At 67.6% G+C, this 372,476-nt stretch carries 348 protein-coding genes, 5 tRNA genes, 1 rRNA gene, 1 other RNA gene, 1 pseudogene and 1 riboswitch (1 of these 357 only partly in view); of the genes and pseudogenes, 204 read left to right on the top strand and 152 right to left on the bottom strand.

Annotated features, from left to right (window positions below; genetic code table 11):
* From rrf to J3367_RS14360, 4 genes are all read left to right on the top strand, one after another.
* Window positions 1-108 (top strand): 5S ribosomal RNA (gene rrf, locus J3367_RS14375); the annotation flags it as partial.
* A gap of 250 nt (window positions 109-358) precedes the next feature.
* Complete coding sequence (locus tag J3367_RS14370; RefSeq protein WP_024351957.1) at window positions 359-568, top strand: hypothetical protein; 210 nt, start codon at window positions 359-361, stop codon at window positions 566-568.
* Window positions 569-781: 213 nt separating this feature from the next.
* A complete protein-coding gene (locus J3367_RS14365) occupies window positions 782-2,449 on the top strand; it encodes a long-chain-fatty-acid--CoA ligase (protein WP_024351956.1) in 1,668 nt (555 codons plus the stop codon).
* Window positions 2,450-2,700: 251 nt separating this feature from the next.
* Window positions 2,701-2,777: transfer RNA gene (locus J3367_RS14360), tRNA-Met, on the top strand.
* Window positions 2,778-2,960: 183 nt separating this feature from the next.
* On the opposite strand, the gene J3367_RS14355 is transcribed toward J3367_RS14360, so the two are convergent.
* Window positions 2,961-3,791 (bottom strand): helix-turn-helix transcriptional regulator, encoded by an 831-nt coding sequence (locus tag J3367_RS14355; protein ID WP_024351955.1) that lies wholly within the window; start codon window positions 3,789-3,791, stop codon window positions 2,961-2,963.
* A gap of 132 nt (window positions 3,792-3,923) precedes the next feature.
* Here J3367_RS14355 and J3367_RS14350 point away from each other — a divergent pair, with 132 nt between their 5' ends.
* Window positions 3,924-4,325: a hypothetical protein gene (locus tag J3367_RS14350; RefSeq protein WP_024351954.1), complete on the top strand. Its 402-nt coding sequence runs from the start codon at window positions 3,924-3,926 to the stop codon at window positions 4,323-4,325.
* 20 nt (window positions 4,326-4,345) lie between these two features.
* Window positions 4,346-4,687 carry a DUF1330 domain-containing protein gene (locus J3367_RS14345; protein ID WP_024351953.1) on the top strand — a complete coding sequence of 114 codons (342 nt, stop codon included), beginning with the start codon at window positions 4,346-4,348 and terminating at the stop codon, window positions 4,685-4,687.
* Between the two features lie 178 nt (window positions 4,688-4,865).
* Here J3367_RS14345 and J3367_RS14340 read toward each other — a convergent pair whose 3' ends face one another.
* The 3 genes from J3367_RS14340 to J3367_RS14330 all read right to left on the bottom strand — a co-directional run bounded on the left by J3367_RS14340 (window position 4,866) and on the right by J3367_RS14330 (window position 5,528).
* Window positions 4,866-5,240, bottom strand: a complete 375-nt coding sequence (locus tag J3367_RS14340; protein WP_024351952.1) for a hypothetical protein — start codon at window positions 5,238-5,240, stop codon at window positions 4,866-4,868.
* Window positions 5,241-5,286: 46 nt separating this feature from the next.
* A complete protein-coding gene (locus J3367_RS14335) occupies window positions 5,287-5,481 on the bottom strand; it encodes a hypothetical protein (RefSeq protein ID WP_024351951.1) in 195 nt (64 codons plus the stop codon).
* Window positions 5,454-5,528 (bottom strand) — tRNA-Gly (locus J3367_RS14330). Before J3367_RS14330 ends, J3367_RS14335 begins: the two co-directional genes overlap by 28 nt.
* Before the next feature lie 488 nt (window positions 5,529-6,016).
* On the opposite strand from J3367_RS14330, the gene J3367_RS14325 reads away from it, so the two are divergent.
* From J3367_RS14325 to J3367_RS14310, 4 genes are all read left to right on the top strand, one after another.
* Window positions 6,017-6,535, top strand: a complete 519-nt coding sequence (locus J3367_RS14325; RefSeq protein ID WP_029703681.1) for a prolyl-tRNA synthetase associated domain-containing protein — start codon at window positions 6,017-6,019, stop codon at window positions 6,533-6,535.
* The gene (trxA, locus tag J3367_RS14320) at window positions 6,532-7,596 is read left to right on the top strand and encodes a thioredoxin (RefSeq protein ID WP_024351949.1); all 1,065 of its coding nucleotides are present in this window, start codon (window positions 6,532-6,534) and stop codon (window positions 7,594-7,596) included. Before J3367_RS14325 ends, trxA begins: the two co-directional genes overlap by 4 nt.
* A gap of 147 nt (window positions 7,597-7,743) precedes the next feature.
* On the top strand, window positions 7,744-8,430 hold the full coding sequence (locus J3367_RS14315; protein ID WP_024351948.1) for an LON peptidase substrate-binding domain-containing protein: 687 nt from the start codon (window positions 7,744-7,746) through the stop codon (window positions 8,428-8,430).
* A 94-nt stretch (window positions 8,431-8,524) separates the two neighbouring features.
* A complete protein-coding gene (locus J3367_RS14310) occupies window positions 8,525-8,725 on the top strand; it encodes a Trm112 family protein (RefSeq protein ID WP_024351947.1) in 201 nt (66 codons plus the stop codon).
* 80 nt (window positions 8,726-8,805) lie between these two features.
* On the opposite strand, the gene J3367_RS14305 is transcribed toward J3367_RS14310, so the two are convergent.
* The 9 genes from J3367_RS14305 to J3367_RS14265 form a co-directional block, all read right to left on the bottom strand.
* Window positions 8,806-9,117: a hypothetical protein gene (locus J3367_RS14305; protein ID WP_024351946.1), complete on the bottom strand. Its 312-nt coding sequence runs from the start codon at window positions 9,115-9,117 to the stop codon at window positions 8,806-8,808.
* A 187-nt stretch (window positions 9,118-9,304) separates the two neighbouring features.
* Entirely contained in the window at window positions 9,305-9,469 is a 165-nt protein-coding gene (locus J3367_RS14300; RefSeq protein ID WP_155898553.1) for a hypothetical protein, read from the bottom strand.
* Window positions 9,469-11,205 carry a sulfate adenylyltransferase subunit CysN gene (cysN, locus tag J3367_RS14295; RefSeq protein ID WP_024351945.1) on the bottom strand — a complete coding sequence of 579 codons (1,737 nt, stop codon included), beginning with the start codon at window positions 11,203-11,205 and terminating at the stop codon, window positions 9,469-9,471. Before cysN ends, J3367_RS14300 begins: the two co-directional genes overlap by 1 nt.
* Before the next feature lies 1 nt (window position 11,206).
* Window positions 11,207-12,109 carry a sulfate adenylyltransferase subunit CysD gene (gene cysD / locus J3367_RS14290; protein ID WP_024351944.1) on the bottom strand — a complete coding sequence of 301 codons (903 nt, stop codon included), beginning with the start codon at window positions 12,107-12,109 and terminating at the stop codon, window positions 11,207-11,209.
* Window positions 12,106-12,894: a phosphoadenylyl-sulfate reductase gene (locus J3367_RS14285; RefSeq protein ID WP_024351943.1), complete on the bottom strand. Its 789-nt coding sequence runs from the start codon at window positions 12,892-12,894 to the stop codon at window positions 12,106-12,108. The genes cysD and J3367_RS14285 overlap by 4 nt, the downstream gene beginning before the upstream one ends.
* A gap of 4 nt (window positions 12,895-12,898) precedes the next feature.
* Window positions 12,899-13,402, bottom strand: coding sequence for a DUF934 domain-containing protein (locus J3367_RS14280; RefSeq protein WP_024351942.1), 504 nt, complete (start codon window positions 13,400-13,402; stop codon window positions 12,899-12,901).
* A complete protein-coding gene (locus tag J3367_RS14275; RefSeq protein ID WP_024351941.1) occupies window positions 13,399-15,087 on the bottom strand; it encodes a nitrite/sulfite reductase in 1,689 nt (562 codons plus the stop codon). The genes J3367_RS14280 and J3367_RS14275 overlap by 4 nt, the downstream gene beginning before the upstream one ends.
* A gap of 73 nt (window positions 15,088-15,160) precedes the next feature.
* On the bottom strand, window positions 15,161-15,511 hold the full coding sequence (locus J3367_RS14270; RefSeq protein ID WP_024351940.1) for a DUF2849 domain-containing protein: 351 nt from the start codon (window positions 15,509-15,511) through the stop codon (window positions 15,161-15,163).
* A 194-nt stretch (window positions 15,512-15,705) separates the two neighbouring features.
* The gene (locus J3367_RS14265; RefSeq protein WP_024351939.1) at window positions 15,706-16,956 is read right to left on the bottom strand and encodes a ubiquinone biosynthesis hydroxylase; all 1,251 of its coding nucleotides are present in this window, start codon (window positions 16,954-16,956) and stop codon (window positions 15,706-15,708) included.
* Between the two features lie 140 nt (window positions 16,957-17,096).
* Between J3367_RS14265 and tesB the strand changes: the two genes are divergently transcribed.
* The 4 genes from tesB (at window position 17,097) to J3367_RS14245 (ending at window position 21,578) form a co-directional block, all read left to right on the top strand.
* Window positions 17,097-17,963, top strand: a complete 867-nt coding sequence (gene tesB, locus J3367_RS14260) for an acyl-CoA thioesterase II (protein ID WP_024351938.1) — start codon at window positions 17,097-17,099, stop codon at window positions 17,961-17,963.
* A gap of 239 nt (window positions 17,964-18,202) precedes the next feature.
* Window positions 18,203-18,541, top strand: coding sequence for a P-II family nitrogen regulator (locus tag J3367_RS14255; protein ID WP_029703667.1), 339 nt, complete (start codon window positions 18,203-18,205; stop codon window positions 18,539-18,541).
* Window positions 18,542-18,558: 17 nt separating this feature from the next.
* Complete coding sequence (locus J3367_RS14250) at window positions 18,559-19,929, top strand: ammonium transporter (RefSeq protein WP_024351937.1); 1,371 nt, start codon at window positions 18,559-18,561, stop codon at window positions 19,927-19,929.
* 284 nt (window positions 19,930-20,213) lie between these two features.
* Window positions 20,214-21,578, top strand: coding sequence for an ammonium transporter (locus tag J3367_RS14245; RefSeq protein WP_024351936.1), 1,365 nt, complete (start codon window positions 20,214-20,216; stop codon window positions 21,576-21,578).
* An 85-nt stretch (window positions 21,579-21,663) separates the two neighbouring features.
* Here the strand turns inward: J3367_RS14245 and J3367_RS14240 are convergent, their stop codons facing one another.
* On the bottom strand, window positions 21,664-21,933 hold the full coding sequence (locus J3367_RS14240) for a GNAT family N-acetyltransferase (RefSeq protein ID WP_024351935.1): 270 nt from the start codon (window positions 21,931-21,933) through the stop codon (window positions 21,664-21,666).
* A gap of 207 nt (window positions 21,934-22,140) precedes the next feature.
* Here J3367_RS14240 and J3367_RS14235 point away from each other — a divergent pair, with 207 nt between their 5' ends.
* From J3367_RS14235 to J3367_RS14220, 4 genes are all read left to right on the top strand, one after another.
* Window positions 22,141-24,987 (top strand): DNA translocase FtsK, encoded by a 2,847-nt coding sequence (locus tag J3367_RS14235; protein WP_024351934.1) that lies wholly within the window; start codon window positions 22,141-22,143, stop codon window positions 24,985-24,987.
* A gap of 166 nt (window positions 24,988-25,153) precedes the next feature.
* Window positions 25,154-25,798, top strand: a complete 645-nt coding sequence (locus tag J3367_RS14230; RefSeq protein WP_024351933.1) for an outer-membrane lipoprotein carrier protein LolA — start codon at window positions 25,154-25,156, stop codon at window positions 25,796-25,798.
* Window positions 25,799-26,066: 268 nt separating this feature from the next.
* Window positions 26,067-26,753 (top strand): hypothetical protein, encoded by a 687-nt coding sequence (locus tag J3367_RS14225; protein ID WP_024351932.1) that lies wholly within the window; start codon window positions 26,067-26,069, stop codon window positions 26,751-26,753.
* A 185-nt stretch (window positions 26,754-26,938) separates the two neighbouring features.
* Window positions 26,939-27,745, top strand: coding sequence for an exodeoxyribonuclease III (locus J3367_RS14220; protein WP_024351931.1), 807 nt, complete (start codon window positions 26,939-26,941; stop codon window positions 27,743-27,745).
* 39 nt (window positions 27,746-27,784) lie between these two features.
* Here the strand turns inward: J3367_RS14220 and J3367_RS14215 are convergent, their stop codons facing one another.
* Window positions 27,785-28,240 (bottom strand): cyclic nucleotide-binding domain-containing protein, encoded by a 456-nt coding sequence (locus J3367_RS14215; protein ID WP_024351930.1) that lies wholly within the window; start codon window positions 28,238-28,240, stop codon window positions 27,785-27,787.
* 226 nt (window positions 28,241-28,466) lie between these two features.
* The gene (locus tag J3367_RS14210) at window positions 28,467-29,150 is read right to left on the bottom strand and encodes a response regulator transcription factor (RefSeq protein WP_009211447.1); all 684 of its coding nucleotides are present in this window, start codon (window positions 29,148-29,150) and stop codon (window positions 28,467-28,469) included.
* A gap of 112 nt (window positions 29,151-29,262) precedes the next feature.
* On the opposite strand from J3367_RS14210, the gene J3367_RS14205 reads away from it, so the two are divergent.
* A complete protein-coding gene (locus J3367_RS14205) occupies window positions 29,263-29,796 on the top strand; it encodes a L,D-transpeptidase family protein (RefSeq protein ID WP_024351929.1) in 534 nt (177 codons plus the stop codon).
* Between the two features lie 133 nt (window positions 29,797-29,929).
* Window positions 29,930-32,254, top strand: a complete 2,325-nt coding sequence (locus tag J3367_RS14200) for an FdhF/YdeP family oxidoreductase (RefSeq protein ID WP_024351928.1) — start codon at window positions 29,930-29,932, stop codon at window positions 32,252-32,254.
* Between the two features lie 63 nt (window positions 32,255-32,317).
* Here J3367_RS14200 and J3367_RS14195 read toward each other — a convergent pair whose 3' ends face one another.
* From J3367_RS14195 to tsaD, 6 genes are all read right to left on the bottom strand, one after another.
* On the bottom strand, window positions 32,318-32,983 hold the full coding sequence (locus J3367_RS14195) for a class I SAM-dependent methyltransferase (RefSeq protein WP_029703661.1): 666 nt from the start codon (window positions 32,981-32,983) through the stop codon (window positions 32,318-32,320).
* 76 nt (window positions 32,984-33,059) lie between these two features.
* Window positions 33,060-33,284: a DUF3072 domain-containing protein gene (locus tag J3367_RS14190; RefSeq protein ID WP_024351926.1), complete on the bottom strand. Its 225-nt coding sequence runs from the start codon at window positions 33,282-33,284 to the stop codon at window positions 33,060-33,062.
* Window positions 33,285-33,370: 86 nt separating this feature from the next.
* Complete coding sequence (locus J3367_RS14185) at window positions 33,371-33,808, bottom strand: EVE domain-containing protein (protein WP_024351925.1); 438 nt, start codon at window positions 33,806-33,808, stop codon at window positions 33,371-33,373.
* 8 nt (window positions 33,809-33,816) lie between these two features.
* On the bottom strand, window positions 33,817-34,110 hold the full coding sequence (locus J3367_RS14180; RefSeq protein WP_024351924.1) for a YciI-like protein: 294 nt from the start codon (window positions 34,108-34,110) through the stop codon (window positions 33,817-33,819).
* Between the two features lie 63 nt (window positions 34,111-34,173).
* Complete coding sequence (locus tag J3367_RS14175) at window positions 34,174-35,154, bottom strand: NAD(P)H-dependent glycerol-3-phosphate dehydrogenase (protein WP_024351923.1); 981 nt, start codon at window positions 35,152-35,154, stop codon at window positions 34,174-34,176.
* Window positions 35,151-36,227, bottom strand: coding sequence for a tRNA (adenosine(37)-N6)-threonylcarbamoyltransferase complex transferase subunit TsaD (gene tsaD / locus J3367_RS14170; protein WP_024351922.1), 1,077 nt, complete (start codon window positions 36,225-36,227; stop codon window positions 35,151-35,153). Before tsaD ends, J3367_RS14175 begins: the two co-directional genes overlap by 4 nt.
* A 209-nt stretch (window positions 36,228-36,436) precedes the next feature.
* Here tsaD and hemC point away from each other — a divergent pair, with 209 nt between their 5' ends.
* Both hemC and J3367_RS14160 read left to right on the top strand, forming a co-directional pair.
* Window positions 36,437-37,372 carry a hydroxymethylbilane synthase gene (gene hemC / locus J3367_RS14165; protein WP_024351921.1) on the top strand — a complete coding sequence of 312 codons (936 nt, stop codon included), beginning with the start codon at window positions 36,437-36,439 and terminating at the stop codon, window positions 37,370-37,372.
* Between the two features lie 16 nt (window positions 37,373-37,388).
* Window positions 37,389-38,087, top strand: coding sequence for a uroporphyrinogen-III synthase (locus J3367_RS14160; protein ID WP_024351920.1), 699 nt, complete (start codon window positions 37,389-37,391; stop codon window positions 38,085-38,087).
* Window positions 38,088-38,100: 13 nt separating this feature from the next.
* Here J3367_RS14160 and J3367_RS14155 read toward each other — a convergent pair whose 3' ends face one another.
* Window positions 38,101-39,240: a hypothetical protein gene (locus J3367_RS14155; RefSeq protein WP_024351919.1), complete on the bottom strand. Its 1,140-nt coding sequence runs from the start codon at window positions 39,238-39,240 to the stop codon at window positions 38,101-38,103.
* Between the two features lie 109 nt (window positions 39,241-39,349).
* On the opposite strand from J3367_RS14155, the gene J3367_RS14150 reads away from it, so the two are divergent.
* The 6 genes from J3367_RS14150 (at window position 39,350) to J3367_RS14125 (ending at window position 45,307) form a co-directional block, all read left to right on the top strand.
* Entirely contained in the window at window positions 39,350-40,405 is a 1,056-nt protein-coding gene (locus tag J3367_RS14150) for a COG4223 family protein (RefSeq protein WP_024351918.1), read from the top strand.
* 9 nt (window positions 40,406-40,414) lie between these two features.
* Window positions 40,415-42,040 carry a heme biosynthesis protein HemY gene (locus J3367_RS14145; protein ID WP_421461420.1) on the top strand — a complete coding sequence of 542 codons (1,626 nt, stop codon included), beginning with the start codon at window positions 40,415-40,417 and terminating at the stop codon, window positions 42,038-42,040.
* 38 nt (window positions 42,041-42,078) lie between these two features.
* A complete protein-coding gene (locus J3367_RS14140; RefSeq protein WP_024351916.1) occupies window positions 42,079-42,546 on the top strand; it encodes a TerB family tellurite resistance protein in 468 nt (155 codons plus the stop codon).
* 4 nt (window positions 42,547-42,550) lie between these two features.
* Complete coding sequence (locus tag J3367_RS14135; RefSeq protein WP_155898552.1) at window positions 42,551-43,339, top strand: glutamine amidotransferase; 789 nt, start codon at window positions 42,551-42,553, stop codon at window positions 43,337-43,339.
* A gap of 184 nt (window positions 43,340-43,523) precedes the next feature.
* Window positions 43,524-44,723: a lipase family protein gene (locus J3367_RS14130; protein ID WP_024351914.1), complete on the top strand. Its 1,200-nt coding sequence runs from the start codon at window positions 43,524-43,526 to the stop codon at window positions 44,721-44,723.
* Complete coding sequence (locus J3367_RS14125; protein WP_024351913.1) at window positions 44,720-45,307, top strand: protein-S-isoprenylcysteine O-methyltransferase; 588 nt, start codon at window positions 44,720-44,722, stop codon at window positions 45,305-45,307. Before J3367_RS14130 ends, J3367_RS14125 begins: the two co-directional genes overlap by 4 nt.
* A gap of 42 nt (window positions 45,308-45,349) precedes the next feature.
* On the opposite strand, the gene J3367_RS14120 is transcribed toward J3367_RS14125, so the two are convergent.
* Together J3367_RS14120 and J3367_RS14115 are read right to left on the bottom strand one after the other, a co-directional pair.
* Window positions 45,350-46,582: a multidrug effflux MFS transporter gene (locus J3367_RS14120; RefSeq protein ID WP_024351912.1), complete on the bottom strand. Its 1,233-nt coding sequence runs from the start codon at window positions 46,580-46,582 to the stop codon at window positions 45,350-45,352.
* Window positions 46,583-46,735: 153 nt separating this feature from the next.
* Complete coding sequence (locus tag J3367_RS14115; RefSeq protein WP_230788167.1) at window positions 46,736-47,155, bottom strand: MarR family winged helix-turn-helix transcriptional regulator; 420 nt, start codon at window positions 47,153-47,155, stop codon at window positions 46,736-46,738.
* Between the two features lie 291 nt (window positions 47,156-47,446).
* Here J3367_RS14115 and J3367_RS14110 point away from each other — a divergent pair, with 291 nt between their 5' ends.
* Together J3367_RS14110 and J3367_RS14105 are read left to right on the top strand one after the other, a co-directional pair.
* Complete coding sequence (locus tag J3367_RS14110) at window positions 47,447-49,504, top strand: M3 family metallopeptidase (protein ID WP_421461416.1); 2,058 nt, start codon at window positions 47,447-47,449, stop codon at window positions 49,502-49,504.
* Between the two features lie 145 nt (window positions 49,505-49,649).
* Window positions 49,650-51,233: an alkaline phosphatase D family protein gene (locus J3367_RS14105; RefSeq protein ID WP_024351909.1), complete on the top strand. Its 1,584-nt coding sequence runs from the start codon at window positions 49,650-49,652 to the stop codon at window positions 51,231-51,233.
* 92 nt (window positions 51,234-51,325) lie between these two features.
* On the opposite strand, the gene J3367_RS14100 is transcribed toward J3367_RS14105, so the two are convergent.
* On the bottom strand, window positions 51,326-51,535 hold the full coding sequence (locus tag J3367_RS14100; RefSeq protein WP_024351908.1) for a hypothetical protein: 210 nt from the start codon (window positions 51,533-51,535) through the stop codon (window positions 51,326-51,328).
* Window positions 51,536-51,846: 311 nt separating this feature from the next.
* Here J3367_RS14100 and typA point away from each other — a divergent pair, with 311 nt between their 5' ends.
* Window positions 51,847-53,673 (top strand): translational GTPase TypA, encoded by a 1,827-nt coding sequence (typA, locus tag J3367_RS14095; protein WP_024351907.1) that lies wholly within the window; start codon window positions 51,847-51,849, stop codon window positions 53,671-53,673.
* 95 nt (window positions 53,674-53,768) lie between these two features.
* Here typA and J3367_RS14090 read toward each other — a convergent pair whose 3' ends face one another.
* Window positions 53,769-54,980, bottom strand: a complete 1,212-nt coding sequence (locus tag J3367_RS14090) for an aminotransferase class V-fold PLP-dependent enzyme (RefSeq protein WP_024351906.1) — start codon at window positions 54,978-54,980, stop codon at window positions 53,769-53,771.
* Here J3367_RS14090 and J3367_RS14085 point away from each other — a divergent pair.
* The 5 genes from J3367_RS14085 to J3367_RS14065 all read left to right on the top strand — a co-directional run bounded on the left by J3367_RS14085 (window position 54,960) and on the right by J3367_RS14065 (window position 57,369).
* Window positions 54,960-55,181 (top strand): hypothetical protein, encoded by a 222-nt coding sequence (locus tag J3367_RS14085; protein WP_155898550.1) that lies wholly within the window; start codon window positions 54,960-54,962, stop codon window positions 55,179-55,181. The genes J3367_RS14090 and J3367_RS14085 overlap by 21 nt on opposite strands.
* A 4-nt stretch (window positions 55,182-55,185) precedes the next feature.
* Complete coding sequence (locus J3367_RS14080) at window positions 55,186-55,566, top strand: PH domain-containing protein (protein ID WP_024351905.1); 381 nt, start codon at window positions 55,186-55,188, stop codon at window positions 55,564-55,566.
* 154 nt (window positions 55,567-55,720) lie between these two features.
* On the top strand, window positions 55,721-56,227 hold the full coding sequence (locus J3367_RS14075; RefSeq protein WP_024351904.1) for a GNAT family N-acetyltransferase: 507 nt from the start codon (window positions 55,721-55,723) through the stop codon (window positions 56,225-56,227).
* Window positions 56,228-56,439: 212 nt separating this feature from the next.
* Complete coding sequence (gene ppa, locus J3367_RS14070; protein WP_024351903.1) at window positions 56,440-56,976, top strand: inorganic diphosphatase; 537 nt, start codon at window positions 56,440-56,442, stop codon at window positions 56,974-56,976.
* Between the two features lie 243 nt (window positions 56,977-57,219).
* Entirely contained in the window at window positions 57,220-57,369 is a 150-nt protein-coding gene (locus tag J3367_RS14065; protein ID WP_155898549.1) for a DUF1127 domain-containing protein, read from the top strand.
* 114 nt (window positions 57,370-57,483) lie between these two features.
* Here J3367_RS14065 and J3367_RS14060 read toward each other — a convergent pair whose 3' ends face one another.
* Together J3367_RS14060 and J3367_RS14055 are read right to left on the bottom strand one after the other, a co-directional pair.
* Window positions 57,484-57,801 (bottom strand): DUF167 family protein, encoded by a 318-nt coding sequence (locus J3367_RS14060; protein WP_024351902.1) that lies wholly within the window; start codon window positions 57,799-57,801, stop codon window positions 57,484-57,486.
* 21 nt (window positions 57,802-57,822) lie between these two features.
* A complete protein-coding gene (locus J3367_RS14055; RefSeq protein ID WP_009207892.1) occupies window positions 57,823-58,125 on the bottom strand; it encodes a YggT family protein in 303 nt (100 codons plus the stop codon).
* Window positions 58,126-58,301: 176 nt separating this feature from the next.
* Between J3367_RS14055 and J3367_RS14050 the strand changes: the two genes are divergently transcribed.
* Together J3367_RS14050 and J3367_RS14045 are read left to right on the top strand one after the other, a co-directional pair.
* Window positions 58,302-58,377: transfer RNA gene (locus J3367_RS14050), tRNA-Ala, on the top strand.
* 139 nt (window positions 58,378-58,516) lie between these two features.
* Complete coding sequence (locus J3367_RS14045; protein WP_029703653.1) at window positions 58,517-59,740, top strand: MFS transporter; 1,224 nt, start codon at window positions 58,517-58,519, stop codon at window positions 59,738-59,740.
* 18 nt (window positions 59,741-59,758) lie between these two features.
* Here J3367_RS14045 and J3367_RS14040 read toward each other — a convergent pair whose 3' ends face one another.
* Complete coding sequence (locus tag J3367_RS14040; RefSeq protein WP_029703651.1) at window positions 59,759-60,457, bottom strand: HAD family hydrolase; 699 nt, start codon at window positions 60,455-60,457, stop codon at window positions 59,759-59,761.
* A 100-nt stretch (window positions 60,458-60,557) separates the two neighbouring features.
* Window positions 60,558-61,568: an LLM class flavin-dependent oxidoreductase gene (locus tag J3367_RS14035; protein WP_024351899.1), complete on the bottom strand. Its 1,011-nt coding sequence runs from the start codon at window positions 61,566-61,568 to the stop codon at window positions 60,558-60,560.
* Between the two features lie 167 nt (window positions 61,569-61,735).
* Between J3367_RS14035 and J3367_RS14030 the strand changes: the two genes are divergently transcribed.
* The gene (locus J3367_RS14030) at window positions 61,736-63,529 is read left to right on the top strand and encodes an L-lactate permease (protein ID WP_024351898.1); all 1,794 of its coding nucleotides are present in this window, start codon (window positions 61,736-61,738) and stop codon (window positions 63,527-63,529) included.
* 95 nt (window positions 63,530-63,624) lie between these two features.
* On the opposite strand, the gene J3367_RS14025 is transcribed toward J3367_RS14030, so the two are convergent.
* Entirely contained in the window at window positions 63,625-64,845 is a 1,221-nt protein-coding gene (locus tag J3367_RS14025) for an argininosuccinate synthase (RefSeq protein WP_024351897.1), read from the bottom strand.
* A 188-nt stretch (window positions 64,846-65,033) separates the two neighbouring features.
* On the opposite strand from J3367_RS14025, the gene J3367_RS14020 reads away from it, so the two are divergent.
* Window positions 65,034-65,678 carry a LysE family translocator gene (locus J3367_RS14020; RefSeq protein ID WP_024351896.1) on the top strand — a complete coding sequence of 215 codons (645 nt, stop codon included), beginning with the start codon at window positions 65,034-65,036 and terminating at the stop codon, window positions 65,676-65,678.
* Window positions 65,679-65,691: 13 nt separating this feature from the next.
* Here J3367_RS14020 and J3367_RS14015 read toward each other — a convergent pair whose 3' ends face one another.
* The 7 genes from J3367_RS14015 to thpR form a co-directional block, all read right to left on the bottom strand.
* Window positions 65,692-66,351, bottom strand: coding sequence for a glutathione S-transferase family protein (locus J3367_RS14015; RefSeq protein WP_024351895.1), 660 nt, complete (start codon window positions 66,349-66,351; stop codon window positions 65,692-65,694).
* An 81-nt stretch (window positions 66,352-66,432) separates the two neighbouring features.
* Window positions 66,433-66,654 carry a BrnA antitoxin family protein gene (locus tag J3367_RS14010; protein WP_024351894.1) on the bottom strand — a complete coding sequence of 74 codons (222 nt, stop codon included), beginning with the start codon at window positions 66,652-66,654 and terminating at the stop codon, window positions 66,433-66,435.
* A 5-nt stretch (window positions 66,655-66,659) separates the two neighbouring features.
* Entirely contained in the window at window positions 66,660-67,115 is a 456-nt protein-coding gene (locus J3367_RS14005; RefSeq protein WP_024351893.1) for a hypothetical protein, read from the bottom strand.
* Window positions 67,116-67,210: 95 nt separating this feature from the next.
* On the bottom strand, window positions 67,211-68,452 hold the full coding sequence (gene rlmN, locus J3367_RS14000) for a 23S rRNA (adenine(2503)-C(2))-methyltransferase RlmN (protein ID WP_024351892.1): 1,242 nt from the start codon (window positions 68,450-68,452) through the stop codon (window positions 67,211-67,213).
* A 187-nt stretch (window positions 68,453-68,639) separates the two neighbouring features.
* Window positions 68,640-69,146, bottom strand: a complete 507-nt coding sequence (locus J3367_RS13995) for an invasion associated locus B family protein (RefSeq protein ID WP_024351891.1) — start codon at window positions 69,144-69,146, stop codon at window positions 68,640-68,642.
* A 360-nt stretch (window positions 69,147-69,506) separates the two neighbouring features.
* Window positions 69,507-69,887: a YkvA family protein gene (locus J3367_RS13990; RefSeq protein WP_029703649.1), complete on the bottom strand. Its 381-nt coding sequence runs from the start codon at window positions 69,885-69,887 to the stop codon at window positions 69,507-69,509.
* A gap of 83 nt (window positions 69,888-69,970) precedes the next feature.
* Window positions 69,971-70,564 (bottom strand): RNA 2',3'-cyclic phosphodiesterase, encoded by a 594-nt coding sequence (thpR, locus tag J3367_RS13985; RefSeq protein ID WP_024351889.1) that lies wholly within the window; start codon window positions 70,562-70,564, stop codon window positions 69,971-69,973.
* 178 nt (window positions 70,565-70,742) lie between these two features.
* Here thpR and J3367_RS13980 point away from each other — a divergent pair, with 178 nt between their 5' ends.
* On the top strand, window positions 70,743-71,432 hold the full coding sequence (locus tag J3367_RS13980; RefSeq protein ID WP_024351888.1) for a GNAT family N-acetyltransferase: 690 nt from the start codon (window positions 70,743-70,745) through the stop codon (window positions 71,430-71,432).
* Here J3367_RS13980 and J3367_RS13975 read toward each other — a convergent pair.
* Window positions 71,407-72,087 (bottom strand): arylesterase, encoded by a 681-nt coding sequence (locus J3367_RS13975; RefSeq protein ID WP_244495479.1) that lies wholly within the window; start codon window positions 72,085-72,087, stop codon window positions 71,407-71,409. The two genes, J3367_RS13980 and J3367_RS13975, sit on opposite strands and share 26 nt — an antisense overlap.
* A gap of 64 nt (window positions 72,088-72,151) precedes the next feature.
* Between J3367_RS13975 and J3367_RS13970 the strand changes: the two genes are divergently transcribed.
* The 4 genes from J3367_RS13970 to J3367_RS13955 all read left to right on the top strand — a co-directional run bounded on the left by J3367_RS13970 (window position 72,152) and on the right by J3367_RS13955 (window position 77,225).
* Complete coding sequence (locus J3367_RS13970; RefSeq protein ID WP_024351886.1) at window positions 72,152-72,877, top strand: ABC transporter ATP-binding protein; 726 nt, start codon at window positions 72,152-72,154, stop codon at window positions 72,875-72,877.
* Window positions 72,874-75,471, top strand: a complete 2,598-nt coding sequence (locus J3367_RS13965; RefSeq protein WP_024351885.1) for an ABC transporter permease — start codon at window positions 72,874-72,876, stop codon at window positions 75,469-75,471. Before J3367_RS13970 ends, J3367_RS13965 begins: the two co-directional genes overlap by 4 nt.
* A 247-nt stretch (window positions 75,472-75,718) precedes the next feature.
* On the top strand, window positions 75,719-76,477 hold the full coding sequence (locus J3367_RS13960) for a Bax inhibitor-1/YccA family protein (RefSeq protein WP_024351884.1): 759 nt from the start codon (window positions 75,719-75,721) through the stop codon (window positions 76,475-76,477).
* Between the two features lie 199 nt (window positions 76,478-76,676).
* A complete protein-coding gene (locus J3367_RS13955) occupies window positions 76,677-77,225 on the top strand; it encodes a GNAT family N-acetyltransferase (RefSeq protein WP_024351883.1) in 549 nt (182 codons plus the stop codon).
* 10 nt (window positions 77,226-77,235) lie between these two features.
* Here J3367_RS13955 and J3367_RS13950 read toward each other — a convergent pair whose 3' ends face one another.
* From J3367_RS13950 to acnA, 3 genes are all read right to left on the bottom strand, one after another.
* A complete protein-coding gene (locus tag J3367_RS13950; RefSeq protein WP_029703640.1) occupies window positions 77,236-77,700 on the bottom strand; it encodes a DUF2794 domain-containing protein in 465 nt (154 codons plus the stop codon).
* Window positions 77,701-77,757: 57 nt separating this feature from the next.
* The gene (locus J3367_RS13945; protein WP_051141653.1) at window positions 77,758-78,525 is read right to left on the bottom strand and encodes a DUF1223 domain-containing protein; all 768 of its coding nucleotides are present in this window, start codon (window positions 78,523-78,525) and stop codon (window positions 77,758-77,760) included.
* Window positions 78,526-78,764: 239 nt separating this feature from the next.
* Entirely contained in the window at window positions 78,765-81,524 is a 2,760-nt protein-coding gene (acnA, locus tag J3367_RS13940; RefSeq protein WP_024351880.1) for an aconitate hydratase AcnA, read from the bottom strand.
* Between the two features lie 346 nt (window positions 81,525-81,870).
* On the opposite strand from acnA, the gene ccmA reads away from it, so the two are divergent.
* The 6 genes from ccmA to J3367_RS13910 all read left to right on the top strand — a co-directional run bounded on the left by ccmA (window position 81,871) and on the right by J3367_RS13910 (window position 85,622).
* Entirely contained in the window at window positions 81,871-82,614 is a 744-nt protein-coding gene (ccmA, locus tag J3367_RS13935) for a heme ABC exporter ATP-binding protein CcmA (RefSeq protein ID WP_244495478.1), read from the top strand.
* Complete coding sequence (ccmB, locus tag J3367_RS13930) at window positions 82,611-83,270, top strand: heme exporter protein CcmB (RefSeq protein ID WP_024351878.1); 660 nt, start codon at window positions 82,611-82,613, stop codon at window positions 83,268-83,270. Before ccmA ends, ccmB begins: the two co-directional genes overlap by 4 nt.
* A gap of 88 nt (window positions 83,271-83,358) precedes the next feature.
* Window positions 83,359-84,117 (top strand): heme ABC transporter permease, encoded by a 759-nt coding sequence (locus tag J3367_RS13925; protein WP_024351877.1) that lies wholly within the window; start codon window positions 83,359-83,361, stop codon window positions 84,115-84,117.
* A 10-nt stretch (window positions 84,118-84,127) separates the two neighbouring features.
* The gene (gene ccmD / locus J3367_RS13920) at window positions 84,128-84,319 is read left to right on the top strand and encodes a heme exporter protein CcmD (protein ID WP_024351876.1); all 192 of its coding nucleotides are present in this window, start codon (window positions 84,128-84,130) and stop codon (window positions 84,317-84,319) included.
* Window positions 84,316-84,975, top strand: coding sequence for a DsbE family thiol:disulfide interchange protein (locus J3367_RS13915; protein ID WP_024351875.1), 660 nt, complete (start codon window positions 84,316-84,318; stop codon window positions 84,973-84,975). The genes ccmD and J3367_RS13915 overlap by 4 nt, the downstream gene beginning before the upstream one ends.
* 83 nt (window positions 84,976-85,058) lie before the next feature.
* Entirely contained in the window at window positions 85,059-85,622 is a 564-nt protein-coding gene (locus J3367_RS13910; protein ID WP_024351874.1) for an NUDIX hydrolase, read from the top strand.
* A 41-nt stretch (window positions 85,623-85,663) separates the two neighbouring features.
* Here J3367_RS13910 and J3367_RS13905 read toward each other — a convergent pair whose 3' ends face one another.
* The 8 genes from J3367_RS13905 to J3367_RS13870 all read right to left on the bottom strand — a co-directional run bounded on the left by J3367_RS13905 (window position 85,664) and on the right by J3367_RS13870 (window position 92,919).
* Window positions 85,664-86,467: a tellurite resistance TerB family protein gene (locus J3367_RS13905; RefSeq protein ID WP_024351873.1), complete on the bottom strand. Its 804-nt coding sequence runs from the start codon at window positions 86,465-86,467 to the stop codon at window positions 85,664-85,666.
* 43 nt (window positions 86,468-86,510) lie between these two features.
* On the bottom strand, window positions 86,511-87,173 hold the full coding sequence (locus tag J3367_RS13900) for a septation protein A (RefSeq protein ID WP_024351872.1): 663 nt from the start codon (window positions 87,171-87,173) through the stop codon (window positions 86,511-86,513).
* Window positions 87,174-87,257: 84 nt separating this feature from the next.
* On the bottom strand, window positions 87,258-88,574 hold the full coding sequence (gene ftsY, locus J3367_RS13895; RefSeq protein WP_421461443.1) for a signal recognition particle-docking protein FtsY: 1,317 nt from the start codon (window positions 88,572-88,574) through the stop codon (window positions 87,258-87,260).
* Between the two features lie 152 nt (window positions 88,575-88,726).
* Window positions 88,727-89,017, bottom strand: coding sequence for a hypothetical protein (locus J3367_RS13890; RefSeq protein ID WP_024351870.1), 291 nt, complete (start codon window positions 89,015-89,017; stop codon window positions 88,727-88,729).
* A gap of 3 nt (window positions 89,018-89,020) precedes the next feature.
* Entirely contained in the window at window positions 89,021-90,343 is a 1,323-nt protein-coding gene (mtaB, locus tag J3367_RS13885) for a tRNA (N(6)-L-threonylcarbamoyladenosine(37)-C(2))-methylthiotransferase MtaB (protein WP_024351869.1), read from the bottom strand.
* Window positions 90,343-91,257, bottom strand: coding sequence for a diaminopimelate epimerase (gene dapF / locus J3367_RS13880; protein WP_051141652.1), 915 nt, complete (start codon window positions 91,255-91,257; stop codon window positions 90,343-90,345). The genes mtaB and dapF overlap by 1 nt, the downstream gene beginning before the upstream one ends.
* 46 nt (window positions 91,258-91,303) lie before the next feature.
* Complete coding sequence (locus J3367_RS13875) at window positions 91,304-92,458, bottom strand: NADH:flavin oxidoreductase/NADH oxidase (RefSeq protein ID WP_024351867.1); 1,155 nt, start codon at window positions 92,456-92,458, stop codon at window positions 91,304-91,306.
* Window positions 92,459-92,643: 185 nt separating this feature from the next.
* Entirely contained in the window at window positions 92,644-92,919 is a 276-nt protein-coding gene (locus J3367_RS13870) for a hypothetical protein (protein ID WP_228240725.1), read from the bottom strand.
* Between the two features lie 528 nt (window positions 92,920-93,447).
* Between J3367_RS13870 and ffh the strand changes: the two genes are divergently transcribed.
* The 6 genes from ffh to trmD all read left to right on the top strand — a co-directional run bounded on the left by ffh (window position 93,448) and on the right by trmD (window position 98,995).
* On the top strand, window positions 93,448-95,001 hold the full coding sequence (gene ffh, locus J3367_RS13865; protein WP_009207925.1) for a signal recognition particle protein: 1,554 nt from the start codon (window positions 93,448-93,450) through the stop codon (window positions 94,999-95,001).
* 86 nt (window positions 95,002-95,087) lie between these two features.
* Complete coding sequence (gene rpsP, locus J3367_RS13860; RefSeq protein WP_009207926.1) at window positions 95,088-95,510, top strand: 30S ribosomal protein S16; 423 nt, start codon at window positions 95,088-95,090, stop codon at window positions 95,508-95,510.
* Between the two features lie 121 nt (window positions 95,511-95,631).
* Window positions 95,632-97,143, top strand: coding sequence for a sensor domain-containing diguanylate cyclase (locus J3367_RS13855; RefSeq protein WP_024351865.1), 1,512 nt, complete (start codon window positions 95,632-95,634; stop codon window positions 97,141-97,143).
* 156 nt (window positions 97,144-97,299) lie between these two features.
* Window positions 97,300-97,884 carry a ribosome maturation factor RimM gene (gene rimM, locus J3367_RS13850; RefSeq protein ID WP_024351864.1) on the top strand — a complete coding sequence of 195 codons (585 nt, stop codon included), beginning with the start codon at window positions 97,300-97,302 and terminating at the stop codon, window positions 97,882-97,884.
* 108 nt (window positions 97,885-97,992) lie between these two features.
* Window positions 97,993-98,295 (top strand): putative quinol monooxygenase, encoded by a 303-nt coding sequence (locus tag J3367_RS13845; protein WP_024351863.1) that lies wholly within the window; start codon window positions 97,993-97,995, stop codon window positions 98,293-98,295.
* Between the two features lie 7 nt (window positions 98,296-98,302).
* A complete protein-coding gene (trmD, locus tag J3367_RS13840; protein WP_024351862.1) occupies window positions 98,303-98,995 on the top strand; it encodes a tRNA (guanosine(37)-N1)-methyltransferase TrmD in 693 nt (230 codons plus the stop codon).
* 40 nt (window positions 98,996-99,035) lie between these two features.
* On the opposite strand, the gene sdhA is transcribed toward trmD, so the two are convergent.
* The 5 genes from sdhA to leuC form a co-directional block, all read right to left on the bottom strand.
* Complete coding sequence (gene sdhA, locus J3367_RS13835) at window positions 99,036-100,889, bottom strand: succinate dehydrogenase flavoprotein subunit (RefSeq protein ID WP_024351861.1); 1,854 nt, start codon at window positions 100,887-100,889, stop codon at window positions 99,036-99,038.
* 2 nt (window positions 100,890-100,891) lie between these two features.
* Window positions 100,892-101,272 carry a succinate dehydrogenase, hydrophobic membrane anchor protein gene (gene sdhD / locus J3367_RS13830; RefSeq protein ID WP_024351860.1) on the bottom strand — a complete coding sequence of 127 codons (381 nt, stop codon included), beginning with the start codon at window positions 101,270-101,272 and terminating at the stop codon, window positions 100,892-100,894.
* 11 nt (window positions 101,273-101,283) lie between these two features.
* On the bottom strand, window positions 101,284-101,676 hold the full coding sequence (gene sdhC / locus J3367_RS13825; RefSeq protein ID WP_024351859.1) for a succinate dehydrogenase, cytochrome b556 subunit: 393 nt from the start codon (window positions 101,674-101,676) through the stop codon (window positions 101,284-101,286).
* A 216-nt stretch (window positions 101,677-101,892) separates the two neighbouring features.
* Window positions 101,893-102,372, bottom strand: coding sequence for a GNAT family N-acetyltransferase (locus tag J3367_RS13820; protein WP_024351858.1), 480 nt, complete (start codon window positions 102,370-102,372; stop codon window positions 101,893-101,895).
* A gap of 151 nt (window positions 102,373-102,523) precedes the next feature.
* On the bottom strand, window positions 102,524-103,939 hold the full coding sequence (gene leuC, locus J3367_RS13815) for a 3-isopropylmalate dehydratase large subunit (RefSeq protein WP_024351857.1): 1,416 nt from the start codon (window positions 103,937-103,939) through the stop codon (window positions 102,524-102,526).
* A gap of 403 nt (window positions 103,940-104,342) precedes the next feature.
* Between leuC and J3367_RS13810 the strand changes: the two genes are divergently transcribed.
* Complete coding sequence (locus tag J3367_RS13810) at window positions 104,343-104,879, top strand: DUF421 domain-containing protein (RefSeq protein WP_024351856.1); 537 nt, start codon at window positions 104,343-104,345, stop codon at window positions 104,877-104,879.
* A gap of 6 nt (window positions 104,880-104,885) precedes the next feature.
* Here the strand turns inward: J3367_RS13810 and J3367_RS13805 are convergent, their stop codons facing one another.
* Window positions 104,886-105,734: a transcriptional regulator gene (locus J3367_RS13805; RefSeq protein ID WP_277024850.1), complete on the bottom strand. Its 849-nt coding sequence runs from the start codon at window positions 105,732-105,734 to the stop codon at window positions 104,886-104,888.
* A 210-nt stretch (window positions 105,735-105,944) separates the two neighbouring features.
* On the opposite strand from J3367_RS13805, the gene J3367_RS13800 reads away from it, so the two are divergent.
* Window positions 105,945-106,190: a DUF2061 domain-containing protein gene (locus J3367_RS13800; protein ID WP_024351855.1), complete on the top strand. Its 246-nt coding sequence runs from the start codon at window positions 105,945-105,947 to the stop codon at window positions 106,188-106,190.
* Window positions 106,191-106,284: 94 nt separating this feature from the next.
* On the opposite strand, the gene rplS is transcribed toward J3367_RS13800, so the two are convergent.
* Window positions 106,285-106,746, bottom strand: a complete 462-nt coding sequence (gene rplS, locus J3367_RS13795) for a 50S ribosomal protein L19 (protein WP_024351854.1) — start codon at window positions 106,744-106,746, stop codon at window positions 106,285-106,287.
* A gap of 316 nt (window positions 106,747-107,062) precedes the next feature.
* Here rplS and J3367_RS13790 point away from each other — a divergent pair, with 316 nt between their 5' ends.
* Together J3367_RS13790 and J3367_RS13785 are read left to right on the top strand one after the other, a co-directional pair.
* On the top strand, window positions 107,063-107,818 hold the full coding sequence (locus tag J3367_RS13790) for a sulfite exporter TauE/SafE family protein (RefSeq protein WP_024351853.1): 756 nt from the start codon (window positions 107,063-107,065) through the stop codon (window positions 107,816-107,818).
* 128 nt (window positions 107,819-107,946) lie between these two features.
* Entirely contained in the window at window positions 107,947-108,621 is a 675-nt protein-coding gene (locus J3367_RS13785) for a hypothetical protein (protein WP_024351852.1), read from the top strand.
* A 78-nt stretch (window positions 108,622-108,699) separates the two neighbouring features.
* Here J3367_RS13785 and kduD read toward each other — a convergent pair whose 3' ends face one another.
* The 8 genes from kduD to uxaC form a co-directional block, all read right to left on the bottom strand.
* Entirely contained in the window at window positions 108,700-109,458 is a 759-nt protein-coding gene (kduD, locus tag J3367_RS13780) for a 2-dehydro-3-deoxy-D-gluconate 5-dehydrogenase KduD (protein ID WP_024351851.1), read from the bottom strand.
* Window positions 109,455-110,279, bottom strand: a complete 825-nt coding sequence (kduI, locus tag J3367_RS13775) for a 5-dehydro-4-deoxy-D-glucuronate isomerase (RefSeq protein WP_024351850.1) — start codon at window positions 110,277-110,279, stop codon at window positions 109,455-109,457. Before kduI ends, kduD begins: the two co-directional genes overlap by 4 nt.
* An 85-nt stretch (window positions 110,280-110,364) precedes the next feature.
* Window positions 110,365-110,688, bottom strand: coding sequence for a cupin domain-containing protein (locus J3367_RS13770; RefSeq protein WP_024351849.1), 324 nt, complete (start codon window positions 110,686-110,688; stop codon window positions 110,365-110,367).
* A gap of 35 nt (window positions 110,689-110,723) precedes the next feature.
* Complete coding sequence (locus J3367_RS13765) at window positions 110,724-112,205, bottom strand: mannitol dehydrogenase family protein (RefSeq protein ID WP_169513642.1); 1,482 nt, start codon at window positions 112,203-112,205, stop codon at window positions 110,724-110,726.
* Window positions 112,206-112,207: 2 nt separating this feature from the next.
* A complete protein-coding gene (locus tag J3367_RS13760; protein ID WP_024351847.1) occupies window positions 112,208-113,488 on the bottom strand; it encodes a TRAP transporter large permease in 1,281 nt (426 codons plus the stop codon).
* Window positions 113,489-113,496: 8 nt separating this feature from the next.
* Window positions 113,497-114,012 (bottom strand): TRAP transporter small permease, encoded by a 516-nt coding sequence (locus J3367_RS13755; RefSeq protein WP_024351846.1) that lies wholly within the window; start codon window positions 114,010-114,012, stop codon window positions 113,497-113,499.
* A gap of 135 nt (window positions 114,013-114,147) precedes the next feature.
* The gene (locus tag J3367_RS13750; protein ID WP_024351845.1) at window positions 114,148-115,137 is read right to left on the bottom strand and encodes a TRAP transporter substrate-binding protein; all 990 of its coding nucleotides are present in this window, start codon (window positions 115,135-115,137) and stop codon (window positions 114,148-114,150) included.
* Between the two features lie 38 nt (window positions 115,138-115,175).
* Window positions 115,176-116,582, bottom strand: coding sequence for a glucuronate isomerase (gene uxaC, locus J3367_RS13745; RefSeq protein ID WP_024351844.1), 1,407 nt, complete (start codon window positions 116,580-116,582; stop codon window positions 115,176-115,178).
* 79 nt (window positions 116,583-116,661) lie between these two features.
* On the opposite strand from uxaC, the gene J3367_RS13740 reads away from it, so the two are divergent.
* From J3367_RS13740 to J3367_RS13725, 4 genes are all read left to right on the top strand, one after another.
* The gene (locus J3367_RS13740) at window positions 116,662-117,366 is read left to right on the top strand and encodes a GntR family transcriptional regulator (protein WP_029703623.1); all 705 of its coding nucleotides are present in this window, start codon (window positions 116,662-116,664) and stop codon (window positions 117,364-117,366) included.
* A 70-nt stretch (window positions 117,367-117,436) separates the two neighbouring features.
* Window positions 117,437-118,651, top strand: coding sequence for a mannonate dehydratase (uxuA, locus tag J3367_RS13735; RefSeq protein WP_024351842.1), 1,215 nt, complete (start codon window positions 117,437-117,439; stop codon window positions 118,649-118,651).
* On the top strand, window positions 118,648-119,553 hold the full coding sequence (locus J3367_RS13730; protein ID WP_009207950.1) for a sugar kinase: 906 nt from the start codon (window positions 118,648-118,650) through the stop codon (window positions 119,551-119,553). Before uxuA ends, J3367_RS13730 begins: the two co-directional genes overlap by 4 nt.
* Before the next feature lie 246 nt (window positions 119,554-119,799).
* Window positions 119,800-121,290 carry a serine hydrolase gene (locus tag J3367_RS13725; RefSeq protein ID WP_421461378.1) on the top strand — a complete coding sequence of 497 codons (1,491 nt, stop codon included), beginning with the start codon at window positions 119,800-119,802 and terminating at the stop codon, window positions 121,288-121,290.
* A gap of 93 nt (window positions 121,291-121,383) precedes the next feature.
* Here J3367_RS13725 and J3367_RS13720 read toward each other — a convergent pair whose 3' ends face one another.
* Entirely contained in the window at window positions 121,384-122,898 is a 1,515-nt protein-coding gene (locus J3367_RS13720) for a UxaA family hydrolase (RefSeq protein WP_024351840.1), read from the bottom strand.
* 184 nt (window positions 122,899-123,082) lie between these two features.
* Here J3367_RS13720 and J3367_RS13715 point away from each other — a divergent pair, with 184 nt between their 5' ends.
* The 11 genes from J3367_RS13715 to J3367_RS13665 all read left to right on the top strand — a co-directional run bounded on the left by J3367_RS13715 (window position 123,083) and on the right by J3367_RS13665 (window position 134,588).
* Window positions 123,083-124,060, top strand: a complete 978-nt coding sequence (locus J3367_RS13715) for a sialic acid TRAP transporter substrate-binding protein SiaP (protein ID WP_024351839.1) — start codon at window positions 123,083-123,085, stop codon at window positions 124,058-124,060.
* A gap of 72 nt (window positions 124,061-124,132) precedes the next feature.
* Window positions 124,133-124,714, top strand: a complete 582-nt coding sequence (locus tag J3367_RS13710; RefSeq protein WP_024351838.1) for a TRAP transporter small permease — start codon at window positions 124,133-124,135, stop codon at window positions 124,712-124,714.
* Between the two features lie 94 nt (window positions 124,715-124,808).
* Window positions 124,809-126,089 (top strand): TRAP transporter large permease, encoded by a 1,281-nt coding sequence (locus J3367_RS13705; RefSeq protein ID WP_024351837.1) that lies wholly within the window; start codon window positions 124,809-124,811, stop codon window positions 126,087-126,089.
* Window positions 126,090-126,251: 162 nt separating this feature from the next.
* Window positions 126,252-127,031, top strand: coding sequence for a succinate dehydrogenase iron-sulfur subunit (locus J3367_RS13700; protein WP_009207956.1), 780 nt, complete (start codon window positions 126,252-126,254; stop codon window positions 127,029-127,031).
* A 112-nt stretch (window positions 127,032-127,143) separates the two neighbouring features.
* Window positions 127,144-127,989: a cell wall hydrolase gene (locus tag J3367_RS13695; RefSeq protein WP_024351836.1), complete on the top strand. Its 846-nt coding sequence runs from the start codon at window positions 127,144-127,146 to the stop codon at window positions 127,987-127,989.
* A gap of 177 nt (window positions 127,990-128,166) precedes the next feature.
* On the top strand, window positions 128,167-129,624 hold the full coding sequence (locus J3367_RS13690; protein WP_024351835.1) for an alkaline phosphatase D family protein: 1,458 nt from the start codon (window positions 128,167-128,169) through the stop codon (window positions 129,622-129,624).
* Window positions 129,625-129,845: 221 nt separating this feature from the next.
* Window positions 129,846-130,235 (top strand): septal ring lytic transglycosylase RlpA family protein, encoded by a 390-nt coding sequence (locus J3367_RS13685; RefSeq protein WP_024351834.1) that lies wholly within the window; start codon window positions 129,846-129,848, stop codon window positions 130,233-130,235.
* 311 nt (window positions 130,236-130,546) lie between these two features.
* Window positions 130,547-130,674: riboswitch (TPP riboswitch) on the top strand.
* A gap of 121 nt (window positions 130,675-130,795) precedes the next feature.
* Window positions 130,796-132,604, top strand: a complete 1,809-nt coding sequence (gene thiC / locus J3367_RS13680) for a phosphomethylpyrimidine synthase ThiC (RefSeq protein WP_024351833.1) — start codon at window positions 130,796-130,798, stop codon at window positions 132,602-132,604.
* Window positions 132,605-132,711: 107 nt separating this feature from the next.
* Window positions 132,712-132,888: a hypothetical protein gene (locus J3367_RS13675; protein WP_155898546.1), complete on the top strand. Its 177-nt coding sequence runs from the start codon at window positions 132,712-132,714 to the stop codon at window positions 132,886-132,888.
* Between the two features lie 75 nt (window positions 132,889-132,963).
* Window positions 132,964-133,746 (top strand): polysaccharide deacetylase family protein, encoded by a 783-nt coding sequence (locus J3367_RS13670; protein WP_421461373.1) that lies wholly within the window; start codon window positions 132,964-132,966, stop codon window positions 133,744-133,746.
* Window positions 133,743-134,588 carry a hypothetical protein gene (locus tag J3367_RS13665; RefSeq protein WP_024351831.1) on the top strand — a complete coding sequence of 282 codons (846 nt, stop codon included), beginning with the start codon at window positions 133,743-133,745 and terminating at the stop codon, window positions 134,586-134,588. Before J3367_RS13670 ends, J3367_RS13665 begins: the two co-directional genes overlap by 4 nt.
* A 4-nt stretch (window positions 134,589-134,592) precedes the next feature.
* Here J3367_RS13665 and J3367_RS13660 read toward each other — a convergent pair whose 3' ends face one another.
* The gene (locus tag J3367_RS13660; protein ID WP_024351830.1) at window positions 134,593-135,948 is read right to left on the bottom strand and encodes an adenylate/guanylate cyclase domain-containing protein; all 1,356 of its coding nucleotides are present in this window, start codon (window positions 135,946-135,948) and stop codon (window positions 134,593-134,595) included.
* Window positions 135,949-136,127: 179 nt separating this feature from the next.
* On the opposite strand from J3367_RS13660, the gene J3367_RS13655 reads away from it, so the two are divergent.
* The 8 genes from J3367_RS13655 (at window position 136,128) to J3367_RS13620 (ending at window position 147,104) form a co-directional block, all read left to right on the top strand.
* Window positions 136,128-137,393: a glycosyltransferase family protein gene (locus J3367_RS13655; RefSeq protein ID WP_024351829.1), complete on the top strand. Its 1,266-nt coding sequence runs from the start codon at window positions 136,128-136,130 to the stop codon at window positions 137,391-137,393.
* On the top strand, window positions 137,390-138,550 hold the full coding sequence (locus J3367_RS13650; RefSeq protein ID WP_024351828.1) for a glycosyltransferase family 4 protein: 1,161 nt from the start codon (window positions 137,390-137,392) through the stop codon (window positions 138,548-138,550). The genes J3367_RS13655 and J3367_RS13650 overlap by 4 nt, the downstream gene beginning before the upstream one ends.
* Window positions 138,550-139,692: a glycosyltransferase family protein gene (locus J3367_RS13645; RefSeq protein ID WP_029703615.1), complete on the top strand. Its 1,143-nt coding sequence runs from the start codon at window positions 138,550-138,552 to the stop codon at window positions 139,690-139,692. Before J3367_RS13650 ends, J3367_RS13645 begins: the two co-directional genes overlap by 1 nt.
* Window positions 139,693-139,929: 237 nt before the next feature.
* Window positions 139,930-141,780 carry a dipeptide ABC transporter ATP-binding protein gene (locus J3367_RS13640; protein WP_051141655.1) on the top strand — a complete coding sequence of 617 codons (1,851 nt, stop codon included), beginning with the start codon at window positions 139,930-139,932 and terminating at the stop codon, window positions 141,778-141,780.
* Window position 141,781: 1 nt separating this feature from the next.
* Window positions 141,782-144,523, top strand: coding sequence for an ABC transporter transmembrane domain-containing protein (locus J3367_RS13635; protein ID WP_421461370.1), 2,742 nt, complete (start codon window positions 141,782-141,784; stop codon window positions 144,521-144,523).
* Between the two features lie 34 nt (window positions 144,524-144,557).
* Window positions 144,558-145,013 carry a cyclic nucleotide-binding domain-containing protein gene (locus J3367_RS13630; protein WP_029703611.1) on the top strand — a complete coding sequence of 152 codons (456 nt, stop codon included), beginning with the start codon at window positions 144,558-144,560 and terminating at the stop codon, window positions 145,011-145,013.
* Window positions 145,010-145,888 (top strand): MBL fold metallo-hydrolase, encoded by an 879-nt coding sequence (locus J3367_RS13625; protein WP_024351823.1) that lies wholly within the window; start codon window positions 145,010-145,012, stop codon window positions 145,886-145,888. The genes J3367_RS13630 and J3367_RS13625 overlap by 4 nt, the downstream gene beginning before the upstream one ends.
* Window positions 145,866-147,104 carry an adenylate/guanylate cyclase domain-containing protein gene (locus J3367_RS13620; RefSeq protein WP_024351822.1) on the top strand — a complete coding sequence of 413 codons (1,239 nt, stop codon included), beginning with the start codon at window positions 145,866-145,868 and terminating at the stop codon, window positions 147,102-147,104. The genes J3367_RS13625 and J3367_RS13620 overlap by 23 nt, the downstream gene beginning before the upstream one ends.
* Window positions 147,105-147,137: 33 nt before the next feature.
* Here J3367_RS13620 and J3367_RS13615 read toward each other — a convergent pair whose 3' ends face one another.
* Genes J3367_RS13615 through J3367_RS13605 form a run of 3 tightly spaced genes read right to left on the bottom strand, consistent with a single transcriptional unit; the run spans window position 147,138 to window position 151,233 of the window.
* On the bottom strand, window positions 147,138-148,298 hold the full coding sequence (locus J3367_RS13615; protein ID WP_024351821.1) for an ABC transporter permease: 1,161 nt from the start codon (window positions 148,296-148,298) through the stop codon (window positions 147,138-147,140).
* The gene (locus J3367_RS13610; protein WP_024351820.1) at window positions 148,295-149,293 is read right to left on the bottom strand and encodes an ABC transporter permease; all 999 of its coding nucleotides are present in this window, start codon (window positions 149,291-149,293) and stop codon (window positions 148,295-148,297) included. The genes J3367_RS13615 and J3367_RS13610 overlap by 4 nt, the downstream gene beginning before the upstream one ends.
* Entirely contained in the window at window positions 149,290-151,233 is a 1,944-nt protein-coding gene (locus tag J3367_RS13605; protein ID WP_024351819.1) for an ABC transporter substrate-binding protein, read from the bottom strand. The genes J3367_RS13610 and J3367_RS13605 overlap by 4 nt, the downstream gene beginning before the upstream one ends.
* A 311-nt stretch (window positions 151,234-151,544) precedes the next feature.
* Between J3367_RS13605 and J3367_RS13600 the strand changes: the two genes are divergently transcribed.
* The 6 genes from J3367_RS13600 (at window position 151,545) to J3367_RS13575 (ending at window position 161,815) form a co-directional block, all read left to right on the top strand.
* Complete coding sequence (locus tag J3367_RS13600; RefSeq protein WP_024351818.1) at window positions 151,545-152,768, top strand: glycosyltransferase family 4 protein; 1,224 nt, start codon at window positions 151,545-151,547, stop codon at window positions 152,766-152,768.
* Entirely contained in the window at window positions 152,765-153,844 is a 1,080-nt protein-coding gene (locus J3367_RS13595; protein WP_024351817.1) for a hypothetical protein, read from the top strand. Before J3367_RS13600 ends, J3367_RS13595 begins: the two co-directional genes overlap by 4 nt.
* Before the next feature lie 426 nt (window positions 153,845-154,270).
* Window positions 154,271-154,360, top strand: a tRNA-Ser gene (locus tag J3367_RS13590).
* 381 nt (window positions 154,361-154,741) lie between these two features.
* The gene (locus J3367_RS13585; protein WP_373279301.1) at window positions 154,742-155,428 is read left to right on the top strand and encodes a transcriptional regulator domain-containing protein; all 687 of its coding nucleotides are present in this window, start codon (window positions 154,742-154,744) and stop codon (window positions 155,426-155,428) included.
* 776 nt (window positions 155,429-156,204) lie between these two features.
* Window positions 156,205-158,070 carry a peptidoglycan-binding domain-containing protein gene (locus tag J3367_RS13580; RefSeq protein ID WP_421461366.1) on the top strand — a complete coding sequence of 622 codons (1,866 nt, stop codon included), beginning with the start codon at window positions 156,205-156,207 and terminating at the stop codon, window positions 158,068-158,070.
* 103 nt (window positions 158,071-158,173) lie between these two features.
* On the top strand, window positions 158,174-161,815 hold the full coding sequence (locus J3367_RS13575) for a DUF7379 domain-containing protein (protein WP_024352089.1): 3,642 nt from the start codon (window positions 158,174-158,176) through the stop codon (window positions 161,813-161,815).
* Between the two features lie 375 nt (window positions 161,816-162,190).
* Here the strand turns inward: J3367_RS13575 and J3367_RS13570 are convergent, their stop codons facing one another.
* The gene (locus J3367_RS13570; RefSeq protein ID WP_024352090.1) at window positions 162,191-163,099 is read right to left on the bottom strand and encodes a LysR family transcriptional regulator; all 909 of its coding nucleotides are present in this window, start codon (window positions 163,097-163,099) and stop codon (window positions 162,191-162,193) included.
* 102 nt (window positions 163,100-163,201) lie between these two features.
* Between J3367_RS13570 and J3367_RS13565 the strand changes: the two genes are divergently transcribed.
* From J3367_RS13565 to J3367_RS13520, 10 genes are all read left to right on the top strand, one after another.
* Window positions 163,202-163,876 carry an RraA family protein gene (locus tag J3367_RS13565; RefSeq protein WP_024352091.1) on the top strand — a complete coding sequence of 225 codons (675 nt, stop codon included), beginning with the start codon at window positions 163,202-163,204 and terminating at the stop codon, window positions 163,874-163,876.
* A gap of 65 nt (window positions 163,877-163,941) precedes the next feature.
* Window positions 163,942-164,904: a Bug family tripartite tricarboxylate transporter substrate binding protein gene (locus tag J3367_RS13560; RefSeq protein ID WP_024352092.1), complete on the top strand. Its 963-nt coding sequence runs from the start codon at window positions 163,942-163,944 to the stop codon at window positions 164,902-164,904.
* Window positions 164,901-165,365 carry a tripartite tricarboxylate transporter TctB family protein gene (locus J3367_RS13555; protein WP_024352093.1) on the top strand — a complete coding sequence of 155 codons (465 nt, stop codon included), beginning with the start codon at window positions 164,901-164,903 and terminating at the stop codon, window positions 165,363-165,365. The genes J3367_RS13560 and J3367_RS13555 overlap by 4 nt, the downstream gene beginning before the upstream one ends.
* 18 nt (window positions 165,366-165,383) lie before the next feature.
* Window positions 165,384-166,901 (top strand): tripartite tricarboxylate transporter permease, encoded by a 1,518-nt coding sequence (locus tag J3367_RS13550; RefSeq protein ID WP_024352094.1) that lies wholly within the window; start codon window positions 165,384-165,386, stop codon window positions 166,899-166,901.
* Window positions 166,898-167,797 carry an NAD(P)-dependent oxidoreductase gene (locus tag J3367_RS13545; protein ID WP_421461358.1) on the top strand — a complete coding sequence of 300 codons (900 nt, stop codon included), beginning with the start codon at window positions 166,898-166,900 and terminating at the stop codon, window positions 167,795-167,797. The genes J3367_RS13550 and J3367_RS13545 overlap by 4 nt, the downstream gene beginning before the upstream one ends.
* Window positions 167,794-168,852 (top strand): Ldh family oxidoreductase, encoded by a 1,059-nt coding sequence (locus tag J3367_RS13540; protein WP_024352096.1) that lies wholly within the window; start codon window positions 167,794-167,796, stop codon window positions 168,850-168,852. The genes J3367_RS13545 and J3367_RS13540 overlap by 4 nt, the downstream gene beginning before the upstream one ends.
* A 534-nt stretch (window positions 168,853-169,386) precedes the next feature.
* Window positions 169,387-170,784 carry an FAD-dependent tricarballylate dehydrogenase TcuA gene (tcuA, locus tag J3367_RS13535; RefSeq protein WP_024352097.1) on the top strand — a complete coding sequence of 466 codons (1,398 nt, stop codon included), beginning with the start codon at window positions 169,387-169,389 and terminating at the stop codon, window positions 170,782-170,784.
* Complete coding sequence (gene tcuB / locus J3367_RS13530; RefSeq protein WP_024352098.1) at window positions 170,771-171,961, top strand: tricarballylate utilization 4Fe-4S protein TcuB; 1,191 nt, start codon at window positions 170,771-170,773, stop codon at window positions 171,959-171,961. Before tcuA ends, tcuB begins: the two co-directional genes overlap by 14 nt.
* Window positions 171,962-172,096: 135 nt before the next feature.
* Window positions 172,097-172,789 (top strand): GntR family transcriptional regulator, encoded by a 693-nt coding sequence (locus J3367_RS13525; RefSeq protein WP_051141661.1) that lies wholly within the window; start codon window positions 172,097-172,099, stop codon window positions 172,787-172,789.
* 109 nt (window positions 172,790-172,898) lie between these two features.
* Entirely contained in the window at window positions 172,899-173,855 is a 957-nt protein-coding gene (locus tag J3367_RS13520) for a hydroxymethylglutaryl-CoA lyase (RefSeq protein WP_421461355.1), read from the top strand.
* Between the two features lie 27 nt (window positions 173,856-173,882).
* Here the strand turns inward: J3367_RS13520 and J3367_RS13515 are convergent, their stop codons facing one another.
* Together J3367_RS13515 and J3367_RS13510 are read right to left on the bottom strand one after the other, a co-directional pair.
* Window positions 173,883-174,533, bottom strand: coding sequence for a flavin reductase family protein (locus J3367_RS13515; protein WP_024352100.1), 651 nt, complete (start codon window positions 174,531-174,533; stop codon window positions 173,883-173,885).
* 6 nt (window positions 174,534-174,539) lie between these two features.
* Entirely contained in the window at window positions 174,540-175,490 is a 951-nt protein-coding gene (locus J3367_RS13510; RefSeq protein WP_024352101.1) for an amidohydrolase family protein, read from the bottom strand.
* A gap of 115 nt (window positions 175,491-175,605) precedes the next feature.
* Between J3367_RS13510 and J3367_RS13505 the strand changes: the two genes are divergently transcribed.
* The 3 genes from J3367_RS13505 (at window position 175,606) to J3367_RS13495 (ending at window position 179,565) form a co-directional block, all read left to right on the top strand.
* Window positions 175,606-176,556: a TAXI family TRAP transporter solute-binding subunit gene (locus J3367_RS13505; RefSeq protein WP_277024733.1), complete on the top strand. Its 951-nt coding sequence runs from the start codon at window positions 175,606-175,608 to the stop codon at window positions 176,554-176,556.
* 77 nt (window positions 176,557-176,633) lie between these two features.
* On the top strand, window positions 176,634-178,571 hold the full coding sequence (locus tag J3367_RS13500) for a TRAP transporter permease (protein WP_024352103.1): 1,938 nt from the start codon (window positions 176,634-176,636) through the stop codon (window positions 178,569-178,571).
* Window positions 178,572-178,581: 10 nt separating this feature from the next.
* A complete protein-coding gene (locus tag J3367_RS13495; RefSeq protein ID WP_024352104.1) occupies window positions 178,582-179,565 on the top strand; it encodes an Ldh family oxidoreductase in 984 nt (327 codons plus the stop codon).
* Between the two features lie 32 nt (window positions 179,566-179,597).
* Here J3367_RS13495 and J3367_RS13490 read toward each other — a convergent pair whose 3' ends face one another.
* Genes J3367_RS13490 through J3367_RS13480 form a run of 3 tightly spaced genes read right to left on the bottom strand, consistent with a single transcriptional unit; the run spans window position 179,598 to window position 183,983 of the window.
* Entirely contained in the window at window positions 179,598-181,736 is a 2,139-nt protein-coding gene (locus J3367_RS13490) for an acetate--CoA ligase family protein (protein ID WP_024352105.1), read from the bottom strand.
* Entirely contained in the window at window positions 181,733-182,908 is a 1,176-nt protein-coding gene (locus J3367_RS13485) for an acyl-CoA dehydrogenase family protein (protein WP_024352106.1), read from the bottom strand. Before J3367_RS13485 ends, J3367_RS13490 begins: the two co-directional genes overlap by 4 nt.
* 22 nt (window positions 182,909-182,930) lie before the next feature.
* Entirely contained in the window at window positions 182,931-183,983 is a 1,053-nt protein-coding gene (locus tag J3367_RS13480) for an isocitrate/isopropylmalate dehydrogenase family protein (protein ID WP_230788344.1), read from the bottom strand.
* Window positions 183,984-184,137: 154 nt separating this feature from the next.
* Between J3367_RS13480 and J3367_RS13475 the strand changes: the two genes are divergently transcribed.
* A complete protein-coding gene (locus J3367_RS13475) occupies window positions 184,138-185,505 on the top strand; it encodes an MmgE/PrpD family protein (protein ID WP_024352108.1) in 1,368 nt (455 codons plus the stop codon).
* Between the two features lie 71 nt (window positions 185,506-185,576).
* Here J3367_RS13475 and J3367_RS13470 read toward each other — a convergent pair whose 3' ends face one another.
* Window positions 185,577-187,076: a tripartite tricarboxylate transporter permease gene (locus J3367_RS13470; protein WP_024352109.1), complete on the bottom strand. Its 1,500-nt coding sequence runs from the start codon at window positions 187,074-187,076 to the stop codon at window positions 185,577-185,579.
* Window positions 187,077-187,103: 27 nt separating this feature from the next.
* On the bottom strand, window positions 187,104-187,562 hold the full coding sequence (locus J3367_RS13465) for a tripartite tricarboxylate transporter TctB family protein (protein ID WP_024352110.1): 459 nt from the start codon (window positions 187,560-187,562) through the stop codon (window positions 187,104-187,106).
* Window positions 187,563-187,756: 194 nt separating this feature from the next.
* Here J3367_RS13465 and J3367_RS13460 point away from each other — a divergent pair, with 194 nt between their 5' ends.
* Complete coding sequence (locus J3367_RS13460; protein WP_024352111.1) at window positions 187,757-188,731, top strand: tripartite tricarboxylate transporter substrate binding protein; 975 nt, start codon at window positions 187,757-187,759, stop codon at window positions 188,729-188,731.
* A gap of 255 nt (window positions 188,732-188,986) precedes the next feature.
* Here J3367_RS13460 and J3367_RS13455 read toward each other — a convergent pair whose 3' ends face one another.
* Window positions 188,987-189,886 (bottom strand): alpha/beta fold hydrolase, encoded by a 900-nt coding sequence (locus J3367_RS13455; protein WP_081652002.1) that lies wholly within the window; start codon window positions 189,884-189,886, stop codon window positions 188,987-188,989.
* Window positions 189,887-190,149: 263 nt separating this feature from the next.
* Between J3367_RS13455 and J3367_RS13450 the strand changes: the two genes are divergently transcribed.
* The 3 genes from J3367_RS13450 (at window position 190,150) to J3367_RS13440 (ending at window position 193,178) form a co-directional block, all read left to right on the top strand.
* The gene (locus J3367_RS13450; protein WP_024352113.1) at window positions 190,150-191,115 is read left to right on the top strand and encodes a Bug family tripartite tricarboxylate transporter substrate binding protein; all 966 of its coding nucleotides are present in this window, start codon (window positions 190,150-190,152) and stop codon (window positions 191,113-191,115) included.
* 78 nt (window positions 191,116-191,193) lie between these two features.
* Entirely contained in the window at window positions 191,194-191,985 is a 792-nt protein-coding gene (locus J3367_RS13445) for an enoyl-CoA hydratase/isomerase family protein (RefSeq protein ID WP_024352114.1), read from the top strand.
* Window positions 191,982-193,178 carry a CaiB/BaiF CoA transferase family protein gene (locus J3367_RS13440; protein WP_024352115.1) on the top strand — a complete coding sequence of 399 codons (1,197 nt, stop codon included), beginning with the start codon at window positions 191,982-191,984 and terminating at the stop codon, window positions 193,176-193,178. The genes J3367_RS13445 and J3367_RS13440 overlap by 4 nt, the downstream gene beginning before the upstream one ends.
* A gap of 19 nt (window positions 193,179-193,197) precedes the next feature.
* On the opposite strand, the gene J3367_RS13435 is transcribed toward J3367_RS13440, so the two are convergent.
* A complete protein-coding gene (locus J3367_RS13435; protein ID WP_024352116.1) occupies window positions 193,198-194,157 on the bottom strand; it encodes a D-2-hydroxyacid dehydrogenase family protein in 960 nt (319 codons plus the stop codon).
* Window positions 194,158-194,159: 2 nt separating this feature from the next.
* Complete coding sequence (locus J3367_RS13430) at window positions 194,160-195,086, bottom strand: DMT family transporter (RefSeq protein ID WP_024352117.1); 927 nt, start codon at window positions 195,084-195,086, stop codon at window positions 194,160-194,162.
* Window positions 195,087-195,314: 228 nt separating this feature from the next.
* Here J3367_RS13430 and J3367_RS13425 point away from each other — a divergent pair, with 228 nt between their 5' ends.
* Window positions 195,315-196,286 carry a 2-hydroxyacid dehydrogenase gene (locus tag J3367_RS13425; RefSeq protein WP_051141662.1) on the top strand — a complete coding sequence of 324 codons (972 nt, stop codon included), beginning with the start codon at window positions 195,315-195,317 and terminating at the stop codon, window positions 196,284-196,286.
* 102 nt (window positions 196,287-196,388) lie between these two features.
* The gene (locus tag J3367_RS13420; protein ID WP_024352119.1) at window positions 196,389-197,180 is read left to right on the top strand and encodes a GntR family transcriptional regulator; all 792 of its coding nucleotides are present in this window, start codon (window positions 196,389-196,391) and stop codon (window positions 197,178-197,180) included.
* A 41-nt stretch (window positions 197,181-197,221) separates the two neighbouring features.
* Here J3367_RS13420 and J3367_RS13415 read toward each other — a convergent pair whose 3' ends face one another.
* Entirely contained in the window at window positions 197,222-198,094 is an 873-nt protein-coding gene (locus J3367_RS13415) for a LysR family transcriptional regulator (protein ID WP_024352120.1), read from the bottom strand.
* A gap of 198 nt (window positions 198,095-198,292) precedes the next feature.
* Here J3367_RS13415 and J3367_RS13410 point away from each other — a divergent pair, with 198 nt between their 5' ends.
* Entirely contained in the window at window positions 198,293-199,084 is a 792-nt protein-coding gene (locus J3367_RS13410) for a class II aldolase/adducin family protein (protein ID WP_024352121.1), read from the top strand.
* Window positions 199,085-199,087: 3 nt separating this feature from the next.
* Complete coding sequence (locus tag J3367_RS13405) at window positions 199,088-200,293, top strand: CaiB/BaiF CoA transferase family protein (RefSeq protein ID WP_024352122.1); 1,206 nt, start codon at window positions 199,088-199,090, stop codon at window positions 200,291-200,293.
* A 50-nt stretch (window positions 200,294-200,343) separates the two neighbouring features.
* On the opposite strand, the gene J3367_RS13400 is transcribed toward J3367_RS13405, so the two are convergent.
* The 5 genes from J3367_RS13400 to J3367_RS13380 form a co-directional block, all read right to left on the bottom strand.
* Window positions 200,344-201,393, bottom strand: coding sequence for an Ldh family oxidoreductase (locus tag J3367_RS13400; protein ID WP_035695255.1), 1,050 nt, complete (start codon window positions 201,391-201,393; stop codon window positions 200,344-200,346).
* Window positions 201,394-201,688: 295 nt separating this feature from the next.
* A complete protein-coding gene (locus J3367_RS13395; RefSeq protein ID WP_009208005.1) occupies window positions 201,689-202,633 on the bottom strand; it encodes an ABC transporter permease in 945 nt (314 codons plus the stop codon).
* Window positions 202,630-203,565 carry an ABC transporter permease gene (locus tag J3367_RS13390; RefSeq protein WP_024352124.1) on the bottom strand — a complete coding sequence of 312 codons (936 nt, stop codon included), beginning with the start codon at window positions 203,563-203,565 and terminating at the stop codon, window positions 202,630-202,632. Before J3367_RS13390 ends, J3367_RS13395 begins: the two co-directional genes overlap by 4 nt.
* Entirely contained in the window at window positions 203,562-205,031 is a 1,470-nt protein-coding gene (locus J3367_RS13385) for a sugar ABC transporter ATP-binding protein (protein ID WP_421461347.1), read from the bottom strand. Before J3367_RS13385 ends, J3367_RS13390 begins: the two co-directional genes overlap by 4 nt.
* A gap of 11 nt (window positions 205,032-205,042) precedes the next feature.
* Window positions 205,043-206,053, bottom strand: a complete 1,011-nt coding sequence (locus J3367_RS13380; RefSeq protein ID WP_009208008.1) for an ABC transporter substrate-binding protein — start codon at window positions 206,051-206,053, stop codon at window positions 205,043-205,045.
* A 322-nt stretch (window positions 206,054-206,375) separates the two neighbouring features.
* Between J3367_RS13380 and J3367_RS13375 the strand changes: the two genes are divergently transcribed.
* Both J3367_RS13375 and J3367_RS13370 read left to right on the top strand, forming a co-directional pair.
* Entirely contained in the window at window positions 206,376-207,179 is an 804-nt protein-coding gene (locus tag J3367_RS13375; protein WP_244495481.1) for an SDR family oxidoreductase, read from the top strand.
* A 77-nt stretch (window positions 207,180-207,256) separates the two neighbouring features.
* A complete protein-coding gene (locus tag J3367_RS13370; protein ID WP_024352127.1) occupies window positions 207,257-208,348 on the top strand; it encodes a TRAP transporter substrate-binding protein in 1,092 nt (363 codons plus the stop codon).
* Between the two features lie 78 nt (window positions 208,349-208,426).
* Here J3367_RS13370 and J3367_RS13365 read toward each other — a convergent pair whose 3' ends face one another.
* The 3 genes from J3367_RS13365 to J3367_RS13355 form a co-directional block, all read right to left on the bottom strand.
* Window positions 208,427-209,197, bottom strand: coding sequence for a MauE/DoxX family redox-associated membrane protein (locus J3367_RS13365; RefSeq protein ID WP_060577004.1), 771 nt, complete (start codon window positions 209,195-209,197; stop codon window positions 208,427-208,429).
* Window positions 209,198-209,378: 181 nt separating this feature from the next.
* Window positions 209,379-210,278: a response regulator transcription factor gene (locus J3367_RS13360; protein WP_024352129.1), complete on the bottom strand. Its 900-nt coding sequence runs from the start codon at window positions 210,276-210,278 to the stop codon at window positions 209,379-209,381.
* Window positions 210,275-213,658 (bottom strand): ATP-binding protein, encoded by a 3,384-nt coding sequence (locus J3367_RS13355; RefSeq protein WP_024352130.1) that lies wholly within the window; start codon window positions 213,656-213,658, stop codon window positions 210,275-210,277. Before J3367_RS13355 ends, J3367_RS13360 begins: the two co-directional genes overlap by 4 nt.
* Before the next feature lie 309 nt (window positions 213,659-213,967).
* Between J3367_RS13355 and urtA the strand changes: the two genes are divergently transcribed.
* The 7 genes from urtA (at window position 213,968) to J3367_RS13320 (ending at window position 220,553) form a co-directional block, all read left to right on the top strand.
* Complete coding sequence (gene urtA, locus J3367_RS13350; protein ID WP_024352131.1) at window positions 213,968-215,236, top strand: urea ABC transporter substrate-binding protein; 1,269 nt, start codon at window positions 213,968-213,970, stop codon at window positions 215,234-215,236.
* A gap of 154 nt (window positions 215,237-215,390) precedes the next feature.
* Complete coding sequence (urtB, locus tag J3367_RS13345; RefSeq protein ID WP_024352132.1) at window positions 215,391-216,317, top strand: urea ABC transporter permease subunit UrtB; 927 nt, start codon at window positions 215,391-215,393, stop codon at window positions 216,315-216,317.
* 10 nt (window positions 216,318-216,327) lie between these two features.
* A complete protein-coding gene (gene urtC, locus J3367_RS13340; RefSeq protein WP_024352133.1) occupies window positions 216,328-217,476 on the top strand; it encodes an urea ABC transporter permease subunit UrtC in 1,149 nt (382 codons plus the stop codon).
* 11 nt (window positions 217,477-217,487) lie between these two features.
* On the top strand, window positions 217,488-218,234 hold the full coding sequence (gene urtD / locus J3367_RS13335) for an urea ABC transporter ATP-binding protein UrtD (protein WP_024352134.1): 747 nt from the start codon (window positions 217,488-217,490) through the stop codon (window positions 218,232-218,234).
* 11 nt (window positions 218,235-218,245) lie between these two features.
* A complete protein-coding gene (urtE, locus tag J3367_RS13330) occupies window positions 218,246-218,935 on the top strand; it encodes an urea ABC transporter ATP-binding subunit UrtE (protein ID WP_024352135.1) in 690 nt (229 codons plus the stop codon).
* Between the two features lie 42 nt (window positions 218,936-218,977).
* A complete protein-coding gene (gene fmdA / locus J3367_RS13325; RefSeq protein ID WP_024352136.1) occupies window positions 218,978-220,207 on the top strand; it encodes a formamidase in 1,230 nt (409 codons plus the stop codon).
* A 4-nt stretch (window positions 220,208-220,211) separates the two neighbouring features.
* Entirely contained in the window at window positions 220,212-220,553 is a 342-nt protein-coding gene (locus J3367_RS13320; RefSeq protein WP_009208021.1) for an FmdB family zinc ribbon protein, read from the top strand.
* Window positions 220,554-220,640: 87 nt separating this feature from the next.
* Here J3367_RS13320 and J3367_RS13315 read toward each other — a convergent pair whose 3' ends face one another.
* Window positions 220,641-222,101 (bottom strand): aldehyde dehydrogenase family protein, encoded by a 1,461-nt coding sequence (locus tag J3367_RS13315; protein ID WP_024352137.1) that lies wholly within the window; start codon window positions 222,099-222,101, stop codon window positions 220,641-220,643.
* Window positions 222,102-222,180: 79 nt separating this feature from the next.
* On the bottom strand, window positions 222,181-222,870 hold the full coding sequence (locus J3367_RS13310) for a GntR family transcriptional regulator (protein WP_024352138.1): 690 nt from the start codon (window positions 222,868-222,870) through the stop codon (window positions 222,181-222,183).
* 182 nt (window positions 222,871-223,052) lie between these two features.
* Here J3367_RS13310 and J3367_RS13305 point away from each other — a divergent pair, with 182 nt between their 5' ends.
* The 5 genes from J3367_RS13305 to J3367_RS13285 all read left to right on the top strand — a co-directional run bounded on the left by J3367_RS13305 (window position 223,053) and on the right by J3367_RS13285 (window position 227,997).
* Window positions 223,053-224,030, top strand: a complete 978-nt coding sequence (locus J3367_RS13305; RefSeq protein WP_029703759.1) for a TRAP transporter substrate-binding protein — start codon at window positions 223,053-223,055, stop codon at window positions 224,028-224,030.
* A gap of 129 nt (window positions 224,031-224,159) precedes the next feature.
* Window positions 224,160-224,678, top strand: coding sequence for a TRAP transporter small permease (locus J3367_RS13300; RefSeq protein WP_024352140.1), 519 nt, complete (start codon window positions 224,160-224,162; stop codon window positions 224,676-224,678).
* The gene (locus J3367_RS13295) at window positions 224,675-225,946 is read left to right on the top strand and encodes a TRAP transporter large permease (protein WP_024352141.1); all 1,272 of its coding nucleotides are present in this window, start codon (window positions 224,675-224,677) and stop codon (window positions 225,944-225,946) included. Before J3367_RS13300 ends, J3367_RS13295 begins: the two co-directional genes overlap by 4 nt.
* Before the next feature lie 46 nt (window positions 225,947-225,992).
* A complete protein-coding gene (locus tag J3367_RS13290) occupies window positions 225,993-227,087 on the top strand; it encodes an isocitrate/isopropylmalate dehydrogenase family protein (RefSeq protein ID WP_029703762.1) in 1,095 nt (364 codons plus the stop codon).
* A gap of 25 nt (window positions 227,088-227,112) precedes the next feature.
* Window positions 227,113-227,997 (top strand): NAD(P)-dependent oxidoreductase, encoded by an 885-nt coding sequence (locus J3367_RS13285; RefSeq protein ID WP_024352143.1) that lies wholly within the window; start codon window positions 227,113-227,115, stop codon window positions 227,995-227,997.
* A 54-nt stretch (window positions 227,998-228,051) separates the two neighbouring features.
* Here the strand turns inward: J3367_RS13285 and J3367_RS13280 are convergent, their stop codons facing one another.
* The 5 genes from J3367_RS13280 to J3367_RS13260 form a co-directional block, all read right to left on the bottom strand.
* On the bottom strand, window positions 228,052-229,344 hold the full coding sequence (locus J3367_RS13280; RefSeq protein WP_024352144.1) for an amidase: 1,293 nt from the start codon (window positions 229,342-229,344) through the stop codon (window positions 228,052-228,054).
* A 68-nt stretch (window positions 229,345-229,412) separates the two neighbouring features.
* Window positions 229,413-230,372, bottom strand: coding sequence for an ABC transporter substrate-binding protein (locus J3367_RS13275; protein ID WP_024352145.1), 960 nt, complete (start codon window positions 230,370-230,372; stop codon window positions 229,413-229,415).
* 36 nt (window positions 230,373-230,408) lie between these two features.
* Entirely contained in the window at window positions 230,409-231,275 is an 867-nt protein-coding gene (locus J3367_RS13270; RefSeq protein WP_024352146.1) for an ABC transporter permease, read from the bottom strand.
* A gap of 9 nt (window positions 231,276-231,284) precedes the next feature.
* Window positions 231,285-232,058: an ABC transporter ATP-binding protein gene (locus J3367_RS13265; RefSeq protein ID WP_024352147.1), complete on the bottom strand. Its 774-nt coding sequence runs from the start codon at window positions 232,056-232,058 to the stop codon at window positions 231,285-231,287.
* A gap of 355 nt (window positions 232,059-232,413) precedes the next feature.
* Window positions 232,414-233,454 (bottom strand): SMP-30/gluconolactonase/LRE family protein, encoded by a 1,041-nt coding sequence (locus J3367_RS13260; protein ID WP_421461337.1) that lies wholly within the window; start codon window positions 233,452-233,454, stop codon window positions 232,414-232,416.
* A 261-nt stretch (window positions 233,455-233,715) separates the two neighbouring features.
* On the opposite strand from J3367_RS13260, the gene J3367_RS13255 reads away from it, so the two are divergent.
* The 9 genes from J3367_RS13255 to J3367_RS13215 all read left to right on the top strand — a co-directional run bounded on the left by J3367_RS13255 (window position 233,716) and on the right by J3367_RS13215 (window position 243,958).
* Complete coding sequence (locus J3367_RS13255) at window positions 233,716-234,780, top strand: ABC transporter ATP-binding protein (protein WP_024352149.1); 1,065 nt, start codon at window positions 233,716-233,718, stop codon at window positions 234,778-234,780.
* A 134-nt stretch (window positions 234,781-234,914) separates the two neighbouring features.
* Window positions 234,915-236,231 (top strand): ABC transporter substrate-binding protein, encoded by a 1,317-nt coding sequence (locus J3367_RS13250; RefSeq protein WP_024352150.1) that lies wholly within the window; start codon window positions 234,915-234,917, stop codon window positions 236,229-236,231.
* Between the two features lie 122 nt (window positions 236,232-236,353).
* The gene (locus J3367_RS13245) at window positions 236,354-237,286 is read left to right on the top strand and encodes a carbohydrate ABC transporter permease (RefSeq protein WP_024352151.1); all 933 of its coding nucleotides are present in this window, start codon (window positions 236,354-236,356) and stop codon (window positions 237,284-237,286) included.
* A 31-nt stretch (window positions 237,287-237,317) separates the two neighbouring features.
* The gene (locus J3367_RS13240; protein WP_024352152.1) at window positions 237,318-238,220 is read left to right on the top strand and encodes a carbohydrate ABC transporter permease; all 903 of its coding nucleotides are present in this window, start codon (window positions 237,318-237,320) and stop codon (window positions 238,218-238,220) included.
* Between the two features lie 150 nt (window positions 238,221-238,370).
* On the top strand, window positions 238,371-240,488 hold the full coding sequence (locus J3367_RS13235) for a catalase (RefSeq protein ID WP_024352153.1): 2,118 nt from the start codon (window positions 238,371-238,373) through the stop codon (window positions 240,486-240,488).
* 64 nt (window positions 240,489-240,552) lie between these two features.
* Window positions 240,553-241,608, top strand: coding sequence for a glycosyltransferase (locus J3367_RS13230; protein ID WP_162142674.1), 1,056 nt, complete (start codon window positions 240,553-240,555; stop codon window positions 241,606-241,608).
* Complete coding sequence (locus J3367_RS13225; RefSeq protein WP_024352155.1) at window positions 241,598-242,683, top strand: acyl-CoA dehydrogenase family protein; 1,086 nt, start codon at window positions 241,598-241,600, stop codon at window positions 242,681-242,683. Before J3367_RS13230 ends, J3367_RS13225 begins: the two co-directional genes overlap by 11 nt.
* Window positions 242,680-243,399, top strand: coding sequence for a PIG-L deacetylase family protein (locus tag J3367_RS13220; RefSeq protein ID WP_024352156.1), 720 nt, complete (start codon window positions 242,680-242,682; stop codon window positions 243,397-243,399). The genes J3367_RS13225 and J3367_RS13220 overlap by 4 nt, the downstream gene beginning before the upstream one ends.
* Entirely contained in the window at window positions 243,383-243,958 is a 576-nt protein-coding gene (locus J3367_RS13215) for a class I SAM-dependent methyltransferase (RefSeq protein ID WP_024352157.1), read from the top strand. Before J3367_RS13220 ends, J3367_RS13215 begins: the two co-directional genes overlap by 17 nt.
* Window positions 243,959-243,992: 34 nt before the next feature.
* Here J3367_RS13215 and J3367_RS13210 read toward each other — a convergent pair whose 3' ends face one another.
* From J3367_RS13210 to J3367_RS13180, 7 genes are all read right to left on the bottom strand, one after another.
* Window positions 243,993-244,751, bottom strand: coding sequence for an amino acid ABC transporter ATP-binding protein (locus tag J3367_RS13210; protein ID WP_024352158.1), 759 nt, complete (start codon window positions 244,749-244,751; stop codon window positions 243,993-243,995).
* Window positions 244,748-245,428, bottom strand: coding sequence for an ABC transporter permease subunit (locus J3367_RS13205; RefSeq protein ID WP_024352159.1), 681 nt, complete (start codon window positions 245,426-245,428; stop codon window positions 244,748-244,750). Before J3367_RS13205 ends, J3367_RS13210 begins: the two co-directional genes overlap by 4 nt.
* Window positions 245,429-245,557: 129 nt before the next feature.
* Window positions 245,558-246,319, bottom strand: a complete 762-nt coding sequence (locus J3367_RS13200) for an amino acid ABC transporter substrate-binding protein (RefSeq protein ID WP_024352160.1) — start codon at window positions 246,317-246,319, stop codon at window positions 245,558-245,560.
* Window positions 246,320-246,506: 187 nt separating this feature from the next.
* Window positions 246,507-247,886 carry a hypothetical protein gene (locus J3367_RS13195; protein WP_024352161.1) on the bottom strand — a complete coding sequence of 460 codons (1,380 nt, stop codon included), beginning with the start codon at window positions 247,884-247,886 and terminating at the stop codon, window positions 246,507-246,509.
* 146 nt (window positions 247,887-248,032) lie between these two features.
* Window positions 248,033-249,946, bottom strand: a complete 1,914-nt coding sequence (locus tag J3367_RS13190; RefSeq protein WP_024352162.1) for a TRAP transporter permease — start codon at window positions 249,944-249,946, stop codon at window positions 248,033-248,035.
* An 88-nt stretch (window positions 249,947-250,034) separates the two neighbouring features.
* On the bottom strand, window positions 250,035-250,994 hold the full coding sequence (locus J3367_RS13185) for a TAXI family TRAP transporter solute-binding subunit (RefSeq protein ID WP_024352163.1): 960 nt from the start codon (window positions 250,992-250,994) through the stop codon (window positions 250,035-250,037).
* A gap of 25 nt (window positions 250,995-251,019) precedes the next feature.
* The gene (locus J3367_RS13180) at window positions 251,020-251,901 is read right to left on the bottom strand and encodes a fumarylacetoacetate hydrolase family protein (RefSeq protein ID WP_024352164.1); all 882 of its coding nucleotides are present in this window, start codon (window positions 251,899-251,901) and stop codon (window positions 251,020-251,022) included.
* A gap of 160 nt (window positions 251,902-252,061) precedes the next feature.
* Here J3367_RS13180 and J3367_RS13175 point away from each other — a divergent pair, with 160 nt between their 5' ends.
* Window positions 252,062-252,751 carry a GntR family transcriptional regulator gene (locus J3367_RS13175; protein WP_230788450.1) on the top strand — a complete coding sequence of 230 codons (690 nt, stop codon included), beginning with the start codon at window positions 252,062-252,064 and terminating at the stop codon, window positions 252,749-252,751.
* Between the two features lie 68 nt (window positions 252,752-252,819).
* Here the strand turns inward: J3367_RS13175 and J3367_RS13170 are convergent, their stop codons facing one another.
* On the bottom strand, window positions 252,820-253,518 hold the full coding sequence (locus tag J3367_RS13170) for a haloacid dehalogenase type II (RefSeq protein ID WP_024352166.1): 699 nt from the start codon (window positions 253,516-253,518) through the stop codon (window positions 252,820-252,822).
* 124 nt (window positions 253,519-253,642) lie between these two features.
* On the opposite strand from J3367_RS13170, the gene J3367_RS13165 reads away from it, so the two are divergent.
* Complete coding sequence (locus J3367_RS13165; RefSeq protein ID WP_155898572.1) at window positions 253,643-253,780, top strand: hypothetical protein; 138 nt, start codon at window positions 253,643-253,645, stop codon at window positions 253,778-253,780.
* Between the two features lie 58 nt (window positions 253,781-253,838).
* Here the strand turns inward: J3367_RS13165 and J3367_RS13160 are convergent, their stop codons facing one another.
* The gene (locus tag J3367_RS13160) at window positions 253,839-255,353 is read right to left on the bottom strand and encodes a putative bifunctional diguanylate cyclase/phosphodiesterase (protein ID WP_024352167.1); all 1,515 of its coding nucleotides are present in this window, start codon (window positions 255,351-255,353) and stop codon (window positions 253,839-253,841) included.
* A gap of 214 nt (window positions 255,354-255,567) precedes the next feature.
* A complete protein-coding gene (locus J3367_RS13155) occupies window positions 255,568-256,545 on the bottom strand; it encodes a LacI family DNA-binding transcriptional regulator (protein ID WP_024351541.1) in 978 nt (325 codons plus the stop codon).
* A gap of 305 nt (window positions 256,546-256,850) precedes the next feature.
* Between J3367_RS13155 and araD the strand changes: the two genes are divergently transcribed.
* From araD to J3367_RS13140, 3 genes are read left to right on the top strand one after another with little or no spacing between them, the layout of a single operon-like run.
* The gene (gene araD / locus J3367_RS13150; protein ID WP_024351542.1) at window positions 256,851-258,593 is read left to right on the top strand and encodes an L-arabinonate dehydratase; all 1,743 of its coding nucleotides are present in this window, start codon (window positions 256,851-256,853) and stop codon (window positions 258,591-258,593) included.
* A gap of 9 nt (window positions 258,594-258,602) precedes the next feature.
* Entirely contained in the window at window positions 258,603-259,502 is a 900-nt protein-coding gene (locus J3367_RS13145; protein WP_024351543.1) for a dihydrodipicolinate synthase family protein, read from the top strand.
* 55 nt (window positions 259,503-259,557) lie between these two features.
* Complete coding sequence (locus J3367_RS13140; RefSeq protein WP_024351544.1) at window positions 259,558-260,268, top strand: ribonuclease activity regulator RraA; 711 nt, start codon at window positions 259,558-259,560, stop codon at window positions 260,266-260,268.
* Between the two features lie 30 nt (window positions 260,269-260,298).
* On the opposite strand, the gene J3367_RS13135 is transcribed toward J3367_RS13140, so the two are convergent.
* The 3 genes from J3367_RS13135 to J3367_RS13125 are packed head-to-tail and all read right to left on the bottom strand — an operon-like array spanning window position 260,299 to window position 263,836.
* A complete protein-coding gene (locus tag J3367_RS13135) occupies window positions 260,299-261,780 on the bottom strand; it encodes an FAD-binding oxidoreductase (protein ID WP_029703461.1) in 1,482 nt (493 codons plus the stop codon).
* A gap of 29 nt (window positions 261,781-261,809) precedes the next feature.
* Window positions 261,810-262,598 carry an enoyl-CoA hydratase/isomerase family protein gene (locus J3367_RS13130; protein ID WP_024351546.1) on the bottom strand — a complete coding sequence of 263 codons (789 nt, stop codon included), beginning with the start codon at window positions 262,596-262,598 and terminating at the stop codon, window positions 261,810-261,812.
* Window positions 262,595-263,836, bottom strand: a complete 1,242-nt coding sequence (locus tag J3367_RS13125; protein ID WP_029703463.1) for a CaiB/BaiF CoA transferase family protein — start codon at window positions 263,834-263,836, stop codon at window positions 262,595-262,597. Before J3367_RS13125 ends, J3367_RS13130 begins: the two co-directional genes overlap by 4 nt.
* A gap of 422 nt (window positions 263,837-264,258) precedes the next feature.
* On the opposite strand from J3367_RS13125, the gene J3367_RS13120 reads away from it, so the two are divergent.
* Entirely contained in the window at window positions 264,259-264,969 is a 711-nt protein-coding gene (locus tag J3367_RS13120) for a GntR family transcriptional regulator (RefSeq protein ID WP_009208061.1), read from the top strand.
* Window positions 264,970-265,062: 93 nt separating this feature from the next.
* Here J3367_RS13120 and J3367_RS13115 read toward each other — a convergent pair whose 3' ends face one another.
* The 3 genes from J3367_RS13115 to J3367_RS13105 form a co-directional block, all read right to left on the bottom strand.
* Complete coding sequence (locus J3367_RS13115) at window positions 265,063-266,232, bottom strand: fumarylacetoacetate hydrolase family protein (protein WP_024351548.1); 1,170 nt, start codon at window positions 266,230-266,232, stop codon at window positions 265,063-265,065.
* A 140-nt stretch (window positions 266,233-266,372) separates the two neighbouring features.
* Window positions 266,373-267,290, bottom strand: a complete 918-nt coding sequence (locus J3367_RS13110) for an amidohydrolase family protein (protein ID WP_024351549.1) — start codon at window positions 267,288-267,290, stop codon at window positions 266,373-266,375.
* Between the two features lie 90 nt (window positions 267,291-267,380).
* Window positions 267,381-268,259 (bottom strand): NAD(P)-dependent oxidoreductase, encoded by an 879-nt coding sequence (locus tag J3367_RS13105; protein WP_024351550.1) that lies wholly within the window; start codon window positions 268,257-268,259, stop codon window positions 267,381-267,383.
* A 175-nt stretch (window positions 268,260-268,434) separates the two neighbouring features.
* Between J3367_RS13105 and J3367_RS13100 the strand changes: the two genes are divergently transcribed.
* The 5 genes from J3367_RS13100 (at window position 268,435) to J3367_RS13080 (ending at window position 272,563) form a co-directional block, all read left to right on the top strand.
* Window positions 268,435-269,433: a TRAP transporter substrate-binding protein gene (locus J3367_RS13100; RefSeq protein ID WP_024351551.1), complete on the top strand. Its 999-nt coding sequence runs from the start codon at window positions 268,435-268,437 to the stop codon at window positions 269,431-269,433.
* 66 nt (window positions 269,434-269,499) lie between these two features.
* Complete coding sequence (locus tag J3367_RS13095; RefSeq protein WP_024351552.1) at window positions 269,500-270,081, top strand: TRAP transporter small permease; 582 nt, start codon at window positions 269,500-269,502, stop codon at window positions 270,079-270,081.
* 28 nt (window positions 270,082-270,109) lie between these two features.
* Window positions 270,110-271,390 carry a TRAP transporter large permease gene (locus J3367_RS13090; RefSeq protein WP_024351553.1) on the top strand — a complete coding sequence of 427 codons (1,281 nt, stop codon included), beginning with the start codon at window positions 270,110-270,112 and terminating at the stop codon, window positions 271,388-271,390.
* A 105-nt stretch (window positions 271,391-271,495) separates the two neighbouring features.
* Complete coding sequence (locus J3367_RS13085) at window positions 271,496-271,984, top strand: DUF3429 domain-containing protein (RefSeq protein WP_035695140.1); 489 nt, start codon at window positions 271,496-271,498, stop codon at window positions 271,982-271,984.
* A gap of 99 nt (window positions 271,985-272,083) precedes the next feature.
* On the top strand, window positions 272,084-272,563 hold the full coding sequence (locus tag J3367_RS13080) for a TspO/MBR family protein (RefSeq protein WP_024351556.1): 480 nt from the start codon (window positions 272,084-272,086) through the stop codon (window positions 272,561-272,563).
* Between the two features lie 25 nt (window positions 272,564-272,588).
* On the opposite strand, the gene J3367_RS13075 is transcribed toward J3367_RS13080, so the two are convergent.
* From J3367_RS13075 to J3367_RS13060, 4 genes are all read right to left on the bottom strand, one after another.
* Entirely contained in the window at window positions 272,589-273,935 is a 1,347-nt protein-coding gene (locus J3367_RS13075) for a TadE/TadG family type IV pilus assembly protein (protein WP_024351557.1), read from the bottom strand.
* A 150-nt stretch (window positions 273,936-274,085) separates the two neighbouring features.
* Window positions 274,086-276,845 carry an ATP-binding protein gene (locus tag J3367_RS13070; RefSeq protein WP_024351558.1) on the bottom strand — a complete coding sequence of 920 codons (2,760 nt, stop codon included), beginning with the start codon at window positions 276,843-276,845 and terminating at the stop codon, window positions 274,086-274,088.
* Window positions 276,846-276,949: 104 nt separating this feature from the next.
* The gene (locus J3367_RS13065; protein ID WP_024351559.1) at window positions 276,950-278,146 is read right to left on the bottom strand and encodes an EAL domain-containing response regulator; all 1,197 of its coding nucleotides are present in this window, start codon (window positions 278,144-278,146) and stop codon (window positions 276,950-276,952) included.
* A 171-nt stretch (window positions 278,147-278,317) separates the two neighbouring features.
* On the bottom strand, window positions 278,318-278,686 hold the full coding sequence (locus tag J3367_RS13060) for a hypothetical protein (protein WP_024351560.1): 369 nt from the start codon (window positions 278,684-278,686) through the stop codon (window positions 278,318-278,320).
* A gap of 491 nt (window positions 278,687-279,177) precedes the next feature.
* Here J3367_RS13060 and J3367_RS13055 point away from each other — a divergent pair.
* The 3 genes and pseudogenes from J3367_RS13055 to J3367_RS13045 form a co-directional block, all read left to right on the top strand.
* A pseudogene (locus J3367_RS13055) lies at window positions 279,178-279,903 on the top strand (alcohol dehydrogenase catalytic domain-containing protein); the annotation flags it as partial.
* Window positions 279,904-280,452: 549 nt separating this feature from the next.
* Window positions 280,453-280,848, top strand: coding sequence for a DUF427 domain-containing protein (locus J3367_RS13050; protein WP_024351562.1), 396 nt, complete (start codon window positions 280,453-280,455; stop codon window positions 280,846-280,848).
* 181 nt (window positions 280,849-281,029) lie between these two features.
* Entirely contained in the window at window positions 281,030-281,989 is a 960-nt protein-coding gene (locus J3367_RS13045) for a lysylphosphatidylglycerol synthase domain-containing protein (protein ID WP_024351563.1), read from the top strand.
* On the opposite strand, the gene J3367_RS13040 is transcribed toward J3367_RS13045, so the two are convergent.
* Window positions 281,976-283,475, bottom strand: a complete 1,500-nt coding sequence (locus J3367_RS13040) for a phospholipase D-like domain-containing protein (RefSeq protein ID WP_060576978.1) — start codon at window positions 283,473-283,475, stop codon at window positions 281,976-281,978. The two genes, J3367_RS13045 and J3367_RS13040, sit on opposite strands and share 14 nt — an antisense overlap.
* Window positions 283,476-283,765: 290 nt before the next feature.
* Here J3367_RS13040 and J3367_RS13035 point away from each other — a divergent pair, with 290 nt between their 5' ends.
* The 7 genes from J3367_RS13035 to J3367_RS13005 all read left to right on the top strand — a co-directional run bounded on the left by J3367_RS13035 (window position 283,766) and on the right by J3367_RS13005 (window position 288,953).
* Window positions 283,766-284,017 carry a hypothetical protein gene (locus J3367_RS13035; protein WP_024351565.1) on the top strand — a complete coding sequence of 84 codons (252 nt, stop codon included), beginning with the start codon at window positions 283,766-283,768 and terminating at the stop codon, window positions 284,015-284,017.
* 7 nt (window positions 284,018-284,024) lie between these two features.
* Window positions 284,025-284,243 (top strand): hypothetical protein, encoded by a 219-nt coding sequence (locus J3367_RS13030; RefSeq protein ID WP_024351566.1) that lies wholly within the window; start codon window positions 284,025-284,027, stop codon window positions 284,241-284,243.
* A 233-nt stretch (window positions 284,244-284,476) separates the two neighbouring features.
* Window positions 284,477-285,568 carry a cytochrome c oxidase subunit II gene (coxB, locus tag J3367_RS13025; RefSeq protein WP_024351567.1) on the top strand — a complete coding sequence of 364 codons (1,092 nt, stop codon included), beginning with the start codon at window positions 284,477-284,479 and terminating at the stop codon, window positions 285,566-285,568.
* A gap of 9 nt (window positions 285,569-285,577) precedes the next feature.
* A complete protein-coding gene (ctaD, locus tag J3367_RS13020; RefSeq protein ID WP_024351568.1) occupies window positions 285,578-287,521 on the top strand; it encodes a cytochrome c oxidase subunit I in 1,944 nt (647 codons plus the stop codon).
* Window positions 287,514-288,131 carry a cytochrome c oxidase subunit 3 gene (locus J3367_RS13015; RefSeq protein ID WP_024351569.1) on the top strand — a complete coding sequence of 206 codons (618 nt, stop codon included), beginning with the start codon at window positions 287,514-287,516 and terminating at the stop codon, window positions 288,129-288,131. The genes ctaD and J3367_RS13015 overlap by 8 nt, the downstream gene beginning before the upstream one ends.
* Before the next feature lie 4 nt (window positions 288,132-288,135).
* Complete coding sequence (locus J3367_RS13010) at window positions 288,136-288,585, top strand: hypothetical protein (RefSeq protein WP_024351570.1); 450 nt, start codon at window positions 288,136-288,138, stop codon at window positions 288,583-288,585.
* Window positions 288,573-288,953, top strand: a complete 381-nt coding sequence (locus tag J3367_RS13005) for a c-type cytochrome (RefSeq protein ID WP_029703476.1) — start codon at window positions 288,573-288,575, stop codon at window positions 288,951-288,953. Before J3367_RS13010 ends, J3367_RS13005 begins: the two co-directional genes overlap by 13 nt.
* Window positions 288,954-289,018: 65 nt before the next feature.
* On the opposite strand, the gene J3367_RS13000 is transcribed toward J3367_RS13005, so the two are convergent.
* A complete protein-coding gene (locus J3367_RS13000) occupies window positions 289,019-289,879 on the bottom strand; it encodes a DUF305 domain-containing protein (RefSeq protein WP_024351572.1) in 861 nt (286 codons plus the stop codon).
* Window positions 289,880-290,334: 455 nt separating this feature from the next.
* On the opposite strand from J3367_RS13000, the gene J3367_RS12995 reads away from it, so the two are divergent.
* From J3367_RS12995 to J3367_RS12970, 6 genes are all read left to right on the top strand, one after another.
* The gene (locus tag J3367_RS12995) at window positions 290,335-293,847 is read left to right on the top strand and encodes a chemotaxis protein CheB (RefSeq protein WP_029703478.1); all 3,513 of its coding nucleotides are present in this window, start codon (window positions 290,335-290,337) and stop codon (window positions 293,845-293,847) included.
* A complete protein-coding gene (locus J3367_RS12990) occupies window positions 293,844-294,239 on the top strand; it encodes a response regulator (protein ID WP_024351574.1) in 396 nt (131 codons plus the stop codon). The genes J3367_RS12995 and J3367_RS12990 overlap by 4 nt, the downstream gene beginning before the upstream one ends.
* 212 nt (window positions 294,240-294,451) lie before the next feature.
* Window positions 294,452-295,192, top strand: a complete 741-nt coding sequence (locus tag J3367_RS12985) for a Crp/Fnr family transcriptional regulator (protein ID WP_024351575.1) — start codon at window positions 294,452-294,454, stop codon at window positions 295,190-295,192.
* A gap of 315 nt (window positions 295,193-295,507) precedes the next feature.
* Window positions 295,508-296,518, top strand: coding sequence for a sensor histidine kinase (locus J3367_RS12980; protein WP_024351576.1), 1,011 nt, complete (start codon window positions 295,508-295,510; stop codon window positions 296,516-296,518).
* Window positions 296,519-296,665: 147 nt separating this feature from the next.
* Complete coding sequence (locus J3367_RS12975; RefSeq protein ID WP_024351577.1) at window positions 296,666-297,088, top strand: hypothetical protein; 423 nt, start codon at window positions 296,666-296,668, stop codon at window positions 297,086-297,088.
* Between the two features lie 158 nt (window positions 297,089-297,246).
* A complete protein-coding gene (locus tag J3367_RS12970; RefSeq protein WP_024351578.1) occupies window positions 297,247-297,519 on the top strand; it encodes a hypothetical protein in 273 nt (90 codons plus the stop codon).
* Between the two features lie 113 nt (window positions 297,520-297,632).
* Here the strand turns inward: J3367_RS12970 and J3367_RS12965 are convergent.
* Window positions 297,633-297,722 (bottom strand) — tRNA-Ser (locus J3367_RS12965).
* A gap of 348 nt (window positions 297,723-298,070) precedes the next feature.
* Here J3367_RS12965 and J3367_RS12960 point away from each other — a divergent pair.
* The 4 genes from J3367_RS12960 to J3367_RS12945 all read left to right on the top strand — a co-directional run bounded on the left by J3367_RS12960 (window position 298,071) and on the right by J3367_RS12945 (window position 301,491).
* Window positions 298,071-298,364: a hypothetical protein gene (locus tag J3367_RS12960; RefSeq protein WP_155898529.1), complete on the top strand. Its 294-nt coding sequence runs from the start codon at window positions 298,071-298,073 to the stop codon at window positions 298,362-298,364.
* Between the two features lie 34 nt (window positions 298,365-298,398).
* On the top strand, window positions 298,399-299,070 hold the full coding sequence (gene msrA / locus J3367_RS12955; protein WP_029703481.1) for a peptide-methionine (S)-S-oxide reductase MsrA: 672 nt from the start codon (window positions 298,399-298,401) through the stop codon (window positions 299,068-299,070).
* A 340-nt stretch (window positions 299,071-299,410) separates the two neighbouring features.
* Entirely contained in the window at window positions 299,411-300,406 is a 996-nt protein-coding gene (locus J3367_RS12950; protein WP_024351581.1) for a BMP family lipoprotein, read from the top strand.
* A gap of 143 nt (window positions 300,407-300,549) precedes the next feature.
* Complete coding sequence (locus J3367_RS12945; RefSeq protein ID WP_024351582.1) at window positions 300,550-301,491, top strand: nucleoside hydrolase; 942 nt, start codon at window positions 300,550-300,552, stop codon at window positions 301,489-301,491.
* Window positions 301,492-301,510: 19 nt separating this feature from the next.
* Here the strand turns inward: J3367_RS12945 and J3367_RS12940 are convergent, their stop codons facing one another.
* Together J3367_RS12940 and J3367_RS12935 are read right to left on the bottom strand one after the other, a co-directional pair.
* A complete protein-coding gene (locus J3367_RS12940) occupies window positions 301,511-301,732 on the bottom strand; it encodes a SlyX family protein (RefSeq protein WP_024351583.1) in 222 nt (73 codons plus the stop codon).
* The gene (locus tag J3367_RS12935; RefSeq protein ID WP_024351584.1) at window positions 301,729-302,181 is read right to left on the bottom strand and encodes an acyl-CoA thioesterase; all 453 of its coding nucleotides are present in this window, start codon (window positions 302,179-302,181) and stop codon (window positions 301,729-301,731) included. Before J3367_RS12935 ends, J3367_RS12940 begins: the two co-directional genes overlap by 4 nt.
* 156 nt (window positions 302,182-302,337) lie before the next feature.
* On the opposite strand from J3367_RS12935, the gene J3367_RS12930 reads away from it, so the two are divergent.
* Genes J3367_RS12930 through deoA form a run of 8 tightly spaced genes read left to right on the top strand, consistent with a single transcriptional unit; the run spans window position 302,338 to window position 309,696 of the window.
* Window positions 302,338-303,870, top strand: coding sequence for an ABC transporter ATP-binding protein (locus J3367_RS12930; RefSeq protein ID WP_024351585.1), 1,533 nt, complete (start codon window positions 302,338-302,340; stop codon window positions 303,868-303,870).
* Entirely contained in the window at window positions 303,867-304,304 is a 438-nt protein-coding gene (locus tag J3367_RS12925; protein WP_024351586.1) for a VOC family protein, read from the top strand. The genes J3367_RS12930 and J3367_RS12925 overlap by 4 nt, the downstream gene beginning before the upstream one ends.
* A gap of 7 nt (window positions 304,305-304,311) precedes the next feature.
* Window positions 304,312-305,454: an ABC transporter permease gene (locus J3367_RS12920; RefSeq protein WP_009208079.1), complete on the top strand. Its 1,143-nt coding sequence runs from the start codon at window positions 304,312-304,314 to the stop codon at window positions 305,452-305,454.
* Window positions 305,454-306,422, top strand: a complete 969-nt coding sequence (locus tag J3367_RS12915; RefSeq protein ID WP_024351587.1) for an ABC transporter permease — start codon at window positions 305,454-305,456, stop codon at window positions 306,420-306,422. Before J3367_RS12920 ends, J3367_RS12915 begins: the two co-directional genes overlap by 1 nt.
* Before the next feature lie 2 nt (window positions 306,423-306,424).
* Window positions 306,425-306,820: a cytidine deaminase gene (locus J3367_RS12910; RefSeq protein ID WP_024351588.1), complete on the top strand. Its 396-nt coding sequence runs from the start codon at window positions 306,425-306,427 to the stop codon at window positions 306,818-306,820.
* On the top strand, window positions 306,817-307,623 hold the full coding sequence (locus J3367_RS12905) for a purine-nucleoside phosphorylase (protein ID WP_024351589.1): 807 nt from the start codon (window positions 306,817-306,819) through the stop codon (window positions 307,621-307,623). Before J3367_RS12910 ends, J3367_RS12905 begins: the two co-directional genes overlap by 4 nt.
* A complete protein-coding gene (deoC, locus tag J3367_RS12900; protein ID WP_024351590.1) occupies window positions 307,616-308,377 on the top strand; it encodes a deoxyribose-phosphate aldolase in 762 nt (253 codons plus the stop codon). The genes J3367_RS12905 and deoC overlap by 8 nt, the downstream gene beginning before the upstream one ends.
* A complete protein-coding gene (deoA, locus tag J3367_RS12895) occupies window positions 308,377-309,696 on the top strand; it encodes a thymidine phosphorylase (RefSeq protein ID WP_024351591.1) in 1,320 nt (439 codons plus the stop codon). Before deoC ends, deoA begins: the two co-directional genes overlap by 1 nt.
* Before the next feature lie 16 nt (window positions 309,697-309,712).
* Here deoA and J3367_RS12890 read toward each other — a convergent pair whose 3' ends face one another.
* The 5 genes from J3367_RS12890 to J3367_RS12870 all read right to left on the bottom strand — a co-directional run bounded on the left by J3367_RS12890 (window position 309,713) and on the right by J3367_RS12870 (window position 313,905).
* Window positions 309,713-310,249, bottom strand: coding sequence for a retropepsin-like aspartic protease family protein (locus tag J3367_RS12890; RefSeq protein ID WP_024351592.1), 537 nt, complete (start codon window positions 310,247-310,249; stop codon window positions 309,713-309,715).
* Between the two features lie 137 nt (window positions 310,250-310,386).
* Complete coding sequence (gene upp, locus J3367_RS12885; RefSeq protein WP_009208086.1) at window positions 310,387-311,016, bottom strand: uracil phosphoribosyltransferase; 630 nt, start codon at window positions 311,014-311,016, stop codon at window positions 310,387-310,389.
* A 33-nt stretch (window positions 311,017-311,049) separates the two neighbouring features.
* Window positions 311,050-312,045: an adenosine deaminase gene (locus tag J3367_RS12880; RefSeq protein ID WP_029703483.1), complete on the bottom strand. Its 996-nt coding sequence runs from the start codon at window positions 312,043-312,045 to the stop codon at window positions 311,050-311,052.
* Between the two features lie 53 nt (window positions 312,046-312,098).
* Complete coding sequence (locus tag J3367_RS12875) at window positions 312,099-313,292, bottom strand: phosphopentomutase (protein WP_024351594.1); 1,194 nt, start codon at window positions 313,290-313,292, stop codon at window positions 312,099-312,101.
* 148 nt (window positions 313,293-313,440) lie between these two features.
* Entirely contained in the window at window positions 313,441-313,905 is a 465-nt protein-coding gene (locus J3367_RS12870; RefSeq protein ID WP_244495462.1) for a pilus assembly protein N-terminal domain-containing protein, read from the bottom strand.
* A gap of 240 nt (window positions 313,906-314,145) precedes the next feature.
* On the opposite strand from J3367_RS12870, the gene J3367_RS12865 reads away from it, so the two are divergent.
* The 9 genes from J3367_RS12865 to J3367_RS12825 all read left to right on the top strand — a co-directional run bounded on the left by J3367_RS12865 (window position 314,146) and on the right by J3367_RS12825 (window position 323,059).
* The gene (locus tag J3367_RS12865) at window positions 314,146-314,331 is read left to right on the top strand and encodes a Flp family type IVb pilin (protein ID WP_024351596.1); all 186 of its coding nucleotides are present in this window, start codon (window positions 314,146-314,148) and stop codon (window positions 314,329-314,331) included.
* A 97-nt stretch (window positions 314,332-314,428) separates the two neighbouring features.
* Window positions 314,429-314,941: an A24 family peptidase gene (locus J3367_RS12860; RefSeq protein WP_024351597.1), complete on the top strand. Its 513-nt coding sequence runs from the start codon at window positions 314,429-314,431 to the stop codon at window positions 314,939-314,941.
* 111 nt (window positions 314,942-315,052) lie between these two features.
* Window positions 315,053-315,871 (top strand): Flp pilus assembly protein CpaB, encoded by an 819-nt coding sequence (gene cpaB / locus J3367_RS12855; RefSeq protein ID WP_024351598.1) that lies wholly within the window; start codon window positions 315,053-315,055, stop codon window positions 315,869-315,871.
* A gap of 35 nt (window positions 315,872-315,906) precedes the next feature.
* Complete coding sequence (locus J3367_RS12850) at window positions 315,907-317,487, top strand: type II and III secretion system protein family protein (protein ID WP_244495461.1); 1,581 nt, start codon at window positions 315,907-315,909, stop codon at window positions 317,485-317,487.
* Between the two features lie 20 nt (window positions 317,488-317,507).
* Window positions 317,508-318,218, top strand: coding sequence for a CpaD family pilus assembly protein (locus J3367_RS12845; protein WP_228239951.1), 711 nt, complete (start codon window positions 317,508-317,510; stop codon window positions 318,216-318,218).
* 17 nt (window positions 318,219-318,235) lie between these two features.
* Window positions 318,236-319,510 carry an AAA family ATPase gene (locus tag J3367_RS12840; RefSeq protein ID WP_230788717.1) on the top strand — a complete coding sequence of 425 codons (1,275 nt, stop codon included), beginning with the start codon at window positions 318,236-318,238 and terminating at the stop codon, window positions 319,508-319,510.
* A 49-nt stretch (window positions 319,511-319,559) separates the two neighbouring features.
* Window positions 319,560-321,011, top strand: a complete 1,452-nt coding sequence (locus tag J3367_RS12835) for a CpaF family protein (protein ID WP_373279287.1) — start codon at window positions 319,560-319,562, stop codon at window positions 321,009-321,011.
* On the top strand, window positions 321,011-322,018 hold the full coding sequence (locus tag J3367_RS12830) for a type II secretion system F family protein (protein ID WP_024351603.1): 1,008 nt from the start codon (window positions 321,011-321,013) through the stop codon (window positions 322,016-322,018). The genes J3367_RS12835 and J3367_RS12830 overlap by 1 nt, the downstream gene beginning before the upstream one ends.
* A gap of 60 nt (window positions 322,019-322,078) precedes the next feature.
* Complete coding sequence (locus J3367_RS12825) at window positions 322,079-323,059, top strand: type II secretion system F family protein (protein WP_373279286.1); 981 nt, start codon at window positions 322,079-322,081, stop codon at window positions 323,057-323,059.
* A 302-nt stretch (window positions 323,060-323,361) separates the two neighbouring features.
* Here J3367_RS12825 and J3367_RS12820 read toward each other — a convergent pair whose 3' ends face one another.
* The gene (locus J3367_RS12820; RefSeq protein ID WP_024351605.1) at window positions 323,362-324,207 is read right to left on the bottom strand and encodes a tetratricopeptide repeat protein; all 846 of its coding nucleotides are present in this window, start codon (window positions 324,205-324,207) and stop codon (window positions 323,362-323,364) included.
* 105 nt (window positions 324,208-324,312) lie between these two features.
* Here J3367_RS12820 and J3367_RS12815 point away from each other — a divergent pair, with 105 nt between their 5' ends.
* The 3 genes from J3367_RS12815 to J3367_RS12805 all read left to right on the top strand — a co-directional run bounded on the left by J3367_RS12815 (window position 324,313) and on the right by J3367_RS12805 (window position 329,085).
* The gene (locus tag J3367_RS12815) at window positions 324,313-325,722 is read left to right on the top strand and encodes a leucyl aminopeptidase family protein (protein WP_024351606.1); all 1,410 of its coding nucleotides are present in this window, start codon (window positions 324,313-324,315) and stop codon (window positions 325,720-325,722) included.
* A 78-nt stretch (window positions 325,723-325,800) separates the two neighbouring features.
* On the top strand, window positions 325,801-326,682 hold the full coding sequence (locus J3367_RS12810) for a C40 family peptidase (RefSeq protein WP_024351607.1): 882 nt from the start codon (window positions 325,801-325,803) through the stop codon (window positions 326,680-326,682).
* A gap of 195 nt (window positions 326,683-326,877) precedes the next feature.
* A complete protein-coding gene (locus J3367_RS12805; RefSeq protein ID WP_421461291.1) occupies window positions 326,878-329,085 on the top strand; it encodes a methyl-accepting chemotaxis protein in 2,208 nt (735 codons plus the stop codon).
* A gap of 99 nt (window positions 329,086-329,184) precedes the next feature.
* Here the strand turns inward: J3367_RS12805 and J3367_RS12800 are convergent, their stop codons facing one another.
* The 9 genes from J3367_RS12800 to J3367_RS12760 all read right to left on the bottom strand — a co-directional run bounded on the left by J3367_RS12800 (window position 329,185) and on the right by J3367_RS12760 (window position 341,421).
* Window positions 329,185-330,126: a 2-hydroxyacid dehydrogenase gene (locus J3367_RS12800; protein ID WP_024351609.1), complete on the bottom strand. Its 942-nt coding sequence runs from the start codon at window positions 330,124-330,126 to the stop codon at window positions 329,185-329,187.
* A gap of 3 nt (window positions 330,127-330,129) precedes the next feature.
* Window positions 330,130-330,789: an NUDIX domain-containing protein gene (locus J3367_RS12795; protein WP_024351610.1), complete on the bottom strand. Its 660-nt coding sequence runs from the start codon at window positions 330,787-330,789 to the stop codon at window positions 330,130-330,132.
* Window positions 330,786-332,453 carry an ABC transporter ATP-binding protein gene (locus J3367_RS12790; protein WP_024351611.1) on the bottom strand — a complete coding sequence of 556 codons (1,668 nt, stop codon included), beginning with the start codon at window positions 332,451-332,453 and terminating at the stop codon, window positions 330,786-330,788. The genes J3367_RS12795 and J3367_RS12790 overlap by 4 nt, the downstream gene beginning before the upstream one ends.
* A 23-nt stretch (window positions 332,454-332,476) precedes the next feature.
* Window positions 332,477-333,478, bottom strand: coding sequence for a cation diffusion facilitator family transporter (locus tag J3367_RS12785; protein ID WP_024351612.1), 1,002 nt, complete (start codon window positions 333,476-333,478; stop codon window positions 332,477-332,479).
* Window positions 333,479-333,557: 79 nt separating this feature from the next.
* Window positions 333,558-334,682: an ABC transporter permease gene (locus J3367_RS12780; protein WP_029703493.1), complete on the bottom strand. Its 1,125-nt coding sequence runs from the start codon at window positions 334,680-334,682 to the stop codon at window positions 333,558-333,560.
* Between the two features lie 110 nt (window positions 334,683-334,792).
* Window positions 334,793-335,926, bottom strand: coding sequence for a microcin C ABC transporter permease YejB (locus tag J3367_RS12775; RefSeq protein ID WP_024351614.1), 1,134 nt, complete (start codon window positions 335,924-335,926; stop codon window positions 334,793-334,795).
* Window positions 335,927-336,074: 148 nt separating this feature from the next.
* Window positions 336,075-337,955, bottom strand: coding sequence for an extracellular solute-binding protein (locus J3367_RS12770; RefSeq protein ID WP_024351615.1), 1,881 nt, complete (start codon window positions 337,953-337,955; stop codon window positions 336,075-336,077).
* Entirely contained in the window at window positions 337,955-339,805 is a 1,851-nt protein-coding gene (locus tag J3367_RS12765; protein WP_024351616.1) for an extracellular solute-binding protein, read from the bottom strand. The genes J3367_RS12770 and J3367_RS12765 overlap by 1 nt, the downstream gene beginning before the upstream one ends.
* Before the next feature lie 332 nt (window positions 339,806-340,137).
* Complete coding sequence (locus J3367_RS12760) at window positions 340,138-341,421, bottom strand: c-type cytochrome (RefSeq protein WP_024351617.1); 1,284 nt, start codon at window positions 341,419-341,421, stop codon at window positions 340,138-340,140.
* A gap of 193 nt (window positions 341,422-341,614) precedes the next feature.
* Between J3367_RS12760 and J3367_RS12755 the strand changes: the two genes are divergently transcribed.
* Window positions 341,615-342,349 (top strand): 3-deoxy-manno-octulosonate cytidylyltransferase, encoded by a 735-nt coding sequence (locus J3367_RS12755; RefSeq protein WP_024351618.1) that lies wholly within the window; start codon window positions 341,615-341,617, stop codon window positions 342,347-342,349.
* A complete protein-coding gene (locus J3367_RS12750; RefSeq protein WP_009208110.1) occupies window positions 342,346-343,230 on the top strand; it encodes a prephenate dehydratase in 885 nt (294 codons plus the stop codon). Before J3367_RS12755 ends, J3367_RS12750 begins: the two co-directional genes overlap by 4 nt.
* 24 nt (window positions 343,231-343,254) lie before the next feature.
* Here the strand turns inward: J3367_RS12750 and nudC are convergent, their stop codons facing one another.
* Both nudC and J3367_RS12740 read right to left on the bottom strand, forming a co-directional pair.
* On the bottom strand, window positions 343,255-344,214 hold the full coding sequence (nudC, locus tag J3367_RS12745) for an NAD(+) diphosphatase (protein ID WP_024351619.1): 960 nt from the start codon (window positions 344,212-344,214) through the stop codon (window positions 343,255-343,257).
* Between the two features lie 27 nt (window positions 344,215-344,241).
* A complete protein-coding gene (locus J3367_RS12740; RefSeq protein ID WP_024351620.1) occupies window positions 344,242-344,655 on the bottom strand; it encodes an HIT domain-containing protein in 414 nt (137 codons plus the stop codon).
* 67 nt (window positions 344,656-344,722) lie between these two features.
* On the opposite strand from J3367_RS12740, the gene ffs reads away from it, so the two are divergent.
* Window positions 344,723-344,820, top strand: an RNA gene (gene ffs / locus J3367_RS12735) — signal recognition particle sRNA small type.
* Window positions 344,821-344,894: 74 nt separating this feature from the next.
* On the opposite strand, the gene J3367_RS12730 is transcribed toward ffs, so the two are convergent.
* Window positions 344,895-345,497, bottom strand: a complete 603-nt coding sequence (locus J3367_RS12730) for a methyltransferase family protein (RefSeq protein ID WP_024351621.1) — start codon at window positions 345,495-345,497, stop codon at window positions 344,895-344,897.
* 276 nt (window positions 345,498-345,773) lie between these two features.
* Between J3367_RS12730 and J3367_RS12725 the strand changes: the two genes are divergently transcribed.
* From J3367_RS12725 to recR, 3 genes are read left to right on the top strand one after another with little or no spacing between them, the layout of a single operon-like run.
* Window positions 345,774-347,666, top strand: coding sequence for a DNA polymerase III subunit gamma/tau (locus J3367_RS12725; protein ID WP_024351622.1), 1,893 nt, complete (start codon window positions 345,774-345,776; stop codon window positions 347,664-347,666).
* 9 nt (window positions 347,667-347,675) lie between these two features.
* Window positions 347,676-347,999, top strand: a complete 324-nt coding sequence (locus tag J3367_RS12720; protein ID WP_009208115.1) for a YbaB/EbfC family nucleoid-associated protein — start codon at window positions 347,676-347,678, stop codon at window positions 347,997-347,999.
* 26 nt (window positions 348,000-348,025) lie between these two features.
* On the top strand, window positions 348,026-348,631 hold the full coding sequence (gene recR / locus J3367_RS12715; RefSeq protein WP_009208116.1) for a recombination mediator RecR: 606 nt from the start codon (window positions 348,026-348,028) through the stop codon (window positions 348,629-348,631).
* Window positions 348,632-348,658: 27 nt separating this feature from the next.
* On the opposite strand, the gene J3367_RS12710 is transcribed toward recR, so the two are convergent.
* Entirely contained in the window at window positions 348,659-349,051 is a 393-nt protein-coding gene (locus J3367_RS12710; protein ID WP_029703500.1) for a GFA family protein, read from the bottom strand.
* Between the two features lie 122 nt (window positions 349,052-349,173).
* Here J3367_RS12710 and J3367_RS12705 point away from each other — a divergent pair, with 122 nt between their 5' ends.
* Window positions 349,174-350,406: a lytic murein transglycosylase gene (locus J3367_RS12705; protein ID WP_024351624.1), complete on the top strand. Its 1,233-nt coding sequence runs from the start codon at window positions 349,174-349,176 to the stop codon at window positions 350,404-350,406.
* A gap of 378 nt (window positions 350,407-350,784) precedes the next feature.
* A complete protein-coding gene (locus tag J3367_RS12700; protein ID WP_155898531.1) occupies window positions 350,785-352,101 on the top strand; it encodes a ChaN family lipoprotein in 1,317 nt (438 codons plus the stop codon).
* A 244-nt stretch (window positions 352,102-352,345) separates the two neighbouring features.
* Here the strand turns inward: J3367_RS12700 and J3367_RS12695 are convergent, their stop codons facing one another.
* Window positions 352,346-353,194: an LOG family protein gene (locus J3367_RS12695; protein WP_024351626.1), complete on the bottom strand. Its 849-nt coding sequence runs from the start codon at window positions 353,192-353,194 to the stop codon at window positions 352,346-352,348.
* A 124-nt stretch (window positions 353,195-353,318) separates the two neighbouring features.
* On the opposite strand from J3367_RS12695, the gene dapD reads away from it, so the two are divergent.
* Entirely contained in the window at window positions 353,319-354,173 is an 855-nt protein-coding gene (gene dapD / locus J3367_RS12690) for a 2,3,4,5-tetrahydropyridine-2,6-dicarboxylate N-succinyltransferase (protein WP_024351627.1), read from the top strand.
* A 50-nt stretch (window positions 354,174-354,223) separates the two neighbouring features.
* Window positions 354,224-354,994 (top strand): phosphodiester glycosidase family protein, encoded by a 771-nt coding sequence (locus tag J3367_RS12685; protein WP_244495460.1) that lies wholly within the window; start codon window positions 354,224-354,226, stop codon window positions 354,992-354,994.
* Window positions 354,995-355,027: 33 nt separating this feature from the next.
* On the opposite strand, the gene J3367_RS12680 is transcribed toward J3367_RS12685, so the two are convergent.
* A complete protein-coding gene (locus J3367_RS12680; RefSeq protein WP_081651967.1) occupies window positions 355,028-356,116 on the bottom strand; it encodes a transglycosylase SLT domain-containing protein in 1,089 nt (362 codons plus the stop codon).
* A 135-nt stretch (window positions 356,117-356,251) separates the two neighbouring features.
* Here J3367_RS12680 and dapE point away from each other — a divergent pair, with 135 nt between their 5' ends.
* Together dapE and J3367_RS12670 are read left to right on the top strand one after the other, a co-directional pair.
* Entirely contained in the window at window positions 356,252-357,484 is a 1,233-nt protein-coding gene (gene dapE, locus J3367_RS12675) for a succinyl-diaminopimelate desuccinylase (protein ID WP_421461276.1), read from the top strand.
* A gap of 4 nt (window positions 357,485-357,488) precedes the next feature.
* Window positions 357,489-358,082 carry a hypothetical protein gene (locus tag J3367_RS12670; RefSeq protein ID WP_024351631.1) on the top strand — a complete coding sequence of 198 codons (594 nt, stop codon included), beginning with the start codon at window positions 357,489-357,491 and terminating at the stop codon, window positions 358,080-358,082.
* Between the two features lie 7 nt (window positions 358,083-358,089).
* Here the strand turns inward: J3367_RS12670 and truA are convergent, their stop codons facing one another.
* Genes truA through def form a run of 3 tightly spaced genes read right to left on the bottom strand, consistent with a single transcriptional unit; the run spans window position 358,090 to window position 360,358 of the window.
* Complete coding sequence (gene truA, locus J3367_RS12665) at window positions 358,090-358,869, bottom strand: tRNA pseudouridine(38-40) synthase TruA (RefSeq protein WP_024351632.1); 780 nt, start codon at window positions 358,867-358,869, stop codon at window positions 358,090-358,092.
* A complete protein-coding gene (fmt, locus tag J3367_RS12660; protein ID WP_024351633.1) occupies window positions 358,869-359,828 on the bottom strand; it encodes a methionyl-tRNA formyltransferase in 960 nt (319 codons plus the stop codon). Before fmt ends, truA begins: the two co-directional genes overlap by 1 nt.
* 17 nt (window positions 359,829-359,845) lie before the next feature.
* Window positions 359,846-360,358 carry a peptide deformylase gene (def, locus tag J3367_RS12655; RefSeq protein WP_024351634.1) on the bottom strand — a complete coding sequence of 171 codons (513 nt, stop codon included), beginning with the start codon at window positions 360,356-360,358 and terminating at the stop codon, window positions 359,846-359,848.
* A gap of 165 nt (window positions 360,359-360,523) precedes the next feature.
* On the opposite strand from def, the gene J3367_RS12650 reads away from it, so the two are divergent.
* The 3 genes from J3367_RS12650 (at window position 360,524) to J3367_RS12640 (ending at window position 363,894) form a co-directional block, all read left to right on the top strand.
* On the top strand, window positions 360,524-361,705 hold the full coding sequence (locus tag J3367_RS12650) for a DNA recombination protein RmuC (protein WP_024351635.1): 1,182 nt from the start codon (window positions 360,524-360,526) through the stop codon (window positions 361,703-361,705).
* Between the two features lie 192 nt (window positions 361,706-361,897).
* Window positions 361,898-363,409, top strand: coding sequence for a serine protease (locus J3367_RS12645; protein ID WP_244495459.1), 1,512 nt, complete (start codon window positions 361,898-361,900; stop codon window positions 363,407-363,409).
* A 176-nt stretch (window positions 363,410-363,585) separates the two neighbouring features.
* Complete coding sequence (locus J3367_RS12640; protein ID WP_024351637.1) at window positions 363,586-363,894, top strand: hypothetical protein; 309 nt, start codon at window positions 363,586-363,588, stop codon at window positions 363,892-363,894.
* Window positions 363,895-363,960: 66 nt separating this feature from the next.
* Here the strand turns inward: J3367_RS12640 and J3367_RS12635 are convergent, their stop codons facing one another.
* Entirely contained in the window at window positions 363,961-364,680 is a 720-nt protein-coding gene (locus J3367_RS12635) for a pyrimidine 5'-nucleotidase (protein WP_029703511.1), read from the bottom strand.
* Window positions 364,681-364,768: 88 nt separating this feature from the next.
* Between J3367_RS12635 and J3367_RS12630 the strand changes: the two genes are divergently transcribed.
* Complete coding sequence (locus J3367_RS12630; protein ID WP_024351639.1) at window positions 364,769-365,674, top strand: DMT family transporter; 906 nt, start codon at window positions 364,769-364,771, stop codon at window positions 365,672-365,674.
* Window positions 365,675-365,794: 120 nt separating this feature from the next.
* On the top strand, window positions 365,795-367,009 hold the full coding sequence (locus J3367_RS12625; protein WP_421461270.1) for an MFS transporter: 1,215 nt from the start codon (window positions 365,795-365,797) through the stop codon (window positions 367,007-367,009).
* Here the strand turns inward: J3367_RS12625 and argB are convergent.
* Window positions 367,006-367,908 carry an acetylglutamate kinase gene (gene argB / locus J3367_RS12620; RefSeq protein WP_024351641.1) on the bottom strand — a complete coding sequence of 301 codons (903 nt, stop codon included), beginning with the start codon at window positions 367,906-367,908 and terminating at the stop codon, window positions 367,006-367,008. The two genes, J3367_RS12625 and argB, sit on opposite strands and share 4 nt — an antisense overlap.
* Window positions 367,909-368,130: 222 nt before the next feature.
* Between argB and J3367_RS12615 the strand changes: the two genes are divergently transcribed.
* Complete coding sequence (locus tag J3367_RS12615; protein ID WP_024351642.1) at window positions 368,131-368,700, top strand: histidine phosphatase family protein; 570 nt, start codon at window positions 368,131-368,133, stop codon at window positions 368,698-368,700.
* 10 nt (window positions 368,701-368,710) lie between these two features.
* Here the strand turns inward: J3367_RS12615 and J3367_RS12610 are convergent, their stop codons facing one another.
* The 3 genes from J3367_RS12610 to J3367_RS12600 all read right to left on the bottom strand — a co-directional run.
* Window positions 368,711-370,615, bottom strand: a complete 1,905-nt coding sequence (locus J3367_RS12610; protein WP_024351643.1) for a propionyl-CoA synthetase — start codon at window positions 370,613-370,615, stop codon at window positions 368,711-368,713.
* Window positions 370,616-370,803: 188 nt separating this feature from the next.
* Window positions 370,804-371,613, bottom strand: a complete 810-nt coding sequence (locus J3367_RS12605; RefSeq protein ID WP_024351644.1) for a DUF6064 family protein — start codon at window positions 371,611-371,613, stop codon at window positions 370,804-370,806.
* A gap of 9 nt (window positions 371,614-371,622) precedes the next feature.
* A protein-coding gene (locus tag J3367_RS12600; protein ID WP_421461265.1) for an aldo/keto reductase crosses the window boundary here: on the bottom strand, window positions 371,623-372,476 show its 3' portion. It continues 91 nt past the right edge of the window; only the last 854 of its 945 coding nucleotides appear in the window; its start codon lies beyond the right edge, outside the window; the stop codon is at window positions 371,623-371,625.

Genomic DNA, 372,476 nt, shown 5'->3' with positions numbered 1-372,476 from the left:
GTTCTAGCGGGGCGGCCGCACCCGATCCCATTCCGAACTCGGCCGTGAAACGCCCCAGCGCCCATGATACTTCGTCTCAAGACGCGGGAAAGTCGGTCGCCGCCAGGTCTGCAAATCGCAAGTTGTCCGATAAAATCTTCTTCACACCATACCACGCAAAGCCCCTCGCGCTCACCAGCCGAGGGGCTTTTTGCGTTCAGGGGCTCCGGGAGTAGCTGCTGTGCCCCTGACGGGACCGTGATCCGGCGGCAGCCGCAAAACCCAGTGCCGCGTTCTTGCCGCATCATTCCGTCGGCTTAGTTCTTGTGGGACACCGCATTCGCGACGAATGGCGGGCCTTCGCAGGGAGAATTGCGGCATGAACACCAAGCTCTACACCGTCACCGTCGTCATGGCCGTGATGCTTGCGGCCGCCGGCTGCAGCCGGACCCAGAAGACCATCGGCGGCGCGGCCGTCGGCGGTGTCGGCGGCGCCGTCATCGGCAATGCGGTCGGCGGTACCGGCGGTGCGGTCATCGGCGGCGTCGGCGGTGCGGTCGCCGGCGGCGCCATCGGCCGGAACCTCTAGGCGGGTCAGACCCGACCGTCCAAAGCGACCCGGCCCGCCCTGCCGGCCGGGTCGCTATCGGTGCGCGGCCGACTCCCGCCCGGCGACCGCGATCACTAGGCTCGTCCGCCTTCCGAGAAAAGCCGCAGAATTTCCGTTGACGTAAACGGTAGAGCGTTCCGTTTCTCCCCAGTCTGCGCTATCGGTATGGGCGGACAACGGGAGGTGTCGAGAATGCAGAAACCCTGGTTGCAGATCTATCCGGACGGCGTTCCGGCCGAGCTGCCGGATTTCCCCTATCATTCCCTCGGCGAGCTGCTGAGCGAAGCGTTCATCCAGCACAAGGACCAGCCGGCGTTCCACTTCATGGGCGCCACCATGCGGTTTAAGGAGCTGGACGAAGAGTCACGCCATTTCGCCGCCTTCCTGCAGTCGCTGGGACTGCAGAAGGGTGACCGCGTCGCGCTGATGATGCCGAACCTGTTCCAGTATCCGGTGGCGGTCGCGGGCGTGTTGCGGGCCGGGCTGATCGTGGTCAACACCAACCCGCTCTATACGCCGCGGGAGCTGTCGCACCAGCTGCGCGATTCCGGCGCCAAGGCGATCGTCATTCTCGAGAACATGGCCTCGACGCTCGAGGCCTGCCGGGCCGAGACGCCGGTCGAGCATGTCATCGTGACGTCGATGGGCGACATGCTGCCGACATTGAAGCGGCACCTGGTCAATTTCGTCGTCCGCAAGGTGCGCAAGATGGTGCCGGCCTACAAGCTGGACGGGGCCATCGCCTTCCGCGATGCCATGGCGCGCGGGCGGGCGGCGAGCTTCACCGCGGTCGCCTCGGAGCGCGACGAGCCGGCGGTGCTGCAATATACCGGCGGCACGACCGGCGTTTCCAAGGGCGCGACCCTGACCCATGGCAATATCATTGCCAATGTCCTGCAGTCGGAAGCCTGGCACGCGCCGGCGCTGAAGAACATGCCGGCGAACGAGCAGATCACGACGGTCTGCGCGCTGCCGCTCTACCATATCTTCGGTTTCACCGTGAACATGATGCTGTCGATGCGCACCGGCGGCTGCAACATCCTGATTCCCAATCCGCGCGACATTCCCGCGACGCTGAAGGAGCTGAAGAAGTATCGCTTCCACTCCTTCCCGGCGGTCAACACACTGTTCGGCGCCCTGGCGCGGCACCCCGACGCCAAGAGTGTCGACTGGTCGCATCTGCGCCTGTCGGTGGGCGGCGGCATGGCCGTCCAGGCGGCGACGGCGGAGCTGTGGCGCAAGCAGACCGGCTGTTCGATCTGCGAGGGCTACGGCCTGTCGGAAACCGCGCCGTCGGCCTGCTGCAATCCAACCGATTCCACCGAATACAGCGGGACGATCGGCGTGCCGATCCCCTCGACCGAGCTGAAGATCCTCGACGAGGAGGGCGGCGAGGTGCCGATGGGCGAACGCGGCGAGATCGCCATCCGCGGCCCGCAGGTCATGGTCGGCTACTGGAACCGTCCCGACGAAACGGCCCGGGTGATGACCGCCGACGGCTTCTTCCGCACCGGCGATATCGGCGTGATGGACGAGACCGGCCGGTTCAGGATCGTCGACCGCAAGAAGGACATGATCAACGTCTCCGGCTTCAACGTCTATCCCAACGAGATCGAGGAGATCGTCACGCGGATGCCCGGCGTCGTGGAAGCGGCCGCGATCGCCATCCCGGACGAGAATTCCGGCGAGGCGGTGAAGCTGTTCGTCGTGGCGAGCGATCCGGAGCTGACGGCCGACAAGGTCAAGGCGTTCTGCCGGGACAATCTGACCGGCTACAAGCGGCCGCGCGAGGTGGAGTTCCGCGACGAGCTGCCCAAGAGCGGCGTCGGCAAGGTGCTGCGGCGCGAATTGCGCAACTGAACCGTCGCAGCCGAAGCATCGGCGGCAGCGGCCGCCGTGGCTTCGGCCCGGAGGGCAGGTGGCGACGCTTCTCAACCGACGCCACCTCTGCTAGCCTTTCGGGCCTGACAGGAGGGATCGGCCCGCGAGCGTCGCGTGAGCCGGAGAGGATTTCGTTTTCTCGAAATTCCACGAGATTTCCTCTTCACATTCATCCGCCTGTCGCATATATGGAGGTCACCGGCGACGCGGAACGCGCCGCACGGCAATGGCGCGGGGTGGAGCAGCCCGGTAGCTCGTCAGGCTCATAACCTGAAGGTCACAGGTTCAAATCCTGTCCCCGCAACCAAGTTTCAAACACTCCCGCGAGCCCCGGCTCCGGGAGTGTTTGTCGTTTGGGGCCTCTGTTGTGTCGCTGTTGGGTCGGTTCTGGCGCTGCAATCTCTCAGCGTCCGTCTGGCGTGGCCGAAACCTCTGGCCTTGCCTGCATGGTCCGCTTTTCGGACCCCGCTACGACTCCCCCCAGACCGATCTATTCCCGCGGCCCGGACAGGGCGTCCTGGACGCTGCCGGCGAATGTCGCCATGGCGTCGGCCGTCTGCCGGTTCGCCGGAAAGAAGCTCTCGATGGCGATTCCGGCCAGGGTGACGTCGGTGGCCGTGCCGAACATCGTGGTGGTGCTGAGGAAGGTCAGCGGCCCGTGCGGGCTGGCGATGATCAGCGGCACGGCCACGGCCGGTTCGGGCGGTTCCGGGGTTGGTGACAAGTCGACCGCGATGGACGCCGGGTAGGATTCGAGCTCCTCAAGGAGAGCGGCCAGCACGGGGTCGGCCGACAGGGCGACGTCGCGGGCGAGGCGCCGCAGGAGATGCGCGCGCCATTCGGCGAAATTCACGATCCGCGGGGCCAGTCCCTCCGGATGCAGGCCGAGGCGCAGGACATTGACTGCGCCGGCGAGGAGGTGCCCCGCGACGCCGTCCGTCAGGGCCGCAATCGCGGCATTGGCGGAAAGCAGCGTCCAGTGACGGTCCACGGCCAGGGCAGGGTGGGGCGCGTGGCCGGCCAGGATCCGGTCGATAATTTCTCTGGCGGCGGTCAGTTCGGCGTCCGCCAGATCGTGCTGCGGGAAGATCGGCGCAAAGCCGGCCGCAAGGAGAAGGGCGTTGCGCGCCTCCAGCGGCATGTCGAGATGGTCCGTAAGGCGCAGGAGCATCGCACGGCTCGGCGCCGACCGGCCTGATTCCAGAAAGCTGAGATGGCGTTGGGAAATGCCGGCATCGAGGGCGAGACCGAGCTGGCTGAAGCGCCGCCGCTGCCGCCATTGGCGCAAGAGGTCTCCCGCGGATCGTCGTGCGCGTGTCATGGCCGTGTCTCCACAACCCCGCCTGGCCTGCGCAATGACCTCGGACGTAATCGACAGAGGTCCCATACGCGATCAGGATCGCCGGCAGCGGCCCGGCGGATCGAGCCGCATCGCTCAGGAAAGGCTGAACCGATGGAACGCCATGCGCGCATTCCCACCCTCCGCACCCTGCTGACCCTTGATGCCGTCACCTGCACCGTGATGGGCGGTCTCCTCCTGGCCGCCTCCGGCCCCATCGCCAGCGTGACGCAGATTCCCGCCGGCTTTCTTTCGGGCGCCGGCATGCTTCTCCTCCCGATCGCCGCCTTCATGGTCGCCGTCGCCCGGCTTCGACCGATACCGGGCTGGGCGGCTCACATGGTCGTTCTCGGCAATGCGCTGTGGGTCGTCGCCAGCGTGGCCTTGCCTGTGAGCGGCGTTCTCGCGCCCAATCTTCCTGGCTGGATCTGTCTCCTCGCCCAGGCCGGTGTCGTCGCTCTTCTGGCCGTTCTCGAGTTCGAGACGGCACAGCGGTCCGGTCGGGCACTGGCCTGAAAATGAACAGGGAGGCCGCCATGCCCGCTTACGCCATCGCCCATCTGCGCAATGTCACTCTGAACCAGGGCATTGTCGACTATCTCGAGCGGATCGACGCCACGCTGGCGCCGTTTGGCGGCCGCTTCCTCATCCATGGCGGCGCGAAGGAGCTTTGTGAGGGAGAGGTGACCGACGACATCGTCGTTCTCGCCTTCCCGGACATGGGCCTGGCGCGGGCATGGTACGGTTCGCCGGACTATCAGGCCATCAGGCCCCTGCGGATGCAGGGCACGGAGGGCGAGATCTTCCTGATCGAGGGTGTCGGCGACGATCACCGGGCGACCGACATCTTACCGAAAGAAAAGGCGGGCGGGGCCTGAACCCGTTCGTCCGGCTGGCGGTCGTTGCCATGGCTTGCCGAGCGGGGAGAGTTGCCGGGATCGCCCTTCCGGCCCGCCCGGCGCGATCGTAGTCGGAGTGTCGGCTTGGTCCAAAAGGCCGCCCGGCGGTGTGGGCGGAGCATCACCCCGCCACGCATCGCTGGGCGGCACTGCCGCTCTAGCAATTGGCGGCGATACCGTCGGCGTCCTCGGCGGCACGGGCCGTCCGGCAGGCGGCGCTGCGGGTGGCGTTGTTCAGCCCCTCCTTCGCGTCGTCGAGAGCCTTGCTGCCGGCCTCGCGCGCCTGGTCGATGGCCGGACCGGCGGCCTCGGACAGGTCTTCCAGCGCCGAACGGGCTGCTTCGCCGGTCTGGCGCCCGGCCTCGCCGATCGCCTCCATGGCTTCGCCGGTCTCGCGTTCGGTCGTCGACGGCGCGGAAGCCGGCTCGCTGGTGGTGGACACGGCCGGATCGGCGGCGTCGGTCTCGGTTTCGTCGCTGCATGCCGAGAGGGCCAGAAGCGCCGTCAGGGCGATGGGAATGAGCTTGTTCATGGTGGGAACTCCTTTGCCCTGCCATCTAGGCGGCGGGCGAAGGAGGTCACGGGGCGTTGTACAGAATGCGGCCGATGCTCGTGCAGTCCGAGAAATGCGCCTCGCGGCGGGTAGGTTCGCACGGCACGCCGAAACAGACGCGCGCCCGCACGAACGAAACCGGCAGGACCGTATCGCGATCAACGCAGTCAGAAATGTCGAGATGGGGAAAATTGGAGCGGGCGATGGGATTCGAACCCACGACCCCAACCTTGGCAAGGTTGTGCTCTACCCCTGAGCTACGCCCGCCCGCTCCGTGCGGCGCCTGAGCGCCGCGGACGAGCGGTGTATGCCCCAATCATCGGTGGATTGCAACAGCGAAATGACGGGAATCGAACGGGATTTTCGTGATGGCCTGTGGGGGCCGGAATGCGCGGGATTCCGGGGTGTCTGGCGAGGGATCCGACGGGGTCCCGGAGCCACGGAGTGCGGGGGGCGCAGCGGTCGGGAAGGGTCGTAAGGTGCCGATGGGCGGCGCAGGAGGGCGGAAAGGGCCGCGGGCTGAACGAGATCAAAGGCAGCACGGGAGACGACGATCCTCTCCCAGGATCTTTCAGACTGGACCCGAGCTAAGACGCTCATGCTCGACCAACCGGGCCAGATCGCGCTGGAGATCGTGTCGTGAATCCGGTGCCATTGTCATGCCGGGCGGCGCAGCGGTTCGGGGACGGGACTTCGCAAGCGGGCGCAGGTGCGGTAACCGGCGGCTGTTCGCCAATCGCAAGGGAAGACGCCTGATGAAGGACCGCGACGCTCTGATGGCCTATCTCGACGGGCTCGGCATCGCCACCACGACCGTGGCGCACCCGCCGCTGCACACGGTGGAGGAAAGCCAGGCGCTGCGCGGCACGATCGCCGGCGGGCACACCAAGAACCTGTTCCTGAAGGACAAGAAGGGGACGATCTTCCTGGTCGTCGCCGAAGAGAGCCGGACGGTCGATCTGAAGGGCCTGCACAAGCGCATCGGCGCATCGGGGCGGCTGTCCTTCGCCAGCGCCGACCAGATGCGCGCGTTGCTCGGCGTCGAGCCGGGATCGGTGACCGCCTTCGGCGTCGTCAACGATCGCGACGGCATGGTCCGGCTCGTGCTTGATGAAGGCCTTCTGATGCACGATATGGTGAACTGCCATCCCATGACCAACGAAGCGACGACGACGATCGCGACGGCGGACCTGATGGCGTTCTTCCAATCAACGGGGCACGAGCCGCTTGTCATCGGGCTCGAGGCGCCGGCCGGCGACGGACAGGCAGAATGAGCGACAATCCCTACGCCCCCTACGGCGGCACCTCCTATGGCGGCTACGGCCAGCAGTCGACCACGCCGGCGGCGCCGTCCGCCGCCGCGCCGCGCCAGCCCGCGGCCCCGGCAGCGCCCGCCGCTCCGACGACCACCCTGCAGGGTTTCGGCGACGCCTCCGCCCCGGCCGCAGCCGACCTCGTCAAGGACACGACGACGGCGCAGTTCCCGGCCGACGTCATCCAGGAATCGCGCAACCAGCCGGTGCTCGTCGATTTCTGGGCGCCCTGGTGCGGCCCCTGCAAGCAGCTGACGCCGATCCTGGAGCGCGCCGTCGCGGCCGCCGGCGGCAAGGTGAAGCTGGTCAAGATGAATATCGACGACCATCCGTCGATCGCCGGTCAGCTCGGCGTGCAGTCGATCCCGGCGGTGTTCGCCTTTGTCGGCGGGCAGCCGGTGGACGGCTTCATGGGCGCGCTGCCCGAGAGCGAGATCAAGGCCTTCATCGATCGCGTGACCAAGGGCCAGGGGGGCAGCGGCAACGATCCGGTGGCCCAGGCGATGGAGCAGGCGAACCAGCTTCTGGCCGATGGCGACGCCGGCGGTGCGGCACAGATCTTCGGCGCCGTCCTGCAGCACGAGCCGGGCCATGCCGGCGCGACGGGCGGCCTGGCCGAATGCTATCTGGCGACCGGCGACGCGGCCCGCGCCAAGGCGCTGATCGACCAGTATGACGTCGCCGGCGAGGGGAAGACCGAGGACCCGGCCGTGGAAGCGGTGCGCACCAAGCTGAAGCTCGCCGAGGAGATCGCCCAGCTCGGCGATCCGGTGCTGCTGCAGCAGCGCATCGAGAGCGATCCGGACGATCACCGGGCGCGCTACGACCTGGCGCTGATCGCCCAGGCCAAGGGCGACCGCCAGACGGCGGCGGGGCACCTCCTGGAGATCATCCGCCGTGACCGCAGCTTCGACGACGATGCGGCCCGCACCAAGCTCCTGGAGTTCTTCCAGGCCTGGGGACCGACCGATCCGGCGACCAAGGACGCGCGGCGGCGCCTGTCGGGCCTCCTGTTCTCCTGAATTCCGTTCCGGACCGCGCGACAATGCGCGGTCCGGTGCGGCCTGTTCGGGGGGACGACAGGGCGCGCCGTGCCTGCCGCCTTCTGCCGCATCCCTTGAGATCGCCGGCGACCGATCCAACTTCGGTGTCTGACACGGAGACATCGTTTGGTTCACGCTGGCAATATCAACTACCGGACCGCTTCGGACCTGCCGGACACGGTCCCGGTGTTCCCGCTCTCGGGAGCCCTGCTCCTGCCGGGCGGTCAACTGCCGCTCAACATCTTCGAGCCGCGCTATCTGGAGATGATCGACGACGCCATGGCGGGCGCGCGGATCATCGGCATGATCCAGCCCAGCCTCGACGGCGGCGCGCGTTCCGACGGCGAACCCGAACTCTGCCAGGTCGGCTGCTTCGGCCGGATCACCTCCCTGACCGAATCGGGCGACGGCCGCTACATCCTCAATCTGCATGGCGTGGTGCGCTTCCGGACCCTGGAAGAGCTGGCCACCCGCGCGCCCTATCGCTCCTTCCGGGTCAAGCCGTTCCTCGGCGATCTCGATTTCGGCAAGGGTGCGGACGAGGTGAACCGCGACGCGCTGCTGAAGGCGTTCCGGCAATATCTCGACGCCAACCAGCTCGAGGCCGACTGGGAAAGCGTCACCCGGGCGTCGAACGAGACGCTGGTCAACGCGCTTTGCATGATGTCGCCCTATGGCGCGGCCGAGAAGCAGGCGCTGCTGGAAGCGCCGGACCTGAAGACGCGGGCCGAGACGCTGATCGCGATCACCGAGATCTCGCTGGCCCGCGATGGCGATGGTGGCGACGGTTCGCCGCCACACACGCTGCAATAGGCGACCCATGCCGGCCGACGGCGATTGCGGCCGCTTGGCCGGCGGGCGATAAGACGCGCAACGGCCGCCGCAACGCCGCGCTGAAGGACATGCCATGACCGAGACGAGCCCCCGGCACCAGGCCGGCCAGCCGGACCCCAAGCTGCTGGAGCTGCTGGTGTGCCCGCTGACCAAGACGACGCTGAGCTACGACCGGGAGCGCAACGAGCTGGTGTCGGAGGCGGCGCGGCTCGCCTATCCGATCCGCGACGGCATCCCGATCATGCTGCCGTCCGAGGCGCGCACCCTCGACTGAGCCGCGCCGATTTGTGCCGACATGAAAAGGGCCGGTCGCTGATGCGCCGGCCCTTCGTGCATTGTCTGGATATGCGCAGCTTACTGCTGCCTGGTCTCGGGCGCCGGCGTGGCCTCTTGCGCCTGCGTCAGCACATCGTTCTGCGCCATGACGAGGGCGCGGATGCAGCCTTCCTCGTCCTGCGAGGTCTGGGCGGCGCGCGCCGTCTCGACGTGATCCTCGGCGGTCTCGGTCTTCAGACCGGCCTGGTCGGCCTGGCCGATCAGCGATTCGATCTGGGGCAGGGCCTCGGCGCAGGTCGGGGTCTTCTGCGGTGCGGTCTGGGCTTCCTGGGCGAAGGCGCCGCCGGCGCCGAAGGCGAGAACCGCGGCGGCGAGAAGGGTGGTCTTCATGAGGTCACTCCGTCGATGCGGATCGAAGGCTCCGATCCGTCCATGGCCAGAACCTCGGCGCGGTGGATGGCGGGGACGTGACTGCGAGGTGCTCATTCAGGGACGATTTTCGGGCAGGGGCCATGCTGCGGCCATCTCCCCGCCGTGCCGGTTAACGGCCTCGACGGGGAGGATCGCGATCACCCGGTCAGCCGAGCCAGTCCAGCACGAAGGCGGCGCAGACCGCGATCGAGGCGACCAGCAGCATCAGTTCGATCAGCGGCAGCCGCCGCCGCACCCGCCGCGAGCGGCGAATGTCGTCGCTCGGGTTGCCGCGATCCTCGGTGCAGGGCCCGATCGTGCCTGCCGCCATCAAATGCCGGCTCCGTCGCCCACCGTGGTCGGGTCGGCGCCGTTCTTTCCGGGCAGATCACCGCCGCCGGTCATGAGCGCCAGGAACGGCCGCAGCACGAAGTCGATCGCCGCCAGAAGAACGGCGAAACCGATCCCCAGCCCAAACAGCAGCGCGAGGATGCCGATCATCACCGCACCGGCCGCCCGGTAGCGGATCAGCTTGCCGTGGCCCTTGCGATGCTCGCCCTCGGCGGCGCCGAACCACAGGGCCTGCGCCCGGGCGAGAGGGGACAGCGGCGCTTCGGCCGGCACGGCCTGGGTGATCTCGTCGGAGGCGGAGACCGTGCGCACGATGCCGAGCGCCATGGTCTCGTTGGTCAGCGAATCGATCAGGATGAAGGAGCCGAGCTCGCGGTTTTCCTCGTAGGTCGTCGCCATCACCGGCCGGTCGAAGCCGAGGGTGATCTGGCCGATCTCGTTCATCAGAAGAACGTTGGCCGCACCGGATTCGAAGGTGTGGATGTCGATGGCGTTGTCGAGGCTGCGCACCGAGGCGGGCGTCGTCGAGGTGGCGAGGCGCGCGACGTAGCGACCGCCGGAAATCAGCGGCCGGTCGGCCATCCAAAGGATGTCGGCGGTCACGGTCTTCTGGGCGGCGATCGTGTCGGAGGGCCCGACGAGGACATCGCCGCGCGAGACATCGACCTCGTCGGCAAGGGTGAGGGTGACCGCCTCGCCGGCCTCGGCGCTGGCCACCTCGCCGTCGGGACCCCAGACCGCCTTGACGGTGGTGGTGCGGCGGCCGGGCATGACGGCGATCGCGTCGCCGGGGGCGACACGCCCGCCGACGATGGTGCCGGCAAAGCCGCGGAAGTCGAGATTGGGGCGGTTGACCCACTGCACCGGCAGGCGGAACGGCGCCGAGCCGGCGTCGAAGGTCTCCGGTGTCGCGGTCTCCAGGCGCTGCAGCAGCGTCTGGCCATCATACCAGGGCATGTTCGGCGACGGGGCGGCGATGTTGTCGCCATTCTTAGCCGACAGCGGCACATAGGAGACGTCGGTGAAGCCGAGCTGCGGCAGGATCGCCTCGTAGTCGCGCCGGATCGCCTCGTAGCGTTCCTGGCTGAAGTCGACGAGGTCCATCTTGTTGATGGCGATCACGACGCTCTTGATGCCGACGAGCGAGGTGATGAAGGAGTGCCGCCGCGTCTGCGGCAGGATGCCCTTGCGCGCATCGACGAGGATGACGGCGAGCTCGGCCTGCGAGGCGCCGGTCGCCATGTTGCGGGTGTACTGCTCGTGGCCCGGCGTGTCGGCGATGATGAAGGCGCGGTTGCCGGTCGAGAAATAGCGATAGGCGACATCGATGGTGATGCCCTGCTCGCGCTCTGCCGACAGGCCGTCGACCAGCAGCGCGAAGTCGAGATCCTCGCCGGTCGTGCCGAACTTGCGGGAATCGCGCTTCAGCGTGTCCATCTGGTCGTCGAAGACCGCATTGGTCTCGAAGAGCAGACGGCCGATCAGGGTCGACTTGCCGTCGTCCACCGAGCCGCAGGTGATGAAGCGCAGGAGGGATTCGGCCGGCGCCAGCGCAGGCTGCATGGCGGCCTGCGGATCGACCACGGCCACATCGCCATCGTCGGGCGCGGGGCCTGCGAAGCGTTCGTCCTCGGCGATCACGGCGGGATTGGCATGGCCGGTGAGGGCGGTGTCGACCGCATCCTCGCGGGGGCGTTTCTGCACGGCGATGGTCATGTCAGAAATAGCCTTCCTGCTTCTTCTCTTCCATCGAGGCGCCGGAATCCTGGTCGATGACCCGACCCTGGCGCTCGGAGGTGCGGGAGCCCCGCATTTCTAAGATGATGTCCTTGAGATCGGCCGCCTCGGATTCCACCGCGCCGGTCAGCGGGTAGCAGCCAAGGGTGCGGAAGCGGACCATCATGTTCTCGACGGTCTCGCCCGGGCGCAGTTCCATGCGCTCGTCGTCGCGCATGATCAGCGCGCCGTCGCGGCGCACGATCGGCCGGGTCTTGGCGAAATAGAGCGGCACCACCGGGATGTTCTCCAGGGCGATGTAGTCCCACACATCCTGCTCGGTCCAGTTGGACAGCGGGAAGACGCGGAAGCTCTCGCCCTTCTTCTTGCGGGTGTTGAACAGCCGCCAGGGCTCGGGCCGCTGGTTCTTGGCGTCCCAGCGATGTTCGGCCGAACGCAGCGAGAAGATGCGCTCCTTGGCGCGGGACTTCTCCTCGTCGCGGCGCGCGCCGCCGAAGGCCGCGTCGAACTGGTACTTGTCGAGGGCCTGCTTTAGCGCCTGGGTCTTCATCACCTCGGTGTGCACCCGGCTGCCCGAGGCGAACGGGCTGATGCCGTCGCGCACGCCGTCCTGATTGGTGTGGACGATGAGGTCGAGGCCCAGCTCGCGCGCCCGGCGGTCGCGGAACTCGATCATCTCGCGAAACTTCCAGGTCGTGTCGACATGAAGCAGCGGGAAGGGCGGCTTGCCGGGGGCGAAGGCCTTCATGGCGAGATGCAGCATGACGGCCGAATCCTTGCCGATCGAATACATCATCACCGGATTGTCGGCGGTCGCCGCAACCTCGCGGATGATGAAGATCGACTCGGCCTCAAGCCGCTGCAGATGGGTCATGTGCTTCATTGCGGGAGCCTTTCGAAGGCCGCGTCCCCTTCGGCGGGACGGTTGTTGTCGGCGCGCATGGGCCGGCCGTCGTCATCGACATGCAGGCCGCATTCGCGCTTGGTCTCTTCTTCCCACCACCAGCGGCCGGCCCGCTCGGGCTCGCCCGGCCGGATGGCGCGGGTGCAGGGCGCACAGCCGATCGACAGGAAGTTCTGCGCGTGCAGCGCGTTCACCGGCACGCCTTCGGCGGCGGTGAAGGAGGCGATGCGTTCGCGCGTCCAGTCGAAGATCGGGTTCGCCTTGATCAGCCCGCGGGCGCCGTCGAAGGCGACGTAATCCATGTCGGAACGGTTGGCCGACTGGTCGCGGCGCAGGCCGGTGATCCAGCCCGCTGCCCCGGCCAGCGCCCGGCCGAGCGGCTCCACCTTGCGCACGCCGCAGCAATTCTTGCGAAATTCCGGCGCGTAGTAGAAGCCGTCGATGCCCTGATCGTTGACCAGTTCCTCCAGCGCTTCGGCCTGCGGATACATCGCCCGGATGCGACGGCCGTATTTCTCCTCGGTCTCGCGCCACAGCGCGTAGGTCTCGGGAAACAGCCGGCCGGTGTCCAGCGTCTTCACCTGGATCGGCAGATCGTTCGAGAAGATCAGATGGGTGATCATCTGGTCCTCGATGCCGAGACTGGTGGTGAAGACGACGGGACCGTCGACGCGCGCGACCATCGCCTGCAGGCGTTCGAGCGGCGTCAGGCCCGCGAATTCACCGTTCAGTGTCGCGGCCAGATCGGGCAGGGTTGCGGTCATCGTTTCAAGCCTCGCGGGCGGCCAGCCGTTTTCTCAGAATGCTGCGGTCGTCGCCGTAGCCGTTCTGGTAGTGGCGGCTCATGGTGTCCTTGGCCTCCATCCACTGCTGGACGGGCTGGCGGTTGGCCATGGTCTCGGGCAGCTCCACCTCGTCGAAGCCGCAGGCCAGCGCATCGGCGAACTGGTCGGCGATGAGCGGGCCCGAAGCGCGCAGCGTGCCCTCGAAGCCGGCCCGGCGCAGGCGCTTGGCCAGCGAGAAGCCGCGGCCATCGGAGAAGGCCGGGAACTCGACCACGACCAGGTCCACGTCCGCCAGCAACGGCGCGATGTCCTCCACCGCGGCGTTGTTGGGTACCGACAGGCCGAAGCGGCGGCCGGCGAGATGGTCCTTGGCCGCCTCTGCCAGGGCCAGCGGCACGATCAGCGCGCCATCCGTGCCTAGGGCCTCGATGCTGTCGACGCGGCGATAATGGTCCGACGTCTCGCCGGTCTCGCGGATCAGGGTCATTCGGCTGCCTCCGTCGCGGCCTGGCGCGAAGCGATATAGGCGGTGAAGCCGGCCTTGAACGGCTCCAGCCCGGCGCGGCGCACGGTCTGGATGAACTCCTCGCCCTCCCGGCGCTCGCCGAGATAGACCTGCACGATGCTCTCGATCGCGCCCGGCACGTCCTCGGCGTCGATGCCGGGGCCGAGGCGCTCGCCAAGGGCGGCGTTCTCCGTGGCGTCGCCGCCGACGGTGATCTGGTAGTTCTCCTTGCCGGCCTTTTCGAGGCCGAGAATGCCGATGGCACCGACATGGTGGTGGCCGCAGGCATTGATGCAGCCGGAGATCTTGATCGGCAGCGGGCCGATGTCGCGCTGGCGGTCCTCGTCCTGGAACGTCCGGGCGATCTCCTGGGCGATCGGGATCGATTTCGCCGTCGCCAGCGCGCAATAGTCGAGGCCGGGGCAGGCGATGATGTCGGTGACGAGGCCGGCATTGGCCGTCGCCAGGCCCGCCGCCTTCAGCGCCGCATAGACCGCCGGCACCTCGTCCTTCTTCACATAGGGAAGGACGAGGTTCTGCGAATGGGTGACGCGCAGCTCCGACAGGGAATGGCGCTCGGCGATGTCGGCGAAGACGCGCATCTGCTCGGCCGACATGTCGCCCGGCACCTCGCCGATGGCCTTCAGCGAGATGGTCAGGGCGATGTAGCCAGGCTGCTTGTGGGCAAAGCCGTTCTGCGTGACGAAATGATCGAGGCCCGGATCGGCGCGGCGCGCGGCTTCCAGCGTCTCGGAGGTGTCGGGCAGGGTCTCGTAGGCCGGCGGCGCGAAATAGGCGGCGATGCGCGCGACCTCGTCCTCGGGCGCGTTGATCGTCGGCCCGTCGAGCTGGGCGTATTCGGCCTCGACCCGGCGGCGGAATTCCTCCTCGCCGGTCTCGTGGACAAGAATCTTCACCCGCGCCTTGAACTTGTTGTCGCGCCGGCCCTCGGAATTGTAGACCCGCATGATCGCCTCGAGATAGGCGAGCAGCTCGTCGCGCGGAATGAAGTCGCGAACGATCTTGCCGATCATCGGCGTGCGGCCGAGACCGCCGCCCACGACGACCTCGTAGCCGGGCTCGCCGTCCGGGCCGCGCTTCATCTTCAGCCCGACGTCGTGGACCATGATCGCGGCGCGGTCGTGCTCGGCGCCGGTGACGGCAATCTTGAACTTGCGCGGCAGCCAGGTGAATTCGGGATGCAGGCTCGACCACTGGCGGATCAGCTCGGCGGTCGGGCGCGGATCCTCCACCTCGTCGGCGGCGACGCCGGCGAACTGGTCGGCGGTGACGTTGCGGATGCAGTTGCCGGAGGTCTGGATGCAGTGCATCTCGACATCGGCGAGCATGTCGAGGATCGCCGGCACGTCCTTCAGCTTCGGCCAGTTGAACTGCAGGTTCTGACGCGTGGTGAAGTGGCCGTAGCCCTTGTCGTAGGTCTCGGCGATGTCGGCGAGCTGGCGCAGCTGCTTCGAGCTCAGCGTGCCGTAGGGCACGGCGATGCGCAGCATGTAGGCGTGGAGCTGGAGATAGAGGCCGTTCTTCAGCCGCAGCGGCTTGAACTCGTCTTCCGAGAGCGAGCCGTCCAGCCGCCGGGCCACCTGACCGCGGAACTGGGCCACGCGTTCGCGCACGAACTCCTCGTCGAACTCGTCATAGCGATACATGCTCGTGTCCTCTTCAAGCTCGTCTCGGCGCCGGTCCGGCCGGCTGCCATCCCCTGTCGCGCAGATGCGCGGCTCAGGCGGGCGTCTCGTATTCGGCCTGCTTGCCCATGTCCGGATGGATCGACGGACCCTTCTGGCGCATGGCGTCGCGAAAATGCCGGGCGACCGGCAGGCCGGACCCCTCGATGTCGACTGGAACGAGATAGGGGTCGACCACCATGTTGGCGGCGAGCGCCGCCTTGCCCTCGGCCTCCATGGCGTCGGCCGTCTCGGCGTCATAGGCGACGCGGGCCTTGGACGGGTCGAGCGTCCAGCCGCTGTCGGCGAGGAAGACGACGTCGCCTTCCAGAAGGTGATTGGCCATCACGATCGCCGGCAGCTTGTCGCCCCTGACCTTCGATCCGGCGCGGTGATCCTTCGCCATGTCGGTTGCTCCCTGCCATCGGCCCCATAAGGCCACGTCGCGTTGACCCTACATAGGCGTATTCGATCCTCGGATCGGCGGCGGGCATTGCCGAGCAGCGGCAAGGCGGGAAAGAATTTGCTGCCGGGGGCGTGCGGGGCGATAGAATCGTTCCAGACGCCCCGAAATGCTGCCGTTTCGCCGGGGCGGAGCCCTCAGATGGCCTCGCCCTGGAGGAGCCGCGGCGAGGCGCCGGAATGCAGGCCGGCGGCCTGGCCGATGAAGAAATCCTTCAGCCGCGGGGTGCGGTCGACCAGCGACAGGCCGAAGCTGCGCGCCGCGCGCAACAGGCCATTGTCGTTGGAAAACAGCCGGTTCAGGACGTCGGTGGTGATGCCCATCTGCACGGTGTCGAAGCGCCGCCAGCGCTGGTAGGTCTGCAAGGTGTCGAGGGCGCCGATGTCGAGCCCGAGGCGGGCGGCCTCGACGACGGTCTCGGCCAGCGCCGCGGCGTCCTTGAAGCCGAGATTGAGGCCCTGCCCGGCGATCGGGTGGATGCCGTGGGCCGCATCGCCGGCCAGCGCGATGCGCGGCCGCACGAAGTCGCGGGCGAGCGTCAGGCCGAGCGGAAAGGCGCGGCGGCCTCCTTCGACGGTCAGGGCGCCCAGCTTGTGGCCGAAGCGCTGCTCCAGCTCCAGTTCGAACATCATGTCGTCGGAGGCGACGAGGCGGTCGGCCTCGCGGGTCGGCTCGGTCCAGACCAGCGACGAACGGTTGCCCTTCAGCGGCAGGATGGCGAAGGGACCGGAGGGGAGGAAATGCTCCTCGGCGCGGCCGTGATGCGGACGCTCGTGGGCGACGGTCGCGACGATGCCGGACTGGCCGTAATCCCAGTGGACGGTGCCGATGCCGGCCATGTCGCGGATCGCCGAGCGCACGCCGTCGCAGGCGACGAGAAGTCGCGCCTCGATGGCGCCGCCGGAGGCGAGTTTGACGCGGATCGAGGCCGGCTTCTGGTCGATGCCGGACACCGCGGTGGCCGCGCGGATCTCGATGCCGAGCGCGTCGGCACGTTTGCGCAGGGCGCCGTTCAGGGCGACATTGGGCAGCATGTGAGCGAAGGGCTCGCCCGGTCGCGCCTCGCCGCCGAAGGTCAGGAAGACCGGCCGCACCGGATCGGAGGTGCGGGAATCGGTAACGATCATCTCGGTGATCGGCTGGGCCTCGTCGGCGACCTCCTGCCAGATGCCGAGCTGCTCCAGCATGCGGATGGCGGCGGCGGCCACGGCCGAGGCGCGGCCGTCGCGCTGCCAGACGCCCTCGGGTGCGGCGTCGACGAGGACGATCTTCAGAGACGGCGCGGCATCCGCGATCGCCACCGCCGTCGTCAGGCCGACATAGCCGGCGCCGGCGACCACGATGTCGGCGTGCTCGGGCTGGGAATCGGCAAGGGTGTCGTCGGACATGCAAGGCTCCTGATATCGCGCACGCGCGAGGGCGGCGGGGCAGATTCGGTCCGAAACCGGTTGACCATCTGCCGGTTTGTGGTGCAACGCCGGGTCAGGCGAACGGCGGCGATCTGTCCGCGTACCGGAGTGAATCTAGGATGACAGAGGCCGTTGAAAAGCTCCTCGAGACCCTCGACCTGGAGCGGATCGAGGAGAATCTCTTCCGTGGCACCAGTCCGGACCAGAGCTGGCAGCGGGTCTTTGGCGGCCAGGTGATCGCCCAGGCGCTGGTCGCCGCGCAGCGCACCGTGCCGGCCGACCGCTTCTGTCATTCGCTGCATTCCTACTTCATGCGTCCCGGCGACCCCGCCACCCCGATCATCTACGACGTCGACCGGATCCGTGACGGCGGCTCCTTCACCACCCGCCGGGTCGTCGCCATCCAGCACGGCCACGCGATCTTCTCGCTGTCGGCCTCTTTCCAGAAGGACGAGGAGGGGCTGGACCATCAGGCGACGATGCCGGACGTGCCGGGGCCGGACGAGGTGCCGCATGGCGAGGATCTGAACCAGACGATCCTGAAGCGGGCGCCCGAAGCGGTGCGGCGCTACTGGGAGCGGCCGCGGCCGATCGAGTTCCGGCCGATCTCCTTCGACCACTATCTGACGACCGACAAGCTGGAGCCGGTGCAGCGGGTCTGGGTGCGCTGCCCGGGCGAAATCGGCGACGACCGCGCACTGAATGCGGCGGTGCTGGCCTATCTATCGGACATGACGCTGCTCGACACCTCGCTCTTCGCCCACGGCCTGTCGGTGTTCGACAAGCGCATCCAGGCCGCCAGCCTCGACCACGCCATGTGGTTCCACCGGCCGGTGCGGGTCTCCGACTGGCTGCTCTACGCCCAGGACAGCCCGTCCTCCTCCGGCGCCCGCGGGCTGACCCGCGGCTCGCTCTATTCCGCCGACGGCGTCCTGACCGCCTCGGTCGCGCAGGAAGGGCTGATCCGGCCGCGCCGGGGCGCCTAGAAAACCATCACGACCGCCCGATCTGCACATAAAACATGCAGGTCGGTCTGATGCCGGGTGCCTGAAAAAGTGGCGCCCGAGGGCCCTGGCCAGAAAAATCGCTTGGTTGGCGGTTGTTCGGCCCGTTTGGCACGGACCTTGTTTTCCTCTGAGTCAGTCAACCGTCGGGCGCATGACGCTCCCGGCATTCGCTGGCTCAACTCGGCGGTGCTCCCAGCCGCCCAAGGTTCGAGGTGAACATGAAAATCGTGATGGCGATCATCAAGCCATTCAAGCTGGACGAGGTGCGCGAAGCACTGACCGGCATAGGCGTCCAGGGGCTGACGGTCACCGAGGTCAAGGGCTACGGGCGCCAGAAGGGCCACACCGAGATCTACCGCGGAACCGAATACGCGGTGAGCTTCCTGCCCAAGCTGAAAATCGAGGTCGCGGTCGCGGTCGATCTGGTCGACCGGACGGTGGAGGCGATCCAGACCGCCGCCAAGACCGGCCAGATCGGCGACGGCAAGATCTTCGTCTTCGGCATCGACCAGGCGGTCCGCATCCGGACCGGCGAAGTCGACGTCAACGCACTGTGAGAGGAAGCGACCGGACCATGAAGTTCACGAAACTCCTATTCGCCGCCGGCACGCTGACCGGCCTGGCGGCCACCGCCGCCTTCGCCCAGGACGCCGCGCCTGCTGCGGCCGAAGCTGCGGGCCAGGGCTCCGACGCTGCCGCGGCGGCCGTCGCCTATGCGACCGAGCCGAACGTCGCCTACATCTTCAACACCCTGCTGTTCCTCGTGGGCGGCTTCCTGGTGATGTGGATGGCGGCGGGCTTCGCCATGCTCGAGGCCGGCCTCGTGCGTTCCAAGAACGTGTCGATGCAGTGCCTGAAGAACATCGCGCTCTATTCCATCGCCGGCATCATGTACTGGATCGTCGGCTACAACCTCATGTACACCGGCGTCGACGGCGGCTATTTCGGCTCCTTCGGCACCTACAGCTTCGACGCTGTGGGCGGCAACAACCTCGCCACCGGCTATTCGACGGCCTCCGACTGGTTCTTCCAGATGGTCTTCGTGGCCACCGCCGCCTCGATCGTCTCGGGCACGCTGGCCGAGCGCATCAAGCTGTGGCCGTTCCTCGCCTTCACGGTCATCCTGACCGGCTTCATCTACCCGATCGCCGGTTCCTGGCAGTGGGGCGCCGGCTGGCTGTCGGTGATGGGCTTCTCCGACTTCGCCGGTTCCACCCTCGTCCATTCGGTCGGTGGCTGGGCTGCACTGGCGGGCGCGCTGCTTCTGGGCGCACGCAAGGGTCGCTTCACCGCTGACGGTCGCGGCGTCGCCATGCCGGGTTCGTCGATCCCGCTCGCCACGCTGGGCACGTTCATCCTGTGGCTCGGCTGGTTCGGCTTCAACGGTGCATCGCAGCTCGCCATGGGCACGATCAACGACGTGTCGGACGTGTCGCGCATCTTCGCCAACACCAACCTGGCCGCGGCCGGCGGCGTGGTCGCCACGCTGATCCTGCTGCAGGTCATCTACAAGCGGGTCGACGTGACCATGGTGCTGAACGGCGCCCTGGCGGGTCTCGTCTCGATCACGGCGGAGCCGCTGCAGCCGTCGCCCCTGTCGGCGATCCTGATCGGTGCCGTCGGTGGCGTGATCGTGGTCTTCGCGGTGCCGCTGCTGGACAAGCTGAAGATCGACGACGTGGTCGGTGCGATCCCGGTCCATCTGCTTGCCGGTATCTGGGGTACGATGGCTGTGCCGCTGACCAATGCGGAGACGAGCTTCAGCGTGCAGCTGATCGGCGTTCTCGCCTACGGTGTCTTCACCTTCGTCGTCAGCCTGGTGGTCTGGGCGATCCTGAAGGCGGTGATGGGCATCCGGGTCAGCGAGGAGGAAGAGGCGCTTGGCCTCGATCGAACCGAGGTGGGCGTGGAAGCCTATCCGGAGTTCTCGGTCGGCCGCGCCTGATCCGATCCTGCCGAACGATGCGAGAAGGGGGCCCTTGTGGCCCCCTTTTCACGTTCGGGGCGCCGATGCCAAACACGTGACCGGTATGCCTAACAAAGCGTCACTCTGGGCGCGAAACAGGCAGATTGCGCAGCCCTGGCGGCGGATATGGCGTCAGATCGGCCAGTTTTAAGGCGCTGCGCGCTGCTTCGGGGATATGGCACGGCTTTTGATTGTCTGCCCGCGGGAGCGCCGCGACGCTTCCTCTCCGGCCCCTTCAGGGGCGCACTGGAAAGAAGAGCGACATGGTCACCACTTCCCGTCTGAAACGCCATCTGCCGGCTCTCGCCGCAGGCCTCGGCCTTGCCGCGGCGCTTGCCTGTCCGGCGCTGGCCCAGGAGGCCGCGGTGGCTGATGCGGCTGCGGCGGCAGCGCCCGTCGTCGAGAAGGGCGACGTCGCCTGGATGATGACCGCGACGCTGCTCGTCCTGTTCATGACACTGCCGGGCCTGGCGCTGTTCTATGGCGGGCTGGTGCGGGCCAAGAACATGCTGTCGGTGCTCATGCAGTGCACCGTCATCGCCGGCGTCGTGATGATCATCTGGGTGGTCTACGGCTACTCCATGGCGTTCGGCGGCGGCACCAGCCCTTACTGGGGCGGCTTCGGCAAGCTGTTCCTTGCCGGCGTGACCGTCGATTCCACCGCGGCCACCTTCACCGACGGGGTCGCGCTGCCGGAATATCTGTTCATCGCCTTCCAGATGACCTTCGCGGTCATCACGCCCGCCCTGATCGTCGGCGCCTTCGCCGAGCGCATCAAGTTCTCGGCGGTGATGCTGTTCACCGTGCTCTGGGTGACGCTGGTCTATTTCCCGATCGCCCACATGGTGTGGGACGGCTCGGGCCTGATCTTCAACTGGGGCGCGCTCGATTTCGCCGGCGGTACCGTCGTCCACATCAATGCCGGCATCGCGGCGCTGGTGGGCTGCCTGTTCGTCGGCAAGCGCGCCGGCTTCGGCCGCGACATGATGGCCCCGCACTCGATGACGCTGACCATGGTCGGCGCTTCGATCCTGTGGGTCGGCTGGTTCGGCTTCAACGCCGGCTCGAATCTCGAGGCGACCGGCGGCGCGGTGCTGGCCATGCTGAACACCTTCACCGCCACGGCCGGCGCGCTGGTCGCCTGGTGCGTGATCGAGACGATGATGCGCGGCAAGGCCTCGATGCTGGGCGCAGCCTCCGGCATCGTCGCCGGCCTCGTCGCGGTGACCCCGGCCTGTGGCACGGTCGGGCCGGTCGGAGCGATCGTGCTCGGCGCGATCTCCAGCGGCATCTGCTACTTCTTCGTCGATGTCGTGAAGAACAAGTTCGGCTATGACGACAGCCTCGACGTCTTCGGCATCCACGGCGTCGGCGGCATCGTCGGGGCGATCGGCACCGGCATCTTCACCGCGCCCTGGCTGGGCGGCACGGGCGATGCGGACTTCTCCATCGCCGGGCAGACCATGATCCAGATCTGGGCCGTCCTCGTCACCATCGTGTGGTGCGGCGTCATCTCGGCGATCCTGTTCAAGCTCGTCGACATGGCCGTGGGGCTGCGGCCGACCGCCGAGGCCGAGCGCCAGGGCCTCGATCTCGCCTATCACGGCGAGGTCGCCTACCACTCCTAAGCCATCCTCCCAAGGCTGACTCGACGGGGACGGGCGCAAGCCCGTCCCCGTTGGCGTTTGCAAGGGGAGGCGGCCGGCGCCGCCCTCAAAGAAGCTCGCGGTATTCGGGATGGCGGCGGAACTGCGCCTGAACGTAGGAGCATTGCGGCACCACGGTCACGCCGGCGCCGCGGGCCCAGTCGACCGCCGCGGCCAGAAGTTTCGCGGCGATGCCCTGGCCGCGTTCGCTGGCCGGCACATAGGTGTGTTCGAAGATCGCCGTCGTCTCGCCGGCCATCGTGTAGGTCAGCTCCGACTTGCCGCCCGGCGTCGAAAAGCGGCCCTTGCCGCCGTGATTCTCGTGGCGAATGTCCATGCCTTTGCTCCATCTGTCACTGTCGGCCGCGACATGGGAGGCAAGGCTGGCCGTGGCAAGCCGGAGGCGGTTCCGGCGGGCTTTGCCGCAGCCGCCGCAACTTCCTCTTAAGCTTAAACGGGTCTTAACCAGCCGCGCCTACTCTCCGCGCAAGCAGTGGACCCGCCGCTTCGGGCCGGTCCGCGACGACGAGACAGGCAGGACACGATGGCATCGACGGCGAGTGGCGACAGCCAAACTTCCTTCATCCGGCGGCAGGGCGAACTCTGCGGTGCGGCAGGTCTGATCGGCCTGGCGGCCTATCTGGGCGTCGCCTGCGCCACCTGGACGGTCAGTGATCCGTCGCTGAGCCAGTCGAACCAGAACATGGTCGAGAACTGGGCCGGTCCGGCCGGTGCCGTGGTCGCCGATCTCGCCATGCAGATCTTCGGCCTGGGCGCGGCGCTACTCGTCGCGCTGCCGGCGATCTGGGGCCTTCTGTTCCTGTCCGGTCTGTCCGTCGATCATATCTGGCGCCGCGCCTGGTACGCGCTGGCCGGCATCGTTCTCGCCTCGGCGGCCCTCGGCTGCCTGCCGGCCCCGGCCGGTTGGCCGCTGCCGATCGGGCTTGGGGGCGTGGCCGGCGACATCGTGCTGAAATTCCCGGCGCTGGCCACCGGCGCCTATCCGAGCGGCTTTCTCGGCTTCGTCTTCGCGGTGATGATCGCCGCGCCGGCCGGCTGGCTGTTCCTCAACGGCGCCGGTCTGATCGATCGCAACCGCGCCAGGCCCGTGGCGGACACTCGCCGCCGTCCCGTCGAGGATGAGGACGAGGAGGCCGGCGAAAGCCGCGTGGCGCTGGCCATCGGCGCTTTGGCCCATACCGCCTATTCGGTCCGCTCTTCGGTGCAGCGTCACCTCGAAGCCCGGCGCGCCGCGCGCGAGCCGGCGGAATTCGGCGATCGCTTCGACGACTGGCAGGACGACGATTTCGCGACGCCGCAGGCCGCGCAGCAGCCGCAGATGCAGAGCGGGCGCGAGATCCGCGTCGCGGCGCAGGTCGAGACCGGCGCCGGATATCACGACCCGATGGCGGATTATCCCGAGGATGACGGCATGACCGATGCCGGCAACTGGCAGGATGACGTGCCCTATGGCGACGAGCCGGCGGCCTATGACGGCAGCTTCGACGAGGCGCAGCCGGCCCTCGGCGACGATGCCATGGTAGTCGGCCCCGCCGACCGCGTGTCGCCCAACGCCGCACCGATTCCCGAGGAGAACGGCGGCTGGCGCGGGCTTCTGGCCGGCAACATCGTCGCCTTCCCGGGCCGCAAGGCGCCGGCCGCCGAAGCGCCGCGCAGCGAGCCACGCGGCCGTGCCGAAGGGCAGGGCGCACCCGCCCGGCCGCCGCAGCGCGCCGCAGCCCCGCAGCCCGATGCCGGCGTGCGCGTCGTGCCGCAGGCCACCGTCACCGCCGAACAGCAGCGCCTGCGCACCGGCTCCGGCCGCGCCACGGCCCTGAAGCCGGTCACCACGGTCGCCGACCCGGTGCGCTTCGAGCTGCCGTCGATCGAATTCCTGACGCCGCCCAAGCCGCGCAGCCGCGACAGCTCGCTGTCGCCCGAGGCGCTGCAGGAGAATGCCCGCCTGCTCGAAGGCGTGCTGGAGGATTTCGGCGTCAAGGGCGAGATCATCGAGGTCCGTCCGGGCCCGGTCGTCACCCTCTACGAACTGGAGCCGGCACCCGGCATCAAGTCGTCGCGCGTCATCGGCCTGTCGGACGACATCGCCCGCTCGATGAGCGCCATCGCCGCCCGCGTCGCGGTCATTCCCGGCAAGAACGCCATCGGCATCGAGCTGCCGAACCAGCGTCGCGACACGGTCTATTTCCGCGAGATGATCGGCTCCGACGCGTTCATCCAGAACAAGGCCAAGCTGCCGCTGGCGCTGGGCAAGACCATCGGCGGCGAGCCGGTGATCGCCGACCTCGCCAAGATGCCGCATCTGCTGGTGGCCGGTACCACCGGCTCGGGCAAGTCGGTGTCGATCAACACCATGATCCTGTCGCTGCTCTACCGGATGACCCCGGCCGAGTGCCGCCTGATCATGATCGACCCGAAGATGCTGGAACTGTCGATCTATGACGGCATCCCGCATCTCTTGGCCCCGGTGGTCACCGACCCCAAGAAGGCGGTCGTCGCGCTGAAGTGGACCGTCCGCGAGATGGAGGACCGCTATCGCAAGATGTCCAAGGTCGGCGTGCGCAACATCGACGGCTTCAATGCCCGGGTGAAGGCCGCCATGGAGAAGGGCGAGACGATCTCGCGCACGGTCCAGACCGGCTTCGACCGCGAGACCGGCGAGCCGATCTTCGAGACCGAGGAATTCGACCTGTCGCCGCTGCCCTACATCGTCGTCATCATCGACGAGATGGCCGACCTGATGATGGTCGCGGGCAAGGACATCGAGGGCACGGTGCAGCGCCTGGCGCAGATGGCCCGCGCCGCCGGCATCCACGTCATCATGGCGACCCAGCGCCCGTCGGTCGACGTCATCACCGGTACGATCAAGGCCAACTTCCCGACCCGTATCTCCTTCCAGGTGACCTCGAAGATCGACTCGCGCACCATTCTGCAGGAGCAGGGCGCCGAGCAGCTCCTGGGCATGGGCGACATGCTGTTCATGGCCGGCGGCGGCCGCACCCAGCGCGTCCACGGCCCGTTCGTCGACGACGCCGAGGTGGAGGACATCGTCAATCACCTGAAGAGCCAGGGCGTGCCGGACTATCTCGACTCGATCCTCGAGGAGGACGAGGAAGATGGCGGCGACAGCGGCTCCGGCGGCGGTTCGGGCGGCGGCGAGCCGGACGAGGGCGCCGACCTCTACGACCAGGCGGTGGCGATCGTCCTGCGCGACGGCAAGGCCTCTACCTCCTACGTCCAGCGGCGGCTGTCGATCGGCTACAACCGCGCCGCCTCGATCATCGAGCGGATGGAGCGCGAGGGCGTCGTCGGCGCGGCCAACCACGCCGGCAAGCGCGAGATCCTGGTGCCGACCGAAGACGACCGCATGTGATCGCCGGAGGGCGCGCGAAACAAGGCCAGTGCGCCGCACGCGCGCCCCATTGCTCCCCCAGACTGACGTCCAAGGAAGGGCCCCCCGCGCCGAAACGGCTCCGGGGCCCTATATCCCCCGCATGAGACGAAGGGCGGACTTCGGAACAAGGGAAGTATCCATCACCATGGCCAAGACATTCGACATTATCTCCCGCTTCGCCACGACCCGCGCCCTGGCTGCGACGCTTGCCGTCGCCGCGGTCTGCGGTCCGATGGCGGCCGGTCCTGCCGCGGCGCAGGCCGGCGCCCAGCAGATCGCCGATCATTTCGCCGGCATCCCCTCGATGCACGGCGATTTCGTGCAGTTCGATCCGAACGGCCGGCAGACCGAGGGCAAGTTCTATATCGAGAAGCCCGGCAAGGTGCGCTTCGACTACACCCAGCAGCCGCTACGGGTGATCGCCGACGGCTCCACCGTGGCGATCAACAACAAGAAGCTGAACACCTGGGACACCTATCCGCTGTCGAAGACGCCGCTTAAGCTGCTGCTCGACCGGCGGATCGACCTCTCCCAGGCGAATATCCAGAGCGTCAAGGAAGAGCCGGACCTGACGACGATCGTCATGGGCGACAGCTCGATCTTCGGCAATTCGCGGATCACGCTGATGTTCGATCCGAAGAGCTACGAACTCAAGCAGTGGACGATCCGCGACCAGCAGGGCAAGGACACCACGGTGATGATCTACAACGTCAAGCATGGCGGGGACATCGCCGAATCGACGTTCAAGATCCCCTATACCGCGATCGCCCAGGGCCAGACCGGCAACTGACGCGGCCCGCGTCGCGGGGCTGGCAAGCCTAGCCCTGCGGCGCTTCGCCGGTTCACGCTTCGGCGGCCGCGGGCACGATCCCGCGGCGCCAAGACCGGCATCGCCCTGCGTATCGCAGCGCAATATCTTGCTCGAAACAGGTTTTTCATGGTTACCCGGTGTTAATCAAAAGATTAACGCAAGACGGGTGGCCTGAAACGATCCGTCCTCCGACTGGATTAACCGCTCGACGACTGCTGTTCGGCAGTCACGAGAAAAGGAGGCAGTCATGAGTGCAGCAAACCCTCGGATCATCCTTTCTACTCTTCTTGTCGGATCGGCGCTTGCGGTGGCGTCGCCCGCACTGGCGCAGATTGGCGCGGGCGTCGGCGCCTCCGTCGGCGGGGTCAGTGCCGGCGTGGGCGCGTCGGTCGGTGGCGGCGGCGGCATCAGTGCCGGGGCTGGCGCCTCGGCCGGAGGCCATGACGGCGGCGGTGTCGGCGCGGGCGCCGGCGCATCGGTTGGCGGAGGCAATGGCGTCAACGCTGGTGCGGGGGCCTCGGTCGGTGGCAGCAGCGGCGTCAACGCGGGGGCCGGTGCATCCATCGGTGGCGGCAATGGCGTGAACGCCGGTGTCGGGGCCTCGGTTGGCGGCGGCAGCGGCGCCGATGCGGGCGTGTCTGTCGCCCTTGGCGGCCAGAACGGCATCGACACGAACGGCCGCGTCTCCCTTGGCGGCACGGCGCAGCAGCCGGGCGGCACCGCCGTGCCCGCGCCGACCGGCCCGCAGATCCCCAATCCGGGCGCCGCGCAGGGCTTCGACGGAGACGAGGCGCGCTATCATGCGGCCTTCGAGGGCATGTCGCGGTCGGAGCAGACGGCGATGGTGCGCCGCTGCGCCGGCATCATGGCCGATCCGAACGCCTTCGACCGCGGTCTCGTGGCGCTCTGCAAGGTCGTGCAGCAGGTCCGCTGATCGGCCTTCGGCTGGAGTGGGGCCGCGGCACGGCGGCAGGACTGTGCCGGCCTTCGGCTTCTTCGCCATACCGTACCGGACCGGCGCCGCCTCGTGCGGCGCCGGTTGCATGAGCGGGCAAGACTTGAACGGTGCCGGCAGGCCGCCTAAGCGGGGGCCCCATCGTGTTTTCGCCGGAACTGCCCATGCCCTTCACCATCGCGACCTGGAACATCAATTCGGTGCGCCTGCGCATGCCCCTGGTGCAGCGGCTCCTGGAAGAGCGGCAGCCGGACATCCTGTGCCTGCAGGAGACCAAGTGCCCGAACGACCAGTTTCCGGAAAAGGCCTTCAAGGCGCTCGGCTACGAGCACATCGCGATCCATGGCCAGAAGGGCTATCACGGCGTCGCCACGGTCTCGAAGCAGCCCTTCGACGACATCGTGCGCCAGGATTTCTGCCAGATCGGCGATGCGCGCCATCTGTCGACGCGGCTGAGCATCGGCGGGCGGCGGCTGCGGGTGCACAATTTCTATGTGCCGGCGGGGGGTGACGAGCCGAATCCGGAGGTCAACGTCAAGTTCAAGCACAAGCTCGACTTCATCGAGGAGATGAGGCTGATCAGCGCCGAGGCCGAGCCGGGCGTCTCCTCGCTGCTCGTCGGCGATCTCAACATCGCCCCCTTCGAGACCGACGTCTGGTCGCACAAGCAGCTTCTGAAGGTGGTCTCGCATACGCCGATCGAATGCGAGGGGCTGCTGAGGGCGCAGGCCGACGGGCGCTGGACCGACCTGATGCGCCATCACGTGCCGATGGACGAGCAGCTCTTCACCTGGTGGAGCTACCGTTCCAAGGACTGGGCGGCGTCCAATCGCGGCCGACGCCTCGACCATATCTGGGGATCGCAGGACCTCGCGCCGGCCCTGACCACGATCGACGTGATGAGCGCCGCACGCAGCTGGGAGCGGCCCTCCGACCACGTGCCGGTGCTGGCGAGCTTCAACATCGATTAAGTTAGGGAACGGGCGCCCCTTGCGGGCGCGGCCCTGGGTTCAACTCGTGAAGCGGTGTTCCATGGCGAGGATGTCGCCGGTCATCTCGGCCAACCGGGCCTTCAGCTTGGCGTGAAGACCGGCGGCGTAGTCGGGATATTCTTCCAGCATGCGCCGGAACAGCGGCCGGGTGATGCGGATCAGCTCGCAGTCGGTCAGCGTGCGGGCGCTTGTCGGGCGACGGGTCTCGGTGATCAGGGCCATTTCGCCCAGAAGCGTGCCGGGGCCGTAGGTGCCGACGACGATCTGGCGCTCCGGCCGGCCGCGCAGCAGCGCGATCTCGCCCGACACGATGACCAGACCGGCATCGGAGCGGGCATCCTCGCGGAACACGAACTCGTCGCGGTGCAGCCGCCGGCGCTCGGCGCCAAAGGCCAGCAGCCGCAACTGGTCGGCATGCAGATCCTCGAACAGGGGCACGTTGCGCAGGACGGCGATGTCGCTTTCGAGACTCATCTGGTCGGCGCACCGATCTCCTGCCGGGTTCGCGGCGGCCCGTTGACCAGCACCGTCGCAGCTCTGGCTGCCCGTCGTTTCGTTGCCCGGCGCAGCCGGACCTGTTTCCCCGCCAAGGGAGCGTTAGCGAATGGTTATACGGGAGCGGCGAATTGATGGAAACTCACGACCTGCCGCTTCCGACCGGCAGGCAGCGCTCATCCGCAGCTTTCCGGGGCGGCCAGCATCAGGGGACGAGCTTGTAGCCGCCGGATTCGGTGATCAGGATCCGCGCACTGGACGGGTCCGCCTCGATCTTCTGGCGCAGCCGGTAGACATGGGTCTCCAGCGTGTGGGTGGTGACGCCGGAATTGTAGCCCCAGACCTCCTCCAGCAGCACGTCGCGGGTGATCACCCGGCGGTCGGCGCGGTAGAGATAGCGGATGATCGCCGTCTCCTTCTCGGTCAGGCGGATCTTGCCGCCCTTGTCGTCGAGAAGCACCTTCTGGCTGGGCTTGAAGATGTAGGGGCCGACCTGGAAGGTGGCGTCCTCGCTGTTCTCGTGCTGGCGCAGCTGGGCGCGGATGCGGGCCAGCAGCACGGCAAAGCGGAACGGCTTGGTGACGTAGTCGTTCGCCCCCGCCTCGAGGCCGAGAATGGTGTCGGCGTCGGTGTCCTGGCCGGTCAGGATGATGATCGGCGCCTTGAACCCGGTCTTGCGCAGGACCTTCACCGCCTCGCGGCCGTCCATGTCGGGCAGGCCGACATCCATCACCACGAGGTCGATCAGCCCGGCCCGCGCGGCATTGATGCCCTTGGTCGCGTCGGGCTCCTGCAGGACCGTGAACTCCTCGTGGAGGGAGAGCTGGTCGGCCAGGGTCTGCCGAAGATCGGTGTCGTCATCGACGATGAGAATGCTGCGTACGCTCATGCGATATCGTCGCCCGGTTTTCTCTGCCGTCGCGCCGACGGAGCGGCTCGCGGCTGTAACAATTCGTGATAGACATAGGCGGTTTTCCCGCCGTGTCATGGTCCAGTTGCGAATGATTCCAAAAAAACCGGTGCTGATGGTCCGGCGCGCGCCCGGCAATCCCCGTCGCGGCATCCTGTGTGCCGGGCCTTTGCGCCTGCCCTGCGCGCTCGGCCGGTCGGGCACGACGATCTTCAAGCGCGAAGGCGACGGCGCGACGCCGGTCGCCGCGATGGACGTGCTGTCGGCCTGGCACCGGCCGGGCCGGATGGCGCGCCCGGCCGCGCCGTTGCCGATCCGGCGGATCCGGGCCGATGTGGACGGATGGTGCGACGCGCCCAACCACGCGGCCTACAATCGCCATGTCCGGCTGCCGTTTCCGGCGAGTGCCGAGCGAATGGCGCGTGCCGACCGCCTCTACAATTTCGTCGTGGTGCTCGACTGGAACATCCGGCAGCGCGGCCGGGGCCGCGGCAGCGCGATCTTCCTGCATGTCGCCAAGCCCGGCTATCCACCGACGCAGGGCTGCGTCGCGGTGGCGCCGGCCGACATGCTGCGGCTGGCGCCGTATCTGAGGCGCGGCGCAAGGCTGGTGGTGCAGCGCTGACGCGCGGCGTTCTTCAGCGGCCCGACAATTCGTCACATGCAACCGCGTGCGAGCCTGCGGAGTTGACCCGTCAGGCTTACGGTTTGCCGGGAGTGGCTCCTGAGCTCTCCTGACAGGTTGCATGGAGACGGACATGGAACGCAGCGAAAACACCGACAATCCGACCATCGAACAATATGACCAGCCGACCGGCGGCTGGGGCTCGGTCAAGTCGCTCCTGTCCCACGCCAAGGACGAGGGCATGCTGGCGTCCACCCTGTGGGCGACCCTGCAGAAGCAGAACAAGGCCGACGGCTATCAATGCGTCTCGTGCTCCTGGGCCAAGCCCGCCGAGCCGCATACCTTCGAATATTGCGAGAACGGCGCCAAGGCGACGATCTGGGAAACGACGCCGAAGCGTTGCGACCGCGAGTTCTTCGCGAAGCATACGGTGAGCGAGCTTCTGGAGTGGACGGACCACGATCTGGAGAAGCAGGGCCGGCTGACGACCCCGATGCGCTACGACCGCACGCTCGACCAGTATGTGCCGGTGAAGTGGGAGGACGCCTTCCGTGAGATCGCCGCCGAGCTCAACGCCATCGATCCGAAATCGGCGGTGTTCTACGTCTCGGGCCGCGCCGCGCTCGAGACCTCGCATATGTGGCAGCTGATGGCGCGGATCTACGGGTCCAACAACCTGCCCGACTCCTCCAACATGTGCCACGAATCCACGTCGGTCGGCCTGCCGGAATCGATCGGCTCGCCGGTGGGCACGGTCACGCTGGACGATTTCGACCAGTGCGACATGATGTTCTTCTTCGGCCACAACACCGGCACCAATGCGCCGCGGCTGCTGCACTGGGTGCAGGAGGCGCGCAAGCGCGGGGCGCCGGTGATCACCTTCAATCCGGTGCTGGAGCGCGGCCTGATGCGCTTCAAGAACCCGCAATCGCCGACGGAGATGTTGTCCCCCGACGAGGGGACGAAGATGTCGAGCGACTATTACCAGGTGCGCGGCGGCGGCGACATCGCGGCCATGACCGGCATCGCCAAGGCGGTCTTCGCCCTCGACGATGCGGCCCGGGAGACCGGCCGGTCGCGAGTGCTCGACGTCGATTTCATCGAGACGCATTGCCACGGCTTCGACGAGTTCGAGCGCTTCGTGCGGCAGGCGGACTGGGACGAGATCGTGCGCTGCTCCGGCCTGCCGCGGGACGAGCTGGAGCATGTCGGCCGGGTCTATGCGAAGGCCGAGAAGGTCATCGGCAATTACGGCATGGGCCTCACCCAGCACCGGCACGGCATCGAGAACGTGCAGATGCTGGTCAACCTCCTCCTGATGCGCGGCATGATGGGCAAGCCGGGCGCCGGCATCTCGCCGATCCGCGGCCATTCCAACGTGCAGGGCCAGCGCACCGTCGGCATCACCGAGAAGCTGAAGCTGATCCCGGTGGAAAAGTTCGAGGAGTTCTACGGCTTCACGGTTCCCAAGGAAGACGGTCTCGACACGATCGGAACCTGCGAGGGCATTCTCGACGGATCGGTGAAGGCCTTCGTGGCGCTGGGCGGCAATTTCTCCCGCGCCATTCCCGACACGGCCCGCATGGAGGATGCCTGGCGGCGTATGCGCCTCAATGTCCAGATCTCCACAAAGCTGAACCGCAACCACCTGCTGACGGCGGAGATCAACTACATCCTGCCCTGCATCGGCCGCATCGAGCGCGACACGCAGGCGAGCGGGCCGCAGACGGTTTCCATGGAGGATTCGACCGCCTGCATCCATGCCTCCTTCGGCCACCGCGAGCCGGCGTCGCGCGAGCTCCTGTCGGAGCCCAAGATCGTCGCCGAACTCGCCAAGGCGCTGGTGCCGGGCAAATCGACCGTGCCGTGGGATGAATGGGTCGGCGACTACGCCAAGGTCCGCGACGCGATCGAGCGGGCCTATCCGACCGATTTCCGCGACTTCAACAAGCGCATGGGCACGCCCGGCGGGTTCCATCGCGACATCGGCGCCTCCTATCGCGAATGGCGCACGGAATCCGGCAAGGCGAATTTCCTCACCCCGGACACCTTCGACGTCGACCCGGACATCGACACGACCAGCGCCGATGTCCTGAAGCTGATCACCCTGCGCTCGAACGATCAGTTCAACACGACGATCTACGGCTATGACGACCGTCTGCGCGGGGTGTTCGGCACCCGCATGGTCATCCTGATGAACGAGGAGGACATGCAGCGGCTGGGTCTTCGGAACGACGACCGCGTCGATGTCCAGACCCATACCGACGACGGGATCGTCCGCAAGGTCGAGGATTACCGGGTCCATGCCTGGGCGATGCCGAAGGGCAATTGCGGCGGCTATTACCCGGAACTCAACGCCCTGCTGCCGCTCTGGCACCATTCCAGGCGGGCCCATGTGCCGGCCGCCAAGTCGATCCCGGTGCGGCTGACCAAGCGGGGCCGGCAGGCCGCGGCCTGAGCCGGGTCCCGGTCTTCCGCCGCTGACGGCCCGGAAATCATGCGCAGGACGGGTGCCTGGCGATCAGGCGCCCGTCCACTGCCAGACATTGGTGCGCTTGATTTCGGCGTCTTCCAGGGCCCGAGTGACCGGCACTTCGTAGGTCGCCAGCCGGCTGACGCGATCGGCCGGCAGATAGGCCCGACCCGGATCGCCGACGAGAATAGCGATGCCCTGGGCACCCAGCCGGTCGAACCACGGCGTGATCCGCCGGGCCATGTCCGCGTCGAAGAAGACGTCGCCGGCAAGCATGATGTCGGCCTGCGGGATCTCGCCGATGATGTCGCGCGCTTCGAAGCCGACCGGTGTCTCGTTGAGGGCGGCATTGAGGCGGATCGCGGCGGCACAGAACGGGTCGATGTCGTAGCCGGTGACGGCGGCCGTGCCGGCACGCGCGGCGGCGATGGCGACGAGCCCGGAGCCGGTCGCGAAATCGGCGACGCGCCGGCCCCGAACGATCTCGGGATGGTCGAGGACATGGCGGGCGAGCGCCTGTCCGCCGGCCCAGGCAAAGGCCCAGAAGGGCGGCGGCAGGCCGATCGCGTCCAGTTCCGCCTCGGTCTTCAGCCACAGGTCATGCGCCTCGTCGGCCAGATGCAGCCGGATTTCCGGGACATGGGGCGGAGCGAGGATCGCCGTGTTGGCACGGATGAAGCGCTCGGCGTCGGCGGGGACAATGCGATCCTTCATGCCGGAAGGCCGGGCTGTACGGGCGATGAAAAAGCGGGGCCGCCGAAGCGGCCCGCACCGTCTTTAAGGAAACCGATCAGGCTTCGTTCTTCACGCGATCGCTTTCGGCGCGCAGCTTGTCGATCAGGATCGACGCATCGGCCTTGCTCAGCGTCTCGTCGAAGGGGTGGCCCGTCTCCTCGCAGAGGGTCTTGAGATAGGACCCCTGTGCCCCGGTCATGGGCTCGCCGCCCGTCGTCCAGGTTTCGGGGTCCTTCTCGGTGTTCGAGCCGGTGTCGACCTTGGCGTTCGCAGTATCCATGACGTGTCTCCGAAGATTGTGTTGTTCCGGAAATGTTCATGGCGCGGCTCCGTTCCCGCGACAGCACCGTTGCGCCGTCGCTGCGGCTATTTGCCCATGGCCCTGGCGGGGTCGAGCCCGCCCATCTCGCAGACTTTGCGGAACTCGTCCGGTTCGACCGGCTGCACCGACAGGCGGGAATTGTTGACCAGCACCATGTCCTTGAGCGCCGGCTCGGCCTTCACCGCATCGAGGGTCACCGGATTGGGGACGTCCATCACCGCCTTGATGTCCACGCACTCCCACTTGCCGTCCTTGGCGGTGGAATCGGGATGGGCCTCGGCGATCACCTCGACGATGCCGACGACGGCCTTGCCCTCGTTGGAATGGTAGAAGAAGCCGCGGTCGCCGACCTTCATCTCGCGCATGAAATTGCGGGCCTGGTAGTTGCGGACCCCGTCCCACTCCTGCCCCTTGTCGCCGGCCTTCTTCTGATGGTCGAAGGACCATTTGAACGGCTCGGACTTGAACAGCCAGTAGCGCATGCCCTCGCTCATGCCGTCGCTGCCGGGTTCTTGATGGCCCAGTTCCACGGGCGGACATCGACCTTGGCGAAGAGCCCGGCCAGCGCATAGGGATCCTTCGCCGCGGTCGCCTTCGCTGCCTCCAGCGAGTCCGCCTCGATCACCACCAGACTGCCGCAGGGCTTGTCGTCGGGGCCGAGGAACGGGCCGGCGAATTTCAGCCCGTCGCCGAGACCGTGCAGGAACGCCAGATGGTCGGCGCGGGTGTCGAGGCGCAGCTGCAGGCTGTCCGGCTTGTCGTCGCAGAGAATGGCAAAGAGCATCGGGTGATCCTTGTCTGGTGGGTCAGAAAAACGGCACGCGAGCGACAGCCCGGTGCCGCGGGTTCAAACGGTTTCCCGCTTCAAAGGGCGGGCGAGCAGGGCCTCGATCGCCGCGTCGATGTCGAGCTGACCGGCGAGAATGGCGGCGACGGTGGCGATGATCGGCGCGTCGATGCGGTGCTCCTGCGCCAGGCGGGCGGCGATCTCGGCGGTGAACACGCCCTCGGCGAGCTTAAGCCCGGCGCGGTCGTCGCCGCGGCCGAGCGCCATGCCATAGGCGAAGTTGCGCGACTGGGCGCTGGAGCAGGTCAGCACCAGATCGCCAAGGCCGGAGAGGCCCATCAGCGTGTCGGGCCGGCCGCCGAGCGCCGCGCCCAGACGTCGCAGCTCGACGAAGCCGCGGGTGACGATGGCGGCCTGGGCGGAGGCACCGAGGCCGCGGCCGGCGACCGCGCCGGCGGCCAGCGCCAGGACGTTCTTCAACGCGCCGCCCGCCTCGACGCCGCGCATGTCGGCGGTGGCATAGCCGCGAAAGGTCTCGGTCGATAGACGCCGCGCCGCCGCGTCGGCGGCCTCTTCGGTCTCGGCCGCGATGGTCACCGCAGTGGGCAGGCCGCGCGCCACGTCGGCGGCAAAGCTCGGGCCGGAGAGGACGGCGAGGGGGCGGCCCGGCAGCACCTCGGCCAGAACATCGGTGGCAAAGCGGCCGGTCTCGCGCTCGATGCCCTTGGAGCAGAGGATCGCTAGGGCGTCGGAGGCAATGTGCGGGGCGAGATCGGCGGCGACGGTGCGCAGGCTCTGGGCCGGCACAACGAAGAGGATGGTGCGGGCGCCGGCGAGGGCTTCGGCCGGGTCCGTGGTGGCGGTGAGGCCCGCCGGCAGCGGCGTGTCGGGCAGATAGCGCGGGTTGCGCCGGCTCTCGTTGATGGCGGCAACGGTCCCGGCGTCGCGGGCCAGGATCCGCGGCGCGTGGCCGGCCCGGGCATAGAGGCAGCCCAGCGCCGTGCCCCAGGCGCCGCCGCCGATGATGGCGAAGTGGCTCATGCCTTGGCTCCCCGTCGGCCGAAGCCGATCATCGGCGCCGAATCCCCGTCCAGGGGCCAGCGCGAGCGCACCGGCGCGTCGAGACCATCGACCATGCCGGCCTCGAAACGCTCCAGCCCGGCATAGGCGATCATCGCGGCATTGTCGGTGCACAGCGCCAGCGGCGGCGCGACCAGCCGAACGCCGGTCCGTGCAGTCTCGACCTCGAGCGCGGTGCGGATCGCCCGGTTGGCGGCGACGCCGCCGGCCACTGCCAGCACCGGATCGGCCAGATCGGGAAAGCGGTCGCGGAACTGCGTCAGGGCGCGGCCGACCCGGTCGGCAAGGCTGTCGGCAGCGGCAGCCTGGAAACCGGCGCACAGATCGTCGACATCGGTCGGCGACAGCGGCGCGGCGGCCTGGGCCGCCATGCGCAGGGCCGTCTTCAGGCCGGAGAAGGAGAAGTCCAGCCGCGGATTGCCCTTCATCGGGCGCGGCAGGGCAAAGCGCTTCGGATCGCCCGCCGCCGCGCGCCGCTCGACATGCGGCCCGCCGGGATTGGGCAGGCCAAGCAGCTTGGCGGTCTTGTCGAAGGCCTCGCCCAGCGCGTCGTCGATGGTCGTGCCCCAGCGCTCATAGGCGCCGAGCCCGCGCACCAGCACGATCTGGCTGTGGCCGCCGGAGACCAGCAGCAGGAGATAGGGATAGGCGAGGCGGTCGGTCAGGCGCGGCGTCAGGGCGTGGCCTTCGAGATGATTGATCGCCAGGAAGGGCAGCCGGCGCGCTGCGGCGATCGCCTTGCCGGTCATGGCGCCGACGATCAGGCCGCCGACAAGGCCGGGGCCGGTGGTCGCCGCGACGGCGGAGAGCTCGTCGAAACCGATGCCGGCCTCGTCCATCGCCGCCTTCACGATGCCGTCCAGCGCCTCGACATGGGCCCGCGCGGCGATCTCCGGCACGACACCGCCGAAGGCGGCATGTTCCTCGACCTGGCTCAGCACCACATTGGACAGGATCACCGGCGCGCCCGCATCGTCGCGCCCGACGACCGACGCGGCGGTCTCGTCGCAGCTCGTCTCGATGCCGAGGATCAGGGGGCGGGGCGGATTGGCAGGCGTCACGTTCGGTCCGGGCGGTAATGGCGTGCTGCCGACATAGGCGATCGGCGCGCGTCCCGCCACCGTCGATCGCCGCTCGGAACCGGTCACCGGCGGTCGAAATTCCGGCCCGGACGGTTCCGGTGGGCGCTCGCCCGCCCTATGAACGAGCCGACGACATGCAAAGCGAACTGACGGGACAGACCATGGCCAGCGACATCATCCGGATCGGCACGCGCGGCAGCCAGCTTGCCAAGGCGCAGGCGAGCGAGGTGCGCGCCCGCCTGATGGCGGCGCACGATCTGCCGGAGGAGGCCTTCGAGATCGAGGTGATCTCGACCACCGGCGACCGCATCCTCGACCGGCCGCTGTCGGAAGTCGGCGGGAAGGGGCTGTTCACCAAGGAGATCGAGGCGGCGCTGATCGACGGGCGCATCGACATCGCGGCCCATTCGTCCAAGGACATGGCCACCGCCTCGCCGGAGGGGCTGGAGGTCTCCGCCTATCTGCCGCGCGAGGATGTCCGCGACGCCTTCATCGGCCGCACGGCGGCGACCATCGACGAACTGCCGCACGGGGCGACCATCGGCTCGGCCTCGCTGCGCCGCCAGTCGCTCCTGAAGCGGATGCGCCCGGATCTGAAGGTGATTACCTTCCGGGGTAACGTCCAGAGCCGGCTGCGCAAGCTGGAAGAGGGCCAGGTGGATGCCACGCTGCTGGCGCTGGCCGGCCTGAACCGCATGGCGATGCAGGACGTCGCGACGGAAATCCTCGAGGTCGAGCGCTTCCTGCCGGCGCCGGGGCAGGGGGCGATCTGCATCCAGAACCGGATCGGCGACGAACGGGTGCACGGCCTCGTCGCGGCGATCGCCGACCCGCGGACGACGGTGGCGCTGACCGCCGAGCGGGCCTTCCTCGCCGAACTCGACGGGTCCTGCCGCACGCCGATCGCCGCCCATGCGGTGCTGGCCGAGGACGGCACGGTCACCCTGCACGGCATGATCCTGACGCCGGACGGCAGCCGGATGCACGAGACCCGGCGCACGGGCATCGCCACCGATGCCGAAGCGCTGGGCCGGTTGGCCGGCCGCGACGTGCTGGACGCGGCGGGGCCGGGCTTCTTCGACGGCTGGGGCGCCTGACGCGGCGCGGCCGGCCATGGCCCGGGTGCTGATTCTGCGCGCGGCGGACGCGGCCGTGCAGACGGCCGAGGCGCTCGCCAAGCGCGGCCATCGGCCGCTCGTTCTGCCGGTGGAATCGATGCGGACGATCGGCGGCCCCGCTCCGACAGGCGACTTCGCCGCGCTTGCCGCGACCAGCATGCGCGCGGTGCCGGCCCTGGCGAAGGCGTTTCCGGGCGATGGGCGCCCGGTCTTCGCCGTCGGTGAGCGGACCGGCTCGGCGCTGCGGGCGGCCGGCTTCACCGATGTGCGGGGTGCCGCGGGGGAGGCCGGGGATATGGCCCGATTGGCCCGGGGCGCAGGGCTCGGCGAGACCGCGACGATCCTCTATGCCGCCGGACGGCCCCGCACCGGAACATTGGAAACCGCGCTGGCCGCTGCAGAAATCGACTGCCGCGTTTGGGAGGTCTACGAGACGGTGGCCCATCGCCCGAAGCGGAGCGCCGTCGCGGCTGTCCTGCATGACGGGCCGCCCGACGCAGTGCTGCTTTTGTCGGCCGGGCAGGCGACGGCCTATGGCGAACTGGTCGCGACCTGTCCCGATCTCTTCCAGCCAGCGCCGAAGATCCTGGCGCTCTCGGCGCGAATTGCCGCGGCTTTGCCCACGAATCTCGCCGAAACGGTTCGCCTATCTGACGACACCCGGCTTGCCTCGCTTTTCGAACGGCTCGACTAACCTAGTTGAAGGATCAGGTCTGATGCGGCGCTTGCGCGGCCCGTGCGAATGAAGGACGAATAGCGTGAATGCGTGCGGTGCGGAAATCGACCGATATCCCTGCCAAGCCCGGTGAGAATGGAGCAGTTTCGATGACCAACCGTCCCCGGCGCTCAAGGCCGAGCAAGACGCGCGGCCAGACGATCGATCTCAAAGCGGAAAAGAACGAACCGGTGACCGACAAGAAAAACGACGACACCGGCGCGACGGCATCTGCCAAGCCCGCCGGCCCGACCGACGCATCGAAGGATGGCAAGACGGCGCCGAAGAGCGGCGCTGCGTCCACGGCGTCCGCCGGCACGGCGAAGAGCGAGGTGAAGTACACCTCGAGCCGCGGTGCGAGCGAGCCCAAGACCGGCGATGCGTCGGCATCGGGTACGGCCGGGACCGGTGCGGCCAAGGCCGAGCCGTCGAAGCCGGCAACGGCAGCGACATCGTCGCCGGTCGCCAAGTCCGCCAGCGATCCGAAGGCCTCCGACAAGACCGGCTCCGCCAGCGCCGCGACCGCTGCGACGTCGGCTTCGGCCAACGCCGCGACCGGCGCCAAGGCGAGCGATGCGAAGGCGGCAACCGCACCGGCATCCTCCGCAACGACTGCAAAGCCATCGAGCACGACCGCGTCCCCGGCTGCGACCACCGCGACCGCGAAGCCGGCAACGCCTGCAACGGGTGGTGCGGCCGCAACACCGGCATCGGGCGGCGCGACGTCAACACCGACGACGGGATCGGCGACCGGCAGCCCGGTAGCCACCGCGGGCAAGGACGCATCGAAGCCTGCGGCTTCCAGCGGCGCGGCTTCGCCGACGTCCGCCTCCTCCGGTTCGGCACCATCCTCCGCAAGCGGTGGGTCCGCGACCACCGGCAGTTCGCCTGCCAAGCCGACATCCACCCCGGCATCGGCAACCGCATCGGCTGCAACCACCGGCAAGCCCGCCTCGACGGGTTCGGGCGGCACCGGTTCGACCACGGGTGCTGCGCGGCCGGCATCGGCAACGCCAGCCACGACCGGCAGCACGGCTCCCGGCAGCAAGCCAGCGTCCGCCGCAACGGGGTCCACGACGTCCTCGTCCGGCAGTTCCAGCACGAGCGCCGCGTCGCGCACGACCGGCACCACGGGTCCATCGACGGGCCGCACGACGACATCGGCGGCGACCGACCGGTCCTCCGGGCTCGGCTTCGGCGGTGCGGCGGCGGCAGGCCTCGTTGGCGCGATCGTCGCCCTGGTGGGCGGCGCCGCGCTGCAGTCGGCCGGCTATCTGCCGAATTTCGGTACGAGCGAGCAGACCACCGGCGAAAGCTACGCCAGCCAGAGCGCGCTGCAGGATCTGGACGGCGAAGTGGCGGCCCTGCGCGAGCAGTTCGCGGCGCTGCCGGCGACGCCGGCCGGTGATGGTGCGGACACGCAGGCCCTGACGGGCCGCGTCGATGCGCTGGAACAGGCCGCAGCCGCACCGGCGGACGACAGCGCTGCGCAGGCAGCCGAGGCGGCCCGCACGGCCGCCGAGGGTGCGACCCAGACCGCGACGGCTGCCCAGCAGGCTGCCGATCAGGCCGGCCAGACCGCCAGCGCCGCGCAGGAGGCGGCGAATGCGGCCCAGTCGAGCGCCGATGCCGCCGCCAAGGCGGCGAGCGACGCGCAGGCGACGGCGGCCAGCGCGCAGGAAGGGATCGCCGGCATCAACGAGACGATTTCCGGCTTCGACAGCCGGATCGCCACTGTTGAAGCGCGCAACTTGCAGGCTTCCAAGGCCTTCGCGGCAGCCAATCTGAAGGCCGCGATCGATGCGGGCGGGCCGTTCATGCAGCAGCTCGAGAATTACGCGCAGATCGCCGGTGGCGAGGGCGCGACGGAGGAGTTGCGGGCCCTTGCAGCGGACGGCGTGCCGACCGAGCGCGAGCTGGCGACGCGCTGGCCCGAGGTCGAGGACCGCATCGCCAGCCAGCTGACGCCGGTTGCACCGGATGCGCCGGTGGGCGACCAGCTCCTGTCGGGCCTGCGCTCGCTGGTGCAGGTGCGACCGGTCGAGCCGTCGGCTTCGGCTGAGCCCGGCGAAGGCGGACCGAACGAAAGCCTGGCACGGCTCGACGCGGCCATCGGCGCGGGCGATCTGTCCGCCTGGACCGCCGAATGGCAGACGCTTCCCGACGCGGCCAAGGAGGCCAGCCAGGATTTCGCCGATCAGGTCGAAGCCCGGCAGACCGCCGACCGGGTCATCGCCGACGCGCTTGCGTCGGCCACGGCGCCGGCTCAGCCGGCTGCCCAGGACAATCAGGGCTAAGGAACAGACATGCTGCGAATCCTCGCCTTCCTTCTCGTCGTTCTGGCCGCCGGCATCGGTTTTGCCTGGCTGGCCGACAATCCGGGAAGCGTCACCTTCGTCTGGCAGGGCCAGCAGGTGGCCACCAGCCTGATGGTCTTCCTCATCGGCCTCGGCGTCCTGATCTTCGCCGTGCTGCTCGTCGTCTGGCTGGTGCGGGCCTTCTTCAAGACGCCCGGCGCCATCGGCAACTGGTGGAGCACGAGCCGGCGCGACCGCGGCTACAAGGCCCTGTCGAGCGGCATCATCGCCGCCGGCGCCGGTGATGCCGTGCTTGCCCGCCGCATGACCAAGCGCAGCGACAAGCTGCTCGGCACGCGCCGCGAGCCGCTGATCCGCTTCCTCGACGCCCAGACGGCGATGATCGAGGGCGATCACGCCCGCGCCCGCTCGGCCTTCGAGCAGATGGAGCGCGACCCGGAGACCCGGCTTCTCGCCCTGCGCGGCCTGTTCCTCGAAGCCGAGCGCGTCGGCGACGAATCCGCCGCGCGCCATTATGCCGAGCGCGCCGTGCGGATTGCGCCGCATGTGCCCTGGGCCGGCGGCGCCGTCTTGGAATCGAAGTGCCTTGCCGGCGACTGGGACGGCGCGCTCGCCATCCTGGAAGCCCAGAAGAACACCCGGCTTGTCGATCGCGACGAATCCAAGCGGATGCGCGCCGTGCTTCTGACCGCCAAGGCGATGACGCTGTCGGAGCGCGATCCGGCGGGGGCCAAGACCGCCGGGCTGGAAGCGCAGAAGCTCGCGCCCGACCTGCCGCCTGCGGCCCTGGTCGCCGCCGAGGCGCTGTTCCGCCTGGGCGATCTGCGCCGCGGCTCGAAGGTGCTGGAGACCAGCTGGATCAGCCAGCCGCATCCCGACATCGCCGAGGCCTATGTGCATGCCCGACCGGGCGATTCGCCCGAGGACCGGCTGAAGCGGGCCCGCAAGCTGCACGGCCTGCACAGCGGCGCGGAAGCCGAGATGTGCCTGGCGCGGGCGGCGCTCGATGCCGGCGAATTCGATCTGGCCCGCAAATCCGCAATGGCTGCGGCCGATGCGGAGCCGCGCGAGAGCACCTATCTGCTGCTCGCCGATATCGAGGAAGCGCAGACCGGCGAAGTCGGCCGGGTGCGCGAGTGGCTTGGCCGCGCCATCCGCGCGCCGCGCGATCCGGCCTGGACGGCCGATGGCGTCGTGTCGCGCAACTGGGCGCCGATCTCGCCGGTCACCGGACGTCTCGACGCCTTCGAATGGAAGGTGCCGGTCGAGCGGATCGGCGATGGCGACGGTCCGATGATCGACGCGCATGATGGCGAGGCCGATCACGGTCCTTCAAAGACGATCGGTGCCGAGGCGAAAACGCCCGAGCCGGCGACACCGGCGGCCGTGCCTGCCGCAACGCCTGCGCCGGCCAAGCCGGCGGCGTCCGAACCGGCAAAGCCGGCCACGCCTCCCGCGGCGAATGGCGGCGGAACCGGCGGAGCGGCGACCCAGCCGGCCGCCACGGATGCGACGAAGCCGGCGGAACCGCGCAAGCCCGAGGCAGTTGACCCGCCGAAGGAAACCAAACCCGCGCCGACCAGCGAAGAGCGCAAGGAAGCGCGGTTCGGCTGACGGCTCTTGAGGCCGACGGCCGCTCACGGCGAGGAACGATGTTCGAAGCATTCCGCGATTTTCTGCGCAATATCGGGGCCGGGCCGGCGGAAAGCCGCAAGGACCCGGAAGACGATCTGCGCGTGGCGACGGCCGCACTCCTGTTCCACATCGTTCGGGCGGACGGCGTCGTGACCGATGACGAGCGCACCCGCCTGCACGATGTCCTGCGCGAGGAATTCGCGCTGGCGCCCGACGAGGTCGACAGGATCGTCGCGGCGGGGGACGAGGCCGACACGGAGGCGGTGGATCTCTATAATTTCACCTCGGTCCTGAAGAACCGGCTGGGCGAGGCCGAGCGCATCCGCTTCGTCGAGCTTTTGTGGGAAGTGACCTATGCCGACGGCTCGGTTCACGAGCTGGAAGACAATCTGATCTGGCGGGTCTCCGACCTGCTCGGCGTTTCGACGCGGGACCGGATGTTGATGAAGCGGGAGGCAGCGACGAGAAGCGGGGTCGCCGACTGATTTCATGGCCTACTACGACAACAGCATCAGTGACGGCGCCGATACGGTCGCGCAGGCCATCGCCCGGCATGCCTATACGCTGGAAACCGACGATCCCCGTCCGATCCTCGTCGTCCTGCACCAGGAAAGCTCGACGCCGGGGCGCGTCGGCCAGGTCTTCGACGCCCATGGCGTGCGCATGGACATCCGCCGGCCGGTGATGGGCGATGCCCTGCCGGAGACGCTGGACGATCATCGCGGGGCAGTGGTCTTCGGCGGCCCGCCCAGCGCCAACGATACCGACGCCCACCTCGTGCGCGAGATCGAATGGATGAAGGTGCCGCTGGCCGAAGAGCGTCCGTTTCTCGGCATCTGCCTCGGCGCGCAGATGCTCGCCAAGCATCTCGGCGCCGGCGTCGGCAGCCATCGCGACGGGCTGGCCGAGGTCGGCTTCTATCCGCTGAAGGCGACGCCGCAGGGTCGGGCGCTGCTGCCGCACTGGCCGGAGATGGTCTATCAGTGGCACCGTGAAGGCTTCGACCTGCCGTCGGGCGCGACGCTTCTGGCCGAGGGTGACTGGTATCCGAACCAGGCGTTCAGCTACGGTCCGAATGCCTATGGCGTGCAGTTCCATGCCGAGCTGACACTGGCGATGATGCATCGCTGGACGACCCGCGGCCATGCGCGGCTGACGCTGCCCGGCGCCCAGGGACGCCGCCAGCATTTCGACGGGCGAGCGATCTACGACGCGCCGGTCCGGCGCTGGCTGGAGGAATTCCTCGCCCGCATCTTCGGGGCGCATCCGAAGGGCTGATCCCGTCGCGGCGCACGGGGACCGGCGGTCGGTCGTTCGGCGCGGACGCACGGCTGTCCTGCTTGCATCTTTGCAAATGCTGCGACGTAGCGTAGCGATCGGCTGAAGGGCGCGGGCATCGCGTGGAAGGCTGCACGCCAGGCCGGACATTCGGTCCGCCATGCGTGCGGACGCTGGAGATGGCATGATCGAGAAGCGGCTGGTGTTCGTGTTTCCGGGCTTCGAACCGATGCCGATCACCGCGCATATGGACCGCTTCGCGCGCGCTGCGGCCCGGACGGCTGCGCTCTGGGACACCCGGCTCGCCATTGAGCCGACAGATCGCCGCGCCGAGACGGAAGCCGCGACCCATCGCGGCGTGCTGCGGGCCGAACTCACCGGCCACGGTTGGCGCACCCACACCGATCTCGTCTTCTGCGACTGGAGCGACCTCATCCTGGCCTATGCCGGGCGCTCGTCGCTTCGGCGGCTCTTCAGCGGGCTGGCCGGTCTCGGCGACTTTCTCGTCACCGGGACGGTGTTCCGCTATGCCCGGGTGAGCTGGCGCTATCTGTTCTTCTACCTGTTTCCGCTCGCCGTCCTGGCCGGAACGCTGTTCGGCGGCTGGATCATCGGTGGCCTCGTGGCGGCGCTTGCCCCGCTGCCGGGTCCTGCGGGCCTGCTCGTGGCCGTTCTGGCCGGTCTCGCGACGGCCTGGGCGCTCTTGCTCTACGCCAACCGCCGCCTGCACGTGCTGACCGCGATGGACGACTGGGCGATGGCCCGCGATTTCTGCCGCGACCGCAATCCGGCCATCACGCGCCGGATCGACGCCCATGCCGAGGCCATGCGCCACGCCGTGGCCGGGACGGAGGCGGACGAGATCGTGGTTGCCGCACACAGTCTGGGCGCCAGCCTGGCCGTCCTGGCGCTGGACCGGGCGCTTGCGGCGGGGCTCCGCCGCGACCGCCCGCTGCAGGTGCTGACCGTCGGCTCCAGCCTGATGAAGACCGCGCTGCACCCGGCGGCCGGTGCCCAGCGCCGGGCGGTGCGGGAGATCGTGGTGACCCATGCGGTGCCCTGGATCGACGTGCAGGGCCTGTCCGACCCGATTAATTTCTACAGATCCGACCCGGCCCGCTCGCTGGGCATCAGGGAGGGCGAGGCGCCCACGGTGGTGCGGATCCGCTTCAAGCGGCTGGTGACGACGGCCACCTACCGGCGCATCAAGCGCGATTTCTTTCGCCTGCACCGGCAATTCGTCCTCGCGGTCGAGCGGCGCAGCGCCTATTCCTTCCACATGCTTCTGCTCGGACCCCGCCCGCTGGTCGATTACGGCCGCCTCGAAACCGTCGACCTGCCGCCGTTGTCTCCACCGGCGACGGGCGAAGGAGCGCGGCCGTGACGCCGGCCCTCGTCGGATCGGTCGCCTGGGCGCTGATGGTCGCGGGCTGGTACGTGATCCGCTACCCGTTCGAGCGGCGGGCCAAGCGCGCCCGTGTCGAGCGCAGCCGCCGCGGTCCGGCGGAAACGCTGCGCATGGCGATCTCGCTGACGGGGCTCGGCATCCTGCCGGGCGTGTTCGTCGCCACCGGCTGGCCGGAATCCGCCACCTATGATCCGGCCTGGTGGCAGATCGCTCTGGGGCTCGGCGCCATGGCCGGCGCGCTCGTCCTCTTCCGCAAGACCCACAAAGCGCTCGGCAAGATGTGGTCGGTCTCGCTCGACATCCGCGAGAAGCACAGGCTGGTGACCTCGGGCATCTACCGGCGGGTGCGGCACCCCATGTATTCGGCCTTCTGGACCATGGCGCTGGCGCAGGCGCTGCTGGTTCCCAACTGGATCGCCGGGCCGGCGGGGCTGATCGGCTTCGGCATCCTCTTCGCGGCCCGGGTCGCGCCGGAGGAACGGATGATGGAAGAGGCCTTCGGCGACGAATATCGCGCCTACCGGGCGCGCACGGCACGGATCATTCCCGGCATCTTCTGACCCGGCCCTGATGCCCTGCGGAGCACGGGACGAACCGCAGGGTCAGCCGCGGCCGTCGTAGCTGAGTTCCGGCGCCGGCACTTCGGGCGCGGGCTCCGGCTCGGCCAGATGCGGACGCGTCCGATAGACCGCATAGGAGCCGATGGCGATCACCCCGAGGGCCGGGATGACGATCTGCGTGGCCAGCACCGGCTCGCCGATCGCCGCGCAGATCGCGCCGCCGACGAGGCCGGCTCCCATCTGGATGAAGCCCATCATCGCCGAGGCGGCGCCCGCCATGTGCGGGAATGGCGCCAGCGACGCCGTGGTCATGGCCGGCATGACGAAGGCGATGCCGAAGGCGTAGAGGCCGACCGGCACCATGATCGACAGATAGGACACCGGCAGAACCGCGATCGACAGGGCGATCGACAGAGCGCCGGCTCCGATGAAGCCGAGGCCGACCGGGACGAGGCGATAGGCGCTGGTGCGGGTCATCAGGTAGCGCATGGCCAGCGAGCCGGAGAAGAACATGCCGGACTGGCCGAGCATGCCGATGCCGTATTCGGTCGGCGTCAGCCCGGCGCGCTCGATCAGGACGAAGGGCAGGACCGTTGCGAGGGTGTAGAGCGCGCCGACCGAGCCGGCGACCGTGAGGCTCGTCGCCATGAAGTGGCGGTTGCTGATCAGCCGCCGGTAGGAATGCAGGATCGCCTTCGGCTGGATGCGGCTGGGATCGGGCACGACGGTCTCGCGCATGGCGCCGAGGGTGACGCCGATGACGATCAGGCCGAAGAACATCATCACCACGAAGATCGCGTACCAGCCGGCGAGCTCCAGCGTCAGGCCGCCGATGGTCGGGGAGACGGCGGGACCGAGCGCCAGGATGATGCCGATGGTGTTCATGATCCGCGAGGAGGTCTCGCCCTCGAACTGGTCGCGGACGATGGCGCGGGCGGTGGCGACGCCCACCGAGGCGCCGACACCCTGCAGGATGCGGGCGGCGATCAGCATCTCGACATTCGCCGCGGCCATGGCGAGGATTGCGCCGGCCAGGTACAGCACCATGAAGCCGAGCGTGGTGACGCGCCGTCCGAAGGCGTCGGACATCGGCCCGCAGACGAGCTGGGTCAGCGCGAAGCCGGCGAAATAGACCGCCAGCGACAGCTTGATCATCGATTCGGTGGTGTCGAACTCGGCGACCAGCGTCGGCATGGCCGGCGTGTAGAGCGCCATGGAGATCGGGCCGATCGCCACGAGGCAACCGCCGATGAGGCTCGTCCGGCGCTCCGACATGATGGGCGCGCGGGCAGTTTGTGCGGTCAAGGCGGCGGTCCGTGGTGAGTGGCTGTCCGGAAAGGGACGGCAACGCCGCGCGATGCACGCCGTTCCGTCCCGATCACCGCCATCTAGGGTCGACGCGTCGCCCTTGCCAGACGTAAGGGAGCCTTAGGCTGCGCCCTGTACCCGCATCTCCGCGACATCGGCGAGGGGCTCCGGCGCGTCGCGGTCGTCGCCGTCGCTCAGCGGCACGTTGGTCAGGTTCGCCCGCATCTTGCGCATGATGACGTCGACGGTCTTGCGCTCGTCCTCGGACAGGCCGCTGACGGTGCGCTCATAGACCGCGAGGGCGACGGGCCGGGCTTCCTCGAACACCCGCTCGGCGGAGCTGGTCGGCGCGATGACCTTGGCGCGGCGGTCGTTGGGGTCGACCGAGCGGCTGATCAGGCCGCGCGCCTCGAGCCGGTCGAGATAGGCCGACAGGGTCATCGGTTCGACGCCCATCCGCTCGGCCAGAACCGCCTGACGCGAGCCGCTGTAGCGGCCGACATAGGCGAGCGCCCTGATCTCGCCCGGGGTCAGTTCCATTCCCGCGTCGATGACCGCTTTCTCGAAAGCCTGCCGATACAGCCGCCCGAGGTCCACGATAACAAAGCCAAGGGCGTTGCCCGGTAGAAGTTGCGACATTGGTTGCGGCCCTTGTTTCACGTTTTCCGGTGAGCCGTCCCGGCTCTGAATGACATTACTCGCTCAATGCCGGGGTGAAGGATTTCACCCTGTCGGCGCGACCAGAATAGCACGATGGTCTTTCATCTGAACCCTGTCCGCATCATCTACACGTGGAACACGCGCATGGCAGAGGCGGATAAAGGCAGACAGATGAACGATTTGCACCACGCAGTCCCGCTCGACGATAACCATCCTGACGCATTAGCCAGCGAAGTACCTGACTTCGATCAATTCCGTCCCGAAGATTTTCCGGACGCGTTTCGCGCCGCCATGAGCGAGCATCTGTCTGAAATCACGGCGATCGCCGAGAACACGGCGCCTGCCGATTTCGACAATACGATCGCTGCCCTGGAGCGCGCCGGCCGGAAGCTGGAGGAGGTGGCGCGGATCTTCTTCACCCTTGCCGGTGCCCATACGAACCCGGCATTGCAGGGGGTCGAGCGCGACGTTTCGCCGCTTCTCTCGCGTCATTCGTCGCAAATCACTCTCAATGCTGCGCTTTTCGCCCGTATCGATGCGGTCCATGCCGATCGCGATGCAGCGGCGACTTTGACGCCGGAAGACCGGCGGCTTCTCGACCGGATCCATGCGGGCTTCGTGCGCAGCGGCGCGCGGCTCGAAGGGGCCGATCGCGAGCGGCTGGCCGAGATCGACGCCGAACTCTCCTCGCTCGGCACCCGCTTCTCCCAGAACATTCTGGCCGACGAACACAATTGGGTGATGAGCCTCGAAAAAGACGATCTGGCCGGTCTTCCGGACGATCTGATCTCGACCATGGCCGGGGTTGCCGCCGATCGCGGGCTCGAGAACTCCGCCGTCACCCTGTCGCGCTCGGTGGTCGTGCCGTTCCTCTCCTACTCGACACGGCGCGACCTGCGCGAAAAAGCCTTCCGCGCCTGGACGAGCCGCGGCGAGAATGAGGGCGCGTCGGACAACCGGCAGATCATGGCCGACATTCTCCGGCTGCGGGCCGAGAAGGCGCGGCTGCTCGGCTTCGACAGCTTCGCCGCCTACAAGCTGGACGACACGATGGCCAAGACGCCGGTGGCCGTGCGCACGCTGCTCGAAGAGGTCTGGGAGCATGCCAAGACACGCGCGGCCGACGATGCGGCGGCGCTGCGCCAGCTGGCCGGCGAGCGCGGCGACAATCATCCGCTGGAGCCCTGGGACTGGCGCTATTACGCCGAGCAGCGGCGGCAGCGGGAGTTCGCCATCGACGAGAGCGAGCTGAAGCCGTATTTCGAGCTCGACCGGATGATCACGGCCGCCTTCGACGTGGCCGGCCGGTTGTTCGGCCTCTCCTTCACGCCCTTGCCCGAGGCGAAGGCCTGGCACCCGGATGTGCGGGTCTGGGCGGTCGCCGACCGCGACGGCCGGCCGCGCGGGCTCTTCCTCGGTGATTATTTCGCCCGCCAGTCGAAGCGGTCCGGCGCCTGGATGAGCGCGTTGCGCAGCCAGCACAAGCTCGATGGCGGGCAGCTGCCGATCATCTACAATGTCTGCAATTTCGCCAAGCCGAGCGCCGGCCAGCCGGCGCTGCTGTCGCTCGACGACGCCCGCACGCTGTTTCACGAATTCGGCCATGCCCTGCACGGGCTCCTGTCCGACGTGACCTGGCCGTCGCTGTCCGGCACGTCGGTGGCCCGCGATTTCGTCGAGCTGCCCTCGCAGCTCTACGAGCACTGGCTCACCGTTCCTTCCGTGCTTGCGGAGCATGCGCGGCATGTGCGGACCGGCGAGCCGCTGCCGAAGCCGTTGCTCGACAAGATGCTGGCCGCGAAAAGCTTCGACGCGGGCTTCGACACCGTCGAATACACCGCCTCGGCGCTGATCGATCTCGGCCTCCACGAATTGCGCGAGGTGCCGGACCAGCCGCTGGCCGCCGAGCGGGCCATGCTGGAAGAGCTGGGCATGCCGCGCGAGATCGTCATGCGTCACCGCTCGCCGCACTTCGCCCATATCTTCTCGGGCGACGGCTATTCGGCCGGCTATTATTCCTACATGTGGTCGGAGGTGCTCGACGCCGACGCCTTCGAGGCGTTCGAGGAGGCCGGCGATCCGTTCGATCCCGAGACGGCCGGGCGGCTCCTGGAGCATGTCTATTCGGCCGGCAATTCGCAGGACGCAGCGGACCTCTACACCGCCTTCCGGGGCCGCATGCCGACCTCCGGGGCGCTGTTGCGCAAGCGCGGCTTCGTGACCGGCTGAGGCCAGGGCCGTTCCTTGCTGCGGCGGGCCGGAATTTCGCTGGCGCCGCCGCAGTTTGGAACGACTCGAAAGTTTCGCAGGGCTGCAATCGCCCTGCCACGCAAGCTGGCGATGGTGCGGGCCTCTTTCTGCTGGAGGTTCCCCGATGTCTGCGAAACGCTTTCCCCTGTCCCGCCGCCGCTTCCTCGCCTCGTCGGGGGCGGCGGCGCTCGTCGCCGGTTCCGGCCTTGCCATGCCGGCGATCAGCCGTGCGGCCAGCCGCCCGGCCTTCACCCACGGCGTCCAGACCGGCGACGTGGACGCCACCTCCGGCATGGTGTGGACGCGGGCCGACCGGCCGTCGCGCATCGATTTCGAATGGGCGACGACCGAGAGTTTTGCCGATGCGAAGAAGCTGCACAGCCTGACGACGCTGCCGGAATCCGACTTCACCGCCAAGCGGCTGATCGCCGGGCTGCCATCGGACCAGGAGATCTTCTGGTGTGCCGTCGCCACCGATCTCGGCGACGTCAACGGCGTCTCCGAGCCCATCGTCGGGCGCTTCCGCACGGCGCCGGCGTCGCGCCGCTCGATCCGCTTTGCCTGGTCCGGCGACACGGTCGGGCAGGGCTGGGGCATCGACGAGAGCCGCGGCGGCATGAAGGCCTACGCCACCATGGCAAAGCACGAGCCGGACTTCTTCCTGCATTCGGGCGACACGATCTACGCCGACGGCCCGCTGAAGGAGAGCGTGGAACTTGCCGACGGCAGCGTCTGGAAGAACCTTCTCATCCCGGAGAAGGAAAAGGTCGCCGAGACGCTGGACGAGTATCGCGGCCAGTGGAAGTACAATCTCATGGACAAGAACGTCCAGGCGATGAATGCGCGCGTCCCGACCTTCTTCCAGTGGGACGACCACGAGGTCATCAACAACTGGTCCTCGGCCAAGGACCTGACTGCCGACGACCGCTATGCGGTCAAGGACATCGCCCTCCTGGCCGCTCGCAGCGCGCGCGCCTTCCATGAGATGACGCCCATCGGCTACGTCGCCGAGGAGCCCGGCCGGGTCTATCGCAAGATCGCCTATGGCCCGCTGCTCGACGTGTTCTTCCTCGACCTGCGCTCCTATCGCGGCGGCAACACCGAGGGGCTGGAAACCGAGGCGTCCGAGGCGACGCAGATGATGGGCGCCGAGCAGATCGCCTGGCTGAAGCGGGAGCTGGCCAAGTCAGACGCCACCTGGAAGGTGATCGCCTCCGACATGCCGATCGGCCTCGTCGTCTGGGACAATGTCGGCGACAGGAAGCTCGTCGAGGCGGTGTCCAACAATGATGGCGGCGCGCCGAAGGGCCGCGAGATGGAATTCGCCGACCTCCTGCGCTTCATCAAGTCGGCCGGCATTGCCAACACGGTCTGGCTCACCGCCGATGTCCACTACACGGCGGCCCATCACTACAGCCCGGATCGCGCCGCCTTCCAGGATTTCGACCCCTTCTGGGAGTTCGTGTCGGGCCCGATCCATGCCGGTACCTTCGGCCCCAACGATCTCGACAAGACCTTCGGGCCGGAGGTGCGGTTCGTGAAGGCGCCGACCGAGGAGCAGGGCGCCAACCTGCCGCCGTCCATGGGCCTGCAGTTCTTCGGCCTCGTCGAGATCGACGGCGACAGCGAGCAGATGACGGTCCGGCTGATGGATGCCGACGACACGGAGCTCTGGACGACGACGCTCGACCCCGTCCGGCGCGGGTGACGCAGCGGCGGGACAGACAGGCCGGCCGGCTGAGCCACGTGCTTCAGCCGGTCGCCCGGTTCCTGGTCGGCGGGCGCGGATGCCGTGACGGATCAGCTGTCCTTGATGGTCCGGTCCGGCCAGCGGCCCGCCGCGGCCGGCCCGACGAAGCGGCCGGTGATCGCGCTGCGATGCGCGCCGTGGGTCGAGCCGCCGCCCCTGGTCTCGCTGATCGTCGTGTGGGGGTGCGTCTCGGCGTAGCGCTTGGTCACGTATTGACCGGACCCGGCATTCCGAAAGGTTTTTCCGCTGTCAGTCGTCATGGTGTCATCCTTCCGCAGGACTGCGAATCGAACTCCAGCGGGCAAATGGTTCGTCCTTTGTTCCGTTGTGTCAAGTCCGGTTGTGGCATGTATCGCGCCGGGTTGTTGTGTCCGGGGCGCAGAATGACTATGTGGGTTGCTCGTTCGGTCGCGTTCGCCCCGTCTTCCGTGAAGAGGACGGGCGGGTCGCGCCGCATAAACACGCCTCCACCTTTCGCACCCGCACAAATTGCTGTATGGGAGCGTGGAATTCGCGCCGGGTGGACCATTGATGGTCCCGCCGCGGCCTTAACTCGTTTCCGGTGACACTTATGAAGCTCCGCAACATCGCGATCATCGCGCATGTCGATCATGGCAAAACCACACTCGTCGACAAGCTCCTGGCGCAGTCGGGATCGTTCCGCGAGAACCAGCGCACCGAAGACCGCGCGATGGACTCCAACGACCTGGAGAAGGAGCGGGGCATCACCATCCTGGCCAAGGCGACTTCGGTCGAGTGGAAGGATACCCGCATCAACATCGTCGACACCCCGGGCCATGCCGATTTCGGCGGCGAGGTGGAGCGTATCCTGAACATGGTGGACGGCGCCGTGATCCTGGTCGACGCGTCGGAAGGCCCGATGCCGCAGACCAAGTTCGTGCTCGGCAAGGCGCTGAAGGTCGGCCTGAAGCCGATCGTGGCGATCAACAAGATCGACCGCGCCGACGAGCGCCATCAGGAAGTCCTCAACGAGATCTTCGACCTGTTCGTCTCGCTCGACGCGACCGAAGAGCAGCTCGACTTCCCGATCCTCTACGGTTCGGGCCGTGGCGGCTGGATGGCCGAGGAGCCGGAAGGCCCGCAGGACCAGGGCCTGACCCCGCTGTTCGACCTGATCCTGAAGCATGTTCCGGAGCCGGACACGGCCGGCAAGGACGAGCCGTTCAAGATGATCGGCACCATCCTCGAAGCCAACCCGTTCCTCGGACGCCTGATCACCGGCCGCATCCAGTCCGGCTCGATCAAGCCGAACCAGGCGGTCAAGGTGCTGCATGGCGACGGCAAGCTGCTGGAAAGCGGCCGCATCTCCAAGATCCTCGCCTTCCGCGGCCTCGAGCGCGTGCCGCTGGAATTCGCCGAAGCCGGTGACATCGTCGCCATTGCGGGCCTGTCCAAGGGCACCGTGGCCGACACCTTCTGCGACCCGCAGGTCAACGAGCCGCTGCACGCCCAGCCGATCGATCCGCCGACGGTGACGATGTCCTTCATCGTCAACGATTCGCCGCTCGCCGGTACCGAGGGCGACAAGGTGACCAGCCGCGTCATCCGCGACCGCCTGTTGAAGGAAGCCGAGGGCAACGTCGCGCTGAAGATCGAGGAAGCCGCCGACAAGGATTCCTTCTACGTCTCCGGCCGCGGCGAGCTGCAGCTGGCCGTGCTGATCGAGACCATGCGCCGCGAAGGCTTCGAGATCGGCATCTCGCGTCCTCGCGTCGTCATGAAGGAAGACGAGAACGGCCAGACGCTCGAGCCGATCGAAGAGGTCGTCATCGACGTCGACGAGGAGCATTCCGGCGTCGTCGTGCAGAAGATGTCCGAGCGCAAGGCCGAGATGATCGAGCTGCGTCCGTCGGGCGGCGATCGTCAGCGCCTCGTCTTCCATGCCCCGACCCGCGGCCTCATCGGCTACCAGTCGGAGCTCCTGACCGACACGCGCGGCACCGCGATCATGAACCGGCTGTTCCACAGCTACGCCCCGTTCAAGGGTGAGCTGCCGGGACGCAACACCGGCGTCCTGATCTCCAACGACACCGGCGAGAGCGTGGCCTTCGCCATGTTCAACCTGGAAGACCGCGGCCCGATGGTCATCGACGCCGGCGTCAAGGTCTATGCCGGCATGATCATCGGCATCCACACCCGCGAGAACGATCTGGAAGTGAACGTTCTGAAGGGCAAGAAGCTGACCAACATGCGCGCGTCGGGCAAGGACGAGGCGATCAAGCTGACGCCGCCGATCCGCATGACGCTCGACCGGGCGCTGTCGTGGATCCAGGACGACGAGCTCGTCGAGGTGACGCCGAAGACGATCCGTCTGCGCAAGATCTATCTCGACTCCAACGAGCGCAAGCGCTTCGACAAGAGCCGCAAGGCGGCCTGATCCGCCGCACGGCATTCGCCGGACACATCAAGGGCCGCGCATTCCATCCGGGATGCGCGGCCCTTTTCGTTTGCGGGGCGGGTGGCGGGCCGCGGCTATTCCGCGGCGTGTTGCATGAGGGCGCTCCCCTCGACCGCGGCATCCCGGTACCAGCCTTGCGCGGCCGCGACGCCCGAACCCGGCTCGATCTTCGCGCCGGCATCGGCCAGCGCCATTTCCGCAACGCTCAGCGCCGTCAGGCACATCGCCGGGTTGAGATCGCCGAGATGGCCGATGCGGAACACCTTGCCGGAGAGCTGGGCCAGCCCGCCGCCGAGCGAGGTGTCGTAACGCTCATAGGCGGTGCGGATCACCGCATTCGCATCGACGCCCTCGGGAACGCGGATCGCCGACACGGTGTCGGAATGCCATTGCGGCGCCACGGCCTGCAGCTTCAGGCCCCAGGCGGCGACGCCCCGCCGCACCCCCTCGGCCAGCCGGTGATGACGGGCGAAGACGTTTTCCAACCCCTCCTCGAAGAGCATGTCCAGCGCCACCCGCAGCCCGTGGAAGAATTGCGTCGGCGGGGTATAGGGAAAGAAGCCGTTGGCGTTCTGGGTGATCATGTCGGCGAAGGCGAAATAGGTGCGCTCCATCTTCGGCCGGTTGTCGCGAGCCGCCGCCAGCGCCTTTTCGGAGACGGCCAGGAAGGACAGGCCGGCCGGCAGCATGAAGCCCTTCTGCGACCCCGCGACGGCGAGATCGACGCCCCATTCGTCCTGCCGGAAGTCGATCGAGGCGATGGACGAGACGCCGTCCACGAAGATCAATGCCGGGTGCTGGTGGGCATCGAGCAACCGCCGGACGCCGGCGACATCCGAGGTCACGCCGGTCGCGGTCTCGTTGTGGGTGACGAAGACGGCGCGGATCGTATGGGCCCGGTCCGCCGCAATCGCGCGTTCATAGGCATCGAGCGGCACGCCGGTGCCCCATTCCACGTCGATGGCCTCGACATCGAGCCCGAGCCTTTGGGCCATGTCGACCCACAGATGCGAGAACTGGCCGAAGCGCGACATCAGCACCTTGTCGCCGCGCGCCAGGGTGTTCTGGATGGCCGCTTCCCAGGCCCCGGTGCCGGAGGAGGGATACATGAAGACGCGTCCCTCGCGCATCTTGAAGACACGCTTCAGATCTTGGAAGAGGGGCAGAGACAAGGCCGGAAAATCAGGCGCCCGCTGGTCTTCCATCGGCACGTTCATGGCCCGCCGGACGCGCTCCGGGACATTGGTGGGGCCGGGAATGTAGAGATGCCGGATACCGTGCTTCATGCGATCCTCCCAGACGCGCAGCCGCGCGAACGGGTGCCGCGAGGCCAGTTGGGGCAGACCTTAATCCGCCGAGCCGGTAAGGCGGAGTTTCAAATTCTGATCCGGGCCTTAGAAAAACTGACGGCCATCGTCGGTGGCCGTCGCGAGTGGACAGTGCCGGGCGGCGCCCGACATGGCGGCGAAGACGAAACGGGGATGTGATGCGATGGGACTGATTTCCGGCCTGATGGGCCTTTCCAGCGATGCGGACGCGACGGCGATTGAGGCCGATCTGGCGCCGATCCTGTTGCCCGGAGAGGGTGTCGAACTCGCCTTCCAGATCGTGCGGGATCTCCTGGTGTTCACCGATCTGCGCCTGATCATGGTCGACAAGCAGGGCATGACCGGCCGCAAGCGGCACATCCAGTCGGTGCCCTATCGGTCGATCACCATGTTCGCCATCGAGACCGCAGGCAGCTTCGATACGGATTCGGAAATGACGCTCTGGGTGTCCGGCCAGTCGCCGATCACACGGCCATTGTCGCGGCGTGCCGATATCGCCGGCATCCAGCGGGCGCTGGCGCAGGGCGTGCTGGCGCCCCGATAGACGCGCCTTCGATCCGACCTTCCAGCAAAAACCGGGGGATAGCCGCTTGCTGTGTCCCCGCTCGGACTCCCGGACGACTACAGTCGCCGCGAATCGCCGGACGGTGCCGGCGAACCAAGACGGATCGTTCGATGTGGGTTATGGTTAAGCTTCCATGAAGACGCTTGCCGCCGAAATCCGTCTGGCCGAACCGCACGATGCCGCCGCCCTGTCCGCGGTGCATGCCACGTCGTGGCGCGGCGCCTATGGCGGGCTGATCCCGCATGGCAGCCTCGAAAAGATGATCGGCCGGCGCAACGACGACTGGTGGGACACGGCGATCCGCAGCGGGGCGGCGATCCTGGTGGCCGAGTTCTCCGGCGCGCCGATCGGCTACGCCACGCTGGGCCGCAACCGTACCGAGGCGTTGCGCGCCGACGGCGAAATCTACGAGCTGTATCTGCGGCCCGAATATCAGGGGCTCGGCTTCGGCAAGCGCCTGTTCGAAGCCGCCGCCGCGCTGTTGCGCGAGCGCGGCCTGAAGGGGCTGGTGGTCTGGGCGCTGGCCGAGAACGACCGGGCGATCGAGTTCTACGGGCGCCTCGGCGGACGCGACATCGCCGAAGGCAGCGAATGCTTCGACACGCGCAAGGTCGCCAAGATCGCCTTCCTCTGGAACTGACGTCCGCAGCCGGCCGGCGCGTGCCTGGCCGAAGGGGCGGACAGCCTGCGCAGCCGCGTGTTGCGCGGGTTCGCCGGAGCGGCTAGAGCGTCTTCGGGGAAACCGGGCCACCAACGCGATCATCCCTGCCATGGATCGCTCTCGCGTCCTTCAAGGACATGCGAGGCGGGTCGCCCGTTCGGATCGACAGGCCACATCTGGAAGGACACATCATGCGCATCGACGCGATCGCCCGCGGCAAGAACCCGCCGGAAGACATCAACGTCATCATCGAGGTGCCGCTGGGCGGCCATCCGATCAAGTACGAGATGGACAAGGACGCCGGCTGCCTGGTCGTCGACCGCTTCCTCTACACGCCGATGACCTATCCGGGGAATTACGGCTTCGTGCCGCACACCCTGTCCGACGACGGCGATCCGATCGACGTCCTGATCTGCAACACCCGGCCGCTGTTTCCCGGCTGCGTGATCAATTGCCGCCCGATCGGCGTGCTGGTCATGGAAGACAACAGCGGCGAGGACGAGAAGATCATCGCCGTGCCGTCGCCGCACATCACGCGGCGTTTCGAGAACGTTCGCGAATATGGCGACCTGCCGGAAATCACGCTGCTGCAGATCGCCCACTTCTTCGAGCACTACAAGGATCTGGAGCCCGGCAAGTGGGTCAAGATCGGCGACTGGGGCGACAGCGTCAAGGCGCGGTCGCTGATCACCGCGGCGGTCGAGCGGGCCGAGAACGCCAAGGGCTGACCGGACCGGTCCACAGACAGCATTCAGATACGGGCGTGGCGGGCAACCGCCGCGCCCGTTCTGCATTCGGCCGTCCGGACGAGGAGGGGGCGGCGGCAGCGTAACACGGAAGATATTGACGGACTGATGACTGCGTCATGCGCAGAATGCACACGAGACGTGCAGCAAAACGCACTACTTTTGTGCAGTGCGATCTCTTACTTGATGGCTATCGAAAACCCCAAACCCTGGAATCAGGATCCCATGTTTCGCCGTCTAACAACCCGCCTCAACACCTACCGCAACCATCGTAACCAGATCCGCCAGCTGGAAATGATGGACGACCGCGAGCTCGCCGACATCGGCGTCGGCCGGTCGCAGATCACTCAGGCCGTCCGCTTCGGCCGTCTCTGAGCCTTGAGGCCGCGGCGCAGGACGCCGCGATCGGGCATCGATCCGCTCTGCCCCACATGAATGCATGCCACGCCGCCTTCGACTGAGTTCGGGCGGCGTTTTGGTGTCTGGAGGTCAGTTCAGGGCGTTGAGCGCCGTCGCGAGGCGCCCGGCGTCGCCGGTGAGGCGCAGGGTCTTCACCCGCGACGTGTGGCCGGCGACCAGCGTCACCGCCGATTTCGGAACGCCGATCGTCTTGGCAAGGAGCTTGAGAAGCGCGGCATTGGCCTTGCCGTCCTCGGGCACGGCCCGCACCCGCGCCTTCAGGAAGGCGCGTCCCGCCGCATCCGTCACGCTGCCCTCGATCCGGTCAGCGGCTGATTTCGGCGTCAGGCGGAGATCGACGAGAACGGCATCCTCGCCGTCAGGCCGCCAGAAGCGCGCGTCGGTCACCGGACCGGGCGGAGCAATCGCTCAGATGCCGGCGCTGTAGATCGCCGGATTGATGTAGACCGCGATCAGATACTGCAGGAACATGATGGCGAACAGGACGACCAGCGGCGACAGGTCGATGCCGCCGAGATCCGGCAGGACCCGGCGGATGCGCCGATAGACCGGCTCGGTCATCTGCCACAGGAAGCGGCCGACGGAGTCGACGAAGGGATTGCCGGGATTGACGATGTTGAAGGCATAGAGCCACGACAACACGGCCGACGCGATCACGATCCACCAGTACAGATTGAGTGCCTGATAGAGGACGTAGGTGACTGCAAGCATCAAATCGGGCCCTTTGCGATAACGGTTTCGGATGTAGCCATCGCCTTGCCGATACGCAAGCCGCGCCCGCTTCGCCGCATGTGCGACCGGCCCGGTTCGGTCACGCCGCGGCCGCCATGCAAGGGGCGTTGACAGGGCCGGCGCCGCGGCACTAAATGCCGGTCGAAATGGTGGACGGGGCTGTAGCTCAGTTGGGAGAGCGCGTCGTTCGCAATGACGAGGTCAGCGGTTCGATCCCGCTCAGCTCCACCAGCCATCATTTCCTTCCAGGACATCGCGCAGTCATGGTCCGCCTTGCCCGGTTGGTGCGGGCCGGATCGTTGCAGGTGCGTGGGTGACACAGGACAGTGAGACCGCTTCCGCCGCGCCGGGCGATCCGGACGCGAGCGCCATTCCGGTCGAGGATCGCTTCGCCGCCTTCCGCAATCCGCGGTTCCTGCGCTACTGGCTGTCGCGCTTCTTCTCCACCTTCGCCATCCAGATCGTCGTCGTCTCGGTCGGCTGGCAGATCTACGACCTGACCCGCAATCCGCTGGATCTGGGGATCGTCGGCCTCTGCCAGTTCCTGCCGGCGCTCGTCCTGGTGCTGGTCACCGGGGCTGCCGCCGACCGCTATTCGCGGCGGATGATCATGGCGGTGGCGATCCTCGTCGAGGCGCTCGGCGCCCTCGGGCTGCTGCTCCTAACCTGGCACGGCCTCGCCACGCCCTATCCGGTTTTCGCGATCCTTGTCGGCTTCGGCATCGCCCGCGCTTTCTTCGGCCCGGCCTCGCAATCGCTGGTGGTCAATCTGGTCACCAAGCGGGAGCTCGCCAACGCGATTGCCTGGAACTCTTCCTCCTGGCAGATCGCGGCGATTGTCGGCCCGGTTGCCGGCGGGCTGCTCTACGGCGTGTCGCCCGTCGCCGCCTACGGCACCGGCCTGACGCTGTTCGTCGCGGCTGCGGTGCTCGTCCTGTCGATCACGGCACCCAGCCAGAAGCGCTCCAGCGAGCCGGCGAGCTTCGAGACCATCGTCGCGGGCTTTCGCTTCATCTGGTCGGAGAAGGTGGTGCTCGGCGCGATCTCGCTCGACCTCTTCGCCGTGCTGCTCGGCGGCGCCGTGGCGCTGATGCCCGTCTATGCACGGGACGTCCTGCATGTCGGCCCCTGGGGGCTCGGGCTCCTGCGCGCAGCGCCCGGCATCGGCGCGGTGTCGATGGCGGTGTGGCTCGCGGCCCACCCGATCAAGACCCATGCCGGCGTCAAGATGTTCGTCTTCGTCGGCCTGTTCGGCGCCTTTACCGCATTGTTCGGCATGGCCGCCGTGCCGTGGCTCGCCATCGTCGCGCTGATCTTCATGGGCGCGTCGGACATGATCAGCGTCTATATCCGCGAGACGATCATGCAGCTCTGGACGCCGGACGAGGTTCGCGGCCGGGTCAACGCCGTCAACATGGTCTTCATCGGCGCCTCCAACGAGCTCGGCGAGTTCCGCGCCGGGGTGATGGCCTTCTGGATCGGCGCCGTGCCGGCGGTGGTGCTCGGGGGCCTGGCGACGGTCGGCGTCGCCGGGCTGTGGTCGTGGATGTTCCCGGATCTGCGCAAGGCCCAGCACCTGGCCGGCCGCGACTGAGGCGGGGCCGGCCTGCGCTCAGCCGATCTCGGCGAGGATGGTGCGCACGTCGCCGAGTCTGTCCACCTGCCGGAAGCGCGGCGCGTTCTTCGGCTGCTCGGCATGTTCCAGCGCCCAGGTCAGCTCATGCGGGATATGGACGCCGAAGCTGCCCGCCGCCAGCGCCGGCAGCACATCCGACTTCAGCGAATTGCCGACCATCATGGCGCGGGCCGGCCCGTCGCCATGGCGGGCGAACAGCCGCTCATAGGTCGCCGCCGTCTTGTCGCTGACGATCTCCACCGCGTCGAAATGGTCGCCCAGCCCGGAAGCCGCGAGTTTGCGCTCCTGGTCGAACAGGTCGCCCTTGGTGATCAGCACCAGCCGGTAGCTGCCGGCAAGCGCGGCAAGGGTCTCCTGCGCTTCGGGCAGGGCTTCGACCGGGTGCTCCAGCATTTCGCGGCCGGCATCGAGGATCTGCCGGACGATGGCCGGCGAGGCAGTGTCGCCCGTGACGTCCAGCGCGGTCTCGATCATCGACAGGACGAAGCCCTTGATGCCGAAACCGTAGTGGCCGAGATTGCGGCGCTCGGCCTCCAGGAGCCGGCTGGAGACCAGGTCCGCGTCGGCATGATCAGCCAGCATCTCGCGGAACCGGGCCTCGGTCAGCTGGAAGAACCGCTCATTGTGCCAGAGCGTGTCGTCGGCATCGAAGCCGATCGTGGTGAGGGCGGGCATCGGGCGCACTCCGCATCCGTGACGCGCAATCTCTAGCGGTTCGCCGCCGGCGCTGCAAAGCGCCCCGGCGGCGAACCGCCCGTCCGAAGCCCGTGACTGCCTATTCGGCGGCGTCGCGGCGCGCGCCGATCTCCTGCATCACACCGGCGGCGATCTCGAAGGACCGCTTGCGGGCCGCGTGATCGTGGATCTGGCCGGTCAGGATCACCTCGTCCGGGCGGTAGGTGTCGATCAGCGCCGACAGGCTGGCGGCGACACTGGCCGGCGAGCCCGTGGCCGAGACCGACAGCGCCTGGTCGACCATGGATTTCGCCATCGGGTCGACGCGGGCCTCGAAATCCTCGACCGGCCGCGGCAGCGGGCCGGGCATGCCGGTGCGCAGGTTCACGAAGGCCTGCTGCATCGATGATTTCAGCACCCGGCCTTCCTCGTCGCTGTCGGCGGCGAAGACGTTGATCGCCAGCATGAAATGCGGCTCGGGCCAGCGCTCCGACGGCCTGTAGCTGTCGCGATAGACCTCGACGGCCTGGGCGAGCGCACCCGGCGCGAAATGCGAGGCGAAGGCATAGGGCAGGCCGAGATGGGCGGCGAGCTGGGCGCCGTAGAGGCTGGAGCCGAGGATCCACACCGGCACGCGGGTGCCTTCGCCGGGCACCGCGCGAATGCGCTGGTTCGGCTCGGCCTCCTCGAAATAGACCATCAGCTCCATCACGTCCTGGGGGAAGTTGTCGGAGTTGTCGAGGCTGCGGCGCAGCGCCCGCGCGGTCATCTGGTCGGTGCCCGGCGCGCGGCCGAGGCCGAGATCGACGCGGCCCGGATAGAGCGTCGCCAGCGTGCCGAACTGTTCTGCGATCACCAGCGGGGCATGGTTGGGCAGCATGACGCCGCCGGCGCCGACACGGATGGTCTGCGTCTGGCCGGCCACATAGCCGAGCGCCACGGCCGTCGCGGCGCTGGCGATGCCGGTCATGTTGTGATGCTCGGCCATCCAGTAGCGCGTGTAGCCGAGCGCCTCGGCGTGGCGCGCCAGATCACCGGAATTGTGCAGGGCGTCGGCGGCGGTCCCACCCTCGGGGATCGGCGACAGGTCGAGGACGGAATAGGGGATCATCGCTTGGCACCTTTCGGGATCAGACTTTCGTCTATCTGGGGATCGGAAGAGGCCGGGAAAAGCCGGTCTGAACAGTCAATCGTCAGGACGACGAACAATCCCTCTTGCTTTCTGTCCAGCCGAGGGAAATTAGCAGCCAAGTCACTCACCCTTCGGAGGAAACGGGAATGGGGCAGGGAGTTCTCTTCGGCCTGGCATTGCTGCCGGTCGCGATCGTGTTCGTCTTGCTCGTCGTCATGCGGCGATCGGCCAAGCTTGCCATGCTGGTGGCCTATGCGGCCACGGCGATCATCGCGCTCACCGTCTGGGGGCAGGATCTCGGCACGGTCGCCGGCGCCACGGTCAACGGTCTCGTCACCGCGCTGACGCTGCTCTTCATCATCTTCGGCGCCATTCTCGTCCTGCAGACCGTGCATGAAAGCGGCGCCATCCGCGCCATCCGCCGCGGCTTCACCGATCTGTCACCCGACCGCCGCATCCAGGCGATCATCATTGCCTGGCTGTTCGGCTCGATGATCGAGGGCGCCTCCGGCTTCGGCACCCCGGCGGCGGTCGCAGCACCTCTGTTGGTGGCGATCGGCTTCCCGGCCATGGCCGCCGTGCTGGTGACGCTGATCATCCAGTCGACGCCGGTCTCATTCGGCGCGGTCGGCACGCCAATGCTCGTCGGCATCAACACCGGCCTGTCGGGCAATGACGGCGTCTTGCAGACCATCTCGCCGCTGCCGCTCATCGACTATGTCTATGCCATCGCCGCCAATGTCGCGATGGTCCACGCTCTGGTCGGCTTCGTCATCCCCCTGATCATGGTCGGTATGCTGACCCGCTTCTTCGGCGCCAACCGCTCCTTTATCGAGGGCTTCCGGGTCTGGAAGTTCGCACTCTTCGCCGGCATCGCCTTCACCGTCCCCTATTATCTGGTGGCGTGGCTGCTCGGGCCGGAGTTTCCGTCGCTGGTCGGCGGCCTGATCGGCCTCCTGATCGTCGTGCCGGCGGCGCGCCGCGGCTTCCTGTTGCCGAAGGACCGGTTCGAGTTCCCGGCGCGGCAGGGCTGGAACGACCACTGGTTCGGCACGCTGAAGGCCGCCGAGGCGGAAGAGGTGGCGGCGGGCCATGCCAGCGGCCGGCAGATCTCGCTCATGCGGGCCTGGTCGCCCTATCTGATCATCGCGGTGCTCCTGGTGCTGACCCGTGTCATCGCGCCGCTCAAGGCGGCCCTGACTTCGCCAAGCGCGACGCTCGCCTTCAACGATCTCTTCGGCTCGGGCATCAACGCCACGGCGCAGTTGCTCTATTCGCCGGGCGCGGTGCTGATCATCGCCTCGCTGCTGGCGGTGTTCATCTTCGGCATGAGCGGCAAGGCCTATGCAAGGGCCTGGGCCGGCTCGGCCCGCACCATGGTCGCCGCGGCGCCGGCGCTGCTCCTGGCGGTGCCGATGGTGCAGGTGTTCCTGAACACCGGTCGCGGCCCGCTGGAATCGATGCCGCTGGTGCTGGCCGAGGGCGTCTCCAGCGTGGTCGGCAGCGCCTGGCCGCTCTTCGCGCCGCTGATCGGGGCGCTCGGCGCCTTCATCGCCGGCTCGAACACCGTGTCGAACATGATGTTCTCGCTGTTCCAGTTCTCGGCCGCCGAACAGATCGGCCTCGGCGCGGCCGGGGCGATGATCGTGGTCACGCTGCAGGCCGTGGGCGGGGCCGCCGGCAACATGATCTGCGTCCACAATGTCGTCGCGGCATCGGCGGTGGTGGGCCTGACCGACCGCGAGGGCGAGGTGATCCGCATGACGCTGATCCCCATGGCCTATTACGTCGTGCAGGCCGGCCTGATCGGCATGGGGCTGATCTATGGCGGCATCTGGCTGATCCTGGCGGTCGTCTGGCTGGCGATCGTCCTGACCGCCATGGCCTTCAACCGCAGCCGGCGCCCGGTCGCCGCGCAGGAGCCGGCGCCCGCCCGATAGGCGCACGGTTCCGGCAAACGAAAGGCCCGGCGGAGCGATCCGCCGGGCCTTTGTCATTCGCGTCCGCTGCCGGCGCGGGGCGCCGGCCAAAGAGCCTAGCGGCCGTCGCGCTTGGCGAGCGTGCGCAGGCGCAGGGCGTTCAGCTTGATGAAGCCGGCGGCGTCCTTCTGGTCGTAGGCGCCGTGATCGTCCTCGAAGGTGACCAGCGCGTCGGAATAGAGCGACTTCTCGCTCTCGCGGCCCTCGACGATGACATTGCCCTTGTAGAGCTTCAGCCGCACCGTGCCCTCGACATGGCGCTGGCTGTGGTCGATCGCGGCCTGCAGCATCTCGCGCTCGGGCGAGAACCAGAAGCCGTTGTAGATCAGCTCGGCATAGCGCGGCATCAGCTCGTCCTTCAGGTGCATGGCACCGCGGTCGAGGGTGATGGATTCCATGGCGCGGTGGGCGGCGAGCAGGATGGTGCCGCCCGGCGTCTCGTAGATGCCGCGCGACTTCATGCCGACGAAGCGGTTCTCGACGAGGTCGAGGCGGCCGATGCCATTGTCGCGGCCCAGATCGTTCAGCGCCGCCAGAAGCTCGTGCGGCTTCATCGCCTTGCCGTCGATGGAGACCGGATCGCCGTTCTTGAAGCCGACGGTGATGATCGTCGCCTGGTCCGGCGCGTCCTCGGGGCTGACGGTGCGCATGAAGACGTAGGGCGGCGCCGATTCCGCCGGATCTTCCAGCACCTTGCCCTCGGAGGAGGAGTGCAGCAGGTTGGCGTCGACCGAGAAGGGCGCCTCGCCGCGCTTGTCCTTGGTGACGGTGATCTGGTTCTTCTCGGCGAAATCGAGGAGATCGGTGCGCGACTTGAACTCCCAGTCGCGCCACGGCGCGATGACCTTGATGTCGGGGGCCAGCGCATAGGCCGACAGCTCGAAGCGCACCTGGTCGTTGCCCTTGCCGGTGGCGCCATGGGCGATGGCGTCGGCGCCGGTCTCGCGGGCGATCTCCACCAGCCGCTTGGAGATCAGCGGCCGGGCGATCGACGTGCCCAGAAGGTAGGTGCCTTCGTAGACCGCGTTGGCGCGGAACATCGGGAAGACGAAGTCGCGGCAGAATTCCTCGCGCACGTCCTCGATGTAGATCTCCTTGATCCCCATCATCTCGGCCTTCTTGCGGGCCGGTTCCAGCTCCTCGCCCTGGCCGAGATCGGCGGTGAAGGTGACGACCTCCGCGCCGTATTCGGTCTGCAGCCATTTCAGGATGATCGAGGTGTCGAGGCCGCCCGAATAGGCGAGGACGACCTTCTTGATGTCGCGATGCTGTGCCATGGGTTCTTCCGTCTTGCCGTTTGCATGGGCTCTAGCGCAAAGCGGGCCGCGAGGGAAACCGGGCGTCGCACGGGCAGGACCGGTGCGGGCGGAAATCGGGTGGCGTTCGGCCCGTAGCGGGCCTAGGTTCGGCGCCGTCCGGTTGCTGCTGCAGATGGCGCCGGTCGATGCATGCTGATGAGGGCGCGATGAGCTTTCTTCCCGATCTTGCGACGCTGCTTGCCTTCGTCGCCGCGGCGTTCGTCCTGACGATCACGCCCGGGCCGGACATGACGCTGTTTCTCGGCCGCACCCTGTCGGAAGGGCGGGCGGCCGGCTTTGCCGCCATGCTCGGGGCGGCGACGGGCATCCTCGTCCACACCAGCCTTGCCGCCTTCGGCATCTCGGCGCTGATCGCCGCCTCGCCGGAGGCGTTCCTGGCGCTGAAGATCGTCGGTGCCGGCTATCTCGTCTTCCTCGCCATCCAGGCGGTGCGCGGCAGTTCCACCTTCCGCCTCGACGGCACCGCGGCGCGGCGCCCGCACAGCCTGTTCTCCAACTGGCTGACCGGGATCGGGATCAATCTCCTCAATCCGAAGATCATCCTGTTCTTCGTGACCTTCCTGCCGCAATTCGTCTCGGCGCAGGACAGCGACGTCGCCGGGAAGCTGTTCTTCCTCGGCGTGTTCTTCATCGTCCTGGCGGTGCCGATGAGCGCGGCGATGATCTTGGCCGCCGACAGGTTCGCGGCGGCGCTGAAGCGCCGGCCGAAGATCATGCGCGGCATCGACTGGCTGTTCGCCAGCGTGTTCTCGGCCTTCGCGGTGAAGATTCTTCTGACCCAGGGGCGCTGAGCCCGGTCGCGCCTCAGGCGTAGGCGTAGGGGCCGCCGCGCTTCAGGCCGCGGCGATAGGCCGGGCGCTCGTGGATGCGCAGCAGGAAGTCGCGCAGCTTCGGCCGGTCCTCGTAGCCGAAACGCTGGGCCGCCGCCTCGACGGGAAAGCTCATCATGATGTCGGCGACGGTCATTTCCGGTCCGGCGAACCAGCCGGTGTCGCCGAGCGAGGCTTCCCAATGGTCGAGATGCAGCGCCATTTGCGGGCGCACCAGCATGTCGTCGACCTTCTTCATCGAGGTCTTCAGGATCGGCTTGGCGAAGAAGGGCGCGCGGGCCGGGATCATCTGCAGCACCAGCATCAGGAACAGCGGCGGCATCGCCGAGCCTTCGGCATAGTGCAGGAAGTGCCGGGCGTTCCAGTAATCCGCGCTGCCCTCAGGCGGCATCAGCCGGCCGTTGCCATGGCCGGCGAGGATGTATTCGACGATGGCGCCGGTCTCGGCGACGGTCCGCTCGCCATCGGTCAGCACCGGCGACTTGCCGAGGGGATGGACGGCCTTCAGCTCGGCCGGCGCGCGCATGTCTTTGGCGCGCTCGTAGCGCTTCACCTCGTAGGTGACCTCGAGTTCCTCGAGGAGCCACAGGACACGCTGGGAGCGTGAATTGTTCAGGTGATGGATCGTGATCATGGCGCCAATCTGCCGCAGTGCAGCGTCAGGGCAAGGTCTGCCGGTCCGCCATGTCCCGCAACGACGTGCGGGACGGCCTCTTCAGAGGCCGGCAGCCTTGCGCAGGGCGGCATTGATCCGGTCCTGCCAGCCCGGGCCCTCCTCCTGGAAATGCTCCAGCACGTCGCGGTCGATCCGCAGCGAGACCATTTCCTTTGCCGTGGGAACGCCGGTGGAGGTTTCCTTCAGCCGTTCGGTGGACGGCGCGGCGGGCTTGAAGACGGCTTCTGCGGCGGCGCGGGGATCGGTCGGGCGGCGGGCCATTCTGTCTATCCTTCGCTGGCGCCGTCGGCGCTCGGTTCGGTCTTGCGGCGGCGCCACCGGCCGGCGGTTCGTCCGGCGACGATCCAGTAGGCCAGGGCAAAGCACAGGGAGGCGACGACGATCGCCGTCTGGACGCTCATATGCGGGGCACTGCCGCCATAGGCGGTGACGATGATCGCGACACCGCCAATGATGCCGGCGGCGATGTGGAGAACGATCGACGACAGGGCGAAGAGCTCGGTGGCGACCATGAACAGGGCCCAGGGCACCAGCACGACCGAGCCGATCTGCGCCGCCTGGGCAAAGAAGGCAATGCCGGTATGGAACAGGAAGACGGGATCGGCGCCGGTGATGCCCCGCGGCGCGTCGAGAAACGGCCAGAGCATGGCGAAGGCGGCGGTCATGACGGCGGCGACGAAGCCGATCGGGATCACGAAGAGAAAACGCAGGACGGTGCTCATGCGGCGGCTCTTATCCTTCCCGAACGGCCGAGGCGAGCGCCCCGCAGGCTGAATATGGGGCGGGTCGCAGGACGGGCCACGGCGCGGAGACGCGATCAGTCCGCGGCGAGTTCGCTGGCGCGCAGGGATTCGAGCCGGTCGCGGGCGCTCTTCTTCATGCGCTCGGATTCCGACTTGAGCTGGCCGCAGGCGGCGAAGATGTCGCGGCCGCGGGGGGTGCGGATCGGCGAGGCATAGCCGGCCTGGTTCACATAGTCGGCGAAGCGCTCGATCTGGTCCCAGTCGGAGCACTCATAGGCCGAGCCCGGCCACGGGTTGAACGGGATCAGATTGATCTTGGCCGGGATGCCGCGAAGGATGCGCACCAGTTCCTTGGCGTCGGCCATGGAATCGTTGACGTCCTTGAGCATCACATATTCGAAGGTGATGCGGCGGGCATTCGACAGGCCCGGATAGGCGCGGCAGGCGTCGAGCAGGTCCTTCAGCGGGTACTTCTTGTTGATCGGCACCAGCTCGTCGCGCAATTCGTCGCGCACGGCATGCAGCGAGATCGCCAGGCTGACGCCCATCTCCTCGCCCGCCTTGACGATCGACGGCACGACGCCGGAGGTGGACAGGGTGATGCGCCGCTTGGACAGGGACAGGCCCTCGCCGTCGGAGGCGACAGCCATCGCCTGGCGGACATTGTCGTAATTGTAGAGCGGCTCGCCCATGCCCATCAGCACGACATTGGTTACCAGCCGGCCACCGTTGGGTACGATCGCGCCGGCGGGGGTCGCCGCGTCCGGCAGGTCGCCGAGCCGCTCGCGCGCCGCCAGGATCTGGCCGACGATCTCGTCGGGCAGGAGGTTGCGCACCAGGCGCTGGGTGCCGGTGTGGCAGAAGGTGCAGGTCAGTGTGCAGCCGACCTGGCTGGAGATGCACAATGTGCCGCGGCCTTCCTCGGGAATGTAGACGGTCTCGATCTCGACCGGCCGCCCGGCGCCTCGCGGCGGAAAGCGGAACAGCCATTTGCGGGTACCATCGACCGAGATCTGCTCGTCGACGACTTCCGGCCGGGCGATCGTATAGGCCTCGTCCAGCGCCTGACGCAGCGTGCCGGCGACATTCGCCATCTGCGAGAAATCGGCGACGCCGCGCACATAGAGCCAGTGCCAGAGCTGCGCGACGCGCATGCGGATCTGCTTGTCCGGCACGCCGACGGCGGACAGCGCCTCGCCGAGGGCGGCGCGGTCGAGGCCGACCAGCGACGGCTTCTCGTCACCGGCCATCGGCATGACCGGCGGCGCGGGACGCGGGCGATTGGCGGCGTGGGCGAGATCGAGCGAGACGGCCATAGCGTGTCCTTTCGCAGGCGACGTGCCGGCGAGACTGACTGAAATTCGGAAATTCACCCCGTCACATGACGGTTTCCGGTCGGTTTCGCAAGGTCAGGCCGTCTTTCCGCTGCCTGAAACGCCAAACGCCGGGCTTCCGGGCCCGGCGTTTTCAGCGATGGCAGACCCCGGCCGAAGCCGGTGGGACCTACTTGCAGTCGTTGATCGAGTTCAGCGCCGCCGTCACGCCCGAGAGCGAATAGGTGTAGCTGGTCTCGGTGCCGCGCTGGGAGGTCGCCTCGACGGTCATCACCCGGCCGGCGCGCAGATTGGCGACGAGCTGCGGCTCCTCGGCGGCGTTCTCCATCCAGGCGGACTCGCCCTTGACGAACATGGAGTAATCCTTGCCGTCCACGTCGACGATGACCTTGGAGCCTTCCTTCAGCGCATAGCCCATGACGACCTGCGGCTCGTAGGAGACGCCCTGACCCGGCTTCTGCGAGACGAGGAAGAAGATGTCGCCATGATCGACATTGGCAGGCGTCATCTTGGTCGGCGTCGACAGGACGTAGCAGATCTTCCCGTCGGAGCCCGAATAGGAATAGGTGCCCCAGGCGTTGAACTGGTTCATGCGCGTCGGGGTCTGGGCCGCCCCGGCGGCGCTCGAGAAGATCAGAATGGCCGCAGCGGCCGTCAGGACGTTCTTGAGGTTCATGGTTCCCCGCTCATTTCGCTGTGCGTGCGTGGTATGGCTGTGGCGACCGGCGCGACGCCGGACGAAAGATTACTGTCGCAGTCTAGCGGCCGGGCCTTTATCCTTGGTTAACGAAACCCCAAGGTGCGGCCGAAGATCGTCGATGTCCGGCCTGTGGGCCAAGAAGGACCCCGGCGTCGTCACCACGCGGGACAGCCCCCGGCATATCCGCCGACTTCACGGAATGTGAATGACGGAAAGAATCGGGCGACAGTTTGGCGCGCATGCCGCAATTCGCGGAAAAAGCATCGAAAATCGTTGCGAGACATGGGGTTGGCGCGATTTCGGCCGGCAGGCCGGCCGGCCACGGCGCCCGCGATCTCAGTCGTCCAGTTCGCCCAGGGCCGTGCGCGCCTTCGCATAATGTTCGGGCCGGATATTGTCGCGGACCGTGCGGAACGCGGCCCAGAGAACCGCGATGTCGTCGGTGAAGCCGAGACCGAGGATGAAGTCCGGGACGATGTCGAAGGGCAGCACGAAATAGGCGAGTGCGGCGAGGAGGACGCCGCGGCTGGCAGCCGGCGTCTGCGGGTCGAGGGCGCAATAATAGGAGGCCACCACGTCCTCCATGAAGGGGATGTGGCGCAGGCCCCGGCGGACCGTGTCGAAGAAGGAGCGGCGCACGTCCGATTCCTGCCGCGCCTGCTCGGCCTCGCTGCCCGGGCGCAGGATTTCGCCGATCTTGCCGTTCTCGATTGCCATCGCATCCTCCGTCTCGCGGACGGTAGATGGATCGCATCGGGCGGCGTCTCAAGCCCCGGCGGTTCGCCGGGCGTCCCGTTGCCTCAGCCGACGCGGTACTGCTGCATCTGGTCGGCGGCGATATCGTGATGCGCCGCCCCATCCGGCGCCAGCGGAAACGCCTCTTCCAGAAGGTAGGGGCCGCCACCGACCGAGTCCTTCGCCGAGAACAGGCCGAAGCGGGAGGCCCGGAAGGGCAAGGTCGAGAAATTGCCGCGGCCGGCGAGATAGCGGGCGACCTCCTCGACCTTGGGCTGGCGGAGCCGGGCGATGGTCACGTGCGGCACGAATTTGCGCGGGTCGGCGGGCAGGCCCACCCGGCGGCAGATCCGGTCGATCTCGGCCTGCAGCTCGGCCAGCTCTGCCGGCGCCTCGACCCCCGCATAGAGCGAATGCGGCTTCTTCGATCCGAAGGCGGCGACGCCCTTCAGCGACAGGGTGAAGCCCGAACAGTCGATCCGGTCGAGCTGGGCGACGATCTCGTCGGCCAGGCGCGATTCCACGTCGCCGATGAAACGCAGGGTCAGATGGTAGTTTTCGGCATCGATCCACCGGGCCGACGGCAAGCCACCGCGGAGGAAGGACAGCGACAGGGCGATGTCGTGGGGAATCTCGAGGGCGGTGAACAGTCGCGGCATCGGAAAGACCTCCGTGCGGTGTTGCCATCGCGAAAAGCGTCTCACCTCGCGAGCCATGTGGCAAGCACAGGGCAGCCCTGCAGGGACCTTCGCCGCGTTGTTCGTTTCGCAATGCACAATTATATTCGGATTGCGGCTCGGGAGATCGCCGCGGGAGGACGAAACAAGGCTGAAGAGCATGTCCAACGTCCCGTTCCCTGCACGCCCGTCAGCGCCCAGCGTTGCCGTCCCGACCGCCGCCCAGTCCGGTGCCGCCTCCGGACCGGTGCATGTCCGGCGCCTGCATCCGGGCGAGGAGCCGCTTCTCCTGGCCCACCTCAAGCGCCTCGACCCCGAGATCCGGCGCCTGCGCTTCGGCAATGCGGTCAATGATTTCTTTCTGGAACGCTACGTGTCGCTGGCGCTCGGCGAGGAGGCCCTGGTCAAGGGCCTGTTCATCGACGGAGAACTGCGCGGCGCCGCGGAACTGCGCTTCCTGACCGGGTCGCATGACGAGGCCGAGGGCGCGTTCTCCATCGAGAAGCCCTATCAGGGCCACGGCCATGGCGACCGCCTGTTTGGCCGGCTCGTCGCCAGCGCGCGCAATCGCGGCGTGCGGCGACTGTTCCTGACCTGCCTGCGCGAAAACCGCCGCATGCAGGCGATCGCCGCCAAGCACGGCGCCGACCTCAGTTTCGACGCCGGCGACGTCACCGCGGAGATCCTCCGGCCCTATGCCGACGTGCAGAGCCTGGCGCGGGAATGGACCGACGAGACCGAAGCCTTCGCCTTCGCCATGATCGAGTGGCGGCGCAAACGCCTGCGCAGCTTCGCCGCGCCGCTGCGCCGGCTGGCGGCGAGCTTCAACCCGTTTCCCGCTCCGCACTGATCGCATCGAGCGCCTTGGTCACCGCCGGCAGGATGCGCTCGACGATGACGGCGACGCCCTCGGGATTGGGATGCATGCCGTCGTCCTGGTTGAGCGCCGGCTCGGCGGCGACGCCATCGAGGAAGAACGGATAGAGGGCGACGTCGTATCTGTCGGCGAGACGCTGGTAGATGCCGTCGAACTCGGCCGCGTAGTCAGGGCCCATGTTGGGCGGCGCCATCATGCCGGCGAGAAGCGCGGTCTGGTCGCGGGCCTGGAGCTTGGCGAGGATCTGGTCGAGATTGCGTTCGGTGATCTCCGGCGAGATGCCGCGCAGCGCGTCGTTGGCGCCGAGTTCGACGATGACGAGATCGGCCTCCTGCGGCACCGACCATTCGAGCCGCGCCAGGCCGCCGCTGGTGGTGTCGCCGGAGACGCCCGCATTGGCGACGCTGACGTCGTGGCCGGCATCGCGCAGGGCGGCCTGCAACTGCTCGGGGAAGGATTCGCCCGGGCCGACGCCGTAACCGGCGCTCAGACTGTCGCCGAATGCGACGATCTGCAGCGTTTCGCCTGCGTCGGGGGGCGTCGCCGCCTGTTGCGCCAGTGCTGCGGCCGGCAGCATCAGCCATGACAAGATCGTCATGACCATCAGGATCGGTTGGAAGCGTTGCATCGCACACCCATATAGCGCAGGCCCCAGCCGGGGCGGTCGCCCCCGCATATAGGAGCTGGCAGGCTTGGCAGAACCAGCGATCCGGTTACGAAACGTTCATCTGACGCTCGGGTCCGGCCGAAGCGCGGTCCACGTCCTCAAGGGCGTCGATCTGTCCGTTGATCGCGGCGAGTCCGTCGGCATCGTCGGGCCGTCCGGCTCGGGCAAGTCGACACTGCTGATGGTGCTGGCCGGTCTGGAACGGGCCGACAGCGGCAAGGTGGAGATCGCCGGACGCTCGCTGGAGGGTCTCAGCGAAGACCGTCTCGCTGCCTTCCGCGGCCAGAATGTCGGCATCGTCTTCCAGTCCTTCCACCTGATCCCCAACATGACAGCGCTCGAGAATGTCGCGGTGCCGCTGGAGCTGGCCGGGCATCCAAAGGCCTTCGAGCGCGCCACCCACGAGCTCGGACAGGTCGGCCTCGCCGACCGCGTGTCGCATTATCCGGGCGAATTGTCGGGCGGCGAGCAGCAGCGCGTCGCCATGGCGCGGGCGCTGGCGCCGGAGCCGGCGATCCTCATCGCCGACGAGCCGACGGGCAATCTCGACCAGGAGACCGGCCGGCAGATCGCCGACCTGCTCTTTGCCGAACAGCAGCGCCGCCAGATGACGCTGGTGCTGGTCACCCACGATCCGGCGCTCGCCCATCGCTGCGGCCGCGAGATCGCCGTGCGGTCCGGCGTCATCTACGACGATCGCGATGCTCTCGAAGCCCTGACCGAGGCACAGCTGGCGAGCGCCGCCGGATGAGCGTCGCCGACACCACCGAAGCCGTCGCCGCCCCGGCGCGGCCCGACATCGTCGGCGGGCGCAGCCATTTCCGGCTGGCGCTGCGCTTTGCCCTGCGCGAGATGCGCGGCGGCCTGTCGGGCTTCTACATCTTCCTCGCCTGCATCACGCTGGGCGTAGCGGCCATCGGCGCGGTCAATTCCGTCGCGACCATGATGACCAGCGGCATCGCCCAGGAAGGGCGGGCTATCCTCGGCGGCGATCTGCGCTTCGCCCTGGTCCAGCGCGAAGCCAACGCCGAGGAAATGGCCTATTTCAACGAGCTCGGCGACGTTGCCGAAGCCGCGTCGCTGCGCTCCATGGTGCGGCTTCCGGACGGCACCGACCAGTCGCTGGCCGAGGTGAAGGCCATCGACGGCGCCTATCCGCTCTTCGGCACGCTGGAGACCACGCCGGCGGCGCCGCTCGGCGACCTCCTGGCCGAACGCGACGGCCGTTTCGGCGCCCTGGCGGCCTCCGAACTCTACGACCGGCTCGGGCTGGAGCCCGGCCAGACCATCCGTCTCGGCGATTCCGACATCGAGCTGCGCGGCGTGATCGACCGCGAGCCGGACGTGCTGTCGGACGGCTTCAATTTCGCGCCGCGCCTGATGATCGCCCGTGCGGCGCTCGACGCGACCGGCCTGATCCAGCCAGGCAGCCTCGTCGAATACGACTACAAGGTCCGCCTGACCGGCAACAACCGCGATGCCGAGGCCCTGTCGAAGGCCGCCAACGAACGGTTTCCGCAGTCTGGCTTCCAGATCCGCACGGCCGCCGAGGCGGCGCCGTCGCTCCAGCGCAATATCGAGCGGTTCTCGCAGTTCCTCACCCTGGTCGGGCTGACCGCGCTGATCGTCGGCGGCGTCGGCGTCGCCAATGCGGTGAATGCCTATCTGGATTCCAAGCGGGCGGTGATCGCCACCTTCAAGAGCCTGGGCGCCGGCGGCAGCTTCGTCGTCATGGTCTATCTGATCCAGATCATGCTGCTTGCGACGGTCGGCATCGCGCTCGGTCTCGTCCTGGCGGCGATCGCGCCCTTCGTGACGGCGCGGTTCCTGGAAAGCGTGATCCCGGTCGCCGCCAGCGCGTCGATCTATCCGGTCGCGCTGCTGACCGCAGCGGTCTTCGGCGCTCTGACGGCGCTGGCCTTCGCGCTCTTGCCGCTCGGGCGCACCCGCGACATCGCGGCGACCGCCCTGTTCCGCGAGGCGGGCGCCACCGGCGGCTATCGCATGCGCTGGGCCTATCTCGGCTCGGCACTGGGCCTGGCGCTGGTGATCGCGCTCCTGGCGCTCGCCATGGCCGGCGACCGGCGCGTCGCGCTGATCTTCCTGGGCGGCACGGCGGCGGCCTTCGTCATCCTGCGGGCCGTCGCCATCGGTATCGAATGGCTGGCGTCCCGCGCGCCGCGGGTGCGCTCGACGCCGCTGCGGCTGGCGATCGGCAACATTCACCGCCCCGGCGCGCTGACCGGCTCGGTCGTCCTGTCCCTCGGCCTCGGCCTGACCCTGCTCGTGACCCTGGCGACCATCGACTACGATCTGCGCCGCGAGATCGGCACGGGGCTCGCCTCGCGCGCGCCGAACTTCTTCTTCGTCGACATCCAGAGCAGCGAGATCGACGGCTTCCGCCAGACCGTCGGCGAGCTCGCGCCGGGCGCTGAACTGAACGCCGTGCCGATGCTGAGGGGCCGGATCACCGCCCTCGACGGGCAGGACGTCGCCACCATGGAGCCGCCGGAAGAAGGCGGCTGGGTGCTGCGCGGCGACCGGGGCCTGACCTATTCGCCCACCGTGCCGGAAAACTCCTCGCTCACCGAGGGCGAATGGTGGCCCGAGGATTACGATGGCGAGCCGCTGGTCTCCTTCGCCGCGGAGGAGGGGCGCGAGCTCGGCCTGTCGATCGGCGACACGCTGACCGTGAACGTGCTCGGCCGCGACATCACCGCACGCATCGCCAGCTTCCGGGCGGTCGAGTGGGAGACGCTGGCCATCAACTTCATCATGGTCTACTCGCCCAACACCTTTGCCGGGGCGCCGCATGCCTGGCTTGCCACCCTGTCGGTGCCGCAGGACGCGGCCGTGACCGAAGAGGCGATCCTCAACCGCGTCACCAATGCCTATCCGGCCGTGACCAGCGTCCGGGTCAAGGATGCGCTCGACGCCATCAACGGCCTGATCGCCCAGCTCGCCCTGGCGATCCGCGTCGCCGCGGCGGTGGCGCTGGTCGCCTCGGTGCTGGTGCTGGCCGGAGCGCTGGCCGCCGGCAACCGCGGCCGGGTCCATGATGCGGTGGTGCTGAAGACGCTGGGTGCAACGCGCATGGTGTTGATTCGCGCCTTCACCACGGAATATCTGCTTCTGGGGCTGGCCACTGGCATCTTCGCCATCGGCGCGGGCGCGGCGGCGGCGTGGTTCGTGGTCGACCAGATCATGCAGCTGCCCTTCGTCTTCGACTGGACAGTGGCGCTGACGACGCTCGGCGTCTCGCTGGTGCTGACGGTGGGGATCGGTCTCGCCGGCACCTGGCGCGTTCTCGGGCAGAAGGCCGCGCCGGTCCTGCGCAATCTCTGACGGGCGCTCGCGGAGTTGAGCCGCCCGTCAGCCCCTGACGAAGCTGGTTCAGGCCGCGGATAACGCAGAATTAATCCTGAATCCGCGCGATTTCGTCACCGCGCGGCAGGGTACTCTTGTGTGCCGCGCGGCCCATCCGCATATTATCCTCAGGATCGCTGGGCGTCCCGCCAGCGGCGCCTCCATGTGCCGGCCATTTCGTGCCGGATATGGACACCGGACGGGACACGCAGAAAGGAATTCTTCCATGGCGGAATATCGGAACGCCGGCGCTCGCACTGTGCCAGCCGCCGGTACCAGAGCGGACATCGACCAGGGCCTCCGCTCCTACATGCTCAAGGTCTACAACCTGATGGCAGGCGGTGTGGCGCTGACCGGCGTCGCGGCCTACGCCCTGTACATGCTGTCCTTCGTGACGAACGACGCCGGTGATGTCGTCGGCCTCACGCAGCTCGGCAACACGCTCTTCAACACGCCGCTCAAATGGGTGGTGATGCTGGCCCCGCTCGGCATGGTCTTCTTCCTGTCGTTCCGGGTCCACAAGATGAGCGTCGCAGCCGCCCAGACGACCTTCTGGATCTATTCGGCGATGGTCGGCGTCTCGCTGGCCTCGATCTTCGCGGTCTATACCGGCGAATCCATCACCCAGGTGTTCTTCATCACCGCAGCCTCCTTCGGCGCGCTGTCGCTCTGGGGCTACACCACCAAGCGGGACATCTCGGGCTGGGGCTCATTCCTGTTCATGGGCGTGATCGGCATCGTGATCGCGATGGTCGTGAACATCTTCCTCGCCTCGCCGGCGCTGCAGTTCGCCATCTCGGTAATCGGCGTGCTCGTCTTCGCGGGTCTGACCGCCTACGACACGCAGCAGATCAAGGAAATGTACTATGAGGGTGACGGCTCGACCGTCATGGGCCGCAAGGCCGTGATGGGCGCCCTGCGCCTCTATCTCGACTTCCTGAACATGTTCCTGTTCCTGCTGCAGCTGTTCGGCAACCGCGAATAGTCTGCCCGACCAGGGATGTGAGTTGACGAGGGCGGCCTGCGGGCCGCCCTTTTTCGTGAGCGCGGCATTCCGGCGCGACCGTCGTGTTTGGTGCGCAAGCCGGTGAATTTCCGCGGCCGGCCCTGCCGGGCGGCATTGATCCGCTGCGCGCGGCGGTGCATCAGAAGCAGGAGAAAACAAGGGAAGAGCCGCCGCGTCCATGAGTGCCCACACGATCCGTCTCGCCGTCCTCGCGGACGTGCCCGCCCTGACCGCGATCTACGAGGATGCGGTCCTCCATGGCACGGCATCCTTCGAGCTGGTGCCGCCGGACCAAGCCGAGATGGAAGCGCGCTTCACCGCGATCACCGGGCAGGGCTTTCCCTATATCGTCGCCGAGGACGCGGACGGGACGGTGCTCGGCTACGCTTATGCCAACGCCTTCCGCACCCGCCCGGCCTATCGCTTCGCGGTGGAGGATTCGGTCTATCTGGCGCCCGAAGCGAAAGGCCGGCGGATCGGCACCGATCTCCTGACGCGGCTGGTGGAACTGTCGGCGGAGCGCGGCTTTCGCCAGATGATCGCCGTCATCGGCGGCTCCGACCACACGCCCTCGATCCGCCTGCACGAGCGGGCGGGCTTCCGGATGATCGGCGTGTTCGAGAATTCCGGCTTCAAGTTCGGCCGCTGGATCGACACGGTGCTGATGCAGCTGCCGCTCGGCGACGGCGGCGACAGCCTGCCCGACGAGACGCGCCACCCAAGCTGAGCTTGGCGGATCAGCCGATCTCGGTGCGCTTCAGATTCTTGTCAAAGACGCCCAGCACGGTCGCCAGATCGTGGCCGCGCTTGAGGATCAGACCACCGGCGGCGACCACCTGATAGGCGCCCTGCTTGCGGGCGAGCTTGGGGTTCTTCTCGACCCGGTACATCGGCATTTCGCTGGTCCGCCGGAAGACCGAGAAGACCGCCCGGTCCTTCAGCATGTCGATGGCGTAGTCGCGCCATTCGCCGGCGGCGACCATGCGGCCGTAAATGCGTAGGATCTGGGAGAGTTCGTGCCGGTCGAAGGACACGATCGGCATGTCCGACGGGCGGGAGCCGGGAAACGGCAGGAGATTGGACGCGCTGTCGCCGTTCGATCCGGAAAAATCCAAGTCAGCCCCTCGTGCGATCATGCGCCGCTCGGCGGGGCGCGCTCTGGCTCGTGACCATATGGTGACACGGAAATGGGGTCGCGCCAAAGCGATTCAACCGATCGCCGCGAGACCCTTTCGGCCGGTCGATGCGGGCATTGCCGCTCAGCGCTGGTGGAACTCGACCTGTGCCGCCGCCAGGATCGGGCCGGGCTTGCCCTCGTCGGTCACCGACTGCAGCAGCGCCGCCCAGCCCCGGCTCTCGCCTTCGGGGCGCGTCAGCATCTCCAGCGGCAAATCGACCTGCAAAGGTTCGCCGGACCACATGCCGAGGATGCGCCAGTCCTGTACCGCATGGCTGTTGACGATGGTGGTGCCGCGGTTCTCGCCGCGGTCGATCGCCGTCCGGGTCTCGTCGTCATAGGTCACGAGCATCAGCACCGGCTGACGGCCGCCGGCCTTGGCGCCGGCGACGTCGGCGGTGATATGCAGCCGGTCGTCGTCGACGCGCATGGTGACGCTCGCGCCCTTGCCGGCCGCCTTCAGCGGATGATCGTCCATCAAGGCGCGGACCTTGCCCTCATGCGAGCCGATGGCGTCGGCAACGCCGTTCACGACGACCTGCGGTGTGTAGATGGTGGTGGTGCCGAAGGCCGCGGCATAGGCGCGCTGGCGCTCGGTGTTCTCGCTGGAGCCATGGGTGTCGCGCCAGCCGATATAGTCCCAGTAATCGACGTGATAGGCGAGGGCGAGGATGCCGGGTTCGACGGCGAGCCGGCTGAGAATCCGGTCGGCGGGCGGGCAGGACGAGCAGCCCTGGCTGGTGAAGAGCTCGACGACCTGTTGGACGGGCCGGATCTCGATCTGCCCGGCGCCGGCGGCCTGTGCGACCGGCAGCGACGCGGCGAGGAGCGCGCACAGACCCGCGAACATCGGCCTCATGGCGAGACGCTGCGCACGAGCGGCAGGTCCATGCTCGGCGTGACGGCGCAGGGCCGCAGGGATCTGTCGTGGGCTGTGTTCATGATGCGAACCTAGAGGTCGGGACGAACACCCGCTAGTCACTTGCCGGTGACGGAGAGTGCCGGGTCGCCGACATGGCAAAGCCGCCGGTTGTGGAACCGGCGGCTTCGATTGTCAGGCGGGCCGCAGGGACCTGCCGGGATCGCCCATCAGGCGGCGAGGCGGCGCAGGACGTACTGCAGGATGCCGCCGTTGCGGTAATATTCCAGCTCGTCCAGCGTATCGATGCGGGCCTGGATCTTCACCGTCTGCACCGAACCGTCGGACGCCTCGATCCGGGCTTCCAGGATCTGGCGCGGCTTCAGTTCGGTCAGGCCGTCGATGGTCACCTTCTCGTCGCCCTTGATGCCGAGCGACTGCCAGGAGGTGCCTTCCTCCGCGAAGACGAAGGGCACAACGCCCATGCCGACGAGGTTGGAGCGGTGGATGCGCTCGAAGCTCTCGGCGATGACCGCACGCACGCCGAGGAGCACGGTGCCCTTGGCCGCCCAGTCACGCGACGAACCGGTGCCGTATTCCTTGCCGGCGAAGATGACGAGCGGCACGCCCTCGTCCTTGTACTTCATCGCCGCGTCGTAGATCGGCATCTGCGCGCCGGACGGCTGGTGGCAGGTCACCCCGCCTTCGACGCCCGGCACCATCTCGTTCTTGATGCGGATGTTGGCGAAGGTGCCGCGCATCATGACTTCGTGGTTGCCGCGGCGCGCGCCGTAGGAGTTGAAGTCCACCGGGCGGACCTGATGGCTGACGAGGTAGTCGCCGGCCGGGCCGTCCTTCTTGATCGAACCGGCAGGGGAGATGTGGTCGGTCGTGATGGAATCCTTGAACAGGCCGAGGATGCGCGCACCCTTGACGTCCTGCACGGCCTCCGGCTCCTGCTTCATGCCCTCGAAATAGGGCGGGTTCTGCACGTAGGTGGAGCGGTCGTCCCAGTCGTAGGTCAGGCCGCCGGACACCTCGATCTTCTGCCAGTGCTCGTCGCCCTTGAAGACGTCGGCATAGCGGTTCTCGAACATGTCGCGGGTGACCGTCTTGCGGACGATCTCGGCGATTTCCTGCGTCGTCGGCCAGATGTCCTTCAGATAGACGTCGTTGCCGTCCTGATCCTGGCCGAGCGGCTCCTTGGTGATGTCGACGAACATCGAGCCGGCCAGCGCATAGGCGACGACCAGCGGCGGCGAGGCGAGATAGTTCGCCCGCACGTCCGGATTGACCCGGCCCTCGAAGTTGCGGTTGCCCGACAGCACCGAGCAGGCGACGAGGTCGTTCTGGGTGATCGCCTCGGAGATCGGCTCCGGCAGCGGCCCGGAATTGCCGATGCAGGTCGTGCAGCCATAGCCGACGAGGTTGAAGCCCAGCGCGTCCAGATCCTTCTGCAGATCGGCCTTGTCGAGATATTCGGTGACCACCTGCGAGCCGGGGGCCAGCGAGGTCTTCACCCAGGGCTTCACCTTGAGGCCCTTCTCATGCGCCTTGCGGGCGACGAGACCGGCGGCAACCAGCACGTTCGGGTTGGAGGTGTTGGTGCAGGAGGTGATCGCGGCGATCACCACGTCGCCGTCGGCCAGGCCGTGCTCGGCGCCCTCGACCGGATGGCGCACGTCGCCGGGGGTCGTGTTCGGCGGCACCGCGCCTTCGTCCATGTAGCGCGAATCGGCGTTCGACTGCGGGGTCTCGCTCTTCTTGCGACCGCCCTTGATCTCGGCCAGGGCGTCGACGAACTTGGTCGCCGCCTCGGTCAGCGCGACGCGGTCCTGCGGACGCTTCGGGCCGGCCAGCGACGGGACGACCGTCGACAGGTCGAGTTCCAGCGTGTCGGTGAAGACCGGGTCCGGCGTGCCGTCCTCGCGGTACATGCCCTGCGCCTTGGCGTAGGCCTCGACCAGCGCGATGCGGTCCTTGTCGCGACCGGTCGCCTCCAGATAGGCGATCGTGTCCTTGTCGATCGGGAAGAAGCCGCAGGTGGCGCCGTATTCGGGGGCCATGTTGGCGATGGTCGCCTGGTCCTCGAGGGTCAGGTTCGACAGGCCGGGGCCGAAGAACTCGACGAACTTGCCGACGACACCGCGGCGACGCAGCATCTCGGTGACGGTCAGGACGAGGTCGGTGGCGGTGGTGCCTTCCGGCAGCTTGCCGTCCATGCGGAAGCCGATGACTTCCGGGATCAGCATGGAGATCGGCTGGCCGAGCATGGCCGCTTCCGCCTCGATGCCGCCGACGCCCCAGCCCAGAACCGACAGGCCGTTGACCATGGTGGTGTGGGAATCGGTGCCGACCAGCGTGTCGGGATAGGCGACGGTCTCGCCGTTCTCGTGACGGGTCCAGACGGTCTGGGCGAGATATTCGAGATTGACCTGGTGGCAGATGCCGGTGCCGGGAGGCACGACGCGGAAGTTCTCGAAGGCCTCGGAGCCCCAGCGCAGGAAGGTGTAGCGCTCGCCGTTGCGGCCGTATTCGGCGTCGACGTTCTTGGTGAAGGAATCCTTCTGGCCGAAAAAGTCGACCATCACCGAATGGTCGATGACCAGATCGACCGGAACCAGCGGGTTCACCTTCTTGGGGTCTGCGCCGAGATTCCGGGTCGCGTCGCGCATGGCGGCGAGGTCGACCACGGCGGGAACGCCGGTGAAGTCCTGCATCAGCACGCGGGCCGGGCGGTAGGCGATCTCGTGGCCGGCCGAACCCTTGTCCTCGATCCAGCGGGCGAGGGCGCGGATGTCGTCCGCCTTGACCGTGCGGTCGTCCTCGTTGCGCAGCAGGTTCTCGAGCAGGACCTTCAGCGAGAAGGGCAGGCGGGCTACGCCCTGAAGGCCGTTCTTCTCGGCTTCCTTCAGGTCGTAATAGACATAGTCCTTGCCGCCCACGGAGAGCGTCCTGCGGCTATTGAAACTGTCGGGTGCGTGGGACAATTGGCTTCGTTCCTTCTCGACCAGTATAAGTCCGAAGGGCGAACGGCCTTGAGCGCTGCGGAAAAGCGCTCGAAGATGCGGGTGCGACCATTTCCGCTTGTCCGCCCCGGTGCCCGCCGGTGCCGGACGGGGACCCTGAGATCGGCGCTGAATTGTTGCCACGCCGGTCGCTGGTGTGGTTGCGGTCGTTATAGGCAAGTTTGTAACGGCTATAAAGGGCCAGATGGCCTTGGGGCGGAAAATCCATTGCAGTGCAGAAAAAGGCGGACATGACAAGGACTTGGCCGTGCCGGACCGGCGCCCACCAGCCGCCGCGCGTCGCGCCCTGCCTTTGCAGGCCGGTGCAATGTCACGCAATTTCCGCCGCGGGCCGGGCGTGAGCGGGCCGATCGCGACCGCCGTGGGGCTGGTCGTCGGGCGTGGCGGAGCGGCCGCAGCCGGGCCGCTGGATTTCCGCATTGCGGCAGGCGAGGCGCTGGTCGTCACGGGGGCGAACGGCGCCGGCAAGTCGACGCTCCTGCGCACGCTGGCCGGCCTGCTGCCGCCGGTCGCCGGTCGTATCGACGTGACGGGCGCGACGGCACCGGACGGCGAGGCGGCCCGCACACTGGCGGAGATCGCCCACTATGTCGGCCACCGCAACGCGATGAAGCCGAATATCAGCGTCGGCGAGAACCTCGCCTTCTGGCGGCGCTATCTCGGCGGCGGCAGGGATTGCGGCCGGTCGATCGCCGACTGCCTCGACGCGCTGGGGCTGCCCGATTTGTCGCATCTGCCGCAGGGCTATCTGTCGGCCGGCCAGCAGCGGCGGGCGAGCCTCGCCCGGTTGCTGCTCGTGCCGCGGCCGGTCTGGATCCTCGACGAGCCGACCTCGGCGCTGGATGCCGGCTCGCAGCTGAAATTCGCCGAGATCGTCGAGGCGCATGTGGCGGCGGGCGGGCTGGTGATCGCCGCCACCCACCAGCCGCTCGGGCTGTCCCGCACGCTGACGCTGGACCTGGCGCCGTCCGCCCATGCCGCGCGCGACGTCGACCACGCGGCGCCTTCCATCGATGCGGCGGAGCTTGCCGCCGCGGAGGGCTGGCTGTGATCGCACTCTTCCGCCGCGACCTGCGGCTGGCCCTGTCGGGCGGCGGCGGCGCCATGACCGCGGTGATCTTCTTCCTCGCCGTCGTCGCGACGATCCCCTTCGGCGTCGGCCCCGACCTCAATCTCCTGTCGCGGATCGGACCGGCCATCCTGTGGATCGGCGCGCTCCTGTCGGCGCTGCTCACCCTCGACCGGCTGTTCCAGGCCGACCGCGAGGACGGCACGCTGGACCTGCTCCTGACCGGCCCGACGCCGATGGCGCTGGTGGTGCTGGCGAAATGCGCCGCCCTCTGGGTCGCCTCGGGCCTCCCGCTGGTGCTCGCCGCGCCGGTGCTCGGCCTGTTCCTGGCGCTGGAGCCGCCGGCGATCGGCGCTGTCATGCTGACGCTGCTGGTCGGTACGCCGGCGATCATCTGCATCGGCGCCGTCGGTGCCTCGGTCGCCGTGGCGCTGCCGCGCGGCGGGCTCCTGGTTTCGGTGCTGGTCCTGCCGCTGGCGATCCCGGTGCTGATCTTCGGCGTCTCGGCGACCTACGGGGCGGTCAACGAGCCGGACCCCTTCCTGCCGCCCTTCCTGATCCTGAGCGCGCTGACGCTGCTCTTCGGCGCCCTTGGCCCGATCGCCGCCGGCGCGGCGCTGCGGGCGGGGGCCGATTGAGACCGCGCCTTCGGCAGGCGGGTCGCCGGCGCAATCCTGACGAAATCGTATGTTTGCCGGCTGGCTGGAGACCTTCTAGACTGGACCCATGACCGACATGTCCGCCGCCAAGCCGTCGCGCTTCACGATCCTGGCCAATCCGACCCGCTTCCTGGAGCTGTCGGGCAGGCTGCAGCCATGGCTCTATGCCCTGGCGCTCATCGCGCTGGCGGTCGGCCTGACCCTCGGCTTTCGCGCTCCGCCGGACTACCAGCAGGGCGCGACGGTGCAGATCATGTTCATCCACGTGCCCTTCGCCTGGCTGTCGATGATGATCTGGACGGTGATGAGCGTGTCGGCGCTCGGCACGCTGGTCTGGCGGCATCCGCTGGCCGACGTCGCGGTCAAGGCCGCGGCGCCCATCGGCGCGGTGTTCACGGCGCTGGCGCTGATCACCGGCTCGATCTGGGGCCGCCCGATGTGGGGCACCTGGTGGGTCTGGGATGCCCGGCTGACCTCGGTGTTCATCCTGTTCCTGATGTATCTCGGGCTGATCGCGCTGACCCGGGCGCTGGACGAGCCGGGCCGCAGCGCGAAGGCTGCGGCGATCCTCGTGCTCGTCGGCTTCGTCAACATCCCGATCATCAAGTTCTCCGTCGACTGGTGGAACACGCTGCACCAGAGCGCCAGCGTCATCAGGGTCGACGGGCCGGCCATGCCGCCGGTCTTCCTGATCCCGCTGCTGGTCTCGGCGGCCGGCTTCACGCTTCTGTTCTTCGCCCTGCATCTGACGGCGATGCGCACGGAAGTGCTGCGCCGGCGCGTGGCGGCGCTGTCGCGGCTGGCGGCCCGCCGCGCAGAGGCCTGAGGATACCATCATGCAGAACGACTATATCGGCTTCATCGGCTCGGCCTACGCCATCTCCGTGCTGGCGCTGGTCGGGATCGCGGCCTGGGTGTTTCTCGATGCCCGCGCCCAGAAGCGGGCGCTGAAGGACCTCGAGGCGCGCGGCATTCGTCGCCGCTCGGCCGCGGCCGCGCCCGTCAGCGGCGCGGAGGCCACGCGATGACGGACGATCCGACGACGCTGCCGACGGCGCCGGCGGCCGAGACCGTGACGAAGGCCCCCAGACCCCGCCGCAACTGGCTGGTGGCGCTGCCGCTGGTGCTGTTCGGCGGTCTTGCGGCGATCTTTCTCTACCAGCTCGTCTCCGGCCACGATCCGCAGCAGATCCCCTCGGTGCTGATCGGCAAGACGGCGCCGCAGACCGTGCTGCCGGCGCTGGACGGCGTTTCCGGTCCCGACGGCGGGCCGATGCCGGCGCTCGACCTCACCGGCTTCGGCGATGGCCGGCCGGTGCTGGTCAATGTCTTCGCGTCCTGGTGCGGGCCGTGCCGGGACGAGCATCCGCTGCTGATGGATCTGGCCCAGGACGATCGCTTCAAGCTGGTCGCCATCAACTACAAGGACAAGCCGGAGAACGCCCGCAAGTTCTTGGAGTCGCTGGGCAATCCCTATGCCGCGATCGGCGTGGACCAGAAGGGCTCGGCGACGATCGACTGGGGCGTCTATGGCGTGCCGGAGAGCTTCCTCGTCGCGCCGGATGGCGAGATCGTCTTCAAGCAGACGGGACCGTTCACGCCCGAGGCGGTGAAGACCGGCCTCCTGCCGGCGGTGGAGCGCGTCCTCGCCGGACCTTCGAAGGGCACTGCGCCGACGAGCTGACCGGGTCGGCGCCGGACGTTCGGTCGCGGCGTGCCGATCCGCGTGCATATTCCCGGGCAGCCGCGCCGAACCATATGGGGCGCATGACCGAGACATCCTTTTCCCTGCGTACGCCCGAGGGCGACGACGTCGCCCGCAAGATCTGCGACACTTGCGGCTTCGTCGCCTATGAGAACCCGAAGATCGTGGTCGGCTCGGTGGTCCGCCATGACGGCCGGATCCTGCTGTGCCGTCGCGCGATCGCACCGCGACAGGGCTTCTGGACCATTCCGGCCGGCTATCTGGAGCTGAACGAGACACCCGAGGACGGGGCGCGGCGCGAGGCGCGCGAAGAGGCGACGGCTCAGCTGGCCATCGAGCGGCTACTGGCGGTCTATTCGGTGCCGCGGATCAGCCAGGTGCAGCTGATCTACCGGGCAAGCCTTGCCGAACCGACGATTGCGCCGGGCATCGAAAGCCAGGCGGTGGACCTCTTCGCCTGGGACGACATTCCCTGGGACGAGCTGGCGTTTCCCTCGGTCCACTGGGCGCTGAACCATGACCGCGCGGCGCAGGAGGGCGCGCTGCCGGTGCCCTTCACCAATCCCGACAAGGCGACCGGCAACACGATGCCCGATGGGCGGGCGCTGCCGGTCGGCGAGTTCTGATCGAGCCGGAGTTCAGCCGAGGACGGCCACCTTCGGGCCCCTCAGTCCTGCACTTCGCCGGCGGTGCGGCGGATTTCGGCGGTCAGTTCGGCCGGCAGGTTGAGCCGTGCGCCGAGAAGGTCGAGATAGGCCCGCTCGGCGGGATGGTCGGGATCGATCGCCAGCACCGAGGCGGTGTAGATCTCCATCGCCAGTTCCGGCGTGGTCGCGCTTGCGGCCAGCGCATCGATGCTCATCGGCTGGCGCATCTCGTCCATAACGAAGCCCTTTTCCTCGGCGTCGAGATCGATCTCGTCGATCCGCCCGAAGATCGCCTGCTGCTCCTCGGCGTCGATATAGCCGTCGGCCTTGGCCGCGGCGATCATCGCCGACAGCATCAGCCGCGCATGGGCCTCCTCGTCGCCGGCCGGCAGGAAGCCGGTGCCTTCGGGGGCGGGGATCTCGGCCGGCGCGCGGGCTTCGTCGGGCAGGCGCGGCGTCGGCTGGGCGTTGGGCAGCGCAGTGCCCTGGCTGGCCTGGTAGTTCTGATAGGCCTTGTAGGCGAGGCCCGCGACGACGGCCGCGCCGCCGAGTTTCAGCGCCGTGCCGCCGAGCTTGCGCACGCCCTTGCCGCGGAACAGGCTGGAGGCGAGGCCGCCGAGCAGCGCACCGCCGATGGCCGAGCCGGCGCCGCCCTGGAGCATGCCGCCGAGCCCCGAGCCGGACCCGCCGCGCCCCTGCAGCATGCCGCCGAGCTGGTCGACGATCGAGCCGCCCTGGCCCTGGCCGGATCGCTGGTCGCCGGGATGGCGGCCGCCCTGGTTTCCGGCGCCGAGGAATTCTCCGAGAAGCTTCTGCATGTCCATGTCGGTCGGCCTCTTGGTTGTGAAGATGTCGGTACGGGACGGCCTAGCGGCCGGTGTCTTCCGCGCCGGCCAGTCGTTCGGTCGAATGCTGCTTGATGAGCGGGATCTGGGTCAGCATGAAGACGATCGTGATCGGCATCGTCGCCCAGACCTTGAAGGCGACCCAGAAATCCGTCGAGAAATTGCGCCAGACGACTTCGTTGACGACCGCCAGGAAGATGAAGAACAGGCCCCAGCGCAGGGTCATCTTGCGCCAGCCCTCGGCGTCCAGCTTGAAGGCCTGGTCGAAGACGTAGCCGAGCAGCGACTTGCCGAAGAGCAGCCCGCCGAGCAGCACCGCGGCGAACAGGCCGTTGACGATGGTCGGCTTCATCTTGATGAAGGTCTCGTCCTGCAGCCACAGGGTCAGCGAGCCGAACACCAGCACCACCGCGCCGGTGACCAGCGGCATGATCGGCAGCGATCTGGTGATCGCCCAAGAGACCGCCAGCGAGATCGCCATGGCCGCCATGAACAGGCCGGTGGCGATGAACAGCGGCCCGCCGAACTCCTTCAGGATCGGAAATGTCGCCGCGAGCTGCTCGCCGCGCGAATTGGCGAAGAAGAAGACCATCAGCGGGCCCAGCTCCAGCGCGAATTTCAGGAGCGGGTTCATCTCCTTGCGCGCCGGGCTGTTCGGCTCTTCCTCGAGAATGTGGTGCGACATGCGGACTCCCTATTCCCGGTCCATATCGGAACTGATCGCGACGAATGCGAGGCGTGACCGCCCGTCGCGGCGAATTTTCGCCGGTCAGGCCGACGTGGTGGTGCCGGCGATCGCGGCGGCGAAGTCCTTCGCCTTGAAGGGTTCGAGATCGTCGATGCCTTCGCCGACGCCGACGAAATAGACCGGCAGGCGGAACTTGGCGGCGATGGCGACGAGGATGCCGCCGCGCGCCGAGCCATCGAGCTTGGTCATGACGAGGCCGTTGACCCCGGCCACGTTGCGGAAGATCTCGACCTGGTTCATGGCGTTCTGGCCGGTGGTGGCGTCGAGGGTGAGAAGCACCGTATGCGGCGCGTCCGGCTCGCGCTTCTGCAGCACGCGGACGATCTTCTCCAGCTCGGCCATCAGCTCGGTCTTGTTCTGCAGGCGACCGGCAGTGTCGATGATCAGGACGTCGGAATCGTTCTCGACGGCCCGGTCGTAGGCTTCATAGGCAAGGCCTGCCGCATCGGCGCCGATCGCCTTGGCGACGACCTCGGACTGGGTGCGCTCGCCCCAGATCTTCAGCTGTTCGACGGCGGCGGCGCGGAAGGTGTCGCCGGCGCAGAGAGTCACCTTGAGCCCGCCGCGGGTCAGCTTGGCGGCCAGCTTGCCGATGGTCGTGGTCTTGCCGGTGCCGTTGACCCCGACCACCAGGATGACATGCGGCTTCTTGGCCAGGTCGAGCTCCAGCGGCAGAGCCACGGGGTCCAGCGCCTTCTCGATTTCCTCGGCAAGGATGGTGCGCACCTCCTGGCCGCTGATCTCGCGGCCGAAGCGGCCTTCCGACAGGCGGTCGGTGATCTTCAGGGCGGTCTCGACGCCGAGATCGGCCTGGATCAGCACGTCCTCGAAATCCTGCAGCGTGTCCTCGTCCAGCCGCCGCTTGGTGAAGATCGCGCCGATCGATCCGGTGAGCTGGGTGGAGGAACGCGCCAGCCCCTCGCGCAGGCGCTGCAGCCAGGGCACGCGGGGCGCGGGCACCGGTTCGGGAGCGGCCGGGGCCTGTTCGCGCAGGCGGAAGCCCGCGGCGGCATCGGGTGCGGGGCGCGGCGTGGCTGCCGGGACGGGCAGGGGCGCCCGGTCGCCTTCGGGCGCGGAGGCCGGCGGCGGCGCGATGTCGGGCTCGGGCGTATCGGCTGTGTCGAAAGACGGATCGACCCGCTCGGCGACCGGCGCCTCGCCGTCTTCCTCGTCCTCCGGCGGCAGATCCGCGTCCAGCCAGGAGAAGTCGGCATCCTCGTCGCCGGACGACAGCGCGTCGTCATTGTGCCCGTCGAGATGATCGGCGTCGGAGGCCGGCGGGATGCCGGGCGCCACCGCATCGGCGATCTCGGAGGTCTCGCGGGTTTCGCCCGCCAGCGGCTCGACGGGCGCCGCAACCTCCGGCTCGGCATGTTCGCCCAGCCGCTCGGCGGGGTCGGCGCCCAGGAAGGCGAACTCGCTCTCGTCGGCGGGCTCGGCCGGCGTCGGTTCCTCGAGCCAGGAAAAGTCCGCCGTCTCGGTGTCCGGCTCTAGTTCTGGCCCGAGTTCAGCGTTTTTTTTTGAGCCTGGTCCGCGTTGGAATGCTCGGCCATTTCGGCCAGCGGGGTGATGCCGCCGCCGTCGTTGACGTCGGCACCGGCCTCCGAATCGGCGACCGAACTGGCCGCCGCCTTCGGGCGGACGTCGGGATCGGGCGAGTCGGGCGCGCCGAATTCGGTATCGGACGGCCGCGGCGTATCACCATGCTCGGGCGTGCGATCGGTTTCGCTGTCCGACCCGAAGGAGAAGATGCGGCGGAAGAAGCCTTTTTGCTCAGCCATGGCTTACGTCAGTTCTCTCAGATGGTCGGAGGATGTTCCGGGCGGGCCGGAACGAAGGATATCGGGGCGGGCGACCAGTCTGCCACCGCGTTCGCCCACAATGATAGCGTCGAGGATGGAGCCGGGGAGGCCCTCCTCGATCTCGCAAAGGGTAAAATCGGCACAGCGGCCGCGCTGGTTGCGTTCCACCAGCACCGATTGCCGCGTGCCGACGAGGTTCGCCAGATGCGCGCGATGGGCGGTTTCGCCGCGGGCGCGCAGGGCCATCGCCCGGTCCTTGACGATGTCACGCGGCAATTGCGGCATGCGGGCCGCCGGCGTGCCCTCGCGCGGTGAGAACGGAAACACGTGAAGATGGGTCAGGCCGCAATCCTCCACGAGCTTCATGGAGTTCTCGAACATGGCGTCGGTCTCTGTGGGAAAGCCGGCGATGATGTCGGCGCCATAGACGATGTCGGGCCGCGCGGCCCGGATGTCGGTGCAGAAGCGGATGGCGTCGTCGCGCGAATGGCGGCGCTTCATGCGCTTCAGGATCATGTCGTCGCCGGCCTGCAGCGAGAGGTGCAGATGCGGCATCAGCCGGGTCTCGGAGCCGATCGCCTCGATCAGCGCCGGGTCGGCCTCGACGGAATCGATCGAGGACAGCCGCAGGCGGGCAAGGTCCGTCACATGCCTGAGGATTGCCTGGACAAGCTGGCCGAGCTTCGGCGCGCCGGGCAGGTCCGCCCCCCAGGAGGTCATGTCGACGCCCGACAGCACCACTTCGTTGTAGCCGGCGGCGACAAGGCGCTTCACCTGGTCGACCGTGGCGCCCATCGGCACCGAGCGGGAATTGCCGCGCCCGAAGGGGATGATGCAGAAGGTGCAGCGATGGTCGCAGCCATTCTGCACCTGGACGATGGCGCGGGCACGGCCCTCGATCGCGTCGACCATGTGGCCGGCGGTCTCGGTGACGCTCATGATGTCGTTGACGCGGACCTTCTCCTCGGCGGCGACGCCGAAATCGGGGAGGGCGCGATAGGCGCTGGCGGTCAGCTTCGCGTCATTGCCGAGGACGGCGTCGACCTCGCCCATCTCGGCGAAGCGGTCGGGCTCGGTCTGGGCGGCGCAGCCGGTGACGACGATCCGCGCCTCCGGGTTCTCGCGCCTTGCCCGGCGGATCTGCTTGCGGGCCTGGCGCACGGCTTCCGACGTCACGGCGCAGGTGTTGAAGACGATGGCGCCGCGCGGATCGGCGTCGAGGCCCGCCGCCACGGCCTCGCGCTTCATGATCTCGGCCTCGTAGGTGTTGAGCCGGCAGCCGAAGGAGACGATCTCGACACCCATCAGGCCGGCTCGTGCGTCGCCATCTCGTCGCGCATATAGGCGCCGGTCGCGGGATCGAGACGGCCCGACCAGTTCCATTCGGCCGGCCCGGTCATGATGACATGGTCGTCGTCGCGCCAGTCGATCAGGAGGTCGCCGCCGGGCACGGTCACCGTGACGATGCGGCCGGTGCGCCGGGTGCGGGTCGCCGAGACGGCGGCGGCGCAGGCGGCCGAGCCGCAGGCGCGGGTCAGGCCGACGCCGCGTTCCCAGGTCCGCAGGGTAAGCGCGTCCGGCCCCGTGACCTGCGCGATCGAGATATTGGCGCGCTCGGGAAACAGCGGATGGTTCTCCAGCACCGGCCCGAAGCGGTCGAGCTCGTAGCTCCACACGTCCCGATCGACCCAGAAGATGGCGTGCGGATTGCCCATGGAGGCGACCGAGGGCGAATGCAGGATCGGCGCGTCGATGGGCCCGATCTGCAACTCGATCGCCCTTGTGTCGCTGAACTCTTCCGACAGGGGAATCTCGGACCAGCCGAAGCGCGGCCGGCCCATATCGACGGCGATCAGCCCGTCGTCGCGCTCAAAGGCGGTCAGGATGCCGGCGCGGGTCTCGAAGGTGAAGTCGTGGCGGCCGGTCTCGGCGGCGAGCGCCTGCACCACGCAGCGCGTGCCGTTGCCGCAGGCCTCGGCCTCCGAGCCGTCGCGATTGATGATCCGCACATAGGCGTCGGTGCCGTCGAGCCGCGGGTCGTGGATCGCCATGATCTGGTCGAAGCGGGTGGCCGGATCCTCGGCGAGGGCGCGTGCGGCCGCGGCCGAAATCCGCGCCGCCGATCCGCGAAGATCGGCGACGACGATCTCGTTGCCCAGCCCGTTCATCCGGGCGAAGGCCACGCTCAAATCCGTATCTCGTGCGGCGCTGTCGGTCATGCCGGTTATATGGCCGATGCGCGGCGCGATTGAAAGGATCGCGCGCTCAGCGCTGGCCGAAGGCGGCGTCCTTGAACAGCGCCTTGAACTCGCGCGGCTGGGAACGCCAGTACTGCTTGGGCGCGCGCACCGAGGCGCCGAGCTCGGCCGCCGCATGCCACGGCCAGTGTGGCTCGTAGAGAATGGCGCGGGCGATGGCGATGGCATCGGCCTTGTTCTCGGCGATGATGGCCTCGGCCTGGCGCGCCTCGGTGATCAGGCCGACGCCGATCACCGGGATCGACACCGCGGCCTTCACGGCCTCGGCGAAATGCACCTGGTAGCCGGGTCCGAGCGGGATTTTCTGGTCGGGCGAGACGCCGCCGGATGACACGTGGATCGCTGCGGCGCCGCGTGCCTCCAGCGCCTTCGAATAGGCGATCGAGCCCTCGATGTCCCAGCCGCCCTCGACCCAGTCGCTGGCCGACAGGCGGACCCAGACCGGAATGTCGGCGGGAACGGCCGCCCTGACCGCGTCGAAGACCTCCAGCGGGAAGCGCATGCGGTTCTCGACGCTGCCGCCATATTCGTCGTCGCGCCGGTTCGAGATCGGCGACAGGAACTGGTGCAGGAGATAGCCATGCGCCGAATGCAGCTCGATGCCGACGATGCCGAGACGCACGGCCCGAAGGGCGGTGGCGACGAAATCGTCCTTGATCTTCTGCAGGCCTTCAGCGTCGAGGGCGGTCGGCGCCACTTCGCCGGGTGAATGGGGAAGGGCGGAGGGCGCGACGCACTGCCAGCCGGTCGGATCGGTCGGGGCGATCTGCTGGCCGCCGGCCCAGGGTTCGGCGCTCGACGCCTTGCGGCCGGCATGGCCGAGCTGGATGGCGACGGGCATCTGGGAATGGACGGCGATCGCATCGAGGACGCGGGCGAGCGCCGCCTCGTTGTAATCGGAATAGAGCCCGAGATCCTTGTGGGTGATGCGGGCTTCGGGCGAGACGGCCGTGGCTTCGAGGATCAGCAGGCCGGCGCCGGACATGGCGAGCTGGCCGAGATGCATCATGTGCCAGTCGGTGGCCGATCCGTCATCGGCGGAATACTGGCACATGGGCGCGATGATGATGCGGTTTTCCAGCCGCAATGCGCCGAGTTCGAGCGGGGTGAACAGCGGGCTGAGCGTCTGCGAGATGTCCGAATCCGGGGTCTGCGTGTCCATTCAGGCGGCCTTCCGTGAAGCGTGAGGCTCTCCGAATGCGCCGGTACGCCGCGATGTTCAAGCCCTGCGGCGAGGACGCTGCGTCTTCGGGGCGCGGCGATCACGGGAACAGGGCGGTGGCGCGCCGGTCGACCGGCCCTGAACGAAAACCGGCGGCCGATCGCCCGGCCGCCGGTGGAACTGGATCAGTTGGCCGGTGCCGGTGCGTCGCCGCCGCCGCCGACATCCGGGGCCTCGACATTCACGTCCGGCGTGTCGATCGAGACATTGGTGTCGGCACCACCGCCGGCGCCGCCGCCGAGCAGGCCATCGCCGAAGATGAAGAAGGCGCCGATCACGACCACGACGATCAGGATGCCGGCGATTAGCCAGCTACCACCGCCGCCGCCGCCGCCGTTTCCACCGCGGTCGTTGTTGACGATGACGGTGCGCTCGCGTTCTGGTTCACGAAGGTCGCTCACAGGGGGACTCCACTTCCAACAAAAGGCAGCCAAGGGCTGCCGGGCTACGCGTCGGTCCCGGCCGAAGCCTCGCAGGAGGATCGGCAACGGCGAGGATCGCCATGCGTCGTTCCGCCACAGAATGCCGCAGGGGGGTATTCGTTCCGTGCCCGGCTATCGACAGGCGAACGGGTGACGGCGTCGTCGCCTCCGGCCGGCGATGACCCCATGACCGGCGCCGCCAGAGTGTCCGCCGCAGGGCCGGCTTCGATCGTCCCGACGTTCCGCAGGGGCCGCGAAACTTGACATTGGCGGCCGGTCGGTGTTTCTGCAGACGCAAATCCGCGACATCTGTCCGCGACCCGCCGACCGTGCCCCTCTCGCAAGAGCCGCACGGAGGTCAACATCCGCCAGCGAGTTTCGCCCGCGGATGCGATCCTGCTTTGAGCATTGCCCATCCGGCAGTGGCTTGAGCACAGGCGGGTTTGCAGTTCGGATCGAAGCGAACCACCTTCCGGCTCTGTTCGGAAGGCCGGGAAGGAAGCACGCATGTTCGATTCACTCCAGGACCGCCTCGGGTCCATCCTGAACGGCCTCACCGGCCGCGGCGCCCTGTCCGACAAGGATGTGGCGGCTGCGCTGCGCGAGGTCCGTCGGGCGCTGCTGGAGGCCGACGTCGCGCTGGAAGTGGTCCGGGACTTCACCGATCGCGTGCGCGCCAAGGCCGTCGGCGCGGAAATCCTGAAGTCGATCAGGCCCGGCCAGATGGTCGTCAAGATCGTCCATGACGAGCTGATCGCCACGCTCGGCAGCGAGCAGGTCGCCATCGACCTCAACGCGCCGGCGCCGGTCGTCCTGATGATGGTCGGCCTGCAGGGCTCGGGCAAGACGACGACCACCGGCAAGCTCGCCAAGCGTCTCACCGAGCGTCAGCGCAAGAAGGTGCTGATGGCCTCGCTCGATACGCGGCGCCCGGCGGCCCAGGAGCAGCTGCGCGTCCTCGGCGAGCAGACCGGCGTCGCCACCCTGCCGATCATCGCCGGCCAGGGCCCGGTGGAGATCGCCGCCCGCGCCAAGCAGGCGGCCAAGCTCGGCGGCTACGACCTCGTCATTCTCGATACCGCCGGCCGGACCCATATCGACGAGCCGCTGATGGTCGAGATGGCCGACATCAAGCGGACCACCGAGCCCCACGAGATCCTGCTGGTCGCTGATTCGCTGACCGGCCAGGACGCGGTGAACCTTGCCCGCTCCTTCGACGAGCGCGTCGGCATCACCGGCATCGTCCTGACCCGCGTCGACGGCGACGGCCGCGGCGGTGCGGCGCTGTCCATGCGCGCCGTCACCGGCAAGCCGATCAAGCTGATCGGTACCGGCGAGAAGATGGATGCGCTGGAGGATTTCCATCCCTCGCGCATCGCCGACCGCATTCTCGGCATGGGCGACATCGTCAGCCTCGTCGAGAAGGCCGCCGAGAACATCGACGCGGAAAAGGCCGCGGCGATGGCCAAGAAGATGCAGTCGGGGAAGTTCGACCTGAACGACCTCGCCGATCAGATCGGTCAGATGCAGAAGATGGGCGGCATGGGCGGCATGATGGGCCTGATGCCCGGCATGGGGAAGATGAAGGACCAGATGTCCGCCGCCGGCCTCGACGACAAGATGCTGAAGCGGCAGCTCGCCATCATCTCCTCGATGACCGCCAAGGAACGGGGCAATCCCGACATCCTCAAGCACAGCCGCAAGAAGCGCATTGCCGCCGGCTCGGGCACCTCGTCCGCCGAGATCAACAAGCTGCTCAAGATGCACCGCCAGATGGCCGACATGATGAAGTCCATGGGCAAGGGCAAGGGTGGCATGATGGGCAAGATGATGGGCGGCCTGGCCGGCAAGATGGGCCTCGGCGGCATGGGCGGAATGCCCGGCGGCATGCCCGACCTGTCGAAGATGGACCCCAAGGAACTGGAAGCCATGGCCAAGGCCGCGCAGAGCGGCGGCATGCCCGGCCTTCCCAAGGGACTTCCCCCCGGCATCGGCGGACCGGGCGGCATGCCCGGCGGCGGTTTCCCGGGGCTGCCGGGACTGCCGGCAAAGAAGAAGTGACGGCCATCCGGCCCGACCGAACGACCTGAACACGCACTATCGAACCGATCGGCGCGCCGCCGATCTCGAACCAAAGGACAAGACCCATGCCCCTGAAGATGCGCCTCGCCCGTGCCGGCTCCAAGAAGCGGCCCTACTACCACGTCGTCGTTGCCGACGCCCGCTCGCCGCGCGACGGTCGCTTCGTCGAGCAGCTCGGCTCGTGGAACCCGATGCTGCCGAAGGACGCCCAGCGCGTCACGCTGAACGAGGAGCGGATCAAGCATTGGCTCGCCGAGGGCGCACAGCCGACCGACCGCGTCCTGCGCTTCCTCGACCAGGCCGGCATCATGAGCCGTCCGTCCCGCGCCAACCCGACCAAGGGCCTGCCGGGCAAGAAGGCCCAGGAGCGCGAGGCCGAGCGCAAGCAGCGTGAGGAAGACGCCGCGGCCGCCGCAGCCGAGGCCGAAGCCGCCAAGAACGCGCCGGCCGAAGAGGCTCCGGCTGAGGAAGCCGCTTCCGCCGAGTAAAGCGTCAAGTAAGCTTGGCGTAGCATCATCCTTGTGCAAACGGCGCCTCTGGGCGCCGTTTGAGCAGGGCGGCATCGGAATGTTCCGGGAGCGGTCGTCCTCAGGAGGGATACTGCTTCACATGCCCGATGCAAGACTGGACCCGGCCGACGGCCTCGGAAACGGCCCCGATGGCTGGGCCGAGACTGCGATCTTCGATCTGGCCCCCGTGCCGCTGTGGATCGAGGATTACAGCGGGGTGAAGGCGCTGTTCGAGGAATGGCGCGCCGCGGGAATCATCTCGATTCGCGAGCATCTTGACGCCGATCCGTCGCGCGTCGCCGCCGCGGCACAGAGGATCCGGCTGATCGCCGTGAACCAGTGCACCCTCGACCTGTTCGAGGCGGACAATTTCCAGAACATCTGCGACAATCTCGACAAGGTCTTTTCGGGCGACATGCTCGACAGCCACAAGGAAGAGCTGATCCAGCTCTGGGAGGGGCAGACCGAGTTCGAGAGCTATGCGGTCAACTACACGCTGACCGGCAAGCGCCTCGACGTGCAGCTCAAGGCGCGGCTCCTGCCCGGCCACGAGAGCGACTGGGAACGGCTGCTGATTTCCACCGAGGACGTCACCGAGCGCGAGGACCAGCGCCGGGAACTGGCGGTCAGCGAGAGCTTTGCCCGCGGCCTGTTCGAATATTCGCCCGTCTCGCTGTGGGTCGAGGATTTCTCCGAGGTGAAGGCGCTGATCGACGATGTCCGGGAGCGCGGCATCACCGATTTCCGGACCTTCGTCGATGTCCATCCCGACTTCGTCAGCCGGTGCCTGTCCGAGATCCGCGTCATCGATGTGAACGAGCACACGCTGCAGCTGTTCGGCGCGGAGAGCCGCGACGATCTGTTGAGCCGGCTGGGCGAGGTGTTCCGCGACGCCATGGAGCAGCATTTCCGCGAGCAGCTCGTCGATCTGTGGGAAGGCAAGCTGTTCCAGCAGCGCGAGGTGGTCAATTACAGCCTCAGCGGCGACCAGCTCCATGTCCACATGCAGTTCTCGGTGTTTCCCGGGCGCGAAAGCGACTGGTCGCTGGTGCAGGTCGCCTTGACCGACATCACCGCCCGCAAGAAGGCCGAGGCCTATCTGGAATATCTCGGCAAGCACGACATCCTGACCAAGCTCTACAACCGGTCGTTCTTCGTCGACGAACTGAACCGGCTGGAGCGCAAGGGCCCGACGCCGGTGACGATCATCGTCGCCGACCTCAACGGCCTGAAGACGGTCAACGACGTGATGGGCCACGCGGCCGGCGACGCGCTGCTGCGCCGGGCCGGCGAGGTGCTGAACGAGGCGGTGCGCGAGCCCTGCCATGTGGCCCGCATCGGCGGCGACGAATTCGTGGTGATGATGCCGGCCAGCAGCGAGGAGGACGGCCTGCAGATGGCCCAGAACATCGTCGAGCTGGTCGAGGTCAACAACCAGTTCTACACCGGCGCGGAGCTGTCCTTCTCGCTGGGCGTGGCGACGGCCGAGGCCGGCGAGCGGCTGGAAGCGACGGTCAAGCGCGCCGACGCCCGCATGTACGAGGCCAAGCGCAAGCACTATGCCGACGAGAAGCGCGATCGCCGCCGCGAAGGGCAGTCGCTGGTGAACTGAGGCGGGGGTCACGCGTCTGGCGTACACCCGCTGTCGCCAAGGCGGGCGGGGCGGGCTATTGTCGCCGCCGCGTCCCACCCCGAATGAATGAGTCGTTCCCGATGCAGCAAGCGGTCCCGAGCGCACAGCGCGATCCGTCCCATGGCGAGATCGCCCATGTCTGAGACCGGCAAGCTCGAGAACCCGGTCCTTCTCGGCGTCGTCGGCGGGGCCCAGGGCATCAAGGGCGAGTGCCGCGTGCGCTCCTTCACCGCCGACCCGACCGATCTCGGCGCCTACGGGCCGCTCGTCGACGCTTCCGGCAATCGCTACACGGTGCTGTCGGCGCGGGTCGCCAAGAACGTCGTCATGGTCCGCTTCAAGGAGGTCGCCGACCGCAACCACGCCGAACGGCTGAACGGGCGCGAGCTCTTCGTCGATCGTTCGGTGCTGCCCGAGCCGGAGGACGACGACGAGTTCTATCTGGAGGATCTCGTCGGCTACACGGTCGAGACCGTCGCGGGCGAGGCCGTCGGCACGGTCATCGCGTTCCACGATTTCAACGCCGGCGACATCGTCGAGATCCGCCCGACCAAGGGGCAGACCCTGATGATCCCCTTCTCCGAGGCGGCGATCCCGGTGATCGACGCGGAGCGGCGGCTGATGGTGGTGGAGCCGGGCCCCGCCGGACTGGCGACGCCCGACGACGAGCCGGAGGACGGCGGCGAGGCCGAAGGCGGCGCCGATCGCATGGAGCGCTAGGACGGCCGCCCGGCGCGCAGTTTACTCGCACGGTCCGATTGCGTAACCACCTGCCGGTAGGCACGCCGGCGAGGGGGCCGGCTGCCGCTTTTTCGAGGGAGGACACACATGATCATCGTTTCCGGCATCCAGCGTCTCGACCCGGCCGATCTCGACCGGGTGCGCGAGGCGGCCCGCGCCGTCATCGCCGCGACCCGCGAGGAGCAGGGCTGCATCGTCTATTCTTTCGCCGAGGACATGGTCGAGCCCGGCCTTCTGCGCGTCTACGAGGAATGGGAGACCCGCGAGGACCTGGAGCGGCACGCCAAGTCCGATCATGTGGCCGCCTGGCGCGCCGCGCTGGCTTCGGTCGAGGTGCTGCACCGCGACCTGAAGATCATCGAAGCCGGCGCCGTCCAGCCGCTCGGCTGATCCGGCCATGAGCTTCCGCGCCTCCATCCTGACGCTCTATCCGGAGATGTTTCCCGGCCCGCTCGGCGTATCACTGGCGGGCCGCGCGCTGGAGCGCGGGGACTTTTCGCTGGAGACGGTGCAGATCCGCGACTTCGGCATCGGCCGTCATCGCATGGTGGACGACACGCCGTCGGGCGGGGGCGCGGGCATGGTCATGCGCAGCGACGTGGTGGCGGCCGCGCTCGACCACGCCGCGCCGGAGGCCGACACCCGGCCGCGCATCCTGATGAGCCCGCGCGGCCGGCCGCTGACCCAGGAACGGGTCCGCGAGCTGGCGGCGGGCGAGGGGGCGGTGATCGTCTGCGGCCGCTTCGAGGGCGTCGACGAGCGGGTGATCGCGGGACGCGGCCTCGAGGAAATCTCGATCGGGGACTACATCCTGTCGGGCGGCGAGGTCGGCGCGCTGGTGCTGCTCGACGCGGTGGTGCGGCTTCTGCCCGGCGTCATGGGCAATGCGGTGTCGGGCGATGCGGAGAGCTTCGAGGGCGGGCTCCTGGAGCATCCGCACTATACCCGGCCGGCCGAATGGGAGGGCCGGACGATCCCGCCGGTGCTGACCTCGGGCGATCATGGCGCCGTGGCGCGCTGGCGCCACGCCGAGGCCGAGCGGTTGACCCGCGAACGGCGGCCCGACCTCCTGCCGGGCAAGTCCCGCTAGTCGAGGCGAAAGCCGGCGGGCCGAAGCCCGCCGACGGGTCCTAGTAGACCCGCTTCTTCGGCTCGATGTAGTCGATCTGGTTCGACAGCGTGTAGGTGTGCACCGGCCGATCCTCGAGCGTGACGGTCTTGGCGACCGTGTCGCAGAAGGACAGGGTGTGCTTCATCCAGTTGGCGTCGTCGCGATCGGGGAAATCCTCGCGGGCATGGGCACCGCGCGACTCGGTGCGGTTGCGCGCCGAATCCATCGTCACCACCGCCTGGGCGATCAGATTGTCGTATTCCAGCGTCTCGATCAGGTCGGTGTTCCAGATCAGCGAGCGATCGGTGACGCGAATGTCGTCCGACGCCTTCCAGACCTCGTGGATCTTGGTGTGGCCTTCGTCGAGGATTTCGCCGGTGCGGAACACGGCGCAGTTGGACTGCATGGTGTTCTGCATGTCGGCCCGCAGTTCCGCCGTCGGCGTCGCGCCATTGGCGTAGCGGAAGCGGTCGAGGCGGGCGAGCGCGTTGTCGCCGGCGCCGGCCGGCAGGTCGGGCTGCTCTTCCGACGCGCTGACCGTCTCGGCGCAGCGAAGGCCTGCGGCCCGGCCGAAGACGACTAGGTCGATCAGCGAGTTGGAGCCGAGGCGGTTGGCGCCGTGGACCGACACGCAGCCGGCCTCACCGACGGCCATCAGGCCCGGCACGACCGTATCGGCATTGCCGTCCTTCTTGGTCAGGACTTCGCCGTGGAAGTTCGTCGGGATGCCGCCCATGTTGTAATGGACGGTCGGCAGCACCGGGATCGGCTCCTTGGTGACGTCGACGCCGGCAAAGATCCGCGCCGATTCCGAAATGCCCGGAAGCCGCTCGGCCAGCACCGCCGGATCGAGATGATCGAGGTGCAGGTGGATGTGGTCCTTGTTCTTGCCGACGCCGCGACCCTCGCGGATCTCCATGGTCATCGAGCGCGAGACGACGTCGCGCGAGGCCAGATCCTTGGCCGAGGGAGCATAGCGCTCCATGAAGCGCTCGCCCTCGGAATTGGTCAGATAGCCGCCTTCGCCGCGCGAGCCCTCGGTGATCAGGCAGCCGGCGCCGTAGATGCCGGTCGGGTGGAACTGCACGAATTCCATGTCCTGCAAAGGCAGGCCGGCGCGCAGCACCATGCCGCCGCCGTCGCCGGTGCAGGTATGGGCCGAGGTGGCGGAGAAATAGGCGCGGCCGTAGCCGCCGGTGGCCAGGATCGTCTTCTTGGCGCGGAAGCGGTGGATGGTGCCGTCATCGAGGCAGAGCGCCACGACGCCGCGGCACACACCCTCTTCGTCCATGATCAGATCGATGGCGAAATACTCGATGAAGAACTCCGAGGAGTACCGCAGCGACTGGCCGTAGAGCGTGTGCAGGATGGCGTGGCCGGTGCGGTCGGCGGCGGCGCAGGTGCGCTGCGCGGCCGGGCCCTGGCCGAATTCGGTGGTCATGCCGCCGAAGGGACGCTGGTAGATGCGGCCATCCTCGGTGCGCGAGAAGGGCACGCCGAAATGCTCGAGCTCGTAGACGGCGGCCGGCGCGTTGCGGACCAGATATTCGATGGCGTCCTGGTCGCCCAGCCAGTCCGACCCCTTGACGGTGTCGTACATGTGCCAGCGCCAGTCGTCCTTGCCCATGTTGCCGAGCGAGGCGGCGACGCCGCCCTGGGCCGCGACCGTATGCGAGCGGGTCGGGAAGACCTTGGTGATGCAGGCGGTCTTCAAGCCGGCCTGGGCCGCGCCGAGGGTGGCGCGCAGGCCGGCGCCGCCGGCGCCCACCACGACCACGTCGAAGGTGTGGTCGGTGAATTCGTAGGCCTTGCCGTTCTGGGACGGCGCCGTGCGGTGCGGCTGGCCGTTTGCGTTCGTGCCGTTCGTGGCCATGGTCAGACTCCGAAGCTCATCCGGGCGATCGCGAACAGGCTCGCGACGGCGATGGCGATGGCGAAGAAATTGTTGAGGATCAGCAGCGGCAGCTTGGTCGTGCCGTGAATGTAGTCCTCGATGATCACCTGCATGCCGAGACGCATATGGTAGGTGAAGGAGATCACGGTCAGTGCGACCAGCAGTCCCACCAGCGGATGCGCGAGGGCCGCGCGGACCTCGGCATAGGGCTGGTCGTGCAGGACGATCAGCAGGATCACGAAGCCGGTGATCAGCACCAGATTGGAGATCGCCGACAGGCGCTGCTGCCAGAAATGGCCGGTGCCCTCATGGGCGGAGCCGAGGCCGCGGACGCGGCGAAGCGAGGTTCTCATCTCAGTCATGGAAATATCCCTCAGCCGAAGACCACGATGCCGACCCACAGGATCAGCGTCAGCGCAAGCGAGGCGACGAGGGTGGCCTGGGCCAGCTTCGTCGACGTCTCCTTGCTGAGCCCGATGCCGGTGTCCCAGATCAGATGGCGGATGCCGCCGAACATGTGGTGGAGCAGCGCCCAGGTGTAGCCGAACAGGATGATGCGGCCGATGATCGAGCCGAAGAAGGCCGAGGCGTAGGAGAAGGCCTCCGGGCCGCTCGCGGCGGCGACCAGCCACCAGACGAAGAGCAGCGTGCCGACATAGAGCGCCGAACCGGTGATGCGGTGCAGGATCGACATCGCCATGGTCGGGCGGAATCGGTAGATCGAAAGATGCGGCGACAGCGGCCGCGCAGTCTTGAGGTCGGACATGGGTGCCTTCTTGTCCTCGCATTGGCCAGGCGCTGTGCGCGGGGGCCGGGTTGCCCTTCCCCTACAGCGATCGGAACGCTTCTAAAAGGCTTATCGCAATTGCGAAAGCAACCCTTTGGGCGCGGGATCGCTGGGGGCGGTTCGGCTTAATCGATTAGGCGCGGCAAGAAGGCGCGCGACGGGCGGGTCGCCGCTAGAGCCGATGCGCGCGGCGAATCAGCGCTCGGACGGATCGCGGTCGCGGAAGCGGATGACGTAGCTCGCCCAGTCGGCCGGATCGGCGACCTTTTCGTAGAGACCGCGTCCGGTGCCCGGCGTGCGCGGGGCGTGCAGCACCAGCTTCGACCAGCCGCGACCGTCGGCCTCTTCGGCGAGAAGATCGATCATCGCCTTGGCGATGCCCTTCCGGCGATGCTGGTGGTCGACATAGATATGATCGGCAAGGCCGGAACGCATGCCGGTCCACACATCCGGCAGGTCGTAGAAGATCACGAAGGCGACGAGCCGGCCATTCAGCCGCGCGCCCAGCACCTCGGCGGTGCGGTCCTGCAGCAATTGCTCGGCATAGTAAGTGTCGGGCGCGCCCGGCGGGCCGCGAAACAGCGACTGGTTATAGGCCGAGATCAGCGGCGCCAGATCGCGCGCATCGCCCAGCCGCAGGCGCTCAATGTCGATATCGGGGGCCGGAATTTCCATCCGGTCTGTGTCGACCGGAACGCGGCGGGCGTCAAGCCTGTGACGCGGGGCAGGATGCACGCGAAAGGGGCGGCCCCGTTGCCGGTACCGCCCCTTGCAGGCCTGTGGTCAAAGGCGATGCGTCGCCGCTTGGCGGCGACGCGGCTCGTTCCTAGCGCCAGTCGCGGATGTCGACGAAGTGACCGGCGATGCCTGCGGCCGCCGCCATGGACGGCGAGACCAGGTGGGTGCGGCCCTTGTAGCCCTGCCGGCCCTCGAAATTGCGGTTCGAGGTCGAGGCGCAGCGCTCGCCGGCCTCGAGCCGGTCCTCGTTCATGCCGAGGCACATGGAGCAGCCCGCCTCGCGCCATTCGAAGCCGGCATCCTTGAAGATGACGTCGAGGCCCTCTTCCTCGGCCTGCGCCTTCACCAGGCCCGAGCCCGGCACGATCATGCCCGACACGCCCTCGGCGATGCGACGGCCCTCGACGACCTTGGCGGCTTCCCGCAGATCCTCGATGCGGCCGTTGGTGCAGGAACCGATGAAGATCTTGTCGACCTTGATGTCGGTCATCTTCGTGCCCGGCGTCAGGCCCATATATTCCAGCGCGCGCTCCTTGGACTTGCGCTTGTTCTCGTTCTCGATGGCGGCCGGATCCGGCACGACGCCATCGATCGAGACGACGTCCTCGGGCGAGGAGCCCCAGGAGACGATCGGCGGCAGGTTCGCCGCGTCCAGATGCACGATCTTGTCGTAATGGGCGCCCTCGTCGGAGGCGAGGCTGCGCCAGTAGTCGACGGCCATCTGGAAGGCTTCGCCCTTGGGCGCGCGCGGACGGCCCTCGATGTAGCGATAGGTGGTCTCGTCGGGCGCGATCAGGCCGGCCCGGGCGCCGGCCTCGACCGACATGTTGCAGATCGTCATGCGACCTTCCATCGACAGGCCGCGGATCGCCTCGCCGGCATATTCGATGACGTGGCCGGTGCCGCCGGCGGTGCCGATCTGGCCGATAATCGCGAGAATGATGTCCTTCGACGTCACGCCGTCGGGCAGCGCACCATCGACCTGGACGAGCATGTTCTTCGCCTTGGACTGGATCAGCGTCTGGGTGGCGAGCACGTGCTCGACCTCGGAGGTGCCGATGCCGTGGGCGAGCGCGCCGAAGGCGCCATGGGTCGAGGTGTGGCTGTCACCGCACACGATGGTCATGCCGGGCAGGGTGAAGCCCTGCTCGGGGCCGATGATGTGGACGATGCCCTGGCGGCGATCGGCGGCGTCGTAATATTCGATGCCGAAATCGGCGGCGTTCCTGGCCAGCGCCTCGACCTGAATGCGGCTTTCCTCGTTCTTGATGCCGTTCACCCGGTCGGCGGTCGTCGGCACGTTGTGGTCGACGACGGCGAGGGTGCGCTCGGGCTGGCGGACCTTGCGGTCGGTCAGGCGCAGGCCCTCGAAGGCCTGCGGGCTGGTGACCTCGTGAACGAGATGGCGGTCGATATAGAGGAGGCAGGAGCCGTCCTCCTGCTGGGCGACGAGATGCTCGTCCCAGATCTTGTCGTAGAGGGTGCGCGGTTTGGCCTGGCTCATGGGTTGGTCCTTCTCCGGCGGGCGTTACGCTCCGGCCGGTCTGTGCATGGATGAAACGATGGGCGGGGGGCTCGCGGCCCTCGCATCCTGGCGCCTAGAGGCCGTCGGCGGCGAACAGGCGATAGAAGAAACGTCCCGGCAGCCGCGCGTGGTCGGAGAGCTTGGCGAAGCCCTCGCTGGTCGGCAGGCGTCGACGCGCCTTCATGTCCCGGATCCGATGCATGGGCACAAAATAGCGATTGCGACGGCAGGTGACAATCGGGGCGCAGTGCCCACGCCTGCGCTTTCCTGCGATGGCGGCGGGAACCGTCGCGCGCTTCGGCGATTGGCTCTTGCAAGCGGCATGTCGGGGCGCTTCGCGATCCCCGGTGCCAGAACCGAACCCGGACAAAGCCGAGCGATCATGTTCTTCGACAGTTGGTACGACCTTTTCCGCATCGTGATCGTCGGGGCGCTGGCCTATGCCGGCCTCGTCTTCCTGTTGCGGATCACCGGCAAGCGCACCCTGTCGAAGATGAACGCCTTCGACCTGGTGGTGACGGTGGCACTGGGTTCAACCTTGGCCACGGTGCTCCTGAGCAAGGACGTGACCCTGACAGAAGGGCTGGTGGCGTTCCTGCTCCTGTGCGCGCTGCAATACGGCGTGGCCAGCGCGTCGCTCTATTCGGCGCGGTTTCGCAACATGATCAAGGCCGAGCCGACGCTGCTGTTCTTTCGCGGCCGGTTTCTGGCGCCGGCCCTGCGCCACGAGCGGGTGACCAAGGACGAGGTGATCGCCGCGATGCGCTCGAGCGGCCATGCCGCCATGACCAATGTGGAGGCGGTGGTGCTGGAGACCGACGGGTCGTTCAGCGTGCTGGGCAAGGGTTCGGAGCCAGCGGACACGTTGCGCACGGTCAACGATCGCACCGACGCCTCGGAGCTGACCGCCAACGGCTGACCCGCGTCAGTCCGGGACGGCCAGCTTGCGGATGAAAGCCGGGGTGTGCCGGGCCTCGAACTCCGATTCGCGGATCAGGCCGTCAATGTGGCGGGTCAGTTCCAGCACCTGCCGCCGCTCGCGGAAGGCGAGGTAGAACTGCCCGACATAGATGATCGCCTGCAGCGGCCCGAACACGGTGACGGGTGCCGAGAACACCTTCTTCCGATCGAAGAGATAGAGCCGGAGCGAGGGGTAGAGCTCCTCGGTCAGCTGCCGCAGACGGTCGAGCTGGGCGCGGCGCTCGGCCGCCGGCAGGCCGCGCCAATAGCCTTCGCCCGCGGCAAATCCCTCCAGCGCGTCGATCGGCATGGCTATTTCGTAGTCGGTGTCGGGAGCCCGCAGATAGTCCAGCCGGTCGCGCATGTCGGCGATCGCCTGGTCGGAGGTGCGGCCGAGGAAGTCGCCATATTCGAACCGCAGCACCTCTTCCGACTTCAGCATGTCGGGCAGGGTCGCCGGCACATGGCGGATCTTGTAGCCGCGGGCTTCCTCGTGCCAGCGGAAGATCAGTTCGTCGGAGGGCGCCCGCGCGGCTTCCTCGATCCGCATCGAGGCCTGCAGCATCTCGGCCGCTCGCTCAGGGCGATCGGTCAGGCCGAGCAGCCAGTCGGACGAGACGCCAAGAGCCGAGGCCGCTTCGGCGGCGAACTGGGCATTGGGCAGCCGGCCGTCGTCGGATGACAGCAGCAGCGACACGGTGGACCTGTCGGCGCCGCTCGCCCGGGCGAGGGCGCTCTTGGTCATGCCGGTCGCGGTCATTGCGCTGGCGAGACGTTCGCGAAACAGCCGGGAGCGGTGGCGCTTGTCCATCATCCGTGAAGTTTATCACGTCTTGCGGATAAAATCTGCGAACGTGACTTCAGCCATGAGAATTCACGGAATACCCCGGACCGTGTGAGCCGGCTATGGAAAGGGGGCCGCAGGGATGGTGGAGCCACGCTCGAAGCCGTTCGTGTCCCGCCCATGACAACCGGCGACGCTGCCCGTCGCGCAGCCCCCGCCCGCACAGGAGAGATTTCAGCCATGGAAACCCGCATGCGCAGCCTGACCAAAGCCGCCTCCTGGCAAGGGCTCGGTCTGGTGACCATGTCGGCCCTTGGCTATCTCTTCACCGGATCGCTGACATCGGGCGGCATCCTGGCCGTCACCTCCGGCGGCGTCGGCTTCTGCGTCTATCTCCTGCATGAGCGCCTGTGGGCGCGGGTCCAATGGGGCTGGGACCCGGCCGGCGACGACCGTGACGACGGGCTCGGCCACGGCCGCGCCTGACCCGCCCCGGTGCCCCTGCCTGCCTTCGAATCCACGCACAAAAAAAGCGGCCCGGAGGCCGCTTTGAAATTCTGACGAAACTGTCTGCTGCCGATTACTCGGCGGCTGCGTCCTTGGCAGCCTGCTTCTCGGCCTTGGCGCGGTCGCGCTCGGCGACGGCGACCTGACGGGCCTCGTCGTTCAGCTTGCGCGCACGGACGTTGGTGGCCTCGACGATACGGGCCGACTTGCCGCGACGATCGCGCAGGTAATAGAGCTTGGCGCGACGCACCTTGCCGCGGCGCACGACCTCGACCGAATCGAGCATCGGCGAATACACAGGGAAGACGCGCTCGACGCCCTCGCCATAGGAGATCTTGCGAACGGTGAAGTTCTCCTGGATGCCGGCGCCCGAGCGCGCGATGCAGACGCCTTCATAGGCCTGCACACGGGTGCGCGTGCCTTCGGTCACCTTGACGTTCACCCGCAGCGTGTCGCCGGCGGAAAATTCGGGAATGGTGCGGATCGCGTTGATCCGTTCGGCCTCGGCGGCCTCGAGTTCAGAGATGATGTTCATGGCATAGCCTCAATTCGTTTCATGCCGGATGAGTTTGTCTCAGCCGACATGGCCGCCGGGACGGTCAAGTTATTCTGAGGAAATCGGTGGTGCCCATACAACGCTTTGGCCGGCTTGTCACTAGCTGCGAGCGAAGAACCGGTCGGAATCCGTCCCGATCCGTGCGCAAAGCGGCACAAGACGCCTCTGCCTTGTCGCTCCGCGGGGATCGTGCGAAGCCCTTGTGACGATGCCGTGCGGCCGCGCGCGCGTCGTTCCCGCTTCAGGCCACCGCTCGCCATGCCGGCATGCGGCCGGCGCTCCAAGGTCTTCTCGCATGTCCGTCCTCGTCATTGCCCTCCTGTTTCTCGCAGGCTTCGTGTCCGGTGCCATCAATGCGGTCGCCGGTGGCGGCACCTTCATCTCCTTCGGGGCGCTGACCCTGATCGGCGTGCCGTCGATCGTCGCCAATGCGACGTCGTCGATCGCCCAGCTGCCGGGCTACATCACCTCGACGCTGGCCTATCGCAAGGACTTCGCCAAGATGTGGCGCGGCGTCCTCGTCCTGGCGGTGGTCTCGGCCATCGGGTCGCTCGGCGGCGCGCTGTTCCTGCTCTACCTCAACAACGAGCAGTTCTCGGCCGTGGTGCCCTGGCTGCTGCTCGGCGCGACGGCGCTGTTTGCGGCCGGTCCCTGGCTGAAGCCGAAGCCGAAGCACCAGGACGCGGCGGCCGAGGGGCGCAATCTCGCCAGCCCGATCGTCCAGTTCTTCACCTCGATCTATGGCGGCTTCTTCGGCGCCGGCATGGGCATCATGATGCTGGCGACGCTGGGCCTCACCGAAGGCGGCGACTATCACCGGCTGAACGCCATCAAGAACCTTCTCGCCAACGTCATCGCCATCACAGCGATCATCGTCTTCGTCTCCGGCGGCGTCGTCGACTGGCCCGGCGCGCTGGCCATGATACCGGGCGTGGCTTTGGGCGGTTATGCGGGCGTCTGGGCGGCCAAGCGGGTGCCGCAGATCGCGGTGCGGCTGTTCGTCATCGCCATCGGCCTGATTCTCGCCGGCTATTATTTCTGGATCGGCTGAAACGGATCGCTCCGGGGAGGGGGCGATTCGCCATCCTGACAGGCGGGGTCAAAGGCCCTAGCTTGTCCCACGGGACACCGCTGAACGGCCCGTCAGAACGGCCGGTACGACCAAATTCGGAGGACTACATGATCAGAACGACACGCGTCGCCCTTGCCGGCATCACCTTCCTTGCACTGACGGCGGCGCCGGCCCTTGCCCAGTCCCAGGACGGGACGCCGGCCGAGGGCAGCGACGCGAAGCCGGCGGTGGAATCGACGGCCGGCGCGCCGACGCCGACCGAGCCGGCGGCGACCGAAACCCCCGAAGCCCCGGCCGCCTCGGGCGGCGAGGCCAGCGACGCAACCGCGTCCGGCGCGCCGGGTGGCTCTGCCGTCACCGACGAGGAGGCGAAGCGCGCTCCCGTCGCGCCGAGCAACGAGGTCGGCGAGAAGTTCGAGCTGCCGCGGGTGTCGGACGACAACCAGGTCGAGATGATCGCCGGTCTCTGCGGCGTCCAGATGAAGCAGATGAGCCCGGCCGCCTGCACCTGCCTCGGCGAGGCCGCGATGGAGGATCTGTCGGCGCCGCAGCGCGACTATCTGATCGCCAGCGTCGTGGCGCCGCCGGTGGCCGAGCGCATGCTGGGCGACGGCCGCGTCGGCGAGCCCGACCAGAAGGAAATCTTCGCCTTCCTGCAGGCGACGTCGGAGAGCTGCGCCGCCGAGACCGGTGCGGCGGGCCAGGATAACAATGCTCCCGCGACGGCTCCGGCCGAGGCCACGCCCGGCACCGGGGACGACGCGGCCAAGCCAGCGAAGTAACTTACGTCGTCAGACGGATCGGAGAAGGGCGGTGCCATGTCGGCGCCGCCCTTTGTCGTTTCAGGCAGGCGCGGTGCGTCAGCGCGCCAGCCAGCCGCCATCCACCGGCAGCACGGCGCCGTGCACGTAGCGTGCGGCGTCGGAGGCAAGGAACACCGCCGCGCCGCCGATGTCGGAGGCTTCGCCCCAGCGCCCTGCCGGAATTCGCCCGAGGATCGCGGCGGAGCGGTCCGGGTCCTCGCGCAGCGCCTCGGTGTTGTTGCTGACGATGTAGCCCGGGGCGATGGCGTTGACGTTGACGTTGCGCGCGGCCCATTCGCAGGCGAGCAGCCTGGTCAGGCCGCAGATGCCATGCTTGGAGGCGGTGTAGCTCGCCACCCGGATGCCGCCCTGGAAGGACAGGACGGAGGCGATGTTGACGATCGCCGCGTGGCGGTCGTCGGCCATGGCCGCCTTGCCGAAGGCCTGGGAGAGGAAGAAGGCGGTCTTCAGATTGAGGTCGAGGACATCGTCCCAGTCGGCCTCGCTGAAATCGACAGCGTCGGCCCGCCGGATGATGCCGGCATTGTTGACGAGGATGTCGAAGGGGCCGTCCTGGCGCGCCGCGGCCTCGTAGAGCTCCACGGCGGCCGTCTTGTCGGACAGGTCGGCGAGATGTTCGCTGCCGCTGCCGCCAGCGGCCGTGATCATCTCCAGCGTCTCGGTCATGGGCGAGCGCCCGGCGCAGGCGACCGTCGCGCCGGCCCCCGCCAGCGCCACGGCGATGCCCTGGCCGATGCCGGTATTGGCGCCGGTGACGAAGGCGCGCTTGCCGGTCAGGTCGAAGCCCGAACTCATCGCAGGTCTCCCATCTCCACCATGTCCACGTCCTTGTAGTCGACATTGTCGCCGGCCATCGCCCAGATGAAGGTGTAGGACGCCGTGCCCGCGCCGCTGTGGATCGACCAGGGCGGCGACAGGACGGCCTGCTCGTTCTTCACCACCAGGTGCCGGGTCTCGGACGGCTCGCCCATCATGTGGAAGACGCGGGCATCCTCGGGCAGGTCGAAATACAGATAGGCCTCGGAGCGGCGGTCGTGGACATGGGCCGGCATGGTGTTCCAGACCGAGCCGCCGTGCAGCGTGGTCATGCCGGCGACGAGCTGGCAGCTCTCCATGACGTCGGGATGGACGAACTGGAAGATCGAGCGGTCGTTGGAGGTGGCGGCGGCGCCGAGATCGACGCGCTTGGCGGCATCGATCGTCACCAGCTTGGTGTCGAAATGGCGATGGGCGGGGGCGCTGAGAATGTAGAAGCGCGCCGCCGCGCCGGAGAAGGTCAGCGGGCCGTCGCCAAGGCCGACATAGAGCATGTCGCGATGGTTGAGTTCATGGCTGCCGCTGCCGGTGCCCACCGTGCCGGTCTCGCCGATATTGACAATCACCGCCTCGCGGCGGTCGAGAAAGCCGGGCGTGCCGGTCTCCTTGGCACTGTCGAGCACGAGGTCGCCGGCGGACGGCACGGCGCCGCCGACGATCATCCGGTCGTAATGGCTGTAGACCAAATTGATCTCGCCCGGCACGAAGGGCTGCTCGATCAGGAATTCGGCGCGCAGCTGCGCGGTGTCGAAGGTGCGGGCGTGACGCGGGTCGATCGCCTGTCGTGTCTCGATCGTCATGGGATGTCTCCGTTCTGGACATGGCTCCGCCGTCGCCCCGGACGCGAGCCCGGCACGGGACAGAAACGGTGGTGTCTTAGCCGGCTTAGAGGAAGTCTTCGCGAGCCGGGGTGAAGATGTCGATCAGCGTGCCGCCAGTCGCCGAAAAGCAGGAATGCACGGCGTTGGACGGGACCACGAGGCTGTCGCCCGCGGTCACGCGCCGGGTCCTGCCGGCGATGGTGAAGTCGAAGACGCCCTGCCGGACATAGGTCGCCTGGAGATGCGGATGGGAATGGGCGGGGCCGCAGCCGCCCGGCTGGAACTCCACCTCGACGACCATCATCTCCGGCGAATGGGTCAGGATCCGGCGCCGCGTACTGGCGTCGACCTGGGTCCAGTCGCCCGGTGTCTCAACGATCGTGCTCATGGTCTGTCTCCTTGCGGTGCCTCAAGCGCAGGCGCCTAGCGGGGCGAATGGGCGGTACGTGCCACGGTGGCCGCGGCGCCGTCGGTGAGCAATGCGGCGAGGGCCGCGGTCACGGCGCGCCGGAATTCGGGATGGTCGCGCAGATCGGCGCCGAAGACGTCGCCGATGCCGAGATAGGCCGCGGCCAGCCGCTCCGGATCGCGGCCGGCCTCCTCGCCGATGGTCCGCAGCCGGTCGGCCAGCGGGTCCCTGACGTCGATCGGCGCGCCGGCCTCGTCGGTGCCGGTGACGTAGCGCATCCAGGCCGCGACGCCGAGCGCCAGGCGCTCGAAGGGCGCCCCGGCGGCAATGCGGTCGCGGACCGTGCCGAGCAGGCGCTGGGGCAGCTTCTGCGAGCCGTCCATGGCGATCTGCCAGGTGCGGTGCTGCAGGGCCGGATTGTGGAAGCGCGCCAGCAGCGCCTCGCGGTAGCCGCCGAGATCGGTGCCGGGCATCTGCAGCGTCGGCATCACCTCCTCGGTCATCAGGCCGCGCACCAGCGCCTCATAGGCCGGGTCGGCGATCGCCTGCGCCACGGTCTGGTAGCCGCCGAGATAGCCGAGATAGGCCAGGGTCGAATGGGCGCCGTTGAGCATGCGCAGCTTCATGCGCTCGTGGCCCTCGACATCGGACACCATCTCGGCGCCGACGGCGGCGAAGTCGGGCCGGCCGGTCGGGAAGCGGTCCTCGATGACCCACTGGCCGAAGGGTTCGCTGACCACCGGCCAGGCATCCTCGACGCCCAGCGCCGCGGTGATCTCGGCGATGTCGCCATCGCTGGTGGCCGGCACGATGCGGTCGACCATGGTGCCGGCGAAGGCGACGTCGTTCTCGACGAAACGCGCGAGGTCACCGCCGATCAGGGTGGCATATTGCGAAACGATGCGATGGGTGGTCTCGCCGTTGGACGGAAGATTGTCGCAGGGCATCACCGTGAAGGGCACGATGTTCGCCTCGCGCCGGCGTCGCAGCGCTTCGGCGATCAGCCCCGGCGCCGTGGTCGGCGCGCGCGGGTTTTCGAGATCCGCAACGATGTCGGGATGGGCGGCATTGAGGTCGCCGGTCGCCGGATCGTGGCAATAGCCCTTCTCGGTGATGGTCAGCGACACGATGCGCACCGCCGGATCGCACATCTGCGCCAAAAGGGCTTCGGGGTCCTGCGGCGCGACATGGATCGCCTTCAGCGACCCGATGACCCGCAGCTGCGCGCCCTCGCCGGAGCGGAAGGCGACGGTGAAGAGATTGTCCTGGGGCGCCAAGGCATCGCGCATGTCGGCCCGGCGCAGCGACGCGCCGGCGATGGCCCATTGCGGATCGGTGGCGAGGATGTCGTCGAGATAGACGGCCTGATGGGCGCGGTGGAACGCGCCGACCCCCAGATGGACGATGCCGGTGGTGGTCCGGCTCGGATCGTAGGCCGGCCGGCGGACGGCCTGGGGCAGGGACGGGAGGGTCGAAAGCGACAGTCTTTGCATCATGCTCACTTGAACAGCGACGGCAGCCAGAGCGACACCGCCGGGACGTAGGTCACGAAGCCGAGCACGAGGAGCGCGGCGCCGTAGAAGGGCCAGATGGTGCGCATCGCCTGCCAGACCGAGATCCGGCCGATGGCGCAGCCGACGAAGAGCACGGCGCCGACCGGCGGGGTGCACAGGCCGATGCCGAGATTGAGCACCATGATCACACCGAACTGCACCGGGTCGACCCCATAGGCGGTCACGACCGGCAGGAAGATCGGCGTCGTGATGATGATCAGCGGCGACATGTCCATGAAGGTGCCGAGGCCGAGCAGCATGATGTTGACCATCAACAGGATGACGATCGGGTTGTCGGAGACGCTCTTCATGAAGGCGACGAGCTCGGCCGGCACGCGCAGATAGGCGAGCAGCCAGCCGAAGGCGGCGGCGGCGCCGATGATCAGCAGCACCATGGCGGTGGTGCGCACGGCGCCCAGCGTCGCCTCGACGAAGGAGGCGAAGCTCAGCGTGCGGTAGCACACGATGGTGGCGAGCACCGCGTAGACCACGGCGACGCAGGAGCTCTCGGTGGCGGTGAAGATGCCCGAGCGCACGCCGCCGAAGATGATGGCGATGAGCAGGAGGCCCGGAATGGCGGTGAGGAACAGGACGCCGACGGTGCGAAAGCCCTGGAAGGTCTCGGTCGGATAGCCCTGCCTGATGGCGACGCGCCAGGCAACGAACATCAGGACGCCGGCCAGGAGGACGCCGGGGACGATGCCGGCGGTGAACAGGTCGGCGATGGAGATCGAGCCGCCGGCCGAGATCGAATAGATGATCATGTTGTGGGACGGCGGCATCAAGAGCGCGATGATCGACGAGACGACGGTGATGTTGACCGCGTAGTCGGCGCTGTAGCCACGCTTTTCCATCTGCGGGACCATCAGGCCGCCGATCGCCGAGGCGTCGGCGACGGCCGAGCCGGAGACGCCGCCGAACAGGGTGGAGGCGGCGACATTGACCTGGCCGAGGCCGCCGCGGGCATGGCCGACCAACGAGCCGGCGAAGGCCACCAGCCGCGAGGCGATGCCGCCGCGCACCATCAGGTCGCCGGCATAGATGAAGAAGGGAATGGCGAGCAGCGCGTAGACGCTGAGGCCGGAATTGAGCCGCTGGAAGACGATCAGCGGCGGGATGCCCATGTAGATCACCGTCGCCAGCGACGCGATGCCGAGGCAGAAGGCGATCGGCGTGCCGATCAGGAGGAGGAAGACAAAGCTTCCGAAGAGGATGAATAGATCCATGGTCGGGCTCAGTCCGAAATCGCGAAGGCGTTGGCATTCTCGAGCCCGCTGAAGCGGCGCAGGATGCGGTTGGCCGTGAAGAGGATGGACAGGACGGCCCCGACGATCAGCGGCATGAAGGTGGTGCCGCCGGGAAGGCCGAGGGTCGGGATGGTGGTGTTCCAGGTGCCGGCCATCAGCTCGGTGCCGTAGACCATCATCGCCAGCGAGAAGCCGAGGACGGCGAGGTCCGAGATGGTGCGCAGGGCCTTCTTGCCGTTGTCCGGCACGACATAGACGAGGACGTCGAAGCCGAGATGGTAGCCCTCGTGGATGCCGACGCTGGCGCCCAGGAAGATGAACCAGCCCATGAGCTGCACGGAGGTGGATTCGGTCCAGCTCGGGCTGTCGTTCAGCACGTAGCGGGCGAAGACCTGCCAGAAGATGATCAGGGTCATGGTGACGAGACCGATGCCCGCGCCCCAGAGCGCGGTCCGCGCCAGCCGGCGCACGAACGGTTCGATCGTCAGGAGAAAGTGACGCATGGAGCGGGGTCAACCTGCGACGGGAACGGCCGGGGCGAGCCGGCGGGACGCTCGCCCGCTGCCGTTTCGGCGGGACGCAGCGAAGACAGGATCGGGACCGGCGGCGGCCTTGCGCCGCCGGTCCCGCGAAGGCTGCTACTCGGACGCCTGGATGCGGGCGACGAGGTCCTTCAGCTTGTCGTTGGTCACGTATTTCTCGTAGACCGGCTTCATCGCGTCGATGAAGGGCTGCTTGTCGATGTCCTTGACGACCTCGACGCCGGCCTCGCGGACCATCTTCTCCGATTCCGCCTCGCGGGCCTGCCACAGCTCGCGCATCTTGGTGACGCTCTCCTTGGCGGCGGCGCGGACGATCTCCTGGTCCTCCGGCGAGAGCTTCTCCCAGCTCTTCTTGGACATGACGAGGACTTCCGGCACGATCAGGTGCTCGTCGAGCGTGTAGTGCTTGGCGACCTCGAAATGCTTGGAGGATTCGAAGCTCGGCCAGTTGTTCTCGGCGCCCTCGATGACGCCGGTCTGGATCGAGGAATAGACCTCGCCATAGGGCATCGGGGTGGCGTTGCCGCCGAGCGCGTTGACCATGTCGACGAAGATGTCGGACTGCATGACCCGGAACTTCAGGCCCTTCAGGTCCTCCATCGACTTGATGGGCTTCTCGCTGTTGTAGAAGGAGCGGGCGCCGCCGTCGTAATAGGCGAGGCCGATCAAATCATGGGGCTCGAAGGCCGCCAGGATCTCTTCGCCGATCGGGCCGTCCATCACCTTGTGCATGTGGTCGATGGACCGGAAGATGTAGGGCAGCGAGACGACCTGGGTCTCCTCGACGATGTTGTTGAAGGGTCCCATGGAGACGCGGTTCAGGTCGATGACGCCGAACTGGGTCTGCTCGATCGTGTCCTTCTCCTCGCCGAGCTGGGCCGAGTGATAGACCTCGATGCCGATGCGGCCGTCGGTGCGCTCCTTGATGAGCTCGCCCATGTACTTGACCGCCTCGACGGTCGGATAGCCGTCGGGATGGGTGTCCGACGAACGCAGCAGGATCTCCTGCGCCGAGGCGACCGTGGCTGCCCCCGCCAGCATCGTCGCCAGCGCGATCGTCGCGGTGACTTTCCTGAATATGCTCATGCCTGCTTCCTCCCAGAAATGGCGGCGTCAGCCGCCGGTCAAAGCCTGTAGGCCTCCTTGGCCAGGCGATAGGCAAGATCGTGGGCAACCTCGAACGCTTCGTCCTCCACGAGGCGTCCGGTGACCACGAGATCGGCCAGATAGGCGCAGTCCACCCGCCGCGCGACGTCGTGCCGGGCGGGGATCGAGCAGAAGGCGCGGGTGTCGTCGTTGAAGCCGACGGTGTTGTAGAAGCCGGCGGTCTCTGTGACCTGCTCGCGGAACCGCTTCATCCCTTCCGGCGCATCGAAGAACCACCAGGGCGGGCCGAGCTTCAGGCACGGATAGACACCGGCCAGCGGCGCCAGCTCGCGCGAATAGACGGTCTCGTCGAGCGTGAAGAGGATGATCGTCAGGCCGGGCTCCAGCCCGACCGCATCGAGCAGCGGCTTGAGCGCGGTGACGTAATTGGTCGGCTGCGGGATGTCGAAACCCTTGTCGCGGCCGAAGCCGGCGGCGATCCGGTCCGAATGGCTGCGGAAGGAGCCGGCATGGATCTGCATGACCATGCCGTCCTCGACCGACAGCCTCGCCATCTCGGTCAGCATCTGGGCGCGGAAGGTCTCGCGGTCGGCGGCGGAGGCCGATCCGTCGGTGACGCGGGCAAACAGCGCCTCGGCCTCGGCGCGGGGCAGATCGGCGGTGCGCGCCGTCGGATGGCCGTGATCGGTCGCGGTCGCGCCGAAGTCGCGGAAATAGGCGCGGCGGGCACGATGGGCGTCGAGATAGCCGGCATAGCTGGCGACGTCGCAGCCGGTGATCTCGCCGAGACGCGCGAGATTGGCGGCAAATCCCGGGAAGTCGGGATCGATGACCGCATCCGGCCGGTAGGTGGTGATCACCCGTCCGCCCCAGCCGCTGTCGCGGATCGTGCGGTGATGGGCGAGGTCGTCCAGCGCGCTCTCGGTGGTGGCGATCGCCTCGATGTTGAAGCGCTCGAACAACGCCCGTGGCCGGTAGGAATCCTGGGCGAGACGCTCGGAGATGCGGTCGTAGTAGAAGTCGGCGGTCTCGGCCGACAGGCGCCGCTCGATGTCGAACAGGGTCTGGAAGGAATGGTCGAGCCACAGCCGCGTCGGGGTGCCGCGGAACAGGTGATAATGGCTGGCGAAGCGGTGCCAGATGGCCCGGCCGTCGGTCTCGGTCGCGACGCCGTTGGCGTCGGGCACGCCGAGCTCCTCAAGGCTGATGCCCTGCGAGACCAGCATCCGGAAGATGTAGTGATCGGGCGTGACGAAGAGCTGGGCGGGGTCCGGGAAGGGCTGGTTCTCGGCGTACCAGCGCGGATCGGTATGGCCGTGCGGGCTGATGATCGGCAGGTCGGCGACCGTCTGGTAGAGCGCGCGGGCGATGTCGCGCACCCTCGGCGTCGCCGGGAACAGCCGATCCTCGTCCAGTAGCGCCATCCGTTCCTCACCCACGAATTTCATTGCTTGCGAACAAACTGGTATCCTAGTATCCGAATGTCGTCAACAAAGGTCCGCCATGTCTCTCGAAGCCCTTTCCCCGGACGCCACGACCCAGCCCCGGGGCACGATGGCCGACAGCGTCTACACGCAATTGCGCACGGCCATCCTGGAGCTTCGCCTTCTCCCCGGCGTCGGCATTTCGGAGGCCGAGGTCGCTAGGCATCTCGGCGTGTCGCGCCAGCCCGTGCGCGAGGCCTTCGGCCGGCTCGCCCGGACCGGCTATCTGCGCGTGCAGCCGCAGCGGCGGACCGAAGTGGTGAAGATCTCGGTTCAGGAGGTCCGCAACGCCCGCTTCATTCGCGAGGCGCTGGAGGTCGCGGTGGTGCGCGAGGCCTGCCAGCGCGACGTCGGCGAACTGGTCGGCCGGCTGGAGGCCAATCTGGAACTGCAGCGGGCGGCGCAGCTGAAGGACGATCGCCACACCTTCCACCTGGAAGACGACGAATTTCATCGCCTGATCGCGCAGGGCGCCGGATGCGGCTTTGCCTGGCAGCTCATCGACGAGCAGAAGGCGCAGATGGACCGGTTGCGCTTCCTGTCACTGGCCTTCGGCCAGCCGGCGGTCTACGAGGACCACGTGGCGATCTTCGAGGCCATCAAGGCCCGGGATGGCGAGGCGGCCGACCTTGCGATGCGCACGCATCTCGGCCGGATCAACGACCATCTGGTCCGCCTGAGGGTCGAGTTCGACCAGTATTTCGACGACAGCGACGCGGGCTGAGCCGGCGCGCCGTCAGCCAGGACAGGGGCGTCGCAGGGCGCCCGACACGCGACCGGGGTGGGGACGCAACATGCAGGAAACGTGGCGCTGGTTCGGGCCGCAGGATCGCATCCAGCTATCGGAAATCCGCCAGACCGGCGCCCGGGGCATCGTCAATGCCCTGCACGAGATCCCCTATGGCGAGGTCTGGACGGTCGAGGCGATCACCGCGCGAAAGGCGCTGATCGCCGAAGACCCGGCGCTCGGCCTGGAATGGCAGGTCGTGGAAAGCCTGCCGGTGCACGAGCGCATCAAGCTGGGTGACGGCGATCTGGAGCCGCTGTTCGAGACCTATCGCCAGTCGCTGCGCAATCTCGCCGCCTGCGGCATCCGTACCGTCTGCTACAATTTCATGCCGCTCCTCGACTGGACGCGGACCGAACTGGCCGCGCCGGTGGTGGGCGGCGGCACCAGCCTGCGCTTCAACATGCACGAATATGTCGCCTTCGACGTCTTCATGCTGGAGCGCGAGGGCGCGGCCGACGGCGTCGCGCCGCAGACGCTGGCGCGGGCGAAAGCCTGGTTCGAGGCCTCCACGCCGGCCGATCGCGAGCGGCTGCTGACTGCCATCAATGCCGGCCTGCCGGGCGCCTATGCGCGCTACGACGTTGCCGGCCTGCGCGAGATCCTCGGTCGCTATGCCGGCATCACCCGCGACGACGTGCGGGCCAATTACCGGCGTTTCCTCGAAGCGGTGGTGCCGGTGGCCGAAGAGGCCGGCATGCGGCTTTGCGTCCATCCCGACGATCCGCCGCGACCGCTCTTCGGCCTGCCGCGGGTGGTCTCGAATGCCGAGGACATCGCCTTCGTGCTCGATGCCGTGCCGTCGCCGGCCAACGGCCTGACGCTCTGCTCGGGCTCGCTCGGCGCCAATCCGGCCAACGACGTGCCGGCGATCGCCGCACGCTTTGCCGACAAGATCCATTTCGCCCATCTCAGAAACGTCGCCAAGGACGCCGACGGCTCCTTCGAGGAGGCCGATCATCTGGCCGGCGACACCGACATGGTGGCGCTGGTGCGGGTTCTGATGGCCGAGGAGCGCCGTCGCCGGGCCGAGGGCCGGGCCGACGCGGAAATCCCGATGCGACCCGATCACGGCCACGAGCTTCTGTCCGACATCGGTCGCGGCACGCATCCGGGCTATCCGGTCATCGGCCGCATGCGCGGCCTGGCGGAACTGCGCGGCGTCATGGCCGCGGTCGCGACCCTCGACGGCGATGCGGCCGCCCATCGGGTGCCGGCATGAGCGCGGCGACCCGCAGGCGCATCGTCTCCATCGGCGAATGCATGGTGGAGCTGTCCTCGGCCGGCGAGGGGCTCTATCGCAAGGGCTTTGCCGGCGACACCTTCAACACCGCCTGGTACCTGCGGCGCGGGCTCGGCGAGGGCTGGGACGTCGCCTATCACACGGCGCTGGGCACCGACACGACATCGGACGAGATGCTGGCCTTTTTCACCGAGGCGGGGCTTGCGACCGATCTCGTCCGCCGCATCCCCGAGCGGATGCCCGGCCTCTACATGATCCATCTGGACGGCGCCGAACGCAGCTTCTCCTACTGGCGCGACAGCGCCGCGGCCAAGCTGCTGGCGGCCGACCCGGCGCAGCTGGACGCGGCCGCTGCGAGCGGCGACGCCTTCTATTTCTCCGGCATCACCCTGGCGATCCTGTCGCCGGACGATCGCCAGCGCCTGCTCGACATGCTCGGCGCGGCCCGCGCCGCCGGCAAGCTGGTCGCCTTCGATCCGAACATCCGGCCGCGCCTGTGGCCCGAGCCGGATGTGATGCGGGCGGCGATGGAGGCGGGCGCCGCCGTCGCCAGCCTCTGCCTGCCGAGCTTTCCCGACGAGGTCGCGGCCTTCGGTGACGCGTCGCCCGAGGCGACCGCCAGACGGTATCTGGCCTGTGGCACCGGCGAAGTGGTGGTCAAGGACGGCTCCGACCCGGCGCTGGTCGCGACGGAGGGCGGCTTCGAAACCGTGGCTGCGCGCAAGGTCGCCGACGTCATCGACACGACGGGGGCGGGCGACAGCTTCAATGCCGGCTATCTCGCCGCGCGCCTCGACGGCGCCGAACCGCGGCAGGCGGCCGAACGTGGGCACGAGCTGGCCGGCGAAGTCGTTCGCCATTACGGCGCCCTGATCCGTTAACGCGGCCGAAACCCTGCCGGGATTGCGGGGTTCCTGTCGCATCTGCCGCATCGTAAGGTTGCTTCACCCGTTCGGTCGTCCGATGCGGGTGAAGGGAGCCTTGCGATGATCCGCCCTGTGCGTTCGTTCAGAAACCTGGCCCTGCCGGCATTCGCCCTCAGCCTCGTCCTCACCGCCCCGGGAACACCCGCGATAGCGCAGGATGGCGCGTCGCCTTCGCCCGCCAATCTTCTGCCGGCGCCCGTCATGCCGGTGCCGCCGCTTCTGGACCGGCAGCAGGTGGACCGGGCTGTCGATCGCCTCGACGGGGTCGTCGAGGGCGTGATGGAGACGACCGGCGTGCCGGGCGTCGCGGTCGCCGTCGTCTACCGGGACGAAGTGCTCTTCGCCAAGGGCTTCGGCCTGCGCGAAGTCGGCGAGCCGGAGCCGGTGAATACCGACACGGTCTTCCTGCTCGCCTCGTTGTCGAAGCCCATCGCCTCGACCCTCGTCGCGGGGCTCGTTGGCGACGGCCTGTTGGAATGGGACCAGCCGGTGCGCGGCTACGATCCGTCCTTCGCCCTGTCCGATCCCTATGTCAGCGACCATGCGACCTTCACCGATCTGATGTCGCATCGTTCGGGGCTGGCGACGGGGGCGGGCGACCTTCTCGAGGATCTGGGCTTCGACCGGGAGACGATCCTGTCGCGGATCGACCAGCAGCCCCTGGACCCGTTCCGCTCGACCTATCACTACTCCAATCTCGGCTATACCGCCGGTGCGGTCGCCGCCGCCAAGGCCGCCGGCCAACCCTTCGAGGACCTTGCCACGGAGCGGCTGTTCCGGCCGCTCGGCATGACCCGCACGAGCTATCGCAACGCGGACTATGCTGGCCATGACAACCGGGCGAAGATCCATGTGCGGGCCGGCGCGCCGGACGAGGGACGCTGGGAGGCGCGCTACGAACGCGTAGCGGACGCAGAGGCACCGGCCGGCGGTGCCAGCGCCTCGGTCTCGGATATGGCCCGCTTCCTGCGCCTGCAACTCGGCCAGGGTCGTTTCGAGGGCACGACCCTGATCGATGAAAGCGCCCTGGCGACGACCCATCAGCCGCATATGCCCAATCGCCTGCCGGCGGATCCGGCGATCCGCGCCGGCTTCTACGGGCTGGGCTGGAACGTCGGCATCGACGATCAGGGCCGGGTGACGCTCGGCCATTCCGGCGCCTTCAACCTCGGCACCGCGACGGCGATCTCGCTGCTTCCCGGCGAGGAACTCGGCATCGTCGTCCTCACCAATGGCGAGCCGATCGGCGTGCCGGAGGCGATCTGCGCGAGCTTCATGGATATCGTCCAGAACGGCGAGCAGACCGTCGACTGGCTGGGCTTCATCGGCGGCATCTTCGCGGCGCAGCGGGACGCCGAGCTCGAGGCGGCGGAGGTGCCGCCGGCACCTGCCGATGCCGCGGCACCGCGCGATCTCGAGACCTATGCCGGCCGCTACGAAAACAGCTATTACGGCCCGCTCCGCGTCGAGGCGGAGGATGGCGCCCTGTCGATGATCCTCGGTCCGGCGCCAGCGCCGACGCGCTTTGCCCTCACCGCATATGACGGCGACGTCTTCACCTTCGAGACGATCGGCGAGAACGCCATCGGGCCATCGCTCGCGCGGTTCCGCACGGACAACGATGGCCGGGTCGCGGACGTCACGCTGGACTATTACGACCGGGCGGGTCTGGGGATTTTCGTCCGGGACTGAGCCGGTGGATGCGCGGCGCACATGATCTGCGCCGCTCACCGAGGATCGCGCACGGGCGGCGCCGCCGTAGCGGCCGCCCGCAAACGGTCCTGCCTACATGGTCGCGCCGATCTGCCAGGGCACGAATTCGTAGTCGCCGAGACCCTGTGCCTCGGATTTCGACATTTCGCCCGACGCGACGCGCAGCAGCAATTCGTAGATCTCGCGGCCGGCGGCCTCGATCGACAGCCCCTCGGAGACGATCCGGCCGCAATCGACGTCCATGTCCTCGGACAATTTGCGATACATCTCGGTGTTGGTGGCGATCTTGATGGACGGCGACGGCTTGAAGCCGGCGGCCGAACCGCGACCGGTGGTGAAGGCGACGAGGTTGCAGCCCGAGGCGATCTGGCCGGTCACCGAGGCCGGATCGTAGCCGGGCGAATCCATGAAGACGAAGCCGCGCGTATTGACCGGTTCCCCGTAACGAAAGACCCCGTTGAGCGGCGTCGTGCCGCCCTTGGCCGCGGCGCCCAGCGACTTCTCCAGGATGGTGGTCAGACCGCCCTTCTTGTTGCCGGGCGACGGGTTGTTGTCCATCGAGCCCTTGTTGCGCGCGGTATAATCCTCCCACCACTCGATCAGCTTGACCAGCTTGCGGCCGGTCTTCTCGTCCTTGGCGCGGCGGGTCAGAAGATGTTCGGCGCCGTAGATCTCCGGCGTTTCGGCGAGGACGCCGGTGCCGCCCTGGGCGACCAGCAGGTCGCAGGCATAGCCGAGCGCCGGATTGGCGGTGATGCCCGACCAGGCGTCGGAGCCGCCGCACTGGAGCGCGACCATCAGCTCGGAAGCGGGGCAGGGCTCGCGGCGCGCCTCGTTGGCGATCGGCAGCATGGCGCGAACCCGCTCGACGCCGATCTCGACCGTGCGGCGCAGGCCCGCCACGTCCTGGATGTTCATGGCGTGGAACATCGGGCCCTTCTCGATCCCGAAGGCTTCCAGCAGCCAGTCGATCTGGTTCACCTCGCAGCCGAGGCCGACCATCAGCACCCCTGCGACGTTGGGATGGCGGGCATAGCCCCACATGATCCGCTGCAGCGCCTCGAAGCCCTCGCCATCGCCGCCCATGCCGCAGCCGGTGCCGTGGACGAAGGCGGTGACGCCGTCGACATTGGGATAGGCCGCCAGCTCCTCCGGCCCGAAGGCCTCGGCGATCTTGCGGGCCGCCGTCGCCGAGCAGTTGACGGAGGTGATCACCGCGATGGTGTTGCGGGTGCCGACGCGGCCGTCCTTGCGGCGATAGCCCATGAAGGTGTCGCGCTGGTCCTCGGGGACCATGGCGACCGGCCGCAGGTCGGTGGAGAAATCGTAATTGTGGGCCGTGCCGCGGAACTCGACATTCTGGGTGTGGACGTGGCTGCCGGGCGCGATGTCCTCGGCGGCGTAGCCGATGATCTGCGCATATTTGATCACCGGCGTTCCGGCGGGAATGGCCCGGGTGGCGATCTTGTGGCCGCGCGGGACCAGTCCGAGCGTCGTCGTCTCCTCGACCGCGGCGCCGGTTTCCAGCGCCTTCAGCGCCGTGACCACGTTGTCCGAAGGGTCGAGGCGCACCGTATTCGTCGACATGTCTGAACTATCCTCTGTCTCGACCGATCGCATCGACCGGATACCTCGCCGCGCCGCTGCCCGCCTCATTTTGCGTCGCCGCCCTTGCGGCAGCGATCGTCAAGAACGACGATGGGGCCATTGCGCTGTGGGATGCAATCAATATGATCGCCTGAAAACAGTGTATACATTGGGGAGGAACAAGATGAAATACACACAGCATGTACTGGCCCTTTCGGCCGCGACTGCCATTGCGCTCACCGCGCAGCCGGCCTTCGCCCAGACGGCGCTGAAATTCGCCCATGTCTACGAGTCCAGCGAGCCGTATCATACCTGCGCGGTGGAGGCGTCGGACAAGCTGAAGGCGGCGACGGAGGATCGCTATTCCTTCGAGGTGTTCCCGGCGTCCTCGCTCGGCAAGGAAGTCGACATCAACGAAGGCCTCGGCCTCGGCACCGTCGACGTGATCTATACGGGCCAGCTTTTCGCCGGCCGCGCCTACGGCCCGATCGCCATCGGCGGCGCGCCCTTCATGTTCCGTGGCTACGACCACTGGGACGCGTTCCGCAACTCCGATCTCTTCAAGGAACTGGCGGCCGGCTACAACGAGGCGACCGGCAACCACGTCGTCGCCACCACCTATTACGGCCAGCGGCACGTGACGGCGAACAAGCCGATCAACACGCCGGCCGACATGGAGGGCATGAAGATCCGGGTGCCGAATGCCCCGCTCTACATGATGTTCCCGAAGGCGGTGAACGCCAATCCGACGCCGATCGCCTTCGCCGAGGTCTATCTGGCGCTGCAGCAGGGCACGGTGGACGGCCAGGAGAACCCGCTGCCGACCATCCAGGCCAAGAAGTTCTACGAGGTGCAGACGGACATCTCGCTGACCGCCCATATCAACGATGCGCTCCTGACCATCGTCGGCGGCCCGACCTGGGACCAGATGGAGGAGGCCGACCGGACGGCGCTCTCCGATGTTCTGAAGGAAACCGCCGACTGCGCCACCACGCAGGTGCGCGAGAACGAGGCCAAGCTCGCCGAGTGGTTCCGCGAGCAGGGCGTCAACGTTCACGAGGTCGACATCACGCCGTTCCGCGAGGCGACGATGAAGCTGCATAACGGTCCCGACGCCACCTGGGACCAGGAGACCTACGACCGCCTCCAGGCGATCGAATAGTCTCCTTCTCTTCGGAAGTCTCGCCGGGCGCGCTCAGCGCGCCCGGCCTGTCTCCTCGTTCCGGATGCGGTCATGGCGTCACCTGAAATCGAACCCGGCCCGGAAGCGGGCGTACAGCCGCTGGAGCCGAACCCCTTCGCCGACCAGCCCGTCGATCTGTCCGATCTGCGCTGGAGCGACGGCGTGGTCTTCGGCGTCTTCTGGCTTTTGGCCTTCGTGGTCTTCCTGCAGTTCTTCACGCGCTACGTGCTCAACAATTCCCTCGGCTGGACCGAGGAGATCGCGCGCTTCCTGCTGATCGCGGTCACCTTCATCGGCGCGATCATGGCGGCCCGCAAGGAAAGCCACATCGCGGTCGAGCTGTTCTACCGCTATCTGCCGCGGCGGGGACGCTTCGTGGCGCAGATCACCGTCGATGTCATCACGCTGGTCTTTTACGGCGCCATGGGCTGGTTCTGCGTCCAGCTCGCCGGCCGCACGCATCAGAAGATGGTCTCGATCGACGTGCCGAAATCCTCCGTCTACTGGGGCGTTTCGGTCTGCTTCGCGCTGATGACCGTCTACGCGCTCATCGCCCTGATCCGCCATTGGCGCAGCGGCACCAGCCGGCTGATCGACCCGGAACGCTTCGCGCTGACGGGCACCGGCCTTTGATGCCCAGGCGCGCCGCTGCCTCCCATTCCTTCGCATGCGACGCCGGGCCGGTGCGCCCGGCCGGTCGCGGCCTTACCTGTTGTTCGGGGTTTCCATGCTGCTGACGATGCTGTTCGTGCTGCTTCTGGGGATGATCATCCTCGGCGTGCCGGTCGCCATCGCTCTGGCGGGCTCCTCGGCGATCTTCATCCTGGTCGAGGGCCGGGTGCCCGACGTCGTGGTCATCCATCGCATGATCAACGGCGTCGATTCCTTCCCGCTGCTGGCGATCCCCTTCTTCATCCTCGCCGGCAACCTGATGAACGCCGCCGGCATCACCGAGCGGATCTTCGACTTCGCCAAGGCGATCTTCGGCTGGATGCGCGGCGGTCTCGGCCATGTGAATGTCGGCGCCTCGGTGATCTTCGCCGGCATGTCGGGCGCGGCGGTGGCCGATGCCGGCGGCCTCGGCGCCATCGAGATCAAGGCGATGCGCGACGCCAATTACGAGCCGGGCTTCGCGGTCGGCATCACGGCGGCGTCCTCGACCATCGGGCCGATCATTCCGCCGTCCCTGCCGATGGTGATCTACGGCGTCGTCGCCGGCGCCTCGATCGGCCAACTCTTCGCCGCGGGCTTCATTCCGGGCCTGCTGATGGCCGTCTCGCTGATGGCGATGATCGCGATCTATGCCCGCCGCCGCAATTATCCGGTCGACCAGCCGTTCAAGCTGTCGATCCTCGGCTTCACCTTCAAGCGCGCCTTCCTGTCGCTGATGACGCCGGTGATCATCGTCGGCGGCATCCTGACCGGCGCCTTCACGCCGACGGAAGCGGCGATCGCGGCCTGTGCCTGGGCGCTGATCCTCGGCCTCGTGGTCTATCGCACGCTGACGCTGAAGCGGTTCCTGCGGGTCTCCTTCGACACGATCGAGACCACCGCCGTCGTCCTGTTCATCGTCGCCGCGGCGTCGATCTTCGCCTGGATCCTGACCTCCAACCGGGCGCCGGAGCAGTTCGCCGCGCTGATCCTGACGATCTCCGACAATCCGTGGGTCGTCCTGCTTTTGATCAACCTGATCCTGCTGATCGTCGGCTGCTTCATGGAGACCGTGGCGGCGATCACCATCCTGACGCCGGTGCTGCTGCCGATCGCCATGCAGATGGGCGTCGATCCGGTGCATTTTGGGGTGATCATGGTGCTCAACCTGATGATCGGCCTGTTGACCCCGCCGATCGGCATGGTGCTCTACGTCCTGTCGCGGGTATCGGGCATTCCGTTCGAGCGCTGCATGTCGGCGACGGCGCCCTTCCTGGTGCCGCTCTTCGTGGTGCTGTTCCTGATCACCTTCATCCCGGCCCTGACCATGTGGCTGCCGACGCTGATCTATCGCTGAGGCAGGCGTCACCCGGCAACGGCCGCGAGACAACGTCGCAGACACCGGAAAACGGCCGGACTTCAAACGATTTGAAGCCTTTCCGCGCGGTTTCGTCTCTGGTGTTTTGCAGCGCACGCTTTATGTTGCGAACGATTCCAGAAAGGCACCGGATACATCCTCATGGTCGAACTTGCCCTCCCGAAGAACTCCACCATCAATCCCGGCAAGGTGTGGGACAAGCCGGCGGGCGCGACGAATGTGCGCGAGTTCAAGATCTATCGCTGGTCGCCGGACGACGAGGAAAACCCGCGGACCGACACCTATTACGTCGACACCGACGATTGCGGCCCGATGGTTCTCGATGCGCTGTTGTGGATCAAGAACAAGGTCGACTCGACCCTGTCGCTGCGCCGCTCCTGCCGCGAGGGCATTTGCGGCTCCTGCGCCATGAACATCGACGGCTCCAACACGCTGGCCTGCACCAAGGGCATGGACGAGATCCGCGGCGCCGTGAAGGTCTATCCGCTGCCGCACATGCCGGTGATCAAGGACCTGATCCCCGATCTGACGGTGCCCTACACCCAGCTGCGCTCGATCGAGCCGTGGCTGAAGACCGATACGCCCGAGCCCGAGCGCGAATGGCGCCAGAGCCATGAGGACCGCGAGAAGCTCGACGGCCTCTACGAGTGCATCCTGTGCTTCTGCTGCCAGACCTCGTGCCCGTCCTACTGGTGGAATGGCGACCGCTATCTCGGCCCGGCCGTCCTGTTGCAGGCCTATCGCTGGCTGATCGATTCCCGCGACGAGGCGACCGGCGAGCGGCTCGACGATCTGGAAGATCCGTTCAAGCTCTATCGCTGCCACACCATCATGAACTGCACCCAGTCCTGCCCGAAGGGACTGAACCCGGCCAAGGCGATCGCCGAGATCCGCAAGATGATGATCGAACGCCGGGTCTGACCCGGCGGCAGGCGCGGCGATTCGGCAACACCGGCTGGCGGAATCGCCTGCCGGTGTGATTCCCGCACACGCCGCCCCGTTTGCCGACACATTTCGTGACCACGACAGCGCCATGAGCACGTTGTCGATCCGCGGCCGTCTGCCGGCCCTTGCCACCCTTCTGTCCGCTGCCGTCCTGTCCGGCTGTGTCGGCGCACCGGAGATCGAGGAGGTGGTGTCACCCCTCAGCTACGGTCCGAGCCAGGAATGCCTCGCCCGGGCGATGTTCTTCGAATCCAATCGCTCCAGCCGCGAGGGCATGCTCGCCGTCGGCACCGTGGTGATGAACCGCGTCGGCTCGCCGAGCTATCCCGATTCCGTCTGCGACGTGGTCGCCCAGCCCAAGCAGTTCGCGCCCGGCGTGATGACCCGCGACATGGGGGCCGGCAAGGAACTGGCGATGCAGACCGCCCATGAGGTCCTGTCGGGCAAGCGCCACGCCGCCGTCGGCGATGCCAAGTTCTTCCACACGGCGGGCCTGAGCTTCGGCTACGGCAACATGCACTACAAGGTCATTGCCGGCGGCAACGCCTTCTACCAGAAGATCTCGCGCGACCAGCGCAGTGCCGGCTTCCGCATGGCGTCCCAGGCGGAGGTCCGCAAGAATGGCGCCGCCGCGGCCATCGACGAGGTTCGCACCGCCGCCGTTGCGCCGAGCCCCGAACGGGACACGTCGGCCCCGGCCGGGCTGGCGACGGCCACCGCCATGGCGCCGCGCAAGACTACCGGTGACGAGGCCAATCCCTTCCTGACGCTCTGGCAGGGCCTGACCGAACAGCCGGCCCGCGCCGACAGCGGCAAGGGCGGACGCGTTCGTGCGGCGGAGGCCGCCGCGCCGACCCCGGATGTCGCCGATACGGCCACGCTCGACGCCCGCATGCAGGCCTTGCCTGGCGTCCAGACCACCACCGCCGACTGAGTTCGGCCGGCGCGGGGCTCCGCGAAAGCCGCAATCCCCGTTGGTTCTGCCGGCGTCCGATCGTCCGGCCCGCGTGATGGCGGCATTGCGGTCGGCATGGCAGCCATGGCTTCCTATATGGCGGGGCGAGACCGAAGCCGGGACGGGCATCGGTCACAGCCAAGCCGGCAGGAGCCGATGACCGAGACCGTTTCCGCCGCCAATCCGCTTCCGGACCGGATCGGCCCGATCCTCTATGCACGCGGCGGCGATGGCCGGCGCGACCATCTCGCTGCGATCCTCGTCCTGGACGAGGCGGCCGCGGCGCCCGACCTGTTTGCCGCGGGCGAGGCGATGCAGCCGATTGCGCTGGCCACGAGGTTCGGCCGCACGGTCTGGCGCTACGATTTCTCGCTGCCGGCCGGCACCACCAGTTCCTACCGCATCGACGAGACGGACTATGCCGTCGTCAGCCCCGACGGCGGCGCGGCGCGCATCGCCTATGTCTCCTGCAACGGCCAGGAGAACGGGGATCTTACGCGCGACATCGCCGAGCGCGACGCCATGTGGACCCGGCTCACCGCCGAGCACGACCGCGCTCCGTTCTCCCTGATGCTGCAGGGCGGCGACCAGCTCTATGCCGACGACGTCCTCGCCTGTCATCCGGATGTACAGCGCTGGACCAGCCTGAAGCCCGACGAGCGCGGGACCGTACCGCTGACCGAGGAGGCCCGCGCGGCGATCCGGCGCTTCTATTTCGAGCGCTATCTGATCAGCTTCGCCCGGCCCGCCATGGGGGCGATGTCGGCCCATGTGCCGTCCGTGTCGATGTGGGACGACCACGACATCATCGACGGCTGGGGCAGCCATCCGGCGGCGCTCCTGGACAGTCCCGTCGGGCGCGGCCTGTTCGAGGCGGCGCGCGAGATGTTCCTGATCTTCCAGCTGGCGGCGGATGAGGCCGACCTGCCGGCGATCGCGCTGGACCGGCAGGCGCGCAGCCTGGGCGTCGCGGTGCGCTATCCGGGCCTGACGATCCTCGCGCCGGACCTGCGCAGTGAACGCCGCCCCGACCGGGTGATGGGGCCGGTCGGATGGAAGAGCTTCGAAACGGCCTTGGAGACGACGCCGGAGCCGGACCGGATCGTGCTGATGTCCAGCGTGCCGGTGCTCGGGCCGCGGCTGAGCTGGGCCGAGCTCGTCGCCGGCATCGTACCGCGGGTCGCCAAGCTGTCCGACGATCTGCGCGACCAGTGGCAGAGCCGGGCGCATCGGCGCGAATGGATCCGCTGCCTGCAATGCCTGGCCGATCGCGCCGAGCGGGCCGTCGGCGGGCTCGTGGTCGTCTCCGGCGAAATCCATCTGGCGACGCGCGGCGAGATGCGGCTTCTGAACGGGAGTGTGATGCACCAGCTCGTCGCGTCCGGCATTTCCCACCCCGCGCCCGGGCCGGCCTATCCGTTTGCGCTCGGCCTTCTCGCCCGTGTCGGCGAGAGCCCACTGCGCGGCCGGAAGATCCGCTTGCGGCCGCTGCCGTCGCGCCGCGCGACCTATACGAGCGAGCGCAACTACCTCGTCCTGTCGCAGGACGGCATGGACTGGCAGGCCGAATGGGAACTCGAAGACAGCGGCCGGACCCCGAAGCTGGCGGTCTGACCGGTTAAGGCGTCACCGGCGCGAATGCGACATGGCTGTCGCATTCAGTACAGGGCTCGGACGGAAATTCTTCGTTTGGGCTCAGGACGATACGCCAGGGCCCGAAAAGTTCCGCTGTCGTAGAAAGACCCTATTGCTGCCAGAGTCCGTCCTTTTTCTCGTCACAGGAATTGACGAAGGAGGCGGCGTCGCAAACGTCGCATCTCAAGGACATGCCAAGAATGAAGTTTCTGCCGAAGGCCGCTCTCGCGGCTGCGCTTTTCGCCGGAACGATGGTCGGTTCGTACTCCGTCGCAATCACTCCGGTCGTAGCCGAAACGAAGTCCGCGGCCTCGGGTTCCGCCTCTTATTACGGAAAGCGCTTTCATGGTCGCCGCACGGCGAACGGCGAAAGCTTCAACATGAACTCCATGACGGCGGCTCACAAGACGCTGCCCTTCGGCACCAAGGTGCGCGTCACCAACCGTCGCAACGGCAAGTCCGTCGTCGTGCGCATCAACGACCGCGGCCCGTATCATGGCGGCCGGATCATCGACCTGTCGCGCGCCGCGGCCTCGAAGATCGGCATGATCCATTCGGGCACCGCCAAGGTCAGCCTCGACATCCTCTAGGGTCTCGGCTTTGCCGACCGCATGACGGGGCGCTGGCCGCCCGCATGTGACACCATCTCGTCCGACGGCGCCGCTTGCGCCGCGGACCGCCCGCGACACGCATCGCGGGTCTGGCTCGGGCTTTGCCCCTGACCGCCTCCCGGTCGTCCCGGCCCGCGGCGCATCGCCTGCGTCGCCGCCGCGATGTCCCGATCGGCCGCTGCCGGTCCTGCTTCCTGTCTTCCCGTTCCCTGCCTCTTCCTGTGACGTGCCGATCTTCGGTAACGACCGCTGCAACCGCTGTTGACACCCCCACGGGGACTGCTACCGTCCGCTCGTCCAAGGGGAGTTCCGGCAAGGAACTGAGAGGCCGACGGCCGCCGATCATCGGCGAAGCGCGCGGCGACCCTACGAACCTGATCCAGTTCATACTGGCGTAGGGATGGGAAAGCCGCCGACCTCTCCGGCCCGCAATGCGGGCCATGCCCTCAACGACAGGGGCGATCCGACAGGCCGACGAGAGTTTTCGATCACCGAAAGCAGAACTGGATCTCCGACGCGAGCGCGACTGGAGAACCAAGATGAATGCCGTGACACCCACCGTCACCGCCGGCCCGCTGCCGGCATCCCGCAAGATCTACCTGGCCGGAACGGCCTTTCCCGACATCCGCGTGCCGATGCGCGCAATCACCGTGCATCCGACCGCGGGCGAGCCCGACGTCATCGTCTACGATCCGTCCGGCCCCTATACCGACAGCCAGGTCGAGACCGACATTGCCAAGGGACTGCCGCGCATCCGCGAGAGCTGGATCGCGGCCCGCGGCGACACCGAATTCTACGAGGGCCGCGCGGTGCAGCCCGAGGACAACGGCAATCTGCCGGCCGAGAAGCTGACGCCGGAATTTCCGGTTCGCAACGCACCGCGCCGGGCGACGGGCGGGCGCGCCGTGACCCAGTACGAATATGCCCGCGCCGGCATCGTCACCGCCGAGATGGAGTTCGTCGCGATCCGCGAGAATCTCGGCCGGGCCGAGGCAAAGCGGGCCCTGGAGCGCGACGGCGAGCCGTATTCGGCGGCGATCCCGGATTTCATTACCCCGGAATGGGTGCGCGACGAGGTCGCCTCCGGCCGCGCCATCATCCCGGCCAACATCAACCATCCGGAAGTCGAGCCGATGGCGATCGGCCGCAACTTCCTGGTCAAGATCAACGCCAATATCGGCAATTCCGCCGTCACCTCCTCGATGGCCGAGGAGGTGGAGAAGATGGTCTGGGCGATCCGCTGGGGCGCCGACACGGTGATGGACCTGTCCACCGGCCGCAACATCCACAACATCCGCGACTGGATCATCCGCAACGCGCCGGTGCCGATCGGCACGGTGCCGATCTACCAGGCGCTGGAAAAGGTGAACGGCATCGCCGAGGACCTCACCTGGGAGGTCTTCCGCGACACGCTGATCGAGCAGGCCGAGCAGGGCGTCGACTATTTTACCATCCATGCCGGGGTGCGGCTGTCCCATATTCCGCTGACGGTGGACCGCACGACGGGCATCGTGTCGCGCGGCGGCTCGATCATGGCGAAGTGGTGCCTGCATCACCACCGAGAGAGCTTTCTCTACGAGCATTTCGAGGAGATCGCCGATATCTGCCGGGCCTATGACGTGTCCTTCTCCATGGGGGACGGCCTGCGCCCCGGCTCGATCGCCGATGCCAACGACGCGGCACAGTTCGCCGAGCTCGACACGCTGGGCAAGCTCACGAAGATCGCCTGGGCCAAGGGCTGCCAGGTGATGATCGAGGGGCCGGGCCATGTGCCGATGCACAAGGTGAAGGAGAATGTCGATCGCCAGATGCGGGTCTGCGGCGAAGCGCCGTTCTACACGCTCGGACCCTTGGTCACCGATATCGCGCCGGGCTACGACCACATCACCTCGGGCATCGGCGCGGCGATGATCGGCTGGTTCGGCACGGCGATGCTCTGCTACGTCACGCCGAAAGAGCATCTGGGCCTGCCGGACCGCGACGACGTGAAGGTCGGCGTCGTCACCTACAAGATCGCGGCCCATGCCGCAGATCTCGCCAAGGGCCACCCGGCTGCGCAGCTGCGCGACGACGCGCTGAGCCGGGCGCGCTTCGAGTTTCGCTGGGAGGACCAGTTCAACCTCTCCCTCGACCCGGAGACGGCGCGCTCCTTCCACGACCAGACGCTGCCCAAGGAGGCGCACAAGGTGGCGCATTTCTGCTCCATGTGCGGCCCGAAATTCTGCTCCATGAAGATCTCCCACGACATCCGCGCCGAGGCGCAGAAGGAGGGCATGGAGAAGATGGCGCAGAAATATCGCGAGGGCGGCGATCTCTACATGCCTGCCGGCGACGTGCCGGCCGAGTAGGGCGCAGCGAAGCGGAGGCGGCGGTGTGCTGCCGCCTCCCGTGTCCCCAGTGGAACGGGGCGGGCACGCTGGTGGTTAGGCGTTCGACTGCATCAGGAGAACGCACGATGGCCGATCCGAAGGCCCCCAGACACGACCAAAAGCCCGCCGATGGCGGCGTCCTCGACAATGCGCTGCAGCGCACCGACAATTCCTTTGCCGGCAAAGAGCCCGACGAGCGGCTGATCGGCACCGATGTTCCGGACGACGAACAGGACGCCGAGGAAGACGAAGAAAGAGACTGACCGTCTCTTGCTCTGGCCGATCGGTCGCGCCGCGCAGCAATTGCCCGGACGCCCGATCGCCGCTAAAGCCGCGCCATGCGGAACGCTGACGACCTTCTGAGCGAACTCGACGCTTGGCACGATGCCGGCCGGCGGATCGACATGTGGTGGCGGGACGACGATGCGATTGCCGCGACGCCGGCGCTCGAGGCGCTGGTCGCCGCCGCGCACCGCCATGCCGCACCGCTGGCGCTGGCGGTCATTCCCGCGGGGCTGACGGACAGCCTGGTCGCCCATCGGGGCGATCCGCTCCTGACCGTCCTCCAGCATGGCCACGCCCACAGGAACCACGCCGCGCCCGGCGGACGCGCCGTGGAATGCGGCGGCGACCGGCCTTTGGCGGAGGTGCTGGGTGAGTTCGACGAGGGGCGCAGCCGCTTGGCGGCGGCATTCGGCGACCGGCTCGTGCCGGTGATGGTGCCGCCCTGGAACCGCATCGAGCCGGCGGTGGCCGAGGCATTGCCGGCCATGGGCTATGCCGGCATCTCGGTATTCGGGCCGCGCCAGACCGCCTCGCCGCAGGCGGATTGCCGCCATGTGAACGCCCATCTCGATCTTCTCACCTGGAAGGGCGGTGCCCGTTTCGCCGGGCACGACAAGCTGGTCCGGCTGGCCGCCGAGCGCCTTGCCGACCGGCGGCTCGGGCACAGCGATCCGGCCGAGCCCTTCGGCATCCTTACCCACCATCTCGACCACGACGCCGAGACCTGGGCCTTTCTCGACGAATTGCTGGCCCTTTTCGCCGCCCATCCGGCGGTCCGATGGCGCGACGCGGGGGCACTGTTCGCCGGCGCCATGACGGACGAACTCGTCCGATGAGCGCGATCGTGCGACCGGCGCGAGCCGGCGACATCGCTGCGGTGGTCGAACTCCTGCACACCCACATGAACGCCAGGATCCCCCGCGAGCGCTGGGCCCGGCTGCTCGACTATCCCTGGCGACCGGAGGGTGTCGAGCGCGGCTGGCTGGTGGAGGATGGCGAGCATGTCGTCGGCTTCATGGGCACGATCTACAGCGACCGCGTGATCGGCGGCCAGTTGCGGCGCTTCTGCGATCTGTCCTCCTGGTATCTCCTCGCCGATTATCGCGGCGACGGGACCGGCGACGATCTGCTGCGCTCGGGCACGGCGCAGCCCGGCGTCACCTACCAGACCATGACCGCCCGCCGGGCCACCGGCCGCAAGATCCGGGCACTGGGCTTTTCGGTGCTCGACGACAGCCGCAGCCTGTTCCGGCCGAGCGGGGCGCCGGGGCGCCTGCCGGTGCTGCGGGATGCGGCGGCGATCCGCGAGCGGCTCGATCCGGCGCAGCGGGTTGTCCTCGACGCCCATGCCGGCTTCGACCTGCACCATGCCTTCGTCGGCGACAGCTGGCTGGTCTGGCAGCGCAAGCTGAAGGGTGAGGCAATCGCCTATCACGAGATCCTGCATGCCAGCGATCCGGCGTTCCTGTCGGCGCATGCGCAGGGTATTGCCGATGTCATCGTGACCGGCGAGCGCGGCGTTCTCGCCATCGACACGCGCTTCATGACGCCGGGCGACGATCAAGGCACGGTGGAAACGATCAGGCTGCCGCGCTGGTACCGCCCGGCGGATGTCGCGCCCCGCGACGTCGACCATCTGCATTCGGAGGTGATCCTCCTCGACCAGAAGCTGCCCTGAGCGCTCAGGCGAAGGCGACGAGGTCGAGCGGGGCGTCCACACCCTGCACCTGCCGGCGGTCGAGGCGGGTCAGGCTGGAGGCAGCGGGCGGGCGAAACCCCTGCGCCTGCGCCATGTCGAGGCTGGCCTGGGTGGTCAGGGCAAGGGTCTGCTCGACCTTGTTGTGCTTTTCCAGCTTGGCGGCGAGGTTCACCGGATCGCCGATCACAGTGTATTCGAGCCGGTGCTCGTCGCCGAGCGCGGTGAAGACCACGGTTCCGGCGGTCGCCGCACCGTTGACGCGCAGGCCGATCGGGCCGAAGCGTGTCTCCATCTCCGCCGCCCACTCCCGGGACAGAGCGAGGATTTCGCAGAGGGCCGCGAGGGCCTCGGCCGCGGCTGTCCGCGACGGCCTCGTCGCGCCGAAGGTCGCCAGCAGGCCGTCGCCCAGATATTTGTCGACGATGCCGCCATGGCGCTCGATCACCGGCACGATGCGGGCATGCAGGCCGACCAGCACCTCGACCACCTGCCGCGCGTCGTGCCGGGCCATGAAGCCGGTGAAGCCGCGAATGTCGAGGATGACGATGGCCGCCTCGCGCTCCTCGGCGTCGCCGGCCACCACCGATTCCGGCGACGTGACGATGGCGCGCTCCACATCGGCCGGCAGGAAGCGGCGGATTTCCTCGCGCTCGATATGCTCCAGCGTCGCCGCCGCCAGGAGCCGCTTGGCCCGCACGAGGGCAAGCGCCAGGACGGTGGTGAGGACGAGGATCGCGACGATCTTGTCGATCTCGGCGCCGACCAGAATGCCGTCGCCATGGATATAGGCAACGAAGCTACGGGTGATGGCGTCGGTGCCCTCGGCGTCGATGGCATAGAGCGTCAGGCCGACCCAGCCGAGCGCCGCTACGGCGCCGGTGGTCAGCACCCAGGCGGGATCGAAGCGGAAGGCGCGAATGGCGATGAAGACGAAGACATACATCACCGTCGGCGCCTTCAGGGAAAAGCTGGCGCCCTGGCCGTACTGGACGTGAAAATACCAGACGAGACCGTAGAGCAGCGCGATGTCGACGAGGACCGACAGGCCGAGAAACCAGGCCGGCAGGCGGATCCGGTAGGACAGGAACAGGCGGAGGGCGGTGAAGCAGAGATAGACCGCGAGGCTGATCGGCACCGGGTGCTGCATCTCGCTGTCGACCGGACGCGGCGAGACCAGATAGAGCACGGTGATGAACAGGCCGATGCCGAGCTGGACCCAGCCGATCAACCGTTCGCTGCGGATTTCGAAGCGATCCACGACCTCGCGCACGCGCTCGGGAATGGCGCGGCTGGATTCGCGCCGGGCGAAGGGCGCCAGCAGCTTGTTTCGGTTGCTCACGTCGGATTCGCCCGGTAACTGGCCCTCATGAACGCTCCGTCCCCGGCTGTGGTCATTGCGGTCGATCCGTCGCGGCGGTAGACGGGCGCGGTTTCCCCGGGGACACGCGCGCTTGCGTCAGGGCCGGAAAATGGCCAGTGTGTCCCGGTCGAGCAGGGTCGGAGCGGCAGGAGTATCTGATGAAAGCCCGGCCTCCGCGCGTTCTCATCTACAGTCACGACACCTACGGTCTCGGCCATCTGCGCCGCTGCCGCGTGATCGCGCAGGCCCTGGTGGCGCACCGGCCCGACATCTCGATCCTCATCGTAGCAGGCTCGCCTGTCGTCGGCTCGTTCAGTTTTCCGCCCCAGGTGGATTTCATTCGCGTGCCGGGCGTCGTCAAGCTCGGCGCCGACACCTATGCCCCGTCCAATCCGGGCCTGTCGCTGGAGGATCTGACCAAGATCCGCAGCGCGATCATCCGCTCGACCGCCGAAATCTTCGATCCCGACATCTTCATCGTCGACAAGGAGCCGCTCGGCATGCGCGGCGAGGTCGAGGCGACGCTGCATCACCTCAAGACCACCGGCGCCCGGCTGGTGCTGGGGCTGCGCGACATCATGGACGAGCCGTCGCGGCTGATCGAGGAATGGACCCGCAAGGAGGCCTTCGGCGCGGTCGAGAATTATTACGACGACATCTGGATCTACGGGCTGCCGGAAATCTGCGATCCGCTGGCCGATATCGGCGTCTCGGACGCGGTGCGGCGCAAGGCGACCTTCACCGGCTATCTGCAGCGCGCGGACGAGCCCTCGGGCGCGCTGCCGGATCGCATCCGGATCGGCGAGCGACCCTATGTGCTGGTCACCACCGGCGGCGGCGGCGACGGCGCCCAGCTGGTGGACTGGGTGCTGCGGGCCTACGAGACCGATCCGTCGATCGGCGTACGGGCCAAGATCGTTCTCGGCCCCTTCATGGAGACCGGCTACCAGACGGATTTCCAGCGGCGCGCGGCCCGGCTCGACAGCGTCGACCTGATCACCTTCGCCGCCAGTATCGAGCCGTTGATCGAGCGGGCGGCCGGCATGGTCGCGATGGGCGGCTACAACACGTTCTGCGAGATCCTGTCCTTCGACAAGCCGGCCGTGGTCGTGCCGCGCCGCCAGCCCCGGCTGGAGCAGTATATCCGTGCCTCGCAGGCCCAGGAGCTCGGCCTGATCGCCATGCTGCTGGATGACGAGATCGACAATCCCGCCGCCATGGCCGATGCCATCCGCGCGCTGCCGGGCCAGGCGCGACCGCGCTCGGTGGCGGTGGACGGCATTCTCGACGGCCTGAAGACGATCTGCGAACTGGCCGACGGCTACATCGCCGCCGGGCGCCATTCGGGCAGCGCCAGCCGCGGCGCCGCCGGCGACGACGAGTGGGCGCCTGCCCGGACCCTGCCCAAGACCGGCACTGCATGAACATCGCGTTCTACGCGCCGATGAAATCTCCCGATGATCCGCGGCCATCCGGCGACCGCACCGTGGCGCGTGGCCTGATCGACGCCCTGCGGCTGGCCGGCCACGGGGTGGTGGTGCCGTCGCACTTTCGCAGCCATGACCGCGGCGACCCGGCGCGTCAGGCGCGGCTGCAGACGGTCGGCGGACGGCTGGCCGAGCGGCTGTTGCGGCAGGGCAGGGTGGCGAAGCCCCGGATCGACCTCTGGTTCACCTACCATCTCTACCACAAGGCGCCGGACTGGCTGGGACTGCGCGTCGCCACGGCGCTCGGCGTTCCCTATGTCGTCGCCGAAGCCTCGGTCGCCGGCAAGCAGCGCGGCGGGCGCTGGGCGCAAGGGTTCGAGGCCAGCCTTGCGGCCCTGTCCCGCGCCGACCTCGTCATCGGGCTCAACCCGGCGGACAAGGCAGGCGTCATGCCCTGGCTCGGGGACGAGACCGCCTATCGGGCGCTGCTGCCCTTCGTCGATACGCAGCCCTGGCGGGCGGCGGCCGGGCGGCGCACCGACATACGGGCGGCGCTGGCCGCACGCCACGGCCTGGCGCCGGACCAGCCCTGGCTGATCGCCGCGGCGATGATGCGCGAGGACCAGAAGCTCGCCTCCTATCGCCTGCTGGCGGAGGCTCTGGGTAGGCTCGACGGCGCGGCCTTCGACGTCCTCATCGTCGGAGCCGGCCCGGCCGAGCCGCAGGTGCGCGCTGCCTTCGCCGGCCTGTCCTGCCGGGTGGCGTTCCATGGTGCCGCGGCGCCAGAGGAGATGCCCGACCTTTTCGCCGCGGCCGATCTCGCCGTCTGGCCGGCGATCAAGGAATCCTGGAGCATGGCACTGCTCGAGGCGCAGGCGGCGGGGCTTCCGGCGGTGGCGGGCAACAGCGGCGGTGTCTCCGGCATCGTCGAGGATGGAATCACGGGACTGCTCACGCCGGAGGGCGATGCGGAGGCCTTCGCCGCCGCGGTGCGCCGGCTGCTCGATCCGGGGCTGCGGACCCGCATGGGCACAGCGGCATCCAGGCGGGCGGAGCGGCATCATTCGCTGGAAGCAGCCTCCGCGGCACTCGACGCCGCGCTGTCCGACACGCTCGGACGGCCCACACCAACAGGAAAGGCGGAGACGGCCTGATGCGCGTTCTCTTTCATGTCCAGCATCTGCTGGGCGTCGGCCATCTGCGGCGCGGCGAACTCCTCACCAATGCCATGGCCCGGCGCGGCATGGAGGTGACGGTGGCGCTCGGCGGCATGCCGGTCGCGGAAATGCCCTTCGCCAACGCCGAGGTGGTGCAATTGCCGCCGACCCATATCGACGGCGCCAATTTCAAGACGCTCTACGATGCCGAGGGCGAGCCGATCACCGACGCATGGCGTGCGGCTCGGCGCGACGCGCTGCTGGCGCTCTATGAGAAGGTCCAGCCGGACGTCGTGCTCCTGGAGATGTTCCCCTTCGGACGCTGGCGCTTCAATTTCGAGCTGGTGCCGCTCCTCGAACGGGCGTCGCGCGACAAGCCGCGGGTCAAATGCGTGACCTCGGTGCGCGACATCCTGGTGGAGACCAAGCATGCCGAGCGGGCCGCCAGGGGCGCCGCGCTGGCGCGCGAGCATCTGGACGCCGTGCTCGTCCATTCCGATCCGTCGCTCTTCACCTTCGCCGAGACCTATCCCCATGCCGGCGAGATCGACGATCTCATTCGCTATACCGGCTATGTCACCGAGCCGGCCGAGCGCGGCGCAGCGCCGGGCAACGGCGAGGTGATCGTGTCGGCCGGCGGCGGCGCGGCCGCCGGCGCTTTGATGCGCACGGTCATGGCGGCGCGGCCGCATACGCCGCTGGCCGACCGGGTCTGGCGCTTCCTGACCGGACCGCGCATGGCCGAGGACGAGTTCCAGGCGCTGGCAGCGCTGGCCGACGAGACGACCATCGTGAAGCGCTTCGAGACGAACTTCCAGGAGCGGCTCGACGGCTGCGCCCTGTCGATCTCGCAGGCCGGCTACAACACGGTGATGAACCTCCTGCGCGCCGAAGCGCGGGCCGTTGTCGTGCCCTATGACGAGGGCGAGGAGACCGAGCAATGGTTCCGCTCCGAGCGCATGGGGAAGATGGGGCTCCTGTCGGTGGTGCCGACCTCGCGCCTGTCGGCCGAGACCATGGCGGCGGCGGTGGCCGAGGCCTGGCAGCGCGAGGCGGGGGCGCGTCCCGCGATCGATCTGGAGGGCGCAGCCAACGCCGCGGCGACGATCGCCGCCATGGCAGGCGGTGCGGGCGAGTGAGCCGCGGCGGGCAATGGATCGCAAAATCTGCATGACTTGCCGCGCGGTTCCGTGCTGCAATCGCAACGCCCGTGCGCGAAGGACCATGCCGCGGAGCCGAAGAGGTGGAATGAGCGGATGCCAGGGGGAAGCGGTGCCTCGGTGCTGGACCGGCCGATAGACACGCCGGACCGGCCCGCATCGGTCGCCGCGCGGCCATTGCTTGCGATCGAGAACCTGTCCGTCGAGTTCCAGTCGATGGCCGGGACGGTGAAGGCCGTCAGCGGCCTGTCGCTCAGCGTCGGCGCAGGCCGCACCGTGGCGCTGGTCGGGGAATCGGGCTCCGGCAAGACCGTGACGTCCCAGGCCATTCTCGGCCTGCTGCCGAAGAGCGCGGTGATCACCGGCGGCAGCATCCATTTCGACGATCCGTTGCAGGGCCCGGTCGACCTCGCCGCCCTGTCGCCGCGCAGCCCGCGCTTCCGGGCGGTGCGCGGGCAGTCGATCTCGATCGTCTTTCAGGAGCCGATGACCTCCTTCTCGCCGCTGCATACGCTCGGCGACCAGATCGGCGAGGTGCTGGAGGTGCACGGCCGCGCCTCCGGCGCCGAGGCGCGCGAGCGGACCATCGAGACCTTGCGGCTGGTCAGGTTTCCCGAGCCCGAGCGGGCGCTGAAATCCTATCCGTTCGAGCTGTCGGGCGGGCTGCGCCAGCGGGCGATGATCGCCATGGCGCTGATCTGCAAGCCGGCGCTGCTGATCGCCGACGAGCCGACGACGGCGCTCGACGTGACGCTGCAGGCGCAGATCATCAAGCTGCTGCGCGAGATGCAGGGCGAACTCGGCATGGCCGTCCTGCTGATCACCCACGATCTCGGCGTCGTCGCCAACCTGGCCGAGGACGTCGTGGTGATGCACCACGGCAAGGTGGTGGAGTCCGGGTCGTCCGGGACGATCTTCGCCGATCCGCAGCACCCTTATCTGATCTCGCTGATGAAGGCGGTGCCCGATCTCGACCAGGCGGAATCGCCCCGGCTGAAGCCGATCCGCGAGATCAAGGTCGATGCCGGCGCGCTGATGCGGCGCGAGCCATCGGGCGCTGTCGGCGCGCCGTTGCTGGAACTGAAGGGGGTCGCCAAGAGCTTTTCCCGGCGCGGCGACCGGCGGCTGTTTTCCAGCGCGCCGGCGCCCAGCATCCATGCGCTGAAGGACGTCTCGCTGACCATCCGCCGCGGCGAGTGCCTCGGGCTTGTCGGCGAATCCGGCTCCGGCAAGACGACGCTCGCCCGCGCGATCATGCAGGCGGTGCAGGTCGACAGGGGCGCCATGCTGTTCGACACGCCCGACGGGCCTCTCGACCTGGTCACGGCCGACCGCAGCCAGCTCTTTGCCGTCCGCAACCGGCTGCAATATGTCTTCCAGGACCCGTTCTCGTCCCTCGATCCGCGCATGACGGTCGGGGCGATCCTCGCCGAACCGTTCGAGATCCACGCGGTCTGCGACCGGGCGGAGCGCCGCGTGCGCATCGAGCGGCTGCTGGCGGCGGTCGGGCTGGAGCCGCAGCATGCCGGCCGCTATCCGCACAGCTTTTCCGGTGGCCAGCGCCAGCGGATCGGCATTGCCCGCGCCCTGGCGCTGGAGCCGGAATTCCTGATCTGCGACGAGCCGGTGGCGGCGCTCGACGTGTCGGTGCAGGCGCAGATCCTCAATCTGCTCAAGGATCTGCAGCGCCTGTGCGGCCTGACCTATCTGTTCATCTCGCACAATCTGGCGGTGGTGAATTATGTCGCCGACCGCATCGCGGTGATGTGCGACGGCGAGATCGTCGAACTGGCGCCGCGCGCGGCGTTCTTCGAGGACGCCCTGCATCCCTATACGCAGATGCTGATGCAGGCGGTGCCGCACGCCGATCCGCAGCGGCCGCTGGATTTCGCCCATCTGCCGCCGGTGGGCGAGATCGGCCAGCGCAACTGGCCGGCGCCGTTCACGGCCGAGCCCGGCGTCGCCCGGCCGCTGCTGGAGGCCCGGCCGGGGCATTTCGTGCGGGCCGCCAATCTCGACTTCCTCGCCGGACGGCCCGCGCCATCGCCGGCGACGGAGCGGCGCTGACATGGCGGCAGCGGACGAACTCGACGAGAGCATCTTCCGCTATGTCTGGCGCCATTCGCGGCCCCAGCAGATCTGGCTGTTCGCCGTCCTCCTGGTCTCGCTGCCATTCCTGTATCTGACGCTCGACCTGCCGAAACGGATCGTCAACGGGCCGATCCAGGGCGACTGGGCGCCGGGACAGACCGAGACGCTGTTCGCGGTCTCGCTGCCGCTGCCGGGCTTCCTGGGCGGCGGCGAACTGGCGCTGTTCGATGGCGTCGAACTCGACCGGCTCGGCGTGCTCCTGTGGCTGAGCCTGACCTTCCTGTTCTTCGTGATCGTCAACGGGCTCTTCAAATTCTATCTGTCGAACTACAAGGGCCGGCTCGGCGAACAGCTGCTGCGGCGGCTGCGGTTCCAGCTCGTCGACCTGGTGCTGCGGTTCCCGACCGCCCGCTTCAAGCAGGTGCGCGGTCCCGAGATCTCCTCGATGATCAAGGACGAGACCGAGCCGGTGGGCGGCTTCGGCGGCAGTGCCTTCGCCGACCCGGCCCTGCTGCTCAGCCAGGCCGGCACCGGTCTCTTCTTCATCTTCCTGCAGAATGTCTGGCTCGGCGCGGTGGCCGGCGGCGTCGTGCTCCTGCAGCTCATCCTGATCCCGCAGATGCGCCGGCGGCTGGTCAGGCTCGCCCGGGCCCGGCAGATCACCGCCCGGCTCCTGTCGGGCCGGATCGGCGAGATCGTCGAGAGCATCCCCTCGATCCGCACCAACGACACCTCCAACTGGGAGCGCGCCGAGCTCGGCAGCCGGCTCGGCCGCATCCTGTCGATCCGCTACGACTTCTTCCGCTGGAAGTTCTTCGTCAATTTCATCAACAACCTGCTGGCGCAGATCACTCCCTTCATCTTCTATCTGGCCGGCGGCTATCTGGTGATCGCCGGGCGGCTCGACATCGGCCAGCTCGTTGCGGTGATCGCCGCCTACAAGGAGCTGCCGGGGCCGCTGAAGGAGCTCATCGCCTGGGACCAGTTCCGGGTCGACGTGCAGTCGAAATACGCCCAGATCCGCGAGCAGTTCGTGATGGGCAACCTGATCTCTCCCGACGTCCAGAAGCTGTCCTACGAGACGCCGCCGCGGATCGAGCGGGAGATCGCCATTTCGGGCCTGCGCATTGCCGACGATTCCGGCAACGACCTTCTCGAGCCGACCAGCCTGCGGCTGGGGCCGGGCGAAGCGATCGCCGCGTCGGGGCCGATCGGCGGCGGGGCCGAATATCTGGCCGAGGCCCTGGTGCGTCTGTCCGAGGCCGCGTCGGGGCGCATCAGCATCGACGGCCATGCGCTGGACGGGTTGCCCGACGCCTTTGTCGGGCGCCGCATCGCCTATGCCACCTCGGGGCTGTATTTCCCCCAGATGTCGATCCGCGACGCGCTGGTCTACGGGCTGCGCCATGCGCCGCTGGTGCCGGCGGGCGGAGACCGCGCCGCCAGCGAGGCGCGCCAGCTCGCAGCCCGGGCGTCGGGCAACAGCGACCTCGACGTCGACGGCGACTGGATCGACTACGCGGCGGCCGGCATCACCGGACCGCACGAACTGCACGGCCGCCTCGCGCAGGTGCTGGACGTCGCCGATTTCCGCATCGACATCGCCCGGCTCGGGCTGCGCAACCGCGCGCCGGCGGACCTGCCCGAGGAGACCTGCGCGCATGTCCTGAAGGCCCGCGGGCGCTTCCGCGAACGGCTCGCGGAAGGCGGCGACGAAGTCTATTTCGAATCCTTCGATCCGGCCCGCTATTCCGACTATGCGACGGTCCTGGAGAACATTGTCTTCGGCATCGCCCTGCCGGAAGCCGCCGAGGAGATGCCGCTGGCCGCCCGGCCGCAGATGGTCGCCGTCCTGGAGGAGGCGAGGCTCGACGACCTCCTGCACGAGATGGGCCGGCAGATCGCCGAGACGGTGATCGAGATCTTCGGCGACCTGGCGCCGGACAGTCCGCTGATGGACAATGTCGACCTGATGACGCCGGAAGAGGTCGACGGCTACAAGGCGGCGCTGCGGCGCGCCGCGACCGACGGCAGCACCAGCGAACGCCGACGCGACCGGCGCGCCTTCCAGGAGCTGGCCTTCGGCTATATCGAGCCCCGGCATCGGCTCGGACTGCTCGACGACGACATCAAGGCCGCGGTCCTGTCGGCCCGTGCGCGGCTCCTGGAGCGCATGGACCCCGAGCTTGCGCAGGCTGTGTCGATGCACGTGCCGGGGGCGATCAACCCGGCCGCCAGCTTCCAGGACAACATCCTCTTCGGCCGCGTCGTCGACCGCTACGCCGAAGCCTCGGCCCGCATCAACGAGGTGCTGGTGGAGACCCTGCGCGAGACCGGCCTGTCGCAGACGGTGTTCGAGATCGGATTGGATTTCGACGTGGGCAGCGGCGCCAAGCGGCTGTCGTCGGGCCAGCAGCAGAAGCTGGCGCTTGCCCGGGCACTGCTCAAGCGCGCCGATCTCCTGGTTCTCAACCGGCCGCTGTCGTCACTTGACGGGGAGAGCCAGCGGGAGACTATTGTGCGTGTCCTCGCATCGCGTGCGGCACTCGGCATCGAACGGCAGACGATCTTCTGGGTCCTGAGCCACGCCGAACATGCGGAGCTCTTCGACCGGAGACTGGAATTCAAGGACGGGCGCATGATCACGAACTCGACGGGGGCCGAAACGCGTCCGCACGAGTCCGATGCGGCGCGCGACGACGCCGAAGTGGCCGGATGACCGAGAGGACGACGTGACACTGCTCAAATCTGAAATGGACCTGCTTCGTTCGGTCCCGATCTTTGCCGGCATGGAGCCCAGCCGGCTGAAGCTCATCGCCTTCACCTCGGACTCGATCGCCTATCGCCAGGGGCAGGTCATGTGCCGGCAGGGCGAGCGTGGCGATTCCGCCTATGTGCTCGTGGCCGGCGAGGCCGATGTCTCGATCGAGACGGAAGACGGCGACTTCGTGGTCGCGACCCTCGGCCCCGGCGACGTGGTCGGCGAGATCGCCATCCTGTGCGACACGCCGCGCACCGCGACCGTCACGGCGAAGAGCGACGTCTCGGCCTTGCGGGTGCGCAAGGAGTGCTTCCTGCAATTGCTGCGGCAGTTCCCGGAGATCGCCGCCGAGGTGATGCGCGGACTGGCCGAGCGCCTGACCCACATGAACCAGGAACTGGTGGCGGCGCGCAACCGGGCCGCCATCGCTCCGGACGCCGCAGATTGAGCCGGTTCGAGCTCACCGTCTGGGGCGCACGCGGCAGCATACCGGCCCCGGCGGCGGCCAATACCCGCTACGGCAGCGACACCAGCTGCGTCGAGGTGCGCTGCGGCGACCGGGTGCTGGTCTTCGACGCGGGCACGGGCATCGTGGGCTGCGGGCGCAAGCTCTACGAGGAGCAGGTCGGCGAGATCGACATCCTGCTCACCCATTGCCATTTCGACCACATCATCGGCCTGCCCTTCGTGATCCCGCTCTACAAGGACCACGCGGCGGTGCGCATCCATGCCGGCCATTTCCTCGACGACACGACCTGCCGGGACATGGTCGAGCGGTTCATGCGGCCGCCCTATTTCCCGGTGACGCCGAAGCAGTTCGCCGCCCATATCGACTATCGCGACTTCCGCCCGCCCGCGATCCTCGACCTCGGCGACGGCATCATCGTGCGCACGGTCCGCCTCAACCATCCGAACGGAGCGGTCGGCTACCGGGTCGACTTCGAGGGCCGCTCGATCTGCTACATCACCGATACCGAGCACGAGCCGGGCACGCGCGACGAGGCGGTCGCCGCCTTCGTCGCCGGGGCCGAGGTGATGATCTACGATTCCACCTATAGCGACGAGGACATGGCGAAGTACCGCGGCTTCGGCCACTCCACCTGGCAGGAGGGGGTGCGCCTGTGCCAGGCCGGCGGGATCGACAGGCTGGTCATCTTCCACCACGACGTCCTGCGGACCGATGCTTCGCTGGCAAAGCTGGCGGAGGAGGCGCAGGCGCGTTTCACCGGCGCGCGCATCGGGGCGACCGGCCTGACGCTGGCGATCGGAGAGGACGGAACGGTAACGGAAAGTCACGACGATGGGACTGGCCAAGCAGGTTGACGACTGGCTGCTGAAGCAGTCGCTGGGCAAGAGCGACATCCAGACGATCTTTCGCGATCTCTGTCTGCGGCTGACCGGCATCGGCGTGCCCATCGCGCGGGCGCGGCTGAACTGGCCGACCCTGCATCCGCTGTTTCGCGCCGAAATGGTCAAATGGCATCGCGACGAGGATGTCGGGATCGAGCATTTCCACCACCAGGACGCCAATACCGACGCGTGGCAGCGCAGTCCGCTGCGCTACATGGTGGAGGCCGACATTCCGGTGCTGCGGCGTCGCCTGTCGGGCCCCGGCAAGCTCCTGGATTTCGCCATTCTGGAGGAGCTGGCGGCGGCTGGCTACACCGACTACATCGCCCTGAAGACCGAATTCTCGCAACCGGGCGCCTACAGCGAGCTGCAGGCGCGGGGCATCATCGTGATCTGGGCGAGCGACCGGGCGAGCGGCTTCACCGACGAGGATCTCGACATCCTGCAGGAAATCCAGCTCACCTTCGCGCTGGTCTGCAAGACGATCATCCAGTCCCAGATCATGACCAACATCGTCGAGACCTATCTGGGACGAAAGGCCGGTCGCAGCGTTCTCGACGGCAATATCCGGCTCGGCGACGGCGCTAGGACGAAGGCGCTGGTCTGGTATTCGGATTTGCGCGATTCCACACGGCTGACCGGTACGCTCGACAGCGATGCCTTCCTGAAGCTCCTCAACGACTATTTCGAATGCGCGACCCGGCCGGCCCTTGAGGCGGGCGGCGAGGTGCTGGCCTTCATCGGCGATGCGGTGCTGGTGATCTTTCCGCTCGGCGACGGGCCGATCGACGGGCCGGGCATCACGACCGAGGTGCAGCAGGCAGTGGCCGAATCCTTTGTGCTGCGCGACGCGACCAACGCGGTGCGCCGCGAGCGCGGCCTCGATCTCATCGAGTTCGGCGTCGGCCTGAATGTCGGCAGCGTCGTCTTCGGCAATATCGGCGTGCCCGAACGGCTGGCCTTCACGGTGATCGGCTCGACGGTGACCGAGGTCGAGCGCATCGAGAAGCTGACCAAGACGGTCGAGACCAACGTGCTCGCCAGCGCCGAGGTCGCGGCCCTGTCGCCTGACGACTGGGTCTCGGTCGGGGCCCATGCGCTGAACGGCGTGGAGCGCCGGATGGAGCTGTTCACGCCGCGCCGGAACGCTGCCGCAGCCGCCGACGCGCCGGTGCGCACCGTCTCCTGAGCGCTGCCGGAGCCGCGTCGGGTGCGCTAGCGGTCAGTGGTGGTGGTGCGGATCGACGGCGTCGCGCAGCCCGTCGCCGACGAAGCTGAAGGCCAGCACCGTCAGGATGACCGGCACCATCGGCAGGAGCAGCCACGGATAGAGCGCCACCGCCTCGATGTTCTGGGCTTCCGACAACAGGACGCCCCAACTGGTGATCGGCGGCCTGAGGCCGAGCCCGAGGAACGACAAAGCCGTCTCCGCCAGGATCATCGTCGGGATCGACAGCGAGGCCGAGGCGATGAGATGGCTCATGAAGTTCGGCAGCAGATGGCGGAAGATGATCCGGCGCGGACGGGCGCCGAGCATTTCGGCCGCGACGACGAAATCCTCCTCGCGCAGGGCGAAGAGCTTGGAGCGCACGGCGCGGGCAAGGCCCGGCCAGTCGAGCAGGGCGAGGATCAGCGTGATGCCGAAATAGATCAGCAGCGGGCTCCAGGTGACCGGCAGGGCGGCGGACAGGGCCAGCCATAGCGGCAGTTCGGGCAGCGAGCGCAGGATCTCGGTGACCCGCTGCACGACGGAATCGATCCAGCCGCCGAAATAGCCGGCGAGGCCGCCGATTGTGATGCCGAGGATGAAGCTGAGGGTCACCCCGACGAGGCCGACGGTGAGCGAGATGCGGGCGCCGCTGAGAATGCGCGAGAGCATGTCGCGGCCGAGCCGGTCGGTGCCCAAGAGGAACAGGCTGCCGCCCTCCGGCGGGCAGACCAGGTGCCGGTCGCCGGAGACCAGCCCCCAGAATTCGTAGGGGTCGCCCTGGCAGAAGAAGCGCAGGGGCAGCGGCCGGCTGGTGTCGGGCGTGTATTCGCGCTGCAGGGTGTCGAGGTCGAGGTGGAAGTCGAGCGGATAGACGAAGGGTCCGACGAAGCTGCCCTCGTGGAACAGATGCACGGCCTGGGGCGGGGCGAAGATGAAGTCGGTGTGCCGGCTCTGCATGTCGTAGGGCGCCAGGAACTCGACCACGAGGATCGAGAGATAGCTGACGACGAGGAACGCCAGCGACACCACCGCAACGCGGTGGCGCAGGAAACGCCACCAGATCAGCCGCGACTGGGAGGCCTCCATATAGGCGAGCGACACGGTCGAGCCGGCCGCGACCGTGGCTTCGGAATCGAAGGGTTCGCGCGAGACGAAATGCGGCGTCTCGCTCATCGGATGGTGGTCTTTCCGAGCCGGATACGCGGATCGAGAATGGCCAGCAGCACGTCGGAGACGAACATGCCGACCACCGTCAAAAGGGCCAGGAACATCAGGAAGGAGCCGGCGAGGAACATGTCCTGGCTGCGCAGCGAGGACAGGAGCATCGGCCCGGTGGTGGGCAGCGACATGACCGCCGAGATGATCACCGAACCGGAGACGATCTGCGGCAGCAGGCTGCCGAGGTCGGCGATGAACGGATTGAGCGCCATCCGCAGCGGGTATTTCAGCAGCACCCGGTGTTCCGGCAGCCCCTTCGCGCGGGCGGTGACGACATATTGCCGGTTCAATTCGTCGAGGAGATTGGCGCGCAGGCGGCGGATCATGCCCGCGGTGCCGGCCGTGCCGATGACCAGCACCGGCACCCACAGATGCGACAGCACCGAGCCGGCCTTCTCCAGCGACCAGGGCGCGTCGATGAAGCGGGGGTCCATCAGCCCGCCGATCGAGGTGCCGAACCAGACATTGGCGAGATAGAGCAGGATCAGCGCCAGCAGAAAGTTCGGCGTGGCGAGGCCGAGAAAGCCGAGGAAGCTCAAGCCATGGTCGCCCCAGCTGTATTGGTGGGTGGCGGAATAGATGCCGATCGGGAAGGCGACCAGATAGACGAAGATGACCGTCGCCACGTTGAGCAGCAGCGTCAGCGGCATGCGCTCGCCGACGATGTCGGCGACGGGCTGGTTGTACTCGAAGGAATAGCCGAGATCGCCCTGCATCAGCCCGGTCACCCAGACGAGATACTGCTCCCACAAGGGCTTGTCCAAGCCGTATTGCTCGCGCAGGAAGGCGATCTTGTCGACGGTGACGTTCTCGCCCTGGGCGCGGATCTCGGCGATATAGCTGGTCAGGTAGTCGCCGGGCGGCAGCTGGATGATGACGAAGACCAGCACGCTGATCGCCAGCAGCGTCCAGGCCATGGTGACGAGGCGGCCGGCGAGATAGCGGATCATCCGTGTTTTCCTGCCAGGGCGGACGCGCCGCAATCGAACCAGAACCCGTCCGGATGGTAGATGCCGAAATAGGCGCCGGGCTCGTAATTGTAGACGCCGCGCTCGGGCACGTTGTTGAGCGTGTCCGCCACGGCGACGATCTGGTCGACGCCGGCAACGATGCCGATCGTATAGACCTGATCGGCGGAAATCCGCAGCATCCGGCCCCAGATGTCGGCGCGCTCGGCGTCGTCGTCGGTTCGCATCCAGCGCTTGCGCAGCTCGGCGAGTTCGCGCAGCGGCGCCAGCGCCTCGCTGCCGCCGATCGCCTCGCCGCCTTCGCCGCCGGTCTCGGTCTGCATGCCGAAGGACGGCCATTGCAGCTGCTCGGCCGTCGAGGGGGCGAGCTCGGCCGGGTCGGTGGCAGGGGTCGGCACGCCATTGTCGAGACCGGTCCAGACCGACATCAGCGTCGAGCCCGCCTTGATGCGGTTGCGGAAGACCTCGCGCTGGGATTCGCGGATCAGGAGATCGATGCCGAGCCGGCGCCAGTCGTCGTGGATCAGTTGCAGGACGTCGCTCTGCTCGCGGCTTTCACCGGCGGTCTCGACGACGATGCGCATCTGGCGCCCGTCGGGCAACAGGCGCAGGCCATTGCGGCTCTCGCGCTCCAGTCCGAGCTCGTCGAGTAGCGCATTGGCCGCATCCGGGTCGTAGCCGGCCCACATCGTCGGCAGCTCCGGGTCGAACAGGGTCGAGCGGGGCAGGACGGTGTTTCCGCCGGGCACCGCAAGGCCGTAGAAGATCGCCTTGTTGATGTCGTCGCGGTTGATCGCCAGGGACAGCGCCCGCCGGAAATTGGCGTCCTGGACCAGCCGGCGCCAGGCCGGGTCCTTGACGTTCAGATTGGGATAGAGCGTGACGTGGGAACCGCGGCCGGATTCCCAGCGGCGGACCTCGAAGCCGCCGCGCGCTTCGGCCCGCTTCAGGAACGGATAATTGGGAAAGCTGAGATAGGCGGCCTGGAGATCGGCCTCGCCATTGGCCACCTTGGCCGGGATCAGGTCGGCATTGGCGATCGTCAGGGCGACGGTGTCGATATAGGGCAGCTGGCGCCCCTGCGCGTCGACACGGTGGAAATAGGGGTTGCGGGTGAACATCAGCCGTTCGGAGGGCGGCTCGGTGGCGAGCTTCCACGGCTGCAGCGTCGGCAGGTCCGGATTGTCGTTGCGGTGGCCGCGGTCCATCTTGAAATGCAGCGCCGCCCAGTTGCGCTGGCCTTCCGCCTCGACCCGCGCCGCGAGTGTTTCCGGGTCGGCATAGGTCTCGTGGAACTGCTTCAGGTAATGGGCCGGGCGGTAGAGCTCGAAGGGCAGGGCGGCGGCCTGGGTCGCCAGGAAGTTCGGGTTCGGCTTGGCCCATTCGTAGCGAATTTCGTAGGGCCCGGGGAAGGTGACGCGGGGCGGCTTGCCCTCCACCAGCAACTCGCCGGGAATGCCGAACCGCGCGATCTGCGGGTTCTGCGCCATGTCCTCCCAGAAATAGCGGAAATCCTCGGCGGTGAACGGCGCACCGTCGGACCATTTCATGCCGGGCCGCAGATGGAAGGTGAAGATGCGCCCGTCCTCGACCTCGAAGCGCTCGGCGATGTCGGGCACGAAGGCGTAGTCCTCGTCATAGCCGACGAGGCGGGCATAGCCGAAGACCGACAGGGTGCGCGTGTCCTTGGCGCTGCCGCCGATCATCCGCAGCGTGCCGCCGAGCCGGTCGGCCGAGCAGACGGCATCGACGGGCATGACCAGCGGGCGCTCGGGCAGGCGCTGAGACACCGGGGGCAGGTCCCCGGCACTCACCGCCGCCTGCAGCGCGGCGGGCTCGCCGAAGGGCGCGTGGGATGTGTCCGCGACGGCCTGTCCGGCCGAAGCCGGCGCCCAGAGGATCGCCGTCCAGAGGAGGGCCATGCCGGCGAGCGCTCCCTGCCGAAATGCTCGCTGCTGCCGTGTGGATCGATGCATGGACGGGCCCTTGTCTGCCGCGTCAGTAAGCTTTGCGCCCGCCGGCTTGTCAAACCGCTGGCGGCGGGAAAGCGTGGGCATCTCACCGCGCCCCCACGGCATCGCGGGGATGCCGCGACCTGGCCCGGCCTGTCGCGGGTTGCGAGCCGCCGGCCATGTGACTAGATGGCCGGCATCCGGCCCGCCTTCCGGCGGGGAACGGGCACCTGCCGGTCATCCTCGGCCAGTGCCGGACGCTGTCGCAAGGACCGACCACCATGGCAGGACGCATCGCCACGATCGTCAAGGGGTATCCGCGGCTGTCGGAGACCTTCATCGCCCAGGAGATCGCCGGGCTCGAGGATCGCGGCGTCGCGCAGCTGATCGTGTCGCTGCGCCAGCCGGCCGAGAAGCGGGTGCATCCGGTGCACCGGCGGATCAATGCCGAGATCCTCTATCTGCCGGAATATCTGAAGGACGATCCGGCGCGGGTGCGGGCCGGCCGCGCCTTTGCCGAGCGCCAGCCGGGCTATCAGGCGGCGCGAGCGATGTTCGAGGCCGATCTGACGCGCGACCCCACCGCCAACCGCCACCGGCGCTTCGGCCAGGCCTGCGTCCTCGCCCATGAACTGCCCGACGACATCGGCTGGCTGCACACCCATTATCTGCACACGCCGGCCTCGGTGACGCGCTATGCCGCGACGATCCGCGGGATTGGCTGGTCGTTCTCCGCCCACGCCAAGGACATCTGGACCTCGCAGGCCTGGGAGCTGACCGAGAAGCTGGGCTCGGCCGCCTTCGGCGTGACCTGCACGCAGGTCAATCTCGACTATCTGCAGTCGCTGGCCCCCGAACCCGGGCGGGTCGAGCTGGTCTATCACGGCCTCGACCTGTCCGGCATCGCGCCGCCGGAGCGGGCCGCGCGCGGCGAGCGCCCGTTCCGCATCGTGTCGGTCGGCCGCACGGTGGAGAAGAAGGGGTTCGGCGATCTGATCCGCGCGCTTGCCCGGCTGAAGGATCGCGACTGGACTTTCGATCATGTCGGCGGCGGCGCGATGACCGCCAGGCTGCAGCAACAGGCCGACAAGGCCGGGATCGGCGACCGCATCACCTGGCATGGCAGCCGCGAGCGCGAGCATGTCTTCGGACTGCTGGCGCGTTCGGACCTGTTCGTCCTGCCCTCGCGCATTGCCCGCAGCGGCGACCGCGACGGCCTGCCGAACGTCCTGATGGAGGCGCAGGCGCATCGCCTGCCGGTGGTCTCAACGAAGGTCTCGGCGATCCCGGAACTGGTCGAGGACGAACGCACCGGCCTGCTCGTTGAGCCGCGCGACCCCCGGGCGCTGGCCGAGGCGATGGCGCGGCTGATGGACGATCCGGATCTGGCGGCACGGCTGGCGGCGGCCGGCGAGCGCCGGGTGCGCGAACGCTTCTCGCCGAAGCCCGGCATCGACCGGGTGGCTGCGCTCCTGAAAGCGACGCCCGCCCGGAACGCCGCGTGAGCCCTGCCGACTTCCCACTGACGCGCCGGCAGCTGGACGCCGCCGCCGCTGCCGGTGTCGAGCTCGCCTTCTGGTGGCGCGACGACGACGCCCGGGGCGCGACGCCGGAGCTTGCGCGCCTTCTGGCGCAGCGCGAAGAGATCGGCGTGCCGCTGGCGCTGGCGGTGATCCCCGACGGGGCCCGGCCGGATCTTCTGGATGGCATGACGCCGGACGACGACATTTGTCTGTTCCTGCACGGCTGGGGCCATGCCAACCACGCGCCGGCCGGCGAGAAGCGCGCCGAATTCGGCGATCATCGCCCGGCGGCGGCCATGCTGGAGGAGATCCGGCGGGGCCGCGACCGGCTTGCCGCGCTCGCCGACGAGCGGTTCCTGCCGGTCTTCGTGCCGCCCTGGAACCGCATCGGCCCCGGCATGGCCGCCCGGCTGGGCGACGCCGGCCTGCCGGGCCTCTCCGTTTTCGCCAAGCCGGCATCCCGGCATCGCGTCCACACCCATCTCGACCTGATGGACTGGCGTGCGGGCCGGGCGCAGGACGCCGCAACCCTCGACAGGCTGCTGGCCGCGCAGATCGCCGCACGGTTGATGGGCGAGGGGGGAGCATCGGCCAGTAATCCGTCCGCCGCGCCGATGTGCCCGGACACGCCAATGGAGGCGCCGGCCCGCACGCCTGCCAGTGGCGCTGACCCCGTGACGGGTGAAACATCGGCAAATATCGCGTCCGCGGCGCGGATGCGCCGGGGCATGCCAGCGGAGACGCCGGCGCACACACCTGCCGGCGGTGCTGACCCCATGGCGGGTGGAACATCTGCCGCTAGTCCCTCTGCCCCAAAACGCCGGGACACGCCTGCCGCGGCGGCGATCGGTACGCTTGCCGGTGGTCCTGGGCCCGTTGGGTGGCCGCCCTCAGAGACGCAGCCGATCGGCCTCCTGACCCATCACCTGCAGCATGACGCGGCCGCGTGGGAGCGTCTCACGGCGCTGCTCACGCTGCTCGCGCCACGCCCGGGCGTCGTCTGGCCAAAGCTGCCCGACCTGTTCGCCCTGCAACCGGTGACAAGACCCCGCACCTGACGGCTGAGGGCCGAGCGCGGCTCACCCGTGGCGCCGTTCCGGAGTGGCCGACGTGTCGTCCGGCAGCGGATGCCGCAGGATGTCCCCTGGAAGCGGGAATGCGCGGCGTCCTTGGAGACCTGGCAGGGCGCGAGCCGGCGAGCGCGACCGGCCATCTCGCAGCAGCACGAGGAACGACGGCATTCCGTCGCGCGCAGTCGCAGCGAAGGACCGCGAGGCTCTTCACGCGCCCCGAATGCGGCCCCGCGGCGAAAATCGTGTCGCGGGGCCCTTGTGCACGCGGCCCCGGCTTTGATAAGAGACCGGCGCGCTCGCAAGGCGCCGACCAATGCCTCGGTTGATTTGAAGCCGCACCGTCCGGACGCCCGTCGTCCCACCGGCGCGACACCTTCGAACAGGATGGTCCCGACCGACGGGGCAACGGCCGGAGAGGTGGCAGAGTGGTCGAATGCACCGCACTCGAAATGCGGCATACGTGCAAGCGTATCGGGGGTTCGAATCCCCCCCTCTCCGCCATTATATGGCTTCAACCCATTGCTTTTCCTATGTATTTACGCCTTTACCCGCAGGCTACCCCAATATTTACCCCAACATGTCGCGTAGATGTGTGAGGACGTCTTGACACGTTCTGGCTCCTCGTCGTCGCTCTGAGGGTCGGCTGTACCCCCCGTCGGACGTTGCGAAGAGCGTCAGGCGTTTTTGGCGCCTCGAACGGTGTCTGCCGAGGTGTGAAAGCGCGGGTATCAAAGTGATCGCTCATCACACTCCGCGAGCTTGAAGGCTCGCCTGAGATCGAGATACGCTGCAGCGGTTGAAAAGCCGTAAGAAACGCGGTGGCTATAGTCCCATAGCACTGCGCTTCACACACCTTACGCTGCAGATCGCGGATCGACCGTAGTGGCTAATTTAAAGTCCTCACCTCGCGACTGGACGAAGTCGGAGAATTATCCTCCTGTCGATAATATGTCTCTCGGTGAAATCCGATGGGGGTTCCTGCGCCGAGATGAACGCTATCAGCGCGAGTGGGCTGAACATTCATCGAACCATTTTCCATATCGGTACACTGGCAGCCTCAGCGAGAAATGGGGCATTGATGTGCTCACCGACCCATGGGGCGAGGAGGCGCCGGTATTCTTCAACGATCCCGCGATCGAATTAGCTTCAGCGTCCAGCAAGCGCATTCTGAATAAAGACAGATACACGCTGTCGCACTCCGTCGCCGACTTCGTTCAGACTGCGATCGATCACGGTCAGATCCTCGTACGATTGGCAGCTGACTTGCCCTTCGAGGCCCAGTTAGCCGAAGTCAAACGGCAACTCGAACAAATGGCATTGGAGTTAGGTGTCGATCGGGAGGAACTTGTCGGCTCGAAATGGCGGGATGCCCGCAAGACCGTTCGTCGTTCTTGGCGCGTACTCGACGCTGTGGCGGCAGGGATTTCCTATAACGACATAGCAGAAAGGTTCGCCGAGGACCCTCTTCCTGGGGATTCCGCCAACGTTACCTACGCAGATATCCCAGCGATGGTGCGTCAGGCGCGCGAGTCCACCAAACGCTGGACGACCTCCGCTGGGAAAAACTGAGAAGAAAATAGAGGCACGCCCTAACTGCCATGTGAGGCCGATCAGCGGATCGCTACAAGAGCGTCAACTTCAACAAAAGGAGACGCCACATGGCCCCAAACGCTTACACCGCCCAGATCTTCGTATGGAAACCAAAGGCAGCGAGTTGAAGGAACACGGCGAGGTGATCTTCGGCATTCTGGAACGCGTGCGTTGACAGAATGGAGCGCCGAAATGCGAAATAGATTCGCCAGGATCGCGGCGCCAACTCATTCAGTGCGGATTCACGATCTGGCATCGCGCAGGATGGAGTGGCATGCGCCTGCCCGCGAGCATGCTCTCATCAGCACCGAATTCTTCGCCTCGTCACTGCTCGAACATACGCAGCCCTTCTTATTGTGATCTTTAGCGCTGATGCGCCAGCGTCCTTCGCCCTGACTGATACGGTTGGCGCTGAACGGGCGCTCAAACCGTCTTAGGCCTGGGTTATCCACTCGACGCTTGGCCTTGGCCTGGAATTTGGATCAAGTGACTTGCGGCCCAGATAGGTGTACTGGTTGGAGTACTTCGAAATCTTTACCGCGCGATTGTCCGACATCATCGCGGGTTGGACATTCCGCAATGTCAAATGCCCTATTTACGTGGCCAAAGTAAGATAACCATCCGTAAATCGAGCGTGTATCAGTTGCATGGTTTTGAATCCGCCCGCATCGATTCGTAACACGACGCAACGTCACCGGTTGATATATTCGCTTATCTATCGTAATGCATGAGGTGTATCTCGCAGATCCTGCTGCATGGAGGTGGGTGTGTTGCAATCAACAATTGGCCCAAGTACCGATTCCAATACGACCACCATTCGCAAGGATGTGCCACCAATGGGGGAGGTGGCATCGTTCCGCTACAACAACCCGGGTGCTCAATATCCAAGCGCCGAAGCAGCGAAATTCGGCCAGATCGGTTATGGCATCATCGGCGGCGGGCACAAAATCGCCCGGTTTCCGTCGCCGGTCAATGGAGCAGCATCCAACTTCGAGCTGCTGCATCGTGACTATACCGGAAAGACGATCTACGCGGCGGGGAAGAGATGGACGGGTTCGCATGACGTAGGCATTCCGGGCTATAATCCGCACGATATCCTGACCAAGGCGATGGTCAGCGATCCGGATAAAGCAATCCCCCTGCTCAAGGCCATCGCTCACCGGGAATCCGGTCGGGGTAACAACTTATCCGAATTGCAGTGGCAGCAGGCCCACCGGATGTTCCGGCTCGGCAGCGCCGACAAGTTCCTAGCGGATTTGGGCGGCCAGCCGGATCCTGTCGTCGAAGCCAGCGTCGCAGAAACCGATGGTGCTGCGCTGGTGGTCTTGGCGCGCAAGCATGTCGGAGAGAAGTACCGTAATGTATTGGTACCTAAAGATGATGCCGATTGGGTCGGGCCTTGGGACTGCGCTGAATTTGTCTCTTGGCTAATCTATCAGCGCGCCGGGTTTCTCTACGGCTGCATCGACAACGACGGAAATCCGCGGACTACCGAAGCATATACTGGGGCTTGGAAAACCGACGTGCTGTCCAAGGGAATAAAAGTTTCTGTAGAGGAGGCGGCGAGCACAGTCGGTGGCATCTTACTGCGCTATCCTCCAAGGCCTGGCAGTATGGGGCATATTGCGCTCTGCGACGGCGCGGGCGGCACGATTGAGGCAAAGAGCAAGAGGGCGGGGGTCGTCGCCGACACGGTTCACGGCCGAACATGGCACACAGGCGTGCTTATCCCTGGGTTGAGCTATGCCCGGATCGACGGTCTCGATCTCTCGGGACCCACTTCCATCTATCGCATTGGCGAGACCAACATGGCGTCCGTCATCGTCCGTCGGATCCAGTCGGCGCTGAACGAACGGGGCTATGATCCCGGGCTCATCGACGGGGAGTTTGGTGCCAACACCGAAGCGGCCGTTATCGCTTTCCAAGAGGCCATGGGGCTGGTGGTCGATGGCGAGGTCGGCCCTGAGACAGCCGATGCGCTAGGTATTTCGTTCGATCCTTCCGGCATGGCAGTGCCTCCGCCTGTCGCCAGTCCGGTCGTCATCCCACAATCCGGATTGGCAAGCGACCGCACGGCGGCTGATACGCCATCCGCTCTGATCCCAGCTTTATTGTCCCTGCTGATGAAGGACAGGAACATGACCGAAGGTCCGCTCACTGGTTCGGATGCAACTAGAGATTCCGCCCTTTTGACCCTGCTTCAATTGCTCGCTTCGGAAAAGCCGCTAGATACGAACGATCTCCTTAAAATCTTGCGGCCGGACGCTCCCTTCGATCAACATGTTTACGAATCCTCGGACTTGAAAACACTCCTCTTGGCGCGGCTGTCACGCAGGCTGCTTGGCGAGGAAGCGGGCGACGGTAAGCCGGACATCGGGCCGGTGAATAGCGCCCTCGGTAAACCGGTCGGCAAATTCCTCAACGGCTACAAGAGCACCATCGGCATTATCGGATCCGTGCTCACCGGGGTCCTCGGAAGTTCGTCCAGTAATGGAGTTCTGGGCGATATTGCAGCCTCAATTCCCGCTCTCGCCGGAACGAGCAGTATCTTTATGCCGCTTTTCCTGGGTGTGGCTGCTTGGGGATTTCTCGGAAAGTTGGAAAAATGGAACAGTAAATAAGGTGCAACGGTCAGTTTATGGAGCAGTGCGTCGTCAGATCTGCCGAAAGGGTATGAGACGTAGGCAGGCAGGCGGCCGCTGATACGGAGGGAGGAAGGCTGCCATGGTCGAAACCGTCATCAACGAAAACACCCGCGTCATCCATGCCTCCGACGTGACGGTCGTAAGCAAAGCGTTCGAAGGCCCGGGCGGCATGCGCCGAGGTCGGCGCTCGGCTTTCGATATCGAGGCGCAGGCCGATCCGGAAGCGACCGATGCGCTACTTGATGCGCTGGAAGGTGACGATGCGGTAACGATCGCGGACGATTTCGACATCGTTCCAGTGGAAGCACCAGACGCGCCGAGCGGACGCCCTCGCAGGAGTACCGCGCCGGAGCCAAAAGATACCAAAGTCGAGATCGAGGTCGGCGATGACGAGTCCGCGGCGCTGCTTCTGGAGAGCGACGGCGTTTATGCTTGGAAGTTGCCGCGTGAGGTCCCAGTTCGCCGAAGGGGCGGCGAGGCGCCCGGCAAGACGCTGGTCTTCACGATCGACGTCGCCAGCGCAGAGGATGGCGGCGAAATGCGAAGTCGCCGCGGGTTGGGCGACTGGTTCGCCGGCAAGATCACGGATCCGATCCGTGCAATTGTTGTCAAGTTCGCGGCGCGCAGGACTATCGGCGTGGCCGAGCGTTCGTTGGAGCGTAATGTCAGGCCCGGACTGATCGTAATACGCGACTACAATATCAATGACTGGCGGGTCGGTGACAGGCCGCCGCAGGTCAGCCTTCCGGTCGGCGAGCCGGCGCGCATACTGTTGATGATCCACGGCACGTTTTCGAGCACCGTCGGCAGCTTCGGCGCACTGTCCGCGACTGAGGGCGGTCGGGCGTTCCTCGGCTCGGCCTTTGTGCATTATGACGCCGTTATCGCCTTCGACCATCGGACGCTGAGCGAGTCCCCGCAGGAAAATGCCGCCGCGATTATGGAAGCGCTTGCCGGGCTGTCCATTGCCCCCGAGAGTACCGTCGACATGATCGGCTTTTCACGTGGCGGTTTGGTCACGCGTGTGCTTGTGGAGAAAATGCTCCGCAAGGTCGGGTCGCCGCTGACGCCGAGGAATGCAGTCTTCGTCGGCTGCACCAATGGCGGTACGGCGTTGGCTAACCCCGAGAACTGGAAGGCCCTTCTCGACATCTTCACCAATCTGTCGGTCGCGGCCGGCAAGGGGCTGAGCTATCTCGGTGCCGGTACTTCCGGAACGATCATATCTGAAAGCCTGAAGACGCTAAGCGGCTTTGTACAGGCGATCGTCGACACCGCCATCACCGAGGAGATGGTGCCGGGCATCGCGGCTATGGCTCCGTCCAGTCAGCTAGTGTCCGAACTCAACGATCCCGGACGTGCTGCCGATACGGCAGAGATTTCCTATTTCGCGTTGGGCTCCAATTTCGAACCGCGGCTCTTCAATTCAGACCAGCGGACGGCGCTTTCGAAGAGACTCCTGGGCGCACTTGCCGATTTCGGCGTCGACACGTTGATGCAGCAAAAAAACGATCTCGTCGTCGACATCGCGGCAATGACGAAGTTTGGCGTCGATACTTCGCGTTTGAAGGACAAGTTGTTCTGGGATCGCAACGCGATTATCTACCATACCAACTATTTCGCGCAGAACGATGTTGGTGAACTATTGTCGAAATGGCTGATCGAGCGCAATGCGGGTGAGATCGCAGAGGCCGAGAAGCCGACCATCGTGATTGACGCGGGTATGCGTGCGCAGGAAGCCCTCGGAAGGATGGAAATTGCGGGGATCGACCTCTCGCAGACGGTCGTAGTCAGCCGACTGCACTATGGCGATTACGTCTTCCGTGCGGGCGACATAATAGAGAAGTTGCGTCGCGCTGATGCCGGTATGGATCTGATTGAGGCGCTCGACCTGCATGAAGGTCAAGTCGCCTCCCGTCGGCGACGTTCAGAAAACAAGCCGCTCGAGTTCCCGCCAACGGGCGAAATCGTCACTGACGACGAGTCCGACAATATAATTGCTGTGACCCCGTCGCTGATGCCGCCGCCAAGCGAAGCCAACGAGTTTCCGGCGACATCTGCGCAAGCGTCAACCGCGCCGCCTCTGGAGGAGGCGGAAGTGTACGGGGGGGTGGAATTTGCGGCGCGGGCGCGAATGAACCGGTGGACCAGCGGTCCGAGTCGGTATGGGCGCCGATCTTTGCGGACGCCTGCATCGGAGACGTTTGCTGAAACCGAGACCGAGCAGGCGGAGTGCAACTTCGCCGCCGAGATGGACCGCACGGTTCCGCTGGAGAAGCCGGCCGAATTGACTGTAACCATCTCGCGCGAGGAGATCGTAATCGCTGAAGGCAAGGCGGGCGCTCAAGCGAAGAAGACGGTTGCAACTGCAGACCCTATCAACATCGTTGTACAGCCGATCACCAATTGTTCCATGGTCGGTGATGGCCGCACCGAAATCGTCGTACCGAAGCCTGGCGAGCCGGAAGTCTACGTCTTTGAAGTTAAAGGCAAGCAGGCAGGCCCTGCGGAAATCTGGGTGGACGCCATGCAAGGGCGAAGAAGGCTCGCCCGGTTCGTACTTCAGCCGGAATTCGTTGCGTCGGGCAAGATCACGGCGGCGGCCGCCGTCGACACTGCGCAGGAGGATCCTCCGTTGGTCCGGTTGCGCATCCTCGATTCATCCGATGGCGATGGGGGACGCGATCTCACCTACCTGATCGAATCGGAGGATCTCGAGTTCCGTGACCAGGCCAGCCAAACAATTTCGTCACAGCAGCGCACTGCCTATCTCGACGGGCTGTTCCAGAAGCTGGAGGGAGCCTGGGGGTCGGGAATTAATTACAACCATTTCTTTGACGATCTCACCGACAACGGGTCCTACCTCTACAATGCCATTGTACCCGAGAAGATCCGCAGATTGGTGTGGGAGCATCGCGACAAGATCGGATCGATCGAAGTAGTGTCTGAGGAACCTTTCATCCCTTGGGAACTACTCTACGTCTCCGACCCACAAGATAGAGGTATCGGCGCAGGCACCCGTTTCCTCGCTGAAATGGGGCTGGTGCGCTGGGTCGCAAGCAGCTTCCCGCCGGCCAATCTCCGCGTGCGCTCCGGCCACGCCTGCCACATCGTACCCGATTACTCGTCGCCAGCAGGCCGGCTTGAAGGCGCAGAGCTTGAGCGTACAATGATGGCTAGTTTGTTCGCCAGCCGTAGTATCGCAGCGAATAGAAGCTCGATACTTGCTGAGATGAAGGCCGAAAGCGATGTCGATCTTTACCATTTCGCGTGCCACGGTTCTGCCGGGCAGGACAACATCTGGAACGCCGGCCTTCTCCTCTCCGCATCGACCGACCCAGAAACACGGGAGAAGATCGAAAGCCGGCTGACTGTCCAGAACATTGAGGCGCGGGCCGACCTGTTCAGGCCAGCCGGCGCCCGGCCGATCGTCTTTCTCAATGCCTGCCAGGCCGGCAATACCGGTGCCACTTTTTCCGGGTCTGGCGGCATGGCAAAGGCCTTTATCGAAAAGGGGGCCGGGTTGTTCGTGGGCGCATTGTGGTCGGTAGGTGACCAGACGGCACTGTCCTTTGCGCGGACCTTCTACGAAAGCCTTGCGAGTGGCAGGACTGTTGCCGCGGCCACACGGGAGGCGCGGCGAAAAGCGAAGGCCGACGCCGAGCCGACATGGCTTGCTTACACGGTCTATGGACATCCATATGCACGTTTGAGTCCATGAAGTAATTTCCCAAGAGAACGCCCGGTAGCCCCGCCAAGCCACGCTTCGGTTCCGATACGGATCGTTGCGACAAACGCGTAGTATTCCGGGTCGAAAAGCTTGATAGAGGTCAGGGATACATTGGCGCGTCATTCGGAGACGATCGCGACTCGAATATATGCCGCTCTCCTTGCCAACGCGCCGGCTCGCAGAGTCCATAGCGGCATGGAAAGCGGCGATTGCAGAGCTATTGAAAGATGAACTGATTGATCTTGTGCAATTGCGGCCCCGGGGAAGGGTACGCGGTGGGCAACGGACATTGCTGTCGAAGGCATCCACTACTGGCGGCCAGGTTCTGTCGCCCGAATTTTCAGCGCAAGGGCTCGTTGAAGCTCTTCATCCACCCGTGGTTTCGGCGGCGAGGCGGGCGCTGGTTTCGGCGTGATCGCAGAAGGCGGCGAGGATGGGGGAGGTGTCGCTGGCCCGCCAGCCGAGGCAGACCTGTACCGTGGGCGGTGTATCGGCGATCTCCACGTAAGCGACGCCCGGAATGTTCAGGCTGCGCGCGACCTCCGGCACGATCGCCGCGCCCATGCCGGCGCTGACGAGGCCGATCATCGTGTGGATCTGGGTGGCATATTGCTCGACCCGCGGGACGAAGCCGGCCTTTTCGCACATGCCGATGATGCGGGCGTAGAAGAGCGGGCTTTTGCGCTGGGTGAAGAGAATGAACCCGTCCTCTGAGAGGTCGCGCAGGTGCAGCCGGTCGGTGGCGACGAGTCGATGGTCGTGGGGCAGGGCCACCACGAAGCGCTCCTCGCGCAAGGGCCGGGCGCGCAGGCTGGGATCCGAGATCGGCGGACGCAGGATGCCGACGTCGATCTGGCCGTCGCGCAGCGCCGCCAGCTGCTCCTGGATGGTCATCTCGAACAGTTCGAGATCGACCCGCGGAAAGGCCAGGCGGAACCGGCGCAGGACGAGCGGCGTCACGCCATAGGTAGAGGAATGGATGAACCCCACGGACAGGCGGCCTTCCTGCCCCGCCTCGACCCGCCGCACCTCCTTGGCCGCCTGCTCGAGATCCGCCAGGATCCGGTAGGAGCGCTCCAGGAACATCCGGCCGGCCGGGGTGAGGGTCACGATGCGCTGGTTGCGGTTGAGCAAGGTCGCCTGCAGCCGCTCCTCGAGCTGCTGGATCTGCCGGGTCAGGGCCGGCTGGGCAATGTGCAGGCGGCGGGCGGCGCGGCCGAAATGCAGCTCCTCGGCGACGCAGACAAAGGACCGGAGCAGGCGCGTCTCGACCATCAGTGATGCCCTGTCGCTATCATTGAAGTGCCAACAATGTATTGGACGGAATGACCGGCCTCGGTCAAGCTCCCCGTGATGAAGAGCGGCAGGGAGGCCGGAGTGGCAGCAGGATTTCGTGTGCTGGACGGGCACGTGCGCAGTGACCGATCGCTGGTGGAGGCGTTCGCGCAGATTCCGTCGGCGATCATCAGCGACAATCTGAACCGCATGGTCGCCGCCGGACCGTCGGTGCGTCCGATGCACAAGGGTGGCACGCTGGCCGGCACGGCGCTGACCGTGAAGACCCGGCCCGGCGACAATCTGATGATTCACAAGGCGGCCGACATCGCCCAGCCCGGCGACGTGATCGTCGTCGATGCGGGCGGCGACCTCACCAACGCGCTGATCGGCGAACTGATCATCAGCCATGCCCGCTCGCGCGGGGTCGTCGGCTTCGTCGTCAACGGCGCGGTGCGCGACATGGACGTGATCGCGGTCGACGACTATCCGGTCTATGGCGCCGGCGTCAGCCATCGCGGCCCCTACAAGGACGGCCCGGGCGAGGTAAACGTGCCGATCGCGCTGGACGGCATGGTGATCGCGCCGGGCGACATCGTCATCGGCGATCTCGACGGCGTCGTGTGCATTCCCCGCGAGGAGGCGGAGAGCGTGCTGGCGGCGTCGCGGGCGCAGCAGGAGAAGGAAGCCGGCATCCAGGCGGCCATTGCGGGCGCCGGATGGGATCGCGCCTGGGTGGACGAGATTCTGAAGGCCAAGGGCTGCGAAGGCGTGTGAGGAGGGACGGGGCGCCGTCCGCGGCGGCCCGTCGGAAGACCAATCAACACAAGAGGGAGGACATCATGAAATTCGTCAAGACGATTGCCGTCACCATGGGGCTCGTCGCCGCCGCGGTGGCGTCGCCGGCCAGCGCCGAATGGAAGCCGGAGCGCCCGATCGAGATCATCGTCGGCTTCGCGCCCGGCGGCGGCACCGACCAGACGGCGCGCCTGATCGCCTCGGCCGCGCAGGAATTCTTCCCCGTGCCGCTGGTGGTGGTGAACCGTCCGGGCGCATCCGGCACGCTGGCCGCTGAGACCGTCGCCAAGGCCGAGCCCGACGGCTACACGCTGCTCGTCGCCGGCGGCAGCGAGAGCACCTCGGTGCCCAACCATCGCGAGATTTCCTACAGCCTCGACGATTTCCGCGGCATCCTGCGGGTCAATCGCGAGCACATGGTGATCGTCACCAAGAAGGGCAGCGAACTCGACAGCGTCGAGGCGGTGGTCGAGGCGGCCAAGGCCGATCCGGGCAAGCTGGCCTATGCCTCCTCCGGTCCTGCCGGCATCCTGCATTCGGCCTTCCTGGTGTTCGAGAAGGAAGCCGGCATCCAGATCCAGCACGTGCCCTATCAGGGCGGCGCGCCGGCTCTTGCGGCCCTGCTCGGCGGTCATGTCGACATGGCGATCATCACGCCGGGTGATGCCGCGGCACAGGTCGAGGCCGGCAATGTCAACGCCATCGCCACGACCTCGGACCGGGCCGAGCAGCTGCCCGACGTGCCGTCGCTGACCGAACTCGGCTACGACGTCGATCTGGAGAACATGAAGGGGCTCGTCGCACCGGCCGGCATTCCGGACGAGGTGGCCGAATATCTGCAGGACCGCTTCACCAAGGCGATCGAATCCGAAACCTTCAAGACCTTGGCCGAGCGCGGCAACATCACGCCGGGCTATCTCAGCGGCGCCGATTTCGAAAAGGCGATGCGCGACATGTCGGATTCCATCGCCAACGCCATGGGCGACACCCCGAAGACCGCGCAATGACAGCCACGCGGGTTGTCGCCATCGTCTGCGGCCTGGCCTCGGTCTACTTCCTGGCGATCCTCGTCCCGGAAGTGGGAGCCAGCGCGGCGGCGATGGGCACCGGCGATTTCTACTCGGTGGGGCCAACGGCCCTGCCGAACTTCGCCGGGGCGGTGACGCTGCTTCTGAGCGTCGGCGTCTTCGCCACCAGCGGGCCGGCCGCGGTCGATGGCGACCGCCGCTTCGGCCGCGGGCTCGGCGCCGGCCTCGTCTTCACCGTCATGCTGGTGGTCTACGCCCTCGCCATGCCGTCGATCGGCTTCCTGGCCGCCTCGGTGCTGTTCATGGTGGCGGTGTTCCTCGTCTGCCGCCCCGCCAGCTGGCTCATCGCCCTGATCCTGACGCTCGCCGTCCCGGTGCTGGTCGACCAGGTGCTGCGCAAGCTCTTCCTGATCCCGCTGCCGTCCGGGGCGTGGTTCTAACCACCCGAAGGGGTATCAATGGACCCGTTGTTGCAGGCCTTCTGGGGCTTGATGGAGCCGGTCACCCTGCTCACCCTGTTCGTCTCGGTGGCGGTGGGCCTGATCATCGGCGCCATTCCCGGCCTCTCGGTCAATATCGCGGTGGCGCTGGCCGTGCCGCTGACCATCTTCATGCCCACGGACCAGGCGCTGGTGACGCTGATCGGCCTTTACGGCGCCGGCATCTTCGGCGGCTCGATCTCGGCGATCCTTCTCAACGCGCCGGGCACCCCGGCATCCGCGGCGACCATCTTCGACGGCTATCCCATGGCCCAGCAGGGGCTGGCGACCAAGGCGCTGCGGATCTCGCTGATCGCCTCGGCCTTCGGCTCGATCTTCAGCATCGTCCTGCTCGTGCTGCTGGCCCCGCAACTGGCGAATTTCGCCCTGCGTTTCGGCCCGGTGGAGATCGCCTCGCTGCTGTTCTTCACCTTCCTGATCATCGGCATCCTGTCCGGCAACTCGCTGATGAAGGGGCTGCTGTCCGGCGCGATCGGCATGCTGCTGGCCACCGTCGGCACCGATCCCATGGTCGGCACGCCGCGTTTCACCTTCGGCTCGACGGCGCTGATGGACGGGCTGACCTATGTGCCGCTGCTGGTCGGCCTGTTCGCCGTGGCGGAAATCATCGAGGAGGCGACACGCCGCTTCTCCCAGGGCGAACGCAAGTTCGATCTCGGCGACGAGGACCTTGCGGCCAACCGCCTGCGCTGGAGCGAGCTCAAGGGCATACTCATGCCCATGACCCGCGCCTCGGCGATCGGCTCGGCCATCGGCATCATGCCGGGTATCGGCGCGACGATCGCGTCGTTCATGTCCTATGCCGACGCCAAGCGTTCGCTCAACAAGGACAACACCTTCGGCAAGGGCGACCCGCGCGGCGTCGCCGTCTCGGAAAGCGCCAACAATGCCGTCGTCGGCGCGACCTTCATCCCGACCCTGGCGCTGGGCGTGCCGGGCGACGCGGTCACCGCGATCCTGCTCGGGGCGCTCGTCCTGCAGGGCGTGACGCCCGGACCGCTGATCTTCATCACCTCGCCGGACATCGTCTACACGATCTATTTCGCGCTGCTGTTCGCCACGCTCCTGATGGTCGCGATCGGCTATTTCGCCGTGCGGCCGCTGGCGATGACGCTGCGCATCCCGAAGATCTACCTGATGCCCTGCGTCGCGCTGGTGTGCGTCGCCGGCAGCTATGTCACCCGCAACAACGTCATGGACATCTACGTGATGCTGGGCGCGGGCATTCTCGGCTTCGTCTTCAACCGGACCGACATTCCCGTCGCGCCGCTGCTCATCACCTTCATCATCACGCCGCCCTTCGAACAGGCCCTGCGACAGGCGCTCACCCGGTCCCAGGGATCGTTCGAGCCGTTCCTGACCAACCCCGTCTCGCTGACCCTCGGCGTGGCGGCGCTTGCCCTGTTCGTCCTCGCCGCCCACCGCAGCCGGCGGCAGGGCAGGGCGCAGCCAGTCGAAAGGACACAGACCCCATGACGGACACCATCGGATTCATCGGGCTCGGCGTGATGGGCGCCGGCATGGCGAAGAACATCCTGAAAGCCGGCTTCCAGCTGGTGGCGACGACCTCGTCGGCCGAGAAGGCCGACGCCTTCCGGGCGCTCGGGGCCGAGATCGTCGACAGCCCCGCCGCGATCGCGAGCCGCACGAGGCTGATCGTCACCTGCGTGCCGGATGCGGCGGCGCTACGCCAGACGCTGTCCGGCGACGAGGGCCTCGCCTCGGCGTCGTGGGAGGGCGGGCTGCTCGTCGACTGCTCGACCATCGCCCCTTTCGAGGCCGAGGAGATGGGGGCCGCCCTGGCGAATGTCGGCGCCGGCCTGGTCGATGCGCCGGTGAGCGGCGGTCGCAAGGGCGCCGACGAGGGCAAGCTGACGATCATGTGCGGCGGCAGCGACGCCGATGTCGCGCGCGCCCGTCCGGTTCTCGACGCCATGGGCACCAACATCCACCATGTCGGCCCGCTCGGCGCCGGACAGGCGGTCAAGGCCTGCAATCAGCTGATGGTCGCGGTGAACATGATGGGCGCCTTCGAGGCGGTGGCGCTCGCCCGCGCGGCGGGTGTCGATCCGAAGGTGATGCGCGAGGTGCTGTCCTCGGGCGCGGCGCGCAGCGGCGTCCTCGAGGCGCACGCCCTGCGCTACATCGAGGGCAATCTGGAGCCCGGCTTCCGGGCCGAGCTGATGCGCAAGGATCTCGGCATCGCAGCGGCCGTCGGCGCCCATTACCGGCGCGCCCAGCCGGCGACGGGCCTCGCCCATCAGTTGCTGGTCGCCGCCTGCAACAGCGGCTTCGCCAAGCTCGACAGCGCCGCCCTGGGGCTCCTCTACGATCAGATGAACGGCACCGACGACGAAAGGTCGACCCGATGACCCGCTTTTCCCTTGCGACGCTCCGGCCGTTCTCCAACGCGCTCTTCGAGGCGAGCGGGCTGAGCCCGGAGCATGCGGCGCTGGTCACCGACGTCCTGATCCATGCCGATCTGCGCGGCCACGGCTCGCACGGGCTGACGCGCATTCCGATCTATGCCGAGCGGATTGCCGCCGGCGCCGTCAACGCCAGGCCCGACATCCGATTCGAGCGGCCGGCGCCGGCCTTCCTGCAGGTCGATGGCGACAACGGGCCCGGGCCGGTGGTCAGCGATGCGGCGGTCGAGGCGGCCATCGCCACGGCGAAGGAGCAGGGCGTCTGCGTCGCCGCCGTCGCCCGCAGCAACCACAATGGCTCCGGCTCCTTCTATGTCGAAAAGGCGGTGGCTGCCGGCTGTATCGCGCTGGCCATGACCAACGCGCCGCCCTCCATGGCGGTCTTCGGCGGCCGGCAGGCGGTGATCGGCACCAATCCGGTGACCTTTGGCACGCCGGTGGACGGCGGCACGCCGATCATGATGGACATGGCGACCTCGGTGGTCGCGCGCGGCAAGGTGGTCGAGGCGGCCAAGCGCGGCGAGGCGATCCCGGAAGGCTGGGCGCTCGACGCCGACGGCAAGCCGACCTGCGACGGTCGTGCGGCCGAACGCGGCGTCGTCCTGCCGCTGTCCGGCCCGAAGGGTTCGGCCCTGGCGATCATGGTCGAGGTGCTGTGCGGCGTTCTGTCGGGCGGCCGCTTCGCCGGCTCGCTCGGCAATCTCTACAGCGATTTCGAGACGCCGCAGGATATCGGCCATTTCATGCTGCTGATCGACGTCTCGCGCATTCATGCGTCGAGCGGCTATGCGGCCCGGGTGCGCGATCTCGTCCTCGAACTGAAGGACAGCGCCACCGCCGAAGGCTTCTCCGAGATCAAGATGCCCGGAGAGGTCGAGATGGAGCGGGCGCGCAGCAACAGCGCCGAGGGCATCGACCTGCCGGACAATGTCGTCGCGGACCTCAACGCCACCGCCGCCAAATTCGCCCTGGCGCCGCTGGCCGAGACCGAACAGGCCTGACCGAAAAGGCCCGGGTGCTTCGTCGACCGGGCCTTCCACGCTGGCGGCGTCACGGTCAGCGACATCCGCTACCCAGCGGTTCATCGCTTAGGCGAACCGGTTCCAACTTCCGGCGGCGGGTTTGGCCGCCCGACGGACCCCGGCCGGAGCCGGGCGCGTTCGTTGAAGATCCCCCGCGCAGCGCGAATGCGCGATATGCGCTGGGTCAATGCTTTGTGGGGCATAAGCCGAGCCGGCAGCCTTGGGGGCGCCGGGTCCTATACCCACGACCATTTGCGCTCGCCCTACGGCGGTACCGTATAGCTGACCAGCGTTCGGGCCAGGGGCATGCTACCCGTGGTTATCCCCCGCCACACTTCTCCATCATCGCAACCAAAGCTCCGGAACGGCCTCCTGCGCGCTCCGTGCGCCGGATGCCGGCGTGCGGCGTTCCGTCCGATGAGGTTTCGCACGCTTGTATCCCGGTGGATACTTTGACATAAGTCGGGCCGGGGATGCCCGATCTGAATTCATCCGAAGGGACCGATGTCGACGATGGCAGGCGAGGGAGACCAGCTCGACGTACTCGTTGCGGGAGGCGGCAACGCCGCCCTCTGCGCCGCGATCTCCGCGGCCTGCACGGGCGCAAGGGTCATGGTCGTGGAGCGGGCGCCGAAATCCTATCGCGGCGGCAACACCCGGCACACGCGCAACATGCGCGTTGCCCACGATGCGGCGAACGGCACCCTGACCGGTCCCTATCCGGTCGAGGAGTATCTCGACGATCTGATGCGGGTGACCAAGGGAAGGACCGACGAGGAACTCGCCCTCCTGACCCTGGAGCGGTCCAAGGAATTGTGGGACTTCATGTGGGAGCAGGGGGTGCGGTTCCAGCCCTCGCTGGGCGGCACCCTGTCGCTGGGGCGTACCAACGCCTTCTTCCTCGGCGGCGGTCGCTCGATGCTGAACGCGCTCTATCGCACGGCCGAGGATCTGGGCGTGCAGATCCGCTACGACACGCGGCTCGTCGACATGGAGATCGACAACGGCTTCTTCGTCGGCGCCACGCTCGAGGTCGAGGGGCGCATGGAAGAGGTCGCGGCGCGCTCCTTCGTCGCCGCCTCGGGCGGCTTCGAATCCAATATCGAATGGCTGACCGAGGCCTGGGGCCCGGGGGCGAAGAACTTCCTCATCCGCGGCACGCCCTACAATCGCGGCGAGATCCTGCGCATGCTGCTCGACCGCGGCGTCGAACAGGTCGGCGATCCGACCCAGGGCCACGCGGTGGCCATCGACGGGCGGGCGCCGAAATTCGACGGCGGCATCGTCACCCGGCTCGACTGCGTGCCCTTCGGCGTCGTCCTCAACGCCAATGCCGAGCGCTTCTACGACGAGGGCGAGGATTTCTGGCCGAAACGCTACGCGATCTGGGGCCGGCTGGTCGCCGCCCAGCCCGACCAGATCGGCTATGTGATCATCGACGAGAAGTCGATCCGCTCTTTCATGCCCTCGGTGTTTCCGCCCGAGCGGGCCGATACGCTGGAGGAGCTCGCGACCAAGATGGGGCTCGATCCCGCCAGGACGCGTGCGACGATCGACCGTTTCAACGCCGCCTGCCAGCCCGGCCATTTCGACCACACCATCCATGACGACTGCCGGACCGAGGGGCTGGAGCCGCCGAAATCACACTGGGCCCGCACCATCGATCAGCCGCCCTTCTACGCCTACACGCTGCGGCCGGGCATCACCTTCACCTATCTCGGGGTCAAGGTGAACCGCGAGGCCCGCATGGTCATGGCGGACGGCACGGTCTCGCCGAACATGTTCGCGGCCGGCGAGATCATGGCCGGAAACGTCCTGGGCGAGGGCTATCTGGCCGGAATCGGAATGACCATCGGCAGCGTCTTCGGGCGGCTGGCGGGAGAAGGAGCGGCTCGCTATGTCCGGAATTGATCTGGCGTCCCTCGCCTCGGCCTCGCAGGAGGAAGCCGCGCGCCAGATGAGCGTGTGCAATGCCTGCCGCTATTGCGAGGGCTTGTGCGCGGTGTTTCCGGCCATGGAACTGCGCCGCGACTTCGCCGGCGGCGACGTCGATTTCCTCGCCAATCTCTGCCACAATTGCGGGGCCTGCTACTACGATTGCCAGTACGCCCCGCCGCACGAATTCGCCATCAACGTGCCGGTCGCCATGGCCGAGCTCCGCGACGAAACCTATGCCCGTTACGCCTGGCCGCCGGTCTTCTCCGGCGTCTTTCAGCGCAACGGTCTCTGGGTGGCCCTGGCCGCGGCGGGATCGGTCGCCGCCTTCCTGATCGGTTTTGCCGCCTGGCAGGACGCCTCGGTGCTGTTCGGCGTCCATACCGGCGAGGGGGCCTTCTACCGGCTGATGCCCCACAACACCATGGTCGCCATCTTCGGCGGCGTCTTCCTCTACGCCATGGTGGCGCTCGGGATGGGCGTGCGGTCCTTCTGGAGGGCCAGCGGCCCGGTGCAGGACCTGCGCCTGTCGTCGCTGTGGCAGGCAGTCAAGGATACCAGCCGGCTGCGCTATCTCGACGGCGGCGGCATGGGCTGCATGGACGAGAGCGAGCGGCCCAACGATCGCCGGCGCCTCTACCATCATTTCACCTATTACGGCTTCCTGCTCTGCTTCGCCTCGACCTCCTCGGGCACGCTGTTCCACTATTTCGGCTGGGAAGCGCCCTATCCGGTCTGGCATCCGACCGTGATCCTCGGGGTTCTCGGCGGGATCGGCCTCGTCATCGGGCCGATCGGACTGTTTCGCCAGCGCGAGCGCCGCGACGTCGCCATCCGCCGCGACGACCGCACGGGCATGGGCGCGGCCTTCCTGTGGATGCTGCTCCTGACCAGCGTCACCGGCCTGGCGCTGCTTGTCTTTCGCGCCACGCCGGCCATGGGCGTCCTGCTCGCCGTCCATCTCGGCGTCGTCTTCGCGCTGTTCCTGACATTTCCCTATGGCAAGTTCGTCCACGGCATCTATCGCTTCACGGCCCTCGTGCGCCATGCCCACGAACAGCGGCTGGCCCATGGCGACGTCGCGGTGAATGCCCCGCCGGCCGGCGAGCGCAAGCGCACGTTGCTGCCGGTGGCCGGCCAATCGCAGGCCTGAGGACGGGCCGGTCCGGATTGGCGTCGTGATCGCGAACCTGCGGGGGCGGCGCCGGCGGGTGGGCCTGTGCTATGGTTCCGGTCGCACGCCCGGCATTTCGAAATGGGTGCCGTTTCCAACCGGATATGGACAGACATGAGCAAATCGGATGTCTCGCGCGGCGAGACCGCTTACCAGCAGTTGAAAGCCGCCATCCAGGCCGGCGAGATGCCGCCCGGATCGCGGGTCAGGGAACTGGAGATCGCCGAGCGTCTCGGCCTCAGCCGCACGCCGGCCCGCGAGGCGATCCGCCGGCTCGAGGCGGAAGGACTGATCTCCTTCACCCCGCGATTCGGCGCCGTGGTCTCCAAGCTCGATCACCAGGAAACCATCGAGCTCTATGACATTCGCGAGGTTCTGGAGGGCGCGGCTGCTGGCTTTGCCGCCCGTCACGCCTCGGTCGCGGAGATCGAGGAACTGGAGGAGCTGATCGCCTCGGAGGTCGACCATTTCGGCCAGTCCAAATCCATGGCCGACCTCAACCGGCTGATCCATTCGGCGATCTACCATGCGGCTCATAATCGCTTTCTCAAGCGGTCGCTGATCGGCCTGCGGGATTCCATGGCGCTGCTCGGCGGCACAACGCTGCGCCTGCCCGGGCGGGACGAGAGCGCCCATAACGAGCACCTCGCCATCCTCGCGGCCATCAAGGGGCGCGATCCCAAGACGGCGAACGAAGCCGCGCAGATCCACATCCGCAACGCCCAGCGCAGCCGCCTCAAGCTCATGCGCCAGGAATATCTGTCGCGCTCCAGCGACGAGGACGAGCCGGGCATCACCGACGACTGACCCCGACCGGCGCCGTGGCGCCGTACCGCCGGCATGGCGTCGGGCGCTCGCGCCGGTGCGGGCTTGGGGCCGTTCGGCGCGACGCCCGTTCAACACCAGGGAGACCAGCATGGCCGACTATCCGAAATGCGTGAGGATCAACGAGGAAGGGCCGCGCGAGGGCTTTCAGTTCGAGAAGGGACCGATCGCGACGGCCGACAAGATCGCGCTGATCGATGCGCTGTCGCAGGCGCGGCTGCCGCAGATCCAGGTGGCGTCCTTCGTCAATCCGGCCCGGGTGCCGGGCATGGCGGATGCGGACGCCGTGGTCGCCGGCATCACCCGCGCGCCGGGTACGGCCTACACCGCGCTGTGGCTGAACGAGAAGGGCTTCGACCGGGCGCTGGCCCATCGTGGCCAGCTCGATCTCAAGGGCTCGATCTCGATGGTCGCGTCGGAAAGCTTCATGCTGCGCAACCAGAACCGGGATTTTGCGGAGAACCGCCGGGTCCAGACGCGGATGGTGGCGCGCTATCTGGAGGCGGGCCTGACCGTCGAGCGGGCCTCGATGATGGCAGCCTTCGGCTGCAATTTCGAAGGCGAGGTGCCGGTCGCGCGTGTCCTTGCGGTGATGGCCGAGACCTTCGAGATCGCCGCGGAATGCGGCGTCACCATCAAGACCTATTCGCTGGCCGACACCATGGCTTGGGCGACGCCTGCCGCGGTGCAGCGGGTCGTTGGCGCGGTGCGCGAGCGCTGGCCGGAGCTGAAGGTCGCGCTGCATCTCCACGACACGCGCGGCATGGGCATCGCCAACGCCTTTGCCGGTCTGCAGATGGGCGTCGACACCTTCGATGCCTCCGTGGCCGGGCTCGGCGGCTGTCCGTTCGCCTGCCACAAGGCGGCCGCCGGCAATGTCTGCAGCGAGGATCTGGCGTTTCTCTGCGAGGAGATGGGCATCGAGACCGGGATCGACCTGGAAGCCCTGTCGGAAGCGGCGCGGCTTGCCGAACAGGTCGTCGGCCATGCGCTGCCCGGCAGCGTGATGAAGGCCGGCCGCCTCAACGCCTATCGCCGCGCCGCCTGAGGCATCAAATGCGTCCGGGGCGGGGGGTCAGTCGGTTCCGGCCCGGTCGCGCCATTCCTCCAGCGACATGCGCGGCATGGAAAACCGCGTGCTCTGGCGCGAATAGAGGCTGGCGAACAGGCGGCCGAGCGGCTCGTAATTGTCGATGTCGACATTCAGCGTCTGCGGATCGACGAGGCCCTGGCGCACATGGACGCAGAGCACCTCGCCCAGAACGATGTTGCGGCGGGGCGAGAATTTCAGCGTCTGCACCTCGCGGCATTCGAGCGCGATCGGGCTTTCAACGATCCGACCCGGCCCGACCATGGACGAGGCGGCGATGGTCAGGCCCGCCGCGTCGATCTCGCTTTCCTCCGGCGGCAGGTCGACGGCACAGATGTTCATCCGGTCGGCCAGGGCGTCGTCGACGAGGTTGATGACGAACTCCTTTTCCCGCGCGATGTTGTTGGCCGTGTCCTTGTGCTCGCCGGCCGCGTTCACCTGCAGGCCGAGAGCGACGATGGCCGGATCTTCCGACAGGACGTTGAAGAAGGAATAGGGCGCGGCGTTGTGATGGCCCTGAGGCGAGCGCGTCACGACCAGCGCGATCGGGCGCGGCACGATGGCGCTCGACAGGAGCTTGTAGCGCTCGCGCGGGGTCAACTCGGCAAGGTCGAAACGCGTGGTGGCGTCGGTCATGTCATCTCAGGCGTAGAGGAGGGAAGGGGTGTCGACGAGGATCGCCTGCAGCGCCGCCGCGTCGCCCTCGCACCAGCCGACAAGGACGTCGAGAAGGTCGGCGTCGTCGGGCATGATGCCGGCATGGTTGGGATGCGGCCAGTCGGTGCCCCAGACCAGCCGGTCGGGTGCGGCGGCGATGATGCGGGCGGCCATCGGCGCGACGTCCGGATAGTCGGGCGCATGGTTGGAGATCCGGTAGGCGCCGGAGATCTTGGCATAGGCCTCGCCCGCCGCCAGCATGTCGCACAGGAGGGCAAAGCCCGGATCGTTGGCGCCGCGGGAGGCCTGGGTGCGTCCGAAATGGTCGATCACGAAGGGGATCGGCAGCCGCCGCAGCTCGCTCCGCAATTCCGGCAAAAGGGCCGAATCCACCCAGAGCTGGGCGTGCCAGCCGAACTGCTTCACCCGCTCGGCGAGGGGGAAGAGGTGTTCCTGGCCGACGCCACCGCGAAAATGCGGGCCGCCGGTCTGCTGCATGAGATTGATCCGGAAACCACGCACGCCGGCCCGGTGCATCGCCTCCAGCTCAGCATCCGATATAGTGGAGTCGATCACCGCGATGCCGCGCAGCCAGTCATCGCCGGCACCATCGCCATTGGCATCCGCGAGCGCTTCGATCAGAAGGCGGTTGTCCGTGCCGTAGACGGTGGAGGTGACGAAGACTCCCCTGGCAAGGCCGAGCCGGTCGAGCAGCCCGCGATAGTCCGCAAGGGTCGCTTCGGGCGCCATGTGGGTTGCGGTGTCGGCCGGCAGATAGCGATCATGGGCGCCGAAGAGATGGCAATGGCTGTCCCACGCCCCTGCCGGGATCGTGGCGCGGGGCCGCCGGTCGCTGCTCAGCGGCGGTGCGCACAGCGGCTTGCCGTGGACCAGCCGTGGCGGAACGGTGGGGGCGTTGGAGCTGGCGGAAGCCATGGGCGGTCGCGATTTTCGTTGAAGTTGTCCTGAACGCTGGTATACATTTGCATCCTGTTGCGCGCAAGACGACGCCGCCGCATCGGAATTGTCGCCATTATACTGGGAGGTAAGCATGGCATTCACGACAGGAACGCTCACGCGTCTGATCGGCGCGCTCGGCATCGTCGCCGTTGCCGCCACGCCGATCACCGCCGTCGCGCAGGAGCGCATCACCATCGGAACCGGCTCCACGGGCGGGGTGTATTATCCGCTCGGCGGCGGCATGGCCGACATCTTCTCCAAGACCATCGACGGCGTGTCGGCGGCGGCGGAGGTCACGGGCGCCTCGATCGAAAATTCCCGCCGTGTCGGCGCCGGCGAGATGACGCTGGGGATCGGCAACGCCAACACGGTGTTCTTCGCCAGGAACGGGGAAGAGCCGTTCCGGCAGTCCTGGCCGCTGCAGGCGGTCGCTGCGCTCTATCCGAGCACCATCCAGATCATCGTGCGGACCGATTCCGGCATGGAGAGCATCGCCGATCTGGAAGGAAAGCGCGTCGCGGTCGGCCCTCCGGGCGGCTCCACCCGGGTGATGGCCGACGCGGTGTTCGAGGGGGCGGGCATCGACGTGCAGCGCGAATATCTCGACTTCACCGAGGCGACCGAGGCCCTCAAGGATCGCAATCTCGACGCGTCCGTCGTGCTGGCTGGCTTCCCGACGCCGACGGTGATCGATCTGGCCACCGCGGCCGAGATCAAGATCCTGCCGCTGGACGAGGCGGCCATTGCCGCCACGCACGAGAAATATCCCTATTACATCGAGGGCGTGATTCCGGCCGGGACCTATGAAGGCCAGACCGCGGACATCCCGACGATGGACATCTGGAACATCCTCTTCGTCAACGAGAAGACCGACGAGGAACTGGTCTATTCCATGACCAAGGCGCTGTTCGAGAATATCGGCGAACTGCAGGCGATCCATCCGGCGGCCAACCAGATCACGCCGGAATCGGCGGTGAAGACGCCGATCGATCTGGCGCCGGGAGCCCAGCGCTACTATCGCGAAATCGGCGCGCTCGACTGAGCCACGGTTTCGACCGATCAGCGGGCGCGACCGGCGGGGCCGGCCGCGCCCATCCTGCTCCAGCCAGCGATATTGCGATGTCCGACAAGTCAACTCCCGCCGCCGGCGTGCTGCTTGAGCGCGACCTCCTGCCGGCCGAGGACCCGGCCCTGGCCGCCGGTGCCGCCATCGGCGTCAACGGGCACTGGATGCTGCGGCTGATCGTCGGCATCGGCGTCGTCGCCTTCACGCTCTTCCACCTCTATACCGCCTATTACGGGCCTTTCACCGCGCTGCAGCAGCGCGTCGTCCATGTCTGCGGCATCGCGGCGATCCTGTTCCTGTCGACGGCGGCGGTGAGCGGTCGCTGGCTGCGCACCGCGCTCATCGTCCTGGCGCTGGTGACAGCCCTGCCGGCACTCTATGTCTGCCTCGACTATCGCGAGATCATCGAGACGGCGGGCATCGTCACCGAGCAGCAGATCTGGCTCGGCGCGATCCTGATCGGCGTGGTGCTGATCGCCACCCGCATGGTCATCGGCTGGCCGCTGGTCATCATCGCCCTTCTCGCGCTGGCCTATGCCGCCTTCGGCAACCTCCTGCCGCCGCCGATCGGGCATACCGGCTACGGCATCGACCGCATCGTTTCGCATCTCTACCTGACCACCGAAGGCGTCCTCGGCACCCCGGTCGGCGCCTCGGCGACCTATATCGCCGTCTTCGTCCTGTTCGGCGCGCTGTTGCAGACCACCGGCATGGGCGACGTCTTCATCGGCTTCGGCCATGCGCTGACCGGCCGCAAGAAGGGCGGGCCGGCCTATGTCGCCGTGATTTCCTCGGCGCTGTTCGGCTCGATCAACGGCAGCGCCGTCGCCAACGTCGCCAGCACCGGCACCTTCACCATCCCGCTGATGATCCGCACCGGCTACAAGCCGCAGACGGCGGCGGCCATTGAGGCGGCCGCCTCGTCGGGCGGGCAGATCATGCCGCCGATCATGGGCGCGGCGGCCTTCCTGATGGTCTCCTTCACGGGCATTCCCTATGTCGAGATCATCAGCCACGCGCTGTTCCCGGCACTGTTGTATTTCGGCGCGGTGTTCGCGGCGGTGCAGCTGCATGCAGCCCGATACGATGTGAAGGCGGTCGCTGCGGCGGACTTGCCGAATTTCCGGCATCTTCTCCTGACGCGGGGCTACATGCTCCTGCCGATCCCGATCCTCCTCTACTTCCTGCTCGACGGCTACACGCCCTACCGCGCCGGCTTCTACGCCATCGTGGCGGCTCTGGTGCTGGCGATGTTCGCCAGATCGTCGCGACCGACCCCGGCGCGGCTGATGGCGACCTGCCGGGCCGCGGTGGCCGGGCTGCTGCCGGTGGCGACGGCCTGCGCCTGTGCCGGCATCGTCATCGGCATGCTGACCCTGACCGGGCTCGGACTGAAGCTTTCCGGCCTCATCGTCGACGCCAGCGGCGGCTCGCTCTTCATCGCGCTCTGCCTGACCGCAATCGCCTCGATCGTGCTCGGCATGGGATTGCCGACGGTGGGCGTCTATCTGCTGCTGGCGGTGCTCGTTGCGCCGGCGCTGACCCAGATGGGCGTGCCGCTGATCGCCGCGCATCTCTTCATCTTCTACTACGGCCTCGTCTCGGCGATCACGCCGCCCGTGGCGCTGGCAGCCTATGCCGCGGCGGCCATCGCCAAGTCGAAACCGCTGGAAACCTCCGTCGAGGCGTTCCTGATGGGGCTCGCCAAGATCGTCGTGCCCTTCGTCTTCGTCTATGGCCCGGAAATCCTCCTGATCGGCACGACGGGCGACATCGTGGTCGCCATCACCTCGGCCTTCGTCGGCGTCTATGCGCTGTCCATCGCCACCACCGGCTGGTGGGGCGGACCGCTCGCACCGTGGCGGCGCATCATCGTCGGGACGGGGTCGGTTCTGATGATGATGCCCGGTCTTTGGACCGACCTTGCGGCGATCCCGGTGATCCTCGCGCCGCTCTATCTGCTGCGCCCGACCAACCCCAAGCCTGCATGAGCCGAATGACATGACTGCAGACGAACTGCGCGCCCTCGCCACCCGGGCGATCGCGGCGAACGGCGCTCCGCGCAAGATCGCGGAGACGGTCGCCGATGTGCTGGTGGAAGCCGATCTGCGCGGGGTCGCGTCCCATGGCGTGGCCCGCCTGCCCAATTACGTGGCGCGGGCGAAGGCGGGCCTGATCGATCCGGCTGCCGAAGCCACGATCGTCAGCGACGCCGGCGGTCTGGTGATCCTCGACGGCAACAATGGCTACGGTCCGACGGCGGCCATGCGGGCCGTGGAGCTGGCGGTCGAGCGGGCGGCGGCTCACGGCGTCGCCTGGATCTCGGTGCGGGGCTCCAACCATTTCGGCCTCGCCTCGGCCTATACCCAGCGGCTGGCGCGGCAGGGCTGCGCGGCGATCGTGGTCTCCAACGCGCCGCCGGCCATGGCGGCGATCGGGGGCAAGCGACCGGTGCTGGGCACCAACCCGGTGTCGATCGCGGTGCCGGGCGCTGAGCCGCCCGTCACGCTGGATATGGCGACGACCGTGGTGGCGCGCGGCAAGATCCGCCGGGCCGCCGCCGAGGACCAGCCGATCGCCGAAGGGCTCGCCCTCGATGCCGACGGCCGGCCGACGACCGACGCCCATGCCGCGCTGGCCGGGACGCTCGCCCCGATCGGGGGACCGAAGGGATACGGTCTGGCGCTGATGATCGAATTGCTGACCGGCTTCTTCGCCGGCGGCTCGGCCGCGACCGAGCTCGGCGAATCCAGCGATTTCTCCCGTACGGCCGGGACCTGCTTCACGCTGATCGCGGCCCGCACCGACCATCTGGGAGAGCCCGACGCGCGGCTTGCGGCGATCACCCGCATGATCCGGGCCTCGGGCGAGCCGGGCGAGGTGCTTCTGCCGGGCGAGATCGAGGAGCGGCGCAGCGCCGCGAACCGCGAGAGCGGGCTGTCCATCCCGGCCAAGGTACTGGCGGAGATCGACGCGCTTCTGTGACGGACGGTGAAACGCGCGGTTGAGGCTGCCCCTCAGTCGCCCGTGTCCGGCGCCGGCTCGCGGCGGGGGCCCATGCGGATGACCGCGTCGAGGGCGAGGATGCCGCGCGCATGTTCGCGGACCAGCACGGGATTGATCTCGGCCTCGATCACGCGCGGCTCCACGGCGAGCTGCGACAGGGCGACGAGACCGTCGGCAAGGGCGTCGAGATCGCCCTCCGGCGCCCCGCGATAGCCCCGCAGCAACGCAAAACTCTTCACCGAGGCGATCATGGCGCGCGCGCCGTCACGCGAGACCGGGGCCGGGCTGACGGCGAGATCGGCGAAGATTTCCGTCATCACGCCGCCGAGCCCGACGCTGACCATCGGGCCGGTGACCGGGTCGCGGGTGAAGCCGAGAATGGCTTCGCCCAAGCCGCGCGCCATCTGCGCCACCATGTAGCCCCCGCTCCGGGCCTGCGGCACCTGCCGGGCGAGATGGCCGCGCATGTCCGCGAGGGCGGCGGCGACGTCGCTGCGACCGGCAAGGTCCAGCCGAACGGCCCCCGCCTCCGATTTGTGCGGCAGATCGGCCGAGACCGCCTTCAGGACATAGGGCCCGGCAAAGGGCAGATCGGGCAGAGGCTCGTCGGCCCCCACATGCAGGCTTTGCGGTCCGGCGATGCCAAGCGCCGCGAAGATGTCGGCCGCGGCGATCTCGTCGGCCAGCCCTTCGGGCAGCGCCGCGAGCCGCTCCGTGACGGCGTCGGACAAGCGGGCGGGACCCGGCGGCGGCGGCGCGGGATCGGCCAGAAGCGCCGCAACGGCCTGGGCACAGCTTTCCACCGTCCGGAAGGCCGGCACGCCGCCATCGTTGAACAGCGCCAGGCTTTCGGGCGCGTGCGGCACCGGCATGGCGATCACCGGTGCGGCCTCCGGTCCAAGCTCGGCGACCGCGTCGACGATGGGCCGGACGGCGATCTCGGGATTGAACTGGGCCGACGAGCCGATGGCGGCGACGATCAGGCCGGTCTCCGGATCGCTCGCCAGCGCGGCGACCACGGCCTTCATCGTCTCGTAGCGGGCCCCGGCGAAGGTGACGTCGACGATCGGCCCGGGCTTGATGGCGATCCCCTCGGCGCGAAGAGCGGCATCGGCGCGGGGCGACAGGCCGGCCAGCGCCGAGCCCTTGAGGGCGATGCCGTCATAGACCATGCCGCCGCCGCCGCCCGTCGTCGTCAGCACGGTGGCGCGCTTCGGGCGCGACGCGAGGCGGGTGCGCAGGGACAGGGCGCCGGCGGTCTCGATCATGCCCTCGAAACTGTCGGCGACGACGATGCTGTGATGGGCGAGGAAGCTCGCCAGGGCCCTCGGCCCGCCGATCATTGCGCCCGTATGGGACTGGGCGAGCGCCCGGCCGGCTTCCGAGCGGCCGACGAGGAAGGCGGTGATCGGCTTGCCGAGGGCGCGGGCGCGCGCCGCAAAGGCGGCGACCCTCTCGGGCCGGCGCAGGGTCTCGACGAACAGCGCGAAGGAATCGAAGGCCTCGTCCTCGACCAGCGCCTCGCCGAGTTCGCCGACGCCCAGCATCGCCTCGTTGCCGACGGACACGAAGGCGCCGAAGCCGCGCCCCGTGGCCGCGCCGCGCGACAGGATGGCGCCGATCACCGAACCCGATTGCGACAGCACCGCGGTGCGCCCCTGGGGCAGGGCGTCGATGGCGAAGGCGGCGTTGGTGGTGGCCGAAAAGCCCGCCGCCGACCCGACGACGCCGGTGGAGTTCGGCCCGATCAGCGCGACGCCGGCCTCGCGCGCGGCGGCGACGAGCCGGGCCTGCCGGGCGATGCCCTCGCCGCCGGATTCGGCAAAGCCGTCGGCCAGGACGGTGGCGACCTTGACGCCGGCGGCCGCGCAATCGGCAACGGCGCCGATCGCCCGCTCCGTATCGAGCAGGATGTAGGCGTGGTCCGGCACCTGGGGCAGGGCGGCGAGGCTGGGCCAGGCCCTTGCCCCCTGCACGGTGTCGCGGCGTGGATTGACCGGATAGACCGTGCCGGCATAGCCATGGCGGGCGAGAAACGCCTGCGGCCTTGCGGTCAGTCGGCCGGCGGTGTCTGAGGCGCCGATGATGGCGACGCTGCGCGGGCGCAGCAGGGCATCGACGAAGGCCGGGCCGCGTGCGCTGCCGGTCATGGCCGGGCGTCCGACGGTGCCGGCCGGGGCGGCCGTTGCGAGAACTTCTCGCCGAAGATTTCCTCGGCGATGCGGTTCTTCAGGATCTCGGTGCTGCCGCCGGCGATCATCCAGCCGCGGGTGCGGCGCAGGCAGTACTGGACGATATGGTCCTCGCCGAAGCCCAGCGCACCCATCACCTGCAGCGCCTCGTTCGCGGCGAAGTGGCCGGCCTCGTTGCAGGCGAGCTTGGCCATCGCGGTCTCCATGGCGGAGGGCAGGCCCTCACCGGCATTGATCACGGCGCGGGTCAGCAGCAGCTCGGCCGCATCTAGCTTCACGGCCATGTCGGCGAATTTCCACTGGATGCCCTGGAACTCGGCGAGACGGCGGCCGAACTGGCGCCGCTCCAGCGCGTGGTCACGGGCGACCTCGAAGGCAAGGCGGCCGACGGCGACGGCCCGCGAGGCATTGCCCAGGCGCTCGACATTGAAGCCGGAGATCTGCTTCTTGAAGCCGCCGGGGCCGAGCAGGACGTTCTCGGGCGGCACGTAGAGATTGTCGAAATAGAGCTGGCTCCAGCTCTCGCCGTTCATGTAGCGGACCGGCTGGCCGACGCTGAAGCCCTCCATGCCGCGCTCGAGAATGACCGAGCCGATGCCCGAGACGCCGGGCCCGAAGCGGCAATAGCAGAGGATCAGGTCGGCGGAGCCCGAATGGGTGCCGAACACCTTGGTGCCGTTCAGGCGGTAGCCGTCGCCGTCGGGCGTGGCGGTGGTCGCCAGCTCGGTCACGGCGGAGCCGGCCTCCGGTTCGCTCATGCCGACCGAGATCACCGTCCGGCCGGCCAGCAGACCCGGCAGCCAGCGCGCCCGCTGCGCGGCGGTGGCGAATTCCGACAGCGTGCGGATCGCGCCGAAATTGCCGGCCTGCACCACATCGGCGGAGCGGGGGCAGACCTGGGCGATCTCGCGGATGGCGATGACCGCGTCCATCAGCGTGCCGCCCTGGCCGCCATCGGCCTCGTCCATCATGATGCCCATCAGCCCCATGTCGACGAGTTTCTGGGTCGTGGCCGGATCGAGACCGTCGGCATTGGCACGGGCGACCCGGCCCTCGGCCAGTTCGGCTCGGGCGAATTTCGCGACCGCGTCGCGGAACATGATCTGCTCCGGCGTGTAGAGGCTGTCCATGGATCGTCCTTTCAGCGGGGTCTCAGCGCGACAAGGCCCGAACGACCGCGTCGGCGAAGCCGGCGGTCGTTCCGTCGCCGCCGAGATCGGGCGTGTGGGTGGCGGGATCGGCAAGGGCGGCGGTCACCGCCGCCTCGATCGCCCTTGCGGCATCGGTGAGGAGCGGCTCGCCCCGCCGCGCGCCGAGCCACTCCAGGAGGAGGGCGGCCGAGAGGATGAGCGCCACCGGATTGGCGATGCCCCGGCCGGCGATGTCGGGCGCCGAGCCGTGGACGGCTTGCGCCACGGCGTGCTCCGCCCCGACATTCAGTGCCGGGGCGAGACCCAGCCCGCCGGCCAGTTCGCCGGCCTCGTCGGAGAGAATGTCGCCGTACATGTTGGTGGTGACGACGACATCGTAGACGGAGGCATCGCGCACCAGATGCGCCGCCATCGCGTCGACGATCACCTCTTCGAGCGACACCGTCGGATAGTCTCCGGCCACATGGCGAACGGCCTCGAGGAACAGGCCATCCGTCTGGCGCAGCACATTGGCCTTGTGGACCGCCGTCACCTTGCGGCGACGATGCAGGGCGGCCTCGAAGGCGGCACGGGCGATCCGCTCGCAGGCGCTTCGGGTGATCTTGCGCACGGCCAGCGCCATGTCGGGGCTCGGCATGAACTCGCCGCTGCCGGCGAACATCGAGCGGTCGGCGTAGAAGCCTTCGGTGTTTTCCCGGTAGATCACCAGATCCATCCGCCGGGCGGCGCCCGGCAGGCGCGACACGCTGGGCCGGATATTGGCGTAGAGGTCGAGCCCGCGGCGAATGCGGGCCGAGGGATTGGGCTGCCCCTCGGCATATTCGTAGGTCGCAAGCGGCGCGAGGATGACGCCGTCGGCGGCGCGGATCCGCGCTTCGCTGGCATCGGAAAAGGTCGTGCCCTCCGCCGCGAAGGCCGCCAGTCCGACCGGTATCTCGCTGAAGGAGAGGCCGAGCCCGAAACGGCGGTCCGCCGCTGCGAGCACGGCGAGGGTCGCCTCGGCGATCTCCGGGCCGATGCCGTCGCCCCTCAGAACCGCCAGATCGATAGCCATAACACGCCTCCCCATGCTGTTGTCCGGCAAATGTTCGGTTGACCGGACAATTGGTTTCGGGTTCATTCGCACGGAATGAAGGCGGGCGGCAAGCCTTGCGGCATACGGGTCGCCGCCATCGCCATCACCGGACCAGAATGGGAGGAAACCAGCCGTGCTTCTGAAAGAGATCGGGGCCTATGTTGCGCGCGAGCGCAGCTCGGAGCTGTCGGACAAGACGATCCACCACGCCAAGCGCGCGGTGATCGACTGGTTCGCGGCGACCATGCCGGGGACCGCCCAGGACCCGGGGCCGATGCTGCGCGCCGCGCTCGCCGAGGAGATCGGCCATGGCCGCGCCGTCGTGCTGCCGGGCGGCGCGACGGCGCTGACCCGCACGGCCGCCTTTCTCAACGGCACGGCCGCCCACACCGCCGAGTTCGACGACATCCACCGCGACTCGGCCGTTCATCCGGGCTGCGCGACCATCGCGGCGGCGCTCGCCTGCGCCCAGACCACGGGCTGCGACGGCGAAACCTTCCTGCGCGGCGTGATCGCCGGCTTCGAGGTGTCGACGCGCATCGGCCTTGCGATGACCCGCGAGCATTACAAGTTCTGGCACGCGACCGCGACGATCTCGACCTTCGGCGCGTCGGCCGCCGCGGCGCTGATCCTCGGCCTCGACGAGGACGAGACGGCCCACGCGCTGGCGACGGCCGCGACGATGGCGGCGGGGCTGCAGCAGGCGTTCCGGTCCGACGCGATGAGCAAGCCGATCCATGCCGGCCATGCCGCGGAAGCCGGCGTCACCAGCGCGATGGCAGCCGGCAAGGGCGTCACCGGGGCGCTCGACGTCCTCGACGGGCCGGTCGGCATGGGGGCCGCGATGAGCGGGCGGGCCGACTGGTCGAAGGCGACCGCCGGGCTCGGCAGCGCCTACAATATCGAGGTCATGACCTTCAAGAACCATGGCTGCTGCGGCCATACCTTCGCGGCCATCGACGGGGCGCTGGTGCTGAAGCATCAGCACGGCATCGATGCCGCGGACATCGACAGCATTCATGTCGGTACCTACCGGCCGAGCGTCGACATCTGCAACCGGCCCGACCCGCAGACGCCGGTCGATTGCCGGTTCAGCCTCCACTATGTCGTCGCTCATGCGCTGGTCCACGGCTCGGTCCGCCTCGCCGCCTTCGAGCCCGAGCGCATGGCGGACCCGGCGGTGCGCGATCTCCTGCCGAAGATCACGCTGGAGCTCGACGAGGACATCGATTCCCGCTTTCCCGGCCAGCGCGCGGCGCGGGTGACGATCGTCATGACGAATGGCGAACGCTTCAGCTTCCTGCAGCCGACCCGCAAGGGCGATCCGGACATGCCGCTGAGCGACGCGGAACTGTCCGACAAGTTCACCGAGCTGGCCGGCTCCGTGCTGGCGGCAGCCGAAGCCGAGGCGCTGCTGGCGGCGCTCTGGGGTCTGGAGAAGCGGACTTCTCTCGACCTGCCGGGTCTCCAGGCGACGCCGGCGCGTGCCAGCGTCGCCTGACCATCTTCCGATACAACGAAAAAGGCCGGACCCTCGCAGGTCCGGCCTTTTTCATGTCGGGCGTGCCGGCGTCAGGCAGGCGCCGTTCGGCGCCTGGCGAGCATGTCGCGGATGATCGGGAAGGCCAGGACCAGCAGTGTCAGCACCGCGATGGTGACCGAGATCGGCCTGGTGACGAAGACCAGCCAGTCGTTCTGCGAGATGAGCAGGGCCAGCCGCATGTTCTCCTCCGCCATGGGCCCGAGGATCAGGCCGAGCACGGCCGGGGCAAGCGGGAAGTCCAGCCGCTCCATGGCATAGCCCAGAAGGCCGAAGCCCAGCATCATGTAGAGATCGAACATGGAATTGTTGATCGAGTAGACGCCGACGGCCGTCAGGCCGGCGATGAGGGGCACCAGCAGTACCCGCGGCAGTCGCAGCACATGGATGAACACGCGCGTGCCGATAATGCCGCCGATGAACATCAGCAGCGCCGAGGTCACGAACATCTGGATCATGAAGCCGTAGACGACGTCCGGATAGTCGCGGAACAGCGCCGGGCCGGGCCGCAGGCCGTGGATCAGGAGGCCGCCGAGGATGACGGCGGCGACCGAGCTGCCCGGCACGCCGAGGGTCAGGGCCGGGACAAGGGCGGCGGAATTGTCGGCATTGTTGCCGCATTCGCCGGCGGCGACGCCTTCCGGCGAGCCTTCGCCGAATTCATCCGGCGTCTTGGAGGCGCGCTTGGCTTCGTTGTAGGACAGGAAGGCGGCGATGTTGCCGCCGGCGCCCGGAAGCAAGCCGACGATGACGCCGATGATCGACGAGCGCGTCCAGGTCTTCCACAGCCGCCGCCAGTCGTCGAACATGCCGTGGCTGGATTTCACCCGCAGCTTGTCGCGGCTGATTCCCGTCTTTACCGCCTCCTCGGCCATCGCGATGGCCGGGGGGATGGCGTAGAGGCCGGTCAGCAGCACGACGATGTTGAAGCCGTCATAGAGATTGATGTTGCCGAAGGTGAAACGCTGCGCGCCGGTGATCGTGTCGATGCCGATGCAGCCGATCAGGAGGCCGATGCAGGCGGACAGGACGCCCTTGATCGGGTTCTTGCCGACGAAGACGGCAATGGCCGACAGGCCGAAGATACCGACCCAGAAATATTCCGCCGGGCCGAAGGCCAGGGTGACGCGGGCCAAAGGCGGCGCCAGCGTCATCAGGACGACGGCGCTGACCATGCCGCCGATGGCCGAGGAGACCACCGCGATCTGCAGGGCGCGTCCGGCCTCGCCCTTCTGGGCCATGGGGTAGCCGTCGAAGGTGGTGACGATCGAGGCCGGGGTGCCGGGAATGCGCAGCAGCACGGCCGGGATCGCGCCGCCATACATGGCGCCGTTGTAGATGCCGGCCATCATGCCGAGCCCGACCAGCGGATCGAGCCCGAAGGTCAGCGGAATGAGAACGGCGATGCCCATGGTCGCAGACAGGCCGGGCAGGGCGCCGATGGCGATGCCCAGCACCACGCCCGCCACCATGGCGAAGAGATTCGCTGGCTGGAAGACATAGGGAAGGGCGTGAAGGAGCGGTTCGAACACGTCAGGAACTCCGAATGGCCGCTGGTGTCAGTAGAACATGCCGTGCGGCAGCGGCCGCTCGAACACGAGGATGAAGACCACGTAGACCAGCACCAGGAAGCTCACCGTGGCGGCGGCCAGAAGGCGATAGTCCCGGAAGCCGAGAGCGAGGGCGAGGGCGACGATGAGGATCGCCGTTGCCACGAAATAGCCGAGGGTGCTGATGGCCACGACGTAGGCGATGAACGCCCCGAAGGTGATCAGGAAGTTCCGCGAATTGCGGAAGAAGGGCTGGTTCAGCTTGGGGTCCGTGGCCGCCGCGGGGGCCCGGCCGGACCGCAGCGGCACCGTGCGCAGGAGCATCAGGACCGCGCACAGGGCCATGACGGTGCTGATCATCCGCGGGAAGATCATCGACTTGAAGGGCAGTGAACCCGAGGCGACGAACACGCTGACCGCCAGCAGCAGCAGCGCCACCGCGCCAATTCTGTCCTTGATGTAAGTCATCCCAAGTATCCGTTATCAGATTCCGGTATGAAGTCTCCGGAATACGCAGTGTGTTCTTCGAGATCTAACGAGCAGTCTTCCATAAAACGCATTTTTCGTGATTTCAATGTTTACATCTTCATAGGATTATTCCACGCTATTGCGATTCCCGGCGAGGTGCCGGGAAGTTCAGACCAGAAGCAGTGGAGGAAACCATGCGAATATTCAGGGCAATCGCGGCAGCGGGCCTGGCGGTGTCGGCGCTGGCCATGGGCGCGTCGGGCAGCGCCGCGGCCGAATATCCCGAGCGCAACGTCACCATGTATGTGGCCTACTCGCCCGGCGGCGGCACCGACGTCATGGCGCGCACCCTCATTCCCTATCTGGAGAAATATCTGCCGGGCGACGGCTCCATCGTCGTCGAGAACAAGCCGGGCGCCGGTGGCGAGATCGGCTTCACTGCCATCGCGACCGCCGAGAATGACGGCTACAGCATCGGCATGATCAACGTGCCGGCCGTCGTCACGCCGCTGATCCAGCGCACGCCCGGCTACGACCTCGACAGCTTCGAAACCCTGGGCAATGTCGTTTCCGATCCCGGCACCATCGTCGTGCGCGAGGATTCCGAATTCCAGACGCTGGACGATCTCGTGACCTATGTCCGCGAGAATCCCGGCTCGCTGCCGATCGGCAATTCCGCCATCGGCGGCTCGACCCATACGGCGCTGCTGCGCTTCCTCGGCATGGCCGATCTGGAAGTGACCCATGTGCCGTTCCCGGGCTCCGCGCCGAGCCGCACCGCGCTTCTGGGCGGGCATGTGGCGGCGTCGATCATGGGGCTCGGCGAGGCCGGCCCGTATCACCAGGAAGGCAAGCTGCGGATCTTGGGCACCATGGCGTCCGAGCGCTGGGACGAAGTGCCGGAGGCCCCGACCTTCAAGGAGCTGGGCTATGACATCGTGGCCGGCTCCGATCGCGGCCTCGTCGCGCCGGCGGGCATTCCCGAGGATGCGGCCACGGCGCTGGCCGAGGCCGTGCGCCAGGCGGTCGCCGATCCGGAGTTCCAGGAGGAGGCACGCAAGCAGCTCCTGCCGCTGAACTACCTGCCGCCGAAGGAGCACCGGGAGCATCTCGCCGAGACCCTGACCAAGATGGAAGAGGTCTGGGAGCGCACGCCCTGGGGTAAGTGAGCTTCTAACAGGAACACCCCTGCCGCATTCGCTGCGGCGGGGGAACGGTCCGGACGTCTGCGAAGGCCGGCGGGCCCGCAGCGCGAACGCGCCGGCGCTGCCGGACGTTGTCATGCGCATGTCTCTGCCGGCCTCGAGCAACCGTACACTCCTCCCATGGCCAGCCGGCTGAACGCCGGTCTGCGACCGTTTCCCGGCTCCAGACTACGACGGTATACAGAAGTCTACAAGAGGTGATCCGGCGTACGGCCGCGGTCAGCCGGGACTGCTCGCGCGCGCAATCAGCGTGGTGACGGCCTCCGGCGCTTCGTACGGGGCCCAGTGCCCGACACCCGGCAGCACGGTCTGACGCGCGGAGGGCAGCATGTCGCGCAGGATCGCGAGTCGTTCCCCATGTTGCGGGGAGACGACGTCGTGCTCCCCGTAGATCGCGATCAGCGGGCAGGCGATGCTGGCGACGGCATCGCCGAGCGCGGTGCTGCGGGAGACTAGACGGCTGGGCGTGCGCGCCCGCGGGACGTTCAGCGCCTGGATGCGAACCGCCAGATCGTCGATCAGCGTGGCATCGTGGATCATCATGGCGGCGAGATTGTCCCGATGGGCCGCCATGAGCGACGCCTCGGTCGGGTGATTGCGGACCGACCGCGTGGCCAGGGGCCCGGTCGGCAGCAGCCCGAGGCCCGGCGCGCCGACGATCACCAGGGCCGTGGCCAAGCGGCCGAGCTGCGCCGCCATGGTCGCGGCGATGACGCCGCCGAAGGAGAAGCCGGCGAGGGCAACCGGCTGTTCCCCGCAGAGCGTGTTCAGCCCGGCCAGCACCGGTGCGGCGACGGCTTCGGCCGCGGCGGTGCCCGCCGCCGGAGCGTCGTCGAGGCCGGCGGATTCCCCGAAGCCCGGCAGATCCGGCACCAGGAGCCGGTGATGCCGCGCCAGGGCCGGGATCGCCAGCAACCAGTGCAACCAGGAACCATGCCCGCCGTGCAGCAGCGCCAGCGGCGGCCCGTCGCCGAAGACCCGCCAGGCCATCGTGCCGGCGCCGCAAGGCGTCTCGATCCGCGTGCCCGCCGCTTCCACGGCGGCGATCACCGCATCCGGGTCCTGTTGCCGGCGGCCGGCGAGCATCGCAGCCGCGTGGTCCAGGGGGTCCTGTTGCATCGTCTGGTCAGTCCTTCAATGCGGGTTCGACGGGTGGCGCGACGGACATGCGGGGCCGGCGACAGGCCGTGCGACGGGGGCGTGATCGGCGCGCGGAGCGGTCATGCGGATGATTGTATCCTATTGTGTTCTGTCGTGCGCTTTGTCTATGTTGCCACGACGCGATGCGGGAGGTCCATGCAGGGCGACAGGCAGCCGGCACCGGCTGCCGTCGCTTTCGGGAGCGCATCGACGGCACGATTTTCCGAGTGGAGGAGACGACAATGAGCTTACGTACCAAGATCGCGGCAGCGCTGGCGGGCACGCTGATGCTGGCCGGAGCCGCCCATGCCCAGGGGTACCCGGAGCGGGACATCACCGTCATCGTCGGCTATTCCGCCGGCGGCGGCACCGACGTGATGGCGCGCACCGTGGCGCCGTTCCTCGAGAAATATCTCGGCAACGGCGTGTCCGTGGTCGTGGAGAACAAGCCGGGCGCCGGCGGCGAGCTGGGCTTTACCGCGATCGCCAATGCCAATCCCGATGGCTACACGATCGGGATGCTGAACATCCCGTCCTTCATCAACCCGATCATCGAGCGTGAGCCCGACTACACGATCGATTCCTTCGAGCCGGTGGCCAACATCGTCTCCGACGGCACCACGCTGGTCGTGCGCGAGGACAGCCAGTTCAAGACGCTGGATGACTTCATGTCCTATGTGAAGGAGAATCCGGGCGTGATGCCTGTCGGCAATTCCTCGCTCGGCGGCGCGACCCACACCTCGCTGCTGCGGGTTCTGACGCCGAACGATCTGGAAGTGACGCATGTGCCGTTCCCGGGCGCCGCGCCGAGCCGCACGGCGCTGCTCGGCGGTCACGTCGCCGCCTCGGTGATGGGGATCGGCGAGGCCGCGCCTTACGTGACCGACGGCACGCTGCGGGCGCTGGCGACGATGCGCGCGGAACGCTGGGACCAGCTGCCGGACGTGCCGACCTTCAAGGAGCTGGGCTATGACGTGGTCGCCGGCTCCGATCGCGGTCTCGCCGCTCCGGCCGGCATTCCCGACGAGGCCCGCGACGCGCTGGTCACGGCCGTCGACAAGATGATGCAGGACGAGGAATTCCAGGCGGCCGCCAAGAAGCAGGACCTGCCGCTGAACTTCCTGCCGCCGAAGGAATATGGCGAGCACATGCGCTCCACCAAGGAGCAGATGCAGGCGCTCTGGGAGAAGGCGCCCTGGATCCAGTAATTCGAGACCAGATTGCCAACCAAGCACGGCCCCCCGTCCGCGGGGGGCCGTTTGCGTCAACGGATCAGGACGACGACCATGCAGGACAGTAACGCAGCCATTCTCTGCGACGTGGCGGACGGCATCGCGACCGTCACCCTCAACCGGCCGGACAAGCGCAACGCCATCGACGACGCGACGCGCGTCCTGTTGATCGACATTCTCGAACGGCTGAACGTCCAGGAGGAGGTCCGGGCCATCGTCCTCACGGGAGCCGGCAGCGCGTTCTGCGCCGGCGGCGACATTGCCGGCATGAAGGCGCGGCTCGACGCGCCGATCGGTCAGGTCGGCATCAATGGCTGGAAGCGGCAGAAATCGACGCACCGGGCCATCTCGACGATGAACAATATCGACAAGCCGACGATCGCGGCGGTCAACGGACCGGCCTCGGGCCTTGGCTGCGATCTGGCGCTGGCCTGCGACTTCGTTATGGTCTCGGCAGAGGCGAGCTTCGCCATGGCCTATCGCAAGCGCGGCCTGATCCCGGATGGCGGCGGCCTGTATTTCCTGCCGCGGCGGGTCGGCCTGCCGCGCGCCAAGGAGCTGATCTATTCGGCCCGCACGGTCGCGGCGGACGAGGCGCTGGCCATCGGGCTGGCCGACCGGCAGGCGGCGGGCCCGCTTCTGGACGAGGCGCGCGCCTGGGCCGGGGAGCTCACCCGCGGCTCGATGATCGCCATGGCGTTGTCGAAATCGATCCTCAACCGCGCCCTCGACCTGCCGGCCGAACAGATCTTCGCACTCGGCTCGGAGGCCCAGTCGATCTGCTACGCCTCCGACGAGCACCGCGACGCGGTGCGCGCCTTCCTCGACAAGAAGAGCGCCAAGTGACCGGCACCGGTCTGGCGAGCCCGCCATTCGAGGGGCTGAAGGTCGTCGAGCTCGCGCAGGGCGTCGCCGCGCCCTATTGCGGCATGATGCTGGCCCAGAACGGCGCCAGCGTCACCAAGATCGAGCCCATCGGCTATGGCGACTGGAGCCGCGGCCTCGGCAAGCGGGTGGACGACTTTTCCGCCGAGGCGATTGTCCTCAATCGCGGCAAGCGTTCGCTGGCCCTCAATCTGAAGGCGCCGGAGGGACGCGAGACCGCCCTGCGGCTCTTGGAGCAGGCGGATGTGGTGATCGAGAATTACCGGCCCGGCGTCACCAGCCGGCTCGGCCTGGACTATGCCAGCGTGGCGGCTCGCAACCCGTCCGTCGTCTATGCCACCGTCACCGGCTTCGGCGAGACCGGCCCGAACAGGGACCTGCCGGCCACCGACACGGTGATGCAGGGCTATACCGGCTTCATGTCGATCAACCGCGATCTCGCCGGCGTGCCGCGCCGGCTCAACATGCTGGCGATCGACATTTCCACCGGGCTCTATCTCGCCCAGGCCGTGTCGGCGGCGCTCTACCGCAAGGCCGTCAAGGGCGAGGGCACGCATCTGCGCACCAGCCTCCTGGAATGCGCCATGGCCTTTCAGGAAGCGCGGATCGTCGCCGAGATCTTCGATGGCGCGGCGGTCAAGCCGGTCGGGGCGCCGGTCGGCACCTTCCCGACGGCGGACGGCTATCTGAGCCTGAATGCCCGGCGCGATGCGCATTTCGCCAAGCTGGTGACCATTACCGGCACGCCGGAATGGCTGGAGGATGCGCGCTTTGCGTCCGAACAGCAGCGCGTCGCCAATGCGGCCGACCTCAACGCGCTGGTCGCGCCGCATGTCGCCGCGCATCCGACGCGCTGGTGGCAGGAGAAACTGTCCGAGGCCGATATCCTGCACGCCAAGGTGCATGATTACCGCGAGCTGATGGAGGACCCGCAGGTCGTCGAGATGGAGGCGATCGGCTGGGCCGAACTGAACGGCCTCGGCCGTCTGCCGGCGACGCGGCTTCCTGGCCTGGCGAAGCCGTCGGAGCGCGATGCCGCGCTCGCCACCCCGCCGAGGGTGGGGGAAGGCGGCCGTGCGGCACTGGCCGAGGCCGGCTTCGACGAGGCCGAGATCGCGGCGCTTTCCGCGAGCGGCGCGGCGGCTTTCGCCTGAACCGGGCGAAGCCTCGCAATCAGCCCAGCGACGGGGCGTCCGGCGTCAGTCGACGGATGGGCGCTCCGGCCTGGAAGGCGGCGATGTTCTCGACCATCTGACGGTAGAACACGCCCATGTTCTCGCGCGAGACATAGCCGACATGGGGCGTCAGGACGAGGTTCGGCACGCCGCGCAGCGGATCGTCCGCCGGCAGCGGCTCTTCGTCATAGACATCGATGGCGGCGCCGGCGATCCGGTTGCCTTCGAGCGCCGCGACCAGCGCTGGCGTCTCGACCAGCCCGGCCCGGGCGGCGTTGACGAGAAAGGCCGAGGGCCGCATCGCGCCGATCGCCGCGGCGTCGACGATGTGCCGGGTTCGCTCCGACAGGGTCAGATGCACCGTCACCACGTCGGCGGTTGCGAAGAGTTCGTGCTTGGAGACGCGGCGGGCGCCGCCGGTCGCGGCCGCCTCGTCGGTCAGGTTCTGGCTCCAGGCGACGACCTCCATGCCGAAGGCCGGCGCGATCGCCGCAACGCGGCTGCCGAGGCGGCCGAGGCCGACCACGCCGAGGCGCCTCCCGGCCAGCAGTGTGCCGAGCCCGGTCTGCCAGCCGCCGGCCTTCATCGCCGCGTCGTTCTGCGGGATGCGCTGGGCAAGGGCGAGGATCAGTGCCCAGGTGAGTTCCACCGTGCCGCCGCCATGGCTCTCGGTGCCGCAGACGATGATGCCGCGCTCGGCAGCCGCCTCGAGATCGATCCGCATGTTGCGGCGCCCCGCGGTCACGATGAGCCGGAGATCCGGCAGTGCCGCGATGACGCTGCGGGGCAGGGCGGTGCGCTCGCGCATCAGGCAGACCGCATCGAAGCCGGCCAACGCCCGCGGGAGATCCTCCTCGCGGATGTGGCGGGTGACGAAGGTGATCTCGGCGTCGAGCTGGTCCCAGGGCGCCAGGTCGCGGGCCGTGTCCAGCCAGTCGTCGAGTATGGCGATCTTCATCGTCAGTCTCCTGGGATCGTTCCGGTCTTGTGCGCGCCGACGGCGGTCGGTTCGTCGAGGGGCAGCGTCGCCGGGCGGCGACGGCGGATGTTGAGGACGATGATCGTCGCCACGAAGATGATCGCGGTGCCGACGAAGGTCCACAGGGTCGGGCTTTCGCCGAAGACCACGAAGCCGATGGCCGCAGCGGCCGGTACGCGGATGAAATCGATCGGCGTGACGACGGTCATATCGCCGTATTTGACGGCGAGCGAGGACATCAACTGGCCGGCCGAGCCGCAGATTGCCATGAGGCAGAGCCAGGCCAGCTGGGTCAGCGTCGGCGTCTGCCACCACAGAATCGCCGGGCCCACCAGGATCACCGCGCAGATGGCGGAGAAATAGAACAGGATCCGCGCCACCGGCTCGGTCCGCGTCAGCTTCTTGATGAAGACCAGCGCCAGGCTCGACGAGGCGGCGCCGGCCAGCGCGATGATCATGCCGTGATGGATGCCCGATTGCGGTTGCACCACGACAAGCACCCCGCCGAAGCCGGACACGGTGGCAAAGCCGCCCAGCCAGCCGACGACCTCGCCGAAGGCGAGATAGGAGGTCAGCATCGACCAGAGCGGCCGGGTGAAGGACAGCGCTGTGGCATCGGCCAGCGGCAGGACGGTGATGGCGTAGAAGGTGCAGGCCATCATGCCGAGGCCGAAGACGGTGCGGCCGATATGGGCGCCGGGGCGCTGGGTGCGCAGGCCGGACAGGCCGATGCGATGCATGGCGAGCGGCGCGGCGATCGACAGGATCAGGATCACCCGCAGGAACAGGATCATCACCACCGGCAGGTCCTGGCCGAGATGCTTGACCAGCGACCCCTGCACGGTCAGCACCAGGGCGCTGCCCAGCATCCACAGGGCGCCGACGAGATTGGGAGCCAGACCCTTCACCGCGGGCCGCCCGTCACGACCAACTCGGGCGGCGGTACCGGCCGGGGAAAGATCCGGCCGGTGCGACGGCGGCGACGATCGGCATCGAGGACATGGCAGACAAGGAGAACCCTTCGCGCAGTGCGGGGCATGCTTGCCCATTTGTACGGATGTTATTATCAATCATACCAATCGCGGTCGGGATGTCCAGCCGACCGGAGCCCTCTCGATCCCTTGGAGACGCCCATCATGCTCGGCAGCCCGGACACGAAACTTCCCGTCCGCACCCTCGTCTTCGCGCCGCTGGTCGATGCGTCCTACGGATTTCTGGCCGCCGGTTGCGAGGCGAGCGACCTGCGCGACCGGATCGGCGAATTCGACGCCGACTTCATGCCGCAGGCCGAGCGGGAGGCCGTCGGCGCGGTCGTGACCAGCGGCATTGTCGGCTTCACCGCGGCGCAGATGGATCTCTTGCCGAATCTCAAGCTGATCGCCTGTTTCGGCGTAGGCTACGAAAATGTCGATCTGGCCGCCGCGACAGAGCGCGGCATCGCCGTGACCAACGCGCCGGCGACCAATGGCGAGACGGTGGCCGACCATACGATCATGCTGATGCTGGCCGCGGCGCGGGGGCTGCCCGAGGTGATGGGCGCGGCGCGCGATGGGCGTTGGAACGAGGCCCGCAAGCGCTACCGGCCGACCCTCAACGGCGCCCGGGTCGGCATGCTGGGCCTGGGGGCGATCGGCCAGGCGATCGCGACGCGCGCCAGTGCCTTCAACGCGTCGATCAACTACACCACCCGCAGCGAGAAGACCGGTGTTCCCTATCGCTACATTCCCGACGTCCTGACGCTGGCGCAGGAGAGCGACTTCCTCGTCGTGGCGATTCCCGGCGGCAAGGAGACCCGCCACCTCATCGGCCGTGAGGTGCTGGACGCACTCGGACCGGACGGCATCCTCGTCAATATCGGCCGTGGGTCGGTGGTGGATTCGCAGGCGCTGGCCGAGGCGCTGAAGGACGGGCGCATCCATGCGGCGGGCGTCGACGTGCTCGAGGAGGAGCCCGAGATCCCGGCTGCGCTCCTCGACGCGCCCAATTTCGTCGTCACGCCGCATATGGCAGGCCGCTCGCCCATTGGCCTGCGTCGCCAGTGTGAGCGGGCTCTCGACAATCTGGACCGGCTGCTGCGCGGCGACGTCTTTGCCTGCCGCGTCGCGTGACGTAAGAGGGGCTTGCGGGACGCGCGCGCCGGCAGGGCGCGCCGCCGACCGATGGACGATGCTGCTTCGCCTGCATGGCGAAGCCGGGCCGCAGGAATGAGGATGGCGATGGGAACGGACCCGCTCGGCCTGGCCGGACAGCCGCCACGCTATCTGCGGATCGCGCAGGCGCTGGCCGCCGACATCGCCGATGGCCGCTATGCGGTCGGCGGCATGCTGCCGACCGAGGCCGAGCTCTGCGTGCTCCACGGCGTCAGCCGGTCGACGATCCGCGAGGCGCTGCGCCGGCTGGCGGCGCTTGGCCTCGTCTCCCGGACCCAGGGCATCGGCACCCGCGTCGAGCAGCGCCACGCCAAGTCGACCTACATCATGTCCGCCCAGTCGGTGGAAAAGGTCATGCAATATGCGGCCGAGACGGAGTTCTCGGTCCGGTCGATCGACGAGATCACCGCGGACGAGAGCTTCGTAGCCCGAATGGGCGGCAGGATTGGCGAGCGCTGGGTGGCGTTCTGCGGCACGCGGGCCGTGCCCGGCGACAGCCAGGGCGCCTTCTGCCGCACCTGCGCCTATGTCGCCGGCCGGTTCGGCGAGGTCCGCAGGTCGATCGCGCTCGGCGGGCCGCCGCTGACGACGCCGATCTACCAGACCGTTGCCGACACCTACGGCCTCGCCATCGGCGAAATCCGCCAGACGATGCGCGCCGAGGCCGCGGGCGAGGAGGATGCCGAGCTGCTGAACGTGGCAGCCGGTTCGCCGATCCTGCACATCGTGCGCCAGTACATCACCGCCGACGGCGAGACGATGGAGGTCTCGACCAACACTTATCCTGCCGGTCGCTTCGAATATTCGATGCGCCTGCGGCTCTCGACGGGTGGCGGCAGCAGCGACGACTGAACCGCGCCCGGCTGCGGGATGAGACGAGCCGTGCCGGCTCCTCAGTCGGCGGGTAACCCTGCGAGGATGTCGGCAAAGCGGGTGGCGACAGGCGGCAGATTGCCCGATCGCCGGGTGAGCAACGCGAAACTGCGCGACAGGGTCGTCTCCGGCAGGGCGATCTCGGTCAGGATCCCCAGCGAATTGCGCCCCACGAAGGTCAGGAGATCGAGTTCGGCCACCATCTCCGGCAGGGCCGAGATCGAGCTGGTCTCCACCCGCGCCTGCGGCGGAGGCAGGCCGTTCTGGACGAAGATCCGGTCGAGCCAGGCGCGGGTGCCGACCGAGCGCGACGGCAACACCCATTTCTCGCCGGCGAGATCGGCAAGGCTCGCCCCGCCTTTCGCCAGCCGGTGCGAGGGGCTGGCCGCGACCACCATCTCGTCGCGGTAGATGGTGCGGGCGTCGAATTCGCTGTGGGCCCGCGGGTCGACCGGGGCGATCACGAGGTCGCATTCGCCGGCCCGCAGATGCGCCTGCAGGACGTCGCTCATGCCCACGGTCAGCGCGATGTCGACACCCGGCGCCACCGCCGTCAGCATGCGGCAGGCGCGGGGCAGCACGTGGTTGACGATGGTCGTGCCCGAACCGATGCGCAGCGTGCCGGCCTCGCCGCGCGCCACTTCGCCCACCTCCCGTGATACCGCCTCGGCTTCCTGGCGCAGGTGACGCGCCTTTTCCAGAAGGATCGCGCCCACCGGCGTCAGCCGCTTCCCGCGGCCGGTGCGGTCGAAGAGCTTCGCGCCGATCTGCTGTTCCAGCCGGCGCACGGCCTTGGTCAGGGCCGGCTTGGTCCGGCCGACCTCGGCGGCGGCCTCTTCATAGGATGCGCGCGTCGCGACGGATTCGAAGAAGGCGAGGTCGCGCAATTCCATTGGACACCGAAAGTTACCGTTCAGGCGAAACTAGTGCATGGAAAGATAACGGGCAATGGCGCATGACTGGGGCATCGAATGCCATGCCGCCCGGGAGCGAGGGCGGCTGTCGCAGCGGCGGTGCAGCCTCGCGCGCCCGCCTCGCTAGGAGGAAGAGCCATGACCAAGCATGACAAGAACATCGTCGCCGAAGACCCGATGGCGGTTCTGAAGACCAAGAACTACACGACCGACATCGCGTCGATGAAGGACAAGGTCAGCGAAGCGGAATGGGAAGCGCGGGTGAACCTTGCCGCGGCCTACCGGCTCGTCGCCCTGTGGGGCATGGACGAGATGATCGCCAACCACATCTCGGTGCGCGTGCCGGGCGAGGAGGACACCTTCCTCATCAATCCCTATGGCTATTTCTACGAGGAGATCACGGCCTCGAGCCTGATCAAGATCGACCTCGACGGCAATGTCGTCCAGAAGCCCGACTTCGACTACGAACCGAACCGTGCCGGCTTCGTCATCCACAGCGCCATTCATCGGGCGCGCGAGGACGCGCATTGCGTCATCCACACCCATACCCCCGCTGGCATGGCGGTCTCGACGATGAAATGCGGCCTGCTGCCGCTGACCCAGACGGCGATGCGCTTCGCAACGATCGGCTATCACGACTACCAGTCGGTCGCCGTCGATCTCGCCGAGCAGGAATCCATCGTCGCCGATCTCGGCGATTCCGACCTGCTCATCCTGCGCAATCACGGCCTCCTGACGGTGGCGCCGTCCGTCGCCCAGGCCTTCTCGAACATCTACCGGGCCGAACTGGCCTGCAAGGTGCAGGTGATGGCGATGTCGGCCAATACCGAGATCGGCACGCCGCCGGAGGCGATCATCGAAAAGACCAACGCGCTCTACCGGCCCGAGACGCGCCGCCCGTTCGGCGTCCTGGAATGGCCGGGCCTGCTGCGCAAGCTGGACCGGATCGACCCGTCCTTCCGGACCTGAGCCTTGCCCAGCGAACCAGCCGCACGCCTGCCGCTAGCCGGCATCCGCGTCCTCGACTTCGGACATACGGTGATGGGCCCGACCTGCGGGCTCATCCTGGCCGATCTCGGGGCCGACGTGATCAAGATCGAGCCGGCCCCGCGGGGCGACCCGACCCGGACCCTGAAGGGGTTCGGGACGGGCTATTTCGGCTTCTTCAACCGCAACAAGCGATCGATCGCGCTCGATCTGAAGACGGCGGAGGGCCAGGAGATCGCCCATCGCCTGGTGCGCAGCGCCGACGTCCTGGTGGAGAATTTCGCGCCGGGCACGATGGACCGGCTGGGCCTGTCGGCCGAGACGGTGGCCGAACTCAATCCGCGCCTCGTCAATGCCAGCCTGAAGGGCTTCCTCAAGGGGCCCTACGACAACCGGCTGGCGCTGGACGAGGTCGTGCAGATGATGGCCGGCCTCGCCTATATGACGGGGCCGCCAGGGCAGCCGTTGCGGGCGGGCACCTCGGTCGTCGACATCACCGGCGGCATGTTCGCGGTGATCGGCATCCTCGCGGCGCTGATGCAGCGGGGCGAGACCGGCAAGGGCGCCGCCGTCGGCTCGGCCCTGTTCGAATCCTGCGTGTTCCTGGTCGGCCAGCACCTAGCCTATGCCTCGCAGATCGACGAACCGGTCCCGCCGATGCCGGCGCGCCGGTCGTCCTGGGCGGTCTACGAGCTGTTCACCCTCAAGGACGGCGAGCAGATGTTCGTCGGGATCACCACCGACGCCCACTGGAAGCGTTTTTGCGCGGCGCTGCAGCGCGACGATCTGGGCAACGATCCGGAACTGGCGACCAACAACCAGCGGGTGGCTGCCCGTGGCCGGCTGATCCCGATCGTCCAGGAGGTCTTCCGCAATCTCGACTCGGCCGGGGCGATCGCGCTCTGCGAGGCGGCGCGCATTCCCTTCGCCCCGATCGCGGAGCCGGCGGATCTGTTCGACGATCCGCACCTGGAGGCGACTGGCGGGCTGCTGCCCACGACCATGCCCAACGGGACAAAGACCAGGCTGCCGCGGCTGCCGTTCCAGATCGCCGGCCACGATCTCGGCATCCGCTCCGATCCTCCGGCGATGGGCGCCGACACCGACGCACTGCTTGCGGAACTGGGCTATGACGACACGGCGATCGGCGCCCTGCGCCAGTCCGGGGTCATCGTGACCCCGACGGACTGAACCGATCACCCTCCGGCCTCGCCCGACGGCGAGGCCGGCGGACGACCTGGTCAGCCAAGGCCCGGAACGCCGGCGTCCTTCGCCGCCGCATCGATCGAGGCGATGTCCTGGGCGGTGAGGGGCAGGCCCGTGCGGCGCGCCTGTTCGGCGCGGCGGGCTTCCGGCTCGCCCGGTAGCAGGATCTCTTCGAAGCCCGCGGCTTTCCGGCCGGCCTTCAGCCGCTCGGCGTAATCGCGTGCGCGATCCGCATAGGCATCTGGCGGCATGAACAGATCCGGCCGCATCGCCAGGAAGAAATGGCCGACATCCTGGCCGCGGGTGAAGTCGTCATTCTGGTTGATCACGCGATCGCCGGAGGCGGCGCCCGACATGATGCCCGCCAGGACGTCGATCATCACCGCGACGCCCGAGCCCTTCGGACCGCCCAGCGGCAGCACCACGCCCTCGAGCGCGGCGGCCGGATCGGTGGTCGGCCGGCCCTCGCCATCCAGCGCCCAGCCCTCCGGGATCGTCTCGCCCTTCGCGAGCGCGCGGCGCACCTTGCCCTTGGCGGCCACCGAGGTTGCCATGTCGAGGACGAAGGGGATGGGGCCCGGCGCGCCCATGGCCAGCGGATTGGTGCCGAGAAACGGGTCGCGCCCGCCCCACACCGGCATGGTCGGCGCCGCATTGGTGAAGACGAAGGAGGCCAGTCCGGCCTCGAGCGCGCGGTTCACATAGAGCGACGACATGCCGTAGTGGTTGGAGCGGGAGGCGGCGGCGAGGCCAACGCCGTAGATCGCGGCCTTCTCGATGGCGATGTCCATCGCTTTGCGCGCGACGACGAAGCCGATGCCGTTGTCGCCGTCGACATGCGCGGCGACCGGCATGCGCTCGGTCACGGTGAGCGTCGGAGCGGGGTTGAGGACGCCTTCTTTCAGGCGCCGGGCATAGACCGGCAGGCGGGCGACGCCGTGGGACGACACACCGCGCAGATCCGCTTCGACCAGACTTTCGGCGCAATAGCGCGCATCCTCCGCCGGCAGGCCGTTCGCCGCGAGAATGGCCGCCGCGACGCCGGTCAGCGCTTCCACCTGAATGATCCGTACCGTCCCTGGCATGGTCCCGCTCCCCTCACGATTTCCCGCATTCGTATTCTTCTGTATGCAGGGGTATTATAGATGCCGTGTCGTTCGCAAGCGATCGCCGGTGCGTTCCGCAGATCAAGTCAAAGCCAACTGCAAAGTTCGCGATCGCGGCGCGGGGCGCGCCCGTATCGCCCCTCGTCTCTGCCGCGAAGAGGGGAACTGCGGCGACCGAGGAGATGGTGCCGTGCCCCTCAGAGCCGGCGACCCGCGGGGTCCCGCCGGGGCCTTCCGGCAGCGTCGATCCGGACTCCCCGATTGCTGTCGGACCTCAGCCCCTGACTGGCCGGCTGCCGGCGGCGACGATGGCGATGATAATGAGGCCGGTCATCAAGAGGCGAACGCCGGCGCCGAGGCCGTAGGAATTCAGCATCGAGACGATGAGGAACAGGAACAGCGCGCCGGCCCAGATGCCGGGGACGTTGGAGCGGCCGCCGCCGATGGAGGAGCCGCCGATGACCACGACGGCGATCGAGGTCAGGAGATATTCCGTGCCCATGTTGAGCGCGGCGCCGCCGGAAAAGCACGACAGCAGGAACCCGGTGAGCCCGGCGAGGCCGGCGCAGAGAACGTAGGTGATGGCCCGCACCGCATCGACGGGCACGCCGGCGAGCCGCGCTGCGCGCGGGTTCTGGCCGCTAGCGGACAAATTGCGCCCATAGGCGGCGCGATTGAGCGCTACCCAGGCAATGACGGCGATGACGAGCGCCAGCCAGGCGACATTGGGCACGCCGAGACTGCGCCCGATGGCGAAATCGGACAGCGCCTCGGGCGGCTTGATGCGGATGCCGCGGTTCGACCAGATCGCCAGCGACAGATAGACGAAGGACGAGGCGAGGGTCGCAATGATCGGCGGGATCCGCAGGAGCTTGATCAGCGCGAAATTGGCGATGCCGGCACCAAGGCCGATGCCCAGTGCGACCAGGAGCCCGACAAGCGCGACGTCGGCCCCGGCCGCGCCGCCCATATATTTCAGCGACACGGTGCCGGCGAGGGTCATGGTCGCCGGGATCGACAGGTCGACATTGCCCGGTCCCAGCGTGATGACGAACATCTGGCCGAGACCGACGATGACCGAAAAGGCCGAGAAGGTCAGCGCCGCGACCAGAAGGCCGGTGCCGCCGGCGGTTTGTCCAATCGCTGCGGTGAAGGCGAAGGTGATGCCCGCCGCGACGAAGGCCCAGATCCAGGCGCGCGAGAAGAGCGTCGCGATCATGCCGCCACGCCCCGGTTGCGCCGCCGGACCGACAGGAGCAGCCGCGCGGCGAGCACGATGATCAGGATGATCCCCTGGGCGCCGATCTGCCAGTCGGGCGACAGGCGGATGAAGGACAGGAAGCTGCCGGCCAGGGCCAGCGTCAGGGCGCCGATCACCGCGCCGACCGGCGAGATGCGGCCGCCGGTGAACTCGCCGCCGCCCAGAATCACGCCGGCGATCGACAGCAGCGTGTAGCGCAGCGCGATATTGGCGTCGGCGGCGGTCGACAGGCCGACGAGGGTCATGCCCGACAGGATGCCGAAGACCGCCGACAGGGCATAGGCGCTGGCGCGCAGGCGGATCAGCGACCATCCGGCCCGCGCCAGGGTCCGCTCGTTGCCGCCGAAGCCGCGCAGCACGGTGCCGAAGGAGGAGCGCATGATCAGGAGATGGGCGAGGCCGGCAATCAGCACGCTGGCGACGATCGCCATCGGCGCGACCGGCGGCTTGGCCGTCATCAGCCAGCGCAGCCAGCCCGGCGAGGCACCGCCCGGCGAGGGCAGGATCATCAGCGCCAGCCCGGCCCAGACGAAGGACATGCCGAGGGTGACGACGATGGCCGGCAGGCCGCGGGCCTGGATCAGCGCGCCGAGCCCGGCATAGGCCAGAACCGAGGCCGCCAGAATGGCGGCGCCGATCAGCGGCGCGTCATTCAGCCATGTGGCGGTGACGCAGGCCACGAAGCTGACGAAGGTGCCGACCGACAGGTCGATGTCGTTGACCATGATGATGATCATCTGGGCGACGGTGGCGAGCGCGATCGGCACCGCCAGGTTGAACAGCAGGTTCAGCCCGAGATAGCTCATCGTGCGAGGCTGGATGACGAAGACCGCGCCGAGCAAGAGCGCCAGCGAGAGCACCGGCAGGAGAATGCGCAGATTCGGCTTCATGCGGCCTGACCCTGCATCTCGAAGCTGTTCGACAGGATCTGCTCCTCGGTGATCGCGGCGCCGGTCAGCTCGGCGGCGATGGCACCGTTGCGATAGACGAAGACGCGGTCGCACAGGCACGTCTCGTCGATCTCGGTCGAATACCAGAGGAAGGTGCGGCCGGCGTCGGCCTCGCGGCGGATCATCTCGTAGACCTGGGTCTTGGTGCCGATGTCGACGCCGCGCATCGGGTCGTCCATGACGACGATCGGGGCCTCGGTCGCCAGCGCTCGGGCGAACAGCACCTTCTGCTGGTTGCCGCCGGACAGGGACAGGATCGGGTTGTCGATGTCGTCGGTGCGGATGCCGATCTTCTCGCGCCAGTCCTCGGCGAGAGTCCGTTCGCTGTCGCGGTCGACCATGCCCCGGCGCGTCAGTCGCGGCAGAGCGGCCAGCGTCGCATTGCGCAGGATCGACCACAGCGGAAAGATGCCGTCGCGGCCTCGGTCGCCGGCGACGAAGACCGCCTGCGGCGCCCGGGCCCGCCAGTTCGAGGTCTGCGACAGGTAGAAGGCAGCCAGCGCTTCGGCCTGGCCGTGGCCGGCCAGCCCGGCAAGGCCGACGATCTCGCCGCGCCGTGCCTTCAGCCCTTCGGGTGTGGACAGGATGTCGTCGCCCTGCGGCCGCACGCGCTGCGCGGCCTTTTCGGAGGCGACATGGCCCATCGCCGAGACCAGCGATTGCCGGGTGAAGTGCCCGGCCTCGCGATCGGCGATGACGCGGCCGTCCTTCATCACGGCGATCCGGGTCGCCACGTCGAAGACCTCGCCCAGCATGTGGGAGATGAAGATGACCGAGCCGCCCCCGGCGCAGAAGCGGCGGACATGGGCGAGGAGCTGCCCGGCGATCGAGCCGTCCAGCGAGGAGGTCGGTTCATCCAGAATGACCAGCCGCGCCGGTTCGGCGCCGTCGGCAAAGCCGATCGCCACCTCGACCATCTGGCGCTCGGTCAGGGTCAGGTCGCCGACGATCGCCTCGGGCTGAATGCGGTGGCCTCTAAAGATCTCGTCGAGGGCGGCCATGACGCGTTGCGCCGCCCGGCCGCGCCAGCCGCGACCGGTGAGGTCGCGCTGGGAAATGCGAACATTCTCGGCGACGGTCAGGTTGGGGCAGAGCGACAGCTCCTGATGCACGGCGCGCACGCCGGCCCGGCGCCGCGCGATCTGGCCCGAACCGGTGCTGCCGTCGGCCAGGCCGTATCGGACCGCGCCTTCGCTGGGCTCCAGATTGCCGTTGATCAGATTGACCAGGGTCGACTTGCCGGCGCCGTTATGGCCGACGAGAGCGAGGCATTCGCCGCCCGTCACCGTCAGGTCGACCGTGTCGAGAGCCCGGACAGGCCCGAAGGATTTGCGCGCGTTCTGCAGCGCGACCAGAATGTTCCCCCGGGGGCCGGCTGCCCCCGGAGCGTCACTGCCTGTCGTCATCGGGTCCGAACTCAGTTGGTGCCGGCGATCACGCCCTGGGCGTCTTCCAGCGTGTACTCGACATTGGCGACGCCGCCCTCGGGCGTCGTCTTCAGGGCCTCGTCGAGCCCGTCCTGGTCGATCCGCAGGAACGGCACGGTCAGATCCTTCGGCACCTCCTTGCCGTCGAGGATCTGCTGGGCGACCCAGAAGGCGAGGGTGGACACGCCCGGCGCGATCGAGACCGACATGGTCTCGTAGCCATTGGCGTCGCGCTGCTCGGCCCACCAGGTCAGCTCGTCCTGGCGGTTGCCCATGACGATGATCGGCGTCGGCCGGCCAGCGGCCTCGAAGGCCTGGGCCGCGCCGTAGCCGTCGCCGCCCTGGGTCGCGACGCCGACCACTTCCGGCAGGGACGGCAGCACGCCGGCGACGGCCTTCTGCGCCACGTCCTGGGCCCAGTCGCCATGCACCGAGCCGACGATCTTGAACTGCGGATTGGCCTCGACGCCGGCATGGATGCCGGACGAGATGGCGTCGTCGACGAAGACGCCGGCCAGCCCGCGGATCTCGAGCAGATTGCCGCCGTCGGGCAGGCGGCCCTTCAGATAGTCGATCTGGTCGGCGCCCATCTGCTTGAAGTCGACGGCGATCCGCCAGGCGCAGGGCTCCTCGACGATGCCGTCGAAGGAGACGACGGTGATGCCGGCATCGCAGGCTTCCTTGATGGCGCCGTTCAGCGCCGTCGGCGACGCCGCATTGATGACGATCGCGTCGTAGCCCTGCAGGATCATGTTCTGGATCTGCGCGGCCTGCTCGGTGGCCTGGTTCTCGGCGGTGGTGAAGGCGTCGGCTTCGGCGACGATGCCGTCGGCCACGGCCTTGTCGGTCACGGTCTTCCAGCTTTCCAGCATGGCCTGGCGCCAGGAATTGCCGGCGTAATTGTTGGACAGGGCAATGCGCTTGTCGGCGGTCTCGGCATGGGCGCCGGTCGCGAGCATGATGGTGGCTGCCGATACGGCAGCTTTGAGAAGCCTCGTCATGTTGTCCTCCCAGACGGTGATCAGCCGCACTCTCCCGATGCGGCAAAGCACCGATGAACCGGCGCTTCGGGAAGGTAATCACAGAGTGCGGCGCACAAACCAGTGCGATCTGTCGCCGGGCCCCGAAACTTTGCCTTCATTTGCGGATGGCGCGCATGTCTTCCGCCTCTCAGGGCTGTCATAATACCGCATGACAGTCCGGGACGAATCGTATCGTATGCGCTGCGCTGCGGGGCACGACGCGCGCCATGACCGGCGGCGCATGCGGCGGCGGTTCGGGGGGATCGATGACGAACGGGGCGACAGTCGGACATGCCGGGCCGTGGCGGATCGCGTGACGCTGCAAGCCGCATCACGCCCCGTGCCCGGCCTGTTTTCGCTCGACGGGCAGGTGGCGCTGGTCACCGGCGCAAGCCGCGGGCTCGGGCTGGAGGTCGCGCGGGCCATGGCCGAGGCGGGGGCCCGGGTCGTTCTGGCCGGCCGCGACCGGTCGCGCCTCGAGGCGGCGGCGGGCAGCATCAGCGGCACCGCGCATGAGCCGGTCGTTGCCGATTTCGATTTCACCGATACCGATGCGACGCGCGCGGCGCTGCGCCGAATCCATGCGGACGCCGGTAGGCTGGACATTCTCGTGCACAATGCCGGGGCCCGCGACCGCAAGCCGCTGGCGGAGTTTTCCGATGCCGACATCCGTGCGCTCATCGACACCAATCTGACCGCCGGCATCGTCCTTGCTCGCGAGGCGGCGGCGCTGATGGTGCCGCAGGTCCATGGCCGGCTGATCATGATGACGTCGATCGCCGGCCATGTCGCCCGCGCCAACGATGCCGTCTATACGGCCTCCAAGCACGGGCTCACCGGTCTGGTGCGGGCGCTGGCGGCCGAATACGGCCGGCATGGCATCACCAGCAACGCGATCGCGCCGGGCGGCTTTGCGACGGAAGCCAATGCCGATCTGATCGCCGATCCGAAGGCCGCGGAGCATTTCGCCGGCCGGTCATTGATCGGGCGCTGGGGACAGCCACCGGAGATCGCCGGCGCGGCGGTGTTCCTGGCCTCGCCCGCGGCATCCTACGTCACGGGGCATGTCCTCGTGGTGGACGGCGGCCTGACGACGGCGATGTGAACATGCGGCGCGGCGCCAGGCGCACGCGCCGGGGAGGCGCCCGGACCCATCCGGGCCACCGAAACGGGGGAAGAGTAATGGACCGCAGAAACTTCATCGCGACGGCCGGACTGGGCGCCGTCGGCAGTTCGCTCGCCGCACCGGCGCTGGCGCAGTCGCAGCCGGAGGTGATCTGGCGCCTGCAATCGAGCTATCCGAAATCGCTGAACACGATCTACGGCGCGGCTGATTCCTTCGCCAAGGCCGTGACCGAGGCGACGGACGGTCGCTTCCAGATCCAGGTCTTTGCCGCCGGCGAGATCATTCCGCCGCTGAGCATCGTCGACGGCGTCCAGCGCGGCACCGTCGAGATGGGCCAGACCGGCTCCTATTTCTATATCGGCCAGGACCCGGCCTTCGCCTTCGGCACCTGCATTCCGTTCGGCCCGAATGCCCGCCAGCAGAATGGCTGGTTCTACGAGGGCGGCGGCAACGACCTCTTCAACGAGTTCTGCGCGACCTACGATCTGGTGCATTTCCCGGCCGGCAACACCGGCACCCAGATGGGCGGCTGGTTCCGCAAGGAGATCAACAGCGCCGAGGATCTGAAGGGGCTGAAGATGCGGATCGGCGGTCTCGCCGGCAACGTCCTGCAGCGGCTCGGCCTTGTGCCCACGCAGATCGCGGCGGGCGACATCTACCCCTCGCTGGAGCGCGGGACCATTGACGCCGCCGAATTCGTCGGCCCGCAGGACGACCAGAATCTTGGCCTGTCGAAGATCGCGCCCTTCTATTACTTCCCGGGCTTCTGGGAGGGCGCGGCGTCGCTCAGCTTCTTCATCAATCTGGAAAAGTGGAACGCGCTGCCGGCCAGCTACCAGTCGATCGTGCGGACGGCGGCGATGGCCGCCGGCACCGAGATGACGGCGAAATACGACGTCCAGAACCCGATCGCCCTCGCTCGTCTGCTGTCCGAGGGCACGCAATTGCGCGCCTTCCCGCAGGACGTCCTGCAGAAGAGCTACGCAGCGGCCAGGGAGGTCTATGCGGAGCTTGGCGAGAAGAGCCCGGCCTTCAAGAAGCTGCTCGACCACCAGATGGAATATCGCGACCGGACCTACCAGTGGTGGCGGATCTCCGACTACAGCTACGACACGCTGATGCTGCGCGCCGCGCAGGAACAATGGTGAGCGACGCCGCCTGAACGATCAGATCCCGGGGCGGCGAGGTTTCGGCCTTGCCGCCCTCCGATTGCAGTGCCCCGGAGCTCAGCCCCACAGCATCATGCGCAGGGGCATCCAAAGGCCCATGCCGATCATCACGAGGTTCTCGGTCAGCGACACGAAGCCCAAAGGCACGTTCGAGCCGCCGCCGGCGCAGGCGCATTTGAGTTCGCGCTTCTGCACATAGACCGCATAGAAGACCGACACGGCGCCGATCGTCCCGATGATCAGCGCGATCGGCGCCGACAGCCAGGTGAGGGTGCCGGCGATCATCAGCACGCCGGCCAGCGTCTCGCCGAACGGGTAGATCTTGCTGTAGCGCACCCATCGCTTCGCCAGGAGGTCGTAGTTCAGGAACATGGTCGAGAAGCTTTCGACGTCCTGCAGCTTCTGGATGCCGAGCAGGCACATGGAGATGGCGAAGAACCACTCGATCGCCCGCACGGTGAAGATCGTTTCATAGGCGGCGAAGGAGACCGCCAGCGCCATCAGGAAGGCGACCGAGAAGATGGCGATCACCGGCTGGTAGGTGGTCTCGTCCTCAGACTGGACCGACTTGCCGAAATGTTCGCGCAGGTCCGTGTAGCCGCCGACGCGCTCGCCGCCGATGAAGGCCTGCGGCGTCGTCTCGACGCCATGCTTCGCCTTGAAGGCGTCGGTCTCCTCGCGGGTGGTCAGCCAGTTGTCGTCGACCGCGAACCCTTCGCGCTCGAGAAGGTCCTTCGACTTCAGCCCGTAGGGGCAGACATGCTCCTCCATGACCATCCGGTAGAGGACGGCCGACGAATTGCTGTCGTTCGCTGCGGCGTTGCTCATGCTCCATCGTCCTTCCTGCGGCGTCCCGCGCGCCACCTTGCCGTTGCCTCTTGGCCAAGGAGTTGCGAGCGCAGAAGTTCCCGCAGGAACCGCGCGGGATGCCGGACCTGCCGGAATCTTGCCTGGGGCAGGGTGAAGAAATTTGGTGCCTGCGGTACCGGCCGTTCTTGCCGGCGGGCGGTCAGACGAATTCGCGGATCTGTTCCATGGCGATCGCGGTGGCGGCCGAGCGGTTCTCGACGCCGAGCTTGCGGAAAACCGTCTCCAGATGCTTGTTCACCGTCCGCACGCTCAGCTTGAGGATGTCGGCGATGTCCTGGTTCGACTTGCCGCGCGACAGCCACAGCAGCACCTCGGCCTCGCGCGGCGAGATCGGCAGTTTCGCATTGAGGGACGCGATCAGCGTCGCGTCGCTGGCGACCTGCGAGACCCGCAGCAGGAATTCGCCGTCCCCCGCCTCGCCCAGAAAGGCGAAGCTCAGGCCGGTGCCGATCTCCGTTGCGGTCGCGCGGCCTTCGCGCAGGCTGGCGAGGATGGTCTTCAGGACGCTCGCGGGGATCGGCCCCTCGGCGGCTTCCAGAATGTGGCGGCGGGCCCATGGCGTCGTCCAGAGAACCTCGCCCGACGCGTCGATGGCGAAGAGATGCCGGCCGGCGCTGTCGAGGGCGAGCCGGGCCGAGCGGGTCTTGCGGGCATTCGCCTGGTGGACGCGCATGCGGGCGAAGACCTGCTCGATGACGACAGGCTTGGTGACGTAGTCGACCCCGCCGGCCTCGAAGGCCTCGAGCACGTGCTCGGTCTCGCTGAGCCCGGTCATGAAGATCACCGGAATGTCGGCCAGACGGCTGTCGGCCTTGATCTGCCGGGTGGTCTCGAACCCGTCGGTGCCGGGCATGACGGCATCCATCAGGATGATGTCCGGGATCGCCCGGCGGGCAATGGCGAGTGCCCGCGACCCGCTGGCGGCCACGAGCACGGTCATGCCCTCGTCCTCCAGCGCGGTGCGCAACAGGCTGATCGTGTCGGGCGAATCGTCGACCACCAGGACGGTGGTGCGGTGGCCGCCGCGTTCCGCGTTCATCGCCCGCCTCCCGCCAGAAGCGTTTCGACGGCATCGAAATCCATCCGCTCGACGGCGAGGCGGAGCTGGGCGACGCCGGCCGCGGCGCCCGGGTCGCGGCGGGCGATCTCGTCCAGCTTGGCGTTGATCCCCCGCACATGGCCAATCTCCACCAGCGCCTGCAGGTCGCTACGGTCGATCTCCGCAAGGGCGCCGAAGTCGTCGACACCGTCGCTTTCGCCGGACACCGGAGCCGGTGCGACCGGCGCGTCGCCTGCCGGTTCGTCGTCATGCAGCCATTCGAGACCCAGCGTGCGGGCGATGGTGTCGAGCAGGGTGTCGATCACCAGCGGCTTGGACACCCAGTCGGCGATCGGTCCGGTGATCGACTGGGGCCGGGCGTCGGCCGACAGCATGACGATCCGGCTCGCGATCCCGTCCGCGGCAATGCGCTCGGCGACCTCCCAGCCGCTCTGGCCGGGCATGCTGACGTCGAGAATGACGAGGTCGGGCTCGGCGAGCCGGGCCATGCGCAGGCCGGTCTCGCCGCCATCGGCGGTCAGGACGGTAAAGCCGATCGGTGTCAGGATTTCCTCGACCAGCTGCCGGTGCACCGGCTCGTCGTCGACGACGAGCACGGTCCGGCGTTCGCCGCGATAGCCGGTGACCTCCCGGCGCTGGGCCACGACCCCGACGGGGGCGACGACGGTCGCCAGCATCAGCCGGACCGTGAAGGTGCTGCCGACACCGAGCGTCGAGGCCAGCCGGACGTCGCCGCCCAGGATCTCGGCGAGCAGCTTGGTGATGGTGAGGCCGAGCCCCATGCCGGGCACCGGCCGCGCGGCGCCGTCCTCGATGCGCTCGAAGGGCTCGAAAACGCGCTCGACATGTTCCTCGGCGATCCCCGGTCCGGTGTCGGAGATGGCGAATTCGGCGATCTGGCTGCGATAGCGCACCGTCAGGGTCACCTGGCCCTCGCGGGTGAACTTGATGGCGTTCGACAGGAGATTGATCAGGATCTGCCGGGTGCGCTTGGCGTCGCCGCGCACGATGTCCGGCAGGGCCCCCTCGACCCTGTAGACGAAGCCGATGCCGGCATTGCCGGCCTGCAGGCGGAACATCTCGACGATCTGCGACAGAAGCGGGCCGAGGGCGAATTCGTCGCGGTAGATCTCCAGCTTGCCGGCCTCGATGCGGGAAATGTCGAGCAGGCCGTCGATCAGCCCGGCCAGATGCTCGCCGCTGCGGCGGATCACCTTGACGCCCTCGCGGCGTTTTTCGGGGATGGCCGTATCCTTGTCGAGAATCTGGGCGAAGCCGAGCAGCGAATTGAGCGGCGTGCGCAATTCGTGGCTCATGCCGACGACGAAGCGGGTCTTGGCGAGGCTCGCGGCCTCGGCCTTTTCCTTGGCCCGCTGCAGCTCGGCGTCGGTGATGCGATGCGCCTCGATCTCGCGGGTCAGAAGCCCGGTCTGGTGCCGCGTCTCCTCGAGCGCGACGCGGCGGCTTTCATGGGCGAGGACGAAGACCCAGGAGGCGATGCCGATGAAGATGATCAGGATGACGAAGACCTGCGCCAGCACCATGGCCGCGGTGGACGGATCGGCCGAGCGGGTCAGGGTCGCCTGCAGGTAGATCAGCGACAGGGCGGCGGCGCTGAAGCCGATCAGGGTCAGGAAGATCGCCAGATAATGGCCGCGGGCGGAATCGGCGAAGGCGGCGAGGCGGGTGGAGACGTTGCGCGCCAGCCCGTCGACGATCTGTTCGCGGGCCCGGCTGCCGGTCTTGCACAGGTCGTTGCAGCGCGCGTCGAGCGTGCAGCAGAGCGAGCAGATCGGCCCGGCATAGGCCGGACAGGAGGCCATGTCCTCGCGCTCGAATTCGTGCTCGCAGATGCAGCAGGCCAGCGTCGGCAGACCGGCCCAGTCGTCGCGTGCCCTGCGGGCCAGATAATAGCGGCCGTCGGTGGCATAGGCGATGGCCGGAGCCGCGACGAAGGCGGCGATCAGCGTCACGAACACCGACAGGGCGGCCAGGAGCTCGCCGAACAGGCCCACATGGGCGAGGGCGCCAAGGATGATGCCGGTGCCCATGGCGCCGAAGCCGACCGGGTTGATGTCGTAGAGATGCGCCCGCTTGAACTCGATATGGGCCGGCGACAGGCCGAGCGGCTTGTTGACGACGAGATCGGCGACGAGGGGCGCAACCCAGGCGACGGCAAGGATCGCGTAGAGCGCCAGGATTTCCTCCAGCGCCTGCAGGATGCCCATCTCCATCAACAGGACCGCTATCGCGACGTTGAAGATCACCCAGACGACGCGGCCCGGATGGCTGTGGGTGAGCCGGGAGAAGAAGTTCGACCAGGCGATCGAGCCGGCATAGGCGTTGGTGACGTTGATCTTCATCTGGGCGATGACGACGAACAGGCCGGTGATCCACAGCGCCGCGGTCGCGTCCGGGATGATCGCCTCATAGGCGGTCAGATACATCACCGTGGGATGATGGGCCTCGGCGATCGACAGGCCCTGTCCGACCACGAAGACCGCCAGCATCGAGCCGGCGAGTATCTTCAGCGTGCCGACGACGATCCAGCCGGGGCCGCCGGCGATCAGCGCGGTCCACCATGCGGCGCTCCGGCCGGCCCGGCGCCGCGGCATGAAGCGCAGGAAGTCGACCTGTTCGCCGAGCTGCGCGGTCAAAGCGAAGAGGATCGCCGTCGCGCCGCCGAACAGCAGGATGTCGAAGCTGCCGTCGCCGCGGGTGCCGGTATAGGCTGCCCATTCGGCGTCGGGCAGGCCGCCGGCCAGCGCGAGGGCGACGAAGGGGGCGACGTTGAGCAGCACCCAGATCGGCTGGGTGATCGTCTGGAAGCGGCTGATCAGGGCGATGCCGTGGGTCACGATGGGGATGACGGCGACGGCGCAGACGATGTAGCCGGCCCATAGCGGCAGGCCGATGGTCATCTTCAGCGCCATCGCCATGATCGCCGCCTCGATGGCGAGGAAGATGAAGGTGAAGCTCGCATAGATCAGCGAGGTCACCGTCGAGCCGAGATAGCCGAAGCCGGCGCCGCGGGTCAGAAGGTCGATGTCGACGCCGTATTTGGCGGCGTAGAACGAGATCGGCAGGCCGGCCAGGAAGATCAGGATGGCGACGCAGGCGATGGCGGGCAGGGCGTTGGCGACGCCGTAGCTCAGCGTCACCGTGCCGCCGATGGCTTCCAGCGCGAGGAACGAGATGCCGCCCAGCGCCGTCATCGCGATCTGCATCGGCGTGAAGCGCCGGGCGCTCTTGGCGGTGAAGCGGAGGGCGTAGTCTTCCAGCGTCTCGTCGGCGACGAACTGGTTGTAGCTGCGGCGCACCCGGAGGATGCGCTGGGGCGCGCTGCGCGGGTCGTTCACGCCGCGTCCCGGGAGAGGCACAGACAGCCGTCCTGCATTCGCGTCCTCACATTGCCGCCTCGCCGTGTGGCGTGGTCGATGGATGACAGCGACCGCCGGCCCGCGGTCCCCGTTTCCGCACGCTGGAATCTGCCGCCCGTCCTGTCGCAAAGGCCCGTCCGCATGGCGGGATGATGGGGCCTGACGGTCAGCACCGGAATACGTCAATCTGCGTATTGTTGCTCTGCAGCATTCGTCGCGATGATCGCCCTGTCAACCGAGTGGTCAGTCCGGACCGCCGGGCTCATTCATCCAAAGACGGGGTTTCAGATGACAGACGCGACCAGAGGTGACGGCCTGCGCTCCAGGCTGCGACGCCAGCTTCTGCTGGGGACCGCGGCGGCGTTGACGCTTGCCGTGACCGGTGCGGGCGCCGCCTTCGCCCAGACGCCGCCGACCGAGGAGGTGAACACCACCGGCCTCGCGGTCACCGAGGACACCGTGAAGGTGGGCATCCTGCATTCGGTCACCGGTACCATGGCGATCTCGGAGACCGGCTCCGTCCAGGCCGAGAAGCTCGCCATCGAGCAGATCAACGCCATGGGCGGCGTCCTCGGCCGCAAGATCGAATACACCCAGGAAGACGGTGCCTCCGATTGGCCGACCTTCGCCGAGAAGGCCAAGAAGCTGCTCGTCGAGGACAAGGTCGCGGCAGTGTTCGGCTGCTGGACCTCGGCATCGCGCAAGGCGGTTCTGCCCGTGTTCGAGCAGTATAACGGCATGCTCTACTACCCGACCTTCTACGAGGGGCTCGAGGAGTCGCCCAATGTGATCTACACGGGTCAGGAAGCGACCCAGCAGATCCTGTCGGGCATCGACTGGGTGGTGAAGAACAAGGACGCCAAGAGCTTCTACCTGCTCGGCTCAGATTACATCTGGCCGCGCACCTCCAACAAGATCGCGCGCAAGCACATCGAGAAGCTCGGCCTGGAAGTCGTCGGCGAGGACTATTATCCGCTCGGCCACACCCAGTTCAACTCGGTCATCAACAAGATCAAGCTGAAGAAGCCGGACGTCATCTACGCCATCGTCGTCGGCGGCTCCAACGTCGCCTTCTACAAGCAGCTCAAGGCTGCCGGCATCGACATGACCAAGGAGGATCCGGTCCTCTTGACGATCTCGGTGACCGAGGACGAGATCCGCGGCATCGGCGGCGAGAACATCGAGGGCGCCTATGCCGCGATGAAGTATTTCGAGAGCCTGCCGAACGAGAACAACCAGAAGTTCGTCGCCGACTTCAAGAACATGTGGGGCGAGGACATCGTCATCGGCGACGTGACCCAGGCCGCCTATCTCGGCCCCTGGCTGTGGAAGGCCGCGGTCGAGAAGGCCGGCAGCTTCGACATCGACGCGGTGCGCGAGGCGTCCCCGGGCATCGAGCTGACCACCGCGCCGGAAGGCTATGTGCGCATCCACGAGAACCATCACCTCTGGTCCAAGACGCGCATCGGCCACGCCCAGGCCGACGGCCAGTACGAGGTGGTCTACGAGACCGAGGAGCTGATGGAGCCCGATCCGTTCCCGGAAGGCTACCAGTAAGCCGCAACGCTCCGGCGGGCCGTCCCTTGCGGACGGTCCGCCGATCGGCCGATCCGCCGGCCCTTGCCCGACCCAGCCGTTTTCCCGCCCGCGACACGTTCCGCTTCCCGCGACCCGTGCGCCGAGCCCCCTTCCGCCCAACAAGGAGCCCCGGATGTTTGCCGACTATTCCTGGAGCGAACTCGGATCGATCTTCGCCATGCAGGGCTTTGCCGGGCTGGTGCTGTTCTCGGTTCTGGTGCTCATGGCCCTCGGCCTCGCGATCATCTTCGGCCAGATGGGCGTCATCAACATGGCCCATGGCGAGTTCATGATCCTGGGCGCCTACGTGACCTACCTGGTCGCGGGCTTCTTCGAAGCGTTCCTGCCGGCCCTGGTGCCGATCTCCTTCTTCGTGGCGGTGGTGCTGGCGTTCTTCGCCTCCGGGGCCCTCGGCGTGGCGGTCGAGATGAGCCTGATCCGCTTTCTCTACAAGCGCCCGCTCGACACGCTGCTGGCCACCTGGGGCCTGTCGCTGATCCTGCAGCAGACCTACCGCACCATCTTCGGCGCGCGCGAGGTGGGCGTCACCCTGCCGAGCTGGATGATGGGCTCGCTGCCTCTGACCGACATCATCGAGATCCCGATCAACGGGCTCATCGTCATGGCGATCACGCTGCTCATCACGCTCGGCGTCTATCTCGTCATGTTCCGCTCGCGGCTTGGCGCGCAGACCCGCGCCGTTGTCCAGAACCGCACCATGGCGGGCGCCGTCGGCATCGACACCGAAAAGGTCGACCGGATGACCTTCGGGCTGGGCTGCGGCATCGCCGGCGTCGCCGGCAGCGCCTTCACCATGATCGGCTCGACCGGGCCGAGCGCCGGCCAGCTCTACATCGTCGACACCTTCCTGGTCGTCGTCTTCGGCGGCGCGGCAAGCCTCCTGGGCACCATCGCCTCGGCCTTCACCATCTCCCAGGCCCAGTCGACCATGGAATTCTTCCTGTCCGGGTCGATGGCCAAGGTGCTGACCCTCCTGACCGTCGTCGGCATCCTGATGCTGCGACCGCAGGGCCTGTTCACCCTCAAAGTCCGCCGGTGAGGATCAAACCATGACGAAGTTCCTGTCTTCCAACGGCCGATACGAGGCGATCGGCTTCCTCCTCCTCGCAGCCCTGCTGATCGTCGTGATCCCGGCGATGACCGACGCCTTCCGCCTCAACCTCGTCGGCAAGTACCTGACCTACGCCTTCGTCGCCGTCGGCCTCGTCCTGTGCTGGGGTTCGGCCGGCATTCTCAGCCTCGGGCAGGGCATCTTCTTCGGCCTCGGCGGCTACTGCATGGCCATGTTCCTGAAGCTGGAGGCCTCGACGCCGGAGGCGACGGCGATCCAGTCAACCCCGGGCATTCCGGACTTCATGGACTGGAACCAGCTGACCGAGCTGCCCTTCTTCTGGGAGCCGTTCCACTCCTTCGGCTTCACCCTTCTGGCGGTGGTGCTGGTGCCGGCGATCCTCGCCTTCGTCATCGGCTTTGCGATGTTCACCCGGCGGGTCGGCGGCGTCTATTTCGCCATCATCACCCAGGCCATCGCCGCGATCCTGACCATCCTGATCATCGGCCAGCAGGGCTATACGGGCGGCGTCAACGGCATCACCGACCTGCGCACCCTGCTTGGCTGGGACATCCGCACCGACGACGCCAAGACGATCCTCTATTTCGTCAATGCGCTCCTGCTGCTCGGTGCCATCGGCCTGTCGATGCTCGTGCGCAATTCCAAGCTCGGCCGCATCCTCGTCGCGCTGCGCGACAAGGAGGATCGGGTCCGCTTCTCCGGCTACGACGTCGCCGCCTTCAAGACCTTCGTGTTCTGCTTTGCCGCGGCGCTTGCCGGTGTCGGCGGGGCGATGTTCACCCTGCAGGTGGGCTTCATGTCGCCGACCTTCGTCGGCATCGTGCCGTCGATCGAGATGGTGATCTTCTGCGCCGTCGGCGGTCGCCTGTCGCTGATCGGCGCGGTCTACGGCACGCTTCTGGTCAACTGGGCCAAGACCTCCTTCTCCGAGAGCTTCCCGGAACTGTGGCTCTTCGCCATGGGCGCGCTGTTCATCGTCGTCGTCATGGCCTTCCCGAACGGCCTGGCCGGCATCTTCACCAGCCATGTGCGGCCGCTGATCGACCGGTTCCTGCGCCGCTCGCCCGCGCCGCTCGCCGACCGCCGAACGCCCGACGCCGCGGTCGCTCCCGCCGCCGCCGAATAAGGACCCGCGCCATGACGACACCCAAAGAGTTTCTCCTAGCCGTGGAAGGTCTCACCGTCTCCTTCGATGGCTTCAAGGCGGTGGACGATCTCTCCTTCTACGTCGATCCCGACGAGATCCGCGTCATCATCGGCCCGAACGGCGCCGGCAAGACGACGGCCCTCGACCTGATCTGCGGGCGCACCAAGGCGTCCTCCGGCTCGATCCGCTTTCGCGGGCAGGAGCTGACGAAGATGAAGGAGCATCAGATCGTCCATGCCGGCGTCGGGCGGAAATTCCAGAACCCGTCGATCTACGACGACCTGACGGTCTTCGAGAATCTGGAGATCTCCTTCCCGCGGGGACGCACGGTGTTCGGGGCGCTGGCGTCCAAGCGCGACGCGGAGGTGCGGGCCCGTGTGGAGGAGATCGCCGAGATGATCTTCCTCGCCGACCATCTGGACGATCGCGCCGAGTTCCTCAGCCACGGCCAGAAGCAGTGGCTGGAGATCGGCATGCTGCTGATCCAGGACCCCGAGCTTTTGATGCTCGACGAGCCCGTCGCCGGGATGAGCGTGTCGGAGCGGGTCAAGACCGCCGAACTCCTCAACCGCATCATCAAGGGCCGCTCGGTGATCGTCATCGAGCACGACATGAAGTTCGCCGAGGACATCGCGACGCGGGTCACCGTGCTGCACCAGGGCAAGGTCATCTCGGAGGGCGACATGGCCCATGTGAAGGCCGATCCCAAGGTCGTCGAAGTCTATCTCGGGCACTGAGGAGCACGCCGATGCTGAACATTTCCGACCTGCATGTCGCCTATGGCTCGAGCGAGGTGCTGCACGGCCTGACCTTCGACGTGGCGCCCGGCGAGATCGTCGCCGTCATGGGCCGCAACGGCATGGGCAAGACGACGCTGATGAAGTCGCTGATGGGGATCGTGCCCCAGTCCTCCGGCGCCGTGATGGTGGACGGTGCCGACATGTCGGGCGCGAAGAGCCACCAGCGGGTGAAGGGCGGTCTTGGCTACGTTCCGCAAGGGCGTATGATCTTTTCCACCATGACGGTGCGCGAGAACATCGAGACCGGCCTGACGGTGACCGGCGAAAGCCAGGTGCCGGAGGACATCTACGAGCTGTTTCCGGTGCTGCTGGAAATGAAGGGCCGGCGCGGCGGCAATCTGTCGGGCGGCCAGCAGCAGCAGCTGGCGATCGCCCGCGCGCTCGCCTCGCGGCCCAAAGTCCTGCTCCTCGACGAGCCGACCGAAGGCATCCAGCCCTCGATCATCCGCGAAATGGGCCGCACGCTGAAGCGTATCCGCGACGAGAAGGGCCTGTCCATCGTCGTCTCCGAACAGGTCCTGTCCTTCGCCCTCGACATCGCCGACCGGGTGCTGGTGCTGGAGAACGGCGACCTTGTCCATGACGAGCCGGTGGACGGCGCCGACGAGGCGCGCATCGCGAAATATCTGTCGGTCTGACCGGCAACCATTCCCGAAGCCGAAACGAAGGAGCGCAACGGCATGACCGACACCCTGATCAAGGTCGATTTGACCCAGTCGCCGCATGACAACGAGATGGTCCACAATCGCTGGCATCCCGACATCCCGATGGCCTGCTGGGTCAATCCGGGCGACGACTTCAAGGTCGAGACCCATGACTGGACCGGCGGCCAGATCAAGAATGACGACGACGCCTCCGACGTGCGCGATGTCGAGCTCGAGCAGGTGCATTACCTGTCCGGCCCGATCGGGGTGAAGGGTGCCGAGCCCGGCGATCTCCTCGTCGTCGACATCCTCGACATCGGCGCCTTCGAGGAGAGCCTGTGGGGCTTCAACGGCTTCTTCTCCAAGCAGAATGGCGGCGGCTTCCTGACCGAGCACTACCCGCTGGCCCAGAAGTCGATCTGGGATTTCGAGGGCATGTTCACCAAGTCGCGCCACGTGCCGGGCGTGCGCTATGCCGGCCTCATTCATCCGGGCCTGATCGGCTGCCTGCCGGACCGGGCGATGCTGGACGACTGGAACACCCGCGAGAAGGCGCTGTTCGACACCGATCCGGACCGTGTGCCGACCCTGGCGGCTTTGCCGAACACCCAGTCGGCCCATATGGGCAAGCTGACGGGCGAGGCGAAGGCGAAGGCGGCGGCGGAGGGCGCGCGCACCGTGCCGCCGCGCGAGCATGGCGGCAATTGTGACATCAAGGATCTGTCGCGCGGCTCGAAGGTCTATTTCCCGGTCTATGTCGATGGGGCCGGGCTCTCCATGGGCGATCTCCACTTCAGCCAGGGCGACGGCGAGATCACCTTCTGCGGCGCCATCGAGATGGCCGGCTGGCTGCACATCAAGGTCAGCCTGATCAAGGGCGGCATGAAGAAATACGGGGTCAAGAACCCGATCTTCCGGCCCTCGCCGATCACGCCGAAATACGACGACTATCTCATCTTCGAGGGCATCTCCGTCGACGAGGCCGGCAAACAGCATTATCTCGACGTCCACATCGCCTATCGCCAGGCCTGCCTCAACGCGATCGAATATCTGAAGAAGTTCGGCTATTCGGGCGCCCAGGCCTATTCGATCCTCGGCACCGCGCCGGTCCAGGGTCACATCTCCGGCGTCGTCGACGTGCCGAATGCCTGCGCCACCCTGTGGCTGCCGACGGACATCTTCGAGTTCGACATCATGCCGGGCAATGACGGGCCGACGAAGTTCCTCGACGGCTCGATCGACATGCCCATCGCGCAGGACCTGTAAGGCGATGCCCTTCTACGACTATGATTGTGCCGATTGCGGTACCTTCACCAGCCTGCGCCCCATGGCGCAGGCTGGTGAGCCCTGCGATTGCCCGTCCTGCGGCGACAGCGCCCGCCGGGTGATCCTCTCGGCGCCGCGGCTGTCGACCATGGATGCCGGCCGCCGCACCGCCTTCGCCACCAACGAACGCAGCGCCAACGCGCCGCGCTCGGGCGGCAAGAAGCACGGCGCCGGCTGCTCCTGCTGCGCGGCGCCCGGCGGCCGGGCGAAAGCCGGTGCGACGCTGACCATGCCGACCGGCGCCAAGACCTTTCCCGCCAAGCGGCCGTGGATGATCAGCCACTGACGGCAGACGGGTAAGGGGACAGGTTCGAGGGGGGAAGCGGTATCGCGGGGCGCGTCATGCGCGCTGCGATACCGTCCTTCGCTCGGCCTAGCCGTGCTTGATCGAGATCGTCTTCAGGCGGGAGAAGCCGTAGAGGGCCTCGAACCCCTTTTCGCGGCCGTGGCCGGATTTGCCGACACCGCCGAAGGGCAGTTCGACGCCGCCGCCGGCGCCGTAATTGTTGATGAAGACCTGCCCGACATGCAGCTTGCGGGCAAGCCGCATCTGGCGGGCGCCGTTCTCGGTCCACACGCCCGCAACGAGGCCGTAATCGGTGCCGTTGGCGATGCGGATGGCGTCGGCCTCGTCCTCGAACGGGATCAGCACCTGCACCGGGCCGAAGATCTCCTCCTGGGCGAGCCTGTGGTCGGGATCGACGTCGGCGAAGAGGATCGGCGCGACGTAGTGGCCGTCGGCCGGGGCATCGGCGTGGATCGTGCCCTCGCCGGCAATGGTCAGCTCGGCCTTGCCCTGGGCGATATAGCCCGCGACGATCGCCTTCTGCTTGCCCGAGACCAGCGGTCCGAGATCGTGGTCGGCCGATGCGGGGCCGACGACGAGGCCGGCATAGACCTCGGCCATGCGACGTTTCACCTCGTCATAGATGCCGCGCTGCACCAGCACGCGCGAGGCGGCCGAGCAGGTCTGGCCGGCGGCCTGGACGCAGGCGCCGACGAGGGTCGGCAGGGCCGCGTCGAGATCGCAATCGTCGAAGACGATGTGCGGCGACTTGCCGCCGAGCTCCAGCGTCACCGGAATGACGTTCTCGCTGGCGGCGGCCTGGATGCGCCGGCCGGTGCCGACCGAGCCGGTGAAGGAGACATGGTGGACGCGCGGATGCGCCGACAGCGCCGCGCCGACCTCGTGGCCATAGCCGGTGACGATGTTGAGGACGCCGGCGGGCAGGCCCGCTTCCTCGGCCAGCGCCGCGACGGCCAGCGCGCTGAGCGAGGCGTCCTCGGCCGGCTTCAGGACGCAGGCATTGCCCATGGCGAGCGCCGCGCCGACCGAGCGGCCCATGATCTGCATGGGGTAGTTCCAGGGAATGATGTGGGCGGTGACGCCGTGCGGCTCGCGCAGGGTCAGGACCGTCGTGCCTTGCTGATAGGGGATGGTCTCGCCGGTGATCTTGTCGGCGGCGCCGCCGTAGAACTCGAAATAGCGGGCAAGCGCCACGGCGTCGTTGCGGGCCTGGCCGAGCGGCTTGCCGACATCGCTCGATTCCAGATGCGCCAGCGTCTCGGCGCGTTCGGTGACGAGGCGGGACAGACGCACCAGGATACGGCCGCGCTCGGTCGCGGTCATGGCGCCCCATTCGCCGTCGAGCGCCGCTTCCGCCGCCGCGACCGCGGCCTCGACATCGGCGGCCGTGCCCGCGGCGATCTGGCCGATGTTCTCGCCGGTCGAGGGGTTCTCGACGGCGATGGTCCGGCCGCCGGCGCCGGGGCGCCATTCACCGCCGATCAAGAGCTTCGTCGGATCGAACCAGAGACCGGACTGGATTGTCATGTGATGTTCCTCCCAGGAAAATGCCCGCGCATGCGGCGCGGTGGGCGCGCCGGGACGATCCGCCGGCGGCCGGTGTCGTTCAGACGGCGTGTCGGACGTGCGGTTCGAGCCGCTCGCGGGCGGCTTCGAGATGGGCCAGCATGGCGGCTTCGGCCCGCGGCGGGTCGCGGTCGATGATCGCCTCGAGGATCCCGACATGCTCCTCGATGACGGCGTGGCCGACATTGGCGTGATAGCGCAGCCGGAAGATGTGCATCTGGGTGAACAGCCGACCCAGCGTCTCGGCAATGAGGTCGTTGCCGCAGGCCTCGGCGATGGCGGTGTGGAAGCGACTGTCGAGAACCACGAGCCGGGCGCAATGGGCGTCGATGTCCTCGCGCGACAGCGCCTGCATCTCGGCGGCGATCTCCTTCAGCACGGCAAGCTGGCCGGGCGTGGCATGTTCGGCGGCGCGCGCGGCGCTGCGCGGCTCGACCAGGGCGCGCATCTCGAAGATGCTCTCGAGCCGGGCGACGGAGGGCAGCGGCGCGACCGAGTAGCCGGTCAGATGCTTCTTGACGACGAGACCTTCGGCTTCCAGCCGGATCAGGGCGGCGCGGGTCGGGGTCTGGGAGACGCCGAAGCGGCGGGCCAGCTTGTCGACGGAGAGGCGTTCGCCGGGCGGGATCTTCAGGCCGATCAGGTCGTCGACCAGCCGCTCGTAGACCGCGTCGCCGAGCGACGGACCCTGCACGATCAGGTCGTCCGTGGACGCGGTCCAGTCCCCCATGCGATCTCCGCGAAAGGCGGTGTTGCGGTCGGCCACAGCCCGTCCTTGACCAATGCCATTCAGTCTCATACGGATATCGTATCGGATATCTGGTGTAAACATCATCGGATTTGAGGTTGCCGACGCAGGAGGATGCGGGCAATTTCAACCAAGACGGTCCGAACCGAATGGGAGGAATACGCATGACCCTGAGAGGCATTCTCGCCGGCGCCCTTCTGGCGACCAGCGCCCTGACCGCGACGTCGCTTTCGGCCAAGGAAATGAACTTCGCCATCGTGACGCCGCCGGACGGTCACTACGGCCAGGGCGCCAAGGCCTTCGCCGAAAAGATGAACGAGCTCTCCGAAGGCGAGATCACCATCAACGTCAAGGCCGGCGGTTCGCTGGGCGGCGAGCGCGAGCTCCTGGAAGGCGAGCAGATCGGCACGATCGAGCTGGCCATGACCTCGACCGGTCCGGTCGGCAGCTTCGTGCCGGAGATCTACGCCCTCGACTTCCCGTTCCTGTTCAACGACTACGCCAGCGCCCACGAGATTCTCGACGGCGAGATCGGCGACGAGCTCCTGGCCAAGTTCGAGGACAAGGGCATGATCGGCCTTGCCTGGTCGGAGAACGGCTTCCGCCACATCACCAATTCGGTGAAGCCGGTGCAGACGCCCGCGGACGTTGCGGGCCTGAAGCTGCGGACCATGGAAAACCAGGTCCATATCGACGCCTTCAAGGAACTCGGCGCATCGCCGACCCCGATGAGCTGGACCGAGGTGCTGACCTCGCTGCAGCAGGGCACGATCGACGGCCAGGAGAACCCGATCCCGATCATCGTCTCCAACAATATGTGGGACATGCAGAAATACGTGACGCTGACCGGCCACGTCTATTCGCCGGCGGTCATCACCATGTCGAAGATCCACTGGGACCAGCTCTCCGAAGAAGAGCAGGGCTGGATCCGCGAAGCCGCCAAGGCCGGCGTCGAGGCGACCCGCGCGGTCGTCGCCGAGACCGAGAAGAACGGTGTCGCCACCATGCGCGAGAACGGCATGGAAGTGATCGAGGATGTCGACAAGAAGGCGTTCCAGGATGCGGTCCAGCCGACCTATGACCGCTACGGCAAGGAATATGGCGAGGCCATGATCCAGCGGATTCGCGACGCCCAGAAGTAAGCCACTCGACAAATCGCGGGGCCGGACCGTCCGGCCCAGCGCCGCCCGGCTGCGGTTCGCGGCCACCGCCCGCGCGCGGCTTCGATCGAGGCCGCGCGTCTCGTCCTCCAGCTCTCGAAGGTGCCGTCCATGCGCAAGGCCGTCCTGACCGCCGCCGAGAAGCTGACCGTTCTCACACATAATCTCTCCGCCCTCCTGCTGGCGCTGGCGACGGCGCTGGTGTTCTGGCAGGTGGTGACGCGCTTCGTTCTCGGCGATGCCGCGGCGTGGTCGGAGGTGCTGGCCCGCGGCGTGGTGATCTGGATGGTGTTTCTCGTCGCCGGCGCCGGCTTCCGGCTGAGCGCGATGATCCCGCTGGAATTCGTGCGCAGCGTCCTGCCCGACCGCATGCAGCGCAGCGTCTCCTTCATCGTCCTTCTCGGCATCCTCGCCTTTCTCGGGGTGCTGACCTGGTTCGGCGTCTTGATGACGATCCGCGTCTCGACCCAGCAGGTGGCGATGCTCAACATCCCGATCTCCTGGCTCTATGCCGCGATCCCGGTCGGCGCGGTGCTGGCGATACCGGGCGCCATCCTCGAATTCCTGCGCCCGATCGAGCCGTCGCGGGCCGAGCATGACGTCCAGCGCGACCGGGAGTCCTTCGAATGAACGCCGCCCTCGTCGCTGCTCTCCTCGTATTCTTCTCGCTGTCGATCCCGGTCGCCGTCGCGATCGGCCTTGCCGCGATCGTCGGTGTCGCCTTCTTCTCGCCGCTGCCGCTGCTGGTGGTGCCGCAGAAGATCTTCACCTCCATCGACAGCTTCCCGCTGCTGGCGGTGCCGTTCTTCATCCTGGCCGGCAATCTGATGACCCATGGCGGTGTCTCGCGCCGGCTGGTGGATTTTGCCAAGTCGCTGGTGGGCGGCGTGCAGGGCGGGCTGGCGTCGACCTGCGTCGTCACCTGCATGATCTTCGCAGCGATCTCCGGCTCGTCCGTTGCCACCACCTTCGCCATTGGCGCGATCCTCGTGCCGGCCATGGCGCGGCACAAATATCCGCTGCCCATGGCCGCGACGATCCAGGCGACCTCGGCCGAACTCGGCGTGATCATTCCGCCCTCGGTGCCGATGATCATCTTCGGCGTCTCCACCGAGACCTCGGTGACCAAGCTGTTCATCGCCGGCATCGGGCCGGGCGTGCTCATCGCCGGCGCGCTGATCGTGATGACCCAGGTCTGGTGCCGGCTGAAGGGCATCGGCAAGGAGGACGGCGACGACGCGCTGCCCATCGTCAAGAGCACGATCGACGCCTTCTGGGCGCTGATGCTGCCGGTGATCATCCTCGGTGGCATCTATGGCGGCATCTTCACGCCGACCGAGGCGGCGGCCGTCTCTGCGGTCTATGCGCTGGTCGTCGGCCTGTTCGTCTACCGGGAGATGAGCTTCTCCGACCTGCCGCGGATCTTCCGGGCATCGGCCGTGGCGACCGGGGCAATCATGCTGATCATCGCCACGGCGGGACTGTTCTCCTTCCTCGTCAGCCTGTCGGGTCTGCCCAATGTCATCGGCAGCTGGGCGGAAGCGACCTTCGGCGGGGCGGTGGGCTTCCTGCTCTTCGTCAACGTGCTGCTGCTCCTGGTCGGCATGTTCGTGGAGACCTCGGCGGCGATCCTCGTCCTGGCGCCGATCCTGACGCCCATCGCCATCGGCTTCGGCGTCGATCCGGTCCATTTCGGCATCATCGTCATCGTCAATCTGGCGCTCGGCATGGTGACGCCACCGCTTGGCGTGAACCTCTTCGCCGCCGCCGCCGTGGCCCGCATCCCGGTGCAGAGCATGTTCCGCTCGCTCATCGTGCCGGTGCTCGTGGTGTTCGGCGCGCTTCTCCTGATCACCTTCGTGCCGGCGATCTCGCTGTGGCCGGCGGCGCATCTGTGAGCCGGCAGGCCGGCGCAATCCTTTCAGCCAGACCAGGGACTTCCGCATGAGTGCAGTGACGCCGTACCGCATCGCGACCATCGAGGGCGACGGGATCGGCCCCGAGGTGACGCAGGGCGCCATGCGGGTGCTGACGGAAGCCTGCGGCGCGGGCGTCCTCGACTTCGTCATGCTGGAAGGCGGCGCCGGCTCGCATGTGGCGACCGGCGAGGTGCTGCCGGCCGAGACGGCCGAGGCCTGCCGGACGCATCACGCGATCCTGCACGGCGCCGCCGGCCTGCCGGGCGTCGTCTATCCGGACGGCACCGAGGTCGGCAACGAACTGCATCTGAAGCTGCGCTTCGCGCTCGATCTCTACGCCAATGTGCGGCCGATCAAGCTTCTGAAGGGTGTCGCCTCGCCGCTGCGCGCTTATGAGGGCGGCGGCATCGACTATGTCATCGTGCGCGAGAACACCGAGGGGCTCTATGCCAGCCGCGGCGCTGGCGTGGTGCTGCGCGGCGAGATGGCCTCCGACAGCCTCGTCATCACCCGCAAGGGCACCGAGCGCGTCGCTCGCTTCGCCTTCGAGCTGGCCCGGCAGCGCAAGGGCGCGCTGCGTGACGGCAAGCGTCGCGTCACGGTCTGCGACAAGGCCAACATCCTGCGCAGCTACGCCTTCTTCCGCGGGATCTGCGACGAAGTGCACGGCGACTATCCCGATGTCGAGATCGACTACGCCTATGCCGACGCGATCACCGTGCATCTCCTGAAGCGGCCGGATTTCTACGACGTGATCGTCGCCGAGAACATGTTCGGCGACATCATCTCCGACCTCGGCGCCGCCACCGTCGGCGGCATGGGCATTTCGCCCTCGGGCGAGATCGGCGACAGCCACGGCCTGTTCCAGGGCGCCCACGGCTCGGCGCCGGACATTGCCGGCCAGGATCTGGCAAGCCCGGTGGCGGCGATCCTGTCGGGCGCGATGATGCTGCGCTGGCTGGCGGACAAGCACGACGACGCCGCGCTCGCCACGGCGGCCGGACGCGTCGAGGCGGCGGTCGACCGGACGCTGGAGGCGGGCGACTTCGTGCCCACCGATCTCGGCGGACGCGCACGCTGCAGCGAGATGACCGACGCCATCCTGCGGGCGATGGCCTGACCCTTTCTCACAAGAGGACAAGTGCATGACGAAGCAGACGGTCGGCGTGATCGGCGTCGGGATGATGGGCCACGGCATCGCCCGCAACATCCAGAAGAAGGGTTGGCCGCTCGCCTATCTCGACCATCCCGGCAACCAGCCGAGCGATGATCTCGATGCGGATGGGGCAAGGCGCTTCGATGACGCCTCGGCGCTGGCGGCGGCGTGCGACGTCCTCATCCTGTGCGTCACCGGCAGCCCGCAGATCGAGGCGCTGCTGCTGGGGCCTGACAGCGTCACCGCCGCGCTGCAGCCGGGCACCATCGTGGTCGATTGCTCGACCGGCATTCCCAGCGCCACCATGAAGGCCGCCGAAGCGGTGAAGGCGGTCGGCTGCGACTTCGTCGATGCGGCCATGACCCGCACGCCGAAGGAGGCCGAGGAGGGCCGGCTCAACCTGTTGATCGGCGGTGACGCGGCGACGGTCGAGGCGCTGACACCGCTGTTCGAGGCGTTTTCGGAGAACCGCTTTCATGCCGGCGGCATCGGCCGGGGCCAGACGCTGAAGCTGCTGCACAATTTCGTCTCGCTGGGCAGCGTCACGCTGATCGCCGAGGCGGCGGCCTGCGCCGCCGAGAACGACATCGCGCCGGAGGTGCTGGTGGACTGCCTGCGGCGCGGAGGCGGCTACGGCGCCGGTCTCGACCGCACCGCCCCCTATATCCTCGATGGCGATGTCACCCCAATGCGCTTTTCCAATGCGAACGCCCGCAAGGACCTGACCTATTACAGCCAGCTCGTCGAGGAGACCGGCACGTCCCGCAAGGTCGCCGAAGGCGTGCGCGGCGCGCTGGACTGGCTGGTCGAGACCGGCCATGGCGACGAGATGATGCCCACCGCCTGCACGACGTTCCGCAAGAAGGACGCTTGATCGCCTGACCCGGACGGCCGCCTCCAAAGCAGAGGCGGCCGTCCGAAGCCTTGATCAGCCCATCGTCGCCAGGGTCGCCTCGGCGAAGGCGGCGACGCTCAGGAGTTGTCGGTCCCGGCTCCACGGCGCGACGAGCTGGATGCCGAGCGGCAGGCCGTTGGGCCCGAAGCCCGCGGGCAGGCTGATCGCCGGGGCTCCGATGAAGGTCCAGGGCGCGCAGAGCGCCGGATCGCCGGTGTTGTCGAGCCCCTCCGGCGCTTCGCCGGTCGCCGGCACGGTGAGGATCGCGTCGTAGCCGGCAAAGTGCTCGGCCATCGCGCGGCGCAGATGCTTCTGGTTCTCCAGCGCGGCGACATAGGCCTTGGCGGAGATGCCGGCTCCGTCGGCAACCAGCGCCTTCAGATGGTCGCTGGTGCGATCGGGGAAGCGCTCGACGCGCTCCTCGTAGATATGCCGCCCCTCGACCCGCAGAACCGTCATGATGTCGTCGAGGGTCTGGGCGTAGAGCGCGTTCAGCGCCACCGGCTCGAGCATCGCGCCCGCCGCCGTCAGCGCTGCCGCTGCCCGGTCGCGCAGGGCGCGCTGATGCGGATCGACGCGGTCCCAGGCCGGTGGCTCGATGACGGCGATCCTGGGGCGTTCGGCCGCGACAGTCGCGCTGCCGGGCTCCGGTGCGGTGCCGGCCGGCAGGTCGCCATGCGGATCGGACGGGTCGGCGGCGGCGAACAGCCCATAGGCCCTGGCGATGGTGGCGACGTCGCGGGCGAACAGGCCGACATGGTCGAGCGACCAGGACAGCGGATGGACGCCGGTGCGCGGGATCGACCCATAGCTCGGCTTGTAGCCGACGACGCCGCAATAGGCGGCGGGGCGGATCACCGAGCCGATGGTCTGGGTGCCGAGCGCCAGAGGCACGATGCCGGCGGCAACGGCGGCGGCCGAGCCGCTCGACGAACCGCCGGGCGTGTGGCGCGAATTGTGCGGATTGACCGTCGCGCCAGGGCTGCGCCAGGCGAACTCCGTCGTGACCGTCTTGCCGAGGACCGTGCCGCCCAGCTCGCGGATGCGCGCGACGATCCAGGCGTCAGCGGCCGGAACATGCGCCGGGTCGATGCGCGAGCCGTAGCCGGTGGGCATGTCGGCGGTGTCGATGATGTCCTTGACGCCGACGGCGAGGCCGGCAAGCGGGCCGCTGGTGCCGGCGGCCGGCGCGGTGTCCGGCAGATGGGCGAAAGCGCGCAGGGCCGGATTGCTGCTGACGGCCATTTCGTAGGCGACCCCGACGGGGCCGAGCGTCGTGTCGCCCGCAGTGCCGATGCCGGCCGCGGTGGCGGTGATGTTTGCCATGGTCAGATCCCCCTCGAATGCGTCGCCGCGGGACGCTGGGCGCCCCGCGGCATCGATGATGCGCTCGCTCAGTCGACGATCGCCTTGTCGATGAACTGCCGGTCGATGAAATTGGCGAAGTCCGGCTGGGAGTCGAGATTGCCGAGGGCGATCTGGACGCCGAGGCTGGTGGTCATCGCCTCGTCGGTGATGTCGACGCTGGGAGCGTAGACGCCGTCGGTGATCATCCGCTTGACGGCGGCCTCGACCACCTTGGCGTCGAGGTTCGGGAACTCCTTCTGGGCGACCGCGACCGCATCTTCGGGCGAGGCCTGGATCATCGCCAGTGCCTTTTCGAGACCGTTGACGAAGCTCTGGGCCTTGTCGGTGTCGATATCGGTGCGGGTCATGATGGTGGAGAAGGCGTAGGGGCCGTATTCCTTCGGGAAGGAGACGATGACCTTCTTGCCCTCGGCGACCGCCTGGTCGACGCCGGGCTCATACATCACCGCCAGCGGCGCCTGGCCGCCGATGAAGGGGGCCGGCTCGGCGCCGATCTGCACCTGGGTGAGGGTGACGCTGTCCTCGGAGACGTCGTTCTCGCCGAGCATCTTGAGGAACAGCGACGTCGAGGTGGTCGGCATCATGCCGGCGACCACGGTCTGGTCGGTGAAGCTCTCGGGACCCTTGTAGTCGAAATCCTCGTCCGCGAGGATCCAGACGGCGGCACCGTTGACGACATTGGCGATGGTCTTGACCGGGGCGCCCTTCTCGAAGGCGATGGCGGTCCATTCGGGACCGTGCAGCGAGAAGTCGGCGCTGCCGGAAATGACCGAGTTGAGCGCCGTCGGGCCGGAGCCGGCGCTTTCCTTGATGACGGTCAGGCCCTCGGCCTCGAACATGCCCTTGTCCATGGCGACGTAGAGCGGCAGGTAGAGCAGCGACTGGAAGGCCTGGGAGATCGTCACCTCGGTCTTGTCCTGGGCCAGCGCCGGGCTGGCGAAGGCGGTGAGGGCGGCGGTGGCCGCGACGGCGAGAAACTTCTTCATTGTTGGTACCCCTGCTGGTGATGGGAGGCGCAAGCCTCAGGCTGCGACCTGTCGCGTGGACTGGTCCTGCTTCCACGGCAGCACGCGCCGCTCGATGAAATTGACGATGTGGTAGAGGGCGAAGCCCAGGATCATCAGCGAGAACAGCCCGACCCAGACGGTGTTCAGGTCGTAGAGATTCGACGCCGTGAAGACGAGGTGGCCGAGCCCGTGCTGGGAGGAGATGAACTCCCCGACGACGGCGCCGACGAGGGCGAAGCCGATATTGATGCGGAAGGTGGCGATCACCGCCGGCAGCGAGGATGGCACCACCGCCTTGAAGAAGATGCGGTGCTTGTCGGCGCCCATGGAGGTGAGCAGGCGCTGCAGATCCTTGTCGGAATCGCGGGCCGCCTGGTAGGCGGTGATCAGCGCCACGATGGCGGTCATGGCGACGACGAGTGCGATCTTCGAGGTGTAGCCGGTCCCGAACCACAGGATGATCAGCGGTGCTAGGGCGATCTTCGGCACGCTGTTGAGGGCGATGACGAAGGGCTCGACCAGTCGGGCGACACCGACCGAATACCACAGCGACAGGCCGAGAGACGTGCCGATGGTGGTGCCGAGGATGAAGCCGACGACCGCTTCCAGCGTGGTGTAGCCGGCATCGACGAAGAGCGAGCCGTCCATGATGAAGCGGGCGAAATTGACGAAGATTCCCGACGGCTGACCGAACAGGAAGCCGGACACGCCGCCGTAGCGCACGCCGAGTTCCCACAAGGCGAAGAAGCTCAGCACGGCGAGAAGCTGCAGTCCTGACCGGGCGATGCCGCCGCCCAGCCCGTCACTGGCGATCTGCCAGTCGATGCGGCGACGCGGCATGGCCCCGGTCGCGGCAGGATTGCGTGTGGTGGTGATGCTCATTCGGTGCCCTCAGTGCGTCTGGATGTCGAGCTCGTTGCAGAGCAGGTGGAAGTACTGGGCGAAGTGCGGATCGCTGCGCGACTCCACGGGGGAGTGGCTGGCGATGTCGATCTCGTGGATGGCCTTCACCTTGGACGGGCGCCCGGACAGGACGACGACGCGCTTGGACAGGGCGACGGCCTCGTCGACGTCGTGGGTGATCAGGATGACCGTCTTGCCGGATTTCTCGACCGCGTCGACGAGGACGCCTTCGAGATGCAGGCGGGTCTGGTAATCCAGCGCCGAAAAGGGCTCGTCGAGGAGCAGGATGTCCGGGTCCATGACCAGGGTGCGGATCAGCGCGACGCGCTGGCGCTGGCCGCCCGACAGGGTGCTCGGATAGGCGTTCTCGAAGCCGCTGAGACCGAAGGTGTTGAGGTAGTCGAGGGCCTTTTCGCGGGCTTCCTGCCGGTCGACATTGCGCATTTCCAGGCCCAGCAGGGCGTTCTGCAGGACTGTGCGCCAGGGAAAGAGAAGGTCCTTCTGCATCATGTAGCCGATGCGGCCGCGCAGGCCGTCCACCGGCTGGCCGCGATAGCGCATGACGCCGCCATCGGCCTCGAGCAGTCCGGCGATCATGTTGAAGATCGTCGTCTTGCCGCAGCCCGACGGGCCGATGATCGAGACGAAGTCCCGTTCGTAGATGTCGAAGGTCAGGTCGCGGACGACCGGGACCGTGCCACTGCGCGTGGCGAAGGTCTTGGCGAGGCCGCGGATTTCCAGTTGCGTCTGTCTGTCGCCCATATCGGCTCCTCATGCTGCATTGCGACAGACGCAGCATGGAGTGTGCCAGATGAGCGGGTTGGCCAGTCCGGACGGTGGTGCCCGACGCGCGGGTTCGTTCAAGTCGCTGGAATCACTGCGTCGCGGCCACCTGCATGGCTGCCCTGCACTTTCTGCAGGGCGGATTCTGCCGATTTTTTACCGCCCTCCGCCGCGGGATGCAGCCGAAGCGCGCGCAGAACATGCGCTTCATGGCTAAAATATATACACGACTTATGATTGCATCATTATAAGGCAGCGCAGAGTGGGCGCCAAGAATGCGCGGCCGGACGGGCGGCAGCTAAGGATCGCGCTGCCGCCGCGTATCTGTCGCCGATCAGGCGATATGGGCGCCCTGGGCGGCGGTGAAGATCGAATAGATCGACTGGCTCGCCGTCATCAGCAGCCGGTTCCGGTGCTCGCCGACGAAGGTGAGGTTGGCGCAGCCCTCCGGGGTCTTGATCTGGCCGATCTTGGTGCCGTCCGGTGCGTAGACATGCACGCCGTCCTGGCCTTCGCCGGCAAAGCCCGTCGCCGCCCAGACATTGCCGTCGACATCGGCGCGCAGACCGTCGTGGAAACCGCTTTCCAGCGTTGCGAATTCGCGCCGGCCGGTCAGCCGGCGGCCATTGTCCTCGACATTCCAGGCGATGATCAGGGCCGGCTCCGGATGATGCGTTGCAGCAGAATCGGCGACGTAGAGCGTGCGGTAGTCCGGCGAGAAGCACAGGCCGTTCGGCTTGAAGATCTCGTCGCTCAGCCGGGTCAGCGCGCCGCTCGACGCATCGATATGGTAGATGCTGGTCGGCAGTTCGAGCTCGCGCACGGTGCCTTCATAATACCAGTGGCTGCCATAGCCCGGATCGGTGAAGATGATGCCGCCGTCGTCCGGGTGGACCACCGCATCGTTCGGCGCGTTGAGCTGCTTGCCCTCGAAGGTCTCGGCCAGCACCTCGGCCGGGCCCTGGTGGCCGTAGCGCACGACGCGGGCGGTCGAGTGTTCGCAGCTGATCTGCCGGCCCTCGAAATCGAAGGTATTGCCGTTGGAATGGTTGGAATGGTGGCGCAGCGGCGTCACCGCCCCGGTGACCTCGTCCCAGCGCATCTGGCGATTGTTGGGAATGTCGCTGAAGACGGCGTAGCGGCCGACGCCGTTCCAGGCCGGCCCCTCGGCCCACAGGGCGCCGCTCCACTGGCGCTGCAGCGGCGTGTTGCCGATCATGTATTGCGAGAAGCGGGGATCGAGCACCTCCCAGGCGTCGTCGGGATAGCGGGATGGCTGCGGCGCGAGCGACTGCGCCCGTACGATATGCGGCATGGCGAGCGCGGCGCCGAGCGCCGCGCCGCCGGTGAGCAATGCGCGTCGATGAATGGTCATGGGTTCCTCCCCGTCGACCGGCATGCCGACCCTCCGGACGACCGTGTTGCTGTTGCGGGGAACGGCCGGCGCCGAAGCGTAACGCGAAGCGGCAGGCCGGGCCAGCGTAACGTATACGAAAAGCCCGCAATCGCGCTGTAACGGTCGCGGTTACCTTGCGGTGCAGCACAAGATTTCGGCGTCCGGCGCCCGCCAGCCATTGCGCAGGGGAGCCTGCGAATACAGTATACCGCCTGAAATTGCTGCGAGGGTGGGGCTTCAATGGCATCTGTGACATTTCGGGACGTGCGCAAGGCGTTTGGCCCGGTCGAAGTGCTGCACGGCGTATCCATTGATATCGAGGAAGGCCAGTTCGTCGTGCTGGTCGGTCCGTCCGGTTGCGGCAAGTCGACCCTCTTGCGGATGCTGGCCGGTCTAGAGCACATCACCTCCGGCGAGATCCTGATCGGCGACCGGGTGGTCAACGCGCTGCCGCCCAAGGATCGCGACATCGCGATGGTCTTCCAGAACTACGCGCTCTATCCGCACATCACGGTCGCCGAGAACATGGGTTTCTCGCTGATGCTGAAGAAGGCCTCCAAGGCGGAGATCGCCGAGCGGGTGCGGCCGGCGGCCGAGATCCTCGGCCTGACCAATCTGCTCGACCGCTATCCGCGGCAATTGTCGGGCGGCCAGCGCCAGCGTGTCGCCATGGGGCGGGCGATCGTGCGCGAGCCGCAGGTCTTCCTGTTCGACGAGCCGCTGTCCAATCTCGACGCCAAGCTGCGCGTCTCGATGCGCTCGGAGATGAAGAACCTGCACCAGCGGCTGCAGACGACCACGGTCTACGTCACCCACGACCAGATCGAGGCGATGACCATGGCCGACAAGATCGTCGTCATGCATGACGGCATCGTCGAGCAGGTGGGCAGCCCGCTGGAGCTCTACGACCGGCCGGACAATCTCTTCGTGGCCGGCTTCATCGGCTCGCCCGCCATGAACATGATGACCGGCGCCGTCGATCCGAACGACCGCGCGACCTTCGTCACCGGCCACGGGCACCGGCTGCCGATCGCGCGGCCGGGCAAGGCCGAGCCGGGCCGCGAGACGATCTATGGCGTCAGGCCGGAATCCTTCCGCCTCGGCGGCGACATTCCGCTGCGGGTCGAGGTTGTCGAGCCGACGGGCTCGGAGACCCACGTCATCGCCAAGCTGGGCGACAGCGACGTGATGTGCGTGTTCCGCGAGCGGATTTCGGCGGGGCCGGGCGACGAGCTGCCGGTCTCGATCGACGCGGAGGCGGTGCATCTGTTCGACGCGGCGACGGGCGCGCGCGTTTCGGCCTGAAGCCGGCAAGGCTTCGGGCGGCCGGTCGGGTTGGAGGACCCGGCCGGCAAGGGAGGACGGCCGTGACGGCAGCGGGAGCGCCGTCACTTCGGGGCACAGAATCGCACGCTCCCGCGCAAGTGGAGGAGATCACGATGACCATCAATCGCAGGACGCTTCTGGCCGGCACGGCCGGCCTCGCCGCCAGCGCGGCCTTCATCGGGCCGTTTGGCATGCGCGGGGCGCTGGCCCAGGCGGCCGCGCCGAAATTCAAGCCGGAGGAAGGCGCCTCGCTGCGGCTTCTGCGCTGGGTGCCCTTCGTCGCCGGCGAGGAGGAAGCCTGGAACGCCAACACCAAGGCCTTCACCGAGGCGACCGGCGTCGAGGTGCAGATCGACCAGGAAAGCTGGGAGGACGTGCGCCCGAAGGCCGCCGTGGCCGCCAATGTCGGCTCGGGCCCCGACATGGTGATGAGCTGGTTCGATGACCCGTTCCAGTATCCCGACAAGCTCGTCGACGTGACCGACCTTGCGACCTCGCTCGGCGAGCAGCATGGCGGCTGGTACGAGGGCCTGGAAGGCTATGCCAAGCAGGGCGACAAGTTCATCGCCGTGCCGCTCTGCGCCATCGGCAACGCCATCTGCTATCGCGACAGCCACATGAAGGCGGCGGGCTTCGAGGAATTCCCGTCAGACACGGCGGGCTTCCTGGAACTGTGCAAGGCGATGCAGGCCAACGGCACGCCGGCCGGATTCCCGCACGGCAAGGCGGTCGGCGACGGCAACAACTACGCTCACTGGCTGTTGTGGAGCCATGGCGGCAAGACCGTCGACGAGGCCGGCAAGCCGGCCATCGACAGCCCCGAGACCCGAGCGGCGATCGAATATGCCAAGGCGCTCTATGCCACCTTCATCCCCGGCACCGAGAGCTGGCTCGACATCAACAACAACCGCGCCTTCCTGGCCGGCCAGATCTCGCTGACGGCGAATGGCGTGTCGCTCTATTACGCGGCCACCAAGGACCCGGAGATGGCCGAGATCGCCGAGGACATCCGCACCACCACCATGCCGGTCGGCCCGGTCGGCCAGCCGGCGGAGCTGCACCAGACCTCGACGCTCAACATCTTCCAGCACACGAAGTACCCGGAAGCGGCCAAGGCCTATATCGAGTTCATGTTCCAGCCGGAGCAGATGAACGCCTGGATCGAGGGCGCCAGCGCCTATTGCTGCCAGTCGCTCAAGGCCTATGCCGACAATCCGGTGTGGACCTCGAACCCGATCCACGAGCCCTATTCCAAGGCCTCGGCCAGCCTGCGGCCGAACGGCTTTGCCGGGCCGCTCGGACCCTCGTCGGCCGCCGTCATGGCCGATTACGTGCTCGTCGACATGTTCGCCGAGGCGGTGACCGGCCAGCGCACCGCGGACGAGGCCATCGCCAACGCCGAGCGGCGCATCGCCCGCTACTACCGCTGAGGCGGCTGGCACCGGCCTGAACGGCCGGTGCCACAAGAGGCGGGCGCGCGGGCGTTGCTGCCCGGGCGCCTGTCGGCGGCGGCTTCGGCCGCGCGCCCTTTCGGCAACGGAGACGATCGACGATGTCCAGCATAGAGGCGACCGCCAGGCCCTCGGCATTCCGCCGGTTCGTGCAGAGCCGCGGCGGGCTCGGCCTGTTGTTCATGCTGCCGGCGGCGGCGTTTCTCTTGTGCTTCCTGACCTATCCGCTCGGCCTCGGCATCTGGCTGAGCTTCACCGACACGACCATCGGCCGGACCGGCATCTTCATCGGCCTAGAGAACTATGCCTGGCTGTTCGACGATCCGGTGTTCTGGCTGTCGGTCTACAACACCATGCTCTACACGACGGTCGCCTCGGTGCTGAAATTCGGGCTGGGCCTGTGGCTGGCGCTGATCCTCAACGAGCATCTGCCGTTCAAGAACTTCTTCCGCGCCATCATCCTGTTGCCCTGGGTCGTGCCGACCGTCCTGTCGGCGCTGGCCTTCTGGTGGATCTTCGACAGCCAGTTCTCGATCATCTCCTTCGTCCTGATGAAATGGGGCTGGATCGACGCGCCGATCAACTTCCTGGGCGATCCGACCAATGCGCGGGCCTCGGTGATCGCCGCCAATGTGTGGCGCGGCATTCCCTTCGTGGCGATCTCGCTGCTCGCCGGCCTGCAGACCATCCCGCAATCGCTGAACGAGGCGGCGGCGCTGGACGGCGCGACCTCGTGGCAGCGCTTCACCAAGATCACCCTGCCGCTGCTGACGCCGATCATCGCCGTGGTGATGACCTTCTCGGTGCTGTTCACCTTCACCGATTTCCAGCTGATCTACGTCCTGACCCGCGGCGGGCCGGTCAACGCGACCCATCTGATGGCGACGCTGTCGTTCCAGCGGGCGATCCCCGGCGGCCAACTTGGCGAGGGCGCGGCCATAGCGGTGGCAATGATCCCGTTCCTTCTCGCCGCGATCCTGTTCTCCTTCTTCGGACTGCAGCGGCGCAAATGGCAGCAGGGAGGCGGCGAATGAGGCGCGTTCAGATGCGGGGAGGAACGATCCGATGAGCAAGCAATCGGCGGCCGCCAAGGCGGCGAACGACCGGGCCGAAGCCTCCGGCCTCAGCCAGTTCGACACGCTGCCGCGGCGGATCCTGACGCTCTACCTGCCGCTGTTCGTCTTCGTCTTCGTCCTGCTGTTCCCGTTCTACTGGATGGTGATCACGGCGGTGAAGCCGGACAACCAGCTCACCGATTACCAGACCTACAGCCCGTTCTGGGTGGTCGGGCCGACGCTGGAGCACATCAAGTATCTCCTGTTCGAGACCTCCTATCCGGGCTGGCTGTGGAACACGATGGTGGTCGCCGTCTGCTCGACCTTCCTGGCGCTGGCCGCCTCGGTCTTCGCCGCCTATGCGATCGAGCGGATCCGCTTCACCGGGGCGCGGGTGACCGGCCTGATGATCTTCCTCGCCTATCTGGTGCCGCCGTCGATCCTGTTCATTCCGCTGGCCTTCATCGTCTTCCAGGTCGGTATCTTCGATTCCATGTTTGCCCTGATCCTGACCTATCCGACCTTCCTGATCCCGTTCTGCACGTGGCTGCTGATGGGCTATTTCCGCACCATTCCGTTCGAGCTGGAGGAATCGGCGCTGGTCGACGGGGCGACGCGCTGGCAGATCCTGACCAAGGTGGTGCTGCCGCTGGCCGTGCCGGGGCTGATCTCGGCCGGCATCTTCGCCTTCACCCTGTCCTGGAACGAGTTCATCTACGCGCTCACCTTCATCTCCTCCTCGGAGAACAAGACGGTGCCGGTCGGCGTCCTGACCGAACTCGTGCGCGGCGACATCTACGAATGGGGAGCGCTGATGTCCGGCGCGCTGCTGGGCTCGCTGCCGGTGGTTATCCTTTACTCCTTCTTCGTCGATTACTACGTCTCGTCGATGACCGGGGCCGTGAAGGAGTAGCGCGGCGATCCGGGAGGCTGATCAGCGGCAGGCGGCGCACCGATGCGCGCGCCGGTATGGTCGCGGCTGCCAAATTTTCCGACATCCGCGCGCATCCTTTAGGGGGCTACGAGTCTTATCCGAGTGAACATCCCTTCACCCGGAGCAGACATGACTCAGCAATCGAACGCGGATAAGCCGCTGAACGCCGGTACGACGCAGGACTATCGCGGCGAGGGCGGCGAGCTGCACCAGGTCGCCGGCGGCGACGTTCCCCAGATGACGACCCAGGGCGGCGCCCCGATCGGCGACGACCAGAACACCCTGAAGGTCGGTCCGCGCGGCCCGACGCTGGTCGAGGACCAGGCGTTCCGCGAGAAGATCTTCCATTTCGACCACGAGCGCATTCCCGAGCGCGTCGTCCATGCGCGCGGCTTCGGCGTCCATGGCGTCTTCGAGACCTATGAATCCCTGTCCGACATCACCCGGGCGGACATGTTCCAGCGCGCCGGCGAACAGACCGAGATGTTCGTCCGCTTCTCGACCGTGGCCGGCAACAAGGGCTCGGCCGATCTTGCCCGCGACGTGCGCGGCTTTGCCTGCCGCTTCTACACCAAGGAAGGCAACTGGGACCTCGTCGGCAACAACATCCCGGTGTTCTTTATCCAGGACGCCATCAAGTTCCCCGACCTGATCCATGCCGCCAAGCAGGAGCCGGATCGTGGCTTCCCGCAGGCCCAGACGGCGCATGACAATTTCTGGGACTTCATGTCGCTGACGCCGGAAGCCATGCACATGGCGATGTGGATCATGTCCGACCGCACCATCCCGCGGTCCTTCCGCTTCATGGAAGGCTTCGGCGTCCACACCTTCCGGATGATCAACGCCGAGGGCAAGTCGACCTACGTCAAGTTCCACTGGAAGCCCAAGCAGGGCCTGCAGTCGGTCGTGTGGAACGAGGCGCTGAAGTTGAACGGCGCCGATCCGGACTTCCATCGCCGCGACCTGTGGGACGCGATCCAGATGGGCGACTATCCGGAGTGGGAGCTCGGCCTGCAGATCTTCGACGACGAGTTCGCCGACCGCTTCGACTTCGACATCCTCGACGCTACCAAGATCATCCCCGAGGAAGAAGTGCCGATCCGCGTCGTCGGCAAGATGACGCTGAACCGCGTCGTCGACAATTTCTTCCAGGAGACCGAGCAGGTGGCGTTCCAGACCGGCAACATCGTGCCGGGCATCGACTTCACCAACGACCCGCTGCTGCAGGGTCGCAACTTCTCCTATCTGGACACCCAGCTGAAGCGTCTCGGCGGACCGAACTTCACCCATATCCCGGTGAATGCGCCGCGCACCGAGGTCCGGCACTTCCAGCAGGACGGCCACATGTCGATGCGCAACCCGAAGGGGCGCGCCAATTACGAGCCGAACTCCTGGGGCGGTGCGGCCGGTGGCCCGCGCGAGGCACCGCGGGGCATATATCAGAGCTTCCCCGCCGAGGAAGCCGGCCAGAAGCGCCGCATCCGCTCGGAGACCTTCGCCGACCATTACAGCCAGGCACGGCAGTTCTACCTGTCGCAGACCCAGACCGAGCAGCAGCACATCGCTGACGCCTTCGCCTTCGAGCTGTCCAAGGTCGAGACGGTGGCGATCCGCGCGCGCATCGTCTCGCATCTCCTCAATGTCGACGAGGATCTGGCCAAGACGGTCGCCAAGAGCCTGCGGCTGAAGGAGATGCCGGCCCCGGCCGAGGCCGCCATGCCGACGCGCATGGATCTGAAGACCTCGCCGAAGCTGTCGATCATCCTCAACGGTCCGGAGAGCTTCAAGGGCCGCAAGGTCGGCGTGCTGGTCACCGACGGTGTCGATGCCGCGCTGCTGTCCGGCCTGAAATCCGCCATCGAGGCGGAAGGCGCGATGATGGAAATCGTCGCCCCGATGGTCGGCGGCGTCGAGGCCAGCGACGGCAGCTGGATCGAGGCCAAGCAGAAGGTCGATGGCGGTCCGTCGCTGCTCTACGACGCGGTGGCGGTGCTCGCGTCCGCGGATGGCGCGTCTACCCTGACCAAGGAGGCGACGGCCCGCGACTTCGTCACCGACGCCTTTGCCCATTGCAAGTTCATCGCCTATTCGGCCGAGGCGATGCCGCTGTTCGAGAAGGCTGGCGTCGCCGGTGATCTCGACGAGGGCTGCGTGAAACTCGCCAGTGCCGAGGACGCGAAAGGCTTCATCGTCCAGTGTCGCAAGCTGCGCCACTGGCAGCGCGAACCGAACGTCAATGCGGTCTGACGGTTCGACCATTCGACGGGGCGCCCTGCGCGCCCCGTCAGGCGGCCTTGATTATCGGCCGATCGTGGCGGTCCCCGCCCGCAACGAGGAGGAGCGCCTGCCGGCGCTTCTCCGCGCGCTTGCCGAACAGTCCTGGCTTGCCGGCACCGGCCGGCAGCTCGACGTCGTCATCGTTCTCAACAACACCGACGACCGGTCGCGCGCGGCAGCGGAGGCGGCGGCGGCCGGCACCATGCTGCGGCTGCATCTGGTGGAATGCCTGTTTCCGGCGCCCTTCGCCCATGTCGGTGCGGCGCGTCGGCTGGGCATGGACCTCGCCTGCACCCTGTCGCCGGATACCGGCCGCACGATCCTGCTGACCACCGATGCCGACGCGGTGCCGGCACCCGACTGGATCGCGGCCAACCTGGCGGCGATCGAACGCGGTGCCGATCTGGTCGGCGGGCTGATCATCGGCGACCGGCGCGAAGAGGCCTTGCTCGGGCCGGCCTTTACGTCGCGCGCCAGGAATTACCTTCTCTATGCGGAATTGTGCGACCGGCTCGCCTGCCACGTCGATCCGCTGGCTCACGATCCCTGGCCGCGCCATCGCGACCATACCGGGGCGAGCTTGGCCGTACGCGCCAGCGTCTATGAGGCGGTCGCCGGCCTGCCGGCGGCGTCCTTCCGCGAGGATCTCGCCTTCGTGGCCCGCGTCCGGCAGGCCGGCTTCAGGCTGCGCCACGACCCGGCGGTGCGGGTCGAGGTCTCGGCGCGCACCCATGGCCGGGCGGCCGGCGGCATGGCCGATACGCTGGCGCAATGGGTGGCCGAGGCCGAAGCCGGGCGACCGCATCTGGTGGAGGCCCCGCAGCGCGTTCTGGCGCGGGCGATCCGCCGCAGCTTGCTGCGCGACGCGGCCCATGTCGAACCGGACGGGCTCGCGGCCATCGCGACGCGGCTCGGGCTGAAGCCCGCAGAGCTCCATGATGGCGACGGCCGGGTCCTGCCGCCGCACCTCCTGGTCGAGCGCCATGCGCCGGACGAGCCCGATGCCCCCGGCACGGTGCCGGTGCTGGATGCGATTGCGGAATTGAGAGCGTTGATCGGCGAGGATGAGGCGAGGGAACATGCTGCATAAGCTCCGGCCACAGGACGAGGCGGCGTCGCTGCGACGCGCATTGGTGGCACTGCCGCGCAGCTACGAGACGGAGGCCGAGTTCCCCCATGCGGGTTTCGCGCTGCTGTCGGGCTCGTCGCTGGCCGCTGATCCGCCGCTGGAACCCGCCGCCATCGGCGATCTCCTGCATCTCCTGGCCGAGGTGGGGCGCGGCGATCTGGGTGTCGGCCGGATCTATGAGGGGCACGTCAACGCGCTGTTGCTGATCCGTGCCTATGGCAGCGAGGCCCAGAATGCAGCGGTCCGCAATGCAGCGACTGAGGGCGCATGGCTGGGTGTCTGGAACACCGACGCGCCGGGCAAGCCGCTGACCGAGACTGACGGTGTTCTTGTCGGCGCCAAGAACTTCGCCTCCGGTGTCGATGGGCTGACCCGCGCGATCGTGACGGTGCCGGACGAGGCGGGCCGGAAGATGCTGCTGATGCCGTTGGCCGATGCGCCGGTCGACCGGTCGTGGTGGGACCCGATGGGCATGCGCGGCTCCGGCAGCCATGTCGTCGATTTCACCGGACTGAAGATCGAGGCCGGGCATCGTCTCGGTCAGCCGGGCGACTATACGCGCGAGCCTTGGTTCAGCGGCGGGGCGATCCGCTTTGCCGCGGTGCAGACCGGCGGCCTGCACGCCGTCTTCGACGTGGCGCGGGATCATCTGCTGCGCACCGACCGGGCCGGCGATCCCTATCAGGCACAGCGGCTCGCCCGCATGGGCCTGCATGTCGATGCCGCCCATGGTTGGCTGGCGCGCGGCGCAGAGGCCTGGAGCGCGGCCGCGGCCGACCCGGAGGATGCCGCAAAGGCGAGGCGCCTCGTCGCGACGGCAAACGCCGTGCGCTCGGCCGTCGAGACCGCGGCACTGGCGGTGCTGGAAGAGGCTGAGCGGGCCGTGGGCGCCGCCGGCTTCAACCGGCCGCATCCGCTGGAGCGCCTCGTCCGCGACCTGCGCACCTATCTGCGCCAGCCCAATCCCGATGGCGCTCTGCGCAATCTGGGCGATGCGATCGCCGCCGGCGACTGGCTGCCGGGAGAGGGCGCATGAGCGAGGCGCGCGATCCGCGCACTTTGACCGCCCGCAGCATCCTCATTGTCGCGCCCCATGCCGACGACGAGTCGCTTGGATGCGGCGGGCTGGCGACCATCCTCGCCAGGGACGGCCGCCAGTTCCATACGCTGTTCGTCACCGATGGCGGGGCGTCGCATCGCAATTCGGCGACATGGCCGCGGGCGGCGCTGGCCGCCAAGCGTCACCGCGAGGCCGAGGACGCGCTCGCCATTCTCGGCCTCGGCACCATGCCGCGCAGCTTTCTCGGCCTGCCCGATGCCGATCTGCCGCCGGACGGCTCGCCCGGCTGGGACGCGGCCCGCGCCCGGGTCGTCGAGATCCTCGCCGACGCCGCGCCCGATCTGGTGCTCTTGCCCTGGCGGCGCGATCCGCATTCCGACCATCGCGCGGCCTGGCATCTGGTCACACAGGCGCTGGAACAGGCGGGCCTGGCGCCTGCGCGGATGGAATATGCGATCTGGCTCGACGAACTCGGGGCGCCGGAGGATCATCCGCGTCCCGGGGAAATGCACCGGGTCTTCTTCGACATCGCCGATGTCGTCGAGATCAAGCGGGCGGCGGTGGCCGCGCATCTATCCCAGACCACGGCGCTGATCGACGATGACCCGGACGGGTTCATGCTCGACGGGGCCACCATTGCCCGGCTGACGGGCCCGATCGAAAGTTACTGGCAGGATGGCGAAGCCGATTGATCTGGACGGGTTCGAGGCGATGTTCGCCGCCGATCCCGATCCCTGGGGCTATGCCGCCTCGCCCTTCGAACAGTTCAAGCGCCGCATCCTGATGGAAGCGGTGGGCACGCGGATCTATGGCCGCGGGCTGGAACTGGCCTGCGCCAATGGCGAGAACAGCGCTGTGCTGGGCCGCAAATGCCTGCGGCTCCTGGCGCTGGACGGCTCGCCGACGGCGCTGGCCATCGCGCGAGATCGCAACCGGGCGACACCGCGCATCCGTTTCGCCGAGGCCGTGCTACCGGGCGGGATGCCTCGTGGGCCGTTCGACCTGATCGTCGTGTCGGAACTGCTCTATTATCTCGCGCCGAACGATCTGCAGGTGATGCTCGCCCGCTTGCGGGCGGCCGTCGCGCCCGGCGGGCGGATCGTGTTCCTCCACCATTTCCTTGATTTCGACGATGCGGCGACGCCGCCGGCGCTGGTCGGCGAGGCCGTCGAACGCGCCTTCGCGGCGGGCTTTGGCGTCGGCTACCGCGCCCGGACCGGCCGCTTCGTCGCTGTCGCCTTCGACCGCTGAGGCGGGTCCGGCGGGGAGCGTGTGCGGCGGGCGGTCAGTGTCCGCCGGCGGCGCCCAGCAGCGTGCCGACGAAACGGGTCGTCCTTGGATCGGTGGGCGTGCGGAAGATCGTCTCCGGCGGTCCCTCCTCGACGATCTGGCCGCCGTCGAGAAAGGCGACATGATCGGCGATCTGGGCAGCCAGCCGCAGATCGTGGGTCGCCATCAGCATCGTCATGCCCTCCTCGGCGAGGGTCCGCAGCACCTCGACGACCTCGATGGCGAGTTCCGGATCGAGGGCCGAGGTCGGCTCGTCGCACAGAAGCAGCGTCGGCGAAGCGGCGATGGCCCGCGCGATGGCCACGCGCTGCTGCTGGCCGCCCGACAGCGTCGCCGGCCAGGCATCGGCCTTGTGGGCCATGCCGACCTTTTCCAGAAGCGTCATTGCATGGCTTCGCGCCTTGGCGGCCGGCCATTTCCAGACGGTGGTGAGCCCTTCGGTCACATTGTCGGCGACCGAGCGATGCGGAAACAGCTGGAAGTTCTGGAACACCATGCCGGTCCTGCGGCGCAGCGCCAGGATCTCGGCCTGCGACGGGCGCTGGCCCGGCGCGAAGGCAACCCTCGCATCGCCGATCTCCAGCGTGCCGGCCTCGGGCATTTCCAGAAGGTTGGCAGTGCGCAGCAGCGTGCTCTTGCCGCTGCCGGACGGGCCGATCAGGGCGGTGACGCGGCCCTCGGCGATATTCAGATCGACGCCGTCGAGGACGGTGTTCTCGCCGAAACTCTTGGCGATGCCGGACAGGCGGATCATGCGCCGGACTCCAGATAGCCGCCCTGGCGCCCGAAGCGCGCCTCCAGCCGGCTCTGCAGGGCGGAGAGGACCGAGGACAGGACGAGATAGAGCAGCGCCGCCTCGACATAGAGGATGAGCGGCTCGTAGGTCGTGGCGACGATGCGCTGGGCCTGCTGGAACAGCTCCGGCACGGTGATCGCCGCGGCCAGCGAGGTGTCCTTGACCAGCGAAATGAAAGAATTCGACAACGGCGGCACGGCGACACGTATCGCCTGCGGCACGATGGTACGTTTCATCGCCTGGTTCCGGGTCATGCCGATCGCATAGGCGGCTTCCCACTGGCCCTTGTTGATGGAGGACAGGGCCGCGCGGATGATCTCCGACGTATAGGCACCGACGCTGAGGGTGAAGCCGATCAGCGCCGCCGGAAAGGCGTCGATCAGGATGCCGACGCTGGGCAGGCCGTAGAAGATGACGAAGAGCTGGACCAGCAGCGGCGTGCCGCGGATGAACCAGACATAGAAGCGGGCGATGGCGGCCAGCGGCTTCGGCCCGAACAGCCGCACGACGGCGGTCATGAAGCCGAGCGACAGGCCGAAGGCGAAGGAGAGGATCGCCAGCGGCACGGTGAAGACGAGACCCGCCCGGACCAGCGGCCAGAGCGAGTCGAGCATCAATTGCAGGGTGGGGGGCAAGGGACGGTCCGATCCTGTCGCAGCAAGCGGGCGCGGGTAACCCGGTTCCGGTGCTCGGCCGGAACCTCACCCTTCGGCGACGATGTAGGGCAGCGGCAGCGGCGGGCATCCCGCCGCCGCCGTCGAAGATCAGCGCGAGACGTCGGCGCCGAAATATTTCTGCGAGATGGTCTCGTAGGTGCCGTCGGCGCGGATCGCATCGAGCGCCTTGTCGATCTCGGCGACGAGCTCGGGATTGCCCTTCTGGACGACCACGCCGGAAGCGGCGGCCTCGGCTTCCGAGGCGACGATCTTCACCGGCGCGTCGGGCTTCTGCTTCTTGAAGTCGAGATAGGAAAGGTTGTCGTTGATCGTCGCGTCGGCGCGGCCGGTGAGGACGAGCTGGATCGACTGGTCGAAGCCTTCCGTGCCGACGAGGCTGGCGCCGGCTTCCTCGGCGATGCGGCCGTAATTGGAGGTCAGCGACTGGGCCGCCCGCTTGCCGTCGAGATCGGCGAAGCTGGCGATGTCCTCATTGTCGTCCTTCACGATGAGGACCGCCTTGGAGACGATGTAGGGCTTGGAGAAGTCGAAGCGGGCCTGCCGCTCCTCGGTGATGCCGACCTGGTTGATCACCGCGTCGTAGCGGTCGGAGGCGAGGCCGGCGATCAGGCCGTCCCACTTGCCCTCGACGAACTCGACCTCGACGCCGAGCCGCTCGGCGATCTCGCGGCCGATCTCGACATCGAAGCCAACGAGGGCGCCGGAGGCATCGTGATAGGTGAAGGGGGCATAGGTGCCCTCCGTGCCGATCCGCAGGGTGCCGGCGGACTTGATGTCCTCGAGGCTGCCGGCATGGGCGGCGGTGCCGAGGAGAAGGGCGGCGGTGAGCGTTGCGAGCGTGAGCTTCATGGGGTCATTCCTGGATTGGGAGGCGCCTGTCGCGCATTGACCGGAAACTCGGTATTCGCGGGGCTTCCATCAAGGAATGGATTGGCGCGGGGACGCCGGATCGGAGTTGGTTCTTCCCATCTTCGCCATTCGGCGCGCGCGGAGCATGGAAGCGGACGACCGGTCGCGGTCGCCCGCTCTTGCGACGTCAGCGGTTGGCGAAAAAGACGTCGTCCTGCTCGCTGCGCAGCCGGTGCAGCGTGCTCGCCGTGTCGAAGGCGACGGCGTCGCAGGTGACGATCTCGCCGGCCGCGACCGGGGCGCGCAGGGTGCGCCCGTCCATCAGGTAATAGGGCGCGGGCGCGCCGGCCCCGAGCGGCCGGGCCGGCATCAGCAGGTGATCCAGCGGCTCCATCTGGTGGCGCGCGCCGATGGCCAGCGTCTCGCCCGCGGTGAGATCGCGCCGGGCGCGGGCGACGAGGTCGTAGCGGGGCCTGACCTCGGTGCCGCCGGTCGAGCTGCCGAGCCGGGCCGCCGACAGCACCGACATCGGCGCCTCGACGCCGAGAAGATGCACCGGGTTATGGATTAGGAGATGGCGGCCGTCAGGGCTCGCCGGAATGCCCTTGCCCGCGAGGAGCCGCCCGGTTGCCGCATCGGGCGCCTCGACGATGACGAAGACGCCGCCGGCAAAGCTGAGCTCGTCCGGCCGGCGCAGGCAGTTGAACATGTCCACGACGCCGGCGCGGCCGAGAAGGCCACCGGCGGCGCGGGGCCGCATGAGATGCGGCAGTTCCACCGTGCGGGCGATGGGCGCGTGCAGTTCCGGCACGTCCGGATCAAGATCGGTGTGATTGGCGACGATGCCCATCTCGCAGAGATCGGGCACGGTGGTGCGGGCGAATTCCGCCAGTTCGCGGGGTGGGATCGCGGCGGTCGGATCGCCGGTCGCGAAGAGATCGCGAAAATGCGGCGCCGCAACCGATCGTCCCCAGGCGGTGACGGTGTCGTCGGCCGGGTTCCAGACGAAGTCGGATTCGCTGGCCTTGCCGGCGGCGACGATCTTCAGGCCGAGGAGCCGTGCCCAGCCGATCAGGCCGATCAGCAGGCTCGGCTGGTCGCCATCCACCGGCGTGTGGACCACGCCGGCCGAGGCGGCGCGCCGGGCGAGGATCGGACCGACGACGATCTCGGCTTCCTTGGTGGCGATGACGCTGTGGCGGCCATTGTCGATGGCGGCGGCGGCCGTTGCGGCAGCGCCTTCGGGATGGCCGGTCGCCTCCACCACCACGTCGAGCGGCAGCGCGGCCAGAAGCAGCGCATCGTCGACGACCGCCGTCCGGCCGGCTTCGATGGCCGCCAGCGCGGCGGCGCGCGTGTCGCACAGCGTGATGGCCTCCGCCGCGACGCCCGCCGCCAGCAGCGAGCGGCGGGCGCGGTCCATGTCGCGGTCGCAGATCGCCGGGACGACGAGCCCCGGAATATGCCGCGACTGCGCCACGAAGGTCGCGCCGAACTCGCCGGCACCGACCAGCCCGGCCCGGATTTCGCGCGCCTCGCTCCGCGCGAAAACTGCATGCAGGTTCATGGATCCCCTCCCGAAATAGATTCCCCCGCGGCCCGTCTAGGCTAGATTGTCGCAGGGCGGAAGGGTCCGGCCGCGAGACCCGGCCGGTCGCAAGCTGGCATGCCAGGCGCTGAACGACGCCCGGCGAGGCTGGCGCCGCGCCGCCGTCAGCCGGCCGCGATCCTGTTGCGGCGCGCGATGGCCGTCGGGGCAGCGGCGACGACGAGCAGGGCAAGGCCGGCCATGTCGATCCAGATGTTGGTCGGGAACATCAAGAGGCCGCCGGCAACGAGGAAGATCCCACGGCGCAGCGGTGTGACCACGCCGCCGACCGGCTCGGTGCCCTGAAGCGCGATGGCGAAGAGCACGCAGCCAAGGGCGTAGAGCGCCGTCGTGTAGGCGATGTCGAGCGGCGTGCCTTCAAGGAGCAGCTGCGGGACATAGACGAAGCTGAACGGCATCAGCACCAGCGTGGCGCCGAATTTGAGGGCCGCGAAGCCGGTCTTCATTGGCGGCGCGTCGGCGATGGCGGCACCGGCGAAGGCGGCGACGCAGACCGGCGGCGTGATGTTGGAGAGGCACGCTGCGTAGAACACTGCCAGATGCGCGGCCACCACAGGCACGCCGAGATTGATCAAAGCGGGCGCAGCGACCACCGACAGGATGATGTAGGAGCCGGTGGTGCTCGACCCCATGCCGATGATGATCGAGACGACCGTCACGAGGCAGAGCGCGACGAAGAGATTGCCGCCGGAAAAGTCGATCAGGACGGCGGAGAATTTCAGCCCGAGACCGGCCAGGACGATGCCGCCGATGATGATGCCGAGCGTGCCGATGGCCGCACCCGCCGCCGCGTTGCTGCGGGCGCCGCCGACCATGGCCTGTGCGATGGCGGTCGGTCCCATGCGGGTGTCGCGGCGCAGCCAGGACAGGGCGGCGGCCGAGACGGTGCCCCAGAAGGCGCAGAAATCGGCCGAATAGCCGGAGAACAGCAGGCCGATCACGGCGATCAGCGGCACGAAGAACTGCCAGCCCTTGGCCAGCACCGAGCGCAGGCTGGGGATTTCTTCCGCCGGCAGGCCCTTCAGGTCGAGGCGGACGGCTTCCAGATCGACCATCGACAGGAGGAAGATGAAGAACACCACGGCCGGGATGACGTTCATCAGGGCGATGGTCAGGTAGCTGGTCTCGGTGAGGGTCGCGAGGATGAAGACGCCGGCGCCCATGACCGGCGGCATGAACTGGCCGCCGGTGGAGGAGATCGCCTCGATGGCGCCGGCATCATGGTTGCGGAAGCCGGTGCGCTTCATCAGCGGAATGGTGAAGGCGCCTGTGGTCACGACATTTGCGACGGAGGAGCCGGAGATGGAGCCGAACAGCGCGGAGGTCATGACCGCGATCTTGGCCGGGCCACCGCGCCAGCGGCCGGCCAGCGCCGTGCCGAGATCCATGAAGAAGGCGCCGGCGCCCGAGCGCTCGAGAAAGGCGCCGAAGATCATGAAGGGGAAGACGAAGGTGGCGAAGGTCGCGGTGACGACGCCGAACAGCGCTTCCTGGGTGGAATAGGTGAATTCCAGGATGCGCTCGACCGACATGCCGGGATTGGCCAGGCGACCGGGCAGATATTCGCCGAAATAGAGTTGGCCGAGAAAGACGATGGCGATGATCGAGATGATCGGGCCGAGCGCCCGGCGGCTGGTCTCCAGCATAACCCCGATGGCGATGGCGCCCATCACCAGATCGGCGGTGTTGGGCGAGGAGACGCGGAACATCGCGTAGCTGACATACTGGTCGATCCAGTACCAGACGCTGGCGACGGTGGCGGCGACGAGAACGAGGTCGACGATGCTCGGGCGGTGGGACGGCGAGCCGGCGCGTGCCGGATAGAGCAGGAACACCAGCACCGAGGTCAGCATCAGATAGATGCCGCGATTGGTCTGGGTCGAGACGAGGCCGAAGCCGGAGGTGTAGAGGTAGAAGCCGGTGAAGCCCAGCGCCACCAGATTGAAGGCGAGGGCGTAGAAACCGGTCAGGGACCGGCGTGCGCCATCGACGCGCAACAGCCAGGATGCGTCCACCATCGTCTCGTCTTTTCGTGGTTGAAAGGCCCCCGCCTTCCGGTCAGCCGGAAAACGGGGGCGTCAGCAATGCGTTGACTGTGGCGGGTGGCTACTTCGCCGCGCCGCTCTCGGCGTAATAGGCGGCGGCGCCGGGATGCATCGGGGCGCCGAGCGCCTCGAAGTTCTCGACGTCGGGCTTCATCTGGGCCCAGGCCTTGTGGCCGTTGGCCAGCGCGTCCTGCCGGTCATAGGCCGAGGCCACCATCCGCTTGACCACGTCTTCCGGCACGCTCTCATGGGCGACCCAGTAGACGGTGGTATAGGGCATGTCGGTCGCCGGAACGCCCTTGTAGGTCGTCTCCGGCATCGTGCCCGTATGGTAGAAGGGATAGGTCTCGCTGATCTTGGCGAGCTGGTCCTCCTCGTAGGGCAGCACCACCACGTTGCGCGTCTCGGCCAGCTCGGTGACGGCCGCGGCCGGCGAGGAGGACTGGCAGAAGGCGTCGATCTGGCCGTTGCCCAGCGCACGGCCGGCGTCGGCGAAGGTCATCATCTGCGGCTCGACCTGATCGAGGATGCCGAGCGCCGTCAGGATGTTGGAGCAGTTGAAGACCGTGCCCGATCCCGGCGGTCCGAGCGCCACCTTCTTGCCGGCGAGATCGGCGATCGACGACAGGCCGCTGTCGGCGAGGGTGACGAAATAGGTCGGTCCCTCATAGGCCATGGCGACGCCCCGCAGCATGTCGCCCTTCTCTCCGTCCTTGAACGGGCCGGTCGGCTCCTGCGCCATGAAGACGTGGCTGCCATAGACGATGCCCATGTCGAGCTCACCCTTGATCAGCCGCTTGGCGTTCTCGGTGGAGCCGCCGGTGGTCACCTGGGTGATGTTGACGTCCGGCAGGTCCTTGCCGAGCTCGGTGCCGGCGACGCCGACCATGTAGTACATGACGCCGCCCGGATTGGAGCCGCCCCAGGCGATGCTGGTCTGGTCCTGCGCCACGGCGCCGGTTGCGAGCGATGCGGCGGCGAGCCCTGCCGCGAGCGTGCAGGCGATTGTCCTGAGTGTCATCCTGTCTTCCTCCCCATTGTTGTCGTTACTGGCGGACGGGATTCTCCAAGGTCCCGAGCCCGTCGATCGTGACCGCAACGCGGTCGCCGTCGGCGAGATAGCGCGGCGGGTCGAAGCCGATGCCGACGCCGGCGGGCGTGCCGGTGGCGATGATGTCGCCCGGCAGCAGCGTCATGGTGGCCGTCATCGTCTCGATCAGCGTCGGAATGTCGAAGATCAGATCGGCGACGCTGGCCTTCTGGCGGGTCTCGCCATTGACCGTGGTGGTGACGGTCAGCCTGGTGACGTCCGGCACCTCGTCGGCGGTGACCAGCACCGGGCCCATCGGCGCGAAGGTGTCGATGCCCTTGCCGATCACCCACTGGCTGTGATGGCGCTGCAGCTCGCGCGAGGTGACGTCGTTGATGACGACATAGCCGAAGACATAGTCCATGGCGTCGGCCTTGGAGACGCCGAAGGCGCGCTTGCCGATGACCACGCCGAGCTCGCCCTCGTAATCGACGGTGCGGGTGCGATCGAGGCCGGCCTCGATGGTCGCGCCGGGTCCGATGATCGCCGACAGCGACTTGGTGAAGATGACGGGCGCGACCGGGATGGCCTGCTTGCCGCCGGAATCGAAGCCGCTGTTGTGAAACTCGGAGGCATGCTCGCGGTAGTTCTTGCCGACGCAGAAGATGTCGCGGCGCGTCTCCGGCAGCGGCGCGAGAATGGTCACGTCGGACTGCGAGAGGCGCTCGGCGCCATTGGCCGCCTTGGTCTTCCACGCATCCAGCAGCTCCGCGTCGCCCTCGGCGATGCGCCGCACCGCAAGGCGGGCCGCCGCGCCGGTCTCGCAGACCACGATCTCGTTCCCATCCAGCAGGCCGGCGCCCGGAACACCGTCCCGTTCGAATGTCAGCAGCTTCATTTCCGCGATGCTTCCTTGTTTTATCGATAAAACATGCAAACATATGGAAAGTGACGGGTCAAGCGGCGTTGTGCCGGGAGCCCGCGGATTGCCAAGTCGGCGCAGAGCCGGCATGCGGGGCGCCAGCGAAGGAAAGGCTGCCACACTCATGGATCTGGACGTGTCGACGCGCCCCCTGAAACCGGACACCGGCATGACGCTGACCGACGCGGCCTACCGGCAGCTGCGAACCGACATCATCGCCGGGGTGCGGGCGCCGACGGAGCGGCTGCGGATCGAGCGGCTGAGCCGGATCTACGAAGTCGGGCCGACGCCGTTGCGCGAGGCGCTGCAGCGGCTGGCGGCCGACGGGCTGGTCATCGCCACCGGCAATCGCGGCTTCGCGGTGGCGCCGCTCGATGCCGACGAATTCGAGGATCTCAATACCGCCCGGACCGCCATCGAGCTGCAGATGCTGCGGATGGCGATCGAGAAGGGCGACGCGATGTGGGAATCAGGCGTCGTCGCCGCGGCCTACCGGCTGGGCAAGCTGGACGACCGGATCATGTCCGACGATCACGAGACCCTGTCGGAATGGGAGACCGCCAACCGGGACTTCCACTACGCCACGGTGTCGGCCTGCGGGTCGAAATGGCTGCTGCATGTGCGCAGCCTCCTGCACGACCAGTGCGAGCGTTACCGCCGGGCCTCGGTCGACCTGAAGCGCCACGAGCGCGATCTGGCCGAGGAACATCGGCAGATCGCCGCGGCGGTTCTGGAACGCGATGCCGACCGGGCCAGCGATCTGGTGGCGGCGCATTTCGAGCGCACGACGCGGTTCCTGGTGCAGGTGCTCGGCGCGCGGGCATGATCCTGCCGCGGGGCAGGGCGGTATGGACTTGCGGCGACAGCCAGCGCGCGGCCTTGGCCCCTTAGACCTCAGCCCTTCGGCGCGAAGCGCTGGATGATGGCGTCAGCGATCGCGCCGAGATCGGCAGCGACGATGTCGGGCCTTGGTGTTTCGGGCGCGTGCAGCACGGCGTTGCCGGGCCGGGTGACGAGCGCGCCGTAACAGCCGGCAGCCTGCGCGCCGATCGTATCCCAGACATGACAGGCGACGAGGCAGAGATCGCCGGTGGCAACGCCATGCGCCTCGGCGACGAGGCGATAGGTCTCGGGCGCCGGCTTGAACCGGCCGACGCTGTCGACGCTGTGGGATGCCTCGAAGAACTCTGCGATGCCAGCCTTGTCCAGCGGGGTCGGCGCGGCCGACGGCGGCGAATTGGTCAGGGTGACGAGGCGAAAGCCGGCGTCGCGCAGCTTCGCCAGCGCCGGGGCGACGTCGGGATGGGCCGGCATGCTGCCGATCCGCCGGCGCAGTTCGGCGACATCGTCATCGCCGACGGCGACATTCCGGGTCTCCCCGACCATGCGGATGACGCCCGCTGCGATTTCCCCGAAGGGCGTGTAGCGGCCCGACAGGGTCAGCGTCTGGGAATAGAGAACGAGCTGGGCGAACCATTCACGCATCACCGCCGCATCGCCGAAGACCCGTTCGAACAACGGCTCCAGCGTGGTGATGTCGAGCAGCGTCTCGTTGACGTCGAAGACGATGATCGGCGGAACCCGGCTGATCATGGCGAAACGCTCCCTGGTCGGCGCCGATCCTCACCGGATCGGCATCCCTTCTAGATGGGCGCTCCCTTGCAACATCCAGCCCGGCACCTGATCTGCGTCACAACCGGACACAAGGATTGCGATCATGATGCAGGACAATGAAATGATGATGGATTCCGGCCCGATGGGCTGGATGATGGGCGGCATGGGGATCGGCGCGGTGCTGGTGCTCGCCGTCCTGGTGCTGGGGGTCTTCGCCCTCGTCAAATATCTGCGGAGCTGACGACGCCGGCACGCAGCTGCGGCCGACCTGATCGGGCGTCCGACGCGGGATCGCCCGGTCAGGCCGCCTCGGTCGCGCGGATCCTGACGGGGCCGCCGCGATCCAGCATCGCCTGGATGTCGGACCATGGCTGGGGCCGGGCGAAGTAATAGCCCTGCAAGAGCTTGCAGCCGGCGGTGCTGGCCAGCAGCATCTGTTCGGCGGTCTCCACGCCTTCCGCGACGATGGCGAGCCCCATGGCGTTGGCGACGCTGGCAAGGGCGGTGATGAGCACGTTGTCGGCCTCGCTGTCCCCCAGCTTGACCACGAAGCTGCGGTCGATCTTGATCGAATCGATCGGGAAGGCGCGGAGGTACGAAAAGCCGCTGTAGCCGGTGCCGAAATCGTCGAGCGAAATGCGCAGGCCGAGGGCGCGCAGCGCGGCGAGACGGCGAATGACGCCGTCATTGGCGTTCATGGCGACGGATTCGGTGATCTCGATGACGATGCGCCTTGCCGGCATGCCGGTTTCGGCCAGCACGCGTTCGACCATCGTCACGACGTCGTCGCGCTTGAGCTGGCTGGCGGAGAAATTGACGCCGATGGACAATCGGTCCGTTTCGGCGCCATCCCGGCAGGCGCGGCGGAACACCCATTCGCCGAGCAGGTCGATGAGCAGCGATTGTTCGGCAATGGGGATGAAGTCCACCGGCGGAATGATACCACGCGACGGATGGCGCCAGCGCACCAGCGCCTCGCAGCCATGCAGCTTGCCCTCGGCGGTGACGATCGGCTGATAGGCGAGTTCCAGCTCGTTCAAAAGGATCGCGGCGCGCAGCTCGCGCTCGATATAGCGGGTGTGCTTCTGGTCCCGGAGCATCTCGTTTTCGAACAGGGTCGCCTGGGCACGGCCGTTCCGCTTGCTCTGGTAGAGCGCGAGGTCGGCATATTGCATCAGCTCGTCGAACAGGGCGGTGTCGCCCGGGCCGAAGGCGATGCCGATCGAGGCCGACAGGTTCAGCGGTCGGCCGGCGTGATAGGCGGTGTGGTCGAGCGCGATCAGGAAGCTCTCGGCCAGCCGGGTGGCCGCTTCGGGCGAGGCGCATTCGGTCAGCAGCGCAAATTCGTCGCCGCCGACCCGGCCGATGAGGCTGCCGGGGAAGACGCGTCGGGCGACCGTCGCCAGATGACGCAAGGCGGCATCGCCCATGTCGTGTCCGTAGGCGTCGTTGATCTGCTTGAGATAATCCATGTCGACGAGGAGGAGCGCGTAGCCGCCGGATGGGGGCGCGATCTTGAGCTGCGCTCCGCAACGGATGATGAAAACCCGGCGGGTCAGTGTCCTGGTGACGCCGTCGCGCTCGTGGATCAGCGCATTCTGGCGGTCCGTGGCGTCCTTCTGGCGAACCAGTTCGGTCTCGAGGCGATGCTGCCGGCATGCCCAGAACAGGGCGATGACGGCGACCGCGGTCGTCGCGGCGAGGATCCGGGTATGCCAGAGATCCTCGCTGCCGGCGCCGGTGAGCCCCAGAACGGACAGGCCGATGATGGCGAGAAGCCAACCCACCATCGAATAATGGCTGATCCGCATCATGGCGCGAGGGTCGCGAAAACCGGACAATTCATTACCCTGACAGTTGCATTTGCGACTTTGTGCAGGACGAACTCATAAGACCGGGTAAACAGTTTGTGATGACCTCATGACAGTTCACGTTCGGTGAATCGTTCCTTATCGGCCCGCCCTGTCTGCCGGACGTCCGTCGCGCGGTTTCTACCGGCGGCCGCCGCGCAACCGTTGGTTCTTCAGGCTAGGCGGATGTGCGCGCCACGATCCGGAATCCGAGATCGGTGACGGGTGCCTGCGGGCCGGTGCCGTCGAAACGGGCGAGGATCGCTTCCGCCGCGGCCCGCCCGAAGGCCGGCCGATCGACCCGCACGGTGGTCAGCGCCGGCTCGACATGGGCGGCAAAATCCTGGTCGCCGAAGCCGATCACGGCGATGTCCGCCGGAACGGCGAGCCCGCGCGCTTTGGCTTCGATCAGCACGCCGTGGGCCAGAAGGTCGGAGCTGCAGAAGACCACCCCGCCAGCGAAACCACGGGCGTCGATGAGTTCGGCAAGGCCTTGCCGGCCCCGTTCCAGGCTGGCCGGGCCATCGAAATCGACTGTCTCGATCGCCGTCTCCGCGGCGGGGGCGAAGCGCGCGACGAAGGCCGCCTTGCGACGTGCCGCCCGCTCGTCGTCGGCCGACACCGTGCCGGCCCTGACGTAGCCGGCCGAGATGGCATAGTCGGCGGCCGCGCGCCCGGCCTCGGCATGGGAAAAGCCGACGCACAGATCGATGGGCGAGTCGGTGATGTCCCAGACCTCGACCACCGGAATGCCGGCGCCCAGCAGCATTCTGCGGGCCCGCGGCGTGTGGTGGATGCCGGTCAGGAGCATGGCGTCCGGCCGGCGCGACAGATGCGTCTCGATCAGCACCTCCTCGTCGGCCGGATCCAGCCCGGTCTCCGACAGCAGGATCTGGTAGCCATGGGCCCGGATCCGCTCGCTGAAGGCCTTGATCATCGCGGCGTAGACGATGTTGGTGATCGACGGCACCAGGGCGGTGATCAGCCGGCTACGCCGCGAGGCGAGGGCGCCGGCCAGGGCGTTGGGGACGAAGCCGGTCACCGCGATGGCCTCGCGGATCTTCTCCAGCGTGGCCGGCGAAACCTTGGACGGATCGCTGAGGGCTCGGGAGACGGTGACCTGCGAGACGCCGGCGAGCCGTCCGATCGTCGCCATGGTGACCGGACCGCCTCCGGGAGGCGCGCCTTTCGGCGGTGGAGCCTGATCGTCCGTCAATCGCCTCGTCTCCACCTCTCGTCCCGACACATGGGTCAACTGTCAGCTTCGCGCGGCCGGCTGGCTCGCCGTGGACTGGACCTTCGCGCCCGCATCCGCCGTGCCTCAGCGCCAACATGTATACGCATTCGGCTTGCTTTTCCATCTTGGTATCGGCAGCTGTGCTGCGCCGCCCGCTTCGTTGACAGCTGGTTTATGTAAGCGCATACATGCCGCCGAAATATGCTGCCGAGGACGAGGAAACCATGGCCGAAACCCGCCGGAAGACGCCGGACACGCTGCGCAGCGCGCGCTGGTTCGCGCCCGACGATCTACGCAGCTTCGGCCATCGCTCGCGGATGATGCAGCTCGGCTATGCGGAAGAGGATTTTCGCGACAAGCCGATCATCGGTGTCCTCAACACCTGGTCGGAGCTCAATTCCTGCCACGGCCATTTTCGCGAGCGCGCGCAGGACGTGAAGCGCGGCGTCGCCCAGGCCGGCGGCTTCGCCGTCGAACTGCCGTCGCTGTCGGTGGACGAGAGCTTCACCAAGCCGACCTCCATGCTCTACCGCAACATGCTGGCGATGGAGACGGAGGAGATGATCCGCTCGCACCCGCTTGACGGGGTTGTGCTGATGGGCGGCTGCGACAAGACCACGCCGGGTCTCGTCATGGGGGCGCTGACGGCCGGCGTGCCGATGATCTACCTGCCGGCGGGGCCGATGCTGCGCGGCCATTATGCCGGCAAGATCCTCGGCTCGGGATCGGATGCCTGGAAATACTGGGACGAGCGGCGGGCCGGCAACATCACCGACGAGGAATGGCTGGGCATCCAGGGTGGCATCGCCCGTTCGGTCGGCACCTGCATGACCATGGGCACCGCCGCGACGATGACGGCCATCGCCGACGCGATGGGGCTGACCTTGCCGGGCGCCTCGTCGATCCCGGCGGCCGATTCCGGCCACCAGCGCATGGCCTCGGCCTGCGGCCGGCGGATCGTCGACATGGTCTGGGAGGATCTGACACCGGACCGGATCGTCACCGCGGCGGCGGTGCGCAATGCCGCCATCGTCGCCATGGCCACCGGCTGCTCGACCAATGCGGTCGTCCACATCATCGCCATGGCGCGCCGCGCCGGAGTCGAGCTGACGCTGGACGATCTCGACGAACTGGGCCGCACGACGCCGCTGATCGCCAATGTCCGCCCCTCGGGCAAGGACTATCTGATGGAGGATTTCTTCTATGCGGGCGGCCTGCGCGCGCTGATGAAGCAGCTCGAGGAACGGCTCGACACCTCCTGCCTCACCGTCACCGGCCAGACGCTGGGCGCATGCCTTGAGGGGGCCGTCGTCTACAATGACGACGTCATCCGGCCGCTGTCCAACCCGGTCTATCACGAGGGCTCGCTGGCACTGCTGCGCGGCAATCTCTGCCCGGACGGGGCGGTGATCAAGCCGGCGGCCTGCGACCCGCGCTTCCATGTGCATGAGGGGCCGGCGCTGGTCTTCGATTCCTATCCGGAGATGAAGAAGGCGATCGACGACGAAAACCTCGACGTGACGCCAGACCATGTGCTGGTGCTGCGCAATGCCGGGCCGCAGGGCGGGCCGGGCATGCCGGAATGGGGCATGCTGCCGATCCCCAAGGCGCTGATCAAGCAGGGCCATCGCGACATGCTGCGGATTTCCGACGCGCGCATGTCGGGCACCTCCTATGGCGCCTGCGTCCTGCATGTGGCACCGGAATCCTTCGTCGGCGGCCCGCTGGCGCTGCTGAAGACCGGCGATATCGTGCGGCTCGACCTGCCGAACCGGCGGCTCGACATGCTGGTCGACGAGGCCGAACTGGAAGCGCGCCGCGCGGCATGGACGCCGCCCGAGCCCCGCTATGGCCGCGGCTATGGCTGGATGTTCTCGCGCCACGTTACCCAAGCCGACAAGGGCTGCGACTTCGACTATCTCGAGCGGGGCTTCGGCCCGGCGGTTCCCGAACCCGACATCTTCTAGAGGGCCGCGATGCGCCACGATCTCGATACGGCCCTTGCTGGCATTTCCGGCATTCTGGTCACGCCCTATGACGCCGCGGGCGACGTTGCGCCGGCGAAGCTGGCGCCGATCCTCGACCGGGCGCTGGCCGCCGGCGTCCACATGCCGGTGGTCAACGGCAATACCGGCGAGTTCTACGCCCTGACCACCGACGAGGCGGTGACCATGGTGCAAGAGGTCGCCGCGCTGGTGGACGGGCGGGCGCCGCTGCTTGCCGGCGTCGGGCGCGGCATCCGCGATGCCTGCCGGCTGGCCCGCGCTTCGGCCGAGGCCGGCGCGACCGCGTTGATGATCCACCAGCCGCCGGACCCGTTCGTCGCGCCGCGCGGCACCGTCGACTATGTCCGCGCCATCATCGACGCCTCCGGCGGCCTGCCGGTGATGCTGTATCTGCGCAATGATGCGATCGGCACGAAGGGCATCGCCGCGCTTTGCGCGCTGCCAGGCGTCAAGGGCGTGAAATGGGCAACGCCCAACCCGATGAAACTCGCCGAGGCGATCGCCGCCTGCGACCCGTCGATCACCTGGGTCGGCGGTCTCGCGGAAGTCTGGGCGCCGGCCTTCTACGCCGTCGGCGCGCGGGGCTTCACCTCGGGGCTGATCAATGTCTGGCCGGAACGCTCGATGGCGATCCATGCAGCGCTGGAAGCTTCCGACTACGCGGCCGCCCGCGACCTCATCGCCGGCATGCGCGCCTTCGAGGAGATCCGGGCCGAGGAGCTGAACGGCACCAACGTCACCGGCGTGAAGGCGGCGCTCGCAGCGATGGGCGACGATTGCGGACCGACACGGCCGCCCTCGGCTTGGCCGTTGACCGAGGCGCAGCAGACCCGCATGACTGACTTCCTGACGACCAACGGCCTGATCTGATCCCGTCGGCGCCGTTCCCGGCGTCCAACCAACGCACCGGAGCGAGACCCTGGCGATGAACGAAGCAACACGGCAGAAACTGATGGGCGTCTCGGTGGCGACGCTCGCCACTGCGCTCTACAAGCGCGGGCTGCGCAGCCAGGTGATCCAGGAGGTGCATCCGGTGGCGCCGAAGGGCCGCAACATGGTCGGCCCCGCCTTCACCCTGCGCTACATGCCGGCCCGCGAGGACCGCAACCAGCTCGCCGAGTTCCGCAAGCCCGACCATCCGCAGCGGGCCGCGATCGAGGCCTGCCCGTCGGGCCATGTCATGGTCATCGACAGTCGCAAGGACCCGCGGGCGGCCAGTGCCGGCGATATCCTGATCACCCGTCTGATGGTGCGCGGTGCCGCCGGCATCGTGACCGATGGCGGCTTTCGCGACGCGGCGACGATCGGCGGCCTCGACATGCCGGCCTATCACACGCGGCCGTCGAGCCCGACCAATCTGACGCTGCACGAGGCGATCGAGATCAACGGCCCGATCGGCTGCGGCGACTCGCCGGTGTTTCCCGGCGACGTCATCGTCGGCGACGACGACTGCGTGATCGTCATTCCGGCGGATATCGCCGACGAGGTCGCCGACGAGGCGGTGGAGATGACCGCTTACGAGGATTTCGTCATCGAGCGGGTGCGCGAGGGCGAGACAATCATCGGCCTCTATCCCTGCACCAAGGACGAGCACCAGGCCCGCTTCAAGGAATGGCGAGCGAAGAACGGTCGCTGATCGCGCGGCCGCCGAGCCGCACGGTTTGCTCTAGCCGAGGCTTCTGACATCCGCGCCGTCGCGCGGCGAGGTGAGCTGGCAGCCGGGATTCATCAGATCCGCCGGGTCGAGCAACTGCTTCAACCCGCGCAGCAGGGTCTCGTGCACCGGCGAGCGCCGTGCTTCGAAGTCTCCGCGCTTCAGACGTCCGATACCGTGTTCGGCGCTGATGCCGCCGCCATGGCGGTCGACCACGGCGTTGAGGATGGTCTTCGCCTCGTAGAGCATGGCGTCGCGCGCCTCCCGCTCGAGGCCGCGCGGCGGGATGACGTTGAGGTGGATATTGCCGTCGCCGACATGGCCGTAGGCGACAGGCAGGCAGTTCGGCAGCTTGCGGCCGAGCTCTTCGATGGATTGCGTGATGAATCCGGCGACCTGCGACGGCGAAACCGACAGGTCGGTGCGCAGATGCGGGCCGCGCAGCGCCTGTCCCTCGATCATCCCCTCGCGGATCTGCCACAGGCCGGCGGCCTGGCGTTCGGAGGCGGCGAGCACGCCGTCGATCACCAGGTCCCGCGTCATGGCGGTTTCGAGGAAGGCCTCGACCATGGCGCGCAGATCGATCGGGCCGGTGGCGGCCACGTCGATCAGCGCATAGGCCGGCGCGTCGGCGATCTGCGGCGGCACGAAGTCGGCGTCCGCCTCCTTCGCGAAGGTCAGGCCCTCGGGCGGCACCAGCTCGAAGGCCGACAGCAGGTCGCAGCATTCGCGCCGCGCCAGCGCATAGAGCGCCATGACGTCGTCGAGGGAGCGCAGCGCCAGAAAAGCGGTCTCGCTGCGCGTCGGCTTCGGCACGAGGCGCAGCGCCGCGCCGGTGATGATGCCGAGCGAGCCCTCGGCGCCGATGAAGAGCTGCTTCAGGTCGACGCCGCTGTTGTTCTTGCGCAGGGTGGAGAGGCCGTTCCAGATCGTGCCGTCGGGCAGCACCACCTCCAGGCCGAGGATCATCTCGCGTGTCATGCCGTAGCGCAGGACATTGATGCCGCCCGCATTGGTAGCGATGTTGCCGCCGATCTGGCAGGAGCCCTCGGCGGCCAGCGACAGTGGGAAGAGCAGGTCCTGTTCGGCCAGCGCCGCGTTGATCGCGGCAAGGATGCAGCCGGCATCGACCACGGCGGAGAAATCGTCGGCGGCAATGGTGCGGATGCGGTTCATGCGCTCCAGCGTCAGGACGACATGGCCGGCCGCATCGGTCGGGAGGCCGCCCAGCACCAGCCCGGTATTGCCGCCCTGGGGTACGATGGCCAGACCGGCCGCCGCGCAGGCACGCACCAGCCGCGAGACTTCCTCGGTATCGGCGGGACGCAGCACGGCCAGGGCGCTGCCCTCCACGTCGCCATGCCAGTCGCGGCAATAGCGCTGCATGTCGACCGGGTCCGACAGCACCGTCTTCGGCCCGAACTCGGCGAGCAGTTCGGCCCGAATGGCGTCCGGGGCGGGCTTCGCATGTGTCTCGGCGATGGATGCGGTCATGGATGGTCCTCGCTGGTCCCGGCCGATGCCTAGCGGCCTTCCCAGGCCGGCGGTTTGCCGCTCAGGAAGCCGGCGACCCCGGCCTTGAAGTCACGGCTGCCGTAGCATGACGCGATGAGATCGTCGCCGTCGGCGCCGGGGTCCTCGGCAAGGCGCGCAATGGCGGCCTTGCTCACCCGCAGTGTCAGCGGCGCGTTGGCGAGGATGGTATCGCAGAGGCGGGTGACGGCATCGTCGAGCGCGTCCTTCTCGACGATCTCGGCGAGGAAGCCGCAGGCGCGCGCTTCGTCGGCATCGAGGATCTCGCCCAGGAGCAGCATGCGCTTGGCCCGGGCGGCGCCGAAGCCGGCGACCAACCGGGCATAGTTCGCCATGGACAGGCAATTGCCGACGGTCCTGGCGATGGGCACGCCGAAGCGCGATCCGGCGGTGGCGATGCGCAGATCGCAGACGGCGGCCAGATTCAGCCCGCCGCCGACGGTCCAGCCGTCGATCGCCGCGATGGTCGGGACGGGGATGCGGGCCAGCGCCAGCGTGTGTTCCTCCATCTCGCGCTCATAGGCGATGCCGTCCTCGCCGGTCTCGAAGCCGGAGAAGATGCGTACGTCCGAGCCGGCGACGAAGGCCTTGCCGCCGGCGCCGCGCAAGACCACGGCCCGCAGCGTGGCATCGGCCTGCAGCTCGTCGCAGATGGCGTGGAGCTGCCCGTACATCTGCCGCGTCATGGCGTTGCGGGCGGCCGGGCGGTCGAAGGTGACATGGGCGACGGTGCCGCGCCGCTCCAGCGTGACGGCCCCGTCGGCGTCGTTGGCACTCATTGCGAGAAGGCTCCGCCGCCGGCCAGTTCGTCGTAGCGGTCCGACAGACCGAGTTCATCGACGAGGTCACGGGTGTGCTGGCCAAGCAGCGGCGGCGGATAGCGCACTTCCTGCGGCGTGCCGGACAGCTTGACCGGGAAGCCGAGTGTGTTGATCTCGCCTTCCACCGGATGCTCGACCTTCATGACCATGTTGCGGGCCGCGACATGGTCGCTCGCCATCACCTGGGCATAGTCGTTGATCGGCCCGGCCGGCACGCCCGCGGCGATGAAGGCATCGACCCAGTGGTCGACGGTCTCGGTCTTGAAGACGGCATTCAGCTCGGCGACCAGCGCCGGCAGGTTCTGCAGCCGGTCGCGATTGTCCCGGAAGCGCGGGTCTTCGGTCAGGTCCATGCGGTCGATGACCTGGCAGAAGGTCAGCCAGATCTTCTGGTTGGCAGCGCCGACGACGAAATGGCCGTTGGCGGCGGCGAAGGCCTGATAGGGCGCGCTCATGCGGTTGGCCGTGCCCAGCGGCTGCGGCGAGCGGCCGGTGGCCCACAATTCGGTGCTCTCCCAGACCGAGAGGCCGAGCGCCGCCTCGAAGAGCGAGGCATCGACATACTGCCCGCGGCCGGTTGCCTGGCGGCCGATGATAGCGCTCAAGATGCCGTAGACGGCGAGGAGGCCGGCGCCCAGATCGCCAATCGGCACGCCCGACTTGATCGGTTCGCCGCCGGGAATGCCCATCGCGCTGATGACACCGGACATCGCCTGGGCGATCAGGTCGAAGCCCGGACGCTGCGACCAGGGTCCCGTCTGCCCGAAGCCGGAGATGCTCGCATAGACGAGCCGCGGATTGCGCTTCGACAGGGTTTCGTAGTCGATGCCCAGCCGCTTGGCGACGCCGGGCCGGCTGTTCTCGACGACGATGTCGGCGGTCTCGACCAGCGCGTAGAAGAGTTCGCGCCCGGCCTCGGTCTTCAGGTTGATGGTGACGCTGCGCTTGTTGCGGTTCAGCGCCAGGAAGCCGGGGCTGTCCTCGCCCTTCATGCGGAAGCCCATGGAGCGGCGGGTCTGGTCACCGCCGGCCGGTGGCTCGACCTTGATCACGTCGGCGCCCATGTCGCCGAGCAGCATACAGCCGAACGGTCCGGCCATCACCTGACTGAGATCGAGAACCCGCAGTCCTGCCAGCGGCAAGGGCCGGGCGGCCTCCTGCGTCGCCGCGCGGTCGTCCGGTGCCGGATTGTCCATGCTTTCCCCCCTGATGCCGGGCGGTCGTGCCTGTCGTCAGGCCGCCGCCGCCGCTCCCACCGCATCTGGTATGCAATATCGGGCAATGGCAGGTCAACGGGCATAATCTCTGGCGGCCCATGCATCGTATTCTCGATGCGGAGGCTGATATTGGCATACAATGGTGCTCGTGCGGTGATGACAGAGGGTGGGAAGATGTGGCCCGGACGCCTGAACCCCTCGGAAAATCGAATCCGGACCCGTTTTACGTCCCATGCCGTCTGCCACTTTGGTATGGAACGCGGCCTGCGGCGACGTGAACGCCGCGAACCGTGCTATGCTGGGTGGCAAATGCACGGGGCCGACCCCGGCAAACGGGCATTCACGGATGGGGCCGAACCGCGGGAACGCGGTGCAGGCGGACAAACGGCGACAGAGCGACGATGACCAAAACGCAATCCGCGGTGGTGACCGCGTTTCCCCGCCGGGTCGATGCGACCCCGTCGCAGGATCTGAAACCGGCCCTCGTCGCCAATCGCATTCGCGAAATGATCCTGGAAAGCCAGCTTCTGCCGGGCGAGCCGGTGCGCGAGCGGGCCCTGTCGGAAATCCTGCAGGTGTCGCGCACGCCGCTGCGCGAGGCGCTGAAGATCCTGGCCTCGGAAGGGCTGGTGAAGCTGCATCCGCGGCGCGGCGCCACCGTGGCGGTGCTCGGCGCCAATGATGTCCGCCATCTCCTGGAATTTCTCGGCGGGCTCGAGGCCTTTGCCGGCAAGCTGGCATGCCGCAATGCCACGCCGGAGGAATTGCGGGAGCTGCGGGCGCTGCACCACGAGATGCTGGCGTCCTATCTGCGCGGTGATCGCATCGGCTATTTCGATCGCAACCAGCAGATCCACCAGGCGCTGGTGCGCTGCGCCATGAACCCGGTGCTGGCCGAGCACCACAGGGTGGTGAACGCCCAGCTCTATCGCATCCGCTACGAGTGCAATTTGAAGACCAACCGCTGGGAGGCGGCGATCAAGGAGCACGAGGCGATCCTCGACGCGCTGGAAGCGCGCGACGAGGCGGCGATCGAGAAACTCCTGGAAACCCACGTCCTGAAGGCGTTCGACCTGATGCAGGCGGCCGGCGACTTCGCCAAGGCGAAATAGCCGGGCCGCTGGGTCGGGCTGATCAGGACCAGCTAACCGGAGCCGGACACCGGGCCGGCCAGGGAATCGCCCCGGACCGGCCGATGAGGCTGGTCAGGTGCGTGGGGTGCCGATGAGGCCGCGGGCGGCCAGATTGCGCATCAGCTGGGTGATGCCGAAGGTCCACTCGGGCGCCTTGTCGGTGTGGGTGACCGTGTTGACCAGCCGGCCGAGGCGCGGGCTGGCGATCTCGACCGTGTCGCCCAGCTTGTGGGTGAAGCCCTGGCCGGCGACGTCACGATCCTCGACCGGAGCAAAGAGCGTGCCCAGGAACAGCATGAAGCCGTCGGGATACTGGTGGTGGCGGCTGCAGGTCTGGGCGACGAGATCCAGCGGATCGCGACTGATCTCGCGCATCGAGCTACGCCCTTCTAGGACGTAGCCGTCGGTGCCGGTGACCGTCAGGTCGAGCTCGGCGGCGCGCACGTCGTCCATGGTGAAGCGGTCGTCGAACAGCCGGATCAGCGGGCCGATGGACGAGGAGGCGTTGTTGTCCTTGGCCTTGCCGAGGAGCAGCGCGCTGCGGCCTTCCACGTCGCGCAGATTGACGTCGTTGCCGAGCGTCGCGCCGACGACCTCGCCGCGCGAATTGGCGGCCAGCACCACTTCCGGCTCCGGGTTGTTCCAGGCCGAGGAGGGCAGGATGCCGATCTCGGCGGCATGGCCGACCGAGGACAGGACCGGCGCCTTGGTGAAGACCTCGGCATCCGGGCCGATGCCGACTTCCAGATATTGCGACCAGTAGCCGCCTTTCTGCAGGACTTCCTTGGCGTGGCTCGCCTCGGGTGAACCGGCCTTGATGTCGGAGAGGGCGCCGCCGATGACCGCGGCGATCTCCTCGCGGATCGCCTTGGCACGGGCGAAATCGCCCTTGGCGCGTTCCTCGATCACCCGCTCGACCATGGAGCGCGCGAAGGTGACGCCGCAGGCCTTCACCGCCTGCAGATCGCAGGGTGCCAAGAGATGCGGGCGGGTCGAATCCGACGGGGAAGCCGACAGGATCTCTTCGGCGGACCAGCTCTTGCCGCCGCTCGCGCTGGCGAGGCGGGCGACCGGGTCCTTCGTCTCGAGAAGCTCGGACATGGTCGCGGCGACGGCCGAGACATCGACGAAACGGTCGCCCTTCAGGACGACGACGGTCGGGCCGGAGACTTCGGGATCGTGGATGCGGCCGACGAGGATGGCATCGCCATGGTCGGCGGGAAGATAGTCGGACAGTGTCATGGCGGGCTTCCTGTTGGCGGCGGGGCCGGCGCGAATGCGCGTCGGCGATGGCCGGTAGGGATCACATCGGGCGTGGCCTGCGCAACCCTTTCGGGCGGTCTTTGCGAGGCCAGGCGACGCGGTTCGTCGCCGGGCGCGAGTCAGGCGAAGCGGTAGAGCCGCCGGGCGTTGTCGGCGAACAGGGCGGCGCGCTCGTCGCGGGAGAAATCCGCCGTGATCTGCGAGAAGCCCTCGAAGATCGTGCGGTAGGAGGCGACGAGGCTGTCGACCGGGAAATTGCTGGCGAACATGCAGCGCGCAACGCCGAAGGTCTCGATGGTCGTCAGCACGATCTCGCGGTTGCTCTCGGCGGTCCAGGGCGCACCCGGCACGCCGAGGCCGGAAATCTTCACGGCGACATTCGGTGCCTCGGCGAAACGTCTCATCGCCGCCGCCCAGGCGTCGAGGCCTTCGCGGCTGCGGTCGGAGGGCAGGCCGGTGTGGTTGAGGATGATCTGCGTATGCGGGAAGGCCGCCGCCAGATCGGCGGCTTCCTCCAGATGCCACCAGGGTGTCTGCAGGTCGAAGGACAGGCCGTGCGGTTCCAGCAGCGCGAAGCCGCGCCGCCAGGTCATGTCGCCCATCGATCCGGGCGCATCACGCACCACCGCGCCCGGAGCGCCGGCGGCCTTCGGCTTGTGGCGGACGCCGCGCACGCGGGGATAGGCGCTCTGGCGCGCCAGAACGTCGCCGACGTCATCGGCATCGAGCCAGGCCTGGCAGACCACGGCATCGGGAAAGCCGTTCGCCTCGGCGATGCCGTGGATCCAGGCGGTCTCGCCGACCGGGTCGCCCGGGTCCCATTCGGTCTCGATATAGACGCTGCCGGCAAGGCTCAGCCCGGCCATGTCGCGGCGAAAATCATCCGGCATGTAGTCGCGCCGGATGGCGCTGTAGTCGCCATAGCGAAACGGGATCGGCGGCGCGTCGCACAGCCAGGGCAGGTAGTTCTCGCTGATCTTCCACAGATGATGGTGGGCATCGACGATGGCGAGGTCGTCGAGAAGGGGCAGGTCCATGGCGGTCTCCCGTGAGGCTGGCGAAGGGCAGGGCCGCCGGCGCTCGAAGGTCCAGTTGAACCCCCGATGCGCCGCCGGCGTCGCGAGGCGTCAGGCCTTGCGGCCGACCTTCGGAAGGAGCTTCACGACGGCCGAGCCGTCAAGTTCGCCATCGCCCTGCGCGACCAGCATGCGGAACATCGTCATGGCCTGGGCGCTCATCGGAAGAGCGAGATGCTGGGCCTTGGTGGCCGAATGCAGCATCTCGAAATCCTTCAGGATCTGGCGGGCATAGCCGCGCGGCGCGAAATCCTCCTCCACCATGCGCGGATAGATCGCCTGCAGGACCGCCGAATTGCCCAGCCCCGGCTCCAGCGCGTGCGGGATCTTGGCGGCGTCGACGCCATAGGCCTGGGCCAGGCGCAGCGCTTCGGCAGCGACGCAGTAATTGGTCAGGCACAGCACCTGGTTGACCAGCTTGGTCGCCTGGCCGGTGCCGATGGCGCCCATATGGGTGGCGCGGCCAAGCTGCTCGAGCATCGGCGTGACCGCCTCCGCCGCCGGCTCGGAGCCACCGAACATGATCGCCAGATTGCCGGTCTCGGCAGCGCCCGGCCCGCCGGAGACCGGGGCATCGACGAACCGGCCGCCAACCGCCTCGATCGCCGCGGCGACCTGGTGCGTCACCGCCATCTCGGTGGTCGAGAAGTCGACCACGGTGCGGCCCGACAGCTTGCGCGAGGCGACGAGGCCGTCCGCGCCCGTGACGACGGACGCCACCGCGTCGCTGGTGGTCAGGCACAGCGTGATGATGTCGGCCTCGGCGCAGAGAGCGGCCAGCGAGCCGGCCGGCTCGACGCCCCAGGCGGCAGCGGCCGTGACCTTCTCCGCCTCACGGTCGTGGCCGATCACGCGATAGTCCAGTTCGCGCAGCCGCTTGGTGAAGCCGCTGCCCATCAGGCCCAGGCCGATGAATCCGATCGTCGTCATGTTCCGTCCTCCCATGTGCGCCCCGCCCTCTCGACGCGGCGCGAAAACCTGCCGGCCCGATCGTCCTCCGCACCGGGCTAGGCAAATGTAATTTGGTATGCCAGAATTCTCTAGTCCGTTGGAGGAGCCTTTGGCAAACGGACGGGGGACAATCGTCAATTCGGGAGGAAACGACGTGTCATTGATCAAGAAACTCGCTCTGGGGCTTGCTGCCTGTGGGTTCTCGCTTGCTGGCGCCACCGCCGGCGCACAGGCCGTGGACTTGCGTTACGCCCATGTGGGCTCGGAAGGTGACATCCAGCATTGGTATGCGGAACGCGCGAAGGAGCGGATTCCGGAGGCGACGGAGGAGCGTGTCACCGTCACCGTCTTCCCGAATTCGCAACTCGGCGGCGTGCAGGAACTGATCGACGGCGTGCGCAGCGGCTCGATCTCCATGGGGCACCATGAATTCGCCTCGCTGGCGCAGCTCGTCGACGACATCGCGGTGTTCTCGGCACCCTTCGTCTATCGCGACGGCGCCCATGCTCTGGCCGCCACCGATCCGCAGACCTCCGACGTCATGCAGGAATTCAACGCGCAGCTCGTCGAGAAGGGCGGCATGCGCATCATCGGCCGGCTGTTCCGCGGCGCCCGGCAGATGACCGCCAACCAGGCGGTCCGGACGCCGGCCGACCTGGAGGGCAAGCCCTTCCGAGGCGTGCCGCTGCAGCTCTGGACGACGATGGTCTCCGGCTTCGGCGCCATCCCGACCCCGGTGGAGGTCAGCGAGCTGCCGACCGCGCTGATGACCGGCATGGTCGTCGGTCAGGAAAACCCGCTCACCATGATCAACGCCAACGGCCTCTACGAGGTACAGACCCACGTCATGCTGACCGGCCACATGCAGAACGTGCTGCCGGTCTTCATCAACGAGGATGTCTGGCAGTCGATCGACGAGAAGGACCAGACCGCGATCCTGGAAACCCTCGACACGCTGGCCGACGAGACGCTCGAGCAGGCGATGACGGCGGAAAAGGACCTCGTCGGCGAACTCACCGACAAGGGCATGACCTTCATCACCGAAGCCGACGGCCTCGACATCGAAGCCTTCCGCGCCGGCGTCGACGCCCAGGTCGCCAAGGACTTCCCGAGCTGGGGTCCGTACATGGAGCGCATCCGCGCCATCCAGTAGGCCACGATCGACAACCCGCGAACCCCTGCCGCCTGCCGGTGGGGGTTCCCTGCCGTGGATTGTGCCATGAGCGATCTCAATTCCGACGACTATCTCGACGTCACCCATGCCGATGCCCGGGTGGGCACGGCCGACCGCGTTCTCGAACCGGTCCGGCGGGTGTTCCGCGCCGTTTCGGTGCTGCTTCTGGCGGTGATGATCGGCCTGCCGGTGCTGCAGGTGGTGCTGCGGCAGTTCTTCTCGCGACCCTTCATGGGCGCCGAGGAACTGGCGCGTTTCATGCTGATCTGCGTGGTGTTCGTGACGCTGCCCTATGTCGTCTCGTCCGGCGCCTCGATCCGCATGGAAGAGGTGCTGTCGGCCCTGCCCGAGCGGCTGCGCCGGGTGCTGCGGGTGGCGATCCCGGCCACCGGCGGCCTCGCCTTCGCCGTGGCCGCGACCTCGGTCGCCATAGCCACGCTGCGCAATCTCGACAATGCGACGCCGACGCTGAACATCCCCTACTGGATCTTCTTCGCGTCCGGCTTCCTCGGTCTGACGCTGGCGGCCGTCGAATGCGCGCTGCAGACCCTGAAGGCCTGGCGCCATGACCCCCTCTACGTGACCTTCGCGCAGGAACAGCCGAGCGAAGACGTGGTGCACATCTAGGGCCACGCGCCCGCACGAGGCCTATTCGATGAGCAGTTTCGCAATTCTGGGCGGCTTTGCGCTGTCCTTCCTTCTGGGCTGGCCGGTGGTACTGGCCATCCTGATCCCGTCGGTGCTGTACGTCCTTCTCGGCAACATCCCGATCGAGCTGATCGGCCAGCGCATGAGCTACGCGCTGGATTCCTTTCCGCTGGTGGCCGTGCCGATCTTCATCTTCGTCGGCAATCTGATGAACCAGGCCGGCATCACCGAGCGCATCTTCAAGTTCGCCGACACGCTGGTCGGCCGGGTGCCGGGCGGGCTGGGCCAGGTCAATGTCGTCTCCAGCCTGATCTTCTCGGGCATGAGCGGCGCGGCGCTCGCCGATGTCGGCGGTCTCGGCAAGATCGAGGTGAAGGCGATGGCCGAGCGCGGCTTCGACCGCGGTTTTGCCGGCGCCCTGACCGGCGCCTCGGCGGTGGTCGGGCCGATCTTCCCGCCGTCGATCCCGCTGATCATCTACGGCTCGGTGACCAGCGTCTCGATCGTGCAGCTGCTGCTCGCCGGCATCATCCCGGCGGTCATGTGCGTGATCCTCTTGATGATCACCGTGGCGATCCTTGCCTATCGCAACGACTTCCCGCGCTCGGAGCGCTGGCCGACCCTGCGCCAGCTCGGCGCCGATTTCGTCCCGGCGCTGCCGGCCCTGATGACCCCGGTGCTGCTCGTCGCCGGGATGCTGCTCGGCTATTTCACGCCGACGGAAGCGGCGGCGGTCACGGTGGTCTACGTGCTCCTGATCAGCGGTCTCGTCTATCGCACGCTCACCGTCGAGCATCTGCTCAGCTCCGCCTATGAGACAGTGAAGAGCAGCTCGGCCATCCTGATCATCGTCGCCGCGGCGTCGATCTTCGGCTGGATCCTGGCGATCGAGCAGATCCCGCAGATGGCGGCGCGCTGGCTTTTGACCGTCAGCACCGATCCGCTGATGCTGCTCCTGGTGGTGAACGTGCTGCTGCTGATCGTCGGCATGTTCCTGGACTCGACCACGGCGACGCTGCTGGTCGTGCCGATCATCGCCCAGCCGCTGCACATGGCGGGCGTCGATCCGGTGCATCTGGGCATCGTGACGATCTTCAACCTGATGCTGGGCCTCCTGACCCCGCCGATGGGGCTGGCGCTGTTCCTGCTCAGCGACATCACGCGGGTGTCGATGCGGCAGATCCTGATCAAGATGATGCCGCTCTACGTGCCGCTGGTGCTGACGCTGGTCATCCTGACGGTGTTCCCGGAAGTCTCGCTTTGGCTGCCGAAGATGATCCGCAACTAGGCGGCACGTCGCCCGCAAGCGGCGATCCGAACACCGCGCGTCCACGACCCCGCCGGAACCCGGCGGGGTCGTTGCCGTTTGGCCCCCGCAACGGAAAGGGCCGACATGGACAGCCGCGAGCGCAGGAGAGGGGAGCCGGACGGGTCGCCCCGGATCGACCGGCTGTTCGCCTATGGGGCGATGCTGCCGCTGATCGCCGGCGCGCTGGTCCTGTGGTTCGCGCCGGAGGCCCAGTCCTTCCTGGCGCTGAATCTCACCCTGTTCTGGGGCGCATCGGTGCTGCTGTTCATTGCCGGCGTGCGGCGCGGAGCGAGCCTCAGCCAGACGGGCGGTGCGGCCATTGCCGAGATCGCCGCCATGCTCGGGCTGTTTATCGCCGGCGTCGCCAGCCTCGTGGCGACCATCTGGGCGTTTCCGCTGGTCGCGGCGCTGCTGCAGATTGCCGGCTTTGCCAGTCTCGCGATCCTCGACCGGGTCGCTGCACCCCACGACCGGCCGCTGCCGGCCGAGCGGTTGCGGCCGTTGCAGATCTGCGTTCCCATCGCGGTGCTCGCCGCTGTGGCGATCTGGATCTGGCGGAGCCCGTTTCTCTAGACAATCCGTCGCGGATTTTCGTGATCCGCGCCACCCTATATCCGGTGAGCGTCCGCCCCTGCGGACGGCGCCACGATCCATTCCGATCGGGAGATCATCATGAGCCTTGCGGCGATCGCCAGCCTTTTCGTCTTTATCGCCATCGTCGCGGTCGTCGCGATCAGCGGCGTGGTGTTCAAGCCGGGGCCCTGGTACGCCCGCCTCGAGAAGCCGGGCTGGACGCCGCCGAACCTCGCCTTTCCGATCGTCTGGACAATTCTCTATCTGATGATCGCGGTGGCCGGCTGGCGGGTCTACGAGACCGCCGGCCTGGTGGCGCTGCCCTTCGCCGTCTACGGCCTGCAGCTCGTCCTCAACGCCGCCTGGTCGGGCCTGTTCTTCGGCCTGCACCGTCCCGGCCTCGCCTTTGCCGACGTCGTGGCGATGGCCGGCGTGATCGCCGTGAACATCGCGCTGTTCGCGCCGATCGATGCGATCGCGGCCTGGCTGCTGGTGCCGTATCTCGCCTGGGCCGGGCTGGCCGCGTGCCTCAATTATTCGGTCTGGCGTCGCAATCCCGGTGCGTTCGCGGACGCCTGAGAGAGGCTCCTGTCGCGGCGCGCGCTTACTTGCTGAGCGCGATATTGCCGCCGACCGGGCCGACGCCGGCCGGGACCGGCACGTCGGAATCTGCGTAATTGGCGTTGAGGACCAGTTTCACGCCCGAGGTGATGGTGATTTTGTCCGCAACGAGGGCCGTCCAGTCCGAGAACTCGCCGACATTGGACTTGCAGCCGGGCGAGCCCGTCTCGGCCGGATCGTCGGCGGCGGTGATGTCGCATTTGCCGTCGGCATTCTTGTCGCCGCCGATGGTGAGCTCGTCATTGGGCAGGTAGATCGTGCCGATCATGCGCCGGGCGTTGGCGCTTTCGATCTTGAAGCTGCGGCCGCTGTCCTTCTCGCTATCGGCATAGATCAGGATGCCGGCCATCGGCCCGTCCTTCGCAGCCGACAGGGAAATCGACGAATCGTTCTTCAGATCGAGGCTGGAGTTCTTGCCGATGAAGACGAGGCTGACATCGTCGCCGGTGATCTCGGTGCCCTTGTGGAGCTTCACCTTGGCGTCCCAGAAGATGTAGGTGCCGGGCCGCAGGGTGATCTTCGACCCGCTGACCTGGAGATTGCCGCAATAGGTGCCGGGCCACAGGATCTGGTTGTTGTTCGAGATCTTCTGGTTCTTGTGATCGCATTTCGTCGGGACCGGCGGAATGCGCGAGGTCAGGGGATCGCTGACGGCCGGGCAATCGGTGAGCGGCAAGGGTTCGTAGTTCGACTCGATCCCGTCATAGCCGCCGGAGGAGCAGGCGAGTTCGCTCGAGAGCTTCGCCACCTTGGTGACCGACAGGCCGCTGGGATCGATCGAGTTGGAATACACCGCGCAATCGGCCGCCTGGACCTGGGCATTGCCCGAAATGTCGATGGCCTTCTTGCCCTCCTTGGTGAGCGCGATGGCACAGATGCGGCCGCCGCCGGCAATCCGCGCCGTGGCGCTGGCCGTGAGTTCGCCGATCACGCCGGTCAGGTCGGGCATGGGCAGCGACTTGCCGAAATCCTTGCTGAGCGTGACCGTGACCTCGGTGGAAATGGCGGATTCCGCAGCCGTCGCATCCGATCGGCCGCCGATCTTGACGTCGATCGAGACGCCTTCGGCCTGGTTGCCGAGATTGGTCATGGCGAAGGAATAGGCGACGCTCTTCAGCACCTCCGGCCGGCTGTTGGCCATGTAGAGTTCGCGCGCGGCCGCCAGGGCTGCGCTGTCGGCGGCGCTCTGCAGGCGGGAATGGGCGGATTGAGCGGTCGAGAGATTGACGACGCTGCCCATGATGAAAATCAGGAGCGGCGTGAGCAAGGCCACGATGGCGGCGACATTGCCACTGGTCGAGGCTGCGAAGGCATTCAGACGGTGCGTCATGTCATGCCTCCTCTGTCAGGGTGCCGGTTGTGGTGAGATGACGAATTTTTCTTAGCTCACAAGCCTTTAGGACGAGGTGAATCCGGCGTTTCGCATTTGAGCTTTCGCGTGTCCGAGGCGTCGTCCGGGCGGTGATGTCCCGGACCGCCTTCATGCCGACTGCTCGGCTGCATCGGCGTCCGGCGCGGTCGCGAGTGCCGCAAGGGCGTCGTGGCTGTCGGCCAGCGTGGCCGCGATCTCGTCGAGCATGCCGGGCGCGATCGGCTCGCCCGCCTGGGCCGCCGCCTCGACAGTGCCGCAGAGCCCGGCCGCGCGGGCGGCACCGGCGCTGTTGCACATGGATTTCAGCGCGTGGGCCAGCCGGGCCGTCTCGTCGCTGCCGGCTGCCACGGCCTCCCGTAGGTCGGCCAGCGCCTTCGGTGCGTTGGCCGCGAACAGGCCGACGATCTTCTGCAGAACGGCCGGGCCGCTGCGCTTCACCAGCGATGCCAGCATGTCCAAGGTTGCCGGATCGAGGAGGGGACCGTTCGCGTGGGCCGGCAACGGGGCGTCGATGGACGGACCCTCCGGCTTTGACCCGGGCTGGTCGTTCGCCGGGCGGGTGCCGGCAAAGTCGCCGAGGACCCGCGAGATCTGCGGGATCGTGAAGGGCTTGGTCAGATAGGCGTTCATGCCCGCGCTCTGCCACTCGCCGGCGCTGCCCGGGTCCTTGTGGGCGGTCAGCGCGACGATGGTCGCGGGCTGGCGGCCGGCATGCCGCTCGCCCTCGCGGATGAGGCGCGTCGCGGTGAAGCCGTCCATGCCGGGCATGGAGCAGTCCATGAAGATGATGTCGTAGGCGTCCCGCTCGGTCATCGCCACGGCGGTCTCGCCGCTCTCGGCCAGCGCCGCGGTGACGCCGAGCGTGGCCAGGGCTTCCTTCAGCACCTCGCGATTGACCGCGACGTCGTCCACCGCGAGGACGCGCAGGCCGGACATGTCGGGCAGTTTCGCCGCGGTCTCCATGGCCGGGGTGTCGTCGCGCAGGGCCGCGAAATCGCCGGTCGCGAGCGCCTGCGCCAGATGCTCGATCTCGCTGCGGCGCAGCGGCAGCGCCATGGCGCCGGCGACCGCGAGGTCGGCGGTCTCGCCCTCCGCGACGCGGGCGTCGCTGGCGCGCAGTACCACGATCGGCGGATGCGCGGTGGAGGAAGCGGTCGCCAGACGGGCCAGATGCGCCTCGCGCGTCAGGACCAGCGCCGGGGCGGGGCCGGTTTCGTCGCCGCGCAGAACCGTGGCGCCGCGCCGGATGAGGAGGGTGGCGGTCGCCTCGCTGGTGATCGGGTCGGCGTCGAGAAGCCGGATCGTGCGGCCGGAAAGGCTCTGCGGCCGCGGCGCGGGGCGGTGGATCTCCAGCGCGACCTCGAAGCCGAAGCAGGAGCCGACGCCTTCCTCGCTGGTCACCCGCACGGAGCCGCCCATGGCCTCCACCAGCTGCTTGGAGATCGCGAGACCCAGGCCGGTGCCGCCGAACTTGCGGGTGATCGTCTGGTCCGCCTGGGTGAAGCGGCCGAACAGCTTGCCCAGCTTGTCGGCGGGAATGCCGATGCCGGTGTCGCGGATGGTGAAGCCCAGCATCGGGGGCCCGCCGGCGTCCCTGGGCGCAAGGCACTCGACCGCGATGGTGACGCCGCCGGTCTCGGTGAATTTCAGGGCGTTGTTGACGAGGTTGGTCAGCACCTGGGAGATGCGGACCGGATCGCCGATCACTTCGGCCGGCACGTCGGCGTCGATCATGGTGGCGATGGACAGCGATTTCTCGCGGGCCTTTTCGGCGAACAGGCTGGCGACGTCCTCGACCAGGGTGTCGACCGACAGCGGGATCTCTTCCAGGTCGAGGCGGCCGGCCTCGATCTTGGACATGTCCAGAATGTCGTTGAGGATGTTCAGGAGCCCGCGCCCGGAGCGCAGGATGATCTCGGCATGGCGTAGATAGCGGCCCGGGATCGGCGCCGCCGACAGCATCTCCGCCATGACCAGCATGCCGTTCATCGGGGTGCGGATCTCATGGCTGACCGTGGCGAGGAATTCCGACTTGGCGGCATTGGCCCGCTCGGCCTCGTCCCTGGCGCTGCGCATTTCGGCGGTGCGCAGGGTGACCGTGTCCTCCAGCGTTTCGCGGTGGCGCTGCAGCAGCCGGTCGCGTTCGTCAATGCGGGCGAACATGTCGTTGAAGGCCCCGGAGAGAACGCCGACTTCGTCGTTCGAGGTCACCTGCAGTCGTTTCGACAGATCCGAACGCGCGCCGATATCGGCGAACTCGCCGGCCAGGGCACGCAGCGGATCGATGATCCGGGCGATTCTCATCCACGCAACCAGAACCGTCACCGCCAGGACGGAGGCGCCGACCAGAAGCGAGATCAGGAGATTGTGGAGATACAGGCCGCGCAGCCAGGCGATGTCGGCATGGATGGCGATCGTGCCAACGACGATGCCGCCCTTGCGGACGGGGGCGGCCCCGGTGATCGTATCCGCGAAGAACACCGACGTCAGTGTCCCGTCGCCGAGACTGCGATCGGTGCTGACGAGGGCTTCCGAGGTTCCGATCTCGGCCACCGTCCGGCCCTCGGAATCGGCCGCGCTGGCGTAGCGCACATGGGCCAGGTCACGGATCCCGCGCAGGACCTCCAGCGTGCCGCGGCGGTCGTTTTCGGCGATGGCGTTGGAGGCGGCGGCGGCGAAAGCGGCGGCCGAGCTTTTCAGGCGGTTCTCTTCGGCGGTGACCGTCTGGCGGAAATCCTGGTAGACGAAGAAGCCGACGGTGCTGGTGACGCCGACCATGACCGCCAGCACGACGACCAGCGACAGGCGGAACCCGAGGGAGCGCCAGAGTCGGACCCGCGGGGCGGGGGCCTGTCGTGATGCGGGCATAAGTCTATCCTGCGCGCATGGTTCTGCGCCACCGTGACCGCGGCGCCGTCACGGCCGGACGGGGCGGCGCGGAATCAAAACCCGGCTGAGCCCCAGCCACCGGGTCAGGCCGAGCCGAACCGGCGCGCGGCATGCGCGAAGTCGGTGAGGACGAAGGCGTCGGCGGCCGGCAGGGGCTTGCTGTACAGATAGCCCTGGACGATGCGGATGCCGGCCTCGCGGACGATGGCGAGTTCTTCGGTCGTCTCGACCCCCTCAGCCACCACCGCCATGCCGAGATCCTTTGCCGTGGTCGCCGTGTTCTCCAGGAAGCGCCGCGAGATGCGGTCGTGAACGCAGGCCTGGACGATGGAGCGGTCGACCTTCAGCTCGCTGAACGGGCACAGGCGCAGCAGCGCGAAATTGGCACTGCCGGTGCCGTAATCGTCGATCGAGACGCCGAAGCCCGCCATGCGCGCCCGCGTCAGGATCTCGATCATGTCGGTCATCGAGCTGGGCAGGGCGGTTTCGGTCAGTTCGAAGGTGATGCCGGACGGGTCCAGGTCGCGCTCGGCCGCCAGGCCGAACAGTGCCGGCATGACATGGGGGACCTCGATGATCCGGGCATCGAGGTTGATCGAGACGCGGCGCGTGACGCCCTTGGCCCGCCATGCGGCGATGTCATCCATGACCCGCGTTGCGATCTCGATGGTCAGGGGCGGAAGGTCGGCCTCGCTGAGGCCGGGATGGAAGACCGCCTGCGGTCCGAGGATCTCGCCGCCGACGGTGTCGAGCCGGATCAGTGCCTCGAGGCCGGTCACTTCCAGCGAGACGAGGTCCACCTGGGGCTGGTAATAGGGCAGCAGCGTTCCGCGCGCGGTGGTGGACGCGGCGGCGCTGGCCGGCCTCCTGGTGGATCTCTGCTGTTGCGGGCAGGCTTCGCAGGCCTCCAGGAGCGCGACGAAATCGGCTGTTCGGATCGGCTTCTTCATGGAGCCGCAGATGCGCACGCCGAGCATCTCGCCCATGCGGCGGGCCGCGTCGAGGATGGCCTCGGATTCACCGCTCGACAGCAACACGGCGCCGCCATAGCCCTGCTCGCCGAGGCTGCGCAGATAGGCGAGACCGTCCATTTTCGGCATGTTCAGGTCGAGGACGATGACGTCGATCGGATGGCGTGCCGCGCGCAGCGCCGCCAGTCCCTCGACGCCGTCGCATGCCGTCGTCACCGTATGGTCACCCAGGGACAGCACGACGCTCTCGGCCACTGCGAGGAAGATGGGGTCGTCGTCAACGACGAGAATATGATGCGCAGTCGCCATGAAGCCTCCTGGGGACCGCTAACATCCCAGCCGGGAACGAAAAAACGGTTACCAGAGCAGGGCAGATGCGCGATTGTCTGACGGAAAGGTCAGATTTCCAGCTGCCATGGTTCGGCGCGGCCGTTCGGGGCGGGGGAACCCACGCGTTGCCAGCCCTGCGGGCCAAGCCGCTTATGCCGGACCGGGATCGCCGGCGAGGATCTTCAGGCTCGCGAGGCTCGGGGCAAAGAACAGCGACAACCCCTTGTAACGGATGAAATCCCGCAAGGGCAGATCCAGCGCCGTCCCGTCGGCCAGGGGGATATGGGCCGAGGCGAATGCCTTCGGCTTGTCGCGCAGTCCGAACATGCTGTCCTGACGCCGCCAGCCCTGTTTCACATCATAAAAGCGATCGCTGAAGCCGGTTTCCTGCATCCAGCGAATGATCGTGTAGAGCTGTTCGTTGATGCGGGCGCAGGCGAAGATGCCGACAAGGCCGCGGTCCTGGCCGTCATCGACGGAGCCGGCGAGCGACGGGCCGTAGGAGAATCCGCGTCGCACGAGCGAAGCCCTCGGATTGTCACGCTAGTCTTTGCTTTGCCCGGACAGGGTCGAGCCGGAACGGCATCGCCGTCTTGGAGCCGCGTGTGGAGCGCGCGGGCGCGACCGTTCCACCGGTCGGATGATATGTCGGCCCGGCAGCGGACGACCCGGAACGGGATCAGGGCTACCTCCCATCCAGCATGTCGCTTTGCATTAGCTTACGAAAGGGAAGGTTTGTGCGTGATGTGTCGGCGCACGCCGCGAACGCCCGACGATGCCGTCTCCTGTAAGACACCGGACATCGACGCTAAACGACGCGACCGGGAACGCTGGCACCGTGCGACGCGACCGGACTGGCGGTCGGCAGCCGGCCATCAAAACAGCAACGGATCAAGGTCCGGCCGTCTGAGTTGATCTTCAATGCAGTGGCACAGTCCGCCGCGTCTGCTGTCGCTGTTGCTTGCTCCATCGAAGCGAGCCACCACGCATAGCTACGAGGATCCAGCAAAATGAGAGCTGTCGTTTTTCACGGTATCCGCGACATTCGCCTGGACACGGTCCCCGACCCGACCATCAAGCAGCCGACCGACGCCATCGTGCGGATCACGTCGAGCGCCATCTGCGGAACCGACCTGCACATGATCCGCGGGTCGATGCCCGGGATGGTCGAGGGCACCGTCATGGGGCACGAGGGTGTCGGCGTGATCGAGGAGGTGGGCAGCAGCGTCCGCAATCTGCGCCCCGGCCAGCGCGTCGTGATCCCGTCGACGATCGCCTGCGGCCACTGTTCCTACTGCCGCGACGGCTATACCGCCCAGTGCGACGACGCCAATCCGAACGGGCATCTCGCCGGGACGGCCTTCTATGGCGGCCCGCAGCCGACCGGCCCCTTCGACGGGCTGCAGGCGGAATATGCCCGCATCCCCCATGCCAACGTCAATCTCGTGCCGCTGCATCCGGAGATCACCGACCATCAGGCGATCTGCCTGTCCGACATTGCCTCCACCGGCTGGTTCGGCGCCGACATCGCCGATATCGAGGCCGGCCGCGGCAAGACGGTGCTGGTGATGGGCTGCGGTCCGGTCGGGCTGTTCAGCATATTGGGGGCCTGGCACAAGGGCGCCCAGCGGGTGATCGCCGTCGACCGCCTGCCGGACCGGCTGGACAAGGCGCGCGAACTGGGCGCCGAGACGATCAATTTCGAGGAAGAGAACCCGATCGAGGCGATCCGCGAACTCACCGGCGGCATCGGTCCGGACCGGGCGATCGATGTCGTTGGGGTCGATGCCTTCATGCCCACCAAGGGGCCGATGCGGGTCCTGGAAAAGCGCGCCGAGCAATATGCTGAGCAGGTCGAGCGGCTGGCCGAGGCGGGCGCCGACACCAATGCGGCGCATTTTGCCGCCGGCGACGCGCCGTCCCTGTCCCTCGAATGGGCGACCGAGGCGCTGGCCAAGGCCGGCACCCTGGCGATCATCGGCGTCTATCCCCAGAGCCACAACGCCTTTCCGATCGGCACGGCGATGAACAAGAACATCACCATGCGGATGGGGAACGCCAACCACAAGAAATACGTCCAGGAACTGGTGGAATTGGTGCGGCGCGGCGGGCTGAAGCCCGAACATATCCTGTCGCAGATGGAACCGATGACCGACGTCATCGCTGCCTATGAGACCTTCGACGCCCAGAACAAGGGCTGGGTGAAAGTGGAACTGAACCCGGCCGCATGAGGCGCGTCGCCGTCCGCCTCGCGGCGGTTCACATGTGAAGGAAAGGAGAATGTCATGTCCGATGCCCGGACCCTGCAAACCGGCCGTTATGCCATCGACCACATCCGCAAGCCGGTGACGGTCTATTTCCACGACGACATCATCGCCAGCACCGACCATGCGCTTCTGGTGCGCGAGGAGGGCGCCGAGCCGATCTATTATATCCCCAGGGATCGCGTTCATACGGCGTTCTTCGTCGACAGCGACCGCGGCGGCGTGCCCGAAGCCAAGGGGCAGGCGCAGTTCTGGACGATCTCGGCGATGAACCGTGCCGGCCAGGACGCGGCCTGGGCCTATACGGAGCCGGTCGACGAACTGAGCGCCGTGCGCGACCATATCGCCTTCGATCCCACCCAGGTCCGGGTCGAGGTCGGAGGACCGCCCGCCGGTGCGGTCGAAGAGACCCTGTAAGGCGTGATCGGGGCGCTGCCGCGTGGCAGCGGCCTGCGTGGGTGCCGGCATGGAGCGGCGCCGCCGCGTCGCTGCCCGTCTGCCAGATGGACGGCGGCTCTGACAGCCTCCGGCGGCGGCGCGCGGCCACGGCCGGTGTCCGGCGTCGCCGGCCACTGACTTCTTGCGATCGGAGACGAACATGGATGCGGATGCGAAGGGTCGATGGCTGACCTGGCTCTGGCGCATCGGCATCGCCAGCTTCGTGGCGCTGGCCGGCTATCTGATCTGGCGGACGCTACGGGACTACAGCGTGGCCGAACTGATGCAGGCGCTGCGGGCGTTTCCCCTCGACCATCTGGCCCTGTCCGGCATGTTCGCGGCGGGAAGCTACGCGACGCTCACCCTGTTCGATCTTCTCGGCACCCGCTATGTCGGTCACCGGCTGGCCTATCCCAAGGTGGCGCTGGCCTCCTTCGTGTCGCTGTCGCTCGGCCATTCCATCGGCTTTGCCGGCCTGAGCAGCGGCGCCATCCGCTACCGCTTCTACCGGCGCTGGGGCCTGTCGACCGGTGACGTGGCCAAGCTGATCCTGTTTTCCGGGCTCACGGTGACCGTCGGCCTCGCCACCCTCGGCGCACTGGCCGTCCTTCTGCGCCCGGCGCTCGCGGCGGAGGTGACGGGTCTCGGCCAGGGCATGATCCTCGCCATCGGCGCCGTCGCGGCGCTGGGAGTCGTCATCTATCTGCTTCTGGCCGCCTTCCTGCGCCGCCCCCTGACATTCCGCTCCTTCGTCCTCGAAATGCCGAGCCTGCGCCTGGCGCTGGGGCAGGTCGTGCTCGGCGCCACCAATTTCGCCCTGGTCGCGGCCTGCCTCCATCAGGCGCTGCTCGGGATCGCCGAGGTCCCGTATCTGTCGGCGGCGACGGTCTATGTCCTCGCCAATGCCGGCGTCATGCTGACCCATGTGCCCGGCGGGCTCGGCGTCTTCGAAGCCGTCGTGGTGACGCTCCTGTCCGGCCGCGGCCTGCTGACGGCGGTGCTGGTCTTCCGCTTTACCTATTTCCTCGTGCCGCTGGCCATCGGTGGCCTGGTTCTGGCCGTCACCGAAACCGTCTGGCGCTCGAAGACGTCGTCGGACGCCTCGGTCAGGAGCAGCTGAAGCGGCCGCGCCACCAGGCTGGCGTGCCGAAGGGGGCGATCGGATCGAGCAGACGCGTGCCGAGTTGCGGCCGCCGCGGGCCTGAGGAGGCGAGGGCGGGAAAGCCGACGAGGCGCCGGTCGCCGCCGTTCAGCCGGTCGATGGTGCGGATCAGCGAACCGGTCTCCGCAAGCGTCTCCAGCACCGTCGCCGGATCGGCGCCGAGATGTTCGCCGACCAGCCGGGCCATGATCGTGCGGATCGCGGCCCGATGCTCGGTCGTGTCGGCGACGAGGCCGAGGTCGCATTCGGTGTCGACGCCGATGGAGCGGTTGTTGAAATTCGTCGAGCCGACCCGAAGGAAGCCGTCGTCGGCGACGAGGATCTTGGAATGGATGAAGATCTCGTCGGGGTAGGAGACCGGGCCTTGCATCGGATGGAAGACCCGCAGCCTGTCGTGCCGGTCGAACCGCTTCAGATGGCGCAGGAGCCGGTCCCGGTTCGTGCCTTCCGAGAGCTGCTCGACGAAGCCGTTCATGCTGCGCGTGGTGACGACCACGATCTCCGGGCCGTCCGGGGCTTCGAGCAGTTCGGGCAGGATCGTGCGGGCAAGCGCACCGGCGAAATACTGGTTCTCGATATAGATCGTCCGCCCTGCGCTGCGCAGCGCGTCGACCGTCAGCCAGGCCGCGTGGCGCACGGGCGGTGGACCGCGCCAGCCGCCGCCCGGATCGGTGACGGCGATGCCCGCCGGCACATGCCGGAAATCGGGTGACCGTTCCGGTTGGCCGGCGATCGGTCCTGTGGCCGGGCCGGCAAATCGCGGCGCCTCGCCAGTAGCCCGCTGCCAGCGCTCGGCCGCAATGGCCAGGAGGTCGTCGACCACCGGGCCCGTCAGGGCGACCTGGCAATCATGCACCGGCCGCGCCTTCGATCCGTCGGCCTCGACCCGGCGGCTGTCGGCGGGGCGATGCTCGGGCGTATCCCAGCGGCCGACGGTCAGGTCGATCCCGCCCACGAAGGCGAGCGCCCCGTCGATGAGGACGATTTTCTGGTGATGGGACGCGTAGAAGCGGTTCGTGCGGTCGAGCTTCAGATGGATCCGCGGATGATCCTGCCAGTCGCCGCCGAAGAGCAGCGACATGCCATGGCTGGGGGCATGCGCGACCGCGAAGCTCCAGATTAGGATGTGGATCTCGAGCGTCTCATGCGCCTCGACCAGCGAGCGCAGGCGGTCGCCCAGCGTCGTGCCGCTGCCATCCGCATCGGGGCGCAGGCGGACACTGGCGTCGAAGTCCCAGCCGACGATGACGATCGAGCGCCGGGCCTCTTCGAGACATTCGTCCAGACGCGCGAAATATCGCGCGCCATCGACGAGCACGGTGGCCGTCTCGGCACGCGAGACGCTTCGGCAGTTCCGCCCCGCCTGCAAGAGGGCGCAGGGTGCCGGCGCGTCTGCCGCGTCATGTCCGTACATGGTGGGGGCCTGGGTCGTGTCCTGCCTCATTCCGTCTCGCGTGTTCGTGAGGGAAACGTCAACCGACGGATATAGTCGCGCACATTCCGCCGGGAACGGGATGAGCATTGCTCCGGGAGCGCCGTCCGGCCGGCGGCGATCACGTGGCGGCACATAAGTCGCGAATTGCCCGGCCGAACGCGCTTCGTTGTCAGGCAACAGAAATCTCCATGCACACCGTGGTGGCCTCTTGTGACCCGGGGTCGCCGGTGCGGCGCTATCATACTTTAGGGACACGTTTCCGCGGCTTCGCCAGAACGAAGGAAACGTGGAGACATTCGATGGATCAGACCCAGAAACAGGCGGTGGAAGCCGTCGCACGCGCAGCAGCCACGGGCTCGCTGATGATCGTCCGCCAGACCGCCAGGCGCATCGCCGCGGCCAACGGCATCACCGACGAGGAGCGGGTCGACGATCTCGCCCGCTTCATCATCGCCGAAGGCGGACGGCTCGGCGTGGCCATGGAACCGGGATCGCGGGAGGCCGTCGAGCGTCTGAAGGACGACGGGGCCGGCACGATCGTGGCCCTCTGACCCGCGGATGAGTGCAGTCGATCAGCCGGTCGGTGCCCTCGTGGCGAGCATGCGCGAGGCGGCACGCGAACGGGCCGTGTGGGCCGAGGGCCGCCGCGCCTGCCGGGAAGAGGGCCCGAACGCGCGCTTCGCCGGCACCAGCACCGCCGACCATGCCATCTGGCTCGCCGGCTTCGCCTATGAACAGGGGCGGCGACGGGCCGGTCGATCCTGGCCGGATCGATGATGGCGGCGATTGCCGGCTTACCATTCCGGCGCCGACAATGTCCGCTTCGCCCATGTGAGGGCAGCGCCCGCGTCCTGTCCGGCGAAGACGCCGCCGGTTGATCTTAAGGCCCGCCGCCTACATGCCGGCATGTCACCCGGATATCGTAAGCAATCGGGAGCGATCTGGCAGATGGGGACGACGCCGAAAATCTGCAGCGCAGAGGTTCCTCCAGGGTCCTTGCCGGGAGCCGCATGAGGACGGATCCTCATTCCCCGGTCGATCTTCGCGCCGCGGGCCTTCCCGTCCGGGTCCGGCCGGCCTTCGTGATGGCGGTCACGCTGGGCGGAACGGTCGCCGCCCCGCTGCCGGCCCGCCCAGCCGACACGCCGATGTATTACCTGGAGACCTTCGGCGCGAAGGGCGACATGACCGTGCCGTTGCTGTGGGGGCTGATCGCGGTCTCGGTGCTGGTGGTGGTCATCATCAGCGCCATGGTGATCATCGGGATCCTGCGTCGCCGCGATCCGGATCTGCAGGCGGGCGGCCGTATCATCGCGGTCTCGCGCCCGCCCGGCGGGATCGGCTGGATCCATGCCGGCCTCGTTCTGACGACGCTCGTCCTGATCGGCTACACCGCCTGGACGGTGGACCTCATGGCCCGGATTGCCGCGCCCGGGCGTGAACCGGTCTTTACGATCGAGGTGACGGCGCAGCAATTCTGGTGGGAGGCGCGCTATGTCGATCCCGACGATCCCGCACGCAGCTTCGAGACGGCCAACGAACTGCATATTCCCCTCGGGGAGCCGGTGCGCATCAAGCTGCGCTCGACCGACGTCATCCATTCCTTCTGGGTCCCGGCGCTGTCCGGCAAGACCGACGCCATTCCCGGGCAGATCAACGAGACCTGGATCCAGGGCGACCGGGTCGGCGTCTATCGCGGCCAGTGCACCGAATATTGCGGGCAGCAGCATACCAACATGGCCATGCGCATGTTCGTCGACGCGCCCGAGGACTTCACGGCCTGGTGGGATGCACAGGCCGCGGCTGCGGAGCCCACATCGCCCGGCTCGCTGGCGGACGCCGGACGGCAGGCGTTTCGCCTGCGCTGCGGCGCCTGCCATGCGGTGCGCGGCACCCGGTCCGCGGGCGAGATCGGGCCGGATCTCACCCATCTGATGAGCCGGACGACGATCGCCTCGGCAATGCTGCCCAATACGAAGGGGCACCTGTCGGGCTGGATCGCCGCGCCGCAGTCACTCAAGCCGGGCAGCCACATGCCCGATACGGGGATTTCGGGCCCCGAACTGCACGCCATCCGCACCTATCTCGCGACGCTGGACTGAGGGAAAGCCGTGGCAGAGCCGCATCAGAAGATCCCGCAGGCGGGCGTCGCGACCCCGGAACTGGAAGCCCGGCTCCAGGCGATCTGGGAAACGGATTCCGGCCTGATGGGCTGGATAGGCACCGTTGATCACAAGGAAATCGGCATCCGCTACATCGTCACGGCCTTCGCCTTCCTCATCGCGGGCGGCATCGAGGCACTGATTATGCGGATTCAGCTCGCCGGGCCCGAGCAGAGCGTGGTGACCCCGGAACAGTACGACCAGCTGTTCTCGATGCACGGCATCACGATGATCTTCCTCTATGCCCTGCCGATCCTGTCGGGCTTCTCGAACTATCTGTTCCCGCTGCTCTTCGGCTCGCGGGACATGGCGTTTCCGCGGCTGAACGCCTTCTCCTACTGGGTGTATCTGGCGTCCGGCCTGTTCATGTATTCCAGCTTCCTGATCGGCGCGGCGCCGAATGATGGCTGGTTCAACTACGCGCCCTATTCGCTGAAGGACTTCAATCCCGGCCCGAACATGGATTTCTATGCCCTCGGCATGATCTTCCTCGGCATATCCACGACGGTCGGCGCGGCGAACTTCGTCGTCACCTTCCTGCGCTGCCGGGCGCCCGGCATGTCGATCAACCGCATCCCGATCATGGTCTGGGGAACGACGACGATCTCGATGGGCATTCTCCTGTCCGTGCCGGCCGTCAGCCTCGCCTTCTTCCTGCTCTGGATGGACCGCCAGTTCGGGACGCATTTCTACGAGACCGGCGGGGGCGGCGAGCCGCTCCTGTGGCAGCATTTGTTCTGGATCTTCGCCCATCCCTGGGTCTACATCATCGTCCTGCCGGCCATGGGCATGGCGTCGGACGTCCTGCCGGTGTTCTGTCGGCGTCCCCTGGTCGCCTATACGCTCGTCGTGCTTGGAACGATCAGCACCATGGCGCTGGGGTTCGGCGTCTGGGTGCACCACATGTTCACCACCGGCATCCCCTTCCTGTCGATGTCGTTCTTCAGCGGTGCCTCCTTCATCATCACCATTCCCAGTGCGATCGCGGTCTTCGCCTGGGTCGCCACCATCTGGACCGGCCGGATCGTCGTCTCGACGGCCTTTCTCTATTTCGCCGCCTTCATCGCCATGTTCGTCATCGGTGGCGTCTCCGGCGTGATGACCGCGTCGGTGCCCGCCGATCTGCAATTGCACGACACCTATTTCGTCGTGGCGCACATCCATTACGTGCTGATCGGCATCAATCTGTTCGGCGTGCTCGGCGGGCTGCATTTCTGGTTTCCCAAGATGAGCGGGCGGATGCTGGGCGAGCGCCTCGGGCGCTGGACCTTCTGGACCATCTTCATCGGGTTCAATCTCGGCTTCCTGCCGATGCACTGGACCGGGCTTCTGGGCATGCCGCGCCGGATCTATACCTATCCGCAGGACGTCGGCTGGAGCGCGATGAACATGGTCACCACGGTGGGCAGCTTCATCTTCGCCGTCGGTTTCGCCATGCTCCTCATCAACGTGCTGGTCAGCCTGCGGCGCGGGGCGCCGGCCGGCGCCAATCCCTGGGACGCGCCGACGCTGGAATGGGCGGTCTCGTCGCCGCCGCCGCCCTACAATTTCGCAGTGCTGCCGGTCATCGCCAGCCGCCATCCCCTGTGGGAGAGCCGGCTCGACGAAGGCCGCGGCGATTCCTCCCTCGAACGCGGGCTGCTGCTCGACGATGGCAAGGAGATGCTGGTGACGACGCCGATCGACGCCCAGCCGGACCTGATCGTGAAGATGCCCGCCGACGATCCCTGGCCGTTCCTGGTGACCCTCGCCATGACCCTGGGCTTCGCCGCGCTTCTCCTGCACTGGTGGTGGGTTGCGGCCGGCGCAGGCCTGGCGATCCTCTTCGGCCTGCTTGCCTGGCTCTGGCCACGGGCCGATCTCGGCCAGAAGCGGGAGCCGGGCCATGCGTGATGCAGTTCCCATGGCCGAAGCGCCCCTGCAGATCGGATCGCTGGCGGTCGGCAGCATCGCCCGACGGGCTTCGGGCTGGTGGGGCATGGTGACCCTCGTTGCGACCGAGGCCGTCCTCTTTTCCTATCTCCTGTTCAGCTATTTCTACCTGGCCACCCAGTCCGGCCCGAACTGGTATCCGGCCGAGCTGCCGTCCTTCACGCTGTCGGCGCCGAGCACGGTCATCCTGATCGCCAGCAGTATCGCCGTCTGGTTTGCGGAAAAGGGCGCCGAAACCGGGTCGCGCGGCCGGCTGGTGGCGGGATTGCTGGTCGGCCTTGCGCTGGGCACGATATTCGTCGGCCTGCAGGTCAAGGAATGGCTCGACAAGCCCTTCACCCTGTCCGCCCATTCCTACGGTTCGATGTATTTCACGGTGACGGGGTTCCACCTGGCCCATGTCGTGGTCGGGCTCGTCATCCTGGCCGTGCTGACCGTGTGGAGCGCTCTCGGCTATTTCGACCGCCAGCGCATGGCGCCGGTCGCGATCGGCGCCCTGTACTGGCACTTCGTCGATGTCGTCTGGCTGGCAGTCTTCTTCAGTCTTTACATCACGCCCCATCTGAGGTGAGCGGATGACGGAACCGACACGCCCGATCTTCCATATCGGACATCCGGCGCCGGCCTCGGGCACGGTCGCGAACTGGCGCCTCATCGTCGGCATTGCCGGGGCTCCGGCCGCCTGGACCCTGCAATTGTCCGCCGCCACCGCCCTGGCCGGCAATGCCTGCATCGGCGGCGACGGCGCGAAACGTCCGGTTGTCGATCTCGATGGAATCGGCGCGATGATCGTTGCGGCGAATCTCGCGGCGCTGGTCCTTGCCCTGGCTTCGCTCGCGCTGGCGCTTCTCGCCTACCGCCAGACCCGGAAGCAATCCTCAGGTCGCCACCGGGACATTCTGGACACGGCGGAGGGGCGAAGCTGCTTTCTCGCCCTCTGGGGCGTGGGGATCGGCACGCTGTTCACCGTCGCCATCGTCTTCAACACCGTCTCGCTGTTCTGGACGAGCCTATGCGGTCTGTGATGCGTGCCGCCGCGGGCCTGGCGATGCTCGTTCCGCTCGTCCTCGCCGGCTGCGTGGACGATGCGGCGCACTCGCGAGCCGAGGCCATCGGCGATGTCGCGATCGGCGCGGTTCGCATCCGTCAGGCCGGCTGTGGCGCCTGCCACATCATCCCCGGCATCGACGGGGCCGAGGGTCTCGTCGGCCCGCCGCTCGACCATATGGCCAACCGGCTTTATCTCGCGGGGCTGCTGCGCAACACGCCGGCCAACATGATCCACTGGCTGCGCGAGCCCCAGGCGGTCGCACCGGGCAGCGTCATGCCCGACATGGGGCTGACGGAGCAGCAGGCCCGCGACATCACGGCCTATCTCTATACGCTGGAGTGACCGGCGCCGCCTCGCAGGGAGCGGGCGGCAACCGGTCGGTCAGCGGGCGCGGCGATGCGGCCTGTTCAGGCGGCCCTACATTCGTAGAAACCGCGATAGCCGATGGTCAGGCCCTGATCGAGCGTGAAGACCAGTTCGGCATCGGAGCGCCAGTCGGCCTCTTCCCCCAGGGGACGGACGGCGACGGACACGCCCGGCGCGCCGTAGACGACGCCGGTCTCCGTCCGGTCCTGCGCTTCCAGCGGCACGAGGACGCCGTTCAGCTTCATGGCTCCGTCGGCGCCGTCCTGCGCGGCCCAGAAGATGGGATCAGTCTCGCGGCTGCGGTGGAAGACGCAGCGCGGTCCGGCTGCAAGGATCTCGTCTGCCTCGGCCTTTGGCATCGGGGAGGGGTCGAGCGTCGAGACCAGGGCCTGGCCGAGGGCGTCCTCGATGGTGCCGACCTCGGCCGGCGGGTCCTGATAGATGGAATCGACCGTGTTGCCGGCCGACACCTCGGCGATGAGGTAGCGCATCTCGGCGATTTCGCGCCGCTGCGCCTCGATGATCTCGTCCGCCATCTTCCGCACGCGCGGATCGCGAATCTGTGCCCGCTCGGAGGTCATGATGGCGATGGAATGGTGCGGGATCATCGCCTGCATGTAGCTCGGCCCGGAGACCGTGACCTGGCTGCGCACGAGCCACAGGGAGAGCGCGAAGACGACGATGGCGCCTGCGAAGATCGCGATGTTCAGCGCCTTGTTGGCATACATTCCCAGCATGTAGGCCAGCATGATGACGGCCATGGTGGCGCCCATCAGGATCGCCATGTAGGTGCGCGTCTCCGAAAAGAAGACGTGCTCCAGGGCGTAGGTGTTGAGATACATCAGGATGAACATCACCACGGTCGAGGTGAGGATCATCAGTCCAAATCGCACGTAGGACATCGGTCTGGCTTCTCCTTGATCGGCCTGCGGGGTAGGGGCGGGTGATGCAGCCACCGTTGCGAGCCTCACCAGCAAACGGGAGGCACTTCCCGCCGGGGTTGGCTCGTCGCCCCTCCCACCTGTTGCCTGCAGGGCATCGGCCGGACGGCATGCGGAACGCTCGCCGACCGCGCAGCTTTTTGGCCGAACGGGTCGCGGCGCGACGGGTTCCTCACGACTTCGAGAGGCGCCTACTCACCCAAGGTCAGGAACAGGCCGTCATGCCGCAGCGCCATGCGGGCGAAGCGCTGCGCTCGCGACCCTATCCCCGCGCTAACGTAAGCCAGCCACATGATCGACGCCGGTCCCGACGGGTGCGCGCTGTCAAATGTGCAACCGTGGCGTATATCCAAGGGGGAATGACGCAGATTCGATGAGGCTTCATGTCCGACGGGAGCGCTGGTCCAGGCGCCAATATGCAACGCTTCACGCCGGTCTGCGCCATCGGCGCGTCCGCAGGTGGCGTCTCGGCGCTCCGCAGCTTCTTCCGGCAGATTCCCGACGATCTCGGACTGGCCTATGTGGTCATCGTCCATCTGGCGCCCGACCATCCGAGCGCCCTGAGCGAGATCCTGGCGGCCTGCACCTCCATGCCGGTTCACGAGGTCCATGACGGGCCCGCCCTGAAGCCCAACTGCGTCTATGTGATCTCGCCCGATCGCGAACTGGTCATCGAAGGCGATTCGATCGCCGCCCGTCCCTTTACCGAACCTCGAGGGCATCGCGCGCCGATCGACATGTTCTTCCGCTCCATCGCGGCCGGGCGCGGCGATGGTCTGGCGGTGGTCATGACCGGGGCCGGCTCGGACGGTGCGATCGGCATTCGCTCGATCAAGGAGGCGGGCGGCGTCGTCTTCGTGCAGGAGCCGGCCGAGGCGGGCTTTCCGTCGATGCCGCACAGCGCCATCGCCACCGGCGCGGCGGATTTCGTCGGCCCCATCGCCCGGCTGGTGGAGCGGATCGGCGAGGTCGCGCGCAGCAAGGAGGCGGTTCGCTCGCTCGACGAGGGCGGCGCGGCCAACGATTTGCGCCGCATCACCACCTTCCTGCGGGCCCGGACCGGACACGACTTCTCCAGCTACAAGCGCGCGACGGTGATGCGCCGCGTGCTGCGCCGCATGCAGGTCAACCGCATCACCAGCATCGCCGAATATGCCGACTATCTGAAGAGCACGCCGGAAGAGGCGCAGGACCTGTTCGGCGACCTCCTGATCTCGGTGACCATGTTCTTCCGGGACAATGACGCCTTCGCGTCGCTCGCGCGCTGCGCCATCGCGCCGATCTTCGACAATCTGGAGGAAGAGGGCATCCGCGCCTGGGTCGCCGGCTGCGCCACCGGCGAGGAGGCCTACAGCCTGGCCATCCTGATGCTGGAGGAAGCGGAGCGGCGCAAGGTGCAGGTGCCGATCCAGATCTTCGCCAGCGATCTCGACGAGGGCGCTTTGGCGACGGGCCGGCAGGGCCGCTACCCCCATTCGATCCGTGCCGATGTCAGCGACGAGCGCCTCGCCCGCTACTTCCACGACGACGGCACCCATTACCGGGTCAACCAGGAGGTCCGCGACTGCGTCCTGTTCGCGTCGCACAGCGTGCTGCGCGATCCGCCCTTCCTGCGGCTGGATCTCGTCGCCTGCCGCAACCTGCTGATCTATCTGGAGCGCTCGCTGCAGAAGCAGATCTGCTCGATCTTCCACTACGGGCTGCGGGGCAACCGCTATCTGTTCCTCGGCTCGGCCGAGACCGCAGATTCCAGCCCGGACCTGTTCGCCACCGTCGAGCGGGACGCGCGGATCTATCGCAGCCTGCCCAAGGCACCCGGCATGCAGCCCGAACTGCCGCAACTCGTCGCCGACCATCGCGCCACGGGCTACGCGCAGGCCGCCGAGCCGCATGTGGCGCGCGACGGACGGGCGGCGACGCCGACCGATACCCACGCTTCGGCACTCGAACGCTTCGCGCCGCCCAGCGTGCTGGTCGATGCCGGCTACAACATCCTGCACATGTCGCCGACGGCAGGCCGGTTCATCCTGCACTCGTCCGGTCCGTTCACCAGCCGGCTCTCGGCGGTCGTGCGGCCGGAACTGCGGCTCGATCTGAAGATGGCGCTCGGCAAGGCGTTCGATCAGAAGCTGCCGACGGTGACCCATCCGGTAGCGGTGGACATGGAAGGGGCGATCCGCAGGATTACCCTGTCGGTGATCCCCGTGACCCACGGGACGGCCGCTCCCGTGCAGACGCTGGTCCTGTTCAATGACGGGGGGGCCGCCGAGATCGACGAGGGCCCGGATCCCGAAGCCCTTGCCGAGCCCGGCGAGATGCGCCGCCTCCATGCCGAGCTGAAGGCCGCGCAGGAGGCGCTGGTCGCCAGCCGCCACGAGCACGAGGCCTCGATCCAGGATCTGAGGGCGGCGAACGAGGAACTGCAATCCATCAACGAAGAGTACCGGTCCACCTCCGAGGAACTGGAAACCTCCAAGGAGGAGCTGCAGTCGATCAACGAGGAACTGCAGACGGTCAATGCCGAGCTGAAGGTCAAGCTGCAGAGCATTTCCTCGGCGCACAGCGACCTGCAGAACCTGACCACGGCGACCGAGATCGGCACGCTCTTCCTCGACGCCCAGCTGCGCATCAAGATGTTCACGCCGCCCGTCGCGGCATTGTTCAACGTCGCCGAGAGCGATGTCGGCCGGCAGATTACCGACTTCACCCATCAGCTCGAGCATGACGGCATCGAGCGGGAGGTGAAGAAGGTCTTGCGCGATCTGGCGCCGCTGGAAAGCGAGGTCTGCAGCCGGAACGGACGCTGGTACATGATGCGGGTGCGCCCCTATCGCACCATCGAGGACCGGATCGACGGCACGGTGATGACCTTCGTCGACATCACCGAGCGCCTCGAGATGGAGCGCCGGTTGGCCGAGTCGGAACGCCGGCTGCGGGCGCTCGTCCAGGCCAGTGCGCAGGTCATGTACCGGATGAACTCGGACTGGTCGCGCATGCGCGAGCTGTCCGGCGAGGCGGGCCTTGGCGATGACGACAGCGGCGGCGACAACTGGTTCGCCCGCTTCATCCAGCCCGAAGACCGTCAGCAGGTCGAGGAGACGGTCACCGCGGCTATCGCCCGTCAGGCCCCTTTCGAGATCGAATACCGGACCCGGCGCGCCGATGGCACCGGCGCCTGGGCGCTGGCGCGGGCCGTCCCGATCTTCGACGGGTCCGGCGCGCTGACCGAATGGTTCGGCATCGCCAGCGACATTACAGAGAGCAAGGATTTCCAGGAGCGCCAGCGGGTTCTCGTCGCCGAATTGCAGCACCGCACCCGCAACCTTCTCGGCGTGGTTCGCTCGCTGGCCGATAAGACCGCCGAAGGGGCAGAGTCCACCCAGTCCTTCCTGGCGAAATATCACACCCGTCTCGACGCCCTGTCGCGGGTCAACGGCATGTTGTCGCGACTGGAAAGCGGCCAGCGCGTGACCTTTCTGGAACTCGTCCACGCCGAGCTGGCCGCCCAGGGCGGCGATCCGGACACGCTGGGCGACCGGGTGGTGCTGGACGGGCCGGCGGATGTCGAGCTGCGCTCCGCGACGCTCCAGACCTTCGCACTGGCGATCCATGAACTGACCACGAATGCGACCAAATACGGTGCGCTGGTGGGGAACGGCCGGCTGGCCGTATCGTGGCGCCGGCAGACGGACGCGAACGGCGTGGAATTCCTGCATCTCGAATGGATCGAAACCGGCGTGGAGATGAGCCTGGAACGCAAGAGCCCGATGTCGGCCGGCGGCTTCGGCCGGGAACTCATCGAGAAGGCTCTGCCTTTCCAGCTTGATGCGCGTACGACCTATCGCCTGACCGACGATGGCGTCGAATGCACGATCGATCTCCCGGTCAGGCGGATATCGCAAGGCGGTAACGAGAGGAGCGAACCATGAATATGGTGGCGAACAGGCAGAGTGATCGCCGGCTCGACCTTTCCGGCAAACGCGTGCTTCTCGTCGAGGACGAGTACTTCCTCGCCGAAGACATGAGCCGCAGCCTGCGATCGTCCGGCGCCGAGGTGCTGGGGCCCTTTGCCGATGTGAACGGCGCCATGCGTTGCCTGGAAACCGAGACGGTGGTCAGCGCGGCGATCCTCGACATCAATCTGCGCGGCGAGATGATCTTCCTGCTTGCCGACGCCCTCGGCGCGCGCAACGTCCCCTATGTCTTCTCGAGCGGCTATGAACGCTGGGCCATTCCGCAATCCTACAGCAAGGTCCCGCTCTACGAGAAGCCGACCGACGCCGCCAGGCTGATGCGCGAGCTGTTCGGCCAAGGGCGGTAGCCTTTCGGCGCGCAGCGGCGGGCTCCCGCAGGCGGATCGGTCCGCTTGGGTCATGCCTATGGAAACAGTGCTTTACAGAAAAAGGTGAGGCCACCATCCAGCGGAGTGATAGGTTATCGGGCTGAGCGGAGTCGATCGCTGCAGCCCCCCTCGCGGGCATGATCTTTCGAGGAGGATTCCCTTCGACAGGCGATCGTCCGGACTGGAGTGCAATGCCCCACAAGCTGATCCGCAAGCTCGAGCATTTCACGCGGCTGGCATCGGACGATCGGGACGCTCTCGAGGCGCTCGCGCAGCATCGGCAGCGCGTCTACCGGGCCCGCGAAACGATCATCAACGAGGGCGACAAGCCGGAGGTCGTCAATCTGTTCCTCGACGGATGGGCCTGCCGCTACAAGGATTTGGAGAACGGCAAGCGGCAGATCATGTCGATCTTCGTTCCCGGCGACATCTGCGACCTGAACATCTTCATCCTTAAATACATGGATCATTCGATCGCGGCGCTGACATCGGTCACGGTCGTGGAGATCTCGCGCGATGCCTTCGAACGCGCCATCGCCCGAAGCCCCCGCGTGATGCAGGCGCTGTGGTGGGACACGCTGGTTACGGCGGCGGTCCAGCGGGAATGGACGATGAATGTCGGCCAGCGCGACGCGCGCGAGCGCATCGCCCATCTGATCTGCGAACTCTACACGCGGCTCGATTGCGTCGGGCTCGTCACCGATGGCGCCTGCCTGTTTCCGCTGACCCAGAGCGAGCTCGGCGAGGCGACCGGCCTGACACCCGTCAGCGTCAACCGCGTGCTGCAGGATCTGCGCAGGTCCAACCTCATTCATCTGCACGATTCCCGCCTGCGCATTCTCGATCTGCCGGGTCTGCAGCAGGCCGCCATGTTCAATCCGAACTATCTGCACCTCGGTCAAGAAGGCAGCCATCTGGCGGCAAATACCTAGCCGTGCGCAGAAAATGCCGACAATCGTCTGAACCGAACCAGAGCGGAGGCGGTTGGGTGTCTGGAAAACGCAATGATCGGGCAAGGCTGCCGCGAGGATGCAAAGGCCCGAAGGGCATCTTACGCGACAACGCTTTGCTTCTGTTTGCGGGGAGAGTTTCGTGGAGCCGGGAGACAATGTTGAAGACCCGGATAGGCCTTGGCCCGGGACGCGATCCGTCGGGGATCGAATGATTGGTGTCGCCCGGGCGGGCTCTCTCCTCGTCCTCATGACGGCGGCAAGCGGGGCCGGATCCGCACGCGAAAGGGCGGCCTGATGGCCGGGCCGGACCGTTCGCAATCGCGCTCCCGACAGGCGAGGGAGGCCTGGCTGTCGACGATCATTGAGGCGGTTCCGGCGCTCTTGTGGGCCTTTGCCGCGGATGGACGATGGTCCTGGGCGAGCCCGCAATGGGTGAGCTACACGGGCCTCGATCCGGCGGAAGACCGCCGGCGCGGCTGGCTCGAGGCGGTTCACCCCGAGGACCGCGAGACCGCCCTGGCGGCAAGCGTGCCTGCGGACGAGCCGGGCCGCGCCGCCCATATCCGCATGCTCGAGGCGCGAACCGGCAGCTACCGGTGGTTCAAGATCATGGGGTCTGCGCTTCCCGTTCCCGATCCGGACAATACCGACGCGCCGGCCTGGCTGGTCACCGCGACCGATGTCGACGATCTGCAGAATCTGAGGAACGAGCAGCGCCGGCTTCTGGCGGAACTGCAGCACCGCGTGCGCAACAATCTGGCGAACATCCGCTCGATCGTACGGCGCACCGGCGAAACGAGCGCCAGCGTCACCGATTTCGCGGGCCATCTGGAGGGGCGGCTCGACGCGCTGGGCCGCATCCAGACCTATGTCGCCCGCAGTCCGGCCGGCGACGTCGCGCTGGTCGAGATCGTTGCCGAGGAAATCCTGGCTGGCGCCCTGCGCGAAGGCGAGAATGTTCACATCGACGGTCCGTCGATCCGTTTGCCGGCGCGCATTGCCGAACCGCTTGCCCTCGCCATTCACGAACTGACCCAGAACGCCATCAAATACGGGCCGCTGATGACGCCCGACGGATCGGTGCGCGTCACATGGCGGCTGGACGATCGGGACGGAACGCGGTGGCTCGACTTCGAATGGGCCGAGACGGGGCTGCGCGATCCGCTGCCCGAAACGATCCGCGACGGTTTCGGCTTCGAGCTCCTGAAACGCACACTCGGCTACCAGATCGACGCCCACACGACGATCCGGCTTGATCGGCACAAGATGGAATGTGAGATTTCGATACCGCTCGGCAAGGCATAGGCGAACGGCCGATCCACGACGCGGCGGGGGACCTTCCGGCCAATCGGCGAGCTTCCATGTTGAGCGGCCGTGGCGGAGCGGCGCCGTGGCTCGGGTGGGGCACCGGTTTCGCAGATCGCTGACTGCAAGCCACTGGGGGGGGAGGCGATGCGCCGATCGAGCCTGATCCTGAAGAACCTCCGGTTGAGCGTGATGGACAATTCATCGGCCTTCGCCTTCTCGACGACCATCACGGGCTCTTTCGCGCTGCTGAACCTCGTCGCCCCCGCTTCGGCGGTGCGAATCTTCGCCGGGGCTGCCGGCACCGTTCTGGCCTTCATGGTGGCCGAATGGCTGGCTCTCCTGTTCCTGCGCCACCAGCCGGACGATGAATCCACCAGCACCCGGCTGTTCGGCCGCATGATGAACTTCGTCTCCGTCGGCCTGGCGCTGGGCGTCACCACTCTGATCGGCCACTGGCTGTCGGGAACGACCAGCTGGTTCGTCGCGGGGCTGCTGTCCAGCCTGGTGTTCATCCTCATCGAAGGGCTGGAACTTGCGGTCGCCGAAGCAAGGGAAGCGGACGAATGAGCGCCTCCGCCTGCATGGCGTGAAGCACGCTGTCAGCGAGAGGCTTTCAAACCGGGCGACCGGGCCGAAACAATAAGGTCTGCTTATACCAGTTAAGCGAGCGGCTCGCCGGGACCGGCCAGACTGGGACGATCGAGGAGATCGAATCGGAGCGGGCGATGCAGATGTCGTTGAGGGAGGCCATCGGCGAAGCGGTGGAACGCGCACACGATGCAGGATCGCTCGTCTTCGGCGAGATCAAGGCCAGCATCCTGGCCGGATACGCCCTGCAGGACCCGCTCGACGAAACCGCCATCGAGCTCGGCATCATTCAGGAAGCCTCCCGCCGCAGCCTTCCGCTCCGGTTCGAGAAGGCCCGAAACCCGCTGCGATCCGACGGATTCGATGGAGGCTCCGCGCAGGCGTTCGGCCACCAGGTTCCGGCGTGCTAGGCGCGAACAGGACGCAGGATGATGGTGCGGAACGCTTTGCGACGCCGCAGTTTCCTGAATATCGAAATTTGTCAGAGGTTTGTCGCCGACGCCGCGGGCGGGCGGGCGTTTAATGGCGGTGAGAGAGGGATTCGAACCCTCGATACGGTTTCCCGTATACACGCGTTCCAGGCGTGCGCCTTCAACCACTCGGCCACCTCACCAGATGTTCGAGGCTACAAACGGGCGGTCTGGCCGTCTGTGACGCCTGAAAGGCGACCGGGCCGGAGCGCACCAAATCAGTGCGTTCGCGGCCCTCTCGAACGGCGCGGACTATAGCCAGAACGCTTCGCGGTTCAAGAGCCGATTTCGCCAAACCGTGATGCGGCCTTCTGCCAGCGGCGATTGTGCCGGCGCGGCAGTGCCCCCACCTATCCTCAGTGGGCCATTCGATTGTGCTAGTCTCGCCGTCACGGCTGCTTCGCCGCAGGCCGTCGGCATGACGGGCGAGATGATGGGGCCGGGCCGCCGGAAGCGCGAAGCGGGCCACGGAACGACGCGAGGGAGAAACGATGCGATTGCTGCTGCGCCTGATCGGAACGCTGTTCCTCTGTGTGTGCGTGGTGTTCGCCGTCGGCGACATCGCCCGCAGCCTGGCGGCCGAAACGGCGCGGCTTCTGACCGTCGCCGAGGCGCTGGCCCTTATCGGCAGCAGCCTGCCGCCGGCGACCGACAGCGCGACGCTGGCCACCGCGACCCGCGAGATCGGCCGCTGGTCCGTGGCGATCACCGCGGGCGTTGCCGGCCTCGTCTTCCTCGTCCTCGGCCGCAAGCCATGGTCCCGGCGCCGGCCGTCGCTGCGCTGACCGGACCGCCAGAAACGACAGTTAGGAGCAGACCATGTATATTCTCGACATGTTTTCCAAGAAGATGAAGCTGCCGGGCGCCGAGGATGCGCTGCCGGGCCGCGATGCGCCGATCGAGACGGCCGAGACCCATTTCGTCAATGGCGAGGCGCTGAAGGGCCCGTTCGCCGACGGGCTGGAGACGGCGATCTTCGGGATGGGCTGCTTCTGGGGCGTCGAGCGCAAGTTCTGGCAGTTGCCGGGCGTGGTGGTGACGGCCGCCGGCTATGCCGCCGGCACGACGCCGAACCCGACCTACCAGGAAGTCTGCACCGGCCAGACCGGTCACAACGAGGTGGTGCTGGTGGTCTTCGATCCGGCCAGGATCAGCTACGAGACGCTGCTCAAGACCTTCTGGGAAGGCCACGACCCGACCCAGGGGATGCGCCAGGGCAACGACATGGGCACCCAGTACCGCTCGGGGATCTACCTGACCTCGGAGGATCAGCGGGCTGCCGCCGAGGCGTCGAAGGCCGCCTATCAGGAGGCGCTGACGGCCGCCGGCCACAAGGGGACGATTACCACCGAGATTCGCCCGGCCGGCGAGTTCTATTATGCCGAGGGCTATCACCAGCAATATCTGGCGAAGAATCCGAGCGGCTATTGCGGCGTCGGCGGCACCGGCGTGTCGTGTCCGGTGGGGCTCGGGGCGGAAGCGGCGCAATAGCGCCGGCGGCAGGATAGGGCGGGGTGCGGGCGCGTTCCGGCCATCGAAGCGCTGCCCCGAAGCCAGTTCGTCGCCGGAGCGGTGGTTCCGGCGTTTTGGCATGGGTCCTCGGGTCGAGCCCGAGGATGACGCTGCGGATGTTTCAGCCGGGGAAGTCGTCTGCCGCTTTGTAGGCGATCCGTTTGGGCGGCGGCGCGTACACCAAGTGATCTGATTCCGCGTGATTTCCGGCGGCGGCCATGCCAGTCTTCGGGACAGACGCGGGGCTGTGCCGGCGCCGCGAGCCAGACGGGTCCCAGGGCCTGTCGCCACCAGCCCATTGCAACAGGGATCGGATCACATGAAACAGTTCCTGGCCGGACTTCTGGCCGCCACGCTCCTTTCGGCTTCCTCGGCCTCGGCCGCCGATTTCGCCCCGGCGCTGCTCTACGACCTCGGCGGCAAATTCGACAAATCCTTCAACGAGGCCGCCTATAACGGCGCCGAGAAGTACAAGGCCGACAGCGGCACCGAATATCGCGAGTTCGAGATCACCAACGACGCCCAGCGCGAGCAGGCGCTGCGCCGCTTCGCCCGTGACGGCGCAAACCCGATCATCTCGGTCGGCTTCAGCCAAGCCGCGGCGCTGGAAGCGGTCGCCAAGGAATATCCCGACACCCAGTTCGCCATCATCGACGCGGTCGTCGACGCGCCGAACGTCCAGTCGATCCTCTTCAAGGAAGAGGAAGGCTCCTACCTCGTCGGGATCCTGGCGGCGATGAAGTCGGAGACCGGCACGGTCGGCTTCGTCGGTGGCATGGATATTCCGCTGATCTCGAAATTCGCCTGCGGCTATGCCGGCGGCGTCAAGTCGGTGAAGGCGGACGCCAAGGTCTTGGAGAACATGACCGGCACGACCGGCGCGGCCTGGAACGATCCGGTGCGCGGCGGCGAGTTGACCAAGTCGCAGATGGACCAGGGCGCGGACGTCGTCTTCCACGCCGCCGGCGGCACCGGCATCGGCGTGCTGCAGGCGGCGGCCGACGCGGGCAAATACGGCATCGGCGTCGATTCCAACCAGAACATGCTGTTTCCCGGCCATGTCCTGACCTCGATGGTCAAGCGCGTCGACACGGCGGTCTACACGACCTTCGACGACGCGGCGAAGGGCGAGTGGAAGCCCGGTATCGTCACGCTCGGCCTCGAGAATGACGGCGTCGCCTATGCCCTCGACGAGCACAATGCCGATCTGATCACCGAGGAGATGAAGGCCGCCGTCGACCAGGCGCGGCAGGACATCATCGACGGCAAGATCGAGGTGCACGACTACAGCACCGATTCCAGCTGCCCCTACTGATCCCGCGCTTCGTCGCGGCGTGATCGAAAGGCGTCCCGTTCGCGGGGCGCCTTTTTTGCCACTGGGCCCGGTACCTGCACGCTTTCGCCGTCCGGCGCGCAGTGCTATCGGCGGGCCGCAGCCAACGGCGAAGGACAGGCACGATGACCCAGAAAGTGATCTTCGACACCGATCCCGGCCAGGACGATGCCGTTGCGATCCTGACGGCGCTCGCTTCGCCGGAGGAGCTCGACATTCTCGGCATCGTCACCGTGGCCGGCAACATTCCCCTGTCTTTGACCACGAAGAACGCGCTGAAGCTGCTGGAACTGGCCGGCCGGCCGGAGATCCCGGTCCATGCCGGCTGCGAGCGGCCGATGCTGCGCCCGCTGGTCACGGCCGAGCATGTGCATGGCCAGACCGGTCTCGACGGGCCGGACCTGCCGGAGCCGAAGCTTGCGGCGCGCGAGGGCCATGGCGTCGATTTCCTGATCGAGACGATCCGCGCCCATCCGGCCGGGACGATCCGGCTGATGGCGCTCGGGCCGCTGACCAATCTCGGCGTCGCCTTCACCAAGGCGCCGGACATTGCAGCGCGGTTGAAGGACATCGTCCTGATGGGCGGCGGTTGCTTCGAGGGGGGCAACATCACGCCGGCGGCCGAGTTCAACATCTATGTCGATCCCGAGGCCGCCGCGATCGTCTTTGCCAGCGGCGCGGCGATCACCGTCCTGCCCCTCGACGTGACCCATTTCATGCGCTCGACGCGCGCGCGAATCGCCGGCTTCGGCGATCTGGGCAATCGCTCGGGCGCTGCGGTCGCGGCGATGCTGAACTTTTCCGAGCGCTTCGACGTGGAGAAATACGGCTGGGAGGGCGCGCCGCTGCACGATCCCTGCGTGACCGCCTTCGTCTTACGCCCCGACATCTTCACGGCGCGGCCGGTCAATGTGGAGGTTGAGACCGGCAGTCTTCTGACCCGCGGCATGACCGTCTGCGACTATTGGGGCGTCACCGACCGGCCGCAGAACGCCCATTGGGTGCGTTCGGGCGATGCCGATGCCTATTTCGCGCTTCTGACCGAGCGGATCGCCCGGCTGCCGTGACGCCCGGCCGGGCCGCCGCTCAATAATGCGGCGGCTTGGTGTTTTCCGGCCGCGGCATCGCCACGTCCTCCAGCGCCTCGAAGCGGTCGCCCAGCGAGCGCAGGCTGCGCTGCATCCGTTCGATCGCCGCGGAAGCCCGCTGCAATTCCTCCGACAGATCCTCGATCATCTGGGCCTGGTGGGCCGCCATGATCTCCAGATCCTCGATCCGCTTCTCGTTGCCGTCGTCGGTCTCGCTCATAGGGTCAGCTCCAGAAGCCTGTTGCGCAGCCGGTCGTCCAGCGGGGCCGGGCGGCGGGTGTGGCGGTCGACATAGACATGAACGAAGAACCCTTCCGCCGCCGCGGTGTCGGCCTCGCCGCGAAACAGCCCGACCTCGTAGCGCACCGATGAGGTGCCCAGCCGGCCCACCCTTATGCCGGCCGTGACCGGGTCGGGGAAGGCGAGTTCGGCAAAGTAGCGGCAGCCGGTCTCCACCACGAGCCCGATCCGGTCGCCGCGATGGATGTCCAGGAGACCGTTGGCGATCAGCCAGCCATTCACCGCGCTGTCGAACAGGGCGTAGTGCACGACATTGTTCATGTGGCCATAGATGTCGTTGTCCGACCAGCGCGTCGTCAACGGCACGAAGGCCCGGTAGGCCTCGCGCCGTGCCGGCCCCGGCCGGTCCTGTTGTCTGTCGTCCGGCATCGCTCTCGTCCGTCGTCCGCGTTTGCCGACTCATCCCGTATGCGTGCCGCCAACGCAACGCCCGATCCGGCGATGCGGTGCGGGCCGCTTATGGACTGGCATTCACGGCCCCCGCTCTCTAAGCTCCGGCGAACGACGACAGGCCAGAGAATCTGCATGCCCGATCCGGCGATCGAACTGATCGACATCGACAAGAGCTTCGGCGTGGTGCGGGCCAACAAGCGCATCAATCTGGCGGTGGAACGTGGCACGATCCACGGCATCATCGGCGAGAACGGCGCCGGCAAGTCGACGCTGATGTCGATCATTTACGGCTTCTACCAGGCCGATTCCGGCACGATCAAAGTCGGTGGCAAGACCGTGGACATCTCCGATCCGAACGCCGCCATCGCGGCCGGCATCGGCATGGTCCACCAGCATTTCATGCTGGTCGAGAACTTCACCGTGGTCGAGAACGTCATGCTCGGCGCCGAGCAGTCGCCGCTGCTGTTTTCCGGCATCGCCAGGGTGCGGGCCGAGCTGAAGCGGCTGGAGCGCGACCATTCGCTCGACGTCGACCCCGACGCCATCGTCGAGGAGCTTCCCGTCGGCCGCCAGCAGCGGGTCGAGATCCTGAAGGCGCTGTATCGTGGCGCCGACATCCTGATCCTCGACGAGCCCACCGGCGTCCTGACCCCGGCCGAGGCGGACCACCTCTTCGCGGTGCTGCGGCAGCTGCGCGACGAGGGCAAGACGATCATCCTGATCACCCACAAGCTGCGCGAGATCATGGCGATCACCGACAATGTCTCGGTGATGCGGCAGGGCGAGATGGTGGCGACGCGCCGCACCGCCGACACCGATGCCGCCGAACTTGCCGAGCTGATGGTCGGGCGCCGCGTGCTCCTGACGGTGGACAAGGCGCCGGCCGCGCCGCGCGACGTGAAGCTGAGCGTGACCGGCCTGACGGTGCGCGACCGGCGCGGCGTCGTCATGGTCGAGGACGTCTCCTTCGACGTGAAGGCCGGCGAGATCGTCGGCATCGCCGGCGTCGCGGGCAACGGCCAGTCGGAACTTCTGGAGGCGCTGGCCGGCATCCGCCGGGCCGAAAGCGGCCGCATCGCCATGCTGGGACGCGACATCGACCCGTCGCAGGAGGTCGATCCGGCCGAGATCCGCCGCATGGGCTGCGCCCATGTGCCGGAGGACCGTCATCATATGGGCCTCGTCCTGCCCTTCGAGGAAAATGAGAACGCCATTCTCGGCTACCAGGGCGATCCGCGCTTCGCCAAGGGGCCGCTGCTCGACCGCGACGCCATGCGCCGCGACGCCGAGGCCAAGATCAAGGCCTATGACATCCGTCCGCCGGACTGCCGGCTGAAGACCTCGAACTTTTCCGGCGGCAACCAGCAGAAGATCGTGCTGGCCCGCGAGATGGAGCGCGATCCGGACGTGCTGTTGATCGGCCAGCCGACCCGCGGCGTCGATGTCGGCGCGATCGAGTTCATCCATCGGCGCATCATCGAGATGCGCGACGCCGGCAAGGCGATTCTGCTCGTCTCGGTCGAGCTCGACGAGATCCGCGCCCTGTCGGATCGCATCCTCGTCATGTTCGCCGGCCGCATCGTCGGCGAGCGCAGTCCCGATGCCAACGAAGGCGAGCTCGGCCTGCTGATGGCCGGAATCGAGGGGCAGGAGGCGGCGGAATGAGCGCGGCGCGCATTTCCCTCGTCACGCTCGGCGTTGCCGATGTCGCCCGGGCCGTGGCCTTCTACGAGGCGCTGGGCTGGACGAAGGCGCCGCAGAGCGTCGAATCGACGGCGTTCATGGTCGGCGCGTCGATCGTCCTCGGCCTGTGGAACCGCGCCGAGATGATCGCCGATGGCGGCGAGGGCGAATTGCCGGTGGGCTCCGGTTCGGTGGCGCTGGCAGTGAATTTCGCCTCCGTCGACGCGGTGTCCGAGGCCTATGATCGGGCACTCGCGGCCGGTGCCCTGCCGGTGAAGCCGCCGGCAGAAGTCTTCTGGGGCGGGTTCTCCGGCAATTTCCGCGATCTCGACGGGCATCTGTGGGAATATGCCCACAATCCGTTCTTCAAGCTGTCCGACGACGGTCATCTCGACCTTCTCGCGAGCGACGAGTGACCGCCGCATGAGCCGCCCCTACGCCAAGCTTCCGCCGCTGATCGACTACGGTCTGATTCCGCTGATCAATCTCGTCGTGGCCTTCGCCGTCGCCGGTCTCGTCGTCCTCGTCGTCGGCGAAAGCCCGGTCGAGGCCGCGGCGCTGATGATCCGCGGCGCTTTCGGCTATGGCGAGGGCATCGGCTTCACCCTCTATTACGCCACCAGCTTCATCTTCACCGGCCTTGCCGTGGCGGTCGCCTTTCATGGCGGGTTGTTCAATATCGGCGGGGAGGGGCAGGCCTATATCGGCGGCCTCGGCGTCGCCGCGGTGGCGCTGACGCTGGGCGGCATCCTGCCCTGGTGGCTGAACCTGCCTTTGGCCGTCGCCCTGTCCTGCGCCTTCGGCGCGGCCTGGGCCTTCATCCCGGCGATCCTGCAGGCCAAGCGCGGCAGCCACATCGTCATCACCACGATCATGTTCAATTTCATCGCCGCGGCGGTGATGGTCTATCTCCTCGTCGGCGCGCTGAAGCCCGCCGGCACCATGTCGCCGGGCACCGGCACCTTCGAGGCGGGCGGCCAGCTGCCGAAGCTGAAGGAGCTGTTCGCGCTGTTCGGCTTCAATCTCGGCGGCGCTCCGCTCAACGTCTCGCTGTTCGTGGCGCTCGCCGCGGCCTTCTTCGTCTGGGTGCTGATCTGGCGCACGCGGCTCGGCTACGAGATCCGCACGCTGGGCTTTTCGCCGCGCGCCGCGCGCTATGCCGGCATGTCGCATACGCGGCTGATCGTCGTGACCATGATGGTGTCCGGCGGGCTCGCCGGCATGATGGCGCTGAACCCGGTGATGGGCGACCAGTACCGGCTGCTGATCGACTTCCCCGGTGGCGCCGGCTTCGTCGGCATCGCCGTCGCACTGATGGGGCGCGGCCACCCGGCCGGCATCATCCCCGCCGCCATCCTGTTCGGCGTTCTCTACCAGGGCGGGGCGGAACTCGCCTTCGATATGCCGGCGATCTCGCGCGACATGATCGTCATCATCCAGGGCCTCGTCATCCTGTTTGCCGGCGCCATGGAGAACATGTTCCGGCCCGGCGTGGGTGCGGCCTATCAATGGGTGCGGTTCCGCACCGCGGAGCCGGCGGGCGCCGATGTCGAGGAGTCCCGCTGATGGATGCCGGCGCCTGGATCAACGTCATCGATTCGACCATCCGGCTGTCGACGCCGCTGCTCTTCGCGGCGCTGGCGGGCCTGTATTCCGAACGCTCCGGCATTTTCGACATCTCGCTGGAAGGCAAGATGCTGATCGCCGCCTTCGCCTCGGCCTCGGCGGCCGCCGTCTGGGGCTCGGCGCTGCTCGGGCTGCTGGTCGGCGTTCTCGCCGCGACCGGCTTCTCGCTGATCCACGGCCTTGCCTCGATCACCTATCGCGGCAACCAGATCGTCTCGGGCGTCGCCATCAACTTCATCGCCGCCGGCCTGACCATCATCCTCGGCCAGGCCTGGTTCGCCCAGGGCGGGCGCACGCCGAGCCTGTCCGGCGACAGCCGCTTCGGCGCCATCGAGCTGCCGGGGGCAGCCGCCATCGCCGACGTGCCGGTGATCGGCCCGATCTATGCCGACATCCTCTCCGGCCACGCGATCCTCGTCTATGTCGCCTTCCTGATGGTGCCGCTGACCTGGTGGGTGATGTTCCGCACCCGCTTCGGCCTGCGTCTGCGGGCCGTCGGCGAGAACCCGGCGGCAGTCGACACAGCCGGCATCTCGGTGACCTGGCTGCGCTACCGGGCGGTGATCATCTGCGGCATCCTCACCGGCTTTGCGGGGACCTATCTCGCGGTCGCGCAGGCCGCGGGCTTCACCCGCGACATGACTGCCGGCAAGGGCTACATCGCGCTGGCGGCGCTGATCTTTGCCAACTGGAAGCCGCTACCGGTGATGCTGGCCTGCCTGCTCTTCGGCTTCCTCGACGCGATCTCGATCCGCGTCCAGGGCGTCGAGATTCCGCTGATCGGCGAGATTTCGGTGCAGTTCGTGCAGGCGCTGCCCTACATCCTGACCGTGATCCTGCTGGCCGGCTTCGTCGGCAAGGCCACCCCGCCCAAGGCCGGCGGCGTTCCCTATGTGAAAGAAAGATAGAAATGGCGGACGATCTCTTCGCGCTGGCGAAGTCCGCGATGCGGCGCGCCCACGCGCCCTATTCGAAATTCCCTGTCGGCGCAGCCCTGCGCACCACGGACGGTCGCATCTTCTCCGGCTGCAATGTCGAGATCGTTAGCTTTCCCGAAGGCTGGTGCGCCGAGACGACGGCGATCGGCCATCTGGTGATGGACGGCGGCGGGCGGATCGCCGAGGTGGCCGTGGTCGCCGAGAAGCTGCCGCTGTGCACGCCCTGCGGCGGCTGCCGCCAGCGCATCGCCGAATTCGCCGACGCGGCAACGAAGGTGCATCTGTGCGACGCTGACGGCGGCGTTCGCGAGACCGTCACCATGGGCGAACTCCTGCCGCGCGCCTTCGACACCGAGAGCCTCGCATGAGCGCGGCCGCCGATTATCTGCGCTACCGGCTGGGCGACCGCCGCCCGGTGGCCGCGATGGTGCTGGGATCGGGACTGGGGCTGCTGGTCGATGCGATGGCGGATACGATCCGGATCCCCTTCGCCGAGATCCCCGGCTTTCCGGTGAGCGCGGTGACGGGCCATGCCGGCGAGATCGTCGTCGGCCGGCTCGGTGGGCGCGACATTCTCGTCCTGTCCGGCCGCGTCCATTATTACGAGGCCGGCGATGCGGCGGTGATGCGGCCGGTGATCGCGGCGATCGCGGCGCTGGGTATCGAACGGCTGCTCCTGACCAATTCGGCCGGCTCGGTGCGCGAGGACATGCCGCCTGGCTCGGTGATGATGATCGAGGATCACATCAATTATTCCGGGCTCAACCCGCTGATCGGCGAAGCCTCCGACGCCCGCTTCGTCGGCATGACGGCGGCCTATGATGCCGAGCTGCGCGAGCGTCTGGCCGCCGCCGCCGAGACGGCCGGCGAGACGCTGTTCGGCGGCGTCTACATGTGGTTTTCCGGCCCGTCCTTCGAGACGCCCGCAGAGATCCGCATGGCGCGCACGCTGGGCGCCGACGCGGTCGGCATGTCGACGGTGCCCGAAACCATCCTGGCGCGGTTCTTCGGCCTGAGGGTCGTCGCCGCCTCGGTGATCACCAATTACGGGGCCGGCATGACCGGCGCCGAACTCTCCCATGCGGAGACCAAGGACATGGCGCCAAAGGGTGGCGCGCGGCTGGCGCGGATTCTGGGTGCCATGCTGGAAAACGGAGGCTTCGATGACTGATGCCGACATGCAGGCCCGCGCCCGGCAACTGATCGCCTGCCTCGACCTGACCAATCTCAACGACGACTGCACCGAGGCCGATGTCGCGGCGCTGTGCGACCGGGCGGCGACGCCGGAAGGGCCGGTCGCAGCGATCTGCATCTGGCCGCAATTCGTCGCCTTCGCGCGCGAAAAGCTGGCGCCGGCCATCCGCATCGCGACGGTGGTGAACTTCCCGGCCGGCGGCGAGGATCTGGACGCGACCCTCGCCGAGACTCGCGTGGCGGTCGCCGACGGTGCCGAGGAGATCGACCTTGTGATCGCCTATCGGAAGATTCCGGCCGATCCGGATTTCGTCGAGAACCAGGTGCGCCAGGTGAAGGCAGCTTGCCGCACGGCGCGGCTGAAGACGATCCTGGAGACCGGCGAGATCGGCGACCCGGACGCGATCCGCGTGGCCTGCCAGGCGGCACTCGACGGCGGGGCCGACTTCCTGAAGACCTCGACCGGCAAGGTCGCCGAGAACGCGACACCCGTCTCCGCCCGGCTGCTGCTCGGCGCGATCGCCGATTCCGGCCGCGACGTCGGTTTCAAGCCGGCCGGCGGCATCAAGACCTTCGAGGACGCGAACGGCTATCTCGAACTCGCCGAGGCGATTTGCGGCCCCGGCTGGGCGACGCCGGAGCGCTTCCGTCTGGGCGCGTCCAGCGTCCTCGGCGATCTTCTCGCCGTGGCAGGCGGCAAGGCGCGGGCCGGCGGGGCGGCCGGCTACTGATGGCGGTCCTGCCGCAGGAGTTCATCCGCGCCAAGCGGGACGGGGAGACCCTCGATCCGGCCGCGATCAAGGCCTTCATCGCCGGCTTCGACGACGGCAGCGTCACCGAGGGGCAGGTCGCCGCCTTTGCCATGGCCGTCTTCTTCCAGGGCATGGCGCGGGACGAGACCGTCGCGCTGACCGAGGCGATGCGCGACAGCGGCGATGTCCTCGACTGGTCCGACCTCGACCGCCCAGTCGTCGACAAGCATTCGACCGGCGGCATCGGCGACAATGTCTCGCTAATGCTGGCGCCGATCGTCGCCGCCTGCGGCGCGGCCGTGCCGATGATCTCGGGGCGCGGGCTCGGCCATACCGGCGGTACGCTGGACAAGATGGAATCGATCCCCGGCTATTCGGTGACGCCCGACAATGCGACGTTCCGGCGGACCGTGCGCGACGTCGGCTGCGCGATCATCGGCCAGACCGGCCAACTCGCCCCGGCCGACAAGCGCTTCTACGGCGTGCGGGACGTGACGGCGACGGTGGAATCGATCCCGCTGATCACCGCCTCGATCCTGTCGAAGAAGCTGGCGGGCGGGCTCGAAGGCCTGGTGCTCGACGTCAAATGCGGCTCCGGCGCCTTCATGGCCAGCGAGGCGGACGCCCGCGCGCTGGCGACGAGCCTCGTCGAGGTGGCCAACGGGGCTGGGCTGAAGACCACGGCGCTGATCACCCGCATGGACCAGGCACTGGCCTCGGCGGCCGGCAACGCGGTGGAAGTGCGCAACGCCGTTCGCTTCCTGACCGGCGACCACCGCGACGCGGCTCTGGAAGAGGTGACGCTAGCGCTGGCGGCGGAGATGCTGGTGCTGGCCGGGCTTGGGCCGGATCTCGTCGCCGGCGAGGCCAAGGCCCGCACCGTCCTCGACGACGGGCGCGCGGCGGAGATCTTCGGCCGGATGGTGGCTGCGCTCGGCGGACCCGTCGATTTCGTCGCGCGGATGGATGCGTATCTGCCCAGGGCGCCGGTTGTCCGACCAATCGTGGCGACGGGGCCGGGTACCGTCACGGCCGTCGATGCGCGGCAGCTCGGGCTTTGCGTCGTCGGCCTCGGCGGTGGACGGACGCGGCCGCAGGATGCGGTCGACCATTCGGTCGGCCTGACGGAGCTCGCACCGATCGGCACGATGCTGGGCGAGGGCGATCCGATCGCGCTGGTCCATGCGCGGGACGAGGCGGCGGCCGAGGCGGCAGCGGCGGTGGTCCGGGCAGCTTACAGCTTCGGCGATGCAGGGCCAGGTGGCTCACGGCCCGCGGTCATCGACCGCATCGGCTGAGCGCCTCGGACTGGTCCTATTGCTTCAGCGTCAGCTGCTCGTCCGCGATCTCGAATTTCGACAGGCGACCGAGGAAGCTCATGCCGAGGAGGGCGACGGGCAGGGTGCCGTCGCGGGTGACGAGCGTGTCGACGTCGCGCAGTTCGATCGGGCCGAGCTGCATCCGCGCGACCGTGACGAGGGCGGCCGTGGTCTCGCCATTCGCCGTCTGCACCGTGTAGCGATATTCATCGAGCTGCGGGGCGACGCCGAGGCGGCGGGCGGTGGTGTCGTTGATGGAAACGTAGGTTGCGCCGGTATCCACGAGGACCGGCACGGAGCGGCCGTTCATCCGCGTATCGGTCCGGAAATGGCCACTGGCATCGGCGGCGAGGCGCGCGACGCGGCCGGAAAGGCTGGCGGGACGTTCCATCGCCGCATCGATGACCTCGGGGGCGCGTTCGACGGTCTCCACCTGGCCGGACAGCATGCCGGCGCGGTAGTGCTCGAAGGCCGATGGCACGGCCAGCGCGACCAGCGAGGTCACGGCAAGGATGATGACGAAGTTCTGCATCCGGCGGTCCGACCCGTTGCGACTTAGGTCGGACAGTGTGGGCGCAGCGGGGTTAACCGGAGGCGAAAAGCCGGCGATGCCGGGCGGCCATCGCCCGGCGCGGTTGCCGATCGGTTAAGACCGGCCCGCCGTGGCGGCTATTTGGTGCCGTACATCCGGTCGCCAGCGTCGCCGAGGCCGGGCACGATGTAGCCCTTGTCGTTGAGGTGCCGATCGATCGAGGCGGTGAAGACCGGGACGTCCGGATGGGCGGTGCGGAACCGCTCGATGCCTTCCGGGGCCGCCAGCAGGCAGAGGAAGCGGATGTTCTTCGCGCCGCGCTCCTTCAGCTTCTCGATCGCCGCGATGGCCGAATTGGCCGTTGCCAGCATCGGGTCGACGACGATGACAAGGCGGTTTTCCAGATCCTCGGGCGCCTTGAAGTAATATTCGACCGGCTGCAGCGTCTCGTGGTCGCGGTAGAGCCCGATATGGGCGACGCGGGCGGCCGGCACGAGGTCGAGCATGCCCTCCAGAAGGCCGTTGCCGGCCCGCAGGATCGAGGCGAAGACCAGCTTCTTGCCTTCCAGCACGGGCGAATCCATCGCCTCCATCGGCGTCTCGATCCGGATCGTCGTCAGGTCGAGATTGCGCGTGACCTCGTAGCAGAGGAGCGTGGAGATCTCGCGCAGCAGCCGGCGGAAACTCGCCGTCGAGGTCTCCTTGTTGCGCATGATGGTGAGCTTGTGCTGGACCAGCGGGTGGTCGATCACGGTGACGCCGTCCATGGGGCCTCGCTTTCTGGCTGATTTGGCTTCTGCTTAACCGGACGATGACGGCGCGCCAAGGGCGATCGCCGAGACAACGAGTTGTTGGAGGAGACGCTGCCGGGTCGCTTCGTCGACGAAGGCGGCCTCGATGGCGTTGCGGGTGAAGCCGAGACGGTCGCCCGGCCCGAAGCCGGCAGACGCAGCAAAAGCGTATTCGGCCGCAAGATCGGTGGCGAAAAAGGGCGGATCGTCGGAGTTCAGCGTGACCCGGCATCCGGCCTCGACCAGTGGCCGCAGCGGATGCGATGCCACGTCCGGATAGACGCCAAGCGCAAGGTTGGAGTGGGGGCAGATTTCGAGGGCGATGCCTTTGTCGGCCAGCATCCGCACCACGTCCGGCGCTTCGACCGCGCGCACGCCATGGCCGATGCGGCTCGTTCGAAGGATCTCGACCGTCTCGCGGACATTCTCCGCGCCGTCGAATTCGCCGGCATGGGCGGTCAGGCCGAGCCCGGCGTCGCGGGCGATGTCGAAGGCAGGGGCGAAGTCCCGGGGCGTGCCGATGCGCTCGTCGCCGGCAAGGCCGAAGCCGGTCAGAAGCGGTTCGCGCACCGCATGGGTCGCCGCAAAGCGTGCGGCGGCCTCGACCCGATCGGCACCGAGATGGCGAACGCCGACCACGATCATCCGCGCCTCGATGCCGGTCGCGGCCGTCGCCCGGCGGATACCCTCGGCGAGACCGCCCAGATAGGCATCGCCCGGCACACTGGCCGTTGCCGCGTGGTCGGGTGAGATGAAGAATTCGGCGTAGACCGCGCCGGCGCGGGCAAGGCCCGTCAGATGGTCCTCGGCGAGGCGGCAATAGTCAGCCGCGTCGCGGAAGACCAGCGAGGCGCGATCATAGGCTGCGAGGAAGCTGGTGAAGTCGTCCCAGACATAGGCGCCGTCGCGAACGATGCCGCCGAGGTCGATGCCGTGGCGTTCCGCCAGTTCCAGCACCAGTGCGGGGCGGGCCGCGCCCTCGATATGGCAGTGGAGTTCGGCCATGGGGACGGCACCGCCGGAGCTTGCGCGGGCGAGGGCCGGGGCGGCGTCCGCCTTCACAGGAAGCTCGTTCCGTGGCGGCCTTCCGGCAGGCCGAGATGCGCGGCAACGCTCTCGCCGATATCGGCGAAGGTCTCGCGGTGGCCGATGGCGCGGGCGGCGATGCCCGGCCCTAAGCCGAGCACGGGCACGTTCTCGCGGGTGTGGTCGGTGCCGCGGAAGGTCGGGTCGCAGCCGTGATCGGCGGTGATGATGGCGAGATCGCCCGGCCGCAGTCGCGCTTCGAGCTCGGGCAGACGCGCGTCGAAAGATTCCAGCGCCGCCGCATAGCCGGCGACATCGCGCCGGTGGCCGTAGAGCATGTCGAAATCGACGAAATTGGCGAAGACGATGTCGCCGTCGCTCGCGTCGTCCAAGGCGCCCAGCATGGCGTCGAACAGCGCCATGTTGCCGTCGCCCTTGCGCACCTCGGAGATGCCCTGGTGGGCGAAGATGTCGCCGATCTTGCCGATCGCGATGACCCGGCGGCCGGCGGCGACGGCGCGGTCGAGGATGGTGGGCTCGGGTGGCGGCACCGAATAGTCGCGGCGGTTGGCGGTCCGGCGGAAGGTCGCGGCGGTCTCGCCGGTGAAGGGCCGGGCGATGACCCGGCCGATATTCAAGGGATCGACGTGCCGCCGTGCGACCGCGCAGAGCGCGTAGAGCCGCTCCACGCCGAAATGGGTCTCGTGGGCGGCGATCTGCAGCACGCTGTCGGAGGAGGTGTAGAAGATCGGCTTGCCGGACGCGATGCTCTCCTCGCCGAGTTCGGCGATGATCGTGGTGCCCGAGGCATGGCAGTCGCCGAGAATACCGGGAATGTCGGCGTCGTCGCCGATCTGCGCGATCAGGGAGGCGGGGAAGGTCGGCACGGTGTGGGGGAAATAGCCCCAGTCGAAGGTCACCGGCACGCCGGCGATCTCCCAATGTCCGGACGGGGTGTCCTTGCCATGGGAGACCTCGCCGGCCGAGCCCCAGAGGCCGGCGGGCGATCCGTCGCCGTCGAGACCGGCGGCATGGAAGAGGCCGAGGCGGCGCATGTTGGGCAGGGCGAGCGGGCCCTGTCTGATGCCGGCACGGTCGGCCTCGCCGGCTTCGGCGCGTTCGAGGATATGGCCGAAGGTGTCGGCTCCCGCGTCGCCGAAGGCTTCGGCATCCCTTGCATGGCCGATCCCGAAGGAATCGAGAACGATCAGAACAGCGCGCGCCAACATTCTCTCCTTGCCGCGACCGGAGTCCCGGCCTGTCAGGCGCCGACGGCCGGCCAGGGCCGCCGCGGCGTGTGGTCAGGCAGATAGGCGGACCGGGAGGGTTTCACAGGGGAGGTGGGATAGCGCGGCGCGAGGAGCAGGCGCGGCATTACTGCTTGGCGGCATCCATCGCCATGCCCTGGCGCTGGGCATATTGCTGCGCGGCCTCGCCGAAGCTGTCGACATTGTCGCCGATGGTCACCGTCGGCTCGCATTTGGGGGCGCAGGCATAGGTGACGCGGCTGGCCTGGCGGTAGACCCGCACCGTGTTGTCCTCGAAGCTCTGCACCGCGACCTGCTGGTCCATGACGATGTCGCCATTGGCGTCGAGGATGACGAGATTGGTGATGCCGTAGCTGCGGCCCGTGAGGACCAGGCGGTTCGAGGACAGCACCTCCACGTCGACGATCGCCGGGTTGCCGACGATCACCGTGGCCGCCGGGTTGTCGATCTGGACGATCCGGGCGTGATCCACCTCGACCGGCAGGACGTCGCGGCTGTCGAAGGCGGCGGCATTCCCGCATGCGGCGAGAACGGCGATCGCAGCCAGTGCGGCGCGCAGTGTGCTGGTCATGTGGCTCATCCCGTTCTGCTGCTGGAGTCCTCACTCTAGGTAGAACGGTCTTGGTAAACGCAGGATTAAGCCCGGTCGTGAAGCAAAGGTGAAAATTCGACGCAAGAGGCGAAGGGAAAATAAACCACGCCGCTTAAGACGATCGCAACCGGCCACCCTTAGACATGGCTCAATCCGATCGACAAGGCAGTCGACGGGGATACTGCTTCAAACGGGTATCTGGATATCAAGGAGTTCCCAATGTCCAAGCTTTTCGCTCGCTTCGCCAAGGATGAGTCCGGCGCGACCGCCATCGAATACGGCCTGATCGCCGCCATCATGGCTGTCGCCCTGATCGCCGCTTTCCCGTTCGTGACCGGCGGCCTGACCACCTCCTTCACCAACATCGGCACGATGCTCGGCTCCACGCCTTCCACGATCAACTAATTGCGACGCATCGCGTGGAGATGCCGCGTGATTTCAAGATCATCAGGACCGGGACGGAGCAGATGCTTCGCCCGGTCCTGGATACTGGAGTAGGCGTGTGACGGCTCTTGCGCTCCTCGTCATCTTCCCCTTCGCCATGCTCTATGCGGCCGCGTCGGATCTGGTGACGATGACCATCGCCAACCGCGTCTCCATCCTCCTCGCCCTGGCCTTTCCCGTCGTCGCCTATGCGGCCGGCATGGCGCCCGGTGCGATCGGTGCCCATCTCGGCATCGGCCTCGTCTGCCTGACCGTCTGCTTCGGCATGTTCGCCGCGGGCTGGATGGGCGGCGGCGACGCCAAGCTCCTGGCCGCCACCGCGGTGTGGTTCGGGCCCACCCCCATGCTCCTCGAATACATCCTCTTCGCCAGCATCTATGGCGGGCTCCTGACGATAGGGCTCCTGACCATCCGGGCCTTTCTGCAGCCCGTGACCGGCGTCGCCTTCATCGATCGCCTGCTCGAACGCGAGACCGGCATTCCCTATGGAATCGCCCTCGGCCTGGCCGGCCTGACCGTCTATTCCGGCAGTGTCTGGATCGACATCGCGGCCCGCAGCGCCCCGTTCTGAGGCCTGCCGATCGGGCGGGAGAGGTTTCGTTAACCATACATTGAGGGTTTGTCGGCGATAACCGTCGTGAACAGCCGCATGGTCGCGGCCTCGTTTGCGAGGAGTAGCCCGATGAATCTAGCCCGCATGGCAGTTGTGGCGGTCGCATTGGTCGCAGCCATGGGTGCGGCATTCGTCGCCTTGAACCTGCAGCCCGAAAAGGCCGAACCGGTGATCATCACCGCGGCGCCGGCCGAGCCGCCGATCAAGCTCGCCGAAGTGCTGGTCACGTCCCGCGACCTGTCGATGGGCGAGGCGGTGGACGAGGCGCTCGACTGGCAGAGCTGGCCCGAGGACGGCATCGGACCGACGCTGATCCGCAAATCCGACCGGCCCGACGCCATCGAGACGCTCAAGGGCTCGCTGGCCCGCCAGTCCTTCTTCGCCGGCGAACCGGTGCGCGAATCCAAGCTGATCCGCTCGGACCAGGGCTTCATGTCCGCCGTCCTGCCGGCCGGCAAGCGGGCGGTCGCCGTCCAGATCGCGGCTGAGACCTCGGCCGGCGGCTTCGTCCTGCCGAACGACCATGTCGACGTCATCATGACCCGCCGGGTGTCCAGCTCGGAGAACCGTGGCGACCAGGTGCTGACCGAGACCGTCCTGCGCAATCTGCGGGTCCTGGCCATCGACCAGACCATCCAGGAGAAGGACGGCGAGAAGGTCGTGGTCGGATCGACCGCGACGCTGGAAGTCGATCCCGACCAGGCCGAAGCCCTCACCGCTGCCCAGCAGATCGCCGACCGTCTGGTGCTGTCGCTGCGCTCGCTCGCCGATTCCGTGCCCGGTTCGCCCGGCTATGCGGCCTTCCTGCTCGCCCAGGAGAACGCCCGGAACGGCAAGATCCGGGTCGTGCGCTACGGCCAGTCCTCCGAAATCACCACCAAGGAATGACGGGCAACCCGATGAACGATTGGAGAGGATCCGACATGCTACGCGCCCGGCTTCGCAAACTGGTGGTCGTCATGGCCGCGGCGTCCACGGCACTCGCGCCACTGGCAACGACCCTGCCGGCCCAGGCCGAGCAGACCGTCGTCAACGTCCGCCAGGGCTCCCAGTCCATCAATCTCGGTCTGAACAAGACCAAGGTCATCGTGCTCGAGGCCGACGCCCACGACATCCTCGTCGCCAACCCCGCGGTGGCCGATGCGGTTACGCGTGACGCGCGCCGCATCTATATCTTCGGCAAGCAGATCGGCCAGACCAACATCGTCGTCTTCGACCGGCAGAACCGCCAGATCGCGTCTATCGACCTGAAGATCGAGCGCGACATCAACGGCCTCGAGGCGACGATCCGCAAATACGTTCCGTCCTCGGTCGTCCAGGTCGAGATGCTGAACGACAACGTCGTCCTGAACGGCACCGTGCAGACGCCCCAGGACGCGGCCAAGGTCGAGCGTCTGGCGCGGCTGTTCGTGACCGGCGGCGAGGGCACCACGGGTCAGTACATCCAGCAGGCCACCGCCTCGGGCGGCGCCGGCGGCGGTGATGGCGATGTTGGCTTTGCCCAGGAAGACCGGCGCCAGAGCCAGATCGTCAATCTTCTGCAGATCCAGGGCGAGGACCAGGTGACGCTGAAGGTCACCGTCGCCGAGGTCCAGCGCTCGGTGGTCAAGCAGCTCGGCATCGATTCCATCGCCAGCGGCTCGATCGACGGCGTCGCCTATTCGGCCGCCACCGACAATCTCTTCGGTCTCGGCAATCCGCTGTCCAACACCTTCGGCCGCATCACCAACAGTTCGGGCGGCGACACCGTGCAGTCGCAGCTGCGGGCGCTGAACCAGGCGGGCGTCATGCGGACCCTCGCCGAGCCCAGCCTGACGGCGATCAGCGGCGAGAAGGCGAGCTTCAAGGTCGGCGGCGAATTCTCCATCCCGGACGGCCGCACCATTACGCCCGAAAAGCGGACCAACATCCGCGACGATGCAGGCCGCATCGTCGACACCGAGGTCGAGGGCGAGGTCGTCACGCTGGACAGCCGGCTGGTCGAGTACGGCATCGGCCTGGACTTCACGCCGGTCGTCCTGTCGCCCGGCCGGATCAGCCTGAAGGTGCGCACCAGCGTCTCCGAACCAACCTTCGAATCGCCGTTCAATCTTGGCCGTGGCTCGACCGCGTCGGGTTCTGCCGTCATCGGCATCCGCAAGCGTCTGGCCGATACGACGGTCGAGCTGCCGTCGGGCGGCTCGCTGGTCATCGCCGGTCTCGTGCGCGACGAATCCCGCCAGGTCATGTCGGGCTTCCCCGGCCTGTCGAAGATCCCGGTGCTGGGCACGCTGTTCCGCTCGCGCGACTTCCAGCGCTACGAGACCGAGCTGGTGATCATCGTCACGCCCTATCTGGTGCGCCCGGTTCCGCGCCAGGCGCTGGCCCGCCCGGACGACGGCTTCGCCCTGTCCAGCGACGGTGCCGCCAACTTCCTCGGCCGCGTCAATCGCGTCTACGGCCACATGGAAACCAAGCTGCCACCCGGCCGGTATCACGGCGTCGTCGGCTTCATCTACAAATGACCGGTTCTGGGAGATCGCAGGTGCAAGACCGTTCGCAGATCATCGGCCGCCGCCGTCCCCGGACGTCCATGGCCGCCCTGTTGCCGCTGGCCGCGATGCTGATCGCCGGCGGTTGCGCCAACGTCCACAATGTCGAGGTCGGCTCGATCCCCGACGATTACCGCACCCGGCATCCGATCGTCGTGTCGGAGGACCAGGAAGCCATCGACATTCCGATCGTGATGTCCGACGCCCGCCTGTCCTACGCCAATCGCGGCCGCGTCGAGCATTTCGGCGACCGGTTCCGCGCCTCGGGCGCCGATTCCATCCAAGTGATGCTGCCGACCGGCTCGGCCAACCAGTATGCCGCCGACCGGGTCTCGCACGAGATCGTCGAGGCGCTGCGCGGCCGCTACATCTCGCGCGACCGGATCTTCGTGCAGCCCTATTCGGCGGTGGGCGCCGAAGGGCCGACGCCGATCCGGCTGACCTATGCGACGCTGGTCGCCAAGACCGGTCCGTGCGGGCGCTGGCCCGACGACATGACGGACACGTCCGAGAACAAGAACTACTTCAATTTCGGCTGCGCCAGTCAGCAGAACCTTGCCGCCCAGATTGCCGATCCGCGTGATCTGCTGTCGCCGCGCGGCGTCGATTCCATCGATGCCGGCCGACGCACCACGGTGCTCGACAATTACCGGCGCGGCGAGCCGACGACGACGGCGGCCGGTTCCAGCGAAATCGAATACTGATGGGAGCCGCGGAAACCATGTCTACCGCTTCGCGCGCTGCGCCGGACACCAGCTTCGACGATCCGGCCGGTCTGGATAACGTCCGGCCGATCCCCCGCATCTCCATCCAGGCCTTCTGCGAAAGCGAGGCCGTCGCCCGGCCGATCGAGAATGCCGGGGCGGACCGGCGCATGGCTAAGACCCACATGCGGGTCAATCTCGGCGGCATCCGCGCCGCGGTGGAGCATTTCTCCGGCGCGCCGACGCCCAACCTCGTCATCCTGGAATCCAAGCTGCCGCCGCTTGAACTGATCGGCGAGCTGGAATCCCTGTCGGAGGTCTGCGACCCGGGCTCCAAGGTGATCATCATCGGTCACTACAACGACGTGGCGCTCTACCGCGACCTGATGCATCGCGGCGTGTCGGAATATCTCGTCGCGCCGGTCTCGATCGCCGACATCATGACGATCATCGGCTCTTTGTTCACCGCGCCCGATTCCGAGCCGCTCGGCCGCTCGATCGCCTTTGTCGGCGCCAAGGGCGGCGTCGGCTCATCGACGATCGCCCACAATCTGGCCTGGTCGATCTCCAAGCTGTTCTCCAGCGACGTGGTGATCGCCGATCTCGATCTGCCCTTCGGCACCGCCAACATCAATTTCGACCAGGACCCGGCCCAGGGCATCGCCGAGGCGGTGTTCTCGGCCGAGCGCATGGACGACACCATGCTCGACCGGCTGCTGTCGAAATGCGCCGAGCATCTGTCGCTGCTGGCCGCGCCGTCGCTGCTCGACCGCACCTACGACTTCTCGACCGAAGCCTTCTCGGCGCTGATCGAGACCGCCCAGCGCGGCGCGCCGGTGGTGGCGCTCGACATCCCGCATGTGTGGAACGACTGGACCCGCAGCGTTCTCGCCTCGGCCGACCAGATCGTCATCACCGCGACGCCGGATCTGGCCAATCTGCGCAATGCCAAGAACCTCGTCGACATGCTGGCCAAGCTGCGGCCCAACGATCCGGTGCCGCATCTGATCCTCAACCAGCTGGCGATCCCGCGGCGTCCGGAAATCTCGCCCGAGGAATTCGCCGATCCGCTCGGCCTCGAGCCGATCGCCCAGATCAATTTCGACCCGCAGGCCTTCGGCAATGCGGCCAATAACGGGCAGATGCTCGCCGAACTCGACGGCAAGCATCCGGCCGTGGAGGCCTTCGAGCACGTCGCCCACGTCCTGACCGGACGCGGCACGGCCAAGAAGCCGAAGAAGCAGGGCCTTCTCCAGCGGCTGCGCCACAGCGGCAAAGCAACCAGGGAGTAGCGGCAGCATGTTCGGCAAACGCGGAAACGAGCCTCGCAGCAATCCCGGCATGGGTCTGACTTCGACCCTGCCGAAGCCGTCGGCCGCGCCGGTCCCGGCGCCCAAGCCGCGCGAGCCCGTGTCGCGGGCGCCCGTCACGCCGCCGCCGGCGGCAGCGGCGCCGCGGGAGGCCGCCGCCGCGAGCGACAATTCCGCGGCCGTGCGGCCGGACAGCTATTACGCCCGCAAGGCCGAGGTCTTCGCGGCGCTGATCGATACGATCGACCTGTCGCAGCTCGCTCGCCTCGACGCCGAGAGCGCGCGCGAGGAAATCCGCGACATCGTCAACGACATCGTCGCGATCAAGAGCTTCGCCATGTCGATCTCCGAACAGGAGGACATGCTCAGCGACATCTGCAACGACGTCCTCGGCTACGGGCCGCTGGAGCCGCTGCTGGCGCGCGACGACATCGCCGACATCATGGTCAACGGCGCCCGCCAGACCTTCATCGAAGTCGCCGGCAAGGTGCTGGAGACCAATGTCCGCTTCCGCGACAACCAGCAGCTCCTGAACATCTGCCAGCGCATCGTCAGCCAGGTCGGCCGGCGCGTCGACGAGACATCGCCGATCTGCGACGCGCGCCTGCCCGACGGCAGCCGCGTCAACGTCATCGCGCCGCCGCTGTCCATCGACGGCACCACGCTGACCATTCGTAAGTTCAAGAAGGACAAGCTCACCCTCGACCAGCTCGTCCAGTTCGGCGCAATCTCGCCGGAAGGCGCGCAGATCCTGCAGATCATCGGCCGGGTCCGCTGCAACGTGGTCATCTCCGGCGGTACCGGCTCGGGCAAGACGACGCTTCTGAACTGCCTGACCCGCTATATAGACACCGACGAGCGGATCATCACCTGCGAGGATTCGGCCGAGCTGCAGCTCCAGCAGCCCCATGTCGTGCGCCTGGAAACCCGACCGCCCAACATCGAGGGCGAGGGCGAGATCACCATGCGCGACCTGGTCAAGAACTGCCTGCGCATGCGGCCCGAACGCATCATCGTCGGCGAAGTGCGCGGACCGGAGGTCTTCGACCTCCTGCAGGCGATGAACACCGGCCATGACGGCTCGATGGGCACGATCCACGCCAACTCGCCGCGCGAGTGCCTGAACCGCATGGAATCGATGATCGCCATGGGCGGCTTCTCGCTGCCCTCGCGCACCGTCAAGGAGATCATCGTCGGCTCCATCGACGTGATCGTCCAGGCCGCGCGCCTGCGTGACGGGTCGCGCCGGATCACCCACATCACAGAAGTGCTGGGCATGGAGGGCGACGTGATCACCACGCAGGATCTGTTCGTCTACGACATGACCGGCGAGGACGCGCAGGGCCGGATCATCGGCCGCCACCGCTCCACCGGCATCGGCCGGCCGGCCTTCTGGGACCGGGCGCGCTACTACAACGAGGAGCAGCGCCTTGCCGCCGCCCTCGACGCGTCGGGCGCCGACGAGCCGGCGGGGATGCTGTAATGAGCCCGGCCGGCGTCATCCTGTTTATCCTGTTCTCGACGATCGCCGCCGGCGCGCTCGCCTTCGCCTTCCTGCAGCCGCGGATCGCCAAGGAACGCAAGGTGGAGAACCGGCGTGCGCAATATACGCGCGACGACACCGAGCGGCGCTCGCTGAAGGTCGCCCGCGACCGGCTGAAGGAGCAGGACAAGCGCCGCAAGACGATCCAGTCGTCGCTGAAGGAGCTGGAATCGCGCCAGAAGGAGCGCGACAAGCACACCGGCAAGCTGACCCTGCAGCGCCAGCTCGAACAGGCCGGCTGGACGATGAGCGTCAAGCAGTTCGTGCTGCTCAGCATCGCCATGGGCTTCGTCAGCCTGTTCGTGGCGGCGATCTTCGGCGCGCCGTTGCTGCTCCTGATCGGCGCGGTCGTCGTCGGCGGGCTCGGCCTGCCGCGCTTCCTCCTGTCGCGGGCGCGCAAGAAGCGCTTCCAGAAATTCGGCGAGGAATTTCCCAACGCCATCGATCTGATCGTGCGCGGCGTGAAATCGGGCCTGCCGCTGAACGACACGCTCAGGATCGTCTCCGGCGAGACGCTGGAGCCGGTGCGCAGCGAGTTCCGCAAGATCATCGAGAGCCAGCAGATGGGCGTGCCGATCTCCGAGGCGGTCGAGAAGCTCTATCGCAACATTCCGACGCCCGAGGCGAACTTCTTCGCCATCGTCATCGCCATCCAGTCGCAGGCCGGCGGCAATCTGTCGGAAGCGCTCGGCAACCTGTCGAACGTGCTGCGCGACCGCAAGAAGATGCGGGCGAAGGTGCAGGCGATGTCGATGGAGGCCAAGGCCTCCGGCGGCATCATCGGCGCGCTGCCGGTGGTCGTCGCCAGCCTCGTCTACATCACGACGCCCGACTACATCTCGGTCCTGTTCACCTCCGGCACCGGCCATCTGATCCTGGCGATCTCGGGGCTGTGGATGGCGACCGGCGTCTTCGTGATGAAGAAGATGATCAGCTTCGATTTCTAAGGGCCGACCGGCGCCGCTCAGAACGCGCAGCCGAAGCGGAAGGTGCAGACGAGTATGGAAATGTTCGCGCTCATCGGAGTGTCCCCGGCGGTCGCCGCCAGCGTGGTCATGGCGATCGCGGTGTTCACCACCTTCATCGCCATCGCCATGCCGATGCTCGCCGGCAACCAGCTGAAAAGCCGGATGAAGGCGGTGGCGCTGGAGCGCGACGAGATGCGGGCGCGCGAGCGGGCGCGCATGGCGGCTGAGAACGAGCGCGGTCGCTCGGGCCTGCGCCAGCAGGACAGCAAGGGCGTCGCCAGCCTCGTTGTCGAACGGCTCAACCTGCGCACGGCGCTGGCCGACGACAAGACCGTGACGAGCCTGCGCAATGCCGGCTATCGCGGCCAGCGGCCGCTGACCCTGTTCCTGTTCGCGCGCGCCGTGCTGCCGCTCCTGATGTTCGCCCTCGCGCTGTTCTACGTCTTCGGCCTCGGCCTCCTCGACACGCATCCGACGATGATGCGCATCGCGATCTGCCTCGGCGTCGCCTATGTCGGCTTCGTCGCGCCGATCTTCTTCGTGAAGAACCGCGCCACCAAGCGCCGGTTGTCGATCAGCCGGGCCTGGCCGGATGCCCTGGATCTGCTGCTGATCTGCGTGGAATCGGGCAATTCGATCGAGGCGGCCTTCCGCCGGGTGGCCGAGGAGATCGGCATCCAGTCGATCCCGCTGGCTGAGGAACTGGTGCTGGTCTGCGCCGAGCTGTCCTATCTGCCGGACCGCAAGGTGGCCTATGACAATCTGGCCACCCGCACCGGCCTCGACGGCGTGCGCACGGTCTGTACGGCGCTGGTCCAGGCCGAGCGCTACGGCACGCCGCTGGGCACCGCGCTGCGGACGCTGTCGCAGGAAAACCGCGACCAGCGGATGAATCTTGCGGAGAAGAAAGCCGCCGCGCTGCCGCCGAAGCTCACCGTGCCGATGATCGTGTTCTTCCTGCCGGTGCTGTTCGCCGTCATCATCGGCCCGGCGATCATCAAGGTCATGGCCGTCCAGTAGCGGCACCGCCAGCAGGGTGCCCGGCGCCTGCCGCCCGCCGGACCGTGTCTGGCCGCGCCGTGGAGCCGGCCTCGCTAGGGGGCGGCTTGGTCCCTGCATGAACGCGCGGGGACGATCCCGAACCATCACAGCGAGGGTCGGCGCAGCACCCGAACACATGAAGCTGAGCGACCGCTGTCCGTCTGCCCTGATCGAGGCGGCCCAGGGGCGGGCCGCAGCAGCGGTCAACGCAAAAAGGGCGCACCCCCGAGGATGCGCCCTTTTCGTGTCTTCGAACCGTCAGCGTGAAGCGGTGGGACCGATCAGTTCTCGGCCTTGTCCTTGTCCTTCAGCATCGCCCAGGTGTTCTGCTGGGCGAGCATCGCCTTGAGGAAGGCGACATTGGCTTCCGCCTCGGCCGGCGGTAGTTCGCTGCTGGCGATCTTCTCGGCCTCGTCGAAGCGGCCCTGCAGGCCGACGACCAGCGCCAGGTTCTGGCGCACGCGGCTGTCGCTGCCCGGCTGGGAGGCGGCGGAGCGCAGATAGGATTCGGCCGACTTCAGATCGTTGCCGAGAAGGTAGGACATGCCGAGATTGGACAGGATCGTCGGCTCGTTCGGCTGCATGTCCAGCGCCTTGCGATAGAGCGTGCGCGCCGGAACCTGCTGGCCCATCTGGTCGAGAATGGCACCCTCGGCGGAATAGAGCCGCCAGTCGGGATAGTCCGGGGTCTGGGCGCGGCGAATGGTCTCCAGCGCCTTGGGCAGGTCGCCGGCCGCGGCCAGCGCCTTGCCGTAGGCCGCGAGGACGTCGCGATCTTCCGGATGGGCGATCGCCATCTGCTGCATCACCGCCAGCGACTGGTCGTTGCGTCCGGCCATCTGCAGGGCGGCGGCATAGGAGAGGCCGGTGGGCTTGTTCTTGGGATCACGGTCATAGGCGGCGCCATAAGTGCGCACGGCCGACTGCAATTCGGTGGTGTTCATCTGGGCCACCGTGCGGCCCTGCTGCGCGGGGCGCTGGATCGAGCCGGTGGTCTCGTTGGACACGGAGCCGCAGCCTTGGGTCACCATCAGGGCGAGGCATGCGCCAAGGAGCAGCCCCTGTTTTGCACGGCGTCCCGAACTAGTTCCGCGCCCGACCATGATCTGCTCCTGTTCCGCCTGCATGTCGGCCGCATCGAAAACGGGACGGCCTTCGACGGTGAGAGTATTTCGTTAACCCTAATGACCGGTTAATGCCGGTCCCAGGACGCAAACCCCAGGACACGCCCCATGCCGATCACCCTTGCCAGCGACAATGCCGCGACCGCCCTGCCTGTCTGGACGGCGACCCGTGACGGGCTCGACGACCTGCCGGAGGCGGCGCGGCGCTGGGCCCGGGCGACGCGGTTCGAGGCCGGCGCCGGCCAGGTGCTGCTGGTGCCCGATGCCGACGGGGCGACCGCCGGCGCCATTCTCGGCCTCGGCAAGGCCGCCGGAACGGGGGAGGGCGCGGCAGCGCGGCGGGCACTCGCGGCCGGTGCGCTGGCGACCCATCTGCCGGCGGGCGACTGGCAGCTTGCCGATGGCGCCGATCTCGACGGATCGCTGGCGACACTGGCGGTGCTTCTCGGCGGCTATCGCTTCGATCGCTACCGCACCGGGCGCAAGGACGAGGACGCGGCGGCCGTCATCCGCTTCGCGCCGCCCGGCGACGTCGACGCCGCCGAGGCGCAGGCGCTGGCGGCCGGCGTGTCGCTGACCCGTGACCTCATCAACACCCCGACCAGCGACATGGGACCGGCCGAACTGGAAGCGGCGGCCCGGGCGATGGCCGATGGGTTCGGCGCCGCGGTGACGACGATCGAGGGTGACGCGCTGCTTGAAGAGAACTTCCCGATGATCCACGCCGTCGGCCGGGCCAGCGCCTCGGCGCCGCGCCTGATCGACATGCGCTGGGGCCGGGCGGACGCGCCGAAGGTGACCCTCGTCGGCAAGGGCGTCTGCTTCGACACCGGCGGCCTCGACATCAAGCCGGCCTCGGGCATGCTCCTGATGAAGAAGGACATGGGCGGCGCCGCGAACGTGCTGGGCCTTGCCCACATGATCATGGCCCGCGGCCTCGATCTGCATCTGCGGGTGCTGATCCCGGCGGTGGAGAACGCGATCTCGGCCAACGCCTTCCGTCCCGGCGACATCCTGCACAGCCGCAAGGGCAAGACGGTGGAGATCGGCAACACCGATGCCGAGGGCCGGCTGGTGCTCGCCGACGCCCTGGCGCTGGCCGACGAGGAGGCGCCGCAGCTCCTGATCGACATGGCGACCCTGACCGGTGCCGCCCGCGTGGCGCTCGGGCCCGACCTGCCGCCCTTCTTCACCGACGATGACGGCTTTGCCGGGGATCTCGCCGCGGCGAGTATGGCGGTGGCCGACCCGGTCTGGCGGATGCCGCTCTGGGCGCCCTATGCCGCCAACCTCTCCTCACGGGTCGCCGACATCAACAATGTCACCAGCGACGGCTTCGCCGGTGCGGTGACGGCCGCACTGTTCCTGCAGGGCTTCGTCGAAAAGGCCGAAAGCTGGTCGCATTTCGACGTCTATGGCTGGCGCGCCAAGGCGAGCCCGATCGGCCCCATCGGCGGCGAGGCGCATGCCACCCGTGCCCTCTTCCAGGTGCTGAAGGCGCGCTTTCCGCGGCGCTGACGGCTTGGCACCTCAGGCGATCGGCTTATGCGGGCCGGTTGCATCTTCTTCGTTTCGCACAGCAAGGCAGACGCGTTCATGACCGGCTCCCCCGATCCCCGCCTCAACGCCGTGCGCCCCGATCTCGCCGACCGCCGGCTCGAGGGGCAGGTCACGGCCGATCGCTTCGTCGACGGGGTCCCGCGCCGGATCATCGCCGCCCTGGCGCCGGTCCGGCGGCATCCGGCGGGCAATGCCCCGCTCGATACCGAGGCACTGTTCGGCGAGGCCGTCACCGTCTTCGACGAGGATGACGAAGGCTGGGCCTGGGTGCAGCTCCGGAATGACGGCTATGTCGGCTACGTGCCGAGCGCGGCGCTCGGCCGGCCCGGCGCCGCCCCGACGCACCGGGTCTGCGTCCCGCGCACGCTGGTCTTTCCCGGCTACGACATCAAGCTGCCGCCGCTCCACGACCTGCCGATGGGCGCCGCCCTGGCGGTGGTCGGTGCCGGGCAGGACCACAACGCCGCCTATGCCCGGATCGAGCCGGCGGGGGCGGTCGTCCTCCAGCATCTGGAGCCGGTCGCCAGCGTCGCCGCCGACTATGTCGCCATCGCCGAGCGTTTCCTCGGCGTGCCCTATCTGTGGGGCGGCAAGAGCGTGTCGGGCATCGACTGTTCGGGCCTCGTCCAGATCGCCTGCCAGATGGCCGGGATCGAGGCGCCGCGCGACACCGACATGCAGGAGCGCGCGCTCGGCACGCGGGTTGCCGGCGTCGAGGCGCTGCAGCGCGGCGATCTGGTCTTCTGGAAGGGGCATGTCGGGATCATGCTCGACGGCGCCCGGCTTCTGCACGCCAACGCGCATCACATGCTGACGGCGATCGAGCCTCTGATGGAGACCATGGCGCGCTTCGAGGAGCGGGGCATTGCGGTCACCAGCGTCAGGCGATTGCGGCCCGCCGCTGCGGTCCACGGCTGATCCGCGCCCGCCTGCGCCGCGGCGAGGCATGGCGCGCCGCCGCCGCAGGACGTCAGGAATTGCAATGGTTTGGCCCGCTTACGAAGCGCTGAAAACCTGGATGGTTAAGGCGTTGTTAAGCAGCGCAGCCTAGACGCATGGATTGCCGCGTTCGCCCTCCCCGAACGCCTTTGATGCCATAGGACATGCTCTGCCGTGCAGCTCTCGGACCTGAAGATTTCCACCCGTATCGCCGCGATCGCGGCGGTCAGTATCGCCGGCATGCTGGCTCTCGCCGCCATCTTCGTCACCGACCAGAGCATCCGGTCCGACTATGCGGCGGTGATCGACAGCGCGCGTGACGCCGAACGCGTGACGCAGCGCATCGAGGTGGACTTCCTGCAGGCGCGGCGCGCCGAGAAGGACTTCTTCCTGCGCCGGACCGAGGCCGATATCGCCAAGCACGCCGCCGTCCGCGCCCGCCTCGCGGACGCGTTCCAGAACCTCTCCGACCGGTTGCAGGCGGGCGGTCTGAGCCGGCTGGCCGGCGAAGCGGAGGCTATGCGCCGCAGTTTCACCCGCTATGGCGAGCTGTTCGAGCAGGCGGCGGCGGTCAATCGCTCGCTGGGCCTCGACGAGAATTCCGGCCTGCAGGGCGCGCTGCGCACTGCGGTCCACGACCTCGAAGCCGAACTGAGCGAGGTGGGAAATCCCTCGCTGCAGGTGATGATGCTGATGCTGCGCCGGCACGAGAAGGATTTCATCCTTCGCGGCGACCTCAAATATGTCGAGCGGCTGAACGCCCAGGCCAGCGACCTGGCGAGCGTCGGCCCGGCCGCCTTCGGTTCGGTGCAGACGCGCAATGCGGTGCTGGCCGACCTTGCAATCTACACCGGCAACTTTGCCGGCTATGCCGAGGCGATTGCGGCGGAAGCGGCCCTGCGTCAGGAACTGAGCGCCGTCTTCGCCGAGGTCGAGCCGCTGTTCCAGACGATCCTGTCGGGCGTGGCGTCGACGCGCGTCGACGCCGAGGCGGCCAGTGCCGCGGCCTCGTCCCTGGCCCTCAAGATCGTTCTGGCCCTGGCGGCCTTGCTGACGCTGATCATCGCGGCCACCGTCCTTGTCGTCGGTCGGTCGATCGCCACGCCGATCTCGGTCACCGCCGCCGCCATGCGTGACTTCGCCGCCGGCGACATGACCGCCCGCGTACCCGACGGCGACCGCAAGGACGAGATCGGCGACATGGTGAAGGCCCTCCTGTCGTTCCGCCGTTCGGAGGAGCAGAAGCGCGCGATGATCGCCGAACGCCAGGAAGCCGAGCGGCTGGGCCTGGAACAGCGGCGCAGCGCCGAGATCGACGCGGCGGAGACGGCACGCCAGGCGTTCATCGCCGGTATCGCGCCGGCCTTCCGGGCGCTGTCTGAGGGCGACCTCACCGCCCGCCTCGACCGTGCCCGCATGGTGGGCTTCGAGGAGATCTGCGACCTCTACAACCAGTCCGTCGCCACGCTGGAGGAAACCGTCGGGGGCGTCGTCAATGCGGTCGGCTCGATTCGCATGGGCCTGGGCGAGATCACCACCGCCTCGAACGACCTCGCGCATCGCACCGAGCAGCAGGCCGCCAGCCTCGAACAGACGGTCGCGGCGCTCAGCGTGGTGACCCAGGCGGTCAACGATACGGCAGAGAGCGCCGGTCAGGCACAGCGCGTCGCCTCGGACGCACGGGGCAAGGCGCAGAAGGGCGGCGAGGTGGTCGGCAAGGCGGTCGCGGCCATGGGCCAGATCGAGCAGTCTTCCGAGAAGATCAACTCGATCATCTCCGTCATCGACGAGATCGCCTTCCAGACCAATCTTCTGGCGCTGAATGCCGGCGTCGAGGCAGCGCGGGCCGGCGAGGCGGGCAAGGGCTTTGCGGTCGTCGCCCAGGAAGTGCGCGGCCTCGCCCAGCGCTCGGCGGAAGCGGCCAAGGAGATCAAGACGCTGATCGCCACGTCCCGCGAGCAGGTCGGCACCGGCGTCGAGCTGGTCACGGCGTCCGGCAAGTCGCTGGAAGAGATCGTCACCGAAGTCAGCGCCATGGCGGAGGTCATCTCGACCATTGCGTCGAGCGCTCGCGAACAGGCAACGAGCCTGCGGGAAGTCTCGGGTGCGGCCGACCAGATGGACAAGGTGACCCAGCAGAACGCCGCCATGGTGGAAGAGGCAACGGCGGCCAGCCAGACGCTGGCCAAGGACGCCGATGCGCTGGATCAGCTCACCGGCCGCTTCCGCACCCGCGCGGAGACTGGCCGGCAGGCACGCCCGTCGCGGTCGCGCCCGGCTGCCCCCAAGGCGCCCGTCGTCCAGATGCGCCAGACCGGTCGCGGCGGCGCCGCGGCGGCCCGCAACACCGCGCCGCAGAGCGAGGGCTGGGAAGAGTTCTGAGCCTTGTCACCGGGCGGCTCGGGCCGCCCCGTTGCGCAGTCGAACGCCGGGCAGGGGCTTTTCCCTTGTCCGGCGTTTCCGTTTGCGCCTGGCTGTCGGTCAGTAGCCGGCGGTGCGGTCGACGACGCCGCGCAGCGGCTCGCCGCGCTCATGGGCCGCGATCTGGCGCATGACGGCGGGGGCCAGCGCATCCGGGTCGGAGACCGCCGCCGCATGGGGCGTGACGAAGACGCGCGGATGGCGCCAGAGCGGATGATCGGCCGGCAGCGGCTCGACATTGAAGACGTCGAGCGACGCTTCCATCAGGGTGTCCTGATCCAGCGCCTCGAGGATCGCGGCCTCGTTCTGCAGGCCGCCGCGACCGGCATTGATCAGCACCGGACCACCCAGCGGCGTGCGGCGCTTCAGGCGCGACAGGAACCCGGCGTCGATGATGCCGCGGGTGTCGGCGGTCAGCGGCAGCAGCACGACGACGATGTCCGAGGCTGCCAGGAAGCCGTCCAGCCCGTCCTCGCCGGCGAAGGTCTCGACGCCTTCGGCCGATTTGGCGGTGCGGCTCCAGCCAGCGATGTTGAAGCCGAGGGCTTGCAGCTTGCCGGCCGCGTCGCGCCCCAGTTCGCCAAAGCCCATGATGCCGACGGTGATCTCTCGTGCCGCCGGCTGCAGACGCTCGTGCCAGATCGTCTGGGCCTGCTGGGTGCGATAGGCGCGCCCACGGCGGAAATGGTCGAGCACCCGCCATACGACATATTCGCTCATCCGCGAGGTGAGATCGTCGGCGACGATGCGCACCACCGGCACGTCGGGCAGGGCCTTGTCGGCGAAGATGTGATCGACGCCGGCACCGAGCGAGAAGATCGCCTTGAGGTTCGGCAGGCCTTCCAGAAGGCCCGGCGGCTGCTTCCACACGACGGCGTATTCGATGGCGGGGTCAGTCGAATGGGCCGGCTCCAGAACGATGTCGCGGCCGCTATCGGCTGCTTCCAGGGCGGCGCGCCAGCGCTTCGGGTCGAAGCCGGTGACGGAGAGGAGAATGGTCATGGATCAGTCCTCCGGGCCGTCGAGCGTGCCGAGCAGCGCCTGGGCCCGCGAGCGGCCGAGCCGCGCGAACCAGTGGGCGCAGGCGATGAGATAGCCGTTCTCGACCCGCCGGTCGTCGACGGCGGCGACGAGATCGTCGACCTTCGCAAGGATCGGGCGGATGTCCTCGTCCTCCTCGGCATTCCCGGCCGAGGTCGCAAGGTTCGACGCGTCGACCAGCGCCAGGAAGATCGTCGCGTGCTCGTCGGTGAGGCCCGGCGCGGCCAGCATCCGGAAGCAGTCCTCCACGGCCTGCGGGACGAGGCCGGTCTCCTCGGTCAGCTCACGCCGGGCTGCGGCCTCGATGCTTTCGCCCGCATCGACCATGCCGGCCGGCAGCTCCAGCGCCGCGCCGCATTCGGTCTTCAGCGCGGCAGCCAGGCGGAACTGGCGGATGACTACGATGGAATCCAGTACCGGATCGTAGGGGATGACGACGACCACCGAGCCGGTGTGCAGATATTCGCGCCGCACCGGGCCGACCATCCCTTCGCCATCGAGGCGGGCATGGCGCAGGGTCGCCACCTTGAAGTCGCGGAAGCCGCCATGCAGCAGTTCGTCGCTGACGAGCTCCGTCTCTATCGGCTGGTCGTCGAGCCTGTCGCGGTAGTGACCTGTACTCATTGCGATACAATTCCCGTCGGTGCGGCCTTGATGTCGAAGGCGGCGGCCATCAGCGCTTTGGTATAATCGGTCTTCGGGTTGTCGAAGATCTCGTCGGACGGTCCCCGCTCCACCACGCGGCCATTGCGCATGACGATGACCTCGTTGGCCAGCGCCCGCACGACGCGCAGATCGTGGCTGATGAACAGATAGGCCAGATTGTGCTTCTTCTGGAGATCGCGCAGCAGGTCCACCACCTGAGCCTGCACACTCATGTCGAGGGCCGAGGTCGGCTCGTCGAGCATGACGAAGCGCGGATTGAGGACCATGGCCCTCGCGATCGCCACGCGCTGGCGCTGGCCGCCGGAAAATTCGTGCGGGAAGCGGAAGCGGGTCGCCGGGTCGATACCGACCTCGTTCAGTGCGGTGACGACGCGGGCGTCGCGTTCGCTGGCCGACAGTTTGCGCTCGTGGATCTCTAGCCCCTCGGCGACGATGTCGGCGATGGGCATGCGCGGCGAGAGCGAGCCGAACGGGTCCTGGAAGACGATCTGCATGCGCTCGCGCAACGGCTTCATCGCCTTGAAGGAGCGTTCGTCGATGCGTTCGCCGTCGAAGCGGATTTCGCCGGTCGAGCCGATCATCCTCGTCAGCGCCAGGCCCAGCGTGGTCTTGCCGGAGCCGGATTCGCCGACGACGCCGACGGTCTGGCCGGCGCGCACGGTGAGGTCGATGCCGTCGACCGCCTTCACATGGTCGGTGGTGCGCCGGAAGAAGCCGGTCTTGATCGGGAACCAGACCTTCACGTCTTTCGCTTCGACGACCGCCGGGGAATTGGCGTTGGCGGCGGGTGGCTGGCCCTTCGGCTCGGCGGCCAGGAGATGCCTGGTGTAATGGTGCTCGGGCGCCTCGAAGATGCGCTTGGTGGGGCCTTCCTCGACGATCTTGCCCCGGTACATCACGCAGACGCGGTCTGCGATGGCGCGCACGATGCCGAGATCGTGGGTGATGAACAGCATCCCCATGTTCTGACGGGTCTGCATGACCTTCAGAAGTTCGAGGATCTGCGCCTGCACCGTCACGTCGAGGGCGGTGGTGGGCTCGTCGGCGATCAAAAGGTCCGGCTCGTTGGCGAGCGCCATGGCGATCATCACGCGCTGGCGCTGGCCGCCTGAAAGCTGGTGCGGATAGGCGTCGAGCCGCTTTTCCGGATCGCGGATGCCGACCTGCCGCATCAGTTCGAGCGTGCGTTCCTGCGCCTGCTTGTCGCGCATGCCGCGATGCAGCTTCAGGACCTCGCCGATCTGCCGCTCGATCGTGTGCAGCGGGTTGAGCGACGACATCGGCTCCTGGAAGATCATCGAGATGCGGTTGCCGCGGACCTTGCGCAGATCGCGCTCGTCGTCGTTGATCAGGTTCTGGCCGTCGAACATCACCCGGCCCTCGCCGGGATGGCTGGCCGCCGGATAGGGCAGCAGCTTCAGGATCGACAGCGCCGACACCGACTTGCCGGAGCCGGATTCACCGACCAGCGCGACGGTCTCGCCCCGGCCGATGGAGAAGGAGACGTTGTCGACGGCGAGCTGCGTCTTGCCGCCCTGGGTGAAGGCGACCGACAGATTCTCGACGGACAGCAGCGTGTCCTGCGGTGCGGGGGGCTGGGCGATATTGGCGGTCGGGCTCAAGCGTTGAAATCCTTGTTCCGGCGTCATCGCGGGGACGTGGCGGCCGCCCCTCGGGCGGGCATGTGACATGGGGCGGCAGCAGGTGCCTCGCCATGATGGTCGCGGCCGTCGTCGGCGCAGATGCCGCGCTCGATCTCGACGGTCGCATGGTGAATGGCGAAGCGCTGGCGCAGTTCGGCCTTGATGGTGCGCACGACGGCCGTGCCGTCGGTCTCTTCGGCGATGCAGGCGTGCAGCGTGGCCATCGTGCGTTCCGGCGTGATCGACCAGGCGTGGACGTGATGGACCTCGCGCAGGCCCGGCACCGCGCCAACCAGATGCGGCGCGATCTCAGCGATGTCGACGTCGCCGGGCGCGCCTTCGAGCAGCACATGGCCGGCATCGCGCACCAGCCGCCAGGCCGAAACGAGGATGATCACCGAAACCAGCACCGACAGGATCGGGTCGATCGGCGTCCATCCGGTCCACAGGATGACGATCGCGGCGAGGATCGCGGCGACCGAGCCGAGAAGATCGCCGAGGACATGCAGCACCGCGCCGCGGATGTTGAGATTGTCGCGGTCGGCGCCGTGCAGGACGAGGAAGACGCCGATATTGACCGCAAGGCCGGCGACCGCGACCGCCATCATGGTACCGCCGAGGATCGGGCTCGGCGCCTGCAGGCGGTGCCAGGCCTCGTAGATGATGAAGGCGGCGATCAGGAACAGGGCGAGGCCGTTGACGAAGGCGACCAGCACCTGGAAGCGGTCATAGCCGAAAGTGCGGCGCGCATCGCTGGGCTTGCGGGCCAGCCGGAAGGCGAACCAGCCGAGCGCCAGGGCGGCGAAGTCGGTCAGCATGTGCCCGGCATCGGCAAGGAGCGCGAGCGAGCCGGAGACCAGACCGCCGATCACCTCGGCGACCATGAAGGCGCCGGTCGCCACCGCCGCGATGGCGATCCGCGTCTCGTTGGCGCCCCCGGCATGGCCGGCAAAGCCGTGCGCATGGTCGTGGCTGCCGTGGTGATGTTGGGAATGATCGCTCATGCGAGAGGCTCCGGCCGGCGGCTGGAGCCGCCCCGGCGGCATCCACCGACGGAATGCGACGCCCCCCGCGGTCCCCGCATCACCCGAAGCTCTTGCGGGGGTCGAAGGCGTCGCGCACCGCCTCGCCGACGAAGACCAGCAACGACAGCATCAGCGAGATCACGAAGAAGCCCGAGAAGCCCAGCCAAGGCGCCTGCAGATTGTTCTTGCCCTGGGCCAGCAGCTCGCCGAGCGACGGCGAGCCGGGCGGCAGGCCGAAGCCGAGGAAGTCGAGCGAGGTGAGGGTGGTGATCGAGCCGTTCAGGATGAAGGGCAGGAAGGTCAGCGTCGCCACCATCGCGTTCGGCAGGAGGTGGCGGGTCATGATCGTCCAGTCGCCGACGCCGAGAGCCCTGGCAGCGTTGACATATTCGAAGTTGCGGGCGCGCAGGAACTCGGCCCGCACCACGCCGACGAAGGCGACCCAGGAGAACAGCAGCATGATGCCGAGCAGCACCCAGAAGCCGGGGGGCAGGATCGCGGCGATGATCAGCAGCAGGTAGAGGACCGGGATCGACGACCAGATCTCGATGAAGCGCTGGAACAGGAGATCGAGCCAGCCGCCGAAATAGCCCTGCACCGCGCCGGCGGCGACGCCGATCACCGCCGAGGCCGCCGTCAGGATCAGGCCGAACATCACCGAGATGCGGAAGCCGTAGATCAGCCGCGCGGCGACGTCGCGGGCCTGATCGTCGGTGCCCAGCCAGTTCATGTTGCCGAAGGTGCAGTTCGGGTCCTCGGCGCCGAGCGGATAGCGCTGGCAGCGCTCCTCCTTGGTGAAGGTCCAGGAGGGGGCGGAGGGCGCCGGCGTCGGAATGGCGTTGTTGACGGTCTGGTAGGAATAGCGGATCGGCGGCCAGATCGCCCAGCCATTGGCGTCGATCTCGTCCTGCACGAAGGGGTCGCGATAGTTCGTCACCGGCAGGAAGCCGCCGAAGACCTCCTCGGGATAGTCGACGACGATCGGGTAGTAGAATTCGCCCTTGTACTCGACCAGCAGCGGCCGGTCGTTGGCGACGAGTTCGGCCAGCCCGGTGATCACGAACAGGATCAGGAAGATCCACAGCGACCAGAAGCCCCGCCGGTTGGCGGTGAAGTTCTGCCAGCGGCGGCGGTTCAGGGGCGACAGGCGCGGGCGCTTCGTCGTCTCCGATTCCGGCGCCATCTGGGCGATGCCGGCGGTCTGCTCGCGTGCAATGTCGGCGGCGCGCTCGTCGGGCAGTGTCGGATCGCGCTGTTCGGCGGCGAGGCGGTCCTTCTGTGCGTCGTCCATCGTCACACCTCCCGCTTCTCGAAATCGATCCGCGGATCGATCCAGGTGTAGGTGAGGTCGGAGAGAAGGGTCGTCACGAGGCCGAGCAGGGAGAAGATGTAGAGGGTGCCGAACACGACCGGATAGTCCCGCTGGTAGATGGATTCGAAGCCGAGCAGGCCGAGTCCGTCGAGCGAGAAGATCGTCTCGATCAGCAGCGAGCCGGCGAAGAAGGCCGAGATGAAGGCGCCGGGGAAGCCGGCGACGATGATCAGCATGGCGTTGCGGAAGACATGGCCGTAGAGCACCCGCCGCTCCGACAGGCCCTTGGCGCGGGCCGTCGTGACGTATTGCTTGCGGATCTCGTCGAGGAAGGAGTTCTTGGTCAGGAGCGTCGTCGTGGCGAAGGCCGACAGCGACAGAGCAATCAGCGGCAGCGTCAGGTGCCAGAAATAGTCCGGGATGGTCTGCGTCACGCAGCGGCCGAGATCGCCGGCCGGCGACCAGACCGCGCACCAGTCGCCGCGCACCCCGTCGGACAGGAGGCCGCGCAGGGGGAACCAGTCATAGAAGGACCCGCCGGCAAACAGCACGATGAGAATGATGGCGAAGAGGAAGCCGGGGATCGCATAGGCGACGATGACGACGCCGGAAGTCCACACGTCGAAGCGCGAGCCGTCGGTCAGCGCCTTGCGGATGCCGAGCGGGATCGAGATCAGGTAGGACAGGAGCGTGATCCACAGGCCGAGCGAAATCGACACCGGCATCTTTTCGAGGATCAGGTCCCAGACGGAGACCGAGCGGAAATAGCTGTCGCCGAAATCGAAGCGGACATAGTTCCACAGCATCATGCCGAAGCGCTCCAGCGGCGGCTTGTCGAAGCCGAACTGCTTTTCGAGCCGCTCGATGAAGGCCGGGTCGAGCCCCTGCGCGCCGCGATAGCCGGAATTGTCGCTGCCGCCGCTTGAGCCCGAGCCGAAATCGCCGCCGCCACCGGACACCCGGTCCATGGCGCCGCCGGCTTCGCCCTGCAGGCTGGCGATGACCTGTTCGATCGGCCCGCCGGGCGCGAACTGGATCACCAGGAACGAGATCGCCATGATGCCGACGAGCGTCGGGATCATCAGCAGAATGCGGCGGAGGATATAGGAGCCCATGGGCGGGTGATCGTCTCCGAGATGCAGATTGCGCCGGCGAACCGGCAGCCGGCATTACCGGCCGATTGCGGTGATAACGCGGGCGTGGCGCGATCGCAAAAGCGCGGCCGCGACCCGTCCCGTTTTCAGCGTGGTGCCCGGCTGCGGATCAGCCGCGGCCCAGCGCCTTGGCCTTCTCCGCTTCGTACCACCATAGAGTCTCGACGGGCCACGAATAGTCCGGCTTGTCCTCGCGAAAGCCGAAAATATCCCAGAAGGCGGCGCGATGGCCGTCGGCCGTGATGTTGGGCAGCCAGTCGAGCCGCCAGCGCAACACCCGGTCGAGGGCGAGGAGCGCCGTCACCAGTTCCGCGCGGTTCGTTGCGCGGGCGGCGTGGCCGATCAGCGTGTCGACGGCCTCGCTGGCCATGCCGGGATAATTGTAGGCGCCGGGACGGTCGACCGCGTCGCTGCCGAAGAACAGCGACAGGCCCTCGCGCGTCGGCGTGGCGCCGAGGCTGAAGGCGGCCAGCACCATGTCGAAATCGTAGCGGTTGATCCGCTCCTGATACTGGGCCGGATCGACGAGCCGCATGGTGGCGTCGACGCCGAGTGTGCGCAGCGTGTCGACGAACTTGGCGTAGACCCGCTTCTGCTCCTGGCCATAGGTCAGATATTCCAGCCGGAACGGCTCGCCGGCGGCGTTGACCAGACGGTTGCCATCGCGGCGCCAGCCGGCCTCGGCGAAGAGTTGCGAGGCTTCGCGCAGCAGCCGGCGGTCGCGGCCCGAGCCGTCGCTGACCGGCTGTACCCAGACCTCGCCGAACACCTCGTCGGGGACCGTGCCGCGCAGAGGTTCCAGGAGAGCGAGCTCGGCTTCGGACGGCTTGCCGGTGGCGACGAATTCGGAGCCCTGGAACGGCGAATCGGAATGGACGCGCTGGCCGAACAGGAGGTTGGCGTTGGTCCATTCGAAGTCGAAGCACATGTTGATCGCACGCCGGACCCGCGCATCGGCAAAGCGCTCGCGCCGCTGGTTGAGGGCCCAGCACTGGAAGCGGGGGCGCTTCTCGGCGGCAAATTCCCGCTTGATGACCTCGCCGCGCTGGACCGCCGGGAAGTCGTATTCGGTCGCCCAGTCCTTGGTGGTGAATTCCTCACGAAAGGTGATCAATCCCTTCTTGAAGGCTTCCAGTGCCGGCTGGCGATCGCGGAAGAAGTCGATCCGAAGCGTGTCGAAATGGCCGAGACCGCGGGCGAAATTCAGGTCCTTCGCCCAATAGTCAGGCCGCTTGATATATTCGATGTAGCGGCCGAACTCGTAGCGCCCGATGGCATAGGCGCCGCTGCCGGGGATCGCCTCGGTACTGACGGTGGCGAAGTCCCGGTCTGCAAAGAAGGCGCGCGGCAGGATCGGCATGCCGAGGGCGTCGAGGGCATCCTGGTAGCTCTGCGCGCCGGAGAAGGTGATGCGGACGGTCGCCGCGTCCTCGGCGACGGCCTCAGCGACGTTGCGGAGCGCCACCTGCAGGCTTGGATGGCCGAATTCCTTCAGCGTCTCGTAGGAAAAGACCACGTCGTCGGCGGTCACCGGATCACCGGTGGAGAACCGCGCCTGTGGCCGCAGCTGGAAGGTGAAGCTGTTGCGGTCGGCCGAGAGGGTGACGGTTTCGGCCAGCGCGCAATAGATCGCGTCGGGCTCGTCCATCGCGGCGACGACGAGGGAATCGTAGAGCTTCTCGATGCGCGGCGGGGCGTTGCCCTGCAGGACGAAACTGTTCAGCGTGTCGAAGGTCAGGGGCGACTGGTTGAGCGCCCAGTAGGCGACGGCCAGGTTCATCTGGCCGCCGGCCGGCGCGCCGGGCGTCGCATAGTCGAAATGGTCGAAATCCGGCGGATATTTCAGCTCGCCGAAGGCCGACAGGCCGTGCAGCGGCTGGCCCGTCGCCACCTGTGCGAAGGGCCGTCCCGGCAGGATCGCCGCGACGCCGGCACCCAGCATCATTTGACCGAAATGGCGGCGGGTGAAATGACCGAGCGCCGTCGCCATCAGTTCGCTGCAGCCTTGTCGGCCTCGGCAGACTTCGTCCACCAGGAGAAGGGGTCGATGCCGTTATAGGCCGGACCCTTTTCCGGCATCTGCAGCTTGTCCCAATAGGCCAGCCAGTCCTCAGACTTGTACCATTGCGGGACGACGTAATACTCCCACAGCAGCACCCGATCGAGGGCGCGCGTGGCGGCGACGAGGCTCTCGCGGTCCGGCGCATAGACGATGTCGTCGATGAGCTGGTCGATCGCCGGGTTCTTGATGCCGGAATAGTTGCGGCTGCCCGGGGCGTCGGCAGCGGTGGTGCTCCAGAAGTCGCGCTGCTCGTTGCCGGGGGAGAGCGACTGGCCCGGATAGCGCAGCCCGACCACCTCGAACTCGAAGCCGTTCATGCGCTCGATATACTGGTTGGTGTCGACGATCCGCACCTCGGTCTGGATGCCGAGACGCTGGAGCTGGCGGGCGAAGGGCTCGAGGGTGCGGTTGTCCATCGGGTCGTTGCCGAGGAACTCGATGGTGAAGGGCTCGCCGGTCTGCGCGTTCACCAGCGTCGTGCCGCGCAGTTCGTAGCCGGCTTCCTTCAGGAGGCCGAGCGCCTCGCGCAGATAGTTTCGGGCTGCGCCGGGATCGTTATAGGCGGGCAGCGCGAACTCCTCGGTGAAGACCTCGTCGGGGATCTGGCCGCGCAGCGGCTCCAGATAGGCGAGCTCGCGCTCGTCCGGCAGCCCCTTGGCGGCCAGCTCGCTGTTCTCGAAATAGGAGTGCATGCGCTCGTAGAGGCCGAAGAACAGCGTGCGGTTCATCTCCTCGAAATTGTAGGCCAGCGTCAGCGCCTTGCGCACCCGTCGGTCCTGGAACTTCTCCAGCCGGTTGTTCAGCACATAGGCCTGCATCGACTGGACCTGACCGCTGTCGATGGTCTTGCGGATGACCCGGCCGTCCTTCACGGCGGGGAAGTCGTAGCCCTCGGCCCAGCGCCGCGACATGTTCTCCAGCCGCCAGTCATCGAGGCCGCCCTTCTTGAACGCCTCCCAGGCCGCGTTGGTGTCACGCAGATAGACGTAGCGGATCTCGCCGTAATTGTAGCGGCCGACCCGGGTCGGATTGTCGAGGCCCCAATAGTCGGCGACGCGCTCCCAGGTGATGGACTGGCCGATGTCGTAGGACTTGATGCGGTAGGGGCCTGAGCCGAGCGGCACCTCGGAGGTGGGCTGGGTGATGTCGCGCTTGTTGCCGCTGGCGTCGGTGCCCTTCCACCAGTGCTTGGGCAGGATGGTCAGGTCTCCGACGATGTTGGGCAGTTCGCGGTTGCCGGTCTGGTCGAAGGTGAAGGTCACCTCGCCGTCGCCGGTCTGCTCCGCCGAGACGATGTTCTTGTAATAGGCCGACCATTGCGGGTGCAGTTCGGTCAGCGTCTCGAAGCTCCAGATCACGTCCTCGACGGTCACCGGCTCGCCGTCATGCCAGCGCGCCTCCGGGTTGAGGCGGTAGGTCACCGAGGAGAAGTCCGCCGGGTAGCGGACGGCTTCGGCGATCAGCGCATGGGCCGTACCCGGCTCGTCCGGCGACTGGTCCATCAGCGTGTCGTAGAGGAGGCCGCCGCCGAAGGTGGCAAGGCCCGCCGCCGGCGTGCCGCGCACGATGAAGGGGTTGAAGCTGTCGAAGGAGCCGATGGCGATCTGGTTCAGCGTGCCGCCCTTGGGCGCATCGGGATTGACGTAGTCGTAATGGGCGAAGTCGTCCGGATATTTCGACCCCTCGATCAGCGACGAGGATTCATGCCATTCCCCGGCGCCCTCGGCCTTCGGGGCGGCGGCCACCGCGTTCTCGGCCTCTGCCGTTCCGGTCTCCACCTGCTGGTCCGGCTGGGTGGCCGCATTGTCCTGCGCAAGGGCCGGAGCGCCGATGACACCGAAGGCGAGGCTGCTCGCGACGGCAAGACGGACGAGACGGTTCGGCAACGACAAGGGCGGCCTCCATGCAAATAGGCGGGCGATGGTCCCGCGATCGGGTCTTGACCCAATCTAGGGAAGGGGGGCGGGTAAAGTCACGTGACGAAAGCGTAATCGAGCCCGGACAGGGCTTCGGGCAGCGGCTGACGGGAGCAACGGCAGGCCGAAACGAACAAAGCCCCGGCGAGGGCCGGGGCTTTGCGGATGTTTCTCGATGTCGGTGCCGTGCCGGCTCAGTTGCCGGTGGTCGCGCCGTTCTCGTCGAAGGTGGCGAGATAGGCGATGACGTTGGCGACATCCTCGGGCTTCTTCAGGCCGGGGAAGACCATCTTGGTGCCCTTCACCAGACCGCGCGGATCGGCCAGCCATGCGGACAGCTCCTCGACGTTCCAGGTCGGGTGCTCCTCGGCATAGACGACCAGCGCCGGCGAGAAGCTGTAGCCTTCGACCGCGGCGATGGCCTCGCCGACGATGCCGTTCAGCTCGGGGCCGACCTTGTTCTTCGCGCCTTCGCCGACGGCGTGGCAGGCCTGGCACTTGCGGAAGACCTTCTTGCCGGCTTCCGGATCGCCGGACACGGCGGCCGGCTCGGCAGCGGCGACCTGGGTCTCGCCCGCCGCGCCTTCGGCCGGTGCTGCTGCAGCTTCCTCGTCCGCGGCGTTCTCTTCGCCCGGAACGTTCTCCTCGGCGCCCGGAGCCGCCTCGGTGCCGGTGCCGGCGCCCTGCTGGTCCTCGGCCTGCGCTGCGCCGGCGTCCTGCGGCGCGTCGGCGGCAGGCGGCGTCGGGCGCTCTTCCTCGCTCATGGTCGGAGCCTGTTCGGCGCCCGGCTGGGGTGCCGGCTCGGCATCGGCCGTGCCGCCGGCCTGGGCAGCGGACTGGCCGCCTGCGGCCGGATCGCCCTGCGTCGTCGTGGCGGCGTCGGTCGTGTCTTCGGCAGCGGCCTCTTCAGCCGGTGCCTCGGCCGGAGCTTCCGGCAGGGGCGCCGGGCTGTCGGCCTGCTCGCGCATGTAGGCGATCAGGTTTGCACGGTCTTCCGGCTTCTTCAGGCCGGCGAAGCCCATGGCGGTGCCCGGGATGTAGCCCTTGGGGTTCTTCAGGAAGCCGTAGAGGTGCTCATAGTCCCACTTGACCTCGCCGCCCTCGGAGAATTCCTGCATGGCGGTCGAGTAGCCGAAGTCGGGGACCGACGCGATCGGCCGCATGACGGCGTCCCACAGATGCGGGCCGACCTTGTTCGGGCCGCCCTTCTCGATGCTGTGGCAGGCGGCGCACTTCTTGAACTGCGAAGCGCCGGCCTCGACGTCGGCCGTCTGCAGCAGCGCGGCGACCGGCGGATCTTCCGCGGCGGCGGGAGCGGCGTCTCCGCCTTCACCCGGCTCGGCGGCCACGATCACGTAGCCCGGCTGCTCCGGCGCTTCGGCATGGAACAGCGCTTCCGCCAGCAGACTGCCGCCGAACAGGACGAAGATGGTCCCGAGCACGGCTCCGAAGATCTTGTTGGCCTCGAACGAATTCATGGGCGGGAGGGCTCCCTCTGCAAGCAGGGGCACCAGGCGCCGCCGCTTTCTGTCTGACAAAAACGCGCGGAACCTAGGTCTTTTGCGGTTTCAAGGCAATATCTGTAAGAGGCGGTTCCACCGCGCCTTTTGTCATCCCGCGCCGCTACAGACAAGCGTTTTGCGGCTTCAATTTCCGGTTCCTCGCCCGCTCATGTCGATCCTCGTTCTCATTCCCGCACGGCTGGCCTCCACGCGCCTGCCCCAGAAGGCCCTTGCCGACATCGCCGGACGGCCGATGATCGTGCGCGTCGCCGAGCGCGCCACGGCGGCCAATATCGGTCGCGTCGTGATCGCCACGGATTCGCAGGAAATCCTCGATGCGGTGGTCTCGGCGGGCTACGAGGCGGTGATGACCTCGGTCGAGCACCAGTCGGGCTCGGACCGGATCTTCGAGGCGCTGCAAGGGCTTGATCCTGACGGTGCGGTCGAGACCATCGTCAATGTGCAGGGCGATCTGCCGACCATCGAGCCCGAGGCGATCCGCCAGGTGCTGGCCCCCTTCGAGGATCCGCGCTGCGACATCGCGACGCTCGGCGTCGCGATCACCGACGCGGAGGAGAAGACCAATCCCAACGTGGTGAAGATCGTCGGCTCGCCCAACGGCCCGTCGCGACTGCGGGCGCTCTACTTCACCCGCGCCACCGCCCCCTGGGGCGAAGGGCCGCTGTTTCATCATGTCGGCCTCTACGCCTATCGGCGGGCGAGCCTCGAACGTTTCGTGACGCTCGGGCCCTCGACGCTGGAAAATCGCGAGAAGCTGGAGCAGTTGCGGGCGCTGGAAGACGGCATGCGGATCGACGCCGAGATCATCGACACCGTACCGCTGGGCGTCGACGGCCCCGCCGACTTGGAGCGGGCGCGAATCATGTACGGGGTCGAGCCATGAGCGACATCCGACCCAAGATTGCCTTCCAGGGCGAGCCCGGTGCCAATTCCGACATGGCCTGCCAGGCGGTGCGGCCGGATCACGAGCCGATGCCGTGCCCGTCCTTCGACGACGCCTTCGACGCGGTGCGATCCGGCGAGGCGGCGCTGGCGATGATCCCGATCGAGAACACGCTGGCTGGCCGGGTGGCCGACATCCACCATCTGATGCCCGATTCCGGCCTGCAGATCGTCGGCGAATATTTCATGCCGATCCATTTCCAGCTGATGGTGCTGCCGGGCGTCGCCCGCGACGAGATCCGCACCGTGCAGAGCCACATCCACGCGCTCGGCCAGTGCCGCCGCTACATTCGCGGCAATGGCTGGAAACCGGTCGTGGCCGGCGACACGGCAGGCGCGGCGCGGGAGGTCTCGCAGGCCGGCGACCGCAGCCGCGCGGCACTCGCGCCGGAGCTGGCGGCCTCGCATTACGGGCTCGACATCATCGAGCGCGACGTCGAGGATTCGGCCAACAACGTGACCCGCTTCGTCGTCCTGTCGCGGCCCGGCGCCCAGCCGACGGATTTGTGGGCCCCGGTCGGTCGCAATACGGTCACCACCTTCGTCTTCGAGGTGCGCAACCTGCCGGCGGCGCTCTACAAGGCGATGGGCGGGTTCGCGACCAACGGCGTCAACATGACCAAGCTGGAGAGCTACCAGCTCGGCGGCCAGTTCATCGCCACGCAGTTCTATGCCGATGTCGAAGGCCATCCGAACGACGATTCGGTGCGGCTGGCGCTGGAGGAACTGGCCTTCTTCACCCGCAAGGTGACGATCCTCGGGGTCTACGAGGCCGCGCCCGACCGGCTGAACGCCGGCACGGACCGCCCGGCCGGCGAATAGCCCGCCGGGGCCGGCCGCGCCGCGTCAGACCTCGCCGTCGGCAAAGGCCTTGATCAGATGGTGGGCGATGGCGAAGCGCCGGGGCAGGGCGAGGCCCTCCGGATGGGCCTCGGCCAGCATCGCCTGCACTTCCGCGCGGTCGAACCAGCGGCAGGCTTCCAGTTCGTCGCTGTCGAAATCGATCTCGAAGGTGCTGGCTCGCGCGATGCAGCCGATCATCAGGCTGCCGGGGAACGGCCAGGGCTGCGACGCCAGATAGCGCACGGAGGCGACGGCGAGCCCCGATTCCTCCAGCGTCTCGCGGCGTACCGCGGCTTCGACCGTCTCGCCGGCCTCCACGAAGCCCGCGAGGCAGGACCAGAAATTCTCCGGGAAATGCGGCTGGCGTCCCAGCACGCAGCGGCCGGCGCCGTCATGGACGAGCATGATGGTCACCGGATCGGTGCGCGGGAAGACCACGTCGTTGCAGCGCGTGCAGCGGCGGCGATAGCCGGCCGCTTCGGAGCGGGTTTCCCCGCCGCAGCGGGCGCAGAAACCGTTGCGCGCATGCCAGCCGAGGAGATGGGCGGCCTGGCCGAGCTGGCCCTCGGTGTCGGGGTCGAAACTCGCCCGCATGGCGAGCGAGCGCAGATCGTTGTCCTCCAGCCCTTCGGCAGGAAGCGTCACCGTCGGGGCGCTGGCGGCCAGCACCGGGCGGCCGTCCGGCTCGAAGCCGAGGAGGATGCAGGTGGAAAAATCCGCCCCGAGTGTCTCGGCGTCGGTGCGGGCGAAGCCGACATCGAGGGCCGGACCACCGGTACGATACAGCCATCGGCCACCGGGCGTCGCCAGGAAGATCCGTGCCCTGTCATGGGCCAACGCCTCGGCGAGGCTGTCGTCGCTGCGCCGTTCGCCGTCGCGCCACAGCGTGTTGCCGGCAAAGCCGGTGCGGGCGCTCACCTCCGCCAGATCGGCGATCGCGGCGCGCTGGTTGTCATCCTTCAAGGGTCGTTCTCTCGCTTGTCCGCAGGGTCAGGCCGGCAGGATGGCGCGCCGTATCTCGTCGGCGAATCGCGCTGCCTCGCCGGCATCATAGGGCACCGGGGTGCCATGTCCCCAAATCGGGCCCGGCCAGTTGGGATCGCCCCTGCGCCGCGCCACCACATGCAGGTGGAACATCGGCACGATATTGCCGAGGGCGCCGATATTCATCTTGTCGGCCTTCACCGCCGACTGCAGGGCCTTGGAGACGAGACCCATCTCGAAGGTCAGCATGGTCTGGTCGAGCGGCGTCAGCTCGTGAAACTCGGTAATGGCATTGCGCTGCGGCACGAGGATGAGCCACGGCCAGCGACTGTCATTCATCAGGCGCAGGTCGCAGAGGCCGAGCCGGCTGATCGACGTCGTGTCCCTGGCAAGGCAGGGGTCGAGTTGGAAGGCTGGCATCAATTCCTGTCCTCGATCTGGGGTGCCCGGGTTGCAATTAGGGCAGCGATCGCAGATATGGAGCGCGGGAGGTTGGTGGTGGACGCGCCACTCGCCAACCGGGTCAGGTCCGGAAGGAAGCAGCCCCAACGAGCTCCGGCACGGGTCATCGTGCCAGCCTCCCACCCATTCCCCTTTTCAGGATATCACCGCGTGCGAGCGTGCCGCCTTCAGGCCGCGCCCGTGACGCGTTTAGCCGCCTAGTAGAGGCGCAGCAGCACCGGCAGATAGCCGCTGCCCTGCAGGAGCTCGACCGTCTCGAAGAACGGCAGGGCGAGGAAGAACACCAGCCCGTCCGTGAGCGTGCGATAGACCAGCCGCGTGTCGACGGTGACGCGCCGAATGTCCTGGTAGAGCGCCGGATTGGGCAGGAAGCGCGGGACGCGGGCGACGTAGCTGTCGAAATCGGCCCCGAAGGCGTCGCGCAGATAGCGCTCCTCGCGCAGGATCACGACCCGGAAGGCCACGGCGCAGCCGAGCATGAAGATCGCGCCGAGCAGCAGGCTGCCGGTGGCCGCGCCGGCGCCGCCCGCCGCGATGCTGGAAAAGACGTAGAGCGGATTGCGCGAGATCGAATACGGCCCGCTGGCGACGATTTCCGAAGCCTTGCGGCCGCCGATATAGAGCGTGCACCAGATCCGGCCGGCGATCCCGACGACGATGAGGGCGAGGCCGGCGACCTCGATGGTCTCGTGGACCTCCTCGCTCCAGGCCGAGCCGACGAAGAGCAGCGCCAGGAAGGCGCCGATCAACAGGACGAACAGCGCCAGCCTGCGCCGCTCCTGATACTGCGTCAGTGCCATCGTTCCGCTCCGTTTGCGCGACCGTTCGTGACTGAAGCCGGCGCGTCCTGCGCGATCTTCCCTCCGCCTATCGGCGCCATGCAAGGCGAAATCACGACGGGTGTCCATCGGCCACGCAGGACTTGCGTCCCCCGCCCATTCGCTTCAGAACCGGACGCGAGCGCGGCATCGGTCACGGGGCCGCCGCGCCGGCCGACAGGTGGCAGGCGACCGCCATCCCGCGACGCGAATTTCCGGACCCAGGGCGCGATGAGCGATATCGAAAGCGGCACTGCGATTTCATCCGAGGCCGGCGACGCTGCGCCCTATCGGGTGCTGGCGCGCAAGTATCGCCCGCGCTCCTTCGACGATCTGATCGGCCAGGAGCCGATGGTCCGCACCCTGACCAACGCCTTCGAGACCGGCCGCATCGCCCAGGCCTGGATGCTGACCGGCGTGCGCGGTGTCGGCAAGACCACCACGGCGCGCATCCTGGCGCGGGCGCTGAACTACCAGACCGACGAGATCGACCAGCCGACGATCCACATGGGCGAGCCGGGCATCCACTGCCAGGCGATCATGGAAGGCCGGCATGTCGACGTGGTCGAAATGGATGCGGCGTCCCATACCGGCATCGACGACGTGCGCGAGATCATCGCGCAGGTGCGCTATCGCCCGGTCTCGGCGCGCTACAAGGTCTACATCATCGACGAGGTCCACATGCTGTCGACGCAGGCCTTCAACGGCCTGCTGAAGACGCTGGAGGAGCCGCCGGAGCACGTGAAGTTCGTCTTCGCGACGACCGAGATCCGCAAGGTGCCGGTCACCGTCCTGTCACGCTGCCAGCGCTTCGACCTGCGGCGCGTCGAATCGGCGACGCTGATGGCGCATCTGACGAAGATCGCGGCGGCCGAGCATGTCGAGGTCGACGAGGATGCGCTGCGGCTGATCGCCCGCGCCGCCGAAGGCTCGGTGCGCGACGCCCTCTCCCTGACCGACCAGGCGATCGCCCACGGGGCGGGCGCGGTGACCGCGCAGGCGGTGCGCGACATGCTGGGTCTCGCCGACCGGGTCCGGATCATCGATCTGTTCGAATATCTGATGAAGGGCGACGCCGCGGCGGCGCTGAAGGAGCTGCGCGACCAGTATGTCGTCGGCGCCGATCCGGCCGTGGTTCTCGCCGACCTTGCCGATTTCACCCATCTCGTGACGACGCTGCGCTTCGTGCCCGATGCGGCGGAGGACGCCGCGCTGTCGCCGATGGAGGCCGAGCGCGGCCTGGAATTTTCCAAGAGCCTGTCGATCCGCACTCTCGGCCAGGTCTGGCAGATGCTGCTGAAGGCGCTGGAGGAAACGCGCAACGCCAATGCGCCGCGCCAGGCCGCCGAAATGGCGTTGATCCGCATCGCCCATGCCGCCGACCTGCCGTCGCCCGACGATCTGGTGCGGCTGATCCGCAGCGGCGAGCTCGGCAATCTGCCGGCCCCGACACCGGCCGGCGGCAACGGCGCGGCCGGGCACGGGCAGGGCAGCGGCAACGGTGCGGGAGCGTCCGGCTCCCGCGGTTCGGCTCCTGCGCCAACGCAGGCCATCGCCGCCCCGTCGGCACAAGGCTCCGCCGCACCGGCGGGCGGGCCGCAATCCTCCGGGATGATGAGCGCGCGCATGGGCGGCGGGCAGAACTCGCGGCCGCAGATCCGTCCGGCCGTCGAAGAGGCACGGCCGGAGGTCGAGATCGCCTCGCTGGAACAGCTCGTCGCGCTGGCCGAATCCAAGCGCGACTCGCTGATGACCGTGTCGATCCGGCGCTATCTGCGGCTGGTGAAGCTGGTGCCGGGGCGGCTCGAGGTCGCGCTGACGCCGGAGGCGCCGCGCACGCTGATTACCGATCTCACCCGCAAGCTGCACGACTGGACCGGGCGCCGCTGGGTTGTGACCATTTCCAACGGCGAGGCGAAGCCGACCCTCGACGAGGTCGCGACCGCACGCCGCAACACGCTGCTGCTCGACGCCGAATCCGACCCGGAAGTCGCGGCGATCCTCGCCTCGTTTCCCGGCGCCAAGGTCGTCGATGTGCGGCTGCGCGGCGACGCCGAGGCGGCGGCCGAGGAGGCAGCGCTTGTTTCGGACGTGGTCGAGGACGACATTCTGGTCGATCCGTCGGAGCTGTCCGACGACGACGACATCTAGGAGATCGCGATGAAAGACCTGATGGGCATGATGAAGCAGGCCAAGGAGATGCAGGCCAAGATGGCCGGCCTCCAGGAAGAGATCGCTTCCATCACGGTGACCGGCCAGGCCGGCGGCGGCGTCGTGTCGGTCACGCTGACCGGCAAGGGCGAGATGCAGGGCATCGCGATCGATCCCTCGCTCCTGAAGGAAGACGAGAAGGACATCGTCGAGGATCTCGTCATGGCGGCGCATAACGACGCCAAGGGCAAGCTCGATGCGGCCATCCAGGAAAAGACCCAGGAACTGACCGCCGGCCTGCAGCTGCCCCCCGGCATGAGCCTGCCGTTCTGAGGCGTCCCGGCGGCATCTAGACCCTTATGGCCAAACCCATTGCAGGCCCGGAGATCGAGCGGCTGATCCAGCTGCTTGCCAAGCTCCCAGGCCTTGGTCCCCGTTCGGCGCGCCGCGCGGCGCTTCATCTCGTCAAGCGGCGCGAGCAGCTTCTGGCGCCGCTGTCGGCCGCCATGGGCGAGGCGCTGGACAAGGTGACGATCTGCTCGGTCTGCGGCAATATCGACACCTTCGATCCCTGCACGATCTGCACCGACGGTTCGCGCGACCAGTCGATCGTGATCGTCGTGGAGGACGTCTCGGACCTCTGGGCGCTGGAGCGGGCCAAGGCGCTGAACGCGGCCTATCACGTGCTCGGCGGCGTCCTGTCGCCGCTCGACGGGATCGGCCCCGACGACCTCACCATCCGGCAGCTCGTCGAACGCGTCCACAAGGGCGGGGTGAAGGAGCTGATCCTGGCCGTGAACGCCACGGTCGAGGGCCAGACGACGGCGCATTACCTGATGGACCAGCTCGAGGGCTTCGAGGTGCGGGTCACGCGGTTGGCCCACGGCGTGCCGGTCGGCGGCGAGCTGGATTATCTCGACGAAGGCACGCTCTCGGCCGCCATGCGCTCGCGCACCGGGCTCTGAGGGCGGCTTCATTCTTCCACCGGTGATCTACGGCTCGTCGCCATCCGCGGCGTCGCGATCGCGGGCGTATCGTGCGGCAACCGGGAAGGGCGGCAGCCAGGTTTCGCGGCGGATCGTCCAGCATTCGTAGGTGGGCGTCAGCTGGTCCGGGGCGTCCAGCGCGCCGAGATGCAGTTCGGTCTCGTCACCGGTGCAGGCGAAGACGGACGCGCCGCAGCGCGGGCAGAAATGCCGCCCCGCATAGGCACGCGTTTCGCCGGTGAGCGTCACGGCGTCATGGCGGAAGATCGCGGCGGCGTAGAACAGGGCGCCGTGATGCTTGCGGCAGTCGAGGCAATGGCAAAGGCCGACACGATCGGGCCGGCCCGTCGCCACGAAGCGCACGTCGCCGCACAGGCAGCCGCCGGTATATTGCTCCATGCCGCATCCTCCGCGTCTGTTTCATCGGTTTGGCGGCACGAAGGCTAGGCCGGGCCGCCGCCCGTCGTCCATCCATCGCAGCCGGTCTTGGCGCGCTTCGCAGAGCCGGCTACCCTCAAGCGATGCAGCTATCGCTTCGCCTCCTCACCGCCGTCGTTCTCCTGTGTGCTGCGACGTTCGCGCCGGCCAGCGCGCAGAACCTGACGGCCGGTTTCCGCAATTTCCTCGAGGCCGACATCTGGCCCGCCGCCAGAGCGCGCGGTGTGCCGCGGCCGGTGTTCGACGCGGCGTTCAAGGGCGTGTCGCCCAATCTGAAGCTGCCCGACCTGCAGCTTCCCGGCGCGAAGGCGACCGTTGCGGAGACGAACTTCCAGGCCGAGTTCAAGAGCGGCGCGGCCTATCTGTCGGAAGGCGCGGTGGCCGGCAATGCCCGCCAGGGGCGCGCCCTGATCGCGAAATACCGCGCCGTTCTCGACCGGATCGAGGCGCGCTACGGCGTGCCGGCCCCGATCATCGTCGCCATCTGGGGGCGGGAATCGGCCTTCGGCGCGGCGAAGATCCCCCATGACGCCTTCGAGGTGCTGGGGACCAAGGCCTATCTCTCACGCCGCAAGGCGATGTTTCGCGAGGAACTGCTCGCCGCCCTGCAGATCGTCGCCGACGGCCATCTGAAGACCTCGGAGATGAAGTCGTCCTGGGCCGGCGCGCTCGGCCAACCGCAATTCATGCCGTCGAAATTCCTGGCGCTGGCCGTGGATTTCGACGGCGACGGGCGAAAGGACATCTGGAATTCGGTGCCCGACACGCTGGCCTCGATCGCCCATTACCTGCAGCAGGCCGGCTGGCAGCCGGGCCGCGACTGGGGCTTCGAGGCGCGGGTGCCGGCCGCCGTCTCCTGCGCCAATGAGGGGCCGGATCTCGGTCGTCCGATCTCGGAATTCGTCGCCGCCGGCGTGACGCGCGTCTCGGGCCGGCCGTTTCCGGGCCACGAACTGGCGGCGCGGGGCCACCTGATGATGCCGGCCGGCCGCTTCGGCCCGGCCTTCATCGCCACGCCGAATTTCTACGCCATCAAGGCCTATAACAATTCCGACCTCTACGCCCTGTTCGTCGGCCATGTCGCCGACCGGATGCTCGGGGCGGGACCGCTGGCGGGAGACTGGAAGCCCACCGACCGGCTGACGCGGGGCGACGTCGCGCGCATGCAGCAGAAGCTGGAGGCGCGCGGCTACGATGTCGGCGGGGCGGACGGGCTTGCCGGCTTCAAGACGCGGCGCTCGATCGGGGCGTTCCAGCTCAAGTCCGGAATGGGCGAGACGTGCTGGCCGACAAGGGCGCTCGCCGGCGCGCTGTGATGCTATCCACAGTTGATTTAACCTCTCGTACACGATCCCTGCCAAAACCTTTCCCCTGTTGCGGCCACGACCTTTCGCCGCCGGGACGTGGCTTGTACCGAAGATGACGGAACCCGAGGAGAGCAGGCGGCACGATCGCCTGCCAAGCGGCGGGAGTTGCCTGGGGAGGCGACGCGGACGGTTCGAAGCAGGTCTTCGAACCGTCCGCCCTATCCATCCGGCCGGTGACTGGCCCTTGCCCGAACCTGCACCCCTTGCAGGGCTTGCGTGACCTTCGTCCCTCGCTGCAATAGTTTCGCCACATCCTGAGCCAATAGATTGCGGATCGGCTCGCACGATTCGCGCTCCGGGCTTTGCAATCGTTTTTGGGGAAACCGATTGAAACGACGGATCTGGATACCTTCCAGCATCATGCTCCTTGCGGGGCTCGGTTACGCCGTCGGCAAGACGGCCGACCTCGTCATGCCGCAGATGGACGCCGGCACCGATGTCGCCGAGTTCGTCGCGCCGAAATCCGATCTGTCCCTCGACGTTTCCCTCGTCCGCCCGGCCGACAATGCCTTTTCCGAAATCGCGGTCGCGACAGTCGAACCGTTCGACGCCGATGGTGACGGCACGCCGGATGTCCGGGATCTGGCCCAGCCGGCGGTGTCGAAGCCCGTCGCGACATCCGCGTCGGCCAAGCTCGCCGAACTCGCGCAGGCCGGCAGTTCGCGCACGCTGTCGCTGAAGGTGGCGGCGACGACCGGCCGTTCGACAAGTGCTTCGACCGCCGACCTGCCGACGATGGCGACCGCCTGGCAGTCGGAGCATTTCCGCGACAATCCGCTGGTCGGCGAAGTCTTCGATGCGCGCGGTGCGCGCTCGAGCCGCGACACGCTGATGGGGGCCGCCAGCGGCGCCCGCTATCTGCTTCTCGGCGAAATCCACGACAATCCCGATCATCACCAGCTGCAGGCCGACATCATCGGCGGGCTGGCCAAGCTGGGCAGCGAGCCGGCCGTGGTCTTCGAGATGATCCCGGAAAGCTTTGCCGACGTTCTGGAGGAGTTTGCCGAGACCGGTGACCGCGATGTCGCGTCGCTCTCCGAGCATCTGCAATGGTCGGAACGCGGCTGGCCGGCCTTCTCGATCTACCAGCCCGTCTTCGAGGCGGCCGTCGCCGAGGGCCTGCCGCTTCGCGCCGGAGATCTCGACCGCCAGACGATCCGTGCGATCGGCGAAAACGGCCTCGACGCCCTGAGCGAAGCCGAGATCGAACGCCTGTCGCTGCGCCTCGAAGTGCCGGCGGAACAGGCGGACGCACTGGCCGACACCATCAGGACCGCCCATTGCGGGCTGATGCCCGAGGGCGCCATCGGCGCCATGGCGACGGTCCAGCGGGCCCGTGACGGTGCACTGGCCGATGCGCTGGTCGATGCGGCGAAAGAGAGCGGCAGCGCCGTGCTGATCGCCGGCTCCGGCCATGTCCGCAAGGATCGCGGCGTGCCGAACATCCTCGCGGAACGCGATCCGGACGCGGCCACGGTCGCGGTGCAGATGGTCGAGGTCAGCGACGGCGAGGCCGAGGCCGCCGATTACGGCCTGACGAGCGATGCGCCGGCGCCCTACGACTACACGATCTTCACGCCGCGCAACGACATTTCCGACCCCTGCGAGGCGCTCCGCGCCCGGATGGGGCAGGCGGACCAGTAAGTCCGCCCATCGCAGGTTCCGCCTGCCGGGGCTTCGAGCCCAATCTCAGCGGAAGCGCCACTCCATCAAGCAAGGTCGTCATCCTCGGGCTTGACCCGAGGACCCATGCCGTACCCGGTGACGCGGCGCAGATCTCCGACGGAATGGTCGCTAAGGCGCAGAGGCGTGGATCCTCGGGGCAAGCACGAGGATGACGGGCGCCAGGGGGCGGTGCGGTGATGTCGGACGTCCCGCCGCTGCATCCTCAGAAATCGTAGAATTTCCGGATCGCCGCCCAGCCGTCCTCGGCCGTGTCCACATAGGTCACGAGATCGAGGTCTTCCGGCGCGATCGTGCCTTCCTCGGCGAGGGCCTCCAGGTCGATCACGCGGCGCCAGAAGCTCTCCCCGAACAGAAGCACCGGAATGCGCTGCATTCGCCGGGTCTGGATCAGCGTCAGCGCCTCGAACAATTCGTCCATGGTGCCGAAGCCGCCGGGGAAGATCGCCATCGCCTTCGCCCGCAGCAGGAAGTGCATCTTGCGGACGGCGAAATAGTGGAAGTTGAAGCACAGTTCCGGCGTGGCGAAGCGGTTCGGCGCCTGCTCATGGGGCAGGGTGATGTTGAGCGAGATCGACAGGGCGTCGACATCGGCCGCACCGCGATTGCCGGCTTCCATGACGCCGGGACCGCCGCCGGTGACGATGACATATTCCTTGCCGCCATGGCTGTTGGCCGAATGCTGCGAGGCGATGGCGGCGAAGCGGCGGGCCTCCTCGTAGAATTTCGAATTGGCCTCGAGGTTGCGGCGCTGGGTCTCGTTGCGCGCCGCCCAGGCCTCGGTGCCCGGCTCGGGAATGCGGGCGCCGCCGAACAGCACGACGGTGGACAGGATGCCCGCCTCGTTCAGCGCCAGTTCGGGTTTCATCAGCTCGAGTTGAAGCCGGATGCCGCGGGTCTCTTCGCGGGTCAGGAAGTCGTCGTCGGCATAGGCCAGCGCATAGGTGGGGGAGCGGGTCTGCGGGGTATCGACCTGTACTGCCGTCTCTTCCTTGTCCCGCCGCGAGCTCGGAAAGGGGTCCCAGCCGTTCTGGTTGCGGGGTGTTTCGTTCATCGTGTCTGCCTCGTCGCCTGCATGGGCCGTCGATTGACCGCCTCAGGGCCTTCAACTAGGGTCCGCGCCGACTTGGTCAGGGTGCGCAGCGCCCGCATTTTCCCCATTCTGCAGGAGTTCGCCGATGACCGCGCCGGATCGCGCCGCCCTCGAAACCACCATTGAACGGGCCTTCGAGGACCGGGACTCGATCTCGGCATCGACGACCGGCGAAGTCCGCGATGCCGTCGAGGCGTCGCTCGACCTGCTCGACCGCGGCGAGGCGCGCGTCGCCAGCCGCGAGGCCGACGGCAGCTGGACCGTGCACCAGTGGCTGAAGAAGGCTGTGCTCCTGTCCTTCCGCCTCAACGACATGACCGTCATTGAAGGCGGCCCGGGCGGGGCGACCTGGTGGGACAAGGTCCCGTCGAAGTTCGAGGGCTGGAACGCCGACCGCTTCCGCGAGATGGGGTTCCGCGCCGTGCCGAACGCGGTGGTGCGCCGCTCGGCCCATATCGGCAAGGGCGTCGTCCTGATGCCGTCCTTCGTCAATCTCGGCGCCTTCGTCGACGAGGGCACGATGGTCGACACCTGGGCGACGGTCGGCTCCTGCGCGCAGATCGGCAAGAACGTGCATCTGTCGGGCGGCGTCGGCATTGGCGGCGTGCTGGAGCCGATGCAGGCCGGTCCGACGATCATCGAGGACGGCTGCTTCATCGGCGCCCGGTCCGAGGTCGTCGAGGGCTGCATCGTGCGCGAAGGCTCGGTGCTCGGCATGGGCGTCTTCCTCGGCCAGTCGACCAAGATCGTCGACCGCACCACCGGCACGATCTCCTATGGCGAAGTGCCGCCCTATTCGGTGGTCGTCGCAGGCTCGATGCCGGGCAAGCCGATGGGCAATGGCGAGCCGGGGCCGAGCCTCTATTGCGCCGTCATCGTCAAGCGCGTCGACGAGCGCACCCGCTCCAAGACCTCGATCAACGAGCTGCTGCGCAACTGAGCCGGCGTCGCGGCCCCAAGCCGCGACCCTTGCCCCAAGGCCGATCCGCGATGGCGCGACTGCGAACCTTCTGGCCTCTCTCGCTGATCGCGGCGAGCGGCCTGTTCGGCTGGCTGCAGGGCGTGCCCTCGCTGCCGGCCGGCCATGACGGCCTCTGCCGCAGCGAAGTTGCGGCGGGGGTGGAGTATCTGGTCTGCGACGTGCCGCTGGATCGCACCGATCTCGCGCTGCGGGCCGTCGACGCGAGCAACGCGCCCTACCGGACCTTCGAGCGCGCCGCGGCAAGCGTCAATGGCCGCGTCCGCCTGATCATGAATGCCGGCATGTATCACGAGGACCGCCGTCCGGTCGGCCTTGCGGTGCAGGACGGCGTCGAGGTCAGTCCGCTGGTGCGCGGAACCGGCAGCGGCAATTACTCGATGCAGCCGAATGGCGTATTCTTTGTCGAGGATGGGCGCGCGGCGGTCCTGACCACCGACGCCTATCTCGCCGCGCCCCGCCGGCCGACGCTCGCGACCCAGTCGGGCCCGATGCTGCTCATCGACGGCAAGCTGCATCCGCGCTTCATCGACGGTTCCGACAGCCGGCATGTGCGCAACGGCGTCTGTGCCAGCGCGGACGGGCGGACCGTGCGTCTCGTCCTGTCGCGCAGCCCGGTCAATTTCTGGGATTTCGCCGTGTTCTTCCGCGACCGGCTCGGCTGCCGCGACGCGCTGTTCTTCGACGGCAAGGTGTCGAGCCTGTCCTATCCGGACGGCGGCATCGACTATCGCCGCGACCGGCTGGGGCCGATGCTGGTGGTCTCCGACAAGACGGACTAGCGGCCCGCCGACCGGCTCAGCCGAAGCGGACGCTCAGTCCGCTCCGCTACCGCGCAGTTCCGTCGCCGGATCGTCCGTGCCGGCCATGCGGGCGGCGAGGGAATCGGGCTCGGCGGGTGCGCTGGCCGGGCGCGAGGCGATGCGACCACCCTTACCATTTTCAGGAGCCGGGGCCGCCGCAGGCTGGGGCGCTGATGCGGCCGTCTCGCCTGCTTCGGTACGCGCAACGGGCCGCGGGATCGCCGCAGGCTTCGGTGCCGCGACATAGGCGGCTGCGACCACGGGCGTGTCGCCGCGTTGCGCTGCGGCCGGTTCACTGGCCGGCGCAGCGGTCGCGACCTCGGTGGCCGTTGTCGGCGCGGCTGCGGCAGGCCGTGCGGCCTTGGCCGGCGTTGCAGCGGGCTTTTCGGGGGCCGGCGTCACGGCGGCGACGAGCGTGCCCATCAGGCCCGGTTCGGATTCGGGCTCGGCGACCGTTCCGGGTGTCCGGCGGCGCTTCGACACTTCGGCCATATGCGCCTTGACTGCGGAGCAATAGCGCTGGGCCGAGGCGCTCATGCGGGTGGCGCGGTGACCGCCCTTGTACTTCATCGAGGCCTGGCAGACGTCGTGACCGCCCTTTTCCCAGGCGCCCTTCAGATATTTCATGCCGTAGGTGAGGTTGGTGTCGGCATCGAAGAGAGCGCTGGTCGGGCCGGAAAAGCCCAGCGACCGGGCGGTTGCCGGCTTGATCTGGCTGAGGCCGTAGACCCCGTTGCCGCGCGCCTTCGGATTGTAGCGGCTTTCCACCCGCACGACCGCATAGGCGAGGGGGGCGGGAACGCCGGCCTCGGCGGCATGGCGTTCGATCAGCCTGTCGAGCGAGGCGCTGCCGGAGATGGTGCCGGTCTCGGCGCCTGCCTCCGCCTCCCTGGCGGCGACAGCGACATCGGCTTCGGCCGGTGCGTCGGCATCCTCGGCCGCATCTGCCGTTTCCTTGCCGGCGACGGCGATCCCCATGGGTGATCCGCCCGGGCCGTCGGCGATGCAGCCGGCAAGGGCCGCCAGCGACGCGATCATGCCGAACAATGCGGCCCGTGTGACGCACGCAGAGCCGGCAATGGCGGTCCTCGGCAGTGTCATGGAAGTTCCCTCGCGCAATGTCCCCTGTGCTGCCTGTCCGTCCGGAAGGCGGCGGAAACGTGGCACGAAGCCGGATCGGGGAAGACGGCCGCAGCTGGTGGCGTTGCGGCATCATCTGATCTATCCCGGTGGGCCATGACCGACACTGTTTCCTTGCCCGTTTCCGCCGCCCGCAGCGATGATGCGACCGACCCGGTCGCGATCCTCACGCGGCTGATCCGCTGCCCCTCCGTGACGCCCGCCGAAGGCGGGGCGCTTGCCGCTTTGGAAGAGATGCTGGCGCCGCTGGGCTTTGCCGTCGAACGCCCGGTGTTCTCCGACATCGACACGCCCGACATCGAGAATCTGTTTGCCCGCGCAGGAGCGGCCGGGCCGCATCTGGTCTTTGCCGGACACACGGACGTGGTGCCGCCGGGCGACGAGAGCGACTGGCGCGAGGGCCCGTTCTCGGCGGCGATCGTCGATGGCGAGCTCTATGGCCGGGGCGCCGTCGACATGAAGGGCGGCATTGCCGCCTTCGTTGCGGCCTATGCCCGCCATGTGGAGCGGGCCGGGCGCCCGGCCGGGCAGGTCTCGCTGCTGATCACCGGCGATGAGGAAGGCCCGGCGGTCAACGGCACGGTGAAGCTCCTCGACTGGGCGAGAGCGCGCGGCGAAATCTTCGACGCCTGCATCGTCGGCGAGCCGACCAATCCGGCGGCGATGGGCGACATGATCAAGATCGGCCGGCGCGGGTCGCTGTCGGCCGAAGTGCGGGTCACCGGCGTTCAGGGCCATGTCGCCTATCCGCATCTGGCCGACAATCCGCTGCGCTCCCTCACGGCCATTGCCGAGGCGCTGATGGACGAACCGCTCGACGCGGGATCGGCGGAATTTCCGGCCTCCAATCTGGAGATCACCTCCATCGACACGGGCAACAGCTCGGTCAATGTCATTCCGGCACGGGCGCGCCTGTTCTTCAACGTGCGATTCAGCGATCGCTGGACGCCGGACAGCCTCAAGGACGAACTGACCCGGCGCATCGAGGCGGCGGCCGCTTCGGGCCGGTTCCGGGAGGGCCGGGATGCCGCCAATGTCGAGATCGTCTGGCGGGCACGGCCCTCGGACTCCTTCCTGACGCGGGACGACGCGTTGACGCAGGCGCTGGCCGGCGCGGTGGAGGCGGTCACCGGCCGCCAGCCGCAATTGTCGACCTCCGGCGGCACGTCGGACGCCCGGTTCATCAAGGACTTTTGCCCGGTTGTGGAATTCGGGCTTGTCGGCAAGACGATGCACATGTCCAATGAACGGGTGCCCGTCGAGGATCTCGAGACGCTGACGAGGATCTATGAAACCTTCATCGCCCGCTGGTTTGCCGCCCACGCCTGATCTGGTGCCGAGTCTCGACCACGTCCTGAACTTTTTTTCCGGCGTCGCCCTTCTGATGGCCGGGCGCGCCGAAGGGCTGAAACGCCTCGACCTGTCGGCGGACGGCTTCTGGCAGTCGTTTTCGGCCATGCTCGTGGCGCTGCCGCCCGTGGCCCTGTCATGGATCGAGTTCGAGACGTCGGCGCCGCGCACCGGCACGGCGGAGGGCTACGGCGCGGTGCCGGTCTATGGCGCCCATGCGCTGGCCGACTTCCTCGCCTGGACGCTGCCGATCCTGATCCTGATGCTGGTCGCCAAGCGCGTCGGCTATTCGCGCAAGATCGTGCCGCTGGTGGTGGCGACGAACTGGGGCGGGGCGCTGCTGGCCTGGGTGTTCGCACCCTACTGGCTGCTGATGCTTGCCTTCGGGCCTGGCAATGGCCTGTCGGCGCTCGGCCTCCTCGTGACCATCGCCTCCATCGCGCTGACGGTGCGGCTGATCTACATGGCCACCGGCAAGGACATGGCCGGGGCGGCGATCATCACCATCGGCATGATCGTCATCTCGCTGGTCAGCTATGGCGCGGTGATGGATTTGACCGGCATCCGGCTGATCTGACGCGCGTTCAGCCCGGATAGGGCGGCAGGGTGCGCTTGGGCGCGGTGCCGTATTCCACCCGGGTCAGATACAGCCCGTCCGGCGGGGCTACCGGGCCGCAGCGCTTGCGGTCGCGGGCTTCCAGCGCGGCGACGAGATCCGCCTCGGTCCAGCGGCCTTCGCCGACCAGCTTCAGCGATCCGGCAAAGGAGCGGATCTGGTTGTGCAGGAAGGACTGCGCCATGGCGTGAATGTGGATCTCCTCGCCCGGGCCGCGGACCACATCCAGCTGCTCCAGCGTGCGGATCGGGTTCTTCGCCTGGCAATGGGCGGAGCGGAACGTATCGAAATCATGGGTGCCGACAAGGCGCTGGGCTGCCGCGTGCATGGCATCGACATCGAGCGGCTTCGACACCCACCAGACCCGGCCGATCAGCAGCGCCGGCGGCGCCCGGCGGTTGAAGATGCGGTAGAGATAGAAGCGCTTGCGGGCCGAGAAGCGAGCGTCGAAATCGTCGGCCACCCGCTCGGCCGAGAGGATCGCGATAGGCGCGTCGCGCAGATGCGCGTTGAGCGCGTCGCGTACCGTGTCCGGCTCCCAGTCCCGCTGCAGATCGACATGGGCAACCTGGGCGCTCGCATGAACGCCGGCATCGGTGCGTCCTGCCGCGAAGAGGGTGGCGGCTTCGCCGGTGAAGCCTGCCACCGCGGTCTCGATCACCTCCTGCGCCGACAAATCGGTCTTCTGACGCTGCCAGCCGCAATAGGGCTTGCCGTCATATTCGATGGTCAGCTTGAAACGGGGCATCAGGCCGCGCCGGCGCGGCCGCCCGCCGGAACCGGCGTTCCCTTCAGAAGCTCTTCGGCGCTCATGCGGCGTCCGCCGGCGCGCTGCAGTTCGAGGATGCGGATCGCGCCCGTGCCGCAGGCGATCAGCAGCCGGTCGTCGAGAAGCGTGCCGGGTGCGCCGTCGCGGGTCTCGGCCGCCGCGCGCAGAAACTTCACCCGTTCGGGGGCGCCGCCGAAGCTCATCATCGTCCAGGCGCCGGGGAAGGGCGAAAAGGCGTTGATTCTGCGGGCAATGCCGGACGCGTCGCCGGTGAAGTCGAGCGCCGCCTCGGCCTTGTCGATCTTGGCGGCATAGATTGGCGCGCGGCCGGTGCGGGCGGCGATCGAATCCTGGTCCTCGAAGGTCAGGGTGCCGGCTTCGAGCTTGTCGAGCGCCTCGACCATCAGTGTCGCGCAGATCTCCGCCAGCCTGTCGTGCAGCTCGGCGGTCGTGTCGGTCGCGGCGATCAGGGTTTCGGCGGTCAACGCAACCGGGCCGGTGTCGAGGCCGGCTTCCATTCGCATGACCATCATGCCGGTTTCGGCATCGCCCGCCTCGATGGCGCGCTGGATCGGCGCGGCACCGCGCCAGCGCGGGAGCAGCGAGCCGTGGCCGTTGAGACAGCCCTGGCGGGGCATGTCGAGCACCGCCTGGGGCAGGAGCAGCCCGTAGGCGACCACCACGGCGACGTCGCAGTCGAGGGCGGCGAAGGCCTCGCGATCGGCCGGGTCCTTGAAATTCAGCGGCGAACGCACGGGCAGGCCGAGCCGTTCGGCCTCGCGCTGAACCGGCGAGGGCGTCAGCGTCAGGCCGCGGCGGCCGGCCTTGCGCGGCGGCTGGGTGTAGACGGCGGCGATGTCGTGACCGGCCGCCGCCAGGGCGGCGAGCGTCGGCACCGAGAAGGCCGGCGTTCCCATGAAGACGACGCGCAGCGCCATGGTCCCCTCCGCGTCGCTCAGGCGGTCCTGCGGGCGGCCTTGGTGAACTTCTTCACTACCATGTCGCGCTTCAGCTTGGAGATGTGGTCGATGAACAGGACGCCGTTCAGATGGTCCAGCTCGTGCTGTACACAGGTCGCCAGGATGCCGTCAGCGGTTTCCTCGTGCATCTTCCCGTCGAGGCCGAGATAGCGCACCGTGACCTCGGCCGGCCGTTCGACCTCGGCGTAATAGTCCGGGATCGACAGGCAGCCTTCCTCGTAGACGCTGACCGCGTCGGAGGTCGTCAGGATCTCCGGATTGAGGAAGATGCGCGGCGCGTTCTCCTCCTCTTCCTTGGAGACGTCGATCACCATCATGCGCAGCGGCTCGCCGATCTGGATGGCGGCAAGGCCGATGCCGGGGGCGTCGTACATCGTCTCCAGCATGTCGTCGGCGAGGCGACGCACCTGGTCGTCGACCGTTTCGACAGGCTTGGAGGTCTGGCGCAGAACCGGGTCTGGCAGGATGATGAGGGGCTTGATCGTCATGGCGTTCAGGTAATGGCTGGCACGAAGCCGGTCAATCTCGGATGAAGGCCCCGGCCGGCTTTCCGCCGGTCCGGATGATGGCTCCGCCGTCGTCAGGTGGGGCGGGATGGTCTATGTTCGCGTTTTGGTCCCGATTCGTTAAGGGTCGCCCGCTAGAGTTCGGTCATGGACAGCGCCGCCTTCGCCGCAGCCTTCTCGGCTCCCGTCATCTTTCTCGGCGATCATCCGCTGACGCTGGCCGAAGCGTTGCTGGCAGGGCTGGCGGCCCTGTTCTTCGTCCTGTGGCGGCGGGCCAGCCGCGCCGCGCGGGAGGCGGGCGATCATGCCGACCGCAGCGACAGCGAGGCGTCGGAGCGGCTCGACGCGGTGCTGCGCTCCCAGGCCGAGATCACCGGCCGCATGCAGACCATGGCCGAGATCATCGGCTCGCGGCAGGCGGACCTGACCCGCACGCTCGCCGAACGGCTCGACGGGCTGTCCACCCGCGTCGGCCAGTCGATCCGCGAGACCGGCACGGCCACCAGCGCCTCGCTGACCGCCCTGACCGAACGGCTGGCGGTGATCGACCGGGCGCAGGGCGAGATCCGCGGGCTTGCCGGCGAGGTCGTCCGCCTGCAGGACATTCTCTCCAACAAGCAGAGCCGTGGCGCCTTCGGCGAGGGGCGGATGCAGGCGATCGTCGCCGACGCGCTGCCCTCGGCCGCCTATTCCTTCCAGGCGACCCTGTCGAACGGCAAGCGACCGGACTGCCTGATCCGCATGCCGAACGGCGCTCCGTCGCTGGCGATCGACGCGAAGTTCCCGCTGGAGGCCTTCACCGCCCTGCGCGAGGCCGAGAGCGACGAGGCGCGGACCTTCGCCGCCAGCCGGATGCGCCGCGACATGGACGTGCATGTGCGGGCCATCGCCGACAAATATCTGATCCCCGGCGAGACCCAGGACACGGCCTTCCTGTTCGTGCCGTCCGAGGCGGTGTTCGCCGAACTGCACGAGCGTTTCGAGGATATCGTCCAGAAGGCCTACCGGGCGCGGGTGGTGATCGTCTCGCCATCGCTGCTGCTCCTGTCGATCCAGGTGGTGCAGGCGATTCTCAAGGATGCCCGGATGCGGGCCGAGGCGGGGCGCATCCAGAAGGAGGTCCGGCTTCTGGGCGAGGATCTCGTCCGGCTCGACGCCAGGGTGTCGGCGCTGCGCACGCATTTCGGGCAGGCGGGCCGCGACATCGACCAGATCCTGGTGTCGACCGACAAGCTGATGCGGCGCGGCGAGCGGATCGAGGCGGCCGAACTCGGCGATGACGGAACGGCCGCCGGGCCGGTGACACGCACGGCGCCGGGCGCCGTCTGAACGCGATCTGAAGCCGACAGCAACAGGCCGGATGTCTACTGGCGGAACTTTCGTCAGTCGCAGGAAGAATTGCATTCGCAACCATATTAAGAAAAAGTAAAGGACTCGTGGATCGATTTCGCGCATCCTACGTTGCTTGTCTGTCACCGGTTGATGATGGGGGATGACATGCGGCGCTCGGCGCGGGTTTTGATGACGGTACTGGCTCTGGGCACCATGCCCATGGCGACGCCGTCTTTCGGCGCGCAGGTCTCGCAACTGGCCGTCGCCTACAACGACCAGACCGATCTCGATTTCCGCAAGGGCCTGCAGATCCGTCTGTCCTGGACCGGCGACTATGCCGGTGCCTTCGACGGCCACATCGCGGCGTCCTCGCTGCGCGCCATCCGCGATTTCCAGGCCCGGCACGGCATGGTCGCGGACGGCGTCATCGACGAGGCGATGCTGCGTCTCCTGATCCAGAAGTCCGACGGCGCCGAGGCGGCGACCGGCATGGCGCTGATCGACGATGCGGTGACCGGCCAGCGCGTGCCGCTGCCGATGCGTCTGGTCGAGGATCTGGGACCGACGGATGTCGGCCATCTGTGGCGCGCCGCCGACAAGACGGTCGAGATCGAGACCGTCCGCATCGCCGGTACCGGCCAGACCCTGCGCGGCCTGTTCGACGTTCTCAGCACGCCGACCCCTGACCGCAGCGTCGCCAATGCCGAGTTCGGCGGCGAGTGGTTCACCCTCGACGGCAATGCCGGCGACCATCACTATGTCATGCGCTTCTCGGCAAAAGGCGGCGATCTCCGCGGCTTCTCGGTGTCCTATGCCAAGGACCGGGCCAAGGTGATGCGGCCCTATGTGGCCGTGGCCGGCAATCTGTTCGAGCCCTTCGCCGGCGAGCCGCAGGCACCCCTGGTCGCTTCGCGCGAGCCGAACGCCTTCTCGGCGCTGCTGGCTCGCAGCCATACGAACGGTGCCTTCGAATCCCGCTACGCGATGGCCTCGGTCGATCCGAAGCAGCCGAACCTCTTCGAGATGCCGTCCCCGGCACCCGCCAAGGCCCAGCCGGCGCCTGTTCCCCAGAAGCCGGAATTCGACATGGCCGGCAGCGGCTTCGTCATCTCGGAGGATGGCTGGCTCCTGACCAACGCCCATGTGGTGCGGGCCTGCACCAGCGTGCTCGTCGGCGAGCAGCAGGTCGCCACGAAGACGATCCTCGATACCGACAACGACCTGGCGCTGGTCAAGGTCGACGGTGTGGTCGGCGAACCGCTGGCGATGTCCGTCACGAAGCCGCGTCTGGGCGAGGACGTCCTGGCGCTCGGCTATCCGCTGCGTTCGATCCTGGCCGATTCCCTCAACGTGACCCGCGGCAACGTCTCGTCGCTCCTGGGTCTTGCCAATGACGAGCGCTATCTGCAGATCTCGGCGCCGGTGCAGCCGGGCAATTCCGGCGGCCCCCTCGTCGATCTGGCAGGACGTGTCGTCGGCGTGGTCACCGCCAAGCTGAACGCGGTGGCGGTCGCCGATGCGACGGGCGATATCCCGCAGTCGATCAATTTCGCCGTCCGCCCCGATGCGGCCGTGGCCTTCCTCGACCGCAACGCCGTCGCCTACAAGACCGCCGACGCCTCGCTGCCGCTGGAAAGCGTCCCCGACGCCACCGCGGCGGTCAAGGATTCGGTCCTGCCGATCATCTGCGTCGGTCGCTGAATTCGCGGCCTTTCCCGCGCAGTCCATAAAGAAATGCCGTCGCCGGTTCTCTGCCGTCGGCGGCATTTTGCGTTGGTGCGTGCTGACCGGCCGTTCCGGAACCCGTGTCGCGGACGCGGCGTTGCTTCCGCAAGATCACCGGCGCGATGCGCCGTGACCCGGGACAGGAGATTGCAATGACGAAGACCGACACCGACTCGGAGATGATGCGCGACCAGCAGGACCGCGACACGCCGCAGCACATGGCCAGGGACGGCGAGAAGCACCCGGCGGAGCGCAGCGATCTCGATGCGCAGAGCAAGGCCGAGCGCGAGCAGGCGAAGGGCGGCACGGCGCCCAACGGCACCGAACAGATGGAAGCGATCTTCGAGGCCAACCAGAAGGGCCCCAAGAGCGGGAAAGCCGAATCCGACCTGATGGCGGATGCGGCGACCGACGGGCAGGCCGGTTTGGCGCGCCCGAACCGGTCGCTTCTCCGCGACTGACACCCATGACAGGCGAAGCGCAGACAGGGCGATCGGATTTCATCCGGTCGCCCTTTTGCATCGCGCCTAGCGGATGGAGCGCAGGAAGGTCGTCAGGTCGTCGGTGACGAAGTCGATATGCTCGCCGTCGCGGCCTTCATGTTCCCAGACGTCGCCGAAGCTCTCTTCCAGGTTGCGCGGCACGATCAGCACCGTGCGCATGCCCAACGCCTTGGGCACTTCCAGATTGCGCGCCAGATCCTCGAACATCACGGCGCGTTCCGCATCGACCCGGTGCAGGCCGAGGAACTTGTCGTAGGTCTGCGAGGCCGGCTTGGGCACCAGTCCGGCGGCGACGAGATCGAAGATGTCCTCGAAATGGTCGAGAATGCCGAGCTGGCGCGCGGCGCGTTCGGCATGGCCGCGATCGCCATTGGTGAAGATGAACTTGCGACCCGGCAATGCGCGGATCTCGTCGCCCAGCGCGGTGTCGGGGGCGAGCCAGGAATAGTCGATGTCGTGGACATATTGCAGGAAGGCGTCGGGATCGACGTCATGCTCCTGCATCAGGCCGCGCAGGGTCGTGCCGTAGCGCCGGTAGAAATCCTTCTGCACCACCCGCGCCTCGTCCTTCGGCAGCGTCAGGAAGTCCGAGACGAAGGCGGTCATCCGCTGGTCGATCTGCGAGAACAGGTTCGTGTGGCGCGGATACAGGGTGTTGTCGAGATCGAAGACCCACTCCGTCACATGGGCGAAATCCTGCGGGCGGGCATCGGCGGTCTGGCGGATCGGCGAGTGAGCGGTCATGGGGTCCGGAAGGTTCGAGCGTCGGGCGCCTTGCCAAGCGTCGCCGAATAGGGGAGCGAGGGCGGTAAGACAAACTGACGGATCGCCCGTGCCGCTCTGGATTCCGATTACCATCACCGCCGCCTTCCTGCAAAACCTCCGCTCGTCGCTGCAGCGACAGCTGAAGGGCCGGATGGGCTCGACCGGCGCGACCTTTGCGCGCTTCGGCTTCGGCTTTCCCTTTGCCGTGCTCTACATCGTGGCGCTCGACCTCGTCGGAGGCGCCACCCTGCCGGGCGTGAACGCGACATTTCTCATTGCCGTTGCGGCCGGCGGTATTGCCCAGATCCTCGCGACTTTCCTGCTGGTCTATCTGTTCGGCTTCCGCAATTTCATGGTCGGCACGGCCTATTCCAAGACCGAGCCGGTGCAGGCGGCGATCTTCGGCCTGATCATCCTCGGCGAGACGATCTCCTGGCTCGCCTTTGGCGCCATCCTGGCGGGCGCCTTCGGCGTCGGGCTGATCTCGATCGCCGGGCGCAAGGGCGGCACCAGCCTGCGCCGGGCGCTCTTCTCGCGCGAGGCGGGGATCGGCATCGCCTCGGGCGCCTTCTTCGGCATCTCGGCCGTCTGCTTCCGCGGCGCGTCGCTGTCGCTGGAGGAGGGCGGCGTGCTCGCCCGGGCGGCGACGACGCTGGTCTGGGCGACTGGCATCCAGACCGCCGTGATGCTCGTCTGGATGGCGCTGAAGGACCGGGCCGAACTCGTCGCCGTCGCCAAGGCCTGGCGGCCGGCGCTGCTGGTCGGGCTCGTCGGCGTCTCGGCCTCGGCCTGCTGGTTCACCGCCATGACGCTGGAAAAGGTCGCCTATGTCCGCGCGCTCGGCCAGATCGAACTGATCTTCACCTTCGCCTCGTCGGTGTTCTGGTTCCGCGAGAAGATCGCCCGGCTGGAGCTGGCGGGTTGCCTGCTGATCGTCGCCGGCATCCTGACACTGCTGGGCACGGCCACCTGACAGCGCGTTCGCACCAGGCCAGCGCCACGGCAGTTCAAGTCGCAGCGAAGCAAACCGGGGCGGCCGCAAGGGAACCGTGACGGGGCCACGATCTTTTCCTCGCCGGATCGGAGCGAGGTCATGACGCCATTCATCAAGCTTTCCGCGGCAGGCTTCGCGGCGACCGCCATCACCTTCGGGCCCGCCCGCATGGGGTTCGGCCTGTTCCTGGCCGAGTTCAAGTCGACCTTCTCCCTGTCGACCGGCATGGCCGGCGTGATCTCCGGGATCGGCTTCTTCGGCTTCTTCCTGGGGCTGTTGATCAGCTACGCGATGACCGCACGATCCGGGCCGCGCATGCCGGTGGTGTCCGGCCTGTTCGCAGCGTTGGTCGGCATGGCGATCGTGGCGGCGGCGCCGAATGCCTGGGTGCTGGCCGCCGGCGTGTTCCTCGCCACCTCCAGCGCCGGCTTCTCCTGGGCGCCGTTCAACAACGCCGTCCATCGTCTGGTCGACGAGGCCCGGCGTCCGGCGACGCTCTCCATGGTCAGCACCGGAACCAGCCTCGGCGTTGCGGCTGCCGGCGCGACGGCCCTGATGGTCAGCTATGGCGAATCGTCCTGGCGCTACGGCTGGGCCGGCTTCGCGGTCGTGGCGGCACTGGCGCTGGCCGGCAATATCGGGGCGCTGCGCGAGCTGGCCGGCGATCCCGGGCCCCCGGGGAAAGGAAGCTGGAAATCGCTGATCGCCGAGCCGGCGCGGCCGCTCCTGTGGATCGCCCTGTCCTTCGGCATCACCACGACGATCTACATCTCCTTCGCCGCCGACCGGATCCAGCAGGCCGGCGGACTGCCCGGCATTCCGGAAGGCGCCGCGCCGGCCATCGTCTTCCTGTCCTATGGCATTTTCGGCCTCATCGGCCTGACGACCGGGCAGGTCAAGACGCTGATCGGGCTGCCCTGGCTCCTGCGGCTTCTGCATGTCGCCGCGGCCGCCGCGCTGGCGCTGATCGCGCTGGCTCCGAATTCCTGGGCCGGCGTCGTCGTCTCGGCCGGGCTGCAGGGCGCCTATGTGATGATGATGAGCGCGGTGATGGCGTTCTGGTCGGAGGAACTGTTTCCCTCCATGCCGTCGCTGAGCTTCACCGAGGCCCTGCTGGCGGTTGCCGTTGGCAGCGTCGTCGGTCCGCTCGTCGCCGGTTTCGCCTCGAGCGCCTTCGGCCCGGAAGCGATGTTCCTCGGCGCCGCCGGCATCGCCGCGGTCACCGCAGCGAGCATCCTGCCGCGGATGATCCGCGAACGCTGGCCACGCGAGGCCAGCACTGGCGGCGCGGCCATGCGCCGTCGCAGCCCCTAGGGGACGATCAGCGTGCCGGCGCCGTGCTCGGTCAGGAGTTCCAGCAGCACCGCGTGGCGCTTCTTGCCGTTGAGGATCACGACGCCCTCGACGCCGTTCTCGATGGCCTCGATGCAGGTCTCGACCTTGGGGATCATGCCGCCGGAGATCGTGCCGTCGCGGATCAGGGTGCGGGCCTCGGCGACCGAGAGCTCCTTGATCAGCTCGCCGGACTTGTCGAGGACGCCCGGCACGTCGGTCAGGAACAGGAGGCGCGAGGCTTCCAGCGCACCGGCGATGGCGCCGGCGAAGGTATCGGCATTGATGTTGTAGGTGGCGCCGTCGCGGCCCGGCGCGACCGGGGCGATGACCGGGATCATCTCGGAGCGGGCGAGAAGGTCGAGCAGGGTGCGGTCAACCTCGACCGGTTCGCCGACGAAGCCGAGATCGAGCACCCGCTCGATGTTGGAATCGGGATCGACGACCGTCTTGCGCGCCTTCTCGGCGAAGACCATATTGCCGTCCTTGCCGCACAGGCCGATGGCCCATTCGCCCTCGGCATTGATCAGCGCGACGATTTCCTTGTTGATCGAACCGGCAAGGACCATCTCGACGATCTTCACCGTCTCCTCGTCGGTGACCCTGAGGCCGCCCTCGAAGCGCGATTCGATGCCCATCTGGGACAGCATGCGGCCGATCTGCGGGCCGCCGCCATGCACGACGATCGGATTGACGCCGGACTGCTTGAGCAGGGCGATGTCGCGGGCGAAGGCCTGGCCGAGATCGGCATTGCCCATGGCGTGGCCGCCATATTTCACCACGACGGTCTTGTTCTCGTAGGCCTGCATGAACGGCAGCGCCTCGGCGAGGAGGCGGGCCTGGGTCTCGCCGGTGTCCGGCTGCGGATCGGAATGGTTCATGGGCGGTCTCCGGACCCCGTGCTGATGCGTCGCGGGCGGCTTCTAGCCGGAATTGGCGACAAGAGAAACTGCCGGGCGGCACAGAAATGGCGCTCACTCGTCCATATCGGGCGCTGCGTCATGTCGTCCGCCTCACGCGATCGTGGGGCGCTGCGGCCTGTCGGATCCGGCCCGATGCCCGAAATTCCGCGCGTTCGCCAACCGACCGGAGTGCCGCCCGCCATGCGAAATGCCGTGACCGCCTGCCTTGTCTCCCTGCTCCTTCTTCTTGGCGCCGCCGCGAGCGCGTCGGCACAGGAGGAGTTCGATGCGGCGCGGGCCGCGGACACCCACATCCTCATGCGCCATGCGATTGCGCCGGGCACGGGCGATCCAGCCGGTTTCACGCTCGGCGACTGTTCGACCCAGCGCAATCTGTCAGAGGAGGGGCGGGCGCAGGCGCGGCGCATCGGCGACCGCCTGCGCGAGGCCGGCGTCGCCATCGGCATGGTTCTCGCGAGCCAATGGTGCCGGTCCAGCGAAACCGCCGAGCTTTTGGGTTTCGGTCCGGTGACGGCCGCGCCGGAGCTCAATTCCTTCTTCGCCGACCGCGGCAAGGGCGCGGCGCAGACGGATACGTTGAAGGCGCGGCTCGCAGAACTCGATGCGGCCGGCCGGAAGGCGGCGCTGGTCAGCCATCAGGTCAACATCACCGCGCTGACCGGCATTTATCCGGCCTCCGGGGAGATCGTGGTGATCGCCCTCGGCGAAGACGGCAATGTCACCGTCGAGGGGCGTATCCGCACCGACTGACCGGCGCGGCTCAGTCGCCCGAGACGGCGCGGCGGATGTCGTCGAGGGCGGTCGCGTCCTCGATGGTCGCGGGGGTCTCGTAATCGTCCCGGTCGACGATCGCCTTCATGGTGCGCCGCAAGACCTTGCCGGAGCGGGTCTTGGGCAGCTTGTCGACCACGAGCACGCGCTTGAAGGCGGCGACCGGCCCGATGCGTTCGCGCACCAGCGTGATCAGCTCCGCCTCAATCTGCCCGCGATCCAGCTGGCTGGTGTTCTTCAGGACGACGAAGCCACAGGGCAACTCGCCCTTCAGCGCGTCGCGCATGCCGATGACGGCGCATTCGGCCACCGCCGGATGGCCGGCTACGGCCTCTTCCATCTCGCCCGTCGACAGGCGGTGGCCGGCGACGTTGATCACGTCGTCGGTGCGGCCCATGACGTAGACATAGCCCTCCTCGTCGATGAAGCCGGCATCGGAGGTGGAGTAATAGCCGGGAAAGGCCGTCAGATAGGCGTCCCTGAAGCGATCGTCGGCGTTCCAGAGGGTCGGCAGGGCGCCCGGCGGCAGCGGCAGCTTGATGGCGATGGCGCCCATCTCGTTGGGCGGCGCCTGTTCGCCCATGGCATTCAGCACCTGCACGTCGAAGCCGGGCATGGCGACGCCGGGGCTGCCGCGCTTGATCGGCAGGAGGCCGAGCCCGAGGGGATTGGCGGCGATCGGCCAGCCGGATTCGGTCTGCCACCAATGGTCGATGACGGGCCGCTGCAGGGCCTTTTCCGCCCAGATCAGGGTTTCCGGATCGGCGCGCTCGCCGGCTAGAAACAGTGCCTCGAATTGCGACAGATCGTAGTCGCCGGGCAGCTTGCCGTCGGGGTCCTCCTTGCGGATGCCGCGGATCGCCGTCGGGGCGGTGAACAGCACCTTGACCCCATGTTCGGCGGCCACGCGCCAGAAGGTGCCGGCGTCGGGCGTACCGATGGGCTTGCCCTCGAACAGGACCGTGGTGCAGCCGCGCAGGAGCGGCGCGTAGACGATGTAGGAATGGCCGACGACCCAGCCGACGTCGGAGGCGCAGAAGAACACCTCGCCCTGGTCGGTGCCGAAGATCGCCTGCATCGACCAGTGCAGCACCACCATGTGGCCGCCAGTGTCGCGCACGACGCCCTTCGGCTTGCCGGTCGTGCCGGAGGTGTAGAGGATGTAGAGCGGGTCGGTGGCCTTCATGGACGCGCAGGGCACCTCGCGCCCGGCGGCGATGGCGGCCATCGCATTGTGGCGCAGTTCGTCCCAGTCGTGGTCGCGGCCCTCGATCAGGTCGCAATCGAGTTCGGGACGGCGCAGCACGATGGTGGCAGCCGGCTTGTGGGTGGCCAGTTCGATCGCCTTGTCGAGGAGAGGCTTGTATTCGACCTTGCGGGTCGGCTCGATGCCGCAGGAGGCCGACAGGATCAGGGTCGGCGCCGCGTCGTCGATGCGCGCCGCCAGCTCACGGGCGGCAAAACCGCCGAACACCACCGAATGGATCGCGCCGATGCGGGCGCAGGCCAGCATGCCGATCATGGTTTCCGGCACCATCGGCATGTAGATGATCACCCGGTCGCCCCGGCCGACGCCGAGATCGGTGAGATTGGCGGCCAGCGCCTTCACCTCGACCAGCAATTCGCCATAGGTCAGCCGGCGCTTGCCGCCGGTGACGGGGGAATCGTGGATGATCGCGACCTGGTCGCCGCGTCCGGCCTCGACGTGACGGTCGATGGCGTTGAAACAGGTGTTGCATTCGCCGTCGGGAAACCAGCGGCCATAGACGCCGGCATCGGGGTCGAGGGCGCGGGTCGGCTTCTTCGTCCAGACCAGCTTGCCGGCCGCGTCGAGCCAGAATTTCTCCGGGTCGCTTCGGCTGGCGTCGTAGACCTCGTGATAGCGGCTGGCCATGGTCGTTCCTCCCCGTTGCGCCTCGTGCTGGTGCGCTGCCGCTGCACCGGATTCCGCGATCTCCCCGCCGCGCCTGACGACAGGCACGGCGCCGCAAGAGGGTAACCTAACGACGGGTGAGGGGAAGGGACATTCGCCTTTCGGCGCGGACGCCAGCGGCCATCCGGGCTTGGCGCAGGGCCCGCCGTTCAGGATCGTCCGGTGCGGGCGCCCTGCGGACTGGTGGGCAGGAAGGTTGCTGCAAGGCCACGCGGGACGGCTGCGGTCTCGGCCGGCCTGATCGCCGGCAGGGGATCGGTGACGGCGTTGTCGCGCGGGTGGCGCGCCGGCAGCAGCAGGATTACCAGCCCGACCATCGTCGCAGCGGCCAGCAGCAGCGCGTCGCCCGGCGTTTCGAGGAGCCATAGGGTCATGGCGCTTGCCGCCAGCCACAGCAGCGGCAGCGCGGCGAGCGACAGGGCCAGCCGGCGATGCGGGATGGTGACGGCGAGAAGGCCGATGGCGACGAGGGCCGTGGGGTCCGGAGCCAGGGCGAACCATTCGAGGCCGTTCGCCGCACGGCCGAACAGCCAGCCGGCCAGCGGATGGACGAAAAGACCGTAGAGAGCAAAGGCCGTTCCCGCCAGGAGCCGGGGCGTCGAAACAGAGATGCGCGGCTGAGCGTACCGGCCGAGGACGACGGACGCCACGAGAAGCAGCGCAGCCTCGGCAACGAAGGTCCAGCCCGAATAGATCGCGGCCCAGTTGATCGTCGCATAGACGCCGAAGAAGAACAGCCAGGCCGACGTCGCGAAGGCCGCCGCAAGCAGGGCCGCGCTGGCCGGTGAAGCCCAGCGATGCCGTGCGGCCCCGAGCCCGAGGCAGGCCAGCGCTGCCGCGATGCCGACAACCGGAAGCGGCCAGGCGCGTGCGTTGATCTGGGCGAACAGATCCCGGTAGATCGCCGCGTCGAACAGGAGGAAGTCCTGCAGGCTGTAGGTGGACAGATCGGCCAGCATGACAGCGGTCTAGAGATTGTCGAAGGCGAGCGCCATCTGCCGGCGCTGCGACGCATCGGGCATCGGTCCCGTCGCGGCGGCCATGTTCTCGCGCAGATGGTCGACGCGGCGGGTTGCCGGGATCGCGACGGTCAGCGCCGGATGCGAGACGATGTATTTCAACAGGAATTGCGGCCAGGTTTCCGCACCGATCTCGGCAGCGACGGCCGGCAGCGGCTGACCGGCAATCGCGTCGATCAGCGCCCCGCGCCGAAATGGCCTGTTGGCGATCACTGCGATGCCGCGTTCGGCGGCCAGCGGCAGCAGCCGCTCTTCGGGCTCCCTGTCGGCCAGATTGTAGGTGAGCTGGACGAAGTCGATCGGCCGGCTTTCCATGATTGCCGCGACCTCCGCGTGGCGGCGGCCATGGGAGGTGGTGATGCCGATATGGCCGATGCGCCCCTCCGCCTTCATCGCAGCCAGCGTGTCGAGATGCCCCTCCCAGCCGACGAGATTGTGCACCTGCATCAGGGCGAGGCGCGGAACGCCCCACAGGCGCTCGGTCTCGGCGATCTGCGCAGGGCCGTCGGAGGGCGAGCCCGTCCAGACCTTGTCGGCGGCAAACAGGGTGTCGGGAATGCCGAGCTGGCTGAGGCCGTGGCCGATGGTTGCCTGGGACGAGCCGTACATGGGCGAGGAATCGATCATGCCGCCGCCGGCCTCGAAGAAGGCCTGCATGACGGCCGTTCGCTCGGCCAGCGCATCGGCATTGTCACCGACATTGAAGGTGATCCATGTGCCGAGCCCGATGACCGGAATGGCAACGCCGCTGGACGGGACGGTCTTCGTCGTGAGGGCGCCGGACCCCGCACCTGCCGCCGGCT

Origin of the sequence: Aurantimonas sp. NFXS3, assembly GCF_049132005.1 — a bacterium.
In the GTDB taxonomy this organism is placed as follows: domain Bacteria; phylum Pseudomonadota; class Alphaproteobacteria; order Rhizobiales; family Rhizobiaceae; genus Aurantimonas; species Aurantimonas coralicida.
Note: the sequence above shows the minus strand (reverse complement) of the source record. Positions and strands in the feature narration are given on the sequence as shown.

Coding starts and splice junctions, on each gene's coding strand:
- J3367_RS14370 (WP_024351957.1), top strand. CDS start 359: ATGAACACCAAGCTCTACACCGTCACCGTCGTCATGGCCGTGATGCTT.
- J3367_RS14365 (WP_024351956.1), top strand. CDS start 782: ATGCAGAAACCCTGGTTGCAGATCTATCCGGACGGCGTTCCGGCCGAG.
- J3367_RS14355 (WP_024351955.1), bottom strand. CDS start 3,791: ATGACACGCGCACGACGATCCGCGGGAGACCTCTTGCGCCAATGGCGG.
- J3367_RS14350 (WP_024351954.1), top strand. CDS start 3,924: ATGGAACGCCATGCGCGCATTCCCACCCTCCGCACCCTGCTGACCCTT.
- J3367_RS14345 (WP_024351953.1), top strand. CDS start 4,346: ATGCCCGCTTACGCCATCGCCCATCTGCGCAATGTCACTCTGAACCAG.
- J3367_RS14340 (WP_024351952.1), bottom strand. CDS start 5,240: ATGAACAAGCTCATTCCCATCGCCCTGACGGCGCTTCTGGCCCTCTCG.
- J3367_RS14325 (WP_029703681.1), top strand. CDS start 6,017: ATGAAGGACCGCGACGCTCTGATGGCCTATCTCGACGGGCTCGGCATC.
- trxA (WP_024351949.1), top strand. CDS start 6,532: ATGAGCGACAATCCCTACGCCCCCTACGGCGGCACCTCCTATGGCGGC.
- J3367_RS14310 (WP_024351947.1), top strand. CDS start 8,525: ATGACCGAGACGAGCCCCCGGCACCAGGCCGGCCAGCCGGACCCCAAG.
- J3367_RS14305 (WP_024351946.1), bottom strand. CDS start 9,117: ATGAAGACCACCCTTCTCGCCGCCGCGGTTCTCGCCTTCGGCGCCGGC.
- J3367_RS14300 (WP_155898553.1), bottom strand. CDS start 9,469: ATGGCGGCAGGCACGATCGGGCCCTGCACCGAGGATCGCGGCAACCCG.
- cysN (WP_024351945.1), bottom strand. CDS start 11,205: ATGACCATCGCCGTGCAGAAACGCCCCCGCGAGGATGCGGTCGACACC.
- cysD (WP_024351944.1), bottom strand. CDS start 12,109: ATGAAGCACATGACCCATCTGCAGCGGCTTGAGGCCGAGTCGATCTTC.
- J3367_RS14285 (WP_024351943.1), bottom strand. CDS start 12,894: ATGACCGCAACCCTGCCCGATCTGGCCGCGACACTGAACGGTGAATTC.
- J3367_RS14280 (WP_024351942.1), bottom strand. CDS start 13,402: ATGACCCTGATCCGCGAGACCGGCGAGACGTCGGACCATTATCGCCGC.
- J3367_RS14275 (WP_024351941.1), bottom strand. CDS start 15,087: ATGTATCGCTATGACGAGTTCGACGAGGAGTTCGTGCGCGAACGCGTG.
- J3367_RS14270 (WP_024351940.1), bottom strand. CDS start 15,511: ATGGCGAAGGATCACCGCGCCGGATCGAAGGTCAGGGGCGACAAGCTG.
- J3367_RS14265 (WP_024351939.1), bottom strand. CDS start 16,956: ATGTCCGACGACACCCTTGCCGATTCCCAGCCCGAGCACGCCGACATC.
- tesB (WP_024351938.1), top strand. CDS start 17,097: ATGACAGAGGCCGTTGAAAAGCTCCTCGAGACCCTCGACCTGGAGCGG.
- J3367_RS14255 (WP_029703667.1), top strand. CDS start 18,203: ATGAAAATCGTGATGGCGATCATCAAGCCATTCAAGCTGGACGAGGTG.
- J3367_RS14250 (WP_024351937.1), top strand. CDS start 18,559: ATGAAGTTCACGAAACTCCTATTCGCCGCCGGCACGCTGACCGGCCTG.
- J3367_RS14245 (WP_024351936.1), top strand. CDS start 20,214: ATGGTCACCACTTCCCGTCTGAAACGCCATCTGCCGGCTCTCGCCGCA.
- J3367_RS14240 (WP_024351935.1), bottom strand. CDS start 21,933: ATGGACATTCGCCACGAGAATCACGGCGGCAAGGGCCGCTTTTCGACG.
- J3367_RS14235 (WP_024351934.1), top strand. CDS start 22,141: ATGGCATCGACGGCGAGTGGCGACAGCCAAACTTCCTTCATCCGGCGG.
- J3367_RS14230 (WP_024351933.1), top strand. CDS start 25,154: ATGGCCAAGACATTCGACATTATCTCCCGCTTCGCCACGACCCGCGCC.
- J3367_RS14225 (WP_024351932.1), top strand. CDS start 26,067: ATGAGTGCAGCAAACCCTCGGATCATCCTTTCTACTCTTCTTGTCGGA.
- J3367_RS14220 (WP_024351931.1), top strand. CDS start 26,939: ATGCCCTTCACCATCGCGACCTGGAACATCAATTCGGTGCGCCTGCGC.
- J3367_RS14215 (WP_024351930.1), bottom strand. CDS start 28,240: ATGAGTCTCGAAAGCGACATCGCCGTCCTGCGCAACGTGCCCCTGTTC.
- J3367_RS14210 (WP_009211447.1), bottom strand. CDS start 29,150: ATGAGCGTACGCAGCATTCTCATCGTCGATGACGACACCGATCTTCGG.
- J3367_RS14205 (WP_024351929.1), top strand. CDS start 29,263: ATGATTCCAAAAAAACCGGTGCTGATGGTCCGGCGCGCGCCCGGCAAT.
- J3367_RS14200 (WP_024351928.1), top strand. CDS start 29,930: ATGGAACGCAGCGAAAACACCGACAATCCGACCATCGAACAATATGAC.
- J3367_RS14195 (WP_029703661.1), bottom strand. CDS start 32,983: ATGAAGGATCGCATTGTCCCCGCCGACGCCGAGCGCTTCATCCGTGCC.
- J3367_RS14190 (WP_024351926.1), bottom strand. CDS start 33,284: ATGGATACTGCGAACGCCAAGGTCGACACCGGCTCGAACACCGAGAAG.
- J3367_RS14185 (WP_024351925.1), bottom strand. CDS start 33,808: ATGCGCTACTGGCTGTTCAAGTCCGAGCCGTTCAAATGGTCCTTCGAC.
- J3367_RS14180 (WP_024351924.1), bottom strand. CDS start 34,110: ATGCTCTTTGCCATTCTCTGCGACGACAAGCCGGACAGCCTGCAGCTG.
- J3367_RS14175 (WP_024351923.1), bottom strand. CDS start 35,154: ATGAGCCACTTCGCCATCATCGGCGGCGGCGCCTGGGGCACGGCGCTG.
- hemC (WP_024351921.1), top strand. CDS start 36,437: ATGGCCAGCGACATCATCCGGATCGGCACGCGCGGCAGCCAGCTTGCC.
- J3367_RS14160 (WP_024351920.1), top strand. CDS start 37,389: ATGGCCCGGGTGCTGATTCTGCGCGCGGCGGACGCGGCCGTGCAGACG.
- J3367_RS14145 (WP_421461420.1), top strand. CDS start 40,415: ATGCTGCGAATCCTCGCCTTCCTTCTCGTCGTTCTGGCCGCCGGCATC.
- J3367_RS14140 (WP_024351916.1), top strand. CDS start 42,079: ATGTTCGAAGCATTCCGCGATTTTCTGCGCAATATCGGGGCCGGGCCG.
- J3367_RS14135 (WP_155898552.1), top strand. CDS start 42,551: ATGGCCTACTACGACAACAGCATCAGTGACGGCGCCGATACGGTCGCG.
- J3367_RS14130 (WP_024351914.1), top strand. CDS start 43,524: ATGATCGAGAAGCGGCTGGTGTTCGTGTTTCCGGGCTTCGAACCGATG.
- J3367_RS14120 (WP_024351912.1), bottom strand. CDS start 46,582: ATGTCGGAGCGCCGGACGAGCCTCATCGGCGGTTGCCTCGTGGCGATC.
- J3367_RS14115 (WP_230788167.1), bottom strand. CDS start 47,155: ATGGAACTGACCCCGGGCGAGATCAGGGCGCTCGCCTATGTCGGCCGC.
- J3367_RS14110 (WP_421461416.1), top strand. CDS start 47,447: ATGAACGATTTGCACCACGCAGTCCCGCTCGACGATAACCATCCTGAC.
- J3367_RS14105 (WP_024351909.1), top strand. CDS start 49,650: ATGTCTGCGAAACGCTTTCCCCTGTCCCGCCGCCGCTTCCTCGCCTCG.
- J3367_RS14100 (WP_024351908.1), bottom strand. CDS start 51,535: ATGACGACTGACAGCGGAAAAACCTTTCGGAATGCCGGGTCCGGTCAA.
- typA (WP_024351907.1), top strand. CDS start 51,847: ATGAAGCTCCGCAACATCGCGATCATCGCGCATGTCGATCATGGCAAA.
- J3367_RS14085 (WP_155898550.1), top strand. CDS start 54,960: ATGCCGGATACCGTGCTTCATGCGATCCTCCCAGACGCGCAGCCGCGC.
- J3367_RS14090 (WP_024351906.1), bottom strand. CDS start 54,980: ATGAAGCACGGTATCCGGCATCTCTACATTCCCGGCCCCACCAATGTC.
- J3367_RS14080 (WP_024351905.1), top strand. CDS start 55,186: ATGGGACTGATTTCCGGCCTGATGGGCCTTTCCAGCGATGCGGACGCG.
- J3367_RS14075 (WP_024351904.1), top strand. CDS start 55,721: ATGAAGACGCTTGCCGCCGAAATCCGTCTGGCCGAACCGCACGATGCC.
- ppa (WP_024351903.1), top strand. CDS start 56,440: ATGCGCATCGACGCGATCGCCCGCGGCAAGAACCCGCCGGAAGACATC.
- J3367_RS14065 (WP_155898549.1), top strand. CDS start 57,220: ATGTTTCGCCGTCTAACAACCCGCCTCAACACCTACCGCAACCATCGT.
- J3367_RS14055 (WP_009207892.1), bottom strand. CDS start 58,125: ATGCTTGCAGTCACCTACGTCCTCTATCAGGCACTCAATCTGTACTGG.
- J3367_RS14040 (WP_029703651.1), bottom strand. CDS start 60,457: ATGCCCGCCCTCACCACGATCGGCTTCGATGCCGACGACACGCTCTGG.
- J3367_RS14035 (WP_024351899.1), bottom strand. CDS start 61,568: ATGATCCCCTATTCCGTCCTCGACCTGTCGCCGATCCCCGAGGGTGGG.
- J3367_RS14030 (WP_024351898.1), top strand. CDS start 61,736: ATGGGGCAGGGAGTTCTCTTCGGCCTGGCATTGCTGCCGGTCGCGATC.
- J3367_RS14025 (WP_024351897.1), bottom strand. CDS start 64,845: ATGGCACAGCATCGCGACATCAAGAAGGTCGTCCTCGCCTATTCGGGC.
- J3367_RS14020 (WP_024351896.1), top strand. CDS start 65,034: ATGAGCTTTCTTCCCGATCTTGCGACGCTGCTTGCCTTCGTCGCCGCG.
- J3367_RS14015 (WP_024351895.1), bottom strand. CDS start 66,351: ATGATCACGATCCATCACCTGAACAATTCACGCTCCCAGCGTGTCCTG.
- J3367_RS14010 (WP_024351894.1), bottom strand. CDS start 66,654: ATGGCCCGCCGCCCGACCGATCCCCGCGCCGCCGCAGAAGCCGTCTTC.
- J3367_RS14005 (WP_024351893.1), bottom strand. CDS start 67,115: ATGAGCACCGTCCTGCGTTTTCTCTTCGTGATCCCGATCGGCTTCGTC.
- rlmN (WP_024351892.1), bottom strand. CDS start 68,452: ATGGCCGTCTCGCTCGATCTCGCCCACGCCGCCAATCGCCCGCGTCCC.
- J3367_RS13995 (WP_024351891.1), bottom strand. CDS start 69,146: ATGAACCTCAAGAACGTCCTGACGGCCGCTGCGGCCATTCTGATCTTC.
- J3367_RS13990 (WP_029703649.1), bottom strand. CDS start 69,887: ATGGCAATCGAGAACGGCAAGATCGGCGAAATCCTGCGCCCGGGCAGC.
- thpR (WP_024351889.1), bottom strand. CDS start 70,564: ATGCCGCGACTGTTCACCGCCCTCGAGATTCCCCACGACATCGCCCTG.
- J3367_RS13980 (WP_024351888.1), top strand. CDS start 70,743: ATGTCCAACGTCCCGTTCCCTGCACGCCCGTCAGCGCCCAGCGTTGCC.
- J3367_RS13975 (WP_244495479.1), bottom strand. CDS start 72,087: ATGCAACGCTTCCAACCGATCCTGATGGTCATGACGATCTTGTCATGG.
- J3367_RS13965 (WP_024351885.1), top strand. CDS start 72,874: ATGAGCGTCGCCGACACCACCGAAGCCGTCGCCGCCCCGGCGCGGCCC.
- J3367_RS13960 (WP_024351884.1), top strand. CDS start 75,719: ATGGCGGAATATCGGAACGCCGGCGCTCGCACTGTGCCAGCCGCCGGT.
- J3367_RS13955 (WP_024351883.1), top strand. CDS start 76,677: ATGAGTGCCCACACGATCCGTCTCGCCGTCCTCGCGGACGTGCCCGCC.
- J3367_RS13945 (WP_051141653.1), bottom strand. CDS start 78,525: ATGTTCGCGGGTCTGTGCGCGCTCCTCGCCGCGTCGCTGCCGGTCGCA.
- ccmA (WP_244495478.1), top strand. CDS start 81,871: ATGTCACGCAATTTCCGCCGCGGGCCGGGCGTGAGCGGGCCGATCGCG.
- J3367_RS13925 (WP_024351877.1), top strand. CDS start 83,359: ATGACCGACATGTCCGCCGCCAAGCCGTCGCGCTTCACGATCCTGGCC.
- ccmD (WP_024351876.1), top strand. CDS start 84,128: ATGCAGAACGACTATATCGGCTTCATCGGCTCGGCCTACGCCATCTCC.
- J3367_RS13915 (WP_024351875.1), top strand. CDS start 84,316: ATGACGGACGATCCGACGACGCTGCCGACGGCGCCGGCGGCCGAGACC.
- J3367_RS13910 (WP_024351874.1), top strand. CDS start 85,059: ATGACCGAGACATCCTTTTCCCTGCGTACGCCCGAGGGCGACGACGTC.
- J3367_RS13905 (WP_024351873.1), bottom strand. CDS start 86,467: ATGGACATGCAGAAGCTTCTCGGAGAATTCCTCGGCGCCGGAAACCAG.
- J3367_RS13900 (WP_024351872.1), bottom strand. CDS start 87,173: ATGTCGCACCACATTCTCGAGGAAGAGCCGAACAGCCCGGCGCGCAAG.
- J3367_RS13890 (WP_024351870.1), bottom strand. CDS start 89,017: ATGGCTGAGCAAAAAGGCTTCTTCCGCCGCATCTTCTCCTTCGGGTCG.
- mtaB (WP_024351869.1), bottom strand. CDS start 90,343: ATGGGTGTCGAGATCGTCTCCTTCGGCTGCCGGCTCAACACCTACGAG.
- dapF (WP_051141652.1), bottom strand. CDS start 91,257: ATGACCGACAGCGCCGCACGAGATACGGATTTGAGCGTGGCCTTCGCC.
- J3367_RS13875 (WP_024351867.1), bottom strand. CDS start 92,458: ATGGACACGCAGACCCCGGATTCGGACATCTCGCAGACGCTCAGCCCG.
- ffh (WP_009207925.1), top strand. CDS start 93,448: ATGTTCGATTCACTCCAGGACCGCCTCGGGTCCATCCTGAACGGCCTC.
- rpsP (WP_009207926.1), top strand. CDS start 95,088: ATGCCCCTGAAGATGCGCCTCGCCCGTGCCGGCTCCAAGAAGCGGCCC.
- J3367_RS13855 (WP_024351865.1), top strand. CDS start 95,632: ATGCCCGATGCAAGACTGGACCCGGCCGACGGCCTCGGAAACGGCCCC.
- rimM (WP_024351864.1), top strand. CDS start 97,300: ATGTCTGAGACCGGCAAGCTCGAGAACCCGGTCCTTCTCGGCGTCGTC.
- J3367_RS13845 (WP_024351863.1), top strand. CDS start 97,993: ATGATCATCGTTTCCGGCATCCAGCGTCTCGACCCGGCCGATCTCGAC.
- trmD (WP_024351862.1), top strand. CDS start 98,303: ATGAGCTTCCGCGCCTCCATCCTGACGCTCTATCCGGAGATGTTTCCC.
- sdhA (WP_024351861.1), bottom strand. CDS start 100,889: ATGGCCACGAACGGCACGAACGCAAACGGCCAGCCGCACCGCACGGCG.
- sdhD (WP_024351860.1), bottom strand. CDS start 101,272: ATGACTGAGATGAGAACCTCGCTTCGCCGCGTCCGCGGCCTCGGCTCC.
- sdhC (WP_024351859.1), bottom strand. CDS start 101,676: ATGTCCGACCTCAAGACTGCGCGGCCGCTGTCGCCGCATCTTTCGATC.
- J3367_RS13820 (WP_024351858.1), bottom strand. CDS start 102,372: ATGGAAATTCCGGCCCCCGATATCGACATTGAGCGCCTGCGGCTGGGC.
- leuC (WP_024351857.1), bottom strand. CDS start 103,939: ATGAGCCAGGCCAAACCGCGCACCCTCTACGACAAGATCTGGGACGAG.
- J3367_RS13810 (WP_024351856.1), top strand. CDS start 104,343: ATGTTCTTCGACAGTTGGTACGACCTTTTCCGCATCGTGATCGTCGGG.
- J3367_RS13805 (WP_277024850.1), bottom strand. CDS start 105,734: ATGATGGACAAGCGCCACCGCTCCCGGCTGTTTCGCGAACGTCTCGCC.
- J3367_RS13800 (WP_024351855.1), top strand. CDS start 105,945: ATGGAAACCCGCATGCGCAGCCTGACCAAAGCCGCCTCCTGGCAAGGG.
- rplS (WP_024351854.1), bottom strand. CDS start 106,746: ATGAACATCATCTCTGAACTCGAGGCCGCCGAGGCCGAACGGATCAAC.
- J3367_RS13790 (WP_024351853.1), top strand. CDS start 107,063: ATGTCCGTCCTCGTCATTGCCCTCCTGTTTCTCGCAGGCTTCGTGTCC.
- J3367_RS13785 (WP_024351852.1), top strand. CDS start 107,947: ATGATCAGAACGACACGCGTCGCCCTTGCCGGCATCACCTTCCTTGCA.
- kduD (WP_024351851.1), bottom strand. CDS start 109,458: ATGAGTTCGGGCTTCGACCTGACCGGCAAGCGCGCCTTCGTCACCGGC.
- kduI (WP_024351850.1), bottom strand. CDS start 110,279: ATGACGATCGAGACACGACAGGCGATCGACCCGCGTCACGCCCGCACC.
- J3367_RS13770 (WP_024351849.1), bottom strand. CDS start 110,688: ATGAGCACGATCGTTGAGACACCGGGCGACTGGACCCAGGTCGACGCC.
- J3367_RS13765 (WP_169513642.1), bottom strand. CDS start 112,205: ATGATGCAAAGACTGTCGCTTTCGACCCTCCCGTCCCTGCCCCAGGCC.
- J3367_RS13760 (WP_024351847.1), bottom strand. CDS start 113,488: ATGGATCTATTCATCCTCTTCGGAAGCTTTGTCTTCCTCCTCCTGATC.
- J3367_RS13755 (WP_024351846.1), bottom strand. CDS start 114,012: ATGCGTCACTTTCTCCTGACGATCGAACCGTTCGTGCGCCGGCTGGCG.
- J3367_RS13750 (WP_024351845.1), bottom strand. CDS start 115,137: ATGAGCATATTCAGGAAAGTCACCGCGACGATCGCGCTGGCGACGATG.
- uxaC (WP_024351844.1), bottom strand. CDS start 116,582: ATGGCGCTACTGGACGAGGATCGGCTGTTCCCGGCGACGCCGAGGGTG.
- J3367_RS13740 (WP_029703623.1), top strand. CDS start 116,662: ATGTCTCTCGAAGCCCTTTCCCCGGACGCCACGACCCAGCCCCGGGGC.
- uxuA (WP_024351842.1), top strand. CDS start 117,437: ATGCAGGAAACGTGGCGCTGGTTCGGGCCGCAGGATCGCATCCAGCTA.
- J3367_RS13730 (WP_009207950.1), top strand. CDS start 118,648: ATGAGCGCGGCGACCCGCAGGCGCATCGTCTCCATCGGCGAATGCATG.
- J3367_RS13725 (WP_421461378.1), top strand. CDS start 119,800: ATGCCGGTGCCGCCGCTTCTGGACCGGCAGCAGGTGGACCGGGCTGTC.
- J3367_RS13720 (WP_024351840.1), bottom strand. CDS start 122,898: ATGTCGACGAATACGGTGCGCCTCGACCCTTCGGACAACGTGGTCACG.
- J3367_RS13715 (WP_024351839.1), top strand. CDS start 123,083: ATGAAATACACACAGCATGTACTGGCCCTTTCGGCCGCGACTGCCATT.
- J3367_RS13710 (WP_024351838.1), top strand. CDS start 124,133: ATGGCGTCACCTGAAATCGAACCCGGCCCGGAAGCGGGCGTACAGCCG.
- J3367_RS13705 (WP_024351837.1), top strand. CDS start 124,809: ATGCTGCTGACGATGCTGTTCGTGCTGCTTCTGGGGATGATCATCCTC.
- J3367_RS13700 (WP_009207956.1), top strand. CDS start 126,252: ATGGTCGAACTTGCCCTCCCGAAGAACTCCACCATCAATCCCGGCAAG.
- J3367_RS13695 (WP_024351836.1), top strand. CDS start 127,144: ATGAGCACGTTGTCGATCCGCGGCCGTCTGCCGGCCCTTGCCACCCTT.
- J3367_RS13690 (WP_024351835.1), top strand. CDS start 128,167: ATGACCGAGACCGTTTCCGCCGCCAATCCGCTTCCGGACCGGATCGGC.
- J3367_RS13685 (WP_024351834.1), top strand. CDS start 129,846: ATGAAGTTTCTGCCGAAGGCCGCTCTCGCGGCTGCGCTTTTCGCCGGA.
- thiC (WP_024351833.1), top strand. CDS start 130,796: ATGAATGCCGTGACACCCACCGTCACCGCCGGCCCGCTGCCGGCATCC.
- J3367_RS13675 (WP_155898546.1), top strand. CDS start 132,712: ATGGCCGATCCGAAGGCCCCCAGACACGACCAAAAGCCCGCCGATGGC.
- J3367_RS13670 (WP_421461373.1), top strand. CDS start 132,964: ATGCGGAACGCTGACGACCTTCTGAGCGAACTCGACGCTTGGCACGAT.
- J3367_RS13665 (WP_024351831.1), top strand. CDS start 133,743: ATGAGCGCGATCGTGCGACCGGCGCGAGCCGGCGACATCGCTGCGGTG.
- J3367_RS13655 (WP_024351829.1), top strand. CDS start 136,128: ATGAAAGCCCGGCCTCCGCGCGTTCTCATCTACAGTCACGACACCTAC.
- J3367_RS13650 (WP_024351828.1), top strand. CDS start 137,390: ATGAACATCGCGTTCTACGCGCCGATGAAATCTCCCGATGATCCGCGG.
- J3367_RS13645 (WP_029703615.1), top strand. CDS start 138,550: ATGCGCGTTCTCTTTCATGTCCAGCATCTGCTGGGCGTCGGCCATCTG.
- J3367_RS13640 (WP_051141655.1), top strand. CDS start 139,930: ATGGCCGGGACGGTGAAGGCCGTCAGCGGCCTGTCGCTCAGCGTCGGC.
- J3367_RS13635 (WP_421461370.1), top strand. CDS start 141,782: ATGGCGGCAGCGGACGAACTCGACGAGAGCATCTTCCGCTATGTCTGG.
- J3367_RS13630 (WP_029703611.1), top strand. CDS start 144,558: ATGGACCTGCTTCGTTCGGTCCCGATCTTTGCCGGCATGGAGCCCAGC.
- J3367_RS13620 (WP_024351822.1), top strand. CDS start 145,866: ATGGGACTGGCCAAGCAGGTTGACGACTGGCTGCTGAAGCAGTCGCTG.
- J3367_RS13615 (WP_024351821.1), bottom strand. CDS start 148,298: ATGAGCGAGACGCCGCATTTCGTCTCGCGCGAACCCTTCGATTCCGAA.
- J3367_RS13610 (WP_024351820.1), bottom strand. CDS start 149,293: ATGATCCGCTATCTCGCCGGCCGCCTCGTCACCATGGCCTGGACGCTG.
- J3367_RS13605 (WP_024351819.1), bottom strand. CDS start 151,233: ATGGCCCTCCTCTGGACGGCGATCCTCTGGGCGCCGGCTTCGGCCGGA.
- J3367_RS13600 (WP_024351818.1), top strand. CDS start 151,545: ATGGCAGGACGCATCGCCACGATCGTCAAGGGGTATCCGCGGCTGTCG.
- J3367_RS13580 (WP_421461366.1), top strand. CDS start 156,205: ATGGAGGTGGGTGTGTTGCAATCAACAATTGGCCCAAGTACCGATTCC.
- J3367_RS13575 (WP_024352089.1), top strand. CDS start 158,174: ATGGTCGAAACCGTCATCAACGAAAACACCCGCGTCATCCATGCCTCC.
- J3367_RS13570 (WP_024352090.1), bottom strand. CDS start 163,099: ATGGTCGAGACGCGCCTGCTCCGGTCCTTTGTCTGCGTCGCCGAGGAG.
- J3367_RS13560 (WP_024352092.1), top strand. CDS start 163,942: ATGAAATTCGTCAAGACGATTGCCGTCACCATGGGGCTCGTCGCCGCC.
- J3367_RS13555 (WP_024352093.1), top strand. CDS start 164,901: ATGACAGCCACGCGGGTTGTCGCCATCGTCTGCGGCCTGGCCTCGGTC.
- J3367_RS13550 (WP_024352094.1), top strand. CDS start 165,384: ATGGACCCGTTGTTGCAGGCCTTCTGGGGCTTGATGGAGCCGGTCACC.
- J3367_RS13545 (WP_421461358.1), top strand. CDS start 166,898: ATGACGGACACCATCGGATTCATCGGGCTCGGCGTGATGGGCGCCGGC.
- J3367_RS13540 (WP_024352096.1), top strand. CDS start 167,794: ATGACCCGCTTTTCCCTTGCGACGCTCCGGCCGTTCTCCAACGCGCTC.
- tcuA (WP_024352097.1), top strand. CDS start 169,387: ATGGCAGGCGAGGGAGACCAGCTCGACGTACTCGTTGCGGGAGGCGGC.
- tcuB (WP_024352098.1), top strand. CDS start 170,771: ATGTCCGGAATTGATCTGGCGTCCCTCGCCTCGGCCTCGCAGGAGGAA.
- J3367_RS13525 (WP_051141661.1), top strand. CDS start 172,097: ATGAGCAAATCGGATGTCTCGCGCGGCGAGACCGCTTACCAGCAGTTG.
- J3367_RS13520 (WP_421461355.1), top strand. CDS start 172,899: ATGGCCGACTATCCGAAATGCGTGAGGATCAACGAGGAAGGGCCGCGC.
- J3367_RS13515 (WP_024352100.1), bottom strand. CDS start 174,533: ATGACCGACGCCACCACGCGTTTCGACCTTGCCGAGTTGACCCCGCGC.
- J3367_RS13510 (WP_024352101.1), bottom strand. CDS start 175,490: ATGGCTTCCGCCAGCTCCAACGCCCCCACCGTTCCGCCACGGCTGGTC.
- J3367_RS13505 (WP_277024733.1), top strand. CDS start 175,606: ATGGCATTCACGACAGGAACGCTCACGCGTCTGATCGGCGCGCTCGGC.
- J3367_RS13500 (WP_024352103.1), top strand. CDS start 176,634: ATGTCCGACAAGTCAACTCCCGCCGCCGGCGTGCTGCTTGAGCGCGAC.
- J3367_RS13495 (WP_024352104.1), top strand. CDS start 178,582: ATGACTGCAGACGAACTGCGCGCCCTCGCCACCCGGGCGATCGCGGCG.
- J3367_RS13490 (WP_024352105.1), bottom strand. CDS start 181,736: ATGACCGGCAGCGCACGCGGCCCGGCCTTCGTCGATGCCCTGCTGCGC.
- J3367_RS13485 (WP_024352106.1), bottom strand. CDS start 182,908: ATGGACAGCCTCTACACGCCGGAGCAGATCATGTTCCGCGACGCGGTC.
- J3367_RS13480 (WP_230788344.1), bottom strand. CDS start 183,983: ATGGCTATCGATCTGGCGGTTCTGAGGGGCGACGGCATCGGCCCGGAG.
- J3367_RS13465 (WP_024352110.1), bottom strand. CDS start 187,562: ATGACTTACATCAAGGACAGAATTGGCGCGGTGGCGCTGCTGCTGCTG.
- J3367_RS13460 (WP_024352111.1), top strand. CDS start 187,757: ATGCGAATATTCAGGGCAATCGCGGCAGCGGGCCTGGCGGTGTCGGCG.
- J3367_RS13455 (WP_081652002.1), bottom strand. CDS start 189,886: ATGCAACAGGACCCCCTGGACCACGCGGCTGCGATGCTCGCCGGCCGC.
- J3367_RS13450 (WP_024352113.1), top strand. CDS start 190,150: ATGAGCTTACGTACCAAGATCGCGGCAGCGCTGGCGGGCACGCTGATG.
- J3367_RS13445 (WP_024352114.1), top strand. CDS start 191,194: ATGCAGGACAGTAACGCAGCCATTCTCTGCGACGTGGCGGACGGCATC.
- J3367_RS13435 (WP_024352116.1), bottom strand. CDS start 194,157: ATGAAGATCGCCATACTCGACGACTGGCTGGACACGGCCCGCGACCTG.
- J3367_RS13425 (WP_051141662.1), top strand. CDS start 195,315: ATGCTCGGCAGCCCGGACACGAAACTTCCCGTCCGCACCCTCGTCTTC.
- J3367_RS13420 (WP_024352119.1), top strand. CDS start 196,389: ATGGCGATGGGAACGGACCCGCTCGGCCTGGCCGGACAGCCGCCACGC.
- J3367_RS13415 (WP_024352120.1), bottom strand. CDS start 198,094: ATGGAATTGCGCGACCTCGCCTTCTTCGAATCCGTCGCGACGCGCGCA.
- J3367_RS13410 (WP_024352121.1), top strand. CDS start 198,293: ATGGCGGTTCTGAAGACCAAGAACTACACGACCGACATCGCGTCGATG.
- J3367_RS13400 (WP_035695255.1), bottom strand. CDS start 201,393: ATGCCAGGGACGGTACGGATCATTCAGGTGGAAGCGCTGACCGGCGTC.
- J3367_RS13395 (WP_009208005.1), bottom strand. CDS start 202,633: ATGATCGCGACGCTCTTCTCGCGCGCCTGGATCTGGGCCTTCGTCGCG.
- J3367_RS13390 (WP_024352124.1), bottom strand. CDS start 203,565: ATGAAGCCGAATCTGCGCATTCTCCTGCCGGTGCTCTCGCTGGCGCTC.
- J3367_RS13385 (WP_421461347.1), bottom strand. CDS start 205,031: ATGACGACAGGCAGTGACGCTCCGGGGGCAGCCGGCCCCCGGGGGAAC.
- J3367_RS13380 (WP_009208008.1), bottom strand. CDS start 206,053: ATGACGAGGCTTCTCAAAGCTGCCGTATCGGCAGCCACCATCATGCTC.
- J3367_RS13370 (WP_024352127.1), top strand. CDS start 207,257: ATGGACCGCAGAAACTTCATCGCGACGGCCGGACTGGGCGCCGTCGGC.
- J3367_RS13365 (WP_060577004.1), bottom strand. CDS start 209,197: ATGAGCAACGCCGCAGCGAACGACAGCAATTCGTCGGCCGTCCTCTAC.
- J3367_RS13360 (WP_024352129.1), bottom strand. CDS start 210,278: ATGAACGCGGAACGCGGCGGCCACCGCACCACCGTCCTGGTGGTCGAC.
- urtA (WP_024352131.1), top strand. CDS start 213,968: ATGACAGACGCGACCAGAGGTGACGGCCTGCGCTCCAGGCTGCGACGC.
- urtB (WP_024352132.1), top strand. CDS start 215,391: ATGTTTGCCGACTATTCCTGGAGCGAACTCGGATCGATCTTCGCCATG.
- urtC (WP_024352133.1), top strand. CDS start 216,328: ATGACGAAGTTCCTGTCTTCCAACGGCCGATACGAGGCGATCGGCTTC.
- urtD (WP_024352134.1), top strand. CDS start 217,488: ATGACGACACCCAAAGAGTTTCTCCTAGCCGTGGAAGGTCTCACCGTC.
- urtE (WP_024352135.1), top strand. CDS start 218,246: ATGCTGAACATTTCCGACCTGCATGTCGCCTATGGCTCGAGCGAGGTG.
- fmdA (WP_024352136.1), top strand. CDS start 218,978: ATGACCGACACCCTGATCAAGGTCGATTTGACCCAGTCGCCGCATGAC.
- J3367_RS13320 (WP_009208021.1), top strand. CDS start 220,212: ATGCCCTTCTACGACTATGATTGTGCCGATTGCGGTACCTTCACCAGC.
- J3367_RS13315 (WP_024352137.1), bottom strand. CDS start 222,101: ATGACAATCCAGTCCGGTCTCTGGTTCGATCCGACGAAGCTCTTGATC.
- J3367_RS13310 (WP_024352138.1), bottom strand. CDS start 222,870: ATGGGGGACTGGACCGCGTCCACGGACGACCTGATCGTGCAGGGTCCG.
- J3367_RS13305 (WP_029703759.1), top strand. CDS start 223,053: ATGACCCTGAGAGGCATTCTCGCCGGCGCCCTTCTGGCGACCAGCGCC.
- J3367_RS13300 (WP_024352140.1), top strand. CDS start 224,160: ATGCGCAAGGCCGTCCTGACCGCCGCCGAGAAGCTGACCGTTCTCACA.
- J3367_RS13295 (WP_024352141.1), top strand. CDS start 224,675: ATGAACGCCGCCCTCGTCGCTGCTCTCCTCGTATTCTTCTCGCTGTCG.
- J3367_RS13290 (WP_029703762.1), top strand. CDS start 225,993: ATGAGTGCAGTGACGCCGTACCGCATCGCGACCATCGAGGGCGACGGG.
- J3367_RS13285 (WP_024352143.1), top strand. CDS start 227,113: ATGACGAAGCAGACGGTCGGCGTGATCGGCGTCGGGATGATGGGCCAC.
- J3367_RS13280 (WP_024352144.1), bottom strand. CDS start 229,344: ATGGCAAACATCACCGCCACCGCGGCCGGCATCGGCACTGCGGGCGAC.
- J3367_RS13275 (WP_024352145.1), bottom strand. CDS start 230,372: ATGAAGAAGTTTCTCGCCGTCGCGGCCACCGCCGCCCTCACCGCCTTC.
- J3367_RS13270 (WP_024352146.1), bottom strand. CDS start 231,275: ATGAGCATCACCACCACACGCAATCCTGCCGCGACCGGGGCCATGCCG.
- J3367_RS13265 (WP_024352147.1), bottom strand. CDS start 232,058: ATGGGCGACAGACAGACGCAACTGGAAATCCGCGGCCTCGCCAAGACC.
- J3367_RS13260 (WP_421461337.1), bottom strand. CDS start 233,454: ATGACCATTCATCGACGCGCATTGCTCACCGGCGGCGCGGCGCTCGGC.
- J3367_RS13255 (WP_024352149.1), top strand. CDS start 233,716: ATGGCATCTGTGACATTTCGGGACGTGCGCAAGGCGTTTGGCCCGGTC.
- J3367_RS13250 (WP_024352150.1), top strand. CDS start 234,915: ATGACCATCAATCGCAGGACGCTTCTGGCCGGCACGGCCGGCCTCGCC.
- J3367_RS13245 (WP_024352151.1), top strand. CDS start 236,354: ATGTCCAGCATAGAGGCGACCGCCAGGCCCTCGGCATTCCGCCGGTTC.
- J3367_RS13240 (WP_024352152.1), top strand. CDS start 237,318: ATGAGCAAGCAATCGGCGGCCGCCAAGGCGGCGAACGACCGGGCCGAA.
- J3367_RS13235 (WP_024352153.1), top strand. CDS start 238,371: ATGACTCAGCAATCGAACGCGGATAAGCCGCTGAACGCCGGTACGACG.
- J3367_RS13225 (WP_024352155.1), top strand. CDS start 241,598: ATGCTGCATAAGCTCCGGCCACAGGACGAGGCGGCGTCGCTGCGACGC.
- J3367_RS13220 (WP_024352156.1), top strand. CDS start 242,680: ATGAGCGAGGCGCGCGATCCGCGCACTTTGACCGCCCGCAGCATCCTC.
- J3367_RS13215 (WP_024352157.1), top strand. CDS start 243,383: ATGGCGAAGCCGATTGATCTGGACGGGTTCGAGGCGATGTTCGCCGCC.
- J3367_RS13210 (WP_024352158.1), bottom strand. CDS start 244,751: ATGATCCGCCTGTCCGGCATCGCCAAGAGTTTCGGCGAGAACACCGTC.
- J3367_RS13200 (WP_024352160.1), bottom strand. CDS start 246,319: ATGAAGCTCACGCTCGCAACGCTCACCGCCGCCCTTCTCCTCGGCACC.
- J3367_RS13195 (WP_024352161.1), bottom strand. CDS start 247,886: ATGAACCTGCATGCAGTTTTCGCGCGGAGCGAGGCGCGCGAAATCCGG.
- J3367_RS13190 (WP_024352162.1), bottom strand. CDS start 249,946: ATGGTGGACGCATCCTGGCTGTTGCGCGTCGATGGCGCACGCCGGTCC.
- J3367_RS13185 (WP_024352163.1), bottom strand. CDS start 250,994: ATGACACTCAGGACAATCGCCTGCACGCTCGCGGCAGGGCTCGCCGCC.
- J3367_RS13180 (WP_024352164.1), bottom strand. CDS start 251,901: ATGAAGCTGCTGACATTCGAACGGGACGGTGTTCCGGGCGCCGGCCTG.
- J3367_RS13170 (WP_024352166.1), bottom strand. CDS start 253,518: ATGATCAGCCGGGTTCCGCCGATCATCGTCTTCGACGTCAACGAGACG.
- J3367_RS13165 (WP_155898572.1), top strand. CDS start 253,643: ATGATGCAGGACAATGAAATGATGATGGATTCCGGCCCGATGGGCTGG.
- J3367_RS13160 (WP_024352167.1), bottom strand. CDS start 255,353: ATGATGCGGATCAGCCATTATTCGATGGTGGGTTGGCTTCTCGCCATC.
- J3367_RS13155 (WP_024351541.1), bottom strand. CDS start 256,545: ATGGCGACGATCGGACGGCTCGCCGGCGTCTCGCAGGTCACCGTCTCC.
- araD (WP_024351542.1), top strand. CDS start 256,851: ATGGCCGAAACCCGCCGGAAGACGCCGGACACGCTGCGCAGCGCGCGC.
- J3367_RS13145 (WP_024351543.1), top strand. CDS start 258,603: ATGCGCCACGATCTCGATACGGCCCTTGCTGGCATTTCCGGCATTCTG.
- J3367_RS13140 (WP_024351544.1), top strand. CDS start 259,558: ATGAACGAAGCAACACGGCAGAAACTGATGGGCGTCTCGGTGGCGACG.
- J3367_RS13135 (WP_029703461.1), bottom strand. CDS start 261,780: ATGACCGCATCCATCGCCGAGACACATGCGAAGCCCGCCCCGGACGCC.
- J3367_RS13130 (WP_024351546.1), bottom strand. CDS start 262,598: ATGAGTGCCAACGACGCCGACGGGGCCGTCACGCTGGAGCGGCGCGGC.
- J3367_RS13125 (WP_029703463.1), bottom strand. CDS start 263,836: ATGGACAATCCGGCACCGGACGACCGCGCGGCGACGCAGGAGGCCGCC.
- J3367_RS13120 (WP_009208061.1), top strand. CDS start 264,259: ATGACCAAAACGCAATCCGCGGTGGTGACCGCGTTTCCCCGCCGGGTC.
- J3367_RS13115 (WP_024351548.1), bottom strand. CDS start 266,232: ATGACACTGTCCGACTATCTTCCCGCCGACCATGGCGATGCCATCCTC.
- J3367_RS13110 (WP_024351549.1), bottom strand. CDS start 267,290: ATGGACCTGCCCCTTCTCGACGACCTCGCCATCGTCGATGCCCACCAT.
- J3367_RS13105 (WP_024351550.1), bottom strand. CDS start 268,259: ATGACGACGATCGGATTCATCGGCCTGGGCCTGATGGGCAGCGGCTTC.
- J3367_RS13095 (WP_024351552.1), top strand. CDS start 269,500: ATGAGCGATCTCAATTCCGACGACTATCTCGACGTCACCCATGCCGAT.
- J3367_RS13090 (WP_024351553.1), top strand. CDS start 270,110: ATGAGCAGTTTCGCAATTCTGGGCGGCTTTGCGCTGTCCTTCCTTCTG.
- J3367_RS13085 (WP_035695140.1), top strand. CDS start 271,496: ATGGACAGCCGCGAGCGCAGGAGAGGGGAGCCGGACGGGTCGCCCCGG.
- J3367_RS13080 (WP_024351556.1), top strand. CDS start 272,084: ATGAGCCTTGCGGCGATCGCCAGCCTTTTCGTCTTTATCGCCATCGTC.
- J3367_RS13075 (WP_024351557.1), bottom strand. CDS start 273,935: ATGACGCACCGTCTGAATGCCTTCGCAGCCTCGACCAGTGGCAATGTC.
- J3367_RS13070 (WP_024351558.1), bottom strand. CDS start 276,845: ATGCCCGCATCACGACAGGCCCCCGCCCCGCGGGTCCGACTCTGGCGC.
- J3367_RS13065 (WP_024351559.1), bottom strand. CDS start 278,146: ATGGCGACTGCGCATCATATTCTCGTCGTTGACGACGACCCCATCTTC.
- J3367_RS13050 (WP_024351562.1), top strand. CDS start 280,453: ATGTCCGATGCCCGGACCCTGCAAACCGGCCGTTATGCCATCGACCAC.
- J3367_RS13045 (WP_024351563.1), top strand. CDS start 281,030: ATGGATGCGGATGCGAAGGGTCGATGGCTGACCTGGCTCTGGCGCATC.
- J3367_RS13040 (WP_060576978.1), bottom strand. CDS start 283,475: ATGAGGCAGGACACGACCCAGGCCCCCACCATGTACGGACATGACGCG.
- J3367_RS13035 (WP_024351565.1), top strand. CDS start 283,766: ATGGATCAGACCCAGAAACAGGCGGTGGAAGCCGTCGCACGCGCAGCA.
- J3367_RS13030 (WP_024351566.1), top strand. CDS start 284,025: ATGAGTGCAGTCGATCAGCCGGTCGGTGCCCTCGTGGCGAGCATGCGC.
- coxB (WP_024351567.1), top strand. CDS start 284,477: ATGAGGACGGATCCTCATTCCCCGGTCGATCTTCGCGCCGCGGGCCTT.
- J3367_RS13015 (WP_024351569.1), top strand. CDS start 287,514: ATGCGTGATGCAGTTCCCATGGCCGAAGCGCCCCTGCAGATCGGATCG.
- J3367_RS13010 (WP_024351570.1), top strand. CDS start 288,136: ATGACGGAACCGACACGCCCGATCTTCCATATCGGACATCCGGCGCCG.
- J3367_RS13005 (WP_029703476.1), top strand. CDS start 288,573: ATGCGGTCTGTGATGCGTGCCGCCGCGGGCCTGGCGATGCTCGTTCCG.
- J3367_RS13000 (WP_024351572.1), bottom strand. CDS start 289,879: ATGTCCTACGTGCGATTTGGACTGATGATCCTCACCTCGACCGTGGTG.
- J3367_RS12995 (WP_029703478.1), top strand. CDS start 290,335: ATGCAACGCTTCACGCCGGTCTGCGCCATCGGCGCGTCCGCAGGTGGC.
- J3367_RS12990 (WP_024351574.1), top strand. CDS start 293,844: ATGAATATGGTGGCGAACAGGCAGAGTGATCGCCGGCTCGACCTTTCC.
- J3367_RS12985 (WP_024351575.1), top strand. CDS start 294,452: ATGCCCCACAAGCTGATCCGCAAGCTCGAGCATTTCACGCGGCTGGCA.
- J3367_RS12980 (WP_024351576.1), top strand. CDS start 295,508: ATGGCCGGGCCGGACCGTTCGCAATCGCGCTCCCGACAGGCGAGGGAG.
- J3367_RS12975 (WP_024351577.1), top strand. CDS start 296,666: ATGCGCCGATCGAGCCTGATCCTGAAGAACCTCCGGTTGAGCGTGATG.
- J3367_RS12970 (WP_024351578.1), top strand. CDS start 297,247: ATGCAGATGTCGTTGAGGGAGGCCATCGGCGAAGCGGTGGAACGCGCA.
- J3367_RS12960 (WP_155898529.1), top strand. CDS start 298,071: ATGCGATTGCTGCTGCGCCTGATCGGAACGCTGTTCCTCTGTGTGTGC.
- msrA (WP_029703481.1), top strand. CDS start 298,399: ATGTATATTCTCGACATGTTTTCCAAGAAGATGAAGCTGCCGGGCGCC.
- J3367_RS12950 (WP_024351581.1), top strand. CDS start 299,411: ATGAAACAGTTCCTGGCCGGACTTCTGGCCGCCACGCTCCTTTCGGCT.
- J3367_RS12945 (WP_024351582.1), top strand. CDS start 300,550: ATGACCCAGAAAGTGATCTTCGACACCGATCCCGGCCAGGACGATGCC.
- J3367_RS12940 (WP_024351583.1), bottom strand. CDS start 301,732: ATGAGCGAGACCGACGACGGCAACGAGAAGCGGATCGAGGATCTGGAG.
- J3367_RS12935 (WP_024351584.1), bottom strand. CDS start 302,181: ATGCCGGACGACAGACAACAGGACCGGCCGGGGCCGGCACGGCGCGAG.
- J3367_RS12930 (WP_024351585.1), top strand. CDS start 302,338: ATGCCCGATCCGGCGATCGAACTGATCGACATCGACAAGAGCTTCGGC.
- J3367_RS12925 (WP_024351586.1), top strand. CDS start 303,867: ATGAGCGCGGCGCGCATTTCCCTCGTCACGCTCGGCGTTGCCGATGTC.
- J3367_RS12920 (WP_009208079.1), top strand. CDS start 304,312: ATGAGCCGCCCCTACGCCAAGCTTCCGCCGCTGATCGACTACGGTCTG.
- J3367_RS12915 (WP_024351587.1), top strand. CDS start 305,454: ATGGATGCCGGCGCCTGGATCAACGTCATCGATTCGACCATCCGGCTG.
- J3367_RS12910 (WP_024351588.1), top strand. CDS start 306,425: ATGGCGGACGATCTCTTCGCGCTGGCGAAGTCCGCGATGCGGCGCGCC.
- J3367_RS12905 (WP_024351589.1), top strand. CDS start 306,817: ATGAGCGCGGCCGCCGATTATCTGCGCTACCGGCTGGGCGACCGCCGC.
- deoC (WP_024351590.1), top strand. CDS start 307,616: ATGACTGATGCCGACATGCAGGCCCGCGCCCGGCAACTGATCGCCTGC.
- deoA (WP_024351591.1), top strand. CDS start 308,377: ATGGCGGTCCTGCCGCAGGAGTTCATCCGCGCCAAGCGGGACGGGGAG.
- J3367_RS12890 (WP_024351592.1), bottom strand. CDS start 310,249: ATGCAGAACTTCGTCATCATCCTTGCCGTGACCTCGCTGGTCGCGCTG.
- upp (WP_009208086.1), bottom strand. CDS start 311,016: ATGGACGGCGTCACCGTGATCGACCACCCGCTGGTCCAGCACAAGCTC.
- J3367_RS12880 (WP_029703483.1), bottom strand. CDS start 312,045: ATGGCCGAACTCCACTGCCATATCGAGGGCGCGGCCCGCCCCGCACTG.
- J3367_RS12870 (WP_244495462.1), bottom strand. CDS start 313,905: ATGACCAGCACACTGCGCGCCGCACTGGCTGCGATCGCCGTTCTCGCC.
- J3367_RS12865 (WP_024351596.1), top strand. CDS start 314,146: ATGTCCAAGCTTTTCGCTCGCTTCGCCAAGGATGAGTCCGGCGCGACC.
- cpaB (WP_024351598.1), top strand. CDS start 315,053: ATGAATCTAGCCCGCATGGCAGTTGTGGCGGTCGCATTGGTCGCAGCC.
- J3367_RS12850 (WP_244495461.1), top strand. CDS start 315,907: ATGCTACGCGCCCGGCTTCGCAAACTGGTGGTCGTCATGGCCGCGGCG.
- J3367_RS12840 (WP_230788717.1), top strand. CDS start 318,236: ATGTCTACCGCTTCGCGCGCTGCGCCGGACACCAGCTTCGACGATCCG.
- J3367_RS12835 (WP_373279287.1), top strand. CDS start 319,560: ATGGGTCTGACTTCGACCCTGCCGAAGCCGTCGGCCGCGCCGGTCCCG.
- J3367_RS12830 (WP_024351603.1), top strand. CDS start 321,011: ATGAGCCCGGCCGGCGTCATCCTGTTTATCCTGTTCTCGACGATCGCC.
- J3367_RS12825 (WP_373279286.1), top strand. CDS start 322,079: ATGTTCGCGCTCATCGGAGTGTCCCCGGCGGTCGCCGCCAGCGTGGTC.
- J3367_RS12820 (WP_024351605.1), bottom strand. CDS start 324,207: ATGCAGGCGGAACAGGAGCAGATCATGGTCGGGCGCGGAACTAGTTCG.
- J3367_RS12815 (WP_024351606.1), top strand. CDS start 324,313: ATGCCGATCACCCTTGCCAGCGACAATGCCGCGACCGCCCTGCCTGTC.
- J3367_RS12810 (WP_024351607.1), top strand. CDS start 325,801: ATGACCGGCTCCCCCGATCCCCGCCTCAACGCCGTGCGCCCCGATCTC.
- J3367_RS12800 (WP_024351609.1), bottom strand. CDS start 330,126: ATGACCATTCTCCTCTCCGTCACCGGCTTCGACCCGAAGCGCTGGCGC.
- J3367_RS12795 (WP_024351610.1), bottom strand. CDS start 330,789: ATGAGTACAGGTCACTACCGCGACAGGCTCGACGACCAGCCGATAGAG.
- J3367_RS12785 (WP_024351612.1), bottom strand. CDS start 333,478: ATGAGCGATCATTCCCAACATCACCACGGCAGCCACGACCATGCGCAC.
- J3367_RS12780 (WP_029703493.1), bottom strand. CDS start 334,682: ATGGCGCCGGAATCGGAGACGACGAAGCGCCCGCGCCTGTCGCCCCTG.
- J3367_RS12775 (WP_024351614.1), bottom strand. CDS start 335,926: ATGGGCTCCTATATCCTCCGCCGCATTCTGCTGATGATCCCGACGCTC.
- J3367_RS12770 (WP_024351615.1), bottom strand. CDS start 337,955: ATGGCGACGGCGCTCGGTCATTTCACCCGCCGCCATTTCGGTCAAATG.
- J3367_RS12760 (WP_024351617.1), bottom strand. CDS start 341,421: ATGAATTCGTTCGAGGCCAACAAGATCTTCGGAGCCGTGCTCGGGACC.
- J3367_RS12755 (WP_024351618.1), top strand. CDS start 341,615: ATGTCGATCCTCGTTCTCATTCCCGCACGGCTGGCCTCCACGCGCCTG.
- J3367_RS12750 (WP_009208110.1), top strand. CDS start 342,346: ATGAGCGACATCCGACCCAAGATTGCCTTCCAGGGCGAGCCCGGTGCC.
- J3367_RS12740 (WP_024351620.1), bottom strand. CDS start 344,655: ATGCCAGCCTTCCAACTCGACCCCTGCCTTGCCAGGGACACGACGTCG.
- J3367_RS12730 (WP_024351621.1), bottom strand. CDS start 345,497: ATGGCACTGACGCAGTATCAGGAGCGGCGCAGGCTGGCGCTGTTCGTC.
- J3367_RS12720 (WP_009208115.1), top strand. CDS start 347,676: ATGAAAGACCTGATGGGCATGATGAAGCAGGCCAAGGAGATGCAGGCC.
- recR (WP_009208116.1), top strand. CDS start 348,026: ATGGCCAAACCCATTGCAGGCCCGGAGATCGAGCGGCTGATCCAGCTG.
- J3367_RS12710 (WP_029703500.1), bottom strand. CDS start 349,051: ATGGAGCAATATACCGGCGGCTGCCTGTGCGGCGACGTGCGCTTCGTG.
- J3367_RS12705 (WP_024351624.1), top strand. CDS start 349,174: ATGCAGCTATCGCTTCGCCTCCTCACCGCCGTCGTTCTCCTGTGTGCT.
- J3367_RS12695 (WP_024351626.1), bottom strand. CDS start 353,194: ATGAACGAAACACCCCGCAACCAGAACGGCTGGGACCCCTTTCCGAGC.
- dapD (WP_024351627.1), top strand. CDS start 353,319: ATGACCGCGCCGGATCGCGCCGCCCTCGAAACCACCATTGAACGGGCC.
- J3367_RS12685 (WP_244495460.1), top strand. CDS start 354,224: ATGGCGCGACTGCGAACCTTCTGGCCTCTCTCGCTGATCGCGGCGAGC.
- J3367_RS12680 (WP_081651967.1), bottom strand. CDS start 356,116: ATGACACTGCCGAGGACCGCCATTGCCGGCTCTGCGTGCGTCACACGG.
- dapE (WP_421461276.1), top strand. CDS start 356,252: ATGACCGACACTGTTTCCTTGCCCGTTTCCGCCGCCCGCAGCGATGAT.
- truA (WP_024351632.1), bottom strand. CDS start 358,869: ATGCCCCGTTTCAAGCTGACCATCGAATATGACGGCAAGCCCTATTGC.
- fmt (WP_024351633.1), bottom strand. CDS start 359,828: ATGGCGCTGCGCGTCGTCTTCATGGGAACGCCGGCCTTCTCGGTGCCG.
- def (WP_024351634.1), bottom strand. CDS start 360,358: ATGACGATCAAGCCCCTCATCATCCTGCCAGACCCGGTTCTGCGCCAG.
- J3367_RS12650 (WP_024351635.1), top strand. CDS start 360,524: ATGGACAGCGCCGCCTTCGCCGCAGCCTTCTCGGCTCCCGTCATCTTT.
- J3367_RS12645 (WP_244495459.1), top strand. CDS start 361,898: ATGACGGTACTGGCTCTGGGCACCATGCCCATGGCGACGCCGTCTTTC.
- J3367_RS12640 (WP_024351637.1), top strand. CDS start 363,586: ATGACGAAGACCGACACCGACTCGGAGATGATGCGCGACCAGCAGGAC.
- J3367_RS12635 (WP_029703511.1), bottom strand. CDS start 364,680: ATGACCGCTCACTCGCCGATCCGCCAGACCGCCGATGCCCGCCCGCAG.
- J3367_RS12625 (WP_421461270.1), top strand. CDS start 365,795: ATGACGCCATTCATCAAGCTTTCCGCGGCAGGCTTCGCGGCGACCGCC.
- argB (WP_024351641.1), bottom strand. CDS start 367,908: ATGAACCATTCCGATCCGCAGCCGGACACCGGCGAGACCCAGGCCCGC.
- J3367_RS12615 (WP_024351642.1), top strand. CDS start 368,131: ATGCGAAATGCCGTGACCGCCTGCCTTGTCTCCCTGCTCCTTCTTCTT.
- J3367_RS12610 (WP_024351643.1), bottom strand. CDS start 370,615: ATGGCCAGCCGCTATCACGAGGTCTACGACGCCAGCCGAAGCGACCCG.
- J3367_RS12605 (WP_024351644.1), bottom strand. CDS start 371,613: ATGCTGGCCGATCTGTCCACCTACAGCCTGCAGGACTTCCTCCTGTTC.